Origin of the sequence: Arthrobacter globiformis (assembly GCF_030815865.1) — a bacterium.
Taxonomy (GTDB): Bacteria; Actinomycetota; Actinomycetes; order Actinomycetales; family Micrococcaceae; genus Arthrobacter; species Arthrobacter globiformis_B.
Map to the genome: position 1 here is coordinate 1992811 of NZ_JAUSXI010000001.1, position 461373 is coordinate 2454183.

The 461373-nt window shown below is 64.6% G+C and carries 406 protein-coding genes, 8 tRNA genes, 3 rRNA genes, 10 pseudogenes and 1 riboswitch (2 of these 428 cut by a window edge); of the genes and pseudogenes, 258 read left to right on the top strand and 169 right to left on the bottom strand.

The features are described 5' to 3' along the window. Both hflX and QFZ33_RS09110 read left to right on the top strand, forming a co-directional pair. Positions 1-195, top strand: the 3' end of a protein-coding gene (gene hflX / locus QFZ33_RS09105; RefSeq protein ID WP_307026759.1) for a GTPase HflX. The gene continues 1383 nt to the left of window position 1, outside the view; the window shows 195 of its 1578 coding nt (coding positions 1384-1578); the start codon falls outside the window, past its left edge; the stop codon is at positions 193-195. After that, complete coding sequence (locus QFZ33_RS09110; RefSeq protein WP_307026761.1) at positions 188-2248, top strand: ATP-dependent DNA helicase; 2061 nt, start codon at positions 188-190, stop codon at positions 2246-2248. Before hflX ends, QFZ33_RS09110 begins: the two co-directional genes overlap by 8 nt. Positions 2249-2292: 44 nt before the next feature. Here QFZ33_RS09110 and lexA read toward each other — a convergent pair whose 3' ends face one another. Beyond that, positions 2293-3039 carry a transcriptional repressor LexA gene (gene lexA, locus QFZ33_RS09115; protein WP_307026763.1) on the bottom strand — a complete coding sequence of 249 codons (747 nt, stop codon included), beginning with the start codon at positions 3037-3039 and terminating at the stop codon, positions 2293-2295. 309 nt (positions 3040-3348) lie between these two features. On the opposite strand from lexA, the gene QFZ33_RS09120 reads away from it, so the two are divergent. The 8 genes from QFZ33_RS09120 to QFZ33_RS09155 all read left to right on the top strand — a co-directional run bounded on the left by QFZ33_RS09120 (position 3349) and on the right by QFZ33_RS09155 (position 9597). Continuing rightward, positions 3349-3717, top strand: coding sequence for a LysM peptidoglycan-binding domain-containing protein (locus tag QFZ33_RS09120; RefSeq protein WP_307026765.1), 369 nt, complete (start codon positions 3349-3351; stop codon positions 3715-3717). Positions 3718-3795: 78 nt separating this feature from the next. Beyond that, complete coding sequence (locus QFZ33_RS09125) at positions 3796-4914, top strand: histidinol-phosphate transaminase (RefSeq protein ID WP_307026767.1); 1119 nt, start codon at positions 3796-3798, stop codon at positions 4912-4914. Between the two features lie 59 nt (positions 4915-4973). Next, complete coding sequence (hisB, locus tag QFZ33_RS09130) at positions 4974-5600, top strand: imidazoleglycerol-phosphate dehydratase HisB (RefSeq protein WP_111904717.1); 627 nt, start codon at positions 4974-4976, stop codon at positions 5598-5600. Beyond that, entirely contained in the window at positions 5597-6334 is a 738-nt protein-coding gene (hisH, locus tag QFZ33_RS09135; protein WP_307026769.1) for an imidazole glycerol phosphate synthase subunit HisH, read from the top strand. The genes hisB and hisH overlap by 4 nt, the downstream gene beginning before the upstream one ends. Further along, a complete protein-coding gene (locus QFZ33_RS09140; RefSeq protein WP_214851070.1) occupies positions 6335-6493 on the top strand; it encodes a hypothetical protein in 159 nt (52 codons plus the stop codon). A gap of 75 nt (positions 6494-6568) precedes the next feature. Beyond that, positions 6569-7315, top strand: coding sequence for a bifunctional 1-(5-phosphoribosyl)-5-((5-phosphoribosylamino)methylideneamino)imidazole-4-carboxamide isomerase/phosphoribosylanthranilate isomerase PriA (priA, locus tag QFZ33_RS09145; RefSeq protein ID WP_307026771.1), 747 nt, complete (start codon positions 6569-6571; stop codon positions 7313-7315). Between the two features lie 9 nt (positions 7316-7324). After that, the gene (locus QFZ33_RS09150) at positions 7325-8236 is read left to right on the top strand and encodes an SseB family protein (RefSeq protein ID WP_373427249.1); all 912 of its coding nucleotides are present in this window, start codon (positions 7325-7327) and stop codon (positions 8234-8236) included. A 59-nt stretch (positions 8237-8295) separates the two neighbouring features. Continuing rightward, a complete protein-coding gene (locus QFZ33_RS09155) occupies positions 8296-9597 on the top strand; it encodes an MFS transporter (RefSeq protein WP_307026773.1) in 1302 nt (433 codons plus the stop codon). Positions 9598-9719: 122 nt separating this feature from the next. Here QFZ33_RS09155 and QFZ33_RS09160 read toward each other — a convergent pair whose 3' ends face one another. Next, complete coding sequence (locus tag QFZ33_RS09160) at positions 9720-10106, bottom strand: DUF1844 domain-containing protein (RefSeq protein WP_307026775.1); 387 nt, start codon at positions 10104-10106, stop codon at positions 9720-9722. Between the two features lie 383 nt (positions 10107-10489). On the opposite strand from QFZ33_RS09160, the gene infC reads away from it, so the two are divergent. The 4 genes from infC (at position 10490) to QFZ33_RS09180 (ending at position 13473) form a co-directional block, all read left to right on the top strand. Next, on the top strand, positions 10490-11638 hold the full coding sequence (gene infC, locus QFZ33_RS09165) for a translation initiation factor IF-3 (protein ID WP_307026777.1): 1149 nt from the start codon (positions 10490-10492) through the stop codon (positions 11636-11638). A 118-nt stretch (positions 11639-11756) separates the two neighbouring features. Further along, positions 11757-11951 (top strand): 50S ribosomal protein L35, encoded by a 195-nt coding sequence (gene rpmI, locus QFZ33_RS09170; RefSeq protein WP_009358635.1) that lies wholly within the window; start codon positions 11757-11759, stop codon positions 11949-11951. A gap of 116 nt (positions 11952-12067) precedes the next feature. Continuing rightward, a complete protein-coding gene (gene rplT / locus QFZ33_RS09175; protein WP_307026778.1) occupies positions 12068-12523 on the top strand; it encodes a 50S ribosomal protein L20 in 456 nt (151 codons plus the stop codon). A 53-nt stretch (positions 12524-12576) separates the two neighbouring features. After that, positions 12577-13473 (top strand): TrmH family RNA methyltransferase, encoded by an 897-nt coding sequence (locus QFZ33_RS09180; protein WP_307026780.1) that lies wholly within the window; start codon positions 12577-12579, stop codon positions 13471-13473. A gap of 202 nt (positions 13474-13675) precedes the next feature. Here the strand turns inward: QFZ33_RS09180 and QFZ33_RS09185 are convergent, their stop codons facing one another. Continuing rightward, the gene (locus QFZ33_RS09185; RefSeq protein WP_003798714.1) at positions 13676-13951 is read right to left on the bottom strand and encodes a GlsB/YeaQ/YmgE family stress response membrane protein; all 276 of its coding nucleotides are present in this window, start codon (positions 13949-13951) and stop codon (positions 13676-13678) included. Positions 13952-14182: 231 nt separating this feature from the next. On the opposite strand from QFZ33_RS09185, the gene QFZ33_RS09190 reads away from it, so the two are divergent. Continuing rightward, on the top strand, positions 14183-15136 hold the full coding sequence (locus QFZ33_RS09190) for a cation diffusion facilitator family transporter (RefSeq protein WP_307026782.1): 954 nt from the start codon (positions 14183-14185) through the stop codon (positions 15134-15136). A gap of 61 nt (positions 15137-15197) precedes the next feature. Here QFZ33_RS09190 and QFZ33_RS09195 read toward each other — a convergent pair whose 3' ends face one another. Then, positions 15198-16403: an MFS transporter gene (locus QFZ33_RS09195; protein ID WP_307026784.1), complete on the bottom strand. Its 1206-nt coding sequence runs from the start codon at positions 16401-16403 to the stop codon at positions 15198-15200. Between the two features lie 147 nt (positions 16404-16550). Between QFZ33_RS09195 and QFZ33_RS09200 the strand changes: the two genes are divergently transcribed. Beyond that, a complete protein-coding gene (locus QFZ33_RS09200) occupies positions 16551-17009 on the top strand; it encodes a (deoxy)nucleoside triphosphate pyrophosphohydrolase (protein ID WP_307026786.1) in 459 nt (152 codons plus the stop codon). A gap of 128 nt (positions 17010-17137) precedes the next feature. Here QFZ33_RS09200 and QFZ33_RS09205 read toward each other — a convergent pair whose 3' ends face one another. Beyond that, positions 17138-18262, bottom strand: a complete 1125-nt coding sequence (locus QFZ33_RS09205) for an Rv2578c family radical SAM protein (protein ID WP_307026788.1) — start codon at positions 18260-18262, stop codon at positions 17138-17140. Positions 18263-18596: 334 nt separating this feature from the next. Between QFZ33_RS09205 and QFZ33_RS23870 the strand changes: the two genes are divergently transcribed. Next, a complete protein-coding gene (locus QFZ33_RS23870; protein ID WP_373427250.1) occupies positions 18597-18788 on the top strand; it encodes a pyroglutamyl-peptidase I family protein in 192 nt (63 codons plus the stop codon). Here the strand turns inward: QFZ33_RS23870 and QFZ33_RS09210 are convergent. Next, a complete protein-coding gene (locus QFZ33_RS09210; RefSeq protein WP_307026790.1) occupies positions 18785-19462 on the bottom strand; it encodes an SIMPL domain-containing protein in 678 nt (225 codons plus the stop codon). The genes QFZ33_RS23870 and QFZ33_RS09210 overlap by 4 nt on opposite strands. Then, on the bottom strand, positions 19455-19919 hold the full coding sequence (locus QFZ33_RS09215) for a hypothetical protein (RefSeq protein WP_307026792.1): 465 nt from the start codon (positions 19917-19919) through the stop codon (positions 19455-19457). The genes QFZ33_RS09210 and QFZ33_RS09215 overlap by 8 nt, the downstream gene beginning before the upstream one ends. Before the next feature lie 347 nt (positions 19920-20266). Between QFZ33_RS09215 and pheS the strand changes: the two genes are divergently transcribed. Together pheS and pheT are read left to right on the top strand one after the other, a co-directional pair. Beyond that, on the top strand, positions 20267-21328 hold the full coding sequence (gene pheS / locus QFZ33_RS09220) for a phenylalanine--tRNA ligase subunit alpha (RefSeq protein WP_307026795.1): 1062 nt from the start codon (positions 20267-20269) through the stop codon (positions 21326-21328). Between the two features lie 2 nt (positions 21329-21330). Next, positions 21331-23874: a phenylalanine--tRNA ligase subunit beta gene (gene pheT, locus QFZ33_RS09225; protein WP_307026797.1), complete on the top strand. Its 2544-nt coding sequence runs from the start codon at positions 21331-21333 to the stop codon at positions 23872-23874. 72 nt (positions 23875-23946) lie between these two features. Here pheT and QFZ33_RS09230 read toward each other — a convergent pair whose 3' ends face one another. From QFZ33_RS09230 to QFZ33_RS09245, 4 genes and pseudogenes are all read right to left on the bottom strand, one after another. Next, positions 23947-25296, bottom strand: a complete 1350-nt coding sequence (locus QFZ33_RS09230; RefSeq protein ID WP_307026798.1) for a M1 family metallopeptidase — start codon at positions 25294-25296, stop codon at positions 23947-23949. Positions 25297-25319: 23 nt separating this feature from the next. Further along, positions 25320-29280, bottom strand: a pseudogene (locus QFZ33_RS09235) (Pls/PosA family non-ribosomal peptide synthetase). Positions 29281-29421: 141 nt separating this feature from the next. Next, positions 29422-30387, bottom strand: coding sequence for a quinone oxidoreductase family protein (locus tag QFZ33_RS09240; protein WP_307026800.1), 966 nt, complete (start codon positions 30385-30387; stop codon positions 29422-29424). A gap of 91 nt (positions 30388-30478) precedes the next feature. Then, entirely contained in the window at positions 30479-31567 is a 1089-nt protein-coding gene (locus tag QFZ33_RS09245; protein WP_307026802.1) for a fatty acid desaturase family protein, read from the bottom strand. 185 nt (positions 31568-31752) lie between these two features. Between QFZ33_RS09245 and argC the strand changes: the two genes are divergently transcribed. The 9 genes from argC (at position 31753) to QFZ33_RS09290 (ending at position 41487) form a co-directional block, all read left to right on the top strand. After that, positions 31753-32784 carry an N-acetyl-gamma-glutamyl-phosphate reductase gene (gene argC / locus QFZ33_RS09250; protein WP_214851128.1) on the top strand — a complete coding sequence of 344 codons (1032 nt, stop codon included), beginning with the start codon at positions 31753-31755 and terminating at the stop codon, positions 32782-32784. Further along, positions 32781-33947: a bifunctional glutamate N-acetyltransferase/amino-acid acetyltransferase ArgJ gene (gene argJ, locus QFZ33_RS09255; protein ID WP_307026804.1), complete on the top strand. Its 1167-nt coding sequence runs from the start codon at positions 32781-32783 to the stop codon at positions 33945-33947. The genes argC and argJ overlap by 4 nt, the downstream gene beginning before the upstream one ends. Positions 33948-33977: 30 nt before the next feature. Further along, on the top strand, positions 33978-34934 hold the full coding sequence (gene argB, locus QFZ33_RS09260) for an acetylglutamate kinase (RefSeq protein WP_307026806.1): 957 nt from the start codon (positions 33978-33980) through the stop codon (positions 34932-34934). An 89-nt stretch (positions 34935-35023) separates the two neighbouring features. Next, a complete protein-coding gene (locus QFZ33_RS09265; RefSeq protein WP_307031742.1) occupies positions 35024-36304 on the top strand; it encodes an acetylornithine transaminase in 1281 nt (426 codons plus the stop codon). After that, the gene (argF, locus tag QFZ33_RS09270) at positions 36301-37296 is read left to right on the top strand and encodes an ornithine carbamoyltransferase (RefSeq protein WP_307026808.1); all 996 of its coding nucleotides are present in this window, start codon (positions 36301-36303) and stop codon (positions 37294-37296) included. Before QFZ33_RS09265 ends, argF begins: the two co-directional genes overlap by 4 nt. Continuing rightward, on the top strand, positions 37297-37827 hold the full coding sequence (locus QFZ33_RS09275) for an arginine repressor (protein WP_214851149.1): 531 nt from the start codon (positions 37297-37299) through the stop codon (positions 37825-37827). It begins immediately after the preceding gene. A gap of 58 nt (positions 37828-37885) precedes the next feature. Beyond that, positions 37886-39091 (top strand): argininosuccinate synthase, encoded by a 1206-nt coding sequence (locus QFZ33_RS09280; protein WP_307026810.1) that lies wholly within the window; start codon positions 37886-37888, stop codon positions 39089-39091. Between the two features lie 35 nt (positions 39092-39126). Beyond that, positions 39127-40590 (top strand): argininosuccinate lyase, encoded by a 1464-nt coding sequence (gene argH, locus QFZ33_RS09285; RefSeq protein ID WP_307031744.1) that lies wholly within the window; start codon positions 39127-39129, stop codon positions 40588-40590. Positions 40591-40710: 120 nt separating this feature from the next. Continuing rightward, positions 40711-41487: a maleylpyruvate isomerase family mycothiol-dependent enzyme gene (locus tag QFZ33_RS09290; RefSeq protein WP_307026812.1), complete on the top strand. Its 777-nt coding sequence runs from the start codon at positions 40711-40713 to the stop codon at positions 41485-41487. Between the two features lie 16 nt (positions 41488-41503). On the opposite strand, the gene QFZ33_RS09295 is transcribed toward QFZ33_RS09290, so the two are convergent. Together QFZ33_RS09295 and QFZ33_RS09300 are read right to left on the bottom strand one after the other, a co-directional pair. Next, positions 41504-42028 carry a methylated-DNA--[protein]-cysteine S-methyltransferase gene (locus tag QFZ33_RS09295; RefSeq protein WP_307026814.1) on the bottom strand — a complete coding sequence of 175 codons (525 nt, stop codon included), beginning with the start codon at positions 42026-42028 and terminating at the stop codon, positions 41504-41506. A 35-nt stretch (positions 42029-42063) separates the two neighbouring features. Continuing rightward, a complete protein-coding gene (locus QFZ33_RS09300) occupies positions 42064-43677 on the bottom strand; it encodes a DNA-3-methyladenine glycosylase 2 family protein (protein ID WP_307026816.1) in 1614 nt (537 codons plus the stop codon). A 113-nt stretch (positions 43678-43790) separates the two neighbouring features. Between QFZ33_RS09300 and QFZ33_RS09305 the strand changes: the two genes are divergently transcribed. The 7 genes from QFZ33_RS09305 to rrf all read left to right on the top strand — a co-directional run bounded on the left by QFZ33_RS09305 (position 43791) and on the right by rrf (position 54790). Beyond that, the gene (locus QFZ33_RS09305; protein ID WP_307026818.1) at positions 43791-44429 is read left to right on the top strand and encodes a DNA-3-methyladenine glycosylase; all 639 of its coding nucleotides are present in this window, start codon (positions 43791-43793) and stop codon (positions 44427-44429) included. 9 nt (positions 44430-44438) lie between these two features. Continuing rightward, positions 44439-44996 carry an adenine phosphoribosyltransferase gene (locus QFZ33_RS09310; RefSeq protein WP_307026820.1) on the top strand — a complete coding sequence of 186 codons (558 nt, stop codon included), beginning with the start codon at positions 44439-44441 and terminating at the stop codon, positions 44994-44996. A 125-nt stretch (positions 44997-45121) separates the two neighbouring features. Beyond that, entirely contained in the window at positions 45122-47350 is a 2229-nt protein-coding gene (locus QFZ33_RS09315; protein ID WP_307026822.1) for a HelD family protein, read from the top strand. Positions 47351-47442: 92 nt separating this feature from the next. Then, positions 47443-48756, top strand: coding sequence for a tyrosine--tRNA ligase (gene tyrS / locus QFZ33_RS09320; protein WP_307026824.1), 1314 nt, complete (start codon positions 47443-47445; stop codon positions 48754-48756). A 499-nt stretch (positions 48757-49255) separates the two neighbouring features. Continuing rightward, positions 49256-50780, top strand: a 16S ribosomal RNA gene (locus QFZ33_RS09325). 534 nt (positions 50781-51314) lie between these two features. Further along, positions 51315-54441: ribosomal RNA gene (locus QFZ33_RS09330) — 23S ribosomal RNA — on the top strand. Positions 54442-54673: 232 nt separating this feature from the next. Next, positions 54674-54790, top strand: a 5S ribosomal RNA gene (gene rrf, locus QFZ33_RS09335). The 16S, 23S and 5S rRNA genes sit together here, the layout of an rRNA operon. A 75-nt stretch (positions 54791-54865) precedes the next feature. Here rrf and QFZ33_RS09340 read toward each other — a convergent pair. The 3 genes from QFZ33_RS09340 to QFZ33_RS09350 form a co-directional block, all read right to left on the bottom strand. Beyond that, the gene (locus QFZ33_RS09340; protein ID WP_307026825.1) at positions 54866-56890 is read right to left on the bottom strand and encodes a multicopper oxidase family protein; all 2025 of its coding nucleotides are present in this window, start codon (positions 56888-56890) and stop codon (positions 54866-54868) included. Positions 56891-57038: 148 nt separating this feature from the next. Further along, positions 57039-58949: a cytochrome c oxidase assembly protein gene (locus QFZ33_RS09345; RefSeq protein WP_307026828.1), complete on the bottom strand. Its 1911-nt coding sequence runs from the start codon at positions 58947-58949 to the stop codon at positions 57039-57041. A gap of 306 nt (positions 58950-59255) precedes the next feature. Then, positions 59256-60353, bottom strand: coding sequence for a hypothetical protein (locus tag QFZ33_RS09350; RefSeq protein ID WP_307026830.1), 1098 nt, complete (start codon positions 60351-60353; stop codon positions 59256-59258). Between QFZ33_RS09350 and QFZ33_RS09355 the strand changes: the two genes are divergently transcribed. From QFZ33_RS09355 to QFZ33_RS09410, 12 genes and pseudogenes are all read left to right on the top strand, one after another. Then, positions 60306-61187: a hypothetical protein gene (locus QFZ33_RS09355; protein WP_307026831.1), complete on the top strand. Its 882-nt coding sequence runs from the start codon at positions 60306-60308 to the stop codon at positions 61185-61187. The two genes, QFZ33_RS09350 and QFZ33_RS09355, sit on opposite strands and share 48 nt — an antisense overlap. A gap of 6 nt (positions 61188-61193) precedes the next feature. Continuing rightward, positions 61194-62186 (top strand): HAD-IIA family hydrolase, encoded by a 993-nt coding sequence (locus QFZ33_RS09360; protein WP_307026833.1) that lies wholly within the window; start codon positions 61194-61196, stop codon positions 62184-62186. A 9-nt stretch (positions 62187-62195) separates the two neighbouring features. After that, entirely contained in the window at positions 62196-62483 is a 288-nt protein-coding gene (locus tag QFZ33_RS09365) for a hypothetical protein (protein ID WP_307026834.1), read from the top strand. A 2-nt stretch (positions 62484-62485) separates the two neighbouring features. Beyond that, complete coding sequence (locus QFZ33_RS09370) at positions 62486-63298, top strand: TlyA family RNA methyltransferase (RefSeq protein ID WP_307026836.1); 813 nt, start codon at positions 62486-62488, stop codon at positions 63296-63298. A 13-nt stretch (positions 63299-63311) separates the two neighbouring features. Next, positions 63312-64337, top strand: coding sequence for an NAD kinase (locus QFZ33_RS09375; protein ID WP_307026838.1), 1026 nt, complete (start codon positions 63312-63314; stop codon positions 64335-64337). Positions 64338-64340: 3 nt separating this feature from the next. After that, positions 64341-66080, top strand: coding sequence for a DNA repair protein RecN (gene recN / locus QFZ33_RS09380; RefSeq protein ID WP_307026840.1), 1740 nt, complete (start codon positions 64341-64343; stop codon positions 66078-66080). 108 nt (positions 66081-66188) lie between these two features. Next, a complete protein-coding gene (locus QFZ33_RS09385; protein WP_307026842.1) occupies positions 66189-67946 on the top strand; it encodes a CTP synthase in 1758 nt (585 codons plus the stop codon). Between the two features lie 32 nt (positions 67947-67978). Beyond that, entirely contained in the window at positions 67979-68641 is a 663-nt protein-coding gene (locus QFZ33_RS09390; protein WP_307026844.1) for an NUDIX domain-containing protein, read from the top strand. Next, positions 68641-69669 (top strand): site-specific tyrosine recombinase XerD, encoded by a 1029-nt coding sequence (gene xerD / locus QFZ33_RS09395; RefSeq protein WP_373427251.1) that lies wholly within the window; start codon positions 68641-68643, stop codon positions 69667-69669. The genes QFZ33_RS09390 and xerD overlap by 1 nt, the downstream gene beginning before the upstream one ends. Before the next feature lie 56 nt (positions 69670-69725). Beyond that, positions 69726-70061 (top strand): annotated as a pseudogene (locus tag QFZ33_RS09400) (8-oxo-dGTP diphosphatase); the annotation flags it as partial. Between the two features lie 230 nt (positions 70062-70291). Further along, positions 70292-70816, top strand: coding sequence for an RNA polymerase sigma factor (locus QFZ33_RS09405; protein WP_307026846.1), 525 nt, complete (start codon positions 70292-70294; stop codon positions 70814-70816). A 1-nt stretch (position 70817) separates the two neighbouring features. Continuing rightward, a complete protein-coding gene (locus QFZ33_RS09410; protein WP_307026848.1) occupies positions 70818-71780 on the top strand; it encodes a hypothetical protein in 963 nt (320 codons plus the stop codon). Between the two features lie 76 nt (positions 71781-71856). On the opposite strand, the gene QFZ33_RS09415 is transcribed toward QFZ33_RS09410, so the two are convergent. From QFZ33_RS09415 to QFZ33_RS09430, 4 genes are all read right to left on the bottom strand, one after another. Then, the gene (locus QFZ33_RS09415; protein ID WP_307026850.1) at positions 71857-73008 is read right to left on the bottom strand and encodes a bifunctional 2-methylcitrate synthase/citrate synthase; all 1152 of its coding nucleotides are present in this window, start codon (positions 73006-73008) and stop codon (positions 71857-71859) included. Positions 73009-73078: 70 nt separating this feature from the next. Beyond that, positions 73079-73984, bottom strand: a complete 906-nt coding sequence (prpB, locus tag QFZ33_RS09420) for a methylisocitrate lyase (protein ID WP_307026852.1) — start codon at positions 73982-73984, stop codon at positions 73079-73081. Continuing rightward, positions 73985-75505: an MmgE/PrpD family protein gene (locus QFZ33_RS09425; protein ID WP_307026854.1), complete on the bottom strand. Its 1521-nt coding sequence runs from the start codon at positions 75503-75505 to the stop codon at positions 73985-73987. After that, a complete protein-coding gene (locus QFZ33_RS09430; protein ID WP_307026856.1) occupies positions 75498-76154 on the bottom strand; it encodes a GntR family transcriptional regulator in 657 nt (218 codons plus the stop codon). The genes QFZ33_RS09425 and QFZ33_RS09430 overlap by 8 nt, the downstream gene beginning before the upstream one ends. A gap of 285 nt (positions 76155-76439) precedes the next feature. Here QFZ33_RS09430 and QFZ33_RS09435 point away from each other — a divergent pair. Beyond that, positions 76440-78133, top strand: a pseudogene (locus QFZ33_RS09435) (DUF222 domain-containing protein). A gap of 92 nt (positions 78134-78225) precedes the next feature. Here QFZ33_RS09435 and QFZ33_RS09440 read toward each other — a convergent pair. Both QFZ33_RS09440 and QFZ33_RS09445 read right to left on the bottom strand, forming a co-directional pair. Next, entirely contained in the window at positions 78226-78939 is a 714-nt protein-coding gene (locus tag QFZ33_RS09440; RefSeq protein WP_307026858.1) for a response regulator, read from the bottom strand. Then, entirely contained in the window at positions 78936-80657 is a 1722-nt protein-coding gene (locus QFZ33_RS09445) for a sensor histidine kinase (RefSeq protein ID WP_307026859.1), read from the bottom strand. Before QFZ33_RS09445 ends, QFZ33_RS09440 begins: the two co-directional genes overlap by 4 nt. Positions 80658-80797: 140 nt before the next feature. Here QFZ33_RS09445 and QFZ33_RS09450 point away from each other — a divergent pair, with 140 nt between their 5' ends. The 10 genes from QFZ33_RS09450 (at position 80798) to QFZ33_RS09495 (ending at position 90406) form a co-directional block, all read left to right on the top strand. Then, entirely contained in the window at positions 80798-82138 is a 1341-nt protein-coding gene (locus tag QFZ33_RS09450) for a cation:dicarboxylate symporter family transporter (protein WP_307026861.1), read from the top strand. Between the two features lie 240 nt (positions 82139-82378). Beyond that, complete coding sequence (locus QFZ33_RS09455; protein WP_214854023.1) at positions 82379-83278, top strand: ParA family protein; 900 nt, start codon at positions 82379-82381, stop codon at positions 83276-83278. A gap of 5 nt (positions 83279-83283) precedes the next feature. Next, entirely contained in the window at positions 83284-84123 is an 840-nt protein-coding gene (locus QFZ33_RS09460; protein WP_307026864.1) for a segregation and condensation protein A, read from the top strand. Continuing rightward, positions 84120-84749, top strand: a complete 630-nt coding sequence (scpB, locus tag QFZ33_RS09465; RefSeq protein WP_214854027.1) for an SMC-Scp complex subunit ScpB — start codon at positions 84120-84122, stop codon at positions 84747-84749. The genes QFZ33_RS09460 and scpB overlap by 4 nt, the downstream gene beginning before the upstream one ends. A 106-nt stretch (positions 84750-84855) precedes the next feature. Then, complete coding sequence (locus tag QFZ33_RS09470; protein WP_214854029.1) at positions 84856-86064, top strand: pseudouridine synthase; 1209 nt, start codon at positions 84856-84858, stop codon at positions 86062-86064. Positions 86065-86067: 3 nt separating this feature from the next. Continuing rightward, complete coding sequence (locus QFZ33_RS09475) at positions 86068-87177, top strand: prephenate dehydrogenase (RefSeq protein ID WP_307026867.1); 1110 nt, start codon at positions 86068-86070, stop codon at positions 87175-87177. Then, positions 87177-87890 carry a (d)CMP kinase gene (gene cmk / locus QFZ33_RS09480; protein ID WP_214854033.1) on the top strand — a complete coding sequence of 238 codons (714 nt, stop codon included), beginning with the start codon at positions 87177-87179 and terminating at the stop codon, positions 87888-87890. The genes QFZ33_RS09475 and cmk overlap by 1 nt, the downstream gene beginning before the upstream one ends. Positions 87891-87948: 58 nt before the next feature. Further along, entirely contained in the window at positions 87949-88632 is a 684-nt protein-coding gene (locus tag QFZ33_RS09485; protein ID WP_307031747.1) for a lysophospholipid acyltransferase family protein, read from the top strand. 10 nt (positions 88633-88642) lie between these two features. Next, positions 88643-90193, top strand: a complete 1551-nt coding sequence (gene der, locus QFZ33_RS09490; protein ID WP_307026870.1) for a ribosome biogenesis GTPase Der — start codon at positions 88643-88645, stop codon at positions 90191-90193. Between the two features lie 139 nt (positions 90194-90332). Beyond that, positions 90333-90406: transfer RNA gene (locus QFZ33_RS09495), tRNA-Pro, on the top strand. 82 nt (positions 90407-90488) lie between these two features. On the opposite strand, the gene QFZ33_RS09500 is transcribed toward QFZ33_RS09495, so the two are convergent. Next, complete coding sequence (locus QFZ33_RS09500) at positions 90489-91361, bottom strand: Fpg/Nei family DNA glycosylase (protein WP_307026872.1); 873 nt, start codon at positions 91359-91361, stop codon at positions 90489-90491. Positions 91362-91514: 153 nt separating this feature from the next. Between QFZ33_RS09500 and gcvH the strand changes: the two genes are divergently transcribed. From gcvH to QFZ33_RS09525, 5 genes are all read left to right on the top strand, one after another. Beyond that, the gene (gene gcvH, locus QFZ33_RS09505; protein WP_214854040.1) at positions 91515-91901 is read left to right on the top strand and encodes a glycine cleavage system protein GcvH; all 387 of its coding nucleotides are present in this window, start codon (positions 91515-91517) and stop codon (positions 91899-91901) included. A gap of 145 nt (positions 91902-92046) precedes the next feature. Next, the gene (locus QFZ33_RS09510; protein ID WP_214854043.1) at positions 92047-92523 is read left to right on the top strand and encodes an FHA domain-containing protein; all 477 of its coding nucleotides are present in this window, start codon (positions 92047-92049) and stop codon (positions 92521-92523) included. Between the two features lie 22 nt (positions 92524-92545). Further along, positions 92546-93262, top strand: a complete 717-nt coding sequence (gene ftsR / locus QFZ33_RS09515; protein WP_214854046.1) for a transcriptional regulator FtsR — start codon at positions 92546-92548, stop codon at positions 93260-93262. After that, the gene (locus tag QFZ33_RS09520; RefSeq protein ID WP_076798054.1) at positions 93262-93765 is read left to right on the top strand and encodes a bifunctional nuclease family protein; all 504 of its coding nucleotides are present in this window, start codon (positions 93262-93264) and stop codon (positions 93763-93765) included. Before ftsR ends, QFZ33_RS09520 begins: the two co-directional genes overlap by 1 nt. A gap of 251 nt (positions 93766-94016) precedes the next feature. Then, the gene (locus QFZ33_RS09525) at positions 94017-94613 is read left to right on the top strand and encodes a MerR family transcriptional regulator (protein WP_307026877.1); all 597 of its coding nucleotides are present in this window, start codon (positions 94017-94019) and stop codon (positions 94611-94613) included. Between the two features lie 95 nt (positions 94614-94708). Here QFZ33_RS09525 and QFZ33_RS09530 read toward each other — a convergent pair whose 3' ends face one another. Beyond that, on the bottom strand, positions 94709-95530 hold the full coding sequence (locus QFZ33_RS09530) for a ParA family protein (RefSeq protein WP_307026878.1): 822 nt from the start codon (positions 95528-95530) through the stop codon (positions 94709-94711). A 372-nt stretch (positions 95531-95902) separates the two neighbouring features. Here QFZ33_RS09530 and QFZ33_RS09535 point away from each other — a divergent pair. Together QFZ33_RS09535 and QFZ33_RS09540 are read left to right on the top strand one after the other, a co-directional pair. Beyond that, positions 95903-99299 (top strand): annotated as a pseudogene (locus QFZ33_RS09535) (pyruvate carboxylase). A 195-nt stretch (positions 99300-99494) separates the two neighbouring features. Further along, complete coding sequence (locus QFZ33_RS09540) at positions 99495-100886, top strand: nucleotide-binding protein (protein ID WP_307026880.1); 1392 nt, start codon at positions 99495-99497, stop codon at positions 100884-100886. Positions 100887-100982: 96 nt separating this feature from the next. On the opposite strand, the gene QFZ33_RS09545 is transcribed toward QFZ33_RS09540, so the two are convergent. Beyond that, positions 100983-102803, bottom strand: a complete 1821-nt coding sequence (locus QFZ33_RS09545; RefSeq protein ID WP_307026882.1) for an AMP-dependent synthetase/ligase — start codon at positions 102801-102803, stop codon at positions 100983-100985. A 194-nt stretch (positions 102804-102997) separates the two neighbouring features. On the opposite strand from QFZ33_RS09545, the gene QFZ33_RS09550 reads away from it, so the two are divergent. Next, positions 102998-104143, top strand: coding sequence for an ROK family glucokinase (locus QFZ33_RS09550; RefSeq protein WP_307026884.1), 1146 nt, complete (start codon positions 102998-103000; stop codon positions 104141-104143). A gap of 8 nt (positions 104144-104151) precedes the next feature. Here QFZ33_RS09550 and QFZ33_RS09555 read toward each other — a convergent pair whose 3' ends face one another. The 3 genes from QFZ33_RS09555 to QFZ33_RS09565 are packed head-to-tail and all read right to left on the bottom strand — an operon-like array spanning position 104152 to position 106434. Further along, a complete protein-coding gene (locus QFZ33_RS09555; RefSeq protein ID WP_307026886.1) occupies positions 104152-104844 on the bottom strand; it encodes a hypothetical protein in 693 nt (230 codons plus the stop codon). Then, a complete protein-coding gene (locus tag QFZ33_RS09560) occupies positions 104837-105649 on the bottom strand; it encodes an alpha/beta hydrolase (RefSeq protein WP_307026888.1) in 813 nt (270 codons plus the stop codon). Before QFZ33_RS09560 ends, QFZ33_RS09555 begins: the two co-directional genes overlap by 8 nt. Then, complete coding sequence (locus QFZ33_RS09565; RefSeq protein WP_307026890.1) at positions 105646-106434, bottom strand: alpha/beta hydrolase; 789 nt, start codon at positions 106432-106434, stop codon at positions 105646-105648. The genes QFZ33_RS09560 and QFZ33_RS09565 overlap by 4 nt, the downstream gene beginning before the upstream one ends. Before the next feature lie 111 nt (positions 106435-106545). Here QFZ33_RS09565 and QFZ33_RS09570 point away from each other — a divergent pair, with 111 nt between their 5' ends. Together QFZ33_RS09570 and QFZ33_RS09575 are read left to right on the top strand one after the other, a co-directional pair. Then, positions 106546-107274, top strand: coding sequence for a lysophospholipid acyltransferase family protein (locus QFZ33_RS09570; protein ID WP_307026892.1), 729 nt, complete (start codon positions 106546-106548; stop codon positions 107272-107274). Between the two features lie 108 nt (positions 107275-107382). Next, positions 107383-108774, top strand: a complete 1392-nt coding sequence (locus QFZ33_RS09575) for a class II 3-deoxy-7-phosphoheptulonate synthase (protein WP_307026894.1) — start codon at positions 107383-107385, stop codon at positions 108772-108774. A 90-nt stretch (positions 108775-108864) separates the two neighbouring features. Here the strand turns inward: QFZ33_RS09575 and QFZ33_RS09580 are convergent, their stop codons facing one another. Together QFZ33_RS09580 and QFZ33_RS09585 are read right to left on the bottom strand one after the other, a co-directional pair. After that, entirely contained in the window at positions 108865-111084 is a 2220-nt protein-coding gene (locus QFZ33_RS09580; protein WP_307026896.1) for a Stk1 family PASTA domain-containing Ser/Thr kinase, read from the bottom strand. A 113-nt stretch (positions 111085-111197) separates the two neighbouring features. After that, positions 111198-112517, bottom strand: coding sequence for a lytic transglycosylase domain-containing protein (locus QFZ33_RS09585; RefSeq protein ID WP_307026897.1), 1320 nt, complete (start codon positions 112515-112517; stop codon positions 111198-111200). A 250-nt stretch (positions 112518-112767) separates the two neighbouring features. Between QFZ33_RS09585 and QFZ33_RS09590 the strand changes: the two genes are divergently transcribed. Then, the gene (locus QFZ33_RS09590; protein WP_190603436.1) at positions 112768-113121 is read left to right on the top strand and encodes an Rv2175c family DNA-binding protein; all 354 of its coding nucleotides are present in this window, start codon (positions 112768-112770) and stop codon (positions 113119-113121) included. 53 nt (positions 113122-113174) lie between these two features. Here QFZ33_RS09590 and QFZ33_RS09595 read toward each other — a convergent pair whose 3' ends face one another. Further along, the gene (locus QFZ33_RS09595) at positions 113175-114269 is read right to left on the bottom strand and encodes a polyprenyl synthetase family protein (protein ID WP_373427252.1); all 1095 of its coding nucleotides are present in this window, start codon (positions 114267-114269) and stop codon (positions 113175-113177) included. Beyond that, a complete protein-coding gene (locus tag QFZ33_RS09600) occupies positions 114266-114820 on the bottom strand; it encodes a hypothetical protein (RefSeq protein ID WP_307026902.1) in 555 nt (184 codons plus the stop codon). The genes QFZ33_RS09595 and QFZ33_RS09600 overlap by 4 nt, the downstream gene beginning before the upstream one ends. A gap of 141 nt (positions 114821-114961) precedes the next feature. Between QFZ33_RS09600 and dinB the strand changes: the two genes are divergently transcribed. The 23 genes from dinB (at position 114962) to dnaE (ending at position 142379) form a co-directional block, all read left to right on the top strand. Further along, positions 114962-116122 (top strand): DNA polymerase IV, encoded by a 1161-nt coding sequence (gene dinB / locus QFZ33_RS09605; protein ID WP_373427342.1) that lies wholly within the window; start codon positions 114962-114964, stop codon positions 116120-116122. A gap of 315 nt (positions 116123-116437) precedes the next feature. Further along, complete coding sequence (locus QFZ33_RS09610; RefSeq protein WP_102973963.1) at positions 116438-116809, top strand: DUF3040 domain-containing protein; 372 nt, start codon at positions 116438-116440, stop codon at positions 116807-116809. Between the two features lie 397 nt (positions 116810-117206). After that, on the top strand, positions 117207-117635 hold the full coding sequence (mraZ, locus tag QFZ33_RS09615; protein WP_102973964.1) for a division/cell wall cluster transcriptional repressor MraZ: 429 nt from the start codon (positions 117207-117209) through the stop codon (positions 117633-117635). A 159-nt stretch (positions 117636-117794) separates the two neighbouring features. Further along, positions 117795-118793 carry a 16S rRNA (cytosine(1402)-N(4))-methyltransferase RsmH gene (gene rsmH / locus QFZ33_RS09620; protein ID WP_307026906.1) on the top strand — a complete coding sequence of 333 codons (999 nt, stop codon included), beginning with the start codon at positions 117795-117797 and terminating at the stop codon, positions 118791-118793. Further along, entirely contained in the window at positions 118790-119455 is a 666-nt protein-coding gene (locus QFZ33_RS09625) for a hypothetical protein (RefSeq protein ID WP_307026908.1), read from the top strand. The genes rsmH and QFZ33_RS09625 overlap by 4 nt, the downstream gene beginning before the upstream one ends. Positions 119456-119499: 44 nt before the next feature. Continuing rightward, the gene (locus QFZ33_RS09630) at positions 119500-121308 is read left to right on the top strand and encodes a peptidoglycan D,D-transpeptidase FtsI family protein (protein ID WP_307026911.1); all 1809 of its coding nucleotides are present in this window, start codon (positions 119500-119502) and stop codon (positions 121306-121308) included. A 115-nt stretch (positions 121309-121423) separates the two neighbouring features. Then, entirely contained in the window at positions 121424-123112 is a 1689-nt protein-coding gene (locus QFZ33_RS09635) for a UDP-N-acetylmuramoyl-L-alanyl-D-glutamate--2,6-diaminopimelate ligase (protein WP_307026914.1), read from the top strand. A 6-nt stretch (positions 123113-123118) separates the two neighbouring features. Continuing rightward, on the top strand, positions 123119-124591 hold the full coding sequence (locus QFZ33_RS09640; RefSeq protein ID WP_307026916.1) for a UDP-N-acetylmuramoyl-tripeptide--D-alanyl-D-alanine ligase: 1473 nt from the start codon (positions 123119-123121) through the stop codon (positions 124589-124591). Next, positions 124588-125697, top strand: a complete 1110-nt coding sequence (mraY, locus tag QFZ33_RS09645; RefSeq protein WP_307026918.1) for a phospho-N-acetylmuramoyl-pentapeptide-transferase — start codon at positions 124588-124590, stop codon at positions 125695-125697. The genes QFZ33_RS09640 and mraY overlap by 4 nt, the downstream gene beginning before the upstream one ends. Positions 125698-125807: 110 nt before the next feature. After that, on the top strand, positions 125808-127343 hold the full coding sequence (gene murD / locus QFZ33_RS09650) for a UDP-N-acetylmuramoyl-L-alanine--D-glutamate ligase (RefSeq protein WP_307031749.1): 1536 nt from the start codon (positions 125808-125810) through the stop codon (positions 127341-127343). A gap of 2 nt (positions 127344-127345) precedes the next feature. Then, positions 127346-128716, top strand: a complete 1371-nt coding sequence (gene ftsW / locus QFZ33_RS09655; RefSeq protein ID WP_307026920.1) for a putative lipid II flippase FtsW — start codon at positions 127346-127348, stop codon at positions 128714-128716. A gap of 11 nt (positions 128717-128727) precedes the next feature. Further along, complete coding sequence (gene murG / locus QFZ33_RS09660; RefSeq protein ID WP_307026922.1) at positions 128728-129828, top strand: undecaprenyldiphospho-muramoylpentapeptide beta-N-acetylglucosaminyltransferase; 1101 nt, start codon at positions 128728-128730, stop codon at positions 129826-129828. Beyond that, positions 129825-131201, top strand: a complete 1377-nt coding sequence (gene murC / locus QFZ33_RS09665) for a UDP-N-acetylmuramate--L-alanine ligase (RefSeq protein ID WP_307026924.1) — start codon at positions 129825-129827, stop codon at positions 131199-131201. Before murG ends, murC begins: the two co-directional genes overlap by 4 nt. Then, positions 131194-132324 carry a cell division protein FtsQ/DivIB gene (locus tag QFZ33_RS09670; RefSeq protein WP_307026926.1) on the top strand — a complete coding sequence of 377 codons (1131 nt, stop codon included), beginning with the start codon at positions 131194-131196 and terminating at the stop codon, positions 132322-132324. The genes murC and QFZ33_RS09670 overlap by 8 nt, the downstream gene beginning before the upstream one ends. 189 nt (positions 132325-132513) lie before the next feature. Further along, positions 132514-133746: a cell division protein FtsZ gene (gene ftsZ, locus QFZ33_RS09675; RefSeq protein WP_307026928.1), complete on the top strand. Its 1233-nt coding sequence runs from the start codon at positions 132514-132516 to the stop codon at positions 133744-133746. 68 nt (positions 133747-133814) lie between these two features. Continuing rightward, on the top strand, positions 133815-134543 hold the full coding sequence (locus QFZ33_RS09680; protein WP_307026930.1) for a polyphenol oxidase family protein: 729 nt from the start codon (positions 133815-133817) through the stop codon (positions 134541-134543). After that, positions 134536-135273 (top strand): YggS family pyridoxal phosphate-dependent enzyme, encoded by a 738-nt coding sequence (locus QFZ33_RS09685; protein ID WP_307026932.1) that lies wholly within the window; start codon positions 134536-134538, stop codon positions 135271-135273. The genes QFZ33_RS09680 and QFZ33_RS09685 overlap by 8 nt, the downstream gene beginning before the upstream one ends. Before the next feature lie 89 nt (positions 135274-135362). Further along, entirely contained in the window at positions 135363-135893 is a 531-nt protein-coding gene (locus tag QFZ33_RS09690; RefSeq protein WP_214854118.1) for a cell division protein SepF, read from the top strand. Positions 135894-136041: 148 nt separating this feature from the next. Then, entirely contained in the window at positions 136042-136329 is a 288-nt protein-coding gene (locus tag QFZ33_RS09695; RefSeq protein WP_102973980.1) for a YggT family protein, read from the top strand. Between the two features lie 171 nt (positions 136330-136500). Beyond that, on the top strand, positions 136501-137196 hold the full coding sequence (locus QFZ33_RS09700) for a DivIVA domain-containing protein (RefSeq protein ID WP_307026936.1): 696 nt from the start codon (positions 136501-136503) through the stop codon (positions 137194-137196). 81 nt (positions 137197-137277) lie between these two features. Then, on the top strand, positions 137278-137850 hold the full coding sequence (gene lspA, locus QFZ33_RS09705) for a signal peptidase II (protein WP_307026939.1): 573 nt from the start codon (positions 137278-137280) through the stop codon (positions 137848-137850). Then, positions 137843-138769, top strand: a complete 927-nt coding sequence (locus tag QFZ33_RS09710; RefSeq protein ID WP_102973983.1) for an RluA family pseudouridine synthase — start codon at positions 137843-137845, stop codon at positions 138767-138769. The genes lspA and QFZ33_RS09710 overlap by 8 nt, the downstream gene beginning before the upstream one ends. A gap of 52 nt (positions 138770-138821) precedes the next feature. Further along, positions 138822-142379, top strand: coding sequence for a DNA polymerase III subunit alpha (gene dnaE, locus QFZ33_RS09715; RefSeq protein WP_214854126.1), 3558 nt, complete (start codon positions 138822-138824; stop codon positions 142377-142379). A gap of 37 nt (positions 142380-142416) precedes the next feature. On the opposite strand, the gene QFZ33_RS09720 is transcribed toward dnaE, so the two are convergent. Beyond that, entirely contained in the window at positions 142417-142875 is a 459-nt protein-coding gene (locus QFZ33_RS09720) for a flavin reductase family protein (protein WP_214854164.1), read from the bottom strand. A gap of 180 nt (positions 142876-143055) precedes the next feature. Here QFZ33_RS09720 and QFZ33_RS09725 point away from each other — a divergent pair, with 180 nt between their 5' ends. The 3 genes and pseudogenes from QFZ33_RS09725 (at position 143056) to nrdR (ending at position 145758) form a co-directional block, all read left to right on the top strand. Next, positions 143056-143628, top strand: coding sequence for a hypothetical protein (locus QFZ33_RS09725; RefSeq protein ID WP_307026942.1), 573 nt, complete (start codon positions 143056-143058; stop codon positions 143626-143628). A gap of 54 nt (positions 143629-143682) precedes the next feature. Beyond that, positions 143683-145060, top strand: a pseudogene (hisD, locus tag QFZ33_RS09730) (histidinol dehydrogenase). A gap of 140 nt (positions 145061-145200) precedes the next feature. Continuing rightward, positions 145201-145758 (top strand): transcriptional regulator NrdR, encoded by a 558-nt coding sequence (nrdR, locus tag QFZ33_RS09735; RefSeq protein ID WP_307026944.1) that lies wholly within the window; start codon positions 145201-145203, stop codon positions 145756-145758. 183 nt (positions 145759-145941) lie between these two features. Here the strand turns inward: nrdR and ppgK are convergent, their stop codons facing one another. Further along, positions 145942-146745 (bottom strand): polyphosphate--glucose phosphotransferase, encoded by an 804-nt coding sequence (ppgK, locus tag QFZ33_RS09740; protein ID WP_307026945.1) that lies wholly within the window; start codon positions 146743-146745, stop codon positions 145942-145944. 80 nt (positions 146746-146825) lie between these two features. Beyond that, the gene (map, locus tag QFZ33_RS09745; protein ID WP_307026947.1) at positions 146826-147704 is read right to left on the bottom strand and encodes a type I methionyl aminopeptidase; all 879 of its coding nucleotides are present in this window, start codon (positions 147702-147704) and stop codon (positions 146826-146828) included. A 125-nt stretch (positions 147705-147829) separates the two neighbouring features. Between map and QFZ33_RS09750 the strand changes: the two genes are divergently transcribed. Beyond that, positions 147830-147994 (top strand): SPOR domain-containing protein, encoded by a 165-nt coding sequence (locus QFZ33_RS09750; protein WP_003801719.1) that lies wholly within the window; start codon positions 147830-147832, stop codon positions 147992-147994. A 20-nt stretch (positions 147995-148014) separates the two neighbouring features. Here the strand turns inward: QFZ33_RS09750 and panB are convergent, their stop codons facing one another. Then, a complete protein-coding gene (panB, locus tag QFZ33_RS09755) occupies positions 148015-148920 on the bottom strand; it encodes a 3-methyl-2-oxobutanoate hydroxymethyltransferase (protein ID WP_307026949.1) in 906 nt (301 codons plus the stop codon). 242 nt (positions 148921-149162) lie between these two features. Between panB and glnA (QFZ33_RS09760) the strand changes: the two genes are divergently transcribed. The 5 genes from glnA (QFZ33_RS09760) to QFZ33_RS09780 all read left to right on the top strand — a co-directional run bounded on the left by glnA (QFZ33_RS09760) (position 149163) and on the right by QFZ33_RS09780 (position 155232). Next, positions 149163-150503: a type I glutamate--ammonia ligase gene (gene glnA / locus QFZ33_RS09760; protein WP_003801714.1), complete on the top strand. Its 1341-nt coding sequence runs from the start codon at positions 149163-149165 to the stop codon at positions 150501-150503. Between the two features lie 9 nt (positions 150504-150512). Beyond that, entirely contained in the window at positions 150513-153524 is a 3012-nt protein-coding gene (locus QFZ33_RS09765; protein ID WP_307026953.1) for a bifunctional [glutamine synthetase] adenylyltransferase/[glutamine synthetase]-adenylyl-L-tyrosine phosphorylase, read from the top strand. 21 nt (positions 153525-153545) lie between these two features. Then, positions 153546-153971: a VOC family protein gene (locus QFZ33_RS09770; RefSeq protein WP_307026955.1), complete on the top strand. Its 426-nt coding sequence runs from the start codon at positions 153546-153548 to the stop codon at positions 153969-153971. 6 nt (positions 153972-153977) lie between these two features. Continuing rightward, positions 153978-154493, top strand: coding sequence for a GNAT family N-acetyltransferase (locus QFZ33_RS09775; protein ID WP_307026957.1), 516 nt, complete (start codon positions 153978-153980; stop codon positions 154491-154493). Between the two features lie 337 nt (positions 154494-154830). Then, positions 154831-155232, top strand: coding sequence for a hypothetical protein (locus QFZ33_RS09780; RefSeq protein ID WP_307026959.1), 402 nt, complete (start codon positions 154831-154833; stop codon positions 155230-155232). 115 nt (positions 155233-155347) lie between these two features. Here the strand turns inward: QFZ33_RS09780 and glnA (QFZ33_RS09785) are convergent, their stop codons facing one another. Then, complete coding sequence (gene glnA / locus QFZ33_RS09785; protein ID WP_307026961.1) at positions 155348-156772, bottom strand: type I glutamate--ammonia ligase; 1425 nt, start codon at positions 156770-156772, stop codon at positions 155348-155350. Between the two features lie 271 nt (positions 156773-157043). Here glnA (QFZ33_RS09785) and QFZ33_RS09790 point away from each other — a divergent pair, with 271 nt between their 5' ends. Then, positions 157044-157481, top strand: a complete 438-nt coding sequence (locus QFZ33_RS09790) for an RDD family protein (protein ID WP_307026963.1) — start codon at positions 157044-157046, stop codon at positions 157479-157481. A gap of 9 nt (positions 157482-157490) precedes the next feature. Here the strand turns inward: QFZ33_RS09790 and QFZ33_RS09795 are convergent. The 4 genes and pseudogenes from QFZ33_RS09795 to lipB all read right to left on the bottom strand — a co-directional run. Continuing rightward, positions 157491-157799: pseudogene (locus QFZ33_RS09795) on the bottom strand (DUF3817 domain-containing protein); the annotation flags it as partial. Positions 157800-157932: 133 nt separating this feature from the next. Next, positions 157933-158685, bottom strand: coding sequence for a DUF4191 domain-containing protein (locus QFZ33_RS09800; RefSeq protein ID WP_307026965.1), 753 nt, complete (start codon positions 158683-158685; stop codon positions 157933-157935). A gap of 88 nt (positions 158686-158773) precedes the next feature. Beyond that, a complete protein-coding gene (gene lipA, locus QFZ33_RS09805) occupies positions 158774-159781 on the bottom strand; it encodes a lipoyl synthase (protein ID WP_307026967.1) in 1008 nt (335 codons plus the stop codon). After that, the gene (lipB, locus tag QFZ33_RS09810) at positions 159778-160446 is read right to left on the bottom strand and encodes a lipoyl(octanoyl) transferase LipB (protein ID WP_307026969.1); all 669 of its coding nucleotides are present in this window, start codon (positions 160444-160446) and stop codon (positions 159778-159780) included. The genes lipA and lipB overlap by 4 nt, the downstream gene beginning before the upstream one ends. Positions 160447-160609: 163 nt before the next feature. On the opposite strand from lipB, the gene QFZ33_RS09815 reads away from it, so the two are divergent. After that, entirely contained in the window at positions 160610-162415 is a 1806-nt protein-coding gene (locus QFZ33_RS09815) for a serine/threonine protein kinase (protein ID WP_307026971.1), read from the top strand. A gap of 21 nt (positions 162416-162436) precedes the next feature. On the opposite strand, the gene QFZ33_RS09820 is transcribed toward QFZ33_RS09815, so the two are convergent. Next, entirely contained in the window at positions 162437-163330 is an 894-nt protein-coding gene (locus tag QFZ33_RS09820; RefSeq protein ID WP_307031752.1) for a TIGR01777 family oxidoreductase, read from the bottom strand. 73 nt (positions 163331-163403) lie between these two features. Between QFZ33_RS09820 and QFZ33_RS09825 the strand changes: the two genes are divergently transcribed. Further along, positions 163404-167024, top strand: a complete 3621-nt coding sequence (locus QFZ33_RS09825; RefSeq protein WP_307026973.1) for a S41 family peptidase — start codon at positions 163404-163406, stop codon at positions 167022-167024. A gap of 99 nt (positions 167025-167123) precedes the next feature. Here the strand turns inward: QFZ33_RS09825 and QFZ33_RS09830 are convergent, their stop codons facing one another. The 5 genes from QFZ33_RS09830 to QFZ33_RS09850 form a co-directional block, all read right to left on the bottom strand. After that, complete coding sequence (locus tag QFZ33_RS09830) at positions 167124-167555, bottom strand: OsmC family protein (protein ID WP_214852606.1); 432 nt, start codon at positions 167553-167555, stop codon at positions 167124-167126. Between the two features lie 193 nt (positions 167556-167748). Then, positions 167749-168099: a hypothetical protein gene (locus QFZ33_RS09835; RefSeq protein WP_214852603.1), complete on the bottom strand. Its 351-nt coding sequence runs from the start codon at positions 168097-168099 to the stop codon at positions 167749-167751. Between the two features lie 148 nt (positions 168100-168247). Further along, positions 168248-169996, bottom strand: coding sequence for a 2-oxoglutarate dehydrogenase, E2 component, dihydrolipoamide succinyltransferase (gene sucB, locus QFZ33_RS09840; protein ID WP_307026977.1), 1749 nt, complete (start codon positions 169994-169996; stop codon positions 168248-168250). 117 nt (positions 169997-170113) lie between these two features. After that, positions 170114-171496 carry a dihydrolipoyl dehydrogenase gene (lpdA, locus tag QFZ33_RS09845; protein ID WP_307026979.1) on the bottom strand — a complete coding sequence of 461 codons (1383 nt, stop codon included), beginning with the start codon at positions 171494-171496 and terminating at the stop codon, positions 170114-170116. 241 nt (positions 171497-171737) lie between these two features. Continuing rightward, complete coding sequence (locus QFZ33_RS09850; protein ID WP_307026981.1) at positions 171738-173255, bottom strand: leucyl aminopeptidase; 1518 nt, start codon at positions 173253-173255, stop codon at positions 171738-171740. Positions 173256-173461: 206 nt separating this feature from the next. On the opposite strand from QFZ33_RS09850, the gene QFZ33_RS09855 reads away from it, so the two are divergent. The 4 genes from QFZ33_RS09855 (at position 173462) to QFZ33_RS09870 (ending at position 178968) form a co-directional block, all read left to right on the top strand. Next, entirely contained in the window at positions 173462-174400 is a 939-nt protein-coding gene (locus tag QFZ33_RS09855) for a proteasome assembly chaperone family protein (protein ID WP_190603358.1), read from the top strand. Between the two features lie 93 nt (positions 174401-174493). Beyond that, complete coding sequence (locus QFZ33_RS09860; RefSeq protein WP_307026983.1) at positions 174494-175834, top strand: MFS transporter; 1341 nt, start codon at positions 174494-174496, stop codon at positions 175832-175834. Between the two features lie 142 nt (positions 175835-175976). Then, positions 175977-177401, top strand: a complete 1425-nt coding sequence (locus tag QFZ33_RS09865) for a DUF4192 family protein (protein ID WP_307026985.1) — start codon at positions 175977-175979, stop codon at positions 177399-177401. A 301-nt stretch (positions 177402-177702) separates the two neighbouring features. Beyond that, a complete protein-coding gene (locus QFZ33_RS09870) occupies positions 177703-178968 on the top strand; it encodes an RNA polymerase sigma factor (RefSeq protein ID WP_307026987.1) in 1266 nt (421 codons plus the stop codon). 267 nt (positions 178969-179235) lie between these two features. Here the strand turns inward: QFZ33_RS09870 and QFZ33_RS23875 are convergent, their stop codons facing one another. The 3 genes from QFZ33_RS23875 to QFZ33_RS09880 all read right to left on the bottom strand — a co-directional run bounded on the left by QFZ33_RS23875 (position 179236) and on the right by QFZ33_RS09880 (position 181103). Then, positions 179236-179640 carry an HNH endonuclease gene (locus tag QFZ33_RS23875; protein ID WP_373427253.1) on the bottom strand — a complete coding sequence of 135 codons (405 nt, stop codon included), beginning with the start codon at positions 179638-179640 and terminating at the stop codon, positions 179236-179238. 449 nt (positions 179641-180089) lie between these two features. After that, positions 180090-180770 (bottom strand): hypothetical protein, encoded by a 681-nt coding sequence (locus QFZ33_RS23880; RefSeq protein ID WP_373427254.1) that lies wholly within the window; start codon positions 180768-180770, stop codon positions 180090-180092. A 111-nt stretch (positions 180771-180881) separates the two neighbouring features. Continuing rightward, a complete protein-coding gene (locus QFZ33_RS09880) occupies positions 180882-181103 on the bottom strand; it encodes a DUF7455 domain-containing protein (RefSeq protein ID WP_214852595.1) in 222 nt (73 codons plus the stop codon). A gap of 225 nt (positions 181104-181328) precedes the next feature. On the opposite strand from QFZ33_RS09880, the gene QFZ33_RS09885 reads away from it, so the two are divergent. Then, positions 181329-183434, top strand: a complete 2106-nt coding sequence (locus QFZ33_RS09885; RefSeq protein ID WP_307026990.1) for a DNA gyrase/topoisomerase IV subunit B — start codon at positions 181329-181331, stop codon at positions 183432-183434. A gap of 49 nt (positions 183435-183483) precedes the next feature. On the opposite strand, the gene QFZ33_RS09890 is transcribed toward QFZ33_RS09885, so the two are convergent. After that, positions 183484-184470: a M56 family metallopeptidase gene (locus tag QFZ33_RS09890; RefSeq protein ID WP_307026992.1), complete on the bottom strand. Its 987-nt coding sequence runs from the start codon at positions 184468-184470 to the stop codon at positions 183484-183486. A gap of 6 nt (positions 184471-184476) precedes the next feature. Then, the gene (locus QFZ33_RS09895; RefSeq protein ID WP_307026993.1) at positions 184477-184863 is read right to left on the bottom strand and encodes a BlaI/MecI/CopY family transcriptional regulator; all 387 of its coding nucleotides are present in this window, start codon (positions 184861-184863) and stop codon (positions 184477-184479) included. A gap of 273 nt (positions 184864-185136) precedes the next feature. Here QFZ33_RS09895 and QFZ33_RS09900 point away from each other — a divergent pair, with 273 nt between their 5' ends. The 3 genes from QFZ33_RS09900 to cydD are packed head-to-tail and all read left to right on the top strand — an operon-like array spanning position 185137 to position 191367. Further along, a complete protein-coding gene (locus QFZ33_RS09900) occupies positions 185137-186738 on the top strand; it encodes a cytochrome ubiquinol oxidase subunit I (protein ID WP_307026995.1) in 1602 nt (533 codons plus the stop codon). Positions 186739-186756: 18 nt separating this feature from the next. Next, complete coding sequence (gene cydB / locus QFZ33_RS09905) at positions 186757-187806, top strand: cytochrome d ubiquinol oxidase subunit II (protein ID WP_307026997.1); 1050 nt, start codon at positions 186757-186759, stop codon at positions 187804-187806. A gap of 6 nt (positions 187807-187812) precedes the next feature. Then, positions 187813-191367: a thiol reductant ABC exporter subunit CydD gene (gene cydD, locus QFZ33_RS09910; RefSeq protein WP_307027000.1), complete on the top strand. Its 3555-nt coding sequence runs from the start codon at positions 187813-187815 to the stop codon at positions 191365-191367. Here cydD and QFZ33_RS09915 read toward each other — a convergent pair. After that, positions 191364-191594, bottom strand: coding sequence for a zinc-ribbon domain-containing protein (locus QFZ33_RS09915; RefSeq protein WP_307027003.1), 231 nt, complete (start codon positions 191592-191594; stop codon positions 191364-191366). The genes cydD and QFZ33_RS09915 overlap by 4 nt on opposite strands. A gap of 144 nt (positions 191595-191738) precedes the next feature. On the opposite strand from QFZ33_RS09915, the gene QFZ33_RS09920 reads away from it, so the two are divergent. Then, complete coding sequence (locus QFZ33_RS09920; RefSeq protein WP_307027005.1) at positions 191739-192806, top strand: GNAT family N-acetyltransferase; 1068 nt, start codon at positions 191739-191741, stop codon at positions 192804-192806. 15 nt (positions 192807-192821) lie between these two features. Here QFZ33_RS09920 and QFZ33_RS09925 read toward each other — a convergent pair whose 3' ends face one another. Both QFZ33_RS09925 and QFZ33_RS09930 read right to left on the bottom strand, forming a co-directional pair. Continuing rightward, positions 192822-193340, bottom strand: a complete 519-nt coding sequence (locus QFZ33_RS09925) for a DinB family protein (RefSeq protein WP_307027006.1) — start codon at positions 193338-193340, stop codon at positions 192822-192824. 9 nt (positions 193341-193349) lie between these two features. Next, positions 193350-195866 (bottom strand): DNA gyrase/topoisomerase IV subunit A, encoded by a 2517-nt coding sequence (locus QFZ33_RS09930; RefSeq protein ID WP_307027008.1) that lies wholly within the window; start codon positions 195864-195866, stop codon positions 193350-193352. Between the two features lie 55 nt (positions 195867-195921). Here QFZ33_RS09930 and QFZ33_RS09935 point away from each other — a divergent pair, with 55 nt between their 5' ends. Genes QFZ33_RS09935 through QFZ33_RS09950 form a run of 4 tightly spaced genes read left to right on the top strand, consistent with a single transcriptional unit; the run spans position 195922 to position 201430 of the window. Then, positions 195922-198612, top strand: coding sequence for a bifunctional acetate--CoA ligase family protein/GNAT family N-acetyltransferase (locus QFZ33_RS09935; protein ID WP_307027011.1), 2691 nt, complete (start codon positions 195922-195924; stop codon positions 198610-198612). 44 nt (positions 198613-198656) lie between these two features. Further along, on the top strand, positions 198657-199397 hold the full coding sequence (locus tag QFZ33_RS09940; protein WP_307027012.1) for a DUF5998 family protein: 741 nt from the start codon (positions 198657-198659) through the stop codon (positions 199395-199397). A 1-nt stretch (position 199398) separates the two neighbouring features. Further along, positions 199399-200652 carry an alkaline phosphatase family protein gene (locus QFZ33_RS09945; protein WP_307027014.1) on the top strand — a complete coding sequence of 418 codons (1254 nt, stop codon included), beginning with the start codon at positions 199399-199401 and terminating at the stop codon, positions 200650-200652. Further along, positions 200645-201430, top strand: a complete 786-nt coding sequence (locus QFZ33_RS09950) for a thymidine kinase (RefSeq protein ID WP_307027016.1) — start codon at positions 200645-200647, stop codon at positions 201428-201430. The genes QFZ33_RS09945 and QFZ33_RS09950 overlap by 8 nt, the downstream gene beginning before the upstream one ends. A 3-nt stretch (positions 201431-201433) precedes the next feature. Here QFZ33_RS09950 and sepH read toward each other — a convergent pair whose 3' ends face one another. Next, positions 201434-202909 (bottom strand): septation protein SepH, encoded by a 1476-nt coding sequence (sepH, locus tag QFZ33_RS09955; protein WP_307027018.1) that lies wholly within the window; start codon positions 202907-202909, stop codon positions 201434-201436. A gap of 259 nt (positions 202910-203168) precedes the next feature. Here sepH and QFZ33_RS09960 point away from each other — a divergent pair, with 259 nt between their 5' ends. Then, entirely contained in the window at positions 203169-203468 is a 300-nt protein-coding gene (locus QFZ33_RS09960) for a DUF4193 domain-containing protein (protein ID WP_307027020.1), read from the top strand. A 26-nt stretch (positions 203469-203494) separates the two neighbouring features. Here QFZ33_RS09960 and QFZ33_RS09965 read toward each other — a convergent pair whose 3' ends face one another. Beyond that, entirely contained in the window at positions 203495-203983 is a 489-nt protein-coding gene (locus QFZ33_RS09965; protein WP_307027022.1) for a DUF3093 domain-containing protein, read from the bottom strand. Between the two features lie 77 nt (positions 203984-204060). On the opposite strand from QFZ33_RS09965, the gene dut reads away from it, so the two are divergent. From dut to QFZ33_RS09985, 4 genes are all read left to right on the top strand, one after another. Beyond that, positions 204061-204606, top strand: a complete 546-nt coding sequence (gene dut / locus QFZ33_RS09970) for a dUTP diphosphatase (protein ID WP_214852567.1) — start codon at positions 204061-204063, stop codon at positions 204604-204606. Between the two features lie 73 nt (positions 204607-204679). Further along, a complete protein-coding gene (locus QFZ33_RS09975; protein ID WP_307027025.1) occupies positions 204680-205393 on the top strand; it encodes a DUF3710 domain-containing protein in 714 nt (237 codons plus the stop codon). Further along, complete coding sequence (locus QFZ33_RS09980; RefSeq protein WP_307027027.1) at positions 205386-205715, top strand: hypothetical protein; 330 nt, start codon at positions 205386-205388, stop codon at positions 205713-205715. The genes QFZ33_RS09975 and QFZ33_RS09980 overlap by 8 nt, the downstream gene beginning before the upstream one ends. Further along, complete coding sequence (locus QFZ33_RS09985) at positions 205712-206467, top strand: DUF3159 domain-containing protein (RefSeq protein ID WP_307027029.1); 756 nt, start codon at positions 205712-205714, stop codon at positions 206465-206467. The genes QFZ33_RS09980 and QFZ33_RS09985 overlap by 4 nt, the downstream gene beginning before the upstream one ends. Here QFZ33_RS09985 and QFZ33_RS09990 read toward each other — a convergent pair. Continuing rightward, positions 206437-207288, bottom strand: coding sequence for a potassium channel family protein (locus tag QFZ33_RS09990; protein ID WP_307027031.1), 852 nt, complete (start codon positions 207286-207288; stop codon positions 206437-206439). The genes QFZ33_RS09985 and QFZ33_RS09990 overlap by 31 nt on opposite strands. Next, positions 207289-207960 carry a potassium channel family protein gene (locus tag QFZ33_RS09995; RefSeq protein ID WP_307027032.1) on the bottom strand — a complete coding sequence of 224 codons (672 nt, stop codon included), beginning with the start codon at positions 207958-207960 and terminating at the stop codon, positions 207289-207291. A gap of 94 nt (positions 207961-208054) precedes the next feature. Between QFZ33_RS09995 and QFZ33_RS10000 the strand changes: the two genes are divergently transcribed. The 12 genes from QFZ33_RS10000 to QFZ33_RS10055 all read left to right on the top strand — a co-directional run bounded on the left by QFZ33_RS10000 (position 208055) and on the right by QFZ33_RS10055 (position 223336). Then, complete coding sequence (locus tag QFZ33_RS10000) at positions 208055-210031, top strand: APC family permease (RefSeq protein WP_307031754.1); 1977 nt, start codon at positions 208055-208057, stop codon at positions 210029-210031. Further along, on the top strand, positions 210028-211437 hold the full coding sequence (locus tag QFZ33_RS10005) for a class I SAM-dependent RNA methyltransferase (RefSeq protein WP_307027034.1): 1410 nt from the start codon (positions 210028-210030) through the stop codon (positions 211435-211437). Before QFZ33_RS10000 ends, QFZ33_RS10005 begins: the two co-directional genes overlap by 4 nt. 154 nt (positions 211438-211591) lie before the next feature. Then, positions 211592-214417: an aconitate hydratase gene (locus QFZ33_RS10010; protein WP_307027036.1), complete on the top strand. Its 2826-nt coding sequence runs from the start codon at positions 211592-211594 to the stop codon at positions 214415-214417. A 155-nt stretch (positions 214418-214572) separates the two neighbouring features. After that, positions 214573-216546, top strand: a complete 1974-nt coding sequence (dxs, locus tag QFZ33_RS10015) for a 1-deoxy-D-xylulose-5-phosphate synthase (protein ID WP_307027038.1) — start codon at positions 214573-214575, stop codon at positions 216544-216546. After that, a complete protein-coding gene (locus QFZ33_RS10020) occupies positions 216543-217088 on the top strand; it encodes a DUF402 domain-containing protein (RefSeq protein ID WP_307027040.1) in 546 nt (181 codons plus the stop codon). Before dxs ends, QFZ33_RS10020 begins: the two co-directional genes overlap by 4 nt. Next, positions 217085-217645 (top strand): hypothetical protein, encoded by a 561-nt coding sequence (locus QFZ33_RS10025; protein ID WP_307027042.1) that lies wholly within the window; start codon positions 217085-217087, stop codon positions 217643-217645. The genes QFZ33_RS10020 and QFZ33_RS10025 overlap by 4 nt, the downstream gene beginning before the upstream one ends. Before the next feature lie 47 nt (positions 217646-217692). Then, positions 217693-217911, top strand: a complete 219-nt coding sequence (locus tag QFZ33_RS10030) for a hypothetical protein (protein WP_307027044.1) — start codon at positions 217693-217695, stop codon at positions 217909-217911. A 72-nt stretch (positions 217912-217983) separates the two neighbouring features. After that, positions 217984-218961 carry an aldo/keto reductase gene (locus tag QFZ33_RS10035; protein ID WP_307027046.1) on the top strand — a complete coding sequence of 326 codons (978 nt, stop codon included), beginning with the start codon at positions 217984-217986 and terminating at the stop codon, positions 218959-218961. Next, positions 218961-219992 (top strand): nucleoside hydrolase, encoded by a 1032-nt coding sequence (locus QFZ33_RS10040; protein ID WP_307027048.1) that lies wholly within the window; start codon positions 218961-218963, stop codon positions 219990-219992. The genes QFZ33_RS10035 and QFZ33_RS10040 overlap by 1 nt, the downstream gene beginning before the upstream one ends. A gap of 120 nt (positions 219993-220112) precedes the next feature. Continuing rightward, positions 220113-220934 carry an ECF transporter S component gene (locus QFZ33_RS10045; protein ID WP_307027050.1) on the top strand — a complete coding sequence of 274 codons (822 nt, stop codon included), beginning with the start codon at positions 220113-220115 and terminating at the stop codon, positions 220932-220934. Positions 220935-220955: 21 nt separating this feature from the next. Next, positions 220956-221729 (top strand): energy-coupling factor transporter transmembrane component T family protein, encoded by a 774-nt coding sequence (locus tag QFZ33_RS10050; protein ID WP_307027052.1) that lies wholly within the window; start codon positions 220956-220958, stop codon positions 221727-221729. Beyond that, on the top strand, positions 221726-223336 hold the full coding sequence (locus QFZ33_RS10055) for an ATP-binding cassette domain-containing protein (RefSeq protein ID WP_307027053.1): 1611 nt from the start codon (positions 221726-221728) through the stop codon (positions 223334-223336). Before QFZ33_RS10050 ends, QFZ33_RS10055 begins: the two co-directional genes overlap by 4 nt. Positions 223337-223425: 89 nt before the next feature. Here the strand turns inward: QFZ33_RS10055 and QFZ33_RS10060 are convergent, their stop codons facing one another. The 11 genes from QFZ33_RS10060 to QFZ33_RS10110 form a co-directional block, all read right to left on the bottom strand. Further along, entirely contained in the window at positions 223426-225579 is a 2154-nt protein-coding gene (locus tag QFZ33_RS10060) for a 3-hydroxyacyl-CoA dehydrogenase NAD-binding domain-containing protein (RefSeq protein ID WP_307027055.1), read from the bottom strand. A 354-nt stretch (positions 225580-225933) separates the two neighbouring features. After that, positions 225934-227265: an HRDC domain-containing protein gene (locus tag QFZ33_RS10065; protein ID WP_307027056.1), complete on the bottom strand. Its 1332-nt coding sequence runs from the start codon at positions 227263-227265 to the stop codon at positions 225934-225936. A 142-nt stretch (positions 227266-227407) separates the two neighbouring features. Further along, positions 227408-228787 carry an iron uptake transporter deferrochelatase/peroxidase subunit gene (efeB, locus tag QFZ33_RS10070; RefSeq protein ID WP_307027058.1) on the bottom strand — a complete coding sequence of 460 codons (1380 nt, stop codon included), beginning with the start codon at positions 228785-228787 and terminating at the stop codon, positions 227408-227410. Further along, positions 228784-229980: an iron uptake system protein EfeO gene (gene efeO, locus QFZ33_RS10075; RefSeq protein WP_307027059.1), complete on the bottom strand. Its 1197-nt coding sequence runs from the start codon at positions 229978-229980 to the stop codon at positions 228784-228786. The genes efeB and efeO overlap by 4 nt, the downstream gene beginning before the upstream one ends. A gap of 90 nt (positions 229981-230070) precedes the next feature. Further along, positions 230071-230922 (bottom strand): iron uptake transporter permease EfeU, encoded by an 852-nt coding sequence (efeU, locus tag QFZ33_RS10080; protein ID WP_307027060.1) that lies wholly within the window; start codon positions 230920-230922, stop codon positions 230071-230073. A 202-nt stretch (positions 230923-231124) separates the two neighbouring features. Continuing rightward, positions 231125-231787, bottom strand: coding sequence for a DUF3000 domain-containing protein (locus tag QFZ33_RS10085; RefSeq protein ID WP_307031756.1), 663 nt, complete (start codon positions 231785-231787; stop codon positions 231125-231127). A gap of 68 nt (positions 231788-231855) precedes the next feature. Then, a complete protein-coding gene (locus tag QFZ33_RS10090) occupies positions 231856-232968 on the bottom strand; it encodes a threonine aldolase family protein (RefSeq protein ID WP_307031758.1) in 1113 nt (370 codons plus the stop codon). Positions 232969-233007: 39 nt separating this feature from the next. Then, positions 233008-233781: an SDR family oxidoreductase gene (locus tag QFZ33_RS10095; protein ID WP_307027062.1), complete on the bottom strand. Its 774-nt coding sequence runs from the start codon at positions 233779-233781 to the stop codon at positions 233008-233010. 10 nt (positions 233782-233791) lie between these two features. Then, on the bottom strand, positions 233792-235213 hold the full coding sequence (locus tag QFZ33_RS10100; protein WP_307027063.1) for a DUF6421 family protein: 1422 nt from the start codon (positions 235211-235213) through the stop codon (positions 233792-233794). 145 nt (positions 235214-235358) lie between these two features. Continuing rightward, positions 235359-235823, bottom strand: coding sequence for a peptide-methionine (R)-S-oxide reductase MsrB (gene msrB / locus QFZ33_RS10105; RefSeq protein ID WP_307027066.1), 465 nt, complete (start codon positions 235821-235823; stop codon positions 235359-235361). A gap of 14 nt (positions 235824-235837) precedes the next feature. After that, complete coding sequence (locus tag QFZ33_RS10110) at positions 235838-236329, bottom strand: hypothetical protein (RefSeq protein ID WP_214846930.1); 492 nt, start codon at positions 236327-236329, stop codon at positions 235838-235840. A 117-nt stretch (positions 236330-236446) separates the two neighbouring features. Between QFZ33_RS10110 and QFZ33_RS10115 the strand changes: the two genes are divergently transcribed. Then, entirely contained in the window at positions 236447-237718 is a 1272-nt protein-coding gene (locus QFZ33_RS10115; RefSeq protein WP_307027069.1) for an alpha/beta hydrolase family protein, read from the top strand. Here the strand turns inward: QFZ33_RS10115 and ybaK are convergent. Genes ybaK through QFZ33_RS10130 form a run of 3 tightly spaced genes read right to left on the bottom strand, consistent with a single transcriptional unit; the run spans position 237706 to position 239655 of the window. Next, on the bottom strand, positions 237706-238209 hold the full coding sequence (ybaK, locus tag QFZ33_RS10120) for a Cys-tRNA(Pro) deacylase (protein ID WP_307027071.1): 504 nt from the start codon (positions 238207-238209) through the stop codon (positions 237706-237708). The two genes, QFZ33_RS10115 and ybaK, sit on opposite strands and share 13 nt — an antisense overlap. A gap of 14 nt (positions 238210-238223) precedes the next feature. Then, the gene (locus QFZ33_RS10125) at positions 238224-238682 is read right to left on the bottom strand and encodes a SufE family protein (protein WP_307027074.1); all 459 of its coding nucleotides are present in this window, start codon (positions 238680-238682) and stop codon (positions 238224-238226) included. Between the two features lie 49 nt (positions 238683-238731). Then, a complete protein-coding gene (locus QFZ33_RS10130; RefSeq protein ID WP_307027076.1) occupies positions 238732-239655 on the bottom strand; it encodes a sulfurtransferase in 924 nt (307 codons plus the stop codon). A 218-nt stretch (positions 239656-239873) separates the two neighbouring features. Here QFZ33_RS10130 and zapE point away from each other — a divergent pair, with 218 nt between their 5' ends. Then, positions 239874-240914 carry a cell division protein ZapE gene (gene zapE, locus QFZ33_RS10135; RefSeq protein ID WP_307027078.1) on the top strand — a complete coding sequence of 347 codons (1041 nt, stop codon included), beginning with the start codon at positions 239874-239876 and terminating at the stop codon, positions 240912-240914. A gap of 117 nt (positions 240915-241031) precedes the next feature. On the opposite strand, the gene QFZ33_RS10140 is transcribed toward zapE, so the two are convergent. The 6 genes from QFZ33_RS10140 to QFZ33_RS10165 form a co-directional block, all read right to left on the bottom strand. Then, positions 241032-241268: an antitoxin gene (locus QFZ33_RS10140; protein ID WP_307027080.1), complete on the bottom strand. Its 237-nt coding sequence runs from the start codon at positions 241266-241268 to the stop codon at positions 241032-241034. A gap of 148 nt (positions 241269-241416) precedes the next feature. Next, positions 241417-241488: transfer RNA gene (locus QFZ33_RS10145), tRNA-Val, on the bottom strand. A gap of 54 nt (positions 241489-241542) precedes the next feature. Then, positions 241543-241615, bottom strand: a tRNA-Gly gene (locus QFZ33_RS10150). A 59-nt stretch (positions 241616-241674) separates the two neighbouring features. Then, a tRNA-Val gene (locus QFZ33_RS10155) sits at positions 241675-241746 on the bottom strand. 38 nt (positions 241747-241784) lie between these two features. Then, positions 241785-241855: transfer RNA gene (locus QFZ33_RS10160), tRNA-Cys, on the bottom strand. Positions 241856-241902: 47 nt separating this feature from the next. After that, positions 241903-241975, bottom strand: a tRNA-Gly gene (locus tag QFZ33_RS10165). Between the two features lie 308 nt (positions 241976-242283). Here QFZ33_RS10165 and QFZ33_RS10170 point away from each other — a divergent pair. The 15 genes from QFZ33_RS10170 to hisF all read left to right on the top strand — a co-directional run bounded on the left by QFZ33_RS10170 (position 242284) and on the right by hisF (position 254269). Beyond that, positions 242284-242355, top strand: a tRNA-Val gene (locus tag QFZ33_RS10170). A 117-nt stretch (positions 242356-242472) separates the two neighbouring features. Then, on the top strand, positions 242473-243318 hold the full coding sequence (locus QFZ33_RS10175) for a cytochrome (RefSeq protein ID WP_307027083.1): 846 nt from the start codon (positions 242473-242475) through the stop codon (positions 243316-243318). Between the two features lie 57 nt (positions 243319-243375). Continuing rightward, a complete protein-coding gene (def, locus tag QFZ33_RS10180; RefSeq protein ID WP_214846890.1) occupies positions 243376-243978 on the top strand; it encodes a peptide deformylase in 603 nt (200 codons plus the stop codon). Beyond that, positions 243975-244895 carry a methionyl-tRNA formyltransferase gene (gene fmt / locus QFZ33_RS10185; protein WP_214846887.1) on the top strand — a complete coding sequence of 307 codons (921 nt, stop codon included), beginning with the start codon at positions 243975-243977 and terminating at the stop codon, positions 244893-244895. Before def ends, fmt begins: the two co-directional genes overlap by 4 nt. Continuing rightward, positions 244892-246541 carry an RsmB/NOP family class I SAM-dependent RNA methyltransferase gene (locus tag QFZ33_RS10190; RefSeq protein WP_307027087.1) on the top strand — a complete coding sequence of 550 codons (1650 nt, stop codon included), beginning with the start codon at positions 244892-244894 and terminating at the stop codon, positions 246539-246541. Before fmt ends, QFZ33_RS10190 begins: the two co-directional genes overlap by 4 nt. Positions 246542-246614: 73 nt before the next feature. Then, entirely contained in the window at positions 246615-247271 is a 657-nt protein-coding gene (gene rpe, locus QFZ33_RS10195) for a ribulose-phosphate 3-epimerase (RefSeq protein ID WP_307027088.1), read from the top strand. Positions 247272-247391: 120 nt separating this feature from the next. Then, positions 247392-247539: riboswitch (FMN riboswitch) on the top strand. A gap of 95 nt (positions 247540-247634) precedes the next feature. Continuing rightward, positions 247635-248345 carry a nicotinamide riboside transporter PnuC gene (gene pnuC, locus QFZ33_RS10200; RefSeq protein WP_307027089.1) on the top strand — a complete coding sequence of 237 codons (711 nt, stop codon included), beginning with the start codon at positions 247635-247637 and terminating at the stop codon, positions 248343-248345. A gap of 50 nt (positions 248346-248395) precedes the next feature. Further along, a complete protein-coding gene (gene ribD, locus QFZ33_RS10205; RefSeq protein WP_307031760.1) occupies positions 248396-249508 on the top strand; it encodes a bifunctional diaminohydroxyphosphoribosylaminopyrimidine deaminase/5-amino-6-(5-phosphoribosylamino)uracil reductase RibD in 1113 nt (370 codons plus the stop codon). Then, positions 249508-250185 carry a riboflavin synthase gene (locus QFZ33_RS10210; protein ID WP_307027091.1) on the top strand — a complete coding sequence of 226 codons (678 nt, stop codon included), beginning with the start codon at positions 249508-249510 and terminating at the stop codon, positions 250183-250185. The genes ribD and QFZ33_RS10210 overlap by 1 nt, the downstream gene beginning before the upstream one ends. Beyond that, the gene (ribB, locus tag QFZ33_RS10215) at positions 250182-250910 is read left to right on the top strand and encodes a 3,4-dihydroxy-2-butanone-4-phosphate synthase (protein WP_307027093.1); all 729 of its coding nucleotides are present in this window, start codon (positions 250182-250184) and stop codon (positions 250908-250910) included. Before QFZ33_RS10210 ends, ribB begins: the two co-directional genes overlap by 4 nt. Then, complete coding sequence (ribA, locus tag QFZ33_RS10220) at positions 250907-251608, top strand: GTP cyclohydrolase II (protein WP_307027095.1); 702 nt, start codon at positions 250907-250909, stop codon at positions 251606-251608. Before ribB ends, ribA begins: the two co-directional genes overlap by 4 nt. Before the next feature lie 18 nt (positions 251609-251626). Next, positions 251627-252109, top strand: a complete 483-nt coding sequence (gene ribH / locus QFZ33_RS10225) for a 6,7-dimethyl-8-ribityllumazine synthase (protein ID WP_003801528.1) — start codon at positions 251627-251629, stop codon at positions 252107-252109. A gap of 152 nt (positions 252110-252261) precedes the next feature. Then, entirely contained in the window at positions 252262-252525 is a 264-nt protein-coding gene (locus QFZ33_RS10230) for a phosphoribosyl-ATP diphosphatase (protein WP_307027097.1), read from the top strand. Between the two features lie 58 nt (positions 252526-252583). Continuing rightward, complete coding sequence (hisG, locus tag QFZ33_RS10235; protein WP_214846867.1) at positions 252584-253444, top strand: ATP phosphoribosyltransferase; 861 nt, start codon at positions 252584-252586, stop codon at positions 253442-253444. A gap of 48 nt (positions 253445-253492) precedes the next feature. Further along, positions 253493-254269: an imidazole glycerol phosphate synthase subunit HisF gene (gene hisF / locus QFZ33_RS10240; RefSeq protein WP_307027100.1), complete on the top strand. Its 777-nt coding sequence runs from the start codon at positions 253493-253495 to the stop codon at positions 254267-254269. A 239-nt stretch (positions 254270-254508) separates the two neighbouring features. On the opposite strand, the gene QFZ33_RS10245 is transcribed toward hisF, so the two are convergent. Next, entirely contained in the window at positions 254509-255153 is a 645-nt protein-coding gene (locus tag QFZ33_RS10245; protein ID WP_307031762.1) for a TIGR03085 family metal-binding protein, read from the bottom strand. A 138-nt stretch (positions 255154-255291) separates the two neighbouring features. Here QFZ33_RS10245 and hisI point away from each other — a divergent pair, with 138 nt between their 5' ends. From hisI to pyk, 11 genes are all read left to right on the top strand, one after another. Then, positions 255292-255735 carry a phosphoribosyl-AMP cyclohydrolase gene (gene hisI / locus QFZ33_RS10250; protein ID WP_307027101.1) on the top strand — a complete coding sequence of 148 codons (444 nt, stop codon included), beginning with the start codon at positions 255292-255294 and terminating at the stop codon, positions 255733-255735. 94 nt (positions 255736-255829) lie between these two features. Further along, a complete protein-coding gene (locus QFZ33_RS10255; protein ID WP_307027102.1) occupies positions 255830-257425 on the top strand; it encodes an anthranilate synthase component I in 1596 nt (531 codons plus the stop codon). Beyond that, positions 257425-258060 (top strand): Trp biosynthesis-associated membrane protein, encoded by a 636-nt coding sequence (locus QFZ33_RS10260; protein WP_307027104.1) that lies wholly within the window; start codon positions 257425-257427, stop codon positions 258058-258060. The genes QFZ33_RS10255 and QFZ33_RS10260 overlap by 1 nt, the downstream gene beginning before the upstream one ends. A 96-nt stretch (positions 258061-258156) precedes the next feature. Then, positions 258157-258441, top strand: a complete 285-nt coding sequence (locus QFZ33_RS10265) for an HGxxPAAW family protein (protein ID WP_214846856.1) — start codon at positions 258157-258159, stop codon at positions 258439-258441. A gap of 2 nt (positions 258442-258443) precedes the next feature. Beyond that, on the top strand, positions 258444-259262 hold the full coding sequence (trpC, locus tag QFZ33_RS10270) for an indole-3-glycerol phosphate synthase TrpC (RefSeq protein WP_307027106.1): 819 nt from the start codon (positions 258444-258446) through the stop codon (positions 259260-259262). A 94-nt stretch (positions 259263-259356) separates the two neighbouring features. Continuing rightward, complete coding sequence (gene trpB, locus QFZ33_RS10275) at positions 259357-260682, top strand: tryptophan synthase subunit beta (RefSeq protein WP_307027107.1); 1326 nt, start codon at positions 259357-259359, stop codon at positions 260680-260682. Further along, a complete protein-coding gene (gene trpA, locus QFZ33_RS10280) occupies positions 260679-261497 on the top strand; it encodes a tryptophan synthase subunit alpha (protein WP_307027108.1) in 819 nt (272 codons plus the stop codon). Before trpB ends, trpA begins: the two co-directional genes overlap by 4 nt. Before the next feature lie 8 nt (positions 261498-261505). Then, positions 261506-262753: a prolipoprotein diacylglyceryl transferase gene (gene lgt / locus QFZ33_RS10285; RefSeq protein ID WP_307027109.1), complete on the top strand. Its 1248-nt coding sequence runs from the start codon at positions 261506-261508 to the stop codon at positions 262751-262753. A gap of 266 nt (positions 262754-263019) precedes the next feature. Then, complete coding sequence (gltB, locus tag QFZ33_RS10290; RefSeq protein ID WP_307027112.1) at positions 263020-267636, top strand: glutamate synthase large subunit; 4617 nt, start codon at positions 263020-263022, stop codon at positions 267634-267636. Beyond that, positions 267629-269086: a glutamate synthase subunit beta gene (locus QFZ33_RS10295; RefSeq protein WP_307027114.1), complete on the top strand. Its 1458-nt coding sequence runs from the start codon at positions 267629-267631 to the stop codon at positions 269084-269086. Before gltB ends, QFZ33_RS10295 begins: the two co-directional genes overlap by 8 nt. A gap of 69 nt (positions 269087-269155) precedes the next feature. Next, positions 269156-270670, top strand: a complete 1515-nt coding sequence (gene pyk, locus QFZ33_RS10300) for a pyruvate kinase (RefSeq protein WP_307027116.1) — start codon at positions 269156-269158, stop codon at positions 270668-270670. A 140-nt stretch (positions 270671-270810) separates the two neighbouring features. Here pyk and QFZ33_RS10305 read toward each other — a convergent pair whose 3' ends face one another. After that, complete coding sequence (locus tag QFZ33_RS10305) at positions 270811-271416, bottom strand: ANTAR domain-containing response regulator (protein ID WP_102973101.1); 606 nt, start codon at positions 271414-271416, stop codon at positions 270811-270813. Between the two features lie 206 nt (positions 271417-271622). Between QFZ33_RS10305 and QFZ33_RS10310 the strand changes: the two genes are divergently transcribed. Together QFZ33_RS10310 and QFZ33_RS10315 are read left to right on the top strand one after the other, a co-directional pair. Then, positions 271623-271704 (top strand) — tRNA-Leu (locus QFZ33_RS10310). Positions 271705-271790: 86 nt separating this feature from the next. After that, positions 271791-272921 carry a tyrosine-type recombinase/integrase gene (locus tag QFZ33_RS10315; RefSeq protein ID WP_307027119.1) on the top strand — a complete coding sequence of 377 codons (1131 nt, stop codon included), beginning with the start codon at positions 271791-271793 and terminating at the stop codon, positions 272919-272921. A gap of 357 nt (positions 272922-273278) precedes the next feature. Here the strand turns inward: QFZ33_RS10315 and QFZ33_RS10320 are convergent, their stop codons facing one another. Beyond that, positions 273279-273494: a helix-turn-helix domain-containing protein gene (locus tag QFZ33_RS10320; protein ID WP_307027120.1), complete on the bottom strand. Its 216-nt coding sequence runs from the start codon at positions 273492-273494 to the stop codon at positions 273279-273281. 44 nt (positions 273495-273538) lie between these two features. Then, positions 273539-273814 carry a winged helix-turn-helix domain-containing protein gene (locus tag QFZ33_RS23885; protein WP_373427255.1) on the bottom strand — a complete coding sequence of 92 codons (276 nt, stop codon included), beginning with the start codon at positions 273812-273814 and terminating at the stop codon, positions 273539-273541. A gap of 165 nt (positions 273815-273979) precedes the next feature. On the opposite strand from QFZ33_RS23885, the gene QFZ33_RS10325 reads away from it, so the two are divergent. The 12 genes from QFZ33_RS10325 to QFZ33_RS10380 all read left to right on the top strand — a co-directional run bounded on the left by QFZ33_RS10325 (position 273980) and on the right by QFZ33_RS10380 (position 282337). Next, the gene (locus QFZ33_RS10325) at positions 273980-274321 is read left to right on the top strand and encodes a hypothetical protein (RefSeq protein ID WP_307027122.1); all 342 of its coding nucleotides are present in this window, start codon (positions 273980-273982) and stop codon (positions 274319-274321) included. 43 nt (positions 274322-274364) lie between these two features. Beyond that, positions 274365-274868, top strand: a complete 504-nt coding sequence (locus QFZ33_RS10330; protein ID WP_307027124.1) for a hypothetical protein — start codon at positions 274365-274367, stop codon at positions 274866-274868. Positions 274869-275866: 998 nt separating this feature from the next. Then, positions 275867-276244, top strand: coding sequence for a hypothetical protein (locus tag QFZ33_RS10335; protein ID WP_307027126.1), 378 nt, complete (start codon positions 275867-275869; stop codon positions 276242-276244). Positions 276245-276292: 48 nt separating this feature from the next. Further along, entirely contained in the window at positions 276293-277018 is a 726-nt protein-coding gene (locus QFZ33_RS10340) for a hypothetical protein (protein ID WP_307027129.1), read from the top strand. A 281-nt stretch (positions 277019-277299) separates the two neighbouring features. Beyond that, complete coding sequence (locus QFZ33_RS10345) at positions 277300-278112, top strand: C40 family peptidase (protein ID WP_307027131.1); 813 nt, start codon at positions 277300-277302, stop codon at positions 278110-278112. 176 nt (positions 278113-278288) lie between these two features. After that, on the top strand, positions 278289-279050 hold the full coding sequence (locus tag QFZ33_RS10350; RefSeq protein WP_307027133.1) for a hypothetical protein: 762 nt from the start codon (positions 278289-278291) through the stop codon (positions 279048-279050). A gap of 83 nt (positions 279051-279133) precedes the next feature. Further along, positions 279134-279505, top strand: coding sequence for a hypothetical protein (locus QFZ33_RS10355; protein ID WP_307027135.1), 372 nt, complete (start codon positions 279134-279136; stop codon positions 279503-279505). Between the two features lie 144 nt (positions 279506-279649). Beyond that, positions 279650-280192, top strand: a complete 543-nt coding sequence (locus QFZ33_RS10360) for a hypothetical protein (RefSeq protein ID WP_307027137.1) — start codon at positions 279650-279652, stop codon at positions 280190-280192. Beyond that, positions 280179-280355 carry a hypothetical protein gene (locus QFZ33_RS10365; protein WP_307027139.1) on the top strand — a complete coding sequence of 59 codons (177 nt, stop codon included), beginning with the start codon at positions 280179-280181 and terminating at the stop codon, positions 280353-280355. Before QFZ33_RS10360 ends, QFZ33_RS10365 begins: the two co-directional genes overlap by 14 nt. 62 nt (positions 280356-280417) lie before the next feature. After that, a complete protein-coding gene (locus QFZ33_RS10370) occupies positions 280418-280879 on the top strand; it encodes a hypothetical protein (protein ID WP_307027141.1) in 462 nt (153 codons plus the stop codon). 60 nt (positions 280880-280939) lie between these two features. Further along, positions 280940-281872: a TIR domain-containing protein gene (locus QFZ33_RS10375; RefSeq protein ID WP_307027142.1), complete on the top strand. Its 933-nt coding sequence runs from the start codon at positions 280940-280942 to the stop codon at positions 281870-281872. An 87-nt stretch (positions 281873-281959) separates the two neighbouring features. Then, entirely contained in the window at positions 281960-282337 is a 378-nt protein-coding gene (locus QFZ33_RS10380; RefSeq protein WP_307027145.1) for a hypothetical protein, read from the top strand. Positions 282338-282375: 38 nt separating this feature from the next. Here the strand turns inward: QFZ33_RS10380 and QFZ33_RS10385 are convergent, their stop codons facing one another. Beyond that, positions 282376-282660: a hypothetical protein gene (locus QFZ33_RS10385; protein WP_307027148.1), complete on the bottom strand. Its 285-nt coding sequence runs from the start codon at positions 282658-282660 to the stop codon at positions 282376-282378. 54 nt (positions 282661-282714) lie between these two features. On the opposite strand from QFZ33_RS10385, the gene QFZ33_RS10390 reads away from it, so the two are divergent. After that, entirely contained in the window at positions 282715-283506 is a 792-nt protein-coding gene (locus tag QFZ33_RS10390) for a hypothetical protein (RefSeq protein ID WP_307027150.1), read from the top strand. Positions 283507-283518: 12 nt separating this feature from the next. Here the strand turns inward: QFZ33_RS10390 and QFZ33_RS10395 are convergent, their stop codons facing one another. The 4 genes from QFZ33_RS10395 to QFZ33_RS10410 form a co-directional block, all read right to left on the bottom strand. Further along, positions 283519-284154 (bottom strand): biosynthetic peptidoglycan transglycosylase, encoded by a 636-nt coding sequence (locus QFZ33_RS10395; protein WP_307027153.1) that lies wholly within the window; start codon positions 284152-284154, stop codon positions 283519-283521. Positions 284155-285074: 920 nt separating this feature from the next. Beyond that, positions 285075-286031: a hypothetical protein gene (locus QFZ33_RS10400; protein ID WP_307027155.1), complete on the bottom strand. Its 957-nt coding sequence runs from the start codon at positions 286029-286031 to the stop codon at positions 285075-285077. 110 nt (positions 286032-286141) lie between these two features. Further along, complete coding sequence (locus tag QFZ33_RS10405) at positions 286142-287332, bottom strand: hypothetical protein (RefSeq protein WP_307027157.1); 1191 nt, start codon at positions 287330-287332, stop codon at positions 286142-286144. 289 nt (positions 287333-287621) lie between these two features. Further along, positions 287622-288293 (bottom strand): zinc ribbon domain-containing protein, encoded by a 672-nt coding sequence (locus tag QFZ33_RS10410; protein WP_307031764.1) that lies wholly within the window; start codon positions 288291-288293, stop codon positions 287622-287624. Positions 288294-288438: 145 nt separating this feature from the next. On the opposite strand from QFZ33_RS10410, the gene QFZ33_RS10415 reads away from it, so the two are divergent. The 8 genes from QFZ33_RS10415 (at position 288439) to QFZ33_RS10450 (ending at position 297226) form a co-directional block, all read left to right on the top strand. Beyond that, positions 288439-288726 carry a hypothetical protein gene (locus tag QFZ33_RS10415; protein ID WP_307027158.1) on the top strand — a complete coding sequence of 96 codons (288 nt, stop codon included), beginning with the start codon at positions 288439-288441 and terminating at the stop codon, positions 288724-288726. 63 nt (positions 288727-288789) lie between these two features. Continuing rightward, positions 288790-290139 carry a type IV secretion system protein gene (locus QFZ33_RS10420; protein WP_307027160.1) on the top strand — a complete coding sequence of 450 codons (1350 nt, stop codon included), beginning with the start codon at positions 288790-288792 and terminating at the stop codon, positions 290137-290139. 22 nt (positions 290140-290161) lie between these two features. After that, the gene (locus tag QFZ33_RS10425) at positions 290162-291637 is read left to right on the top strand and encodes an SCO6880 family protein (RefSeq protein ID WP_307027162.1); all 1476 of its coding nucleotides are present in this window, start codon (positions 290162-290164) and stop codon (positions 291635-291637) included. Positions 291638-291879: 242 nt separating this feature from the next. Further along, a complete protein-coding gene (locus QFZ33_RS10430) occupies positions 291880-293094 on the top strand; it encodes an ATP-binding protein (RefSeq protein ID WP_307027164.1) in 1215 nt (404 codons plus the stop codon). Positions 293095-293103: 9 nt separating this feature from the next. Further along, positions 293104-294915 carry a type IV secretory system conjugative DNA transfer family protein gene (locus tag QFZ33_RS10435; protein WP_307027166.1) on the top strand — a complete coding sequence of 604 codons (1812 nt, stop codon included), beginning with the start codon at positions 293104-293106 and terminating at the stop codon, positions 294913-294915. Continuing rightward, positions 294902-295411: a hypothetical protein gene (locus tag QFZ33_RS10440; protein ID WP_307027168.1), complete on the top strand. Its 510-nt coding sequence runs from the start codon at positions 294902-294904 to the stop codon at positions 295409-295411. Before QFZ33_RS10435 ends, QFZ33_RS10440 begins: the two co-directional genes overlap by 14 nt. 87 nt (positions 295412-295498) lie before the next feature. Continuing rightward, positions 295499-296656 (top strand): ArdC-like ssDNA-binding domain-containing protein, encoded by a 1158-nt coding sequence (locus QFZ33_RS10445; RefSeq protein ID WP_307027170.1) that lies wholly within the window; start codon positions 295499-295501, stop codon positions 296654-296656. A gap of 60 nt (positions 296657-296716) precedes the next feature. After that, on the top strand, positions 296717-297226 hold the full coding sequence (locus QFZ33_RS10450) for a single-stranded DNA-binding protein (protein ID WP_307027173.1): 510 nt from the start codon (positions 296717-296719) through the stop codon (positions 297224-297226). Positions 297227-298283: 1057 nt separating this feature from the next. Here QFZ33_RS10450 and QFZ33_RS10455 read toward each other — a convergent pair. Beyond that, a complete protein-coding gene (locus QFZ33_RS10455) occupies positions 298284-298700 on the bottom strand; it encodes a hypothetical protein (protein WP_307027175.1) in 417 nt (138 codons plus the stop codon). Between the two features lie 645 nt (positions 298701-299345). Next, complete coding sequence (locus QFZ33_RS10460) at positions 299346-299678, bottom strand: hypothetical protein (RefSeq protein WP_307027177.1); 333 nt, start codon at positions 299676-299678, stop codon at positions 299346-299348. Positions 299679-300076: 398 nt separating this feature from the next. Here QFZ33_RS10460 and QFZ33_RS10465 point away from each other — a divergent pair, with 398 nt between their 5' ends. Both QFZ33_RS10465 and QFZ33_RS10470 read left to right on the top strand, forming a co-directional pair. Then, positions 300077-300496 carry a hypothetical protein gene (locus tag QFZ33_RS10465; protein ID WP_307027178.1) on the top strand — a complete coding sequence of 140 codons (420 nt, stop codon included), beginning with the start codon at positions 300077-300079 and terminating at the stop codon, positions 300494-300496. A 15-nt stretch (positions 300497-300511) separates the two neighbouring features. Beyond that, on the top strand, positions 300512-300925 hold the full coding sequence (locus QFZ33_RS10470; protein WP_307027180.1) for a hypothetical protein: 414 nt from the start codon (positions 300512-300514) through the stop codon (positions 300923-300925). Positions 300926-301268: 343 nt separating this feature from the next. Here the strand turns inward: QFZ33_RS10470 and QFZ33_RS10475 are convergent, their stop codons facing one another. Together QFZ33_RS10475 and mobF are read right to left on the bottom strand one after the other, a co-directional pair. Continuing rightward, a complete protein-coding gene (locus QFZ33_RS10475) occupies positions 301269-301796 on the bottom strand; it encodes a hypothetical protein (protein ID WP_307027182.1) in 528 nt (175 codons plus the stop codon). A 20-nt stretch (positions 301797-301816) separates the two neighbouring features. Further along, positions 301817-305386: a MobF family relaxase gene (gene mobF, locus QFZ33_RS10480; RefSeq protein ID WP_307027186.1), complete on the bottom strand. Its 3570-nt coding sequence runs from the start codon at positions 305384-305386 to the stop codon at positions 301817-301819. Positions 305387-306746: 1360 nt separating this feature from the next. Between mobF and QFZ33_RS10485 the strand changes: the two are divergent. Together QFZ33_RS10485 and QFZ33_RS10490 are read left to right on the top strand one after the other, a co-directional pair. Beyond that, positions 306747-307592: pseudogene (locus tag QFZ33_RS10485) on the top strand (recombinase family protein); the annotation flags it as partial. A 58-nt stretch (positions 307593-307650) separates the two neighbouring features. Next, the gene (locus QFZ33_RS10490; RefSeq protein ID WP_307027188.1) at positions 307651-308379 is read left to right on the top strand and encodes a hypothetical protein; all 729 of its coding nucleotides are present in this window, start codon (positions 307651-307653) and stop codon (positions 308377-308379) included. 45 nt (positions 308380-308424) lie between these two features. Here the strand turns inward: QFZ33_RS10490 and QFZ33_RS10495 are convergent, their stop codons facing one another. Then, complete coding sequence (locus QFZ33_RS10495) at positions 308425-308922, bottom strand: DUF2199 domain-containing protein (protein WP_307027191.1); 498 nt, start codon at positions 308920-308922, stop codon at positions 308425-308427. A gap of 246 nt (positions 308923-309168) precedes the next feature. On the opposite strand from QFZ33_RS10495, the gene QFZ33_RS10500 reads away from it, so the two are divergent. After that, a complete protein-coding gene (locus tag QFZ33_RS10500) occupies positions 309169-309468 on the top strand; it encodes a DUF4193 domain-containing protein (protein ID WP_307027193.1) in 300 nt (99 codons plus the stop codon). A gap of 272 nt (positions 309469-309740) precedes the next feature. On the opposite strand, the gene QFZ33_RS10505 is transcribed toward QFZ33_RS10500, so the two are convergent. The 3 genes from QFZ33_RS10505 to QFZ33_RS10515 form a co-directional block, all read right to left on the bottom strand. Then, positions 309741-309992: a hypothetical protein gene (locus QFZ33_RS10505; RefSeq protein WP_307027195.1), complete on the bottom strand. Its 252-nt coding sequence runs from the start codon at positions 309990-309992 to the stop codon at positions 309741-309743. A gap of 700 nt (positions 309993-310692) precedes the next feature. After that, positions 310693-311112 carry a hypothetical protein gene (locus tag QFZ33_RS10510; protein ID WP_307027196.1) on the bottom strand — a complete coding sequence of 140 codons (420 nt, stop codon included), beginning with the start codon at positions 311110-311112 and terminating at the stop codon, positions 310693-310695. Between the two features lie 276 nt (positions 311113-311388). Continuing rightward, complete coding sequence (locus QFZ33_RS10515) at positions 311389-312006, bottom strand: hypothetical protein (RefSeq protein ID WP_307027198.1); 618 nt, start codon at positions 312004-312006, stop codon at positions 311389-311391. Positions 312007-312148: 142 nt separating this feature from the next. On the opposite strand from QFZ33_RS10515, the gene QFZ33_RS10520 reads away from it, so the two are divergent. Then, positions 312149-312580, top strand: a complete 432-nt coding sequence (locus QFZ33_RS10520) for a LexA family protein (RefSeq protein WP_307027200.1) — start codon at positions 312149-312151, stop codon at positions 312578-312580. A 10-nt stretch (positions 312581-312590) separates the two neighbouring features. Then, a pseudogene (locus tag QFZ33_RS10525) lies at positions 312591-313888 on the top strand (Y-family DNA polymerase). 38 nt (positions 313889-313926) lie between these two features. Here QFZ33_RS10525 and QFZ33_RS10530 read toward each other — a convergent pair. From QFZ33_RS10530 to QFZ33_RS10540, 3 genes are read right to left on the bottom strand one after another with little or no spacing between them, the layout of a single operon-like run. Beyond that, on the bottom strand, positions 313927-314325 hold the full coding sequence (locus QFZ33_RS10530) for a hypothetical protein (protein ID WP_307027201.1): 399 nt from the start codon (positions 314323-314325) through the stop codon (positions 313927-313929). Positions 314326-314336: 11 nt separating this feature from the next. Further along, positions 314337-314507: a hypothetical protein gene (locus QFZ33_RS10535; RefSeq protein WP_307027204.1), complete on the bottom strand. Its 171-nt coding sequence runs from the start codon at positions 314505-314507 to the stop codon at positions 314337-314339. Beyond that, on the bottom strand, positions 314504-314689 hold the full coding sequence (locus QFZ33_RS10540) for a hypothetical protein (RefSeq protein ID WP_307027207.1): 186 nt from the start codon (positions 314687-314689) through the stop codon (positions 314504-314506). The genes QFZ33_RS10535 and QFZ33_RS10540 overlap by 4 nt, the downstream gene beginning before the upstream one ends. Positions 314690-314741: 52 nt before the next feature. On the opposite strand from QFZ33_RS10540, the gene QFZ33_RS10545 reads away from it, so the two are divergent. The 6 genes from QFZ33_RS10545 (at position 314742) to QFZ33_RS10570 (ending at position 317913) form a co-directional block, all read left to right on the top strand. Continuing rightward, positions 314742-315203 carry a hypothetical protein gene (locus tag QFZ33_RS10545; protein ID WP_307027210.1) on the top strand — a complete coding sequence of 154 codons (462 nt, stop codon included), beginning with the start codon at positions 314742-314744 and terminating at the stop codon, positions 315201-315203. 295 nt (positions 315204-315498) lie between these two features. Then, the gene (locus QFZ33_RS10550; RefSeq protein ID WP_307027212.1) at positions 315499-316065 is read left to right on the top strand and encodes a hypothetical protein; all 567 of its coding nucleotides are present in this window, start codon (positions 315499-315501) and stop codon (positions 316063-316065) included. Continuing rightward, positions 316062-316493 (top strand): DUF3592 domain-containing protein, encoded by a 432-nt coding sequence (locus QFZ33_RS10555; protein WP_307027214.1) that lies wholly within the window; start codon positions 316062-316064, stop codon positions 316491-316493. The genes QFZ33_RS10550 and QFZ33_RS10555 overlap by 4 nt, the downstream gene beginning before the upstream one ends. Positions 316494-316526: 33 nt before the next feature. Continuing rightward, a complete protein-coding gene (locus tag QFZ33_RS10560; RefSeq protein WP_307027216.1) occupies positions 316527-316982 on the top strand; it encodes a hypothetical protein in 456 nt (151 codons plus the stop codon). A gap of 78 nt (positions 316983-317060) precedes the next feature. Beyond that, on the top strand, positions 317061-317531 hold the full coding sequence (locus QFZ33_RS10565; RefSeq protein WP_307027218.1) for a hypothetical protein: 471 nt from the start codon (positions 317061-317063) through the stop codon (positions 317529-317531). 10 nt (positions 317532-317541) lie between these two features. Continuing rightward, positions 317542-317913, top strand: a complete 372-nt coding sequence (locus QFZ33_RS10570; RefSeq protein ID WP_307027220.1) for a hypothetical protein — start codon at positions 317542-317544, stop codon at positions 317911-317913. 441 nt (positions 317914-318354) lie between these two features. On the opposite strand, the gene QFZ33_RS10575 is transcribed toward QFZ33_RS10570, so the two are convergent. The 8 genes from QFZ33_RS10575 to QFZ33_RS10610 form a co-directional block, all read right to left on the bottom strand. Further along, entirely contained in the window at positions 318355-319380 is a 1026-nt protein-coding gene (locus QFZ33_RS10575; protein WP_307027221.1) for a DUF4192 domain-containing protein, read from the bottom strand. 249 nt (positions 319381-319629) lie between these two features. Continuing rightward, the gene (locus tag QFZ33_RS10580) at positions 319630-320634 is read right to left on the bottom strand and encodes a hypothetical protein (protein WP_307027223.1); all 1005 of its coding nucleotides are present in this window, start codon (positions 320632-320634) and stop codon (positions 319630-319632) included. Beyond that, a complete protein-coding gene (locus QFZ33_RS10585) occupies positions 320634-321116 on the bottom strand; it encodes a hypothetical protein (RefSeq protein WP_307027225.1) in 483 nt (160 codons plus the stop codon). Before QFZ33_RS10585 ends, QFZ33_RS10580 begins: the two co-directional genes overlap by 1 nt. Next, a complete protein-coding gene (locus QFZ33_RS10590; protein WP_307027227.1) occupies positions 321103-321912 on the bottom strand; it encodes an oxygenase MpaB family protein in 810 nt (269 codons plus the stop codon). The genes QFZ33_RS10585 and QFZ33_RS10590 overlap by 14 nt, the downstream gene beginning before the upstream one ends. Before the next feature lie 211 nt (positions 321913-322123). After that, positions 322124-322636, bottom strand: coding sequence for an SRPBCC family protein (locus QFZ33_RS10595; protein ID WP_307027229.1), 513 nt, complete (start codon positions 322634-322636; stop codon positions 322124-322126). Between the two features lie 502 nt (positions 322637-323138). Beyond that, entirely contained in the window at positions 323139-323501 is a 363-nt protein-coding gene (locus QFZ33_RS10600) for a DUF202 domain-containing protein (protein WP_307027230.1), read from the bottom strand. Next, entirely contained in the window at positions 323498-323869 is a 372-nt protein-coding gene (locus QFZ33_RS10605; protein WP_307027233.1) for a YidH family protein, read from the bottom strand. Before QFZ33_RS10605 ends, QFZ33_RS10600 begins: the two co-directional genes overlap by 4 nt. Continuing rightward, positions 323866-324900, bottom strand: a complete 1035-nt coding sequence (locus QFZ33_RS10610; RefSeq protein ID WP_307027235.1) for a formylglycine-generating enzyme family protein — start codon at positions 324898-324900, stop codon at positions 323866-323868. Before QFZ33_RS10610 ends, QFZ33_RS10605 begins: the two co-directional genes overlap by 4 nt. 153 nt (positions 324901-325053) lie before the next feature. On the opposite strand from QFZ33_RS10610, the gene QFZ33_RS10615 reads away from it, so the two are divergent. From QFZ33_RS10615 to QFZ33_RS10635, 5 genes are all read left to right on the top strand, one after another. Beyond that, positions 325054-325668 carry a PadR family transcriptional regulator gene (locus QFZ33_RS10615; protein ID WP_307027237.1) on the top strand — a complete coding sequence of 205 codons (615 nt, stop codon included), beginning with the start codon at positions 325054-325056 and terminating at the stop codon, positions 325666-325668. A gap of 39 nt (positions 325669-325707) precedes the next feature. Continuing rightward, the gene (locus tag QFZ33_RS10620; protein WP_307027240.1) at positions 325708-327471 is read left to right on the top strand and encodes a sulfatase; all 1764 of its coding nucleotides are present in this window, start codon (positions 325708-325710) and stop codon (positions 327469-327471) included. A 45-nt stretch (positions 327472-327516) separates the two neighbouring features. Continuing rightward, positions 327517-328866, top strand: coding sequence for an MFS transporter (locus QFZ33_RS10625; RefSeq protein ID WP_307027242.1), 1350 nt, complete (start codon positions 327517-327519; stop codon positions 328864-328866). Positions 328867-328992: 126 nt separating this feature from the next. After that, complete coding sequence (locus tag QFZ33_RS10630; protein ID WP_307027244.1) at positions 328993-331491, top strand: beta-glucosidase; 2499 nt, start codon at positions 328993-328995, stop codon at positions 331489-331491. Positions 331492-331711: 220 nt separating this feature from the next. Next, a complete protein-coding gene (locus QFZ33_RS10635; RefSeq protein WP_307027246.1) occupies positions 331712-331993 on the top strand; it encodes a hypothetical protein in 282 nt (93 codons plus the stop codon). Positions 331994-332247: 254 nt separating this feature from the next. Here the strand turns inward: QFZ33_RS10635 and QFZ33_RS10640 are convergent, their stop codons facing one another. The 5 genes from QFZ33_RS10640 to QFZ33_RS10660 all read right to left on the bottom strand — a co-directional run bounded on the left by QFZ33_RS10640 (position 332248) and on the right by QFZ33_RS10660 (position 339714). Then, the gene (locus tag QFZ33_RS10640; RefSeq protein WP_307027248.1) at positions 332248-333519 is read right to left on the bottom strand and encodes a M20 metallopeptidase family protein; all 1272 of its coding nucleotides are present in this window, start codon (positions 333517-333519) and stop codon (positions 332248-332250) included. A gap of 154 nt (positions 333520-333673) precedes the next feature. Further along, the gene (locus QFZ33_RS10645; RefSeq protein ID WP_307027250.1) at positions 333674-335170 is read right to left on the bottom strand and encodes an aldehyde dehydrogenase family protein; all 1497 of its coding nucleotides are present in this window, start codon (positions 335168-335170) and stop codon (positions 333674-333676) included. Between the two features lie 207 nt (positions 335171-335377). Beyond that, the gene (locus QFZ33_RS10650; RefSeq protein WP_307027251.1) at positions 335378-336493 is read right to left on the bottom strand and encodes a Zn-dependent alcohol dehydrogenase; all 1116 of its coding nucleotides are present in this window, start codon (positions 336491-336493) and stop codon (positions 335378-335380) included. Positions 336494-336649: 156 nt separating this feature from the next. Beyond that, positions 336650-338014 carry an aminotransferase family protein gene (locus QFZ33_RS10655; RefSeq protein WP_307027253.1) on the bottom strand — a complete coding sequence of 455 codons (1365 nt, stop codon included), beginning with the start codon at positions 338012-338014 and terminating at the stop codon, positions 336650-336652. A 203-nt stretch (positions 338015-338217) separates the two neighbouring features. Beyond that, positions 338218-339714, bottom strand: a complete 1497-nt coding sequence (locus tag QFZ33_RS10660; protein ID WP_307027255.1) for an APC family permease — start codon at positions 339712-339714, stop codon at positions 338218-338220. A gap of 184 nt (positions 339715-339898) precedes the next feature. On the opposite strand from QFZ33_RS10660, the gene QFZ33_RS10665 reads away from it, so the two are divergent. From QFZ33_RS10665 to QFZ33_RS10705, 10 genes are all read left to right on the top strand, one after another. Beyond that, complete coding sequence (locus QFZ33_RS10665; protein ID WP_307027257.1) at positions 339899-341494, top strand: aldehyde dehydrogenase family protein; 1596 nt, start codon at positions 339899-339901, stop codon at positions 341492-341494. After that, the gene (locus QFZ33_RS10670) at positions 341491-343197 is read left to right on the top strand and encodes a diflavin oxidoreductase (protein WP_307027259.1); all 1707 of its coding nucleotides are present in this window, start codon (positions 341491-341493) and stop codon (positions 343195-343197) included. Before QFZ33_RS10665 ends, QFZ33_RS10670 begins: the two co-directional genes overlap by 4 nt. Positions 343198-343410: 213 nt before the next feature. Further along, positions 343411-344856 (top strand): glutamine synthetase family protein, encoded by a 1446-nt coding sequence (locus QFZ33_RS10675; RefSeq protein ID WP_307027261.1) that lies wholly within the window; start codon positions 343411-343413, stop codon positions 344854-344856. A gap of 58 nt (positions 344857-344914) precedes the next feature. Next, positions 344915-345688 carry an SDR family NAD(P)-dependent oxidoreductase gene (locus QFZ33_RS10680; protein ID WP_159636066.1) on the top strand — a complete coding sequence of 258 codons (774 nt, stop codon included), beginning with the start codon at positions 344915-344917 and terminating at the stop codon, positions 345686-345688. Position 345689: 1 nt separating this feature from the next. Then, positions 345690-346430 (top strand): gamma-glutamyl-gamma-aminobutyrate hydrolase family protein, encoded by a 741-nt coding sequence (locus QFZ33_RS10685; RefSeq protein WP_307027263.1) that lies wholly within the window; start codon positions 345690-345692, stop codon positions 346428-346430. Further along, positions 346427-347620: a cytochrome P450 gene (locus QFZ33_RS10690; RefSeq protein WP_307027265.1), complete on the top strand. Its 1194-nt coding sequence runs from the start codon at positions 346427-346429 to the stop codon at positions 347618-347620. The genes QFZ33_RS10685 and QFZ33_RS10690 overlap by 4 nt, the downstream gene beginning before the upstream one ends. Before the next feature lie 111 nt (positions 347621-347731). Beyond that, positions 347732-347863, top strand: a complete 132-nt coding sequence (locus tag QFZ33_RS23890) for a hypothetical protein (protein WP_373427343.1) — start codon at positions 347732-347734, stop codon at positions 347861-347863. After that, positions 347860-349020: an NAD(P)/FAD-dependent oxidoreductase gene (locus QFZ33_RS10695; protein WP_307027267.1), complete on the top strand. Its 1161-nt coding sequence runs from the start codon at positions 347860-347862 to the stop codon at positions 349018-349020. Before QFZ33_RS23890 ends, QFZ33_RS10695 begins: the two co-directional genes overlap by 4 nt. Positions 349021-349024: 4 nt before the next feature. Next, a complete protein-coding gene (locus QFZ33_RS10700; RefSeq protein ID WP_307027268.1) occupies positions 349025-350797 on the top strand; it encodes a helix-turn-helix domain-containing protein in 1773 nt (590 codons plus the stop codon). A gap of 206 nt (positions 350798-351003) precedes the next feature. After that, positions 351004-351768, top strand: a complete 765-nt coding sequence (locus QFZ33_RS10705) for a type 1 glutamine amidotransferase (protein ID WP_307027271.1) — start codon at positions 351004-351006, stop codon at positions 351766-351768. Between the two features lie 101 nt (positions 351769-351869). On the opposite strand, the gene QFZ33_RS10710 is transcribed toward QFZ33_RS10705, so the two are convergent. From QFZ33_RS10710 to ald, 3 genes are all read right to left on the bottom strand, one after another. Continuing rightward, the gene (locus QFZ33_RS10710) at positions 351870-352364 is read right to left on the bottom strand and encodes an HtaA domain-containing protein (RefSeq protein WP_307027273.1); all 495 of its coding nucleotides are present in this window, start codon (positions 352362-352364) and stop codon (positions 351870-351872) included. 487 nt (positions 352365-352851) lie between these two features. Further along, a complete protein-coding gene (locus QFZ33_RS10715) occupies positions 352852-353097 on the bottom strand; it encodes a hypothetical protein (protein WP_307027275.1) in 246 nt (81 codons plus the stop codon). A 68-nt stretch (positions 353098-353165) separates the two neighbouring features. Beyond that, positions 353166-354281, bottom strand: coding sequence for an alanine dehydrogenase (gene ald / locus QFZ33_RS10720; RefSeq protein ID WP_307027276.1), 1116 nt, complete (start codon positions 354279-354281; stop codon positions 353166-353168). A 136-nt stretch (positions 354282-354417) separates the two neighbouring features. Here ald and QFZ33_RS10725 point away from each other — a divergent pair, with 136 nt between their 5' ends. The 4 genes from QFZ33_RS10725 (at position 354418) to QFZ33_RS10740 (ending at position 357457) form a co-directional block, all read left to right on the top strand. Beyond that, positions 354418-354900, top strand: coding sequence for an Lrp/AsnC family transcriptional regulator (locus QFZ33_RS10725; protein WP_307027278.1), 483 nt, complete (start codon positions 354418-354420; stop codon positions 354898-354900). A 393-nt stretch (positions 354901-355293) separates the two neighbouring features. Further along, positions 355294-355713, top strand: coding sequence for a PAS domain-containing protein (locus tag QFZ33_RS10730; RefSeq protein WP_307027280.1), 420 nt, complete (start codon positions 355294-355296; stop codon positions 355711-355713). Between the two features lie 44 nt (positions 355714-355757). Beyond that, entirely contained in the window at positions 355758-356537 is a 780-nt protein-coding gene (locus tag QFZ33_RS10735) for an MBL fold metallo-hydrolase (RefSeq protein ID WP_307027282.1), read from the top strand. A gap of 173 nt (positions 356538-356710) precedes the next feature. Beyond that, complete coding sequence (locus QFZ33_RS10740; RefSeq protein ID WP_307027284.1) at positions 356711-357457, top strand: winged helix-turn-helix transcriptional regulator; 747 nt, start codon at positions 356711-356713, stop codon at positions 357455-357457. A gap of 139 nt (positions 357458-357596) precedes the next feature. On the opposite strand, the gene QFZ33_RS10745 is transcribed toward QFZ33_RS10740, so the two are convergent. Beyond that, positions 357597-359744 carry an amylo-alpha-1,6-glucosidase gene (locus tag QFZ33_RS10745; RefSeq protein ID WP_307027286.1) on the bottom strand — a complete coding sequence of 716 codons (2148 nt, stop codon included), beginning with the start codon at positions 359742-359744 and terminating at the stop codon, positions 357597-357599. Between the two features lie 468 nt (positions 359745-360212). Here QFZ33_RS10745 and QFZ33_RS10750 point away from each other — a divergent pair, with 468 nt between their 5' ends. Further along, entirely contained in the window at positions 360213-361358 is a 1146-nt protein-coding gene (locus QFZ33_RS10750; protein WP_307031767.1) for an MFS transporter, read from the top strand. Positions 361359-361820: 462 nt separating this feature from the next. On the opposite strand, the gene QFZ33_RS10755 is transcribed toward QFZ33_RS10750, so the two are convergent. The 4 genes from QFZ33_RS10755 to QFZ33_RS23895 all read right to left on the bottom strand — a co-directional run bounded on the left by QFZ33_RS10755 (position 361821) and on the right by QFZ33_RS23895 (position 363040). Continuing rightward, a complete protein-coding gene (locus tag QFZ33_RS10755; protein WP_307027288.1) occupies positions 361821-362162 on the bottom strand; it encodes a metal-sensitive transcriptional regulator in 342 nt (113 codons plus the stop codon). 135 nt (positions 362163-362297) lie between these two features. After that, a complete protein-coding gene (locus QFZ33_RS10760; RefSeq protein ID WP_307027290.1) occupies positions 362298-362477 on the bottom strand; it encodes a hypothetical protein in 180 nt (59 codons plus the stop codon). 30 nt (positions 362478-362507) lie between these two features. Beyond that, positions 362508-362903, bottom strand: a complete 396-nt coding sequence (locus QFZ33_RS10765; RefSeq protein WP_373427344.1) for a DUF4396 domain-containing protein — start codon at positions 362901-362903, stop codon at positions 362508-362510. Then, positions 362795-363040: a DUF4396 domain-containing protein gene (locus tag QFZ33_RS23895; RefSeq protein ID WP_373427256.1), complete on the bottom strand. Its 246-nt coding sequence runs from the start codon at positions 363038-363040 to the stop codon at positions 362795-362797. Before QFZ33_RS23895 ends, QFZ33_RS10765 begins: the two co-directional genes overlap by 109 nt. Before the next feature lie 251 nt (positions 363041-363291). Between QFZ33_RS23895 and QFZ33_RS10770 the strand changes: the two genes are divergently transcribed. The 4 genes from QFZ33_RS10770 to QFZ33_RS23900 all read left to right on the top strand — a co-directional run bounded on the left by QFZ33_RS10770 (position 363292) and on the right by QFZ33_RS23900 (position 367151). After that, entirely contained in the window at positions 363292-363504 is a 213-nt protein-coding gene (locus QFZ33_RS10770) for a heavy-metal-associated domain-containing protein (protein ID WP_307027292.1), read from the top strand. A gap of 131 nt (positions 363505-363635) precedes the next feature. After that, positions 363636-364475 (top strand): heavy-metal-associated domain-containing protein, encoded by an 840-nt coding sequence (locus tag QFZ33_RS10775; RefSeq protein WP_307027294.1) that lies wholly within the window; start codon positions 363636-363638, stop codon positions 364473-364475. Positions 364476-364543: 68 nt separating this feature from the next. Then, a complete protein-coding gene (locus QFZ33_RS10780) occupies positions 364544-366859 on the top strand; it encodes a heavy metal translocating P-type ATPase (protein ID WP_307027296.1) in 2316 nt (771 codons plus the stop codon). A gap of 139 nt (positions 366860-366998) precedes the next feature. After that, positions 366999-367151: a YHS domain-containing protein gene (locus QFZ33_RS23900; RefSeq protein WP_373427345.1), complete on the top strand. Its 153-nt coding sequence runs from the start codon at positions 366999-367001 to the stop codon at positions 367149-367151. A gap of 300 nt (positions 367152-367451) precedes the next feature. Here QFZ33_RS23900 and QFZ33_RS23905 read toward each other — a convergent pair whose 3' ends face one another. Next, entirely contained in the window at positions 367452-368009 is a 558-nt protein-coding gene (locus QFZ33_RS23905) for a CGNR zinc finger domain-containing protein (RefSeq protein ID WP_373427257.1), read from the bottom strand. Between the two features lie 86 nt (positions 368010-368095). Between QFZ33_RS23905 and QFZ33_RS10795 the strand changes: the two genes are divergently transcribed. From QFZ33_RS10795 to QFZ33_RS10815, 5 genes are all read left to right on the top strand, one after another. Beyond that, positions 368096-368968 carry an alpha/beta fold hydrolase gene (locus QFZ33_RS10795; RefSeq protein ID WP_307027300.1) on the top strand — a complete coding sequence of 291 codons (873 nt, stop codon included), beginning with the start codon at positions 368096-368098 and terminating at the stop codon, positions 368966-368968. Positions 368969-368980: 12 nt separating this feature from the next. After that, positions 368981-369400 (top strand): DUF6069 family protein, encoded by a 420-nt coding sequence (locus QFZ33_RS10800; protein WP_307027302.1) that lies wholly within the window; start codon positions 368981-368983, stop codon positions 369398-369400. Between the two features lie 30 nt (positions 369401-369430). After that, positions 369431-370855 carry a mercury(II) reductase gene (gene merA / locus QFZ33_RS10805; RefSeq protein WP_307027304.1) on the top strand — a complete coding sequence of 475 codons (1425 nt, stop codon included), beginning with the start codon at positions 369431-369433 and terminating at the stop codon, positions 370853-370855. A gap of 157 nt (positions 370856-371012) precedes the next feature. Further along, the gene (locus QFZ33_RS10810; protein ID WP_307027306.1) at positions 371013-372458 is read left to right on the top strand and encodes an MFS transporter; all 1446 of its coding nucleotides are present in this window, start codon (positions 371013-371015) and stop codon (positions 372456-372458) included. A 271-nt stretch (positions 372459-372729) separates the two neighbouring features. Beyond that, entirely contained in the window at positions 372730-373059 is a 330-nt protein-coding gene (locus tag QFZ33_RS10815) for a carboxymuconolactone decarboxylase family protein (RefSeq protein ID WP_307027308.1), read from the top strand. A 145-nt stretch (positions 373060-373204) separates the two neighbouring features. Here QFZ33_RS10815 and QFZ33_RS10820 read toward each other — a convergent pair whose 3' ends face one another. Then, positions 373205-373792 (bottom strand): CGNR zinc finger domain-containing protein, encoded by a 588-nt coding sequence (locus QFZ33_RS10820; RefSeq protein WP_307027310.1) that lies wholly within the window; start codon positions 373790-373792, stop codon positions 373205-373207. Positions 373793-373881: 89 nt separating this feature from the next. Between QFZ33_RS10820 and QFZ33_RS10825 the strand changes: the two genes are divergently transcribed. Beyond that, a complete protein-coding gene (locus QFZ33_RS10825) occupies positions 373882-374970 on the top strand; it encodes an LLM class flavin-dependent oxidoreductase (protein ID WP_307027312.1) in 1089 nt (362 codons plus the stop codon). Positions 374971-375033: 63 nt separating this feature from the next. Beyond that, the gene (locus QFZ33_RS10830; protein ID WP_307027314.1) at positions 375034-375687 is read left to right on the top strand and encodes a cysteine hydrolase family protein; all 654 of its coding nucleotides are present in this window, start codon (positions 375034-375036) and stop codon (positions 375685-375687) included. Positions 375688-375700: 13 nt separating this feature from the next. Here the strand turns inward: QFZ33_RS10830 and QFZ33_RS10835 are convergent, their stop codons facing one another. The 4 genes from QFZ33_RS10835 to QFZ33_RS10850 all read right to left on the bottom strand — a co-directional run bounded on the left by QFZ33_RS10835 (position 375701) and on the right by QFZ33_RS10850 (position 379069). Continuing rightward, on the bottom strand, positions 375701-375991 hold the full coding sequence (locus QFZ33_RS10835) for a hypothetical protein (protein WP_307027316.1): 291 nt from the start codon (positions 375989-375991) through the stop codon (positions 375701-375703). A gap of 89 nt (positions 375992-376080) precedes the next feature. Continuing rightward, a complete protein-coding gene (locus tag QFZ33_RS10840; RefSeq protein ID WP_307027318.1) occupies positions 376081-376722 on the bottom strand; it encodes an RraA family protein in 642 nt (213 codons plus the stop codon). A 30-nt stretch (positions 376723-376752) separates the two neighbouring features. Beyond that, complete coding sequence (locus QFZ33_RS10845) at positions 376753-377742, bottom strand: hydroxyacid dehydrogenase (RefSeq protein WP_307027321.1); 990 nt, start codon at positions 377740-377742, stop codon at positions 376753-376755. 10 nt (positions 377743-377752) lie between these two features. Further along, the gene (locus QFZ33_RS10850) at positions 377753-379069 is read right to left on the bottom strand and encodes an MFS transporter (protein ID WP_307027323.1); all 1317 of its coding nucleotides are present in this window, start codon (positions 379067-379069) and stop codon (positions 377753-377755) included. A 156-nt stretch (positions 379070-379225) separates the two neighbouring features. Between QFZ33_RS10850 and QFZ33_RS10855 the strand changes: the two genes are divergently transcribed. Continuing rightward, a complete protein-coding gene (locus tag QFZ33_RS10855; protein ID WP_307027324.1) occupies positions 379226-380821 on the top strand; it encodes an IclR family transcriptional regulator in 1596 nt (531 codons plus the stop codon). A 570-nt stretch (positions 380822-381391) separates the two neighbouring features. Here the strand turns inward: QFZ33_RS10855 and QFZ33_RS10860 are convergent. The 9 genes from QFZ33_RS10860 to QFZ33_RS10900 all read right to left on the bottom strand — a co-directional run bounded on the left by QFZ33_RS10860 (position 381392) and on the right by QFZ33_RS10900 (position 391217). Next, entirely contained in the window at positions 381392-381796 is a 405-nt protein-coding gene (locus QFZ33_RS10860) for an MFS transporter (RefSeq protein ID WP_307027326.1), read from the bottom strand. 92 nt (positions 381797-381888) lie between these two features. Continuing rightward, positions 381889-382236 carry a DUF202 domain-containing protein gene (locus QFZ33_RS10865; RefSeq protein WP_307027328.1) on the bottom strand — a complete coding sequence of 116 codons (348 nt, stop codon included), beginning with the start codon at positions 382234-382236 and terminating at the stop codon, positions 381889-381891. 3 nt (positions 382237-382239) lie between these two features. Then, entirely contained in the window at positions 382240-382641 is a 402-nt protein-coding gene (locus QFZ33_RS10870) for a YidH family protein (RefSeq protein ID WP_307027331.1), read from the bottom strand. 587 nt (positions 382642-383228) lie between these two features. Then, positions 383229-383678, bottom strand: coding sequence for a pyridoxamine 5'-phosphate oxidase family protein (locus QFZ33_RS10875; protein ID WP_307027333.1), 450 nt, complete (start codon positions 383676-383678; stop codon positions 383229-383231). A 91-nt stretch (positions 383679-383769) separates the two neighbouring features. Continuing rightward, complete coding sequence (locus tag QFZ33_RS10880) at positions 383770-384411, bottom strand: TetR/AcrR family transcriptional regulator (protein WP_307027336.1); 642 nt, start codon at positions 384409-384411, stop codon at positions 383770-383772. 3 nt (positions 384412-384414) lie between these two features. Beyond that, entirely contained in the window at positions 384415-386856 is a 2442-nt protein-coding gene (locus QFZ33_RS10885) for a glycoside hydrolase family 3 C-terminal domain-containing protein (RefSeq protein ID WP_307027338.1), read from the bottom strand. 49 nt (positions 386857-386905) lie between these two features. Further along, positions 386906-388198 (bottom strand): MFS transporter, encoded by a 1293-nt coding sequence (locus QFZ33_RS10890; RefSeq protein ID WP_307027339.1) that lies wholly within the window; start codon positions 388196-388198, stop codon positions 386906-386908. Positions 388199-389004: 806 nt separating this feature from the next. After that, on the bottom strand, positions 389005-389751 hold the full coding sequence (locus QFZ33_RS10895) for an IclR family transcriptional regulator (protein WP_307027341.1): 747 nt from the start codon (positions 389749-389751) through the stop codon (positions 389005-389007). Next, positions 389748-391217 (bottom strand): APC family permease, encoded by a 1470-nt coding sequence (locus QFZ33_RS10900; protein WP_307027343.1) that lies wholly within the window; start codon positions 391215-391217, stop codon positions 389748-389750. Before QFZ33_RS10900 ends, QFZ33_RS10895 begins: the two co-directional genes overlap by 4 nt. Before the next feature lie 435 nt (positions 391218-391652). On the opposite strand from QFZ33_RS10900, the gene exaC reads away from it, so the two are divergent. From exaC to QFZ33_RS10925, 5 genes are all read left to right on the top strand, one after another. Beyond that, positions 391653-393176 carry an acetaldehyde dehydrogenase ExaC gene (gene exaC / locus QFZ33_RS10905; protein WP_307027345.1) on the top strand — a complete coding sequence of 508 codons (1524 nt, stop codon included), beginning with the start codon at positions 391653-391655 and terminating at the stop codon, positions 393174-393176. A 133-nt stretch (positions 393177-393309) separates the two neighbouring features. Next, positions 393310-393738: a DUF779 domain-containing protein gene (locus QFZ33_RS10910; protein ID WP_307027347.1), complete on the top strand. Its 429-nt coding sequence runs from the start codon at positions 393310-393312 to the stop codon at positions 393736-393738. Between the two features lie 188 nt (positions 393739-393926). Continuing rightward, positions 393927-394709 carry an enoyl-CoA hydratase/isomerase family protein gene (locus tag QFZ33_RS10915; RefSeq protein ID WP_307027349.1) on the top strand — a complete coding sequence of 261 codons (783 nt, stop codon included), beginning with the start codon at positions 393927-393929 and terminating at the stop codon, positions 394707-394709. Then, positions 394706-396163 carry an APC family permease gene (locus QFZ33_RS10920; protein ID WP_307027351.1) on the top strand — a complete coding sequence of 486 codons (1458 nt, stop codon included), beginning with the start codon at positions 394706-394708 and terminating at the stop codon, positions 396161-396163. Before QFZ33_RS10915 ends, QFZ33_RS10920 begins: the two co-directional genes overlap by 4 nt. Positions 396164-396222: 59 nt before the next feature. Continuing rightward, positions 396223-398217, top strand: coding sequence for a primary-amine oxidase (locus tag QFZ33_RS10925; RefSeq protein WP_307027354.1), 1995 nt, complete (start codon positions 396223-396225; stop codon positions 398215-398217). On the opposite strand, the gene QFZ33_RS10930 is transcribed toward QFZ33_RS10925, so the two are convergent. Next, complete coding sequence (locus QFZ33_RS10930; protein WP_307027355.1) at positions 398214-398807, bottom strand: hypothetical protein; 594 nt, start codon at positions 398805-398807, stop codon at positions 398214-398216. The genes QFZ33_RS10925 and QFZ33_RS10930 overlap by 4 nt on opposite strands. A gap of 296 nt (positions 398808-399103) precedes the next feature. On the opposite strand from QFZ33_RS10930, the gene QFZ33_RS10935 reads away from it, so the two are divergent. The 3 genes from QFZ33_RS10935 to QFZ33_RS10945 all read left to right on the top strand — a co-directional run bounded on the left by QFZ33_RS10935 (position 399104) and on the right by QFZ33_RS10945 (position 404155). After that, entirely contained in the window at positions 399104-400708 is a 1605-nt protein-coding gene (locus tag QFZ33_RS10935) for an AMP-binding protein (protein ID WP_307027357.1), read from the top strand. Between the two features lie 129 nt (positions 400709-400837). Then, positions 400838-402904: a 3-hydroxyacyl-CoA dehydrogenase NAD-binding domain-containing protein gene (locus tag QFZ33_RS10940; protein WP_307027359.1), complete on the top strand. Its 2067-nt coding sequence runs from the start codon at positions 400838-400840 to the stop codon at positions 402902-402904. Between the two features lie 63 nt (positions 402905-402967). Then, the gene (locus tag QFZ33_RS10945) at positions 402968-404155 is read left to right on the top strand and encodes an acetyl-CoA C-acetyltransferase (protein ID WP_307027360.1); all 1188 of its coding nucleotides are present in this window, start codon (positions 402968-402970) and stop codon (positions 404153-404155) included. A 367-nt stretch (positions 404156-404522) separates the two neighbouring features. Here QFZ33_RS10945 and QFZ33_RS10950 read toward each other — a convergent pair. Beyond that, positions 404523-405087, bottom strand: a pseudogene (locus QFZ33_RS10950) (recombinase family protein). A gap of 113 nt (positions 405088-405200) precedes the next feature. Between QFZ33_RS10950 and QFZ33_RS10955 the strand changes: the two are divergent. Beyond that, the gene (locus tag QFZ33_RS10955; RefSeq protein WP_307027362.1) at positions 405201-405560 is read left to right on the top strand and encodes a hypothetical protein; all 360 of its coding nucleotides are present in this window, start codon (positions 405201-405203) and stop codon (positions 405558-405560) included. Between the two features lie 353 nt (positions 405561-405913). On the opposite strand, the gene QFZ33_RS10960 is transcribed toward QFZ33_RS10955, so the two are convergent. The 5 genes and pseudogenes from QFZ33_RS10960 to QFZ33_RS10980 all read right to left on the bottom strand — a co-directional run. Continuing rightward, complete coding sequence (locus tag QFZ33_RS10960; RefSeq protein ID WP_307027364.1) at positions 405914-407143, bottom strand: metal-dependent hydrolase family protein; 1230 nt, start codon at positions 407141-407143, stop codon at positions 405914-405916. 3 nt (positions 407144-407146) lie between these two features. Continuing rightward, positions 407147-407599, bottom strand: coding sequence for a GAF domain-containing protein (locus QFZ33_RS10965; RefSeq protein WP_307027366.1), 453 nt, complete (start codon positions 407597-407599; stop codon positions 407147-407149). Beyond that, a complete protein-coding gene (locus QFZ33_RS10970) occupies positions 407596-408978 on the bottom strand; it encodes an MFS transporter (RefSeq protein WP_307027368.1) in 1383 nt (460 codons plus the stop codon). Before QFZ33_RS10970 ends, QFZ33_RS10965 begins: the two co-directional genes overlap by 4 nt. 416 nt (positions 408979-409394) lie before the next feature. Further along, positions 409395-409970 carry a DUF3090 domain-containing protein gene (locus QFZ33_RS10975; RefSeq protein WP_307027370.1) on the bottom strand — a complete coding sequence of 192 codons (576 nt, stop codon included), beginning with the start codon at positions 409968-409970 and terminating at the stop codon, positions 409395-409397. A gap of 24 nt (positions 409971-409994) precedes the next feature. Continuing rightward, positions 409995-410348, bottom strand: a pseudogene (locus QFZ33_RS10980) (histidine phosphatase family protein); the annotation flags it as partial. A gap of 1781 nt (positions 410349-412129) precedes the next feature. Between QFZ33_RS10980 and QFZ33_RS10985 the strand changes: the two are divergent. The 3 genes from QFZ33_RS10985 (at position 412130) to QFZ33_RS10995 (ending at position 416509) form a co-directional block, all read left to right on the top strand. After that, a complete protein-coding gene (locus QFZ33_RS10985) occupies positions 412130-412681 on the top strand; it encodes a MarR family winged helix-turn-helix transcriptional regulator (RefSeq protein ID WP_307027372.1) in 552 nt (183 codons plus the stop codon). A gap of 316 nt (positions 412682-412997) precedes the next feature. After that, entirely contained in the window at positions 412998-414917 is a 1920-nt protein-coding gene (locus QFZ33_RS10990; protein ID WP_307027374.1) for an FAD-binding monooxygenase, read from the top strand. 203 nt (positions 414918-415120) lie between these two features. Next, positions 415121-416509 carry an MFS transporter gene (locus QFZ33_RS10995; protein WP_307027376.1) on the top strand — a complete coding sequence of 463 codons (1389 nt, stop codon included), beginning with the start codon at positions 415121-415123 and terminating at the stop codon, positions 416507-416509. A gap of 306 nt (positions 416510-416815) precedes the next feature. Here the strand turns inward: QFZ33_RS10995 and QFZ33_RS11000 are convergent, their stop codons facing one another. From QFZ33_RS11000 to QFZ33_RS11060, 13 genes are all read right to left on the bottom strand, one after another. Beyond that, positions 416816-417013, bottom strand: coding sequence for a hypothetical protein (locus tag QFZ33_RS11000; protein ID WP_307027378.1), 198 nt, complete (start codon positions 417011-417013; stop codon positions 416816-416818). A 95-nt stretch (positions 417014-417108) separates the two neighbouring features. After that, positions 417109-418611 (bottom strand): NAD-dependent succinate-semialdehyde dehydrogenase, encoded by a 1503-nt coding sequence (locus QFZ33_RS11005; RefSeq protein ID WP_307027380.1) that lies wholly within the window; start codon positions 418609-418611, stop codon positions 417109-417111. Between the two features lie 27 nt (positions 418612-418638). Further along, positions 418639-419442: an HpcH/HpaI aldolase family protein gene (locus tag QFZ33_RS11010; RefSeq protein ID WP_307027382.1), complete on the bottom strand. Its 804-nt coding sequence runs from the start codon at positions 419440-419442 to the stop codon at positions 418639-418641. Then, a complete protein-coding gene (gene hpaH, locus QFZ33_RS11015; RefSeq protein WP_307027385.1) occupies positions 419427-420212 on the bottom strand; it encodes a 2-oxo-hept-4-ene-1,7-dioate hydratase in 786 nt (261 codons plus the stop codon). The genes QFZ33_RS11010 and hpaH (QFZ33_RS11015) overlap by 16 nt, the downstream gene beginning before the upstream one ends. 90 nt (positions 420213-420302) lie before the next feature. Continuing rightward, the gene (hpaD, locus tag QFZ33_RS11020; RefSeq protein WP_307027387.1) at positions 420303-421385 is read right to left on the bottom strand and encodes a 3,4-dihydroxyphenylacetate 2,3-dioxygenase; all 1083 of its coding nucleotides are present in this window, start codon (positions 421383-421385) and stop codon (positions 420303-420305) included. A gap of 33 nt (positions 421386-421418) precedes the next feature. Beyond that, positions 421419-422960 (bottom strand): 5-carboxymethyl-2-hydroxymuconate semialdehyde dehydrogenase, encoded by a 1542-nt coding sequence (gene hpaE, locus QFZ33_RS11025; RefSeq protein ID WP_307027389.1) that lies wholly within the window; start codon positions 422958-422960, stop codon positions 421419-421421. Between the two features lie 28 nt (positions 422961-422988). Beyond that, on the bottom strand, positions 422989-423666 hold the full coding sequence (locus QFZ33_RS11030) for a GntR family transcriptional regulator (RefSeq protein ID WP_307027391.1): 678 nt from the start codon (positions 423664-423666) through the stop codon (positions 422989-422991). Continuing rightward, positions 423659-425134 (bottom strand): fumarylacetoacetate hydrolase family protein, encoded by a 1476-nt coding sequence (locus QFZ33_RS11035; RefSeq protein ID WP_307027392.1) that lies wholly within the window; start codon positions 425132-425134, stop codon positions 423659-423661. Before QFZ33_RS11035 ends, QFZ33_RS11030 begins: the two co-directional genes overlap by 8 nt. Before the next feature lie 110 nt (positions 425135-425244). Next, positions 425245-426297, bottom strand: a complete 1053-nt coding sequence (locus QFZ33_RS11040) for an oxidoreductase (protein ID WP_307027394.1) — start codon at positions 426295-426297, stop codon at positions 425245-425247. A gap of 94 nt (positions 426298-426391) precedes the next feature. Next, complete coding sequence (locus tag QFZ33_RS11045) at positions 426392-426847, bottom strand: nuclear transport factor 2 family protein (RefSeq protein WP_307027395.1); 456 nt, start codon at positions 426845-426847, stop codon at positions 426392-426394. Positions 426848-427082: 235 nt separating this feature from the next. Next, the gene (locus QFZ33_RS11050; RefSeq protein ID WP_307027396.1) at positions 427083-427802 is read right to left on the bottom strand and encodes a GntR family transcriptional regulator; all 720 of its coding nucleotides are present in this window, start codon (positions 427800-427802) and stop codon (positions 427083-427085) included. 38 nt (positions 427803-427840) lie between these two features. Next, positions 427841-428281 (bottom strand): nuclear transport factor 2 family protein, encoded by a 441-nt coding sequence (locus QFZ33_RS11055; RefSeq protein WP_307027398.1) that lies wholly within the window; start codon positions 428279-428281, stop codon positions 427841-427843. 44 nt (positions 428282-428325) lie between these two features. After that, positions 428326-429432, bottom strand: coding sequence for an NADH:flavin oxidoreductase/NADH oxidase (locus QFZ33_RS11060; protein WP_307027399.1), 1107 nt, complete (start codon positions 429430-429432; stop codon positions 428326-428328). A gap of 273 nt (positions 429433-429705) precedes the next feature. Here QFZ33_RS11060 and QFZ33_RS11065 point away from each other — a divergent pair, with 273 nt between their 5' ends. The 9 genes from QFZ33_RS11065 (at position 429706) to QFZ33_RS11105 (ending at position 437959) form a co-directional block, all read left to right on the top strand. Next, a complete protein-coding gene (locus QFZ33_RS11065) occupies positions 429706-431271 on the top strand; it encodes a sugar ABC transporter ATP-binding protein (protein ID WP_307027400.1) in 1566 nt (521 codons plus the stop codon). Continuing rightward, positions 431268-432341, top strand: coding sequence for an ABC transporter permease (locus QFZ33_RS11070; RefSeq protein ID WP_307027402.1), 1074 nt, complete (start codon positions 431268-431270; stop codon positions 432339-432341). Before QFZ33_RS11065 ends, QFZ33_RS11070 begins: the two co-directional genes overlap by 4 nt. Positions 432342-432390: 49 nt before the next feature. Further along, entirely contained in the window at positions 432391-433506 is a 1116-nt protein-coding gene (locus QFZ33_RS11075; protein ID WP_307027404.1) for a sugar ABC transporter substrate-binding protein, read from the top strand. A 103-nt stretch (positions 433507-433609) separates the two neighbouring features. Further along, positions 433610-434365, top strand: a complete 756-nt coding sequence (locus tag QFZ33_RS11080; RefSeq protein WP_307027406.1) for an SDR family NAD(P)-dependent oxidoreductase — start codon at positions 433610-433612, stop codon at positions 434363-434365. Positions 434366-434400: 35 nt separating this feature from the next. Continuing rightward, positions 434401-434931, top strand: a complete 531-nt coding sequence (locus tag QFZ33_RS11085) for a nuclear transport factor 2 family protein (RefSeq protein ID WP_307027408.1) — start codon at positions 434401-434403, stop codon at positions 434929-434931. A gap of 33 nt (positions 434932-434964) precedes the next feature. Beyond that, positions 434965-435714 (top strand): SDR family NAD(P)-dependent oxidoreductase, encoded by a 750-nt coding sequence (locus tag QFZ33_RS11090; protein ID WP_307027409.1) that lies wholly within the window; start codon positions 434965-434967, stop codon positions 435712-435714. Between the two features lie 43 nt (positions 435715-435757). Further along, entirely contained in the window at positions 435758-436213 is a 456-nt protein-coding gene (locus tag QFZ33_RS11095) for a VOC family protein (protein ID WP_307027411.1), read from the top strand. 15 nt (positions 436214-436228) lie between these two features. Beyond that, positions 436229-436879: an NAD(P)-dependent oxidoreductase gene (locus QFZ33_RS11100; RefSeq protein WP_307027413.1), complete on the top strand. Its 651-nt coding sequence runs from the start codon at positions 436229-436231 to the stop codon at positions 436877-436879. Between the two features lie 123 nt (positions 436880-437002). Next, positions 437003-437959 (top strand): helix-turn-helix domain-containing protein, encoded by a 957-nt coding sequence (locus tag QFZ33_RS11105; protein ID WP_307027415.1) that lies wholly within the window; start codon positions 437003-437005, stop codon positions 437957-437959. Positions 437960-438023: 64 nt separating this feature from the next. Here the strand turns inward: QFZ33_RS11105 and QFZ33_RS11110 are convergent, their stop codons facing one another. The 5 genes from QFZ33_RS11110 to QFZ33_RS11130 all read right to left on the bottom strand — a co-directional run bounded on the left by QFZ33_RS11110 (position 438024) and on the right by QFZ33_RS11130 (position 444002). Then, the gene (locus QFZ33_RS11110) at positions 438024-438359 is read right to left on the bottom strand and encodes an EthD domain-containing protein (protein ID WP_307027417.1); all 336 of its coding nucleotides are present in this window, start codon (positions 438357-438359) and stop codon (positions 438024-438026) included. Positions 438360-438368: 9 nt separating this feature from the next. Then, positions 438369-439265: an arginase family protein gene (locus QFZ33_RS11115; protein ID WP_307027419.1), complete on the bottom strand. Its 897-nt coding sequence runs from the start codon at positions 439263-439265 to the stop codon at positions 438369-438371. Then, positions 439262-440728, bottom strand: coding sequence for a purine-cytosine permease family protein (locus QFZ33_RS11120; protein ID WP_307027420.1), 1467 nt, complete (start codon positions 440726-440728; stop codon positions 439262-439264). Before QFZ33_RS11120 ends, QFZ33_RS11115 begins: the two co-directional genes overlap by 4 nt. A gap of 192 nt (positions 440729-440920) precedes the next feature. Beyond that, positions 440921-442723, bottom strand: a complete 1803-nt coding sequence (locus QFZ33_RS11125; RefSeq protein WP_307027421.1) for a glycoside hydrolase family 3 protein — start codon at positions 442721-442723, stop codon at positions 440921-440923. Positions 442724-442751: 28 nt separating this feature from the next. After that, positions 442752-444002: an MFS transporter gene (locus QFZ33_RS11130; RefSeq protein ID WP_307027423.1), complete on the bottom strand. Its 1251-nt coding sequence runs from the start codon at positions 444000-444002 to the stop codon at positions 442752-442754. 233 nt (positions 444003-444235) lie between these two features. On the opposite strand from QFZ33_RS11130, the gene QFZ33_RS11135 reads away from it, so the two are divergent. Next, complete coding sequence (locus QFZ33_RS11135; RefSeq protein ID WP_307027425.1) at positions 444236-444784, top strand: TetR/AcrR family transcriptional regulator; 549 nt, start codon at positions 444236-444238, stop codon at positions 444782-444784. Between the two features lie 458 nt (positions 444785-445242). Here the strand turns inward: QFZ33_RS11135 and QFZ33_RS11140 are convergent, their stop codons facing one another. From QFZ33_RS11140 to QFZ33_RS11180, 9 genes are all read right to left on the bottom strand, one after another. After that, positions 445243-446406, bottom strand: coding sequence for an MFS transporter (locus QFZ33_RS11140; protein WP_307027427.1), 1164 nt, complete (start codon positions 446404-446406; stop codon positions 445243-445245). A 177-nt stretch (positions 446407-446583) separates the two neighbouring features. Beyond that, the gene (locus QFZ33_RS11145; RefSeq protein ID WP_307027429.1) at positions 446584-448086 is read right to left on the bottom strand and encodes an NAD-dependent succinate-semialdehyde dehydrogenase; all 1503 of its coding nucleotides are present in this window, start codon (positions 448084-448086) and stop codon (positions 446584-446586) included. 27 nt (positions 448087-448113) lie between these two features. Then, positions 448114-448929 carry an HpcH/HpaI aldolase family protein gene (locus tag QFZ33_RS11150; RefSeq protein WP_307027431.1) on the bottom strand — a complete coding sequence of 272 codons (816 nt, stop codon included), beginning with the start codon at positions 448927-448929 and terminating at the stop codon, positions 448114-448116. Further along, the gene (gene hpaH, locus QFZ33_RS11155) at positions 448914-449732 is read right to left on the bottom strand and encodes a 2-oxo-hept-4-ene-1,7-dioate hydratase (RefSeq protein ID WP_373427258.1); all 819 of its coding nucleotides are present in this window, start codon (positions 449730-449732) and stop codon (positions 448914-448916) included. The genes QFZ33_RS11150 and hpaH (QFZ33_RS11155) overlap by 16 nt, the downstream gene beginning before the upstream one ends. Further along, a complete protein-coding gene (locus tag QFZ33_RS11160) occupies positions 449729-451273 on the bottom strand; it encodes a fumarylacetoacetate hydrolase family protein (RefSeq protein WP_373427259.1) in 1545 nt (514 codons plus the stop codon). Before QFZ33_RS11160 ends, hpaH (QFZ33_RS11155) begins: the two co-directional genes overlap by 4 nt. Beyond that, positions 451270-452004, bottom strand: coding sequence for a fumarylacetoacetate hydrolase family protein (locus tag QFZ33_RS11165; protein WP_307027434.1), 735 nt, complete (start codon positions 452002-452004; stop codon positions 451270-451272). Before QFZ33_RS11165 ends, QFZ33_RS11160 begins: the two co-directional genes overlap by 4 nt. Positions 452005-452184: 180 nt before the next feature. Continuing rightward, positions 452185-453183 (bottom strand): 3,4-dihydroxyphenylacetate 2,3-dioxygenase, encoded by a 999-nt coding sequence (gene hpaD / locus QFZ33_RS11170; RefSeq protein ID WP_307027436.1) that lies wholly within the window; start codon positions 453181-453183, stop codon positions 452185-452187. A gap of 99 nt (positions 453184-453282) precedes the next feature. After that, positions 453283-454155, bottom strand: coding sequence for a TIM barrel protein (locus QFZ33_RS11175; RefSeq protein WP_307027437.1), 873 nt, complete (start codon positions 454153-454155; stop codon positions 453283-453285). 89 nt (positions 454156-454244) lie between these two features. Further along, on the bottom strand, positions 454245-455012 hold the full coding sequence (locus tag QFZ33_RS11180) for an SDR family NAD(P)-dependent oxidoreductase (RefSeq protein ID WP_307027439.1): 768 nt from the start codon (positions 455010-455012) through the stop codon (positions 454245-454247). Positions 455013-455370: 358 nt separating this feature from the next. Between QFZ33_RS11180 and QFZ33_RS11185 the strand changes: the two genes are divergently transcribed. From QFZ33_RS11185 to nthB, 6 genes are all read left to right on the top strand, one after another. Beyond that, positions 455371-456294, top strand: coding sequence for a LysR family transcriptional regulator (locus tag QFZ33_RS11185; protein ID WP_307027441.1), 924 nt, complete (start codon positions 455371-455373; stop codon positions 456292-456294). 184 nt (positions 456295-456478) lie between these two features. Further along, positions 456479-457489, top strand: a complete 1011-nt coding sequence (locus tag QFZ33_RS11190; RefSeq protein WP_307027442.1) for a substrate-binding domain-containing protein — start codon at positions 456479-456481, stop codon at positions 457487-457489. A gap of 25 nt (positions 457490-457514) precedes the next feature. Further along, positions 457515-459077: a sugar ABC transporter ATP-binding protein gene (locus QFZ33_RS11195; protein WP_307027444.1), complete on the top strand. Its 1563-nt coding sequence runs from the start codon at positions 457515-457517 to the stop codon at positions 459075-459077. Further along, positions 459074-460087, top strand: a complete 1014-nt coding sequence (locus QFZ33_RS11200; protein WP_307027446.1) for an ABC transporter permease — start codon at positions 459074-459076, stop codon at positions 460085-460087. The genes QFZ33_RS11195 and QFZ33_RS11200 overlap by 4 nt, the downstream gene beginning before the upstream one ends. 2 nt (positions 460088-460089) lie before the next feature. After that, a complete protein-coding gene (locus QFZ33_RS11205) occupies positions 460090-461088 on the top strand; it encodes an ABC transporter permease (RefSeq protein ID WP_307027448.1) in 999 nt (332 codons plus the stop codon). A gap of 160 nt (positions 461089-461248) precedes the next feature. Beyond that, positions 461249-461373, top strand: partial view of a nitrile hydratase subunit beta gene (nthB, locus tag QFZ33_RS11210; protein WP_307027450.1) — the 5' portion only. 580 nt of this gene lie beyond the right edge of the window; only the first 125 of its 705 coding nucleotides appear in the window; the start codon lies at positions 461249-461251; its stop codon lies off the right edge, out of view.

Genomic DNA, 461373 nt, shown 5'->3' on the forward strand with positions numbered 1-461373 from the left:
AGCGAGGCCATCCCGCGGCCGAATGTCAAGATGGAGCTCCTCGTGCCATACCACCGCGGCGATCTGATCAGTAAACTGCACGACTCCGACGCGGAGATCCTTAGCCTGGATCACGAAGAGGGCGGCACCCGCGCCGTTGTCATGGTCCGGGAAGGCCTCGCGGCTGAACTGGAATCCTTCATCAGCAATGACTGACGGGGCGGCAGACGCCGCAGCCAGCGCCACGGCCGGCGAGCAGCATGTACTGGAGCTGCTCGACCGTGCCGTGGCGGGCATGGGCGGCCAAAGCCGCAGCGGCCAGCACGAGATGGCCCGACAGGTGGCACGCGCCATCGAAACCGGCGACCACCTGCTGGTGCAGGCCGGCACGGGAACCGGCAAGTCGTTGGCCTACCTTGTCCCGCTCATCGCCCACTCGCTTGAGAGCAACAAACCGACCCTCGTCTCCACCGCCACCCTCGCGCTGCAGACCCAGATCGTGGGCCGGGACCTTCCGCGGCTACTGGAAAGCCTCAAACCTGCACTCGACCGGCCTGTGAAGATTGCGCTGGTGAAGGGCCGTGCCAACTACGTCTGCAGGCACAAGCTCGAGGGCGGCTTTCCCAGCGAGGAGCCTTCCGAAGGCCAGCTTTTCTCACTGGGCGAGGACACCAGCGTCCCGCACTTCGCCGCGGCCATGGGCGGCCCCTCCTCCCAGCTGGGCAAGGAGGTGGTCAGGCTCCGGGAATGGGCGGAGCAGACCACCACGGGCGACCGTGACGAGCTCCTTCCCGGCGTCACGGACCGGGCCTGGCGGCAGGTGTCCGTCACGTCCATGGAATGCCTCGGCGCGCAGAAATGCCCCCTCGCCGAAGAATGCTTCAGCGAACTTGCCCGCCATAACGCCACGGAAGCCGACGTCGTGGTGACCAACCACGCCATGCTGGCCGTCAGCGCCTTCGAGGGCCTGGCCGTGCTGCCGGAGTACGACGTCGTGGTGGTGGACGAGGCCCACGAACTCCAGGACCGGGTGACCGGCGCGGTTTCGGGGCAGCTGTCGGTGGCCATGGTCCATGCCGCAGCGTCCGGCGCCCGCAAGCACACCGGGATCACTGTTGACGCGCTCAACACAGCGGCCGCCAACCTCGAGGTGGCTCTTGCCGGCGTTCCCAGCGGCTTGCTGCCCAACGGCCTGAACGACGAGCAGCTGGATTGTGTGGACCAGCTTCGTGAGGCCTGCCGGGCGGCGCTGTCGGATTCCAAGGGGGACAGCAATACCACGGCCGACGGCGGGCGGCAGCTCGCACGCTCCCGCCTGCTGGTGATTTTGGAGCTTTGCGAGCGGCTCATCGCCGCCCGGGAAAACCGCGAGGTGGTCTGGTTCTCCCGGAACAGCACGTTTGATCCCCAGCAGGGATACTCGGCGCCGGACGAGACTGCCCCGGCTCTGATCAACATCGCCCCGCTGAGCGTGGCAGGCAGGCTCCGGGAAGGCCTGTTCGCCGGCCATACCGTGGTGCTCACATCGGCCACACTGGCCATCGGCTCTGCCTTCGAACCCGCCGCAGGCGGGCTGGGCCTGGTCGGGGACGGCGCGCCGAGCTGGACCGGCGTCGACGTGGGTTCGCCCTTCGACTACCCCCGGCAGGGCATCCTGTACGTGGCAGGGCACCTGCCGAAACCGGGCCGCGGCACTTCGCCTGAGGCGCTGGACGAACTCGAGTCCCTCATCCGCGCCTCCGGCGGGGGAGCGCTCTGCCTGTTCTCCTCACGGCGGGCCGCCGAGGAAGCGGCAGATGCCCTGCGCACGCGGCTGGATGTCAGCATTCTTTGCCAGGGCGAGTCCACCATGACGGCACTTGTGAAGCAGTTTGCCGACGAGCCTGATACCTGCCTGTTCGGCACGATGTCACTGTGGCAGGGCGTCGACGTGCCGGGCGGGTCGTGCCGGCTGGTGGTCATCGACAGGATCCCCTTCCCGCGGCCGGACGACCCCCTGATGACCGCGCGGTCCCGGGCCGTTGCCCAGGCCGGCGGCAACGGTTTCATGTCCGTATCCGCCACACACGCGGCCATCAGGCTGGCCCAGGGGGCAGGACGGCTCATCCGGTCCACGAACGACAAGGGTGTGGTGGCGGTGCTGGATTCCCGGCTGTCCACGGAACGCTATGGCGGGTTCCTGCGGGCCGCCCTGCCGCCGTTCTGGCCGACGACCGACAGGAAGACCGCCGTCGCAGCACTCGAACGGCTCGCCGGCGCACAGGCCTAAAGAAGCCCCGGGCTATAACAGCCCGGGGCCGAAGATTGCAGCGGCTATAGCGAGCGAAGTACGGAAACCACCTTGCCCATGACAACGGCGTGGTCGCCGAGGATGGGTTCGTACCGGGTGTTCTGCGGAAGCAGCCACGTGTGGCCGTCCCGCTGCCGGAAGGTCTTGACCGTCGCTTCGTCGTCGAGCAGCGCCGCGACGATGTCGCCGTTGACCGCATCGCTTTGCCGCCGGACCACAACCCAGTCCCCGTCGCAGATGGCGGCGTCCACCATGGAGTCGCCCGCGACCTTGAGCATGAACAGTTCGCCGTGCCCCACCAGCTGGCGGGGCAGGGGCATCAGGTCCTCCACCATTTGGTCCGCCAGGATGGGGCCGCCGGCGGCGATCCGGCCGACCAGCGGCACCATCGCGGTGTCCATCGCGCTGGGCAGTTCGGATACGGAAGCGCCTGCGGTGCTAAGGGCGGGGCCCTTGTCCGCGCCGCCGGATTTTGCCGTCCCCGCATCCAAAGTGAGCGGCATCAGGACCTCCATGGCGCGCGGCCGCTTGGGGTCGCGCCGCAGGTAGCCAAGCTTTTCCAACTGCGAGAGCTGATGGGTCACGCTGGAGAGACTGGCCAGGCCGACGGTGTCGCCGATTTCCCGCATCGACGGCGGGTAGCCGTTGTCATTGACCGAGCGCTGGATGGTCTCCAGGATCTTTTTCTGGCGGACGGTTAGTCCTTTGGGGGTCCGCTGAGACCGCGGGCTGCGCTGGGGAGCCTTGCCGTCAGAGGCCTGTGCTGCCATGTTCGCCAACGCCTTTCCGTTCCTCCCGGCCGCGGTAGCTGCAGGGGCCGGGAACTTCCGGCCTGAAAAATGTCAGACCCTGCTGATCAACTGCAGATGTGGTTGTTCTGTGATTTCAAACGTAGGCCAGCCACAGTGCTTTATCAAACATTTGTTCTAGCGAGTCTCGACTTAATTCGTTGATAAGTGCTAAAACTAGGAAAAGCAAAGTTCGAACATGTGTTCTAGTCAGGGTCGCTTGTCAGCCCGGTGTTCGAACCGTTCGTTCGAACTCGAGGCGCTACAACTTGGTCCAGGAGGGCTCACGCCATGTCAGCTTCAACAGCAGCATCAACTTCAACGCCACTGTCCCGGCCCGGCAAGCCGCCGCGCCTACGCCTCACCCGCCGGGGCCGGATTGTCCTGATCGGCCTGCCGCTTGTCCTGCTTGCCGCCATGATCCTGACTCTTGCCGGGTTCCTGAACTCCCCGGCCAAGGCTGCAGACAATGCCAGTGGCCTGACCGTTACGCCCACCGTTTCGGTCACGGTGCAGCCCGGTGAATCACTGTGGGCCATCGCAGGACAAGTCGACCCCGACCGCGATCCCCGGGACGTGATTGCGGATATCGTCCAGCTCAACGACCTTCAGGCCGGGAGGGTAATGCCCGGCCAGCAGCTGTTTGTGCCGAATAAGTAGGGGCGACGGAGCACGGTTCCCGGGCGCCGGAACCGTCACAGTTTCCGGCCAGCCCTCCAGGTTACTTAAACTGTCTAGGTGACTGACCAGCTTGAGCGACTGAACCGACTGCCCCTTCGGACCAACCTGAGGGGGCTTTCCCCCTACGGCGCCCCGCAGCTTGATGTTCCGATCCTGCTCAACGTCAACGAGAACACGCATGGCGTGCCTGCCGACGTGCGGGCGGCCATCACCGCGGCCGTAACCGAGGCCGCCGCCGGACTCAACCGGTACCCCGACCGCGAATTCACCGAACTGCGGGAAGCCTTGGCCGAGTACCTTGGCCACGGGCTCAGCGCGGACAACCTCTGGGCGGCCAACGGCTCCAACGAGGTCCTCCAGCAGATTCTCCAGGCCTTTGGCGGCCCGGGCCGGTCGCTCCTGAGCTTCCCGCCGACCTACTCCATGTACCCGCTCCTCGCCAGCGGCACGGACACCGCCTACATCGCCGGCAGGCGTGCCGACGACTATGGCCTCAGCGCCGGGTCTGCCGCGAGCCAGGTGCGCGAACTCCAACCCAACATCGTCTTCCTGTGCTCGCCCAACAACCCCACCGGCACGGGCCTTGGCCTGGATGTGGTGGAAGCAGTCTACGAGGCCGGGGAAGCCAGCCAGGCGGTGGTGGTCGTGGACGAGGCCTACCACGAGTTCGCGCACGACGGCACGCCCAGCGCCCTCACCCTGCTGCCCGGCCGGGAGCGGCTCATCGTCTCCCGGACCATGAGCAAGGCGTTCGCTCTTGCCGGCGCCCGCCTGGGCTACATGGCCGCGGCCCCGGAGGTGACAGACGCCCTCCGGCTGGTGCGCCTGCCCTACCACCTGTCGGCCGTCACGCAGGCAACCGCCCTCGCGGCGCTGCAGCACCGCGAGGCGCTGATGGCCGATGTCCAGGACATCAAGCGGCAGCGCGACCGGATTGTCGCGGAACTGACGCGGATGGGGCTGCGGCCCGCGGCGTCCGACTCCAACTACGTCTTCTTCGGCGGGCTGGAGAACCCCCATGAGGTCTGGCAGGGGCTGCTGGATGCAGGGGTGCTCGTCCGCGACGTCGGCATCGCCGGCCACCTGAGGGTCACGGCCGGTACTGAGACGGAAACCACAGCCTTCCTGGAAGCGCTGGAAACCATCCTGGCCCGGCAGGCCGCACTTCCGGCCTAAACTTGGATATGGACCAGGTCAGGTCCGCCCCCATCCTTCGTCAAAGGACATCTATCACCATGAGCGACACCGGAATCAAGGCTGCCGAGGCACGGACTGCACGCATGGAGCGCGCCACCAGCGAATCTTCCGTGCTGGTGGAGATTAACCTCGACGGCACCGGAGTGTCGGACATCAGCACGTCAGTCCCGTTCTACGACCACATGCTGACGGCGCTGTGCAAGCACTCGCTTATCGACATGACCGTCAAGGCCACGGGCGACACCCACATTGACGTCCACCACACAGTCGAGGATGTTGCCATCACGTTCGGCGAGGTCCTGCGCACCGCTCTGGGCAACAAGGCGGGCATCCGCCGCTTTGGCGAGGCCACCGTGCCCCTGGACGAGGCCCTCGCGCACGCCGTCGTTGACGTCTCCGGCCGGCCCTACCTGGTGCACGGCGGCGAGCCCGCCGGGCAGGAGTACCACCTGATCGGTGGCCACTTCACGGGATCGCTGACGCGGCACGTCTTCGAGGCCATTACGCTGCACGCCGGCATCTGCCTGCACATGAACCTCATCGCCGGCCGCGACCCGCACCACATTGTGGAAGCCCAGTTCAAGGCCTTCGCCAGGGCCCTCCGCGCAGCCGTCGAGCCGGACCCCCGCGTCGAAGGCATTCCGTCCACCAAGGGAGCACTGTGACCGGCAAAGTACTGCGCGAGGGCGCAATCCTCGACCCGTCGGCCACGCTGAAGCCGGCATCCCCGGAGGGCAAGCCCACCGTCACCGTCCTGGACTACGGCTCCGGCAACGTCCGTTCTGCCGTGCGCGCGCTGGAACGCGCCGGTGCCGAGGTCATCCTGAGCTCCAAACCCGAGGACGTGCTGAACGCCGACGGGCTGGTTGTGCCCGGCGTCGGCGCCTTCGAAACGGTCATGCGCGAGCTTAAGGCCGTGGATGGAATCAGGATGATCGGACGCCGCGTTGCCGGTGGCCGTCCGGTCCTCGGTATCTGCGTCGGCCTGCAGGTGCTCTTCGAGGCCGGCGTCGAACACGGAACCGAAGCCGAAGGCATGGGGGAGTGGCCCGGCAAGGTGGAACTCCTCCCGGCCGAAGTGGTGCCGCACATGGGGTGGAACACCGTCAAGGTCCCGGAAGGCTCCAGGCTTTTCGACGGCGTCGAGGGTGAACGCTTCTACTTTGTGCACTCCTACGGCGTCCAGAACTGGGACTTCGACGTGATCCAGCCCCGGATGGCGCCGCCCCTGGTCACGTGGTCCGAGCATGGTGGCCCCTTCATCGCCGCCGTGGAGAACGGCCCCCTCTGCGCCACCCAGTTCCACCCGGAAAAATCCGGTGACGCGGGCGCGCGGCTCCTGAAGAACTGGGTCGACGGGCTCCGTGGGCCAAATTCCCGGCTGGCAGCGGACGCCTAGATGTGGTCAATCCTCCTGATGGGACTGGCCGGCCTCCTGGTGGGCGGCGGCCTGTCCTTCAGGCAGCAGCGCAAGCCGCTCTGGATCCAGATCGGTTTCTACGTGCTGGCCGCCATGTCGCTGCTGGCCGCCTACCTGCTGACCCTTCCCGGCAACTAACCAACTAACCCGCCGTGTGCGCCGCAGAAGTCGCCGCGCACGGGAACCAGCGCCTACAAGAACTGAGGATCCCTGATGACCAGCCAAAACGAGCTGCCGGTACTTGAACTGCTTCCCGCCGTCGACGTCGTGAACGGCCAGGCCGTCCGCCTGGTCCAGGGCGAGGCCGGCAGCGAAACAAGCTACGGAACGCCTCTGGAGGCGGCGATCAACTGGCAGCAGCAGGGCGCGGAATGGGTCCATCTGGTGGATCTGGACGCTGCCTTCGGACGCGGCTCAAACGCGGACCTGCTGCGGGAAGTGGTGGGCCGGCTGGACATCAAGGTCGAGCTCTCCGGCGGCCTTCGGGACGACGAATCGCTGGAGAAGGCACTGGACCTGGGCGTCGCCCGGGTGAACCTCGGTACCGCCGCCCTGGAGAACCCGGAATGGACCGCGCGGGCCATCGACCGCTTCGGTGACCGGATCGCCGTCGGCCTGGACGTCCGGGGAACCACCCTCGCCGGCCGCGGCTGGACCAAGGAAGGCGGGGACCTGTGGGACGTGCTGGGCCGCCTCGAAGAGGCCGGCTGCGCACGCTACGTTGTCACCGACGTGACCAAGGACGGGACGCTGCAGGGGCCGAACGTCGAACTGCTGCGGCAGATGGTGGAGAAGACCGGCAAGCCCGTGGTGGCCTCCGGCGGCATTTCCAGCCTGGACGACCTGAAGGTCCTGCGCTCCCTGGTGCCGCTCGGCGTCGAAGGCGCCATCGTGGGCAAGGCCCTGTACGCCGGCGCCTTCACCCTGCCCGAGGCCCTCGACGTCGCCGGACGGCGCTAGGACGCCGCCGTGACCGAGCACCAGCGCAACTCCGCGGACGGCGGCGGACCGGCAGCGGACCTGCCCCCGGCACGCCGGCTGCCCGGTCACATCGAGGCCGCCCTCGCCGGGGCGGGAGGCGCCGCCGACTCGGCGGGACAGCCCTGGGCCGGGCGGAGCCTGGCCGGCGACGATGCCAAAATCCACAACTTCGAGGACGACGACGGCGCGGCCGACGCCGGCTACCTCACCGCAGTGTCCGCTCTTGTTGCGGGCGACGGCGACGAGGCCGCGGTGGTTGCCTCGCTGGCCAGTGCCCGTGTGTTTGTCCCCGTTGTGGCACAGCTGGCGGAGGAAGCCGAGGGCGCGCACGGCGTGCACGCCGACAAGCAGGCGGACATGGCGCTGGTGACGCTCAAGGCTCCCGACGGCCGCCTCGCCATGCCGGTGTTCACTTCGGCGGAGGCGCTGGCGGCATGGCACCCGGAGGCGCGGCCGGTGGCCGTGTACGCCGCTCGGGCCGCCCTGTCCGCTGTCGCCGAAGGCGCCGAGCTGCTGGTGGTGGACCCCGGTTCGGAAGTGACCTTCGTGGTCCGGCGCCCCGGAGTCTGGGCCCTCGCGCAGCAGCGGCAGTGGGTGCCGGCCTACCTGGACCCCGAGCTGGCCGCGGTGCTGCGTGCCGGAACGGAAAGCAAACCCGCAGTCCGCGGACTCGAGGTCCTTCCCGGCGGGGGAGTGGCCACCGCCACCGCTTCGGGGAGCCGCGTGGACGGCGGCGGCGCCGGACCGGAACTGCGGGTGGTGCTCTACCTGGAGGACGGACTCGATGCGGCCGCGGTCCAGGCCCTCGTTGCCGGCCTCCAGAGCGAGTGGAGCCGGAATGTATTGTTTGGTGAGCGCGTTGATTCGATCGAAGTCAAGCTAAGGCGCGCCGCGCAGTAGCCGCCGGCCCGGTGGGGTCCGTTCGGGCGCTGTCCGGCGGCGGAACTGAGGACCCACCTGTGAATTTCAGCCTGTACCGGGAGCTGCTGGCCGTCCGGCCCATCCGCCGGCTCCTGGCGGTCGGCATGATTGCCCGCATTCCCCATTCGGCGGCGGGCGTCCTGCTGACCCTGCACATCGTCCTGGCCCTCGGCGAGGGCTATGCGGCCGCGGGTACGGCAGCGGCCGTGATGACCATCGGCATCGCGGTCGGCGCACCCTGGCGTGGCCGCCGGGTGGATACGGCGGGCCTGCGGACGGCGCTGATACCTTCGGTGATTTCGGAAACCGTCATCTGGTCCATCGTGCCGCACGTCTCCTACCAGTGGCTGCTGCCGCTCGTGTTCGTCGGCGGCCTGCTGACGCTTCCCATCTTCAGCGTGGTGCGGCAGTCTTTGGGAGTCCTGGCAGACGGCGACCAGCGCAGGACCGCCTTCGCGCTGGACGCAGTCAGCACCGAGATGGTGTTTATGATCGGCCCGGCCGCGGGTGCCGTGGTGGCCACGAGCGGCAATTCCGTGCTGGGGCTGACCGCCGTCGGCGTCTCGACATCGCTGGCCGGACTCTTCCTCATGTGGTTCAACCCGCCCACCCGCAGTGCTGTCCGCAGCGAATCCTGTGAGGCGGACGAACAGGTTGCCGCAGCGGTAGCCGTTGTGGCCGCCGCCCCCGCCGCACACCTGCAGGAGGCTGCCGCGGAACTCGGTCCGGCGGCTGCGGACAGCAGGCGGCGGGCAGTCCTGAGGCGCAGGGTGGCCCACAGCTTCGGCTGGTTCACCGCTGCGGTAGCCGCGGTGTTCGCCGTTGCCGCCGGCGCCGGCATGGTGCTCAGCGGCACTGATGTGGGAATCGTGGCTGCGCTGCAGACAGGCGGCCGCCAGCGCGAGATCGGCGTGGTGTTCCTCTTCTGGTGCGCCGCGTCGGTGGTCGGCGGCCTGGTCTACGGGGCCATGCACCGGCCCGTTTCACCGATCCTCCTGCTGCTGGGAATGGCTGCCCTGACAGTTCCCATGGGGTTTGCCACCGACACGCTGACCCTCAGCCTGCTGTCGCTGCTGCCGGGGCTCCTCTGCGCGCCGGTGCTTTCGGCGGCATCCGAGAAGGTGGCCGAACTGGTTGACGAGGCCAGGCGGGGCGAGGCCATGGGCTGGTACGGGTCCGCGCTGACCGCCGGCGTGGCACTGGGGGCTCCGCTGGCCGGACTCTTCATCGACAGCTTGGGGGCGGCGGGAGGCTTTGTGTCCGTCGGGGCGGCAGGGGTGCTGCTCTGCGTCGTGGGGCTTGTCCTGCAGCAGCGGCGCCGCCGCGCCGCCACACCCTGACGGTCTCCGGTCTCGTTGGGAAGAGGTGGGTGGGGAGCGCTTCCGGAGCTTGTGCCCCCAGACGACAAAACGGCGGCGGGCCGGCCCCGAGGAGCCGGCCCGCCGCCGTCGTAATTCAATCTTTAGTTCACTGCACCGGTGAACTTCTCACCGGGTCCCTTGCCCGGAGGATCCGGGATGATGGACTCCTCGCGGAAGGCGAGCTGCAGGGACCGCAGGCCATCGCGCAACGGGCCTGCATGCTGGGAGCCGATCTCCGGGGCGGCTGCCGTCACGAGGCCGGCGAGGGCGGTGATGAGCTTGCGGGCCTCGTCCAGGTCCTTCAGCTCTGCGGCGTTCTCCTCAGCGGCCAGGCCGAGCTTTACGGCGGAGGCACTCATGAGGTGCACAGCGGCCGTGGTGATGACCTCGATCGCGGGAACTTCGGAGATGTCGCGGATTTGCTGCGTGACGTCATCCCCGGCGCTGGGCGCCTGGTAGACGTGTGAATTGCTGTCTGGAGTGCTCATACTGGTAAGCTTGTCACAGACCGACTGGATGTCGTTATTTTGCCGTGTATGAGACCCCCTACCGCCGGTGTGCGGTGAGCGGGTATCTTTCTGTAGAATTGATATTCAGTTTGCAAGCGGAGTTCTCTCCCACCCGCGTCAGCCGTTTTCCCTGGAAGCTTCAGGGAAGCAAGGTTGCCGGGTAACGGTCGGGCGGTTCACCGGGCAGGAGCCTGGAGAATCGCGTGCAGTCCCTCGCGGGAGGTGCACATCCGATCTTCGAGGCCTTCGATTGCTCCGGCAATTGGGGGCCTTCTCTATTTTGCCGGTGGGACACCCATCACGAACACAGGAGCTTTAACATTAGCGAGCCAAGAATCAATGAGCGTATCCGCGTCCCTGAGGTGCGGCTGGTCGGTCCTGCCGGCGAACAGGTAGGAATCGTCCGTATTGAGGATGCCCTGCGTCTGGCTGCCGAGTCCGACCTCGATCTCGTTGAAGTTGCACCGCAGGCCAAGCCTCCGGTGTGCAAGCTGATGGACTTCGGCAAGTACAAGTACGAAGCCGCAGTCAAGGCCCGTGAGGCCCGGAAGAACCAGACCAACACCGTTCTGAAGGAAATCCGGTTCCGCCTGAAGATTGACACCCATGACTACGAGACCAAGCGCGGCCACGCCCTCCGCTTCCTCGGAGCCGGGGACAAGGTCAAAGCCATGATCCAGTTCCGTGGCCGTGAGCAGCAGCGTCCCGAAATGGGCCTGCGCCTGCTTCAGCGTTTCGCGGAAGATGTCGGTGAGGTCGGTGTGGTGGAGTCCAGCCCCCGCATTGACGGCCGCAACATGGTCATGGTCATCGGTCCGCTGAAGAACAAGGCGGAGGCCAAGGCCGAAGCGCGCCGTGCAACCCAGCGCGCTGAAGCCAAGGCCGAGAACGAAGCCAAGGCCGCAGGCCGCGTGGACACCTCCGGTGACGATCAGGCACCCCTGACACAGTCGCTTGCCGACCTTCTGCCGGAAGGCTTCCAGGTTTCCACGGAGGCCGCTGCGCAGGACGCCCCGGCAGCCGCTCCGGAAACCGCCGTCGAAGCGCCCTCGGTTCCGGTCGAAGCAGCTCCGGCTGCCGAGGCCCCCGCCGCGGAAGCACCCAAGGCTGCCGAAGCACCCAAGGCTGCCGAAGCACCCAAGGCTGCCGAAGCACCCAAGGCTGCCGAAGCACCCAAGGTTGCGGAAGCACCGAAGGCTGCGGAAGCACCGAAGGCTGCGGAGGCACCTGAGGTTGCCAAGGAGGCCGAGCCGAAGCGCCAGGCACCCAGGGCCGCAGCACCCAAGGCAGCCCCCGCTGCTCCCAGGGCGGCAGCCCCCGCAGCACCGAAGGCGGCAGCGCCTGCTGAGCCGAAGGCTCCCGTAGCTGAGTCGCCTGCTCCGGCAGCGCCGAAGCCTGCGGCTGCCCCGGCCCCGCCCAAGCCGGTGGCCAGGCCGGCAGCGCCGAAGCCTGTTGCACGACCCGCAGCGCCCCGGCCCACGCCCAAGCCGGCGGGCAAGAAGACCACCTAGTTCGAAACTGCGGAAGGCATCGCCTTCAGGCAGTCAGCAACCAGCATGCCGCCCGCAGGGGCGGCTGCACGATAGAACTGCGGACATTGTCCGCAGATACGTAAGGAGATCGGTTCCCATGCCGAAGATGAAGACCCACAGCGGTGCTAAGAAGCGCTTCAAGCTGACCGGCAGCGGCAAGCTGCGCCGCCAGCAGGCCAACCGCCGCCACTACCTCGAGCACAAGTCCTCCAGGCTGACCCGCCGCCTCGCGGGCGACAAGATCGTCTTCAAGGGCGACGCCAAGGTCATCCGGAAGATGCTCGGCATCTAATTTCCAAGCATTCTGACTGACTGCCACCTGGCAGCAGTCAACTACAAATAAGCCTTCTCAGGCCAGCCGATACCGGCAGTTGTCGCTTGGGATCAGATTTTTGAAGGAGTACGCACGTGGCACGTGTGAAGCGGGCGGTAAACGCCCACAAGAAGCGCCGGGTTATCCTCGAACGCGCCAAAGGTTACCGTGGACAGCGCTCACGCCTGTACCGCAAGGCCAAAGAGCAGCTGCTGCACTCGTTTGTGTACAGCTACGGCGACCGCAAGAAGAAGAAGGGCGACTTCCGCCGCCTGTGGATCCAGCGCATCAACGCTGCATCCCGCGCCAACGGCCTGACCTACAACCGCCTGATCCAGGGCCTGAAGGCCGCTGAGGTCGAGGTTGACCGCCGCATGCTGGCCGAGCTCGCCGTTTCCGACGCCAACGCGTTCGCTGCGCTGGTCCAGGTTGCGAAGGACGCCCTGCCTGCAGATACCTCCGCTCCGGCCGCCAAGGCTGAGGCTGCACCGAAGGCCAAGGCTACCCGCGCACGCGCTGCGAAGAAGCCGGTTGCTGCAGCTGCTGAGTAAGCAGGCAACTCCCCGTTCAAGGACCGGTGGCAACAGCCACTAAGGTTTCTTATATGAACGAAACCGGGCGCCCGCAAGACTTTCCACTCTCCAATCCCCGAGCAGATCGGGTCAGGGACGTGGCAAAGCTTGCAGGGCGCCCGGCCCGTTTAAAGCGCCGGCAGTTCCTTGCCGAAGGCCCGCAGGCAGTACGTGAGGCCCTGGTGCTTCATGGCAAGCGGATCGCTGCGGGCCAGCCGGGCATAGTCCGCGAGGTGTATGCCAGCGAGGCCTGCCTGGACCGGTACCCCGAGTTTGAGGAACTGGCCGCGGGAACCAGTGCCCGGCTCGCCACGGACGACGTCCTGGCCGCCATGGCGGACACCGTTACCCCGCAGGGGATCGTTGCGGTGTGTGATTTCGTGGATGTCGCCCTGGCGGGCGTGCTCGACGCCGGGCCGCGGCTGATTGCCGTGCTCTGCCAGGTCCGCGATCCCGGCAATGCCGGGACGGTGCTTCGGGCCGCGGACGCCGCCGGTGCCGACGCCGTGATCCTGACCGGTTCCAGCGTGGACATCTACAATCCCAAGGCGGTCCGCTCGACCGCCGGTTCCCTCTTCCACCTCCCGGTGGTCCTCGGCGCCGACGTCAATGAGCTGGTGGCGCTGTGCAAAAGCCGGGGGATCGGCGTGCTCGCGGCGGACGGCTACGGGCAGCTGAACCTTGACCGCCTGCAGGATGAGAACGCCGCTCGCCGGCTTGGCGCTTCGGCCGCGGGCTCGGACTACGCCCTGGAGAGCCCCACGGCCTGGCTTTTCGGCAACGAAGCCCAGGGGCTCTCCGAGGACGAGCTTGCGCTTGCCGACCATCGGGTGGCGGTGCCCGTCTACGGCGCCGCCGAGAGCCTAAACCTTGGCACCGCCGCCACGGTCTGCCTCTATGCCAGTGCGAGGTCCCAGCAGCCCGCCTAGCGTGCTGGAGTTTTTGTGCAGATATCGGCCGCAAAAGGCACTTTCAGTCGAGATATCTGTACAAAAACTCCACCTCTGGACAGCGTCGGCAGTCATACACGAAGGAGCGGAGGCCCGCCGTGGTGGTGGGCCCCCGCTCCTGTCTGTTTTGTCTGTTATGTGCCTGGGCCTGTTGCGGCCCAGTGCCTGTGATCGGGGCTTGTTATGGTGCTCGGGTGCTATGGCTGCGGCCGGTGATTGCGCCGTAGATACCTGCGACTACGAGGCCGCCGATGATGGCGAGGATCCAGGTGCCAAGGTCGAAGAACGCCAGGTCACCCTTGCCGAAGAGAAGGCTGCCGATCCAGCCGCCAACGATGGCGCCAACGACGCCCAGAACCAAGCTGGTGACCCAGCCGCCGCCGACCCTGCCGGGCATGACGGCTTTAACAATTGCGCCTACGATCAGGCCGAGAATAATCCAAGCAAGAAATCCCATTGTCTGCTCCTTCATATTCGTCGGGAGCGATTCTTATCAGTCCCGATATGGTTTCAAGCTAACACAGCGCGTGATTATTTGTCAGCAGGCTTAGTTTTGGCTCTTTTCGTGGCATCCGTTGCCGTGTCCGGTGTCTGTCCGGGGCCGGACGGGTACGGTATTTACTAGACGGCGGTTCCATGCCGCCCTGTCCCATCCGTTGAAATATCCACGTGAAGAGGTGAGCCTCCCTTGGCTGCAAATGGCGGTACCAAGGCGATTGTGGCGGCGCTGGCCGCCAACCTGACCATCGCTGTCCTGAAGTTCGTCGCGTTCCTGCTGACGCGGTCCTCGTCGATGCTGGCTGAGGCCATCCACTCAGTCGCGGACTCCGGCAACCAGATCTTGCTGCTGGTCGGCGGGAAACGCGCACAACGGGCAGCCAGCCCGGAACACCCCTTTGGCTACGGACGCGAGCGTTACATTTATGCGTTCATCGTTTCCATCGTGCTCTTCAGCGTCGGCGGCCTGTTCGCCCTGTATGAGGGATGGGAAAAAATCCAGCACCCGCACGCAATTGAAGGTGACTTCTGGTGGGTACCCCTGGCCGTGCTGGTGGGAGCCATCATCGCCGAGTCGTTCTCGTTCCGGACGGCCATCATCGAGGCCAACCACATCCGCGGCAGCCAGGGCTGGGTCAGCTTTGTGCGGACCGCCAAGCAGCCCGAACTTCCGGTGATCCTGCTCGAGGACTTCGGTGCGCTGCTGGGCCTGGTCTTCGCCCTGTTCGGCGTGGGGCTGACCCTGCTGACCGGCGACGGCATCTGGGACGGAATCGGGACCGCGATGATCGGTCTGCTGCTGGTGGCGATTGCCGTGATCCTGGCGATGGAAACCAAATCCCTGCTGTTGGGGGAGTCGGCAACCAAGGACGACGTCGGCCGTATCCGGGGCGCCATCGAGGCGGACGGAACCGCAATCATCCACCTTAAGACCCTGCACCTGGGCCCGGAGGAACTGCTCGTGGCCGCCAAGATCAGTGTGGAGGCGGGTGATTCGGGGCTGGATATTGCCAAGGCCATTGACGACGCCGAAGCTCGGATCCGCTCGGCAGTTCCCATCGCGCGGGTCATCTACCTGGAGCCCGACATCCGCCGCGCCCAGGTAGCCAGCGGGCCAGCCCTTGCAGGCGACTCGGGCGCCTAGCTGCTTACCGCTTGGGCCGCCGGCCCTGTGCATTTTTCCGCCGCTGGTTCCGTGACTGCTGTTACGGGGCCAGCGGCTTTTTGCGTTCCAGCAGGCCGCTCAGGAGCGCAACCATCAGGCCGAGAATGGCCAAAACAGCACCCACCAGGGCAGGCGCAACGTACCCCCAGCCCCAGGCGATCACCACGCCGCCCAGGAAGGCGCCCAGAGCGTTGGCGACGTTCAGTGCGGCGTGGTTGAGCGAGGACGCCAGGGACGGCGCGTCGGGAGACGCGTCCAGCAGCCGCGTCTGCAGGGCCGGGACGAGCATGGACCCGGCGCCGCCTACCACGAACACCATGACGAAGGCCGACCACGGCCAGTGCACGGCCACGGCGTACACCACCAGTGCGACGGCGATTCCCGGCAGAACGCGGTAGATGGTGCCCATGACGGACTTGTCCGCGATTCGGCCGCCGACGATGTTGCCGGCCACCATGCCCAGACCGTACAAGGCCACCACGAGCGGCAGCAGGGCGGCGGGAATTCCGGCCACGGAGGTCATGGTGTGGGAGATGTAGGTGTAAGTGGCGAAGAACCCGCCGAAACCCACGATGCCGATGAGGATCGCCAGCCAGACCTGCCCCCGCCTGAGCGCGCCCAGCTCCCGGCGGATGCTGGCGTCTGCATGCGCCTTTTGGAACGGAACGAATTTCCAGATGAGCGCCAGGGTCACGAGTCCCAGCACTCCCACCAGGACAAAGAGCAGCCGCCAGCCGAAGGTCTGGCCGAGCCACGTGGCGAAGGGAACGCCGACCACGTTGGCAACGGTGAGGCCCGCCATGACCATGGAGATGGCCCAGCCACGCTTCGTGGGCGCCACCAGGGAAGCGGCGATCACAGCGGCCACACCAAAGAATGCGCCGTGCGGAAGTCCGGCGGCGAACCGGGAGACCAGCATGCTCGCGTAATCGGGAGCAATGAACGAGGACAGGTTGGCAACGCTGAAAAACAGCATGAGGCCCAGTGCGAGGAACTTCCGCGGCAGTTTCGCCCCGATGGCGGCAAGCACGGGAGCTCCGACGACGACCCCCAGGGCGTAGGCCGAGATGAGGTGGCCGGCCTCGGGAGTACTGATCCGGAGTCCGATTTCGATTTCCTTGAGCAGTCCCATCATGGCGAACTCGGTGACGCCGATGCCGAAGCCGCCCATGGCCAGGGCCAGGATGGCGGGTCCGATGTGCGTGGCGGCCTTTGGCGTGCGGGGAGCCTGGACAGTGGAAGTCATGTGCCTGCTTTTCGAAGGTGAGTTGTGGAGTAGGCCTCGTTGCCACTGATACGTCTGATTTTAACAAGCTTCGCGGCGGAATGGATATTCCGCCCGCGGAGGGCTGGCGTGCATCCGCAGAGACCTGTGCCCTCATAGACTGGGGCGGTGACTGAACTGATTAACGTCGTCGGCGGGGCCGTGGTGGACTCGCTGTCCGCCCCCGCCCGGCTCCTCGTGGCGCGCCGGACGGCGCCTCCGCAGTTTGCCGGCATGTGGGAATTCCCCGGCGGCAAGGTGGAGCCGGGGGAGGCCCCCGAAAGCGCGCTGCACCGGGAACTCCGCGAGGAACTTGGCATCGGCGTCGTCCTTGGGGCCGAGTTGGAATCACCGGAGCCGGCTGGCTGGCCCCTGAATGACCGGGCCGCGATGCGGGTGTGGTTCGCCGAAGTGGCCGACGGCGACCCGCGGCCGCTCGAAGATCACGATGAACTCCGCTGGGTCAGCATCCGCGAAGGTGACGAAGCTCTCAGTCTGCCCTGGATTCCGGCTGACCTCCCGATTGTCCAGGCGCTGCTCGCCAGCGTCGCTGCAGCGAGCCGCGCGGACTCCCTCCCCGGAAATTAACACCACCGGACCCGCGGAGGGCAGGACGGTCACCGTCCTGCCCTCCGCATTTTTGGTGGCGTTTCTTGGTGGCCAAGCAGAGGCTTCCGGGAGTGGCCTGGATTTCCAGTGGCATCATGGCCTAGGACTCAGAACAGCGTGGGCTGGAACGTCCGGGCTTCGCTGAGGTGGCCCTGCTGCCCGGACCCATGCTGCGCAGTCGGGTGGTGCGGCAGGCTTCCCTCAGGGTAGGTGGCTTCCTCACCGCGGGGATCGTCGGCGGGGGAATCCTCGACGTCCCGGTGGCTGAACCCGTGCGAGCCCGTGAAACCGTGCCGGGCCTTGAAGAAACGGATCCTGCCGGCAAGCCAGGTGCGGTATTCCTTGGAGGCGTATGAGCCTGTGCCGTACAGCCTGCGGTAGCGGCCAGCCAGTTCCGGATGCCGGGCGGCGATCCATTGCATGAACCACTCCCGGGTGCCGGGCTTCAGATACAGTGCACCGGCCGTGACGCCGGTGGCACCGGCGGCCGCCAGTGAGGCGAACAGGGAGTCCAGTGCCTCGTCGCTGTCCGAGAGCCACGGGAGGATGGGCATGGCCATCACTCCGCAGGGCAGCCCGGCTTCCCGGAGCCGGGATACGAGTCTGAGCCGGGCCCGGGGTCCTGGTGTGCCGGGTTCGATGGCTTCGGAGAGCTGCTCGTCCGTCATGGCGAGGGAGATCCCGATGCCCACGGGAACCTGTGCCGCGGCATGCTTCAGGAGCGGAATGTCACGCGCCAGCAAAGTCCCCTTAGTCAGGATGGACAGCGGAGTCCCGGAATCGGCGAGCGCGCCTATGATGCCGGGCATCAGCCGGTACCGGCCCTCCGCCCGCTGGTAGGGGTCGGTGTTGGTGCCCAGTGCCACGTGCTGCCGGTTCCAGTTCGGCTTGGCCAGCTCCTTTTGCAGCACTTCGGCCGCGTTGATCTTGACCACCACCTGGCTGTCGAAATCAAGCCCGGCGTCGAAGTCCAAGTAGGTGTGGCTCTTGCGGGCGAAGCAGTAGACGCACGCGTGGCTGCAGCCCCGGTAAGGGTTCACGGTCCACTCGAACGGCATCCGCGAGCCGGCGGGCACCTTGTTGAGCACCGATTTGGCGGTGACCTCATGAAAGGTGACGCCGGCGAACTCGGGCGTGGACACAGACCGCACCAGGCCGGCCAGGGGCAGCAGCGGTGCAGTCCCGGGCATTTCTTCCTGTGCGGGTTTGAGTGCCTGTGCGTCCCATCTCATGCCCTCCATTCGAAGGTATGTTCGAACTTAAGTCAAGGTCCGCCGTCGGTGTTTCCCGCGGACGGGCGACAACGCTGGGTCCATGATTCTGCTCACCGGCTTTGAACCTTTCGGCGGCCAGTCGGTAAATCCGTCGTGGGGGCCGCCGTGTCCGTAGGGGATCTGCTCCGGGCCGAAGGCCTCGCGTGGAGGCGGTGGAACTGCCGTGCGTGTTCGGCGCAGCCGGGAGTGTGCTGCGGAATGCCCTCGATGAACTGGAGCCGGAACTGGCGGTGTGTATCGGGCAAGCCGGAGGCCGCGGGCACGTGAGCCCCTCTTGCCCTGGAAAAGGCAGGTGTTCCCCGCCGAGATCTCACGGACGGCGGGAACGTACGTCTGCAACCACACTTTCTATACGCTCATGCATGAGCTCGCGCCCCCGGCCGGGCGTCCGGGGTGGGTTCGTCCGTGTGCCGTTCGCCCCCGACCAGGTAGAGCAGGGGAGAGCTGTCCCGTCAGTGCGCCCGCCGCGGGCAGTCTTCACTAGGGCGCCGGCGGTGTCCCTGTCCCGGAGCGGAGCTCCCACTCAACCGTGACGCTGGTGCTGACGCCGGATTCACCGGCTTCCACCGTCATCGAGCCGGCGGCGAAGGCCCGCTGCATCCCGCCCACCGGAACGGGCGCCGACGGTACCGGGTGCTGCCGCACGGAGCCCACCCCACCCAGCTCAGCGCCCGCAAGTGCGGCGAGCTGTGATGCTGCTGCCCGCGCGTCGGCCCAGGCGGCCTCGCGGGCCAGTGCCATCACGGCTGCGGCATCTGCAAATCCGAGCTGAACGCCATCCAGGCGTACGTCGTTGCCGCCTGCCTCCACGGCCGCCGCGATGATTCCGGAGCCCGCGGCAAGATCCCGGAGCCGGACGCTGAGCATGCTGGACGCCACGTACCCCGTGACCTGCTGGCCCCGGCCCTCCTGCCAGACGACGTCAGCACGGATGTTAAGCCCAGACGTCCTGATGTCCCGGCTTTCCACGCCGCGACTGCGCAGTGCGCCCGCCACGGCAGTGGAGGCCTCGCCGGCGGCGGCATAGGCATCACCTGCATAGTCGCGCCGGCATTCCACGCCAATAGAGAGCATCAGCAGGTCCGGGGCGGCTTCGGCGGTTCCGGTTCCGGTGACTGTGACAGTCCGGGCTTCCGCTCGGCCCGCGGGTTCACTCATGTCCGTGCCTCCGGCCATGCCGGTGCCTCCGGTCCATATAGCCGCCGGCTTCCAGGCCGGCGTGCCGCTCGAAGGGATTTCCCGACGCCGGATCGCCGTACCGCACGGCCGACCAGGCCGCGGCCGCGAAATAGAACAGCAGGAAGGGCAGCCCAGCGCACCAGGCGTACTGGGTGCTGTGCCGCTCCTCGTGGCCCAGGAGCACGCGGCTCGTTAAAGCGGCGTCCGGATCCGTGCGGAAGATGACCACGTTGCCCACCGTGAAGGCGCCAGCCACCGGCAGCCGCCAGCGGTAACCGGTGGCGACAATCAGGCCGCGGGGACCCCGGAACGTCCGGGTGCGGGCCAGCCCGGCAAGTACCAGCCCCAGCGGCGTGGAGGCGTTCAGCACGTTTGCGAGCTGCCTCAGGCGCTGTCCTCGTGTCAGCGGGCCCGGGGTCATAGGGCCTTGAGTCATGAGGCCATGCTAGCCGGGGGCGGCGGTGCGTGCCAGGCGAAGAGCACCGGCCGGGCCCCTGCCGGTGACAGCCCCCGGGCAGCCGGCAGCCGGGCCGCTGCCGGTGACAGCCCCCGGGCAGCCGGCAGCCGGGCCGCTGTCAATTAGCCCGGCGCTGTCAATTAGACTGGGAACAGTGCCCGCCGGCCATCCGCCGGCGAGCCTGCCCTTGTCTTGGGATGGCGTCTTTGGATGACGTCCTTGGACGACTTCATGCAATGACGTGCCAGCGACGGACGCGCTGCCTGGGAAACCGGCGCGGCTGCACCGGCCGCTGGCATCACCCGACTCGTAGCTAAGAACAGTAGATGACTGAAACTTTGCCGGGCGCCGCCGTCCCGAACCCTCTGGATGAAACCGCCATCAACGCCGCCGTGGACCAGGCCGTCGCCGCCATTGCCGGCGCGTCCACCCTCGATGTACTCAAGGCAGTCCGCCTGGCCCACACCGGCGAGAAGTCGCCGCTCAGCCTGGCCAACCGTGGAATCGGGAGCCTGCCCAAGGACCAGAAGGCCGCCGCCGGCAAGCTGATGGGTTCGTCGCGCGGACGTGTTAATAAGGCGCTCGCGGACCGTACCGCCGAGCTCGAAGCGGAGAACGACGCCCGCATCCTCGTTGAGGAGACCGTGGATGTCACGGCAGCCCCGCGCCGCCGCCGGGCCGGAGCCCGCCATCCGCTGTCCACGCTGCAGGACCGCGTCGCGGACATTTTCGTGGGCATGGGCTGGGAAATCGCCGAAGGCCCCGAGGTGGAATCCGAGTGGTTCAACTTTGACGCGTTGAACTTCAAGCCGGATCACCCGGCCCGCGAAATGCAGGACACGTTCTTCGTGGAGCCGCCGGAAGCGCACCTGCTGATGCGCACGCACACCTCGCCGGTGCAGGTCCGGTCCATGCTGGAGCGGGAGCTGCCCATCTACGTGCTGTGCCCGGGCAAGGTGTTCCGCACCGATGAGCTAGATGCCACCCACACCCCGGTGTTCCACCAGTTCGAGGGCCTGGCCATCGACAAGAAGCTCAGCATGGCTGACCTCCGCGGAACCCTGGAGCACTTCGCCCGCCAGATGTTCGGCGACGAAGCACAGATCCGGCTACGCCCCAACTACTTCCCATTCACGGAGCCGTCCGCCGAGCTGGACATCTTTCACCCCGGCGCCAAGGGTGGGCCCCGCTGGATCGAATGGGGCGGCTGCGGCATGGTCAACCCTAATGTCCTGCGGGCTGCCGGCATCGATCCGGACGTCTATTCAGGCTTTGCCTTCGGCATGGGCATCGAGCGGACGCTCATGTTCCGCAACGAGGTCGCCGACATGCGAGACATGATTGAGGGCGATGTACGTTTCAGCGAGCACTTCGGGATGGAGATCTAACAGTGCGTATCCCACTTTCCTGGCTGCGTGAATTCGCGCAGGTACCGGCCGGAGCAACGGCCGAAGACGTCATGGCCGAACTGGTCAAGGTCGGATTCGAAGAAGAAGCGGTCCACCGCCCCACGGACGCCCTGCGCGGACCCGTCGTGGTGGGCCAGGTCCTGAGCCTGGTCAAGGAACCGCAGTCGAACGGCAAGACCATCAACTGGTGCCAGGTCCGCGTCGTCCCTGAGGGGCAGGAGCAGGCCCTCACCGGCAAGGGCATTGATCCGTCCGGCGTGCAGGGCATCGTCTGCGGTGCGCACAACTTCGTTGAGGGCGACAAGGTGGTGGTCACCCTGCCGGGCGCCGTCCTTCCCGGCGACTTCCACATCTCGGCACGGAAGACCTACGGCCACATGTCCGCGGGCATGATCGCCTCGGTCCGCGAACTGGGCATTGGCGAGGATCATGACGGCATCCTGGTGCTCTCCCGGATCGGCCTCGACCCCGAGATCGGGACCGACGCCATGGAGCTGCTGGGCCTCTACGACCAGGCCGCCGAAATCAACGTGACGCCGGACCGCGGCTACGCCTTCTCGATCCGCGGCGTGGCGCGCGAATACGCCCACGCCACCGGCACGGTATTCACCGATCCCGCGTCGAAGGTCAACGCGCCGGCTGTCCTCTCCGGCGGCTACGGCGTCAAGATCAACGACGACGCGCCCATCTACGGCAAGCCCGGCTGCGACCGCTTCGTGGCGCGTACCGTCCGCGGGGTGGACGCCACCAGGCCCACGCCGCCGTGGATGGCTTCCAGACTTAGGTTGGCCGGGATCCGGTCCATCTCCCTGCCGGTGGACATCTCGAACTACGTGATGCTCGAGCTCGGCCAGCCGCTGCACTTCTACGACCAGGACAAGCTGTCCGGCGACATCGTGGTGCGCCGGGCTGTCGCAGGGGAGAAGCTGACCACCCTCGACGGCAAGGAGCGCTCGCTCGATCCCGAGGACCTGCTGATCACCGACGCCTCCGGCCCCATCGGCGTCGCCGGCGTCATGGGCGGTGCGTCCACCGAGGTCTCCGACGCCACCACGGCTGTCCTGATCGAGGCTGCCCACTTCGAGGAAGTTTCCATTGCCCGCTCGCGCCGGCGCCACAAGCTCCCGTCCGAAGCCTCCAAGCGCTTTGAACGCGGCGTGGACTGGCAGGTCGCTAACATCGCGGCCCAGCGCGCCGTCGACTTTCTCGTGGAGCTGGCCGGCGGGACCGCTGATGAGGCAGGCACCGACGTCGGAACCGCGCCGGATCCAGTGACCATCGCGCTGCCGGGGGAATTCCCGGCCGCCCGGATTGGCATCGACTTCACCGAAGAGCAGATCGTCACGTCCCTGGAGGACCTCGGTGCCGTTCTCGAAAAGTCCGACGCCGGCTGGACCGTCACAGCGCCGAGCTGGCGGAACGACCTGGAAACCAAGGAGGACCTCTCCGAGGAGGTAGCCCGCCTGGTGGGCTACGACCAGATCCCGGCGACCCTGCCGGTGGCGCCTCCCGGCCGTGGCCTGACCCGCGTGCAGCAGCAACGCCGCCGCCTGCTCCAGGCCTTGGCGGACGCCGGTCTCACCGAGGTCCTGGCCTACCCCTTCGTCTCGAAGGCCGCCAATGAGACGTTTGGTGTGGCCGAGGAGGGTGCACCCCGGACCGCGGTCAAACTTGCCAACCCGATCAGCGAGGAGCAGGGCTACCTGCGCACATCGGTGCTGCCGGGCCTTCTGGAGGTCGCCAAGCGCAACCACTCCCGCGGCTTCCGCGACCTCGCCGTCTTCGAAGCCGGCATGGTGTTCCTGCCCGGTGACACGCTGGGTACGCCGTCCATCCCTCCGTTGGGCGTCAAGCCAACCGATGAGGTGCTGGACGCGCTCTACGACGGCGTTCCGGACCAGCCGCTGCACGTCGCCGCCGTCCTGACCGGCCATGATTCGCCCGCCGCCGCCGGCCACGCCCCGCGGCCATGGGACTGGGCAGACGCCCTGGACATCGCCCGCCTGGCCGGTGACGTCCTTGGTGTGGAGCTTGTGGTCACCCAGGGCCGGCACCAGGCCTTCCATCCGGGTCGAGCCGCGCAGCTGTCGCTGCGCTCCGGCGAGGTGGTGGGATACGCCGGCGAGCTGCACCCCAAGCTCCTGGCCGCGCACGACGTTCCGGCGCGGTCCGTCGCGCTGGAACTGAACGCGGATGCCCTGTTTGAGGCAGCGGCCGACGTCGTGGTGGCCCGCCACATCTCCACCTTCCCGGTGGCCACGCAGGACGTGGCACTCGTGGTGCCGCAGGACGTCCCCGCCGACGACGTGCTGGCAGCGCTGCGTGAAGGCGCCGGCGAGCTGCTTGAGGACGTCGCACTGTTCGACGTGTACGCGGGCAAGGGGATCGAGGACGGCAAGAAGTCCCTCGCCTTCGGGCTGCGGTTCCGCGCCACCGACCGGACACTGACGGCCGACGAGGCGTCGGAGGCGCGGGAGCGCGCCGTCGCCGCCGCAGCCGAGCGGTTTGGTGCCGTCCAGCGCTAGATAAGCAAAAAGAAAGACCACGCCATATGGCGTGGTCTTTCTTTTTCTCTGAAGGGCTTTATGGCGTCCGGTCTAGGGCAGCGGCGGCAGGGCCTCTTCGTACAGCCAGGGATGCAGCAGTGATTCCGAGTCCAGCCCCGTGACACGGTCGGCCGTGAGGATGAACTCGGGCGTCGACACGGAACTGTGGGCATGTGTTCGGGTCCATTCCCGCAGCAGCGCGAAGAACGCGAGGTCGCCGCAGCGGCGGCGCAGGGCGTGCAGGGCCAGTGCTCCGCGCTTGTAGACCCTGTCGTCGAACATGAGCTCGGGCCCGGGATCACCCACCAGAAGGTCCTGAGCGCCGGCGTTGAGCCGCCGCCAGGCCGCCAGCGCCCGCTCGTGGGCAGGCATCACGCCGGCTTCCTCGGACCAGATCCACTCCGCGTAGCAGGCGAAACCCTCGTGCAGCCAGATGTCGCTCCACGTGCCGAGCGTCAGCGAGTTGCCGAACCACTGGTGGGCCAGTTCATGGGCAATCAGGCGCTGTGAATCCCACCCGGTATCCAGATGGTTGGCGCCGAGGATGGACAGCGACTGGGCCTCGAGCGGAATTTCCAGCTCATCGGCGGTGACCACCACCGTATATTCGGGGAAGGGATAGGGACCGAAGCGGCTCACAAAGGTGCTCATCATGGCTTCCTGCCGGGCCAGCGCGGTCTGCGCCCGGTCCACCAGCTGCGCCGGCGCCGCAACGAACTGGGGCACGCCGGCCGAATCCGGCAGGCTGACCAGCCCGTACCGGCCGATCTGGATGGTGGCCAGATACGTCGCCATCGGTTCACGCTGCTCGTAGACCCACGTCTGGCGGCTCGATCTCACCGCCTGCCCCACCAGGAGTCCGTTGCACACGGCGCGGTAGCCGGCATCGGTGGTGACGGTGATGCGGTAGCTGGCCTTGTTCCGCGGATGGTCGTTGCAGGGGAACCACGACGGCGCCCCGTTGGGCTGGCCGGCTACCAGAACGCCGTCGGTGAGCTCCTCCCAGCCCACCTCGCCCCACAGCCCCCGCCGCGGCTGCGGGTTGCCGTCATAGCGGATCTCGAGGCTGAATTCGGTGCCCGCCTCAAGGGGCTGTTCGCAGTGCACGACGAGCTGTTCTGCCCGCTGAGTGAACTTCCGCACGCGGACCCCGTTCAACTGGACCTTCAGGGCGCGGAGGCCTGTCATGTCGAGTACGACGGCGGATGTGCGGCGGGCTGCCACAGCAGCCAGGACTGCGCGGCCGGTCAGCCGGTTGCTGGCGAGCTTGCAGTCCAGCTCCAGTTCATAGTGCAGGACGCGGTAGGCATCCGTACCGTGGCCCGGGACGTAGGGGTCGCCGGTTGCCGTAGCGCCGGCAGAGAGGACGGCGGCCGGGCCGAGCGATTCTCCGGAGCTCATTCTGCGTGTGACTTCCTTAGCTGTTATTTGAGTCGGGGTGCGGGAACGGCGGGCCCGGTCCACGGGCTGACCGGATTGCCCATCCAGTAAGTCCCGGCCGGAACGGTCTCGCCCCGCATCACCAGGGACGCCGGACCAACGGTTCCGCCCTTGCCAATCCTCGCGTGCGGCAGAATCACGCCGTGCGGGCCCATCGTCGCCCCGTCTTCGAGACTAACAGTGTCGATGCTCATGACGCGGTCGTGGAAGAGGTGGGTCTGGACGACGCAGCCGCGGTTGACCGTGGAGCCTGCACCGAGCGTCACGAGGTCCGCCTCAGGAAGCCAATAACTTTCACACCACGTGCCACGGCCGATCCTGGCGCCGAGGGCACGAAGCCACCAGACGAGGGCCGGGGGTACCGCTGGCGGACCGGGCAAACCAGGGGGCACTCACCATCTCGATGAAGGTGTCCACAACCTCGTTGCGCCAGATGAAGGAGCTCCACAACGGATGTTCACCGGTCTTGATCCTGCCCACGAGCAGCCACTTGGCCGCCGCGGAGCAGCCTGCCGCCACCCCGCCCGCGGACAGGAGGACCACGCCTCCGAGTGCCGCTGCCGCGCCGTAACCGAGGGCGGTGGCGAGCCAGTCGAAGACAAGCAGCACGCCAAGGGCCAGACCCACCGTCAGGGCCACCGGCACGAACCGGCACAGTTCCCAGAGGGTCCTGGCCACCTTGAGCCGGGCCGGCGGCTGGAAGGTGCGCGTGCTATCGGACGCCACCGCGGTGCGCCGCAGCCTGACCGGAGGGCTGCCCAGCCAGGACGTGCCTGACTTGGCCTTGCCCGGCGTCGCCGAGAGGACTGCGACCAGGGAGTTCTTGGGTACGCTGCGTCCGGCCGCGGTCATGCCGGAGTTGCCAAGGAAGGAGCGCTTTCCGATTTTCGCGGGCGCAATCCGCATCCATCCTCCGCCGAGCTCATAGGAAGCCACCATGGTGTCGTCGGCGAGGAAGGCACCCTCTCCCACGGTGGTCATGCGCGGCAGCAGCAGGACGGTGGAGGCCTCAACATTCTTTCCGACCTTCGCCCCCAGCAGCCTCAGCCAGACGGGCGTGAACAGGCTGGCGTAAATCGGGAACAGCAGGTCCCGTGCCATGTCCAGCACCCGCTCCGTGGCCCACACCTGCCAGCCGACGCGGCTGCGGACCCGGTAGTAGCCCTCCTTCAGGCCGAGGCCCAGCAGCCTGGTGGTGACCAGGATGAGCAGCATATTGGTGAGGAACCAGGTCAAAGCGGCGAGTGGAAGCGACGCCAGCACCTGCGGCACGGCACTGAGCAGTGAGTCGCTGCCCCGAATGAACAGGAAGACAACCAAAGCTGCGGCCACGGCTGAAGCGTAGGGAATCAGGGCGAGGACGGCGGACGCGGCGGCGAAGGCCGTGAACCAGAGGCGCCCCAGGAGGGAACTGACCGGCTGCGCCGCGGGCCAGTCCTGCCGCGCCTTGCCACGCCGTTGAGCCGGGGAACCCGCCACCACCTGGCCGGACTTGACCTTGCCCAGCACTGCGGAACCCGGTTCCACCTGGCCGCCGGCGCCGATGCTGGACCCGGGCATCAAGGTGCTGCGGGCTCCCACCGTAGCCTCCGCCCCGACGTGTATATGGCCGATGCGGACGATGTCGCCGTCGATCCACCACCCGGAAAGGTCCACCTCAGGCTCGATGTTGCAGCCGCGGCCCAGAGTAAGCAAGCCTGTCACCGGGGGTAGGGAATGCAGATGGACGTCGCTCCCGATCTTGGCGCCGAGGGCCCTTGCGTAGTACGGCACCCAAGGCGCACTGGCAAGGCTCACGGCGCCGGCCAAGTCCTGGATCTGTTCGGCAAGCCAGAGGCGCAGGTGCACTTTGCCGGCCCGCGGGTAGGTCCCGGGCTGCACGTTGCGAAGCAGGAGGCGGGCGGCGGCAACAGAGAGGGCCATCCGTCCCGCCGGGCTGACGAAGAGCAGCCAGGAGGCGGCCACCCACCACCATGACACGGTGGGCGCGGCCGTGAACCCTGCAACCGCGAACAGGACGTTGTTGGCGGCCATCAGATAGGTCAGCCAGCGCATGCCCGCCAGAATGTGCAGCGGGATGCCCATCAGGGTCTGGAAGACCTGTGACTTCAGGGCCGTGGGGCGGACCGGCCGTTCCGGGGCAGGGCCGGCGGAGATGCCGTCGGGCAGTGACTGGCGGGCCGTCTCGATCAGCGCGCCGATGCGCGGGGTGGCGTAGATGTCGGCCACGGTGACGGTGGGGTAGCGGACCCGGAGCGCGGAGACGAGCTGCGCCGCAGCCAGGGAACCTCCGCCGTGGGCGAAGAAGTCCGCGTCGAGGCCGGCCACGCCGCTGCCGAGGACGGCCTGCCACTGGTCAACGACCCACTGGGCATCCTCGGGCAGGTTCAGCGGCGCGGCGTCCGCAGCCGCGGCGCCGGCACCCGGCAGGGGCCACGGCAGCGCATGCCGGTCCACTTTCCCGCTGGTCTTGGTGGGCAACGTGTCGACGACGGTCAGCATGGGGATGAGCGGGGCCGGCAGTGTGGCGGAGAGCAGTTCACGGAACGCGGCCAGGTCCGGCGCAGTGCCCGGTGCGGCGGGAGCCAGGTAACCCACGAGGACCTGGTTGCCGGCGGCCGTTGTGCGGACGGCAGCGGCGGCCCCCGCAACACCGGGGAGGGACTGCAGGGCTGCGTCGATCTCACCGAGTTCGATCCGGCGGCCGCCAAGCTTGACCTGTTCGTCGGCGCGTCCCATGAAGATCAGGCCGGCGCGCTCGAAGCGGACCAGGTCGCCCGAGCGGTAGGCGCGGTTCCAGCCCAGCGAGGGCATCGGGGCATATTTCTCCGCGTCCTTCTGCGGATCGAGGTAGCGGGCCAGCCCCACGCCGCCGATGATGAGCTCGCCCACCTCGCCCTCGGCCACCGGGACGCCGTCGGAACCCACCACCGCCAGGTCCCAGCCGTCCAGGGGGAGCCCGATCCTGACCGGGCCGGTACCGCCCAGCGGAGCCGCGCAGGCCACGACTGTTGCCTCGGTGGGTCCGTAGGTGTTCCACACCTCACGGCCGTCCACAGCCAGGCGCTCGGCCAGCTCCGGCGGGCAGGCCTCGCCGCCGAAGATCAGCAGCCGGACGTTCTCCAGGGCTTCGGCCGGCCACAGCGCCGCAAGAGTGGGAACGGTGGAAACTACCGTGATGCCGTGATTGATCAGCCACGGTCCCAGGTCCATGCCGGTGCGGACCAGGGCCCGCGGGGCAGGCACAAGGCAGGCGCCATGGCGCCAGGCCAGCCACATCTCTTCACAGGAGGCATCGAACGCCACCGAAAGACCCGCGAGCACACGGTCCTGCGGCCCCACCGGATCGTCCTGCAGGAAAATACGGGCTTCTGCGTCCACGAACGCGGCCGAAGAGCGGTGCTGCACCGCAACGCCCTTGGGCGTCCCGGTGGAGCCGGACGTGAAGATGATCCAGGCGTCGTCGTCGGGGGCGGCCGGGCGCGGAGCCGGGAAGGGGCGCGGACGCTTGCGGTCCGTGACGATCTCGCCGTTGGCCCGCAGGATGCCGGCCACCCGGGCCTCACCGAATACCAGCTTGGCCCGTTCGTCCGGATCATCCGCGTCCACGGGGACATAGGCGGCGCCGATCAGCAGGACGGCGAGAATCGCGATGTAGAGCTCGTTGGTGCCCGAAGGAATCCGCACCCCGATTTTGTCTCCCGCTCCCAGGCCGGCCTGGTGCAGACGCAGGCCCTCGGACTTTACCTCGACCAGGAGCTGGGCGTAGCTCAGGGAGCGACGGCCGTCGTCGAGCGCGGAAGCGTCGGGATACCGGGCGGCCGTCTCAGCCAGTATGTCCACCAGCGTCCGCTCCGGCGGGGCGGCGGCAGCGCCCTGCAGTTGAGCCGCGTGCACCTCTGCCGCCGCCGGTCCGCCGGCGGCAGCGGGAGCGGCCGTGTCCAAGGTTTTGGGGAGGGGCTCAATCACGGCTGGATTCTCCCCCGCCAAGGTGAACGGAAGGTGACATCGTTTCCCCTCCGTTCATCCGGGGCTGCTTTGTTACATGGCTGCCGCGTTATGGGCCTGCAGGGTTAAAGACAACCGCTACGGCACCAGCAGAACCTTGCCGGTAGTGCGCCGGGCTTCCAGGTCCTCGTGCGCCCGGCCGGCCTCAGCCAGCGGATAGGTGGCACCGATGCGGACATTGAGGCTGCCGTCGGCCGCTGCGCCGAAGATTTCCGTGGAGCGCCACAGCCGTTCCTGCGGGTTGCCGAGGAAGTGCGCGAGCGACGGGCGCGTCAGGGTCAGTGAGCCACCGGCGTTAAGCCGCTGTGGGTCCACGGGCGGGACGGGGCCGGACGCCGCACCGAAGAGCACGAGTGAACCACGGGTGCGCAGGCTGGCCATGGAGTCGTCGAACGTGTCTTTCCCAACGCCGTCGTACACCACGTTCACGCCGGCACCGTGGGTCAGGTCCCGGACGGCGTCGGCGAAGCCGGCATAGCGCAGCACCTCGTCCGCGCCGGCACCGCGGGCCAGGGATTCCTTCTCGTCAGTGGAGACGGTGGTGATGACGCGGGCGCCGCGGGCTTTCAGCAGCTGGATGAGCAGCAGGCCCACCCCGCCGGCGCCTGCGTGGACCAGCACGTTGTGTCCGGGCTCAACGCGGAACGAGGAGTTGATCAGGTAATGCGCCGTCATGCCCTGGAGGGGGAGCGCGGCGGCGGTGTGGTCGTCCACTCCGTCCGGCACGGGCAGGGCCTTCACGGCGTCCAGCACGGTGTACCCGGCGTAGCAAGCGGTTCCCTCAGCCGTGGCTACCCGGCTTCCCACGGGGTAGTCCTCGACGCCCTCGCCGATTTCCTCGACGACGCCGGCCGCTTCCGCGCCCGGGGTGAAGGGGTAGTTCACCTTGTACGTGCCGCTGCGCTGGTAGGTTTCGACGAAGTTGACGCCTGTTGCCGCTACCTTCACCAGCAGTTGCCCGGGACCGGGGACAGGGCGATCGATCTCCGTGAAGTCCAGAACCTCCGGTCCACCCGGCTGCCGGGCGACAATGGCGTGCGTCATGGAATCTCTCCTTTTCCGGGCCGGGACCTCCGGCACCCTTCCTCACCTCATCCTAGGGACCGGGGCGGTGCAGGCGAAGTCGGGCAGCCGGTCAGTAGCGCCGGGAGACCGTAGCCATGGGGCATTCGAAGTGGCGTCCCGCAGCGAGCCCCACCTCATTGAGGTACCGGACAATGATCCCGAATGACGCGGTCAGCGTGGTCTCGGTAAAGGGAATTCCCTGTGTTTTGCAGTGCTGGCGCACAATCGCTGTTGCCTTATGCAGGTGGGGCCGGGCCATGTCGGGGAAGAGGTGATGCTCCACCTGGCGGTTCAGGCCGCCGAGCAGGATGTCCATGTACCGGCCGCCGGAAATGTTGCGTGATGTAAGCACTTGGCGGCTGAGGAAGTCAACGCGGCTGTCCGCAGGAAGGACCGGCATGCCCTTGTGGTTGGGTGCAAAAGACGCACCCATGTAGAAACCGAAAACGGCGAGCTGCACGCCAATGAAGGCGGCAGCCATGCCCAGCGGCAGGAAGGTGAAGGCCAGGGCGGGCAGGCTGCCGAGGCGGACAAGCAGGATGGGAAGCTCTACCCAGCGGTGCGTGACCTTGGCCCGGCGGAGGACGAACTTCACCGAATCGATCTGAAGTCCCAGGCCCACCAGGAACAGCAGCGGGAAGAAGAACCAGCCCTGCTTGCGGGTCAGGAAAGCGAACCTGCCCTGCCGGTCGGCCACCGCTTCAGTGTGGAAGGCGATGGGACCCGGGGCGATGTCTGGGTCCTTGGAGATCACGTTCGGGTGGTTGTGGTGCGCACCGTGCTTCTGCTCCCACCAGGAGTAGCTCATGCCGGCCACGGAGGTGGCCAGGATGCGGGCGGTCCAGTCGTTGGCCCGGCGGGAGGCGAAAATCTGCCGGTGACCGGCCTCATGGGCCAGGAAGCTCAGCTGGGTGCAGAGGATGCCCACCGCGGCAGCGATCAGGAGTTGGAACCAGCTGTCGCCGATCAGCGCGAAGCCAAACCAGGCCGCGGTCATCAGGAGAACCAGGCTGGAAAACAGGGTGATGTAGAAACCCACGCGGCGCTCGAGCAGCCCGGCTGCCTTGACGCTCTTAAGGAGTTCAGAATAGCTCGCCACAACGGCGTTTGGTTGCCGGACACGCGTCTGCGGGCGCTCCGAAGTGGTGGTGGGGGTCATGGACGCGGCGCCTCGTAACTGTTGCGGGCAACGCTGCAGCCGACATTCGGACCGCACGGTCAAGCTCACCCTCCTGCCAGCATACGCTGACGCTCCAAACCATCGGGGCAGTGGGCTTACGGGCAGAATCCATCGCATGCATAAATATCGGGACCTATGCATAGTCTTGCTGTATAGTCGTCTTCATGACTATTTCTGTTGCCGTTTCAGGGGCCAGCGGCTATGCCGGCGGCGAAGTCCTCCGCCTCCTGGCCGGCCATCCGGACGTCACCATCGGAGCCATCACGGCACACAGCAACGCCGGTTCCAGACTAGGCGAACTGCAGCCGCATCTCCATGGCCTGGCCAGCAGGATTCTCGAGGACACCAGCGTGGAGAACCTGTCCGGGCACGACGTCGTGTTCCTGGCCCTCCCGCACGGGGCGTCCGCCGAAATCGCGGCCAAGCTCCCCGAGGGAACGGTGGTGATCGACGCCGGCGCGGACCACCGCCTGGAGTCCGCCACCGCGTGGGAAAAGTTTTACGGCTCGGACCACGCCGGAACGTGGCCGTACGGCCTGCCTGAGCTGCCGGGCCAGCGCGAGAAACTCAAGGGTGCCAACCGGATCGCCGTTCCGGGCTGCTACCCGACGTCGGCCCTGCTCGCTCTCACGCCCGGTTTCGCCGGCGGACTGCTCGAGGGGAACGACGTCGTCATCGTCGCCGCCTCCGGCACTTCCGGCGCAGGCAAGGCAGCCAAGGTGAACCTCATCGGCGCCGAGGTCATGGGCTCCATGAGCCCCTATGGCGTGGGCGGCGGCCACCGGCACACGCCGGAGATCGAGCAGGGCCTGTCCAACGCCTCCGGCGAGCCGGTGACGGTTTCCTTCACGCCCACCCTGGCGCCCATGAGCCGGGGCATCCTCACCACCGCCACCGCACGGGTCAAGCCCGGCGTCGGGGCCGAGGAACTGCGCCGTGCCTGGGCGGAGGCGTACGACGACGAGCCGTTCGTCCACCTGCTGCCCGAAGGCCAGTGGCCCACCACCAAGTCCGTGCAGGGCTCCAACCACGCTGCCATGCAGCTGGCTTTCGACCCGCACGTCGGCCGCGTCATTGTCACGTGCGCCATCGACAACCTGACCAAAGGCACCGCCGGTGGAGCAGTGCAGTCCATGAACATTGCCCTTGGCCTGCCGGAGACCGCCGGCCTCAACCTGCAGGGAGTTGCCCCGTGACCGTTACCGCACCCAAGGGATTCCGCGCCGCCGGCGTCACGGCCGGCCTCAAGGCCTCAGGAAACCCGGACCTCGCCCTCGTGGTCAACGACGGACCGTCCAAGGCCGCAGCCGCCGTCTTCACCTCCAACCGGGTGGCCGCGGCCCCCGTCCACTGGTCGCGCCAGGTGGTCTCGGACGGCCGCGTCGACGCTGTGATCCTCAACTCCGGCGGTGCCAACGCCTGCACCGGCCCGCAGGGCTTCCAGAACACGCACACGACGGCGGAGAAGACGGCCGAGGCGCTCGGCCTGTCCGCCACCGACGTCTTCGTCTGTTCCACCGGCCTGATAGGCGAGCAGCTGCCCATGGACAAGATCGTCCCGGGCATCGACGCCGCGGCAGCCGCCCTGAGCACGGACGGCGGTGCCCAGGCCGCCACGGCCATCATGACCACCGATTCGGTGCCCAAGCAGGCGGTCTTCACCGGCGCCGACGCCGGGGGAAACGAATTCACCATCGGCGGCATCGCCAAGGGCGCCGGAATGCTGGCGCCCGGGCTTGCCACCATGCTGGTGGTGCTCACCACGGATGCGGACGTCCAGCCGGAAATGCTCGATCTCGTCCTCCGCGACGCCACGCGGGTCACCTTCGACCGTGCCGACTCCGACGGCTGCATGTCCACCAACGACACCGTGGTGCTGCTGGCCTCCGGCGCGTCCAAGGCCGTTCCGTCCGCCGAGACCTTCGGCCAGGGCCTCACCCAGGTCTGCGCCGAGCTGGCCCGCAAGCTGATCGGCGACGCCGAGGGCGCCAGCCATGACATCGCGATCCGGACGTTCAACGCCGCCACCGAGCGCGATGCCGAAACCGTCAGCCGCGCCGTGGCCCGCTCCAACCTCTTCAAGGCAGCCATCTTCGGCAAGGACCCCAACTGGGGCCGCGTGCTCTCCGCCGTGGGCACCACCGACGCCGCGTTCGAACCGGACCAGCTCAACGTGTCCATGAACGGGATCCAGATCTGCCAGAACGGCGGCATCGGCCAGGACCGCAAGCTCGTGGACCTGGAGCCGCGCGAGGTGCTCGTGGAGATTGACCTGCAGGCCGGCGATGCAGAAGCCACCATCTGGACCAACGACCTCACGCACGACTACGTCCACGAGAACAGCGCCTACTCAAGCTAGATCCGCCGGCAACCCTGGAGAACCAGCCGCATGAACACCCAGACCCGCGAGTCAACGTCCATGAGTGATGCCCAAGACAAGGCAGGCACCCTCATCGAAGCCCTGCCGTGGATCCAGCGCTTTGCCGGAACCACCATGGTGATCAAGTACGGCGGCAACGCCATGGTCAACGACGAGCTGCGCCGCGCCTTCGCCGAGGACGTCGTGTTCCTCCACCACGTGGGCATCCACCCCGTGGTGGTGCATGGCGGCGGCCCGCAGATCAACTCGATGCTGGGCCGGCTCGGCATCGAGTCGGAGTTCAAGGGCGGCCTGCGCGTGACCACGCCCGAGGCCATGGACGTGGTGCGCATGGTCCTCACCGGCCAGGTGGGCCGGGAACTGGTGGGCCTGATCAACTCGCACGGGCCCTACGCCGTCGGCATGTCCGGTGAAGACGGAGGCCTGCTGCGAGCCGTCCGCACCGGAACCGTCGTTGACGGCGAGCAGGTGGACCTCGGGCTCGTGGGCGAGGTGGTGGGAGTTGACCCCGCCGGCATCGTGGACATTCTCGACGCCGGCCGGATCCCCGTGATCTCCACCGTGGCCCCGGAGATCACCGATGCCGGCGAAGGCGTGACGGGCACCGCCCGGTTCCAGCCCACCGGCCAGGTCCTGAACGTCAACGCGGACACCGCAGCGGCGGCCGTTGCCTCCGCGCTGGGCGCCTCCAAGCTTGTCATCCTGACCGACGTCGAAGGCCTCTACGCCAACTGGCCGGACAAATCCTCGCTCATTTCATCCCTGACGGCCTCCGAGCTGCGGGACATGCTGCCCAGCCTCGAATCAGGCATGATTCCCAAGATGGCCGCCTGCCTTAAAGCGATCGACGAGGGCGTGGAGCGGGCGCACATTGTGGACGGCCGGCTGCCCCACTCAATGCTTCTTGAAACATTTACGACGGCGGGCATCGGCACCCAGGTGGTCCCGGACGAGGAGACGAACTGATGAACGACGAGGATAAGACCTCCGTGACTGGGCCCACAGCAGCCGGGGGCCCCGTCCGAGCTTGCGAGGACGGGGGGCTGCTGGGGACCATGGAGAAGCTCGACAAGCTCGATCAACGGAGCCCGGTAACGGAGCTGGTTGAAGCCAGCGGCCACGCAGGCTCCGAGTGGCTGGCGCGCTACTCCTCATCGCTGATGGGTGTGTTCGGCACGCCCCAGCGGGTGCTGGTCCGCGGCGCGGGCTGCCTTGTCTGGGACGCCGACGGCAAGGAATACCTGGACCTCCTGGGCGGCATCGCCGTCAACGCGTTGGGCCACGCCCACCCGTTCGTGACCTCGGTGATCTCCAGCCAGCTGGCCACCCTGGGGCACGTGTCCAACTTCTTCACCAGCCCCACCCAGATCGCGCTGGCCGAAAAGCTGCTGGAACTCAGTTCAGCGCCGGCCGGCTCCAAGGTGTTCTTCACCAACTCCGGCACGGAGGCCAACGAGGCCGCCTTCAAGCTGGCCCGCCGGAACTCGGGTTCCTCCTCCGGGGAGGCCGGCGGCAAGCGCCGCACCCGCATCATCGCGCTCGAAGGCGCATTCCACGGCCGGACCATGGGCGCACTGGCGCTCACCGCCAAAGAGGCGTACCGCGCGCCCTTCGAGCCCATGCCCGGCGGCGTTGTGCACATCCCGTTCGGGGACATCGAGGCGCTGCGCAACGCCGTCGATGACACCGTGGCTGCCGTCTTCCTGGAGCCGATCCAGGGCGAGGCAGGCGTCCGGCCCCTTCCGGCCGGCTACCTGAAGGCCGCCCGCGAGGTCACCACAGAGGCCGGTGCCCTGTTGATCCTGGACGAGGTGCAGACCGGCATCGCCCGTACGGGCAAATGGTTGGCCAGCGAGGACGCCGGGATCGTGCCGGACGCAATCACCCTGGCCAAAGGCCTCGGCGGCGGTTTCCCGATCGGTGCGCTCGTCACGTTCGGCGAGCAGACGTCGTCGCTGCTGTCCGCAGGGCAGCACGGCACCACGTTCGGCGGCAACCCGGTGGCCACCGCGGCGGCCCTTGCCACCCTGCACGCCATCGAAAGCCAGCACGTGCTGGACAACGTCCGCGCTGTCGGTGAGCATGTCCGGCAGTCGCTGGCCGCCGTCGACGGTGTCACCGAGGTGCGTGGCGAGGGCCTGCTGATCGGCTTCGACCTGGACGCCGACGTCGCCCCTGCCGCGGTGACCGCAGCCCTGGACGCCGGCTTCATCATCAACAGCCCCGGCCCCCGCACCATCCGCCTGGCCCCGCCGCTCATCCTGACCACCGAGCAGGCAGACCGTTTCCTGGCCGCCCTTCCGGCCATCCTGCAAACCGCAAAGGACGCACAGTGACTTCCACCGGCACCATCCGCCACTTCCTCAAGGACACGGACCTGAGCCCTGCCGAGCAGGCGGAAGTCCTGGAACTCGCGGGACGCATGAAAGCAGCGCCGTACAGCGTCCAGCCGTTCGCCGCCGAAGGCAGCGGCCGCAAGACCGTGGCTGTCATCTTCGACAAGACCTCCACCCGGACCCGGGTCTCCTTTGCCACCGGCGTGGCAGACATGGGCGGCAACGCCCTGATCATCAACCCGGGCGAGGCGCAGATCGGCCACAAGGAATCCGTGGAGGACACCGCCAAGGTCCTCGAGCGCATGGTTTCCACCATCGTGTGGCGGACCGGCGCGCACTCAGGCCTCGTTGCCATGGCCGAAAACTCGAAAGTTCCCGTCATCAACGCGCTGTGCGACGACTACCACCCCTGCCAGCTGCTGGCTGACCTCCTGACCGTCAAGGAGCACAAGGGCGAACTCAAGGGCCTCACCATGGCCTACCTCGGTGACGCCGCCAACAACATGGCCAACTCCTACCTCCTGGCCGGCGTCACGGCAGGCATGCACGTCCGCATCGCCGGTCCCGAGGGCTACCTGCCTGCGGCCGGCATCGTGGCCGCTGCCGAGGAACGTGCCGTCGAAACCGGCGGATCCGTCCTCATCACGACGGACGCGGCGGAGGCACTCAAGGGAGCCGACGTCGTGGCCACCGACACCTGGGTTTCCATGGGCCAGGAAGCGGAAAAGGAAGCACGGATGAAGCTGTTCCGTGAATACTCCGTGGACGAGGCTGCGCTGGCGCAGGCCGCCCCTGACGCCGTCGTGCTGCACTGCCTTCCCGCCTACCGCGGCTACGAAATTTCGGCCGGCGTGATTGATGGCCCGCAGTCGATCGTGTGGGACGAGGCCGAGAACCGCCTGCACGCGCAGAAGGGGCTCATGGCCTGGCTCATGCACCAGTCCGGGCTGGCCGTCGTCGACGGACTGCGGCCCCTGGCAGGGCAGGCGTAGTTGTCCGTCCCCGCTCCCGCGCCCGGCGCGAGCCCGGCCACCAAGACGGCCCGCCAGGCGCGGATCACCGCGATCCTGACCGGCGAATCGGTGCGTTCGCAGGCGGAGCTCGCGGCGCTGCTCGCGGACGACGGCGTACAGGTCACCCAGGCCACGCTGTCGCGTGACCTCGTGGAGCTTGGCGCTGTCCGGGTCCGCGGCAAGGAAGGCGTGTTGGTGTACGCCGTCCCCGGTGAAGGCGGGGAGCGGGCGGCCAAGAGCGGGGTCAGCCAGGAAATCCTCGATGCCAGGCTGGCACGGCTGTGCGGCGAACTGCTGGTCACGGCGGAGGCCTCGGCCAATATCGCGGTGCTCCGGACGCCGCCGGGAGCGGCAAACTTCCTCGCCCTCGCCATCGACCATTCAGTGATGCCCTCGATCCTGGGCACCATCGCCGGGGACGACACCGTGCTGCTTGTGGCCCGGGACCCGCTGGGCGGGCCGGAACTGGCTGCCCGGTTCCTGCAGCTCGCCGAGGAAGCCGGCCAGTAAGCCGGCCGCTTCCTTCCAAACAAACAAAAACAGAAACAACAACTAAGGAGCATATTCCGTGACTGAGCGTATTGTTCTGGCCTACTCAGGTGGCCTGGATACTTCCGTAGCCATCGGCTGGATCGGTGAAGCCACCGGCGCCGAGGTCATCGCCGTGGCCGTCGACGTCGGACAGGGCGGCGAATCGCTGGAGACGATCCGCCAGCGCGCCCTCGGCTGCGGCGCCGTCGAGGCCTACGTGGCGGACGCGTCTGACGAGTTCGCCAACGAATACTGCGTGCCCACGCTGAAGGCCAACGCCCTCTACCAGGGCCACTACCCGCTGGTCTCCGCCATCTCGCGTCCGGTGATCGTCAAGCACCTGGTCAAGGCCGCCCGCGAATTCGGCGCCACCACCGTGGCCCACGGCTGCACCGGCAAGGGCAACGACCAGGTCCGCTTCGAGGTGGGCATCCAGACCCTCGGCCCGGACCTGAAGTGCATCGCGCCCGTCCGCGACCTCGCGCTGACCCGCGACAAGGCCATCGCCTTCGCCGAGGAGAAGGGACTGCCGATCGAGACCACCAAGAAGAACCCGTACTCGATCGACCAGAACGTCTGGGGCCGCGCCGTCGAAACCGGCTACCTCGAGGACATCTGGAACGCGCCCACCAAGGACATCTACGACTACACCGCCACGCCGGAATTCCCGCCGGCACCGGACGAGGTCACCATCTCCTTCGAAGCCGGCGTTCCGGTAGCCATCGACGGCATCAAGGTCACCCCGCTGCAGGCCATCAAGGAACTGAACCGCCGCGCCGGCGCCCAGGGTGTGGGCCGCATCGACGTCGTCGAGGACCGCCTCGTGGGCATCAAGTCCCGCGAAATCTATGAGGCACCGGGCGCCATGGCGCTGATCACCGCGCACAAGCACCTCGAGGACATCACCGTCGAGCGCGAGCAGGCCCGCTTCAAGGCCACCGTCGGCCAGCGCTGGGCCGAACTGGTCTACGACGGCCAGTGGTTCTCCCCGCTGAAGCGCTCCCTGGACGCCTTCATCGATGACACCCAGAAGTACGTCTCCGGCGACATCCGCATGGTGCTGCACGGCGGCCAGGCGATCGTCAACGGACGCCGCTCCGAGACCTCGCTGTACGACTTCGACCTCGCCACCTACGACACCGGCGACACCTTCGACCAGTCCATGGCGCGCGGCTTCATTGAGCTGTGGGGCATGTCCGCCAAGGTTGCCTCCGGCCGCGACATCCGCGTCGCAGGAAAGTAGCCCCTGTGGCTGAGCAGGAAACCACCAAGTCCGAAATGGGCCCACGAGCGCAGGGGTCCCCGGCCGAGCGAAGCGAGGTTGGGGTGCGCTCGGGGACAAACACAGGCGCGCTCTGGGGCGGCCGGTTCGCCGGCGGCCCCGCCGATGCCCTCGCGGCGCTGAGCAAGTCGACGCACTTCGACTGGCGCCTGGCGCGCTATGACATCGCCGGTTCCAAGGCGCACGCCCGCGTGCTCCACAAGGCCGGGCTGCTGGATGCCGCCGAACTCGAAGGCATGCTCGCAGCCCTGGACCAGCTGGATGCGGACGTCGCCTCGGGCGCCTATGTGCCGGCGGAATCCGATGAGGACGTGCACGGTTCGTTGGAGCGCGGCCTGATCGAGCGTGCCGGGACCCAGTTGGGCGGCAAGCTCCGGGCGGGGCGTTCGCGCAACGACCAGGTGGCCACGCTGGGCCGCATGTTCCTGCGTGACCACGCCCGGATCATCGCCCGCGGCGTGCTCGCCACCATCGACGCGCTGGTGGAGCAGGCCAAGGCCCACCCCGGCGTGGCGATGCCGGGGCGCACGCACCTGCAGCACGCGCAGCCCGTCCTGCTCAGCCACCACCTGCTGGCCCACGCCTGGGCGCTGCTGCGCGACGTGCAGCGGCTGCAGGACTGGGACAAGCGAGCCGGCGTTTCGCCGTACGGTTCCGGTGCCCTCGCGGGCTCGTCGCTGGGCCTTGACCCCGAGGCCGTGGCCGCGGACCTGGGCTTCTTCTCCGCCGTCCACAACTCGATCGACGGCACCGCGTCCCGCGATGTCTTTGCCGAGTTTGCCTGGGTGGCCGCGATGATCGGCGTCGACCTGTCCCGGATCTCGGAGGAAGTCATCTTCTGGGCCACCAAGGAGTTCTCTTTCGTCACGCTGGACGATTCCTACTCCACGGGGTCGTCCATCATGCCGCAGAAGAAGAACCCGGATGTGGCCGAACTGGCCCGCGGCAAGGCCGGCCGGCTGATCGGCAACCTCACCGGCCTGCTGGCCACTCTGAAGGGCCTGCCGCTCGCATACAACCGCGATCTGCAAGAGGACAAGGAACCGGTGTTCGACGCCGCCGACACGCTGGAGCTGCTGCTGCCGGCTGTCTCCGGCATGATCGCCACGCTCAAGTTCAATGCGGACCGGATGAAATCGCTGGCTCCGCAGGGCTTCGCGCTGGCCACTGACATCGCCGAGTGGCTGGTCCGCCAGGGCGTGCCCTTCCGCGAGGCGCACGAACTGTCCGGCGCTGCCGTGAAGCAGGCCGAGAGCCGTGGCGTGGAACTGTGGGACCTGACGGACGAGGAGTATGCCGCCATTTCGGAGCACCTCACCCCGGAGGTCCGCAGCGTCCTCAGCACGGAAGGATCGCTCAACAGCCGCAACTCGCAGGGCGGCACGGCACCGGCCGCCGTCGAACGCCAGCTTGCCGCGCTGGAAGGCGAGCTCGCCGGCGTCCGCGAGTACGCGGGATAGGGCACTGCACGCCCGTCTCTGCGCGAGATGGCACTTTGCGGCAATGTTTTTCGAAAACACTGCCGTCAAGTGCCATCTCGCTGGCGTTAACCGGTATTAACCCTCGGTTAGGATGGCGCCATGACCGCGATCACACCTGACACACTGCTCGCCGAACTCCACAAAGCGGCCGACGCCGTTTCCTCCCTGGCAGCGAAACTCACCGAGGCTGACGTCCCGGCTCCCTCGGCCCTTCCGGGCTGGACCCGCGGGCACGTCCTCGCGCACATCGCCGGCATCTCCAACGCGATGGCGCGGCAGCTCGAATACGCTGCGCGCGGCGAAACGGTGGAACTGTACGACGGCGGCTATGACGGCCGCACGAAGGCCATCGAAATGAGCGCCGGGCATGCACTGGACCAGCACCGCGCTGACCTGGACTCAGCGCTGGAGCGGGTGTTGCGCGCCTTCGACTCGCTGGATGCGGATGCCGGTGGGGATGCCGGCAACGCTGCTGCGGGTGGTGCGGCGGGCTGGCGCGCACCCATTTCCTACCGCGGGGGAGTGGTGCTGGACGGCGGCTTCGCGCTCTGGCGCGAGCTCGTGATCCACGCCTCCGACCTCAACACCGGCCGCGGCGCGGAAACGTGGAGCAGGCCGTTCTGCGAGCACCTGTTCGCCTTCTTGGCCGCACGCGTGCCGGAGGAGCAGAAGCTGGTGCTGCAGCCGCTTGGCATGCCTCCGGTGATGATTGGCACCGGCGGCCGCTCCACGGTGATTAGTGGCATGGTTACCGATATCGCCGCCTGGCTCGCCGGACGGGAGCCGTCGCTGGGCAGCCTGCGCGCTTCAGCAGCGGCCGACGGCGTGGACCTGCCGGAGCTGCTGCCGTGGCCTTCCGGGGTTCGGGCGAATTAGCTGTAGGTGCAGTGGCTCAGGGTGCCATAGTTAAACCGGCGGCGAGCCCCTGCTTTTCGCGGGCCAGCAGGCTTTCCTTGATCCGCAGCCCCCAGCGGAAGCCGCCCATCGTGCCGTCCGTGCGGACCACCCGGTGGCACGGTACGAACAGCGCGGCGGCGTTGAAGGCGCAGGCGCTGGCGGCGGCCCGGACTGCCTTGGCGTTGCCGGACAGCTCAGCGTATTCGGTGTAGGTAACCGGCGCCCCCGGGCTGACGGTGCGGAGCACGTCCCACGCGTGGGCGCGGAACGGGCCCGATATCTGCAGGACGGGCACGTTCATGGCAGGAGCCGGATCGCCCGCGTAGAAGGCCTCCACGGCCGCGGAAATCGGCCCGAGATGCTCCACTGCCTCGTAGGCGTCCGGTAGCAGCTGCGGATGGATCTGGCCCGTCAGGTCCTGTGGCTCGGCCGTCCAGCCCGAGGCGAGCACCACGCCGTCGCGGGCGATGATGGTGAACGGCCCGTCCGGCGTCGTCATGGTGAGCAGTTGGGCTTTCATTGCACTGTCACTTTCATTGCACTGTCGCATTCATTTCACACTGTCGCTTTCGTTGTCTGTGCCCTGCGGGCGGCGGGAGTTCGGGACACAGCAGTTTTGGGGGCAGCTGCAGCCGCGCGCCAGAGGTGCATGGTGGCGTACGAGCGCCAGGGGCTGACTTCGCGGAAGTCCGCCGACGGCGCGGCGCCCGGTCCCGGAGTGCGGGTCATTGGGCTGGAGCCGGTTATTGGGCTGGCGCCGGTTATCGCCCGGATGCCGTTGCGTACCGCGGCGTCGTTGGCGAGGTAGATGTCCGGCGCGCCGATGACCCGCATGGCCACGTATCCCACGGTCCACGGCCCGACGCCCGGCTGCGGCAGCAGCTTGGCGGAAAGGCTGGGGAGGTCGTCACCGTAGCCAATGTCCAGCTTGTTTTCGGCCAGCGCCGTGGCAACGGCCAGCAGCGACTCTATCCTGCGCTGCGGGCCGCGCAGCAGTTCCGCACCGGCTTCGGCGATCTGCGCCGGCGACGGGAACAGCCGGGAAAGCCCGTCGCCCGCGGCCGCGCTGGGACTGCCGGCCGCGGCCAGCTGCGTGAGGGCCGTGCGCGCGGCGGCCACCGTGATCTGCTGCCCCACCATCGCCCGGATGAGCAGTTCCTGCGGATCGAGGGCGCCCGGCAGGCGGATCCCCGGCGCCGCCGCCACGGACGCCGAAAGCCGGGGATCGGCTCCGAGCGCGCCGTCAATGGCGACGGGATCGGCGTCGAGGTCAAAAAGCCGACGTACCCTGCTCAGCAGGGCCGGCAGATCCCGGAGGTCCACCGCGCCGATGGTGAGCACCAGCGGCCGCCCGTGCGGCCCGCCGTCGTACTTTACAGTTCCGCCCTCTCCGGTGCCGTTCTCCGCATCGGAGTATTCGACGCCCTTGTATTCCACGCTGAACCGGGCGTCCCCGTGCGGAAGCCGCAGTGTCCGGGCATAGGACGTTGCGGTTCCGATCTCGATCCCCGGGATGGCACGGACGGCGAGGAAGCTGAACACACCGGGGTCGAACGGTTCGCGGTAGGGGAGCGCCAGCGTGAGTGAGGTGCTCGCAGCGGCTGACGGATGGTGCCGGGCGGTGCTGCGCAGCGCGGTCGGCGTCATGTCGAACACCTCGGCCACGGTCTCGTTGAACTGGCGGACGCTGCTGAAGCCCGCGGCAAAGGCGACGTCCGCAAGCTTCATCGTGGTGGAGACCAGCAGCGTGCGTGCGGTCTGGGCCCTGCTGGCCCGGGCCAGGGACAGGGGACCGGCGCCGAGCTCATGGCTGAGAATCCGGTTCAGCTGCCGGGACGAGTAGCCCAAGCGCGAGGCGAGCCCCTCAACGCCGTCGCGGTTGATCACGCCGTCGTTGATCAGCCGCATGGCCCGGCCGGCAATATCGGAACGGAGGTTCCAGGCCGGTGTCCCCGGCACGGCCTCAGGCAGGCAGCGCTTGCAGGCGCGGTAGCCGGCGTCGTGGGCGGCGGCGGAGGTCTCATAAAAGGTGACGTTCTCCGCCTTGGGCGTTCTCGCCGGGCACGACGGCCGGCAGTAAATGCCCGTGGTCCGCACCGCCGTATAGAACTGCCCGTCGAAACGGGTGTCCCGCGCGTCGATGGCGCGGTAGCGCTGCCAGAAGTCCATGACTCCATCCTGCCAGTCCCCAGGGGGGCCTGCTAGCGGAAATCGGACATGGCCGTGGAACGGCTTCCCAGGGCAGCGAGCCCGGACAACAGGCGCTTCGGTAAAGTCGGGGCATGACCACCAGCGGCCCTGTGCGGCAGTTCCTGTCCGGCGATGCCCGCGAAATCGCCCCGCTGCTCCTTGGTGCCGTCCTGACGCACGACGGCGACGAAGGTTCCGTCGCCGTACGGATCACAGAACTCGAGGCCTACATGGGACCCGTCGATTCACTGCACCCTGATCCCGGCTCCCACACCTACCGCGGACCCACCCGCAGGAACGCCCCCATGTTCGGCCCGGCCGGCCACCTCTACGTCTACTTCACGTATGGCATGCACTACTGCGCCAACATCGTCTGCGGCCCGGCGGGCCACGCCTCCGCCGTCCTCTTGCGCGCGGGTGAAATCGTCGAAGGCCGGGAACTGGCCCTCGCGCGCCGGCCGACGTCGAAAGCCGCCAAAGATCTGGCCAGCGGACCCGCGCGACTGGCCACAGCACTCGGGCTGACCACTGAGGACAGCGGGCGGGACGCCCTGAGTTCACCATTTGGCCTGGTGCTGCCGCCCGCACCCGCCGCCCACGTCAGCACGGGGCCGCGGGTCGGCGTCGCCGGTCACGGCGGCACGCACGATTATCCATGGCGCTTCTGGCTCACCGGGGACCCCACCGTGTCCCGCTACAAGGCGGCGAAGGCCCGCACCCCGCGGGCGTAGGCTGGACGGGTGAACCACAGCGAACAAGCCCCTGCCCCCAGGCCCGGCCCCGTGGACGAACTCATTTCGGGACTCTGCGCCACCGTTCCGGACTACCCCAAACCCGGAATCACCTTTAAGGACCTGACGCCCGTCTTCGCCGACGGTCCCGCGTTCCGGGCAGTCGTCGACGCGCTCGTGGAACCGTTCAAGGGGCAGTTCGATGCCGTGGCCGGCGTCGAGGCACGGGGCTTCCTGCTCGCCGCCGCCGCGGCCTACGCCACCGGCACCGGCGCGGTGACAGTGCGTAAGGCCGGGAAGCTGCCGCGCGAGGTGTACTCCGAGGACTACGCCCTGGAATACGGCAACGCCACTCTGGAACTTCACACCACGGACCTGGCCCGCGGCAGCCGGGTGCTGATCCTCGACGACGTCCTCGCCACGGGCGGCACCCTCGGGGCAGCCGCCCGCCTGTTCGAACGCTGCGGGGTCCACGTCTCGGGCGTGGGCGTGGTGATGGAACTCGGCGAGCTGCGCGGCCGCTCCGCCCTGGCCGGGCACCGCGTGCGGTCACTGCTGCGGCTCTGACCAGCGGCCTTGTCGGTGAGCGACAGAGCCGCGCCGTCAGATAACCTGCCAAAAGCTGCTCAACAGCCGCCACTGCGCTGAAAAGGTTATAGAATGGACGGTCTGTCTTTTGCGATAGGGGAACGATGCTCGACGCCGATTTGGCCCACGAACGGGACTATGTAGCCGGTCTGTACACCCGGCTTGATGAACTGCGCGCGGAAAAGCGCGCCCAGCTGGCCCAGGTGCGCCGTGCCGGAGCAATCGGCACCATGCAGAACGTCTCCGAACGCGACGCCTTTGCGGCCCTGTACGAGGACCGCCTCGCCCAGCTCGACGCCGTCGACGACCGCCTCGTGTTCGGCCGGCTGGACCTGGACTCAGGCGAGGCGCAGTACATCGGCCGCATCGGTCTTACCACCGAGGACCTCGTCCGGCTCATGGTCGACTGGCGCGCGCCGGAGGCCGGCCACTTTTACCAGGCCACAGCATTTGACCGCCAGGGAGTGCGCCGGCGCCGGCATCTGATCCTGCAGGGCCGTGAGGTCAAGGCCATCGAGGACGACGTCCTGGATGCCGATATGCTCTCGGACGCCGACTCGCTGCAGGGCGAGGGCGCGCTGCTGGCCGCCCTGAACTCCAAGCGCACGGGCCGCATGTCGGACATCGTGGGCACCATCCAGTCCGAGCAGGACCGGATCATCCGGTCCTCCATCTCCGGCGCCCTTGTGGTCCAGGGCGGGCCGGGCACCGGAAAAACCGCCGTGGCCCTGCACCGCGCAGCGTACTTGCTGTACACCCACCGTGACCGGCTCAAGTCCGCCGGCGTGCTGCTGGTGGGCCCGTCGTCGTCGTTCATGAAATACATCGAACGTGTCCTGCCCTCGCTGGGCGAAACCGGCGTGGTCATGGCCAGCCTCGGCAGGCTGATGCCCGGCATCAACGCGGTGCCGGAGCAGGAGGCGGACATTGCCGCCATCAAGGGCCGGCTAGAGATGGCCGAGGTCATCGCCAATGCCGTGGCCAACCGGCAGCGCATTCCAGCCGAAAACCGGATCCTGGAAGTGGACGGACGCAAGCTGACCCTCACGCCCCGGCAGGTCAGGCGCGCCCGTGAACGCGCACGCTCCACCGGGAAACCGCACAACGAAGCCCGCGTTACTTTCGTCAAGATCCTGCTCCGCGAGCTGACCGAGCAGATGACCGAGCTCGTCGAGGCCGGCAACATCGGCAACAACGCCGACCGCTCCTACCTCGCCGAGGACGTCCGGACAGCACGCGATGTGCGCGTCGCGCTGAACCTGTGCTGGATGCCGATGACGCCCGAGAAGCTCGTGGGCGAACTCCTCAGCAAGCCCGCGCTCCTTGAAGCCTGCACTCCCGGGCTGACCGCCAGGGAACGCGAGCTCCTGCTGCGGGCTCCGGATGCCCCCTGGACCGAGGCCGACGTCCCCCTGCTCGACGAAGCAGCTGAACTGCTCGGTGAACTGGATCCCGCTGCAGGTCGCGGCCTCGCCCAGCAGGAGCAGGACCGGGCCCGCGCCCTGGCCAACGCCCGGCAGACCCTGGTCAACATGGAGTCCGCCGGCGTCGATGTCCTGATGTCCGCCGAGGAACTCGTGGAACAGAACGAGGAACGCGAGGGCCGCCTGACTGCCGCTGAGCGCGCCACCAGCGACCGCACCTGGGCCTTCGGCCACATCGTCGTAGACGAGGCGCAGGAACTGTCGCCCATGCAGTGGCGGCTCCTGGTCCGGCGCTGCCCGCTCAAGTCCTTCACGATCGTGGGGGATATCGCGCAGACCAGTTCCGTGGCCGGCGCGAAGTCCTGGCAGGGAGCCCTCGCACCGATGTTCGGCGACCGCTGGCAGCTGGAGGAGCTCACGGTGAACTACCGGACGCCCTCGCAAATCGCCGAAGCGGCGGCACGCATGGCCAACGCCGCCGGCCTGGTGGTCTCCGCCCCGAAGGCCGTCCGGGAAGGCCGCTGGTCGCCGATCATCGACCGCGTGGAGAAGTCGGGCCTCGTGGACCGGCTGGTGGAGGTCCTTCCCGAGGAGCTCCAAGCGCTCGACGGCGGCCTGCTAGCCGTGATTGCCGATGGCGACCTGCTGCGGGAGGCCACCGCCGCGCTGCGCGCGAAGTATGGCTCCCGGCTCGGTACGGGTGCCGGCAGTTACGAACAGGACGTGGTGGTCATCAGCCCGCGGGAAGCCAAGGGACTTGAGTTCGACGGCGTCGTGGTCCTTGAACCGAGCGCCATGCTGAACCACGAGCACGGCAGGGTCGGCGATCTGTACGTTGCCATGACCCGCCCCACCCAGCGGCTTCGGCTGATCGCGGCCGCGGACGTTCCGGCGGGCATCGAGCGTTAATTTTTCCTGGGCAGGCCGGCCGTTCGCGGCCCGGCCTGCCTCCAGCCCTTCACGAGGGTCCCAGGGCCGCTGATCCTGCTAACTTAGAAGGCGTGTCACAACTAAACGACCTCGAATCCCAGCAGAACGACCCCAGCTTCGCCAACATCTGGCAGGAGCTCAGATGGCGCGGCCTTGTCCACGTATCCACCGACGAGGTGGAACTGGAGAAGCTCCTCGCCGGGGAACCGGTCACTTATTACTGCGGATTCGATCCCACGGCGCCGAGCCTTCACCTGGGAAACCTGGTCCAGCTCCTTCTCATGAGGCGGCTTCAGCTGGCCGGCCACAAGCCGCTGGGGCTCGTGGGAGGCTCCACCGGGCTGATCGGCGATCCGCGTCCGACGGCGGAACGTACCCTGAACACCAAGGACACCGTTTCCGAGTGGGTCGGCTACCTGCAGGCCCAGGTCCGCCGTTTCCTCAGCTTCGAGGGCGCCAACGCCGCACGGATGGTCAACAACCTCGACTGGACCGCGCCGCTGAGCGCAATCGACTTCCTCCGCGAGGTCGGCAAGCACTTCCGCGTGGGAACGATGCTGCGCAAGGACGCCGTGGCTTCACGCCTCAACTCCGAAGAAGGCATCAGCTACACCGAGTTCAGCTACCAGATCCTGCAGGGCATGGATTACCTCCAGCTCCACCGTGACTACGGCTGCATGCTGCAGACCGGCGGATCCGACCAGTGGGGCAACCTCACCAGCGGTACCGAACTGATCCGCAAGGTTGAGGGCAAGACGGTTCATGCTCTGGGCACTCCGCTCATCACCAACGCCGACGGCACCAAGTTCGGCAAGAGCGAGGGTAACGCCATCTGGCTGGACTCTGCCATGGTCAGCCCGTACACCTTTTACCAGTTCTGGCTGAACACCGCCGATGCGGATGTTGTGGACCGGCTGAAGGTGTTTACTTTCCTGACCCGGGCCGAGATTGAGGAAGTGGCGGTGTCTGTCGCCGAGCGCCCGTTCGCCCGTGAAGGCCAGCGGAAGCTCGCCTTCGAAGTGACGGCGCTGGTCCACGGAGCCGAAGCCACAGAAAAGGTCATTGCTGCCTCCGCCGCCGTGTTCGGAAACGGCGATCTGTCGCTGCTCGACGAGCAGACGCTGGCCGCAGCGACGGCCGAACTGCCGTCAGCTTCCGTGGACGGAGCGGGCCTGGGCATCATCGATCTGCTGGTTGCCTCGGGGCTGTCGGACAGCAAGTCCGCGGCGCGCCGGGTCGTGGGCGAGGGCGGCGCCTACGTCAACAACGCGAAGGTCACGGACCCGGACGCGGTGATCTCCCCGTCCCAGCTCCTGCACGGCAAGTACCTGCTGCTCCGCCGCGGCAAGAAGAACCTGGCCACGGTACAGGTGACCGGCGCCTAGCACCGGAAGCGACCAATTGCACGCTCCTCCGCAGTCGATTTGCTCGGCCGCGGGGGAGCGTGTAATGTCTTCTGAGTCGCCGCCGCTGAGCGGTGACAACCCCCTTCACTGAGAAGCAATTCTTCAACTTCAAGGCATGATTGAAGAAAAGCTTCCATTAGTGCTGGGCGAATTCGTTCCATGGAGTAAATATCGGGTGAATAACCCGGATTTGCAAAGTGAAAATGAATGAAATAAGCTAGAAACATCGCAGCGAAGAAATGCGAAACATGAATTCCTTAGAACTAATTCGGAATTGTTTCGAGAAGTATTCGAATGTGTCTGTTGTTTGAGAACTCAATAGTGTGCCAAGTTTGTTGATACCGATTTTTTATTAAATTGGTTGAATTTGCCGGGCCTGCCACCTCCGTGGTGTGGTCTGGTGTTTTTAGCTGGTTTCAAATTTTGTGCAGCCTGGTTCCGCGTTATTTCCGTGGTGCCTGGTTGTGTCTGTTTTACTTCAACGGAGAGTTTGATCCTGGCTCAGGATGAACGCTGGCGGCGTGCTTAACACATGCAAGTCGAACGATGATCCGGTGCTTGCACCGGGGATTAGTGGCGAACGGGTGAGTAACACGTGAGTAACCTGCCCTTGACTCTGGGATAAGCCTGGGAAACTGGGTCTAATACCGGATATGACTCCTCATCGCATGGTGGGGGGTGGAAAGCTTTTGCGGTTTTGGATGGACTCGCGGCCTATCAGCTTGTTGGTGAGGTAATGGCTCACCAAGGCGACGACGGGTAGCCGGCCTGAGAGGGTGACCGGCCACACTGGGACTGAGACACGGCCCAGACTCCTACGGGAGGCAGCAGTGGGGAATATTGCACAATGGGCGAAAGCCTGATGCAGCGACGCCGCGTGAGGGATGACGGCCTTCGGGTTGTAAACCTCTTTCAGTAGGGAAGAAGCGAAAGTGACGGTACCTGCAGAAGAAGCGCCGGCTAACTACGTGCCAGCAGCCGCGGTAATACGTAGGGCGCAAGCGTTATCCGGAATTATTGGGCGTAAAGAGCTCGTAGGCGGTTTGTCGCGTCTGCCGTGAAAGTCCGGGGCTCAACTCCGGATCTGCGGTGGGTACGGGCAGACTAGAGTGATGTAGGGGAGACTGGAATTCCTGGTGTAGCGGTGAAATGCGCAGATATCAGGAGGAACACCGATGGCGAAGGCAGGTCTCTGGGCATTAACTGACGCTGAGGAGCGAAAGCATGGGGAGCGAACAGGATTAGATACCCTGGTAGTCCATGCCGTAAACGTTGGGCACTAGGTGTGGGGGACATTCCACGTTTTCCGCGCCGTAGCTAACGCATTAAGTGCCCCGCCTGGGGAGTACGGCCGCAAGGCTAAAACTCAAAGGAATTGACGGGGGCCCGCACAAGCGGCGGAGCATGCGGATTAATTCGATGCAACGCGAAGAACCTTACCAAGGCTTGACATGGACCGGATCGCCGCAGAAATGTGGTTTCTCCTTTGGGGCCGGTTCACAGGTGGTGCATGGTTGTCGTCAGCTCGTGTCGTGAGATGTTGGGTTAAGTCCCGCAACGAGCGCAACCCTCGTTCCATGTTGCCAGCACGTAGTGGTGGGGACTCATGGGAGACTGCCGGGGTCAACTCGGAGGAAGGTGGGGACGACGTCAAATCATCATGCCCCTTATGTCTTGGGCTTCACGCATGCTACAATGGCCGGTACAAAGGGTTGCGATACTGTGAGGTGGAGCTAATCCCAAAAAGCCGGTCTCAGTTCGGATTGGGGTCTGCAACTCGACCCCATGAAGTCGGAGTCGCTAGTAATCGCAGATCAGCAACGCTGCGGTGAATACGTTCCCGGGCCTTGTACACACCGCCCGTCAAGTCACGAAAGTTGGTAACACCCGAAGCCGGTGGCCTAACCCCTTGTGGGAGGGAGCCGTCGAAGGTGGGACTGGCGATTGGGACTAAGTCGTAACAAGGTAGCCGTACCGGAAGGTGCGGCTGGATCACCTCCTTTCTAAGGAGCACCTACAGGCCCATGCTTTTTCCGTGTATGCGGGGTGTGTGGTTTGTCAGGAGTAAAGGCCCGCTGCGCAGGCGATCGTTCTGCGGCGGGTGCTCATGGGTGGAATATCAACGAATAGCGGCCGCGTGGTTTTGTCCTGTGTCTAGTACGGACGGGTTCCCTTTCGGGGGTGGCTGTCCTGGAACGGTGCGGGGCGGGGTGATGCGGTTTAGTGTTTGGCACACTGTTGGGTCCTGAGGCAACAGGGCCGGGGGCGGGGGTTTTTTCCCTTGTGTCCGGGTTTTGTTTGTTTCTGGTTTCCTGGCTGCACCGATCGCATGGTTTGCCCTTTTTTTGGGGGTGTGTGTGGGGTGTGTGGTACGGGGTTGTTGTTTGAGAACTACATAGTGGACGCGAGCATCTTTTATAAGAAGCAATTTCCAAGAATATGAACCTGGATCTGTCCGGGCTGGTCTCGCCTTTCGGGGTGTGGCGGGCCTGGGTGGTTTTCATGGTTCTCTCGAAAATTACTCCTTGATCTTTTGTGGTCAAGTTTTTAAGAGCACACGGTGGATGCCTTGGCATTAGGAGCCGAAGAAGGACGTAGGAATCTGCGATAAGCCTGGGGGAGTCGATAACCGGACTGTGATCCCAGGGTGTCCGAATGGGGAAACCCCGCCAGACGCGCGAGTGATCTGGTGACCCGCATCTGAACACATAGGGTGCGTGGAGGGAACGCGGGGAAGTGAAACATCTCAGTACCCGCAGGAAGAGAAAACAACAGTGATTCCGTTAGTAGTGGCGAGCGAACGCGGATCAGGCTAAACCGACCCATGTGTGATAGCCGGCGGGCGTTGCATGGGCGGGGTTGTGGGACTTGTTGTCCTGGTTCTGCCGGACCGGGGAGGTGTGAGTGCTGGTATAGGTGAACGGTCTTGAAAGGCCGGCCGTAGAGGGTGTGAGCCCCGTAACCGTAATGCTGTGCACCGCCTTTGATGAGTATCCCAAGTAGCACGGGGCCCGAGAAATCCCGTGTGAATCTGTCAGGACCACCTGATAAGCCTAAATACTCCCTAATGACCGATAGCGGACCAGTACCGTGAGGGAAAGGTGAAAAGTACCCCGGGAGGGGAGTGAAACAGTACCTGAAACCGTGTGCTTACAATCCGTCGGAGCCAGTCTGATTCTGGTGACGGCGTGCCTTTTGAAGAATGAGCCTGCGAGTTAGTGTTACGTCGCGAGGTTAACCCGTGTGGGGAAGCCGTAGCGAAAGCGAGTCTGAACAGGGCGTTGCAGTGGCGTGATCTAGACCCGAAGCGAAGTGATCTACCCATGGCCAGGTTGAAGCGACGGTAAGACGTCGTGGAGGACCGAACCCACTTCAGTTGAAAATGGAGGGGATGAGCTGTGGGTAGGGGTGAAAGGCCAATCAAACTTCGTGATAGCTGGTTCTCCCCGAAATGCATTTAGGTGCAGCGTTGCGTGTTTCTTACCGGAGGTAGAGCTACTGGATGGCTAATGGGCCCTACAAGGTTACTGACGTCAGCCAAACTCCGAATGCCGGTAAGTGAGAGCGCAGCAGTGAGACTGTGGGGGATAAGCTTCATAGTCGAGAGGGAAACAGCCCAGACCACCAACTAAGGCCCCTAAGCGTGTGCTAAGTGGGAAAGGATGTGGAGTTGCGAAGACAACCAGGAGGTTGGCTTAGAAGCAGCCATCCTTAAAAGAGTGCGTAATAGCTCACTGGTCAAGTGATTCCGCGCCGACAATGTAGCGGGGCTCAAGTACACCGCCGAAGTTGTGGCATTCACATATTTTCCAAGCCTTCGTGGTTCAGGAGTGTGGATGGGTAGGGGAGCGTCGTGTGGGCGGTGAAGTCGCGGTGTAAACCAGCGGTGGAGCCTACACGAGTGAGAATGCAGGCATGAGTAGCGAAAGACGGGTGAGAAACCCGTCCGCCGGATGATCAAGGGTTCCAGGGTCAAGCTAATCTGCCCTGGGTAAGTCGGGACCTAAGGCGAGGCCGACAGGCGTAGTCGATGGACAACGGGTTGATATTCCCGTACCGGCGAAAAACCGCCCATGTTGAACAGGGGATACTAACCGCCCGAGACCTGCCCGACCGTCCTTTGGATGGAAGGGTTTTGGTGGAGCGCGGGACCTGATCCTGGGAGGCAAGCGTATTAACAGGTGTGACGCAGGAAGGTAGCCGAGCCGGGCGATGGTTGTCCCGGTCCAAGGATGTAGGGCGAACGGTAGGCAAATCCGCTGTTCATGTGCCTGAGATCTGACGGGACTCCCGTAAAGGGGGGATTCGGTGATCCTATGCTGCCTAGAAAAGCATCGGCGCGAGGTTTTAGCCGCCCGTACCCCAAACCGACACAGGTGATCAGGTAGAGAATACTAAGGCGATCGAGAGAATTATGGTTAAGGAACTCGGCAAAATGCCCCCGTAACTTCGGGAGAAGGGGGGCCCCAACCTTGAACACCACTTGCTGGTGGGAGGGGATCGGGGCCGCAGAGACCAGGGGGAAGCGACTGTTTACTAAAAACACAGGTCCGTGCGAAGTCGCAAGACGATGTATACGGACTGACTCCTGCCCGGTGCTGGAAGGTTAAGAGGACCGGTTAGCCGCAAGGCGAAGCTGAGAATTTAAGCCCCAGTAAACGGCGGTGGTAACTATAACCATCCTAAGGTAGCGAAATTCCTTGTCGGGTAAGTTCCGACCTGCACGAATGGAGTAACGACTTCCCCGCTGTCTCAACCATAAACTCGGCGAAATTGCAGTACGAGTAAAGATGCTCGTTACGCGCAGCAGGACGGAAAGACCCCGAGACCTTTACTATAGTTTGGTATTGGTGTTCGGAGTGGCTTGTGTAGGATAGGTGGGAGACGTTGAAGCCCGGACGCCAGTTCGGGTGGAGTCATCGTTGAAATACCACTCTGGTCACTTTGGACATCTAACTTCGGCCCGTAATCCGGGTCAGGGACAGTGCCTGATGGGTAGTTTAACTGGGGCGGTTGCCTCCTAAAAAGTAACGGAGGCGCCCAAAGGTTCCCTCAGCCTGGTTGGCAATCAGGTGTCGAGTGTAAGTGCACAAGGGAGCTTGACTGTGAGAGAGACATCTCGAGCAGGGACGAAAGTCGGGACTAGTGATCCGGCGGTACATTGTGGAATGGCCGTCGCTCAACGGATAAAAGGTACCTCGGGGATAACAGGCTGATCTTGCCCAAGAGTCCATATCGACGGCATGGTTTGGCACCTCGATGTCGGCTCGTCGCATCCTGGGGCTGGAGTAGGTCCCAAGGGTTGGGCTGTTCGCCCATTAAAGCGGTACGCGAGCTGGGTTTAGAACGTCGTGAGACAGTTCGGTCCCTATCCGCTGCGCGCGCAGGAAATTTGAGAAGGGCTGTCCTTAGTACGAGAGGACCGGGACGGACGAACCTCTGGTGTGTCAGTTGTACTGCCAAGTGCACCGCTGATTAGCTACGTTCGGATGGGATAACCGCTGAAAGCATCTAAGCGGGAAGCTCGCTTCGAGATGAGATTTCCATACACCTTGTGTGTGAGAGGCCCCCAGCCAGACCACTGGGTTGATAGGCCGGATGTGGAAGCGAGGACTAACGACTCGTGAAGCTGACCGGTACTAATAGGCCGATAACTTACACCACACACTCTTCTTCGTGAACGGATTCAAAAGACGTTCACACCATGGGGAGAGTAAAAAGAAACAAGACTGCTTGCGTCCACTATGTGGTTCCCAACCAACAAACCCGCCACCGGGTTTCACGGTCCAGGAAACCAACAACTCAATAACAACACCACAGCTGCAACAACCTGCAGCAACGTGTGTAACCACAAGTTTTCCCACCCCGGCACACACCGGGGAACGGGACACAGGGTTACGGCGGTCATAGCGTGGGGGAAACGCCCGGTCCCATTCCGAACCCGGAAGCTAAGACCCACAGCGCCGATGGTACTGCACCCGGGAGGGTGTGGGAGAGTAGGTCACCGCCGGACAACCATTAGAAAAACGGTCGAGAGCCCCAACCAGTCATGGTTGGGGCTCTCCCGCATTTAACCCGCCTCTTGTATTCAGCTGGTCCTTACGCTCGTAGTCGCTGTCCCGCCGAGGCTCGATTGGGCCTTGACGACTGTGACCTGCTTGGTTGGTCCGGGCTTGACCGTGAGCGTCCAGGCCCCGAGAGAGTTGGCCTTCACCGTACCCAATCGTGTGGAGGCGCGGCCCGGCGTCACGTCGTACAGCACGACGGTAGCCGAGGTTGCCGCCGTCGAGCCGGTGAACTTGGAAGTTCCGGCGAAAGTCATGTCTTTCTTGAGCCGGTGGCGGGCGGAGGTAATGGTCACGACGTCCTTCTGCCCCACAGGTGCCGCAACAGGGGCAGGTGCCGGCTGCGGTGCTACCGGCGCTGGGGCCGGCTGCGGTGCTAGCGGCGCAGCCACCTCCGTTGGCTGGGTGGTGGTCTGCGGTGCCTGAACCTCTGCCGTGCCTTGTGCCGGTGCCGGTTGCCCGATCGGATGTGGCAGCACTGCTTCGACTGGATGGTTGGGATCGGGGTCGTTCGTGTCGATGCCAACGCTGAACTGGGCCATCATGTCATGGTCCTCGTGAGGCAGGTTGTGGCAGTGGATCATGTAGCGTCCCCGGTGATGTTCGAATTTCATGAGCAGCCGGACCGTCTCGCCTTCGCCGACGTAGACCACGTCCTTGGGCCCGCGTTCATGGGCCAGGGGTGCCTGTCCGTTGCGGCTCAGGACCTGGAAGTCCACCAAGTGAATATGGACAGGATGGAACCAGCCACCCGAACTGTTCTCTATTTCCCAGATTTCCACATCGTTGAGGTCCGGATCAGCGAGGACCTTCCGGTAGCCGCTCTCGACCACTTCGTCCCAGGTCATGCCCCCGATCGTCCAGACGTCGTTGTCCCGCTTCACGCGCATGCGCCGGGTCTTCACCGAATCAGAGGCCTTGAGGCTCATGGTCGTGCTGGGGGCGAGGAGCGTTGGCAGCACCCTGGCGCCGGGTCCGGATGTGTCGACAGGTTCGTTCGTCACATCGAAGGCCATGATCCTGTTGGTGAAGTCATAGTCCACATTGTTTTTGTTGGACAGGTTGCGCAGTTCAACCCGCTTGCCGACGGGATACTTCGAAAAGTCGATGAGAACCTCGTAGCGCTCAGCGCCGCCGTGCCGCCAGGACGTCACCTGCTGGGCGGCGGGCATCAGGCCTCCATCCGTCGCGACCACGGTCATTGCGTCTCCCGTGCTCAGGGAAAAGCGGTAGGAACGCGCAATGGACGCGTTGAGAACCCGGAAGCGGTAGATCCGTCGCTGGACCTTCATCACGGGCCATGGCGCACCGTTGACAAGAATGACGTCGCCCCACAGGCCTGAGTGGGTGTTGTCGTTGTAGCCGAGGGAGCCGTTGGCAGCGAACATGGCGTCAGAAACGGTCAGCGGTACATCGAACTTGCCCTGCGGAAGAATGTTGCCTTCCACTTCGTCGTGCAGATGGTACTGGGCGGCCAAGCCGGAGTAGACGCTCTGGCCCGTATTGTGAACCGCGTGGTCGTGATACCACAGGGTCCGTGCCGGCTGGAAGTTAGGGTATTCGTAATCCTTGCAGTGGTCCCGGCCTGTGAGGTCGTTGGCGTAGCCGTCGAACTGCGGCAGCGACGCTGACCCGTGAAGGTGGGTGGAGGTGTCGAGCCGATACCCCCACTGCGGATGGAACAGGGGCAGCACGTTGTCCATTTCCAGGGTGATGCGTTCGCCCTGGTTCACCTTGATGGTCGGCCCTGGAAATGTTCCGTTATAGCCGAGGATAGGAGTGCTGAGGCCTGGCACGATGTTGGCCCATGCTGCCTTCTGCTGGATCTGGTACAGGTGCCTCTTCTGGCCGTCCGGGTCCACAACGGTGCTTTTGGGCTTGAGCACCTCCGGAATGGGAAGTTCCCTCTGGTAGGGCTTCGGCATGTTGCGGGATGCCAGCTGGCTTGCCGACTTGGCGTTGACTGACGTCAACGGGACGGCTAGGCCAAAGGCGCCGATGATTCCCACTCCACCTATTTGCAGTGCCTGACGGCGTGTAACTGACACGACTACCTCCGACGTCGTTAGAAAGTCCAATTGATTTAGTTGAAGGATGTAATACCTACCCTGCGGAAACCTTGAGGCGGGCAGGGCTGGCAGTGGCCTGCTTTGGGTGGAAGCCACCCAAGCATCACCCCATGTGGGGAGGGGCCGATCAGGTATCTGAGGACATCACAAGGTCGTGGGTGCGCTCAGTAGCGGAACGGTTCCGAGCGCGCACATCGCGGCGTCGGAGAGCCCTGAACAGCTCAGTCGCGGCCGCTACGAGAAGTGCGCCGGCAGCGATGATCCACATGGCTATGCCCGCCGGCTCCACGAACGCCAGAACTGGCTGGTCCCAAGGCTGGCCTACGGCGACCAGCCATTCCTGCCGCCGCGAATCGGGAAGCTGGTCTGCCTGTTGGGCAAGGGCCCAGCCATGCACCGCGTAGAGCGCGGCCACGGCACCTATGGTCACCAGTCTGGAAGCCAGCGACGACCCAGGACCGTCAGCGGCGCGGGCCAGGGAAGCAGTGAAGAGGCAGCCGGAGAGCAATGCCAACAGGGCCATGCCCTGATACCCGAACTGGGTGCGTGACGAGTAGTCCAGCAACGGCGTGTAGTACAGGGCCGCCATCACGGCCCCCAGACCGGCGGCTGCGAAGTAGGGCGCAGACGTGGCACTCAGAACCGGACGCAGCGTCACGGTGAGAGCTTCTGCACCGCCGACCGTTCCGTCCTGCCTGGGCGCAACGGCGAGCCTGGCCAGTGTCAGCGGGGCGGCGGGAACCAGCAGGAGCGGAACGACGGCGATAAGAAGCATCTGGGTCACGACGTGCGCGCTGATCAGATACTCCTGGTAAGCGCGGAGTCCTCCGTTGGTGACCAGGAACAGCAGCGCGACTCCAGTGAACCAAAGGCCGGCTCGGTAGGCAGGCCAGTGCCCGCCACGGTTCCTGACGCGCCGCACTCCGGCCGCATACAGGAACACCGCGACCGCGCAGAGGAAGATCCAAAGGGCGTCGGGCTTCCAGCTGCTGAACACATCCACAGAACCCGGAAGGCGTAGGGATACCTGGGCTGGTGCGGCCTGCGAGACCGTTGGCGGCGGGGTGCGTGCCAGGGCCGCTGCGAGTCCCGATGCGGCTGCCATGACGGCGAGTTCGGCCACGGCCAGAGCTGCGAAAGTGGTCCGTGCCTTGCCTGGGATCGATTCCAGCTTCGTGAGGATCCACTTCCGGTGCAGCGCCCCGAACACGCCCAGAAGTCCCAGAATGGCCGTCTTGGCCAAGAGAATCAGGCCGTACTGTGAAGCCAACCCCTGAACTGATCCGATGCCTGTCAGCCCAGCCGCTACACCCGAGAGTGCCAGGGCAAGGAAGGACAGCAGCGCCAACGTGGAGTAACGCCGGACCGCGGCCAGCAGCTCCGTTTCCAGCGTTCGACGCAGCAGGACGAGGGTTGCCAGGCCGCCGATCCAGATGGCTGCAGCGGCCATGTGCATTACCACCGAAACCGTGCTGTCGGCGTGGCTCGCGCCGCCCGCGGCATGGGAGTTCAGAGCCAGTGGTATCAGCCCCGTGGAAGCCAGCACAGCCGTGACGGCAACAGCCCGCTGTCTCTGGATGCCAAAACACAGGAGCGCCACGGTTGCCGTGATCAGCACTGTTAGAGCGCTTCTCCGGCCAGCATCGACGTCCGTCAGGAAACTGACAAAGATCGCCCCGGAGCCTTCCGAAAACAGCGGCAGGTTAGCCAACGAGTGGAAGGTGAGGACGCTGATCACGGATGCGGCTGCCGTCCAGAGCACTGCAGAAACACCGGCAATGCCCAGTGCCTTCGAGAACGCTCTCCCCTTCGGGGGCAGGGCAAAGAGTGCCAAAATGAGTGGCCCGACAGTACCGGCGGCCGCGACATTGAAAATAAGTTTGGCAACAGGAAGCCCCCAGATGACGGCTGCGCCGGTCCGGTCCAGGAGGGCTGCTTCTTGGCCGGCCCCGGTCGAGTAGGCAATGAACAGTGCCAGTAGCCCGCAACCCAGGATCATGGCAGCAGCGGCCACCGGCTTCGTCCGTGAATTCTTCATGGTTCCCCCTCGGCGGATGCTGTCGGGGCCAGTCTTCCCACGCCTCCTTGGATTTTCCCTGTGGGATGACGCGCTCTGCTGGACCGTGAACACGAATGGCCGCCGCGGCCCGCAACAAATCGAGTGGCCCACGATCCTGTGAGGATGCACACGCCTGCCCTTGGAAGGCCCTCGCCGTTAGTGGCTGGCACCGGCTCTCACCTAGAATTGCTACAGATATGCGGACACCGGATGCTTCACCACGGGTCGCGCAGGACAACCAAACACGGATAAGAGCGGCTGCACATCGCGCCAGTGGTCGGCTCACTACAGGAGGATTCCACCATGGCTGAGCACAAAGGCGGCGGTTACCGCGGCGGAAATGACCGGGGGGACTCGGGAAGCAACCGGGGACGGCAGGGGGGCCCGTTTAGGGGGACCAATAACTCGGGCGGGGATCCGCGGGGCTTCCGCGCCCGTGAAGGCCGCGGTTCTAGCGGTGACCCTGACCGTAAGCCGTTTGGTGATCGTCCGGGCCGTGAGGGCGAGGGTGACCGCCGCGGTTTTGGTGGCGGTGAGCGTAAGCCGTTCTCTGATCGTCCGGGCCGTGAGGGCGAGGGTGACCGCCGCGGTTTTGGTGGCGGTGAGCGTAAGCCGTTTGGTGATCGTCCGCGTCGTGAGGGCGAGGGTGACCGCCGCGGTTTTGGTGGCGGTGAGCGTAAGCCGTTTGGTGATCGTCCGCGTCGTGAGGGCGAGGGTGACCGCCGCAGCTTTGGTGGCGGTGAGCGTAAGCCGTTTGGTGATCGTCCGCGTCGTGAGGGCGAGGGTGACCGCCGCAGCTTTGGTGGCGGTGAGCGTAAGCCGTTTGGTGATCGTCCGCGTCGTGAGGGCGAGGGTGACCGCCGCGGTTTTGGTGGCGGTGAGCGTAAGCCGTTTGGTGATCGTCCGCGCCGTGAGGGCGAGGGTGACCGCCGCGGTTTTGGTGGCGGTGAGCGTAAGCCGTTTGGTGACCGTGACCGTAAGCCGTTCGGTGACCGTCCGCGCCGTGAGGGCGAGGGCGACCGCCGCAGCTTTGGCGGGGGAGACAACCGCCGCCCGTTCGGCGACCGCCAGGACCGCCCACCCCGCGAGGACCGTGCACCCCGAAGCTTTGACCGCGGCGACTCCGGCCCCCGCCAGTTCGGCCGCGACAGGGCTGAGGACCGCCCCGCACGCGTTCCCAACGCCGGCGACCTTCGCAGCGCCAACCGCCCGGACCGTGAGCGTTCGCCCGAAATCGATGAGGACGTCACGGGCAAGGAACTTGACCGCGCGACGCAGCACCAGATCAAGACCCTGGAAGCCAACAGCGCGGAATGGGTGGCCCGCCACCTCGTGATGGCCGGACGGCTCATCGACGACGAGCCCGAACTGGCGTTCCAGCATGCCCTCGCCGCCAGCCGCCGGGGCGGACGCCTTGCCGCCGTCCGCGAGGCAGTGGGCCTGACAGCTTACGCCGCCGGACACTACGGTGAGGCCCTGCGCGAGTTCCGCACCTACCGGCGGATCAGCGGTTCCAACGTCCACCTGCCCGTCATGGCGGACTGCGAACGTGGCCTGGGCCGGCCCGACCGCGCCCTGGACGTCGTCCGTTCCGAGGAGGCCCAGGACCTCGATGCGCCCGGCAAGGTGGAGTTGGCGATTGTCGCCTCCGGGGCCCGCGGCGACCTTGGCCAGCTGGACGCCGCCGTGGCGGAGCTGGAGATCCCGCAACTGGACCTCAACCGCGCCTTTTCCTACAGCCCGCGCCTGTTCCGCGCCTATGCGGATGCCCTGACGGCCGTTGGCCGCGAAACCGAGGCCGGAAAGTGGCAGCGGCAGGCCGTCGTGGCTGAGGAAGCCCTGGGGTTGGGCATGGCCGAGGAACCCGACATCATCGACCTCGGCTGGGACGAGGAAGAGGAAGCCCGGGAAGAAGCCGAACGCCGGAAGCGGATTGCGCAGGCCGCAGGCACGTCGGCGCAGGACGGAACCGATTCTTCCGGCAGCCAGGCTGCCCCGGGCGTCAGCGCCGAGGGGGAAGCTGCCGCACAGCGGCCCTCAGGTGACCTTGCAGACGAAAACCTGGACGATGCGGAAACGGATTACTTCGAATCCGACGACGCCGAGTCCGACGAGGATTCCGCCGAGCCCGACGAGGACGCTGAAACCGGGGACGCAGAAGCTGAGCACACCGAACAGCAGGATGCTGACCGGCGCCAAGACGGCACGGAGGACTAGCCCCGCATGAGTGATGCCCAACTGATCTCGCGGTTCGACGCGCTGTTGTCCGACCTGGACGGCGTGGTCTACGCCGGCGCCCACGCCATCCCCGGAGCGGTGGAGTCACTGCAGCGGCTGGCCGGGATCGGAGTCGGCCTGGGATACGTCACCAACAACGCCTCCCGCACGCCTGCGCAGGTGGCCGCCCACCTGCGCGATCTTGGCGCCCCCGCTGAGGACCAGCAGGTGGTGAGCTCCTCCCAGGCCGGGGCCGACCTGCTGGCGTCGCTGCTGTCCCCGGGCGCTGCCGTGCTCATTACCGGAAGCCCGGCACTGGCCCACGAGGTTGAGCTCGTTGGCCTGAAGCCGGTCCACGGCGCCCAGGACAACCCCGTGGCCGTGGTGCAGGGCTTCAACCCTGCCATCGGCTGGAAGGACCTCGCCGAGGCAGCATTCGTCCTGGCCGACGCGGACGTGCTGTGGGTTGCCACGAACACGGACATGTCCATCCCGCAGGCCCGCGGGATGGCTCCCGGCAACGGAACCCTTGTGGGCGCCGTGGCCGCGGCAACCGGCCGGCGGCCGCTCGTCGCCGGCAAGCCGGAGGCTCCGCTGTTTCACGCCGCGGCCAAGCGGCTGTCGTCGGACCGGCCGCTGGTGGTCGGCGACCGGCTGGACACCGACATCCTGGGCGGCAACCGGGCGGGCTTCGCCACGGTGGCCGTGCTGACCGGCGTCGACACACTGGAAACCATCCTGGCGGCCCGGACCGAAGAGCGGCCCCGCTACATCATCCGGGACCTTGCCGGCCTCTACGAGGCGTATCCGGAAATCGATAACGACGGCGGGACGTTCCGTTGCGGGAACGCCACCGCAACCGTGGCCGGAGACGCCATCCGCATCACAGGGCACAAGGACAACCTCGATTCGTGGCGCGCTGCGTGTGCCGCGTGGTGGGCGGCCCTGCCCGACGCCGACAGCCCCACAGCTCCCGAACTCCAGTGGCTGGATCAATAGACTGGTGCCATGCCCGAGTTGAACAACGACCCGTCGGACGGTGGAGTAACGGATACAGCGGTGCCAGAGACCGCCTGGCCGGAGCTGACCCTGCCCGGCAGCCGCGCTGACGCCGGTATCGCCGACCCAGCGGTGCTGGCCATCCTGGACCGGGTCCGCCAGGTCCCCGGACTCCCGGTTTCGGAGCACCCCGCCGCCTATGCAGACATGCACGACGCCCTGCTGGAAGCCCTGAACGAAGAGCCGCAGCATGAAGAGCCGCGTGTACAGGTGCAGCCTGGTCCGGGTGCCGCCTGACCATGCCCAGACTCGACCAACTGCTCGTCAGCAGGGGACTGGCGCGGTCCCGCACGCACGCCGCCCGGCTCATCGCCGAGGGCAAAGTGTCCTCCGCGGGCGACATCCTCGCCAAAGCGTCGCTGCAGGTGGGCGACGACCGTGACCTGAGCGTCGCGGAAGACGCGGCAGACGCGTACGTCAGCAGGGCCGGCCACAAACTGGCCGGGGCGCTCGATGCTTTCCCCGAAGTCGCCGTCGGCGGTAAACGCTGCCTTGACGCCGGAGCCTCCACGGGCGGCTTCACTGATGTCCTGCTGCGGCGGGGCGCCGCGCACGTGGTGGCCGTCGACGTCGGGCACGGCCAGCTGGTGCCGCAGCTCCGCAGCGATCCGCGCGTGAGCGTGCATGAAGGTTTGAACGTCCGCTACATGGACCCCGGCCAGATCGGTGGCCGGGCCGAGGTCACAGTTGCCGACCTGTCCTTCATCTCCCTGACGCTGGTGCTGGCGCCGCTGGCAGCCTGCACGGCCCCGGGCGGCCACCTGGTTCTCATGGTCAAGCCGCAGTTCGAGATCGGCAAGGAGCGGCTCGCCCGCACGGGCGTGGTCACCTCGGAGCGCGAACGGCGGCTCGCTGTCGGTAAAGTGGCGGGGGCGGCGCTCGACGCCGGCCTGGAACTGCGGGGACTGGCCACCAGCCCGTTGCGTGGCCAGGACGGAAATGTCGAATACTTCCTGTGGATAACGCAAAGAATGTCCGAAGACTTGCCTAAGATCGAAGAGCGGGACGCAGCCGTTGCTGCGTTGCTGGGAAAGATCTGGCCGAACCACTAGAGAGCGGAACGCGATGAGCAGGCGTGTACTGGTACTTGCCCATACCGGCCGCGAGGAATCCCTGAAAGCGGCCTGGGAGGCATGTGCCCAGCTCCACGCCTTCGGCATCATCCCCGTCATGCAGAAGTCCGAACTGGGCGACATGGAGGGCTTCTTTGGGCAGCTGGAGGAGCCGGTCGAAATCCTCCACGACCATATCCAGCTTCCGGACGTCGAACTGGTCATGGTGCTGGGCGGGGACGGGACCATCCTGCGGGCGGCTGAGCTGGTCCGCGAAGTGGATGTGCCGCTGCTGGGCGTGAACCTTGGCCATGTCGGCTTTCTCGCCGAAAGTGAGCGTGCGGATCTCGCCCAGACGGTCGAATGGATCGCCAGCCGTGAATACACGGTGGAGGAGCGCATGACCATCGACGTCCAGGTCTGGGTCCGCGGCCAGAAGATCTGGCATACCTGGGCCCTGAACGAGGCCGCCATCGAAAAAGGCGACCGCGAGCGCATGCTGGAACTGGTCACCGAGGTGGACGAACGCCCGCTGACCTCCTTCGGCTGCGACGGCTTGGTGCTGGCCACCCCCACCGGATCCACGGCCTACGCGTTCTCTGCCGGCGGCCCCGTCGTGTGGCCGGAAGTGGAGGCCCTCCTGATTGTGCCGATCAGCGCGCATGCCCTCTTCGCCAAGCCGTTGGTGGTTTCGCCCCGTTCCAGGCTGGCTGTGGAAGTCCTCAACAGGACGGACGCCGTGGGCGTGTTGTGGTGTGACGGCAGACGTTCCGTGGACCTGCCTCCAGGCGCCCGCGTGGAGGTCACCAGGTCCGCCACGCCTGTCCGCCTGGCCCGCACGCACCAGACCCCGTTCTCGGCGCGGCTGGTCCGCAAGTTCCAGCTTCCCATCCATGGCTGGCGCGGCCCCGTACCTCAATCCGAGGAAATCCATACCGGTCCAGTGCCGATTGTGCGCACGCCCCGGACCGTGGCGCCGCCTTCGGGCCTTCGGGCGCACGAACCCGGTTCAGAATCCGATCCTCCGACTGAAAAGTGAACCATGCTTGAAGAACTGAGAATCCGCGATCTCGGCGTCATCACCGACGCCACGCTGCCGCTGGGCCCCGGGCTCAGCGTGGTCACCGGCGAGACCGGTGCCGGCAAGACCATGGTGGTCACCGCCGTCGGGCTGCTGTTGGGAGCCCGGTCTGACGCCGGCGCCGTGCGCAGCGGTGCCAAGAGCGCCTCTGCCGAAGCGGTGGTGCAGTTGCAGTCCGGGCATTTCGCCCTGGAACGCGCCAGGGACGCCGGTGCTGAGGTTGAGGAGTTCGACGGCGGCGCGGAACTGCTGCTGTCGCGGCGGCTGGGTGCCGACGGACGCAGCAGGGCCTTCCTCGGCGGGCGGGCCGCTCCGGTAGGGGTGCTGGCCGAAATCGGCGAGTCCCTCGTGGTGGTGCACGGGCAGACAGACCAGATCCGGCTCAAGGGTGCCGTGGCACAGCGCGAAGCCCTCGACAAGTTCGCAGGGGGTGGGCTGGCGTCGGCGCTCAGCGGATTCCAGGACCTTTACACGTCCTGGAAATCCAGCCAGGCAGAGCTGGACTCACTGCGCAGCGCGGAGCGCGAGCGGCTCCGCGAGGCTGAGTCCCTGGAGGCCGCGCTGGCGGAGATCGACGCCGTGGACCCGCAGGCGGGGGAGGACGAGGCCCTGAAGGCCGAGGCCGTGAAGCTGGCCAATGTCGAGGAACTCCGCATCGCCGCCAGCACCGCGCACCAGGCCCTCATTGCCGAGGACTTTGGCGAGGCCGGCGACGCCACGTCGCTTGTCGATGCGGCCAAGCGGACCCTGGAACACGTGGCCGAACACGACGAGGAGCTCGGATCGGCAGCGGCCCGCCTCGCCGAGGTGGGATTCCTGCTCAACGACATCGCCACCGAGCTGGCCAGCTACCAGGCCGGGCTGGACTCGGAGGGACCGGAGCGCCTGGCCGAAATCGAGGAACGCCGGGCGTCCCTGGCCAAGCTGGTCCGGAAGTACGCGCCGAGCATCGACGAGGTCCTTGAATGGGCGGAGAACGCCCGGGCGCGCTTTGACGAACTGCAGGGCGACTCCACACGGATCGAAAATCTGGAAGCCGAGGTGGCCAGGGCCGCGGCCGAGCTGAAGAAACAGGCCGCGGGTATCAGCAAGGTCCGCACCAAAGCCGCCAAGGACCTTTCCGCCCGGGTCAGCGCCGAGCTGAAGGCACTCGCCATGGCCGATGCCACCCTGGTGATCACCATCGAGGCCGCCGCCCAGTTGGGACCCCACGGCGGGGATGAGATCTCCTTCCTGTTGCAGCCGCACTCCGGCGCCCCCGCCCGGCCGCTGGGCAAGGGCGCGTCCGGCGGTGAGCTCTCCAGGGTCATGCTGGCCATCGAGGTGGTGCTGGCGGCCGTGGACCCCGTGCCGACGTTCGTGTTCGACGAGGTGGACGCCGGTGTGGGCGGGCGTGCCGCCGTCGAGATCGGCCGGCGGCTGGCCATGCTGGCGCGCCATGTTCAGGTGCTGGTGGTGACGCACCTGCCGCAGGTTGCGGCGTTCGCCGACCAGCACATCCGTGTGACCAAGACCTCGGTGCGCGGCTCCGACGGCTCCACCGACAAGGGCTTCACCTCCAGCGACGTCCAGCTCCTGGACGAGGCCGAACGCGTCAGGGAACTGGCCCGGATGCTGGCAGGCCAGGAGGACTCCGAAACCGCCCAGGCGCACGCCCAGGAGCTTCTGGACGACGCCAAGCTCCTGCCCCAGCAGGCCTGAGCCCGGTGAAGGCCCTGCAGTCCCGGGCCAACCCCTTGCCGGGAGCGCGCGGACAGGGAAAACTGAAGCCTTTGGGGACGCATACCCGATCCGTGGAAGGCTCAATTGATGATAGGCTCGAATTCCGTGGTGCAGCGATCAAATTCCCGTATAAATTCCCGGTTCCCGGGCTCGTCCAAGACGACCAAACACATCTTCGTCACCGGCGGTGTGGCGTCCTCGCTAGGCAAGGGACTGACGGCCTCAAGCCTCGGCCACCTACTGCGGGCACGCGGCTTGTCTGTAACTATGCAGAAGCTCGATCCCTATCTGAATGTGGATCCGGGCACGATGAACCCCTTCCAGCACGGCGAGGTTTTCGTCACAGACGACGGTGCTGAAACCGACCTCGACATCGGACACTACGAGCGCTTCCTCGACGAAAACCTCGAGGGCTCGGCCAACGTGACCACCGGCCAGGTCTACTCCACCGTCATCGCCAAAGAACGCCGCGGCGAGTACCTCGGGGACACCGTCCAGGTCATCCCGCACATCACCGATGAGATCAAGCGCCGGATGCGGCTTCCCGCCGAGGGCAAGAACGCTCCGGACGTCATCATCACGGAGATCGGCGGCACGGTCGGCGACATCGAGTCGCAGCCCTTCCTCGAGTCCGCGCGCCAGGTCCGCCAGGACATCGGCCGGACCAACGTCTTCTTCCTCCACGTTTCCCTGGTCCCGTACATCGGTCCTTCGCAGGAACTGAAGACCAAGCCCACGCAGCACTCCGTGGCCGCACTCCGGTCCATCGGCATCCAGCCGGAAGCCATCGTGATCCGCTCTGACCGCGAAGTTCCCGATGCCATGCGCGAGAAGATCGGCCGCATGTGCGACGTCGACATCGACGCCGTGGTCAACGCCGCCGACGCTCCCAGCATCTACGACATCCCCAAGACCCTGCACACCCAGGGCTTGGATTCGTACATTGTCCGGGCGCTGGACCTGCCGTTCAAGGACGTGGACTGGACCAGCTGGGACAAGCTCCTCGAAGCTGTCCACAACCCCAAGCATGAGGTCGAGGTTGCCCTGGTGGGCAAGTACATCGACCTCCCGGACGCTTACCTCTCCGTCACGGAGGCCCTGCGCGCCGGCGGATTCGCCAACAATGCCAAGGTCAAAATCCGCTGGGTGCCGTCCGACGAATGCGAAAGCCACGAAGGTGCGGTTCGCTCCCTTGAGGGTGTGGACGCCATCTGTGTTCCCGGCGGCTTCGGCATCCGCGGCCTGGAAGGCAAGCTGGGCGCTCTGAAGTTTGCACGCGAGTCCCGTCTGCCCGTGCTGGGCCTTTGCCTCGGCCTGCAGTGCATGGTCATCGAGTACGCGCGCAACGTCGTCGGCCTGGAGGGTGCCTCCTCCAGCGAATTCGAGCCGGACTCCAAGTACCCGGTCATCGCCACGATGGAAGAGCAGCTGGAATTCGTCGAGGGCCGCGGCGACCTCGGCGGCACCATGCGCCTTGGCCTCTACGAGGCCAAGCTGGCCGAGGGCTCGGTCATCGCCGAGACCTACGGCACCACCACCGTCAGTGAACGCCACCGCCACCGCTACGAGGTGAACAACAAGTACCGCGAGCAGATTGCTGCCGAGGGCCTGGTGTTCTCCGGCACGTCGCCGGACGGCAAGCTGGTGGAATACGTGGAACTGCCCCGCGAGGTTCACCCCTACTACGTGGCCACCCAGGCGCACCCGGAACTGAGCTCGCGGCCCACCAGGCCGCACCCGCTCTTTGCCGGCCTGGTGAAGGCGGCCCTGGACCACCAGAGCGGCAGCGCCGGGAGCGGTTTCGAACCCGCCGCGGCCGGCTCCGGCGAAGCCGCCGCAGAGTAATTTCACAACACCCATAGAGTAAGGACGGCGCGATGCCCGGCAATTCTGAAGACACCCCTGCTGTTCGGCAGGTTTCGGATGCGCCGAGCCCGCGCCGTCTGCTCTCCCGTGAGCGGGTCTACAACGGCCGGATCTGGGACGTTGTCAGCGACAGCTTCAAGCTCACCGCCGAGGGTGATCCCTTGGTCCGGGACTACATCGAGCACCCCGGGGCCGTCGCTGTGCTCCCCATGAACGACGACGGCGAGGTGCTGCTGATCAAGCAGTACCGCCACCCGGTGGGCATGGACCTGTGGGAGATTCCCGCTGGCCTGCTCGACGTCGAGGGGGAGGACTTCGTGGTGGGCGCCGCACGGGAGCTCGCCGAGGAAGCCGACCTGATCGCCAGTGACTGGAATGTCCTGGTGGACTTTTACAATTCGCCCGGATCCTCCAGCGAGGCGATCCGCATCTACCTGGCCCGCGGCCTCACCGAGGTCCCGCATCACGAACTCCACGTCCGCACGGATGAGGAAGCGGAAATCGAGCTGCACTGGATCCCGCTGGAGGATGCCGTTGCCGCAGTGCTGGAGGGACGCCTGCACAACCCGTCCGCCGTCGTCGGAATCCTCGCGGCCGCCGCCGCGAAAGCCGACAGCTTCAGCGGACTACGGCCGGGCGACGCCCCCTGGCCAGCCCACCCCAGCCAGCGCTGATGTCCGCGGACACGGCGGCACCGGAGAATTCTTCCGCCATGGCGGCAGCAAAGCTGATAGACGGCGCGGACGCGGCACCGCCGGGACGGCCCCGCACGGCCATTGACCGCGGCGTGACCGACTACCTCCAGCACATGGGCGTCGAACGAGGCCTGGCCGCGAACACGCTGTCTGCGTACCGCCGTGACCTCGCCCGGTACTCGACCTACCTCGCCGCGCAGGGCCTCAACAACCCGGCTGACATCACCCGCCACCACGTCACGGGCTTCGCCCAAGCGCTCTCCGACGGAGCCGACGGCGGCACTCCCCTAGGGGTGCGTTCCGCAGCGCGGACCGTGGTGGCCGTCCGCGGACTCCATCGCTTTTGGGCGCTGGAAGGGATGACGACGGCGGACCCCGCCAGCGACGTCCACCCGCCGATGCCCGGCAAACGGCTGCCCAAGGCCATCACCGTGGAGGAAGTCACCAGGATCCTGGAAGCCGCCGGTACTGACACCGCAACCGGCCTCCGGGACCGGGCGCTGCTCGAATTCCTCTACTCCACCGGAGCCCGGATCAGCGAAGCCGTGGGCCTGGACGTCGACGACCTCTCGGTGCAGGCCGCCGAATCCGGCCCGGCCATCGTGCGGCTGTTTGGCAAGGGCTCCAAGGAACGCCTCGTCCCGCTCGGCTCATTCGCGGCCCGCGCCCTGGACGCCTACCTGGTCCGGGGCCGCCCACTGCTCGTGGGGAAAGGCAAGGGCACCCCTGCGCTGTTCCTCAACGCAAGGGGCGGGCGCATCAGCCGGCAAAGCGCCTGGACCATCCTGAAAGCCGCGGCGGACAAGGCCCATATCACCAAGGATGTGTCCCCGCACACGCTGCGGCACTCCTTCGCCACCCACCTGCTCGAAGGCGGAGCGGATGTCCGCGTGGTCCAGGAGCTGCTCGGCCATGCCTCGGTGACCACCACACAGGTGTATACCCTGGTGACCGCCGACACGCTGCGGGAAGTCTACGCCGCAGCACACCCCCGGGCACTGGGGTAGGCCCAGCTGGGGAAGCCCAGTGCTGGGGTAGCGCCAGCAACGCTAGGCTGGTCTGCATGACTTCCGTGCCCGTCACCCTCTGCTTCCTGCTACGGGAACGCGCGGAGGTTGGGCTCGAGGTGCTCCTTGGCCTGAAGAGGACCGGTTTCGGAACCGGCAAAATTGTTGGACTCGGCGGCCACGTGGAGGCCGGCGAGACCGATGCACAGGCGGCGTGCCGGGAGGTGCTGGAGGAAGCCGGCGTCGTGGTCCTCGAGGAGGACCTGTTCGACGCGGGAACAGTGGAGTTCATTTTTCCCGCCCGCCCTGACTGGAACATGTCCTCCAGCCTGTTCACCACCCGCCGGTGGGCCGGTGAGCCCGTCGAGAGCTCCGAGATCATTCCGGAGTGGTTCCTGGTTTCCGCCCTTCCGCTGGAGCGCATGTGGCAGGATGCGGAGCACTGGCTGCCCCTGGCGCTGGCCGGGAGCGTCGTCGATGCCGTCATCACCCTGAACGGGGACAATGAGACCGTGGCGTCCCGCCGAATATTCTTTCCGGGCCGTGTAACCGCCCGTTCCCTGGCGGAAACTATACGGTTAGCCTGCCAGGTCAGGACACTACTTCTTACTTTGGGGGAGATGTGGATTCGGAACGCGAACTGGCGTTCATCGCCGTTCACAGGGACAGCTATCCGCGGGTTTACAGGTACGTGCGGCGGCGGGTGGAATCGCCGGAGCTCGCTGAAGAGCTCGCCGCCGACGTGTTCCGTGTCGTATGGCAGAAATGGCACGACCAGCCGCACTCGGACATCGCCTGGCTGCTGACCGTGGCGCGGAACCTCATCGGAAACGCCTACCGGAGCCGCGACCGCCTCGTGGCGCTGCAGGCAAAGCTCCGGGCGTCCGCCGAGCTCCGCTCCGGCGCGGAGTCCGAGGACCTGGCGGTCCACGACGCCATGGCCGCGCTGCGCGACAGCGAGCGCGACATCCTGCAATTGGCCTACTGGGACGAATTGAGCGTGACGGAGATTGCCGGCGTTCTTCAGTGCAGCAAGGCCGCTGCCAAGGTCCGCCTGCACCGCGCCAGGGCCGCCTTCCGCAAGCAAATGCCGGCGACCCCAGGGCCGGGCAGACACAACTCGCTCACACAGAAGATGGGTGCATGAGATGGATCCGATCAAAAACCTGATTTCCGGGTCTGACCCGCTCCGCAACGATCCTGCCGCCGTGCCCGATGCCGACGAGGCCCTGCGGGGGGTCACCACCGGGGCCCCGATGTTCACGGACAGCCTGCCGCCGAATGTCTTGCAATTCGAGGACCGGAAACGGCGGCGGGCGCGCGTGGCCGGTGGGCTGACCCTGGCCGCCGCGGCGGTGACCGCCGGCGTTCTGGTGGCGACGAACCTCGGACCGCTGGTATCGGCTCCCGCTCCGGCGGGCACCGTGTTGCCGTCCGCTTCCGAAACGGCGGGGCCGGCCACACAAACGCCGACGGCTACGCCCTCCGCAACACCGTCGGCGACAGCAACGCCGACGCCGCCCCCCACTGCCGCCGCAGCTTCATGGACCACCTTCACGGACGCCACCGGCCAAGCCACCTTTGAACATCCGCTGGGGTGGACCGTGTCCCAATCGCCGCAGACAATCGCGGGGGGTTCCTACAACATCGTCGAGGTGAAGAATGCCGCCGGCAAGACCGTGGCCACTTTGCGGTTGGTCTACGACGTCACGGGTGGCCCGGTGTGCCCGGACCCGAAACCCTACCAGACCCTCGACACGGTGGTCGTTGACATTCCGCAGAAGGCGGCCAAGCTCAAGGAACACCCCCAAGGCCCGTCCGCCTTCGTCTTCCGCGTGATCCAGGGTGACAAGGTCTACGGATCCGTCGCCCTGGCTGACGGAGATTTGGCGCCGCAGACCACGACATGTGGCCTGTACAACGGCATTCTCGGCCCGGACAACGTTCCCATCGCACACTTTGGCGACACGGTCTGGCTCACGTCGGACGGAAGGGAGGCTCCGCTGACATTTGATTCCGTTGCCGCTGCGAAGGCCTATATGGGTACGCAGGAGTACAAGGACGTCAAGCGCATGCTGGTCTCCCTGGCGCTGAAGCCCGCTGCCTCCTGAGACCCGCGATAAAGGAGCCGGGCCGGCCACCCCGAAAGGTGACCGGCCCGGCGTCGTACGCGTTACAGGTGAGGGGCTACGGCACATGCCGTTCGTCCGGACCGTTGTAGGCGCTCAGCGGGCGGATGAGCGAGTTCGCGTTCAGCTGCTCCATGAAGTGGGCGGTCCAGCCCGTGATCCGGCTGGCCACGAACAGCGGCGTGAACATGTTCGTGTCGAAGCCCATGAGGTGGTACGTGGGGCCGGCCGGGTAGTCGAGGTTCGGTTTAATGCCTTTGGCCTCGTCCATGGCCGATTCGAGCCCGTTATACAGGCCCAGCAGCTCGGGCCGGCCGTAGTGGGCAATCATCTTATCGAGTGCGGCCTTCATGGTGGGCACGCGGGAGTCGCCGTGCTTGTAGACCCGGTGGCCGAAGCCCATGACCTTCTTTTTCTCGGCCAGGGCGTTTTCCATCCATGCCTTGGCGCGGTCGGCGGCTTCCTCGAGGGACTCCTCGGGCCGGATGCCGATCTCGTCGAAGGTGTGCATCACGGCCTCGTTGGCTCCGCCGTGCAGCGGCCCCTTGAGAGCACCAATGGCGCCGGTCACCGCCGAATGGAGGTCGGACAGCGTGGACATGATGACGCGCCCGGCGAAGGTGGAGGCGTTGAAGGAGTGCTCTGCGTAAAGAATCATGGAGACGTTGAAGGCCTCCACCACCTCGGCGACGGCCTCCTCGCCGAAGGTCATCCACAGGAAATTGGCCGAGTACCCCAGGTCATCCCTCGGCTCCACCGGATCAACGGGGCGCCCGGCCGCGTGGCGGCGCCGCTGGTCGTACGCCACCACGGCCGGCATCGCGGCAAACAGGTCCAGGGCCTTGGCCATGTTGGCCTCCCGGGAGGAATCCTCCGCGAGACTGTGGCGGGCGCCCATCACCGATGCCGCGGTGCGGCAGACATCCATGGGGTGCGCCGTCGTCGGCAGGGCATCAATCACCTGCTTGACCACGGGATCCAGCGGCCGGCCAGCGCGCTCGCGGGCCGTGAAGTCAGCCAGCTGGCCGGAAGACGGCAGCTCGCCGTTCCACAGGAGGTAAGCGACCTCTTCGAAGCTGCACCTGGCGGCGAGCTCCTGCACGGGGTAGCCGCGGTACAGCAATGAGTTCGTGTCGGGATTGACCTTCGATACCGCGGTGTAGTCCACCACGACGCCATCAAGGCCCTTCTTGATCTCTTCTTCAGCCATGCTGAACTCCTTTGTTCCTTGCGTCCGATTACCGGCCGGAAGGGCCGGTGGTCCTGCGGGAATCTGGGCGTCAGTCGTTTCCGGGGATCCGGAAGTTGAAGACACCGGTATCAAAGCGGTTGTAGGCCTCGTAATCCACCAGGTCGTACAGCCGCGCGCGCGTCAGCATGCTCCCTACCTGCGCTTCCTGCGTTCCGTCAGCCTTAATTGAGTCCAGCGTACGCTCAGCGGCCCCCATGGCACTACGGAGCAGGGTCACTGGATAAATCACCATGTTCACGCCCACAGCCTGCAGCTGGTCCACGGTGAAAAGGTCGCTCTTGCCGAACTCGGTCATGTTGGCCAAGATCGGCACGTCCACGGCGTCGCGTATAGCCTGGAACTCCGCCAAGTCCGCCATGGCTTCCGGGAAGATCGCGTCGGCGCCGGCCTCGACGAGGGCCCTGGCCCGGTCTTTCGCTGCTTCCAGACCTTCTACCGCACGGATGTCGGTGCGTGCCATGATCAGGAAGTTCGGGTCCCGCCGCGCATCCGCCGCGGCGCGGATCCGCTTGGTGGCGGTGTCCAGGTCCACGACGTTCTTGCCGTCGAGGTGGCCGCAGCGCTTGGGGTTGAACTGGTCCTCGATGTGGCAGCCCGCGAGCCCGGCGTTTTCCAGTTCCTGCACGCTGCGGGCCACGTTCATGGGCTCGCCGAACCCGGTGTCCGCATCCACGATGCAGGGCAGGTCGGTCATCCGGGCGATCTGTCCTGCCCGGGTGGCCACCTCGGTGAGCGTGGTCAGCCCGATGTCCGGCAGGCCCAAGTCGTTCGCTAGGACGGCGCCGGAAATGTACACCCCGGCGAAGCCCTTCTCCTCGATCAGCCGGGCCGAGAGCGGGTTGAACGCTCCGGGGAACTGCTGGATGGTTCCGGAAGCCAGCAGTTCACGGAAGCGAAGCCGCTTCTGCTCGGGGGTGGCTTTTGAGTACAGCATCTAGAACAGTCCCTTGGGCGCTGCGTTGAGGTCGATGATGCCAGGCGCCGCTGCGATGTTGAGCTGGTCCAGCTCGCCTGCCGCCAGTTCCGGGAGGCGTTCGACGGCGGCAAGGAACCTTTCGATTTCGTCCTCCGTCACCAGCCCGGCAGCCAGCGTGCGGAACTTGTTCACGTACTGCTCGCGGGTGAACGGGCGGGCGCCGAGGGGGTGGGCGTCGGCCACGGCGATCTGGTCCCGGATGACGGCGCCGTCGGTGAGCGTGATTTCCACGGAACCGCCGAAGGCCTTTTCGCTGATGTCCAGGGAGTGGTAGCGGCGGGTCCACTCCGGATCCTCCACCGTGGACACCTTCTGCCACAGCTCCACGGTGTCGGGTCGGGCGGCGCGTTCTGGGGAGTAGGAGTCCACGTGATGCCAGGCCCCGTCCTGCAGCGCGACGGTGAAGATATACGGGATGGAGTGGTCCAGGGTTTCCCGGCTGGCAGCGGGGCTGTACTTCTGGGGGTCGTTGGCGCCGGAGCCGATCACGTAGTGGGTGTGGTGGCTCGTCTTGATCAGGACGGACTTCACGTTGGCAGGATCGGTCGCCTCCGGGTGTTCCTTGTTCAGCTTGCGGGCGAGGTCGATCCAGGCCTGGGCTTGGTATTCGGCCGAGTGTTCCTTGGTGTAGGTGTCCAGGATGGCGCGCTTGGCTTCCCCGGGTGTCGGCAGCGGAACCTCGTAGGAGGCGTCCGGGCCGTCCAGCAGCCAGGCGATGACGCCGTCCTCTCCTTCGTAGATCGGCACCGGGGAGGTTTGTCCGCGCATGGATCTGTCCACCGCCTCGACGGCCATCTTGCCGGCGAACGCGGGGGCGTGCGCCTTCCACGTGGAGATCTCGCCCTTGCGGGACTGCCGCGTCGCGGTGGTCGTATGCAGGGCCTGGCCCACGGACTGGAAGATCGTTTCCACATCCAAACCGAGGAGAGTGCCGATGCCGGCCGCCGCGGCGGGGCCAAGGTGGGCCACGTGGTCGATCTTGTGCTTGTGCAGGCAGATCGCCTTCACCAGGTTCACCTGGATCTCATAGCCCGTGGCGATGCCCCGGATCAGGTCCTTCCCGCTGGAACCCACATGCTGCGCCACGGCGAGGATCGGCGGGATGTTGTCGCCCGGGTGGGAGTAATCGGCGGCGAGGAACGTGTCGTGGTAATCCAGTTCACGGACCGCCACGCCGTTGGCCCACGCCGCCCACTCCGGGGAGACACGTTCGCCGATGCCGAAGACCTTGGCCCCTTTGCCGCCGCTGGACGGGCCGTGCGTGAGGGCCTGGGCCCGGGCCGCAACGATGGGGGCGCGGTTCAGCGAGGCGACCGCAACGGAGGCGTTGTCGATGATCCGGTTGATGACCATGTCCGTAACGTCGTCGGTGACCTCTACTGTGTCGGCGGCGACCATGGCGATCTTGTGCGCCAGCTGGTCCTCGCGGGCGAAGTTTTCCTCGCTCTTGTACACGCGGACGTGGTGTTCCTTAACCATGGGGCTCCTTCTGGACGGATGTGTGGACGGCTTTGACGTGGGAAAGACTGCGGTGCAGGTGGACGGTGGTGGCGGCCTCGGCAAGCCTTGGGTTGCCGGCCGCTATCGCTTCGGCGATGGCGGCATGTTCAGCTGCCGCGGCTGTGAGCCGGGCGTGGTCGTCGGCTGCCAGCCTGCGGACCCGGACCAGGTGGACGCGCAGGCTCCGCATGGCCTGCGCCAGGTAGGAGTTGGAGATGGCCGCGTCGATGGCGGCGTCCAGGCGGCCGACGAGCTCGTAATAGTCGTGCCGGCCGGGGTCCGGGGAGTTGAGCAGGGCGGGTGCGTCCAGCAGTTCTTCCCGCAGTCCGCGGAAAATGGCGGCATCGCCGCGCTGCGCCGCCAGCGCGGCAGCCTTGCCCTCGAGGGTTTCGCGGAGCTCGAACAGCTCGTCAATGTCGTCCAGTGAGATATCGGTGACGACGACGCCGCGGCCGCCCGCCGTCGTCAGCCCTTCCGCCGTTAGGCGGCTCAGGGCCTCGCGAAGTGGCGTCCGGGAGATTCCCAGCCGGGCGGACTGCTCGACCTCGGCGAGTACCGTGCCGGGGAGGAGACGCCATTCGATGATGTCATCGCGCAGTGCCGCATAGGCCCTGTCACTGGCACGCATTCCGCCTCCTTCCGTCGTTCCGATTTACCATGAGTGTATACACTGGCAGAGTTTTTGACTAGTGATGTCCGCGACCCGTCCCCGAAATCTAGTCACATGTATACATAGGTGAACATGTTGGCTGAACTAGGGCCGTCCTCGCCGAGGGGCCTCCTGCCTCGCCGTTCTCTGGAGTCACGGTCCGGCATCGCGTGATCCCCAGTGCTTGGGACGGCAGGCGGGTGTTGAATGAGAGGGTGTCCCATGGCCGGCGTTTTTGTCACACCCCGCTGTCATGCTGTGGGTATGGAAAACAGTGCGGCAGCTGTGGGGGCGTTGGAGGCTATTGGTGCCTCTGCCGCGGCGCTGGCTGCCGAGCTCCGCAGGACTGATGATCCGGGCCTGGCGGGCGTGGATCCGCTGCCGGATCAGCCGGATCCTCTGCAGGAGCGGGCGAATGCCTTCCTTACCGGCCTGACCGAGGCGGCCAGGATGGAAGCCAAGCTTGCGGCCGTGAAGGTGCACCTCGGGCCGGATTCGCTGCTGCGGAGGCGGCGATGGCGCCGCCTGACGCGTCTGTGCAGGATCAAGCCGCCCTAGAGATGTCCGTGACAGCGGAGGTGGCAGGCGCGCTGACCGTGAGCGAGGGGTCGGCGGCACGGTCTCTGGAGGAATCCGCCAGGCTGAGCAGGGATTTGCCGTTGACGCTGGCCGCGCTGGGGTCAGGGACATTGTCTTGGCAGCACGGGCGCATTATGTGCGATGAAACCGATGGGCTGAACCCGAAGCGGCCTCGGCGTTTGAGGCGCATTTCCTGGACCCGGATGCGCCAGGGGCTGCGCGGGGTTGCCCGGCCGGGGAGCTGACGCCGGCACGTTTCCGGGCCAAGGCACGCTATTGGCGGGAACGGCACCACCCGGTCAGCATCGAAACCCGGCACCGTAACAGTGCGAAGGACCGGCGGCTGTAGTACGTTCCGGACCGGGACGGCATGGCCTGGCTGTCGGCGTACCTGCCGGCGGACCAGGCTGCCGGGATCTGGGACCGCACCACCGCCGCCGCCCGCGCCATGCCGGGCCCGACCGAATCCCGAACCCTGACCCAGCTGCGGGTCGATGCCGCCGCCGCGCGGCTGCTCAGGGCGGGTTCCGGGGTTGAGGGCGGGGCTGAAGGCCCGGCCGCAGTTTCCCCTCCCGCAGTTTCCCTTCCGGCAGGCTCCGTCCCGGCCGATGAGCTGCCAGCCGGTGGTGTCCGGTCCGGTGAGGTGCCAGCCGGTGGTGTGCCGTCCCCGGCGGCGCAGGTCCTGGTCACGGTTCCGGTGTTTTCGCTGCTTGGCCTGACCGAGGAGCCGGCGACGCTGGATGGTTTTGGGCCGATTCCGCCGTCCGTGGCCCGTCGGCTCGTCGCCGACGGCGGGACGTCGTTCCTGCGGGTGTTGACCGACCCGCGGGACGGGGGCGCCGCTGGAGATCGGCCGCACCAGCTACCGGCTGACGAAACCGATGCGCCAATGGCTGCGGCTCCGCGACGCCAAGTGCACGTTCCCCAGCTGCAACAACCACTCCCTGGACAACGACGCGGACCACATCTTTGCCTGGTCCGACGGCGGCGGCACCGGCGTCGCCAATCTTGGCCAGCCCTGCCCGAAACACCACCGCCTGAAACACACCACGCCATGGAGAACGGTCGGTGCCACCCGGGACGCCCCACCGGGCTGGGTCTCACCTTCGGGCCGGTCCTACCCGGCCGAATACCAGGACTGGGAACCACCCACCTGGCCAAAACCACCACACGTCGCGGACTGGCCGGAACCGCCGGACTGGCAGGAACGGCCACCCGGCCAGAACTGGCCCCAACCAGCACCCGGCCAGGATTGGCCGGACCCGCAGGATTGCCCGGAGCCGCAAGACTGGCTGGAGCCGCCGGACAGACCCGACGACCTGGATCCACCGCTGCCTTTGGATCCCTGGCCTTACTGGTCCTCACCCGCGGCCGCCTGAGGACGGATCTCGGTTCCGGTGCCTTTCCTTTACTCGGGTGCGTAAGCGTCGGACTGCCGAAGGGCTGCAAAACCCACCCTGCCCGTCAGTGATCAGGCGCGGGACCAGCGGTACTCGTTCTCAGGGCGGCCCGGAGCCCCGTACCGTGCCGTGCGCGAGACGGTTCCGGCGTCGGCAAGGTACTCGAGGTAGCGCCGCGCGGTGACCCTCGACATCCCCAAGGCCGTCATGACTTCGCTGGCCGAGACGGCCCCGGGCTGTTCCTTCATGAAGTCGCGGACGGCGTCGAGCGTTGAAGGGGCTAGGCCCTTCGGCAGCGGAAGCTCGGACGGCGCCCGCAGGCTGGCGAAGGCCTGGTCCACGTCGCTCTGCGATGCGGCTGCCTTCGCCCGTCCCGCCGCCGGTCCTGCCAACTGCTCACGGAACTGCCGGTAACTCTCCAGCTTGTCCGCGAACGTTGCGTAGGTGAACGGCTTGATGAGGTACTGCACGACGCCGATGGAGACGGCGCTGCGGACAATCGCCAGTTCCCGAACGGCTGTGATTGCGATGATGTCGGCGAAGTGCCCGGCGGAGCGCATCCGCCGGGCGATGTCGAGGCCATGCAGGTCCGGCAGGTTCATGTCCAGCAGCACCAGCTCCACCGGGCTGCCAGCGGCGGAAAACTCTGTGAGCATCCGGAGCGCGGACTGCCCGTCCGGGGCCGTTCCCGCCAGCGTGAAGCCGTCCACCCTGCCCACGTAGGCGGCGTGTGCTGCAGCCGCTACGGGCTCGTCCTCGACGACGAGGACTCGGATGTCTGTCACGCGTGCTCCTCCGGGGGGCTCGATGCGGCCGTGCTTGCCGGGAATGTGTTTGACGGGACTGTGCTCGGTGGAATGGTGTCTGGAAGCAATGTGTCCGAAGCGATCTTGGCCGGGAGCGCGATGTGGAAGCGTGCCCCGCCGGTGCTCGAGTTGCTGATGCTCATGGTACCGGCCAGGCGCTGGACGGCCTGTTTTACCAGTGCAAGGCCAAGTCCCCGCCCGAAGGGCCCGGCAGTCTTGGTGCTGAAACCGAAGCGGAACACGTCGTCCACAGCTGTTGGGTCAATGCCTTTGCCCGAATCCTGCACTGTGAAGTCCAGGCCGCCGCCCGCCGTGTCCACCAGCAGCTCCACCCGCCTTGGTGCGGGGGCGTCGGCGGCAGCGTCGATGGCATTGTCCAGCAGATTGCCAATGACCGTGACCAGGTCCTGTACGGCCAACTCTCCGCTGAGGGCCGGCCCGGACGCCTCGACCACCAGCTCGACGCCCCGCTCGTGGGCCTCGGCCGCCTTGCCCATGACCAGTGCGCTAAGCACCGGTTCCTGGACTGAACCGACCACGTCGTCCGTCAGTTGCTGGCTCAGCTCCAGGTCCTTTGTTGCAAAGTCGAGGGCCTCATCAGTCCGGCCCAGCTCCAGCAGGGAGACCATGGTGTGCAGGCGGTTTGCGTGCTCGTGGGTCTGCGCACGGAGGGCATGGGATAGCGTCCGCATGCTCTCAAGCTCGGTCCCCAGGGACTCGATCTCGGTCCGGTCGCGGATGGTGGCAACGGTGCCGAACACGGGACCCCGCTGCCGCCCGGCAGAGGACCCTGGCCCCACTGCCGGGCGCTGGTTAACCACCAAGACACCGTCTCGGGTGAGGTGGATTTCGTCGTGGGCCGTGCGCCCCGACTCAAAGAGTTCCTTCAGGCTGGGGGCAAGGGGCAGGTCGGCGAGCAGCGGCGTGTCCGCGTGGTCGTCCTCCGCTTCCCGCGGTTCCAGTCCCAGCAGTTCGGCCGCCTGGTCGTTGTAGATGACCACCCTTCCGGCCGGGTCAATCAGTACAACGCCTTCCCTGACCGAGTGGAGCACTGATTCGTAGTAGGCAAAGAGCTGGGCCAGCTGCTCGGGACCCCACCCCCTCGTCACCCGCCGCAGGTAGCGGCCAAGAAACCACGACGCGAGCGATCCGCCCGCAAGCAGGAAGCCGGATACGGCCAGCAGTGCCGGCAGCCTGCCGGAGACCGCCACGTCCACCGTATTAACGGTCACACCGGCCGCCACGAGCGCACGAACCGTACCCCGGGCATCCTTGACCGGGGCGATCGTCCGCACGGACGGCCCGAGCGTGCCTGCAGTGATCTCCGTGAACACACGGCCCTTGAGGGCCTCCTCGATTGAACCGATGTAGGGGCGGCCAAGCTCCTCGTCCAGCGGGTGCGTCCACCTCGTCCGGTCCGGCGCCATGATGGTGATGAAATCGGCTCCGGAGTCGGCCATGACCCTCAGCGCGTATGGCTGCAGCTGCGCCGAGGGGTTCCCGGCGCCGGCGGCCTGCAGAACCAGGGGGTTATCGGCGATGGACGTTGCCAGGACCCCCATACGGCGGCCGGCCTCTTCGTAGGCATGGTCCCTGGCGTCCACAAAGACTGCCGTCCCGACGATGGCCGTGAGAGCCAGCATGAACAGCAGGTTCGCCACGAACAGCCGCCTCGCGATGCTCCAGCGGTGGATCATCAACACCTCCCATGACCAATATGAACGCAACGGTGAGCCAAGTCACTCCGTGGCGAATGATGGAAATCACAAAGGACCGACGCGAAGAGCCCAGAGGCTGTGCCGTAGCGTCTTCCAGATTATCCATAAGGAGACACATCATGGCTTCTCAACGAGGAGAGTCGGCTGCACCGGCCAAAGCCGGGCGCAAAGGGCTGGACAAATCCCACTACCTTTACATGGCCGTCATCGCGGCCGTTATTCTGGGCGCTCTGGTAGGGCTGCTGTTCCCGGAGGTCGGCAAGTCACTGAAACCGCTGGGTGACGGTTTCATCAAGCTGATCAAGATGATGATCGCCCCCATCATTTTCTGCACGATCGTGCTGGGTATCGGTTCAATCGCCAAGGCTGCCACCGTTGGTAAAGTCGGCGGACTGGCCCTGGGCTACTTCGTCATTATGTCCACGTTCGCACTGGCCATCGGCCTGGTGGTGGGTAACCTCATCCACCCCGGCGAAGGGCTTAATCTGACGCCATACGACCCCAACAAGAAGGCGGCTACTGACAGCACCGTCGACTTCCTGCTTGGCATCATTCCCGGCGACATTCCGGTGCTCCCCACCCTCCTCGCTGCCATCCTGGTCGGCTTCGCCCTGCAGAAGATGGGCCCCCAGGGCGCTCCCATCCTCAAAGCGATCGGACATGGCCAGGCTCTGGTCTTCCGCATCCTGATCATGATCATGTGGCTTGCCCCGGTTGGCGCCTTCGGTGCGATCGCCGCCGTCGTCGGTGCCACGGGCTTCCAGGCAATCGTGAGCATGTTCACCCTCATGATCGCCTTCTACATCACCTGTGCACTGTTCATCGTCGTGATCCTGGGCGGACTGCTGCAGGTCGTGGCAGGCGTCAACATCTTTAGGCTCATGAAGTACCTGGCCCGGGAATACCTGCTGATCTTCTCCACCTCATCTTCCGAAGCCGCACTGCCCCGCCTCATCGCCAAGCTGGAACACCTGGGTGTCTCCAAGCCGGTTGTCGGCGTCACGGTTCCCACCGGCTACTCCTTCAACCTCGACGGAACAGCCATCTACCTGACCATGGCGTCGCTGTTCGTGGCCAACGCCATGGGCACCCCGCTGGACCTGGGCGCCCAGATTTCCCTGCTGATCTTCATGATCATCGCCTCCAAGGGCGCCGCCGGTGTCACCGGTGCCGGCCTGGCCACCCTTGCGGCCGGCCTCCAGGCCCACGCACCCCAGCTGCTTGGCGGCGTGGGCATGATCGTAGGCATCGACCGCTTTATGTCAGAGGCCCGCGCCCTGACCAACTTCACCGGCAACGCGGTAGCCACCGTCCTGATCGGCACCTGGGTCAAGGAGATCGACGGCGGCCAGGTGGAGCGTGTCCTGTCCGGCGAAGAGCCCTTCGACGAGCAGACCATGGTCGCCCACCACCACGGCCTGGCCGAAATCCCCGAGAAAGCCGTACCTGCCAAGGCCTAAAGGCCCGGCGCCAGTACAGCCAAAGTGAAACCGCCCGCACAGGCCCCGCCTGTGCGGGCGGTTTTATTGCTGCCGGCGCAGTAACCTTCGACCTCAGGTACAAGGTAAAGGCTCAAACGCCACCAAAAGTCAAGGTCCACGGAATGCCGTGTCGGGCGCTGTAGCCTTGGGGTGGAAGAAGCAGGGGCGCTGGCAGACAGCGGCAGAAAAATCACCGTCATCGAAAGTGTGGATTGATACGTGAGCAGCGAACAGGGTTCAGCAACTCTGGAAGGCACGGAACTCGACCTGGAAGACGCCGTCATGGGTCCCACAGGCCGCCCCCACCGCGAATTTCCGGAGCCCGCGCCGCTGTCCTCCCATGGACCGGCCCGCGTCATAGCCATGGTTAACCAGAAGGGCGGGGTGGGGAAGACCACCTCTACCATTAACCTCGCCGCAGCGCTCGCCGAATACGGCCGCCGCGTGCTCCTGGTGGATTTCGACCCGCAGGGCGCCCTCTCCGCCGGGCTCGGGATCAACCCCCACGAACTGGACCTGACCGTTTACAACGTCCTGATGGACCGCAAGGTGGACATCCGGGACGCCATCCACCAGACCGGGGTGGAAAACGTGGACCTGCTGCCGGCCAACATCGACCTCTCCGCAGCGGAAGTCCAGCTGGTCAACGAGGTCGCCCGCGAACAGGTCCTCGACCGGGCCCTGAAGAAGGTCGAGGACGATTACGACGTCGTGCTCATCGACTGCCAGCCTTCCCTCGGCCTGCTCACCGTCAACGCCCTGACCGCGGCCCACGGCGTGATCATTCCGCTGATCTGCGAATTCTTCGCCCTGCGCGCGGTGGCCCTGCTGGTCGAAACCATCGACAAGGTCCAGGACCGGCTCAACCCGCGGCTGCAGGTGGACGGCGTGCTGGCCACGATGTACGACGCCCGCACGCTGCACAGCCGGGAAGTCATCAGCCGCCTGGTGGAAGCCTTCGGGGACAAGGTCTTCGAAACTGTCATCAAGCGTTCCATCAAGTTCGCCGACGCCACTGTGGCCGCCGAACCCATCACGAGCTACGCCGGAAACCATGTGGGCGCCGACGCCTACCGCCGCCTCGCCAAGGAACTGATTTCGCGCGGCGGCGCGCCCTAGCCCGGATGACCGCAGAGCCTGCAACGCCCCCCGCCGAGGCCAGGCGGTCCGGCTTCGAAGTACGCCTGGCCAACTTCAGCGGCCCCTTCGACCTCCTGCTGGGGCTGATCTCCAAGCACCAGCTGGACATCACCGAGGTGGCTCTTGCCACGGTGACCGACGAGTTCATCCGGTACATCCGGAACCTCCAGGAGCTGGGGGAGGAGTGGGCCCTTGATGAGGCCAGTGAGTTCCTCGTCATCGCGGCCACACTGCTGGACCTGAAGGCAGCGCGCCTGCTGCCCGCTGGTGAAGTGGAGGACGACGACGACATCGCCCTTCTCGAGGCGCGTGACCTGCTCTTTGCCCGGTTGCTGCAGTACAAGGCGTTCAAGAAGGTTGCCGCGCTGATGGACGCCACGTTGGAACTGGAGTCCCGGCGCTATCCGCGGCAGGTGGCCCTCGAGGAACACTTCGCAGCGATGCTGCCGGAGCTCGTCTGGAAGCACAGCCCCGCACAGTTCGCGGCACTGGCCGAGGCAGCGCTCAAGCCAAAGGCCCCGGCACCGACGGAGGTCGGAGTGGCCCACCTGCACGGCAGCACGGTGACCGTCCGCGAACAGGCTGAGCTGATCGGCCTGCGGCTGCAGGACGGCCGACCCCTGACATTCCGCGCACTGATAGCCGACGCCGAATCCACGCTGGTTGTGGTGGCACGCTTCCTGGCTCTGCTGGAGCTGTTCAGGGACCAGGTGGTGGCCTTCGACCAGGTGGCGCCGCTGGGAGACCTGACTGTGCGCTGGACCGCGGCGGGCACCGGATGGAGCGGGGAGCACCTGAGCGAGGAATACGAGGAGCAGCAATGACGGATCCAGTTGCGGGCCGGGAACGCGCCGCGCTTGAGGCGGTGCTGATGGTGCTGGACGAGCCCACCTCTGCCACCGACCTTGCCGCAGGACTGAACCTGACGGTGGCTGCCGTCGAGGCGCTGCTGCTGGATCTGCAGCGCGACTATGACGGCTATACTGTTAAAGCCCCGGATATGGAAACTGGCAGTAATGGACCTGAGCATGAAGTCCCTTCCAGCCCCCGGGGTTTTGAATTGCGGAATGTCGCCGGCGGCTGGCGCATCTACTCCCGGGCTGAATTCGCCGACGTCGTCGGTACTTTCGTCCTGGAGGGGCAGACAGCCAGGCTGACCCAGGCGGCGCTCGAGACACTTGCCGTCATCGCCTACCGGCAACCGGTATCCAGGGCAAGGGTGTCTGCAATTCGTGGAGTCAACGTTGACTCTGTTGTGCGGACGCTGACCCAGCGCGGCTTGATCGAGGATGGCGGAACAGATCCGGAATCGGGCGCTGTCCTGTACCGCACGACGTCGTATTTCCTTGAACGCATGGGAATCGGCTCGGTGGCTGAGTTGCCTCAGCTTTCACCGCACCTTCCGGGGCTTGAAGGAATTGAAGAGTTCTACGACGCCGGAAGAATGTAGGCGGCACGCCTGCGACGCAGTTTTTACCAGGGCAGATTTAATCTGCACGGCTGGCTAGTGTTGTCTTTGGATAACCTTTGCCGGTCAAAATCACAGAGGACGGGTCATGACACAGGCGGGACGCCAGGGTTCACCACGTAACAGTTCAGGACGTAAAGGTCCGGAACGTAATTCAGCGGGCAGCGCAGGTCGCGGTGCCCCCAGCCCGCGGGGCGGCGGATTCGGCGCCGGCCAGCGGGACTTCTCCAAGGGCGGCGACCGCCCGTACAAGGCACCCAAGCCGCGGGAAGAGCGTTTTGTCGATCCCGACGAATCGCCCGCCGCTCAGACGGGCCGGCCTGCCGCAGGCGACTGGAAGTCCGGCGCCAAGCCGGCAGCCCGGAAGCCCGGAGCACGCAAGCCCGGGGCCGGAAAGACGCCCGGCACTCCTGGCGCGCTCAAGCCCAAGCCGCGTTCCGCTGCGGCCAAGACCTTCGGTACGCGCGCGTTCGGCGGCGAACGGTTCGGCCAGAGCCTCGGCGCCGTCCGCAAGCCTTCGCGCAAGCGCGGCCCCAGTGGCCCCGTGCCGCAGTCCGAACTGCACGACGCCGACGGCGTCCGCCTGCAGAAGGTCATGGCCCAGGCCGGAGTGGCTTCGCGGCGCGTCTGCGAAGAGATGATTGCCGAAGGCCGCGTGGAGGTCGACGGCCAGGTAGTCACCGAACTCGGTGTGCGCGTCGATCCCAAGACATCCGTTATTCACGTGGACGGCCTCCGCATCCAGCTGGATGAGTCGCTCGTGTACATGGTCTTCAACAAGCCCAAGGGCGTCGTGTCCACCATGGAGGACCCGGACGGGCGTCCCTGCATCAGCGATTTCGTCCGCAACACCCATGGCGAGCGACTCTTCCACGTCGGCCGCCTGGACGTCGCCACCGAGGGCCTGCTGCTGCTGACCAACGACGGCGAGCTGGCCAACCGCCTGACGCACCCGTCCTACGAGGTTCCCAAGACGTACCTGGTCCAGGTCCGCGGGCCCTTCCCGCAGGGCATCGGCGCACAGCTCAAGGACGGCATCGAACTCGAGGACGGCTTCGCGTCGGTCGACTCCTTCCGCCTGGTCGACTCGACCCCGGGCCATGTCCTGATCGAAGTGGTGCTGCACTCCGGCAAGAACCGCATTGTCCGGCGCCTGTTCGACGCCGTCGGTTTCCCGGTATTGCGCCTGGTGCGCGTCAAGGTCGGCCCCATCGGCCTGGGCGACCAGCGCCAGGGAAGCATCCGCAACCTCGGCAAGCAGGAAGTCGGCCACCTGCTGGCATCCGTGGGGCTGTAAGGGATGTCGGCATTCCGTACGCACGGCCGGGGACACCTGAACGGCCCGGTCGTCGTTATTGGCACGGGCCTGCTCGGCACCAGCATCGGCCTCGGCCTGCGCGGCCGCGGCGTTGCGGTGTACCTGTCCGATCCGTCGCCGACCAACCAGGCAGTCGCCGTCGACATCGGTGCCGGCCTCCCGTTGGCTGCCATGCGTGACGAACGTCCTGAACTCGTTGTCGTCGCGTCGCCGCCGGACGTGACCGCGGACGTTGTGGAACGCGCGCTGGCAGACTTCCCGGACGCCACCGTCGTCGACATCGCCAGCGTCAAGGCAGCGATCCTGCATGACCTGCGGAGCCGCGGCGCGGACCTCAGCCGCTACGTGGGCACCCATCCCATGGCAGGACGCGAAAAGTCCGGGCCCGTCGCCGCCCGGGGCGAGCTTTTCACCTCCATGCCGTGGGTCATGTGCCCGACCGAGGAATCCTCGGCCGGGGCGGTCCAGGCTGCGCGGGCGCTGGCCACCGACCTGGGTGGCCTCGTTTCGCAGTTCACGGCCGAGGAACATGACGGGGCCGTGGCCCTGGTCTCCCACCTGCCGCAGGTGATGTCCTCGCTGCTGGCCAGCCGGCTGCAGGACACTCCGATGCATGCCCTTTCCCTCGCCGGGAACGGGCTCCGCGACACCACCCGCATCGCAGCCAGCGACCCCACGCTGTGGGTCCAGATCCTGGGGGCGAATGCCCGAAAGGTGGTGGACATCCTTTACGGTGTGCGCGAAGACCTCAACCGGCTGATCGGGACACTGGAAGACCCCGCGGCCGCCGGGGCCCGTCTTGACCTGGCCCAGCTGATGAGCGAAGGCAATGCCGGGCAGGCCAGGATTCCGGGTAAACATGGCGGACCTCCGCAGGCCTATTCCTGGCTCACAGTGCTTGTCGATGACCGGCCCGGCCAGATCGCCAGGCTCCTGACCGAGATCGGTGAGATCGGCGTCAACCTCGAAGACCTGCGGCTAGACCACTCCTCCGGACAGAACGTGGGCATGGTGGAGATCTCGGTGCTGCCGAGCGCGCATGACCTGCTTGTAGAAGCACTTAGCGACCGTGGATGGCGGGTACTTCAGTAATGACACAGGAACTGATCGACACTTTGCCTGCCCTCCGGCTGGGCCGTCCGCTGGTTGTGGCCATCGACGGGCCATCAGGCTCGGGGAAGTCCAGCGTCAGCAAGGAAGTGGCACGCCGCCTTAATCTCGCCTACCTGGACACCGGCGCCATGTACCGGGCCCTCACCTGGTACTGCCTCGACCGCGGGACGGACCTTGCCGACGCCGCCGCCGTCGAACTGGCAGCCGAAGAACTGCCGTTGGACATCAGCACCAGCCCGCTCACCGAGTTTGTGCGGGTCGACGGCGCCGACGTCACCGACGCCATCAGGGAACCGGGCATCTCCTCGGCCGTCAGCGCCGTCGCCACCACGCTCGGTGCCCGGACCGAACTCATCCGCCGCCAGCGCGCCCTGATCGAAAAGCACAACCGCCGCATGGTGGTGGAGGGCCGGGACATCACCACCGTCGTGGTGCCCGGTGCACAGGTGCGCATGCTCCTGACCGCCAGCGAGGAAGCCCGGCTCCGGCGCCGCGGGATCCAGCTCGGCGGAACGCAAAGCGCCGAGCAACTGGCCGCCCAGGTGACCCAGCGGGACGCGAAGGATTCCACCGTGGTGAACTTCACCCAGGCGGCGGACGGCGTGGTGACGCTGGATTCGTCCGAACTGGATTTCGAGGAAACCGTGGTTGCCGCGCTGCGCATCGTCACGAAGGTCATCAACCATGAGTGATTCCGCCAGGAAGCCCCGGACCGGGCTGGCGGGGACTGCCGTTCCCGGCGCCTGGACCATGGCGTGGAGCCGGCCAGTCGGCCGGTTCCTGAACAACGCCGTCTACCGCACATCCGTTACCGGGCACGCCAATGTACCGGCCGCGGGACCGGTGATTTTCGCAGGCAACCACATCAGTTTCCTCGACGGACCCGTCATGTTCGGCGCCTCGCCCCGGCCCATGCACATCCTCGTTAAGAAGGAGATGTTCAAGGGCTTCCTCGGCCGCGTGCTGAGGGCCTCGGGCCAGCTTCCGGTTGACCGGGCGGGGGATCGCTCGGTTTTGCAGCTCAGCAAGGACGTGCTCGACGCCGGGCGCTGCATCGGCATTCTGCCCGAGGGGACCCGGGGGAGCGGCACGGCAACCGGCATCAGCAACGGGGTGGCTTGGCTCGCCCTGAATTCGGACGCCGTCGTGGTGCCGGTGGCCATCCTGGGCACACGGCAGGGCGGCGAACATCTGGACAGCATCCCGAAACCCGGCCGCCGGCTGCACGTCAGCTTTGGCCAACCCCTCACGCTCGGCCGGAATCCCGATGAAACCGGCCGTGCTTCAATGGACAGGGCGGCTACGGAAATCCGGGACACCCTGGCCGCGCACGTCCGGAACACCGTCCGGCACAGCGGGATGTCATTGCCCCCCGCGGATCATCCGCACCAACGTTCCACCGCAGTAGCCGGACCGCCGGCAGACCACCACTAAGGAAAGCGCAATGAGCGATACGACTCAAACTTCCGGCCACTCCGGCGCCGGCGAAGACGAATACACGCCCACCGGCACCGACCAGGTGGCTGAACATCTGGCGGCCATGGACGACGACGAGGCGGAGCTTCGCGCCGCCTCCCTCCGCGCCGGACTGGACGATTACGAACTTGACGAGGAAGACGCAGCACTCCTCAGCGGGCTGCACGACGAGGATGAGCTTGAGGGTCCGCTCAAGCTGGACCCCGTGCTCGCCATCATCGGCCGCCCGAACGTTGGCAAGTCCACCCTCGTCAACCGCATCCTGGGCCGCCGCGAAGCGGTCGTGGAGGACACCCCGGGCGTGACGCGCGACCGCGTGATGTACTCGGCGAACTGGAACGGGCGGAACTTCACGCTGGTTGACACCGGCGGCTGGGAACACGATGCCCGCGGCATCCATGCCCGGGTGGCGGAGCAGGCCGAAATGGCAGTGGAGCTGGCTGACGCAGTGCTGTTCGTCGTCGACTCGGCAGTGGGCGCAACCGCCACCGACGAGGCCGTCGTGAAGATGCTCCGGCGGAGCAAGAAGCCTGTCATCCTCGTGGCCAACAAGGTGGACGACTTTGTGCAGGAAGCCGACTCCGCAGTCCTGTGGGGCCTGGGCTTCGGCGAGCCGTACCCCGTCTCCGCGCTGCACGGCCGCGGCGTCGCCGACCTGCTGGACCACGTCATGGACACCCTGCCGGAGTTCTCCACCGTTGAGGGCATCGAACGCTCCGGCGGCCCGCGCCGGATCGCCCTGATCGGACGCCCCAACGTCGGCAAGTCCTCCCTCCTGAACAAGCTGGCCGGCTCCGAGCGCGTGGTGGTGGACAACACCGCCGGCACCACCCGCGACCCGGTCGACGAATTCATCGAGCTCGGCGGCCAAACCTGGCGTTTCGTGGATACCGCCGGCATCCGCCGGCGCCAGCACATGGCGCAGGGCGCCGATTTCTATGCCTCCCTCCGGACCCAGAGTGCGCTGGAAAAGGCGGAGGTCGCCGTCGTTCTTCTGGCTGTTGATGAGGTGCTCAGCGAGCAGGACGTCCGCATCCTGCAGTTGGCCATTGAGTCGGGGCGTGCCCTGGTGCTCGCTTTCAACAAGTGGGACCTTCTGGACGACGAACGGCGCCGGTACCTGGAACGCGAAATCGAGCAGGACCTGGCGCACGTGGAGTGGGCGCCGCGCGTCAACATCTCCGCCAAGACGGGCTGGCACAAGGACCGCCTGGTGCCGGCGCTGGAGCTGGCGCTGGAAAACTGGGACAGGCGCATTCCGACCGGACGGCTCAACGCCTTCCTGGGCGAGCTGGTGGCGGCGCACCCGCACCCGGTCCGCGGCGGCAAGCAGCCCCGCATCCTGTTCGGCACGCAGGCCTCCAGCCGGCCGCCGAAGTTCGTCCTGTTCACCACGGGATTCCTGGACCCGGGCTACCGCCGGTTCATCACCCGCCGCCTGCGGGAAACCTTTGGCTTCGAGGGTACGCCTATCGAAGTCAGTATGCGTGTGCGTGAAAAGCGCGGCAAGAAGCGTTAATTACGACACACCGGGCGGCGAATACCGGAAAGTGTCACTGGCAGCCGCCGGAATCGTGTAAGCTCTTCTAGGTGGTTCGGCCGGACTGCTTGGGTGAAATTCTTCGGAAGATTCATCTGGCGGAGAACGGCGGAACTGACGGGCTGTAGCGCAGCTTGGTAGCGCACTTGACTGGGGGTCAAGGGGTCGCAGGTTCAAATCCTGTCAGCCCGACCGCATGAAAACCCCGCCAACCCAACAGGGTTGGCGGGGTTTTTTGTTGCCCGGAATGCTGCGCTCTTTCGAACAGCACGTGCTACTTGAGGAAGCGGGACGTTCTGCGGTCGGCCAGGATCTTGCCGTTGGTCTGGCAGGTTGGGCAATACTGCAGTGCAGTATCTGCGAAGGACACCTCCCGGACCGTGTCCCCGCATACCGGGCAGGGCTGGCCGGCGCGGCCATGCACATTCATGCCGCTCCGTTTCGCATCCTTGAGGTCCGCGGGCGCCTTCCCCTGGGCCTGGGCCACTGCGGCCCCCAGAACGGTATGGATGGCGTCGAACAGGACTTCGACCTTCGCCGGCTCCAGAGAATTGGCCATGGCGAACGGGGAAACTCTCGCTGCATGCAGGATTTCGTCGCTGTACGCATTTCCGATGCCGGCAATGACACTCTGGCTCCGCAGCACGCCCTTGATCTGGTGCGCGTGCCCGGCGAGGATCTCGGCGAACATCTCCCGGCTGAAGGCCGGGGCCAGCGGATCCGGCCCGAGGTCTGCGATGCCGGGAACGTCGCCGGGCTTTGACACCACGTAGATAGCCAGGCCCTTCTTGGTGCCGGCCTCGGTGAGGTCGATGCCCAACTTCCCGCCGTCGCCGCCGGCAAGGTGCACCCGGGCCGCGATGGGACCCTTGCCGGGTCGGAGCGGATCGGGCGAGGGATTTTCGGTGTAACGGACCCAGCCCGCCCTGGCGAGATGGAAGACAAAATACAGGCCGTCCGCGTCAATGCTGACGAACTTCCCGAACCGCTCCACTCGGGTGATAATTCGGCCCGCCAGCGCTGTGTAGGGCGGGTCGGCCGTCTTGAGGACCGCCACGGACAGAATCTGCAGCTTCTCCAGCACCGCGCCGCGCAGCCGTGTGTCGAGGAACGAGCTCAGTGCGGCCACCTCGGGTAGTTCCGGCATGGCACCACTTTGCCACACGGGATGCCGGATTGGGCGGTTCCCGCGGGCATAATGGCTCATCCGGCGGCCAGGGAGTTGTGCATATACTTTCAACCGGTGGCTGTTCCCTACGCCTCCGTTGACATTGGTGATTGACCCGATGAAAGGCCCCTGATGAGCAACATTCCCTCTGATCTGTCCTACACCGCCGAACACGAATGGGTGTCCGCACCGAATGCCGATGGTGTGGTCCGTGTGGGGATCACCGACTTCGCCCAGGACGCCCTCGGGGATGTCGTCTACGCCCAGATGCCCGAAGTTGGCACCACTGTCAAAGCAAACGACGTCGTCGGCGAGGTTGAGTCCACCAAGAGCGTCAGCGACATTTACGCGCCTGTCTCCGGCGAGATCGTGGCCCGCAACGAGGCACTCGACGGCGATTCCGCGCTCATCAACTCCGATCCGTACGGGGATGGCTGGCTCATTGAAGTCAAGCTGGCCGAACCTGATGCAGTGGATTCCCTGCTCAGTGCATCGGAGTACGAACAACAGGTAGGCTAAAGCTAACCGGTCCCGCTGCCGGCCACCGGAGTCCAGCCATGGAGTCCTGCGGCCGGACGGCGGGCGGCATATCGGAGTTGCCAGGCAGTTCCGGACGGTACGCGTTGATTGCAGGGGGACATCTGCAACGAATGAGGAGGAATCCATGGTTGGCGGCGAACAGAACCACACCAGCGGCGATTACGGCACAGGTGCGGGCAGGGCTTCGGAAACCACCTCGATCAACCTCACCCCGGTTCATGACGAGCCGACGATCGTACCCAAGCTCTCCCCGGAGGAACGCTCTGCAGTCGAGGCACTGCCCTCCGGCTCCGCCCTGCTCGTGGCCCACAGCGGGCCGAACTCGGGTGCCCGTTTCCTGCTTGACTCCGATGTCACCACGGCCGGGCGGCACCCGGACGCTGACATTTTCCTCGACGACGTGACGGTCTCCCGCCGCCACGTCGAGTTCCGGCGCACATCGCGGAGCTTCGAGGTGGTGGACACCGGAAGCCTGAACGGCACCTATGTCAACCATGACCGCGTGGACAGCGTGGAACTGAGGTCCGGAAACGAAGTCCAGATTGGCAAGTTCCGTCTCACCTTCTACCTGAGCCCTGCCCGCGCAGCAGGACGCGTCTGATTCGGAGCGGCTGCCTGTGGCAATGGCACAACCGGAGCGCCGGGGACCACTGGTCCTGAACATCGGGGAAGTGCTCGCTCAATTGAGCGACGACTTTCCAAGCATGACGGCGTCGAAAATCAGGTTCCTTGAGGAAAAAGGGCTCATCAACCCCCGGCGTACACCCGCGGGCTACCGGCAGTACTCGGACAGCGACGTCGAACGGCTGCGCTTCGTCCTGTCGCTTCAGCGCGACCAGTATCTGCCGCTCAAGGTTATCAAGGACTACCTTGACGCCATCGACCGGGGCGAGCGGCCCGAGAACCTCCCGCCCGGGGTTACCGTGTCCCCGCGGATCGTCTCGGACGAGCTCGCCGCGGAACTGCAGAACAAGTCGCGCAGGCTCAGCGAGGAGCAGCTGCGCGCGGAGTCGGGGGCCAGCGTGCCGCTTCTGCAGTCCCTCCTCAGCTTCGGCCTCATCGGGCACACCGACGGCAAATTCGACGAGCACGCCCTCCAAGTGGCCCGCGCCTGCGTCCAGCTGGAGAGCCACGGCCTGGAGCCCCGGCACCTCCGGCCCTTCCAGGCTGCCGCGGAGCGCGAATTCGGACTTGTGGAACGCGCCGTGGCCACCCTGACCTCGCGCAGGGACGCTGCGTCACAGGCCCGCGCTGCGGAAGCCGCCAGGGAAATCAGCGACCTCTGCCTTACCCTGCACCGGGCCCTTGTCCAGGACCGTATCTCGCGGATGGAAATCTGATGATCGAAGTCGAGATTGTGGGCGTCCGCATCGAACTGCCTTCAAACCAGCCCCTGGTCCTGCTCCGCGAGATGCACGGAGAACGGCACGTTCCCATCTGGATCGGGACGCCCGAGGCAAGCGCCATCGCCCTGGCACAGCAGGGCGTGGTGCCGCCACGGCCCATGACGCACGACCTGCTTGTGGACGTCGTGGAGACGCTTGGCCACTCCGTGGTCAGCGTGAACATCGTGGCCGTGGAGGACAACATCTTCTACGGCCAGCTCCAGTTCGACAACGGGGCCACTGTGAGCTCCAGGGCATCCGACGCCCTGGCCATCGCGCTGCGCGCCAAATGCCGGATCTGGTGCGCTGACTCCGTCATGGACGAGGCCGGCGTGCGCATCACCGAGCATGACGAGGGCGAGGACACGGAGCCCGGCCCCACCGTGGAGGAAGAGCGCGAGCTGCGCAGGTTCCGGGAGTTCCTTGACGACGTCGAGCCCGAGGATTTCGACGGCTAAGGTCACGTTAAGGTTAAAGTTAAGGCTGAAACTTTCGACACGCCCCACTAATCATGCGAACGTCTTTGACCTTGGGCCACGGCGGGCCTAACGTCGAAGGTACCAAGTTCCCATTGCATACGACAGCGGCGCAAGTCACACTGGAAAGTGCTACTCCAGCCGAATTACAAGCGTGAATTTCATCCGGACTTCATGCGCGTAGCAGCTGTTGCGGCACTTCCCCAGGGGAGCTCATGACAAGGAGGATCCACGTGAGTCCGAAAGGCGAAGCAGGAGAGCTGAAGCAACCCTCGACGGCCGGCGTTGCCGTGCCCGCAAGCGGTGCTCAGGGCCTTCTCTTCACTGAGGACCTCCCGGTTCTGGATGAGGACGCCGGCTACCGCGGGCCCACGGCCTGCAAAGCCGCCGGCATCACGTATCGGCAGCTCGACTATTGGGCGCGCACCGGCCTGGTGGAGCCTGCAGTCCGCGGCGCAGCGGGCTCCGGCTCCCAGCGGCTCTACGGTTTCCGCGACATCCTGGTCCTGAAGGTGGTCAAGCGCCTGCTGGACACCGGCGTCTCGCTGCAGCAGATCCGCAGCGCGGTGGAGCACCTCCGTGAACGCGGTGTCGAGGACCTGGCCCAGATCACCCTCATGAGCGACGGCGCCAGCGTCTACGAATGCACCTCCGCGGACGAGGTCATCGATCTCGTGCAGGGCGGCCAGGGCGTGTTCGGCATCGCCGTGGGCCGTGTGTGGCGCGAAGTCGAGGGGAGCCTCGCCTCGCTGCCCAGCGAGCACGCCGGCGAACAGACGTTCGCAGACGACGAGCTCAGCAAGCGCCGCGCGGCCCGCAAGATCGGCTAGCGGCGCCAGCCACGAGATTACGCAGAAGGCCGCCTCCCGTCGGGGAGGCGGCCTTTTCTGCATTCGGCAGGGCCCCGGTGATCCGGGGCTGGGCTTTACCGCGCGCTTCGGCTGCGGCTGGTCTTGTTGGTGGCCAGAAGATTTCCCAGCAGCGTGTCGTAGAGCCCGGCCGCGGCCTTGGCGGAGTCGCCGGGCCAGTGGTGGACGGAATGGGCCGCGCCCTGAATCTGCTGCCAATTGGCCTGCTCCGGGATGTGCGGAGCCAGCAGGAGGTCGCCGAACATTGTCTGCATCTCGGCAAGGCGGAAAGCGTGCTCGGAGGACCCGGAGCGAACGCGGTTGGCCACGATGCCGGCAGGGGACAGGTTCGGCGCGAATTCCTGCCGGAACAGCTGGATGGCCCGCATGGTGCGTTCAGTGCCGGCCACGGAGAAGAGCCCGGGCTCGGCCACCAGGGCAACCTTGTTGCTTGCCGACCACGCCATGCGCGTCAGCCCGTTCAGGGACGGCGGGCAGTCCACCAGGACGAGCTCGTACGAGTCCGCGCCGGCCAGCACCGCGGACAGCCTGCGCAAATCGCGCTTGCCAAGGTCCGGACGGTCGTAAATTCCGGCGTACGCGGATCCGACGGCGACGTCGAGGACCGCTGGGCCGGAGCCGTTGACGGCCGCCCGGCTGATCCAGCCGCTGGGCACGACGTTCTCCGCAAGTTTGGCCTTGCGTGGATTCTTCAGCATCCTGCCGATGTCCAGCTTGTCGCTGGGCTGCACGCCGAGGGCTGTGCTTGCGTCGGCATGGGGATCGAGGTCCACTACGAGGGTTGGGATGCCTGCGGCCAGTGCCGCAGACGCCAGTCCGGTTGTAACGGATGTCTTGCCGACACCGCCCTTGAGGCTGCTGATGCTGACTACTTGCACTTGAGAGACCAATACCTAACGCCGGTTGCCGTGTTGGGGTACGTTCCGTTCCGGTGCTGCCGGAACCGGGGCAGGCTTCCGCCGCCCCATTCATCATATGTTGACCTCGGCCCGAATCCCTTCTTATGCGGATCCGGGCATGCCTCCCCGGCCGGCCCGGCCCGGCCGGGCCGGGCCGGCGTCGTCCTTCGGCGGCAGTGCGCCGAAAGCGAATGGTGGTGGTTTAGCGGCAGTAAATATGGACCGGCAGTGAATATGGCCCGGAGATGACGGATAATTCTGTGATGGTAGACACAATGATTTGTGTTTCGTCCGGCCCGTCTTACACACTGTGACCACTCACCGATACACCCGCAATGATGCAGGAGAAGTATGTTTTCCAAGATTCTGGTGGCCAACCGCGGAGAAATCGCAATCCGTGCTTTCCGCGCCGGCTACGAACTGGGCGCCAAGACAGTCGCCGTGTTCCCCAACGAGGACCGCAACTCGATCCACCGCCAGAAGGCCGATGAGGCGTATCTGATCGGCGAAGAGGGCCACCCCGTCCGCGCCTACCTGGACGTCGACGAAGTGGTGCGGGTTGCCAAGGAGTCCGGTGCGGACGCCATCTACCCGGGCTACGGCTTCCTCTCCGAGAACCCCGACCTTGCGCGTGCCGCGAAAGGCCGCCGGCATCACCTTTGTGGGCCCGCCCGCGGAGGTCCTGGAACTCGCCGGCAACAAGGTGGCCGCCCTGGAGGCCGCCCGCAAGGCTGGCGTCCCCGTGCTGAAGTCGAGCGCCCCGTCGAAGGACCTTGACGAACTGATCGCTGCTGCGGATGAGATCGGCTTCCCCATTTTCGCCAAGGCAGTAGCCGGCGGCGGCGGACGCGGCATGCGCCGCGTCGACACCCGCGAAGCCCTGCCTGAGGCGCTGCAGTCCGCCATGCGCGAGGCCGACGCCGCCTTCGGTGACCCCACCATGTTCCTTGAGCAGGCAGTGCTCCGCCCGCGCCACATCGAGGTCCAGATCCTGGCCGACGCCGAGGGCAACGTCATGCACCTCTTCGAGCGTGACTGTTCCATCCAGCGCCGCCACCAGAAGGTCATCGAGATCGCCCCGGCCCCCAACCTGGACGAAGGCATCCGCCAGGCCCTGTACCGGGACGCCGTGAAGTTCGCCAAGGCCCTGAACTACGTCAACGCCGGTACCGTGGAGTTCCTGGTGGACACTGTGGGCGAACGCGCCGGCCAGCACGTCTTCATCGAAATGAACCCCCGCATCCAGGTGGAGCACACCGTCACGGAGGAGGTCACCGACGTCGACCTCGTCCAGGCGCAGATGCGCATCGCCGCCGGTGAGACCCTGGCCGATCTGGGTCTGTCCCAGGAGACCGTCTTCCTCAAGGGTGCCGCGCTGCAGAGCCGCATCACCACCGAGGACCCGGCCAACGGCTTCCGGCCCGACGTCGGAAAGATCACCGGTTACCGCTCCGCCGGCGGTGCCGGCGTAAGGCTCGACGGCGGCACCGTCTACTCGGGCGCCGAAATCAGCCCGCACTTCGACTCCATGCTGGTGAAGCTCACCTGCCGCGGCCGGGACTACCCCGCCGCGGTGGCCAGGGCGCGCCGAGCTTTGGCGGAGTTCCGAATCCGTGGTGTCTCCACCAACATCTCGTTCCTTCAGGCCGTCCTTGACGATCCGGACTTCATCGCCGGCAACGTGGCCACGTCATTCATCGACGAGCGCCCCCAGCTGCTGAAGTCGCGCGTCTCCGCGGACCGCGGCACCAAGCTGCTGACGTGGCTCGCCGAGGTGACCGTGAACAAGCCCAACGGTGAGCTGCCGGTCCGCACCGACCCGGCGGACAAGCTCCCCGCAGTCACCGGCGCTGAGGCCCGCCCCGGTTCCCGCCAGCGGCTCCTGGAACTCGGCCCGGAGGGCTTCGCCAAGGCGCTGCGTGAACAGAAGGCCGTCGCCGTCACCGACACCACCTTCCGCGACGCCCACCAGTCCCTGCTGGCCACCCGCGTCCGCACGAGGGACCTGGTGGCTGCCGCACCCGCGGTCTCCAACCTCCTGCCGGAACTGCTGTCCGTTGAAGCCTGGGGCGGCGCCACCTACGACGTCGCGCTGCGGTTCCTCGGCGAGGATCCCTGGGACCGGCTGGCCGCGCTGCGCAAGACCCTGCCGAACATCTGCCTGCAGATGCTGCTCCGCGGCCGGAACACTGTGGGCTACACCCCGTACCCCGAGGAAGTGACCGAGGCTTTCGTCAACGAGGCGGCCGCCACGGGCATCGACATCTTCCGCATCTTCGACGCGCTGAACGACGTCAGCCAGATGGCGCCGGCCATCCGCGCGGTGCGGGCCACAGGCACCGCCGTCGCCGAGGTGGCACTGTGCTACACGGGCGACATGCTGGACCCGGAAGAGAAGCTCTACACGCTGGATTACTACCTGGGCCTCGCGGACAAGATCGTCGACGCCGGTGCCCATATCCTGGCCATCAAGGACATGGCAGGCCTGCTGCGTCCGGCGGCGGCCGCGAAGCTTGTCGCGGCACTGCGGGAACGGTTCGACCTCCCGGTCCACCTGCACACCCACGACACCGCCGGTGGCCAGCTGGCCACCCTGATTGCGGCAGTCGACGCAGGCGTCGACGCCGTCGATGTGGCCTCGGCGTCCCTGGCTGGCACCACGAGCCAGCCGTCGGCGTCGGCCCTGGTTGCGGCCCTGGCCCACACGGAACGTGACACGGGGCTCAGCCTGGCCGCGGTCTGTTCCCTCGAGCCGTACTGGGAGGCCGTGCGCAGGGTTTACGCACCCTTCGAATCGGGCCTGCCGGGTCCGACAGGCCGCGTGTACCAGCACGAAATCCCGGGCGGGCAGCTGTCCAACCTCCGCCAGCAGGCCATGGCGCTGGGCCTGGGCGAACGCTTTGAGGCGATCGAGGACATGTACACGGCCGCGGACCGGATCCTGGGCCACCTGGTCAAGGTGACCCCGTCGTCGAAGGTGGTGGGCGACCTCGCCCTGCACCTCGTCGGGCTGAACGCAGACCCGGCCGACTTCAACGAGAACCCGCAGAACTATGACATCCCCGACTCCGTCATCGGGTTCCTGTCCGGTGAGCTGGGCGATCCTCCGGGAGGCTGGCCGGAGCCGTTCCGCACCAAGGCCCTCCAGGGCCGCAGCGTCAAGGTGCGCGACGCCGAGCTGAGCGCCGAGGACAGCGCGGCTCTCCGCGGCGACTCGAAGACCCGACAGCAGACCCTGAACCGGCTCCTTTTCGCGGGGCCGACGAAGGACTACCTCAAGAGCGTCGAGACCTACGGCAACGTGTCGGTCCTGGACACCCGCGACTACCTGTACGGCCTGCAGCGCGGCGAAGAGCACGTGATGCAGCTCGAAAAGGGTGTGCGCCTCATCGCGTCCCTGGAAGCTGTGTCGGAGCCGGACGAGAAGGGTATGCGCACGGTCATGTGCACGCTCAACGGTCAGTCCCGCCCGGTCTCGGTGCGCGACAAGTCCGTGGTCAGCAATGTGAAGACGGCGGAGAAGGCTGACGCGTCCGTGCCGGGTCATGTCGCCGCTCCCTTCGCAGGCGCCGTGACGGTCACCGTCAAGGCAGGCGACACCGTCAACGCCGGTGACACGGTTGCCACCATCGAGGCGATGAAGATGGAGGCATCCATCACGACGCCGGTGGGCGGCAAGGTGACGCGGCTGGCCATTTCCGCTGTGGAACAGGTTCAGGGCGGTGACCTGCTGATCGTCGTCGAATAGGTGACTGTTGAGCAGATGACCGGCGGCTAGACGACCGCTGAATAACCTGCAGGGCGGCCTGCGGCCGCCCTGCAGGTAGGGTGGAAGACAGAAAAAAGGTTGTGGGGACGGCGCTGAGCCGCCCCCACAGCCATTTCCGAACCACATTGGTTGCCGGAACCCCGCCGGCAGCCAGTACGAAACAGAGCGGAAGCCATGACGCAGACCAATACGCCCAAGCCCGGGCCGCGCCCCGACCGGAGGCCTTCAATCTCCCAAGGCAGCGTCGTCGACGTTGCGGGGGAGGCCGGGGCCGGTCCCGGCGGCGTGTCTCCGGCGGACGGCGCGGACGCAGCGGTGACCAGTGACGTGGCTCCGGCAAGGGACATCAGCGTGGTGACCGTTTCCGACGGCCAGGACCGCACCTCCGCCGGATCGCTCTCCGCAGTCGGCGGCGTGGTGCAACAGGAGACGGTGACATCGGCCATGCCCGTTGTGACCGCCGGCCCCGGTGTTACCGCCAGCGACATCGACGAACTTGCCGCAACCGGCGCAGCCGCCGCGGGCACAGAGCCGGCTGATGCATCGGGCGCAGCCACTGCCGCCGAACCGGCGACCGAGCCGGGTGATATCAGTGAAAAAGCGAAGGACCTTCCGGGGCGCCGTGAGCGGCCAGAGGGGCCGGAGCCCGCTGCCGCGCTCACCGCCGACCGTCTCCTGACCAGAACCGCAGCCGCCCCGGTGTCAGGCTGGCGCCGCTGGCTGTACCAGGCAACCCTGGGCTACGTGAACCTGGGCGACTCGGACCAGGTCCGAATCCAGCGGGCCATGGAGCACCGCATCGCCATGCGGCTGGGGGAGCGGACCCGGTACGTGCCCGTGCTCTCGCGCAAGGGCGGAGTGGGCAAGACCACCGTCACCACGCTGCTCGGCATGGTGCTGGCGGAGCTGCGTGAGGACCGGGTCATCGCGATGGATGCGAATCCGGACCGGGGCACCCTATCGGACCGGTCGCCGGGCAGGGCTGATTTCACGGCCCGCCAGCTGGTGAAGGACAGGTTCACGGTCGACTCATTCGCCCAGTTGTCCAACTACACGGCCAGGGAGGGTTCGCGCCTGGATGTGCTGGCCTCGGACACAGATCCCATGGTGGCGCACGCCTTCGACGACTCCGACTACCGTGCAGTCACCGACATCCTGGGCCGGTACTACTCGATCGTGCTCACCGACTCAGGCACCGGCATGGTGCACTCGGTCATGAAGGGCACGCTGGAGAAGGCCGATGCCGTGGTGCTCGTCTCGGGCGGCAGCGTCGATGAGGCCCGGCTGGCGTCCGAAACGCTGTCCTGGCTTGAGGCCCACGGCCGGCAGGATCTCGTCGCCAAGGCAACAGTGGTCATCAACATGGCTGCCGGCAACCGCACCCTGGTCAACATCGACGAAATTGAGCAGCATTTCCTGTCCCGGGTGAAGAATGTGGTGCGGATTCCGCATGACCCACACCTGGCGGAAGGCTCGCGGATCCGCCTGGGCCAGCTGAAGCCGGCAACCCGTGCCGCAGCCGTGGAGCTGGCCGCGCTGGTGGTAGATGAGCTGCAGCAGGCCTGACCCGCCGCCGTCGGGAGTTTTTGTACACTTATTGGCTTCTGGAGGCCCCGGCAGTGCCGACAAGTGGACAAAAACTCCCTAACGAGTACTCCAGCCCTAGGCGCGGGTGGGCTTCGGCGACTTGTACATGTCGTCGATCACGGCTTCGAAGTCCTTCATGACCTGCGCGCGCTTGACCTTCATGGACGGGGTCAGGTGGCCGGAGGCTTCGGTGAAGTCGCTCGGCACGATCCGGAAGGACTTGATGGCCTCCGCCTGCGACACCGACTGGTTGGCCTGGTTGATGAGCTCCTGCACGGCGGCCTTGATCTCGGCGTGGCCGGCGGCGTCGCTCAGCTTCGTGTTCCCCGGCAGACCGTGGCGTTGCAGCCAGCCCGGGAGGGCTTCCTCATCGAGAGTCACGAGGGCGCTGATGAACGGGCGGTTGTCACCAACGACGAGTACCTGTGACACCAGGGCATCCGCCCGGATCTGGTCCTCGAGCAGTGCGGGAACCACATTCTTGCCGCTGGCGGTGACAATGATTTCCTTCTTCCGCCCGGTGATCAGCAGGTAGCCGTCCTCGTCGAGCTGGCCGATATCCCCGGTGCGGAACCAGCCATCAGCGAACGACTCGTCCGTGAGGTCGGGGCGCTGGTAGTACCCCCGCATGACGCAGGTGCCCTTGACGAGGATCTCGCCGTCGTCGGCAATCTGAACGCTGTTGCCTGGAATCGGGGCGCCCACTGTGCCGATTTTGATGCGCTCTGGCGTGTTGACGCTGACGGGTGCCGTGGTTTCGGTGAGGCCGTAGCCTTCCAGGATCTGCAGGCCGATACCTTGGAAAAAGTGGCCCAGCCGTTCGCCCAGCGGGCCGCCGCCGGACACGGCATGGGCCACCTCGCCGCCCATGGCGGCGCGGAGCTTGCCGTAGACGAGCTTGTCGAAGATCGCGTGCCTGATCTTCAGGCCCAGGCCGACGCCGCCGCCCTGCCGTGCACGGGAGTAGGCGATCGCGGTCTCGGCGGCCCTGCGGAAGATCGCGCCCTTGCCGCCATCCTCGGCCTTGGTGAGGGCCGAGTTGTATACCTTTTCGAAGACGCGGGGAACGGCAAGGATGAACGTCGGCTTGTAGCTCTGCAGGTCGGGCAGCAGGTGCTTGATGTCGGGGGTGTGCGCCACGGTGACGCCGGCGGCGACGGCCAGGACCGATATGAAGCGCGCGAAGACATGCGCCAGCGGCAGGAACATGATGGTGCGGGACTGCTCATTGACCACGCCGCTCAGCGAGGTGGCAAGGGCATTCTCGGACAGCTCCACGAAGTTTCCGTGGGTCAGTTCGCAGCCTTTAGGCCGGCCGGTGGTGCCCGACGTGTAGATGATGGTGGCGAGGTCGCGGAGCCCGGCGGAGCGCCGCCGGGCGTCGAGTTCGTCGTCGCTGATGGCGGTGCCCGCCGCGCGCACGCTTTCGAGGCCGTCCCCCTCCAGCTGCCACACGTGGGTCAGTGCGGTGAGGCCTTCGGTGGCAGCGGCCTGCCGAATGATGTTTTCGTGGTGGTCCGATTCGCCGAATGCAGCGACGGCACCGGAGTCGCCCAGGTTCCAGGCGACCTGGGAAGGCGACGACGTTTCGTAGATGGGAACGGAAACGCCACCTGCGAACCAGATGGCGAAGTCGATGAGTGCCCACTCGTATCGGGTACGCGACATGATGCCCACGCGGTCGCCCGCACTGACGCCGCTGGCGATGAGCCCCTTGGCGAGGGCGGACACGTCGGCCACAAAGTCCTTGGCCCGGATGTCCTGCCACTGGCCGGCAGAGTCGAGGCGCGAAAACAGGGCAGGGTTGGATGCCTTCGCTGCCTGGCGCAGTACAAGGTCCGTGATATTGCTGTCCAGAGGGACGTTCGCCAAGGGCGGAACGCTGAATTCGCGCACGTTAGCTCCTTTGATATCCGTTGGCCGCAGCGGGTAGTCCTAACCTTAGTACGTCACGTGGCGGTGGCCGGCAGATCGTGGTTACCCATCGGTAACTTTACGGCTAAGGGGTGCGAGCCGCCAGTGTGCAGGACGTGTCGTTCGGGTGTCCTACCTGCGAAGACGCTCTGCGGCGACACCTAGAATGGGGGACTATGCAGCCCTCCCCGCCCAACGAGCAGCCAACACCGCCCCTTGACTCCATCCGGAGCGGCCAGCCCGGGGGATGGGCGTCCCGGCGCGCGAAGTCGCGCCACTCAGTGTCACGGCGCCCGGCGTCGGGATACGGGGGCCAGTTGGCCGGCCACCGCCTGTTCCGGCAGCAACTGCGGCTGGGCCGCCGGGGGCTTGCCATCGGCATCGACATCGGCGGCACGAAGGTTGCCGCCGGCGTCGTGGACGCCGAAGGCCGCATCCTGCGCGAGGCGCGCCGGTCCACGCCGGGAACCGATCCGCGTGCGGTGGAGCGCGTCATCGTGGAACTGGTTGAGGAACTGAGCGCCGGTGCCCGGATCCGGTCGGTGGGCATTGGCGCCGCTGGCTGGATGGATCTCGACGGCGGCACGGTGCTGTTCAGCCCGCACCTCGCCTGGCGGAACGAACCGCTGCGTGAGAACCTGCAGCACCTGCTGCGGCGCCCCGTCATGCTGGTTAACGATGCCGACGCTGCGGCCTGGGCCGAGTGGCGCTTCGGTGCCGGGCAGGGGCAGGACCGGCTGGTCTGCATCACCCTTGGCACCGGCATCGGCGGAGCCATGGTGATGGACGGGCGCGTCGAGCGCGGCAGGTTTGGTGTGGCGGGGGAGTTCGGCCACCAGATCATCATGCCCGGCGGCCACCGGTGCGAGTGCGGAAACCGCGGCTGCTGGGAACAGTACGCCTCAGGCAACGCCCTCGGCCGGGAGGCTCGGGAACTGGCGATGGCGAATTCGCCGGTGGCGCAGGAACTTCTCAAGGCCGTGGACGGAAGCGCCGAGCGCATCACCGGAGCGACGGTGACGGAACTGGCCATTGCGGGCGACGCCGCCTCCCGGGAGCTCCTGGAGGACGTCGGGAACTGGCTCGGTCTGGGGCTGGCGAACCTTGCCGCCGCCCTCGATCCCGGGAAGTTCGTGATTGGCGGCGGTCTGTGTGCGGCCGGCGAACTGCTGGTGGCTCCGGCGCGCAAGGCCTTCGCCCGCAACCTCACCGGCCGGGGATTCCGTCCGGCCGCAGAAATCGACCTGGCTGCCCTTGGGCCGTATGCTGGCCTGATCGGGGCTGCCGACCTGTCCCGGGCCAGTAGCCGTACGCACCGCTGACGGAAGCGTCAGACCCGGGCGCCGTCGTCGTTCTCGTCCTTTTCCTGCGGCAGCTTCATGATCAGATACACCACGGCCCCGATGAAGGCGGCCACCATGCCGAGGATTGCCAGCAGCGGCGCGGAGCGCCAAAACATCGCCGACAAGACCAGGGCAACCGGAGCACCGACGGCGCCCAGCCACGCGAGCATCGTCAGCGGGTCCGTCGCCGAAAGCTTGGGCGGATCCTCCGGCACGAACTCACCGTCGTCGTCCTCGACGCTATAGTCGCGCGGGTCCCCGGCGCCGGGGGGAACGTCAGGCTGCCCGGACCGGGCGGCCTTCTCCTGCCCGGTTGCTTTCTCCCGGTCGGCGGCCTGCTGCCGCTCGGCGGCTGACAGTTCCCTGGGCGCCCGTGGCGCCAGGCCCAGCGGATCGAAGTCGGTGAAGCGTTTTGCCGCGCTTTCCGGGCCGGAAGCAGGGTCCGGCTGTTCTGCCCGTGCAGCGCCGGCGTCGTCGGCCGGGTCGTCGCTGGTAGCCGTGCTGTGCCGGGGACCGCCGTGATGGCGCGGAGACTTGGTGGCGGGGGATTCCCCGTCGCCGGGGACGGCGTCCGCATCCGGAGCCGGGCTGTCGCCCTGGAGCCTGGCCACCAGGTCGAGCCAGACGGCGTCATCCTGGTTGGCACTCGGATCGGATGAATTCGAATCGGGCCTATTCATCGGTCGCGCCCTTCTGGCTGGCTGTCGCGGAGTCGGCGGATCCCTGGTGGCCGCCCGCCACCACGGAGCGGATGAAGTCCACCGAGGCGCTGAAGATCTGATCGGCATCGTGGTCCAGCGTGGCCACGTGATAACTGTTGTCGAGCAGTGTGAGCTGCAGCGGGGCGTGGATAAGCCCGCGCCGCAGCGCTGTGATGCTGGTATCGGAAACAACGTGGTCCACCGTGGAGCGGAACACGCGCACCGGCGCTGTTATGCGCGGCAGCAGCCGGACCGTGTCTTTGAACATTTTATTCAGTTCGTGGGCAGCTGCCACAGGGGTGCGGGGATATGCGCCCTCGTCGACGCCCTGCTTCCGGATGTCGTTGGCTATTGCCGGCGTGCTCTTGAGGACCAGCTTGAGGATCCCGGCCAGCGGGGCACGGCGGTCATCAATGACAAGGCCGGGGTTGACCACGATGGCTCCGGCGACGGGCCTGGTCGCGGCGAGGCGCAGTGCCAGGGCGCCGCCCATGGACAGGCCCGCTGCGAAGACAAGGTCGCACTCGGACTCGAGCTCCAGGTACGCGGCGTCCATCGCGTCATGCCACTGCGGCCAGCGGTTGCGGGACAGCTCCTGCCAGGTGGTGCCGTGGCCCGGCAGCAGCGGCATCCTCACGGCAAAGCCGGCATCGGCAAACGATTGGGCCCACGAACGCAGGCTGTGCGGGCTGCCGGTGAACCCGTGGGACAGTGCGATGCCGATGGACGGCCCCTCGCCGGAGAAGGCGCTGCTGAACGGGCTGTGATCGGGAACTGTGGTCATGACTTCTCCGACGGTATGTGGCTTCGGGAATGCAGCTGAAAAAACCGCGCCGAGGACTCGAAAATTTCCTGGGCGTCCGTGTCCAGCGTAGCCACATGACCGCTGTTCCTGAGCAGCACCACGTCGAGGCCCGCGGAGCCGAGGCGCCTCCGGATCAGGCTTAGCGAAGTCGGGGGTACCACTGCGTCACTGACCGACTTGAAGACCAGCACCGGGGCAGTGATCCGCGGCAGGCCGCGGACGGCGGCAGCGAACAGCCTCTTCAGCTGGTGAACCGCCGCCAGCGGCGTGAGGGAGTAGTCGCCGTCGTCCGTGGGGGCCGCCGTCGGATTTTCCTCCGCCATAGGCACCGTGGTTCTTTGGATGTACTTCAGCAGGCCAATGACCCGGACGCGCCGGTCGTAAAAGCTCAGGCCCGGATTGACGACGGCGACACCCGCCACGTTGTGGCTGGACGCGGTGAGCAGGGCGATGGCGCCGCCCATGGAGAGGCCTGCCACGTAGCATTCGTCGGTCCTGGCCGCCAGTTCCAGATACGACCGTTCGAAGGCGCCGTGCCACTCCCGCCATCCTGTCCCGGCCAGTTCCTGCCAGCTCGTGCCATGCCCTGGGAGCAGCGGAACCGTGACGGCGAAGCCGCGCCCGGCCAGGAATTCGGCCCACGGCAGGATGCTGAGGGGACTGCCGGTGAAGCCGTGGGAAATCGCGATTCCGATCCGCGCATTGACACCGTGTCCCGCGTAGCTGAAAGCGGCGGGCCTTGTGCGGTCGCTGCTTTCTGTCATGGATCCATCGTGTCACTGTTCCAGACAATTCTCACTAGAGTAGGGTTGCATTGCAGTGCCGCTGGGCCGTTTGGAACGCCCGGGCGGTAGCCTTCCGGAGAGGTAAGACACGTGTTCTATTGGGTCATGAAGCGGATCTTCCTGGGGCCGGTGGTCCGCACTCTTTTCCGGCCGTGGGTCAAAGGGCTGGACAACATCCCGTCCGAGGGGGCCGCCATTATCGCCTCCAACCACCTTTCATTTTCGGACTCTATCTTCATGCCGCTGATGGTGCCGCGGCCCGTCATTTTCCTGGCCAAAGCCGAGTACTTCACGGGCACGGGGCTCAAGGGCCGGTTGACCGCCCTGTTCTTCCGGCTGACCAACCAGCTCCCCATGGACCGTTCCGGGGGCGCGGCGTCGGCGGCCTCACTCGATGCGGGCATGGATGTGCTCACCCACGGCGGACTGCTGGGCATCTACCCCGAGGGGACGCGCAGCCCCGACTCGCGGCTGTACCGCGGGAAAGTGGGGGTGGCTCGGCTGGCCCTGCAGGCCGGTGTCCCCGTCATCCCGGTGGCGATGATCGGAACGGACAAGGTTCAGCCCATCGGCAAGCGGCTGCCGACCATCCGGCGGATCGGCATGATCTTCGGCAAGCCCCTGGACTTCAGCAGGTATGAGGGCATGGCCGATGACCGGCTGATCCAGCGGTCCGTCACGGACGAGGTCATGTACGAGCTCATGCGGCTCTCCGGACAGGAATACGTGGACGAGTACGCCTCGGTGGTCAAGCTCAGGCTGGCGGGGAAGGCCGGCCCGGAGCCGGGGGAGGCCGGTTCCTCCCGGTCGGCGTCGTAGATGTCCGTGACGCCGTGTATCTGTGACGCCGTGTATCTGTGACGCGGGGGCCGGGCGCATGACAGTCCGGGTGTCCCGAAGCAGGTTCGGCCCTCTACTCTTAGTAGTGTGACTGAGCTATCTGCAAAACCTGCCTCTTCCCTGACCAGCACTTCACAGAGCGGTGCGGCCAACTATCCGGGACTCGACAACTGGCGGGACCTTCCCATCTCCCAGCAGCCGAGCTGGGAGGACTCCGGGGTCTTCAACGCATCCGTCAAGGAATTGTCCGCGCTCCCGCCGCTCGTTTTCGCGGGCGAGGTGGACATCCTGCGCGAGCGTCTCGCCGCCGCAGCCCAGGGCAAGGCCTTCCTGCTTCAGGGCGGTGACTGCGCCGAGACCTTTGAGGGTGCCACGGCGGACAAGATCAGCGCACGGGTGAAGACGATCCTGCAGATGGCAGTGGTCCTGACCTACGGCGCGGCGATGCCCGTCATCAAGATGGGGCGCATGGCCGGGCAGTTCGCCAAGCCGCGCTCCTCCAACGACGAGACCCGCGACGGCGTAACGCTGCCGGCATACCGGGGCGACATCGTGAACGGCTACGACTTCACCCCCGAGTCGCGGGCCCACGACGCCAGCCGCATGCTCCGCGCGTACCACACCTCCGCTTCCACACTGAACCTCATCCGGGCATTCACCCAGGGCGGGTTCGCAGACCTCCGTCTGGTGCACACCTGGAACAAGGGCTTTACCGAGAACCCTGCCCACGCCCGCTACGAGTCCCTCGCTCGCGACATCGATCGCGCCATCAAGTTCATGGCATCCTGCGGCGCTGACTTTGAAGCCCTGAAGCGGGTTGAGTTCTTTGCCAGCCATGAGGCCCTCCTGCTCGACTACGAGCGTGCGCTGACCCGCATCGACTCCCGCACCGGACTGCCCTACGGCACCTCCGGGCACTTCCTGTGGATCGGCGAGCGTACCCGCGAGCTGGACCACGCCCACGTGGATTACCTGTCCCGGGTCCGCAACCCGATCGGCGTCAAGCTGGGCCCGTCCACGTCCGGCGACGACGCCCTGCGCCTCATCGACAAGCTGGATCCCGAGCGCGAACCCGGCAGGCTCACGTTCATCACCCGCATGGGTGCCGGCAACATCCGCGAGAAGCTCCCGTCCCTCGTCGAAAGGGTCACCGCCTCCGGCGCCCAGGTCCTGTGGGTCACGGACCCGATGCACGGCAACACCGTCACCTCACCCAACGGCTACAAGACCCGGAATTTCGACGACGTCATCGACGAGGTGCGCGGGTTCTTCGAAGTGCACCATGCGCTGGGGACGGTTCCGGGCGGCCTGCACGTCGAGATGACCGGGGATGACGTGGCCGAATGCCTCGGCGGCGCCGACCCCATCGACCAGGAAGCTTTCCTCGACCGCTACGAGTCGGTCTGCGATCCCCGCCTGAACCACATGCAGTCGCTGGAGATGGCGTTCCTCGTGGCGGGTGCGCTCACCCGCCGCTAAGCGGCGCTGGGCGGATCCAGCAGCACAAGCAAAGACCGGCGCCGGGAGCAGTTCAGACTCCCCGGCGCCGGCTTTTATTCATCGTCCCGGCTACACCACGGTGAGGGTAATGACGGAGCCTTCGGGTACCTCCGTGTCCACCGGATCCTGGTCCCGGACCGTGCCGAAGAAGCCGCCGAGGACTTCGTTGACGCGGACTTCAAAACCGCGCTTTTCCAAGGCTTCGCGGGCCTCGCGGACCTGCTTGCCGATGTAGTTGGGCACCTTCACGAGCTTGGGCCCCTCGGAAATCGTCAGGGTGACCGTTTGGCCTCTTGTCAGGTTTCCCGAAGCGGGTTCCTGGCTGACCACGGCCCCCTTCGGGACGTTCTTGTCATGCACCGTTTCGTCGGCCACCACAGCTTTGAGTCCGGCAGCTTCAATGGAGCGGAAAGCCTCGTCCTGGTCCTGTCCGCGCACGTCCGGCACCGGAATGGGCTGCGGGCCCTTCGAAACTGTGAGGCTGACCGGCGTGCCATGCCGCACGGGCGTTCCCGCCGCCGGGGCCTGGCCCAGGACCGTTCCTGCCGGGACCTCCTCGTCGAATTTCCCGGTGACCTTGCCTAGCGCCATCTCGGCGCCGTTGAGTGCTTCCTTGGACGCATCGAGCGTCTTGCCGGTCAGCTGCGGCACGGGAAACAGCTGCGGACCCTTGGACACGAACAGCGAGACCTGCTGAAATTTACGGATTTCCGTTCCGGCGCCAGGTTCGGAACCCACCACGAGTCCGGCCTTGACGTCGTCATCGAAGACGTCCTGGGTGCTGGACTGGAAGCCTGCGTCCCGCAGCAGTTGCTGGGCCTCCGCCACTGTCCTGTTTGCCACGGCCGGCACGGTACCGGGGGAGCCTGGTCCCATGCCGAAGAACCATCCCGCACCGGTGGCAAGGAGGGCTAGGAGCACCAGGACCACGATCCAAAGAGCGCCCCTGCGCCGGGCATTTCCCTCCCGGAGCGTCCGGACGGGAGTGGCCGCGGCGCGCGACCGTTCCTTTTGTTCGTGCCAGTCCAGCTTCCGCTGTTCCCGCTTGCCCAAGGGGAGCGGGCCCGCCTCCGCCTCGTCGTCGTCGTCGAATCCGTAGGACGGGAGGACCGGACCGGATCTTGAAGAGGCGGGGGTTGAAGAGACAGGGGTGGAAAACACGGTGGTGGGGTTGCTGGTCCGTGAAATGACTTCTGTGGGGCGGCCCCGGGGGACTTCATCGCCGCTAATGGGTGCCAGCAGCTCGGTATGGTTTCCGTTGCTTCCCTGGTTTTCCTGGTTGCCTTGTGCTCGCGGGTCTCCCCGGCCGGGCGGGCTTCCCGGCATTCGGGACGGCATCCGGGCGGGTGCGGGCGGAGCGCTCATGCCGGGCGGGCCGGCGTCGGGGACTATGCCCGCCGCCGCGGCCGCCTGGATGGCTGCGGGGGGTTGCAGATCAAGTTCGGAGTCGGTGAGGTTGGTCCGGATATGGCGGAGTTCCGCCAGCAGGGCGTTGCCGTCCACCGGCCGCTGCTCGGGGTCGCTGGCGGTACACCACTGCACGAGTTCATCCACCTCTTGCACGAGCCCGGGAACCAGGCCGGAGGGGGCGCCCACAGTGGAGTTCACGTGCTGGTAGGCCACCTGGATGGGGACGTCACCCTCGAACGGCTGGCGTCCTGTGAGCATCTCGAACAGCATGATGCCCGTGGCGTAGATGTCGCTTCGTGCGTCGGCCGGTTTGCCAAGGACCAGTTCAGGTGAGAGGTATGCGATAGTGCCGATCAAGGCACCTGTGCTGGTTGTCGTTGTCACGGCGCGTGCGAGGCCGAAGTCGCCGATCTTGATCCGGCCGTCGTCGGCGATCAGGACGTTCTCCGGCTTGACGTCGCGGTGGATCATGCCTGCGGCGTGGGCAGCCCCCAGGCCTTCCACCACCGGATCGATGAGTGCCAGGGCCAGCCGGGGGGACAGGGCGCCCTTGCTGTTGATGACGTCGCGGAGGGTGTGCCCCTTGATGTACTCCATCACGAGGTAGGCGGTGTCTCCGTCGTGCCCCTGGTCGAGGACGCCCACCACGTGCGGGTGTGAGAGCTTTGCGGCTGCCCGTGCTTCGCGGGCCAGACGGTCGAGGAAATTGCCGTCGTTGACCAGGTGGGGATGGAGGACTTTCAAGGCAACATCACGGTCCAGCCTCTGGTCCGTGGCCACATAAACCGTGGACATCCCGCCCCGCGCCAACCGGGACTTCACCTGGTAGCGGTTGTCCACCAGCGAGCCAACGAAACTGCCTAAAGCGTTTTCCTGCACTCTTCGATACTAAGTGCTGCATGGAAACGGGTCCGAATCAACATGCGATCCGGACCCGTATCGTTATGCTCCCGGCGGCCGGGGTACCCCGGCCCTGAGGCCAATCGAGGGCGTCAGCTGAAGGTCTTGCGGTGTGCCTTGATTGCTGCCACGTAGTGCTTGGTGTCGGAGTACATACCGTGCTTGTTGACCGAGTACTGGCCCTGGTAGTAGCCGGCGATGGCGTAATCCAGGTTCTTGCTGGTCCGCATCAGCTGGCGGATGATCGCAACTCCGGCGGTGGCGTTGTCGTACGGGTCAAGCAGGTTCAGCTTCCGGCCCACGAGGTCAGATGCCCATTCGCCGGATGAGGGGATGACCTGCATGGTGCCGATGGCATTGGCCGGTGACACAGCACGTTGGTTGAACCCGGATTCCTGATACGCGAAAGCCTGTGCCAGTGCCGGATCCACGCCCATCCGCCTGGCGGTGTCAGCCACGATGGACTGCATCTGGGCCAGGGACGGAACCGGCGAGGCGTTCAGCAGGGCCTTGTTCTTGTTGGCCGAGCTGACAACGGCTGCCGGGTAGGTGTAGCCGAGGAAGGAGCTGGGTACGAGCGGCGTGACGCTGGATGCCGGCTGGACGGCGCTGGCCTTCCCGGGAATGGCGAGCTTCTGGCCGGGGTAGATGACGCTGGTGAGCTTCAGCCGGTTCGCCGACAGGATGGCCGCGAGCTTGACGCCGTGCCTGGCTGCAATACCGGACAGTGTGTCCCCGGACTTGATGACATAGGAACCTGAGGGGGTGCCAGCCGGTGCTGCCGCCTTGGTTGGGGCCGCCGCAACAGCGGTGCCGGCACCGAGCCGGATCTTCTGGCCGGGGTAGATGATCGATGACACCTTGAGCCCGTTCCAGCTGAGCACTTGGGAGAGCCTGACGCCATGCCGCCCGGCGATGCCGCCCAGAGTGTCGCCGGACTTGACCGTGTACGTCCGGGCAGGGGTGCTCGCGGGTGCCGCAGCAGTCCTCGCTGCAGGAGCCGCGGCAGCCTTTAGTTTGATCCGCTGCCCCGGGTAGATCACGGAGTTCGACTTCAGGTTGTTGAGCTTTAGCACGGCAGTGGTGCTCAGCCCGTACCGGCCGGCGATGCCGCTGACCGTGTCCCCGCGGGCCACCGTGTGGGCCGTTGGGGTGACGCGGGTGGGTTGCAGGCCCGACGGGAGCGCAGCCGGCACGGAGGCTGCGGGGATGATGCCCGCTTTGACTGCGGCCGCCTGCGCCTCGATGGCGGCGGCGAGTGTTGCGGGCACTGTCTTGGGCCGGGCGTCGGCCGCTGCGGGCTGGGCGACCGCAAGGGAGGAAAGCATGACGGCAGGGAGCGTGGCCGTCGCGGCCGCGATCAGCGGCAGGCCCGGCCGGGGTGACTGCTTGGTGGAGCGGGTCGTCGTCATGGGGAAGATCCTCTTCTCAGCGGCGAATGCTGTCGGTCGCGCCAGTTGCTCGTGAAACCAATGTTACTGATGTTAATCGTGTTGCGAATGTTATCTATGTGAATCTCTCACGATTTTTCGGTTAGCACAAGAATCGGCTTTCAGCCGGAAAATCTGCCGGGCTGGGAGTGTCGCGCGCGAAAACGGGGCGGGCGCACACGTGCGCTGTTTCGACTAGGCTTGCGGGCGCCCGTCATGGCAACCTTGACCCGTGAGTACTGTAGAAACCCTTGTAGGCGACTGGTTGCCCCTGCCCGACGTTGCCCAGTTGCTGGATGTGTCCATTACCAAAGTCCACGGGCTCCTTGACGAGCGCGCGCTGGCCGCCCTGCGGATCGGGGAACGCCGGATCCGTTCGGTGCCCGCGGCCTTCCTCCAGGACGGCCACGTCGTGGACAGCCTTAAGGGCACGATTCTTGTGCTGGCAGACGCGGGATTCTCGGACGAAGAGCTTATCGGCTGGCTCTTCACCCCTGACGAGTCACTGCGGGGGCGGCCCATCGATGCCCTTCGCGAGGGTCGCAAGACGGAAATCCGGCGCCGGGCGCAGTCCCTGGCCTGGTAATAAACCCAGCCTGATAATTGACCCAGTGTGATCAAACGGGCCGGGCCAGCCGATTAGGCGGCCCGGCTCACAGTCGCCTCGGCCAGCCGCCGCAGCGCGGTCTTGGGGAGGTCTTCCAGCGGCAGAAGCTCGAGGGCTGCGTACGCCGCCGCGCCGAACTCCTCGATGAGCACCTCCGTGGCCTGCAGCGCTCCGCAGTCCGCAATAATCCGGCGGATCTCGGCCACGTCGTCCTCGCCCAGCTCGGGGCTGCCGAGCCTTGAGTCGATGAACTCGGACTCCTCGGGGGTGGCCAGATCCAGTGCGAAGGCCACGAGCACGGTCCGCTTGCCCTCCCGGAGGTCGTCGCCCGCAGGCTTTCCGGTGGTCACCGGGTCCCCGAACACGCCGAGGACGTCGTCGCGAAGCTGGAAGGCCTCGCCCAGGGGGAGCGCGAACGCGGAGTAGCCCCGGAGCAGTTCGTCAGAGGCCCCGCCGAGCGCCCCGCCCAGGGCGAGCGGATGTTCCGTCGAGTACTTGGCCGACTTGAAACGGATGATTGACTGGGCGCGGCTGACGGCGCCGGCTCGGTCCCGGACCGGCCCGGCCACCTCTTCGAGGATGTCCAGATACTGGCCGGCCATGACCTCCGAACGCATCAGGTTGAAGATCAGCCTTGCCCTGCTTCCTGAGGCCGCCGTTGCGCCGATATCGGTGAAGGCTTCCTCGCTGAAGGACAAGCACAGATCGCCGGCCAGGATGGCTGCGGCGTGGCCGAAGCGTTCGCTGTCGAGGGCCCAGCCCTGGGACTCGTGGAGCTGGCTGAACCGGCGGTGCACGCTGGGCCCGCCCCGGCGGGTGTCCGACCGGTCGATGATGTCGTCGTGGATCAAGGCGGCGGCCTGGAACAGCTCAAGGGCCGCGCCTGCCGTGATGATGTCCTCCGCGGAGGCAGGGCCGCCCGCTCCGCGCCATCCCCAGTAGCACATGAGGGCGCGCAACCGTTTTCCGCCGGTGACCAGGTTGGAGATGGATCCCATGATGGGATCGATGTCCGGGGAGATTGCCGTCATGATCGACTGCCGGGTGGTCAGGAAGTCTGTCAGCTTTCCCGCTACGGCGGCCACGAAGTCCGCCTGCTCAACGCGAAGCTGCTCGGCCACCATCACTTGACGGACTCGGGAGTCACGTTGGCGCCGATGGTGAAGGTTGAAACCCCGCCCGTTGCAGGGACGGCGATATTTACGGTCTCGCTGCCCGCCCGGACGAAGTCCTTGGACGCCACGCTTCCCACGGCGTTGCCGGGAACAGCCGTAAAGCCCCGTCCCTCCAGGGCTTTGGTGTAATAGGCGACGACGGCGGCCGGCTTGGCGGAGATGGAGCCAACCAGCGCGACGGTGGCCGGGGAGGTTGACTTGTCGAAGCTGCTGGCCACCACCTTGGCCCCGGGCATCACGGGAAGAAGCTTCGACGGGAAGCCGGCGACGAGCGCTCCCACGGTGGCCGACGTGCCGGGGGAAGCAGACGGGCTGGCGGGAGCCGTCGGGGACGCCGTGGCGGCTGTGTTCGTTGCTGCGGCAGCGGGGGAGGCCGATGCCGTCGCGGCGGGCGTAGCGGAACCGGGCGCCTGTGCCGTGCACGCTGACGCCGCCGCCACTACGGCCGCTCCAGCGGCGAGCAGCCCAAGGCGGGCAGGCATGAGCGTTCCAATGACCTTCACAGGTGCGGTCCTCCTGGGTGTTGATGCCGGATTCAGCCTCCAGTTTAGTCAGGTGCAGGGCATAGGATTGCAGATGTGGGGCCGGACGACGACAGAGAGCAGGCGGAAGCGCGGCTGGCGGACTTTCGGCGAGCGAGCATCATGCACGTCGATATGGACGCGTTTTTTGTCTCGGTAGAACTGCGCGCCCGCCCTGATCTGCGTGGCCGGCCGGTCATCGTGGGTTTTCCGGCGGAGCGTTCCGTTGTGCTGTCTGCTTCGTACGAGGCACGCAGGTTCGGCGTGAAGTCGGCGATGCCCATGGCCGTGGCCCAGAGGCTGTGTCCGCAGGCCATCATCATCGAGCCCCGGCACAAGCTGTACTACGAAGTGTCCGGCCAGCTGATGGGCATATTCGAGTCCATCACGGAGCTCGTTGAGCCGCTCAGTGTCGACGAGGCATTCCTTGACGTCGGAGGGGCCATCCGCAGGCTTGGTCCGCCGAGTGAAATAGGGCAATTGATCCGGAGGAGGGTCGCCAGTGAACTAGGCATCACGGCGTCAGTGGGGATCGCCGCCAGCAAGTTTGTGGCCAAGATCGCTTCCACCCGGTGCAAGCCGGATGGGCTGCTGCTCATCCGGCCGGAGCAGACCGTCCCCTATCTTCACAGCCTTCCGGTCAATGCCCTGTGGGGTGTTGGAGGCAAGACGGCGGAAGTGTTGGCCCGCCTGGGAATCCGTACCGTGGCGGATGTCGCCGCGACGCCGGTCTCCTCGCTCAAGAAGGTGCTGGGCGCCACCGGCGAACACGTCCACCGGCTCTCCTGGGGTATCGACAGCCGGACGGTCACTCCGGTGCGGGTAGAGAAGAGCATCGGAGCGGAGGAAACGTTCGCCTCGGACACGGCGGACGATGCCCTGCTGCACCGGGAGCTGCTGCGACTGTCCCACCGCACTGCCGAGCGGCTGCGCTCTTCCGGGCTGGTGGCCCGGACTGTGGCGCTCAAGCTGCGGTACGCAGATTTCTCCACGGTGACCCGAAGCCGCACGGTCCACGCGCCACTGGACAGCGCCCAGCTCATCTATGCCGTGGCCATCCAGCTGCTGGAGTCACTGGGCAGCCGGCCCCTGACGGTCCGGCTGGTTGGTGTGCGTGCGGAGCAGCTGGAAGCGGCCGCGCAGACCTCCCTTCAGCTGAGCCTGGACAGGCGCGATGACAACTGGAGGGCCGCTGAACAGGCACTGGACAAGGTGGCGGAGAAGTTCGGCAGCAAGTCGGTGCTTCCTGCCCGGCTGCTTGAGCCGGGAAGCGGCAACCCCTGACGTGATTCCGGCGACACCCGCGGGGCGGGAAACCGTGTTCATGGCCGGAGATCAGTGTCAGGTCAAGGCCCGGACAGTGTTGCCGCCCGTGAACAGCGTCTTTCAGAACAGCGCCCAACAAACTATCCTTATAGATACAAAGATTTCGAACGTCTGGACATGTGTGGATCACCTGACCCGCCGCGTCAGTATGCTTGAATCCCTGGATCCGCCGAGGTTGGCGGGCCGGGAACCTGGATGGCATGCCGGTCGTTGACGGGGCAGGAACAACCGGTTCCGGCCTGTCTGGACGTTGGCCTACTTAAGGAGGTCGTGATGCCGCTCTCGGAGCACGAACAGAAGCTGCTCGAGCAACTCGAGAGGCAACTGCATGAGGACGATCCCAAGTTTGCCAATTCCATGGGCTCGGATCCCGGCCGTAGCTGGTCCACCCGGCACATTGTGATTGGCGTACTGGCCACGCTGGCCGGGGTGCTGCTCCTCCTGGTGGGTGTCTCCCTCCAGAACATATTTGTAGGGGTCCTCGGGTTCGTCGTCATGGGTGCCGGAGTTTACTTTGCCACGATGCGCAGTGTTGCGGCCGGCAAAGCGAAGGCCGGCGGGCATGGCCGGAAGTCGAAGAGCAAGAGCTCTTTTATGAACAGCCTTGAGGAACGATGGGATGAAAGGCGCCGCGGGGAGTCCTGAGCCCGCGCTCCACTTCCCACCACCTCCACTTCGCACCACCCTCCACTCGCACCACCCTCCACTCGCACCACCGGGTCCATCCCCGGTTGGGCGCCAATAGTCCAGGAATGACCCGCTGCGGCGGGTCATTCTGCTTTAACCCGCGAACTGGTGCCCGGAGCCCATGTTCCAGGGCTGATGCCGCCGGGGTCCGCCGCCGCGGGACCGACGCAATGTCCCTCCACTTTCCACCCCCGGCCAAAATTCCCGCCATTCCGCGGAAATATGTTTGTCCCAAGAGTGGAGAATTCCCCGCGTCGCGTTGACTGTGGGGAGAAGTGGAGTAAAGTGGAGCGCGTAAGAGGGTAGTGGCAGCGCGGGGGTTGTTCAGCTTCTGACGGCAGACGGGCGGTGGGACGTGTTCCTTGGGACACACTCGCCGCGTCTTGACGAAAAGGGCAGGATCATTCTTCCCGCCAAGTTCCGTGAGGAGCTTGCCGGCGGACTTGTTCTCACGCGAGGCCAGGAGCGCTGCATCTACGTCTTCAGCGAGCAGGAATTCGCGAGGGTACACGAGCAGATCCGGGAGGCTCCGATCTCCAACAAGTCGGCTCGTGACTACATCCGGGTTTTTCTCTCTGGAGCCTCGGACGAGGTACCTGACAAGCAGGGGCGCGTGACCATACCTCCCGCGCTCCGGGAGTACGCAGGGCTCGGCAGGGAGCTGGCCGTTATTGGGGCCGGCACCCGCGCGGAGATCTGGGATGCCCAGGCCTGGAATGAGTACCTGGCGGAGAAGGAAACCTCCTTCTCCGAAACTGACAACCCCATCGCCGGCATCCTCTAGGCCGGCCCGAACCCGTATCCGTTTCTTGGACGAGATCTCCAGCCGCCCATCCCTGCCGACTACCTGGCTCACTTCCCCGGAGCCAGGCAGCCAAAGGGATAGGCGCGGATGGGGATCTGGCCCAAGAACCCCCCGAGGCGCTCAAGGAAGGACGAAGGCATGACAGAACCCGACCAGCCGAAGCCTACGTCCGAACGCCATGTACCGGTCCTGAAGGACCGGTGCATCAATCTTTTGGCGCCCGGATTCGAGGCGGCACGCCTGCGCGGTGAGACTCCGGTGGCCATTGATGCCACGCTCGGCATGGGCGGGCACTCCGAAGCCATGCTCCAGCGCTTTCCTGACCTGCACCTCGTGGGCATCGACCGTGACGAAGAAGCCCTGGCGCTGGCCGGGGAGCGGCTCAAGCCCTTCGCGGCCCGCACGGACCTGGTCCACGCTGTTTACGACGAAATCGCCGAGGTGCTTGAGGACCTCGGCATTCCCGAGGTCCACGGCATCCTGATGGACCTCGGGGTCTCGTCCCTGCAGCTCGACGAGCGTGAACGCGGTTTCGCCTATTCCTTTGACGCGCCCCTGGACATGCGGATGGACACCAGCCGCGGCCAGACGGCGGCTGACGTAGTTAACAACTACAGCGAAGAGGATCTGGTCAGGATCATCCGCAAGTGGGGTGAGGAAAAGTTCGCGGGGCGCATCGCCAACAGGATCGTTGCCGCCCGGGCAGCGAAGCCGTTCACCACCACGGGGGAACTCGTCGAGCAGATCAGGGCAGTGGTTCCGGCTGCCGCAGCGAAGTCCGGCGGACATCCGGCCAAGCGCACCTTCCAGGCGCTGCGCATCGAGGTCAACGAGGAACTCGAAGTCCTCGAGCGTGCCGTTCCGGCGGCGGTGGATGCCATCGCGCTTGGCGGCCGGATCGTCGTGATGTCCTACCACTCCCTGGAAGACAAGATCGTCAAGGGCTTTTTCCAGGCCCGCTCCAAATCCTCAGCGCCGCTCGGCTTCCCGGTGGAGCTTGAAGAACACAAGGCCGAACTCAAAACCCTGACCAAAGGCACCGAGGTGCCCACCGCCGTCGAGATCGCAGAGAATTCGCGCGCAGCATCAGCCCGGCTGCGCGCAGTGGAACGCATCAGAGCCAGGAGAGCAAAATGAGCACCGCAGCTGCCAGGAACCTCGCCCTTCCGTCCGGCCCGAGCGTCCATGACATAGAGGCCGGGCTTCCGGCTTCGGCCCGGAAGGCGCGCACCCCGCTGTCCCTGGTCCGGTCCGCACCGAGAAAGCGCCGCGCGCCCTTCGTTGTTCTCTGCTTCGGCATGCTGGCGTCCGCGCTGATCGCGGTACTGGTGCTCAACATCTCTGTTTCCACAGCGCAGTACCAGTTGGTCAAGCTTCGTGCCGAGCAGACGGCGCTCACCAAGCAGAATCAAGATCTGACACAGCAGGTGCAAAACTTTGAGGCTCCCCAGAATCTGGCTGCCAAGGCCGCAGAATTGGGAATGGTTGCTTCCACCGGCAAGGGACAGATTGATCTTTCCACGCTGACCGTGAGCGGGGATGCCAAGCCGGCGGTCAAGGGAGACTCGGCAGGAGCGGTGATCGCTGCCCCTGCCGTCCCGGGTCAGCTGAATGTGGTCCCGCCCGCCAGCTCGGGCGAGCCGCTGGACAGCAGGGCGCCCGCTGCCGGTGAAACAGCAGCTGCCCAGCCGGAGGCGCCGGCTGCTGCGAAGCCGGCCGAGCCGGCGGCTGCGGCCAAGCCCGCGGCCCTGAACGGGGGCACCATTCCGGCGCCGGAGCAAAGGACGCCGGGGCAGTAGGGCACGAACAGGCGGCTGGTAGCCCGCATGGCAAGCAGTAGGGGATGAGCGTGGCGCAAGGCAAGAGCAAGGCAAGCAAGAAGAAGGCTGCTAACGCTACGAAGAGGCTCCGCCTCGGACTCAGCATCATGCTTGCACTGCTGGTGGTTGTCGGCGGAAAGCTCTTCCTGGTGCAGGGACTGGATGTCGGCGGCATGGCTGAAGCTGCCCTGGACAACCGGCTGCGCCCCACCGTGCTGCCGGCCGAGCGCGGCAGCATCCTGGACGCCAGCGGAACAGTGCTGGCGAACAGCGTGATCCGCTACAACATCACTGTTGACCAGTCTGTAAACACCAAGACCGAATCCTTCAAGCGCCTTGAAAAGGTAAACGGCAAGGACGAACTCGTCACCGTGTCCCGAGACCAGGGGATCGCCGAGCTTGCTGCCGTCCTTGGCATGGACGCCGAGGACGTCCGGAAATCCGTCACCGGAACCAGGACCTACTACATCGTGGCCAAGGACCTCCGGCCCGACGTCGAAAACCGGGTCTCGGAACTGCAGATCCCGGGTATTTTCTCCGAGGGAACCAGCAAACGCGTCTACCCGAACGGCTCGGTGGCCGGCGGCATTGTGGGCTTCCTTGAGAACGGAACCACCGGCCAGGCCGGCCTCGAACAGACCCAGGACGAAATCCTGCGCGGCACAGCGGGCAAGCGCGTGTTCGAAATCGGCGCCGACGGCCTCCGTATTCCTGTGGGCATCGACGAACTGACGCCCGCGCAGGACGGCAAGGACGTCAAACTCACGCTGAACTCCGACCTTCAGTACTTCGCCCAGCAGGCCATCCAAACCCAGGCGGACAAGCTCAGCGCCGAGTGGGGGGTCATCATCGTCTCGGACGTGAAGACCGGCAACATCATCGCGATGGCCGACACCAATACGCCCGACCCCAACGACCCCGGCAAGGTGGCAGCCAAGGACCGTGGCGTCCGCTCCGTTACCGCCGCTTACGAGCCCGGGTCAGTGGAGAAGATGATCACCGCCGCCGCGGTCATCGAAGAAGGCAAGGCCAAACCACTGGACACGTTCGTTATCCCGCCGTCCCTGGTGGTGGACGGCCAGCAATTCGACGATTCCTTTTCCCACGGGACCGAGAAGCGGACCCTGGCGGGCATCCTGGGCTGGTCCATGAACACGGGCACCGTGATGGCAGGCCAGCGCCTCAGCAAAGATCAGCGGCACGACTGGCTGCAGAAATTCGGAATCGGTGAGGCACCGGAGATCGGCCTGCCGGCCGAGGCGAAGGGCATCCTGACCCCGGCCGACCAGTGGGACGGCCGCCAGCAGTACACGGTGTTGTTCGGGCAGGGTGTCTCGCAGTCGACACTCCAGACGGTCCGCGCCTACCAGTCGATCGCCAATGACGGTGTGATGCTGCAGCCGCGGCTCATCGACAGCTACATCGGCCCGGACGGAGCCGAGGAAAAGGTGGCGGCCAAGCCGTCCCGAAGGGTGGTCTCGGAGCAGACGGCGCAGCAGGTGAGGGACATCCTCGAAAGTGCCGTCACCGAGGGCCAGATCAAGGAGGCCGCGATCGACGGCTACCGGGTCGGGGCCAAGACCGGTACCTCGCAATCGCCCTGCGACGACGGGACCGCAGGCTTCTGCGGGTACACCGCCTCGATGGTGGGGATGGCGCCGATGGACGATCCGCGGTTTATTGTGGAGGTGGTCCTGCAGCGTCCCAAGGGGTCTATTTACGGGATCACCAACGGGCCTGTGTTCCGCTCGGTCATGAGCCAGGCACTGCGGACGTACAACGTTCCGCCGTCCAAGGGCACGCCCGTCAGGCTGCCCCAGTTCGCTAAGTGACCAGTACGCCAAACAACGCAGTACGCCAAGTAACGCCCGCCAAGAAAGACCGCGGTACACCTGAACAAACAGTTCTGTCGTGTCCGTTGGTCCGCTAGCACCAACGGAGATTCAGTTGTCACAGCACCATGACCCCGGCACTGCCGACGCCCCGGAGGGGCAGGCATCCAAGAGCGGCTTCCGGCCCACCGCCGTCGCCGCCGTCGAACTGGGTGTCATCGGCCAGTCAGTGGGAGTTCCGGTGCCGCGAGCCTCTGAGTCCGTTCATATCACCGGCATCTCGCTCGACTCCCGGTCTGTGGAACGCGGAGACCTGTACGTTGCCCTGCCGGGGGCGGCGCGGCACGGTGCAGCTTTTGCCGCGACGGCGATCGAGTCAGGCGCGGCTGCGGTACTGACGGACGACGCCGGCGCGCGCCTTCTTGCCGTCGGCTCGGACCTCGCTGTGCCTGTACTTGTGGTGCCGGAGCCCCGCAGTGTGGTGGGCCGCCTGTCCAGGCTTATCTACCGGAGCCAGGACGCCGACCTCCGGGGCCCCTCGTTGTTCGGGGTGACCGGCACCAACGGAAAAACCACCACCACGTACTTCATCAACGCCCTGCTGCAGGCGATGGGCAAGAAGACCGGACTCATCGGCACCATCGAGATCCTGGCCGGCGGGGACCCGATTCCCAGCCTCCTGACCACCCCGGAATCCACCGATGTCCACGCCCTGCTTGCCCTCATGCGGGAACGCGGCCTCGACGCCGCATCCATGGAGGTCTCCTCGCACGCGGTGTCCTTCCGCCGCGTGGACGGCGTGGTCTTCGACGTGGTCGGATTCACCAACCTCACCCAGGACCACCTGGACCTGCACGGCACCATGGAGGAGTACTACCGGACCAAAGCCGAGCTGTTCACCGCCGAACGCGCCCGTGCCGCCGTCGTGACGGTCGACGACGCGTGGGGACGCCGGCTTGCCGCAGAGACTGAGCTTCCGGTCACCACGCTCGCGACCCTCCAGCCCGGCAGCGGGCTGGAAGCGGACCCGGCGGCCGCATCAACAGCCGCCGGCCGGACCGTGCCTGATTGGACCGTCACCGCCCCGAAGCCCCGCGGCCTCGGTACGGAATTCACCCTCCGCGGCCGGAACGGCACGGAACTCCGCGTGCACACCGGGCTGCCGGGGGCGTTCAATGTTTCCAACGCGGCGCTGGCCCTGACCATGGTGCTCGCCGGCGGGGCAGACCCCGCCGAAGTACAGGCAGCCCTCGATGCCCAGGATCCGTTCACCGTGGCAGTGCCCGGCCGCATGCAGCTGGTCTCCACCCGGCCGGCCGCCGTCGTCGACTTCGCGCACAACACTGATGCACTGGCACGCGCATTGGAGGCCGTCCGGTCCCCTGAGCCCGCGTCCAAGGTGATCGTGGTCTTCGGTGCCACGGGCCAGCGCGACCAGGGCAAACGCCCTTCCATGGGCGCAACCGCAGCCCGGCTCGCCGACGTCGTGATCGTCAGCGATGACGACCCCCACGATGAGGACGCCGCGGCGATCCGCGCCGAGGTGCTGGTGGGTGCGACGGACGCCAAGGAAGCCGAGCAGCTCGACTGCAAAATCGTGGAAGTTTTCCCCCGCGATGCTGCCATCCGTGAGGCCGTCAACCTGGCGGCTCCGGAGGACACCATCCTGATTGCGGGGCGTGGGCACGAAGTGTGGCAGGAGGTCAAGGGAGAGAACCTTGCCCTCGACGACAGGGTGGAACTACGGAACGCCTTGACGGCACGAGGATTCACCGTTCTCCAAGACGACGGGATAGAGTCCTAGACCGACATGATTGAACTTACTGCGGCGGAAATCGCCGAAATCACCAACGGCCGGCTGCTCGCCGACCCCGCCGTCACCCCCGGATCCGTGGTGACCGACTCGCGGGAGGCCGTTGCCGGCTCCCTCTACGTCGCCAAACCGGGCGAAAGCGCAGACGGACACAGCTTCGTGGGTGCGGCCTTTGACCGCGGCGCGGTTCTGGCCCTCACCGAACGCGAAATCAAGGACGACGCCGGCCGGAACTATCCGTCCGTCGTCGTCGATGATGCGGTGCTCGCCATGGGCGCCCTCGCGGCAGAGGCGGTCCGGCGGATCAGGCAGCACCGCGAGTCGGCGGGCGAACAGCTGACCGTCATCGGCATCACCGGTTCGGCAGGCAAGACCACCACCAAGGACCTGCTCGCGGGAATCCTGTCGGCCGAGGCGCCTACCGTTGCACCCCGGGGTTCCTACAACGGCGAGGTCGGCGTGCCCCTCACCGTGTTCCAGGCGGGCTTTGACACCCGGTTCCTGGTCATCGAGATGGGGGCCACCGGCATCGGACACATCCGCTACCTGGCCGACATGGTGCGGCCAGAGATTGGCGTAGTGCTTGGCGTGGGAACAGCCCACGCCGGGGAGTTCGGCGGCGTGGAAAACATTGCGGCCGCCAAAGGCGAACTCGCCGAGGCCGTACCCGCCGCAGGCACCGCCGTGCTGAACCTTGACGATCCCCGTGTTGCCGCCATGGCCGCCCGGACCCGCGGGATTGTTCTGGGCTTCTCCTCCCGGGATGCTGATCCGGACGCTCCTGCTGTCCGGGCCGCCAACTTGGACACCAACGCCTCGGGTAACCCGGTGTTCGACCTCGAAGTGCCGGGGGAGCCCACGGTCCGGGTCACCAGCAAACTCATCGGCGAACACCACGTGGCGAACCTCCTCGCCGCCGCAGCGGCCGCGCACGCGGCCGGCGTACCGGCTGACAGGATCAGCGCATCGCTCAGCTCCCAGTCCGCGGCAAGCCGCTGGCGCATGGAGCGGACCGAACGGCCCGACGGCGTCACGGTGATCAATGACGCGTACAACGCCAACCCCGAATCCATGCGTGCGGCCCTGCGCACGCTGGCCGACCTCGGCCGCGGCCGCCGCACCTGGGCCGTACTCGGGGCCATGCTGGAACTGGGCGACGATTCCATCCGCGAGCACACCGCCGTCGGCACGCAGGTGGTGCGGCTGAACATCTCCCGCCTCCTGGTGGTGGGCCGGGAAGCGCGTTCGCTGTACGTTTCCGCCGTACAGGAAGGGTCCTGGGGCGATGAATGCATCTTCGCCGAGACAGTTGACGAGGCCTACGAACTGCTCCAGGAGCAGCTCGAACCCGGCGACCTGGTGCTCTTCAAGTCCTCCAACAGCGTGGGACTGCGCCATTTGGGCGATCGGATAGCATTACCCCCACACGCCACCCCCACAAATGCCAATGAAGGGAGCGAGCTGCTGTGATTGCACTTCTGATCGGCGCTGGCCTGGCCCTGCTGCTGGCTCTGGTGGGTACGCCGCTGTTCATCCGCCTGCTGGTCCGTAAGAGCTATGGCCAGTTCATCCGCGATGACGGACCCACCTCGCACCACACCAAACGCGGCACGCCCACCATGGGTGGCACGGTGGTGGTGGGCGCAGTCCTGCTGAGCTACGGCCTCACGCACCTCATCATGTGGCTCATGAACCCCCGGTCGGCCGGGCCGTCGGCCTCGGCGCTGCTCCTGCTGTTCCTGATGGTGGGTATGGGCCTGGTGGGCTTCGTGGACGACTTCATCAAGATTTCGCGGCAGCGCAGCCTGGGCCTGAACGCCAAGGCGAAGCTCATCCTCCAGGCGGCGGTGGGCATCATCTTCGCCGTCATGGCCCTGTACTTCCCGGATACGGATGGCCTTACCCCGGCGTCCACCAAGATCTCGCTGGTCCGTGACATCCCGTGGCTGGACCTGGCGTTCGGCGGCACCGTCCTTGGCGCGATCCTCTTTGTGCTGTGGTCAAACCTGATCGTCACCGCCGCCACCAACGGCGTCAACCTCACCGACGGCCTGGACGGACTGGCCGCTGGCGCCGCGGTCATGGTCTTTGGCGCCTACACGCTGATGGGCATCTGGCAGAGCAACCAGGCCTGCGGCTCGCCGCGTCAGGCGGGTGGCGGCTGTTATTCCGTCCGGGATCCGCTGGACCTTGCGCTTCTTGCGGCCATCATGAGCGCCGCGCTGGTGGGCTTCCTGTGGTGGAACACCTCACCGGCCAAAATCTTCATGGGCGACACCGGCTCCCTCGCGATCGGCGGCGCCATCGCAGGGTTCGCCATCCTCTCCCGCACCGAACTGCTCCTGGCCTTCATCGGTGGCCTGTTCGTCCTCATCACGCTCTCCGTCATCATCCAGGTGGGCTACTTCAAGGTGACCAAGGGCAAGCGCTTCTTCAAGATGGCGCCGCTGCAGCACCACTTCGAACTCAAGGGCTGGGCGGAAGTCACCGTGGTTGTCCGGTTCTGGATCCTCGCCGGCTTGTTCGTCGCCGCGGGCCTTGGCATCTTCTATGCAGAATGGGTGGTCCTGCTGTGAACGGCTCCGAATCCCAGAACGAAGCAATCCAGAACGAAGCAACGGGCACCGCAGCCGCCGGTCCCGCCTCAACCCGTCCCGCCTCAACCCGTCCCGCAAGGCTCAGCGGCCTGGTCAGCTGGGACTCCGACTGGGCCGGACTTCGCGTCGTGGTCACCGGGATCGGTGTCTCGGGCTTCGCGGCCGCGGACACCCTGATTGAACTCGGAGCCCGCGTGGTGGTGGTCGACGGCGCCACCACCGAAACTGCGCAGGCCAAGGCGGACACGCTGCGGATAGTGGGCGCGGCCGACGTTCTCCTGGGGGAGGAGGCCATCCACTCCCTGCCTAAGATCGACGGCCTGAAGCCGGACCTCGTGGTCACCTCGCCCGGCTGGCGCCCGGACCAGGCCCTGCTCGCGGCTGCCGCCCGCGCCCACATCCCGGTCTGGGGCGACGTCGAACTCGCCTGGCGCCTGCGCGTCCGCGAGGGCCGGAAGACAGCCGACTGGCTCACCATCACCGGCACGAACGGCAAGACGACGACGGTCGGCCTGACCGAGTCCATGCTGCGGGCCGCGGGCCTGAAAGCGATAGCAGTGGGCAACGTCGGCACGCCTATCCTCGATGCCCTGCGTGACCCGGTGGAGTACGACGTCTTCGCGGTGGAGCTCTCCAGCTTCCAGTTGCACTGGTCCGATTCCGTCTCGGCGGTTGCCAGCGTGTGCCTCAATGTCGCCGAGGACCACGTGGACTGGCACGGCTCCTACGAGTCCTACCTCGCCGACAAGGCCAAGATCTACGAAAACACGCAGAAGGCCTGCATTTACAACGACGAGCAGATCGAAACCGAACGCATGGTGGAGGACGCTGACGTGGTGGAGGGCTGCCGCGCCGTGGCATTCACCACCCTCACGCCGGCCATCAGCATGCTCGGCGTCGTGGAGGGACTGCTCGTGGACCGGGCCTTCATCGCCGAGCGTAAGGACAGCGCTGTCGAACTGGCGTCCATGTCCGACCTCGGCCCGGTGGCCCCCCGCCACATGGTGGCCAATGCCCTGGCCGCCGCCGGCCTGGTGCGGGCCTACGGAGTCAGCGCCGAGCACGTGCGCGAGGGACTGCAGGCATACATCCCCGGAAGCCACCGCATCCAGCCGGTCGCCAAGCAGAACGGCGTTCTCTGGATCAACGACTCCAAAGCCACCAACCCGCACGCCGCCTCCGCGTCCCTGGCCGCCTTCGACCCCGTGGTGTGGATTGCCGGCGGCCTCTCCAAGGGCGTCAGCTACGACGACCTGGTCCGCGACCATGCACGCCGCCTGAAGGCCGTGGTGCTCATTGGCAAGGACACGGCGTCACTGGAAGAGTCCCTGCAGCGACACGCACCGGATGTCCCCGTCATCCGGCAGGCGGCAGGCCACACTGAAATTGTGCAGTCAGCCGGAACCGGACATGACGCCGCACCGGATTCAGCCGAAACCGGCGAGGCAGTGATGGCACGGGCCGTCGCATCGGCGGCACAGATCGCCGCCTCGGGTGACACTGTGCTGATGGCCCCGGCTGCTGCATCCATGGATCAGTTCTCTTCCTACGCTCACCGTGGCGACGCCTTCATTGCAGCGGTCCGCGAGCTCGTGGAAGGGGAGGCCCGGACCGGCAAGGAGTAAGAATGGTCAGCACACCCACACGTCCTGCGGCCGCCCGGCAGCGGCCGGGGGAGACCTCCCGTGGGGCTGCCCCTCTGACCCTTAAATCCGGGGCCGCCAAGTCCCGGAACGCCGGACCGGGTGCTGCATCGACGACTCCCGCCATGGGCCGGCTGCGCCGGTGGTACAGGCGCTTCTGGTCCGCACTCGAGGGAAACGGCAAGTCGCGCAACGGCTCCACCTACTACCTCATCCTCGGCACCACGCTGGCCCTGACCGCCATCGGCATCATGATGGTGCTCTCGGCCTCCAGCGTGGAGGCCATTGCCGCGGGTGAGTCGCCGTACACGGCGGCACTCAAACAGGGCCTGTTTGCCGGTATCGGCATTTTCTGCATGTTCATGCTGTCCCGGATCAACGTCGTATGGCTGAAGCGGCTCGCGTGGCTGGGCATCATCATTGCCTATGCCCTGCTGGGGCTCGTGCTGGTAATCGGCACCAGCGTCAACGGCAACAAGAACTGGATCGACATCGGCGGGTTCTTCACCCTTCAGCCTTCCGAGGCAGCCAAGCTTGCCCTGGCCCTGTGGATGGCCACCGTGCTGGCCAAGAAGGCGTCCCTGCTGCACCAGTGGGGACACGCCGTGGTCCCCGTGGTGCCCATCGCCGGCGGGATCATCGGACTCGTCCTGATCGGAAACGACCTCGGCACCGGCATGATCATCATGCTCATCACGGCCGCCGCCCTGTTCTTCGCCGGCGTGCGCCTCTACCTGTTCGGGTTCGCGGCCGTGGGCCTGGGTGCGGTCATAGCGGTCATGGCCATGACCAGCTCCAACCGGGTCTGCCGCATCACCTCGTGGTGGACCGGCCAGAGCTGCGGCGACGGCATCGACGCCAACTATCAGTCCACCAACGGCCTTTACGGGCTGGCATCGGGCGGCTGGTTCGGCGTCGGGCTCGGGCAGAGCCGGCAGAAATACAGCTGGATCCCTGAAGCCCACAACGACTTCATCTTCGCCATCATCGGTGAGGAACTCGGGCTGGTGGGGACCGTCGTCGTACTGGTCCTGTTCGCCATCCTGGGCGCCGCCATCTACCGCGTGGTGGTGGCACAGGAAGACCTGTTCCACCGGGTCCTCGCCGGAACCATCATGGTGTGGCTGCTGGGCCAGGGAACGGTCAACATGGCCGTGGTCACCGGCCTGATGCCGGTGATCGGCGTCCCGCTGCCGTTCATCTCCTACGGCGGCTCGGCGCTGCTGATGTCGCTCTGCGCGATCGGCGTAGTGTTGTCACTGGCCCGCGAACAGATGGCGCCCAACATCCGACCCCGTAAACTGCTCGGCCCGTGGCGGTTGCCCGGGCGCAAGAAATCCCGTACGAAAGCGTAAACCAGCACCTGATGAAAACCGAGTCATTGTCCGTGGTCCTCGCCGGCGGCGGAACAGCAGGCCATATCAACCCGCTGCTGGCCATCGCCGCCGCCATCCGCGATGCCCGCCCCGACGCCCGGCTGCTCGCGGTCGGAACGGCCGCCGGCATGGAGACCAGGCTGGTCCCGGCCGCCGGGCTCGAACTGGCCACCATCGACCGTGTCCCGTTCCCGCGGAAGCCCTCTGCGGACCTGCTCCGCCTTCCGGGACGCCTCGCCGGCGCCGTGCGGCAGGCCGGTCGGATCCTTGACGACGCTGCGGCAGACGTCCTCGTGGGCGTGGGCGGCTACGTCTGCACGCCCATGTACCTCGCTGCCTGGCGGCGGAAGATCCCCATCGTCATCCACGAAGCCAATACCCGGCCGGGTTTGGCGAACCGGGTCGGGGCACGGCTGAGCCGGCACGTGGCCGTGGCGTTCGCCGGCACCCCGCTGCCCAACGCCCGCCACGTGGGCATGCCCATGCGCCGCGAAGTCTCGGCCATGGTCAGGGAGACGGCGCGGAACGGCGCCCTGCGCACCCTGGACCTGCAGCCCGGAAAGCCGGTGCTCATCGTGACCGGAGGCTCGTCCGGGGCGCAAAGCATCAACCGTACTGTGGCGGCCTCGCTCGAAGCACTGTCCCGGTCCGGCGTCCAGACCATCCACATCACCGGCCGCGGCAAGTCCGTGGCGGACGCAGACGGCAACGCGCTGAGCGCCGACGGCTACCGCCAGCTTGAGTATGTCGACGGCATGGAAACCGTCTATGCCGCGGCCGACCTGCTGCTCGCCCGTTCCGGCGCTGCCACCGTAAGTGAGGTTGCTGCCGTCGGCGTTCCCGCGGTCTTCGTGCCGCTGCCGATCGGCAACGGTGAGCAGGCGCTGAACGCCCGCGGACTGGTGGAAGCGGGCGGCGCCCTCCTTGTGGCGGACCGGGACTTCACCCCCGAATGGGTCCGCACCAGCCTCATCCCACTGCTGACCGACCGTTCCCGCCTCGACGCGATGGCGGCGAACGCGGAGAACCTTGGCATCCGAAATGCCGACCAGCTCATGGCCGACCTCGTACTGGAAGCGGTATCCAAATGACCACCAACGCAGCACCCAGCCAGGAAGCACTGGGCCGCGTGCACTTCATCGGGATCGGGGGCGTGGGCATGTCCGCCGTCGCCAGGATCATGGTGGCGCGCGGGATTCCCGTCAGCGGTTCGGACGCGAAGGACCTGCCGGTCATGCAGGAGCTCGCCGCGGGCGGCGCCCGGATCTGCGTGGGCTACGAAGCCGGCAACCTCGGCGACGCCCAGACCATCGTGGCAGGATCGGCGATCCGCGCCGACAACCCCGAACTCGAGGCCGCGCGGGCTGCCGGCCTGACGGTGCTGCACCGTTCCGAAGCGCTGGCCGCCACCATGGGCGATGACCTCGTGGTGACGGTGGCTGGAACCCACGGGAAGTCCACCACTACGTCCATGATCACCGTGCTGCTGCAGGGCGCAGGCCTGGACCCTTCGTTCGCGATCGGCGCCAATGTTCCGGCGCTCGGCGTTAACGCGGCGAACGGCAGCTCCCACGTGTTCGTTGCCGAGGCGGATGAATCCGACGGTTCGTTCCTGAACTACCGTCCGCAGATCGCCGTCGTCACCAACGTGGAACCGGACCACCTAGACCACTACGGCACCGCCGAAGCCGTGTACGAATCCTTTGACCGCTTCACGGCACTGCTGCCAGCGGACGGCGTGCTGGTGGCCTGCGCGGACGACGCCGGCGCACACGCACTGGCGCTGCGCACCCGCGAGCGGGGCAATGCCCGAGTTGTCCTCTACGGCACCTCTGAGGCCGCCGACCTCCGGCTCGACGACGGCGGCCCGGGCAGGGTGGCCATTACGACGGCGGGCGGCCGGTTCCCGCTGGCACTGCAGGTCCCCGGACGGCACAATGCGCTGAACGCTGCCGCCGCCATGGCGGTGGCGCTCGAACTGGGTGTGGACGCGCAGGCAGCTGCTTCCGCCCTGGCCGGCTTCTCCGGCGCGTCGCGGCGGTTCGAATACAAGGGGGAGGGCAGGGGCGTGCGGGTCTACGATGACTACGCCCACCACCCCACTGAGGTGCGGGCAGCCCTGGCGGCGGCGAGGTCCGTGGCGGGCGACCACAAGGTCCATGTCCTCTTCCAGCCGCACCTCTTCTCCAGGACCCGGGAGTTTGCCGCAGAGTTCGCCGACGCGCTTAAGGCTGCGGACACTGCCCTGGTGCTCGACATCTACCCGGCCCGCGAGGATCCCATCCCGGGCGTCACCAGCGCGCTCATCACCGAGCATCTCGGTGCAGGCGGCGGTCTGGTCGGTGGCGATGAGGCGGTTGCCGCCCTGGCCGCCGCCGCGCAGCCGGGGGACATCATCCTCACTGCAGGCGCCGGGGACGTCACCGCTTACGGGCCGATCATTGTGGAGTCCCTCGGTGGCTAGCACCAGGCGTCCCACCTACCGTCCGGCCAAGCCCGCCGCCCGGGACACACCCGCCGCCACGGACTCGGCCGGCCGGGACACTGCCGCTGATCCCGACGGCGACAAGCCGGCCGTGATCACCGCCACCAAGGGTGTACCCGAGGGCGCGGCGCAGGAGAAGGTGCAGGCCAGCACGCCGAAGGGCAACACTCCGGCCAAGGGCAACACTCCGCCGAAGGGCAAGGCGGCGCCGAAGGGCAAGACACAGGACAAGCCGGTCAGAACGCCCTGGCCTCGGCTGAAAAGCCTGGGACCTGCCAAGCCGGGACCCAATAACAGAAAAACGGAAGCCAAGAAACAGGGCGCCACAGCGACCGATGCTGCAGGGGCGGACAAAACAGGGCCGGACACCGCCGGGCAGGACAATGTGCTGGCCTTTCCCGAACCCCGGGGCCGGCGCATCAGGCGCAATGTCATCGTTGCGGTGTGTGTGACGGCTGCCCTCGTGGCGGGGCTCATCGTAGCTGCCGTCTACTCCCCGGTGCTGGCGGTCCAAAGCGTGAGCGTCACCGGCACGAAGCTCGTCAAGCCCGCCCAGGTGCAGGCGGCACTCAAGCCGCTTCTTGGCATGCCATTGCCTCAGGTCAGGGATTCCGAGGTCAACTCGCTGCTGAAGCCGCTCGTCCAGATCAAGTCGGTCACGACCCAGGCCCACCCGCCGTCCGTCCTCGTGGTCCAGGTTCAGGAACGCGTCCCCGTCGCCCTCGTGAAGCGCGGCAAGGACTACATGCTCGTGGACGTCGACGGTGTGCGGCTCAGCACCACCGCAGACCCCGCCTCCGTGAAGCTGCCGGTGATTGACGGCGGCGCAGGCACCATCGGCAAGGACCTGTTCCAGGCCACGGCCGAGGTCCTCGGTGCGCTCCCGGCCAACGTGCTTGCCAAGCTCTCCAACGCTTCCGCCAAGTCCGTCGATGCGGTGGAACTGAAGCTGCTGGACGGCCAGACCGTCATCTGGGGCAACGCGGGGGAGAAGGAGCTCAAGGCCCGGGTGCTGGAGGCCCTGCTCAAGGTGCCCGCAGATCCCGCGAATCCGGTCAACACTTACGACGTGAGCGTGCCACGGCATCCGGTGACGCGCTGAGCCGCTGTATTTCGAGGGGATTAGGACGACACGCGGTGGCGGTTATTGAATGTAGCCAGCATAGGAAATAGCGTCACAGAGGTGAGTTACTTGACATAACTATAACCTTCAACTCGAAGGTTAAGGTTCAGGGCTTCAAGCTCGACTCCATCAGTTTTCGCAATAGGACACTAACAAGGGACACGTAACGTGGCAGCTCCGCAGAATTACTTGGCCGTCATCAAGGTCGTCGGCATCGGCGGCGGTGGCGTGAACGCAGTCAACCGCATGATCGAGGTGGGTCTCCGCGGCGTCGAATTCATAGCAATTAACACCGATGCCCAGGCCCTCCTGATGAGCGATGCCGACGTCAAGCTCGACGTCGGCCGGGAACTGACGCGCGGGCTGGGTGCCGGGGCTAACCCGGAGGTCGGCAAGCAGGCTGCCGAGGACCACGCTGACGAGATCGAGGAAGTCCTTCGCGGTGCCGACATGGTCTTCGTGACCGCTGGTGAAGGCGGCGGCACCGGAACCGGCGGCGCGCCTGTCGTTGCCCGCATTGCGCGCTCCCTTGGCGCCCTGACCATCGGTGTGGTCACCCGTCCGTTCACCTTCGAAGGCCGGCGCCGCGCAGGCTCCGCCGAGGCGGGCATCGACGCCCTGCGCGACGAGGTGGATACCCTGATCGTGATCCCCAATGACCGCCTGCTCTCCATCAGCGACCGCAACGTCTCCGTCCTGGACGCCTTCCGCTCCGCTGACCAGGTCCTGCTGTCCGGTGTCCAGGGCATCACGGACCTCATCACCACGCCCGGCCTGATCAACCTTGACTTCGCCGACGTGAAATCCGTCATGCAGGGCGCAGGCTCTGCCCTGATGGGTATCGGCTCCGCGCGTGGCGAGGACCGCGCGGTCAAGGCAGCAGAGCTCGCAATCGCCTCCCCGCTGCTCGAAGCGTCCATCGACGGCGCCCACGGTGTCCTGCTGTCGATCCAGGGGGGCTCCGATCTCGGCCTGTTCGAGATCAACGAGGCTGCGCGCCTGGTGCAGGAAGTTGCCCACCCCGAGGCCAACATCATCTTCGGTGCGGTCATCGACGACGCCTTGGGCGATGAAGCCCGCGTCACCGTCATCGCGGCCGGCTTCGACGACGTCAAGGCCACTTCGCCGTCCATGGACCAGTCGCTGCCGCAGACTGCACCGCAGCGCCCCGCCGTTCCGGCGGCCGCCCCGCAGAGCCAGCCCTCCGCAGGCAGCCAGCAGGTCCACGTCCAGCCCGTGCACGCCGGTGTAGGCGCTGCAGGTCTCAGCAGCTGGGGGCAGCAGCGCCCGTCCGCTGTCCCTGCTGACTCGGGTTTCGACGTCGACCTGCCGTCGGTGGTTGAGCCTGACCTGACCGGCAGCCGGTCTGACGACCTGGACGTCCCCGATTTCCTGAAGTAGGAGGATGCCGGGCGGACATCCGCCCGGCGCTGTCCCTGCTTCCTAACCCTGATTGCCGGAGTTCCGAATTGTTTTTGTGGCGTGCTGAAGTGCAGCCTGGCGTGTCCGTGGCGTTCACCGACACGAACGCCGGGAACCTTGCCCTGCACGTGGGCGATGACGCGGCCGCGGTGCTTGGCCGCAGGGCGAGGTTGGAGCACATCGCCGGCATCGCCCCGCGCAGGTTCCAGTACATGAACCAGGTCCACGGCAACGAAGTGTCCCTTGTCGTTGAACCTGACGCAGGCGTTGAATCTGGAACAGCCGGTGAACCCAGTCCGCCGGCACCGACTGCGGACGCGCTGGTGTCCCTCGGTGGCCCGCTTGCGGTGATGGTGGCGGACTGCATTCCGCTGGTCCTGGTGGGTGCGGGGTCTTCCGGGCCCGTACTATCCGCCGTTCATGCCGGGCGCCCGGGCCTCTTCTCGGGAGTCATTCCGGCGGCGGTGGAACAGATGCGTGCCTTCGGCGCCACCGACATCCGGGCCTGGCTCGGCCCGTCCGTCTGCGGGAATTGCTACGAGGTGCCCGCTGAACTCCGTGACGAGGTTGCCGCCGTCCTGGCGTCCGCATGGTCAACCACGTCTTGGGGGACGCCGGCGCTCGACCTGCCCGGTGGTGCCGCCAGCCAGCTCGACGCCCTCGGCGTTCCCGTCGAGTACCGGGGGCCCTGCACGCTTGAAAACGAGTCCTTGTTTTCCTACCGCCGCGACTCCCGGTCCGGCAGATTCGCCGGACTGGTGTGGACCCATGACTGACAGCCTGGCGCCCGGGGATGCCCGGGCAGCGCAGCTGGAGGAGCGCCTTGACGCTGTCCGGCAGCGCATCAACCGTGCCGCCGCGGCGGCAAACCGCGGGAACAACGCGCCGAGCCTCATAGTGATCAGCAAGTTTCACCCGGCCGAGGACGTCCGCCGGCTGGCAGCGCTTGGCGTCAGGGATTTCGGCGAGAACCGGGACCAGGAGGCGTCGGCAAAAGCCGAGGAACTCGAGGCCCTGGACCTTACCTGGCACTTCGTGGGCCAGCTCCAGAGCAAGAAGTCCAAGACGGTGGTCCGCTACGCCTCTGCCGTGCACTCGGTGGACCGTTCCCAGCTCGTGACGGCTCTGGAGCGGGCCATGGCAGCCCAGCAGGAACTGACCGGCCGTGACGACCTGGACTGTTTCATCCAAGTGAGCCTGGACGACGAAGCCGGCGCTCACCGCGGCGGGGCCACCCCCGCCGAGGTGCCGCAGCTGGCCGAACAGCTCGAAGCCGCGGGCGGTCTTCGCCTGGCGGGTGTCATGGCGGTGGCGCCGCTCGGGGCGGATCCGGAGCGGGCCTTTGAAAAACTGCTGGGCATTTCAACCGGCCTGCAGCGGGATTACCCCGGCGCCACAGGGATTTCCGCCGGCATGAGCCAGGACCTGGAAGCAGCTGTCCGGTTCGGTGCGACACACCTCCGAATTGGCTCAGATATTCTCGGTTCGCGCCCGGCCGTGCGGTAGCGTCTGTCGTATTGGAAGTGAATGGCGGGGATTCCAATGCTGTCTTGACCTTTGGGCGGCCCGCTTCCGGACACGATTAGGAGTCGACCATGGCTGGCGCTATGCGCAAGACAATGATCTATCTTGGGCTCGCCGACGGCGATGAACACTACGAGTCTGAGCTTTCCACCCAGCAAAAGGACGAGGACAACTCAATGGAGCATGACCGTGAAGAGCGCCGCGCGCCGGCGCCGCTCCGAGAGGTCACCCGTGAAGTGCCACCAGCTGCCGAAGAGGAATACCGCGCACCCGTGACACCCATTAAGCGTGCGGCATCGGGCCGCGAAGAGACCACCGGACTGCGGCAGATCACCACGATCCACCCGCGCTCTTACAACGACGCCAAGCTCATCGGCGAAAGCTTCCGTGACGGTATCCCCGTCATCATGAACGTGACGGACATGGGGGAGTCGGACGCGAAGCGGCTTGTCGACTTTTCCGCCGGCCTGGTCTTCGGTCTGCGCGGAAGCATCGAGCGCGTGACCAACAAGGTCTTCCTGCTGTCGCCGTCGTACGTTGAAGTCATCGGAGATGACAAGAAAGCCAGCGAGGCCACGGCCAGCTTCTTCAATCAAAGCTAAAAAACGGTGCTCCGGATGCCAGGCAGGGACGCACCTGCCTGGCATCCGTGCTGAAATAGGGGAGCAGCACAATCTGGCAGGAATCCCCTGGCCGGAATCCCAGGGCACCGTAGTGCCCGCGATGAACATGGAGACAATGGGTTAGCTCATGGGAATACTATTCGGGCTCGTCTATATCGTTCTGCTGTTCATTTTCGTCGCTTTGATTGTCCGCCTCGTCTTTGACTGGGTTCAGATGTTCGCGCGGGAATGGCGTCCCCGCGGGGTAGCATTGGTGGCGGCTCATGCGGTTTACTCGGTGACCGATCCGCCGCTGAAGGTTCTTCGGCGCCTTATCCCGCCTCTGCGGCTGGGCGGCGTCTCACTGGACCTAGGGTTTCTGGTGCTGTTCATCGGCCTGAGCATTGCCATGGCGATCACCAAGTCATTTGCATAACTTCATATCAGCTTGCCGCGCCGGAGCCCATCCGCAAGGATGCCTGCCCTAGCGCAGAAAGCCTTTTCTTTGACGCCACGGTGTTGAATTAGAGGAACCAGACCATATTTAGGTACCGTAGTTTTGACGGCCGGAAGGCCTCCTGACGAACTAGACCAACGAGGTGACCAGATGGCTTTGACGCCAGAAGACGTTGTCAACAAGCGCTTTCAGCCGACCAAGTTCCGCGAAGGCTATGACCAGGACGAAGTTGACGACTTCCTGGACGAGATCGTCGTCGAACTGCGGCGCCTGAACCAGGAGAACGAAGAACTTCGCAAGAAGCTCGCCGAAGGCGGCTCCGGATCGCCGGCTGCCACCTCCGCCGTCCCCCCTGTTGTTGAGAAGGTCCCCGCGCCGTCCAAGTCCGATAAGGACGAAGCGCGCGCGAAGGCCGAAGCTGAGGCCAAAGCCGCCGAAGCTGCCAAGAAGAAGGCAGCCGAGCAGGCAGCCCCCGTTGCAGCCCCGGCACCCGCCGTCACCAGCAGCAACGTATCCGAGTCCGCTGCCGGCCTGCTGGCCATGGCGCAGCAGATGCACGACCGCCACGTGTCCGAGGGCCAGCAGCAGCGCGACAAGATCATCGCTGAAGCACAGATCGAAGCCAGCAGCCTGGTCAACGACGCGCAGGAGAAGTCCCGCAAGATCCTTGGCGCCCTGGAGCAGCAGCGTTCCGTGCTCGAGCGCAAGGTGGAGCAGCTGCGCGGTTTCGAACGCGACTACCGCTCACGCCTGAAGGCCTACATCGAGGGCCAGCTGCGCGACCTGGACGCCCGTGGTTCCGTTGCCGCCCCTGAGGTTGGCGAAAGCAGCAGCGCCGCCGTTTAGCACGTATTCTGAAGGCCGGTGGCTGGGGATTCCTCGGCCACCGGCTTTTGCCATTAACGACGGTTCCCGAATGAAAGCACCATGACTGACGACCTTGCCGCTGACGCAGCGCATCCAGCTTCATCATCACCGCGGCCTCGGCGCGGGGTCCTGCTGTCCCTGTTCGCCGGACTGGCAGTGTTCGCCTACGTCTTCGACCAGCTCACCAAGCTGTGGGTGACCAGCACCATGGTGGAGGGCGAACGGATTCCGGTGCTGCCCCCGCTGCTGCACTGGTACTACATCCGGAACTCCGGCGCGGCCTTCTCCATCGGCGAGAACGTGACCTGGGTGTTCACGATCATCATGGTGGTGGTCGCCGCCGCCATCCTGTTCCAGCTGCGCAAGATCGGATCAGCGTGGTGGGCACTGGCGCTGGGGTTGCTGTTCGGCGGCGCCCTGGGAAATTTGACGGACCGGCTGTTCCGGGATCCGTCATTCGGAATGGGTCATGTGGTGGACTTCATCCAGCTGCCCAACTTTGCGATCTTCAATATCGCCGACTCGGCCGTGGTGTCATCTGTGGTCATCATCTGCCTGCTGACCCTGCGGGGGATCGCCCTTGACGGTTCGCACCACAGCGTGGAAAAGCGAGACGGGACCGGCAATGTCTGAGCGGGTGGTGGTGCCCGAGGAGCTGGACGGGACGCGCGTGGACGCCGGCCTGGCCAAGCTGATGGGGATGTCCCGTTCGTCCGCCGCGACGCTGATAGCCGAAGGCAACGTGGTCAGCGGCGGCAAACCGGTGGGAAAGTCCGCCAAGCTCGCGTCCGGCACCGTGCTGCACGTGACGGTCCCCGAGCGCAGGGACCCCCTTGAAGTCGTGGAGGAAGTTGTGGAAGGCCTGAAGATCCTGCTGGATGACGACGACTTTGTGGTGGTCGACAAGCCGGTGGGGGTCGCGGCGCACCCGTCCCCGGGCTGGGTAGGACCCACCGTCGTCGGCGGACTGGCCGGGGCCGGCTACCGTATTTCCACGTCCGGCTCCGCCGAGCGTGCCGGCATCGTCCACCGCCTCGACGTCGGGACCTCGGGGGTTATGGTGGTGGCCAAGACAGAACCCGCCTACACCGCCCTCAAGCGGGCGTTCAAGGAACGCACCGTGGACAAGGTCTACCACGCCGTGGTCCAGGGCCTGCCGGATCCCCTGCAGGGCACCATCGACGCCCCGATCGGTCGCCATCCCGGCCACGACTGGCGCTTCGCGGTCATCGAGGACGGCCGACCATCGGTGACGCACTACGAGGTCCTTGAGGCGTTCGGCAAGGCCACCCTGGTGGAGGTGCACCTGGAGACCGGCAGGACGCACCAGATCAGGGTCCATTTCGCCGCGCTCCGCCATCCGTGTGCCGGAGACCTCACCTACGGGGCCGACCCGCGGCTCGCCGCTACCCTCGGACTCACCCGGCAGTGGCTGCACGCCCGTGAATTGGGCTTTGACCACCCGCGCACCGGGGAACGCGTCACCGTGACCAGCGAGTACCCCGAGGACCTTGCCTACGCCCTGGAAGTCCTGGGCACTGGCAAGGCCTGAGCCTGCGGCACGCCGGCACTAATTGTCAGAGGGTCGGCACTAGAATGGTCCGGTGACTTCCAGCAATGACTCGTTCGTACATCTCCACACCCACACCGAGTATTCGATGCTGGACGGCGCCGCCAGGCTCGGTGAGCTGTTCGACGAAACCGAGCGGCTCGGAATGCCTGCCCTGGCCACTACCGACCATGGCTACCTCTTCGGTGCCTTCGACTTCTGGCGGAAGGCCACCGACAAGGGCATCAAGCCCATCATCGGCGTCGAAGCGTATGTGACTCCCGGGACTGCGCGCGGCGACAAGGGCCGCGTCCGCTGGGGCGATGAGAGCCAGCGCAAGGACGACGTCTCCGGCGGTGGCTCCTACACCCACATGACCCTGTTGAGCTATAACAACGTGGGCATGCGGAACCTCTTCCGTGCCTCCTCGATCGCGTCCCTGGATTCGGTGTTCGGCAAGTGGCCCCGGCTGGACCGCGAGCTGCTGAACACATACTCCGAGGGGCTCATTGCCACCACCGGCTGCCCGTCCGGCGAGGTCCAGACCCGGCTGCGGCTCGGCCAGTACCGCGAGGCCCTGGAAGCCGCTGCGGAGTTCCGTGACATCTTCGGCGCGGAGAACTACTTTTGCGAACTCATGGATCACGGCCTGGACATTGAACGCCGCGTCACCGGCGATCTCCTGCGGCTGGCCAAGGACCTGAACCTCCCGCTCGTTGCCACCAACGACCTGCACTACACGCATGAACACGACGCAAAAGCCCACGAGGCCCTGCTGGCCATCCAGTCCGGCTCGACGCTGCTCGAACCCACCTACGACAACGGCGGCTCCCGTTTCGCGTTCTCCGGCAGCGGCTACTACCTGAAGTCGCCGCAGGAAATGCGCGAGCTGTTCCGCGACCACCCCGAGGCGTGTGACAACACTCTCCTGATCGCCGAGCGGTGCGAAGTTTCCTTCAACACCGGCGCCAACTACATGCCCCGGTTCCCCTGCCCCGAGGGCGAGGACGAAACCTCCTGGCTGGTCAAGGAGGTCGACAAGGGACTCCAATACCGCTACCCCCAGGGCATCCCGGACAAGGTCCGCAAGCAGGCCGACTACGAGCTGGAAGTCATCACCTCGATGGGCTTCCCGGGCTACTTCCTCGTGGTGGCCGACTTCATCAACTGGGCCAAGAACAACGGCATCCGCGTAGGTCCCGGACGTGGCTCGGGGGCAGGCTCCATGGTGGCCTACGCCATGCGCATCACCGACCTTGATCCGCTGCACCACGGCCTGATCTTCGAGCGGTTCCTGAACCCGGACCGCGTCTCCATGCCTGACTTCGACGTCGACTTCGATGACCGGCGCCGTTCCGAGGTCATCGACTACGTCACGCGGAAATACGGCGACGAGCGCGTCGCCATGATCGTCACCTACGGCACCATCAAAACCAAGCAGGCGCTCAAGGACTCCTCGCGGGTGCTGGGCTACCCGTTCAGCATGGGCGAGACGCTGACCAAGGCGCTGCCGCCGGCCGTGATGGCCAAGGACATTCCGCTGGCGGATATTCAGAACAAGGAAGCCAAGCGCTACAGCGAAGCCGGTGATTTCCGTCAGCTGATCAGCACCGACCCCGAGGCTGCCAAGGTTTTCGAGACGGCACTGGGCATCGAGGGCCTGAAGCGGCAATGGGGCGTGCATGCCGCCGGCGTCATCATGTCCTCGGACCCCATCATCGACGTCATTCCGATCATGCGCCGTTTCCAGGACGGCCAGGTCATCACGCAGTTCGACTATCCGACGTCCGAAGGCCTCGGCCTGATCAAGATGGACTTCCTTGGGCTGCGAAACCTGACGATCATTTCGGACGCCCTGGAAAACATCAAGATGAACCGTGGCGTCGACCTGGACCTTGAAACGCTGGAGTTGGATGACGCGGCGTCCTATGAGCTGCTGGCCCGCGGCGACACGCTGGGCGTGTTCCAGCTCGACGGCGGCCCCATGCGGTCCCTGCTCAAACTCATGAAGCCTGACAACTTCGAAGACATCTCCGCCGTCCTGGCGCTGTACCGGCCGGGACCCATGGGCGCCAACGCGCACACCGACTACGCCCTGCGCAAGAACAAGATCCAGGACGTCATCCCGATCCACCCGGAGCTCGAGGAGCCGCTGAAGGAGATCCTGGGCGGCACGTTCGGCCTGATCGTGTACCAGGAGCAGGTCATGGCAGTGGCGCAGAAGCTGGCCGGCTACTCCCTGGGCCAGGCAGACATTTTGCGCCGTGCCATGGGCAAGAAGAAGAAGTCCGAGCTGGACAAGCAGTTCGCCGGCTTCTCGCAGGGCATGCAGGACAACGGCTACTCCATGGAGGCCGTCAAGACCCTGTGGGACATCCTGCTGCCCTTCTCCGACTACGCCTTCAACAAGGCGCACTCTGCGGCGTACGGCGTGATTTCGTACTGGACGGCGTATCTGAAGGCGCATTACGCGCCGGAGTACATGGCCGCCCTCCTGACCTCGGTCGGTGACGACAAGGACAAATCGGCGATCTACCTCAACGAATGCCGGCGCATGGGCATCACCGTGCTGCCGCCGGACGTTAACGAGTCGGCGCTGAACTTCACCCCGGTCGGCAACGACATCCGCTTCGGCATGGGCGCCATCCGCAACGTCGGCGTCAACGCAGTCGAGGCCATGGTGGCGGCCCGCGCGAGCGAGGGCGCGTACACCTCGTTCAAGGACTACCTCATGAAGGTGCCGGCCGTGGTGTGCAACAAGCGCACCATCGAATCCCTGATCAAGGCCGGAGCCTTCGACTCGCTGGGCCACCACCGCCGCGCCTTGGCCATGATCCACGAAGAAGCCATCGACTCCGTCATCACCCTCAAGCGCAACGAGGCGATCGGCCAGTTCGACCTTTTCGCCGGTTTCGATGAGGCCGAGTCCGAAGCGTCGCTCAGCATCGAGATTCCCGACCTGCCGGAGTGGGAGAAGAAGGACAAGCTCGCGTTTGAGCGCGACATGCTGGGCCTGTATGTCTCAGACCATCCCCTGCAGGGCCTGGAAGGGGTATTGAGCCAGCACGCCGACCAGTCCATCACCTCGATCATCGCGGAGGACGGTCCGCACGACGGCGCCATCATCACCATCGCGGGCATGATCACCTCGCTGAGCCGCCGGATTGCGAAGGCCAGCGGCAACGCCTATGCCCGGGCGGAGATCGAGGACCTCGGCGGCTCCATGGAGGTCATGTTCTTCGGCCAGGTCTACGGTCCGATTGCCTCGGTTCTCGCCGAGGACCTGATCGTGGTGGTCAAGGGCAGGCTGCAGCGGCGCGACGACGGTGCCGTGACCCTGAACTGCATGGAGCTCTCCGTCCCGGACCTCAGCCAGGGCACCAACGGCCCGCTGGTGATCACCATGCCCACGCACAAGGCCACCGAGGCCGTGGTCACTGAGCTGGGGGACGTGCTGCGCAACCACCGGGGCAACTCCGAGGTCCGGGTGAACCTGCAGGGCGACAGCCGCATCGAGGTCATGGCGCTTCCCGTGCATCTGCGGGTGAACCCCAACCCGTCGCTGTTCGGGGACCTGAAGGTGCTGCTGGGCCCGGCCTGCCTGGATGCCTAGTCCCTGTTCGGACGCATAGCCGGACTCCGGCGCCAGGTCAGATTTCGTAGTCCAGCGGAACCGGCTGCCCGTAGGTTCCGGAGTGGTACAGCAGCGGCGTGCCGTCCTCGCCAACCTGCCCTTCCACAACTTCGACCACCACGACGGCGTTGTTCTCGAATGACAGGCGCATCTGGATCTTGCCGATCAGCCAGCCGGCAACGTCCTTGAGCACCGGAACATCATGGGGTCCGTGGGCCCAGTGGTCGCCGGCGAAGCGTTCCTTGGTGCGCGCGAACCGGTCGGCCAGCTCCTGGTTCTCCAGCCCGAGCATGTGCACGCCGATGTACGTGGTGTTGGCAACCGCCGGCCACGAGCTGGAACTGCGCGCCATGTTGAAGGTGAAGCGCGGCGGTTTGGCGGAAAGGGAGGCAACGGAGGTTGCCGTGAAACCGTAGGGAACCCCGTCATAGTTCACGGTGATGATGGCCACGCCCGCTGCGTGCCGGCGGAACATCTCTTTGAACGTGCCCTCGAAGGCGACATCATCTGAGGTCACTGAAATCGATCTCCCTACTGCGTCCGTGCCGATTGAGTCTCTAGTACAAGACTATTGGGCTTCCGGGCGGATGGGAGATTCCTTTGCCGGGCAGACACATGGCGCGGAGTGCCGGCCAACATTTGTTAACGTTTCTTCATGACCCAGCCTGCACCCGTCCCTCCGGTCCGCTCCTCCGACGAAGCCCAGGGCGCCCGGCGGCGACCCGGCAGGGGCTACGCGTGGGCGGCCGGAATCCTTGGTGCCGGCATCCCCGCCGGGCTCCTCTGGTGGCTCCTGGCCCCGGGCGGCCAAAACCTCATGTCGGGAGACTCGGCGTTGTCGTCCGGAACCAACAGCCAGGGCTGGCTGCCCCGGGACCTTGTGCTGGCGGGATTGTTTGTGTTTGCGGGTTGCCTGGTGGCTGTGCTCTTGGCCGGCCGCCGGGACGGCGGAACGCGGCGGATGCTGCTGCTGTCTGTCGCGGCAAGCGCAGCGGCAGCTGTCCTGGCATGGCAGACCGGCGTGCTGGCGGGCCGCTGGCTGGGGGGTCCGCAGGACACGTCGGCGAACGCCAGCGTGGCCTTCTCGCTGCGGTCATTGACCGTCCTTGTCCTATGGCCGGCGGCCGTCGCCGCCGGCTTCTTCGTCCTGCGCATCATGGGCCTTCTGCGTGCCTCAGTGGACCAGGACCCGGACGACGACGGTGGGGACGGCCGCACGCGGCAGTAGGGAGCGGCAGTAACACTCGTCGGGGCGCGGGGCATCGGCGCGTAAAATAAACGGGTGACCACATCTCCGGACAGCTCCGCACGCCCCAATGCCCCCGTCGTCGATTTCCGCACCGTTGACCTGCGCGGCCGCAGTCTCAGCCTGGCCGAACTTCGCGAGGCGGTGCCGCGGGCACGGCAGCAGACGGTCGCAGACGCCGAGCAGAAGGTCACCGGCATCATCACGGCCGTCCGCCAGCGCGGCTTCGCCGCCCTTGCGGACTTCGCCCGGACGTTCGACGGCGTGGAGCAGTCCCATCCGCGCGTACCGGCCGAAGCGCTCCAGTCAGCGCTGGACGGCCTGGACCCTGCAGTTCGTTCGGCGCTTGAAGAGTCCATCAGCCGTGCGCGGCGGTTTGCGGACGGGCAGCGCCCGGCCGACGTCGACATCTCCCTGGGTGACGGCGCAGTCGTGAGCCAGAAGTGGGTGCCTGTGGCACGCGTGGGCCTCTATGTCCCGGGCGGCCTGGCGGTCTACCCGTCCTCGGTAATCATGAATGTGGTTCCGGCGCTGGCTGCCGGGGTTGAAATCGATCGCGCTCGCCTCGCCGCCGCAGAAAGACTTTGGCGGCCTCCCGCACCCCACCATCCTGGCCGCTGCGGCGCTGCTGGGAATAGACGAGGTCTATGCAATCGGCGGTGCCCAGGCGATCGCCGCCTTCGCCTACGGTGTGCCCGGCGAATCAGGAACTCAGGCGTTGGAGCCCGTCGACGTCGTGACCGGGCCCGGGAACATCTTCGTGGCTACGGCCAAGCGCCTCGTCAAGGGCGTGGTGGGGATCGACTCCGAGGCGGGCACCACGGAAATTGCCATCCTGGCGGACTCCACGGCTCGCCCGGCCTTCGTTGCCGCCGACCTGATCAGTCAGGCCGAGCACGATCCGAAGGCCGCCTCCGTCCTGATTACGAATTCCCTCGAGCTCGCCGCGGGGGTCCGTGAGGAGCTGGAACTGCAGGCTGCGTCCACCAAGCACAGCCAGCGTGTCCGTGAGGCGCTGTCCGGCCCGCAGTCCGGCGTGGTGCTTGTTGACGACCTCGACCAGGGGATCGCAGCGTGCGACGCCTACGCGGCCGAACACCTGGAGATCATGACCGCGGACGCCCCCGCTGTGGCGGCGCGGATCCGGAACGCGGGCGCTATTTTCGTCGGCGACTACAGCCCCGTAAGCCTCGGCGACTACTGCGCCGGCTCCAACCACGTGCTTCCCACGAGCGGTACTGCGGCCTTTTCGTCCGGGCTGAACGTGACCACGTTCCTGCGCGCCATCCAGGTGATCAACTACTCGGAGGCGGCTCTGGGGCAGGTCAGTGGTCACATCGTCAGCCTGTCCGGAGCGGAGGACCTCCCCGCGCACGGCGACGCGGTCACGGTCCGTTTCCAGGCAGGCAGCTGACCACTACATATAGTGACGGCCTACTACATGTAGTAATTACAGGCTTGTTATTCAGCTATATCTGGCCGTAGACTGGTGCCGGAAGAAGCTTCGGTAAAGGGCTTCTCGGTGAAGGGTAGGAAAGGAAGGGTAGGAAAAACGTGTACTGTCCGTTTTGCCGCAACCCTGATTCACGCGTGGTGGACAGCCGGATGGCCGACGACGGTTCAGCCATCCGCCGCCGCCGGCAGTGCCCCGAGTGCGGGCGCCGCTTCACCACGGTGGAAACCACCAGCCTGTCCGTGATCAAACGCTCCGGCGTGGGCGAGCCCTTCAGCCGCAGCAAGGTCATCAACGGTGTCCGCAAGGCCTGCCAGGGCCGGCCCGTCAGTGAGGACGACCTCGCGATGCTGGCCCAGGAAGTCGAGGAGAACATCCGTGCCTCCGGGGCGGCGGAAATCGACGCCCACGAGGTTGGGCTGATCATCCTCGGGCCGCTGCAGAAGCTGGACAAGGTGGCCTACCTCCGTTTCGCCAGCGTTTATCAGGCCTTTGAATCACTTGAGGATTTCGAAGCCGCCATTGCGCTGCTCCGGCACGAGTCCGACGTAGAGGCCAACGAGGCGGCAACCGGCAGGGCTGAAGGCAAGGGCTCCGAAGGCAAGAGCCCCGAAGACAAGGGCTCCGAGGCCAAAAACACCGCGAAGAGCACGCTCTAAAGTCTCCGGTGGCGGCAGCGGAGGGGAAGCCGCCGCCGCCACCGGCTCCAGTCAAAAACGCCTGCTGTACACAACACCTGCTTTTCACAAACACCAATGGCGGCAGACCTGATGTCTGCCGCCATTGGTGTTATTCCAAGCAGCGCATTTCCGCGGGCCGCGCTGACCGCTGCCCGGCCGGGCCTACTTCGCCAGTTCGTGCTTGACGGCGATCTCCAGGGCAGCGCCCACGATGCCGGCCTCGTTCTTTAGCTCGGCGGGAACGATCGGAGTGCGCAGCTTCATGCGGGGCAGGTACTCGTCGGCCCGCTTGGAGATGCCGCCGCCGACGATGAAGAGCTCGGGGGAGAACAGGAACTCGACGTGGGAGAAGTAACGCTGCAGCAGCACGCTGTACTCCTCCCAGCTGAGGCCGTCTCTTTCACGGGCCACCGCGGACGCCTTGCTTTCAGCGTCGAAGCCGTCGATCTCGAGGTGGCCGAGTTCGGCGTTGGGCACCAGGTGGCCGTTGAAGATGAACGCGGACCCGATGCCGGTGCCGAGGGTGATGACCAATACGGTGCCGCCGATTCCGGCGCCCGCACCGTACCGGGCTTCGGCCAGGCCGGCCGCGTCGGCGTCGTTGATGACCTCCACGGGGCGGCCCAGCCGGGCCGTGAGCAGTGCATCAATGTCCGTGTTAAGCCAGCTCTTGTCCACGTTGGCGGCAGAGTGGACCACGCCGTGCTGGATGATGCCGGGGAACGTCACGCCGATGGGGCTGTCGGCCTCGGGTGCGTCGGGGCGTGCCGAGAGCTCCTCGACGACCTTGGCCACCACCTCGACGACCGCTTCCGGCGTTGCCGGCTGCGGCGTCGCCAGGCGGAAGCGATCGCCGATCAGTTTGCCCTTCTTCAGGTCGACGATGCCGCCCTTGATTCCGGTTCCGCCGATGTCTATGCCGATCAGCGGGGCGTTCTTGCGGGTCTTTTCGTCCTTCTTGGCCAATGGGATTCCGTTCGTGGCAGGGTAGGGGCTCGGGCTGGGCAAGGGTGACTTGCCGGGATGACGCGGGCGGCTGCCTGGCGTCAGGGAAGGGTGAGGATTTCGGCACCGGATTCGGTGACGAGGAGTGTGTGTTCAAACTGCGCGGTGCGCTTGTGGTCCTTGGTGACCACGGTCCAGTCGTCGGCCCACATGTCCCACTCGATGGTGCCGAGGGTCAGCATTGGCTCGATAGTGAACACCATGCCGGGCTCGATCACGGTGTTGTAGGCGGGCGCGGCATCGTAGTGCGGAATGATCAGCCCGGTGTGGAAGGCTTCGCCAACACCGTGTCCGGTGAAGTCGCGGACCACGCCATAACCGAAGCGCCTGGCGTAGGACTCGATGGCCCGGCCAATCACGTTGATCTCGCGTCCCGGGGCAACGGCCTTAATGGCGCGGTTGAGGGACTCCTTGGTGCGCTCAACCAGCAGCCGCGACTCCTCGTCCACCTCTCCCACGAGGAACGTGTGGTTCGTGTCACCGTGGACCCCGCCGATGAAAGCGGTGATGTCGATGTTGATGATGTCGCCGTCCTGCGCCACCGTGCTGTCCGGGATGCCGTGGCAGATGACCTCATTCAGCGACGAGCACAGGGACTTGGGGAAGCCGCGGTACCCGAGCGTGGACGGGTAGGCGTTGTGGTCCAGCAGGAACTCGTGGCCGATGCGGTCCAGCTCGTCGGTAGTGATGCCGGGCCGGATGTGCTTGCCCACCTCCACGATGGCCTGGGCGGCGATCCTGCTGGCCACCCGGATCTTCTCGATGGTTTCCGGTGACTTGACCTCTGATCCGGTAAATTTGGCCGGACCTGGCTTGCCGACATACTCCGGCCGCGCGATCGACGCGGGAACGGCCCGCTGCGGGCTGATGGTTCCCGGGGTAAGCGTGCCGGTGGGTGCGGTCGAGGCTAAGGAAGGCATAGATTGATCATATAAGGCAGCACAGAACGCCATGTAAATTAATGCGCCCGACGGCTTCCGTTGCGGGTTACGTTACGTGGGCCACGGCGGCAGTGTGCTGTTAACCCGGAAAGCGAGGAACACCGATGCCCGAGTACTGGTACAACGTCAAGACCCACATGGTGGAGGAAGACGCGATGTCGGACTGGACCCAGCTGATCGGTCCCTACAAGACCCGGGAAGAGGCGGAACACGCCCTCGAGAAGGTCAAGGCGCGCAACGAAACCTGGGAAAAGGGCGACGACGACTGATTCAGCCGGCGCCAAGCCCCCTAGAACGAATGTTCCGGTCCGGGGAACTGTCCCGACCGGACATCCTCGCCATAGGCCTTGGCCGCGTCGCTCAGGGCGGTCCGGAGGTCCGCGTACTGCTTGACGAACTTGGCCATCCTGCCGCCGCGGAGCCCGGCCATGTCTTGCCAGACCAGAACCTGCCCCGTGGTGACATTGCCTGCGCCGATGCCGATGGTGGGCACTGAAATGGCAGCGTCCACAGCCTTTGCCGTCTCCGCGGGAACCATTTCCATGAGCACACTGAAAGCACCGGCGTCGGTCAGCGCCGCAGCGTCCTCAACAAGCCGCGCGGCGTCGTCGCCCCGGCCCTGCACACGGTAGCCGCCCAGGGAATGCTCACTCTGGGGCGTGAAGCCGATGTGCGCCATGACCGGAATGCCAGCCTGGACCATGGCCCTGACGGTTTCGGTGTAGAACTTGCCGCCCTCGATCTTCACCGCGTGCGCCAGGCCCTCCTTAAGGAACCGCACGCCGGTGGCCACAGCCTGCTGCGGCGAGACCTCGTAGCTGCCAAAGGGGAGATCCGCCACCACCAGGGCGCGCTTTGCTGAGCGCGCGACCGCGCGGCACAGCGGCAGCAGTTCATCGACGGTGACGGGAAGGCTGGTTTCGTTGCCAAAGACATTGTTGGACGCGGAGTCGCCCACCAGCAGGACCTCGATGCCGGCCTGGTCGAAGATCTCTGCCGTGTACTGGTCATACGCCGTGAGCATGGCGAAGTGTTCGCCGCTGGTCTTGGCCTGCTGCAGGTGGTGCGTGCGGATCCTGGAGAGCGGCTTCCGTGCGGATTCCGACGGCGGCGCCGCGGCTGCCGCGGGGCCGTTCCCGTAAGGTGCAGGTACTTCAGCGGACGTGCTTGGATCGGGACTGGTGCTTGAGGCCATGGCTAGAGCGTAGTCCGGGACCCGCCGTGCTAGCCACCAGCTGGCGGGGGACCTCTGGTGATTCGCGTCATAACCGGTTGCCTGGGCGGGCCGCCCGGTCCCGGGTTGAGTGTTAACGCTGTGTTACGCGCTCCAGCCCCGCCAGCATCACGCGTAAATGCTTAGTAAAGTGTTTCGTGAGCTGCCGCTGCTCCGTCGTGGACGGACCGGGGGCATGAACGTAGACCGGAGAAGAGGCCTTCATGGACCGCCAGCAAGAGTTTGTCCTGCGCACGATCGAAGAGCGCGACGTACGCTTTGTGCGCCTGTGGTTCACCGACGTCGTGGGCTCGCTCAAGTCAGTGGCCCTGGCTCCTGCCGAGGTCGAAGGCGCCTTCGAAGAGGGTCTGGGCTTTGACGGCTCGGCCATCGAGGGCCTTGCCCGCGTTTTCGAGTCGGACATGCTGGCCCAGCCGGACCCGTCCACCTTCCAGATCCTGCCGTGGCGCGGCGAGACCGAGCAGACGTCCCGCATGTTCTGCGACATCCTTACACCCGACGGCGAGCCCTCGGCAGCGGATCCGCGCAACGTCCTCAAGCGCACCCTGGCCAAGGCAGCCGACATGGGGTTCACGTGCTACACGCACCCCGAGATCGAGTTCTACCTGCTCAAGTCGCAGGAACCCGGCCCCGACGGTTCGCCCATTCCGGTCGACGAGGGCGGCTACTTTGACCACGTCCCGGGCGGCGTGGCCCAGGACTTCCGCCGCACCGCAGTGACCATGCTGGAATCGGTGGGCATCTCCGTGGAGTTCAGCCACCACGAGGCCGGCCCGGGCCAGAACGAAATCGACCTGCGCTACGCGGACGCCCTGCAGACGGCGGACAACATCATGACGTTCCGGACTGTCATCAAGGAGGTGGCGCTGCAGCAGGGCACGTACGCCACCTTCATGCCCAAGCCCTTCACGGCCCACCCGGGTTCGGGCATGCACACGCACTTCTCGCTCTTCGAAGGTGACACCAACGCCTTCTTTGAGGCAGGGGCGGAATTCCAGCTCTCCAAGACGGCGCGCCAGTTCATTGCCGGCATCCTCAAGCACGCCCCTGAATTCACCGCGGTCACCAACCAGTTCGTCAACTCCTACAAGCGCCTCTGGGGCGGGGGAGAGGCGCCCAGCTACCTGAGCTGGGGGCACAACAACCGCTCCGCCCTGGTCCGCGTCCCGCTGTACAAGCCGGGCAAGGGACAGTCGGCCCGGATCGAATACCGCGGCATCGACTCGGCTGCCAACCCCTACCTTGCCTACGCCGTGCTCCTGGGCGCCGGGCTGAAGGGCATCGAGGAAGGCTACGAACTGCCCGCCGCGGCGGAGGACGACATCTGGTCGCTGAGCTCCGCGGAGCGCCGGGCGATGGGCCACGACCCCCTTCCCGCCAGCCTGCACGACGCCATCCGTGCCATGGAGGACTCGGAACTGATGCCTCAGATCCTGGGCGAGCAGGTCTTCGAGCACTTCCTGCGCAACAAGCGGGCCGAGTGGCAGGACTACCGCCTGCAGGTGACCCCCTATGAGCTGCAGCGCAACCTCGCCATCCTTTAGGCGGCTGCGGTGAGCTTGGCCCGCCGGCTCATTACCGCCGGCTTCAGCGACCTCGAGAAGGGCGAACGGTTCCTTGCCGCCCCCGAACTGGAGGGCATTGACCAGGACATCCTGTTTGCCGGCCTGCAGCTGGCGGCGAACCCGGATGCCGCGCTGCAGTCCCTGGTCCGGCTGATCGAGAAGCACCCGGACCTGCGGAAGCTGGCAGCGGCGGACACCGAGGTGAGCGAACCGCTCTACCGGGTCCTGGGTGCCAGCGAGGCACTGGGTGAATTCCTCATCCGGCACCCGGAGCACCTCGACGCCTTCAACGTGACCGCGAGCCCGGAACCCCTCCCGGCCGATCCCGCTGAGCTGCGTGCCCAGCTACTCAGGTCGGTGCGCGCGGACCCCACCGCGGCCCGGCCAGTGGCGGGCATTTCCGGCCCCGAAGCGTACGAGGCGCTCCGCACCGCTTACCGGCGGGGCGTGGTGGACCTCGCCGTCAAGGACCTCTGCGCTGCGGACCCGCTGGACTTCATGCCCGCCGTCGGCGCGGAACTCGCGGACCTGGCCGGGGCGGCCATCGAGGCCGCCCTTGCGGTCTCCCGCACCGAAGCAGCCGGGAAGTTCGACGCCGGGGAGGTCGCGGACGTCGCACTGTCAGTGATCGGGATGGGCAAGTGCGGAGCCCGGGAACTGAATTACATCTCCGACGTCGATGTCATCTACGTGGTGGAGTCAGGCGAGTTGGACGACGCCCGGGCCACCACCATCGGCACGGCGCTGGCGTCCGGCATCTCGCGCGCCATTTCCTCCCCGGCCCGCGAACCCGGGCTGTGGGAAGTTGACGCCAACCTCCGTCCGGAGGGAAAGTCCGGCCCGCTGGTCCGGACACTGGCTTCACACCAGACCTACTACGCCCGCTGGGCGGAGAGCTGGGAGTTCCAGGCGCTCCTCAAAGCGCGGACCATCGCGGGCGACGCAGAGCTGGGCGCCCGTTACGAGGAGGCCGTATCGCCACTCGTGTGGACCTCGGCGAACCGCGACGGATTCGTTGAGTCGGTGCAGGCCATGCGCCGCCGGGTGACTGAACACATCCCGCCTGCCGAGGAACAGCGGCAGATCAAGCTCGGGCGGGGCGGGCTGCGCGACGTCGAATTCACCGTCCAGCTCCTACAGCTCGTACACGGCAAGTCGGACGAATCCCTCCGGCGCCGCGACACGACGTCGGCCATCGCCGCGCTGTCGACCGGGGGCTACATCGGCCGGGCAGACGCAGCCGCCTTCGACCACGCCTACCGGTACCTGCGCCTGCTCGAACACCGCATCCAGCTGTTCCAGCTGCGCCGCACGCACCTCATGCCGGTCAAAGAGGAGCCCCTCCGCACGCTGGCCAAGGCGGTGCTGGGGCCCTTCTCCACGGACCGGCCGCACCCTGACGCCCTGCTGGCCGCGTGGCAGCGGACAAAACGCTCGGTCCGCGAACTCCACGACCGGATCTTCTACCGCCCGCTCCTGAACACGGCCGCCAAGCTGAGCAGCGAGGATGCGCGCCTGACGCCGGAAGCGGCGCAGGGCAGGCTCGCGGCGCTCGGTTACCGGGACCCGCAGGGTGCACTCCGCCACATCGAGGCACTGACGGCCGGGGTCAGCCGGCGGGCCTCACTGCAGCGGCAGCTGTTGCCCATCCTCCTGGGCTGGCTGGCCGAGGGCGTGGACCCCGACGCCGGGCTGCTCGCCTTCCGCAGGATCAGCGAGTCCCTCGGCACCACGCACTGGTACCTCGGCATGCTCCGCGATTCGGCCGCGGCGGCCGAGCGGCTGTGCCACATGCTGTCCAACTCCCGCCTCATCGCCGACCTCCTCGAAGTGTCGCCGGAATCGGTGTCCTGGCTGGGGTCGGACAAGGAACTGGCGCCCCTCAGCTTTGAGGCGCAGTGGCAGGAGATCACCTCCAAGATGTCCCGGCACGCGGACCCGGAAAGCGCCATGCGCCTCATCCGGCTCATCCGCCGGCGTGAAATCCTGAGGATCGCCATCGCGGACAGCGCCGGCCTGCTCGGCCAGGACCAGGTGGGGGAGGCGCTGGCGGAGACGGACCGGGCTGCCATCCTCGGCGCCCTGCGGGTGGCGGAAAACATTGTGTCTGCCGCCGGTCCGCTGAAGACATCGGTCCTGGTGGTGGCCATGGGCCGGCAGGGCGGGCTGGAAATCGGCTACGGGTCCGACGCTGACGTCCTGTACGTCCACCGGGCGCTGCCCGGAGCCTCGGACGATGAAGCCCAGCGGCAGGCCGCGAAGATCGTGGGCCATCTTTCCAGCCTTCTGACGCAGCCCCTCAAACCGGCGATCATGGCCGAGCGGGTCCTCGCCGTCGACGCCGATCTTCGTCCCGAGGGCAAGAACGGGGCCATGGTGCGGTCCCTGGAGTCCTACGGCGAGTACTACCGCCGCTGGTCGCTCATCTGGGAGGCGCAGGCACTGCTCCGTGCCCGGCCGATCGCAGGTGACGACGGGCTCGCGGCGGACTTCGTGAAGCTGGTCGATCCCATCCGCTACCCGGCCGCCATCTCCGACGCGGACGTCCGGGAAATACGCCGCATCAAGGCGCGGGTGGAATCAGAACGGTTGCCCCGCGGTGCCGATCCTGCCAGGCACCTCAAGCTGGGACGCGGCGGCCTTAGCGACGTGGAATGGCTCGTGCAGCTGCTGCAGCTCCAGCACGCCGGAAACCATCCCGAACTGCGCACCACGTCCACACTGAAAGCTCTGCAGGCGGCGGCCTCGCTGGGGCTGCTGGAGGAGGAGGACGCACGCCTGCTGGCCGAGGCCTGGCGGCTGGCCAGCCGGATCCGTTCGGCGAACGTGATCTGGACGGGCCGCGCCTCGGACCTGCTGCCCTCGTCCCGGCGCGACCTGGAGGCCGTGGCCAGGTGGTGCAGCTACGAGGAAGGGATGGCCGCGGCGTTCGAGGAGGACTACCTGCGGGTGAGCAGGCGGGCCCGTGCAGTGTTCGAGAAAGTCTTCTACGGCCACTGAACCGGTGCTAGGTTTGGGCGCATGGCTACCCAAATCTTCATGAACCTGCCCGTCAGGGACCTCGACAGATCCGTGCAGTTCTTCACTGCGCTGGGCTTTAAGTTCAATCAGGACTACACGGACGAGAACGCCACCTGCATGGTGATCAACGACGACGCCTTCGTCATGCTCCTCGTCGAGAAGTTCTTTAAGACGTTCACCGCCAAAGAGATCGTGGACGCAACCTCGGCCACCGAGGCCATCATGGCCTTCTCGGTGGACAGCCGGGAAGAAGTGGACCAGATGGTGGGCACGGCCTTGGCTGCCGGTGGATCCGAATCGCAGCCGGTGCAGGATTACGGTTTCATGTACAGCCACAGCTTCCAGGATCCGGACGGACACCTGTGGGAGGTCATGTGGATGGATCCGGCGGGTCCGCCCGCCGACGGGGCGGCTCCCGCTTCCTGACGGATCATGAGGCCGGACGTATGGCTCATTCCGTTGCGGGATCTGGATGCCGATGCCCGGGCCATCCAACTGGGTGCGGTGGCGGAACTGGAACTCGCCCCGGGCCAGCAGGAGTTTGTGGGCGACCCCCTGCGCATGATGCTGGCAGGGCTCGAGGATGGCTCCCGCAGGCCCTATGTCATCGAAGCGGGCGGCAGGGCTGCAGGGGTGCTGACGCTGCAGTCGGGGGCAGCCGGGCTGGCCGGCTGGCCCGACGACGACTCCGCCTGGCTGCTTCGCGGGTTCCTGATCGACTGGCGGCGGCAGGGCCAAGGCCTGGGACAGGCGGCAGCCTGTGCGGCAGTGGCGGCGGCCGCCAGACTGACGGCCAGGCTGGGAGGCGGCCAGGCCGGCGTCGTGCTTTCAGTCAACGAGCGCAACCCCGCCGGGCAGGGAGCATACCTGAAGGCGGGTTTTGCAGACAAAGGCATCTATCTGGGCGGCGAGGCCGGTCCGCAGCGGACTATGTACGCCGCCTTCTGAGCGCCGATCCCGGCCGAAAACACCGCCAGACCGTTGCGCCGGCACGGGTGCGTGCCTACGCTGTGTCTTGGCAGTGCACTTCAAACCTTGTTGGGGGGAAGGCTTGAAAGGGTCTTCGTCTCGGAGGCACTCGCCGGAACAGGCTGGCTCCCGGTCTCAGCACGCCTGGAGCCAGCTTTCGGCACGGCAACTGCGCCAGGATGGGGACCATGCGCGGGCGCGGGCGAAGGGCAGCCGTGCCAGGAGGCTCAGGCGGGCCGAGCTGCTGCTCATCGGAGCGGGGGTCGCTGCCACGCTCATCGCGGCGGCGTACCAGTACGCCGGGATTAGGAGCACGTTGGAAAGCAGCACAGCTTCCTCGCTCTATGCCCAGCAGCAGGAGATCGACAGGATCTTCGTGGACAATGTGGACCTGCAGCCGTATTTCTGGCGCCGCCAGGAACTGCCGGACGCCTCGGCGGCCGCGGATCCTGCGGCGAAGCTGGCAGCAGAGCAGCTGGCGGCCCGGGCCGAAGCGACGGCCCACCGGATCCTGGATCACTTCGCCCACCTGAAGTACCAGATGGGAACGCAGGCTTTCACCTCTGAACGGGCGGACTGGGAGGCCTACATGCGGCGGAGTTTCGCGGACTCACTCATTCTGTGCCGCGCGCTGCGGGGAGACCAGGAAGCCTTTGGCGGCACGGGTGCAGACTCGCTGTGGGGACGGTACGCGGAGGAACCCTGCACGGGTACTTAATGGAAATGGTCATGTGACCTGGAAACGGGCAGTGCCGGAAACGGCCATGGGCGGCCACCGGTCAGTAACCGGTGGCCGCCCATGGCGGTGTCAGGAGTGTCTCCCGGGGGTCAGACTAGACGCCGTAGTAGAGCTCGAACTCGTAGGGGTTCGGGCGCAGGGACAGCGGGCGGATCTCGTACTCGTACTTGTACTCGATCCAGGTGTCGATCAGGTCCTGGGTGAACACGCCGCCGGCCTGCAGGAACTCGTTGTCCTCAGCCAGTGCCTGCAGTGCTTCCTCGAGGGTGCCCGGAGCCTTGGGGATGTCCTTGGCTTCCTCGGCGGGGAGCTCGTAGAGGTCCTTGTCGATCGGAGCCGGGGGCTCGATGCGGTTGCGGATGCCGTCGATGCCGGCCATCAGCTGGGCAGCGAAGGCCAGGTACGGGTTGGAGGAGGGGTCCGGAGCGCGGAACTCGATGCGCTTGGCCTTCGGGTTGGAGCCCGTGATCGGGATACGGATACCGGCGGAGCGGTTGCCCTGCGAGTAGACCATGTTGACCGGGGCTTCGAAGCCCTTGACAAGGCGGCGGTAGGAGTTGACCGTCGGGTTGGTAAACGCGAGGACGGCGTCGGCGTGCTTCAGCAAGCCGCCGATGTACCAGCGGGCGGTGTCGGACAGACCGGCGTAGCCCTTCTCGTCGTAGAACAGCGGGTCGCCGTTGCTCCACAGCGACTGGTGGCAGTGCATGCCCGAGCCGTTGTCACCGAAGACCGGCTTCGGCATGAAGGTGACGGACTTGCCCCAGGCGTCGGCGGTGTTCTTGATGACGTACTTGAACTTCTGCAGGTCATCGGCCGCGTGAGTCAGCGTGGTGAACTTGTAGTTGATCTCGGCCTGGCCGGCGGAGCCAACTTCGTGGTGGCTGCGCTCGACCTCAAGGCCGGCCTCGTCCAGGGCAACACACATGGCGTCGCGCAGGTCTGCCTGCTTGTCGGTCGGGGAAACCGGGAAGTAACCGCCCTTGACGGGGGTCTTGTAACCGAGGTTTCCGCCCTCTTCTTCACGACCGGTGTTCCAGTGAGCTTCTTCGGAGTCGATCTTGTAGAAGCTGCCCTCGGGGGAGGACTGGTACTGGACGTTGTCGAACACGAAGAACTCGGCTTCGGGAGCGAAGAAGGCGGTGTCGGCGATGCCGGTGGAGGCGAGGTAGGCTTCAGCCTTCTCTGCCACCCCGCGGGGGTCGCGGTGGTACGGGTCGCCCGTGCGGGGGTTCACGATGGAGAAGTTCAGCGCAAGGGTCTTCTCCATGCGGAACGTGTCCAGGAACGCGGTGGTGACGTCCGGAATGAGCTGCATGTCAGACTCGGCGATGCCCTGGAAGCCGCGGATGGAGGAACCATCGAAAAGCTGGCCGTTGACGAAGAAGTCGGCGTCCACGCTCTTCGCGGGCACGTTGAAGTGCTGCTGAACGCCGGGGAGGTCGGTGAAGCGGATATCGATAAACCGAATGTCTTCATCTTTGATGAACTTGAGGACTTCGTCCGCAGTCTTGAACATCTATGCTCCTTACGCATATGTAATAACTGGCTATAAAGCCAAGTGGTCCAGCGCAATCCAATGGGCGGAAACACAAAAGTGCCCCGCTCCAGGCTCGCTAGCAACTGTTACCACCCTAGGGAGTCGGGATTTCCCGTCCGTGTCCGCTTTGTTTCCGGCAGGTTACAGAACCTACTGATATGTAAACGCTATACGGTGTCCACACTGTGGTCCAAGCCTATCCAAAATGTGAACGTCGGAGAGGCTGCCCGCGGCTCGGTAAACTTGGTAGGTGGTAGATCGCAAAGACATCGGGTCGTGGCTCAGCGGGCCGGACACTTCCGGCATTTCCAAGTACCCGGGGGAGCGCCTGGGCTTTCCCGAGGCCGGCCCCGGATCCATGGCCCGCGCCGGCCGTCGGATCCTGGCGATCACCATCGACTGGACCATTGCGCTGCTGATCAGCAACGTGTTCCTTGCCGGCAATTCCATGGCCACGCTCGCCGTCTTTGCCGCCGGGCAGATCCTGCTGATCGGGACCCTGGGCTACAGCATCGGCCACCGGGCGATGGGCATCCACGTGGTGAAGCCGGACGGCTCAGCGGCCGGCCCGCTGGCCGCCCTGGTCCGCACTGTCCTGCTCTGCCTGGTGATCCCGGCGGTCATCTTCGACCCCGACCAGCGCGGACTCCATGACAAGGCCATGAATACTGTCCTCGTCCGCAGGTAGCCGCCCGGTCGAGAGGTATTCCCGGCGGAGCGCCCACCGCTCAAACAGGACAGTGGCGAAGGGGAACACCGCCGAGAGACCCGCCAACAGCGCCACCTTGAATGGCCAGCGCTGCTGGCGCCACAGGACAAGGGCCGCCAGTCCGTAGCCGATGAACAGCGCGCCGTGCACCGGACCGGCAATCTCTACGCCGAGTTCGGTGGTCCCGGCGATCCATTTGAAATACATCCCGGCGAGGAGCGCGGCCCAGCTAAAGGCTTCGGCCACCGCCAGCAGGCGGAAGGCGCGGATGACGGCGGACGCGGACGGGAATTTCACAGGAGGCTCCGGCTTCTGTAGGTGCTGGGTCTGGCGCGCTTCAACATGCGGTTTAACCGGGACATGCCCGCTCAAACGAAAAACGCCCCGGGGCCGGCGCAGATGCGGCGGCCACCGGGGCTGATCAGGCGGATTAGCGTCCGCGCTGGGGGCGGGCCTTGTAGGGGTCCACGCCCTTGGGGATCGGAAGGCGGGTGCCCAGCGATGCGATGCGCTTGGACACAGCGCTGACCTCGGTCTTGGTGAGCTCGTTGCCCAGCTTGTTCATCTTCTTCGCCACCTGGCTGATGGGGACCTGGCCCTCGCCGCGCCCTGTCTCGATGACGTGGATGGTGACGTTGGGAAGGATGCGGGCCAGCTTCTTCCGTTCGCCTTCGATCAGCGGGCGCACGCGGTGCGTGGGCCCTTCAGCAACGAGGACGACGCCGGGACGTCCTACGGCGCGGAAAACGGCGTCCTGGGTCCGCGGGTTCACAGCCACGGGCTGCTCCTCGGTGATCCAGCCGCGCTTCAGCGTGCTGAGGGCAGCCCCGGATGCTCCCGGCTGGTTTTCGATCTGGGCGAAGGCAGCCCCCTCGGCGCGGCGGGAAAGGATGAACGTAGCCGCAAGTAAGCCCAGCGGGATGCCGATGATCAGGCCGGTAATCCAGTTATTCAGCAACAGGCCAACAACGAGGCTGACAGCGACGACGCCCAGGAACGCCAGCAGCATAAGCCACGGAACCATGGGGTCGTGGCGGCGGGTCATGTTGAAGACCTCGCGGATTTGCTTGAGCCGGCTGGGCTTCTTTTCCTTCACGGCCTTGGGCTTGCGACCAAAGAGACCGCGCTTGGAGGCATCAGCGGCCGCAGGAGTGTTGTTGCTGGAGTCAGGGGATTTCGCCATAGTGCCTTAATTCTACGTGATCGACGACAAAGGGCCGGACGCCGAAAAGTTCCGGTGTCCGGCCCCTGACCGTGGGAATTGCCTGTTGCTACTGGTGCGCCGCGAGCAGGGAGCTGGCTTCCTGGCGGGTGGATCCGGAGGACTCGATGTGGGCGAGTTCGGCGGGGATTTCCCAGCCCTTTTTGCGCATGGCGGTGGCCCAGAGCCGGCCGGCGCGGTACGAGGAGCGGACCAGGGGGCCGGACATGACGCCGAGGAACCCGATCTCCTCGGCTTCGTGCTGGAGGTCGACGAATTCCTGCGGCTTGACCCAGCGGTCCACGGGGAGGTGGCGTTCGGAGGGGCGCAGGTATTGGGTGATGGTGATCAGGTCGCAGCCGGCCTGGTGGAGGTCGCGGAGGGCCTCGGAGATTTCCTCGCGGGTTTCGCCCATGCCCAGGATCAGGTTGGACTTGGTGACCATGCCCAGGTTCCGGCCCTGGGTGATGACGTCCAGGGAGCGGTCGTAGCGGAACGCTGGCCGGATGCGCTTGAAGATCCGGGGCACGGTTTCGACGTTGTGCGCGAACACTTCGGGTTTGGAGTCGCAGATCGCGGCGATGTGCTCGGGTTTGCCGGAGAAGTCCGGGATGAGGAGTTCGACGCCGGTGCCGGGGTTCAGTTCGTGGATCTTGCGGACCGTTTCGGCGTAGAGCCAGACGCCTTCGTCCTCGAGGTCGTCGCGGGCGACGCCGGTGACGGTGGCGTAGCGCAGGGCCATGGCCTGGACGGAGCGGGCCACCTTGGTGGGTTCGAACATGTCCACGGGGGAGGGTTTGCCGGTGTCGATCTGGCAGAAGTCGCATCGGCGGGTGCATTCGGAGCCGCCGATCAGGAAGGTGGCTTCCTTGTCTTCCCAGCATTCGAAGATGTTGGGGCAGCCGGCCTCTTCACAGACGGTGTGCAGGCCTTCCTTCTTGACCAGGTTCTTGAGCTGGACGAATTCCGGGCCCATCTGGACCTTGGCCTTGATCCAGTCCGGTTTGCGTTCCACCGGGGTGGCCGCGTTGCGCTGCTCGATCCGCAGCATTTTCCGGCCTTCTGGTGCCAGTGTCACAGGAGAGCTCCTTCGGGGGTTGCAACTAGGGCGTCTTCATTGTTGCGCAGTTCCTCGGTGATCCGCGAAACGAGATCGGCAGGAGATACGTCGCGGCCCGTCTCCTGGGCGATGGTGGTGACACCGGCATCGGTGATTCCGCAAGCGATGATTTGACCGTACGGTGCGAGGTCGTTGTTGCAGTTGATGGCGAAGCCGTGCATGGTCACGCCCTGGCTGACCCGGATGCCGATGGCGGCGATCTTGCGGGCGGGGCCCTTGGCATCCTCCTCGATCCAGACACCCGCGCGCCCCTTGATCCGGACCGCCGTGATGCCATAGTCCGCGAGCACGGCGATGATCACGGCCTCCAGACGCTCCACGTAGTCGCGGATACCGGCCTTGTTCTTCAGTTTGATAATCGGGTATCCGATGAGCTGGCCAGGCCCGTGCCAGGTGAGCTTGCCGCCGCGGTCCACGGGGACCACAGGGGTGCCGTCGAAGGGCCGCTCGTGATCCTCGGTCAGCTTTCCGGCCGTGTAGACGGCGGCATGTTCCAGGAGGAGTACCGTGCTGGGGGCCTTGCCGGCCAGGATATTTTCATGGATTTCGCGCTGGAGGTCCCAGGCGCGGCTGTAATCGACGAAATCCGGGGCAAGACCGAGCTTTGTGAACTCAAGAGTCATGCGTTCCAGCTTAGACCTCAGCCGGCGTCCTGCCTGATAGTGTGCCCAACCTCTCATCCCGTTCCCGGTCACATTCCGCGCTACTCCTGTGGACGGCGAAGCGCGCGTGCCTGCCTGTGGATAACTTCTGCAGGAATTGCCGGTTTCCGGTACTCCTTAAGCCATGGACCAGCACAGCTTGGACATTCACAGCGCGAACATGCACGGTTCCGTGGAGGAGGCGCCTGCTGTCGCGGGTTACTCCGTATGCCGCCGGCTTGGCCGTGGCGGCAGCGCCGACGTGTGGCTGGTTTCGCAGGACACCACCGGCGTGAAGCTTGCCCTGAAGTGCTTCGGCCGGCCGTCCGGCACTGTTGAATCAGGCACTGTTGAATCAGGCACTGTTGAATCAGGCACTGCGGACTCGCAGCCTGCCGTGACGCGGGAGGAGGATGTCCGCCGGGAACTCCTGGTCATGTCCGTGCTTGACCACGAACACCTGGTCAAGGCCTATGGCGTGGTCAGGGCCGGTGGGCCTGAAGAGGGCAGCTTCGGCCTGCTGATGGACTACGCGGCCGGCGGCTCGCTCCAGCAGTTGGTCACGGCGAGGGGCACCCTGAGTGTGGGCGAGACGGTCACGGTCCTGACGCCGATCGCGCAGGTCTTGGGCTATCTGCACAACAACGGCTTCACGCACTCGGACGTCGCACCCGGAAACGTACTCTTTACCGCCCATGGAAAGCCCCTGCTGGCAGACCTTGGCGTGGCCCGGATGGTGGGGGACGCTTCCGGCATTCCGGATCTGCACACCGATGGCTTTGCTGATCCGGCCCCGGTGGACGCGGTCCGGGCCGGACTGCAGCCGGAACGCGACGTCTATGCGGCCGCCGCCTTGGGCTGGTACTGCCTGACCGGACAGCCCCCTCCGCCATCCGCGGCGAGACCGCCCCTCTCCCTGCTTGTTCCGGACGTGCCGGCGGAGCTGGCGGCAGCGCTGGAGGCGGGGCTCAGCGATGACCGGCGGCAACGTCCGGCTGCCGCCGAGCTTGCCATGGCTGTGTACCGCAGCGCGGCCGCAGCACCTGTGGACCTGTCCCGCTCGGTGCATGACACCGTCCTGCCCGAGTTGCTGACGCGCAGGCCTGTCCCGCCGTCCGGCGGACGGCTGAGGAAGCGCCTGATCGCCTGGCGAAGGCGGCTGACGACCACGGGATGGGTCAGGGCTCTGGGCCGGCTGTCACCGCGTGGAGCGCCGGCGGCCGCGGCTCAGACCCTGTCACTCCGGCACGCGGCCGTCAGGAGTACCGCGCTCGGGCACGCGGAAGTCACGCACGCCGGCAGGCGCACGGTGGACCGGCAAGACGCGGTCAGGCACGCGGCGGCCAGGCACAGGACAGACACGTACGGCAGCCGCCGTCTGGCTGTCGCTGGCGGCGTGCTCACGGCGGCGGTGCTTGCCGGCGCCGTGCTTCTGGGGCTGCCCGGAACGGCGCAGGAAGCAGGCCTCCCGGCGGACAGTCCCGGATCCCCGCAAGGTGCCGGCCAGCCGGGTGATGTCCTCCCTGGAGATGGCCTGCCGGGTGATGTCCGGCGGCGGCTCGCGGCGAAGGATCCTGTGGAGGCGGTCCTGGGACTGGCGCAGCTGCGTTCGCTGGCGCTGCGGGAGGGCAGGCTGCACTTGCTCGATGACGTCAACGCCCCGAACACCCCGGCTCAGGCCGCAGACAGACGGATCCGCGCCGGGCTGGAGGAATCCGGGACAGTGCTGGCCGGGTTCACCACGAGCCTGTCCGGTGCGCGCCGCCTGCCCGAAAGCACACCTGCGAGGGCAGTGGTGGCGGTAACGTCATCGACCTCGGCCTATGAGGAGCGATCGGCCGGAGGCGCCGTCGTGGCCACAGGAGCGCGGCAGCAGGATATTAGGCTGCGGCTGGTACTGGTCCAGGTGGAGGGACGGTGGCGCATCGCGGACATCCTGCGGGCGGACTGAGGCATCAACTGAACCGAACGGCTACTTTTCGCCGGCCACCCACCCGGCCGCTAGCGCCACCGACGGATGGTCCCACGTGAACCCGCTGTCCCTGAGCAGTGTCGGCTCGATCCGCTGGCTGGCGAGCAGGAGTTCGTCGGCCAGCTTGCCCATGACGAGGCGCAGCGCCGGGGCCGGCGCCCGCAGCAGCGCAGGGCGGTGAAGCGCCTTTGCCAGCCCGGCCACGAGGGTGTTCACGTCCGTGGCCTCCGGTGCCGCAACATTTACGGGGCCCGAATTCCCGGACGTGAGGAGGAACCCGAACGCGGAGGTGAGGTCGGGGAGGGTGATCCATGGCCAGTACTGCCGGCCGTTGCCCAGCGGACCGCCAATGCCTGCCCGCAGCAGGGGCAGCAGGCGGCCCATCGCTCCGCCTGACCTGCTCAGCACCACTGCGGTCCGCGGGGTCACAATCCGGACTCCGGACGGGGCCTCGTAGGCTGCCGTTTCCCACTCGACGCAGATGCGTGCCATGATGCCCTGCCCGGCGGGCGAGTTCTCCGTCAGCGTGGAGTGCCCCGCGTCGCCGTAGTAGCCCGTGCCGGACTGGCTGATGAAGGTACGGGGTGGCGAGTCGAGCCGACGCATCGCCGAGGTAAGCGTCCGGGTGGGATCAAGGCGCGACCGGAACAGCTCATCGATCCGATGCGGCGTCCATGGCCTCGCGCCAATGTTCGCGCCGGAAAGATTGATGACGGCGTCGGCTCCCTCCAGGGAAGCCGGGTCCAGGGTTCCGGTGGCGGGATCCCACGGGATTTCCGACGGGGACGACGGCGGCCGCCTTACCAGCCGGACGACGTCGTGCCCGTCGGAGGTTAGGCGGGAGGAGAGTGCAGTTCCGATGAGCCCTGAGGCGCCGGCCATGACGATGCGCATGATCCATCTCACCATGCCCGGCACGGCAGGGCACCTCCCCGATGGCTCATGTCACGTTGACTATGATCGAACGATGACCTCTTCGAGTTACCTCCGGTTCCCTCATGTTCACGGCGATCTGGTCACGTTTGTGGCCGAGGACGACGTCTGGATTGCCCCCCTCAGCGGCGGCCGTGCCTGGCGTGTTTCCTCGCTCCAGCTGCCGGCCCGCAACCCGCGCTTTACGCCGGACGGAACGAAGCTGGTCTGGACGGTCGTGCAGGGGACGGCTCCCGAAGTGGTCATCGCTGATGTCGACGGCGGGGGGTACCGCCAGCTGACTTTCTTCGGGCACAGCACCACTCGGGTTAAGGGCTTTACCCCCGCCGGGGACATCGTGGTCACGAGTGCGTTCCGCCAGGCCGAAAGCCGCCACACGCACGCTTACCGGCTGTCCACGGAAGGCGGCTGGGCCGAGGAGCTCCCGCTGGGACCGGTCGAGTCCGTGGCATTCGGCCCGGAACTTGGGGACGAAAAGCCCGTGGTGGTGGGCAGTGTGCTGTCCCGCGAACCGGCCTGGTGGAAGCGCTACCGTGGCGGCACCGCAGGCAAGCTTTGGATCGACAGCGACGGAAACGGCGAGTTTGAGCGGCTCCTGCCGGAGCTGGACGGCAATCTGGCTGACCCCATGTGGGTAGACGGGCGTATCGCCTTCCTCTCGGACCACGAAGGCTACGGCAACCTGTACTCGGTCCTGCCCGGCGGCGGGGACCTGCGGCGCCACACTGACCACGAGGACTTCTACGTCCGCCACGCCTCCACGGACGGCAAGCGTGTCATCTTCGAATCGGCTGGTGAGCTCTGGCTCCTGCATGACCTTGGGTCGGCAGCGATCCGGCTGGAGATAACGCTTGGATCGGCATCCCAGGGCCGCCGTCCCTCACTCCTCAAGGTTTCCAAGCACCTCGGCGACGTCCGGCCGGACACCGCGGGGGAAGCCAGTGCTGTGGAGGCCCACGGAACAATACACTGGCTCCGGCACAAGGACGGACCCTCCCGCGTGGTCGAGGCAACGGCCGGTGTGCGCGCCCGCCTGCCCCGTCCACTTCCGGACGGCCGCATCGCGTACGTGGCTGACCACGACGGCGACGAGGCCCTGTTCATCAGGGAAATCGCTCCGCAGGTCCCGGCACACGACGCCGCAGTCCATGCAGCCGGAAAGGCCGCAGCAGCGGCCAAGACCGGCGCTGCCCCGGACACCGCAGCCGCCGGTGATCAGCTGGAGGCCCCCTCTCCGGCAGTTCCCCTGCCCAGCCCCGTTTCCGCCGCCGGCGTCGCGGGGCCCCGCGCCACCCACCCGGTGGCCGACGACGCAGCGGCCGACCTCGCCCCGGGGAAGGCAGCGACCGGGACTGCGGCCGGCCAGGCAACCGGCACCGTTGCGGCCGATTCAAACCCGCTCACGGTCCGGTTCCCCAAGCCTTCACGCGCCAGCGCCATCGAAGCCAGCCCCGACGGCCGCTGGATCGCCATCGGAACCGCCTTTGGCGATCTGTACATCGCTGAGACCCAGGACGGCGCACTGACGGTGGTAACCAGCATCGGCGAGGGCAGCATCGAGGACCTCGCCTGGTCGCCGGACTCCGCCTGGCTGGCCTGGTCTGAACCGGTGACGTCCTTCGGGTCACGCAGCCGCCTGCGCCTGGTACGCGCCGCTGCGCGGAAGACCGACGCCCCGAAGACCAACGCCCAGGAAACCAACCCGCCGGAGGCCAAAACCGGTGAGGCCGCGATCGTGGAGGTGACGGACGGTCGCTTCCGGGACGAATCGCCGTCGTTCTCCCCGGACGGCAAGTTCCTGGCCTTCCTCTCCAACCGCAGTTTTGATCCGGTCTACGACGGCCATTCCTTTGACTTGTCTTTCCCCAGCCCGATCAAGCCCTATCTGGTGGCCCTCGCGGCGGACACCGCTTCGCCGTTCGGTCCCAACGTGGCCCTGGCAGACGGTGCCGACGAGCCGGGCGGCGCCGCAGCGCAGTCCGATGCAGGCAAGTCGGATGCGGAAGCAGGCAAAACGGCGCCGGCCGCTGTCAGGGTGGACGGCGAAGGCCTCGCCCACCGGGTCATCAGCGTCCCGGTTCCGCAGGGCAACTATTCGGCCCTGACTGCCGCAGACGGAGCGCTGCTGTGGCTCGACAGTGCGCTTGCGGGAGTTACCGGGGAGGGCAGGGCAAGCCTGGAGGACAAGAACGCGGCCCCGAGCCTTGTCCGCTTCGACCTGGCCAAGCGCAAGGGCACCACCCTAGTGGAGGCCCTGAACAGTTACCGCCTGTCCGGCGACGGCCGGAAGGTGGTCCTGGTCCATGACAAGCAGATCCGGGTGGTGCCCTCCGATGCGAAGGCCGACGAGGACTCCGGCCAGCTGGTCAAGGTGGACCTCACGCGCATCCGCGTCCTGATGGATCCGCTGAGCGTCTGGGGCCAGGCGTTCGACGAGGCGTGGCGGCTGCAGCGCGACTTCTTCTGGACCGAGGACATGGCGGGCCAGGACTGGGACTCCATCCACGCCCGCTACCGTCCGCTCGTGGAGCGGCTCGGATCGCATGACGACCTGGTGGACCTGCTGTGGGAGCTGCACGGCGAGCTCGGCACGTCCCACGCCTACGTACGCCCGGCGGCAGCCACCGAAAACGGCAGCAACGGCCAGGGCCGGCTGGGTGCCGACCTCGCGTTCAACGGCGAAGGCTGGGAAATCGAGCGCATCCTGGCCGGCGAATCGTCGGACCCGCTGGCCACCTCACCCTTGACCCGGCCGGGCGCCGACGCCAAGGCCGGGGACGTCCTGCTGGCAATCGACGGCGTGCGCCTCACAGAGTCGCTGACCCCGGCCATGCAGCTGGTGGGCGCGGCGGGGCGGGCGGTGGAACTGACCATCCGCAACGGCGCCGGCCACGGCCCGGCATCCGGAGCCCAGCGCCGGATCGCGGTCGTCCCCATCAAGGATGAGGAACGGCTTCGGTATCAGGACTGGGTGAATGCCAACCGCCGTACGGTACGCGAAGCGTCGGACGGCAACTTCGGCTACCTGCACATTCCGGACATGCTGGCCAACGGCTGGGCGCAGCTCCACCGCGACCTGGACACCGAGACGGCGCTTGACGGCCTGATCGTGGACGTTCGCCGCAACCGCGGCGGGCACACCTCCCAGCTCGTGGCCGAACTGATCGGGCGGAAGGTGACGGGCTGGAGCATGCCCCGCGGCGAAAAGCCCCGGACTTATCCGCACCACGCGCCGCGCGGTCCGGTCATCATCCTGGCAGATGAATTTGCCGGTTCCGACGGCGACATCATCACGCAGGTCTCGAAGCTGCGTGGCATTGGCCCGGTGATTGGCACCCGCACCTGGGGTGGCGTCGTCGGCATCGACAACCGCTTCACGCTGGCCGACGGAACAGGCGTGACCCAGCCCCGCTACGCCACGTGGTTCGGCGGCGGAGTGGGCTGGAGCGTCGAAAACCACGGCGTGGCTCCGGACATTGAGGTGACGTTCCCGCCGCACGCGTATGCTGCCCGCCGGGACCCGCAGCTGGAGTCCGGCATCACGGCGCTGAAGGAGATGGTGCAGGAGCTGCCCACGGACCGGCCGCCGGCCCGCGAGGGCTACCGCCGGCTGCGGCCGGAACCGCTGCCGGCCCGGCGCCAAACGCAGGCGTAAAGCGAAGGCCCTGGGGGTTCTGGTGTTCCAGAACCCCCAGGGCCTTTGCTGTCCGGCGCCGCCACCAAGCGGCGAAGCCGGGAAATTAGGCCGGGAAGATTAGGAAGTTGCGAGCGTGGCGTCGAGGGTGATGTCGATGCTGGCGAGGGCGCCGGATACAGGGCAGCCGACCTTGGCTTCCGCTGCAATCTTCTGGAATTCATCTTCCGAGATGCCTGGGACCTTGGCATTCAGGGTCAGGTGGCTGCCCGTGATGCCAGTGCCGGGCACGAAGGTGACATCCGCCTTGGTGTGAACCTCTTCCGGCGTGTGGCCGGCCTGGGCGAGTGCGTGGCTGAAGGCCATGGAGAAACAGGCCGAGTGAGCGGCGGCGATCAGCTCTTCCGGGCTGGTCTTGCCTTCCGAGGCCTCGGTGCGGGCCTTCCAGGTGACCTCGTAGGTGCCCAGTCCGGAGCTGTCGAGCGTCGTGTTGCCTGCGCCCGTCATCAGGTCGCCGTTCCATACTGTGTGTGCGGTGCGTGTTGCTGCCATGTCCACTCCTTAACTTGGATTCAGTCCAGGTCCAGGCTGCCGCCCGGCCCTTCCTGCTCAATCCTATGGATTAGGTGCCCCCCGTGCACGGGTTGTCCGCTGTCAGAGGATTATGACCGGAAGCGCCAACGACGACGGCGACGCCCCCCGCAGGAGGGGGCGTCGCCGTCGTCGTTGGCATGGCAGGGGGCGGTTACCGCCAGAGCGTCGCGATAGCGACGTTCAGCAGAGCCAGCCCGCCCACGCTGTGGGCCAGGCCGGCGGAGATCGGCTCGCCCTTCTTGTACTTGCGGCGGCCGATGAAGGCCAGCACGCCGACGACCAGGGCGACGCCGATCTTGATGCCCAGCTTCGCGTAGTTGGCGTCCATGTCGAGCGCGGGGATCAGGCCCATCATCACGATGCCGGTGAGGAGCTGAAGTGCCGCGCCGTCGAACTGCCGGGGATGGACAGTCGGCTTCTTCATGTTGCCGATCCAGATGCCGACGATCATGGCGGCGCCGACGATGTGCAGGAAGACCATGACGTTATAGACGATGTTCATGGCACCAGTCTAGCCAGATACTTCTACGCGCCGTAGTAAGGAGAGGCGGCGGTTCGCGGCGCAGATTTACCAAACAAAAGACGACGGCGGTGCGGCCGTCCGGTGGCATACCACCGGCGCCCGCACCGCCGTCGTCGTTGGCTGTTAGTTACAGTCCCAGGTCCGCTTCGAACGCGCCCTCTTCGAGGCGGGCCTTCAGCGTCTGCAGGAAGCGACCGGCGTCCGCACCGTCCACCAGGCGGTGGTCGTAAGTGAGGGACAGGTACATCATGGAGCGGATGGCGATCGAGTCGTCACCGTTCTCGTCCTGGACCACCACGGGGCGCTTGACGATCGCACCGGTGCCCAGGATGCCGACCTGCGGCTGGTTGATGATCGGGGTGTCGAACAGTGCGCCGACGGAGCCGATGTTGGTGATGCTGAACGTACCGCCGGACAGTTCGTCCGGGCCGATCTTGCCGTTGCGGGTGCGGTCAGCGACGTCGGCGATCTTGCCGGCGAGGCCCGCGAGGTTCAGGCTTCCGGCGTCGGAGATGACCGGAACCAGGAGGCCCTTGTCCGTGTCCACGGCGATCGCCAGGTGCTCGGCGTTGTGGTACGTGATTTCCTGCTTGTCCTCGTCGTACGCAGCGTTGAGCGTGGCGTGCTGCTTGAGTGCCTCGGCCACGGCCTTGGCGATGAAGGGCAGGAAGGTGAGCTTGACGCCGTTCTGGGCCTGGAACGAGTTCTTGGCCTTCAGGCGCAGCTTGGCCACCTTGGTCATGTCCACTTCGTGCACCTGGGTCAGCTGGGTGGAAACATCCAGCGACTCACGCATGCGGCGGGCGATGACCTGGCGGATACGCGGCGCCTTCTTCACGGTGCCGCGCAGCGATGATGCTGCTGCCGACGGAGCAGCGGAAGCTGCGGCCGGGGCTGCCTGCGCTGCGGCTGCCGGAGCGGCCTTGGACTCAGCAGCGGCCAGGACGTCCTGCTTGCGGATGCGGCCGCCGACGCCCGTGCCGGAGACGGCGGCGATGTCCACGCCGTGCTGGTTGGCGAGCTTGCGGACCAGGGGAGTGACGTAGCCGGACTCGCCGCCTGCGGCCGGAGCGGCCTGCGGTGCGGGTGCAGCCTGCGGAGCCGGAGCGGCCTGCGGTGCGGGTGCAGCCTGCGGAGCCGGAGCGGCCTGCGGTGCGGGTGCTGCCTGGGGAGCAGGCGCGGCGGCGGGCTTCTCAGCTGCGGGGGCGGCGGGAGCCTCGGCGGGCTTCTCGGGAGCTGCAGCAGGAGCAGCGGCGCCGGAGCCGATGACGGCGAGGACAGAGCCAACCTCGGCGGTCTCGTCCTCATTGACGCGGATTTCCTGCAGCGTGCCGGCCACGGGAGACGGGATCTCGGTGTCCACCTTGTCGGTGGAGACCTCGAGCAGCGGCTCATCAACTTCAACGGTGTCGCCAACGGCCTTGAGCCAGCGGGTGACGGTGCCTTCGGTGACGCTCTCGCCAAGTGCCGGCAGGGTGACTTCGTGGCCTTCGCCGGAGGAGGCGGGTGCTGCCTCAGCGGCAGGTGCTTCCTGGGCCGGTGCTGCGGCAGGTGCCTCTTCGGCGGGGGCTGCAGCCGGTGCTTCCTCGGCCGGGGCTGCTGCGGCGGGCGCCTCTTCGGCGGCTGCGCCGCCGCCCGAGCCGTCACCGATGCGCACCAGCGGGGCGCCAACTTCAGCGGTCTCATCTTCGGCGACGAGGATTTCCTCGATGACGCCGGCGATCGGAGAGGGGATTTCAGTGTCTACTTTGTCGGTGGAAACCTCGAGCAGCGGTTCGTCCACCTCTACCCGGTCACCTACCTGCTTGAGCCAGCGGGTGACAGTTCCTTCGGTGACGCTCTCACCGAGGGCGGGCAAGTTAACGGATTCAGACATGTCGTCCCCGTTCTCCTTTATTGATCTAAAGTGCGGATGATTGCTGCATTGGTCGGGCCTGGTGCACGCTGCTGTTCGAGCCGGGTGCACCAGGCCCTGGTTGTCTTGCGGAACGAATTAGCCGTGAAGGGCTTTGCCGGCGAGGGCAAGGTTGGCCTCGCCCAGGGCCTCGTTCTGGGTCGGGTGGGCGTGCAGCAGCTGGGCCACATCCTCCGGGTAGGCTTCCCAGTTCACGATCAGCTGTGCTTCGCCGATCTGCTCGCCCATACGTGAGCCGAGCATGTGGACGCCCACCACGGGGCCGTCCTTCTGGCGGACCAGCTTCACGAGGCCGCCGGTGCCGAGGATGGAGCTCTTGCCGTTTCCGGCCAGGTTGTACTCCTGGATTTCCACCTGCTCGTCGCCGAACTTCTCTTTCGCGGCCTTTTCGGTGTAGCCGACGGTGGCGATCTCGGGTTCGGAGTAGGTGACCTTGGGGATGTTGACATCCTCGACGATGACAGGCTTCAGGCCGGCAATTTCCTCGGCCACGAAGATGCCCTGCTGGTAGCCGCGGTGGGCGAGCTGGACGCCGGGGACAATGTCGCCGACGGCGTACACGTTGCCCACGCCGGTGTGCAGGCGTTCGTTGGTGATGACGAAGCCGCGGTCGATGGTGATGCCGGCCTCTTCGTAGCCCAGGTTGGCTGTGACGGGACCGCGGCCGACAGCCACGAGGAGCAGTTCGGCTTCGAAGGTCTTGCCGTCAACAAGGGTGACCTTGACGCCGTCGTTGTTCTGTTCGACGCCCTGGAAGAAGACACCGGTGGAGAACTTGATGCCGCGCTTCTTGAATGCACGCTCAAAGTTCTTGACGATCGCTGCGTCCTCGTTCGGGACCAGCGATGGCAGGCCCTCAACGATGGTGACGTCGACGCCGAACGACTTCCAGACCGAAGCGAACTCGACGCCGATCACGCCGCCGCCCAGGATGATGACGCTCTTGGGGATGTTTTCCATCTTCAGGGCTTCGTCGGAGGTGATAACGCGTCCGCCGATTTCTAGGCCCGGCAGCGACCGGGAGTAGGAGCCCGTGGCGAGAACGATATTCTTGCCCTTGTAGGCCGTGCCGTTCACGACGACGGTGTCGGTGCCCTGCAGCTTGCCTTCACCTTCGATGACGGTGATGCCCTTGGACTTGATCAGGCCCTGCAGGCCCTTGAACTTGCCGGCGATGATGCCGTCTTTGTAGGCGTTGACAGCGGTGATGTCGATGCTGTCCAGGGTGACGTTCACGCCGTACTTGGCGGAGTCGCGGGCGTGGTCTGCCAGTTCGGCCGAGTGCAGCAGCGCCTTGGTGGGGATGCAGCCGTTGTGGAGGCAGGTACCGCCGAGCTTGCCCTTCTCCACGAGGCCAACGGTGAAGCCAAGCTGAACGGCCCGGAGAGCCGTGGCGTACCCGCCGCTGCCACCACCGAGTACCAGGATGTCGAATTCTTGCGCAGTTGCCTGATCGGCCACTTAGACGCTCCCTCGCGTGAACGATGACACGAGAGTACGCATCATCTGGTCTTGGAAATTGCTCTGCCGTGATTATGCCAGCAGGCCATTTCCCTTTCATTTGTGACTACCGTGGTTCACCTTAGCGAACCACTTATCCATGCTCCACCTTGCCGGTGCTTTTGTGGAGCGCTTGTGTCCAGTGTCACGCGGCTGTGTGGCGAGCGGATCACGTTTCCACACAGCCGCGCGGCATACGGGCTCAGGCCAGGAGATCCTCGACGTAGGCCACCAGCGTGCGCACGGTGCAGCCGGTGCCCTGCTTCGGCGTATAGCCGTAAGGCGCCCCGTTGTTGAAGGACGGGCCGGCGATGTCGATGTGCGCCCACGGGATGGTCTGGCCGCCCTTGTCCTTGCCTACGAACTCGCGCAGGAACACGGCCGCCGTCATCATGCCGCCGTGGCGCTCACCGATGTTGGCGATGTCCGCCACCTGGGAGTCGAGGCTGGGCCGCAGCTCGTCCGGAAGGGGCATGGGCCATACGAGCTCGCCGGCCCGGTCCGCAGCTGCCTTCAGCGGGCCGGTCACGCTGTCCGCGCCCATGATGCCCGCCGTCCTGTTCCCGAGCGCGATCAGCTGCGCGCCGGTCAGGGTGGCAACGTCGATGATGGCGTCCGGGTACTCCTGGCTTGCCGCGACGATGCCGTCGGCCATGACCAGCCGGCCTTCGGCGTCGGTGTTAAGGACTTCGACCGTCTTGCCACCGAACATGGTCAGCACGTCCGCGGGACGCGACGCGGCCCCGGAGGGCATGTTCTCGGCGATGCACAGCCATGCGGTTGCCTTGACGGGCAGTCCCAGGCCCGCGATGGCCAGCACCGTATTAAGCACGACGGCGGCTCCCGCCATGTCGCTCTTCATGTCGCCCATGCCGAGGGCCGGTTTAATGGAGATGCCGCCGGTGTCGAAGGTGATGCCCTTGCCGACGAGCGCGATTTTCCGGGTGGCCTTGGCGGGGGAGTACTCCACCTTGACGAGCCGGGGCTGCCGGGCGGAGCCCTTGCCGACGCCCATGATGCCGCCGAAGCCCTCCTTCTCCAGGCGCTTTTCGTCCCACACGGTGACCTTGACGGGCAGTCCCTTGGAAAGGTCCTTGGCGGCGTCGGCGAATGACTCGGGGTAGAGGTGGCTCGGCGGCTGGTTTACGAGTGAGCGGGTGGCGTTGACGGCCTTGCCCAGCAGGCGCGCACGGTCAAGCGCCGCGTTCAGGTCCTTGTCGCCGGCCAGTACAGTGAAAATCGCGACATCGGCCACGGGTTCCTTGAGACCGTCCTTGGACGAACGGAATTCGGTGAAGGAGTACGCGCCCAGCGCGGCACCCTCGGCGATGGCGGCAACATCGGCGACATTCGCCGTCGGGAAGGCCAGCGTGACGGAGGGCAGTCCGGCAAGCTGGCGGACTGCGGAGCCGGCGGCGCGGCGCAGCGCCTCGCCCGAGACCTTTCCTCCGGCCTCGACCTTGCCGACGCCTGCCAGGACCAGGATTCCGGAGCCCGTTTCCGGAAGGCCGGGAAGGCGGACCGCCTGGTCCGGAGCGCCGGTGATGCCGAGGACCTTCAAGGAGTCGGTCAGTGCCTCGACGGACTTCGCAGTCAACGGGTTTTCCAGCAGGAACGGGCCGTCCGTGCCCTGTCCGACGCCGACGACCACTGCGTCGCTTGCCGCCTTCTTCAGGTCCCTTGCAATGGCACTAAGGTTGACTTCAGTATTCTTGACCACGAGGATCGGTCCTCAATTCTCTGTGATTGTTCGGGCAGGGAGCGCAGGCAAAAGAGCCAATTCCGATCGTAGTCTCTCGTTCCGCAACTACGGGGAAGCCCCCGGGAGCCGGGCCGGTTGAGAGCCGCGCCACGGCGCCCTGAGGAATGACGCCGCACTGCCGGGCGTTATGCAAGTTAACTCCCTGACCACGAAAGGAACTCGCCGTGTTTGAAAGGATTTCCGGCTCGCTGCTGGACCCCGACGCGCTTTATGCCAAGAACATTGGGCTGTTCCATAACCCTGAGCTCCGCGGGCTGAACCTGGTGATGGGCTTCACCGGTTTCGCCGATGCCGGCCACGTGGTCCGGCAGATCACGGATGAGCTGCTGGACACACTCGACTCCGAACGTGTGGCTGTGTTCGACGCCGACCAGCTGATGGATTACCGGTCCCGGCGCCCGCATGTGACCTTTGTCGAGGACCATCTGCAGGACTACCAGCCGCCCACCCTGGCCCTGTACAGGCTGGTTGACGGGCTGGGCAAGCCCTTCCTGTTCCTCGCCGGTTTCGAGCCGGATCTGCAGTGGGAACGTTTCGCCCGTGCCGTGGTGCAGATCGTCGAGGCACTGGATGTGAACCTGGTGACCTGGATCCACTCGATTCCTATGCCCGTGCCCCACACCCGCCCGGTCGGGGTGACTGTGCACGGCAACCGGCCGGAGCTCATTGAAGGCATCTCCTCCTGGAAGCCGACCGTGGAAGTGCCCGCCGCCGTCGGGCACGTCCTGGAACTCCGCCTGACCGACGCCGGCCGCAATGTTGCCGGGTACGTGATTCACGTGCCGCACTACCTGGCCGAGGCGGAGTACCCCACCGCTGCTGTGGCTGGGCTGGAGTACCTGGGGGCAGCCACGTCGCTGATGCTGCCGACCGACCGGCTGCGCGAGTCCGGCCGCGAAGTGGGCCGGCAGATTGCCGAGCAGATCGAGGCCTCGGAGGAAGTCCAGCAGGTGGTGGCCCGGCTCGAGGCCCGCTACGACGAAAAGGCCGAGGGCACGGTGCGCCGGTCCCTGCTTGCCAACGAGAACGATGAACTGCCCGACGGCGACGCCCTGGGCGCCGCTGTGGAGGCCTACCTCGCCCGAGAGAACCCCGCCCCGTAAGCCCCGTCACTGGGAGGCATAAGACTCGTCACTGCTGGGCCAAAATCGGGCCAATTAAATAGTATTTTTGCCGGCGCTGGGGATAATAAAAGAGTGACTGCACCCCGCGCCTGGCTCATCTGGTCCATTGGCATCTTCTCGTACCTCGTGGCTGTGACGCAGCGTACGTCGTTTGGTGTGGTCGGACTGGAGGCCACCGAGAGGTTCAATGCCAGCGCCTCGGCCATCTCCTTTTTCACGGTGCTGCAGCTGCTGGTGTACGCCGGACTTCAGATCCCGGTGGGCGTGCTGGTGGACAGGTTCGGTTCCCGGGCCATGATTGCCGGGGGCGCCCTGCTGATGGGCCTCGGCCAGCTACAGCTGGCGTTTGCGGACAGCGTCCCGGGAGGTGTGCTGGGCCGCGTGCTCGTGGGTGCCGGCGACGCCATGACCTTCATCTCCGTCATTCGGCTGATCCCGCTGTGGTTCGCGCCCGCCCGGGTTCCGCTTCTGACCCAGCTGACCGGCATGTCCGGACAGCTCGGCCAGCTGCTGAGCGTGGTGCCGTTCGCCTTCATCCTGCACACCGCGGGCTGGACCCCGGCGTTCCTTGCGCTGGCGGGATTCTCCGGTGTCGCCGTCGTGCTGGTGGCCCTGATGCTGCAGGACGTGCCGGCCGGCACGCCCAATCGGGAGGCAGCCAAGGGGCTGCGCGCCACGGGCGTTTCCCTGTCGCGTGCGTGGAAGCAGCCGGGGACGCGGTTGGGGATGTGGAGCCACTTCACCATCCAGTTCAGCGGCACGGTGTTCGCGATGACCTGGGGCTACCCGTTCCTGATTTCGGCGCAGGGGCTCGACGCGGGCACCGTCGCCTCGCTCATGTCCCTCTACGTGGCCGGCGCCATCGGGGCGGGGCCGCTGATCGGACGTTTTGTTGCGCGGCACCCCCTCCGTCGCTCCACCATGGTCCTCCTCCTCGTCGCTGCTACCGCGGCAGCCTGGGCAGCTGTGCTCCTGTATCCCGGCCGGTCACCGCTGTGGCTGCTGGCCGTCCTCATCGTGGTGCTGGCCATCGGCGGCCCGGGCTCCATGATCGGCTTCGACTTCGCCCGCACCTTCAACCCGGCCCACCGGATCGGGACCGCCACGGGCATTGTCAACGTGGGCGGCTTCTTCGCAGCGCTGATGGCCATCTACCTGATCGGCGCCGTCCTGGACATCCTCAACTCCACGGGCTTTTCCCGCGGGGAGCTCTATGGCCTGGAACCGTTCCGCATCGCGCTCTGCGTTCATTTCCTGATCCTCGGCGTCGGCTCCATCGCCATGCTGGTGGTCCGCCGCAAGGTCCGCCGGCAGATGGCTGCCCAGGGTGTGGTGGTGCCCCCGCTGTTGCAGGCAATGGCCCAGCAGCGTAGGGCACGGATTGCCCGCCGCAGGACTCCTTCCCGTGACTAGGCGCTGTTCCCGCTGACAGCGCCACTGGACTGCTCGTGGGGCACTGCTCCTCAGCAGGCGCCGGTTGTCCACATAGCGGGGGTGTCCACATAGCGCTGGTCTGGTATCGCGGACGCGGTGACCGGCGGCGGAAGCTGTTCTCATGACAGCACCGGAGCATCTCACTATCAGCGGTCCCGAAGACATTCTTGGCTACATCCCGCACAGTCTGGGCTACTGGCCGACGCAGAGCCTCGTGGCCATGACCATGCAGGGCATGCGCCTCGGAGCGACGCTGCGCGTCGACCTTCCGGAGGGCGGCGGACGCCGCGGCAGGGAGGCATTCGCCAGGACTGTGGCGGAGTACCTTCTGGCGGACAAGGAAGCTGACGGCACACTGCTGGTCTTCTTTACCGACGGCGGTTTTAGCGACGACGGCTTTGACGACGGCGGCAGAAAAGGTGCGGCGGCGTGGTCCTTTCGGCCCTTACTTGCCGATCTGGAATGTGCGCTGGGCCTGGCCGGCATGCCGGTGCGGGATGGCTGGCGCGTCGGCGACGAGTACTGGCGCAACGTTTACTGCACTGACAGCAGCTGCTGCCCGCCGCCAGGCCGGCCCATTGCCGAGATCCGGGACAGCCGGCTCAATGCCGAAATGGTGTATTTGGGCAGTAGCGTCGGCGCGTCTCCCGGTGCTGCGCTACCCGGCAATGCCAATACGCCGGCAGCGGAGGATGCGGCTGTCACGGCTGCAGAACGCGGGTGGACTCTGGCCCTGGCCGGAAAGGCGAACCAGCTGGCCCAGTTCGACGCGGTCCTCGACGCCTGGGCAGCTGTTTTGGAAGCCGCTCCGCCTGCATATCCCGAGGGATCCGTCCCGGGGAGAGCCGGTGTACTTGCGGCCCGTCCACTCTCAGGCGTTCCAGGCGGCGGGCTTGAACCGGAACTCGCCGGCTTCCTGCGCGCGTCCCTCCGTGTTCCGGCCTGGCGCGACGCCGTCCTGGTCATGGCGGCCGCGGGACGCGCCGCAGCGGCCGCAGGGGCGGAAGCCTTTGGCATTTTCTCGGCGGGGGAGGGATTGCCCGCGTCCTGCCCGCCGCTGCCGGAACCGCAGCTGTCTCCGAGCGGGCTTGCTGGTCCGGCAACCGACGCCCGGGAGACGTCCGCGGTACCCGGAACAGAACAGGCCGGTGATCGTTCTGAACAGGGCACTGCCACCGGTTGTCCTGAGCAGGCGCCGGTCTCCAGCTCCGGCCGGGATGCCTTGCCCGGCTATGGCGAAGTCCTGTTGGGCCTGAGTCCACCGGTGCCGGACTGGGACACGCTGAAACGCCTGGAGGGCCTGATGGTGGAGCTGTCGTGCGGCGGGGGCGAGGCGCAGGCCGCGGCACTAACGGCGACCGGCTGGATCGAATGGTGCCGGGGGAGGGGTTCCTTCGCGCATGCATCACTGAGTCGGGCTCTGGAAGCGAGTCCGGGATACCGGCTGGCCGAGCTGTTGTCCGAGGTGGTCAGGCGTGGGACGATCTGCGGCTGGGCAGGGCGCCGCGAGGCCGCGTGGCAGAAATTCGGATCGGACGTTGCCTAGATCAGGCCCGGCGAAGCCGGCGCGCCCCGTAACCGGGGTGTATCGCGCCCCGTAACCGGGGTGTATTACGGCCCGGTCGGCCTCTGGCAAGCAAAATCATGAGACAATGGAGGCCGAGACCCGGTTGGGTCCGTGAATCAATGCTTGCAGTGGATCCCAAACGGGAACATTGCGGCCGCCCCGGCAGTTCTACTTAGTGGCTCTGTCGGTCGGTTGCATCTGATGTCGATCACGGACTTGACAGGGTCATAGTGGTGTTGCCCGAAGGTGACTCCACAGACCGCCGCTAGAAAGGTTTTCTGTGACCCCGTCTTCCGCGAAGAAGGAACCCGCCGCCCTGGCCGTTGAAACTGCCGAGGAGAAGCCGGCGGCATCCAGCGCCAAGCGTCCCGCCACCCGTGCCGCTGGGAAGCCCGAGCCCAAGAAGCGCGGACCGAAGCCCGGAGCCAAGGCTGCGGCCGAAGCTGCCGGAAGCCGCTCAACCGACGACGCCGAAGCCGAGGAGGACCTCGACGAAGCGCAGCCCGACACCGCTGATCTGGTCGATGAACCCGACGAGGCCGGCAAGGAAGCCGCAGCGCCTACCGGTTCGGGATTCGTTTACTCTGACGCCGATGACGACGACGCGCCTGTCCAGCAGGTCATGTCTGCCGGCGCCACCGCCGACCCCGTCAAGGACTACCTGAAGCAGATCGGCAAGGTAGCCCTCCTCAACGCCGAGCAGGAGGTTGACCTCGCGCTCCGTATCGAGGCCGGCCTGTTCGCCGAAGAGAAGATCGCCGCCGACGATGGCTCCATGGATCCGAAGTTCAAGCGCGAGCTTGAGTTCATCATCCATGACGGCAAGCGCGCCAAGAACCACCTCCTCGAGGCCAACCTCCGCCTCGTGGTGTCGCTGGCCAAGCGCTACACCGGTCGCGGCATGCTGTTCCTGGACCTCATCCAGGAAGGCAACCTCGGCCTCATCCGTGCCGTCGAGAAGTTCGACTACACCAAGGGCTTCAAGTTCTCCACCTACGCCACTTGGTGGATCCGCCAGGCCATCACCCGTGCCATGGCGGACCAGGCTCGCACCATTCGCATCCCGGTGCACATGGTGGAAGTCATCAACAAGCTGGCCCGTGTCCAGCGCCAGATGCTGCAGGACCTGGGCCGCGAACCCACGCCCGAGGAGCTGGCGCTCGAGCTCGACATGACCCCCGAGAAGGTCGTCGAGGTGCAGAAGTACGGCCGCGAGCCCATTTCGCTGCACACCCCGCTCGGCGAGGACGGCGACTCCGAGTTCGGTGACCTCATCGAGGACTCCGAAGCCGTGGTGCCTGCCGATGCAGTGAGCTTTACCCTGCTGCAGGAACAGCTTCACTCCGTGCTGGACACCCTGTCTGAGCGCGAAGCCGGTGTTGTTGCCATGCGGTTCGGCCTCACGGATGGCCAGCCGAAGACTTTAGACGAAATCGGCAAGGTATACGGGGTTACCCGTGAGCGCATCCGTCAGATCGAATCCAAGACCATGTCCAAGCTCCGCCACCCGTCCCGGTCGCAGGTGCTGCGGGACTACCTGGACTAGGAAACGCTGGGCTAGTACACGCGAACGATGGCCAGGCATTCCGCCGGAAAACCGGTGGAATGCCTGGCCTTTGTCGTGCCCGGGCACCCTAGTGTTGGCATGCGAACGCATAGAAGCTGTGCGTCCCAGGGTCGCAAGCCATGACCTGAGTCGCCTCTCGGCAACACTCGTTAAAGTAACCAGCCCGTTCGGGTACCAGTCAGCAGGCACCCGACTCGGGCGACAGGGCCCGGCCGTTCCGGGCTATCTGGTCGAGGACCTCTGGATCTATTGACTGGTTCCACCCGGACAGGTTCCCGATAGCCCGTTTCCAGGCAGCGGCGGTGCGGTGGAGTGGTAGCTGTGGCCGGTTGGCGTAGTGATCTCCACGGTGTGCCTCGGACCCGTTCTGGGTTGGGCTTTCCAGCCGGGGAGTTCTTTGGTGTGGTTGCACGCTTCGCACAGTCCGGCGCCGTTGGCCAGGCTGGTGGTTCCGCCGTCGTACCAGGGGATGATGTGGTCGTGGTGGCGGATTGGGGCGTCGCAGTAGGGCGTGCGGCAGGTGTCGTCCCGGGCTTGGATGAAGCGACGCAGCGGTGCCGGGAAGAGACGCCTTCGCGAGTCCATGGCTACCAGATCAACGGTCCCGGGGGCGGTATAGAGGCGCCGGATCCAGGTCTTCAGCTCCTTCATATCGGCGGTGGAGTCGCCCGCAGCCGAATCTGCACCGCGGGAAGGACGCGACCCTGCTCTCCATGTCCTTGTTCGATGAGGTCCCGTGTGCCCAGGCGCCGGGGACGATGCCGTAGCCGGGTATCCGGGCGGGTTCGGTGTCGCCGGAGGGACTCGGCGTGCCGGGTCAGTACCGCGTACACGGCGACGCCCTGGTGGACGGGCAGCAGCGCTGTCAGGTACGTCATGCAGTCGGGTGCCGGTCCGCCCCGATGTGGCGTGGCTCGCGCGCTGGGCCACGGAACGAGGGTTCCGCCGGATGACCGCCGCCCGGACCGCGGCGATAACAGCCCGGGTCCCGGCACCGGTGAAGGCCCCGGCGTCTGCCGCGAGTTCCTCATCAACCGCGCACCGGCCGGCCGGACTCAGGCAGGCGGTCTCTTTGGCTACGTGCATGGCGCGCTCTTCATTCAGCTGCCCGTGTCCAGGGCGGCCAGGGCATGGGGCATCTGCACCAGGGCTTTTGCTGTGCCGAGGAGCCGGCGCCCACGGTTTGGGGACTCGCGCCGGGCCAGCGCGATTTGTTCGGCTGCCCCCAGGTCCCGGTCTTTCCCGCGGTCTTTGCCCAGGTTCTCGGCGGTCAGTGGCGCCTGGTCGGCGTGATCCTGGCGGTGACGGGCTTCGAAGGCCACCGAAAGCCGTGCCTGTTGCCCGGCGGCCCAGCACTTGATGTCCTCGTACGCGTGAATCTGGTCGATCAGCCCGGCATTGTCGGCGGTGAGGTCAGCAGCCGGGAGAAACGAACCCGAGGTGGTTGTAGGGGTAGCGGCCGCAACGTGCCAGGAAGTAGCGGCGCTGGAGGGAACGCCGTCATCGAATGGGCTGTCGCTAAAAACGCTGTCGTCAAAGAGGTCCTCGTCGAGAGGACGGTCGGCAAACAGGGCCTCAGGAAACGGGTCCTCCGGAAAGGATGCCGGAAACGCGGCGTCGGGATCATCGTCATACCGCAACCCGTTGTACGGGTCGGCGTGGAGAACCGCGGCGCCAGGGAAGGCAGCAGCGAGCAGAGTGCCGGCGCCCGCGTCGGCCGCCAGAGCCTGCTCCGATTCGCCGATTCCATCCACAGATACAGCGATGAGGGGCTCTGACATTTAAGCGATGCGTGCACACCGGCGCCGGGGGAGCATCCACGGGCAGTGGAACTGGCGATAAAGAAAAAGCCAGGGCCCCCGCGCGGGGGCCCTGGCTTTAAGCTTTGTTGTCTAGTCGACCGGAACCGGTGCCTTTTCGTGCAGCCGGTCCGTCTCATCGTGCCAGTCGGAGCTGAGCGGCCTAAGGGTCGCTTCGACGGCGCGTGAATGGTGGGCGCAGAAGAGCAGCTCACCTCCGGAGGACTCGAGTGCAACCCGGACGTATGCCTGCGCTCCGCAACGGTCACACCGGTCAGCTGCGGTTAGTGTGCGGTCGGCAACTGCTGTTGTCATGTCGGCCTCCTTAGTAGATCTGTACATCTATATAACCAGCATTCGCTGCCAAAACATGGCAAGGATGGGTCACTTTCGCTGTCCGCGTATCACGTGTGCGTAACGAACCCCCGCAGTTCGCTGACGTGTCAGGAGTGGCAGTCAGGCGTTTGGCGGCAGCGGGACTAGGCTAGAGGGAGCCTTTTAATGCCGATCCGGCCCGTTCCTCAAAGGAGTTCACTACCTGTGGCACCGAGTTCTGATTACACCGCCCGCCACCTTTCGGTGCTGGAGGGGCTGGAGGCCGTGCGCAAACGCCCCGGCATGTACATCGGATCCACGGACTCCCGCGGCCTCATGCACTGCCTCTGGGAAATCATCGACAACTCCGTCGACGAGGCGCTGGCTGGCTTCGGCCACGACATCAGGATCATCCTGCACGCGGATAACTCCGTAGAGATCCACGACGACGGCCGCGGCATCCCCGTTGACATCGAACCAAAGACCGGCCTCAGCGGCGTCGAGGTGGTCTTTACCAAACTGCACGCGGGCGGCAAGTTCGGCGGCGGCTCCTACACCGCCTCCGGCGGCCTGCACGGCGTCGGCGCCTCCGTCGTCAACGCGCTCTCGGCACGTCTCGACGCAGAGGTGGACCGGGGCGGCAAGACTTACAGGATGTCGTTCCGTCGCGGTGAACCCGGCCGCTTTAACGACAACGGCCGGCCTAACCCTACCGCCACCTTCGCTCCGTTCGTCGAGGACTCTGTCCTCGACATCGTCGGCAAGGCGAAGCGCGGCGTCACCGGAACGCGTATCCGCTACTGGGCGGACACGCAAATCTTCACTGCGGACGCCCGGTTCTCCTACGAGGAACTCACCGCGCGGGCCCGGCAAACCTCCTTCCTGGTGCCCGGCCTGAAGATCACCGTCCGGGATGAGCGCAAGCTCCCCGGCACGCCCGGTGAACTGGGCGCGCACGAGGAAGTTTTCCACCATGACGGCGGCATCTCTGAGTTCGTGGAATTCCTCGCCGCAGACTCCGGGGTCACGGACGTTTGGCGCCTGCACGGCGCCGGCAAGTTCAAGGAAACCGTCCCTGTGCTGGACGAGAAGGGCCACAGCAAGATCGCGGAAGTCGAACGCGACTGCGAAGTGGACGTCGCACTGCGCTGGGGGATCGGCTACGACACCTCTGTCCGCAGCTTCGTAAACATCATCTCCACGCCGAAAGGCGGCACCCACCAGGCCGGCTTCGAGCAGGCCCTCGTGAAGACCTTCCGGAAGGCCGTGGAAGCCAACGCGCGGAAACTGAAGGCCGGCAACGACAAGATCGAGAAAGACGACATCTTCGCCGGGCTCACAGCCGTCCTGACCGTGCGCCTCGCCGAGCCGCAGTTCGAGGGCCAGACGAAGGAAATCCTCGGCACCTCGGCGGTCAAGGCCATCGTGGCCCGGGTGGTGGAGAAGGAGATCGCGGCCAAGCTCAACTCCTCCAACCGCAACGACAAGGCGCAGTCGGCGCTTCTGCTGGAAAAGATCGTCAATGAGATGAAGTCGCGCATCTCCGCCCGTGTCCACAAGGAGACTCAGCGCCGGAAGACCGCGCTCGAGTCGTCCTCCATGCCCACCAAGCTCGCGGACTGCCGCACGGACAACGTCGCCCGCTCCGAACTGTTCATCGTGGAGGGCGACTCGGCCCTCGGCACCGCGAAGCTGGCGCGCTCCTCCGACTTCCAGGCACTCCTGCCGATCCGGGGCAAGATCCTCAACGTCCAGAAGGCCTCCGTGGGTGACATGCTCTCCAACGCCGAGTGCGCGGCCCTCATCCAGGTGGTCGGGGCCGGCTCCGGACGCAGCTTCGCGATCGAGGCAGCGCGCTACGGAAAGGTCATCCTGATGACCGACGCCGACGTCGACGGCGCACACATCCGCACGCTGCTGCTCACGCTGTTCTTCCGCTACATGCGGCCCATGGTGGAGGAGGGCCGCGTGTTCGCTGCCGTCCCGCCGCTGCACCGGGTGGAAGTCGTCAACCCCGGCCAAAAGGCCAACGAGATGATCTACACCTATTCCGAGGCTGAACTGCACGCCCTGCTGGCGAAGCTCGCCGCCGAGGGCAGGAAGTACAAGGAACCCATCCAGCGCTACAAGGGCCTTGGCGAGATGGACGCGGAACAGTTGGCGGAGACCACCATGGACCCCCGGCACCGCATGCTCCGCAAGGTGAACATCGAGAACGCGCAGCAGGCGGAAGCCACCTTCGACCTGCTGATGGGATCGGACGTCGCGCCGCGCAAGGACTTCATCATCGCCGGCGCGTCCAGCCTGGACCGCGAACGCATCGACGCCTAAGCGCCGGCGCCGAATCCATCGACGCCCTGGGCTGGCCCGGCAGGCAGGCTCAGCCCAGCAGGCCGGGAACGATCAGCAGGGCGGTGGGCATCGCCAGCAGCAGCGCGCACCCGGCAAGAACGGCTGCGCGGAGGCCTCCGGCGAGCGGCGGCCGGGGTGAGAGAAGGCGGCTGACGCGCGACGCCGTCGTGCTCGCCAGCCCGGCACCTCCGGCACCGTCCGGCAACTGCAGGCTTGCCCCGGCCAGGCCGGCCGGTTCCACGACGGCGGCCCCCGCGGGCGCGGCTGAACCGCTGGCAACGATGGCTATGGCCTTGATCAGCGTCACCTTGCTCTCCGTCTTGAGGGCAACGTCGTCCGCTAGCATTTCGATCAGGGAGTTCACGGCTTCCTGGGCAAGGCGTGTTGTGGGCAGCCACGGCAGTGCCTGGCGCCAGGCGGCGAACGCCCACAGCAGCAGGTGGTGACGCTGGGTCAGGTGCGCGTTTTCGTGGATCAGGACGGCTCGTAGCTCCGCCGGTTCAAGGGCCGCCATGAGCCCGTCAGAGAGCACCGTGACGGAGCGGGCGCCGCCCGGCAGGCAGTACGCCACCGGGGAGTCGTGGTTGATGACCACCGTGCCGGGCCCGTCGTCGGACGGCGATGCCAGGAGGGCCAGCAACTCGCGGTGGCGCCTGCGCTGGCGCTCAATCTTGTAATAGGTCAGCAGCAGCGTGAAGACGAGGTGCGCTGTCAGCAGCGCCGCTGCGGATAGCGCGAAGAGGTGCCAGAAACCCAGCGCGGTTGTGGGCGCTGCAAACAGCACCATGCCTGCCAGCGCGCGCAGGCCCGCAAGGAGGTTGTCGCCGACGGGTTCGAGGCCATAAACCAGCATGGCGCCGATCATGGACAGCCCGCCGGCGAGGCCGATGGCCTGCCACAGCACCATGGCCGTAAAAGGGTCGCGCGCCGGCCAGTGGGCACGCGAAAGAAGGATAGGTACCGGCCAGGCCAATACTATCGCCAGGACCGCCAGAAAATATGAGGTCCAGAACATCAGGTGTTAGCTGTGGCCAAGCAGTTTGCGCAACGTCTCCGCTTCACTTTCCGTCACTGATCCGATGAACCGGGCCAGCACGGCCTCGCGGTCCGGAGCGGATCCCAGCACTTCGTGCATGAGTTCGGCGGTGTGGTCTTCGCGGCTGGATACAGCCTGGTAGCGGTGCGGCCGGGTGCCGCGTTCGCGTTCCACGAGGCCCTTCTTTTCGAGCCGCGAGAGGACCGTCAGCACGGTGGTGACCGCCAGATCCTTGCCCTCATGCCCTGCTGCTCCGCCATGCGCTGCCGTGGTCTGCGCAAGCAGATCCCGCAGCGTGTTGGCCGTGGCTGCTTCGTGGCCCGCCCAGAGCAGGTCCATGACTGCGCGTTCGAGTTCCCCAAGACTTGCCATCTGTACATCCTTTTGACAACGCACTGCCAGGGGCCGATTGCCCGGCCCGTGCCGTGATTCCAATACTGCAACTTCAAATCTATCGCGTTTGGCGGTTTGTTTCTACATGAGGTAGAACGTTCGGCGCGTCGCAGGTGATTGCGTTCCTCCGGTGGTGCATGCCACCGTGTTTACAGTGTTCGCCCCGTGTTCTACACTCTGTAGAAGTTGAAGTTCTACGTTGCGTAGAAAACAGCGCTGGAGAGCTAGACCCAACCGTAAGTAGGGACCGCCTTGGACGCCTTGGAAATCGCACGCTGGCAATTCGGAATCACCACCGTCTACCACTTCATGATGGTGCCGCTGACAATCGGCCTGGGCCTGGTCGTCGCAGTGATGCAGACCGTCTGGTACCGCACCGGGAATCCGGCCTACCTGCGGATGACCAAGTTCTGGGGAAAGCTCTTCCTCATCAACTTCATCATGGGCGTGGCCACGGGCATCGTTCAGGAGTTCCAGTTCGGCATGGCCTGGAGCGAATACAGCCGGTTCGTGGGTGACGTCTTCGGCGCCCCGCTGGCCCTCGAGGCACTCCTCGCCTTCTTCGTCGAGTCGACCTTCCTGGGCCTGTGGATCTTCGGCTGGAAGCAGCTGAAGAAGGGCATCCACCTCGCCTGCCTCTGGATCGCCGTGGTGGGCTCCTTTTTCTCCGCCTACTTCATCATCGTGGCCAACAGCTGGATGCAGCACCCCGTCGGCGTCACGATGATTGACGGCCGCCCGGTCATGACCGACGCCTGGGCCGTGTTCACCAACAACACTGCCCTCGTGGCCGTGCCCCACACCCTCTTCGGCGCGCTTGCCGTGGCCGGGGGATTCCTGCTGGGCATCGCCTGGTACCACCTCTGGCGCCGGCGCCGCGACGGCATCGACGCCGTCGGGGCGGACGGTAAGGTCATCGCCGGTGAGGCCGCGATCCCGGGCCGCGACCGCACCGACTACACGGTGTGGATCAAGTCGCTGCGGATCGGCGCCGTCGTCGCCATGATCTCCTTTGCCGGAACCGCGCTCACGGGAGACCTGCAAGGCAAGCTGATGTTCGAACAGCAGCCCATGAAGATGGCCGCCGCCGAAGCCGCGTGCCACGACGGTACGGGATTCTCCGTCCTGAGTGTCGGCAACGTCGGCTCCCGCAACTGCGACGACATCGTGGCGCTGATCGAGGTCCCGGGCATCCTGTCCTACCTCGCCAAGGGCGACTTCACTACGGAGGTCAAGGGCGTCAACAGCCTGATCGAGCAGTACAAGGCGGACTACGGCACACACGTGCCGGACAACCCCATCTACGGTGACCGCGCCGGCCAGGAAGTCGAGTACGTGCCGGTCATGGAGGTCACCTACTGGGGCTTCCGGGCCATGATCGGCTTCGGCGGCCTGGCTGCCCTCGCCGCCCTGGTGGCACTCTGGCTGACCCGCAAGGGGACCGTCCCCGAGTCGCGCTGGCTAATGCGGCTGGCCGTGTTCGGCATTCTGGCTCCCTTCGGTGCCAACGCCGCGGGCTGGATCTTCACGGAAATGGGCCGCCAGCCCTTCGTCGTGGCCCCCAACCCCGACCTCAACGGCATCGACCAGGTCTTCATGTTCACGGCCGCGGCTGTTTCGCCAGGGGTTTCCGCTGGCGAAATCCTGACGTCCCTCATTGTCCTCACCCTGATCTACGCGGTGCTCCTCGTGGTGGAGGTGAAACTCCTCGTGAAGTACGTACGGGGTGGCGTCGCCTCGGCAATGCCCGAACTGGTCCACGCGCCGGTTGACGAGAACGAGGACGCCACGCCCCGCGACGGCGGACCGGACAAGCCCGGAACCTCCGACGACGTCCTGGCGTTCGCCTACTAAGACCCGAGGATACAAAGCATGGAACTGCTGCCAACCATCTGGTTCATTGCCATCGCCGTCCTGTGGACCGGCTACCTCTTCCTGGAGGGATTCGACCTTGGGGTCGGGATGCTGATGAAGATCTTTGCCCGCAACAACACCGAACGCCGCGTGCTCCTCAACACCATCGGGCCGGTCTGGGACGGAAACGAAGTCTGGCTTCTCACCGCCGGCGGCGCCACCTTCGCGGCCTTCCCATTCTGGTACGCCTCCCTGTTCTCCGCCCTGTACCTGCCCTTGCTGCTGGTCCTCGTCGCGCTGATCTTCCGCGCGGTGGCGTTCGAATACCGCGGCAAGGTGGACACCGACCGCTGGCGCAACACCTGGGACTGGGCGATCGCCGTCGGATCCTTCCTGGCCGCCTTCGGCGTGGGTGCCGCCCTGGGGCTGACCACCACCGGACTGCCGCTGGACGCCAACGGCGACCGCGACGGCGGGCCGTTCGCCTGGTTCAGCTGGTACGCGGTGCTGGGGGGCCTGGCAGTGGCTGGCTTTGCCCTGCTGCACGCCTTGGCGTTCCTGGCACTGAAGACCGATGGCGACGTCCGGCACCGCGCGCGGCGGTGGTTTGTGCGGCTGCTTCCCGTCCTGCTCCTCCCGATGGCGGGCTGGGCCATCGGCGTGCAGGTCCTCAGCGGTGAAGCCTGGACGATGGTTGTCCTCGCCGCGGCCGTGGTTGCCGCGGCCGTGGCCTGGGCCCAGGCCCGGAAGGGAAACGAGGGCCGGGCCTTCCTGGCAATCGGCGTGTTCCTGCTGGGCGGCTCCGCCTCCATCTTCGGGGCTGTGTTCCCGGTGGTCCTGCCGTCCACCATCGACCCCGCCTTCAACCTCACCATCGCCAACGCCTCGTCCTCGGACTACACGCTCGGTCTGATGAGCATCGCGGCGTGCATGGGGCTGCCGCTGGTGATCGCCTACCAGGCGTGGACGTACTGGGTGTTCCGCCGCCGCGTCAGCGCCGCCCACATTCCGGAGGCGCACAGCTTCCTGCCCGCGGTCGCCGCTAAAGCACTCATCAGGAAAGACTGACCCGCATTGAAACCCCAGTTCCCGTCCGGACCCTCCACCCGCCGCGCCCTCTACGGACTGGGCCTGCTGGCTGCCCTAAAGGCCCTGTCCCTGGTGCTCATGGGGCAGGCCGTCGCCGATGTGCTGGCCGGCCTCATGACGCAGGACGCCGCGTGGGCTGGCCAGCTGGGCTGGGGCGCCGCCGGCGTGGTGCTGCGGTCCGTGACGGTCTGGGCGCAGGGCGTCGCCGCGAGGCGCGCCGCCCTGGGCGTCAAGGAGGAGCTGCGCGCGCAACTGCTCGAGACGGCAGTGCGCAACCGAGTCCGGTCTGCAGGCCCTTCCGACGGCGGCCTGGCGGTGCTTGCGACCCGAGGCCTGGACGCGCTGGACAGCTATTACACGCAGTACCTCCCCGCGCTGGTGAACTGTGCGGCCATACCGCTGCTGCTCGGCGCCCGGATCCTTTTCGCCGACTGGGTCAGCGCGGTGGTGATCGTGCTGACGGTGCCCCTGGTTCCCGTGTTCATGGTGCTGATCGGCCGCTACACGGAGGACAAGGTGCGGGATGCCCAGGCCGCCCTGTCCAGGCTGTCCGGGCACATGCTCGAACTCGCCAAGGGACTGCCGGTGCTGGTGGGACTCGGCCGCGCCGCCGCCCAGCGCCGCGCCCTGGAGGACATCTCCGAGGATTACCGGTCGCGGACCATGGGGACCCTGCGGACGGCGTTCCTCTCCGCCCTCGCCCTGGAACTGATCGCCACGATCTCCGTTGCCGTGGTGGCGGTGTTCATCGGCGTCCGGCTCGTCCACGGCGACATGGCGCTGGAGGCCGGGCTGCTTGCCCTCATCCTTGCCCCCGACTGCTATCTTCCGCTCCGTGAGCTGGGGACCGCACACCACGCGAGCGACGACGGCCGGGCCGCCCTTGCTGAAACTACGGCGGTGCTGGAAGCACCGGAGCCCCGGCGCCTCGTGCCCGGTCCGGCCTCGGCCGGACCGGGCGGTGTGCAGGCCGCCGATGTGGCGGGCCCGCGCAGCCTGAGGGTCCGGGACCTCACGGTCAGCTATCCGGGAAGGCAGGGTCCCGCCGTCGGCCCCCTCAGCTTTTCGGCGCCGGCCGGACTGGTCACCGCGCTGGACGGCGCCAGCGGGGCGGGCAAGAGCACGGTGCTGGGCGTTCTCGCGGGCACGGTCGGAACCGGGGGCGGCACGGCGGTCTCAGGAACTGTTGAAGGATTCACGGCCGGGGATGTGGCCTGGGTGCCGCAGCATCCCGTGATGGTGGCGGACACCGTGCGCGCCGAAGTCCTGCTGTACCTGACGGCCGGGACTGTTACAGCCGGCACCGAAGTAACCAGTGCAGCAGCCGCCGCTGATGAAGCACATGCCGGGGGAGTGCTGCGCTGCCTGGCGGCCGTAGGCGCGGACCATCTGGCGGACAAGCATCCAGCCGAACTGAGCCCGGGCGAGCTGCGCCGCGTGGCCCTTGCCCGCGGGCTGGCCCGCATCGAGGCGGGAGCCACGGTATTGCTCCTGGACGAGCCCACAGCGCACCTCGACCGCGAATCGGCCAACCGTGTCCACCACGCGATCCGTTCGCTGCACGGCTGCGCCACCGTCATCCTGGTGGCCCACGACCGCCAGACGAGGGAACTCGCCGACCATATCGTGCCGGTGTCCGGCCGAGGAGCGGCGGCACCTTCTGCGCCCGCTGCTGAAATCACGACCACAGCCCATGCATCGGCCAGCGTCGCCGTTCCCAGTGCGTCGGCCGACGGCGGGGGAGTCTCCCGGGTGGAGGCCGGAACCAGGACGGCCGGCGTCCCAGTCGCCGAGGCACCACCCGGCTCCGGTGACGTGGCCGGCATGCTTGCCCGGCTGCTCGCACCCGTCCGCGGACGGTTCGCTGCCTCCGGAATCGTCGGGGCCCTGGCCGCCCTTTTCGCCGTCGCGCTTTCCGGGCTGTCCGGATGGCTCATCCTGCGCGCCAGTGAGCAGCCGCCCATCATGTACCTCCTGACGGCTATCGTCGGCGTCCGGTTCTTCGGCATCGGCCGCGCCGTTCTGCGTTACTGCGAGCGGCTCCTCCTGCACGAAGCCGTGTTTGCCTCACTGACGAAGCTCCGCGGCCGCCTGTGGGCGTCCCTCAGCCAGCGGGCGCTGTCCCTGCGCCGGCTGCTGCAGGGCGGCAATGTGCTGGGCGCCGTCATCGAGGACGTCGACACCGTCCGGGACCTGCTCCCGCGGGTGGTGCTGCCGCCGGCTACCGCAGTGGCGGTGGCCGCCGCTGCTGCCGGTACGGTGGGCTGGCTGCTTCCTGCGGCCCTGCCCGCAGCGCTCGCCGCCGCCCTGGTAAGCCTGGTGGCCGCTCCGGCCGCGGCGCTGCTCGCCGACCGGATGTCGGCACAAGCCGAACAGCGGCTGCGCTCCGGGGTCCTCCGGCGGGTCGCCGCGGCACTCGACGCCAGGGCAGAACTGCACGCGAACGGCGCGAAGCGGCCGGTTCTGGACGCCATCCGTGCGCTGGACCGGGACGCCACCGGCGCGGCACGGCGTTCGGCCTGGGCTGAAGGCCTGGGCCAGGCCCTTACCGTGGCCGCGTGCGGCGCGGGTGCCCTCTACAGCGCCGTACTGGCGGCTCCCCAAGTGCTGGCCGGTTCCCTTCCGGCGACCACCGTCGGCGTCGTCGTCCTGCTGCAGCTGGCGCTCGCCGAACCCTTTGGGGCCATGACGACGGCGGTACGGCAGTTTCCGGCATTGCATGCGGTCCTGCGCCGCATCGGTGAGTCGGGCGTCCTGCAGTCCCGAGAACCCAGCGCTGACGGCGTGTACAGCGCTGATCGCCAGGACGGCGTTGATGGCGGGGACACCGGGCGGCCTTCCCGGCCGGATTCCGGGGAGTTCGGGCAGCCGGGCGTTGAACTGGATGGATTGTCGGCCGCGTGGCCCGGGGGCGGGGCTGTCTTCAGTGGTCTGTCCGCCGTGGCTGAGCCCGGCCGCTGGCTGGCGGTGACCGGCCCGTCCGGCGCCGGCAAGTCCACGCTGCTGGCAGTGGTGCTGGGCTTTCTCCCTGCCCGGGCAGGCCGCATCGCGGTGACGGGCACCGCGGCGTGGTGCCCGCAGGAGGCGCACCTCTTCGACTCCACGGTCCGCGGGAACCTGCTGCTCGGCAGCCCCCGGCAGCAGTCCGGTGGGGAGCCTGCGGCGGAGGCCGAGCGTTCGATGCGCGAAGCACTGACGGCGGTTGGGCTGGCACCCCTGCTGGCGCGGCTGGAAGACGGCCTCGACACCCGCATCGGCCCGGGCGGAGCGTTTCTCAGCGGTGGCGAACGGCAGCGGCTGGCAGTGGCACGCACCCTCATGACACAGGCCGACGTGATCCTCCTGGACGAGCCAACGGCGCACCTCGACGCAGAATCCGGCCGGGCGCTGATTGCGGACCTGCGTGCCGGACTTGCGTCGCGCACCGTGGTGCTGGTGACCCATAATCCGGCCGACATCAGCCCCGCCGATGCGCTTCTGGACCTCCGCCCCGAACACCGGCTCTCCGCCTCCGCGGTGATGGCGTCCGGCCGGGGTTAGCCCACCAGTGCCTGCTTCTGGCGGCCGTTGACCACCGACGTGGCTCCGCAGTTCGAGCAGGTGATCCGGTAGGAGCGGGAGGTCGTGAAAACCGGGATGAAGAACAGCGTGAACTTTGTGGCGCGCTCCTCCAGGTGGTGGTGGGCGAACACGCCGCAGTACCGGCAGGATGCCGCCCGGCCGGGGAGCAGCTTCTGGACTGTCTTGAACCCGAAGAGTAGAAGCATGCTGTGCCTTTCAGGGAAACGCTGGGGTAGTTTTCCCAGCCCGATGATGGCACCAGCCTAAGGCTTCCCACGCCGCCGCGTCAGGCGTGGCAGGCAGCGTCAGGAATGATGGCGCGGCATCTTCCCTGCGGCTAGCCTGTTCCCATGACGCATACGGATGCCTCTGACCGGACCGCGGACGGCTCAGCTGAGCTGCCCGCCGTCGACTTTCCGGAACTGCACTGGCGCAGCGCCATACCCGCGGACCTGGACGCATGGGCTGCGCTGATCGCCAGGACCGCGGCCGTCGAGCAGCCGGTGTGGTTTGAAAGGCGGGCGGACCTGGAACAGATTATGGAGTCCAAAAACAACCCGGTGGGGCCGAACACAGTACTTGGCTTGGACTCCAGCGGCGTCCCGCGGGCGTACGCCCGCCTCACCAAGAACAAGGACGGGGCCAAGGCGCACGGATTCTGTGCCGTCGACCCGCAGTGGCAGCGCCGCGGTGTGGGCTCAGCCCTTCTGGCCTGGCTCGAGGCCCGGACAAGGCAGCGGTTCGCGGAAGATCACAGTGCAGGGCCAGACGGTGCAGGGCCAGACAGTGCGGCGCCGGACGGCGGAGGGCCGGTGCCACGGCTGCGGCTTTTCATCGAGCAGAAACAGCAGCACCAATGCGTCCTCCTGGAGGAGTCGGGGTATGAGGTGGTCCGCTACTACAACGAGATGCACCGCCCGCTGTCCGCGCCGCTGCCTGATGCACCACTGGACCACGGGCTGGAACTGGTGCCCATGGAACCCGGGCTGAGCGAAGCCCTGCGTTTGGCGCACAACCAGGTCTTTGCCGACCACTGGGGCAGCGAACCACGGGACGAGGAGTCATGGGGCTTCGTGGTCAACGACCCCCTGGCCCGGCCTGACCTCAGCGCCGTCGTGCTGGAGAGCCGCACGGGTGAGATCGCCGGCTACCAGCTGGCCAGCTATGACCCCGACAACACGGTGGCGCGCGGGTTCAGCGAGGGCTATACGGACCTGCTCGGTGTCCGCCGGGAGTTCCGAGGGCGCGGGATCGCCCAGGCGCTTCTGGCTGACGCGATGCGGCGCTTTGCCGCCGCGGGCCTGGACAAGGCGTCGCTGGACGTGGACTCCGAGAATCCAAGCGGGGCCATGGCGCTGTACCGCAAGATGGGCTACGTCCCGGTCAATACCAGCCTCGCGTGGGACAAGGTCCTTTAGCCGGACTGATTTGGGTCAGCCGTCCACGTCCGCAAGGTGATGGACGACGTCGTGCAGGAAATACTGCGCGAGCGTCAGGACGGTGAACTCCGAGCCGTTGCTGCGCAGGCCGGTCCGGCTCCACTGCGACTCCTGCACCCTGGCGAAGGATGCCGCAACCTGCTGGCCCTCCGTGGTGAGCTCGGCGCTCACCACGGCCGGGTCTGCATTCACGTAGTCGCCCTCTACCGCTGTCCGGTCCTGGTCCCAGTTCTCAAACTGGGCATTGTCCTCGGTGAGCATCAGGTTGATGCGGCGGTCGAAGAGGCTGAACACATCCCTGACGTGGCAGGCGTACTCCAGCGCGGACCAGGTGCTCTCGTCCGGCCGCTCGCTGGCGTCCGGCCGCCGGAGCACGGCCCGCCAGCGCGGCAGCATGTTTTCGACGCTGCCGGGAACTGTTGACGGCGTGACGGTGGACGCGTCGAAGCCGCACTGGCTGCAGGGGCGGGACAGGACCCAGGTCCAGTCTTTTTCATCCGGGACGATAGGCATGGCAGTAGTCTAGGCGGATTCAGGCCAGGCCATGCTCGGACCGATCACATCCACGGCCTGCGAGAGCGGGATGCCCGAACCGTCGCGCCGGCCGTGCTCCTGGGGCAGCGAGCGGGCTACCCCTGCCGACGACGACGCCTTCGCCGGGCCGTGGCCGGCCCACGCCAGCAGCAGCGTGTCCTCACCCTTCAGGAACCGGTGCGCCCGGACCCCGGCGGTGGCGCGGCCCTTGGCCGGGTATTCGTCAAAGGCCGTCACTTTGGCAGCCCCTGGGGCGGTGCCCGGCAGGGCACCTTCCGTGCCGGAAATGGTGACGACGACGGCGGCCTCGTCGCCCGGGGCGACCGCACCGAAGAACACCACCTGGTCGCCCGCGGCAAGCTTGATGCCCGCCATGCCCCCGGCTGTCCTGCCCTGCGGGCGGACGACGGCGGCGCTGAACCGCAGCAGCTGTGCCTGCCGTGTCAGGAACACAAGGTCGGCGTCGTCGGACTCTGCCGGCGCCACTCCCACCACGGTGTCCTTGTCCTTCAGCGTGATCACTTCCCAGTCCTCGCGGTTCAAAGGGTAATCCGGCTGCACCCGCTTCACGACGCCCTGCGCCGTGCCGACCGCCAGCACAACATCAAGGGGGGCGAACGCCACGAGGGTCTCACCCTTCAGCAGGGTAATGAAGTCCTTGGCCGGAACACCGCCGGCGAGGTTCGGCAGGCCGGACACCGGCGGGAGGACGGGCATGTCCATCACCTGGATCCGCAGCATGCGCCCCTGCGAGGTGACCGCAGCGATCTCGCCCCGGGCAGAGGTCTTGACCACCGAGCGGAACACATCGTGCCTGGCGCGCGGTCCGGTCTCAGCCAGGCTGTCCTGGTTTGCGGTCCGGGCAATCTGCCCGGAGGCCGTGAGGATCACCCAGCACGGGTCGTCCGCGATCTCAAGGGCCAGGGGAGCGGGCTTGCCCTTCGCCCCTGGCTTTCCCTCGACGGCGGCGGCGCTGGCCACAGTCGGGGTCACGGCCTCGGATTCCAGGAGCACCGTCCGCCGCGGGGTGCCGTACTTCTCCGCGATCTCCTCGAGTTCGCCGGACACCAGGTCCCGCAGCAGCTGATCGGATTCGAGGATGGCCTCCAGCTCGGCGATCTCCCTGCGAAGCTGCTCCTGTTCCTTCTCCAGCTCGATCCTGCTGTACTTGGTCAGCTGGCGGAGGCGGAGCTCAAGGATGTAGTTCGCCTGGATTTCGGAGAGGTCGTAGATGGACATCAGCCGCTCCCGCGCCGCGGAGGCCTCGTCCGAGGACCGGATGATTTGGATAACCTCGTCAATGTCCACGATGGCGATGAGGAGGCCCTCCACCAGGTGGAGGCGGTCCTTCTTCTTGCCAAGCCGGAACACCGTACGGCGCCGCACCACCGAGATGCGGTGGTCCACGTAGACAGTGAGCAGCTGGAGCAGTCCCAGCGTTTGCGGCTGCCCGTCCACCAGGGTGACGTTGTTGATGCCGAAGGAATCCTCCATCGGCGAGTAGCGGTACAGCTGCTGGAGCACGGCGTTGGGGTTGAAACCGTTCTTGAGCTCGATGACCAGCCGCAGGCCGTGCTTGCGGTCGGTCAGGTCCACGACGTCGCTGATGCCCGCCAGCTTCTTGCCGTTGACCGCGTCCTTGATCTTCTCGATCACCTTTTCCGGGCCCACCATGTACGGCAGTTCGGTGACCACGAGGCCGGTCCGGCGGGCCGAGAGCTGCTCCACCTCCACCTTGGCGCGGGTCTTAAAGGAGCCGCGGCCCGTGGCGTAGGCGTCCCGGATTCCGTCCAGGCCCACGATGCGGCCACCGGTGGGCAGGTCGGGGCCGGGGACGAAGCGCATGATGTCTTCCAGCGTGGCGTCCGGGTTGGCGATGAGGTGCCGGGCGGCGGAGATGACCTCGACGAGGTTGTGCGGTGCCATGTTCGTGGCCATGCCGACGGCGATGCCGGTGGTGCCGTTCACCAGCAGGTTGGGGAACGCTGCTGGGAGGACTTCCGGCTGGGTGAGCTGGTTGTCGTAGTTGGGGACGAAGTCCACAACGTCCTCGTCGAGGTGGTCCGTCATGGTGAGTGCTGCCGCCGCCAGGCGGGCTTCGGTGTACCGCGGTGCAGCGGGGCCGTCGTCGAGCGAGCCGAAGTTTCCATGGCCGTCGATCAGGGGAAGCCGGAGCGAGAAGTCCTGGGCCATGCGAACCATGGCGTCGTAGATGGCGGTGTCGCCGTGCGGGTGGAGCTTGCCCATGACCTCACCCACCACGCGGGCGCTCTTAACGTGGCCGCGGTCCGGACGGAGGCCCATGTCGCTCATCATGTAGAGGATGCGCCGCTGGACGGGTTTCAGGCCGTCCCGGGCGTCGGGCAGGGCCCGGGAGTAGATGACCGAGTACGCGTACTCCAGGAAGGAGCCTTCCATCTCGGAAGTCACGTCGATATCGACGATGTTTTCGGTGTAGTCCTGGACTGTTTCCCCTGCGGGGGTGCGTGTTTGGCGGCGTGCCATGGGGCTGGTAGATCCTTTTGGGGTGCACTTCGGGAGGTTTAGCTAGGCTAAGCCTATGGTGGATCAGCCCGGGGACGGCGAATATCCGGAATATTGGGAGGCTGATGTCGTTCTGAGGGACGGCGGCACAGCGCATTTGCGGCCCATCCATCCCACCGACGCGGACGCCGTGCAGACCTTCCACACGCGGCAGTCGCAGGACTCCATCTACATGCGGTTCTTCGCCTTCAAGGAGCGGCTCTCCAGCCGCGAGCTCAAGCGTTTCACGGAGGTGGATTACCGGGACCGGGTGGCTTTCGTGATCACCATCGGCGGGGACATCATCGGCATTGGCCGGTACGACCGGCTGGATGACCCCGCGGAGGCCGAGGTGGCCTTTAACATCGCCGACGCGCACCAGGGCCGGGGCATCGGCTCGATTTTGCTGGAGCACCTCGCGGCGGCGGCCCGTGAAAACGGGATCCGCCGGTTCAGCGCCGAGGTACTGCCCGAGAACCGCAAGATGCTCATGGTCTTCTCGGACGCCGGATACGATGTCAAACGACATTTCGACGACGGCGTGGTGAGCCTGGAGTTCAATATCGACCCCACGGACAAATCACGCGCCGTGATGGAAGCACGGGAGCACCGTGCGGAGGCGAGGAGCGTCCAGGACCTGCTGGCGCCGTCGTCGGTGGCGGTGATCGGTGCGAGCCGCCGGTGGGGAACCGTGGGGTACCAGCTCCTGGAACACATCATCGAAGGCGGCTTTACCGGCCCCGTCTACGCCATCAACCCCGAGGCCTTTGAACTGGCCGGCATGCTGTCCTTCGGCAAGCTCTCCGACGTACCCGGGCGGGTGCAGCTGGCGATCGTCGCGGTGCCCTACGAGGAAGTCCCCAAGGTGGTGGATGAGTGCGCCGCCGCCGGCGTGAAGGGGGTCCTGGTGGCCTCCGCCGGGTTCACCGAGGACGGGGAGCGGGGCCTCGCCCGGCAGCGGGAGCTGGTGCGGCAGGCGCGGGCCAACGGGATGCGGGTCATCGGGCCGGCCTCGCTCGGCATCGTGAACACCAACTCCGCGGTGTCGCTGAACGCCTCCATGGCGCCCAGCCTGGCCCGCGGCGGCGGCCTGGGGCTGTTCAGCCAGTCCGCGGCGATCGGGGTGGCCCTGTACGCGGCGTCCAGCCGGCGCCGCGCCGGCATCTCCACGTTCCTCTCGGCCGGAAACCGGGCCGATGTGTCCGGCAACGACATGATGCAGTTCTGGGAGGACGACGCCGACACCACCGCCGTGGGCCTGTATCTGGAGTCGATCGGCAACCCGCGCAAATTCTCCCGCATCGCCCGGCGGCTCGCGCGGACCAAGCCGGTGATCGTGGCCAAGTCCGCCTCCATGGGGCTGCAGCTGCCGCCCGGCCATGCCGTGCGCACCACCCAGGCTCCGGCCGATGCGCTGGACTCGATGATGCGCCAGTCCGGCGTGATCCGGGTGGAGACCGTCGAACAGCTCATGGACGTGGCGCAGATCGTGTCCGCCCAGCCGCTCCCCAAGGGAGCCGGCGTCGCGGTGTTCAGCAACTCCGGGGCGCTGGGGAAAGTAGTGGCGGACAGCGCCGAGTCCCACGGCCTGGGCGTGGAGGAGCTCGTGACGGAGCTGGATCTCGACGCCGGCATGTCGCGGGCGCTGCCGGCTCTGCGTGAGCGGCTCCGCGACGTGCTGGCCAAAGAGGCAGTCCACGCCGCCGTGGTTGCCTTCCTTCCGGCCCGCGGGCTGACCGTTGAGAACATTGCCGCAGCGCTCGCAGAATCCTCCGCGGAGGCCGGAAAGCCGGTGGTGGCGGCCTTCACCGGCATCCTCGATCCGTCGGTGTACGTGGAAGGCATGGTGGGGGAGGGCTCCGGCACGGCACCGGTGCCGTGCTACTCGAATCCGGGGGCGGCCGTGGCCGCCCTGTCCGCCGTCGTGCGCTACGCCGAATGGGCAGGGCGGGACCAGGGCCTCTTTGTGGAACCTGACGGATGCGATCCTGACGCCGCGCACGCCGACCTCGAAAACCTGCTGGCCGATGTCCGCGGCGAGCAACTCAAGAAACTCAGTCCCGACGACGCTGCCCGCCTGCTGGCGCATTACGGGATCAGGGTGATGCCCTCGGAAGGCTTTGAAACGGACGATGAAGCCGTGGAGGCGGCCGGCAGGCTGGGCTGGCCGGTGGCACTGAAGACCACCGATCCGACGCTGCGCCACCGGCTGGACCTCGGCGGGGTGCGGCTGGATATCCAGGATGCGGACTCCCTCCGGGTGAATATCCTTCAGATGCGCCGGGCGCTTGAGCCCTACGGTTCGGCGTCGCTGGAGGTCCAGACGATGGTTCCGGTGGGCCAGGCCTGCACCCTGCGCGCCATCGAGGATCCCCTGTTGGGGCCCGTGGTGTCCTTCGGGCTGGCCGGGGACGCCGTGAACCTGCTGGACGACTGGGCGCACCGGGCGCCGCCGCTGTCTGATGGGGACCTGCGTGACCTGGTCCGAAGCCCGCGCGCGTCCCGGAAGCTGTTCGGCTACCAGGGCCTGCCCGCCGTGGACGTTTCCGCCTTGGAGGACGTGGCCGCGAGGCTGGCACGGCTCAAGGACGCGCATCCGGAAATCGCCCTCGTCGAGTTCAACCCGGTCCTGTCCACGCCACAGGGGGCGTTCATCCTTGCCGCCGACGTGCGGATCGGCAACGCCGCGCAGCGCACCGACAGCGCCCGCCGGGCAATGCGCAGCTAGCTACCGGGTTAGCATGTGCCACACCGATCTGTGAAAATGGGGAAATGAGCTCCCAGCCTCCCACTTCGAAGCCTCAAGCGCCCGACCACAGCCCGCAGGCTTTCCACCACAGCTCACACAACCACAGCGTGCAGGGCCAGAGCCTCGATGGCGCCCTGCAGCAGGCCGGCTTTTACCCGCTGCTGGTGGCCGACGTGGTGGATGACGCCCTGGATGGCCGGGACTGCCTTGCACACCTGGTCCACCTCGAGACGCATTTTGACCGCGCCGAGGTCCGCCGGCACATCACCGTCCTGGTCCTCACCGAGGACATGCTGGTGATCACCCACGTGGACGACCAGCAGCTCGACGAGGCGGGCGAGCAGATCGTGGCACAGATTTCCACGGAGTCCGTCCCGGTGGCGCAGATCCGTTCGGTGGTCCTGAGCTACATGTACGCCCAGCCGCAGAACTACAAGCCTTCCGACCCCGTCCGCGAGGTCACTCTATCCATCGCCTGGTCCGGCGGCCAGCGTCTGGACATGGGGCCGGCGAGCTGCGGGGACCCGCAGTGCGAGGCCGACCACGGCTACAGCGGCACCATCGCCCAGGAGGACATCGTCCTGCGTATCAGCGCCGAGGCGGACGGCCTGCAGGCGGTCCAGGATGCCAAGCTCTTTGCCCGTGCCCTGCGCGCGGTGAACACCGGATCCGCCAGCCCGGTGCGGCATGCGCCGTCGGGCACCCACCCGCGTCCCCGCATGGGCGTTTTTGTCAACCGGCTTAGCCGCGGGCACAAGCGCTGAGATGCGGGAGAAGGAAAACCATTCCTCAGACTCTGCAACACGAACCACGGAATCCGGGCCTGCCGTAAGCGGCCTGCCGGCCGCACCGGCCTACGGCCGCCGCTCCGTGGCCGAGGTGCTGGGCAGTGCGGCAGCCAGCCTCGGGATACCGGGCTTCGAGAACGCGCTGGGCCTCCCGCAGGCCAGGCGCGTGTGCGTGGTTTTGGCCGACGGGCTGGGACGTAGCCTGCTCAAGCAGAAGACCGCGCACACCCCCTTCCTCCGCGGCGTCCTGCAGCAGGGCCAGGGCACTGTGCCCGTCTGGCTGGATTCCGCGTTTCCTTCGACCACCGCTGCCTCCCTCGCCAGCCTGGGCACGGGACTCGCTCCCGGCCAGCACGGCCTGGTGGGATATGACGTTTTGGATCCCGCGCAGGACAAAGTGGTCAACATGCTGGGCAACTGGGATGCCGGCGTGGACCCGCAGCAGTGGCAACCCTTCCCCACGGTCTTCGAACGTGCCTCCGAACATGTTGCCGTCACTACCGTCAGCCTTCCGCAGTTCGGCGGATCGCCCATGACCCAGGCGGCGTTGCGCGGCGGCACGTTCGTCTCGGGCATCACCTCCCATTCCCGAACTGAGGCGGCGGCCGAGGCGATGGCGGACGCGGAGTCCGCGCTCATGTACTTTTACGTGAACGACCTGGACAAGGCCGGCCACCGGTATGGCGCGCAGTCGCCGCAGTGGGAGCACCAGCTTGAAGAGCTGGATGCCACCGTCAAGCGGCTGGATGCGACCCTCCCGGCCGGAACCACAGTGCTGGTCACGGCCGACCACGGCATGCTGGACGTCGCGGAGTCTCAGCGCCTCGACTACGCCGCCGATCCCGCCCTCGTGGACGGCGTTCGGCACACCGCCGGGGAACCGCGCATGGTGCACCTGTACCTGGAGGACGACGCCGGCGATGCCGCACGGGAGCGTCTCCTGGCGGCCTGGCGTGCCCGCTTCGGTGACAGGATCTGGGCCTTCACCAGGGAGGAAGCCGTGGCTGCAGGGCTCTTCGGAACGGTCCGGCCCGAGGTCACGGGACGGCTGGGCGATGTGATGGTGGCAGCCCGGGACGCACTGGCGTTCTACGACACGCGCCGGGTGCGTCCGACGGCCATGGAAGTGGTGGGCCAGCATGGTTCCCTGACCAAGGCCGAGCGCGAAGTCCCGCTGCTCAGTTTCCAGGCTTCCGGCAAGACAGCAGGCCGCCGGGGATCCCGTGGCTGAACTCGTCTTTTTCTCCGGAACCATGGACTCCGGCAAGTCCACCCTTGCGCTGCAGATGGACTACAACCACAGCGCCCGCGGCCGGGGCGGGGTGCGGTTCAGCCGCAACGACCGCGCCGGCGACTCCAGGATCTCCAGCCGCCTGGGGCTGCAGACCGAGGCCGTGGAAGTCGTCGATTCCACGGACTTCTGGGACGAAGTGGTGCTCCGCCGCACCCAGGGGATCCGCGTCGACTACCTCATCTGCGATGAGGCACAGTTCTATTCAGCCGCCCAGGTGGAGCAGCTGGCACGCGTGGTGGACGAGATCGAGGTGGACGTCTTTGCCTTCGGCATCACCGCGGACTTCCGGACCCGCCTCTTCCCGGGTTCGCAGCGCCTGATTGAACTCGCGGACCGGGTGCAGGTCCTGCAGGTTGAAGCGTTGTGCTGGTGCGGCCGGCGTGCCACCCATAACGCCAGGACGGTCGACGGCGTGATGGTCACCGAAGGTGCCCAGGTGGTGGTTGGCGACGTGGACATGGCCGTTGATCCTCCGGCCGGCGATCACGGCAGTGATGCAGGCTATGTGCCCGTGGTGGGCTACGAAACGCTGTGCCGGAGGCACTTCATGCGCCGCGTCACCGCTCATGGCGCCAGCATCATTGCCCAGCAGGACCAGCTGCTCCCGTTCGAGGTGGACGCCTGCCTGTGGCACGGTTCCAGCGGAAGGGCCGGCGCAGGCGGAAGGGCCAGTGCCAGTGGAACTGCCGGTGCCAGTGGCCGGTCCGGCAGCTAATACTTAGTCGCCGCGGGTGCCGAAGACGATTTCGTCCCAGCTGGGAACACTTGAGCGTTTCGGTCGGGACGGCTGGCGTTCCGGTTCGTCCCGCTCCTGATCGGCGCGGGGCGCTCCCTGGCCAGGCTGCGGCCGTGCCCCATCCATGCGCCGCCGGGCATTGCCGCGGCCCAGGAGTTCGTCCAGCCCCGGGTTGGCGGGCGCCGGACGGGCGGTAACCGGGCGGGTGGCCTGCGCCGCCGCTGAGTTGGGCTCCTCAGGCTTGGCCGGACTGTGCTTTTCGGCCGCCGGGTTACCGGGGACTATGGTGATTTCGCGCGTGTGGATGCTGACGCCGTCGTGAAGCTTCAGCGACTCGTCGTCGGTTTCCTCGTGCCGGGGCACCAGGTTGAGGCGAGAGACCATCGAGGGCCGCCCGTCACGGCGTCGTGCCAGCGTGAACTCCGCCGCCGGAGCCTTGGCGCCGTCGTCGTCGTTCTCCTCCGGTTCCGACTCGGGATCCTGTTCTGCACCGTCCTGCTGCACAAAATCGTCTGGATCCGCCGAATTATCTGACTGCCAGGAACCGTCGGCCGGCGATTCGGCCTCTGTGCCTGCGGGTGCTTCCTCTGCCCGGGGGTGGGCAGCCGGGACACCGTTTGCCAGCAGCAGCGCCAGGGCGTCGTCGCTGTCCTCATCCACGCCAAGCCGCTGGCCGCGCCGCGAACGCAGCATGTCCAGCAGGCCGTCCGGGTCTTTCTGCTGCTCGGTGCCGGTTACAGCGCCGGCCCCAATGCCGGTGCGGGCCGCTGCCTCCGCGTCGGTTTCGAAGTCGAAGGGCCTGTCGGACACCGCGGACAGCCGGCGGGCCGGCACAGGTCCGTCCAAAGGCTCCAGTTCGCTGAGCTGCTGGGCCCAGCGGTTCGCGTTCTGCAGGGATTTGCGGGTGGGGTTGAAGGTCCACATCGCGGGGGGTTCTTCGCCGATGCTCGCGTGGCCCCCGGGGGCGGCGTCAAACTTGGCCACCACGGTCCAGGTGCCGTCCGGCCGGCGCCATGAATCCCACTCAAGTGTGGAGGACTGGATGCCGTGGGCGGTGAGCCGGTGGGCCACCATGTCGCCGAGGGTGGCTGGGTTGTCGCCGAAGACCGAACGGTAGACATCGTGCCCGGGGGCGGGGGAGGCGACCTCCACCTTCTGGGCCTGCTGGGCGATGTACGCGCGTTCGGCCAGGACTGGCCCTTCGTACCGCTCGACCTTTTCCAGCGGCATGCCGCAGGCGGCGGCAACCTCGGCTGCCGTGGAGCCGCTGCGAATTTTCGCCTGGATGTCGCGGGGGGACAAGGTCACGGGGACAACCGGGGACGGGCGTGCAGAGGGCCGGCTGGCAGCCAGTCTGAGCGCCTCATTGATCGGCAGCCGGAACATTGCGCCGGCGGTGCCGCTTAACAGGAGATGCTCCCCGTCGTCGTGCACGCCTACAAGCCGTAGATCCTGCATACAATCCTCCACCCTGGCATTACTATCATTCGAAACTCTGCCACCCCGCACTGTCTTTTCCCGTTAGGGCAGAGGGCGCGCCGCGAAATTCCGGGAGTTTTGGCCGGCCGGTGAAGGCTCGGGGGCGGCGCTGGTTCCGGCCCGGGGCTTTTCCACCCGGCGCGGCGAAAAATGTGCGCATACCGGGCACAAACCGGCTTCGTCCGGTGTTGTGCCGGATGAGTCATTCTAGCGATTCGACGGAGTGTGACAGCAGGCCATGGCGACTGATTACGATGCGCCGCGGAAGTCCGAAGAGGACCTCAGCGAGGACTCGATTGAGGAGCTGAAGGCCCGCCGTGTCGAAAAACCGACGGCGGTGGTGGAGGAGGACGAGTCCGACCTCGCCGAAGGCTACGAGCTTCCCGGAGCCGACCTGTCCGGCGAGGAGCTGATGGTCCGCGTAATGCCCGCCCAGGCCGACGAATTCACTTGTGCCTCGTGCTTCCTGGTCCGGCACCGCTCCCAGATCGCCCTCGAAAAGAACGGGCTGCTGTACTGTCGCGACTGTGAAGGCTAGGCGCGACAGCGGGGGCTGCCCCCTGCTTACTTCCCGTTGATGGCGGCCACGAGTTCCTCCGGGCGGCGGGAGGACGTCAGCCAGTACGGCGTGGGGTCCGACGGGTCGGTGATCTCGATCCTGACCACCGGGTCAATCCACCCCCGGATGCACATGTAGGCGAGGCCGTTCAGGCGCGTGCCGCGCTCCGCCGTCGCCTCTTTGCCGCGGTGCGCCGCAGCCCCGCCGATCAGGCTGCGTTCGATGCTGGCCCGGCCCACCTGAACGGTGCGCGTGGTCACCGACACTGACGGCGTGGACAGGATCAGCAGTACGGCTTCGATGGCGAACAGAACAGCGGCTGCCGTGAAGCCGGCCGCCATACTGATGGGGGCGAAGACCAGGATGCCCGCTGATGCGATACCCAGGGCGACAACCCAAATCCAGGCGCCGGGCCACAGCTTCTCGGAGAAAAGGACGGTTTCGTCCGGTGAGGACGGGTTGCGGGAAGGGACGGCGGCGCTTGATTCGGGCATGCCCCCAGCTTAGTAGGCCAGTATGAGGACCTTCTGCAGTAGGAGGAGTCAGAGCGCGGGCGATAGAGTGTGGGACTGTGACTGACGAATCAACTGCCATGACATCCTTGGCGCAGCAAGCCCCCACGGCCGCCGCTGCGCAGCCGCCCAGGGCGGAATTCGGAGCCCCCACGGTGCAGGTGCAGCTGAAAATGCTCGACGACGGCCTGGAAGCGCCGTCGTACGCCCATCCCGGTGACGCCGGGGCGGATCTGCGGGCCCGCGAGGACGTTGTGCTCGAGCCGGGCGAGCGGCGCCTCGTCCCCACCGGTGTATCCATCGCCCTGCCTGATGGCTTTGTAGCCCTCATCCACCCCCGCTCGGGCCTCGCCACCAAGCACGGGCTTACCGTCGTTAATGCACCTGGGACTGTCGACGCCGGGTACCGCGGAGAGATCGCGGTGACGCTGCTCAACACTGACCGGGACCAAGCCATAGAACTGCGGCGCGGCGATAGAATTGCACAGATGGTGATCCAGCGCGTGGAGCACGCGCAGTTCGTCGCCGTGGGGGAGCTGAACGACTCTGTCCGCGGTGCCGGCGGGTTCGGCTCCACGGGCGGGTTTGCCGTTCCGGGCACGTAGCGGCACAACACCGGCTGAGCTGCACACCCGCGATTCGGGGCGCGCGACACGATCACAACTAAGGAGACAACGCATGGTTTTTGGGCGGGGCAAGAAAGCCAAGAAGCAGGAATCGGCAGAACGGGAGGACTTCCAGGAGGATGTCGCCCCGGAACCGGCCGAGAACGCCGCGGACAACCGCAGGGCCAACGGCCCCTTCGACGTCTCCGAGGTCAGCAGCCGCGACGGCTATGTGGACCTCGGCGCCCTGCTCATTGCCCCGCGCGACGGACTCCAGCTCCGGCTTGAAGTTGAGGAAGCAACCCAGCGCGTCGTCGCCGTGACCATGGACCTTGAGGGGTCGAGCCTGCAGCTGCAGGCATTTGCCGCGCCCCGCTCCGAAGGGCTCTGGGACGAGATCCGGGAGCAGCTCGGGCAGTCTGTCGGTGGCCAGGGCGGCCAGGTTGAGGAGATCCCGGGAGAGTACGGCGTCGAACTCGTGGCCAAGCTGCCGGCGGGCGCCCCGGACGGCAGCCAAGGTTACCGCGCCGCCCGCTTCGTCGGCGTCGACGGCCCCCGCTGGTTCCTTCGCGGCGTTTTCGGTGGCGAGGCCGCGCTGGACCGTGAAGCGGCCGCCGGACTCGAGGACCTGTTCCGGAAAATCGTCGTCATCAGGGGCGAGAACCCCATGCCGCCCCGCGACCTGTTGCAGCTCCGCCTGCCCAAGGACGCCGCGGGACCCGTGGCCCCCAGCGAGCCGGACCTCGAGCAGCCCGAGCGCGGGCCGGAGATCACCCAGATTGGTTGACGCAGGCCGCCCGCAGGACCAGGCGGTACCCATCCGCGGGCTGCCGGAGCGCGGGCGCGTCCTGTGCCACGGATTTATCGAGTCGGTAACCTACGCGCCCCCGTCGCAAGTGGCAGCCTTCACGGCCGTCGTCTCGGACCACGACACCCCGGTCACGGAACGACGCGGGCGGCTGCGGGTCATCTGGCTGGGCCGCCGCCGCATTCCAGGGATCGATGCGGGGACGGAACTTAGACTCGAAGGCATGCTGACCGTAAAAGAAGGCATGCCCACCATGTTCAACCCCCGCTACGAGATACTGTCCCGCCAGGAGAACCAATGACTTTGCCTGAGAACCCCGATTCCGGGGCGGGCCGCGAGGAACCCAAGCCCGCCCCCGAGACCCCGGGTTTTGCGGGGCTGGCCGAGGACTACGCGTCCAAGGCAGGGCTGCACCGTACCCACGACGGCCGCATCGACGTGCTCAAGAGCGCCGGCGGGTACCAGGGAATCGCCGAGAGCATCCTGCCCGGCCTGGTCTTCCTGGTCGCCTTCACCGCCACCAGTGCCCTGACGCCGTCGCTCATTGCTGCCCTGGGCACCGCCGCCGTCTTCACCGTGGTCCGGCTCGTGCAGCGCCGTCCGCTGACCCAGGCACTGGCCGGCGTCGTCGGTGTGGGCATCTCCGCATGGCTCGCCAACACCACCGGCAAGGCCGAAGACTTTTATCTTCCGGGATTCCTGACCAACGCGGCCTACATCGTGGCGATGGTCATCTCCATCGCCGTCCGCTGGCCGATCGCGGGCCTGCTGTTCGGGTTCATCCGGAACGAGGGCCTGGACTGGCGTAAGGACCCGGCCCGGGTGCGCGCCTACCGGCTGGGCACATGGATCATTGTCGGCGTGCTGCTGCTGCGCCTGCTGGTGCAGGTTCCCCTATACCTGATGGGTCCGGACGGGCTGGCGGCACTGGCCACCACCAGGCTCATCATGGGAGCGCCGCTGTACATCCTTGGTGTGTGGCTCGCCTGGCTCATCACCCGGCCCGCGGCAACGCCTGACGGTCAGCCGTCGAAGCCGTCGTCGTCCAGCTGATCTGCAGTTGCCGGCGCCACTGCTGCGGTCGCGCCGGCCTGCGGTGAAGCGCCGGTGGTCTGTCCCTCGCCGGACGCTTGTCCTTCGCCTGAACTGAATCCCTCGCCTGAACCGTGCCCCTCATTGGACGCGTCCCCTTCGGTGGGGCCGTGTCCTTCGCTGGAGCCGGGTGACAGGAGCTCGCGCAGCTGGTTTTCGGCCGCGATGGTGGTGACGAAAAACAGCTCGTCGCCGCCGTCAATGACATCGTCCCGGCTGGGTGTGATCGGTGCCTGGTCCCGCAGGATGGCCACCAGCGTGGAGTCCTCCGGCCAGTCGATGTCGCCCACCGTCAGCCCGATGGCGTGGGAGTCATGCGGCACCGTGAACTCGACGATGGACGAAACACCTGTCTGCAGGGTCAGCAGCCGGACCAGGTCGCCGATCTCCACGGCTTCCTCCACCAGCGCCGTCATGAGCTGGGGCGTGTTCACGGCAACGTCCACGCCCCAGGAGTCATTGAACATCCAGTCGTTCTTCGGGTTGTTCACGCGTCCCACGGTGCGTCCGATGCCGAACTCGGTCTTGGCCAGCAGCGAGACGACGAGGTTCACCTTGTCATCGCCTGTGGCAGAAACCACCACGTCCGCGTCCTCGAGCTTCGCGTCCTGCAGGGTGCTCAGCTCGCAGGCGTCGCCCACCAGCCAATGCGCCCCGCGCAGGCCGCTGCGCCCAATCACCTCAGGCTTCAGGTCGATCAGCAGGATCTCGTGCTTGTGGGCAAGCAGCTCACGGGCAATCGAGGAGCCGACGCTTCCGGCCCCGACGATGACGACTTTCACTTAGGACTCCTTGGCGGGTGCTTTGGCGAGGATGTGGGCGACTTCGGCCGTGCGGTCCGCCCGCAGCATGGCGTGCACGGTATCGCCGTCCTGGTAGGAGGTACCCGCGGCGGGCAGTATCCCTTCGCCGAACCTGGTCAGGTAGGCGACCCGGACTTCGGCCACCTTTTCAATGGAGGAGACCGGATGGCCTACCCATTCCGGGTGGAGGTCGAGTTCGGCCAGCACGAGGCGGCCGGACGGGTCGCGGAAGTCGCCGGCGAGGTGCTGTTCCGGAAGGATGCGGCGCAGGACCTGGTCGGCGCTCCAGCGCACCGCGGCCACCGTGGGGATGCCCAGCCGCTGGTAAATTTCGGCGCGGCCGGGATCGTAGATGCGGGCCACGACGTGCGGCACGTGGAAGGTCTCGCGTGCCACCCTGGTCGCCAGGATATTGGAGTTGTCGCCGCTGGAGACTGCCGCGAAGGCATAGGCGTCTGCAACGCCCGCCTGCGTCAGGGTGTCGCGGTCAAAGCCGACGCCGGTGACTTTCCGGCCGGTGAAGCCCGAGCGGAGGCGGCGGAAGGCGCGGTCGTCCTGGTCGATGATGGCCACCGAATGGCCGGCGTCCTCGAGCGTGTGCGCCAAGGTGGCCCCGACGCGTCCACAACCCATGATCACGAAGTGCGCCACGCGTTCTCTCCTCAACTCTCGCCGACTGCTCCGTAAGACTCTACCGCCGGAAACCTGCCATGACATCGCGTGCGAATCAGACTAACTTTGTGTGGTGCTGACAATTCTGAATGCCGTGAAGCGCGTGCTGGTGGGGAGGCCCTTCCGGAACGACAGGATGGCCCACACGCTCCTGCCGAAGAGGATCGCGCTGCCCATCTTCGCCTCGGATGCACTGTCCTCCGTTGCCTACGCCCCCGATGAGATTCTCCTCACGCTGGCTTTGGCCGGCGTGAGCGCCGTGGCATTCTCCCCGCTCGTGGGCCTCGCTGTCATGGTGGTCCTGCTGACCGTTGTGGCGTCCTACCGCCAGAACGTCCACGCGTACCCCTCAGGCGGAGGCGACTATGAAATCGCCAACGAGAACCTGGGCAAGTACGCCGGACTGACCGTGGCGTCGGCGCTGCTCGTGGACTACGTGCTCACCGTTGCCGTGTCCATGTCATCCGCGGCCGCCTACCTCACCACCGCAATCCCGTCGCTCCATGGCCAGCAGGCAATGATCGCCACTATCGGCGTGGTGCTCCTGGCGCTCGTCAACCTGCGCGGCATCAAGGAAGCAGGCAGCGTTTTCGCGGTGCCGACGTACATCTTCATGGCCTCCATCCTGGGCATGACCGCCGTCGGCATCTTCCAGGCCGTGACCGGCCAGCTGGGCCAGGCGCCGTCGGCCGCGTTCACGATTGTCCCCTCACCCGATTTCGACGAGGGCCTTGTTGGACTCGCGGGCGCATTCCTGCTGCTGCGGGCATTCTCATCGGGTGCCGCCGCCCTGACAGGTGTGGAAGCCATCAGCAACGGCGTACCCAACTTCCAGAAGCCCAAGAGCAAGAACGCGGCCAGCACGCTGCTGCTGCTCGGGATCATCGCCTCAGCCATGCTGGCAGGCATTATCTACCTGGCCAACGCCACCAAAGTGCACATCGTGCTGGATCCGGCGACGGAGTTCCTGCTCAACGGGGAGCCGTTGCCTGAGGGCTACATCCAGAACCCGGCCATCAGCCAGATCGCGCAGACCATCTTCGGTGCCGGCTCCATTCCTTTCTACATCGTGGTCGCGGCCACGGGCGTCATCCTCGTCTTTGCCTCCAACACGGCCTTCAACGGTTTCCCCGTCCTGGGCTCCATCCTCGCCCAGGACGGGTACCTGCCCCGGCAGCTGCGCACCCGCGGCGACAGGCTTGCCTTCAGCAACGGTGTGCTTGCCCTGGCGGCCGGCGCCCTGGTGCTGATCCTGTCGTTCAACGCGGATGTCACCAAGCTCATCCAGCTGTACATCGTCGGCGTTTTCATTTCATTTACGGCAAGCCAGCTGGGCATGGTCCGGCACTGGGGCCGCGAGCTGAAGCTGGCCAGGGACAAGGCCGTCCGGCGCCGGATGGTCAAGTCGCGAACCATCAACATGATCGGCTTCGGCATGACCGCGCTGGTGCTGGTGATCGTGCTCATCACCAAGTTCGAACAGGGTGCCTGGATTGCCCTGCTTGCCATGTTCGTGTTGTTTCTCATCATGTGGAGCATCCGCGCGCACTACGACAACGTGGCCAAGGAGCTGGCGGTCGACGAGGATTCGTCGCCGCGCGCCCTGCCCACCCGCGTGCACGCCGTACTGCTGGTGTCCCATGTCCGCAAGCCCGTGCTCCGGGCGCTGGCCTATGCGCGCGCTTCCCGGCCGTCGCGGCTGGACGCCATCACGGTGGACATTAACGCCGAGGAAACAGCGCACACCCTTGCCGACTGGGAGAAACTGGAGATCCCGGTTCCGCTGACCATCCTCGCCAGCCCCTACCGCGAGACGGTCACGCCGATCATGGACTACATCAAGAACATGCGCCGGGACTCGCCCCGGGACCTGATCGTGGTCTATATCCCCGAGTACGTGGTGGGCAAATGGTGGGAGCAGCTGGTGCACAACCAGACAGCCCTCCGCATCAAGACCCGGCTCCACTTCGAGCCCGGCGTCATGGTTGCCAGCGTCCCCTGGCAGCTCAAATCATCCGAAGAAGCCAAGAGACTGCAGGACATTCAATGAGCCCGGACACCCAGACCACCTCCACCGGACTCGAACTCGTGGTCGACGTCGGCCCCGTCGCCCACGGCGGACACTGCGTTGCCCGCCATGAGGGCCGCGTCGTCTTCGTCCGCCACGGCATCCCGGGGGAGCGGGTGCGGGTCCGGCTCACCGACGCCGAAGAGAAGGCCAAGTTCTGGCGCGCAGACGTCGTGGAAGTCCTCGATGCTTCGCCGGACCGGGTGCCGCACTTCTGGCGGAGCGCCGATTCCGCCGGCTCCTGGGCGCACGGGCGACCGCCGGTCGGCGGCGCCGAACTCGGCCACGTGTCGCTGCAGCGCCAGCGGAGCCTCAAATCGGAGGTGCTGGCCGAACAGCTCCGGCGGCTGGCCGCCGTCGAACTCTCCCCGGACGTGGAAGCGGTCGGACAAGCCGCAAAAGCCGGCGGCGCCCGATTAGCGGATGGTGCCGGACAAACGGACGGTGCCGGAAAAGCGGACGACGGCGGGGCCGGCCTTGCGTGGCGCACGCGCGCCAGCTTTGGCGTCACCAAGAGCGGCCGGCTCGGCATGCATGCCCACCGCTCCGACCAGGTGATTCCCGTACAGGAAATGCCGCTGGCGGTGGAGGGCATCAACGCCCTGCGACTGTGGGATGTGGACCTTCAGGGCATCGAACGGGTGGAGGTGGCCGCGCCCGCCAATGGCTCGCGGCCGCTCGTGCTGCTCGCCCCCGCCCCCGGGACCCGCGCCAAACGGCTGAACTCCATCCTGGCTCAGCTTCCCGCGGACGTGTCCGTGGCCAGCTACGATCCGCTCAAAAATGAGACCCTGCAGCTCCGCGGCCGGACCTGGGTGCAGGAATCCGCGGCCGGCCATGACTACCGGGTCACTGGTGCGGGGTTCTGGCAGATCCATCGCGACGCGCCGGAAACCCTGGTGGGTGCCGTCACCGGAGTCCTGCACGAGGGCGGGTTCCTGGAACCCGGCGCCGCGGTGGCGGACCTCTACGCCGGTGCAGGCCTGTTCACGGCCCCGCTGGCCGACGCGGTGGGGGAGACCGGGTCCGTCCTGTCGGTGGAGGGGGCCCCGGGCACCAGCCGGGACGCCCGGAAAAACCTGCACGGTTCACCGCAGGTGGAGATCGTGCAGGGCAAGGTGGAGCGGGTGCTCCACCAGCGGCCCCGCCAGTTCGACGCCCTCATTCTTGACCCGCCGCGCGCCGGTGCGGGCAAGGCCGTGGTCAGCCAGCTGATTGCCTCAAGCCCCCGCGCCATTGCCTATGTGTCCTGCGACCCGTCGTCGTTCGCACGAGACATTGGTTACTTCCAGGAGGGCGGCTGGCAGCTGGCCGGGTTGCGGGCCTTCGACCTGTACCCGCACACGCACCACCTGGAGACAGTCGCGCTGCTGACTCCCCGCGGCTGATGTGGCTAGGATGGGCGTAGTAGTCCCACGTCGCGCGCCGTATTCTCGGCTGACCCCATGCTCTTGTGTATGACCTTGCACTAGTAAGGATGACCTAACTAGCAAGCGGTCTACCGCGCGACAAAGATGAAACTGTTGCGAGAGGAGTCCTGCGATGAGCACTGTGGACAGCTTCGGTTCAAAAGGCAAACTTAATGTAGCCGGAACCGAATACGAAATTTTCCGGTTGAACTCCGTTGAAGGTTCAGAAAACCTTCCGTTCAGCCTCAAGGTATTGCTTGAAAACCTGTTGAGGACCGAGGACGGCGCGAACATCACCGCCGATCACGTCCGCGCCCTGGCAGGATGGGACCCTAATGCCCAGCCCGACACCGAAATCCAGTTCACGCCTGCCCGCGTGATCATGCAGGACTTCACTGGTGTTCCCTGCGTGGTGGACCTTGCCACCATGCGTGAGGCAGTGAAGGAGCTTGGCGGCGATCCAAAGAGGGTGAACCCGCTTGCTCCGGCCGAGATGGTCATTGACCACTCCGTTCAGATCGATGTCTTCGGTAACTCCGGCGCACTGGAGCGCAACATGGAGATCGAATACCAGCGCAATGGTGAGCGCTACCAGTTCCTGCGCTGGGGCCAGACCGCGTTCGACGACTTCAAGGTTGTCCCGCCGGGAACCGGAATCGTGCACCAGGTCAACATTGAGTACCTGGCCCGCACCGTGATGACCCGCGAAGTGGACGGCGCGGTTCGTGCCTACCCGGACACCTGCGTCGGCACCGACTCCCACACCACCATGGTCAATGGCCTGGGCGTGCTGGGCTGGGGCGTCGGCGGCATTGAGGCCGAGGCGGCAATGCTGGGCCAGCCCGTTTCCATGCTGATCCCGCGCGTCGTGGGCTTCAAGCTGACCGGTTCCATCCCTGCCGGCGCCACCGCCACCGACGTCGTCCTCACCATCACCGAGCAGCTGCGCAAGCACGGTGTTGTGGGCAAGTTTGTGGAGTTCTATGGCGAAGGCGTGGCGGCAGTGCCGCTGGCCAACCGCGCCACGATCGGCAACATGAGCCCGGAGTTCGGCTCCACGGCCGCCATGTTCCCGATCGACGACGTCACCATCGACTACCTGCGCCTCACCGGCCGCTCCGAGGAAAACGTCGCCCTGGTTGAGTCCTACGCGAAGGAACAGGGCCTCTGGCACGATCCTTCCCGTGAGATCAAGTTCTCCGAGTACCTCGAATTGGACCTCTCCACCGTGGTTCCGTCAATCGCCGGCCCGAAGCGTCCCCAGGACCGTATCGAACTGACCGAGGCCAAGGACGAGTTCCGCCACGACCTGAAGAACTACGTCACCCACGACGCCGATGCCGGCTCCCTGGACGAGTCGCTGGAGGAAAGCTTCCCGGCTTCCGACCCGCCCTCGTTCACCACCGGTGCCACCCACGTGACCGACAGTGACCGCACTCCGCCGAAGTACTCCGCCGCTCACGGCGCCGAAGGCCGCACCTCCAGCCCCGTCGCCGTGAAGATGGAAGACGGCCGCGAGTTCGACCTGGACCACGGAGCGGTGACCATCGCGTCGATCACCTCGTGCACCAACACGTCCAACCCCTCGGTCATGCTTGCCGCCGCCGTGCTGGCACGCAACGCCGTGAACAAGGGCCTCACCGCCAAGCCGTGGGTCAAGACCTCTGTCGCCCCGGGCTCCAAGGTGGTCACGGACTACTACGAGAAGTCGGGCCTCACTCCGTACCTGGAGAAGCTGGGCTTCTACATCGTGGGCTACGGCTGCGCCACCTGCATCGGTAACTCCGGCCCGCTGGAAGCCGAGATCTCCGAGGCCATCCAGGCCAACGACCTCGCCGTCAGCGCTGTGCTCTCGGGGAACCGCAACTTCGAAGGCCGCATCAACCCGGACGTCAAGATGAACTACCTGGCCTCCCCGCCGCTGGTCATCGCCTACGCCCTGGCAGGTTCCATGGACTTCGACTTCGAAGCCGACGCCCTGGGCAAGGACGAAGCAGGCAACGACGTCTTCCTCAAGGACATCTGGCCCAACCCGGTCGAGGTCCAGGAAGTCATCGACTCCTCCATCGACAAGGAGATGTTCGCCAAGGGTTATGAGGGCGTCTTCGAGGGCGACGACCGCTGGAAGGCGCTCGACACCCCGGCCGGCGACACCTTCGCCTGGGATCAGAAGTCCACGTACGTCCGGAAGCCCCCGTACTTCGAGGGCATGAAGGCCCAGCCGGAGCCCGTCCAGGACATCTCCGGTGCCCGCGTGCTGCTCAAGCTCGGCGACTCCGTCACCACGGACCACATCTCCCCGGCTGGTTCGTTCAAGTCCGACACCCCGGCCGGGCAGTACCTGCTGGCCAACGGTGTGGAGCGCAAGGACTTCAACTCCTACGGCTCGCGCCGTGGCAACCACGAGGTCATGATCCGCGGCACGTTCGCGAACATCCGCATCAAGAACCAGCTCCTGGACGGAGTGGAGGGCGGCTTCACCCGCGACTTCACCCAGGCTGACGGCCCGCAGGCCTACGTCTACGACGCCGCGCAGAACTACCAGGCAGCCGGCACCCCGCTGGTGGTCCTGGCCGGCAAGGAGTACGGCTCCGGTTCGTCCCGTGACTGGGCAGCCAAGGGCACGGCACTGCTGGGCGTCAAGGCCGTCGTCGCCGAGAGCTACGAGCGGATCCACCGCTCCAACCTCATCGGCATGGGCGTCCTGCCGCTGCAGTTCCCGGCCGGCGAGTCCGCTGCCACGCTGGGCCTTACGGGCACGGAAACCTTCGCTGTGGAGGGCGTTACCGCCCTGAACGAAGGCACCACGCCCAAGACCCTCAAGGTCACCGCCACCGCCGAGGACGGCTCCACCAAGTCCTTCGACGCAGTGCTCCGCATCGACACCCCGGGTGAAGCGGACTACTACCGCAACGGCGGCATCCTGCAGTACGTTCTGCGCCAGATCTCCGCTAACTAGCGGGATTTAGCCGGGCCAGCCCCGGTAAGCAGTGGGTGAGGCCCCGGCCGGTCAGCAGACCGGCCGGGGCCTCTGCCTTGCCGCTGGCGCTGCCCAAGTGCCAGCGCGGAGGCGTTAGAGTTAATAGGCATGTCTACCAGCCGAAGGAGGGGCCGTTGGGAATCTTGGAGACCATCCGGAATCCGCAGGACCTGAGCAAGTTGTCCGCGGCGCAGCTGAATCAGCTGGCCGCCGAGGTCAGGGAATTCCTGATCGGCAACGTCTCCCAGACGGGAGGGCACCTGGGCCCCAACCTCGGCGTCGTCGAACTGACCATGGCGGTGCACCGGATCTTCGATTCGCCCCGCGACAGCATTGTCTTTGACACCGGCCACCAGTCATACGTGCACAAGCTCCTCACCGGGCGGCATGACTTCAGCACCCTCCGCCAGCAGGGCGGCATGTCCGGCTACCCCGACCGCGCCGAGTCGGAGCATGACATCGTCGAGAGCTCCCACGCCTCATCCTCGCTGTCCTGGGCCGACGGCATTTCCCGCGCCCGCCAGCTGACCGGTGACGGCGACCGGTACGTCGTCGCCGTCGTCGGTGACGGCGCGCTCACCGGCGGCATGGCCTGGGAAGCCATCAACAACATCGCGGCGGACAAGAAGCGCCGCGTCGTGATTGTCGTCAACGACAACGGCCGCTCCTACGCCCCCACCGTCGGCGGCTTTGCCGACTACCTGGCGTCCCTGCGCCCCACCATTGACTCCCTCCGCACTGCCCCCGCCTACGAGGGTGCCCTGGACTGGTGGAAGAAAAAGCTCCAGAACGGCGGCCCCGCCGGCCAGTTCACCTACAAGAGCCTGCACGCCATGAAAAAGGGCATCAAGGACTGGTGGGCGCCGCAGGGCATGTTCGAGGACCTCGGCATGAAGTACATCGGCCCGGTGGACGGCCACAACCTGCAGGCCATGGAACACGCCCTGTCCACCGCCAAACACTACGCCGGTCCGGTCATCGTGCACGCCATGACCGAAAAGGGCCACGGCTACGCGCCGGCCCGGGCGCACGAAGCGGATCAGTTCCACGCCGTCGGGATCATCGATCCCGAAACGGGTGAGCCAGCAGAAGTCGGCGGCGCGAAGTCCTGGACGTCGGTGTTCGCGGATGAAATCGCGGACATCGCCGACGAGCGCAAGGACATTGTCGGCATCACGGGCGCCATGCTCATCCCGGTGGGGCTGCACAAGTTCGCGGCGCGCTACCCGGAGCGCGTGTTCGACGTCGGCATTGCCGAACAGCACGCGCTCACCTCCGCGGCGGGCATGGCTTTCGGCGGGCTGCACCCGGTGGTGGCCGTCTACGCCACCTTCCTCAACCGTGCCTTTGACCAGCTCCTGATGGACGTCGCCCTGCACAAGGCGGGCGTGACGGTTGTCCTGGACCGCGCCGGCGTCACCGGCCCCGACGGCGCAAGCCACCACGGAATGTGGGACATGGCCATGGTCCAGATCGTTCCCGGGCTGCACCTGGCTGCGCCGCGCGACGCCTCACGGCTGCGCGAGGAGCTCCGCGAAGCCGTCGCCATCGAGGACGCCCCCACTGTCATCCGCTATTCCAAGGGAACGGTCGGCGCCGAGGTCGAGGCCATCGAACGGCTGGCCGACGGCGTGGACGTGCTGTCCCGGCGCCCGGCCGGCTCCACCGAGAACGATGTCCTGATTGTTAGCGTGGGCGCCATGTCCGAGCTGGCCCTGAACGTCGCCAACCGGCTGGGCGCGCAGGGCATCAGCTCCACCGTCGTGGACCCTCGCTGGGTCCTCCCGGTGCGGAAGTCGATCATCGCCCTGGCCGCCAGGCACCGTTTGGTCATCTGCATCGAGGACGGCGTCCGGGCCGGGGGAGTCGGCTCCCGGATCCGCCAGGAGATGCGCGCCGCCGGTGTGGACACTGCCCTGAACGAGGTTGGCCTGCCCGTCGAATTCCTGGACCACGGCACCCGGAGCCAGGTGCTGGAGCGGGTGGGCCTGACCGCCCAGCAGATCACCCACGACGTCGTTGCGCAGGTCCTCGGGACCAAGGTCCCGTTCGCCCGTCCGCTGCCCGGCCAGGAACACCCCACCACCGGAAGCCTGCCCAAACTGTGAGGGAGCCCTATTCCCTGCAGCCAGGCGAACTGGTGGTGTCCCGGAACCGCAAATGGGACGGCTCGGCGCACTGGGTGGTGCCCGGCAGGTACCTCGGCGAGGACAAGCATGGCTGGTGGATCTTCCAGCCGGCCAACGAGTTCTGTTCCCGGCCGGGCGCCGCTTTCTACACCGCCTCCGATGCCGTGCTGCTGGTTCCGCGGACCGGCGAGTTCGTCGTGACCTTCTATGACGACACCTATCCGGGCGACTTCCGCGTCTACGTCGACCTGGCCACCGGCCACGAGTGGCGCAGGATCCAGCAGGGCGTCACTGAATTCCACGTCATCGACATGGACCTCGACGTTATCCGCTCGGTGCAGCGCGGCGTGTTCGTCGACGACGAGGACGAGTTCGCCGAGCACCGGCTCCGCATGGAGTACCCTGAGACGCTGGTGCACGCCATGCAGGCCGAGTGCGACGCCCTGTTCCTTGCCGTCAAGGGTCAGGACGCGCCGTTTGACGGCACAGACACCAGCTGGTTTATGAGAGGACGGGCATGAGCGGAATTATCCGGGTCTACAAGCGCGACGACGAAGGAACCCTGCTGTTCCGGGAAGCCTGGTACGACGAGGACTACAGCCAGTTCGTCATGAACCATGGCGCCGTGGGGCACCAGAGCAAGACCCAGGAAACCGACGTGCCGGACGCCAAGGCAGCTGAGCGCCTGATGGACGCCTTCGAGGCCGCCTGCACCGAGGACGGCTACGCCGAGATTCCGGACGAGGAGCAGTACTGGGTGGTGGCCCAGTACGCGCTCAAGACCAGGGAGGGCACCAGCCGCGACCGCTACCTGGAGGAAAAGGCGAAGGACGCACTCTCGGGCCACCTGGCCTGGCGCGGCCTGGGCATTGTGGACCGCTCGGAATTCAGCGACGCCAAGCTCAACATCTTCTGCCTTTGCCCGGACGTGAACAAGGCCGTGAACGCGATCAAGGTCTGCATCCGTGGCGAGGACCTGGACTTCACCAAGCTGAGCATTGGAGCCGCCCCGTTCGGCGACCCCTCGGCCCTGAAGCTCAAGCATTCACCCAAGCAGGTGGCCAGCTTCACCCTCTAAAGCAGTTCAAGCACCTAACGCAGTCAGCACCAGGAAGGCAGAACGTCATGACGAAGAAGTCAGCCCGTACGGGCCGCACGCCGCTTCCGCGGGGCCTCGCCTCGCCCGACCGCAGAATCCTCGCCCACTCCGGCGTGGAGTCCCTTGAGCAGCTGGCGCAGTTCGGCCGGCGCCAACTGGCGGCGCTGCCGGGCATCTGCCCGCGGACCCTGGCCCAGCTCCAGGATGCGCTGGAGGAGCACGGCCTGGAGTTCGCCTCCGCCTGAGGGGTCCCTCGAGGAGACGGCCGCAAAGGCGGGACGCGAGAGCTGCCGCCGGGGCCGTTATAGGGTGATTCCATGACTGAATACCGCCGTCTTGGAAAATCCGGACTGACCGTCTCTGTCGTGGGCCTTGGCTGCAACAACCTCGGCCGGGCCAACACGGTGACCGAATCGCAGGAGGGGACGGACGCCGTCGTGCACGCCGCCCTCGAAGCCGGGGTGACCCTTTTCGACGTCGCCGACACTTACGGCCGCGGACCGGGACTCAGCGAAACGATGCTCGGCAGGGCGCTGGGGGCCAGGCGGGACGACGTCGTGGTGGCTACGAAGTTCGGCATGGACATGCGCGGAGCCAACGGCGAGGACTTCGGCGCCCGCGGTTCACGCCGCTATGTCATCCGCGCCGCGGAGGCCTCCCTGCGCCGGCTCGGAACCGACTACATCGACCTGTACCAGTTCCACACGCCCGACCCCCTGACGCCGATCGAGGAGACCCTCGACGCACTGAACGACCTCGTCACCAGTGGCAAGGTGCGCTACATCGGCCACTCGAACCGCGCCGGCTGGCAGATCGCCGAGGCCGAATACGTGGCGCGCGCCCGCGGCGGGGCCCGGTTTGTCTCCGCACAGAACCACTACAACCTCCTGGACCGCCGCGCAGAGCAGGAAGTCACCCCGGCGGCCGAGGCCTACGGGCTGGGCGTGCTGCCTTACTTCCCGCTGGCCAACGGCCTCCTGACCGGCAAGTACGCGCAGGACCAGGCTCCGGAAGGTTCACGCCTCAGCCACACACGGACCAACTTGGTGCACGACGCCGACTGGCAGCAGCTGAAGGCGTTCAGCGCCTTCGCCGCCGCCCGTGACCTGACTGAAGTGCAGGTGGCCTTCTCCTGGCTTGCGGCGCAGCCGTCGGTCAGCAGTGTGATAGCTGGCGCCACGCGTCCCGACCAGGTCCGGCAGAATGCCGGGGCGGTGGCCTGGGTGCCGGACCGGGCCGAACTTGACGAACTGGATGCCATCTTCCCGCAGACCCCCAAGGTGGCCCTGTTCTAATGCCGTCCATCCTCATGGATGTCGACACCGGGATCGATGACGCCCTCGCACTGGTTTACCTGCTGTCCCGGCCGGAGGTCCGGATCGAGGCCATCACCTGCACGGCGGGCAATGTGGGCGCCCGCCAGGTGGCACTGAACAACCTCGCACTGCTGGAACTCTGCGGCCGGGCCGGCGTTGAAGTTGCAGTGGGCGCGGAAGTGCCCCTGGAGATTCCGCTGGTCACCACGGAGGAAACGCACGGCCCGCAGGGAATCGGCTATGCCGAGCTCCCGCCGCCGAAGCGCGGGATTTCATCCCGGCATGCCGTTGACGTGTGGGTGGAAACGGCCCGGGCACGCCCGGGTGAGGTCACCGGGCTCATCACCGGGCCGCTGACAAACTTCGCGCTGGCGCTGCGGGCGGAACCGGATCTTCCCAAGCTGCTCAAGGGGCTGGTCATCATGGGCGGTTGCTTTAACTACCAGGGCAACACGACGCCGACGGCGGAGTGGAACGTTTCCGTGGACCCGCACGCGGCCGCGGAGGTCTTCGCCGCCTACGGGGGCCTTCCGGAGGACAGCCTTCCGGTGGTGTGCGCCCTCGAGACCACCGAACGCATTGAGCTGCGGCCCGAGCACCTGCGGCGGCTCGCCGAGGCTGCCGGAGCCGAACCGGAACTCGTGTTGCCCGAACAGCCGGAAGGCCAGCGCAGCCGCTCGGGCAACCCGCTCGTGGCGTGCCTCTCGGATGCCATCCGCTTCTACATGGAGTTCCACCGGCTCTACGACCAGGGCTACATCGCGCACATGCATGACGCGTTCGCCGCAGCTGCGGCCATCGGACGCACCCCGTTCGGCACGCGGCCGGCCACAGTGCACGTGGAAACGGAATCGTCCCGTCTGGTCGGGACCACCGTTGCCGACTTCCGGGGCATCTGGAAGGAGCCGTTCAATGCCAGGATTGTCACCTCAAACGATCCCGAGCAGTGCTTCGACGAACTGATCTCCTCGGTGGGCAAGCTGGCCGCGGCAGCGGGGCAGCGTAGCTAGCCGTGCCTGCGGGTCGGTAGGATGGTAGCCGCGCCAAGGTGACATAGGCGCCTGCTTCCGCGTACGCGGAAGATCACGCCACGGGTGCGGGACCCGCCGTTTTCAGCCTAAGGATCCACCATGTCACAGCAGTCGCTTACGCTTCCCCCCACGGACCGGAAAGCCGCCCGCCGCCGGAGGCTCCTCGAACTGCTCGGCGCCGCTGCCATCGCCGCCACCTTCATCTTCCTGGTCCTCACCCAGCCTGCCGACATTGCGGGCGGGCTCGGCAGCGTTTCCTCGCTCGTCGCGCTGGGCGGATTCCTCCTTGGCGCCCTGCTGCTGATCGTGGGCGTGCTCCCCACCCTGCCCACGTCCACCGTGGTGCTCATTCCGGTGGCCCTTGTCCTGAACATCGTGCTGGGACAGCTCATGGGCACCAGCGGCCTGCCGTTCTACCTCGATTCCATCGGCACCGTGCTCATCGCCGTCCTGGCAGGACCTGCGGCCGGCGCCGCCACCGGTGCCCTGAGCAGCATCGTGTGGTCGTTCTTCAACCCCACGGTCCTGCCCTTCGCGGCCGGCGCCGCCCTGATCGGCTTCCTGGCCGGTGTGGCCGCACGCTACGGGCTGTTCCGCCGGTTCTACCTGGCCCCGGTTGCCGGCTTCGTTACCGGCATCATCGCCGGGGTCGTGTCCGCGCCGATCGCCGCGTTCGTCTTTGGCGGCACCTCAGGGGCGGGCACCGGTGCGATCGTCAGCGCCTTCCGTGCCATGGGCGACACCCTGCTGGCCGCCATCACCAAGCAGGCCCTGATCTCCGATCCCATGGACAAGGCCATCGTCTTCGCCATCGCCGCCATGCTGGTCTACGCCCTGCCGCGGCGCACCACGTTCCAGTTCCCGTTCGTCCGCCGCTTCCGCGTCCTGGCCGGCAAGGAGCCGGCCGCGCGGAATTCCTGACCACTGGGGATTCCTGACCAGGTGGCCGCACGCCTCAACCCGCTGACCGCGCTGACGGCTGCCGCCGCCGTGCTGGTCATTACGACGGCGGCCTCCAGTTGGGCGGCATCCCTCACCGTGGCAGTCGGCGCAGTGCTGCTATCCGCCGCCGCGGGCATCGTGCGGCGGGTTCTCCTGGCCGCGGCAGCCATCGTTGTGCCCTTCTGGCTTTCGCTGCTGGTGATCCACGGCCTTTTCTTCCCGGAGGGGCGCACGGTGCTGGCCGCCTGGGGCCCCGCCCGGGTCACCGTCGAGGGTCTGACCTTCGCCCTGGAAATGGGGCTCCGCACGGCAGCCTTCGTCCTGGTGCTGATGGTGTTTTCCTTCAGCGTCAGGATCCCCGAGCTGGTTGCCGCCCTGGCTGCCCGCCGTGTCCCGCCGCAGGTGGGATATGTGCTGGCCTCCACGCTGCTTCTTGCCCCGCTGGTCGCCGCGCGGCTGGACAAGGTCCGCCGGGCGCAGGAGTCGCGCGGACTTGTGGTGGGACGGGGGATTGGCAGCCGGGTCGTGGCCATCCGGCTGCAGATGGTCCCGCTGGTGCTGGGCCTGGTTCACGACGCCGGCATGCGGGCACAGTCCCTCGACGCGAGGGGGTTCAGGAGCCCCGGTCCCCGGACCAGCTACACGGAGGTCCGCGATTCAGCCGCCCAGGCGACGTTCCGCGTTTTGGCTATCGTGCTTGCCCTGGCGGCCGGGGGCTGGCGCATCGCTGATGCACTTTTGGCAGGAACCCTGTCCGGGAGTGGCGGCGGATGATCGCGGACAGGACTGCCGCAACCACGTTGCTGGCCTCCATCGCCTCGTTTTCATACCACGGCGATCACAGCCCCGCGCTGCAAGGGGTGAAGGTGGCCGCCGCGCCCGGCACGCTGACGGCGGTGCTGGGCGGATCCGGCAGCGGAAAATCCACGCTGGGACGCCTCCTTGGTGCCTGGCTAATCGGCGGCAGGGACGGAACGCTGGCCGGAAGCCTGCAGCTGGAGGTGGCCGGGCATCGGGCAGGCAGCGGCCCGCTGCGCTTTACCGGAGTACCGGACGATCCGCGGATCGATCCGGGGGCGTGGGCACGGCACGTCGGCTATGTGCCGCAGGACGCGGCGTCCATGCTGTCGGCGGTCCGTGGAACCGTGAAGGAGGAGCTCGCCTTCAGCCTGGAGAACCGCGGAGTTCCCCGCAACGAGATGGTGCTGACCGTCACCGATATTGCCCGCCGGACCGGACTCGACGGGTTGTTGGAGCGGGATCCTGGAACGCTGTCCGGCGGCGAGCTCCGCCGCTTGGCTGTGGGCTGCGCTGTGGTGGACGGTCCTGGTGTCCTGGTCCTTGACGAGCCGCTCGAGTCCCTGGACCGGGCCGGTATCCGGACCGTTGTGGATCTGGTCCATGCCGAGCTGGCCCGTGGCACCGCGGTGGTGGTGCTGAGTCAGCACGCCGACGCGCTGACCCGCGCGGCGGAGCGCTGGCTGGTACTGACGGGCGGGCAGGAGACGGCCGCGGGACCGCCCGCCCGGATCCTGCAGGGAGGCGCACTGGCTGAATCCGGCGTCGTCATCACGTCCCCTGAAGTCGTCATCTCGTCCGCTGACCGGGAGCCTGAGCCGGATCCGACGCCGGCGCCGCCTGCGGTGCTGACGCTTCCCGTGGCGGAGGCTGCTGCCGGAGCCACTGCCGCTCGAACTAGAGCGGCTTTGGAGTTAGCAGGTGTGGCCTTCGGGTTCGGGGGAGGGCGGCAGCCCCGCGGCTTGCCCTGGGAGGAGGGCAGCCTGCTCTTAGAGGATGTTGACCTGCAGGTGATGCCCGGGGAAATCGTGGCCGTGACCGGGCCCAACGGTGCTGGCAAGTCCACGCTGCTCCGGCTCCTCAACGGCCTTTACCGGCCGCTTCGCGGTGACGTCCGCGTGGCGGACGAGTCCATTGCCGGTGTTCCCACAGGGCTGGTGGCCCGCCGCCTGGGGCTCCTCTTCCAGCACCCGCTTGATCAGCTGTTCGAGCGGACGGTGCTGCGGGAAGTTTTGTTCGGGCTGGACCGGCTCTTTGATTCGGACGCGCCGGAACGGGCCAGGGCAGCCTTGGCCGCCGTCGGCCTTGGGGACAGCGAAAACGCCCACCCCCATGAGCTGCCGGCGTCAGGCCAGCGGTTACTGGCCCTCGCCACAGTCCTGGCGCGCGAACCGTCCGTGCTCGCGCTGGACGAACCCACGGTGGCCCTTGACGCCCATGGCCTGGAGCGGCTCACGGTCGCCGTGTCAGCGGCAGCCGGCCGCGGCGCCGCCGTCGTGATGGTCACGCACGACCTCAGGTTCGCCAAGACGCATGCCCACCGGCTGCTCAGGCTGGACGGCGGCCGGCTCCGGCCGCACTGACCGTGCATTCGGCCGCGCTTGCCGGTGCCGAGCGCGAATGGACCCTTGAGGCCCCTCCAGCAGGGCCTCAAGTGTCCGTTCGCGCTGTGTCAGGAACGGGATGCCACTCCCGGCGGAAGAAACCGCCTGCCGTTGACGCGCTCCGAGGCTCCCACCCTGTCGAGGTAGGGGGTGATTCCGCCCAGGAACATCGGCCAGCCGGCGCCCAGGATCATGCACAGGTCGATGTCCTGGGGCCCGGCCACCACGCCCTCTTCGAGCATCAGTCCAATTTCTTCGGCAAGGGCGTCCTGGGTCCGGCGCAGCACTTCCTCTGCGGTTGACGGAGTGCTGCCAAAGGACATCAGGGCAGAGGTGGCGGCCGGAATCTCCTGCCCGCCGTCCGCTGCCGTGGACCACAGGGATCCGATCTTGTTGTCGACGAGTTTCTGCAGGTTCTGCGAGACCGGGAAGCGGCCGCCGAAGGCCGCGTGCAGGGATTCCTGTACGTGCTGGGCCACCGGCAGTCCCACCATGGCGAGGAGGGTGAACGGCGTCATGGGGAGACCCATGGGGCGCAGCGCGGCGTCCGCAACGTCGGCTGGCGTGCCCTCGTCGAAGGCGGCTGTGACTTCGCCCATAAGCCGCAGCAGGATGCGGTTGACCACGAATGCCGGGGCGTCCTTGACGAGGACGGCGGTCTTTTTCAGGCCCCTGGCGAGTTCGAAGGCGGTGGCGAGCACGGCGTCGTCGGTCTTCGGCGCCCGGACAACTTCGAGCAGGGGCATGACGGCCACGGGATTGAAGAAGTGGAAGCCCACGAGCCGCTCGGGATACCGCAGGTCCGCGGCCATGGCGGTCACGGACAGCGAGGAGGTGTTCGTGGCCAGGATGCACTCCGGTGACACGATGGCCTCGAGTTCGGCAAACACCTGCTTCTTGACGTTCAATTCCTCGAACACCGCCTCAATGACGAAGTCGGCGTCCGCAAACGTTTCCTTGGATACAGACCCCGTCACGAGCAACTTGGCCTTGGTGGCAGCGTCGGTGGCCAGCCGTCCCTTCGCCACCAGCTTGTCCACTTCGTTGTGGACATAGCCAACGCCCTTGTCCACCCGCTCCTGGTCGATGTCGGTTAGAACCACGGGGATCCCAAGCTGGCGCGCGAACAGCAGGGCGAGTTGGCTGGCCATAAGGCCGGCGCCCACCACACCGATCTTCGTGACGGGCCGGGCGAGCTCGCGGCCGGGGGCGCCTGCGGGCCGCTTGGCCCGTTTCTGCACGAGGTCCAAGAAAGCGTAGACGGTCGCACGGAACTCGTCGGACTGCATGAGGCCGGCCAGCGTTTCGCATTCGAGCGCGGCGGACTCCGCCTGGGTCATGGTCCGGTTCGCCGCCATAATGTTCAGCACCTCGGCCGGAGCCGGGGAGGCGTTGGATGTTTTGGATTCGACGAAGGCGCGGCCGGCGGCCACGGCGTCCGCCCAGCGGGCGGCAACAGCGGGGTCGGCGGGATCGACGGCGGCGGGCCGTTCCGGTGCTGTGCCGGCGACGACGCGCGCAGCCCAGGCGACCGAGTGCGCCAGGAAATCCTCCGGCTCGAACAGCGCATCCGCGATGCCGAGCTTGCAGGCTTCGGGGCCGGACAGCGTGCGGTTGTTGTTCAGCGCGTTCTCGATCATCACCTTCACCGCATTCTCCGGCCCGATGAGCCGTGGCAGCAGGTACACACCGCCCCATCCGGGCACGAGCCCCAGGAAGGCCTCCGGAAGGGCCAGCGCTCCAGCGTGGGTGGACACCGTGCGGTAGGTGGACTGCAGGGCGATCTCCAGGCCGCCGCCAAGGGCCATGCCGTTGATGAAGGCGAAGCTGGGAACGCCCAGGTTGGCCAGCGTGGCGTAGACCTCATGCCCCAGCTGGGCCATCCAGAGGCCGTGCTCCCGCTGCTGCAGCTTCGTGACCGCGGACAGATCTGCCCCGGCAACGAAGAAGTTCGGCTTGCCCGTCACGCCCACGGCCGCGATTTCGCCCGCGGCCGCCCGCTCGCGAAGCCCTTCGAGGACGCCGCCCAATTCAACCAGGGTGTTGGGGCCAAGCGTGGTGGGCCTGGAGTGGTCCAGGCCGTTGTCCAGCGTGATCAGGGCGAGGACGCCCGGGCTGGCCTTGCCGTCGGTGGCGGGAAGTTCAATATCCTGCACGGAGGAATGAGTGACCGCCTCATCCGGAAAGAGATCGGCAAGCTTGCGGAAATCTACGGCGCTCATTCTGGCTCCTCATTGAGACGGGCATGCCTGGGCCGGACAGTCGGGACCGGGCATCAGTAAATCCAACGTTACTCGTGAGTAACATTGGCTGCAACCGGCGCCCGGTACTTGGTTAGGACCGGTACCTGGTTTGCGCCGGTATTTGGCTCGGTACATGCTGGCCGGATCAAAAATTCTTTTGATCCACTCGAGAACGAAAACTAGGTAGCAGCTCAGGGCATTCCCAGCGCTGAGAACGCCCTGAACTGCTACCTAGTTGGGCACTTAGGTGGAGCGAAAAGCCCAAACCGCGGGCAGCACCGCCGTCGTCGCACGCGGCGCGCCACCGTCCCTGCTCTAATGCGGCTCAGGCTCCTAAGCGGAGGCTTCCTTTGGCTCCCTGGCTTCCTTGGGCGGAAGCGGCTGGGGGTTGAGGAATGCCGCGGTGATCAGCGGCGCCACCACTCCCACCTGCCACGGCCGGGCACCCAGCCCGCGCAGTTCGTCGGCGACGGCGGCCTCGGTGATGTCCTCCGGCGGCCGCCACGCGACGCGGCGAAGGTAGTCCGGGGTCAGCAGGTTTTCTAGCGGGATCTTGAGTTCGTCCGCCTTCTCCTGCAGCAGTGGCCTGGCGGTCTGCAGCCTCTCGGCCGCGGGAAGGTCGCGGTCGGCCCAGACCCGGGGCGGCGGCGGGGCGTTGGTGGGCAGGTGGAGCGGGGGAAGGTCTTCGAGGGCCCGGGCCGCAGCGATGCACCGCAGCCAGCGGGGGGCCTCCCGCTGGGCGGCCCTGCCGTGGAATCCCTTGGTGCCGAGCAGTTGCGGTACCGTCGTCGGCATCGCCTTGGCTGCGGCGACGAGGGCAGAATCGGGGATGAGCCGTCCCGGGGCGACATCGCGCTTTTGGGCCAAAGCGTCGCGTTCCAGCCACAGCTCCCGCACCGCGGCCAGTTGGCGGCGGTCCCTGATCTGGTGGAGTCCGGATGTCTTGCGCCAGGGGTCAACCCTGGGTGCTGCGAGCCCGGCGGACAGGATCGCGGCAAACTCCTGCTCGGCGTACTCGAGTTTTCCGTCCGCTTCGAGCAGTTCGATGAGTTCCTCGCGCAGTTCCGTCAGGACTTCGACGTCGAGCGCGGCGTACCGGAGCCAGGGTTCCGGCAGGGGCCGGGTGGACCAGTCGGCTGCCGAGTGTTCCTTGGCGAGTCCGAAACCGAGCAGCTGCTCGATCACGGCAGCGAGGCCGACGCGGGGAAGGCCTGCCAGCCGTGCTGCAAGTTCAGTGTCGAAAAGCTTGTCCGGCCACATACCCAGCTCGGACAGGCAGGGCAGGTCCTGGCTGGCGGCGTGCAGGATCCATTCGACGCCCCGCAGGGCGTCGTTAATAATTCGCAGGTCCCCGAACGGCTCGGGGTCGATCAGCCATGTTCCGGAACCTTCCCGGCGGATCTGGACGAGGAACGCGCGCTGTCCGTAGCGGAAGCCCGAGGCGCGTTCTGCATCCACACCGGCTGGGCCCGTGCCCGTGGCGATCGCGGCGGCGCAGCGTTCCAGCCCCGCCTGGGTTTCGATGACCAGAGGGACGCCGTCGCGGGGGGAATCGAGATCGATGACAACGGGGACCAGGCTGTCAAAGCCTTCCACCGTTATATGGGGTGTGGTTTCAGCAGCCGGAGCGCCGGCTGTGGTGTTATCCGAATTTTGAGCGGTCATGATGTCCCTAGTTTACCGGCAGCAGGGCCAAGGGCCGTTCCGGGCCGGCACGCGCCGCCGTCGGAAGCGACGGCGGCGCGTTGTTGATGCCCCAGCGCTCACGTTCCGGAGCCCACGTGAAGAGTGCCCAGGTGAAGAAGTCTCAGGCGAAGAGGCCTTCCCCGATGAAGCCGCCCTGCTTGACGCCCGGCGGCACGGCGAAGAGACCGGAACCCGTGTGCTTGAGGTATTCCAGGGCCAGGACGTCCTCCTTGGCCATGCTCATCTGCATGGGCACGTAGTGTGTCCGCGGGTCCTTGACGAAGGCAATGAAGAACAGCCCGGCATCGAGGTGGCCCAGCCCGTCAGAACCGTCGGTGTAGTTGTATCCGCGGCGGAGCATCCGCACACCGTCGTTCTGGTCTGCGTGGGCCAGCCGGACGTGGGAGTCCATGGCGATGAGGGGCTCGCCGTCGTTGCCCTTGATGGCGAAGTCGGGGGCGGTGAACTCCTTGCCGCCCGACAGGGGTGCCCCTTCTCCCTTGGTCCGGCCGATCAGGCCCTCCTGTTCGCGGAGCGAGGTGCGGTCCCAGATTTCGATGTGCATCCGGATGCGCCGCGTCACCAGGTAGCTGCCGCCGTCCATCCAGGCTTCGCCTGTACGGGATCCGGCGCCGGCCCACACATGCTCGTCGAGCAGGGCGGTGTCCTCGGCCTTGAGGTTGTTGGTCCCGTCCTTGAAACCGAAGAGGTTGCGGGGCGTCTGCTGCGCCCGCGACGTCGACGAGGTGCGGCCGAATCCCAGCTGGGACCAGCGGACACGGGCCTTGCCGAAGGCGATCCGGGCAAGGTTGCGGATGGCGTGCACGGCCACCTGGGGGTCGTCGGCGCATGCCTGCACCACGATGTCGCCGCCCGTGCGGGCGGGCTCCAAGGCGTCGCCGGGGAAGTGCGGCAGATCGATCAGGGCATCGGGCCGCTTTCCGTCGAGGCCGAAGCGGGTCTTGCCGTCCTTCTCGAACAGGGAAGCGCCGAAGCCAAACGTGAGGGTGAGCCGGCCGGCGTCGAGGTCCAGGGCTTCCCCGGTGTCCTCCGGCGGCGCGTCATACGGGCCATCGACGGCGCCGGTGGCTCCGGTGGTCCGGCCGGCGGTCATGGCGTCCGCGGCAGCGGTCCAGTCCTTGAGGAGTTCGATGAGGGCCGCACGGTCGTCGGTGGTGACGTCGAAGGCCGCCATGTGCAGGCGGTCCTGCGCAGCCGTGGTGATCCCCGCCTGCCGGTCGCCGAAGAAGGGAATGACGGAATCGTTGGCGGCCGGGGGCGATGCAGCGGCCGCCAGGGTGTCGTGGCCGAGCAGGCCGGCGGCGACTCCGGCCACCGCTCCCGCGCCGCCCACGCCGGCCAGTCCCAGAAGTCCGCGGCGGGACAGACGGCGGTTGACGCCGTCGGACGTCTCCGGCGGCTCTCCGGAGCCGTTGGGTTGCTGGTCTCTGTTGGAGCTGGTGGGCGGCTGCTGGCCGCCGCCGAAGGGGCAGCCGCTCACAGCACAACTGCCGCGGTGAGCTTGGACAGCGGCTCGCCGAGGGCGTCCACCAGGGCGCTGAGCCGCTGGACCTCGTCCTTGCCCAGCTCGTTGTAGTAGGCAAAGCCGTCGCCCTTGGCGTGCTTCTTCAGCTCAGCCTGGAGGGCGCTGAACTTGGCGTCGAGGTCCTGGGCCAGGGCGGAGTCCTTCTGCTGCAGGGCAGGCTTGAGGTTTTCGAACGCGATCCGGGCGCCGTCCACGTTGGCCTGGAAGTCCCAGAGATCAGTGTGCGACCAGATCTCTTCCTCGCCGGTGACCTTGCCGCGGGCCACCTCATCCAGCAGTTCCTTGGCGCCGTTGCCGAGCTTGTCCGCGCTGAGCTCCACGGTTCGGGTGCGGGTACTGAGTTCCGCCGTGTCGGCCACCAGCTGCTTGGCGAGTGCGCCACGCTCGGCCGCGGTCAGTGCCTTGTATCCGGCCGGCGGGAACAGGTCCTTTTCGGCACGGTGCCAGCCGGTCCACTTCTGCCCCGGTTCGAGGTCCGCCTCACGGGCATCGAGCTTGGGATCGAGATCCCCGAAGGATTCGGCCACGGGTTCGATCCGTTCCCAGTGCATGCGGGTGGCAGCGTAGAGGCTCTTGGCCTTGGCTGCGTCGCCTGCAGCGTATGCGGCGGCGAATTCCTTGGTTCCGGCCACCAGCTGCTCGGTCTGGTCCTTGACGTAGGCCGTGTACTGGCTGACTCCGGTGTCCACGAGCTTCTGGAGGTCGGCGTCCACGGTGGCCTGCTTGCCGGAGTCCTTGACGTTGAAGTCCGCGCGGATGCCGTCACCCTTCATCCCTGGCTTGCAGGCGGTGATGTATTTGCCGGCCGGTGCGGTGAGCACCAGGTTGCGGGTGATCCCGGGGCCGATGTTCTCCACTTCGGCCACGATCCGCAGGCCGTCTTCGGCGAGCACGTAGAACTCGGTGACCTCGGCGCCGTCGTTCTTCACGGCGAAGGTGAGGTTCCCGCTGGGGGCACTGGCTGCGGAGACCTTGCACTCGGAATCGGTACTGGTGACCTGGATGGGCCCGTCTGTGGTGCCCGATGCGCTGGCGCTGGCGTTGTCGGTGCAGGATGCGAGGGCCAGCGGGAGGACTGCGGTGGCTGCCACGACGGCGAGGCGGGCACCGGCAGTCCGGCGGGTTTTGGGCGAGGTGAAGCCGGACATGTGAATTCCTTGGGGGTGTTGGGGATGCAGCGGGTTGTTGCGGTTCAGGGTGTTGAGGTGCGGAGTTTGGTTGGAAGCAGGCGCTGCCGGTCAGGAGGCGACGGCGGCAGTTGCGGCGGGGGCCCCCGCCCGCCGCAGCGGCGGGCGGAAGCTGGCACGGAGGTAGAAGAACATGACGGGGATGGCGTACAGGATCCAGGCGGCTGCTTCCAGCCAGGTCGTGGCGGGGGAGAAGTTCAGGGTCCCCTTCAGCAGGGCGCCGTACCAGGACGACGGCGGGACGGCGGCTGAGACGTCGAAGGCGAGGCTGTGCAGCCCCTGGAGGATGCCGGCCTCCTGCAGGTCGTGGACGCCGTAGGCGAGGACGCCGCCGGCGATGACCACCAGGGCGACGCCGGTCCAGGTGAAGAAGCGGGACATGTTGACCTTCAGGACGCCGCGGTGCAGGAGGTAACCGAGCCCGGCAGCCACGGCGAGGCCCAGGAGGGCGCCGAACAGAGGGGTTCCGGATTCTCCGCTGGCCTGGGCTGCGGCCCACAGGAACAGTGCCGTCTCCAGCCCTTCCCGCCCGACCGCCAAAGCCGCCACAAGCACCAGGCCCCAGGCGGCGCCGTCGGCCACGCCATCGACCCGGGAGCGGAGTTCGCTGCCGAGCGTGCGGGCGGTGCGCGCCATCCAGAAGACCATCCAGGTGACCAGTCCGACGGCGATGATGGACAGGCCGCCGCCAATCGCTTCCTGGGCTTCGAAGGTCAGGCCGCGCGGGCCGAAAGTCAGCAGGGCGCCGAAGCCGACGGACACGGCGACAGCGATTCCAACGCCTGCCCACAGCCGGGGGAGCAGCGCGCGCCGGCCACTCTTGGTGAGGTAGGCCATCAGCAGGACGACGATGAGCGTCGCTTCGAGGCCCTCCCGGAGGCCGATGAGGAAGTTGGCTGTCATGTAAAGCACCTTCTGCCGGAGGAGCCCGTCTTAGGCTCACCTAAGCACGGGACTTTACACGGCGAAGGCCATTAGGCAAAAGAATCGTGCCGTAATTGCAGTGGAAATTACTCCACCGGTTTGGGCAGCACAATTGGGCAGCACTTTTTGGCGGTGCCGTTTGGGCAACGCCCGTTGGGCAACGCTGGTTGGTGGGGGCAGTTTAGTTGCGGCGCCTGCGGGGGAGCGCGGAGACGCCTTCGGGCAGCGGCGGGAGGCCGGCGAAGGTGCACACCATGTCAGACCACGCCTCGAGGTGCGCCTGGACGTCGGCGCCGGCCGGGGTCCACGAGGCACGAAGTTCAATGTCGATCGAGGCGGGCCGGTCCGCCAGCGTTCCGAAGCTTTCGGACAGCACACGCGTGGCGGTGCCGCCAGCCGCGCGGTAGGGGGCATGGTGGGTTTCGAGGGCTTCCACGAGCCATGTCCACGCCACGGAGCCCAGCATTTCATCGTTGCCCATCTCGGCGTCGAGCTGGGCCCGGATATAGGTGACGATCCGGAATTCGCCATCCCACACCGCGGAGCCGTCGGGGTCGTGCAGCAGGATGAAGCGCCCGGTGGCGAGCTCCTCGCCGTCGTCGTCGGCATCGCCCCCGGCGGCGGCGGACCGGGCCAGCGCCATGGCCGCCGGCCCGTGAACCGGTGAGCGGTCCTTAACGCTGCTGGGAACGATGACCTCGGCGCCGAGGGCCACGGCGAATGGCGCCAGCCGGGCGGGCGCCGGGATCTCGTCGAGGCGCAGTTCACTGCGGCAGCGTGCTTTGCGGAGCGTTCCCAGCGCATACAGAAAATTCGCGGGAACCTGGGCAAGTGCGTTCACAATCGCAGGGTACGCAATGGAAACCGCCAATCCCGGCAGGCTCGCCGCCTGCTCACGCAATCCCGCGCATGTTAGTGCCCTGCCGCCGGCGAGGTCCGGTGCCGGGCGAGTTCGTCCCTGATGGCTGCCACGAAGGCATCGACGTCCTCCTCGCTGGTGTCGAAGGAACACATCCAGCGGACCTCGCGGGTGGCTTCATTCCAGTCATAGAAGCGGAAGGACTCCCGGAGCCTGTCCGCCACGCCTGCCGGCAAAACCGCAAAGACCCCGTTGGACTCCGTTTGCTGCGTGGGTTCCACGCCGTCAATGTTGTCCACCGCGGCGCGCAGCCTCGCAGCCATGGCGTTCGCGTGGCCGGCTGAACGGAGCCACAGGTCACCTTCGAGCAGGGCGATGAACTGCGCGGACATGAACCGCATCTTGGAGGCCAGCTGCATATTCATCTTGCGCAGGAACAGCAGCCCGTGGGCGGCGTCGGGATTCAGCGCCACCACCACCTCGCCGAACAACAGCCCGTTCTTTGTTCCGCCGAACGACAGGATGTCCACGCCGGCGTCGCGCGTGAAGGCCCGCAGCGGAGCGCCAAGGTGCGCCGCGGCGTTGGCCAGCCGCGCGCCGTCCATGTGCAGCTTCATGCCTTTGGCGTGGACGTGCTCGGCGATCGCCCGGACTTCATCCGCCGTGTAGCAGGTGCCCAGTTCAGTGGTCTGGGTGATGGAGACGGCCAGGGGCTGGGCGCGGTGCTCATCGCCCCAGCCCCACGCTTCGCGGTCGATGAGCTCCGGCGTCAGCTTCCCGTCCGGGGTGTGCACCTGCAGCAGCTTTATGCCGCCCACACGCTCCGGGGCACCGTTCTCATCCATGTTGATGTGTGCCGTGGACGCGCAAACCACCGCGCCCCAGCGCGGGAGGAGGGACTGCAGGGACAGCACGTTGGCGCCCGTGCCGTTGAAGACCGGGAAGCATTCGATACCCGGCCCGAAATGCTCCTCCATCAGCTCCTGCAGGCGGGCCGTGTAGGCGTCTTCGCCATAGGAGACCTGGTGGCCCTCGTTGGCGGCAGCCAGCGCGGCCAGCACCTCGGGGTGCACCCCTGAGTAGTTGTCCGAGGCAAAGCCGCGGACCGACGCGTCGTGCAGCCTGGCCATGGTGCCGCTGCCGGCAGTTTCAACAGTTGTTGTCATCTCTTTGGTCACGCTTTCAGTCTAGGTAGTTGCGGCACGCTACGTACTTGCAGCGCCGGCGGGCACCGGGGCCAGCAGCAGCCGCTGCCCGTTCAGCTCCGCGGCGGGCTGGCTAAAGAGTCCGACGGCGGCCGCGGCCAGCTGCTCGACGTCCGTGTAGCCGGGAAACTTCCGTTCGGGCTGACTGCTGCGCATGCTCGCGTCCACCAGCGCTTTCACCACGAAAACGACGGCGGCACTGTGCTGGCCGCCACGGGTCGGGTCTTCGGGCCCTTGGGCGTCCTGGCGGAAGCCCTCGGCCACCGCCATGGTCCACGCCTCAGCGGCGGCCTTGGCCGCCACATAGCTGGCGACGCCGGCGGCGGGACTGCCCACCGCCGTCGAGGACACCATGGCAAAACGCCCGCAGGGCGAGGCGGCGAGGTCGTCGTAGAAGACCCGGGTGACGTTCCGGAGCGTCGTGACGGCGCTGCGTTCCAGGAAATCCCAGGCCTCATCGGTCTGGCTGGTGATGCCCTGCGCGCCGCGCCAGCCACCCACGAGATGGATGACGCCGTCGATCTTTCCGGCGGTGCGGGCGAGCTCTTGCTGCAGCTCCCGCACTGCGGCGAGGTCGGCGAGGTCGCACACGAGCGGCGTGGGGCCGCCCGCGGTTTCCGCGGCCTCCTCTATGCGTGCCTTGTCCGAACCCACCGTGAAGACGGCAAAGCCGGCCTGCAGCAGTGCACGGGCGGCCGCGATCCCCGAAGGTGAGCTGCCGCCCGTGACCAGCACGCGCAGCGGCCTGCCGTCGCCCATGCTGGTGACGCTCATGCTGCGCCGGTCATGCGGCGGCCGCGGTCGGGCCGGTTTCCTGCAGCGCAGGGTCCGGCGTCTGCGCAGGGTCCGAGGAGCCGGTAATGCCTGCGGTGGATTCGATGACGGGGCGCATCTTCTTTTCCAGGGCCTCGTAGAACATGGACAGCGGGAACTCGTCGTCCAGGACCTGATCCGTGAGGCCCCGGGGCGGCCCGTCGAGGGGGAGGGCGCCTGGTCCCTTCGCCCACACTGATGCCGGGTTCGGCGTGACGGTGCCCGAGATCAGCTCATAGGCCGCCAGCCAGTGGGCGGTCTTGGGCCGGTCGATGGAGCGCCAGTAGAGTTCTTCGATCCGGGCACCCAGCTCCATGACGACGCCGGCGACATGTTCCCAGTCGATGGTCAGGCGGCTGTCGGTCCAGTGAAGGACGCGGTGCTGGTGCAGCCACGCGAAGAGCAGCTGACCGCCGAGCCCGTCATAGTTGCGCACCCGGCTGCCGGTGATGGCGAACCGGAAGATGCGGTCGAAAATGACGGCGTACTGCAGGAGTTTGGCATGCCGGCGGGCTTCCGGGTCCGCTGCTTCGTCCTTCTCGATCGTCACGGATTCCCGGAAGGCCGTCAGGTCGCAGCGCAGCTCCTCAAGGGAGTACAGGAAGAACGGCATCCGCTGCTTGATCATGAAGGGATCAAACGGCAGGTCCCCGCGCATGTGCGTGCGGTCATGGATCAGATCCCACATGACGAAGGTCTTTTCGGTGAGTTCCTGGTCCTCGAGGAGTTCCGCGGCTCCCGCCGGCAGCTCCAGCGAAGTGATGTCGGCCGCGGCCCGGAGGACGCGGCGGAAGCGTGCCGCTTCCCGGTCCGCGAAAATGGCGCCCCAGGTGAACCGGGGCGTCGCGCGCACCCCCACCGTCTCGGGGAACAGCACCGCGGAGTTGGTGTCGTACCCGGGGGTGAAGTCAATGAACCGGATGGGCACGAACATGCGGTTCGAGTAGTCGCCCTGTTCCAGGCCTGCAATGAAGTCCGGCCACACGACGTCGATGAGGACGGCCTCCACGAGCCTGCTGCTGCTTCCGTTCTGGGTGTACATGGGGAAGACCACCAGGTGCTGCAGGCCGTTCTCGCGGTCCGCCTGCGGCTGGAACGCCAGCAGGGAGTCCAGGAAATCCGGCACGCCGAACCCGCCCTCGGCCCAGCGCCCAAAGTCGCGGCACACCAGGTCCAGGTACAGGGCGTCGTGGGGAAACGCCGGTGCCAGCGCCTCGATGGCGCTGACAAGGGCTTCGACGTGGCCGTGCGCTGCCGTGTGGGCAGCCTGGTCGGGGATGGAGCCGTCTGGCACCTGCAGGTCCCGCAGGGCAATGGCCGCGCCCTTGAGGCGCTGCCATTCAGGGTGTTCCGCGGAGATTCGGGCTGGTGCTGTGTGTACGGTTACGGTCATCGCTGGCCTCGCCTTTCTGGTTACCTGAGCTTCTACGGCGAGCGTAGCAAGCAGACAGGATTCCTAATCGATCAAAGGCGTGAGCATAAGAAACTGAAGGGCTCGGGGCGGTCCGAAGAACCACTAGGCGCAGCGCCGGGCAATCTCAGGCCCGGGTGTCGTCGGCGGCCGGAACCAGCTTCAGTGAGATGGAGTTGATGCAGTAACGCTGGTCCGTTGGAGTCCCGTACCCCTCGCCCTCGAAGACGTGCCCGAGGTGCGAGTCGCAGTTGGCGCACCGCACCTCGATGCGTTCCATGCCGAGGGTCCGGTCGTGGATGTACCGCACCCGCTCTTCGGCCAGGGGCGCCCAGAATGACGGCCAGCCGCAGTGCGAATCGAACTTCTCCTTGCTGGTGAAGAGCTCGGTCCCGCACGCGCGGCAGTTGTAGGCGCCGGCGGTGTGGGTGTCCCAGTATTCGCCGGTGTAAGGGCGTTCCGTGCCGGCCTGGCGCAGCACGTGATATTCCTCCGGCGTCAGTTCGCGGCGCCAGTCGTCGTCGGACCGGCCGGCGGCAGGTGATGCTTCGCCGGCGGTGTTGGTCAGGTCGGATTTCTCAGGAGTGCTCATAACCGGACCAACGCTCAGGAGTCCCCGATAAATCCCGAGCCCGCATATAGATGCAGCACTGGGAGGCCCAGCTTGTCCTGCGCCCGGTTGGCCCAGTCGGTATGGAAGGTGTCTGAAACGGCATGCGGCCTGGTGATGACGACGGCCTGGGCGGCGCCAAGCTCCTTGACCTTGGCCACGAGGCCGTTGACGGCCCCGCCGGCCACCACCTCGCCTGCAACGCCGCCGCCGATGCCTTCCAGGGCGCTCACCGAGGTGGCCAGCGTGGCGTCTGCCGCTGCCCGTTCCTCCGTGGGGTCCGGGGAATGGGCCGTCAGCTCGCGGAAAGCCTTGGCAATGTCCAGCATCGAAAGGTTCTCGAGGAAGTCCACCAGCAGATGCCGTTCCGTGTTGGCCGGTACCAGCACAACCAGGGGCGCGTCACCTCCGTCCACCAGGCGTTCGATGTTTACGCGGTCGTCCGCACCCAGCGGCTCTTCAGTCAGAATGACGATTGGATCGCTCATGGCATCAGCCTAGTCCCGCCCGCCAGTAGCCGCATGTATTTGGCCCGCATGCATTTGGTCCCCTTGCATTCGGCCGTAAATGTGCCGGAAAGGGCCGGATCCGTCAAGATGGGTGGCATGGATTCCGCGCAGGCTGCTTTGACACCCCCGTCCACTACCCAGGGCAATGGGATGTCCCTGAAGGCGAAGTGGACCCTCGGGGGAATCATTGCCGGCGGCACGGCGGCTGCCCTGCTAGGTGCCGGATCGTCAGCCCTCGCGCTCTACTTTGCCCGCCGCGTCCTCACCCCAGCCCGCGTGCGGGCGGCGGACCAGGAAGTCCTGGCGGTCATCCGGGAGGGCAGGGATCTGCAGGTCATCCTCGCGGCCACGCCGGAGACAACACATGACGGAACGTACAGCATCTTCTTCGACGCCGGTGCCGGGCATGCCCGGATTGGCAGGATCCTGTCCTACTCCCCGGCCGAGCGCACCGTGCTGCGCGAGGTGGAGGCCGTCTACAGCGGCAACCTGGAAACCGCAGGGCGCGCCTGGTGGGGAGGCGCCACGTACCAGCATCCCTCGGACGTGGGCCTGGCGGCCGAAGACGTCGGCATTGAAGTTGAGGGCGGAACTGCCCCTGGCTGGCTTATCCCTGGTAATGCCGGCGCCGAAACCTGGGCCATCATGGTCCACGGGCGCGGGGCAACCCGGCAGGAGTGCCTCCGTGGAGCGCGGGTGGCCCACGAACTCGGACTGCCCAACCTCCTGGTTTCCTATCGGAACGACGGCCTGGCGCCGGCAGCATTCGACGGCAGGTACGGGCTGGGTTCCACGGAGTGGCGGGACATCGACGCCGCCATCGCCTTTGCCCTTGCCCGCGGTGCCCGGGACGTCGTGCTTTTCGGCTGGTCCATGGGAGGGGCCATCTGCCTGCAGACGGCGGACCTCTCGGAGCACCGGCATGTCATCCGGGCCATGGTCCTGGATGCGCCGGTCATCGACTGGGTCAACGTGCTGGCCCACCACGCGGAACTTAACCGGATCCCGTCGGCCGTTGGCCGTTACGGCCAACTGATGATGGGGCACAAGGTGGGCCGCAGGCTCACCGGGCTCGCTGCGCCCGTGGACCTGAAATCTATGGATTGGGTGTCGCGGGCCGTTGAACTCAGGACGCCGACGCTCATCATCCACAGCGTGGACGACGAATACGTTCCCTACCAGCCTTCGGCCCTGCTCGCCGAAAAGAACCCGGAAATGGTCACGTTCGAGCCGTTCGAGGGAGCGCGCCATGCCAAGGAGTGGAATGCGGATCCGGTCCGATGGGAAGCGCTGGTCCGGGCGTGGCTGCAGCAGCAGTTGGCGCCGCGCCGCAATCCCGGCCAGCCGGAACCGGTTCAGCCTGCCTGAGAGCCTGTTCCGATCGCGGCCGTGACGGCCTTGGCGAGCCGCACGAGGTCGCGGGGATCCAGTTCGATGTCCAGGCCGCGCCGGCCGCCGGACACCAGGATCGTGTCCAGGGTGAGGGCGGTTTCGTCGATGACCGTGGGGGAGGGCTGCCGCTGTCCCAGGGGCGAAATGCCGCCCAGGACGTAGCCGGTGCGCCGTTCAGCCGCGGCGGGGTCCGCCATGGCGGCCTTCTTGCTGCCCAGCGCCGCAGCTATCGCTTTGAGGTCCAGGCTTCCGCTGACAGGAACGACGCCGACCGCCAGTTTGCCGTCGACCTCCACCATGAGCGTCTTGAAGACCCTTGCCGGATCGATCCCCAGGACCTCGGCTGCCTCCATGCCGTAACTGGCCGCGGCCGGATCGTGGCTGTACGGGTGCAGGTTAAAGGAAACGCCTGCCGCAGCCAGTACGGCTGTGGCAGGCGTTCCCTGCGACGTGTTCTTGCGCGCCATCCGGGGTCCGGTTCCTAGGCGTGGAGCCGGGCCGCGGCGGCCACCTTGCGCTTAATGCGCCCGAGCATCGCGGTCATGCCGCGCATACGCAGCGGCGTAATGGCGCGGGTCAGGCCGAGCAGTTCCGGCATGTCGTCGGGAACAGCCAGGATCTCCTCGGCGGTAAGGCCGTCCAGTCCTTCGTGGAGCACTCCGGCGAAACCACGGGTGGTGGGTGCCTCCGGCGGGGCCTTGAAGAACAGCCGGAAGGCCGGGGACGCGCCGTCGTTCTTTTCCGTCTCAATGGTGAGGAAAAGAGGTGACTGGCATTCCACCACCTGCTCCAGCAGCTCCGGGTGGTCATTCAGGCGCTCCGGCAGGTCCGGAAGGCCACGGGAAAACTCCAGCAGCAGCTGCAGCCGCTCGGGCTCGCTCACTGCCTGGAAGTCGTCGACAATCTCCGCCAGGGCGGTGGGAAGTGCTTGAGTACTCATCACTTCAAGCTTACGCAGGTTGTCCCCGTCCGCCGCTTTTTTACGACACTTACCTTGTGGCAACTGCCGGTACCGAGCCGCGTTCCGCGCCCTTGGCGATCGGCACGCGCACTGCGTTGCCCCATTCCGTCCAGGAGCCGTCGTAGTTGCGGACCGTTTCGAAGCCCAGGAGGAACTTCAGCGCGAACCAGGTGTGGCTGGAACGTTCGCCAATGCGGCAGTAGGCCACGACGTCGTCGCCCTCGGCCAGACCGGCTTCGCCCAGGTACAACGCCTCAAGCTCGGCGCGGCTGCGGTAGGTGCCGTCCTCTGCTGCTGCCCGCGCCCACGGGATTGAGGCCGCGGTGGGAATGTGGCCTCCGCGCAGCGCACCTTCCTCGGGGTAGGCGGGCATGTGGGTACGCTGGCCGGTGTACTCCTCGGGGGAGCGGACGTCGATCAGCGGCTTGCCCAGGTGGGCCAGGACGTCTTCCTTGAAGGCGCGGATGGGGGTGTCGTTGCGCTCCACCACGGGGTAGTCCGCCACGGCCGGCGAGGGAATGTCGGTGGTCAGCGCACGGCCTTCGGCGATCCACTTGTCGCGGCCGCCGTCGAGCAGCCGGACGTCCTCGTGGCCGAACAGGCTGAAGACCCAGAGGGCGTAGGCGGCCCACCAGTTGGACTTGTCGCCGTAGATGACCACCGTTGTGTCGCGTGAAATGCCCTTCGCGGCGGCCAGGGCGGCAAACTCCTTGCCCTGAACGTAGTCGCGGGTCACTTCGTCGTTCAGGTCGGTGTGCCAGTCGATCTTGACCGCGCCGGGAATGTGGCCGGTTTCGTAGAGCAGGACGTCTTCATCGGACTCCACCACGACGAGTTTGCCGTCGTTAAGGGCGCCGTCGTCGATGGCCGCAGCCAGCCACTCGGTGGAAACAAGCCGCTCAGGGTGCGCGTAGGCGGCGAACTTCTCGTTCTGTTCAACGGGGTAGGACATGCGTATGGCCTTTCACTGAAACGGTCAGGTCAGACCGCCGGGGGACGGCGGGTCACTGCTCCAACACTAGCGACGGGCCGGTACGAATGCTCCTGTGTGTTAACAGGACGAAATGTGTGCTTGCTCACGGCGTCGCTGGTAGTAAGGCGTTGCCCGCGGGGCGGGCGGCCAATGCCGGTATTCTTGCTGGGGACAAATCACCAGCAGAATGGACCACCTTGGTACAGATCGAAAAGCTCGCCACCCGGACGCCGGCGGTGTCGGTGGATGAGCTCCTCAAAGGTTTTTACCCATCGCCCAGGTTCGGGCAGGTGTCCTTCGCAAGCTACCGGCCCGACCCGAAGCAGCCAAGCCAGGCGGCGGCGGTGCACGCACTGCAGGCTTTCGCCGGCGGAATCGGCGCGGGAGACGGCGGGGGATTGTTCAAAAAGCTCTTTGGCAAGAAGGACGCCACCACCCGCGCCGGCATTTACCTCGACGGCGGATTCGGCGTGGGGAAAACCCACCTGCTGGCATCGCTCTGGCACGCTGCCCCTGGCCCCAAGGCCTTTGGCACCTTTGTGGAATACACCAACCTTGTGGGTGCCCTGTCCTTCCGGAAGACCGTCGACGCACTGAGCTCCTACAAGCTTGTCTGCATTGACGAGTTTGAACTTGACGATCCGGGCGACACGGTCCTGATGTCCCGCCTCATGCGGGAACTGGCCGACGCCGGCGTGAAGCTCGCGGCCACGTCCAACACCCTGCCCGGCTCGCTGGGCGACGGCCGCTTTGCCGCCGTGGATTTCCAGCGTGAGATCCAGGTCCTGGCGGACCAGTTTGACGTCATCAGGGTTGACGGCGAGGACTTCCGCCACCGCGGCCTCCCAGCTGCGCCGGCACCGCTGCGAAACAGCGAACTCCACACCCACATGAAGGCGGAGTTCGACGGCAAGACGGTTGCCGAGGATGACTTCGGCACCCTCATCTCGCACCTCGCGGGTGTCCATCCGAGCCGCTACCGCAAGCTGCTTGACGGTGTGGACGGCGTTGTCTGGCGGGACGTGGAAACCATCACCGAGCAGGCGGTGGCGCTGAGGTTTGTGGTGCTGGCCGACCGCCTTTACGACAAGGACGTTCCGATCCTTGCCAGCGGCGTGCCGTTCGACAAGCTGTTCACCGAGGAAATGATGAACGGTGGCTACATGAAGAAGTACTTCAGGGCGGTCTCCCGGCTTACAGCGCTGGCCCGCGAAGGCCAGAACCACGAGCCCTCGTAGACACGGGCTTCTGTAAACAGGCAAGTCTTCTTTCGGGAACGCGAAAGGTGCCGGCACCGCCTCTCGGCGGGACCGGCACCTATTTGACGTTTAGGGGCGAAGCCCGGAAAGTCCTGGCTACGGAGCCTTCTCAGCCGGCGGCACGTTGTCCGCCGGTCCCTGGGTTGGCCTCTCATTGGCTTTGTCAACGAGAGTGGAAGCGCCAGTCTGGACCTTATCCACCTTGCTGGTGTATTTGCCGCCCGTCTTGGAGTCGACAAAATCACCTGCTTTGGTGATGCCGTCCTTGATGGCCTGCTCGTTGCCGCGGATCAGACCCTGAGCTTTGCCCTTCAGATCGTCAAGTAAACCCACGAGCACCTCCCTTCAATTGCGGAGCCAGTTCGCTCCTCCGCATTTGATCCTAGCCCCGAAGGCCGTGCCTGCCAAGGAGTTCTTGACAAAATTTGTCAAGCAGTATGAGGACAAGAAAAAAGCAGCTCCGGAGAGCTGCTCTGTTTCGTGGGCGATACTGGGATCGAACCAGTGACCTCTTCCGTGTCAGGGAAGCGCGCTACCGCTGCGCCAATCGCCCGGAGCCGGTGAAGCCGGCGGTATTCCTGGGTTCGGATCCTAAGTATCAAAAGAGAGCGGACGACGAGATTCGAACTCGCGACATCCACCTTGGCAAGGTGGTGCTCTACCAGCTGAGCTACGTCCGCATTTTGAAGTTCAGCCGTGTGGCCGAGCGTTCAACTACAAGCAAGTTTCCTTGCTCTCGTGGGCGATACTGGGATCGAACCAGTGACCTCTTCCGTGTCAGGGAAGCGCGCTACCGCTGCGCCAATCGCCCATTGCATCCGGCAAAACCGGAAACCATGGTTTTCACCGAGGTGGGTACGGGATTCGAACCCGTGTATACGGCTTTGCAGGCCGCTGCCTCGCCTCTCGGCCAACCCACCGTGTAAGCGTCGATTCCGGAGAATCAGTGCCGTGACAGTGTCCTGCGAGCGGACGACGAGATTCGAACTCGCGACATCCACCTTGGCAAGGTGGTGCTCTACCAGCTGAGCTACGTCCGCATTTCGGAGCCGCGATTACTTGCCGTATTCGGCAGTTCGTCGCGTTCCAACGAGTAAGAACTCTATAGGAGGTTCCGGGAAACTCCAAATCGAGGACTGGCGGCATGGCCGGGGAAGCCCTACTTCCTTGAATTCTAGGGAAATTCTTGAATTACAGGGGTGTAGTTTCGGAAGCCTGGACTGGCTGGCTCCGTCACGGTCCGTGGCCTCGGGCGCTCCTTGGGCACCTTGCCCCACTAACCTTTTCCATGGGTCAGGACGCCGATTTCCGTTAACCCGCGATCGTCCGCTAGCATTCAAATGCATCGGGGCGATTGGCGCAGTGGTAGCGCGCTTCGTTCACACCGAAGAGGTCACTGGTTCGAACCCAGTATCGCCCACCGATGGAAAGTCCGTTCAGCCCAGGAGATAGAACTGGGAGGGGCGGGCTTTTCTGTTTCTGCGTCAACGTTTCGGTATTCGCATCACTTGTCTGACCCCCGTGAAAGAGTCTCACCATGACCGCTCCACTCCTCGCCCACGCCACGGAATATGGCCGCATGTACGCCCGCTCCACCACGGAGCAGTTCACGGTTCCCTCCATTACCACCGTCATCGGGCAGCAGCCCCACGGACTGGACGGCTGGTTTGGCTACATGGGTGCCAGCAGCCTCGCCAAGGATCCCTCGCTGCCGGAGATCCTGGGCAGCCCCGCAAGGGTGCGGCAGGCGGTTAACCGTGCGGCCAAGGCGGCCGAAACCTATCGGGACGAGGCCGCGCAGCGCGGGGACCGGGTGCACTACTACTGCGAGCAGGTGGCGCTGCGCGCCCTCGGCAGGCCGCACCAGATGAAGGAAGCCCGTGAAGCGCTGGCCTCCAACGGCGAGGAGGGCTTTGCCGCCCGCTTCGATGAGTGGTGGGAGTTGTTCCGGGTGGAGCCGATCGCGCCGGAGATCACCGTGTGGAACAAGACGGTTGGATATGCAGGAACTCTGGACCTCGTCGCGAGGATCAACGGACGGACCTGCCTCATCGACTACAAAACCAAGGGCACAACGCGTGACGGGCAGGTCAAGCCCTTGGACGACAAAGTGGTCATGCAGCTTGTTGCCGGCATGAAGGCGGAGGAAAGCCTGGTGGATCCCGTGGCAGGGGAGTGGGAACCGTGGCAGCACGGCGATACCCCGGTCCTGCTCGCCGTCGCCATCGGTGAAACCGAGGTGCGCCCCGTCCGCGCAAATCCGGAAGTCCTGAAGCACCACTGGTGGAAGTTCTGTGCTCTGCGGCGGGTGTGGGAAATGTCCGCGGACACTGTCAGCGCCGGACCCGCACTGCTGCCGCTGGCACCGCCGGTGTTCTCCTGAGAGCAACTAAACTGGACTCGATCCGTTTACCCGTTCACCGTGAGGAAATGACTGCACATGGCAATTCTGAATATCCGTATCATCGGCGATCCCGTGCTTCGCACGGTTGCCGACCCTGTCACGGATTTCGGGCCGGAGCTGGCCAGGCTCGTTGCCGACATGACCGAAACGATGGAGGACGTGGAGGGTGCAGGCCTTGCCGCGCCACAGATCGGAGTCAGCCTCAGGGTCTTCACCTACCGGATCGGCGGCGTTGAAGGCCACGTCATCAACCCGGTGCTGGAAAACAGCGAGGATTATCAGGCGGACGAGGTAGAGGGGTGCCTCTCCATCCCCGGCCTGGGCTTCCCGGTCCGCCGCTACCGCAGCACCCGCGTGACCGGCGTCGACATCAACGGCAACCCCGTCTCGGTGGAGGCGGAGGGCATGCTTGCCCGCTGCTTCCAGCACGAAACCGACCACCTGGACGGCATCCTCTTCACTGACCGGCTCGAAGGTGAGGACCGCAAGGCCGCCCTGCGTTCCATCCGCAACGCCAACTACGACTCCATCACCGAACAGACCACTGCCAAGCGCGCCAAGACCGTCGGCTCCAGTTTCGGCGGCGGCAGCTTCGGCGCGGCAACGTCCGGAACCGGCAGCTTCGGCGCTGCCGGATGAGGGTCCTCTTCGCCGGAACACCGTCCGTCGCGGTCCCCTCGCTGGATGCGCTGGTGGCCGCCGGCTTCGAGATCGTCGCGGTGCTGACCCGGCCGGACGCGCCGGTGGGACGCAAGCGTGTACTCACGCCGTCGCCCGTTGCTGCCCGGGCCGCCGAGCTCGGCATCGACGTCATCCACGCGTCCCGGGTGGACGCTGCCGTCACCGAACGGATCGCCGAAGCCCGTCCCGACGTAGCGGCGATCGTCGCCTACGGCGGGCTTGTGCCCCGGGCGGCCCTGGACATTCCGCAGCACGGCTGGATCAACCTGCACTTCTCACTGCTGCCGGCCTGGCGCGGTGCGGCTCCCGTGCAGCGGGCCGTCATCGCGGGCGATGACATCACGGGCGCCGTGACTTTCCAGCTCGAGGAGGGGCTCGACACGGGCCCTGTCATTGGCACGCTGACCGAAGCGGTCGGCCCGGAGGACACCTCCGGGGCGTTGCTTGAACGGCTGTCCCACAGTGGCGCCGTCCTGCTCGCCCAGACCCTGTCCGCTGTCGGGTCCGGTGCGGCGTCGCCCCGTCCCCAGCAGGGCGAAGTAACGCTCGCGCCCAAGCTCACTCTCGATGACGGCCGCATTGAGTGGTCGGAGCCGGCCCTGTCCGTGGGCCGCCGCGCGCGCGGCGTGACGCCCGAACCGGGAGCCTGGACCACCCTTGATGGCCAGCGGCTGAAGCTTGAGCCGGTACGGCTGCGTCCCGACGTCACGGATGTTCAGCCGGGACAACTGTCTTTGGCCGGCAAGAGCGTGTTGGTGGGCACGGGTTCGCATGCTGTCGAACTCACCAAGGTGCAGCCTGCTGGCAAGAAAATGATGGCCGCAGCCGACTGGGCGCGCGGCCAGGCCTCCCTCGAAAGCGTGGTATTTCAATGAGTGACTCCGGCAGAAGCGGATCCGGGCAGGGACGTTCCAGCCGCGGCGGCCAGCGCGGTTCGGGCGCCGGTGGTTCAGGTACAGGCGGCTCAGGGTCTGGCGGCTCTGACCAGCGCCGGGGCGGCGGAGGAGCCAGTCGGCGCGATGCGCAGGGCAGGGAGCGAAACCGAGGCCCGCAGCGCAGCTTCACCGAGAGCGCCCCGTCGCAGCGCACCCGCAGGGCGGACCCCGCCAGGCTGGTGGCCTTTGAAGTGCTGCGTGCGGTCGCGGCCGAGGACGCCTATGCCAACCTCGTGCTGCCGGGGCGCATCCGGCAGCACGGCCTGGACCGCCGCGACGCCGGATTCGCCACGGAACTGAGCTACGGTGCGCTCCGTAACCAGGGCACGTACGACGCCATCCTCGGCCGCTGCGTGGACAGGGCCCTGGACAAGCTGGATCCGGCTGTCCTGGATGCCTTGCGCATCGGGGTCCACCAGCTGGTGGCAATGCGCGTACCCGCCCACGCGGCCCTGGACCAGACCGTCGGCCTGGCCCGTGCGGTCATCGGCGCCGGTCCCTCCGCCCTGATCAATGCCGTGCTCCGGAAGGTAGCGGCCCGCAGCCTGGACGAGTGGCTGGACGAGCTGGTTGCCGGCGAGCAGGACGAGACCAAGGTTGCCTCCGTCCGGTACGCCCACCCCGAGTGGATTGTCCGCGCCCTGCGGCAGTCGCTGGTGGCCCACGGCCGCCCGGTCGGCGAGATCAATGACCTCCTGGAAGCCGACAACGCGGCCCCCGTGGTCAACCTGGTGGCGCTTCCCGGGCTGGGAAGCCTGGACGAGGCCCTGGAAAACGGTGCCGTCCCCGGCGAACTGGTGGAAGGATCCGCCCTTTCCAGCGGCGGTGACCTCGGCCGGCTGGAATCCGTCCGGTCAGGCACCACACGCGTGCAGGACGTCGGCTCCCAGCTGGTGGCCAGGGCCCTGGCGGCTGCCAGCCTCGAGACAGGGGCTGGCGAAGGTGCAGCGCACGGCGGAAACGCGGTAGAAGGGGAAAGTGCCGCAGGGGAGGCCTGGCTCGATCTTTGCGCCGGACCGGGCGGCAAGGCAGCCCTGCTGGGCGCGCTGGCGAACGAACGCGGAGCTACGCTTGTGGCCAACGAGCCCGCCCCGCACCGGGCCAAACTGGTCAGACAGGCGCTGTCCGCTGTTCCGCCGGACGTCTGGACGGTCAGGACCGGCGACGGCCGCGAGGTCGGGTCGGAACAGCCTGCCGCCTTTGACCGTGTGCTGGTGGACGTGCCCTGCAGCGGACTTGGAGCCTTGCGCCGCCGGCCCGAATCCCGCTGGCGCCGCACGCCGAAGGACCTGGCCGATCTGGGGCCGCTGCAGCGCGAACTGCTGAACTCAGCGCTGGCGGCCGTACGGCCCGGCGGCGTGGTGGCCTACGTGACCTGCTCGCCGCACCCGGCCGAAACCACCGCGGTGGTCAGCGACGCCCTGCGGAAACGCGAGGACCTGGAACTCTTGGACGCCGGCAGCGTGCTGGATGCCGTCAGCCTGCGCGGCGGCCTGGGCGCGGGGCATGAGAAGACCGCCCAGCTGTGGCCGCACGTCCACAGCACGGACGCGATGTTCCTCGCTCTCATCCGCCGCAAGCGCTGAGTTCCGCCGCAGGCGCTGACTTCCCACCGACTGATCCCAAACCCCGGACCACCGTCCCGCGAAAGGACCCAGCATGACGCAGTGCTGCATCAACCCCAGCATCCTCTCCGCCGACTTCGTGAACCTCGAAGCCGAGCTGCAGAAAATCAGCAACGCTGATTCCGTGCATGTGGATGTAATGGACAACCACTTTGTCCCCAACCTCACCCTGGGACTCCCCGTGGTCCAGCGGATCCAGGCGGTCAGCCCGGTTCCGCTGGACGCGCACCTCATGATTTCGGACGCCGACCGCTGGGCGCCCGGTTACGCGGACGCCGGCGTTGCTTCCGTGACGTTCCACGCCGAAGCGTCCATCGCGCCGGTGAAGTTGGCCCGCGAGTTGCGCGCGCGGGGTTCGAAGGCCGGGATGGCGCTGCGTCCCGCCACTGCGCTGGAGCCCTACCTGGACATGCTTTCGGAGCTGGACATGCTGCTGATCATGACCGTGGAGCCCGGCTTTGGCGGCCAGGCGTTCCTCGACCTCACGCTGCCCAAGATCCGCCGTGCCCGCGCCGCCATCGAGGGATCCGGCGTGAACGTTGCCATCCAGGTTGACGGCGGAATTACCGAGGAAACCATTGTCCGGGCCGCGGAAGCCGGAGCGAACGTCTTCGTCGCCGGGTCCGCAGTGTATGGCGCCGCGGATCCATCCGGCGCCATCGACCGGCTGCGCAAGGCGGGCAGCCTCTAGCATTTGGTCCCCAAGGGCCCGTCATGGAGGCGGCAACCGGCCTCCATGACGGCCATCGTGACGGTTTGCAGCGGGAATAGCCTGGGCACCCGCCAAGTTGTGTCAGAATAGCAACACACAATACGTGCTCCGGGGTCGGTGTAAGTCCGAACCGGCGGTGACAGTCCGCGACCCGCGAGCCGGTGTTTCCTTACGGAAGCCCGGCAGACGGTTGAACCGGTGAAATTCCGGTACCGACAGTTAAAGTCTGGATGAGAGAAGCACGTACAGCTGTACTTGTGGCGTTCCACAACGCCGCTGCGTTTCGCTGTCGTATACCCCCGGAGCATTCTCGGCTCTTGAGGGAAGGAACGACACGCACGCATGGACATCCTGCGTTGGCTCTTCGAGGCACAGATCCCCGTGGGCGGATCAGTGCTCATTCTCCGCGAAGTGCTGGGAAACATCTTTGGCCTGGCCAGTGCCCTCGGCGGCATGCGGCGCAAGGTCTGGGCCTGGCCGGTGGGCATCGCCGGCAACCTTCTTCTGCTGACGGTCTTTCTGGGCAACGTCTTCGGCTCCGCCACGCCGGCCACGCTCTGGGGTCAGGCCGGGCGGCAGGCCATGTTCATCATCGTGGCCGTCTACGGCTGGCAGCGCTGGCAGCAGAGCCGCCGGGCGGCAGGATCCTCGACGGCGATTGCGCCCGCCTGGGCAAGTGCCAGGACCCGGGTGGCGCTGGGGCTCGCGCTGGTGGCCGGCACTGCTGCCCTCACCCCGCTCTTCGACTCCCTGGGCTCCTACCCGCCGGTGTGGGCTGACGCCTGGACCTTTATGGGCTCGCTCCTGGCCACCTACGGCATGGCCCGCGGCTGGACCGAGTTCTGGCTGATCTGGGTTGCCGTGGACGTGGTGGGCGTTCCGCTGCTCTTCAGCGCCGGATACTTCGCCAGTGCCTTCATGTACCTTTTCTACGGCTTCTTTACCCTGGCCGGCTTCATCGTCTGGTGGCGGGCGTCCCGGGCCCAGGCCAAGACGGACCCCTCGGCCGTCAAGATTGAGACCGCCTTCCCGGACCCGGCGGTGTCCAAGTGACTGCTGCCCATAAGCCGGTACCGGCCTTCACCGCCGCTGAAACAGCCGCCATGGACACAGCCCTGGAAGCCGCCCTGCAGGGCCCCCGGGGCGCCAATCCGCTGGTGGGCGCCGTCGTCGTCGGACCTGACGGAAGCCAGCTGGCCACGGGATACCACCGTGGTGCCGGCACCGCGCACGCCGAAGCCGACGCGATAGCGACGGCGATCAGCACCGGCGTCGACCTTCACGGGTCCACCATGGTGGTCACCCTGGAGCCGTGCAACCACGTGGGCCGTACGGGGCCGTGTGCCCAGGCCATTATCGACGCCGGGATAGCGAACGTCGTGTACGCCATCGACGACCCTCATGACCCCGCCGCCGGCGGGGCCGCCACCCTGCGGGCGGCGGGAGTCGGCGTGCGCAGCGGACTGGCCGCCGAGCGTGCGCTGGAGTTGAACCGGCGCTGGTTCCAGGCCGTGGACGCAAAGCGCCCCTTCGTTACCCTGCACATCGCCCAAACCATGGACAGCCGGATCGCGGCCGAGGACGGCACCAGCCAGTGGATTTCCAGCCCGGAGTCGCTGGCGGACAACCACGCCATCCGGAGCAGGATCGACGCGATCCTGGTTGGAACGCAGACCGTGCTGGTGGACAACCCCCGCCTGACCGCCCGCGACGCCAACGGCGACGCCACCGGAAAGCAGCCGCTGCGCGCCGTCATGGGACTTCGCGACGTGCCGGAAGACGCCGCCGTGCGCGGCGACGACGGCAAGGTCCTGCACCTTCCGACGCGGGACCCGCGCGAGGCGCTGGCCATGCTGTTCGCCGCGGGCATCAGGCACGTCATGGTGGAGGGCGGATCGAGGATCCTCAGCGCCTTCCTGGCCGAAGGGCTCGTGGATGAACTCATCGTCTACCTGGCCCCTACGCTGCTGGGCTCCGGTACGCCGGCACTTAACGGCCTCGGCATTGGAACGCTGGCGGAGGCGCAGCGCTGGGAATGGGATGCCGCGTCCGGCGGCGCGGTCCAGTTCCTGGGCAGGGACCTTCGCCTGCACCTGCGTCCGGAGGCAGCCGCAGCGGCACAGTCAGTATCAACACAGTCAACATCAACACACTCAACGTCAACCGATTCACTACCTGTCCGCGCAGCAGCGGACACAGCCATGGGAGGCTACTGATGTTCACCGGAATTATCGCCGAACAGGGAGAGGTCCTGTCCGTGGACCGGAACGGGGACTCGAGCGCAACGCTGCGCCTGCACGCCCCCGGAACCGCTGACGGGCTGCCGCTGGGCGGCTCCATCGCAGTCAACGGCGTCTGCCTCACCGCCACGGCCATCGACGGGAAGGACTTCAGCGTCGACGTCATGGGCGAGACCCTCATCCGCAGCACCATCGGCGAGCTTGCGGCGGGCGACCCCGTCAACCTGGAACGCTGCGTCCCGGCCGGTGGGCGCCTTGACGGCCACGTGGTCCAGGGGCACGTGGACGGCGTCGGCGAACTGCTCGAACGCGAGCCGCAGGGAAACTGGGAACGGCTCCGGTTCGGAGTGCCCCAGCGGCTTGCCCGCTACATCGCGGAAAAGGGGTCCATCGCCATCGACGGCGTCTCCCTCACCGTCACCGAGGTCAGCCCGGCAGCAGAGACGGCGCCGTGGTTCGAGGTGGGGCTCATCCCCACCACCCTGGCCGACACCGGCCTTGGCGCCAAGCCTGCCGGCAGCAGGGTGAACCTTGAGGTGGACGTGCTGGCCAAGTACACCGAGCGGCTGCTTGCTTTCCGCACGGAAGGCACGGAAGGCACGGAGTACGGCATGGAAGGCACTGCAGTTACGGAAGGCGAGGTCCAGCGATGAACGGCACGGCAAAGCTCGACGCGACGGTTACCGGCGCCGTGGCTTCCGGCGCCCTGGCCCTGGACCCGATCGAGGACGCCGTCCGCGCCCTGGCGGCCGGCCAGCCGGTCCTCGTGGTGGACAACGAGGACCGGGAAAACGAAGGCGACATCATCTTCGCCGCCCAGCACGCCACCCCGGCGCTCATGGGCTGGACCATCCGGTACAGCTCCGGCGTCATCTGCGTGCCGCTGGACGGTGCCCGGGCCGACGCGCTGGAACTGCCGCCCATGGTGGAGGTCAACCAGGATTCGAAGGGCACGGCCTACACCGTGTCCTGCGACGCCGCCACCGGCGTAAGCACGGGCATCTCGGCCACCGACCGGGCACTCACCGCCCGCGTCATCGCCGATCCGCAGAGCGGGCCCGCCACCCTGACCCGTCCCGGGCATATTTTCCCGCTGCGGGCCGTTAATGGGGGAGTGCGTGAACGCCCCGGCCACACCGAAGCGGCCGTCGACCTCTGCCGGCTCGCCGGACTGGAGCCGGTGGGCGTGATCGCCGAGGTGGTGTACGACGACGGTGAGATGATGCGGCTGGACGGCCTCCGGGTTTTCGCTGCCGAGCACGGCTGCCCCTTGATCTCGATCGAGGACCTGGTTGCCTATCTGGGAGCCGGCCACCGTGTAGCTTCACAGGAGAGCAGTTTGGAAGTCGGTCCGGCCGGAGAAGGGGAAACACGATGACGGCATCTCAAGCAGCGGAACCGAGCAGCAACGGCCGGTCCCCGCATCCGGTGAGCAAAGGACCCGTGGTGCAGCTGCCTACGGCGTTCGGTAGTTTCGTGTCGCAGGCCTGGACCGACCTGGTGACCGGCGCCGAACACCTCGCCGTCAGTTCCCCGAATCCGCCCAAGGACGGGAAGGCGCCCCTCGTGCGCCTGCATTCGGAATGCCTCACGGGCGATGTTTTTGGCTCCTACCGCTGCGACTGCGGCGAGCAGCTCGCCTACGCCCTGGAACTGATCGCCGAGAACGGCGGCACGCTGCTGTACCTGCGCGGCCAGGAAGGCCGAGGCATCGGGCTGGCCAACAAGATCAAGGCCTACGCCCTGCAGGAGGCCGGGTTCGACACCGTTGAGGCCAACGAACAGCTGGGACTGCCCGTGGATGCCCGCTGCTACAAGGCTGCGGCGCAGATCCTGGCCGAGATGGGCCTGCACGAGATCCGGCTGCTGAGCAACAACCCGGACAAGCAGAACCGCCTGGCCACGGCCGGCGTCAAGGTCGTCGAGATGGTGCCCACCGAGGTGCCGTCCCGCGAACAGAACCTCCGGTACCTGCAGACCAAAAAGGACCGCATGGACCACCTGCTGACCCTCGATACCGAGACCGCGGGCCTGCCCCGCACCGGCACTGACATTTTTGACCTCGAACAAGACTGAACGGATCACGAAGACCTTATGAGCGGACACGGCGCACCCCAGATTGACCTCACCACCCTGGACCCGGCTGAAACCTCGCAGTTGAAGCTGGCGATCGTGGCGGCAAGCTGGCACACGCAGATCATGGACGGCCTCCTGGACGGCGCCCTGCGGGCTGCCAAGGACGCCGGCATCAACGAGCCGACGGTGCTGCGCGTACCGGGCAGCTTTGAGCTTCCGGTCGCTGCCGCGCGGCTGGCACCGCACTTTGACGCCGTCGTCGCCCTCGGCGTCGTCATCCGCGGCGGTACGCCGCACTTTGACTACGTCTGCCAGGCCGCGACGTCGGGACTCACCGACGTGAGCGTCAGCACCGGCGTGCCGGTCGGGTTCGGGGTGCTCACCTGCGACACCGAAGAACAGGGGCTGGACCGGGCAGGACTGCCCGGATCCTCCGAGGACAAGGGGCACGAGGCCGTCACGGCCGCACTGTCCACGGCACTGTTGCTCAAGAACTACTAAGTGCCCAAGCAGTACTAAAGAATATTTTCCCAGTTTCGGGGCGCTGCGGGGATGCGGGCGCAAGCACACGGCGTGTGTAATCGCTCACATCCCCGCCGTCATGGAACTGCCCGACAGGCGGGCCCCGGCCCCGAGCAAGTAGGCTGGAGTGCGTGAAGAATTTCGAGACGCTGTTCGCAGAACTGAGCGAGAAGGCAGCGACCCGCCCCGAGGGCTCCCGCACCGTCGCTGAACTGGAGTCGGGAATCCACGGCATCGGCAAGAAAGTCGTGGAGGAAGCGGCCGAAGTCTGGATGGCCGCCGAGTACGAATCCGACGAAGCCGCCGCCGAGGAGATCTCGCAGCTCCTGTACCACCTGCAGGTCCTGATGCTCGCCAAAGGACTCGGCCTGGAAGACGTCTACAAGCATCTCTAGCCGCCTCTGCGTGGCCCCGCTTGCCTGACACAAACTTCCAGACCAGAAAGACCTCATAATGCTGCGTGTAGCCGTACCCAACAAGGGATCCCTGTCCGAAGCCGCGTCCGCGATGCTGTCCGAGGCGGGCTACCGCCAGCGCCGCGATACGCGCGAGCTGGTCATGGTGGACCCCGACAACGACATCGAGTTCTTCTTCCTCCGCCCCCGGGACATCGCCGTCTACGTCGGGCAGGGAACGCTCGACGTCGGGATCACCGGCCGCGACCTCCTGCTGGACGCGCAGGTGGAGGCTGAGGAACTGCTTCCGCTCGGCTTCGCCGCCTCGACGTTCCGCTTCGCCGGGCCGATCGGTGACTTTCGCACGGTAGATGAACTCGAAGGCAAGCGCCTTGCCACTAGCTACGACGGGCTCCTGCGCGATTACCTGGCGGAGCGCGGCATCAAGGCGAAGGTGGTCCGGCTGGACGGCGCGGTGGAATCCTCCGTGCGTCTCGGCGTCGCGGATGCCATCGCCGACGTCGTGGAAACGGGCAACACCCTCAAGGCCGCCGGCATGGAAATCTTCGGGGATCCGATCCTGAAATCCGAGGCCGTCCTCATCCGCCGCACCGGCGACGGCGGGGCCGCCAACGGCACGGCCAAGGAGATCGAGGTCCTGATCCGCCGCCTGCAGGGTGTGCTGGTGGCGCGGCAGTACGTGCTCATGGACTACGACATCCGCAAGGAGCTCGTGGAGCAGGCCGCCGGCCTCACACCCGGCCTGGAATCACCCACCGTCTCGCCGCTGCGCGATTCCGAGTGGGTGGCCGTCCGCTCCATGGTGCCCAAAAAGGAAACCAACCGGATCATGGACGAGCTATACGACCTCGGCGCCCGCGCCATCCTGGTCAGCAGCATCCACGCCTGCCGGATCTGACCCGGTTTCCCCCAGACAGCACACCGCAGCAGTACAACAGGAGAAGTCATGGCTGTAGCCGTCCGCGTTATCCCCTGCCTGGACGTTGATGCCGGCCGCGTGGTCAAGGGCATCAATTTCGAAGGCCTTCGCGACGCCGGGGACCCCGTGGAACTGGCGCACCGCTACGACAACGCCGGTGCTGACGAACTTACCTTCCTGGACGTGACAGCGTCCTCCGGCAACCGGGAGACGACGTTCGACGTCGTCCGCCGCACCGCCGAGGAAGTGTTCATCCCGCTCACCGTCGGCGGCGGCGTCCGCGGCGTCGCCGAGGTGGACAAGCTGCTGCGCTTCGGCGCCGACAAGGCTTCCATCAACACCGCCGCCGTGGCCCGCCCCGACGTCATCGACGAAATAACCCGGCACTTTGGTTCCCAGGTGCTGGTGCTGTCCGTGGATGCCCGGCGCGTCCGCCCCGGATCCCAGCCCACGCCGTCGGGCTTTGAAGTGACCACCCACGGTGGCCGGCAGGGCACCGGAATCGACGCCATTGCCTGGGCCAAGGAAGCGGCGGACCGCGGGGTTGGTGAGATCCTGCTGAACTCGATCGACGCCGACGGCACCAAGGACGGCTTCGACCTCGAGCTCATCCGGCTGGTCCGGTCCGCAGTCAAGGTTCCGATCATCGCCTCCGGCGGCGCCGGGGAACCCGCGCACTTCCCGCCCGCTGTCCAGGCCGGAGCGGATGCCGTCCTGGCCGCCTCCATCTTCCACTGGGGCCCGGACGACATGATGTCCCAGGTCAAGACCGCAATTCGCGACGCCGGCTTCGAGGTCCGCTAATCGCCGCTGGTTGAGCTTGTCGGAAACCGCGGCTGGTTGAGCTTGTCGGAAACCGCGGCTGGTTGAGCTTGTCGGAAACCGCGGCTGGTTGAGCTTGTCGGAAACCGCCGCTGGTTGAGCTTGTCGGAAACCGCCGCTGGTTGAGCTTGTCGGAAACCGCCGCTGGTTGAGCTTGTCGAAAACCGCCGCTGGTTGAGCTTGTCGAAACCAGATTTCGGCAAGCTCAATCTGCGGTGACGTTAAAGCCCGACTTCGGCTGACTGGAGGAGCGCGACGGCGTCCGGCTGGCCCTCGAAGGTGACCAGCGCATGGCGGGTGCGGCCGTGGGCGTGCATCAGCAGCTCACCCGGTTCCCCCACGATAGCCACGGACACTGGTGCGCGCTTGGCGACGTGCCTGGGGCCCGAGGGGCTGACCAGGACGATGCCGAGGTCCACGCCGCGGTAGAGGATGGCTGCCCGCTTGACGAGCTCATCCCACAGGGCGTCCGAGTATTCCGCGTCGAGGGCGCGGGGGGCCCAGCGGTCAACGGCGCGCCGGATGTCCTCCGTGTGGACGAAGTATTCGATCAGGTTGGAGCTCTCATCCAGCGCCTTGATCTTCATGGGCGAGAGCGCGGGCGGTCCGGCGCGGAAGGAGTTCACGAGCTTGGCATACTCGTCGGCGGTCCGGAGCTTTCCGGCCAGGCGGGCGGTTGCCTTGTCTGAGGCCTTGGACAGGCGCTTGATGATCAGTCCGAGCCCGACGGCGGCTTTCCGCTCCCGCAGGTACAGGTGAGCTGCGAGGTCCCTGGTTTGCCAGCCCTTGCAGAGCGTGGGGGAGTCAGGACCGGCCGCCAGCAGGGTCTCGGCCAGAACTTCTCGGGACGGATCGACGAAATGCATCACTTGGAAAACTAGCACGTCCCCGTGAGAGTTGCGCAGTCTGTTGATATAGGTGAATTTGTGCCCTTGTTCACAGGGCGGCAGTGTGACAGGCATCCCTCGTGCCAGCGTCCCGGCGGGGGCACTAGACTTGACGTGATGTCTGAGCAGCCCGCCCCCAGCCCCGCCCCCGCCCCAACGGCCGGTGCCCCTTCGTCCGACGCCCGCGAAAGCCTCCTGCCCGGAAGCCCCCTTCCGGCCGGGATTGCCTCGGCGCTGAAGCGCGACGGCGCCGGACTTGTGGCTGCCATCGTGCAGCAGTTCGACACCAATGAGGTCCTCATGCTGGGCTGGATGGACGACGAGGCCCTGAACCGGACGATGACCACCGGCCGCGTGACATTCTACTCGCGCTCCCGGCAGGAGTATTGGCGCAAGGGTGACACTTCCGGCCACGTGCAGTGGGTCAAGTCGGTGGCCCTGGACTGCGACGGCGATGCCCTCCTCGTGCGGGTGGACCAGGTGGGCGCAGCATGCCACACCGGTACACGCACCTGCTTTGACGGCCGGGCCGTCGACGTTGTGGCAGGTCCGGCCAGCTAGCGGCCTACGCTATTCCCCCCGACAGGCCTCTTCCACCCAACAGGCGCCTCCACCCACTAGGCACTATCCAAGAACAGACGGAGAACCAATAGCGATGCAGGACCTCGGAATCATCAGCCCTGGCCTCGAAGAATTCCGGGAACTCGCCGCCCACAGCCGCGTCATCCCTGTCCGGCTGAAGGTGCTGGCGGATGCCGAAACGCCGATCGGGCTGTACCGGAAACTGGCGCAGGGCCAGCCGGGCACGTTCCTCATGGAGTCGGCGGCTGTCGGCGGTGCCTGGTCCCGCTACTCCTTCATTGGTTCCCGGTCCCGGGCCACGCTCACCACCAAGGACGGACAGGCGCACTGGCTGGGGGAGCCGCCGGCCGGGGTGCCCGTGGACGGAAACCCTGTTGATGCCATCCGCGACACCATCGAGGCGCTGCGCACTGACCGGTTCGACGGGCTCCCGCCGTTCACCTCCGGGCTGGTGGGCTTCCTGGGCTGGGAGACGGTCCGCCACTGGGAAAAGCTGACCAGTCCGCCCGAGGACGACCTGCAGCTTCCGGAGCTGGCCCTGAACCTCGTCACCGACATGGCCGTCCACGACAACATGGACGGCACTGTGCTGCTGATCGCCAACGCCATCAACTTCGACAACAGCTCCGAGCGCGTCGACGAGGCCTGGCATGACGCCGTCGCCCGGGTGAAGGAACTGCTGGCACGCATCAGCACCCCGGTGCTCCAGCCGGTGTCCGTGCTGGAGCCTGCGGCCCTCGATTTTGCCGCCAGCGTCCAGGAACGCTGGCACGAGCCCGAGTACCTCGCCGCCCTCGACCGCGGCAAGGAAGCGATCGTGGACGGCGAAGTCTTCCAGGTGGTCATCTCCCGCCGCTTCGAGATGGAATGCGGGGCGTCGCCGCTGGACGTCTACCGGGTGCTGCGCAACACCAACCCCAGCCCGTACATGTACATCTTCAGCCTCGAGGACGCCGCCGGCCGCCAGTATTCGATCGTCGGCTCGTCGCCGGAGGCGCTGGTGACCGTCACCGGCGAGGACGTCATCACCCACCCGATTGCCGGGTCCCGGCCGCGCGGCAAGACCGTGGACGCGGACAAGGCGATGGCTGAGGAGCTCCTCGCGGACCAGAAGGAACGGGCGGAGCACCTCATGCTGGTGGACCTGTCCCGGAACGACCTGTCGAAGGTGTGCGTAGCCGGTTCCGTGGACGTCACCCAGTTCATGGAGGTGGAGCGTTTTAGCCACATCATGCACCTGGTCTCCACCGTCGTCGGTCGCCTGGCTCCGACGGCGAAGGCCTATGACGTCCTGAAGGCCACCTTTCCGGCCGGAACGCTTTCCGGCGCCCCGAAGCCCCGCGCCCTGCGGCTCCTGGATGAACTCGAGCCCCACCGGCGCGGCATCTACGGGGGAGTGGTGGGTTATCTGGACTTCGCCGGCGACATGGACATGGCCATCGCTATCCGCTCCGCTTTGCTGCGCGAAGGACGTGCCTACGTCCAGGCGGGCGGCGGCATCGTGGCGGACTCGAGCAACCCGGCCGAGGCGCAGGAAACCGTCAACAAGGCGGCGGCCCCGCTGCGGGCTGTCCACACGGCCGGCTCGCTGCACAACATCACGCCGGACTCAGTCAGCAGTCCCCGCTCAGCCAGCAGCCCCGGTTCAGTCACTGAGGCAAACTCCTGATGGCGGTTCCCGCAGGATCCGCCGTGCCGGGCAAAACGCGTAGCACGGTCCCGGGCTGGGCCCGCAAGTCCACGGTGGTGCTGCTGATCGCGGCCCTGGCGCTGGCAGTCTTCGGCACCACGACGCAGACCTGGCTGACGGTCCACCTCGACCCCCAGCAGCTGGGCCAGGCCGCCGGAAACGAAGGCGGCCTCCAGGTCCAGGGCAGCAAAGCCGCCACCACGGTCACCGCCCTGGCCCTCGTGGCGCTGGCTGGCGGCCTCGCGGCCTCCATCGCCGGGAAGATCGCTCGCTGGGTCATCACGGCCATCATCGTGTTGGCGGCTGCCGGCATCATCGCCGCGGCAGCCACCGTCCTCGCTGATCCGCTGTCCGCCGCCCAAGGATCCATCGCCGCCGCAACTGGGGTTTCAGGAGGCACCGCGGACGTGAGCGTCAGCGCCTTCCCGGTGCTGGCCGTTGTCGCAGGTTCCCTGCTCGCCGTCTGCGGCCTGCTGGTGGTTCCGGCTGGACGGTACTGGAAGTCCCGCACCAAGTACGATGCCGCCGCGGCGGGTCCCGCAGCCGACCAGAGCGGCCCGGTGGACGAGATCGACAGCTGGGACAGGCTCTCCCGGGGTGACGACCCCACCTGAGCCGGCGGGTCACGCAGCCGTGCGCCCGGCCGCGATGCCGAAGGCGGCGGCAAAAAATGGCAGAATGTAAGCAGTATTGATCCTGAGGAGATTCACATGAGCAAAGCCACTGTTTCCGGTACAAAGCCCGCCGCCCCCAAGGAGCACCACGGCATCGACCACAGCATTGACCTGGGCCACGGCAACAGCCCGGCCGCCTGGACCTGCGTGATCGTCATGCTCATCGGCGCCCTAGTCGCCTCCATTGCCTTCGTCATAGCCAACAGCCCGATCTTCTGGGCCGGCATCGCCGTCATGTTCGTCGGCCTGCTGGCCGGCTTCATCATGCGCAAGGCCGGCTACGGCGTGGGCGGCAGCAAGATCAAGAACACCGGCCACTAACCGTGACGGTTCTCGACGACATCAACGCCGGTGTCAGGGAGGACATGGAGGACCGGAAGCGCCTCGTGTCCCTCGCGGAACTGAAGGGCCGCGCCCTGGCAGCGGCTCCTGCCCGAGACGCCTGGGCCGCCCTCGGCGGGACGTCCGCGGACCGCGGCGAGCTCAAGGTCATCGCCGAGATCAAGCGCCGCAGCCCGTCCAAGGGCGATCTCGCCAGCATCGCGGACCCCGCGTCGCTGGCCGTGCAGTACGCCGACGGCGGAGCCGCGGTGATCAGCGTGCTCACCGAGCAGCGCCGTTTCAACGGTTCGCTGGCTGACCTGGATGCCGTCCGCGCCCGGGTGGACGTCCCGCTGCTGCGCAAGGACTTCACGCTGGACGAGTACCAGATCTGGGAAGCCCGCGCCCACGGCGCGGACCTCATCCTCCTGATCGTGGCGGCCCTGTCCGACCAGCAGCTGCGTGAATTCAGCGCCCTGAGCCGTGAGCTTGGCATGAACGTGCTGGTGGAAACGCACACGCCGGAGGAAGTCGAGCGCGCCGTGGCCGCCGACGCCCGGATCATCGGCGTCAATGTGCGGAACCTCAAGACGCTCGACGTCGACCGCTCCCTTTTCGCCTCACTCGCCGGCAGCATTCCGGCCAGCGCCGTAGTGGTGGCGGAGTCGGGCGTTCGGAACGCCGACGACGTCGCGCACTACGCGGCGCACGGCGCCAACGCCATCCTCGTGGGGGAGGCGCTCGTCAGCGACGCCACCCCGCGTGAACGCATCGCGGAGTTCACAGCGGCCGGGGCCGCGGCCATCGCCGCCCGGGCCTGAGCTCCCACACAACCTTGGCACCATCCGTCCGCACGCCGTGCGGCCGGATGGCGCCTGACATCAACCAGAAAAAGTGAACAGGATGGTGAGACTGATGGCCGACGCGCCAACAGCAGGCTCTGACGAGGGCACGGTGGATGCATTCCTGCAGGGAGGCACCTCGCTGCGCCACGCCCCAGGACCCTACTTCGGCGCCTACGGCGGCCGGTGGATGCCTGAGTCACTGATCGCCGCCCTGGACGAGCTCGAGGACACGTTCGAGAAGGCCAAGGCCGATCCCGAGTTCATCGCGCAGATCGCGGACCTGAACAAGAACTACTCAGGCCGGCCCTCCCTCCTGACCGAGGCCAAGCGCTTTGCCGAGCATGCCGGCGGAGTCCGGATCTTCCTCAAGCGCGAGGACCTGAACCACACCGGCTCGCACAAGATCAACAACGTGCTGGGCCAGGCGCTCCTTGCCAAGCGGATGGGCAAGACCCGCGTCATCGCCGAGACCGGCGCCGGCCAGCACGGCGTAGCCAGCGCCACTGCTGCCGCCCTGCTGGGCCTGGAATGCGTCGTTTACATGGGCGCCGAAGACTGCCGCCGCCAGGCGCTGAATGTGGCCCGGATGGAACTCCTGGGCGCCAAGGTCATCCCCGTCACCAACGGTTCGCAGACCCTCAAGGACGCCATCAACGAAGCCCTCAGGGACTGGGTAGCCAACGTCGGCAACACCCACTACCTGCTGGGCACGGCAGCGGGCGCCCACCCGTTCCCGGCCCTGGTCCGCTACTTCCACGAAGTCATCGGCGAAGAGGCACGCGCCCAGATCCTTGAGCAGGCTGGCCGGCTGCCGGACGCCGTCTGCGCCTGCATCGGCGGTGGCTCCAACGCGATCGGCATCTTCCACGGTTTCCTCGATGACCCCTCCGTGAAGATCTACGGTTTTGAAGCAGGCGGTGACGGCGTCGAGACCGGCCGCCACGCGGCCACCATCACGCTCGGCCGGCCCGGTGTGCTGCACGGCGCACGGTCCTACCTCATGCAGGACGACGACGGCCAGACCATCGAGTCGCACTCCATTTCGGCCGGCCTGGACTACCCCGGCGTCGGACCGGAGCACTCCTACCTCGCCGACATCGGACGCGTCAGCTACGAGCCGATCACGGACAGCGAAGCCATGGAAGCCTTCAAGCTCCTGTGCCGCACCGAGGGCATCATTCCGGCCATCGAGTCCTCGCACGCCCTCGCTGGCGCCATTAAGGTGGGCCAGCGGCTGGCAGCAGAGGGCGGCGCCGCCGGGGCGTCGGACAAGATCGTGGTGGTGAACCTGTCCGGCAGGGGCGACAAGGACGTGGCCACGGCCGCGGAGTGGTTCGACCTCCTGGACAAGAACTCGGCCGAAGCAGCCATCGGCAAGGAAGGGGAGCAGCTGTGACCACGGCGCAGACCACCAGCAAGTCGGCCACCAGCAAGTCGGCCATCGCCATCGACAAGGCCCGCGCGGAGGGCCGCGTGGCCCTGATCGGCTACCTGCCCGCCGGGTACCCCAGCGTCGAGGAGACCATCGCCGCCGGCATCGCCCTGGCGCGCAACGGCGCCGACCTGATCGAAATCGGCATTCCGTACTCCGACCCGGTCATGGACGGCCCGGTCATCCAGGCGGCCACCACCGAGGCCCTGGCGAAGGGGTTCTCCGTCCGCCAGGTCTTTGACGTCGTGGCTGGCATCACCAGCCAGACGGACGCCGCGGTCCTGGTCATGACGTACTGGAACCCCGTGGTCCGCATGGGTGTGGACGAGTTTTCGCGCCGCCTGGCCGAGGCCGGGGGAGCGGGGCTGATCACCCCGGACCTGATCCCGGACGAGGCAGCCGAGTGGATGGACGCGTCGGAGAAGTACGGCCTGGACCGTGTCTTCCTGGTGGCGCCCTCCTCCACCCCCGAGCGCATGCGCCGGACCGTGGACGCGAGCCGGGGCTTCGTCTACGCCGTCTCCATCATGGGCGTCACGGGCGCCCGCTCGTCGGTGAGCTCGGCGGCCGAGGACGTCGTGGCCGCGGCCAAGGCGGCCGGCGCGGAACGCGTGTGCGTGGGCCTCGGCGTCTCCACCGCCGAGCAGGTCGCGGAGATCGCGGCCTACGCGGACGGTGTGATCGTCGGCTCGGCGCTCGTTGCCGCCGTCCGCGACGGCGGCGTGGACGCCGTCGCGCAGCTCACCAAAGACCTCAGTACCGGACTGACCAGGAAGTAACCGCCACCATGCAGACGCTCCTCACCGCAGCCGCACTGGTTCCAGCCGGCATGGTGCCCGCAAGCATCCCGAGCCCGGCCTGGTCCGGGTTCGATATTCCGCTGCCGTGGGGATCGCTCCGCATCCATGCCTACGCCCTGTGCATCCTGGCGGGCATTGTCGTCGGCCTGTGGCTGACGTCCGTCCGCTGGGCCAAGCGCGGAGCGCCTGAAGGCAGCGTCTGGGACATCGCCATCTGGGCCATTCCCTTCGGCATCATCGGCGGCCGGCTTTACCATGTGTTCTCGTCCCCGGACGCGTACTTCGGTCCGGGCTTCGACGGCACTGGGGACCTGTCCTTGATCCCGCAGATCCAGCGCGGCGGCCTCGGAATCTGGGGCGCCGTGGTGCTGGGTGCCTTCGGCGCCTGGATCGGCTGCCGCCGTGCAGGCGTCAAGCTCACGGCATTCCTGGATGCAGCCGCTCCCGGGCTTCTGCTGGCGCAGGCCCTCGGCCGGTGGGGAAACTACTTCAACCAGGAGCTGTTCGGCGGCCCCACCACGCTGCCGTGGGGGCTTCAGGTGGACGCGGACAACGCGAACTTCCCGGCCGGCTACCCGGCGGATACCCTCTTCCACCCCACGTTCCTCTATGAATCGCTGTGGAACATCGCGGGTGTGCTGATCCTCCTGGCCCTCGACCGCCGGTTCCACTTCCGCCGCGGCCGGCTCTTCTGGCTGTATGCCATGTACTACACGCTGGGACGGGTCTGGATCGAGGCCATGCGGATCGACGACGCCGAGCAGATAAGCCTGTTCGGCATCACCACCCGGCTGAACGTCTGGACCAGTATCTTCGTGTTCCTCGCCGCATTGGCCGCGTTCATCTGGCTGGGCCGGCGCAAGGACGGCAACGCGGACAGTGTTTACCTGCCGGGCCGGGAGCCGGCCCCTGCGGTTGCCGCAAAAGCCGACGGCGGGACGCCGGCCAGTGCTGAAGCCGCCGGATCGTCGGTGGTCGGGGACGGGTCAAAGGAACCCGGTTCCGCTCCAAATGTGACCGGCAATCCGGTCCGTGATACGGACCCTGTTGTCTCAGATAGTGAATCGCGTGATAATCTCCCTGATAACCAAAACGGTTCCGGGCTAGCTTCTGCGCAAACGGAAGCAGTCCCGGCATCCACCGGCGGAACCCCAACCGGCGCGGAGTCGCGGAACATCGGAAAGTCCGGTGGCACAGGGACCGGGACCGCACCGGAGGCCGACAGCTCACGCTAGAAGGCGCCGGTACCAGGGCAGCAGAGAGTTACCGCTCGGAGCGCCCGACACCCACAGCGTCGTGGCAGAGGCCAACTCCGGTCAGCATAGAGCTGCTGACCGGTCAAGCCCGGGGCGGAAGCCTGCGTAACTGTTAGTTCAGCAGGTATGCCTGCCCTACAATTTCCAATAAGCATTAACACTTTGTTGCGCCCATCACAGTGGCGCTCTGAGTGGGGCCAACGTTGTCCCTTCCATACGCACGATCAGGAGGAAGGACGTCTCCCATGACCCAAACTCTTTCAAGCCCCAGCTGGTCCGAATCGAACCAGCCGGACGCCGCCATGTCGCCGTTCAAGCGGTTCGCGGCGCTCCCCGAGGCAGCCGGGCTCTACAACCCGGAGCAGGAGAAGGACGCCTGCGGTCTTGCGATTATCGCCACCCTGCGCGGCGAGCCCGGCTACGACATCGTCGACGCCGCCCTTACCGCCCTGCGCAACCTCGAGCACCGCGGTGCCGTCGGCGCAGATGAGGGAACGGGTGATGGCGCCGGCCTCCTGATGCAGGTGCCGGACGAGTTCTTCCGTGCCGTCACCGAATTCGAACTGCCGGCCCCCGGCCAGTACGTGGTGGGCACCGCCTTCCTGCCTGCCGAGCAGCGCGAGGCCGGCGCCGCCAAGGCCGGCATCGAGGGCCTGGCCGCCGACGAGGGACTGACCGTCCTTGGCTGGCGCGAAGTTCCCGTCGTCGCCGATCTTGTCGGTGCCATGGCGCGCGCCTGCATGCCGTACTTCTCCCAGCCGTTCTTCGCCTCGGCAACCGGTGAGCAGCTTGACCGCAACGACCTGGACGGCCGCGCCTGGCGCATCCGCAAGCGCGCCCAGAACAAGTTCGGCGTCTACTTCCCGTCGCTGTCCTCGCGGACCATCGTCTACAAGGGCATGCTGACCACGGCCCAGCTGGAGCCGTTCTACCCGGACCTTTCGGACAAGCGCTTCAAGACCAAGCTGGCGATCGTCCACTCGCGCTTCTCCACCAACACCTTCCCGTCCTGGCCGCTGGCCCAGCCGTTCCGCACCATCGCCCACAATGGCGAAATCAACACCGTCAAGGGCAACCGGAACTGGATGCGCGCCCGCCAGTCCCAGCTCGCGAACCCGCTGCTGGGCGACTCGCCGGAAGAGCTGTTCCCGATCTGCACCCCGGGCGCGTCCGACTCCGCATCCTTCGATGAAGTGGCCGAACTGCTGTGGCTGTCCGGCCGCCCCATCACCCACGCGATCATGATGATGATCCCCGAGGCCTGGGAAAACCACGCCACGATGGATCCGGCACGCAAGGCGTTCTACGAGTACCACTCCCTCCTGATGGAACCCTGGGACGGCCCCGCCGCCGTGTCGTTCACCGACGGCGCCCTCGTGGGCGCAACCCTGGACCGCAACGGCCTGCGCCCCGGCCGCTACTGGATCACCGAGGACGGCCTGGTCGTCTTCGCCTCCGAGGTGGGCGTCATCGACGTCGAACCCTCCAAGGTGGTCAAGAAGGGCCGCGTCTCGCCCGGCAAGATGTTCCTGGTGGACACCGAGGCCGGCCGGATCATCGGCGATGACGAGGTCAAGGCCGAGGTCGCCGCGGCGAACCCCTGGGCCGAGTGGGTCAAGGACAACCTGATTGACCTCAACGAGCTGCCGGAACGCGAGCACGTGGTGCACACCGCCGCGTCCGTGAACATCCGCCAGCGGACCTTCGGCTACACCACCGAAGAGCTTAAGATCCTGCTGGGCCCGATGGCCCGCACCGGCGCCGAACCGCTGGGCGCCATGGGCTCCGACACCCCGGTGGCTGTGCTGTCAAAGCGCCCCCGCCTGCTCTTCGACTACTTCGTGCAGTCCTTCGCGCAGGTGACCAACCCGCCGCTGGACGCCATCCGTGAAGAGCTGGTCACCTCCCTGACCTGCGCCATCGGCCCCAACGGCAACCTCCTGGACACCAAGCAGGTGCGCCAGCCGCAGGTCTCCCTGCCGTTCCCGGTGATCAACAACGACCAGCTCGCGAAGATCGCCAACATCGAGAACGCCGACGGCGACAAGGTGGCCATGAAGGTCCGCGGCCTCTACCGCCCCGAGGGCGGCGAGAACGCGCTGCGTGCCCGGCTCACCGAAATCTGCGAGCAGGTGTCCGGCGCCATCAACCGCGGCGTGCAGTATGTCGTCCTGTCGGACCGCGACTCCAACGCGCAGTGGGCCCCGATCCCGTCGCTGCTGCTGGTCAGCGCCGTGCACCACCACCTGCTGCGCAGCGCCAACCGCACCAAGACCGCCCTCGTTGTCGAAGCCGGCGACGTCCGCGAGACGCACCACGTGGCCGTGCTCATCGGCTACGGTGCCTCCGCCGTCAACCCGTACCTCGCCATGGAATCCGTGGAGCAGCTGATTACCGCCGGCGACGTCGTGGGCGTGACCCCGCAGGACGGCGTCTACAACCTGATCAAGGGCCTCGGCAAGGGCGTCCTGAAGATCATGTCCAAGATGGGCATCTCCACTGTTGCGTCCTACACAGGCGCCCAGACGTTCGAAGCGCTTGGCCTGGGCCAGGAACTGGTGGACGAATTCTTCGCCGGCACGCATTCCCAGTTGGGCGGCGTGGGCCTGGACGTCATCGCGGCAGAAGTTTCCGCGCGGCACCAGATGGCCTACCCCGAGGGCGGCATTGAGCAGCCGCACCGTCCCCTGCTGGGCGGCGGCGAGTACCAGTGGCGCCGCGACGGCGAGCCGCACCTCTTCAACCCGGAGACCGTCTTCCGGCTGCAGCACGCTACGCGTGAGCGCCGCTACGACATCTTCAAGGCCTATACCAAGGGCGTGGATGATCAGTCCGAGAACCTGATGACCCTGCGCGGTCTGCTGAAGTTCAAGGACGGCGCGCGTCCCGCCGTGCCGCTCGAGGAAGTCGAGCCGGTCTCCAGCATCGTCAAGCGCTTCTCCACGGGTGCCATGAGCTACGGCTCGATCTCCAAGGAAGCCCACGAGACCCTCGCGATCGCCATGAACCGGCTGGGCGGCAAGTCCAACACCGGTGAAGGCGGCGAGGACGTGGATCGCCTGCTCGATCCCGAGCGCCGTTCCGCCGTCAAGCAGATTGCCTCGGGCCGCTTCGGCGTCACGAGCCTCTACCTGACCAACGCGGACGACATCCAGATCAAGATGGCCCAGGGTGCGAAGCCCGGCGAAGGCGGCCAGCTGATGGCCCAGAAGGTCTACCCCTGGGTTGCCCGGACGCGCCACTCGACGCCCGGCGTCGGACTCATTTCCCCGCCCCCGCACCACGACATCTACTCGATCGAGGACCTCGCGCAGCTCATCTACGATGCGAAGCGCGCGAACCCCTCGGCCCGGGTGCACGTCAAGCTCGTCTCCGAGGTGGGAATCGGCACAGTTGCCGCCGGCGTCACCAAGGCCAAGGCCGACGTCGTGCTTGTTTCCGGGCACGACGGCGGTACCGGCGCCTCGCCGCTGAACTCGCTCAAGCACGCCGGTGTTCCGTGGGAACTGGGTCTCGCAGAGACTCAGCAGACCCTCATGCTCAACGGCCTGCGCGACCGCGTTGTGGTGCAGGTGGACGGCCAGCTCAAAACCGGTCGCGACGTCGTCATTGCTGCCCTGCTGGGCGGCGAGGAATTCGGCTTCGCCACGGCACCGCTGGTGGTTGAGGGCTGCATCATGATGCGCGTCTGCCACCTTGACACCTGCCCGGTGGGCGTTGCCACCCAGAACCCCGAGCTGCGCGCCCGCTTCACCGGCAAGCCGGAGTTCGTGGTCAACTTCTTCGAGTTCCTGGCCGAGGAAGTCCGCGAAATCCTCGCGGAGCTGGGTTTCCGGAGCATCGAGGAAGCGATCGGCCACGCCGAAATGCTGGACGCCCAGGACGCCATCAGCCACTGGAAGGCCGAGGGCCTGGACCTGGATCCGATCCTTCACGGCCTCGAGTTCGACGACGACGCCCCGCTGCGGAACCTGACCGGCCAGAACCACGAGCTGGACAAGCACTTCGACCAGCGGCTCATCACCATGGCCGCCGAGGCGCTGACCGACCGTGCCCCGGTGAAGATCACGGTGGACGTCATCAACACCGATCGGTCGGTGGGCACCATGCTGGGCCACGTTGTGACCAAGACGTTCGGAACGGACGTGCTGGCCACGGACACGATTGACATCACGCTGAACGGCACCGCCGGGCAGTCGCTGGGCGCTTTCCTGCCTGCCGGCATTACGCTGCGCATGTACGGCGACTCCAACGACTACGTCGGCAAGGGACTCTCCGGCGGCCGGATCATCGTCCGCCCGGACCGCACCAACGTGTTCCAGGCCGAACGCAACGTCGTTGCGGGCAACGTGATCGGCTACGGCGCCACGAGCGGCGAGCTGTTCCTGCGCGGCCAGGTGGGCGAACGCTTCCTGGTCCGCAACTCGGGTGCCACCGCGGTTGTTGAAGGCATCGGCGACCACGGCTGCGAGTACATGACCGGCGGCCAGACGCTGATCATCGGCCGCACAGGCCGCAACTTTGGCGCCGGCATGTCCGGCGGGACGGCCTACGTGCTGGACCTGCGGACTGAACGCGTCAACAAGCAGGCCCTCGAGTCCGGCGAACTCCAGCTCCTCGAGCTGGACGCCGAGGACCGCGACATCGTCCACGGCCTGCTGGTCAAGCATCTGGAGGAAACCGAATCCCAGCTGGCCGCGCGTCTGCTCGACAACTTCGACGACACCGCTGCCCGCATTACCAAGGTGCTGCCGCGTGACTACGCCGCAGTGCTGCAAACCCGTCTTGACGCTATCGAAGAGGGCCTTGACCCCGACGGCGAAGAAGTTTGGTCTAGAATCCTGGAGGTGACCGGTGGCTGATCCACGCGGATTTCTGAAAGTACGTCAGCGTGAAACCCAGCCGCGCCGTCCCGTTCCCGTCCGCATCATGGACTGGAAGGAAGTTTACGAGGCCCAGGAGAAGGGTGTCCTGAAGAGCCAGGCTGGCCGCTGCATGGACTGCGGCGTGCCGTTCTGCCACCAGGGCTGCCCCCTGGGAAACCTGATTCCCGAGTGGAACGACCTCATGTGGCGGGACAAGGGCGAGGAAGCGATTGAGCGGCTGCACGCCACCAACAACTTCCCGGAGTTCACCGGCCGGCTCTGCCCCGCCCCGTGCGAGGCGTCCTGTGTGCTGGGCATCAACCAGCCCGCGGTGACCATCAAGCAGGTGGAGGTGTCCATCATCGATGAGGCCTTCGACAACGGCTGGGTCAACCCGCTGCCGCCGCACCGCCTCACCGGCAAGACGGTCGCCGTCGTCGGTTCCGGCCCTGCCGGCCTGGCGGCTGCACAGCAGCTGACCCGCGTTGGCCACACCGTGGCCGTCTACGAACGGGACGACAAGATCGGCGGCCTGCTGCGCTACGGCATCCCCGACTTCAAGATGGAAAAAGAGCAGGTGGACCGCCGGCTCGAGCAGATGAAGGCCGAAGGCACCCGCTTCCGCACCGGCGTCGCCGTCGGTACGGACGTCACCTGGGAGCAGCTTCGCCGCCGCTACGACGCCGTGGTCATCGCCACGGGTGCCACCGTGCCGCGTGACCTGCCCATCCCGGGCCGCGACCTCGCTGGCGTGCACTTCGCCATGGATTACCTTGTCCCCTCCAACCGCGTGGTGGCAGGGGAGTCCCCGGAGAATCACATCGACGCCCGCGGCAAGCACGTCGTCATCCTTGGTGGCGGCGACACCGGTGCGGACTGCATCGGGACGGCCCACCGTCACCAGGCAGCCTCCGTGACCACCCTGGCCATCGGCAAGCAGCCCCCGATGGAGCGCGCCGGCCACCAGCCGTGGCCGACGTTCCCCACCCTCTTCGAGGTCGCCAGTGCCCACGAGGAAGGCGGTGAGCGCACGTATCTCGCCTCCACCGTTGAGTTTGTGGGCGAGGACGGCAAGCTGACTGGCGTCAAGGTCGCAGAGACCGAATTCGTGGACGGCAAGCGCCTGCCCAAGGCCGGCACTGAGCGGATCATCCCCGCCGACCTGGTCTTCCTGTCGCTGGGCTTCACCGGACCTGAACCGGCCGGGATCACCGAGCAGGTCCACGCCGAGTTCGACGGCCGCGGCAACGTGGCCCGCGACGGCTACTACATGACCAACACCGAGGGTGTCTTCGTGGCAGGCGATGCCGGCCGCGGCCAGTCCCTGATCGTGTGGGCCATCGCCGAAGGCCGTGCCGCCGCGGCGGCGGTGGACAAGTACCTGATGGGAAGCACCATCCTTCCTGCGCCTGTGGCTCCGACGGACCGCGCCATAGCCGTCCTGTAGCGCCGACCTGGGGATGGAATTCATCTCCGCGACAACTTAACCAATGCAAGTGACAAATAGGGTAGGTATATGAGACGCGCAAAGATTGTGGCCACCTTCGGACCGGCCATTGCCAGCTATGAAAACACCCTCGCGGTGCTGGAAGCCGGCGTTGACGTAGCCCGCATGAACATGAGCCACGGCGACTACTCCGTGCATGACAACACCTATGAGAATGTCCGTAAGGCCGCGTCCGATCTGGGCAAGGCTGTGGCCATCATGGCCGACCTGCAGGGCCCCAAGATCCGCCTGGGCCGCTTCGTTGACGGTCCCCACGAGCTGGCAGTGGGGGACATCTTCACGATCACCACTGAGGATGTGCCGGGCACCAAGGAGATCTGCTCCACCACGCTCAAGAGCCTCACCGAGGACGTCAACCCGGGCGACGCCCTGCTCATTGACGACGGCAAGGTTGCGCTGCGCGCCATCGAGGTGGACGACGTCAAGGTTGTGGCCAAGGTGACCGTGGGCGGCTTTGTGTCCAACAACAAGGGCATCAACCTCCCCGGTGTTGCCGTCAACGTCCCCGCACTGAGCGAAAAGGACGAGGACGATCTCCGCTGGGCCATGCGCCGCGGCGTGGACCTCATAGCCCTGTCCTTCGTCCGTGACGCCTCCGACATCAAGCGCGTCCACGAGATCATGGACGAAGAAGGCCGCCGCGTACCGGTGATCGCCAAGATCGAAAAGCCGCAGGCCGTGGAGCAGCTCCATGAGATCATCGACGCATTCGACGCGATCATGGTGGCCCGTGGCGACCTGGGCGTGGAGCTTCCGCTGGAGGAAGTGCCGATCGTGCAGAAGCGTGCCATCGAACTGGCACGCCGCTGGGCCAAGCCGGTCATCGTGGCCACCCAGGTGCTGGAGTCCATGATCGACAACCCGCGCCCGACCCGTGCTGAGGCCTCCGACTGCGCCAACGCCGTGCTCGACGGCGCCGACGCGGTGATGCTCTCCGGCGAGACCAGCGTGGGCAAGTTCCCGATCGAGACGGTCAAGACCATGGCCCGGATCATCGAGTCCACCGAGGAGCACGGCCTGGAGCGCGTCCCCCCGCTGGGCACCAAGCCGAAGACCCGTGGTGGCGCCATCACCCGTGCCGCCGTCGAAATCGCCGACCAGCTGGACGCCAAGTACATCTGTACGTTCACCCAGTCCGGTGACTCGGCACGCCGTCTGTCCCGCCTCCGCCCGATCAAGCCGGTCTTCGCGTTCACTCCGGTGGAGCACGTGTGGAACCAGCTGGCGCTGACCTGGGGCATCCAGCCGCAGCTGGTTGCCATGGTGGGCCACACGGATGAGATGACCGCACAAGTGGACCGCAGCCTGCTGGACATGGGACTGGTGGAAGACGGCGACCTCGTGGTCATCGCTGCCGGTTCCCCTCCCGGAAAAGCCGGTTCCACCAACTCGCTGAAGGTCCATAAGGTGGGCGACCTCGCCGACACCCCGCGCCTCGGCGAAGCCGCCGAGAAGAAGGAAAAGCTCGGCCCGTGGCCTGAAAAGAAGAAGAAGAACAAGGCTGCAGCCGCTCCGGCTGAGTAGCTAGGTCCTGAAAGGGAGGATCCCCGCCACCAGTTCATTGGTGGCAGGGGTCCTCCTTTTTTGTTTTGTGTTTTTGGCACGGAAAAACGGAAGGACCCCGGCAGGTTGCCGGGGTCCTTCCGCTTTGTGTAGCTTGTTGGCTAGTTGACCTGGTTGATGATGGTTTCGGCCACTTCACGCATGCTGAGGCGGCGGTCCATCGAGGTCTTCTGGATCCAGCGGAAAGCCTCCGGCTCCGTCAGGCCCATCTTGGTGGTCAACAGGCTCTTGGCGCGTTCTACGAGCTTGCGGGTGGCGAACTGCTCCTGAAGGTCGGTGACCTCGCTTTCGAGGGCCTTGATCTCCTCGTGCCGGGACAGGGCGATCTCCAGTGCGGGGATCAGGTCGGCCGGGGTGAACGGCTTCACGACGTAGGCCATGGCGCCGGCGTCGCGGGCGCGCTCCACGAGTTCCTTCTGGCTGAAGGCGGTGAGGAGGACCACGGGGGCGATGCGCGCCTTGACGATCTTCTCGGCTGCGGAGATGCCGTCCATGACGGGCATCTTGACGTCCATGAGGACCAGGTCCGGCTTGAGCTCCTCGGCCAGCTGCACGGCCTTCTCGCCGTTGTCAGCCTCGCCGATGACGTCGTAGCCTTCGCCGCGCAGGATTTCGATGATGTCCAAGCGGATGAGGGTTTCGTCTTCGGCCACAATTACGCGGCGCGCCGGCTGGGACGTTTTGTTTGACTCCGTCGGTTCTGACACGGGATCTCCTTGAAAAGGTACGGCGGGACTATGACTATCTTAGTTGGGCCCCGCGCTTGTACTTGGATCGGCATGGCTTGTTGCGACGGCGGTGGCGCGATGCTGGGTTTTAGCCTATCTGCATGTAGAGTAATTCCGCGCACTGGTAGTGGCTGCGTTGATCACACTTCGCTGTGAGCCTACGATTGTTACTCCGTGTACTCCGCGCCCGAGTGGCGGAATTGGCAGACGCGCCGCACTCAAAATGCGGTATCGAAAGGTGTGTGGGTTCGAGTCCCACCTCGGGCACAGTGTTCTCGCAGGTCAGCGGCTTTCTTGCCGCTGGCTGTGGACAAATCTACGAAAAGTGTGGACAGCGGCGTAGCATTTCGCCCATGGCCAGCATTAAAAGGCGCACCAAAAAGGACGGCTCCACCTCGTTCATGGTCTGCTGGCGTGACCCTGCAAAGCGCAAAGAGCACGGCATCACTTTCGCTACTGAAGCAGAAGCGACCACCCTGAAGCGTCTCCTCGATGCCAATAACCAGTCGTTCGAAATCGCGCAGCACGCGATGGTTCAGAACCAGACCAAGGCACCGACGGTGGCCGCAGTCATCCAGGAGCACATCGATCTGCTGGTGCGCCCGTCTGTGGGCACCGTGCATACCTACCAGACGATGTTGAAGCTGCATATCGCTGATGTCATAGGTCACATTCCGGTCGACAAGCTTGATTACCGCCACATGACCTACTGGATCAAGTCGATGCAGGCGAAGGGCCGGTCGCCCAAAACCATCAAGAATAACCATGGTCTGATCTTCGCGGCCATGGAAACGGCCGTGATGCTCCGCTACCGGAAAGATAATCCATGCCGGGGTGTTCAGCTTCCGTCCGGTGAGAAACCGGAGGACGAAGCCATGTTCCTGACGCATGCTGAGTTCGGGCTCATCCTCGAGGGCATGGGGGAGCGATACAAGGCTTTCACTGAGTTCCTGGTCATGACTGGAACCCGCTTCGGCGAAGCAACTGCGGTAACCGTGGCCGACGTCGACCTCATGTCCAAGCCGGCGACAATCCGGATCAACAAGGCGTGGAAGCGTGGAAAAGATTCGGAGTACTACATCGGCGCGACAAAGACGGGGGCCGGGAAGAGAACAGTCTCACTCAACCCGCACTTGGTGGACGTTCTTGTTCCCCTGGTAGCCGGCTGTCCTGGCAAAGAGCTCCTGTTTACCACGCCCAAGGGTGAACGGATCATTCACAAGCTCTACTGGCATCACTACTGGGTTCCTGCTGTGAAGGCGGCACGGGCTAGGGGGCTCACCAAGGAACCCCGCATCCACGATCTGCGCCATACGCATGCGTCCTGGCTGATTCAGGACGGCGTTTCGTTGTTTACAGTGTCCCGGCGGCTCGGGCATGCATCCACTCGAACAACGGAGCAGGTGTACGGGCACCTGATGCCGCAGGCGCTCCAGGACGCCGCCGATGCAGTGGAACGGTCCGCAGCCATCTGGCGCAGCTAATTGGACTCTGGCAGCTAGGAGGATTTCTGCCGTGCCTGCGCCCGGGTTCCAATTACCCGGACGGACGTTGGCGATTGGGCGGTCCTCCGGACTTCGCGCAGCAGAGCGATCTCTTTCAAGTGCACTGACGTAAACACGATCTTTCCCTTGCCCCAAACAGAGTGGGGGAAGTCGCCCTTTGCAGCCCCGTCGCGGAGCCAGGCCTCTGAACACTTTAGAACCGAAGCAGCCTCGGCTGGTTCGAAGAATTCGAGTTTCATGCCGTCTTCGATCCCCTTGTCATCGTGGAGCGGCGCCCTTTGTGGGTCCTGCTCTAACTCATGGACGAGGTGCCCGCCGGCGGCATGATCGGGAGCGTCATTCCTCGGCGTGCAGGGCGAGCCAGGCGGCAAAGTCGCTGCGGCTGATTCGAAGATGGCGGCCAATCCGGTACGCCCGCGGTCCTGCGTGTTTGGCACGCCACTGGTAGAAGGTCTGCTCAGGGATCTGTAGCAGCGCACAGATCTCTTTCGGTGTCAGCCATGTTTCGTCTGCGGTGTCGATGCTTCGGCTGCGTTTTGGAAGTGAGGTCATCTGGGTCTCCGTCGTGCTTGCCAGCACGATGGCCAGCTCGGTTCTTAGTTCATGGGTGAAGAGCCGACGGTCGGCATGATCTGGGCGCTGAGGCTTTCCGCGAGGGCCTCGACCTGTCGCTGGACCTGCTCGGCCGAGGCGTCGAATTGATTGGACGAGCGTTGTACGAGGCCGGCACGGCCCAAGAGAGTGAGCTGTCGGCGAATCGTGGACGGCGAAGCTCGGAGACCCGTTCCGATTTGGCCACAGGTCGACGGGCCGTTCCTCAGAAGGAAGCGGATAATTTGGCTTCGCGTTCGGTTCATCAGGATGTTCGACATGGAGAGACCACAACCCCAAGAAGTATGCGGGACCTGCTGCTGTAGACGGGTCTACAGCAGCAGGTTACTCTCGCCCAGATCATGTTGGAAGAGGCTCGCCGGGGAAATGATGCAACGGAGCCGCCAGCTGATGGGCCGATGATGCCGGACGAGCAAGGAGATGTCATGGATGACCATCCGCAGATCAAGGCCTTCCTGGATGCGGCCGAGATGCTTCGTGGCGAACGCTATTGGGGCTGCGACTCAAAGGAAGAACAAACAGAGCTCTTGCGTGCGCTCAAAGACGTGCTGACGGAGGTCTGCTTCCATCTGGATGCCCATGGGGTGCTGCCGCAGGTTGTCCTGGGGATGTGGCAGGCTCTGGCTGCTCCAGAAATTAGGGGCTTACCGATGCGGCCATCGTCTGGTCTCGTGTTGATCTCTTACCTCGACGGCCGGATCGAGCAATTGATTGCCGAGTCAAACGACTCAGGGAATACTGGGGCGGAGGGGAGTTCCAGGCCTTGACTAAGCCGACTGACCCCCGTCCGTTGAACGAGGAGTGTGGGCAATGCGGGGTGCCGAGTCTGGGCGCGGCGATACATTGTCTCCTCAAGCCCAGCTGGCGCGCAGGCTAAACCTTTTGCTGGACGCGGCGGTCGCCGAGCGGGGGAAACCGGTGACGTTCAGGGAAGTTCAAGCCGAGCTTGCGGCCAGGGGGATCAAGCTCTCCCGAGCGCGATGGTTCTATATGAAAGAGGGGACCGGCCGTCTGGTTAGCGACCCGGTCTTGCTCTCCGGGCTTTGCAGCATTTTCAAGGTCAATCCCTCGTATCTGACCGACGATGATACTGAACTGCCCGAGCGCATCGACTCGCAGCTTGAATTTGTTAAATCGCTCCGGGCGGCCCGCGTAAAGTCCTTCGCCGCTCGAACCCTGGGAGACGTATCACCCGAGACTTTGAGGGCCATCTCTGAGTACTTGAATAGAGACATTGGGCGCCATCCCGAAGGTGAGCAGGCGGCCGCTAGTCCTCCAGAAGATACTCAAGATGGGCAGCCAACAGTTCCCTGATTCGTGCGGGATTTGTTGAATACCGTGGTGAGCGGCCATGACGCCGGCCTGGTTCCACATCAACGACGACGGCACCGGACTCCTCTAGTGCAAGCAGGTGCTTTGCAACACTTGGTTCACCGGCGCTGACCGCTGCGACGATATCCCCTCTGGATGCCGGGCCATGCGCTGAAAGGAAGCGCAGGATCTCATTCCGCGCCCTGTTGCCAAACGTGGCAACGGCAGCCTCAACATCGGCAGACCATGCTTCGTCGTGCGGCTGGGTAATCCTGGGCATAAGACCATTCTTATCGAACGCCGCACAAAAAGTAAGACTCTGACTCTTGACGATACTTTAGATATCTTTGACAATAGTTTCCATAGTCTTTTTGTAGTTGTGGTTGGTCTCAGTTCCGCGCCTCCACATTCGAGGCGCCGCTTTGGTACTGGCGCCGGACTCATTGGATTGTCTACTCGAAGCGGTGAAGGCCATGCGAGTCGAAACAAGGGCAGGTCAAGCCCAGAACGATCAAGCAACCAGGATTTACGTTGATGTCTCCCTGCGCAGGGGTCCGGAGGAGACTGCGCTCGCAGTACCAGTCGATCAGATCATGGTCGCCGTCGACAGTGTGCGTGGATACGTCATTTCACACCTCGCCCGTATTGGCCGGGCGTCCGACGCGGACGACGTCATGCAAGACATTCGTGTCGCCGTGTGGGATGGAGTAACAAGGGGCCGTTATCACCAGCTTCCCGGCGTTCCCTTTGCGGCTTGGGTGCAAGGCGTCTGTTGCAATGTGTGTGCCGCGTACGTCCGCCGGGAACTGAGCCATCAAACGCTTCCACTTCTCACGGAACCTGACCGCGGCGACGGGTCAGCGTCGGTTGATACTGCGGCGTTCTTGGGTATGGACAGGTTGGGCGACCGAGATGCAGAGAAAGTTGTTGATCAGGACTGGGCTCGGACGATCATCGAGCTGACGCGTTCGAGCGTTCCTTCGGGAGTCTGGGAACTTGCCGTGGGCAGTCTCACTGGGCCGCGCAGGTACGGCCTACCGTCGAACCAGGACCGCCGCCGGTGGCGTGCCGTGACAGTGGTCCGTCAGACGGCGAGGACTGTTGAGAAGGCCTTGGAAGTTGATCCGACGGCCGTCTGCAACATCGACGATCTGTGCGAGCGGGCTGCGGCTTGCCTGCCCACCGAGGTGCTCCGCCGAACCGCTGCCGCTGTCGTCCGTCCGGGAGTTCGTGGGCCAGAACGAACCAGGGCATTGGCAGCCTTGGCGGCAGAGCTTGGCGTGACCGAGCGCTATGTGGCCGTACAGATCGGTTTCGCCCGACGGCTGTACCAAGCCTCGTGGCGGATCATCCGTGCCGGCATGCAGCGCGCTCGCTGATCATGTCAGTGGCCAGGCATCTTGCGATGAGCAGATGAGGAGGCTGATATGTGGTTCTCGCGAAGTAACTCGCTGCCTGTTTCTCGCAGCACGCGTCGATGGTGGTTCATCGTCATCGTCTTGATGGCCGTAGCCACGGTTGTTTTTATTCTCACCCGTCCTGTGCAGGTGCCCGTGGCGGAACCGGTTCCGCCGCTGCCTATGGAGCCCACACCGGAGGCGTCGACGAAGCCGGCGGGCAGATCGACAGCCGCAGCGCCGACGTCGGCTCCCACCCTCGGCGGCAGCGATGTGCCGGCTTCACCTCGGACAACTGACTATCGCAAGCTAGCCTCCGCCGCAGCCAAAACGATCTATACCTGGGACACCCGGACGTCATCCTATTCAGAGGTCTACTCGCGGGTTCGTGGCTGGTGGAACGTGCTGCCGGACGGATCCAATCCTCTGACGGTGCTGGTCCATGAGTTCGAAGCCACGGGGATAAACGCCGGCACTTACGCGTCCCTTGCGGGGCAGCGGGCCCGCAGAACCGCTGCGGTTCAGTTCTTGCGTTGCGACTTTGAGCTGGCGAAGGTGCGTGAGCGGCCAGCGCCCTGGGCTGGATTGCACGTGTGTACTGTCTCCCTTCGGGTGATGGACCAAACGGGCTCCTCTCGCAACATTTACACAGCGCCCGTGAGCGTCATGATGAACTGTCCACCGGCCGACACAGCCCCTCGAGATCATTGCGTTGTGGTCGGGTTCTACGCCGCTGCCAACAGGATCGTCTACTGATGCCGGCCCCTGCCGTTCTCATGGCGGTGGCCAAGCGCCGCTTGATTCTGCGGGCTCTGGTGGCAGCCGCCGCAGCCATAGTCCTGGTCGCTGCTGTGGCCTTTTCCGCCGGCGTGGCGGCGCTTGGCATCATGCCGCAGTCCAACCCGCCTGTGTGTCCGTCCACCGGCCAGGAGGCTAGCCCTCTGAGCGTGGACTCTGGCAGTCAGGGGCCATCTATACTGTCTGCCCGGCAAGCTGTCGTTGCAGGGCTGTACATCTCAGTCGGAAAGCAAATGGGTGTGCCTCGCGACTGGCAGATCATCGCGATCATGATGTCGTTGCAGGAATCCAGCCTTAGAGTTCTGGCGAACTCCAACGTGCCTGCGTCGCTCCGCTTCCCGCATGATGGTATCGGCAGCGACCATGATTCTCTCGGCACTGCCCAACAACGTCCCGCAGCCGGCTGGGGGACCGTCGAGCAGCTGATGGATCCCGCGTACAACGTGCGGGCCTTCTACGGCGGTCCAAACGGACCTAACCACGGAAGCCCCCGCGGATTGCTGGACATCCCGGGCTGGCAGTTCATGAGTAAAGGTCAAGCTGCACAGGCCGTCCAAGTCTCAGCGTTCCCTGAACTGTACGCCCGGTGGGAGCCGGAAGCCGACGCAATAGTCGATGCGCTCGCTGGCGGTGTGGTTGCAAGTAGTTGTTTAGAGTCGGCGAGCGACTCACAGTCAACAATCCAGAACCTGAACCTAAGCCAGGTTCGAAAGGACCTCCTGCGGTTCGCCAAGGAAGGTCTCGGTGGCCATTACATTTGGGGCGGGACAGCGTTCAAAGCATGGGATTGCTCCGGATATGTGCAGTGGATCTATCGTCAAGCAGGAATCAACCTGCCACGCGTCGAGCAGTGGAGGGTGGGCGTTCGGACCCGCAACCCGCAGCCGGGGGACCTGGTCGTTCAGAATGCTCAGGGGCCGAACAATTGGGGACACGTAGGCATTTACGCCGGCGACGGCAAGATGTACAGCGCGCTTAATCCCGCGGTCGGCACGCTGCTGCATCCGATAGCGTGGAACTCCGACACGGCGTACTTCGATCTGCTGATGTGATCGCGCTTCGGAGGTCCCGAAGCAAACGAAAACCGCAGCCACCGTAGTCAGCGCTGGGCCGTCATAGGGTGGAGTGTTCTGTTCCTTGACGAGGCGTCAAATCTAGGACACACCACGCGTTTCAGCAAACCCAGGCCCGTGATTGGTTGTCAGTGGCCACTGGCAGACTTGCTTCCATGACTGATGAGCAATTCGCTGAGCTGCTACGAGCAATACAAGACAACCAGCCAAGCTTTACCGACTGGATGGGAGCCGTTGCTGGCGCTCTGACATTTCTTATCGCTGCTGCCGCACTCTGGATTGCTTGGGGCCAACTGAAGGAGGCTTCTTCAGCACGTGAACAAACGAAGAAGCTCGAGCGGGAGAAATCGCAGCCATACGTCGTGGCCTTCCTGGAGGAGAGCGCCATAGGCTCACACATCATCGATCTCGTCGTCCGGAATTATGGCCAGACCGCGGGTCGCAACATCCGTCTCTCGTTCGCACCCACGCTCAACCGCACAGACGGTAACGGGGGCCAGGAAGATGTCATCCTTCCCGAGGTGATCTCCTTTTTGGCTCCGAGCCAAGAATGGCGGACGCTGTTCGATGTTGCCACCGAGCGAGCACACCGGGAAGACCTGCCGTTGGTCTACAAAGGGGTGGTCACCTACGAGGGGCTTGACGCTGATCCCCAGAAGAGCGACGTCGTCATTGACCTTCGTCCTTTCAAGGCCCGGATCTTCCCAGAGATTCTTGGCGTGCATCACGCGGCGGTGGCACTCCAAGACATCAGCAAGAACCAGAAAAAATGGAGTGAGTCTCCACAAGGAATCAAAGTCTATTCACGAGACGGCGATGCGAAAGACGCGAAGGTTGTCGAACAAGCTCGCCGCTGGAAGGCGCGGCGCGAGGCAGAACGAGCTGCTGAAGCCCAAAATGACCCCAAGGAAGGTTAGAAATCGAATGGCGTCTCGGCGCAACATGCCGAAGGGCTCCGACACGGCCAAGGGTTGTCCGTGGCATTGGATAGCGTTTGTACATGCGTGCCATTGATCTTGAAGCCAGAGTTATCTCCGCTGTAGATCGAATCCGTACCGGTCAACAAGTGGAGCACGACCTCATTGAATGTAAGCGCAGTTGGCCGCAGGAGAGTAAGGCTCGTCAATTAGCCGGGAGCCTGAACAGAGCAGGCGGCGGTGATCCCGTGGTTTACATCATCGGCATTGATGAAAAGACAGGCGATGTTCACGATGTTTCCGGGACCGATGTCGTTGACTGGTGGGGCCAGATCACTCCAAAGTTCGACCAAATTCCGCCTGAGATGGTCCGGCACATATCAGTACCAGTGGGGGACAAAGGCGAGCACGTCGTGGCAGTGGCCTTCGCTCAGACCGGGCGCCTTACGTCGTGAAGACGGGCAGCGCCAATCCAAGCCTTGAAGTCCCTATGCGCGAAGGCACCGGCACCAGAACTGCCCGGCGCGATGAGCTGCTTCGTCTTTTGATTCCAACCGTTTACCGTACCGCGGGCCGTCGTTTTAGAGGCTGTACTGACTATGGAAGACCACGTTCCGACTCCGGCCCGGCTGAACGACATTGTCCAACCAGATACTGTGCTGGGCCCTCCGGGGGAGGTCTACTCCTTCGGTTCAGTGAGAATCTACGTCGAGCACAACGGCAAAGATCTTGTGAGCTTTCCAGCACATGGCATGCGTGGACGCGTCATTGCTGGGGAACGTACCTTCCCCCTGAAAGTGCGACAAAGCAGAGAAGTGACTTCTGCCAAAGATGCAAGGGATCCTTCGCCCGTGGCAGTTCACTACGACGGTGTCACCGTGAAAGGTCCTGGTGCCGTCACCGTCGACGTGGAAGTCGCTGACGTAGATCTTGACAGTGCTGTCTGGTTTGAGACGTCGCAAAGTGTGCGATATGAGATTGAGTTGGACGTTCTCCACGCCGTGAACCCTCTGAGGGTAGATGTAACCCTCAACCGCAGGGAGGACGACTGGGACTCATACGACAGTGAAAACGAGTACCAAAGGGCTATCGGACAGTGGGACTTCAATCATCCGGTTGGGTGGATGAATGGCCGATCCTGACGAGCCGCTAAATGGTGGTGCCAGCTATATGGAGTCATGGGACGACGAGCCGGCCTGTACGTTCGACCCTGACAATGGCTTTGCCATTAATCAGCGCAGCCTGGATACTCTGCGATGGTATGCCTATCTGCGCGATCTAGATGAGGACGACAAGAGGGAGTAAGCCAGCCCGCGAACGGTCAGGATATATCCTTTCCATTAGATTCGGAGACCAAGGAGAACTACGTGGGGATCATTCGCAAGACGCTCAGTATCGGCCTTACTGGCGGACTTATTGGCTTCCGGTCGAGGTCGGAAAAGGTCGCCCGAGATGTCAAAGTGACGGCCAAGAATTCCCAGTACCAGACAGCGTTGCTCAGGCGCCAGAACGCGCTCACAGAGCAGCAAACCGAACTTATCGCCAAGAACCACGAGGAAGGCTACAAGATAGCAGGGCGGGTCACCCCCACCCCTGCCTCAACAGAGCCGACCGAACCGGTAGACATAGCGCTGTTTACTAGGGCATCCGACATCGTGGTTCGCGACCAAGTTGTCTCGCGTCGGGTACTGCGCCAAGAGCTTGGTGTGAGTTATGCAACGGTAGAGCACTTCCTGACGCTCCTCGAACAGCAGGGTTACGTCAGTGACCAGGATCCCAACGGCGAGCGTGACGTGCTGTGGCCCAGACGGGGCGAGACCTCTTCCTAGGGGACTACCCGCACGTTGGTAGTCTTGGCTGAGCAGTTTTGTTGACGATGGGGAAGTATCTTGAAGGTTTTCATTAGCTGGTCAGGTAAGAAAAGCCATGCCGTGGCAAGCGTCTTGCATGAGTGGCTGCCGACGGTCATCAATTCGGTAGAGCCGTGGGTGAGCAGCGAAGGTTTGAGGGCAGGCCTCAAATGGAATCAACAGCTTGAAAAAGAACTCAACGACACGAGCTTCGGCATCATTGTGGCAACCCCGAAAAATCAGCACGCCCAGTGGCTTAATTTTGAAGCTGGGGCTCTATCTAAGAAGGTCGGCGGAGCCGAGTCACGGGTTGCCCCGCTTCTGATTGACTTCAAAAAAGTGACCGATTTGGTCGGCCCGTTGGCGAGCTACCAGGCAACGGAGCCGACCAAGTCGGGCTTCCATGATTTGGTCGCGTCCATCAATGAAGCTCTTGGCGATGACGCCCGAAGCATAGAGCTGCTTGATAGAGCCTTCGAAGTATGTTGGCCAGCCCTCGAAGCCATGCTGAAAGACGTGAACGAGAAGTACAAAGAGGACGCGGAGCAGCCGGCCGAGTCCGCTGCCCCACCAGCTGCTACTCGTCCGACGGAAGACATGCTCTCTGAGATTTTGGAAACCATCCGTGATATGAACCGGTCAGATACGCGGCTGAAGAACATTCTCGATGAGAAAACCAGCAGTCGAAAGACCCGCAGCGGCTGGTCCGATGGCACGAGGAAGACAAATACGGTGACAGCTGCCATCACTAAATTCCTCAGGGAAGATGGGCATGAACCGGCGCAGGTTTTTTCGACTTTGGATGGCACCACACATATCTTCCTCTCAGAAAGCTTGCCTGCAGTAGAAGAGAAGCGCATTTATGACTTCCTTTCCGCTACCGGTCTCATCAGTGGAGGACTAAAGTTTAATTACCCAGACGGCGAATCTGTTGAGTTAAGCTTTTCAAAAGACCCGAATCGCGCGCCTTGAGAGGAATACCACTTTGCTGTTCAGGAAACGACGGTAGCAACAACGCCAGAGGCTCCAGTTAAAGCGGAAGAACCAAAGACGGTTAGTGTGCCGGTCATTGTGGCAGAACAGCCACAGCCGACCTCTCCGCCAGCCACAGGCAGCGTAGAGCAGATCGTTAGGGAAGCGGCTCGTAAATACGGTATCGATGAGACATACTTCGTGAAAAACGCGATGTGCGAAAGCACTATGACACCTAGCAAGGTCAACTACCAGTACTGGGAAGATAGCCAGGGAACGGCCCTAGGAGTTGTAGGCGAGCGGTTTTACCCGTCAGGCATGATCCAGCACGTCACAAAGTATTGGCCTGCCAGAGCGGCTAAGTACGGCTATGCAGGAGCACGCGTCTTTGATGCAGAGGCCAATGCCAACGTGACGGCGGGGATGTTCCGAGACGGCGCAAGGAACTTATGGGAGTGCAAATAACGAACAATAACGACGGCTATGCGAGGGCTGTCGTTCTTTCATAAATTGCTACTGCCCTTCCAGTCTTCCGGCGTCACTCGCTTGATGTTTGAAGCCTGTGCCCAACCCAAGTGGTAGCCGCCAGATGGATCAAGCCATTCAATTAGTCCGTAGGTGTGGGTCCAAGCAACCGCCTTTCCGTAGATGCCGCTCACGTAGACCAGGGGACGACCGTACTTGGGGAAGTCTCGTACTGGTGCTGGATCATCGATCGGGCGGGCCTTGTCGGCGTCCATCCGCGCCATCATCCGCTCGATGTCTTGCGGAGCTCCACCCTTGATCATGGCATCTATCTTAGAACATACGTTCGAATGATCCGAGCTTGCTAGTATCTAGCCATGTCGATGCTGCCGGGGGATGCGCCTAGAAAAACGCCGAAGAACTTGAGTGCTGGGACCAAGCGGCTCGTCAAGAAGACGATAGTGCGGCGTCACACCAAGTCCCGTGAGGACAAGTCAGGGGTCCGATACGTCACGACGGGCTACGGGAAGAAGAACCCGAAGACTACTGTGAGGGAACCAATCCCACGCCCTAACCTGATCCGCCGAATCTCCAACGCGCTCTACGGAAGTAAGCAACCCGAGGCCCAGCCGATTACCGTACGTATCTACCTAGACACTGACGACGCAGTTGCCACTATCAAGGTCATCAAGGCGGTCGCCGATGTCCTGCAAGGCGCAGGCTACGGCAAGACGAAGATTGAAAACGTCGAGAAGGGCTCTATTCGTATACGTATCAGGGCATGGCTTGATGGCGATGACGGGCATAAGGCGCAGCAAGTAGCTAAGCAGAAGCTCGGTGAAGCGGCCACCTATGCAGAGCAGTGGGCCAAGGACGCCACAGTGAACAAGCAGCGGGCGGAAGTCAGTGCGATCAACGCGCAGACAGCGCAGACCTTGATGGAATCCGTAAAGGACGTAGACAACATTGCGCTTCAGATGGATGAATGGCTCATTGTCAAATACGTCGATGCCACCGGCAATACCCACGGTTCAGTACGGAAGCTGACGGTCGTGGAGTTGCAGTTGATTGAGCGCAACCCAGGACTGCTGAATGAACCTGCCAAAGTGCTAAAGAACCTTGCGATGCTGACTTACGGCGAAGAGCATGGTATCGCTATCGAGGGATAGGCCAAGACTGGTCTAACGGTTGAGTAGGCTTCTCACACTCTGGGGCATTGTTGAGCCAGCATCTTGATTGCCTCGCTTGGCTTGGTTATCCGACGCCCTATCCGTGATGCCGACTGACGCTACCGCTACTTTCCAGCCACCCATGCCTTTTGCCTGTCGTGGTACCCACACGTTGCTTGCACCATGGAGGTCATCCCAGGTCTTGGGATATACAGCCTTGTCAACATAGGCGCCGCCTTCTGACGCGCGCTGTATGAGGTCTGGGAAGAGAACGACACCCATGAGCTGTGCTGCGTGGTATTTCGTCATGAGCCACGGCGGAGTATTGAAGTAGTACCAGCTGGCGGTGCAGTTGCCGTAGAGCTTCGGTCCAAACTGGGCGTAGTTCAGATACAACTCCAAAATGCGCTTATCGGTCAGGACAAGACTTAGCTGACTCGCCAAGCCGGCCTCCAGGGCTTTACGGAGCACTGACTGTTCCGGCCATAGGTAGATGTTCTTCGCGAGTTGCTGGGGGATAGTTGAACCGCTGGGATCAGGTTTGCCCTCCACATACGCCTTGGCTCGCGCCTTAAAGTCCTCCACATCGAAGGCGCCTGGGCGGGTGCCTAACTGCTGGTCCTCATGTGCGATTGTCGCAGCGATCATATAGTGGCTCACATGGTCGATGGAGACGTACTGGTAACGACTGGCTCCCCGGCCTGCAGCATGTGTGCCGTCCGCGGGGGAGTGCCCAGATGAATGAGATTGCGGCCAGAAACGTGATGACAACCACGGAGAGAACGAGCTTGAACAGGGCTCCAATAAGGGCTTTCATTGTTTGGGACTTTCCCGAAAAGAATACTCCACGCCGTTGTGGAGGTATTCGAATTATATCGAATTCGGTAAAAGCCCGCTTTTAGTCCGTCCTGTGGATAACTAAACCGAGCACCCAAAAATAGTATTGCTTATTTTGCCCCTATGCCTCATGGTAATGCCCAGAATTAGACAGGAGCGCACTCCGATGAAGATAAGGAAGCAAAACCAGCTAAAGCAATTCTAATTAGCGCCGTCATTATGGGTATGGGCGCAGGAGCAACCGCATACATGGTCAGACCACTCAAACCAGCACAGGACAAAGGCAACGCATCAATACAATAGCCGACGAAGACTGCGACAAGATCAACCAGGAGGCCGTACCAGGTAATGTATCTGCACCAGAAGCGCCGGTAGTTGCTGCGAAACCAGCCGAGACGACAACAAGTCCAGTTACAGAGCCAGAAGCGCCTGTAGAGCCCCAGGCGAAGCCACAGACCTATAAATGGGCCGCAGAAATGACCGCAGCCGGCATCGCTGCAGCTGACCATGGCTACGTCACTGACATGGTGCTTGAAGACTCTGGCTGGCGCTTGGTGATGCGTGATAAGACGGTGTGGCATCTAGCCAGGCAGACTCAGGGCACGCTGACCGAGCAATTAATCCAGGTCAACAAGTACGTTGAGTCCGCTACGCCGGTTCCTGGGCGGCGGCGCACAACCAATATGCGAGCACGGGAAACTTCTAGTGCAGGCACCGCGCCACGGCGCGCATTACCGGATCACCGGATCGCCCGTCTCAGTCAGGATTGTTGGACCTGTAAGGCCATCGAGAACGTCCAGCGCATTGGATTTGATCGTCCCGATTTCCAGGGCTGAGATGATAACGCCCGTGGCCTCATTATTCTTTGTCCACCCCTTCTTATTCAGGATCAGGGCGGTGACGAGTCCTATCACTCCAAGAGCGCCGTTCAGCCAGGGATTGACGGCCAATCCAAAGATCAAAATCAAGATGCTTATTGCAGCGATGGGAATGGCTACGCTAAGGCGGTAATCCGCTTCTGACTTGTGGCGGTCGTAGGAGTCGTAGAGATCCTTATTCTCCTTTTGCAGTTTGGTGGCCATTGTGGGAATTTCCTTCTCCATCAGCGAGAGGAGGGCAGGGGCGATGTGATTGAGACCGTCTTTGCGCTTTTGAGCGTCAATCTTGTCATCGTCCCCGCGAGCATCCTCCACGTACTTCTGCTCCACGTCGCCCTGCGGGTGGGGGATCTTGTACTCCAGATAAAGGGACTCCCAGGGCACCTCTCGCTTTTCAACCCGAGCCGAGGCCTCGGTAATGAGCCGGTGCATGCGGCTGCCGGCGTCGCTGGCCAGGAGCCGCTGATGGTCACTCATCTCAGCGATACGGACACGCTTCCACTTCTTCTTGCTGTCTGATTCGACGTCAGGAATTCTCGTGTATCCGTACCGGGGCACCAACGCCGTGAGGTACTTGAAGTCCACCGCCAGCAGGAGGCCGATCATGTACGCGAGAAAGCTGAGCACGACCACTACGACGGCGCCCGAGAGGTATTCAGTCAACGCATTGACCATGCCCAGGAGACCATCCTTGCGCGCTTTGCTCGGAAGCGGCTTCCCGAGCAGGATCCAGGTACTCAACAGCCACAGATATCCAGTGACTAGGGGAGTTCGAAAATCACGGAATCCTGGCAGGATCTGGGCAAGCATGGAGGTCTCACTTTTATGGGCTAGGAAGGACGGTTGATCTTAACACTGCGGGAAACGCCAGCTGGAAGTCTGCCGGCTTGTCTGGAGGTACTAAAGCGAAAGCAGCAAAATCAGGTTGTTTGCGTTGTCTTGTCGTCATAGACATCGGCCGGAACAGCGTCAAGGCGTGTGGTCATCTGCGATTCGATGGTCCCGATCTCCAGAGCGGTCACGACGACGTTGACCGAACTGAATCGCTTCTGAAAGCCCTTGACGACAAGTGCGACCACTGCGATTAGTCCTACATAGCCAGCCCAGGGCCACAGTACTAGCGTCCGATCTGCACCCAGCATTATGAACTGAACCGACAGAACTGCTAGCGGGGGAGCGATACTGAGACGGAACTCGGACTCCGACTTATCCCGGTCGTAGCTACCGAAGAGCAGGGCGTTCTTATCTTGCAGTTTGATAGCGAGGGAGGGAATCGACTTGATGTTTTCCTCAACCATCGGCTCCTTCAGCTGCCTGAGAGCATACTGACGCCAACTCTCGTTCATCGCTCGCTTGTCTTCATGATGGTCAAGACGGAAGTCGTCGTACGCCTGTTCCGTCTTAAGCATCGGTTCTAGTCTGAACTCGCGCTGTATCTTGAACCCGTCGGCAGCCCGTAGACGCGCTCTGTGAAGCGCTGCTTCGACGTGGCCCTCAACGATGGCGCGATCAGTCATGGATACGTAGGGAAGCCTGAGCCTGGAACCCAGCCGGACAGTGGAACCTGGCTTGATGTCGACCATCAGCAGCATCCCGATGACATACGCGAGAAAACTCAAGACGGCTATATAAACCGTTGGAGTGAAGAACTCTCCAATGGAGTTGATGGCGCCCATGACGCCATCCTTCGCATCTTTGTCAGGCAGCGGCATCTCGACGAGGATCCAGAGGACTACGATCCACAGGTAACCCGTCACCAGGGGTGTCCTGAAGTCTCTGAAGCCTGGCAAGATTTGAGCGAGCAATGGGGTCTCCCTACTAAACGAAACGGCCTTCCGTAGCCTAGCTGCATGCGGCGCAGCCACTAGAATGGACACCTGTCCCGCCCCTCTGCGGCAAGCACCGTTGCGGTGCAGCTTGATCACTTCAACGGAAGACGGCGCTCCAATATGACTTCGTCGCTTAGCGATACTGACCTGGGCCTGCTCGAACGAACTCTCAACGAGGTGTACGGGCACGAGGAAAAGAGCCGCGGGGCTGTTCCCACTCGCCAAGAAGTCGTCGACTTCATGCTTAACCTCATTGGGTACACGACGGACAAGCCCGTCCATACGCAGCGACTCCTAGAGCCTTCGTTTGGTGATGGCCGCTTCTTTCTGTCCGCTGTTGAGCGTCTAATCATTGAGTGGCGCGACCAGGGAAGCAGTGACTACCGCGAACTGCTCGGCTGCATTAGAGCCGTGGAGCTAGATGTGTACTGTTACTCGTCGTGATACTTGGTGGCTAACTGACTGGTTCGCTTCTGGTGAATCGGGAATGGAACCGGAATCATCTTTTAGCAGGTGATAAAGCATTCGCCCTATCTTGTACTTCGGAAAACCCTGGCCCTTTATGCGTGGGTCAATGTAGATCTTTGTCGACGAGCGTGTCTATGAGTTGGCGACGCCAAGGCAGATCTGCCTTATCCCAGGCTTCTTTGACGCTCTGACCTGCGGGAATATTCGCGAGCGTTGTCTTACTCGACTCTTTGTCTAGCTCTCGTCCTAGAGCGTCCAGGCGAGCTTGAGCCGTGGTCTTTGCTGTCCTGTACTCCGCGAACGACATCTCGCCAGTTGAGTAGAGGTTCAAGATTTCCTGCAGGCGCTGAGCCTGGACGTCCCGCTCGCGCATCAGCTGCTTCAATGCTGGCGTGGCCGACATACCGCCTTCCAGCAGCTCACCTAGTTCGGGGGTATCAAGCCGGTAAATGATGCAGTCGATAACCAGATCTTCTACTGGTGCTTGCCGGCGCTTCACCGTGCCACAGCCAACCTCGCCCCGGAGGTCATCGATCTTCCGACAATTGAAGGCGGGCTGATAGTTACCCTGCCTGTCTTGCGCACTGATGATGTTCATACGTTGGCCGCAGACGCCGCAGAAGACGAAGCCCTTGAGTAGATGCTTACGTGTATAGGTGCGAGCCCCGTAGAGTGCTTGTCCTCGCTTGATGGCTAGCTGCAGATCTTCCCAGATCTCCGTAGAAATGAGCGCCGGCCACTGTGCCGGATATTGGCTGTCGTTGTGGACTCGAATGCTGAGGTTGCGGGGTCTGACGGCAACATTTCGAACGAGGTCTAGGTCTGCAGGACCCTACTAGTCATGTAGTCCAGTACCACCGCCTCCATGAACTCGTGAGCCAATCTGCTCATTCCCATGAAAACGACAAACGGAGTGCCCGATGTTTCTCGCAGCGGTAGATCCTGGCATCACCCCAAACGCGGATTTCCCCTTTCTTGATTCGCTCAAACAGATCGGCGGTGGCATCCTGGTCGGCGCCTTCATCGTGATCGCCATCGTGGCGATCATCGGAGCCGCGATGCTCCTGGCAGGCAAGCTGAGCCAATCCTCACGTTTGGCATCTGGCGGCGGCATGATTCTGCTTTGGACCGGCCCGGTGGCTGCCATTCTGGGCGGTATCAACGGTTACATCCTCTGGTCCCAGACGGCGTTTCCGCTCGGGTTCTAGGTCGAATCAATCGTGCCGGTTCAGTGTGATCTGAACGGATGGTGGCCGCCCGGTTGCGGTCTCGTGTCGCAGGCTAACGACGGCGTCCAGAGTTCCATCACGTCGTTCTTTGCCAGCATTCTGGAGAACGTCGCTTCCTGGATCTGGTCCTTCATCACGGGTGCTTTCGGCGTCTCGAAGGTTGATGATTCCCAGTGGGACTCCGTTCTGGGGCTGACGAACTGGTGGGTAGTCGTCATGATGACCCCACTCGCCATTGCGATGATCCTGCAGCTGTTGTCGGGCCTGATCAGCCAGCAGCCGCGCCGGCTGGTGCGGGCGTTGGTTGGCGGTGCGACCGCAATTCCCATGGTGGCCGGCGCTGTCTACCTGGTTCGCCAGCTCACCAAGGTCGGTGATGACGCCGCCACAGCGCTCTTGGACACCCTGGACACGGATCCCTATGTCCTGTTCATGCGGCTCTTCGGCTTCGAGAAAGCACCCAAAGACTCCGGGAGAGACTGGAATGTCGTCTCGTTGGCCCCCGGGTCGAGTAGCGGCGCTGGGGGCGCCGTCGTCGTTACGGCCATGGCGGTAATCGTTGTCTGGATTCTCGCATTCATACTGATGTGCTCGATGATCTTTCGGTCCTTCGCGCTCATCCTGCTCGCCGCCGGCGCCCCTGTTGCTCTCATGCTCATGCCCTGGGAAAAGACGCAATCGTGGGCACGTCGGTGGGGCGAGATCGTCGTCGCCTTGCTGATAGCCAAACCGCTCGCCGCAACCGTACTGGCCGTGGCCATCAAGCTCTTCGCCGAGTCGAAGTCATTCGCTGGCCTTAGCGCCGGCGTCGTAGGCATGGCCCTGGCCTGCGGCGCACCGCTGATGGCTTTGCGCCTCGTGAGCTTCGCCGGCGGTGAGTTGGCTGCCGCCGCGCAAACGGCTGGCGGTGGCCACGTTCTTTCGCGGAGTTCCGGTTTCGCCGCGCGGCAGGTCAGTCGACAGACAGGCGGCCGCTTTACCCTCGCGGCATTGGCCAGCCGCTCGACCATGAGTCGCCCGATCCAGTCGACCAAGGCACAGTTCCCTACGCGCGCACTGCCGCCAAGAGTGCCGCTGCCGGGCCAAATAGCGGGAGCTGCGCCGGCCCGAACTTCCGGTGGGAACGCCGCGGCCTTAATGCCCGACGGCGGCACACAGGGTCAGGGTTCAACGTTTCCGCGAGCGCGAAGTGACGTTGCGGATTCCCCCCAGTCGAGTCCGAACGCGCTGAGTGGCTCGCTGGCTACTCAAACAGGCGAGTGCAGCGAGCGCCGGCCGGCTTCACCGGCGTCGGCTGCAAGCACGGCCGCCCCAAGCGCCACGGCGCCGCCGTCTCCCATCCGTCCCCAAACCACCCCAAAGCCTCCGATTGACAGAGATTCCCATGACTGAAAACTCAAGGACCCTAGATGCCGTGAAATTTCCCAGGTACGAGCGCCGCGGGCTGTTCATGGGCCTGAAGTGGTACCAACTGCTATTGCTGGCGGCCGGCGTTCTGGTGGCCAGCGTTGCCTCGGCAGTCCGCGGGCCCGCAGGCATATTCACCTCGGGGCCGTTGTGGCTGGCCCTGATACTTCTCGGACTGCTGCAGTACTCAAGGATTCCTTACCCGGTGTGGGTCAGCCATGCTGTGCTGTTCTTTTACAGGTTGGCGGTGAAGCAGACTCGCTTCCTGCTGCGTCCGGAGCGGCCTATCCTAGCCGGGCGACTGGCGCTTCCGGGCGGATTGGGGAATCTGGAACTGCGCCGTACTTCCCGGGGTGAGTCGTTCATCATGGACTCCCGCGGCGGGGAGGCGATAGCCGTGCTGCGCTGTAGCACGAAATCGTTCGCGCTCATGGACGGCGACGATAAGGCCTGGGCGGTACAGGCGTGGTCGAGGGTGCAGGCTGGATTGGCCCAGCGGAGCAGCGTGGCCAGGATTGCTGTCCAGGACTACACCGTCCCGTATCCCTCCACCTCCCTGCGGGATTTCTACGAGCACGCCGCCGGGCGGCAGTCCGGCAATACCGAGGAACTCACCTGGGGTGAACGCTCGTACGAGGATCTGATCGCGGCGGCCGGTTCGGCGATGAGCCACGAATTGTTGCTCGCCGTCGTTCTGGACACTTCCAAGGCCCGACGTCGGATCAGGGAGGCAGGAGGAGGGCTCATCGGCCTCGAACGGGTACTGCGTCTGGAGGTTGAAGCGATTACCACGGCCTTGGGGACACACAGCGTCAGCGTCGAAGAGTGGCTGCCCGAGGGCAGCATCCTTGACGTCGTTCGTGCTGCCTTCGATCCCGCAGCCGTGGCCAAGGCGGATAAGCAACCGGGCGCCGGCACAACAGGCACGGAGCGCGACGACGAATCAGACTCGCCGACTTCCTCCATCCTCGCAGCGCCTATGGCGGTAGAGGAGCATTGGACCCACGTACGGACGGACACCGGCTTCCATCAAACGTTCTGGGTAGCCGAATGGCCCAGGCAGAAGGTCTTTCCGGGCTTCCTCCACCCCCTGATCTATGTCGGTGAATTCCGCCATACAGTGACAGAGGTGGTCCGCGCTGTGCCGACAACCGAAGCGCTCCGCGACATCCGGTCTGCCCAGGAAGCCCATGAGACCCGTCGACGGATCAACACGCGCTTCGACAGGCCTCTCACCCGCGAGCAGAAGGCTGAGGAAGAAGAAGTCGCACAGCGGGAGGAAGAAATCGTCGCAGGCCACGGCGATGTGCGGCCCGCTGCCTACGTGACCATCACCGGAACAACAATCGAGGATCTGGCCCGGCACAGACAGGAACTGGAGTCGGCTGCCGCGGGAGCCTTCGTCGAACTTCGCTTGCTGGCGGGGCAACAATGGGCGGCATTTGTGGCGGGTGCACTCCCGTTCGGACGGGGGCTCCGATGAAGCGCTCAATGCACGCTGTTCAGTACGTGCCATCAGGCACCAACCGGAGAGGGCAGAAAGAACGACGACGGCCCGAGACTTCCGCGGAAAGCAGCCCGTCCGTTTCCCTGCTGGAAAAACTCGGTGCGAAGCTTGGCGCCAGGATGGACGGCCGGGACCGCGGCGGCGACTGGGGGAGCCGAGAACCGAACTCCCTGCGTGGTCCTCACCGTCTGCGGCCGGCACCGCACCGGGCATCCACCATGACTTTTGCAGCCGCCTACCCATTCATCACCGAATCTGGGCTGGGCCACGAAGGAACCTACATTGGCACGGATGTCTTCGGCTCTGGGGCGTTCTCCTATGACCCATGGATTCTCTACGACAAAGGCGTCATCAGCGGCCCATCGATCGTTGTTATCGGCACTGTTGGAACCGGGAAATCCATGTGTGGCAAATCCCTGGTGGCCAGGTCGATAACGCTCGGGCGGAAGGCCGCCGTCGCCTCCGATCCCAAGGGGGAGTGGGTTGCCGTCGCCAACGCAGTTGGCGGCAAAGTTATTTCGGTGGGCCCCGGCCGCCCGGCCCGCGTCAACCCACTCGACGCCGGGCCGCGGTCCAGCGCCCTCAGCGAGGCGCAGTGGCAGGCAGTGGTGCGTCAACGCCGTCGTTATCTACTGGTGGCGCTGGTATCCCTGATGCGGCAAGGGACGCCCCTGCGCCCCGTGGAGCATACCGCCTTGGACATGGCCCTGACCGAGACGGTCGCAGAGAACTCGAATCCCACGTTGCCGATGGTGCTCGATCACCTGCTGAACCCCTCAAAGGAAACGATCGGACTGGTTGGCAAGGACGGCGGACTGGCCGTCAGCCACTCCCTGCGGCGGACAGTCTCTGGCGACCTGGAAGGAATGTTCGATGCTCCTTCCACCGTCGCCTTCGATGCCGACGCGCCCATGATGGTCATGGACACCTCGGCGCTCATCGGTGCCTCCGAACAAGCGCTGGCGCTCGCAGCCGCATGCGGGGCTACCTGGCTTGAGGCGGCCGTCACCAATCCCGACGGCGGAAAACGGCTCGTGGTTTACGACGAGGGCTGGCGCATGCTCGCCGACCCCTACATGCTCGCCAAAATGAGTGAACAGTGGCGGCTGGCCCGTACTTACGGGATCGCGAATCTGCTCATCATGCACAAAGTGGCTGACCTCAATGAAATCGGCGACAGCACCAGCGGCCACCGGCAAAAGGCCCTCGGCCTTCTCACCGAAGCCGATACCAGGATCATCTACCGTCAGAAGCACGACGCCATGCGCCTGACCAAGGAAGCACTCGGTCTGTCCGAGGCCGAGTGCGATCACGTGGAAAACCTCCCCAAGGGCGTTGGACTCTGGAAGGTTGGAAACCGGTCCTTCATCGTGGCAAACCGCGTAACGACCGATGAGTTAGAAGTATTCGGCACCGACGCCCGGATGTTGTGAGGCAAACCCATGACTTCCCGTCGAGGTACCGACAACCCCTTGCTCACCGCTGCCCTCGTTGCCGCGGCCGCTTACATTTGCCTCTGCTTTCTCGTTCAGGCCGCCGCAAATCTCGCCGTGACTTGGCGCTGCGGCAGAAGTACGCCGTCCCCGTTCAATCCGGCAGCCGCCGTCGGACTTTTCATTGGCCGGATCGACTGGATCATCCATGCTCCGCAGAGGTGCGACGTTGGGACAGGCAGCGTCTGGTGGATCGTTGGCCCGATGCTTCTAGTACTCGCGGCGCTCGCCGTCGGGTCCGTCTTGCTTTGGCGCAGATGGAAGCAATCCGGCGCGTGGCTGCGGCAGGACATCCTGAATCGTGAGGGCATCGCCCGACGGGCGGAGATCCAGCAGGATTTCGGTCGGAGGGCCGTCCTGAGACGAGGGAAAGTTACAAGGCCGGGACTGGCCAAGCCGCAGATCCAGGACGTGGCCTGGACGTTGGGCCGATCCCGCGGCGTGACCATCCATGTCTCCACGGAAGAGTCGATGGTCATCCAGGGTGCTCCGCGCTCCGGCAAGGGCCTCTACGTGATCATCAATGCCATCCTCGATGCCCCAGGCGCCGTGGTGACAACGTCCACGCGGGCCGACAACCTGGCTGTCACCATGAAGGCGCGTGCCAGCGGAGGGCGGCCGGTAACTGTGTTCGATCCGCAGGGCATGTCCGGCTTGCCGTCAACCCTCCGCTGGTCACCTGTGCGGGGGTGCGAGAACCCGGACATAGCCACCCGCCGCGCGCTGGTCATCACTGCGGACACGGAGATGAAGGGCGAGAATGCGGCGTGGCAAAAGCGCTCGCTGATTATCCTGCAGTGCCTTCTGCACGCTGCAGCTTTGTCTGGTGAGGGAGTCCGAGCTTTTCGCCGATGGTCGTCCAGCCCGGTCTTGGCACGGGAGGCGCTGGAAATCCTCAGCCGGAAAGACGCAGCCTTGGGCTGGCAGGCGGACCTGATGGGCATCCTCGAGGATGACCCGAGGAACACTTCCAACTCGTGGATTGGTGTTTCGGCTGCCGTCGCTCCGCTGTCCTCTCCGAAAGTTCTCTCCGCCTTGGATCCCCAGGACGAATCCGAGGAATTCGATCCCAAGCGGTTCATTCGAGACTGTGGCACGCTCTACCTGATTGGCACCCGGGCAGGCGCTGCCGCGGCTGGTCCTTACCTGTCGGCCCTGATTGACGACATCGACAACGCCGCACGTGAGATGGCGTTTGTTGCTCCGGGCGGCAGGTTGGACCCCCCCTTGTCCCTGATCTTGGACGAGATCGCCAACTTGGCCCCATGGCCGGGGCTGCCCACTGTTCTCTCCGATGGCGGCGGCATCGGCATCTCGACCCTTGTCGTCCTGCAGTCGCTCTCGCAGGCACGGACCGGTTGGTCTGTCGACGAAGCAGCCACGATCTGGGACTCAGCCATTATCAAGGTGATTTTCGGCGGCGGCTCGGACGAACGTGATTTGCGTTCCTTAGCCGGGCTGCTTGGGGAGCGCAGCATCACGCTCAACACCCGGTCCTGGTCCGCGCAAGGGCGTCAGACCGGTGAACAGATACGAGAAAGCCCGGTCCTGCCGCTCCATGAGATCCGTCGTCTGCCAGCCGGCACCGCCCTGATGCTAGGGCGGCGCAGCCGCCCAATCCTCCTGGACCTGCGCGAATGGCACAAGCGAAAAGACGGCGCCGAACTGGGACGGTCCAAACGGGAGGTCGAACAGGCCCTGGCGGACGGCCATGTTTTGCGACAGCAAGCAACAGGTGAGGTGAGCGATGACCAGCCGTGACGACGTCGAACGCTTTGAGATCCCCTCATCTGGAGCAGAAGACGATGAACTGACAGCGGAGCTCTTCCGCTCCGCGTTCCGTCCGCCGAGCCGGACATCCGGCGTAGCGCATCGCTGGCGGGAGCTGACCGCTGAGCAGGCCCCAAACGTGTGGACCGCTTTGGCGGTCTGGGTCCGGTGGCTCGTTGGCACCTATCAGCTGACAACGTCCGTGGTTCCGGATTGCTGGTGGCGTCACTCCGAGATCGTTGCCGAGCTCTACGCGCTACAACGGGCGGAGCTGGCCTCTTACGGAGGCGACGATCCTGGATTCGGACCCTTGGCCTTCCACGAAAGGCTGCCCCACGCCGTCGAACGTCTGCGGACGCATACAAGGACAGCCGGCTGTGTCGGGTTGCAGGCACACAAGGACCCAACGCCGAGAGCCTTGCCCACGGACGCACCAGAGTTCATTGAGTGGCAGACCGCTCCCCATCAGTCCGGACTCGAGTTCTAAAGTCAGGCCGTTGCCGCGGCTGAGGACATGAACAGATATCCGCTGGATCGCCCCGGCGGAACCCAAGAAGCACGGAAGGCGGCTGTCGTGGCCCCCAAATCTGACGACGCGTGGAACGACTTGGCGGCAGATGCGCCCTCGAACACCAATGAATCCAGTGCGCGCATGACACCGGAAGAGCGCATCTCCGTGTTGACCGACGGTCTCCACAAGATCCTTGATAAGGCAGTGGATTCTCCCTCGCACTGGCAAGTACTGCTTGACGCGTCATCAACGCTATGGCGGTACTCGGGCGGCAATGTCGCCTTGCTCATGTTGCAGATGGCCCAACGCGGCACTGAGGCACCGACCCTGGTCGCTGGATACAAGGAATGGGCCCGCCACGGTCGTACTGTGTCTCGGGGTGAACACGCACTCTGGGTTATCGCTCCGCGCACGGCCCGAGTCCAGCAAGTGGCGCTTCCTGACGGGACCCGGCAACGCATCCCCGCGGGCGGGCAGCTGCCACACGGCGCCGTCGACGATGGCAAGAAGACTGTTATCACCGGCTGGCGCGGTCAGGCGGTATTCGACGTCTCCCAGACACAGGGAACTCCACTGCTTGTGCCACGCGGCGGTGCCGACTCGGTAGCCAACGCTCCCGAGCTGTGGAGCTCGCTTGAAGCTGTAGCGAACAGCCATGGCTTCAAGGTTGATGTCACGGCGGCGCAGTACGGGCTGACCAGCGGCTTTACAGATTTCGCCGAACACCGGGTCCAGGTTGGCGCGTGGCTCAGCCCTGAAGAGCGAACAGCGGTGCTCGCACACGAGCTCGGACATGTGCTTCTTCACGGACCTGATGACGAGCTGGGGAGGCTCTATGGCAGCAGCGCCGACCACCGCGGACTGGCTGAGGTAGAGGCTGAATCCGTGGCCTACACGGTGCTCAAGGCCCACGGGATAGACCGCGGCCCCCAATCTGCGTCCTATCTGGCCGGTTGGGCTGACGCCGTCCTCGATGCGGAGCACGATGCGATGGCCCAAGAAGGATCTCGCAGGCTGCCAGCGTCACGTGTGGACATCGCGAAGTCGGTACTGGGGCGAGTCACCGCTGCCAGCAAAGGAATTCTCGAAATCACGATTCCTCCGGGATTTGGCGGCAAGATCACCGCTGTCGACGCGGATCCTCGGCTGAGTCCGACGGCGACATACGTCGGGTTGGGAGGACCCACGACGTCGGACGGGCCGGTGATGGCAGGCCCTTGAGTTCGACGGCATCTATCTGTCCGGCGGGAAAGTCCCACCGGCTCGTGGAAGGACAAGGAAATGAGTACCAGGATCCCGATTAACATTGCCGGCAACCTCGTTGCCGACCCTGAATTGAGCGTAGGCGAAAGCGGCGTGGCGCACGCCAAGCTGCGCGTCGCCGTCAACCAGCGAATCCAGGGCGCGGACGGCACTTGGCAGGACGGTGAACCCGTCTTCCACAATGTGTCGGCGTTCCGAGCGCTGGCAGAGAACGCAGCGACCTCGCTGAAGAAAGGTGACCCGGTCACTGTGGCAGGTGAGCTGGAATTCCGCTCCTACGAGAAAGACGGGGAACGCCGCGAGGCCCGCCGTATTGTGGCAGACACCATTGGACCGGATTTGCGCTTCGGCGCTGCGGCCTACCAGCGGTCATCGCATGCTGCCGTTGCGGCTCCGGCTCCTCAGGTTCAAGTCGGTCGCGAGCCGGCCCCGGCGGAGCCTGAGGTGCCGGCGTATAACGTCTCGCTTAAGGGCCCGGTGTTCTTGCCCCCTAGAGGCCAAGCGCCGGGGAATCAGATCAGCTTTTAGGGGCTGCTGGTGGATTGGGTTGCGGGGGTCGTGGCCTGACTAGACGGATGAATCGGAAGGCAAGCTTGGCTGTCTTCCGATTCATCATTTAAGGGAGCCGTTGCAAGTAGTCCGTTCTAAGTGATCTCGGTCCTCTTTTCCACTTTGTTTGACCGCATCATCGCCGACGGAGCGCCGGAGATGCTTTCCCCGGCTCCCGCCGCGACCCCAAATGATTTCTTCCACACTCGGTCCACCGATGGCCTCCAGACTCAGGCCGTCCGTGCGCCGACGATAGAGCGCTAGGCTCGAATGGCAACTTACAGCTGCGGGGACCGCCCATAACCCTGACGGGATCGCCTTCCGGCGAGCCGGGCAAGCGGCCCTGGGGACTGCAGCGTTCCCGGGCTTCGATCCGTCCGTCAACGGTTTGACAAGGTCGTGAGCGTTTCGGCGCCATGACACGAGGGCCTTCCCACGCTAGTTTTGGCAGGAACCAGCTTGATTCTTAGAACAGGCGGCCCGAGCAGTCTTACGGATATAGGCCAAGACGTCCGGGATAGGGCCGAACGTGGGCTACTAATGGTGCCCACCGGGCAAGAGGAAATCGCAATCATGATGCCCGTGGTTCAGTGTTAGTACTCCTAGAGCGGGAGGAAAAACAATGAGCGTTGAGGATATGAAGGTTAAGTTCGTTGGCAAGCGCGTGAAGTTCACTGGCATGTTCGGGAAGACTGACGGGTCTGTTGCGAAGGTTTGGCGCATCACGAATCACGGCATTTGGGTTACGCTACCGGACGGTAGCCGTCAGCAATGGCACCCTGAGAGCATCACCGTTGTACTACCCGTGAATGACAGCACTAACCGCTAGATTCAGCATCAAAGGCCTCTGCTGGGGAGTTTCGCACAATACAGTTCAAGAACAAGTTTCAATGGGGGAAATCGTGGGTCTCACAACAACTACAACCGCGTCAGTAAAAAACCTCCGCCCTTCGGAGTCCACTACCTGAACGCGGAGGAAGCCCCGCCGGCAGGATTAGCCGGCGGGGTTTCCTATTGACACCCAACGGCTAAGACATTAGCCGTGGCAGACGGGGTCGAAAGTAAATACATTCGTGGCCGTATTGACGGTGGCGTGAAGGTCCTGGTTGGGCGCAGATCCCTTACTGATCGCCCTGGTGTGCGCTGTGAACTCGACATGATCGGTGAAGAAGCGCTGCACTTGCGTCCAATTCATCACGTACTCATTGCCCTCGCTGCCAACTCCCTTGGCGTGCAGCGTGATGCGGTTTAAGAACGAGCCGTCGGCTTGCTCCTTGCTAACAACGTGCACAAAGCCCTGCCCTTCGATGGCTTCTCCGTTGCAGGTGTTGAAATCAAAGGCAAATGTGAAGTTGCGTTCAGTTTGAGCGGGGGCAGCCGTAGCTGCGCCGGCAGGGCCGATCAAGCCTAGAACGAGAAAAATGGGCGCGAGAATACGAACTATTAAACGCATGATGATGACCTCTCTGTCATCTCGGAAACATCCCTAAAAGGGATTCGTAAGTAATGGATGCGCGTGCACTGCACGCACTTATGGAAAGCACCGACTGCCATCAACGCTTGAAGGCGGGGGCAGGAACTACAACCTATCCGATGCACCAGCATCAAGGGAATAGAAATACGAAGAAATTAATCCGGCAGGAATCCACACAGACGCTTCCACCATTGGAGTGAGCGGAATTCTGGCGGCACTTCGCAATCCGCAGCCAGGCTGCGTGGAAGTAGTCCTCGTTCCGCGGACCGGCGCAAGATGTGCCATGAGGCGACGCGGGGCTCTGCATAAAGCAACCTCCGCACATGGGGGACATGCGGAGGTTGCCGACCAAACACGCTACCCAGCTCTCAATTAGTCACTCAACTTGATAAGGGTGCTGGCGAGTTACACGCCGTTAACTTGCGTCCAATATGCTCCCTTTACCGTCGCTTCGGTGGCCCGATTGGGGGAGTGATGCGGCGGTGGGTGGTCCGCTCTGACTCATGGGGGACGGAGCGGGCTACCGCTACTCGGGCAAGAATCCTGGTAGGCGCTTCCGCCAGCGGACAGAACGCAGCTCGGGCGGGCACTGATGGTATTCGATGATGTCCCACTCTGAGGCAGTCAGTCGCCGCACGTTCGCAGTGGGCACCCAAGCACCGTGAAAGCTCCACTGTCATCCAGCCACCGCACATGGATGTGCTGCCCCGTCCAGCGTGAAGCCTCGGCGTGCACCGCCACGGTTCCGCCGCCGGCAAGGGCTAACGACACTTCTACCCTGGGCCAGTGCCCGTACTCCCACGACTGGTATTCGCCGTGGTCCTCGTCGGGGACGGCTTGCACGTAGTCATACTGGACGCCGGCAAGGGTGAACGTGGGCATGGCCCCAATATATCGCCGCCCTATGCCCAGCCGGGTCAGCAGCCTATCCAGTGCGCCAACGTCTACTTTCATCATGCCCTGGACCCTAGAGTCGGGGTAAGACAAAGCGCCCCCTACCTCGTGAGGCGTCTCGCAGCCTTTCCTGGCCGACGATCGGTGAAAAAGAGGAGCGGCATGGTCGGGCGACCATGCCCACAGCGAAGGTTCTTTCAACAGTTCCAATTTATCCCCCAACAGGACACGAAAAACGACCCCCCAAACTGGGGGGTGCAGCCCCAAGGATTCCCCAAGAATTGAGGACTAACTGTTTATCCCGCGGATGAACTTATTGCATCCGGCGACCTGTGAACTATGACGGGCATCTAACTTCCCCGTCAGCGCCTGCGCATCCGCGGGCACACACTTTTATCTATAGCCCGCTTTCGGACAATTCCTAGACACGGGCTCCTTCCTAGATGACAGAGAGGTCATCCATGCGTCCCATCATTCGCTTGTTAGCACCCTTAGCTCTCCTCCTGGCGATGCTTCTTCCCGCCGGCGGCGCGACCGCTGCCCCTGCACAAACCGAACGCACCGAAACTTTCGTCTTTCAGTTCAACACCTGCAACGGTGAATTCGTCGCCGGGGACGGGATCTTCCACACCGTTTTCAAACCGCAGAAGGACGGGGGATTTATCGCACACTTCAACATTAATGCCACGGGCGCCGGCAACCAGGGCAATGAGTACGTCATGAACTGGGTCGGCAAGAGCCGGTTCGTGCCGTCGCCCAGTGACTTCTCGTTCCAAGAGCGCTTCTTGGCCATCAGTAAGGGGTCTGCACCCAATCAGGTGATCATAAGCCGCTTCGACGGCGATGGAATCCCCACCTTCGAAGTCGAGTGCCGCGGCTAGGGGGTTGGGATCATTATGCGCACAGTCATCCGCTTCCTAACTCCCTTAGCTCTCCTCCTGGCGTTCCTGGCCCCCGCCGGCACAGCCACCGCTGCCCCCGCCGACTCCGAACGCTTCGTAGCTTTCGTCGGTTCTTTAAACACCTGCAATGGCGAAATCGTCCAAGCAGAGGGGACGATGCACATCGTGATCAAGGTGCAGAAGGACGGGACGTTTCTCTTCCGCTTCAACCTTCATGCCCAAGGTGTAGGTGACCAGGGCAATGAGTACGTCATCAATTGGAACAGAACGGACCGCTCTAACCAGAATAGCTTCTCGTTCACTGATCGAATCCTGGTCATCAGCAAGGGATCCGCGCCCAATTTTGCCTTCATATTCCATTCGGATTCGGATGGAAATTTTACGTTCGATGAGGACTGCAGGGGCTAGGGTGAGGACTTTCACCACGCCTGAATTGTGAGGCACAAGATGACCCCTGCTGGTCGCAAGACTGGCAGGGGCTATCTTGCGTTCTACCACTCCCTGCTTGTCCGCAACGGGCCATTAGAGGGCTTGGGCTTCTGCTCCCGTGGCCCGTCGCCGCGGGACGAGTTACAAGCCCTATGCATCCCACGTAGCCCCGCAACACCCGGGGCCATACGCCCGCCAGTGTTCACAGACTCGATGTGATCCGCCGTGAAACTCCGTGCGTCCTTCCAGAAGTCCGGGTAAAGCTTCCGGTTTTCGTACTCCCACAGGAACGGGCCACCACAGCCGGCACAAGCCAATCCCTCTACCGAGCTAGCCGCCGCGGGGCCCAGGCAAGGCAATGGGAGGCTTGGATGTAGTAGTTGGTGGGCCACGGTACGCCGGGCATGACTTGAGCAGGATCCGGTGCAATAAGTAGCACAGTGCCGGGCCAGATTGGTTCAGGCAGCGCCTCGAGCCAGGCTGCCTGAATATGGTCAAAGCGCTGCCACTTGATGGTGATCCACGAGCCCGTGGGTTCAAGGCCATCAACGCTCACGACGGTCACCTCCGCCGTCGTGCCGTTCATGCCCTTCGCCTCATCGAAGTACTCCCACTGCTCCCTGGCGTCCGCCATCCAAGAATAGAGCCGGCGTCCCCGGGCTAGCCACACTGCGCCAACACAGACTGTGGCGAACAGGAATGCAATTCCCAAGGCCATTGATACCCATACCGGCGCCCAGTTTGCTTGAGCAGCTATTAGAAGACAAACGACGCAGATCATTGTGGTTACACTGACCAGGACCAGCGCGGGGGTCGCAAGCTTCGGCTTCAGGACTGGGTTCTCATTCATGGGTTACCTTCGCGCCCAGTCTAGAGTTGCCATCCGACATTGATAAGGCGGTCCTCCAAATTGACGGGTGCATCGGCCCATGCCGGGTCCTGACGCTGAGTGGTTGGTGGGTGACCGACTTGACCGATGGCGCGGCTTAGGCATGCACGCTGCTCCTGTTGCTCCCACTCAAAGCTCGCCGGAACAGGTCCCAGCGCGAGCAACGAATCGCCGAATCCCCACCGGTCCCGGTGAATGGCGACCCTGCACACGACTTCATGCGCGGCCGCGGGGTCCACGTCGGGCCCCAGGCACTGTAGAAGGTTCCGCTTCCATTCGGTGTCGCACATCATCGCCTCTCTGATGACGTGATCCGTCCGCCTTTGAATCCGTGACTGCACCTGTTGGATCAGGTTGGTCAGGTCGCGCCGGGGGGAGTAGAGCGGCCTCAATGGATCATTTTCAATAATCGGCATCCCGGACACGAATGACCGGAGCCGGGAGTGCATGACAGCAGCCACGTCTTTGGCGGATCCAATGGTGCTGAGGGCACTTGCCACGATGCGCTCGGTGCTTGAACGACTGACGTGAACAGAGCGGCGCCAGACAGTAACGGTAGCGCCCCAAGCACGTGAGTCCTGCAGTTGAGCCGCCAGCCCGGGGGAGTGCCGCTCGAGGAATGCCACCAAGTCCTCGGCGGCTGCGATTTGTGCCAGATAGTCGTACTCAGAACTGAGGCGCTCCAAGCTGTCTGCTTTCTTCTTCTCTGAGTCGCGGACTTCGTGCGCCGTCCGTTCTGCTCCTTCGGCAGCTAGGACCTCGGCTAGGATCTGCTGCCAGGAGGGCTGCAGAGCCGGATCCAGGGGTTCGTCATCTACGGGGTCGTTCTCGCTCACATAGGCGTGATTCCCAGCGCGTCCGCGGGTCATGCTCACATAGAGCAGTTCCCGTGTGAGACGACCCTGCGTGACTACGGTGTGGCCGGTATCCACGGTGAGCCCCTGCGACCGGTGGGCAGTTGTCGCGTACCCCAGCTCGAGTGAGTTCTCGACGTAGTCGCGTTTCAAGGAGACAGCTGCGCCGGTGTCCCGGCGAACGGCGGTGAGTGAGCCGTCGCGCTTGTCTGTACGGACGACGTCGAGCATGGTTCCGTTCCGGATGAAGTCTCCGCCGCTGTCCAATATCGCCCGGTCATTCCGGCGTGCGATGACGGTGTCACCGCGGCCAGCTCGTGATCCGTCGCGGACCGGAACCGCTTGTTCCGCGTCTACCTGACCCCGGATCACCCGGTCGGCCTGGGCTCGCTGGTTGAGCATGGACACCGTGTCATTCTCGGCTGCGATGAGGATGGAGGCCTTGCCCGCTTTGGTGTCTGCCTGCCAGCTGGAATAAGCCTGATCGACCATGTCCATGTACGTGCCATGTTTTAGTCGCCCATGAGAGTGGTACTCGGCGACGGCGGAGTAGTCACCCGAACGGAGCATCAGTGATGCGTCTTGCTCCCAGGCCTGCTCGAACCGCCAGATCGTGCTAAGCCTTGCCGTCTTGCCTTGCCGGTCCAGCCAGCCGAGGACGCCGCCTGCGTCAATGGCATCCAATTGCCCCGGGTCACCCACCAGCAGCACCTTCGCCCCGGCGTCCCGCGCCTGGTGTACGAGCGCTGCCAGTTGAATTGTGGACACCATGGAGGCTTCGTCGACGACGACCAGCTGATTTTCATGGAAGCGCCACCTGTCCTGCTCAGCAGTAAGCCACGAGGCCTGCTGTACCAGCCGGATAGCCTGAGAGCCATGGCGCCCCGCATTCTTGGCGAGGCGTTGCTCCACATCGAAATACTTTGCAGCCCTATAGCCGGCTCCTTGGCCGACGGACTCATAAAGCCACTTGGCGACGTTCTCGGTGGTCATCGCGAGCTCGCGTCCTAGTACCTCCGCACTGGCAGCGGCCGGGGCCAGCCCAACCACTGTGCCAGGCCCGAAGGCCCCTTCCCAGGCTGCCCTGACCGCAGCGAGGGTTGTGGTCTTGCCAGTTCCGGCAGGACCCACGATCGCGTCGAGTCGGTTGCCGCTGAGCAGAACGTTGGCCGCAGCTGCACGCTGATCAGCGTGCAGTTCAAGCTGTCCGCGGTGCTTGTAGCTGGAGAGTGAATCCATGGTGACCGTCGCGCTTACGGCCGGGCCGCCGTCGTCGTTCCTCGCTTCCATGACGGCATCCTCATTCGAGAGAGTTCCCACATCCGTGTAGAGGCGGGTGCCGTGGAAGTCGAAGACGCACTGATTGTTGAAGCGGAGATCGGCTTGCGCCTCGACTGGCGCCGTGTAGCGGCGCTCGTTGAGCGGAACCGACTGGCTTTCCGCTGCGGTGGCCACGGCGTCGATCATGATGCTGCGGTCCTCGGCTGTCTGGCAGCGGATCTCGGCGCAGACACGTTCGGCTTCTGCGAGGAGGTTCCACCGGTTCCAGGTGGAGCGTTTCGTGGCCACGCGCTCCCGTGCCAGTGACCCGACGGCGTCGATCCAGGACGGGGCGAAGCCAGAGGCTCGGAACGGGGTCCTGTGAGAGCGCCGTACGGTTGCAGCGAGCACCTGCTCTGGCTCGAAGCCCTTGGCTATTGCACGACTTCGCCACTGAGCTGAGAGCTGGTGCAACGGTGTGACTGATTCGGACTTGGCCGTGCGAGTTGAAAGGGTGGCCTGCTGCCGAAGCTTGATGATGGTTGTCGCGGACGGGGGAGCGCCATGCCCAGCGGTCCATCCAGCCACGAGCCGGTCTGTTTCGAGATCGATGAGGCGGGAACGGTTGGAGAATTCGCGGATCAGCACATCGTCCACGCCCGTGAGTTGCTGGCTGGAGTTGCGCGTTTGCGCGGCTGGCGTGCGGAATTCTGCATCGGTACCGAGGTGCCGGTGAAGGGCGTCGAAGAGGAGACCGTTGTAGTGCTCGCTGGCCGCCACTGCTGCTTTGTACAGCGTCCGTGAGTCCAGCGTGACCCACGCACCGTCCGTGATGCGCTGGACACGGTTGGCCATGACGAGGTGGGTGTGCAGTTGCGGATCCCCGGCCCGAGATTCCCAGTGGTCGAAGGCCGCGGCCAATGCTCCGCGAGTGCCAATGTGGGCGACGCCGTTACGTCCGGCTCTCGTGTGGATAACCGATGCTTCGAGCCATTGCAGGGTGGCAGTGACGGCGCTGTGGTGGCACTGGAGGATTTCGTTTTGAAGCGCGCGCGGACTCAGGGCCCACAGAACGGACACCGATTTGGGGACGCTGAAGGTCATGTCGAATCCGACGACGGCATGACGTGTTTCGGCTTGTCCATGGTTGTTCTGGACGACCGTCGGTTGGCCGTATGGACGGCCCAAGGGAGTTCCGTGATCGGGGTGGGTGGCATGATCGAAGAGGGCCTTGGCATCCGTTTCACTGACGATGGCTCCTGCTGAACGGTTGATGCCCTGTAGGCCGGAGCCGATCCATCTGCCTTGGGGCGTCCCGGACTTCATGTAGTACGAGGTGGTGTCGGCGGGGGTGATCAGTTGATCGTCCATCATGGTGGTCTTGAACAGGTACTTCAGCCCGGACTGCGCCGAAAGGCGGGCGATGGACATGGTCATGGCTGCTGTCCCCGGCGTGAGTTGCTCCATCCCCTGCGGCGGAATAGCTCCTTCGTGCTGGGATCAAGCTCGACGCCGGCGACTCGACTGAGTGCCAGTAACCTGCCGGCCAAGTGGACCAAGTCCTGGGCATCGCACGTCTGTGTTATCTGGAGCCGTGCGAGGTCGACGCGAAGCTTCTTTACGGTCGATTGCCGCTCGGCGTTCTCGGCTTTGAGGTCGTCGATGTTTACAGCATGAAGTCGGAGTTGGGCGCGGAGTGAATCCAACAGTCGACTGTCGCGGGCTCGGACCGCTGCCAGTGCGGCGTCCGTTCCGGCCTGGCGCGCTCGCGGTCCCTTCGCCGCTATCACGCACTCGCTTCTGGGCTCACCAGATGGAGTCGCTGCTGACCCCGCGACGCGTTGCCGCCGGCGACGGTCTCGCTGCCTGTTGGCACAGCGAGTGGAACAGAAGCGCTGCGAACTGCGCATCGCCTCGAACGGCGCCTTACATTCGGCGCAAGCTTTCCGGCTCACGTTGGTTCATCAGTGTTCATCCGCCTTGCAACATGACTCGGCCGTGAGGCGCGCTCACGGTCAGGGCCTTGGATGCCAGAGGTGTGATTGGCTAGCAAGCAGAGCCCGACTAGTAGCCCAGGCAGAATTCGACCGAGTTCGGGTCTCTGAGGACCGCTGCGATGAAGACATCGGCTTCGGTAGATCGGCCACGGAACGGCGTGCAGACGCCGTGCTGGCAGCAGCGCAGAACTGGCCGCAGGCGCCGACCGCCTTAGGTAGCGGTTGCCGCGCCTTCCGCCTGGCTTGCCGCTGATGCCCGCGGCCTGCTTCCCGGCATGGTCACCGGCGATACAGGAGTGCTCAGTGAGGAACTGGAAGCGGTCATGAAGACTGTGGGCCTACCGCGCTAACGACCGTAGCGCTAGCCGGTATTCCAATCAGGCACGTGAGGGCTTTGCCAGGCTTATGAGCGATCTTGAAGAAGACGCCTTCGGTGCCGGTGCCCTGGTTTGTGGGAGTCCAGCCGCGGGTCGCGGCCGGACAGGGGAGTGGGTTGACCTTATCGAACTGTGTGAGGAACGTGGCATCCGCATCTGGGTGACGACGCACGGACGGCTCTATGACCCGGCCAACGCCCGTGATCGCCGAACTCTGCTGGAAGATGCCGTTGACTCCGAATATGAGAGAGTGCGAAAACAAGTAAACGCCTGCAACGCGACATGCGCTCCAATGCCGAGAAGGGCCGGCCGCACGGTAAGAAGATCTACGGCTACCGGAGAATTAAGGATGCTGAAACGGGGCGCCTTGATCCGGGTCGAGCCCCATGAGGAAGAGGCTCCGGTTGTGCAGAGGCAGCACGGCGCATCCTTGCCGGTGAGACCTCCTACGCCATCGCCAAGAGTTTTAACGAACGCGGCATCCCGCCACGCCGTGGGACCATGAAACCCCACCGGGAAGGCCTCGGCTGGACGCCCCCGGCCATCAAACAGATGCTGACCATGCCGGCCTATGCAGCCAAACGTCAGCACCAAGGGGAGATCATCGGTGACGCTATCTGGCCGCCCCTCATTGAGCTGGACACCTGGCAGAAACTTCAGATCGTGATGAGCCCTCCGGAGCGCAGGCGGACGAACGACTGGCCCGCCAGACACCTGCTCACCGGTATCGCTACATGCGGCGTATGCGCGGCTCCGATGCGAATCGGCAAGCAGAACGCTGGACGGCGCAAGGACAAGGTCACCGGGGAACCATTGCCAAGGCCGGTTGCCGAGCATGGCAACGAGTTGCCGTACCCGTTCTACAACACGTACATCTGCACCGGAGTGCCCGGGAAGACGGGTTTCCACGTCGCAATGCGTGATTCGCACTTGGACGCCGTCGTTACCGAACTATTGTTGGCCCGACTCGAGCGGCCCGACTTCCTTGCCATGCTCGGAGAACGTGGCAAGGGCACTGACGACGAGCGCCAGGCACTTTTGGCCGAGATTGGGAAGTACCAGGAGTACCTGGAAAAGGTGCGCGATGAGGCAGCCCAGAATCTCAGGTTTGATTTGCTGATTGATCAGGAGGCCAGAATCGAGCCGAAAATCAAAACGGCACAGAAACGGCTCGAGAAGCTCTCCGAGATAGATCCGTTCGTCCTGCGACTGATGGCTACAGGATCTGTCCGCGAGACATGGGAGGGACTGGGCCTTCTTTCTTTTTAGGCCCAACTACCGGCGAGAAGCCTGCATCCATTGCCGACATTTCCAGAAAGGAAGAATCATGAAAGACCAGCTCTCACAGTCCTGCGTTCAGTGGGCCCACCAGCGTTTCCTCAGGAGCGCTAACCTCAACGGGGGTGCATCCACGGTCGCGACAACTTGGATCTGGTCCTTCGGCAAGGTGGCCGGTGAAGTCCAGAACTACCTGGAGTCGGGTCATCTGGTAGCCGATGCCCTTCCGGCTTCCCTGGTTCACGAGATTCTGGAGTTGGCGCAGGATTCGTACGCCAGGTTTCCGGACGGAGATGCCCGCAGCGTCCTCATTGATATATGGCGCGGGCTTGCTCACGTGTACGATGCAGCGGGCAGTTCAGAGAACCAGGAGATGGACCGCCTGGAGATGCTGACCGACTGGATCGTAGCCATCGAAGAATTGCAGTACAGCGGTTACCCGGGACTGCGCAGGATGGCGGCGGCTTATCGGGCCGAACGCCGCCGCCTGGACCTCACAAAGCTCCGGCACGACCGCAATGATTTCAATTACGTGGGCGCCCTTCTGGATCTGTTGAAGCTGTACGAACCACGACCCAGGCACACCCGAAGCGCCACGGCGGCGAAATCACGTGGAGTGGACGATAGGAAGCCAGCCGTCCGCCGCTCAGGACAAAGTACTGCCACCCGCGACCAACGGCATGTCGGACTAGCGAAACGCTCGATGGAGGCGCTGGCGGACGAGCTCTACGGCAATTGGAGGGACCACTGGAGAAATACCTTGCCTGAGCTGGCCTGAGTCTCGGGAGCGAAGTTCGGCTCGGATGGTACTAAACGGGGGATTTCATGGCAGCGAGGCGAGAATGTCATGCGGCCATTCTTTGGTGAGCACGTCGTTCAGGTCCTCGTCGGGGCTGCTCACGCAATAGGGTGTGTGGTCCGGATCCAGCACCGCCAGGTTCACCGGGACAGCGAAGAGCCCCCAGGGCTCAATCCTGTTGGCCAGGTAGCCGGTGAGCTTCAGGTCGCTGTACTCGGGCGCATTCCAGACCCGACAGGCGTGCTGTAAGTCATCAGGGTGGATGGCGATCCAGACGCCGTAGCGGAATTCGTGGCCGCCTTCGAGCCTGACAGGAAGCAATGCCCGGACAAACGGGCTGATGTTGGGGATCTGCATGAGCGTGGCCTTGTTGGGGTCCGGGTCGCTCAGCCAGCTGTCTTCGACACGGTGCTGCTCGGGGCTGTGCAGGACCGGATCCGGGAGGCGGAAACGGACATCCCTGTCATGGGCCGCTGTCGCCCGCCCACACATTTCGCACGTGTGCTTCTTCGCAAAGATCATCCGTCCCCCAACTCTTCGATCGTCGGACGATTCTACGCGGCGCAGGGGCGTCGGAGCTTTCATCGGCAACGGTCCGGCACATCCTCATTCCAAAGGCATCTGATGGCGGTCGAGGAACGGCTCGGGCTCCTCGACCGAAGCGGCAGCCGCATTGAGATAACAGCGCCGCGCTTTTAGGGGAATTCTTCCGATGTCCTGTATGTTGCAGGACCGGTAACCCCCTCAACAGAAAAGAGATGCACCTCCGTGTCAACCGATTACGATGAACTGCGCACCGACGTCAAGGAGTCCCAGGAAAGCTCGCTGGAGGCCCTGAAGACTGCGAAAGCCCCGGACGCCAAGTCCGTGGTTCAGGAGCTCGACGAGGCTGACACCCTCGACGGCCTGACCCCTGGTGGCGAGTTCATTGCCGAAGAGCTCGTCGTTCAGGTCATCCCGCAGGCTGACGATGAGATCACGTGCTGGTCCTGCTTCCTGGTCCGCCACCGTTCGCAGAAGGCGCGCGAGAAGGACGGCCATGCCTACTGCGTCGAATGTGAGGGCTGAACCCCACTACTGGCCGGCTGTCCCCGAGCGGATCTGGGACAGCATCCGGAACCGGCCGGCGGCGGACCGTCGCGCTGGTGTCCCCCATGCCAGCCGATGCCCAGCTCCGTCGTCGGTCCCACGACTCCCGCCGCTGTCTGTCCTTCTACCGCAGAACTGAGGCGCTCTGCGTTGGGACGGGTTGTCAGGCGCTGTGATATCTGCGATGGGCGGCCGGGGGGCCCTACGGGGCAGGCCGGTTAACGACATCGGTGAGCTTCCGGGGGTGGCATTCATATGGCTGCTTCCGGGATGCCGAATCGCCTTCCAATGAGTATACGAATGGCAGCGAGTAAAGGCTGATCTTCCAGCTCAGCGCCCTCGTCCCCGTAATACACGCCCGTTTCGTCGCCCACTGCTTCGACGTCAAAAAGGTTGAGGACCTCGGCCACGCGAAACTGATACTCGGTAGTGGTCATTTGTCGGGACACGCGAACTGGAATTGTACTGAGCGCGCGCGCGACCTCAGCATCGGATTCATTCACTTGGGGGTGTCACCAGCAATGCCAACGCAGCAACAATGCCGATCGCGCCGAGTTTTCGAGTATTCAATGCTTCCCCCTGAGCGTCCGGACGGGGTTTCGGTGTAACCGCCGCCAACTGCTGGTGCACTCTTGCATGACGATCCGCCATTGCGCAAGGGTCCCTTCGGATCTAATACGAGAGTATGAGGCAACATCAGCCATTGGCTGGGGTGAGGGTGACGCTGTAGCCGAGGCTCTGGAGCTGGCGGATGTCGCGGTTGGTGGACTCTGTGGGTTCGCGAGCGGCTCGGGCTCTTCGTCGAGGTCCTGGTCCATGACTCAACGCCATCAGGAGACCAAACGCCCGGGGTCCCGTAGTCGCCGCATTAGGGAAGAGCCTGCAACAGTAATTAGCGCGCAAACAACGCCGGCGAGGGCACCGATCCAAGACCCAATGAAGATGCCCACTCCTCGGAGGTCCAGCCCCCTGCCCTCTGACAGGCCGGGGACGTACGGCGGCGGGAACAGCTGGGCGACCAGTCTGCCGGCAAACATCGCATAGATAAAGCAGCCCAGTATGCCGAGGATCAGGTATCGAGGCATCCATGGTTTGCACAACTTGTTGTGGGCGATGATTCCTATAGTCACCAGGAGAACGCCTGGGGCGTTCGACAGCACCCAGAACGCGACAGCTCAAAGTCGCTGTAGTCCACTTCAGTCCCTAATCACGCTCCATCTGAACAGTGACCTCGTAGGAGTCTGAGCCTTCTGAAGACTCTTCGATGCAGAGTGACTCTCTGCTTGCTCCGTCAGACTCGGTACTGACGCAGCCCACATACCGTCCCAAAACGGGGCCGTCTGAGTCGGACTTCATGCCGAATCGGTTTGCTGTCTCTTCCAGGCTGATCTTGTGATCCACGGACCACCGGGCGGACAAACGCAGGCATGATGTATCGATGGAGAGACATCCCGGATCGACCTTGGGGTCGTGGCGGAAGACCTCAACCCAATCATCCTCCGGCACGTTGTCAGCCCGGGCCATCATTTCGCTGGCCTTCTCCGCCTGGGAGCCTCCACCACCATTGATCTCCTGGGCGAGGGCGGAGCATCCCATGAACCCAAGAATGCAGAGCAGGGTCACTGCCAGTGCGATTCCACCGAGTATCCAGCCAAGCTTGCTCTTCTTCTGCGGCGGAGGCCCCTGCCACCCCGGCTGTGGTGGTCCATAGTAGGGCTGTTGCGGATACTGACCCTGGCGCCTGTGGGGCGGTTGAGGTGCATACGGCGGCTGGTGCTGTTGGTACGGGTCCATTCCGTAGCCTCTCTGGTTGAATTACTTGCGTCTCCTGCTGGCTGCAACCCGCCCGGGCTACCGGCACTCGGCGGCGGGTATGTAGTGGCAACGAGGCGAAGGCGGTCAGGCCGGGCTGACATGCACGATGACGACCTGGGTATTTTTGGAGCCGTCGTAGCGGAGGTCGTACTGGACCTGGAGGCCTGTTGAGGTGCCCGGCGCCAGCGCAAAGTCGCTCTTGTCCTCCGGCCGGCTGGAGATGGAGTCGATCCAGCGCTCGGCGGTATCACTGGGGATGCCGTAGCGGTCCACACCGTCACGGATCAGGGCGGTGTAGTCCTCCAGAGACCCGGCCGTGAGGAAGTACGTGACCTCACTGAACTCGGATCTGTTGTTCATGCCGTTGAGCCGCAGCCGGTCGGTTTTCGCGCTGACCGTTCCGCGGGGCCCCTGAATCTCAAGGGACATTACGCCCTCACGCATCAGGACGTCCGGCGCCTGACTTGTACCGTTCTCCAGGCCGACGCTCTCCTTTGTGAGCCGTCCCGAGGTCATATCCAGTCGCGCCGCCTTGGAGGCCTTGATCTGGGCAATGCCAGCCTTATCCAAGCGCGCGTAGCCGTCGGCGGCCGCTGTTGCTGTGGTGGTAGCGTCAGCGCCTCCGTAGGGGACGACGCAGCCGGTGAGCAGCAGCGGGACAAGCAGAATCGACGCGGCAAAGCCCTTCAATGTATCCCCCAATGAGCGTGTGGCCGTCAGGCAAGTAAATCATTTGCAGGGGACGACCAAGGAACCCGGCAGTATGATTAATCGAAGACATATTCACATGTGCATAAGCCTGTGGAGAACATAGGTTCGATAATTCCCAAGGAGGTAGTGGGCAATGGGTGCTGTCGTTGTCGCCGCTCTCGACGTCACTGCGTCTGATCTGCTGGGGCCCCTGTACTGTTCTGTTGCTGTGCCGGCTGGTTTCCCGTCGCCGGCACAGGACTATTTCACGGGCCGTATCGACCTGAACCAACACCTCATCAAAGACATCACGAGCACCTTCCTGGTCCGGGTGTCCGGGCACTCCATGAACGGTGCGGGCATCTCCGACGGTGACGAGTGGGTTGTGGACAGGTCGATCACTCCTGTCGACGGCAACGTCGTGGTCGCCATCGTCGACGGAGAACTGACCATAAAGAGGCTTCGGCTTGAACACGGCCGAGTGAGGCTCGCCGCCGAGAATCCCGACTACCCCGACGTGGTTGTCCCGGAGCTTGCCGAGCTGACGATTTGGGGCGTTGTCACCCGTTGTCTTCATCGCCTCTAACGGGGCCATCATGCGTGACCTGCCGGACGGCCGGGTGGAGCGGACAGCCCTCATCGACGTCAACTCGTTCTACGTTTCGTGTGAGCGCGCCTTTGACCCAAAGTTGGAGGGAAAGCCTGTGGTGGTTCTCTCCAACAACGACGGCTGCGTCGTCGCCAGGTCCAACGAGGCCAAGGCCCTGGGCATCGAGAACGGGGATCCCTGGTTCAAACTCGCAGCTGATGCCCTACGCACGGGTCTCATTCACCGCAGCTCAAATTATGAGCTCTATGGCGATCTCAGCAGCCGCGTCATGGAGCTGATTGGCCGCTACAGCTATCTCGTCGAGGTGTATTCGATCGACGAGGCTTTTGCCATGCTGCGGGGAGAACCGCACGACCTGGAGCGCGTGGGCCGGGAGATCAAAGCTACCGTCGCCAGGCACGTAGGCCTGCCTGTCTGTGTCGGGATTGCCCCGACGAAGACTCTGGCCAAGTTCGTCAACAGAGTCGCCAAGCAGAATCCGGCTCTTGGAGGGGTATGCAGTTACGACACGCTCCCCGCCTCCCACCGCGACCACATCATGTCCCGGGTCCCGGTGACAGGGATATGGGGAATCGCCGGGCGGCTCGGCAAGCGGCTCAACGCCCTGGGCATCTTCACGATCGCTGACCTGAAAGCTGCCGATCCGATAGCCATGCGGAAGAAGTTCTCGGTGCTGATGCAGCGCACGATCATGGAGCTCAACGAGATCCCGTGCATCCCGCTGGAGACCGAGATCGCCAGTAAGAAGCAGCTCATTTTTTCACGGTCGTTCTCCAAGCCGGTGATGACAGCGGCCAGGATGCACGAGGTGATGGCGCTTTATGCCCAGCAGGCAGCCATCCGACTCGCCAAGGATCATCAGCAAGCCAAGCTGATGACATGCTTCGCCGGCACCTCTCATTTCAACGAAAGAGCCTCCTCGTTTCCATCCGCAACAGTGAAGCTGGCTGCCCCGACCGCGGATCCGGTGATCCTGACCAAGGCGGCAGTACCCGCGTTGGAGCACCGGATCGTGGACGGGTTCCGTATGCGAGGGCAGGGGTCATGCTCACAGACCTGTCACCGGCCGGAGCCGCGCCACAATTGCCCGCCGTCGCCACGGCACACGAGGAAAAACACATCGGGGCGCTGCTCGGCGACATCATGGAACGGTTCGGAACAGGCTCCATTGGCCTGGGCCGCGCGGGGATGGTCGAGGCGCCCGACTGGGGTATGAAACGGCTGGCGCTTTCTCCGCGGTACACCACCGAGTGGGATGAGCTGCTTATCGTCAAAGCGGCCTGAGAACCATCAACGAAAAGTCCAACAGGTTGTTGGACGTGCTATTCCACTGGCCGCGACAGATTTCGGGCATTGCGGAGCTTCTCGGCCTTGCGCTCCGTGAAGTAGCCCGCCCAGCCGGCAAGCAAGGGGTACATGACGAGCAGGAACATCCACCAGGTCTCGCCCAAGATATGCCACTGACCTGTTATGGCGATCTGGATCAGGCCGTAGATCATTCCGCCGAAGCAGATCGTCATGAGGATGGCCAGGAACAGCAGGCCAGCGGAGCTGTTGTACGGCTTGATCAGGCCTCCGCCGTCATCTTTTCGCACTCCGTATTCGGCGTGGGTGTAACCCACCATTTCGCCGTTTTCCGCCCGGCGGTATATCAGCTGTTCCTCCGGCCGGTACGGCACATAGCCCGGGTCCTGGGGAACGGCTTCGCTTCGCTTACCCACTTGATCCTGGCTTAGCGCGAGAACGCCTGAAAGAAGCGGACTTGCAGCTGTGCCCACCTGTCCTGGGTACGCATGACGGCCCCCGGCCAGAGTATGTCCGCAATCTTCAGCGGCATGAAGCCGGGCTTGTTTCGCAGCTCCTGCATGACCTCGGAGATGAGCTTCTTCTGCCGCGTGCTCATGAGCTGGAACGCAGGGTCAGAACGGCCCGGGCAGCGAACGCGACGCCGGCGAGAAAAAGAATGACGGCCGAGACGACGGAGTACCAGCGGGGCATGGTGAGCCGTCCCAGGTCCGGGACAGCAGGAACCGTTGCTGGTGCCTTGCGCTTCTCGCGCCGGCTGAAATTTCGGTTGCGTGCCATCGGCGAAGCACCTCCTTTGGTGAATGGATGAGACAGCCGTCTGAAGCGTCAGGTGCGTCTGGATGGATGGAGCCGCGGAACGTGCCACGGCAAAACGAACAAGGCAGCAGCCAGGACCGTCGTTTCCGGGGACGTGCTGTGGGACAAACTCAAAATAGCCAGCAAGGCCCGCAAGCGGGCTCTGGAAACACAGGTGCGCAGGACCTCTCACCCAGGAGTACACAGCCTGAGCCGGTGCCAGAAGAAGTGGATCGGAAACCATCTGCCAGCCTGGTCCTGGGACGCGTCAACCGGCGCGCTGCAAGCACCCGCCAAGGCCACCGTGCGGCAGCTCGGCCAGCTGGTGGAAGTGACCCGCCTTCCCTACGTTCAGCGTGCTGTGTTGAAGGTGCAGGGGCTGAGCATCGAGCAGATCGAGTACGTCGCAGAACGTGCGTCGAGGACTGCCCTGTTCATCCTCGTCGACCCGGTGATGAAGACTCAGCAGACCATCCGGGTGCCCAGCATCCGGTGAAGGATCCAGTGGCGGATTCTCGTGATTCGGCCCTGGCTTCAGACCCGCCAGCCAGCGCGGCTTCCCGAGGAATCATTTCCGGAATGGTTTTCGTAAGTACCGAAGCAATGATTTGAACGGTCCTTGGTCCGCATCGGCGTTGCTGCAAAGAGGCCTCAAATCCCGCACCAGCCAAGGCGTCCGCCGGTGTCCCGCGACGGCACTACCGGTATAGGGCAGGCAGCTGGTCTGAACCCAACCGCGATGGCCTCATTTATGCCCAGACTGACTGCCGATCCAAGGAACTGAACCCGCCATGACACCCGATAAAGTTGGTGCCATGGGGGAGAAGAAGAATATCGACGAGCATTACCAGCGGGTCATCAACCACCCGTACTACTACGGGTACGCAAAGACAGGTAAGACCATCTACGCGTACACGAAGGAAGAGTGGGGCATCGGTGCCAGCTCGGGCGGCGGCGACCACAACCTGATCCGTTCCTTCTACTTCAGCATTTTGCTCACGATACTGATTGCCCTGCCGGCGTCACTGTTCGCCCTGGCCTTTGGGGTCATTCTGCTCTTCAATCTGTCGATCATGGGTCTGGTCATGGTGTTCTTCGGGCTCCTCTTCGGCCTCGCAGTCCTCCAGGGATACTTCAACGTCACGGAAGAATGGCGTGGGCGCAAGGCCCGGAAGCGCATCGGGCTGCCGAAGCCCTGGTGGGAGGCTGACGATGACCGCGCCTTCGAATGGTTCCTGAAGCATCCGGATCCCCGCATCCAGATGACCCTGGACTACTTCCCGTATTCCGTGAAGCTCCGTAAGGAAGATGAGTCCGCAGCCAACGTCACCACCAATCCGGTAGAGAACGCCCCGTGAAAATTGCCTTGTATGTCATCTGGGCGCTGTTCGTTATGGGAGCCGCGTTTTCCTGCACCAAGGCAGTCCGGACCACAAAGCGCCAGGAGCAGCTGATTGCCACCTGGTCCAAAACCCAGGCCGCCGTGACCGGCAGCAGACAAGGCTGGAGTAACGGCGCGGGCAACGCAACCCGGAGCATCCGCTACTGGCCGCGCTACCAATTCCATGACAGCCGCGGCCTGCTCTACATCGGGGAGTCGGATGTCTCCTACCACGGCAAACCAGTTCCTGGGTCACCTCTTGAGGTGGCCTACAACCCGGAGGACCCGAACCAGTCCCTCCAGGTCGCTGCCCGGTCAAATAAGGTCCTCGGCTGCCTGCTCCCGGCCTTTGCGCTTCTGTCCCTAGCCGCTTTCTGGTTCATCGGGATTTTCCCGGTGCGCTGAGACAAAATGCCACCCGTAAGAGAAAGATCCAAAGTGAAGAGAATCCTCGCCGCAGCAGCCATCGCAGCAGGCGCGGGCCTGACGGCATGCGCCTCACCTCCCAAAGAACCCATCGGGCCCAGCTCCATACCCACGGAGACAGCCGCCACCACACAGGCATCGCCTTCAGGATCGCCAACGGCAACCACGACTGGCAGCGTGAAGGAAGCCTGTGAGACGTTCAACGCGCTCTACGCCGAGTACAAGGCCCTTCCGGGCACCGATCCGAACACCTACGAGGACATCTACCTGAAGGCGCAGGACGCAAAAGACACGGTTTCAGGGGACCTGATCGGCCTTTTTGCGTCCCTGGGCGCCCTCTCCATGGACCACTCGGCGGCGGCCGAAAACGGTGGCGAGCCTGAGCAGGCATCCAAGGACGCCGTCCGGGACGCCGTCTTCGCTAATGCCGGCGCCTGCACGGCCGAGGGCGTCACGCTCCGGCTCTAAAACAGCCCGGCAACCTGGAAACAGGATGAAGAAACCGGGCCCCGACCCTGATCCGCTTTATAGACAGGAAGACTGAATATGGTCTACGACCGTGAGCGTATGCGGCGCGAGGATGCCGTGTACGCCGAACACAAAAAGGCTGTGGCCGCCGGTGAGAAGCGGGTGCTCCGCAAGACCAACACTGGCGAGCTGCACAGCTACCCGGCCGACGAGATCGGGTTCACGCCCGGGAGCGGACAGGCTCAGGTAAGTACCTGGTGGGGCATGGGGATCATCACGGTCTTTTCGGGGCTCGTCCTGATCGTCGGCCTGTGGCTTTTCCAGCGTCCCCTATGGGAGGGCGGGCTGCCGGAGTGGGGAGCCCTGTGGCTAATAGGCTTTGCCGGATTCATGACGCTCTATACGTTCAACCTCGCCCTTGACGAGTACCGGGCCACCCAGCTCCGCAAGCGGCGCGGCTCCCCGAAACCAGGGACCAGCGGCCGGGTCGACATCAACCTCCTGGAGCTTGGCCAGGACCGCCCGGATCAGACCGGCACATCCCGATAGGATTCGATGAATGTTCAACCAAGGCAAGCAGTTCCGCCGGCCTGATGGCACTCCATATGACCCGAGCCCCGTCAACGTGCGCCAGTACGAGGAGCAGTACGGGCCCGGAGGTGTCCCCGAGGGATATTCGCTGGGCGCCATCACACCGCTCCAGGACCCGCGCACAATCAGGGTGGCGGCGTGCTTTCTCGCCCTCGTCGGCGGTGGCAGCCTCGCCTTGGGTTTCTACTGCCTCACCCTTCCTGACGAAGTAGGAACGGGCATCTGGAGCATCATCCTCGGCCTCGCCACCTTCGTCATGGTCTGGTGGGCTTTTCTTATGGCGGGCCGCCGCCAGCGCTGGCGGCAGGCACAGCAGACCAAAGCGGAGCAGAAGCACTGATGGAGTATCTAATTGCCCTCGGATGCTTGGTGGTCCTCATGGTCGCACTGCGCATTCTGAACGCCTTCTGGCAGCGCAGACACCGACGCACCCGGCCACCGCGGCACCAGGGCGAGCCTCAATCTCAGCGCGGACGCGTCTACAAGAACCCGCCGCCCACCAATCACAACGCAGATCCCTATAGCGGCTGGCACTGATTATTCAGCCATGGGAGAACTCAGAGTCGGGTTTGTGTTGCTCCGCCATGCCGGCCCCGGGGCCGTGGGAGACGTAGAGTCTGCAATCCGAACCCTGGAGGGATCAACAGTGGTCGGTTCCCAGCAACATCCAAGACGCCGGTCACCAATTCGGCACCCTGGCGGAACGTAAGCGCTGTTGCGCACGATGGCCGAAACGCCACCAGCTTGACGGGCGGTCGTCATTGCAGCCGAAGAAACCACGTCAGGCTTCCAGCCCTGGATCTCGGTACGCCGTTCCCTTGTTGATGTTCCAGCCGGCGACCATTCCCGAGCCGATCATGATGTCGCTGACCCTGGCCAAGTGGTAGGCGGGGTCGGCCTCGAGGGCGAGTTGCAGGAACTGGTGCGCTTTGCTGCCCCGGCCTTCCCACCAGTTGATGAATGCCACTGCTGTGAGGATCGGCGCGGAGTGCTTTGTGCTGCTGTGCGTGTAGGCATGGAGCAGCAGCTGCTGCGCCCATTCGACTCGAGACCACTCCGGCTTGTCGTCGGTTTGAGCGAGGAGGATGCGGTCCATGCGTTCCTCGATGCCCGGGATGTCGGCCATCAGTCTGTCGCGGATGACGGGGAATTGAAGATCCGCAATGAAGTTGACGATGTCATCCCGGTCCGGGTAGCTGGTGGACTTTAGCATGTCCGTCCAGCGCGCCCTGGCCTGCTCTAGCGCATCCCCGACTTTCAGATTCCCGAGTGCCTTCACACGGTCCTCGACAGCGTCCGCGGTTTCGGTTTCCTTGGTCGAAGCTGGCAGCGTGATGCGGTTGGTAGGTTCGATGGTGCTGCCGCGGTAGACGAATTCAGCGTTGATTTGACTGGACTGCGTTGCGGCCAGCGGGAGGGACGGGCCGTTGGCACCTCCGTCGTACTGACAAACTGTCTCGTCTCCGACCAGGAGCCCATCGCGGATGGACATACCACGCTCAGCGAGGGCGCCTGTCAACGCGGCGATGGTTGCCGCGTGCGGCCTGACCTCGCTGACCTGCTCCGCCTGAGAGGTGTACACGGCAAAGAGCACGCTTGAGGCGTTGGTGTCGTGGGCCAGGTACCCGGCGACCGTCTGTGCATAGCTGATTTCGGTGCCCCGTTTGGGCAGGTCAACGCGGAGCGTAGCCCCTATCCGGTTGTCGGACATGGTGATGCAGACGAGGCTTTCCTGGGGCCAGAACCCCAGCGTGTGGCCGACAAAGCTGAGAACGTCGGCGGGGGTGTGGATGGTGAGCTCTTCCATGGTCCTTCTCCTTCATCGGCCGGCGGACAGCGGACGCGCCCGTCAGATTTCGGCGCCGTTCTGATAGGGATCCATCCATGAGTGTGAGAGGCCGGGGTGCAATTTTGACGCGAAACGCCGTGGTTGCGCGGAGGTCCCGCCCAGCGATGATGGGTATCAGAATGACAAACAGCAAAGATGCTTTTGCCCATTCATCGATGGTTTTGGATGCTGCGGCATGACTTATCAACGTCGTAGGCCCCGCGGGGCTTATTGCGAAAGTTGTGCTCCGGAGCGCCTCTCGAGTGCGTGTTCGGCGCGTTCGACGACGGACCGATCGTGGGCGCCGAGGCGCCTGGAAGCTGCGGGGCTGGCCATCTCGCAATCACGTATTTCGACGAGACGCCGGTGAAGCTGTGTTTCTGCATGGCGGCAGAAGAAGATGAGACGGCCAACGGGTCGGTGCTCGAGGATCAGGTCATGCTGGCCGGAGCCTACGCGGTTCCATATTGGCCCGATCTCCAAGAGCAACAGCCTGACACGAAGTCCGAAGGGGCCATGTTCGAGATGGCCTGCCAAGCGGGGGAGAAGGAGCCCGAGGCTGACGAGGAGAACAGCGGCAGTTTCGCCGATCCAATACAAGCTGGTGAGGACGGCCGCAGTCGGGCTTGCCGTGCCCTCAACGCTCACCACGGCGCCATAGAGCAACCGGTCGAGTAGGACCAGAGCAAACAGCATGCAGCCCGCAGCGATGAGGGTGAAAGCTGAGCGGAACGCGGGTGCGTGCATGTGTGGAATGTTGTTGCGACACACGCGGGCTATATCTAGGCAGATCCACGTGATGAATGCCGAGCCCGTCCAGAGGAACAATGCCATTCCGGGTTGGTCACCGTAGGTCAGCGGTAGGTTCGGATCGGTAACATCGACGTGGCTGGCGACAAATCCTGCCGTTACCGCCGTGCAAGCGGCGCCCGCGGCCCACCAGCCCAAGGTGAGTTGCCGCCGTCGTACTTCTGTGTCTGGGACCGCGGCCAGCAAAATGGCAGTTCGGAACTGCCAAAACCCCAGGAGCAGAGACAAGAGAGTAGCCAGCCCGACGCGGTTGTGACCGCCCAGCAGGGGATCGATGCCGTAATAGACGGCGGGAACGTACAGGGTGCAGGCGATCGCGGCCAGGATGGTCGCTCGGAACACGCTGCCACGGTCAGGGTCGAGGGCTGCTGGCAGTCTGAGGACAGTCAGCACCCAGAGGGCGGCCGCAGGGACGACTTCCATCAGCCGAACACTCGGCGGAAGGCCAGAGGCTCGGGCGTGGTGCCGACTTCATTGTTGATGATGCGCGTTGCCAGCTGGTCGGCGAGGGCCTCTGCAGTGAGTTCGGCGTCGTCGGTGTAGCTGCTGCGGCCGAGCGCGCGGAGTACATTTACGCCGAGGTCTGGCAGGAACGCGACGACCAGCTCTTCATCCGATATCTCGAGATCGTGACGGAGGATCATGTGGCTGAACTCGTGCAGGATGATTTGTTGCCGGTGCCAGATGGATTTCACCGGCGCGTGGAGGACTATGTCGTGGTCATCGCAGATGAGCCAGACGCCGCACAATTCTGACCCGGACAAGCCGGGGAGTTCATCGACGGTGATGGGCCTGTCTCGTTGTGTCTCCAGTTTGTCCTGGATGAAATGAAGCGTAGTGTCACCCGGCAAGCCGAAGCTGTGCTCCGCCCTGCGTGCTATTTTCCGGGCTTCACGATAGTTCATTGCTTCGGCGAATGGGGGAGGGCGGAACATTGGTCGGACCGATCTGACCCAGGGAGTACCCGTTCGGGTACAACGAGGAGCCGGCCTTGCCGGGCGTGAAATGAGGCTTTTGTTCAAGCGGTCGACGGCGGCGGATGGCATTGCGTATCGCAAGCCCGCCTTTGAGCGTGGTACGGGAGAGCCCTGTGGCGCGAGGGAGGCCGAGCGCTGAGACCAGACGGCTGTCGTCGAGCATTGCGCTGATGATCTGCCCGGCGAGCGGGCGCAGAGGACGCGGCAGCCGGCCTTGGAAAACCTGGACGGTGGCGTCCATCAGCTGCTGCCCTTCAAGGGATGGTGCGACGTGCGTCTCTTCGTAGCTGTCGAAGAATTGCTCGCCTTCGGCATAAGTGCCGGGCATGGAGTCGATGTTCATCCTAAATCCCAGCTCAGTGAAGAAGCGAGAGGCGGCGGCGAGTTCTGCTGTTGTCGGTTGGCGCCAGGCATTCTGCTGCGTCCATCGAATCGGCACCACCAGCAGGGTAAGGAGGACGTAGAGGAAATCGTCCTTGTTGCCGGGGACGTTGCGGTGCACGTGGTTGAGGAGGGCGATCATTTCGCGGCCGCGGTCGCTGTCCAAGCCATTGGCGATGAGCTCGTAGATGACGATCGCGGTGTCGTACGAGCGCTTCATGGGCCGCTGTTGGATCTCACCGTTGGTGTGAAGAGTGGCAGCGATGCTAGGGATGGCGAAGTTTCGGTAGTACGAGAGGAAGAAGCCCAGCTCCATGTCTGCTGCCAGGTCGAAGAGAGCCATGTTGCGGATGGTGGCTGCCCAGTTATCTGGGTTGGCGGTTTCCTGGCGACGGAGGCTGGCGGCGAGGCTCGCATGGATGCTCAATGTCCCCCCAATCCCACTGCCTGCAAGTTTGCGCTCGAAGGTGGGGGTGCGGCGGCTCCCCAGCTCGGCTGACCTTGTTCCATGGTAGGACTGTTGTATTCCCGTGGCTAGTCGAATGTAGACAGGTCTACTTGGCGCTGGCGGGTGTCTGTTTCGCCAGCGCTTTGATCAAGCCTTTTTCGCCCTGGCGCATCATCAGGGCATGTGCCGCAGTGAACGCAGGGGCTGCGATTGGTGTCAGAAGGTTCATCCAGCGCTGCGTCGGACGAACCCGCCATTCGATGTCCATACGCGTTGCTTGGCCTTGGTTCTCGGCGGTGAGCAGTACTCGCCCAGTGCCGTTGAGGTTGCCGCCGGCATCGAAGTCGATTTTCCGAGGTGCTGCGACCTCTGTTGGGTGGATGCTGATGGTGAGGGTGTAGCCCAGGGACGCCTTGAAGTTGAGGCAGGCCGTGGTGGCCTTAAGAATGTCCTCTTGCGAGTTGCTCTTGGCCTCAGTCCGGCTCAGTGGGGCGGCGAAGGTGCAGTGCGGCCACCATTGCGGCCAGCTCATGTCAATATCGGCGATGACTGCCCACACATATTCGGGAGTGGCTGGCAGGTGCCAGGTGGAATTGAGGTCGAAGAGGCGCGAGGTCATGTCGCTATTTTCGCATCACGACCGGTGCGCTATTCGCGTCGCATTTGGCTGCAAGCCGGATCCGCGCTGCCGCACGTTCTCCACTACGAAGAGTCAGATTGAGTTCTCAGACTTCAGCCGTGGCCTGTCAGGAAAGGCCAATGGGCCCCTATCGTGACGTCCTCCGACTCTCGCCCTGACGTCAGGTTGAGGTGTAACCCTAAAGCCGAGGTCCTGGTCCGCCAGAGCGCTAGCACAATACGAATTGGTGGAATTCGGACATGCATGCTCTATAGCCGAATAGCCGAACAGCCGCACTTCCCGACGAGAGACACATTTGTTGCAGCGCTTATGGGCTGAATCAGCGCCAGTGGCGAAGTGTATTTAGAAGATGCCTAGCGCATATACGATTGCAGGCTGCGTTACCGGCGGTCCTCCCGCAAGAGGAACCGTCCTCGGGAGCTATGACAAGCGCGTAACCGCGACCCCGCCCCGAAGGCGGGCCGGTTGGACCTCAACGAGCTCAGGGTGGCGCGCCCAGGAAGACGGAGGCGGCTGTTGCGGCGGCCAGAACGATGACGGCTCCCGCTGCCATGCGCATGAGGAACGCCGTCGGTGCAGTGGGGGGGTGATGCAGTGTGCGGGATCGGAGGAGGAAGCAGGCGCCGAGGACGAGGCTGGCGAGTGCTGCGGCCGCGACGGTTAGTCCGAGTGCTGTGCTGGTGGATTCCCTGGCCTGCGAGAGGGACAGGATCCAGGAACGGAAGATAAAAATATCGGCCACAAACAAACTCAGAAGAGTTCTCCGCCAAGCAAGGAAGGTGCGCTCAGGCTGCAGGCCAGGGTCGCGTGAATCTGCGTTGACGCCTCGTGCTGGTGAACTCACGGCGCGAGGATGATCAGGACCCCGAAGGCCAGGGCAACGGCGGTAACAACGGCTGTCATGGCGATCAGAAGCCAGGCGTGGGGCAGTTCCCGTTTTGCCCGCATGGCTTGTTCCTGCATGGCCCATCTCCGGTATGCCTCCACGGCAAGCAGCGCTCCGACAACGGCCAGGAGCAGGCAAAGCGCGATGCGGACAGGGGGTGGTGCGATTTCAGGGGTGAGTTGGTCGACGGCGATTGTGCCGGCGATGATGGCAAGCGCGGTCCTGATCCAGGCAAGGAAGGTCCGCTCGTTTGCGAGCGAGAACCGGTAATCGGGCATCTCCCCCTCGCGCCGCCAGGAAGGCTCTTTGGTGAGCAGCTTCTTCATTGGGCTTGAGTCTCGTTCTCTGTGTACACGGCTACGGTTCTGAAGCCGCAGTTGCCGCTGGATGAATCAGGGGTGTTGGCGGTGCGGGCGGCCACCCGGTAGCGGTTGCAGTAGGAGTCATGGCAGAGGTAGGAGCCTCCCCGCATGACGCGTCCCGCGCCCTTAGCTGGACCTTGCGGGTTGTCCCTTGGGGAAGTGCGGTAGTAGTGAGGAAGGAACCAATCGCTGCACCATTCCCAGACGTTGCCAGCGACTTCGTAGAGTCCGTAGCCATTGGACGGGAAGCTTTTGACCGGTGCTGTGCCGAGGTAGCCGTCGTCGGCGGTATTCCTGGTGGGGAACGTTCCTTGCCATATGTTGGTGCGGAATTCGCCGTCGGGAGTGAGGTCATCGCCCCAGGCAAAGCGTTTCCCGGTGAGCCCGCCGCGGGCGGCGTATTCCCATTCGGCCTCGGTAGGTAAGCGCCTGCCCGCCCATTCGCAGTAATTGAGGGCATCGGTGTGGGATACGTGCACTACGGGGTGGTGGGGGACGTCAGCCCAATAGGAATCAGGTCCGCCGGGGTGGGCCCAGTCAGCGCCCCGCACGTTCAGCCACCAGGGCGCCCCCGATGCTGCACCGACAATGTCACTCCTAGGGGCTCGTACGAGCAGATGGAAAACCGCTGATGTACCGAATTGTTCGGCCTCCGTGCGGTAGCCCGTACTTTGAGTGAACCGGGCAAACATTTGGTTTGTTACGGCCGTCGCATCAATTCGGAACGCGTCTAGGTGGACATTGTGCACAGGTGATTCGCCGTCGGAGGGGTAGCCCTCGCCGAACGCGTCACCCATGGCAAACACTCCGCCGGAAATCAACACATCCTCATGCGGAGCCTGAAAGCTGCCACCCTCGCCGGACCGGACGCCGTCAAGCTGCAGCGGGCGGGCAACTGCTTGTGCCGCCGGTAGCTGTCCGCGGCTTTCCTCGTTGCGCGCGGGCGCACGGGAGGCGGAGCAACAGTGGGATGATGCCTGATTTTGTGGTGCCATGATGATTTCTCACTCAAGCGTCGGTGGTAGGCGTTGGAAAAATTGTAGCAATGCATTCCACTTGTGTCATTGACGAAGCATTCTACTTGTGTCATTGTTTTTTCTATCAGCCGTGACCTCAGTCACGGACACATGCCGCCAATGGAGTCAGACATGAAGCTTGAATACATCCTGCTGGGAGTCCTGCTGGAGCACCCGAGCACTGGCTACGAACTCAAGAAGTTCCTCGACACCCACGGCAGGTTCCTGCGCTCCAACACTCAGATGAGCCAGGTCTACCGCTCCCTCGGCTCCATGGAGAAGCAAGGCTGGGTCACTCACAGCGTGGACCCCCGCCCGGGTGCCCAGGACGCGAAAACCTACCGGGTCACTGACGAGGGAGCCACCGTGTTCCTGGACTGGCTCACCGGCCCATACCACCCGCCCACCCGGTTCCAGGACCCGGAGCTGACCGTCCGGCTCAGCTTTAGCGGCTTCATGAGCGCTGAGCAGCTGCTGCGGATCCTCGACGTTGAAATTGAGACACGCCAGGCTGAAATCGCCCGCTTCCGGAACCGGGACCGCCGCGAAGCGTGGGCGCCCACCATTGCCTTCGACACCGAGCTTGCCGAGGCAGTGGGGGATCGGCTGCACCTTATGGGAGCCAGCGCCGTCGACGCCCACGTTGCCGCCCTGACCGAACTGCGCAAGGACCTCCTGGACGGTCGCCTGTCCTCGCGCTCACTCACCTCACTGCCGGCGGAGCTGTCCACCAGCGATTCCCGTTGAAGCTGCCCTTCGGCCGAAAAACAACCTGAAAGGAACACGATGAGGGCCATCATCCTCATGTTCGACAGCCTGAACAGGCACATGCTCTCGCCCTACGCCGACACGATCGTGGACGCCCCCAACTTTGCCCGGCTCGCGGCCAAGTCTGTCACCTTCGAAAACTTCTACGCCGGCTCCATGCCGTGCATGCCCGCACGGCGGGAGATGCACACCGGCCGTTACAACTTCCTGCACCGCAGCTGGGGCCCGCTGGAACCGTTCGATGATTCCATGCCGCAGATGCTCGGCCAGGCCGGCGTCCACACTCACCTCGTGTCCGACCATCCGCACTACTGGGAGGACGGGGGAGCCACCTACCATCCCCGGTACACCACTTGGGAGTTCTTCCGCGGCCAGGAGGGCGACCCCTGGAAGGGCGTTGTGAACCCCGCCGGGGCCGGCCAGGACTGGCGGGCCGGAATGAAGCGTCAGGACCTGATCAACCGCAGCTACATGCCCACTGAGGCCGAGCATTCACAGACCCGCACCGTGGACGCGGGCATGCACTTCATCGACATCAATCACGCTGCGGACCGGTGGATGCTGCAGATCGAACTCTTCGACCCGCACGAGCCCTTCTTCACCCACGAAACCTACAAGGCCATGTACCCCCACAGCTATGACGGTCCCGAGTTCGACTGGCCCGGATATGAAAAAGTCACCGAACCCCAGGACCAGGTCGAGCACGCCCGTTACGAGTACGCCGCACTGGTCTCGATGTGCGATAAGTCGCTGGGCCGGGTCCTGGACGCCATGGACAAGTACGACATGTGGAAAGACACGCTGCTGCTGGTTAACACTGACCACGGCTTCCTGCTCGGCGAACATGGCTGGTGGGCCAAATCGGTCCAGCCCTGGTTCAACGAACTCGTACACCTGCCGATGTTCCTTTGGGATCCCCGCACCGGCGGCCAGGACGACCGCCGCGGCGCCTTGGCCCAGACCATTGACATCGCTCCAACTATGCTGCGGTACTTCGGCGTCGAACCGACACCGGATATGCAGGGCCAGGACCTCGCCGCCGTCCTGAAGGACGACTCCCAGGTGCGCGAAGCAGCACTGTTCGGGATCCACGGCGGCCACGTCAACGTCACTGACGGCCGCTACGTCTATATGCGCGCGGCCGCGGATCCTGCCAACGCACCGCTCGAGGACTACACCCTCATGCCAACCCATATGCGGTCAAGGTTCGGCGTCGCCGAACTCGAGCAGTGGGAACCAGCCCCACCGTTCCCGTTCACCAAGGGCCTGCGCACCATGAGGGTGGAGACGACATCCTTCATGAATCCCTGGGCCCACGGAACGCTCCTGTTCGACCTTGAAACCGACCCGGGACAGGAGCATCCAATCACGGATGATGAACTCGAGCTGCGCATGCTGCGCCTGCTCGCGGACCTGATGCACGCCAGTGATTCCCCCCGCAGCCAGTTCACCCGGCTCGGAATTCCTTTCGACAGCGCCCCCGGCCTGGAACATCTCCTGGTGCGCCGGCAGGCAGAGAGGGCAGCAGCAGCCCTTGAGCCGCTGCCGCCGCTCGAGGGTTTCCCTGCTAACGGGTCGGCCCTGAACAGCCCGATCCTGGAACTCCTGCAGGACCCGCAGTGCCGCGACACCCTCGGAAGTCACCTGCCGCATCTCGTCACCACCGAGCTGGTCAACATCCCCGCCCAGCTCAGCCTCTACCAGCTGGCGAAGGTCACTCCCATCCCGGTCGCCCTGCTGACACAACTGGCCGAAGAACTGGTCCCCGTTCCCACCGCCTAAGCTCTACCACTCACCCCACCCTGCCAACGTAGACAGGACATTCCCATGGCAACCCAAACCACCCCACCCAGCGACACCGTCGAAGGTGCCGTCAAGGCACACAAAGTTCCCCACCGCTGGAGCAACCTCGCCGTCCTCACCGGTGTCACCGTCGTCGACAACACCGAGGCAGGCCTCAGCGCCACGCTCTTCCCGACCATCGCCGCGGCCCTGAAACTGCAAAGCAGCCACCTTGGGCTCCTGGCCGCGCTCGGAAAGCTTGTAGCTGTCCCCGCCGGACCCGCATGGGCCTGGCTCGCCGGAAAAATCGGCCGGCGCAACGCTCTCATAGCCACCACCCTCACCGGCGGTGCCTTCGGGATCGCAGCCGGATTCTCACAGGACTTCGTCCAGCTGCTGATCTTCAACACCCTGATGTCCGCGGCCATCATCGGCGGCAGCCCCATCGCAAACGCCATCATCGCCGACTCCTTTGATGACAGCCTGCGCGGCAGGGCAGCCGGCTACTTCTACGGCTTCATGAGCCTCATCAGCTCCTTCATCGCCCCCCTCATCGCCCTGTTCACAGGCTTCACCGACGGCTGGCGGTACGGCATGTGGACCATCGGCGGTATCTGCATCCTGGCCGGGCTGCTCGTTGCCCTCCTGCTCAAGGACCCCGGCGTCGGCGCCTCTGAAAAGCAGCTGGCCGACCTCAAAGGCCGCGAGCAGCTCGCCCCGAAGGTCACCGCCCGCTCCGTCCTCTCACTCTTCCGCATCCCGAGCTTCTCCGTGATGATGCTCTCCCGACTGCTCTCCGGGCACCTGCTGATCACGATCTTCGGAATCCAGTTCCTCGTCGTCGAGCGGGGCTTCACTAACGCTGTCGCCGCCATCGTTCTCGTGCCCTTCGGCCTGGGCTACTTTGCGGGCACCGTCGGCGGAGGCTGGCTTGTCGCCGTCCTGGACCGCGTCCTGCCCGACCGCGGCCGCATCGCCTACCTCCAAGGCGCCCAGATCCTCTTCGCCGCAGTCGCGTTCTTCGCCACCCAATACGACTATGACAACATCGGCATCTACGGCGCCTTCTGGGCCCTCCTCGGCTTCGCCCAGGGCGCCAACCCGCCAGCGAACCGTCCCATCGTCGCCGGCGTCGTACTGCCCGAACTCCGTGGCCAGGCCTTCGCCATCTTCCTGACAGTGTTCGAGACCATTGGCTGGGCCGTATTCTCCCTCGGAGCTGGCGCACTTGCCTCAACGCTCGGCATCCAGACAGTCTTCCTCTGGACCCTTGTCATCCTCATGCTCGTCAATGCCGCCGTCCTCACCATCCTCTACTTCTGCTACCCCCGGGACGTCGCCCGGGTCAGCGCAACCTTGGAACAACGCCGCCAGGAAGCCCTGGATCAGGACTAACAACCGCCGTTGGGGAGGACATCGAACCTCCCCAACGGCGTTCCCCCAATAATCCAACAACATCCGGGGACCAAGCCGACCCGGACCACTGACGGCCACTTGACCAAGACGGAACAGAAAGCGACCATGGACACCTTCACAGCAGATCAGCTGTCCGCAGAAATAACCCACTCAGACTCAGCCGCTGACCAGCGCCTCAAAGCACTCCTTGCCAAGCTCACCCTCGAAGAGAAGGTCCAGCTCCTCACCGGCCGCGACTTCTGGACCACCTGGCCGATGGAGAAGATCGGGCTGCGCCGCATGCTGGTCTCCGACGGCCCCACCGGCGTCCGCGGCGAAGTCTGGGACGAACGCCAGCCGTCCATGAACTTCCCGTCCGCAACGGCCATCAGCTCAACCTGGGACCCGGCGATGGCCGACCGGCTCGGCGCGGCCTCGGCAGTCGAAGCCCGCCGCAAAGGCGTAGACGTCGTCCTCGGTCCCACCATCAACCTGCACCGCTCACCGCTCGGAGGCCGCCACTTCGAAGCCTTCAGCGAAGATCCCGTCCTCACCGCCGAACTCGCAGCCGCCTACGTGTCAGGCGTGCAGCGCAATGGCGTGGGCGCCACCCCAAAGCACTACGTGGCCAACGACTCCGAAACAGACCGCTTCACCGTGGACGTGAAAGTGGGGGACCGGCCACTCCGCGAGCTGTACCTGCTGGCCTTCGAGAAGGCCATCGTTGAATCCCGCGCCTGGCTGGTGATGAGCGCCTACAACTCGATCAACGGCGCCACTGCCACAGAAAATGAGCTGCTCGAAACGCCGCTGAACAGCGAATGGGGTTTCGACGGCGTCGTCATCAGCGACTGGACGGCCGTGCGCAGCATCAACAGCGCCAGGCATTCGCAGGACCTGGTCATGCCCGGGCCTGATGGGCCGTGGGGCGAAGCCTTGGTGGCCGCCGTCAAGGCTGGCGACGTGGAGGAAGCTGCCATCGACCGCAAGGTCCTGCGCATCCTGCAACTGGCTGCCCGCGTCGGTGCCCTTGAAGGTTTCGATCCCGTACAGGCCGAGCCGGCCGGCTTGGAGGATCCGATCGCCTTCGCGCGGGAGGCATCCGCCGCCGGGACCGTGATGGTAAAGAACGACGGAGTGCTGCCGCTGGATCCGACATCCGTGGGCAGCATCGCCGTGATCGGCCACAACGCCCGGTACGCCCGCACCCAGGGCGGCGGCTCCGCCACAGTGGTTCCCGAAAAGATCGTCACCCCGCTCGAGGGCATCCGAAACGCCTTCGGTGCCGGCAACGTGAGCTACAGCGTCGGAGCGGTGGTGCAGGAAGGCATCGCCGAGCTGCCGCTGCAACAGCTGACGAACCCGGTCACAGGGGCTCCCGGGCTGCGCGTACGATTCCTAGATGCTGACGGCGGGGAGCTGTTCGCCGAGGACCGCCGCGCCACTGCCTTGGTCTGGTTCGGCGGCGACGCCCCAATCCTGGCATCGTCGCTGGTTGAGTTCTCGACGGTCTACACACCCGAGGAAAACGGAACCATCCGCCTGGGCTTCTCCACCGTCGGGCAGGGCCGGATCTTCGTGGATGGGGAACTGCTGCGCGAAGCCACATTGGAAGCCATCGGAACGGACCTGGGAGCGGCCTTCCTGGCCCCGCCCTCCGCATCCGTGGAAGTAGAGGCCACAGCCGGGGTTCCGCTGGACGTCCGGGTTGAACTCAACACCGCAGACCGCACCGGGGCCCTCGCCAACGCCCTGAGCATCACCATCGGCGTCGAAGCTGACGATTCAGACCCGGATGCGCTGATCGCTGCGGCCGTCGAAGCAGCCAAGGCAGCAGACGCCGCCGTAGTCGTCGTCGGCACCAACTCCCGGGTGGAGTCCGAAGGCTACGACCGTACCTCTCTGGAACTGCCCGGCCTGCAGGACCGCCTGGTGCAGGCCATCGCCGCCGCCAACCCGCGCACCATCGTCGTCGTGAACTCCGGCGCACCGGTCCTGCTGCCGTGGCGCAACGACGTTGCCGCCACCCTTCTTGGCTACTTCGGCGGACAGGAATTCGGCAACGCCCTCGCGGACATCCTCACCGGACAAAACGAACCCGGCGGCCGGCTGCCCACCACATGGCCTGCCGCCCAGGAGGACGTTCCCGTTCTGAACGTCACCCCGGCCGCCAACGGGACACTGGTCTACGAGGAGGGGATCCACATCGGCTACCGGGCCTGGCTCAAGGCCCATGTCCAGCCAGCGTACGAGTTCGGCTTCGGACTGGGCTACACCGACTGGACCACCGAGTCCATGAATGCACCCAGCACCGCTGAACCCGGCGCCGTCGTTCCCGTCACCGTCACTCTGAGCAACACCGGCCCCCGGGCAGGGAAACAGGTGGTCCAGGTCTACGCGGAACGTACGGACTCTGCCGTGGACCGACCCGTCCGATGGCTCGTGGCCTCCGCCCCTGTCCGGGCAGAAGCCGGCAAAAGGGCCACTGCAGTCTTGACGCTCCCCACACGGCTGCTGGCGTACTGGGACAACGGCTGGCAATACGAACCCGGCGAGTTCCGGCTGAAAGCCGGCTTCTCGGTCACGGACCTTCCACTAGAAGCCACCATCTCTCTCATCCCCTGACCCACTCGGCCGTACCAGGCCCCGCCGACCTGCGAAAGCGGGGGCCTGGTGCGCCAGGAAGGCAGCTGCCGAACGCTGGCTCCCTTAGCACAGGCCCTGATGTCCGTTGGAACAGAGAAACAAGGACCCACCGAGAGCACCCGGAGCCATCACTGGTGGCATCGCGGGGGCAGCCCACCGGAATCTCACGTAGTAGATGAAAATGAAACGAGCGTCTCTCATGAATCCAGCCATGCGGAGGGAACGAACTGCGCTGCCCTTCGAACAAGGAGAGAGCATTCAGGCCCTGAATGAGGATCGGCCCCTATCAGGCATGCTGGAAGTCAATGTGAAAACCGCTGCCGATGTAGACCAGGACCTTGAGGACGCAATTGCTCGCATCACCGAAGCCGCCAAGCGCCATGAAACAGGAGTCATGGTGACGCGGATCGGCCCAGGGAGCTACATAGTTCGAGCACACCCTGCTGTTCCCTACGGACTTATCCGCCAGCAGCACGAATGAGTTCCGCTGCATTTATCCAGATCCGCTGTCCAGCTACCGCATCAGCCTCCAACCCATGAACATGTCAGATTGAGTTCAATGACCTCTATTCGACAGGCCAGGGCACTTGGACCGACGGATGTCAGAGTGGGGTGTACGGCAACCTGATAGTGGTTGAAGTGCCATCTATTCGGGGCTTCGAGACCGGTACTGCTAGGTCCACTGCTTCAGTGAGGCGTGGGCCGCTCCGGAAGCCCTCCGAACTGCGCCCGTAGCTATTCCAGGACCTCCAACCCCTGGAGCTTTCCAAGCGCCAAGCCCGCCATAAATTGTGCCTGATCGACGAGGATACTGTCGTCAAACACTGCCCTGGGCGAGTGCATGGGAGCCCACTCCATGGGGTCGATATCTGGAGACCCAGCTCCGAGGTGCCCGTACGCTCCGGGGACCTCCACGAGGACACGGGAGAAATCGTCAGAGCCGGTCCGGGGGGACGGGCTGGGCACAAACCGGTGCTCTCCGAAGAACGTCCGTGCGGTCCTGCCCCAGAGTTCGGCGTCACTGTCGTGATTGACGGTGGCCGGCATAACCGGAGTGAACGTTGCCTCGGCTGTCAGTTGGTGAGCGGTCGCCAGTTGCCGGATAAGATCCGGCAACTCCCGTGCGAGCCGTGCTTCGACATCGGGGCTGAAAGACCTGACGCTGGCCCTGAATTCCGCCGAATCAGGTATGACATTAGAGGCAGAACCGCCATGGAATTGGCCCACGGACAGAACCACGGGATCAAAAACGTTGAATCGCCGGGTGATGTACGTCTGTAGCGCGCCAAGCATTTCAGCAGCTACCTGTATGGGATCCAGAGCCTGGAATGGGCGCGAACCGTGCCCACCACGCCCGATAACCTTGACGGACAGATCTCCGAAGGCTGCCATGTAGGAGCCGGCCCGGGTCGTGAACACGCCAGACGGGATGTCCGAAACGACATGCAGGGCGTAGGCAGCATCCGGTCGCCTGCCAGCTGCGTTAAGAACGCCTTCCTCCAGCATGATGCGGGCGCCGTCATGTCCTTCCTCCCCCGGTTGGAACATGAAGATGACGTCGCCGGTCAGGCTGTCACGTACGGACGAGAGCAACCGGGCGGCACCAATCAGGCCCGCTGTATGCAGGTCATGGCCACAGGCATGCATCGCTCCATTGGTCGACGCAAAGGGTATTCCCGTCTTTTCTGCCACAGGAAGGGCGTCCATGTCACCTCTGAGCAGTACAGTGGGACGGCTCGCGACGGGGGCCTGGGTGGCCCCGCCGTGTAGTACCGCAACCACGGACGAGGCTGCTTTTCCCAGGCTTATTTCGAGGTCGAGTCCCTTGAGTGCCTCAAGGACCCGGGCCTGGGTGCGGGGCAGATACAGACCGACTTCAGGATCGGCGTGCATCTCCCTACGGAAATCGACCAAGTCGCTTCCAAAGGCCGGGATCGCCGCTGTGGCACCCTCAAGGAAACTCAGCGGTGAAAACCGCACCGTATCTGTCGTTGAAGTATCGGTCATTGAAGGACTTTCTCGTCTCATGTTGCCAGGTCCTGGCCTGCTGCTTTCCCGAGAGGACGCGGAGCACTCGTCTTTGCCACGCGTCACGTTCCCGGACTGTTTGTCGCAGGCTCCGCAGGGCCTGGCCTACGCTTGTTGGGGTTGCATATGGCGCCTAGAGCGGGAAATCCGTCCTGTCCACGCCAACCACGCGGTCGCCGGTGAAGAAGCGTACGCCGTACTGGGGACCGTGGCCTCCAATACCGCTGGTACCCCAGAAACTCTGGCGCGAATTGCCGGCCAGGTCGCTCATGAACGTGCCGTTGATGCGGACCTCACCGGCACGAATACGGGATGCCACGTCGATGGCCCGTGTTTCGTCACCACCGAATACGTAGGCATCAAGACCGGTTGCCGGTCCGTTTGCCTGGCTAAGCGCCTCTTCAACGGAATGCACGGGATGCACCGTGACCAGTGGCCCGAAGAGTTCTTCCGTGGCGGCTCCGGCGGGACATCCGACGATCATCCCCGGTGCCAGGAACCAGCCGTCAAGATCCGGTAGGTCGCCGCCAGTGACCAGCGTTCCCCCCAGTTCGAGGAGTCGATTCACTGCGGCTTTCAAGCCATCACGCTGCCGCTCAAAGGCCAGGGGACCCAATTCCGTTGTCTCATCCAAGGCATTTCCGACCCGGAGCTTACTGAGTTCGGACTTCATAGCTTCAACGAATCGGTCGTGAATCGACTGGTCAATCAGTACCTTGCCGGGCGCCTCACACCACTGGCCGTTGAGGCGGGTCATGCCCTGCACAATGGACTGTGCCGCCGAGCTGACATCGGCATCATCCAGAACGATCACGGGATTGTTGGATCCGAGCTCCATCTGCATGACAGCCAGATTGGACGCCGCAGCCTGCGCGACCGTACGGCCTGCCGAATCGCCCCCGGTAAACGAAAGAGCCTCGATCCGGGGGTCCGAAGTCAGCAGTGATCCTGTCTCCGAATTCCCATGAACCAGCTGAAACGCGGCGCTCGGGTAATCGAGTTCGGTCATGGCAGCGACGATCGCCTCGGCGAAGAGTTGGCAACCTCCGGGGGCGTTCTCGGAGGGTTTGAGGATGACCGGGCAACCGGCCGCCATTGCTGCCGCGACCTTGCCGACCACGGTGAAGGTTGGAGCATTCCAGGGGCCAACGATGAGGGCCGGGCCGAGGGGCTTGCGCAGGATGACCACAGACCGGTCACCGCCGTCGAGGGTCTCCGACTCGCCAAGCTGCTCCGCTTCAGCGATGGTCCCCCGGACTCTGTCACCGAGCGCACCGGCAATCAGGCGGGTGGTCCGGATCGGGACTCCGGTGTTGATGCTGTCCTGCAGCGCGATTTCTTCGCTCTGAGCATCGAGAGATGCGGCCACCTTCGCCAGGAGCTCAAGACGGTCCCGGAGGTTGATGTCTTCAAGTTTTCCGGACCCGTGCAGTGTCGCCGCTGCGGCGAGTGCGCGCTCGACATCAGCCTTTCCGGTCTTCCGCATCGGCTGCCGGGGTTCGCCCGTATTTGGGTTGGTAAGGTAGCGGCCGCTTTCGTCGAGCTGCAGCCAGGTGCCATCGACAAAGGAGCGTTGCTCGACAAGGTCGGGGGCAATATCGGTCAGTTGTGCTAGTCCTTCAGCAGTCATTTAAGGTGGCTCCTCTGGTTTCGTTTGTTGTCTTTGTCGTACATGAGCGGCTACGGCAGGGGCTGAGCCCTGACGTTTGACCGTTCATGTCCGGGAGGATTTGCAGCGTCACATCGCGCAGCTTTCGTTCCGGCCCTGGCTGTGACGCAAAATCAGATCAGGTCGCCGTAACAGGCCGGGGCCGAACGGTCTGGAAAGTTGTCCGGATCACGATTGTCTGTCGGTCATGTTCAGCACAACGCGGATCGTCGTCGCTTCCGCCATCGCTTCGAATCCCTCGTTGATACGTTCGAAGGGCAGTTCCTTGGTGACCATTGCATCGAGATCCAGTCGGTTGTTTAGGTAGTGGTCCGTGAACATGTCGACGTCGCTGAGGAACCTGTTCGCGCCCATGTAGGCGCCTTGCAGGTGGCGGTCGCCGTACACGAGTGCATCTGCGGGGATACGCAGCTCGGACCCTGTGGGCATGAGACCGAGGATGGTGGCGGTTCCGTTCGGGCTCAGGAGCGAAAAGGCGAGTTCCGCTGTCTGGCTGCGGCCCACCGCCTCGATTGCATGGCTGACACCCTGGGGAAGAAGTGATCGGACCTGGATGAGTGTTTCTGTCGGGTCGGGTGATGAGACAACAGTGTCCGTGGCGCCGAAGTTGCGGGCGAGCTCCAGCTTCGCTGGTACGGCGTCGATGGCGATGATTCGTCGTGCGCCTGCCAATCTGGCACCTTGAATGGCCGCTATTCCGACACCACCGCAACCGATTACGGCGACAGTATCCTCTGGCCCTACCTTTGCGCCGTGAATAACCGCGCCGACTCCTGTGCTGATGCAGCAACCAAGAAGACACGCCACCTGGGGAGGCAGATCCGAGCCGACCACTGCAACGGATGCCTCTTTCACCAGGAAGGCCTCTGCAAATGCGCCGATACCGCCGAGCGACTCAACGCTTGATCCATCAGGTGAGAGCAGCCTGGGCCGATGCCGCTCACGCATCGAGTCGACCCGTTCGCACTGGGTCGGGCGCCCGCTTATGCAGTTGCGGCATGCCCCACAGGAGGGGGTGACCGTTGCCACGACCCGGTCACCAGTCTTAATTCTTGTGACCGCAGAACCGACTCGCTCGACAATGCCTGCGACTTCATGCCCGAGGACAGCCGGCAGGGAGATATCCAGCGACCCCTTCAGATAGTGCAGATCGCTATGGCAAAGGCCCACTCGCTCAGTCCGGATGAGAACCTCATTGTCCTCCGGATCATCAAGCAGCAGTTCGCGGATCTGAAGAGGGGCTCCGGGCTTTTCCAGCACGGCGGCAAGAATCGGTGTAGTCACTTGGCTTCCTTGATGGTTGAGGTGCTGGCAGATAGGTCGCTTCGACCATCTTCAGCCCTGGTCGAGTTTCAAAAGTGTGTGGAGGGAACAGCCTTTAGGACCACTATGTGCAACCTGACCAGCTCCGGCTCCACTGTGGAACGGCCGGGATGAGAGTCAGCTTCCGGTTCCAACTCGGGAACCATGCCGGTCGCCACCCACGGCTGCCCAACGCTTAACGTGGCGTTCCATGGTGCGGAGGGCTTTCTCCAGCTTCGCCAGCAGTACCCGTGTCTCCTCTTCGGTGATCACCAAGGGCGGGGACAGGATCACGGCGTTGTTCAGCGGGGCGATACCGGCCGGGTAGACAATGAGCCCTTGGGCCAGGCATTCCTGCACGAATGCGTTGGCCGCTCCCAGCGCAGAATCGGGTGCCTGCTTGCTTTCCTGGTCCATAACGAATTCGAAGCCCCAGAGCAGGCCCCGCCCACGGACATCGGCCATGCAGCGGTACCTCGTTGCCAGGGAGAGCAGACCCTCTTCGAGCTGCTTCCCCCGTTGCCGGACGTTCGCGAGGATATCCTCGCGTTCCATAAAGTCCAGGACCGCCAGGCAGGTTGCTGCCCCCAGGGGGTTCCCCGAGAAGGTGTGGCCGAACGGCGCGACGCCGCTGCCCTCTCTGAGCGCCTCAACGATGTGGCTCCGCAGCAAGATGGCAGCAACAGGGGAGTAACCGGCACTCATTCCTTTGCCGATAAGAAGGAGGTCCGGCACGACGTCCTCGTAGGAACTCGCGAACCAGTCGCCCGTGCGCCCCATTCCAGTAATGACCTCATCGATGATCATCAGCACGTCCAGCCGATCACAGATTTCCCGAAGCCTGCCTAAGTAGCCCGCTGGAGGTGTGAGGACTCCGCCGGCGGCTCCTACGATTGGTTCGACGATGACTGCCGCGACTGTGCCAGGGTCCTCGTTCTGAATGGCATCTTCGAAGGCCTTCGCAGCCCGCCCAGCGTACGCTTCCTCGCTCTCGCCTGGCAGGGCGAAGCGGTAGGCGTAGGCCGGCGGGGCGAAGGAGAACGCATGGAGCAAGGATCCGTAGTCGGGGCGGCGTGCTGCATGCCCGGACATCGACAGGGCCCCCATTGTCATGCCGTGATAGCTGATGCTCCTGCCAAGGATTTTGACTTTGCCTGGGAGCCCTCTTTCCCGCCAGTAGCTCACTGCCGTGCGGATGGCGTATTCGGATGCTTCGGACCCGCTATTGACGAAAAACGCCATATCGAGGTCCCCGGGAGCAATGTTGGTGAGCCGGCGGGCAAGTTCTTCAGCGGGCAGGTTGGTGAACTGGGTTCTATACGTAAAAGCCACGCGGCGGCACTGTTCTTTCACCGCCTCAGCAATCTCCTCCACGCCGTGGCCAATGCTGGCGGTCATGGCGCCGCTTGAACCATCCAGGTACTGGCGCCCTTCCGTGTCATACAGGAAGACGCCTTCGCCGTAGGCAACTGTCGGGTAATTCTTGTCGATGATTTGCTTCAACAATGCGCTGTCGGAAATGGGAAGCTCCTAAATATCGGCAGCTGCTCTCGCAGCTCACTAACTGCAGTGACGGGTGGGGAAATCTCTCAAAGATCCTTTTGTCCATGGGCGCGAGTGGCCGGCCGCGCTTTTGCGCGACCGGACACCGTTACCGTCGCCTCCACGAGGGCTTGCGCGAGGGCAGCTATATAGACAGATTTTTCTTAGCTCGCTGCAGATCTTTCCTCGCTGCTGGAACCTGCCGGGATCAGTGCGGCATACGTCGCCGGCCGCTTGGATCGCATAACCAGCGCGGTAGTCACGCCTCCCAGGAAGAGTGCAGCCATGAGCGCCAACAGTATTCCCGCCGCCAAGTCGCCGCCGACGAGAAGCCCGAAGTTCTGTAGGACCAGAAAGACAATCCCCCCGAGTCCGAGAAGGGCAAGCGCGGGGGCCAGCAACGTTCCCCAGACCTTCTTGTTGTGTGCATTCCTCCGGAAGAACACGATCACCGCGAGTGACGTGAGAGCCATCAGAACAACGATTCCCAATGTGGCCGAGCCTGAGAACCAGGTGTAGGCCTGCGTTACCGGGTCGAGCCCAATGATCGCCTCGACACCAAGCAGTGCTATCGCAACTACGGAGACGATCAAGGCCGCCCTGGACGGAGCGTGGTGACGTGGGTGGATTGCACCAAGTCCAGACGGAAGAACACCTTGCGTACCAAGGGTAAAGAGGTACCGGGTCAGTACGTTCTGGAAGGTGAGGATACAGGCGAAAAGGCTGGTGATGAGGAAAACCTGGAGCAGGGTGGCAAGGAGCGGGGACACGTACTGTCCAGCGAGCCCTACCACAATGCTGGTGGGATCATTCGTTGCGATTTCGACGATCTGGCTGCTTCCGACTCCCGCCTGCAGTGCCCAGGCAGTGAAAGTGTAGAAGATGCCTACGCCGATAACGGCGATATAGGTTGCCCGGGGGATAGTGCGGTCGGGGTCGCGTGCTTCGTTCCGGAAGACGGCGGTGGCCTCAAAGCCGATGAATGAGAAGAAGGCAAACATGACGCCCAGAGGCGGGACACCTTCACCCAAACGCGCGGGGGACAGCGAGTCACCACTCAAACCTTCCGCGCCGCCGTGGACAACCACCCCGATGTTTACTGCCAGCAGAACGACTGTTTCGATGACCAGGACCACGCCCAGCACCTTGGCGGAGAGCTCGACGTCCCGGTATGCAAGAGCACCGCAGGTTGCCATCAGCACCAGACTGCACAGCCACCAGGGAAGATCCGGACCGCCCAGATCGTGAATCGTGGTCTGGGCCGCTGATCCCAGGTATGAACACAACGCAAGAAACAGCAGCAAGTATGTTCCGAGCGCAAAAGTGGCAGCCCCCATGCCAACACCCCGGCCCAGCCCCGTTTGGATGTAGGAATAGAACGCTCCAGCATTCTTTACAAAGGGCGTCATCCTCGTAAAGCCCACGGCAAACAGAAACAGAATAGCGGTCGCGATAAGGAAGAACAGCGGACCGCCCGTACTTCCCGATGCAGAAACGACAACAGGCCAACCAGCCACGACAGCTGTCATGGGCGCAGCTCCCGCCACGACCATGAACACGATCGACCGGACTCCCAAGCCCCTGCTGAGCAAGCGGTCCGGGCTCAAGATTCCGTTGGGTCCCGCATCCACCGGCTCAAATTTAACATCTTTAGTTGCCATTCGTCCCTCCTGGACGTAGAAGCTGAGTGTCATCGCGATGCCTTCGACAAGGCGGAATTGAGCGGCATCGCGGAACCCACAATCGGGCCGGCCCCCTTGCCGAACGTCACTGTGAGTTGGATTACAGCGTAGGAGTTGCCCCAGGGTTTGCGGTGTTGAGCCTGCACATACATCCGTCCTGCGCATGGTCTTGATGCACAGCTATCAGCTGGCAAAAGAATGGACGCGGTCCTATGAAACGAGGAGTTTCTGGAATGTGCACCGCGCACATACAGCTAGTTATCGTGGTGCTCCCAGCACTCGCTGGCCGCAGTTTCCTCAGGCATTGTCGGAACTAACGGAGCTTCCCAGACTCCATACGGGACTAGGAAATTTTCGACAAACCCCACTTCTCCTGAAGGAGCACCCGATTATGAGCAGTGTTATTTCGGTCTACAACCCCGCTACAGAAGAACAGATAGGCGAGGTGCCCGCCTACGACCTGCCGGACGTGAATGCAGCGGTCGAACGCGCAGGGGCCGCCCAGCGCGCCTGGGTCCGCAAGCCACTGGCTGAACGCCGTGATGCCCTCTGGGCTATTGCCGATGCTGTCATCGCTCACAGCGACGAACTGGCCTTGCTCGAATCCACCGACGTTGGTAAGCCATTGGCGGCGGCCCGACAGGAAGTTCTTGGTGTCGCCGAGTGCTTCAAGTACTACGCCGGAACGGTGGACAAGATCCTCGGAGACACCATTCCGGTCGACGGCGGCGTCAGCATGACTTTCCGGGAGCCGCTGGGTGTTGTGGCCGTAATTGCCCCGTGGAACTTCCCTCTGCCTATCGCATCCTGGAGTATCGCGCCGGCTCTGGCCAGCGGTAATTCGGTGATTGTGAAACCGGCAGCCCTTACCCCCCTGTCAACTGTTCGATTTGGTGAAATCGTGAAGGAACTGGGCGTCGTCGGAGACGCGCTTCAGGTTCTCACTGGTTCGGGCGCCCGGATCGGCAATGCCCTCGCTGAACACCCGGATGTTAACAAGGTAAGTTTTACCGGTTCCACCGAGGTCGGCCGGTCCATCGTCCAGACGGCTTCAACAACGATGAAAAGAGTCTCTCTTGAGCTCGGCGGGAAGTCCGCCAGTATCGTCTACAACGACGTTGACCTCGCCAAGTGTCTGCAGGCAGCCCCGATGTCGGTCTTCGACAACACAGGCCAGGACTGCTGTGCACGCAGCCGCTTTCTCGTGCAGCGGGGAATCTTCGACGAGTTCGTTGAGGGATTCATCGAGACTACGCGTGCACTGAAAATCGGTAACCCGCTGGACGACAAGACCAACCTGGGCCCTCTGGTATCGGCAGCCCACCGCGACACCGTTTCCAGCTTCCTCGAAAACGGTCTCAACGTCGTCACCGCCGGTGAAGTACCGGATGGCCCCGGCTTCTGGATGGCACCCAGAATCGTCATCGCCCCGGACCCCAAGAGCCGGGTGGCAACCGATGAAATTTTCGGCCCCATCGCCTCGGTTATTCCCTTCGACACGGAAGAGGAAGCCATCGCGCTGGCCAACAGCTCCATCTACGGCCTGAGCGGCTCCATCTGGACCAACGACGTCGGCCAGGCCCTGCGGACGGCGCGGGCACTTGAGTCCGGGACTCTCTCGGTCAACTCAAACTCATCCATTCGAATCCAGACACCTTATGGCGGCTTCAAACAATCAGGCATCGGCCGCGGCCTAGGCCAAGCTGCCATCGAGGCATACACCGAACTCAAGACCGTTTTTGTGAGGACAGAACCGTGACAACTGACACAGGGGAGCTGGTTCGGACCAACCAAGGCACCTCATCCGAAGTATCCAGTGAGACAGACACCGCCGTGCAGACCCTCAGCGTCCTCTACGGCAGCCAGACCGGGAACGCTGAGTTCCTTGCGTCCAAAATCGCGGACAAGGCAAACGGCCAGGGTTACTCAGCCGAGCTTATGAGCCTGGACATGCTGACCCCGCAAGATGCGGCACGCAAGGACCGCCTGTTGATCGTTACCGCCACACACGACAACGGCCACATGCCCGACAACGCGCAACCGTTTTGGGACCAGCTTCAAAGCGCCGGCGCAGACCTCTTCAAGGACGTTCCCTTCGCAGTCCTTGCCATTGGCGACTCCATGTACGAAGACTTCTGCAAAGCCGGCAGCGACCTTGACGAGCGCCTTGGGGAACTCGGCGGCAAGCGAATCCTCGACCGCCTCGACTGCGATGTCGACTATGACCTGACGTCAGGTAAGTGGATCAAGGGCATGCTCGAGACCTTCAAGACAGTTGTTCCCAAAAAGCGGGACAACAACCCTGAAGACGCCACTGTTCCAGGAGCAAACCCCGCAGAGCAGCCCAAAAGCACCCGCCGGGAACCTGACACTGCCACCGTCGTCGAGGCCCGCCTCCTAAGCGCTCCAGAGTCCGAAAAAGAGGTCTGGCACTATGAGCTTGAGGTCAGCGGCGACAGCCGCAACTACCGGCCAGGTGACTCACTTGCCGTAATCCCCACCAACTCCATCGAACTCGTGGAAGACCTCCTCGGATTCCTTGGCCTCGCGGGCAGCGAGGTGTTCGGTGAGGACGGCAAGACTGCACGCGAGACGCTTCAAGACGACTATGAGCTTCGGCTGCCCCACCTGGGCATCGTGGCCTGGCTCGTCGAAGATCTCGCACCGGATCATCCCGTGCGGAACCTGGTCGAGTCCGGTGACCGGAACGCGCTGGAGAACTGGCTGTGGGGACGGGACATGCTGGACGTGCTGCAGGAAACCCGGATAACAGGTGTCGACCCCGGCGAGTTCCTCTCAATGCTGAGGCCTCTGCAGCACCGGTCGTACTCCATCGCCTCCAGTCCCCTCGCTGACGGGGACCGCGTCCACTTGACGGTCTCCACTGTGCAATACGAGACCGCCGGCCGCCGGCACTCGGGTGCATGCAGCGGATTCCTCCAGTCCGCCGCGCGCAGCAAAAAAGCTATGAAAGTGTTCCCGCTGCCGGCGCACGAGTTCCACCTACCCAAGGACAGCTCAGCTGATGTGATCATGATCGGTCCAGGGGTCGGAGTTGCCCCGTTCCGTGGCTTCCTCCGCGACCGTGAAGTCTCACAAGCCCGGGGACGAAACTGGCTGTTCTTCGGGGACCGCCATGAAAACCCTTCCTGGCTCTATCAGGAGGAAATGGAAGAACTGCAAAGCAACGGCGTGCTGAACCGCCTCAGCCTGGCTTTCTCCCGGGATCAACAGGGCAAGGTCTACGTCCAGGACCGGATCCGCGAAGAAGGAGAAGACATCTTTGCCTGGCTATCGGATGGAGCTTCCGTCTATGTGTGCGGCGGCAAACAGATAGCACCTGACATCGACGAAGCTCTGTTAGCGGTGCTCAGCAGCCACGGCGCAATGACCCCCGAAAAGGCGCACGACTACCTGCAGTCCCTGAAGAGCGAGGGCCGTTACGTCAAGGACGTCTACTAGGCCCCGTCTGACCTGCGCACTACCAAGGGCTTTCGTGTTCTGGATACTCGGCAGGACTCGAAAAAAGTCTTGGCCTGCGTACGGCTCTGGATGTGACCTGACTTACCGCATGCATGTAGCCGGCAATCATGATGTGCACCTTGCACATACGCCAATAGGAACCCGCTCTTAGTGTTTTTAGTAACCAATATCAATGAGGATAAGAGGTACACAGTGAATCCCATCACACAGGTCCCGGAGGACCTCCACGAACTCGAGGCAATCGACATGCAGGATCAATCCTCAACCGAGTCAGGGCACGACGAACTGCAAAAGTTCGTCTCCGACAACGACATCAAAACGTTCAAAGTGGGCGTGGTGGACCTGGACGGCGTTTGGCGCGGCAAGCGCATCCCCGCCCGGTACTTCCTGGAAAGCGTCGCTGAGCGCGGAACGAATATCTGCAACATCATCTTCGGCTGGGACATTCAGGACGAAATCATTTCTGATCTCAGCTACACGGGGTGGGACACGGGTTACCCTGACGTGACGCTCCTCCCCGATCTCAGTACCCTGAAGGTCGTTCCCGGGGAACCCGGCGTGGCTTCCGTCATCTGCGACGCCTACGAGATGTCGGGCGAGCCTGCGGCAATCTGTCCCCGGAGCATTCTCAAGCGGGTCGTGCAGAAAGCCGAAGACCTTGGATACTCGCCAGTCTGCGCCTACGAGTTCGAGTTCTACCTGCTCAAAGGCACCCCGACGGACCTTGCCGCCAAGGACTGGCGCGACCTTACCCCCATCACGGCGGGCAGTCACACCTACAGCCTCGTCAGGGACACAGGCACCGAGTTCCTCATCGGTGAGATCCGACGCCGCCTGTCTGAGCAGGGCATTTTCATCGAGGCCAGCAACAGTGAAAACGGTCCAGGCCAGTTCGAGATGAACATCCACTATTCGGATGCTCTCGCAGCCGCGGACAACGCCCTCCGGCTAAAAGCCACCGTCAAGGAGGTTGCAGCTGAGGCCGGCTACACGGCGTCATTCATGGCCAAGATCAACCCGGAGTGGGCCGGCTCCTCCGGGCACATGCACCAGAGCCTTTGGGATCCGGAATCCGGCAAGTCCGCCTTCGCCAATGCCGAGGAGCCCGGCGAGCTGAGCGCCATCGGGTACAACTACCTGGCGGGCGTCGTCGAGACGGCACCGGAGCTCACGGCCCTCTACCTGCCCACCATCAACTCTTACAAGCGGACCGAAGGCGGGCAGTGGGCCGGATCCAGCGCCACCTGGGGCCTGGACAACCGCACGGTCGCCATCAGGTCCATCCCGTCAAAGAGCAGCGCCGCACGCATCGAAAACCGGGTACCGGGCGCTGACGCCAATCCCTACCTGGTCATCGCCGCTAACATCGCTGCCGGCCTTCATGGCGTGGAGCAGGAACTGACCGCCCCGAAGCGGGTGGTAGGCAACGCTTACGCCCTGGAGGAAGGACACCAGGTAAAGCAGCTGCCCGGAACACTCGACCAGGCAATCGAACAGTTCGAGAAAAGCGAGGTCGCCAAGGCGTACTTCGGCGAAACGTTCGTGACCCACTACGTCCAGACGAGGCGCTGGGAGCTCCGCAAGCTTCAGACCAGTGTCACCGACTTCGAGATCGCACGGTACCTGGAACGCATCTAGTGCTAGTGCAGCGCTAAGAGCTCCATTTCCATTTTTCATACTCAGAAAGAAGCACCCTATGACTACTCACCCTGGAAAGATCGCTGCAGTCACCGGAGCCGCGTCCGGAAACGGCCTTGCCATCGCAGAAAAGCTGCTCAAGGAGGGCGCCACCGTCGTAGCCCTCGACCGTGACGAGGCCGCGCTCGAGCGTCTGATCGGCCAGCACCCGGAAATGGTGCCTGTTGTTATGGACGTCGCCGACGAAGCCTCGGTCCGCAGCGGCATGGCCGAGATCGACGCAAAATTCGGCCGGCTCGACACCCTCGTCAACAACGCAGGCATCGTCAAGGGCAGCAACTTCGACGACGTGAGCGTAGCGGAATGGGACCAGGTGTTCGCCGTGAACTCCACCGGACCGTTCCTGGTCAGCCAGGCCGCACGGCCGTTGCTGGAGAAGGGCGCCGCGGCCCGGGGCGACGATTCAACCAGCGCCATCGTCAACATCACCTCTGTCGAGGCCCACATCGTCATCGCCAGCAGCGGACACCCCCAGGTCCATTACAACGCTTCCAAGGGTGCTCTCCTTATGTTCACGAAGGCTTTGGCCATCGAAACCGCAGCTTCCAAGATCCGCGTCAACGCTGTCGCCCCCGGCTTCATCGAGACCCCGTTCACCAAGTCCGTGCTGGAAAACCAGGAGGCCGTGAAGTTCCTCCTCGACCGCACGCCGCTCGGACGAATCGGACGGCCCTCCGACGTTGCCAATGCAGTCGCGTTCCTGGCCAGCGACGAGGCCAGCTGGGTGACCGGTACCACCATCCACGTCGACGGCGGTTGGCTGGTTTACTGACATGCGGTTGCCCCTTATTGCCATCTCCGCTGCCCGGCAGACCGTCGATACCGCCTTTGGCCCGATGCCTTCAACGGTCCAGAACATGGCCTACGCCAACGGCGTGCTTGCCGCAGGCGGCCGTCCCGCCATTCTTCCGTCCACGGCAACGATCCCGGATGCGGCGCTTGAAGGATTTGACGGGCTGATCCTCACCGGCGGCGGTGACATCAGCCCCCGGCTGTACGGCGAGGACCCGGTCGACACGGTCTATGACGTGTGCGACATCAGGGACGACTTCGAAATCGAGCTTTACAACGAGGCCATGCTCCGCGGCCTGCCCATCCTGGCCACTTGCCGGGGGATGCAGCTTGTCAACGTCATCCGCGGCGGAAACCTCGTCCAGGAAGTGAGCCCGGACAGGGGGCACTGGCAGGACCATCCCTCTCATGAACCATGGCACAAGGTACAGCTGGAGCCCGGTTCCGAACTTGCCCGGATCGCCAAAGACCTGACCATTCCCGTGAACAGCTACCACCACCAGGGTCTGGGAAAGCTCGGAACAGGCCTTCGTGTCGTGGGACGGGAAGGCGACGTTATCGAAGCAATTGAAGCCGACGATGCCAGCCTCATCGGAGTCCAATGGCATCCCGAGCACATGGTCGACTATCACGAAGCCCAGAAGGCCCTCTTCGTTGATCTCGTGGACAAGGCCGCAGCGTACGCACAGTCACAGAAACCACTTCAGGAGCAATTCTCATGAGCACAGAAACTGAGCGGGGACTCAGCCACAACAAGTCAGACTTTGACTTCCACGGACGGTCGCTCGACAACATTTTCGACGAATACCAGGACATACTGGCCAACGGCCCTGTTGGGCACAGCAACAAGTATGGAGGCTTTTGGTACATCACCAAGAGCGAGGATATCTTCAACGCCGAGCAGGACCCCGACACGTTCGCTGTCGGACCCTCAATGCTCCTCCCGGCGTTCGGCACTGACGTCCCCCTCATTCCCATCGACATCGATCCCCCGACCCACGCTGACTTCCGCAAAATTCTGCTGCCGATGTTCACACCCATGAACATCTCAAAGCTGACACCCGGAATGCGTGAGACCGCTAAGCAGCTGTGCCAGGAAGTCCTCACAGCCGGCGACGTCGTTGATGTCTCGGCAAAGCTTGCCCGCCCGATGCCGACGATTATCTTCAGCGGCCTGGCCGGATATCCGGAACAGGACTGGCCAATCTTCGACCGGTGGATCGACGAAATCATCTATGAGCGGACCGCGCATCCGGAAACCGCATACGCGGCCGGACGCGAACTCAACGACTACTTCGACCGCCTTCTCGACGAACGGGAAAAGGCCGGACCGGAAGCAGACGCCAACAATGACCTGATCACCCAGCTCCTGAAAGCGGAAGTGAAAGGCCGGAAGCTCACGCGTGAAGAGCTGCTGTCGTACTGCTACCTGCTCTTCCTGGCCGGGCTGGATACGACCGCCTGGGCGATCCGTTCCGCCCTTTGGTACCTGGCCGGCAACCCCCAGGCCCAGCAGCAGTTGCGTGAAGACCCGGACCTGATCCCCACCGCTGCAGAAGAATTCCTGCGTACGCTTTCCCCGGTCCAGGCCATGGCCCGCACCGCGAAGAAGGACACAGTTGTCCGGGGCCAGGAGATCAAGGCCGGTGAACGCGTCGTGCTCGTCTTCGGAGCGGGCAATCGTGACCCGGAGGTCTACGAAGAACCCAATGAAATCAAGATTGACCGTGAAGACAACCGCCACCTGGCTTTTGGCGGAGGGATCCACCGGTGCCTTGGTTCGAACCTTGGCCGCGCCGAAATGGTTATCGCCATGGAGGAATTCCTGAACGCTGTCCCTCACTTCGAACGGGCGAATGATGACGAACCGTGGCACGGCGTCGGCCCGCTTACCCTCAAGATTGGAGCTTGATCACCATGGGAGAACTTTGGGTCGACGGAGGGCGTTGCCAAGGCCACGCCCGGTGCTGGGCGCTGGCACCCCGAAACCTTTGAGATCGACGAGGAAGGCTACGCGCACGTCATTCCTGGCCGCGAAAACAGCGGCGATGAACCTAACGTCCGCAAGGCCATCCGGAACTGCCCCGAACGGGCAATCCTGGAACGGGAAACGAGCGAGGCCAGCGTGAAAGCATCAGAGGTTTCGGCGTCGTGACACATCTGCCAGACCGGGTTGCGGTCATTGGCGCTTCGGTTGCATCGGCGATGCTGATTGAACGCAGTCGCGAGCTGGGCTTTGCAGGCGAATTTATCGTCATTGATTCAGACCCGAACGCGCCCTACGACCGGCCCCCGCTGTCCAAGCAATTCCTTCTTGGCACTGGTCCCGTCGAACCGGCCGAGTGGTGGCCGGAAGCTACGCCGATCCTGAACGCAAAGGCGATCGGGCTCCTGACAGACAAGCGGACCGTCCTGACGGACAAGCTCGGAGAAGTAGCAGCTGACGCGGTCGTCATCTCCACAGGAGCCGGCTCAATCCGGCTGCCGAACGAGCCAGCGGGCGTCCTCAGCCTAAGAACCGCCCAGGACGCCCTTGCCCTGCGCAACGCCGTACATGCAGGAGCCTCCAGCGCGATCATCATCGGCGCCGGAACCATCGGTGCGGAACTGGCATCTACACTCGCCCAACGTGGGCTTGCCGTCACGGTAGTAGATCTGGCTCCGCAACCAATGCAGCGCTTCTTTTCAGGACATCTGGGGGAGGAAGCGAAGGCATGGATGCACCAGGCCGGTGTTGTAACTCACTTTGGGGTTGCTGTGGAATCCATTCAGAAAACGGATGCGCAGTGGACGGTCCGGGTCAGCGGCCTGGACCTGCACGCCGACCTGGTTATTAGCGCTGTCGGCGCGCGGCCCAATACCGAATGGCTGACCTACAGCGAGCTCGACATTTCCAACGGAGTCCGTTGCACTGCGGACGGGAAAGCCCTGCTGACCCCCGGTGAAATCGCCGACGGCATCTTCGCTATCGGAGACGTTTCGGCCCGGCAGGCCGAGGACGGGACCTTTCGACGGTTCGAGAGTTGGACCCAGGCCCAACGGCATGGCGCAGCCCTGGCTGAATACTTTGCCGGCTTCGACTCCAGCGAACTGGAACAGGCTCCATACGGGTGGACGGAGCAGTTCGGCCGAAAGGTACAGGTACACGGAATGCTTCCGCCGGCAGGCGAACTTGTACAGGTATACGCTGCAGAGGAACGCAACGCCGCCTTGTACCGGATTGGATCTACGGAGGAGGACGTGGCCTGGATCGGCGTCAACGCGCCAAGGCAGTTCAGCCGGGCCTCCATGGGCATGAGCCTTCTAAGCTGAAACGATGGAATCCCCTGCTGAGCCCGCGGCCTCGCAACCGAATGAGGTCCTGCCCACTGACTATCGCCACAAACTCCAAATAGCAGAGCTTCGCGCAGATACCCTGTCCGAGCTCACGCAGCTAATGGCGGAAGGACCGGATCCACTCGCGCTTGCTCAAAGAGCAGTGGACCTGGTAGCCAGGGCAACAAACTCAGCAGGGGTTTTCGTCTACCTGTGGGATGAACAGGAACAAGTCCTTGTCATGCGCGCAGGAACCGCTGGAGTGCAAAGCCAGCAAGTGGGAAGAGTCACCCTTCGCCTCGGCGAAGGTGTAACTGGCTGGGTAGGGCTCACCAGACAGTCAGTTGTCCTTAACAAGAACATTCAGCAGGACCCGCGGTTCGTCAGCATCAGCGAACTGCAGGAAGAAGATTTCAATTCGATGCTGGTTGTCCCGATCGTGGCACCGGCCGGGGCCCTCCTTGGCGTGTTCAGCCTCTGGTCATATGAGGAGGAAACCTTCACCTGGGAGTCAAAGCTGATTGCTGACGAGGTGGGAGTGCTGCTAGCCAGCGGCCTGCTGCAGGCTGAGACCGTTGATGACTTGCGGCGCCAGTCCGCAGCAGCGCACTTCCTTGTCGATTTCCCGATCAACGCCGCCACTTCCGTCCTGCAGTGCGCCCAAGTGGCGGCCCAGGCGATTCTTAAGCACATGAGCTCCGACGGCTGCGTCATCGAATATTTCGGGCGTGGTCCAGCCACCTCGCCGCCCACGGCCATCGCAATGGACAAGGGCGAGCGAAGCGGAATCGTGATTCGAACCACTCACTCACGAACGGCAACGTCCGAATTCATTGAATCCAACTTCGCCGGACACGAGCGGGTATCTGTCTCCTTTGGCCTGACGAGCACCCGGGGCATCGTCACGTGCTATCGTCCACGCCGCTATTCCACCAGAGAACTCGATCGGCTGAGCGCCATTTGCTCTCAGCTGGCCGCCCTGTTTGAAGCAGTAGAACTGGAGTCCGTCGGTTCATCCCATGCTTCACGCTTGCTCCGAAGCGTCGGCACGAGCACATTCGCCCGCATTCTTGAGGAGTCAGGCTGGTCCAAGGGCCGCACTCTGCCGGTCTTGGTGCGAGTGAAACGGCTGAAATTCGACTCTGATGCGGTGTCCAGGCGCATCGCCCCCTATCTTCAGGATCTGGCCGGCCCCCGATCCCTGGTCTTCACGGAAGGCCCCCTCAGCCTGCTCTTTATCGATACCCCCTCCGGCGCCGGAGAAGAGATTAAGGCGAAGCTGGAGACAACTCTTTCTGACCTCGACGAACACCGTGGAGTCTCAGCTTTCGCCGGCGTGGGTCCACTGGCGCGCGACGTCGCCTCTCTGCAGCCAGCGCTTTCGGACGCCGAAACCGCACTGGCCTGGACAGAACTGGTCGGCAGGACGTCAGGGAGAAGGGTCACCTCGTTCAGTGATATAGAACATCTGCAGGAACTGCCGCTCGTGGGGGAGGGGATGTCTGCAGAAATTAAGGGCGTGCTCGCTGAACTGAGGTCCCTTGTGCACTACGACACGGAAAATGGAACGCAGCTGGCCGAAACAGTTGCAATGCTTCTATCCAACAAAGGATCCATTGCCGACACGGTCTCGAAGCTGCACATTCACCGCAACACGCTCCGGCAGCGCCTCCAGCGTGTGGAGCAGCTCATCGGGCATTCCTTTGAGGAAGCAGGAGACTGGCTGCCTACAGGCATTGCTGCCCGCCTGGCGATACGCGAAAGCGGCCAGTAGTAAGCGTTCTTGCAGCACATAGAGCTAAATCCAGGTGTGCAGCATGCCCTGCGGCCAAGAGCAGAACTGCTCCATAGTAGTGAGCGGTCAGTGTCCGCTGGAACGCAAACGCCTAGCACCTTGAGCTGCTCCAGCGGGAGCCCGCTGCAGGCCCACAGGGTTACGTCAAGCCCGCCTCTACATCAATTCAACAAGGAAATTCGAAAATGAAGCCGCACACAGAGTCATCCGGAGGAACCGGCAGCGTACAGGTCCTGGTCATACAGCCGGATCCGCACTGCCCCCTTGACCGTTTCGCTTCGTGGTTAGCCGACGAGGGAATAACCGCAAGAGTTGTCCAGCCCTTTAATCACGACACCATCCCGCAAATTGTGGAAGAGGACGCTTTGGTGGTTCTGGGCGGGGACATGAGCTCCCTGGATGACCACGTCTACAGCTGGCTTGCAGACATTCGAAACCTCATTGTCGACGCTTCCGGCAACAGGAAGCCGACATTAGGCATCTGCCTCGGAGCTCAGCTGATGGCACAGGCATTCGGTGGAACCGTCACCCGGGGAGACCAGGGCCTTGAGGCAGGGGTAGTTCGGGTCGATTGGCAAGCCGACGCAGCCGAGGATCAGCTCGTGGGCGGGTTACCGCGTCCCTTCCTCGCCGGGTCCATGCACGGCGACGTGATCGCCCAACTTCCGCCCTCAGCGGTCTGGCTCGGCATGACCGATCAGTATCCACACCAAGTCTTTCGCGTGGGTGACATGTCGTGGGGCGTTCAATTTCACCCGGAACTTTCGCCAGTTAGCTACCGTCAGTGGTTGACCCTGGTGGACGATAACGACCCAGTTGCCCTCCAGCGGGCAGGCCAAGGGATGAGCGAACTCGAGCAACAGGACGAGACGGTGGCGGCCCACACAGAAGCACTGGCACGACGATTCTCTGGGCTCGTGCGCACCACTGCTGGAGTAGCTGCAGGTTAAATCCGTGGGCCCGCAGACAAAGCTGCGGGCCCAGCAAGACTAACTACAGCAATTTAGCTGTGGCAGACCATGGCAGACCACAGCGAGTTCGGTGTGCCCGATCAGCGGATTGGGGTGAGCGCGGGAGCTCTCATTGTCAGCGGCGCCAACGTCTCGCCAACTATATAGCTGTCAGCAAAGATTGCTGTCCCTGAGTCGGAGAGCGTTACCTCAACGTCCGCCCACATGGTGATGCCGTCCTCGGTCAATGGAGCCGGCAAGCTGAGCTCGGCGAGCCGCACGGTCTCGTCTCCTTGCTCGATAAGAAGGTATGCAGCGTCCGCGCCAACCTCGATTCTCGGCTGACGTATCGAGACACTCATAAGCCCGTGATGGGCGAGAAACCGCGCTTCGCCGCCGAAATGAAGCACGAGGCTTCGTTCGTCAGGCCTGTCAACCTGCCTGAGAGGAAAATAGAACTGCTCTGTACTTGTCACGGCAGCTCCATCGCCCAACAGGATGCGGCCGTCGCGCATCGACTGCACGTACTGGATAAAGCTGTCTTTCACCGCCCACGCCATCCCGGTGTCTGCTCTTTCTACAGGTAGTTCGGGCATTGGAATTCCTTCGCTAGCCAAGTTTGGTGACTCTATCTTCATGCCAACTAAGAGGATCATCCTGTGCCTTGAGCACAGCATCCGTCTCGCATATGTGCCGTATGACCAGAGAAGAAAAACGATGCCGATTACAGTCGCAGGCTAAAGTGCCGAGCCAGCCCGGGGCGGAACGCTGGACCGTCATAAGAATCGCAGCAGCAAGGACGCCGCAACTGACCGTCTCCCTCACGTGCTAGTGGAGAGGTTGATGGCCGACGCTGGTTTCGGGCGCAAGGCGTTCATAGACCATTCCAGCAGGAAGCTGGCTGCAACGCTCGGACGTATAGGACCACGGTCCGTACCAGGTAACGAGAACGCCACAGGATTCAGCCTTGGCCAACTCTGTCCACAGACGCACGATGTCTCTGTCGGACTGTTGCTCCCGCTGGTGGTGCTCCACATGGTGTGCGCGGTCAGACTCATGACGGTCTACGTCTGCCACTTGCCGTTATCCTTGATCGTGATTATCAAGGCTGGCCCTGTGGGTTTCCCATTTATAGTCGATCCACACTTGGAAGCCGTCGCTGCGTTCAAAAAGGCGGCGGGATTCCGCTCCGTTGCCATCCAGCCATAGGATCTGGTCGTCTGCCGTTACCGCATCGACGATCCCGCGGCGGATTTCCTCGCCCTGGAGCTTGACGATGACTAGCTGGCCAACGAGCGGCTGCCATTTTTGTTGCAGATGTAGTGCCATCTCGACGCCGTGCTTTCTTCTTGGCGGGGACCAAGTGCCTGCCCTCCGGAGGGCAGGCACGCCGTCCATCAAACGGTAACGAGTTCTTGCCAGTCAGCGAGATCATGTCCATGTGCGTCGCTGACAGACCTATGGGTGACCTTTCCTGCCGCGACGTTTAGTCCGGCAGCTAATGCGGGGTGTCGTTCGAATGCACCTTTAACTCCATGGTTGGCCAATGCCACGGCGTACCGCAGGGTGACGTTGGTCAGGGCGTAGGTGGAGGTGTTGGGTACGGCGCCGGGCATGTTTGCGACGCAGTAGAAGATGGTGTTGTGCACGTTGTACGTCGGTTCCTGGTGCGTGGTGGGACGGGTGTCCTCGAAGCAACCGCCCTGATCCACGGCAATGTCCACCAGAACGGAGCCGGGCTTCATGCGGGCCACGAGACCGTTGGTAACGAGCTTGGGCGCTTTGGCGCCGGGGATGAGGACGGAGCCGATGACCAAGTCGGCGTCCACCACGGACTTTTCAATTTCGTAGCTGTTTGAGGCGATGGTCTTGAGCCGGCCCTGATACTGGGCGTCCAGTTCGCGCAGCCGGTTGATGTTGATGTCCAGGATGGTGACGTCGGCGCCGAGGCCCAGGGCCATGGCGGCAGCATTAGTGCCCGCAACTCCGGCGCCGAGGACTACCACCTTGGCGGGCCGGACACCGGGAACACCGCCCAGCAGTACACCTTTGCCCCCGGCCGGAGCCATCAGCGAGGAGGCTCCAACCTGCACGGAGAGCCGGCCGGCAACCTCGGACATGGGGGCCAGCAGCGGGAGCGCGCGGCCTTCCTGCACCGTCTCATAGGCGATGGCTGTGACTCCGGATGCCACGAGTGCCTGAGTTAGCTCGGGTTCGGCTGCAAGGTGGAGATAGGTGAAAAGGAGCAGCCCCTCACGGAAGTGACAGTATTCGGAAGCGATGGGTTCCTTGACCTTCATCACCATGTCCGCTCGTGCCCACGCCTCTTCAGCACTATCCACAATTTCAGCACCGGACAGGGCGTACTCCTGGTCGCTGATGCCTGAGCCCACACCAGCGCCTGCTTCCACGAGCACTTCGTGGCCATTGGTTTTGAGCTCATGCACGCCAGCGGCGGTGATGGCAACGCGGAACTCGTTGTTCTTTACTTCCTTGGGAACGGAGATGATCATAGCGAAGTCTTTCTGTATGGATTGAGGCTTATGGCCATCAGGATGGCAGAAACTGCAGGCACGCGCAGGGAATCCGCAGAAGATGCATAGAATGGAATAAAAGTGACTAGATTCTCCAATTTGAAGGGTGTGTGTGGTGCCCCACTCGCAGAAACTGCAGCGCACAGCTTCTGAAGACATCGACCAGAAACTTCTGAATCTGCTGGCGGAGAACTCCCGGCAGACCAACCAAGCCTTGTCGGAAAGACTCGGGCTGGCACCATCCACGTGCCTCGCCCGAATCAAGGCGCTCAAGGAATCGGGAGTTATAAAACGCTTTACGATCGAAGTGGATCCTGAGGCCATGGGTATGCCCCTACAAGCCCTGGTCAGCGTTCGGCTTCGCCCAGGCGCGCGGCATTTGATGAACGCATTTGGCAAGGAACTCCGGGACTTGCCCGAGATCAAGCAGTTCTTCGTCCTAGGTGGTGCCGACGACTTCCTGATCCACATCACCGCGAGGAACACCGAGCATATCCGCCAGTTTGTCCTGGAACATTTGTCCTCGAACCCTGCTGTAGCTGGCACCCAAACCAACCTGGTGTTTGAGCACGGGCGGGGAACAACGTCAGGGCTGTAAGCGCTCTATCAGGGCCTACATATCAGCAGTGGGGCAGATGCGGAGCTGCGCAGGCGGGTATTAAGAGCCCAGACCACTCCACAGGGGAGTGATTGGCAGCCTGCGAAGAACCCGCTTGTAACTCCTATAACGGTCCAATCATCCCTTCGCCCTGACAAGCTCAAGCGAAGCGAGGCGACGAGGGGTTCTTAGCAATCTTGCTGTTGACAGCTGAAGCTAACGCTCGGACCCAATGTGCATCGTCGTCCGTGCAGCTGAAACCTGCCATGTCCTCGAAATTTGCGACGTGGCTTTCTGGTCCATCTCTTGCACTGGTGGATGACACAATGCGGTGCTGCAATGGGGCCTACGAGACGCACAGGCGCGTCGAACAACAGGAAAGGAATCCAGAGAGTGTCAACTTCAGGTGCATCCACCGTGGACTATCAAAAGATTTTCGAGAGTCTCCCGAGCCAATACATCATCGTTACACCAGACAGGACGATTGTCGCTGCCACCGACTCATTTCTCGCATCAACCGGGAAGAGCCGCAGTGCAATCGTTGGCATGGACATCCTTGATGCCTTCCCAGACAATCCCGACAATCCCGAGGCTAAAGGCACGGAAATCTTGCGCACGTCCATCGAGCGCGTGGTGGAAACAGGACAAATCGACATACTCCCGCCCGTTCGCTACGACATTGAGAACGCGGACGGTGTTTTTGAACCTCGATGGTTCCAGCCCCTGAACGCCCCGGCTTTCGATGACGACGGAAAGCTGGTTTATGTGCTGCATGGCGCGGAAGACATCACGGCTCAAATGAGCAAGAGCTGACTCCTTCCCCAACCGACCCCCACTCCAAGCGACAAGGACGACAAATGGACAATGTCACAGTGACCCTCATTGGAGGACCCACGCTGCTTATCGAGATCGCCGGATATCGGATGATCACTGACCCTACCTTTGATCCACCTCAGGTCTATCACCACCCGATCGCCGGCCCGGTCATCAAGAACCTCGGCCCGTGCGCCACCCCTGAGGAACTTGGACAGGTCGATCTCGCTCTTGCCTCCCACGAGCACATAGACAATCTGGACGTGGCCGGCCGAGGTTTCTTAACCATGGTTCCACTCGCCCTCACGACCACCGAGGCAGCAGAGAGCTTTGGTGCCAACGTCGTGGGTATGGGCGACTACGACGTGCAAACTGTCCAGCTCCCCGACGGGAGGCAGATGAAGATCACGGCAGTTCCAGCCCACCATGGCCCTGAAGGAGTATGGGAGGCCCTTGGGCCTGTCATTGGTTTTGTGTTGGAAGCGGAGGACATGCCGACGATGTATATCAGCGGTGACAATTCCGAAGTCGACATCGTGCGTGAAGTTGCAGACCGTTTTCCGAGGATTGACATCGCCGTACTCTTTGTGGGCGGCGCCAAATTCGATGTGATTGCGGATGGGGCCTACATCACCCTCAGTAATGAAAGAGCCCTTGAGGCAGCCAAGATCTTGGGTGCGAAGAAGATTGTGCCCGTTCATGAAGACTCTTGGGCACATTTCAGTCAGAACGCAGAGCAGATCAGCCGGGTCTTTGCCGATGCCAGCCAAACCGACCTGCTCGTTGCACTGAAGCCGGGGGAGTCTGCGGACATCCGGCTCTAGGCAGCGAATAGATATGACGGGGGTTGGGCGGCGGCGTCCAACCCCCGTCATATCTTTAAAACCCCTTCCTGTAAATGACCGAGGCCGCACCATTGGCAGTACCTATGGGCATAGCGCACACACCGCCCCTGCAAGAGTCGGCAAGAATGGCGGCACCATAGTCCAGTGAATATTTGGAGTTTCAGGACGAGATGACAACCGTTGCAGAGCAGTTGCCCCGAGAACACAACGACCAGGTAAGGGCTGGCGGGCACTTAAGCGCCGACTATTGGTCAGTATCACAGGGACTGCGGCTGCTGGGAGATCGCTGGTCGTTGTTGATCGTGCGTGAGCTGCTGGCAGGCGAAATGGGTTTCAATGATTTGTCGCGCGCACTGCCAGATCTATCTCGAACACTGCTATCGCAACGACTTAAGCACTTGGTCAAGGCGAAACTGGTATTGCGTGATGATGAGACAGGGCCGCGCGGTTCAAGACGTTACAGGCTGACAACGGCTGGTTTGGCGCTGCGGCAGACTTTGGAGTCACTGGGGGTTTGGGCGAGTCGATGGCATGCTCCCTTTGAGAATGACCTCCAAGCAGGGCTGGGCACGTTGCTTCAGCACATGAGCCGCAGCCTTGTCACGGAGTCCTTGCCACGGACCTCGATCGTCATTGCATTCGAGTTTGAGAACCCTGCGGGAGGTCCCTGTGAAGGCTGGATCTGTGCGGAGAACGGTAAGACGATCTCCAGCATCAGCCGCGCGGAACGCGTTCCGGATCTTAAAATCCATGTCACGCCACGCGTGCTCTACGACCTCTGGTGGGGGATCCGCAGATGCGAGGATGCACGGCAACTGGGTCACATTGGATTCGTGGGCCCAAATGATTGGGCCGCTGCATTTTCGAGGTGGTTCGGCCCCCGGGGAGTTTCCCCATAGGAACGTACTTTCAGGGCCCAACAAGCCCAGGTTGATCCCAGGTGTACGTGGAGCAGCGGTGGCAACACTGTGCTGCCGTGTTTCATAATCAATCCGACGATTTGCAGAATGAGGGAGCGGCGCGCTTCCGGCCGGTTTGTTATTGCATCCTGGCCTGGTCCACCAGTTCCGTGATCCATGGCCGGTGCCCCCGGTGGAACACTATTCCCGGGGGCAGTCCTTGGACGGATGGGGTGGAAGCGGTTATGTCGATGGTGATCCGGCCACCGCCCAGGGGAGCGTTAGTGATGTGCAGGTCGCCGTAGGACTCCGGGAGGACAGGGTCAATCCAGAGCCCCCCTCTGGACACGTGGGTGTCATACCGCATGAGGCTCGTTATCAGCAGGATAGGGGCGGTCGCTGCCCAGGCCTGGGGCGAGCAGGCCGTAGGATAGGGCACAGGTGCGGCCAGGTGGTCCCTACTGAACCCGCAGAACAGCTCCGGGAGCCGGCCGTCAGAATATTCGGCAGCCTCCAGCAGAGCGGTAGAAATCCGCTGGGCCTCGGCGACGAATCCGTAACGCAGGAGCCCTGCGGCAACGATCGCGTTGTCGTGTGGCCATACTGAGCCGTTGTGGTAACTCGCGGGGTTGTAGGCGCCCATGTCGCTGGCCAGAGTTCGAACGCCCCAACCGCTGAACATCTCGGGGGACATCAGCCGTTGAGCTACCTGGGGGGCCTTATCATCATCGACAAGACCATACACAAGGCAGTGACCCATGTTGGAAGCACAAGCATCAACCTGCCGCTTCTTCCCGTCGAGGGCGATTGCATAGTAACCGCGCTCGGGTATCCAGAACTTTTCGTTGAACCGCTTTTTCAGCTGCGCGGCCCGGTCGGCGAGCTCATCCCCTAAAGCTTTATCTCCGGTGTCATACGCCATCCAGGCACGCGCGGTGTAAGCGGCGTAGACGTAGCCTTGAACCTCACACAGTGCGATCGGAGGTTCGGCCAGCCGGCCGTCGGCGAAGTTGATTCCGTCCCAGGAATCCTTCCAGCCTTGGTTGATCAGCCCCTGAGGATTGAGTCGCTCGTACTCGACGAAGCCGTCGCCGTCCTTGTCGCCGTAGTCCCGGATCCAGTCCAACGCGCGGTCGGCGTGAGGCAGCAGGGCTGCGATGGTTTCTTTGGCAAAGCCCCAGCGGCTAACCGCCCCGATCACATCCACAAACAAGGGGGTTGCGTCGACGCTGCCATAGTAGGTGGATTTCCCGCCCAGGGACAAGCCACTGGAGACGTCGAGTCGGACCTCGTGGAGGATCTTGCCCGGCTCCTCTTCGCTCATGGGATCGACGACTGTACCTTGCCGTTCCGCCAAGGTTTGCAGCGTTCCCAAGGCCAGGGAAGGGTCAACCGCCAGCGCCATGTGGGAGGCCCACAATGAGTCGCGTCCGAACAGCGTCATGAACCATGGCGCACCGGCAGCCACTACCACCCGGTCCGGATGATTCGGGTCCTCAATGCGAAGAGCACCCAAATCATCGTAGCTGCGGCGCAGGGTACGTTCGATGGATCGATTTCCCATCTGCAGCGCCGGAATTCTGGAAACCCATTCCCGCCTTCGCCGATCCCGCGGAGACAAACCGTCCCCGTCAGAATGGACGAAGGCTTCTGCAGGACCGGAGGCATCGGTGGTGGGCACAACAGTCAGAACTGTGTTCCAGTTGCCATGGGGCGGGACGCTGACCCTGTATGTGACGGTCTCAGATGTCATTTCCGCGCCATTGGCCCGAATCATCACGCCCTTCCGAACATGCTCCCAGGCAGCACTGATGATCAGTGCGTCTCCGTCCACGCGGCGGGTTTCGTCCCAATGCCGCTGAATGCTCGCCTCCTTCACTTCGAAGAGGTCCGCAAAATCCGCCTCCGCCCTCATGGTGATTTCGCATTCGACTGGGTCGGGAGAGTAGTTGCGAACGATAACTTGCTCCTGGATGCCCGCTCCCACTTCGCGCAGCCGCTCCACGATTAGCGGGCTGTCGGCATACCCCTCCGAACGGGAAATCCTCCCCACAAACAGAGCCCGATAAGGCTCCTTCGTCTCCGCCGCCAGCGGCTCAAGCTTTTGGTCATTAACGGTGAGACTCCAGCCTGAGAGGATGCGGGCGTCGTGGACGAAAAGACCATGCGGATGTTCGGCCAGGATGTCGCCATTCGGTAAGGAAATACAGAAGGACGATCCCTCGACCAGAGTAACCGCCCCCGCCCCCAACGGGCCGGCTGCGGTGTCAGCATTCCAACCGGCCATCCTGGCCCCTCAAGAGACTAACAACAGCGCGCCGTTGCCTTTCCAAGGTCATCCGGCTGCCGTTACCGCCATTTCTTCACACAAGACGCTACGCTTCCTTGTCTGCACAATCCAGAGCTCTGACGTTTGGTGCTGCTACCCAAGAACCGGCTACGGGCTTCCATCAGGCTTTCCATGTGCACCTGACACTCGAGGGCAAGCCCGGGAGTACCCGGATCGTCACTTCATGATGCCGTTGGCCACAGAAATAGCCGCCGAGACAGGGGTCTTACCGGACTCCACGCCAACGCCTACATCGCTACGTTCGGCGCTCTGCCGCTCTTGTGCAGACGGGCGGACCGGCGGGAGTTCTCGCATCCACTTCTACTCCCGTGCTTTAACGCCTGTGAGGATTGGGGTGGCTGGTCTGGGATTGGCTGGCAGAGTAGGTGCAGGTCGTTCCACCCCGCGGTCGTGACTCGTTAAACGCTGGTTGGGTTCTACTACAGTCCATTCTTTGAGCTTGCGCTCTCTACCCACGCCGGCCACATGTTGATGTGCATCCATTTCCTCCTGACGGGATACCTCTTTGCCTGGGTGCTCATCGGGATCGATCCCGGACCGGGCCGGTCACCGTACCCCTTCAGATTGATCATGTTGCTCGCCACCATGGCATTTCATGCCTTCTTCGGACTTTCCCTAATGCACGGCACCGAAATCCTGGCACCCCAATGGTGGGCAAGCCTTCAACTCACCACCGATCAGGAAGCCCTCCTGGCAGACCAGCAACGAGGCGGCGCCATTGCGTGGGGCGTAGGGGAGATACCCACTGTCTCGGGGATCCTCGGTGTCTGTCTGCCCGCGGCACTCCTGGTCGGTGCCTATGTCGTGCAGATGGTGGCACCGCTCGGCGAGCTGGCAATGTTCATGTTCCCTGGGGCTATCGCTGCCGTGCTCCTGGTTGCGTTTCTGTTCATCCTGAAGGACAAGCGCCTCATGCCTGGAGACAAGCCGGCATGGTCATTCAGGGAGCTTGCCTCAAGCTTTTACATCAACCCGCGCAAGGCACCCGATTTCACGTGGGCGTGGATCAGCCGCTTCCTCTTTGTTCTTGGTCAATCGTTCCTGCTCACCTACCAGGCGTTCTATCTGCTCAACAGAATTAAGGTCTCCGAAGCCGATCTTCCGAATGAGATCTTCATCGCCACCCTGGTGTCATCAGTGCTTTGGATTGTCTCCAGCGTCGTAGGAGGACGTCTCTCGGATGCCAGCGGTCGCCGCAAGATCTTCACACTTGTCTCCGCAGCCGTGTACGGGATCGGGTTGCTCGTCGTTGCCATGTCAACGGAGATGACCCTGTTCCTTGTCGCAATGGCAATTACCGGCATCGGCATCGGCATCTACTTCGCAGTTGACCTCGCTTTGGTGGCAGATGTCCTGCCCGACCCGAAGAACGCCGCGAAAGACCTCGGTGTCTTCAACATCGCCAGCGCCCTGCCGCAATCCATTGCTCCCGCTATCGCTCCAACGATTCTGTTGGTGGGCGGAGGCAACTACTCAAGCCTCTTCATGATTGCAGGCGTCTGCACCATTCTTGGCGCCTTCGCCATCCTTAAAGTCAAGAAGGTCAGGTAACCATTCCCCTGTCAGGGTGACCCCCACTTGGTCACCCTGACAGAGCCCGTCGGGATCCCATTGGAATGCCGCATCAGTCCGGACCCCGTCAAGCACCGGCCACATGGGAGTTACTAGTCCACAGTGCACGTTACAACCCGCCGATGGAAGTCTCGGCCTACACTGGGCTGCACGCCAGTTTGCGCCACTTTGAGCAACACCCCGTCGCAAGCCTGGTGGATTTCAACCAGCACGACGCCGTGATCCGGGACGCGTTTTTGTTTGAGCAGTGCACGAAGTGCCTCTAGATAAGGTCGGCATTCACACGCTGTCTAATCAGCTTCCCGTAAGCGCCAGATTGGGAAATCCTCCGGCGACAGTCATTGGGACAGTTCAGCCGGACAAGCTTGGTCAAGAAATTCGTGGATGGGAGCGTTTCGTGTTGCCTCCGAGTGCTCCTCGCAGGTAGTCGAGGCCGCCGGGTTAGGAACGGACGAAGCGGGCAATGGCGTCGGAAACTTCCTTAAACTTGGCTTCCGCTGCTTCTCCATCAAGTTGGGCGGCGTCGAGGACGCAGTGCTTCATGTGGTCATCAAGTAGTCCCATGGCGACGCCGCGCAGTGCGGCGTTGAGGGCCGAGATCTGGGTGAGGATGTCGATGCAGTACTGCTCCTCCTCGATCATCCTATGGATGCCGCGGGCTTGTCCTTCGATCCGTTTTACTCGTGCCAGGTACCGGTCTTTGTCGGTGATGTAGCCGTGGGCTGACTCGTGCCCGGCTTCGGTGTCCGGGGTGTGCGGCAGCTTTGCGGCGGAGATGCTCATGATTCGTCCTTGTGGTGTGAGTCGTTTACGCATGCGGCGAGGGCGTGCGGCAGGATGATGAATTTTTCAAAACTTGGGCTGTGAGGTCAGCGGCGCAGCGCAGCAGGCAGGCTGCCGTCCAGCGGATCACCCCGCTCATGGGAGCGCACTGATCCTGAGGCTTGCCGTCTCATATTCAGTATCGAGTATCTGGTGGCTGCTGGAGGAATGCGACGGCACTTCAGCGCCGTTGTTCTCAAGCTGAGCCGCGGTCGAAACTACGAGTCCGCCCAGCAGGAATCCGATCAAGCCGGCGGCCAGGACGTTGGTGTTCATAGGATGCTCCGGTAGGTCCTAGTAGGGGGCTCAGTAGTGGTCGCCTTGATCATCGCCGGAGCCCGGCCCGCCGCTACTGGCGCCCGAGGGGCCATGGTGCCTGCGCCCGCCGTGGCCCTGGTGACCTTCGTGGTATTGGTGGGTCAGTGCGTGTCCCTTGCCTTTGTCGATCAGGTAGCGGTTCACCGGGAAGGCTGCGCCGAAGGCCGCGCTGAGGGCAACGATCATGCCGATCCAGAAGATCGGGTTGACCAGCCCGGCGTCCATTGCTCCAGGGATGATGGCCATGACGGCGTTGTCCACGATCTCCATCACGGCTATGGATAGGGTGTCGGCCGCGAAGACGACGCTGAGGGCTGCAGTGAAGCCGAGCCCGGCTTGAATAAGCGGCAGTGTAGACAGGGCGTAGCCGAAAAAGAAGGCCAGTCCGACGGCCAGGAGAATGGTGATGCCGGTGAGAGGCCGAATGCGGTGCCGATCATGAGGCCCGGGATCTCACCAATAGCACAGCCCGTCAGGCAGTGCAGGGTGGCATTGGCAGCTATGCGGTCGCGCGAGTTCACGCTTATCCTTCCTTAGGGATACCCCCCAAGGGTATACGTCCCCCTCCTGGTTATACAAGCCTTTTGGGCACTCAACCATTCCCCCCATGCCTGCGCCTTGAAATAGGCCAAGGGTCCGGCGCCGCGGACGGGACCTTGGTGCCCGATCCGAAGATCTTCCCGAGCACGCCTTTGACTCATATACCCGCTGGGGGTATAAATGTCTAATTGTTAGTACCCCCAGGGGGTATCGGAGTAGAAGGGGTCCGACCATGAACACCAGTGAATTCGAAGTGACCGGCATGACCTGTGGACATTGCGAACTGTCCGTACGGGAAGAGGTTCAGGAGATTCCCAGCGTGGAGTCGGTGGAGGTCAGCCACCGGACGGGCAGGCTGACCGTAACCAACAACCGGCCGTTGGAGCAGGCCGCCATCGTTGCGGCGATCGAGGAAGCCGGCTACCGGGCGGTGCCGGCGGCATGAACGCTGCCGGACGCCTGGGGGCATACGCAGCGGGGTTGGCAGTGGTGTTCACCGGGGCCTTTGCCGCAGCAGGAGCCGCCGTGCCGAAAGAGACGGTAGCGGCATGGACACAATCAGCGGAAGGACACGGCATGGATCACCACGGAACCGGCGGTCACAAAGCAGCATCGGCCAGTACAGATGGGCCAACAACCCCGGGCGTATCGGTGGAGCAGGGCGGCTACGTGCTGCAGGAGGTTTCAGCACCCGGTGTGGTCGGGCAAGCCGGGCAGCTGTCGTTTACGGTCCGCGGCCTTGACGGCGTGCCGGTGACCGACTTTGAGGCCGAGCATGAGAAAGCCCTGCACCTGATCGTGGTGCGCTCTGACGGCACACAGTATCGCCACGTACATCCGGTGATGGATCCGGCCGGCCGCTGGTCCCTGCCGTGGCAATGGAAGGCCGCCGGCACCTACCGGATCTTTGCCGACATCAAACCGGGCGGTTCTGCCACGGGCATGACCCTGACCCGGACGGTGGATGTGGCGGGGACCTTTGATCCGGAAGCCCTTGCCCCTGTCACCACCGACGAGATCGATGGTTTCCAGGTTTCCCTGAACGGTGACCTCTCAGCCGGCTCGTCCTCGGCGCTGACGGTCAGCGTCACGCGCGACGGCAAGCCGGTGACCAGCCTGGAACCCTACCTGGGCGCCTATGGCCACCTTGTGGCGCTGCGTGAAGGGGACCTGGCTTACCTGCACGTGCACCCCGAAGGGGCCGAACCGGTCAGGGGAGAAGTCTCCGGACCGGACGTGCAGTTCGCCACCACAGCCCCCACCCCTGGACGGTACTACCTCTACTTTGATTTCCAGGTTGACGGACAGGTCCACAGCGCCCGGTTCGTCCTTGACACCACCGGGTCTGCCCAAACCATCCCCGACAGCAGCACAGGCGCCGACAGCAACACCGACGAGGGGCACAGCGGTCACTGACCCTGACCACCCCATCGATCTACCCCACGGGCCCCGAGCGGGCCAGCATCCGCAGAAAGAAGCATCTAATGTCTGAATCCCCGGCCCCGTACCAGGTGCTGGACACCGGTATCGAACTCGAGATCGGCGGCATGACCTGCGCTTCGTGCGCCAACCGGATCGAAAAGAAGCTCAACAAGCTTGAGGGCGTCACCGCCACGGTGAACTACGCAACGGAGAAGGCCCGGGTCAACGCTCCTGCCGGATACGATCCGCAGGCCCTGGTCGCCGAAGTCGAGAAGGCCGGTTACACGGCTACCGTGCCCGCCACGAAGCAGGAGACCGAGAGCGCAGCGGCCACCGACCGCCCCGATACCGAGCTGCTGGCCCTCAAACACCGTTTGATCGGCAGTGCGATTCTGGCGATTCCGGTCATTGCGATGGCAATGATCCCTGCCCTGCAGTTCACGTACTGGCAGTGGCTGTCCCTGGCGATGGCCGCTCCGGTGATCCTCTGGGCGGGCTGGCCGTTCCACAAGGCGGCACTCACGAACCTGCGCCACGGCACCGCCACCATGGACACCCTGGTCTCCATGGGCACGGCTGCAGCGTTCCTGTGGTCGATCTATGCCCTGTTCCTGGGCACCGCCGGAACCCCGGGCATGACCCATCCCTTTGAGCTGACGGTGACGCCGACCAACGGAGCGGGCAACATCTACCTGGAGGTCGGCGCCGGGCTGATCATGTTCATCCTGGCCGGACGCTACTTCGAGAAGCGCTCCAAGCGCCAGGCCGGCGCCGCACTGCGCGCCCTGCTGGAGCTGGGTTCCAAGGACGTGGCCGTGCTGCGCGCCGGGGTTGAAACCCGTATCCCCACCGATCAGCTCGCCGTGGGCGACGAGTTCGTGGTCCGCCCCGGGGAAAAGATCGCCACCGACGGCATCATCGTCAGCGGCCGCAGCGCGGTGGACGCGTCAATGCTCACCGGTGAGTCCGTGCCAGTGGAAGTCTTAGAGGGCGACGCGGTGACGGGAGCGACCGTAAACTCCGGCGGCAGGCTTGTAGTACGCGCCAACCGCGTCGGATCCGACACCCAGCTGGCACAGATGGCCCGGCTCGTGGAAAACGCCCAGTCCGGCAAGGCTGAAGTGCAGCGGCTGGCCGATCAGGTCTCCGGAGTCTTCGTGCCCATCGTCATCGCCATCGCCGTGGCCACCCTGGCCGCATGGCTCGGCGCCGGATTCCCGGCCACCGCGGCGTTCACCGCCGCCGTGGCCGTGCTCATCATCGCCTGCCCCTGCGCCCTCGGCCTGGCCACCCCGACCGCGCTGCTGGTCGGCACAGGCCGCGGCGCCCAGCTGGGCATCCTGATCAAGGGCCCGGAAGTGCTCGAATCCACCCGCAAGGGCGACACCATCGTGCTGGACAAGACCGGCACCGTCACCACCGGCAAAATGACGCTGCAGGGCGTGCACACCGCACCCGGCACCGACACTGATGAACTGCTCCGCGTCGCCGGGGCACTGGAGGACGCCTCCGAGCACCCCATCGCCCAGGCTATCGCCCGCGGCGCCACCGAGCGGGTCGGCGCCCTGCCGGCCCCGGAGTCGTTCGCCAACCACGAGGGACGGGGCGTGCAGGGAGTGGTCGAAGGACATCTCGTCATCGTCGGACGCGAAACCATGCTGACGGACTGGGCCCTGGAAATGCCGGCGGACCTGGCCAGCGCCAAGACGCAGGCAGAGACCGCCGGACAAACCGCCGTAGTCGTCGCCTGGGACGGAGAGGTCCGCGGTGTGCTCACAGTTGCCGATGCAATCAAGGACACCAGCGCCGAGGCCATCACCCACTTCCGAGCCCTCGGCCTGACCCCCATCCTGCTGACCGGCGACAACCGGGCCGTGGCTGAACAGGTCGCAGCCGAGGTCGGCATCGGACAGGTCATCGCCGAAGTCCTGCCCCAGGACAAGGTCGACATCATCAAGCGGCTCCAAAAGGAAGGCAAGGTCGTTGCCATGGTCGGCGACGGCGTCAACGACGCCGCGGCCCTGGCCCAGGCAGACTTGGGCCTGGCCATGGGCACCGGCACCGACGCCGCCATCGAAGCCGCAGACCTGACCCTGGTCCGCGGGGACCTGCGCGCGGCAGCCGACGCTATCCGCCTGGCCCGCAAGACCCTGGGCACGATCAAGACCAACCTGTTCTGGGCCTTCGCCTATAACGTGGCCGCGATCCCGCTGGCAGCATTCGGCCTGCTCAACCCGATGCTCGCCGGTGCCGCGATGGCCTTCTCCAGCGTCTTCGTCGTCAGCAACAGCCTCCGCCTGCGCTCTTTCAAGAGCCAGTCGGCCAACCCGTCACCGGCCCCTGCCCGCCCGCGCGTGCAGCGACCGGTGGACGCCTAACCCATCACGCCCAACCCGAAAGGAAACCACTCATGGGACAGAACACCGGAAGCTGCTGCGGCGGCAAAACCACCACCACCCGGGCCCAGGACCTGAGCCTGACCACCCGCCCCGAACAGGCCGAAGAGACCACGGCCTACTGTCAGGTCATGGCCGGCACTCCCGTGGTCAAGGCCGAAGCCGAAGCCAAGGGTCTCTTCGCGACCATAAGGGCCAGCGGTACTGGTTCTGCTGCCCCGGTTGTGGCCCGGCGTTCGACGCCGACCCCGACAAGTACGCCCAAGCCTGCTGATCTGAGGGCATGCACCAGGTGAGAGCAACCGGGCACGATGACCTGATCCCTGCCCTCTGCCTCACTTTCAGCTCTGCGGTGCTGAGCAGGCCGCCGTGCCGACTCAGCACCGCAGAGCTTCAGTGGCCCAAGGAAACCGTCACGGCCTCATCGCTCCGCGTCCCCACGCCTCGACCCGGCGGGCTGTCTGCGTGATTGGTGGCTTCGATGGCGCCATCAGCTGTCTGCTTTTCTTCTGCCAGTAAACCTTTGGACATGCTGCTACAGGACACCGGAGGCGCCTGCCGCGCGACGGTCGGCCTATCCGGCCTTGTGCCGCTGATAGTGGCGGGCGACCCGCATCCGATTTCCGCAGCGACTGGGAGAACACCAGCGGCGACGTGGGTTGGAGGGGAGAAAGAGCAAGACGCAGTCTTCGGCCTCGCACTGCCGGATCCGGAGAAGCGCGGGGTCCGTGAGGAGTTCAACGAGGCTTTCAGCGAGCCATGCAGCCAGTCGCTCGGCCGTTGAGCCAAGACGCCGCCGGCTGGAACTGATCCCTTCCGCGTTGGCCACCAACTCGAGGACACAAGGAGCCCCCCGCGCCACCCGATTGACTGCCTCGACGTCCTCCTGCCTGAGCGGGATGCTCTGGCGGGCACAGTCGATAGCTCGGGCCGCGCACTCACGGACGCATTGAACGGCAGCCAGCTCCGCCAAGCCGACGCTTCCCGGGAGAACCTCCGGACAACGATCGCCCTGTAGGACCAACCAGGCGCACAGATCCTCCGGCGTGGCAAGGAAGTCACCCTGCGCGAAACGGGTATTGACCAGGTCCAGAGCCAGCGGCTCCCCAACCAAAGGGGCAAGGTCACTCATAGGTCTAATGCTACAGCACCCAGTTTTAGGGGTTAGACTCAAATCCCGTTCGACTAATGCATAAAAGACGAAACAAGGAGTTAGTCTTGATCCAAGCTTTACCCCATATCGACCACCGCCATGTCGAGGTCGACGGCGTTCGGGTGTTTTTCCGCGAATCACGCCCAGAGCGAGCGGACGCACCGGTCCTGCTGCTCCTGCATGGTTTCCCCTCGGGATCCCACCAGTTTCTCCGTCTCATTGACGCGCTCGGCTCGCGCTACCGGGTGATCGCGCCCGACCTGCCGGGATTCGGCCATACCGAGGTCCCCGAGGAGTTCGTTTACACGTTCGACAGCCTCGCGGACGTCATCGAAAACTTCGCCCGGCAGCTGGGGCTGTCCCGGTTTGCGATGTATGTCTTCGACTTCGGCGCCCCGGTCGGGTTCCGTATCGCCGAAAGGCATCCCGAGTGGATCGCCGGGCTGGTGGTGCAGAATGGCAACGCCTACGAGGAAGGGCTGTCAGAAGCCGCCGGCGGAATCCTCACCATGGATGCCGACGATCCTGCCGCCATCCGGACACTGCGGGACCTTCTTACCCTTGCCGCAACGCGCAGCCAGTATGAAACAGGGGTTACCGACCCCGGTTTGGTCGCCCCGGAGGGATGGACGCTCGACCAGCACTTCCTGGAGCTCCCGGGCCGGAAGGACGCCCAACTCTCGTTGCTCTTCGATTACCACAACAACATCGCAAGCTACGGCCGGTGGCAGCACTGGCTCCGCCGGCACACTCCGCCCACCCTCATTGTCTGGGGCCGGAACGATCCCTTCTTCATTGAAAAGGGCGCCCGGGCATATCTGCGGGACCTGCCCGGCGCCGAGCTCCACCTCTTCGAGACCGGCCATTTCGCCCTCGAGACGCACGTGCAGGAGATGGCGCCGCTCATCGCGAAATTCCTCGACCAGTCCTGGAGCTGAACCATGACACTGATGGGTGACACAACCCCTGCCCCTTTATCCACCCGGCCGAAGCCGCTGTCCATCGCGCTTTGGCTCTGCATCACCATCTTGGGCAGCGTCGGCGCGAATGCCATGATCGCATCATTGGCACGCGCCGCCGGCACGCCCAGCGACTTCCAGCCGCACAATCCCGTGTCCTACACCGTCCTGACCGCAGCCGGGGTACTGGTGGGAGCGCTGGCTTGGGCCGTCACGCGTTCCGCCTCGAAAAACCCCAGGAAGATGCTCAGTTGGCTCGTGCCGGCCGTCGTCGCGGCCTCCTGCATCCCCGATCTGTTCCTGCTGGACCAGGGCGGAACAGCCGGCGCCCTGGCCGCAGCGCTCATGCACGTGGCACCAGCAACGATCGCCGTCCCCATCTACCGGCGGCTGCTGCCGCTTCCGTCCTGACCGCATCGGGACCAGACCACAGGAGAATCCATGAACACCCAATCCACAAACGAGACCTTCGACCTGGCCATCATCGGCGCCGGATCCGCGGCCAAAGCCGCAGCGATGGAAGCCCGCCGCCAAGGCAAATCCGTTGTCATGATCGAGCGCGGCCACCCCGGCGGCACCTGCCTAAACGTGGGCTGCGTGCCCTCAAAGCACCTCCTGGCAGCGGCTGCCGCCCGGGCAGGCGCCCACAGCAGCCGCTTCCCCGGAATCACATCCTCTGCAGGCCCCGTCGATCTGGCATCGCTGATCGCCGACAAAGACGCATTCATCTCAGAACTGCGAGAGCGCGACCACGTCCAAGGCACAGCACAGGCGGGCATCACCCTCCGGCGAGGCACGGCATCGTTCTCCGGCGCCGACGATACCGGCGTCTCCCTGAACCTGAGCGGTGACGATGGACAGACCGGGAAGATCACCGCCCACCACGTCCTCATAGCCACTGGCGCCCAACCGTTCGTGCCGCCCATTCCAGGAATCGGTACCGTGGACTACCTGACGTCCTCGACTTCAATGTCCACACCAGAGCTGCCCGCAACGATCATTGTCGTCGGAGCCAACGCCATCGGCCTGGAGCAGGCACAACTGTTCTCCAGACTGGGCACCAAGGTCACCGTCATCGAAGTGGCGGACAGAATCGCACCCTTCGAGGATCCCGCTATCTCCGCCGCGCTCCGCGAGGCCCTCGCGGCAGAGGACATCGAAATCCTGACAGCGGCCAACCTGACACAGGTCCAGCCGGACGATGCCGGCATCCTCGCCACAGTCGAGACCACAGGCACCACCATCCGCATTACGGCCGAGCGGCTCCTGATAGCGACCGGGCGACGTCCGGTCACCGACGAGCTTGAGCTGGAAACTGTCGGGGTCGCCGTCGGGACGCGCGGCGAGGTCATCGTGGACGAGCACCTGCGCACCTCCCACCCGCGCATCTGGGCCGCCGGCGACGTTACCGGACACCCGCAATTCGTATACGTGGCAGCAACCCAGGGGACCACCGCGGTGTCCAACGCCTTCGGAGAAGCGCCCCGCGCCGTGGACTACACAGTGCTGCCCCGCGTGACGTTCACTTCCCCCGCCGTGGCATCGGTGGGATTGACCCCCGCCCTGGCCGCCGCCGCCGCCGGACAACCGTTCGAGACACGCGAGCTCCCTCTCGCGTTCGTGCCCCGGGCACTCATCAACCGGAAGACCTCCGGGGTTCTCAAGCTGGTTTCCGACCAAGCTACCGGCCGTCTCCTCGGCGCCCACATGGTCGGGGAGGAGGCCGGAGAAGTCATCACCTCGGCGACGTATGCGCTGGCAGCAGGCCTCACCGTCCAGCAGCTTGCGACGACTTGGGCGCCCTTCCTCACAATGGCCGAAGCCCTCAGGATCGCCGCACAAATGCCACCTGCCAGGCAGAACTGACGCGAATGAGACCGCCACTCGGCGCTCGAACTTCAAAGGCGGGCTTGAACTCAGGTACCCCCTAGGGGTATCGTTGCAGCGATATACCCCCTAGGGGTATCGCGCTGCAAACTTTGGAAGTGCGGCTGTGATCCCGCCAGTAAGAAGAGGAATTGTTGTGACTGAAAAGGCAGGACAGCGACGCGGTTTGATGCCGCTGCTGGTGATAGCGACCGCGCAGCTGATGCTGGTGCTGGACGATTCGATCGTTAATATTGCTTTGCCGAGCATCCAGCAGGAACTTGGGATCGATGCCGTGCATCTGCCCTGGATAGTGAACGCCTACATCCTCGCGTTCGGTGCCCTGCTGCTTCTGGGCGGGCGGATCGGCGACCTCTACGGGCGACGGCGTGCCCTGCAAACGGGCCTCGTTATCTTCGTGCTCGCGTCACTGGTCGGCGGTCTCGGCCTGAACAGTGGAGCGCTCATTGGCGCCCGGGCCCTCCAGGGGCTGGGAGCGGCGCTGGTCGCACCGAATGCCCTGGCCTTGATCGCCACAACCTTTGCCGAGCGCAAGACGCGGGACGCCGCCCTGGCACTGTACGGCGCGATGTCCGGTATCGGAATCGTGATCGGCCTGCTCCTCGGTGGCGTGTTGACCGGCACCCTGGGTTGGCGGTGGGTGTTCTTCATCAACATCCCCATCGGCATCCTGGTGCTGCTCGGTAGCCGCACGCTTGTTGAAGCGCAGCGTCACCCGGGCAGCCTTGATATCAGGGGCGCAGTGCTGGGAACCAGCGGCATGGTCGCCCTGGTGTATGCCATCACCCGCTTTGGGGAGGATGGCTTCACCGACCCGATCGGGCTTGGGCTGATCGGCGCCGCACTGGTGCTGCTCGCAGCATTCATCGCCACGCAAGCCCGCAGCCGCACACCGCTGGTCCCTCTGAGCTTGTTCCGGGACCGCGGCCGCGCCGGCGCCTACGCGTCCATGCTGTTGCTGGCCGTCGGACCGATGGGCACCTTCTATGTGATCACCCTTTACCTCCAGCAGGTGCAGCACTATAGCCCCTTGCAGACCGGCGCGGGCTGGCTGCCTTTCGCTGCCGGGATAGTCGTCGGAGCCGGCGGCGCTCCCAAACTGCTGAACAAGGTGGCTCCGCGCGTTATCGCATCAGGGGGCGCTCTGCTCAGTGCGGCGGCAGCCTTCTGGTTCTCCTTCATCCAGGTAGACACGAACTACTGGCTGCGCCTTGCCCCGGCCATGTTCGTCCTGGCTCTCGGTTTCGGCCTCGGCGTCATTGCCCTGACCCAGGCCGCGGTCTACAACACGGCATCCCACGAGGCCGGCATTGCCTCCGCACTGCTCAACTCCGCCCAGCAGATCGGCGTGGCCCTGGGATTGGCGGTTCTGGCCGGCATCGCCGCAACCGTCACCGGGACGTCCGAACCAAGCGCAACAGCGGGCGCTCAACTGGTCGCCGGGTATGGTAGTGCTCTCGCCGTCGCCGCCGGCCTGCTCGCAGCTGCCGGAATATTGGCGGCCACCACCTTGCCCTCCAAACCAACGGCACAAGCCGATGGCAAGTCCGCCGTGGCTGCGGTGGACCAGCCGAGCCACTAGCACCCGAGACGAAACGCCGGCATGCCAGCCCCCGACCAGGGCGGCGGGCATATCGGTCGCTGGAGCCCAAGCCGATCGCGGCGGCCGCAGTCTTCCCCCGTCCCAACTCGGTGTGTCGAAACCTATGTCTACTAACAAAATCGTCGACGGCTACACCACCGCCGGAGCAGCGGAGCCATCGTGGCCGCCGCATTCATCGTCGCCCTCATGGTTGCCGCCCGCCCACAACATCAGCAACAGCAGTACCCGCCACCCAATGAAAGGCTAACTAATGCATGATCACCAGGCAGATGCCCGGTACATGAAGGATCTGAAGGAAAGCGCGCCGGAGATGGTCTCCGCGTTCTTCGCGTTCGACAAGGCGGTTTTCGGCAAGAAGGCCGGCGGCCTTGACCCCCTTGTCCGGGAACTCATCGCAGTCGGTGTCGCAATCACCACACAATGCCCCTTCTGCATCGAGGATCACACCAAGCGTGCCGTCACCGCAGGAGCCTCCAAAGCAGACATTGCGGAGGCCGTCATGGTTGCTACCGCACTGCGTGCCGGCGGCGGAGTCACCCACGGGTGGAAAGCGATGAGAAGCATCGCCGAAGGGGACTGAGTAACGCGAAGGCAGGCGCCACACGGGATACCACGCTTAGCCTCGCCTAGCCTCGGTAGCTAATCAAGGCCAGAACCCGAGCCATCGACCGGTTCGGGTTCTGGCCATAATCCCGGACGGGAGGGCGGCTTTGGCGCCCGCTTTTTCACGCGCTGTGTATCGCGCGTTTGCGTGCGTAGGCGCGTGCGGCGCGGACTCGGTCGCCGCAGCGGGTTGAGCACCATTGCCGTCGCGCGTGGGTGCGGAGGAAGAATCGTTCGCACGCGTCTGCTTCGCAGGAGGCGAGCAGCGATGCTTGGTCGCCGCTTAGCAGGGAGGCGGCATCATCGGCGATGACGGCCATGACGTGCTCGACGACCTGTGTCACGGGATGCTTGGCGCACCGGGTGAACCCGGCCGCCGGATCGAACCGTAAAAGCAGCGCGCCGGGGGCGCAGGTCAGCGCACGATTAACAGCATGCACGGCCGCTGCGGTGGGGACGTCGCCAGCGGTGTGCGCGGTGAAGAGATCGCGCAGGTCTGCGCGCAGGTCTGCGAGCCTGCCCCGGCAGTGCTCGTGCAGCACAGTGTCCGGTGCGATGAGATCGTGTGCTCTCAGCCAAGCCGCGGCGTCGTCAGGACCGTCCAATTCGTCGTAGCGTTTGCCTCCGGGCAGTTCGCTTGCGCTGTTGACCAGCGCGAGACAGGGATGCTCTTCGGCGCCTGGTACGGCTGCTAGCAGTGTCTCCGACATGGTTCTCATGGTATCAGTTTCATTTAACCGTGAGGCAACTGCTACGCTCCAATCACGCCAAAGTGCATGTTTTTCCATGAGGAGTTTGTATGAAGTTCGGTCGACCATCTGGCACGGCCCCGTTCACACTGTCCGTGCTTTCCGCTGGCGGCACCGGTGTCGGGATGACCGCTGAGGAGGGGCTCGCTGGCACGATCTCGCTGGCGCGGACGGCGGACCGGCGTGGTTATCACCGGTTCTGGATGTCTGAGCATCATGCGATGGGGGCGACCTCGGTGTCTTCACCGCCGTTGATGGTCGCCCGCCTCATCGCGGAGACAACGCGCATCCGCCTTGGCGCCGGAGGGGTGATGCTGCCTAACCACTCCCCGTTGCTGATCGCCGAGCAGTTCGGAATGCTGGAGGCTCTCGCCCCGGGCCGGATCGATCTCGGGCTGGGACGCGCCCCCGGCACTGATAGGGCGACTGCTGCGGCTCTGCGTCGGGGCGCGGATGCCAACGACGGATTCCCACAGCAGGTGCTCGAATTGCTTCGTTTCCTGGGCGACGAGTTCCCTCCTGGACACCCCTACCGGCATGTCCACGCGGTTCCCGGCCCCTGGCAGGCAAAGGAGAACCGGGTGCCTGCGCCCTCGACCTTCCCGGAGGTGTGGGTGCTGGGCTCCTCTCCGTACTCAGCACAACTGGCCGGGCACCTCGGCCGACCGTATGCGTTCGCCTTGCAGTTCGGCGACGCTGATATCGATACGGCCATGCGTCTTTACCGTGAGAGCTTCCAGCCCTCCGACGTGCTCGCTAAGCCGCACACCCTCGTCAGCGTGCCCGCGGCGATCAGCGATGACCCGGCTGAGGCAAAACGGCAGGCGGCAACATCGGCGATGGCGATGCTGCGCATGTTCAAGAGCGAGGGCTACCTGCTCCTGCCTCCGGACGAGGTTGAGGCCTACCAAGCAACGATGCAGGAGCGGCAGATCCTCGACGCCTACACCAGCCGCAGTTTTCATGGCACCGCCGCTACTGTCGCTGACCGTCTCGAAGCCCTGCACGAGCGCACCGGGGTCGATGAGGTGATGCTCGTCGTCGGCGGCCATTCAACAACCCTGGACCAGCGCGGGATCACCCTGATTGCCGATCACTACGCACTGCCGCACCTTGAGGCACCGCTTTCGGCCGCGTAGCAGTAGCCTCCCATAGCAACATTCCAGACGTTCACAACCAAACCCCATTTAAAGGAGAACACCATGACCGCACCGCGCAGAGCCCTGATCGTCATCGACGCCCAACAGGAATACTTCGACGGACTGCTCCCGATTCAATACCCAGCCCGCGATGAATCCATCGCCAACATCCAGACCGCGATCAAGGCCGCAGAGCAGACCGGAACGCCGGTCGTGCTCGTCCAGCACGAACTCCCGGCAAAAGCCCCGGTCTTCGCATCCGGATCGGCGACCTGGCAGAACCACCCCGAAGTAGCCGCCCACGAGAACGTAGCAGCCAAGCGCATCAGCAAGCAGTTCTCCAGCATCTTCGCTGACACCGACCTTGAAGGCTGGTTGCGTGAACAGGGCATCGACACGATCACGCTCGTTGGCTACATGACAAACAACTGCGTGATTGCCTCCGCCGCGGCCGCCGAGCCTCTTGGATTCATCGTCGAAGTCCTCAGAGACGCGACCGGAGCAATCGACCTCGCCAACGACGCCGGCATCGCGCCCGCACGCCACGTCCACGAGACCCTTATGGCGCTGCTGCACTCCAACTGGGCCGCCGTCACCGACACCGCGACCTGGACCACAGCACTGCATACGAGCGCGCCGCTGACCAAGAGCGACCTCATCACCTCCGCCGCGCAAGGCCGCAGCACCCGGCAGGAAACCCAGGTAAGCCCCCGGTGATGCCGGCCGGGGCTTATGTGCAGCTCGTGGAGTTCTTGCCGAAGATCCGCCTGGTTGTCATCCGGTAGCTGAGCTCGCCGGAGAGTGATTGGGGCGTGACCCAGACCTGGTGGCCTTGGCACGCTTCGAACATTTGGCGCGGGTTGTTGCGTTCGGCCGCAAGCCAGAGTACGGAGGAGTCGGGCGTGACGTCTTCGACGAACCCGGTTCTGATCACCTGGCCGTTTTGGCGGATTTCAACCAAAGCGTTGATCAACAGGCTCCAGTCACCGTGTTTACGCGGCGTTGCTCGGTTCAGTGTCATGGGCTTTCAGGTTCTGGTCTAAAAGAAAGGCAGCGGCCCATGTGGGGCCGCTGCCGCTCTTGCCGGGGGGGAGGGAGTCGTGGTGGCCGCTAGGAGGCGACGGCTTCTTTGATCCGGTCGCGGATCTGGCGTTCGAGGTTTTCCTGGGCGGGGAGGGCCGCAAGAGTTTCGTTAAGTTCTGATTGCGGGATGACGACTATGCCGTCCTGATCGCCGATGACGACATCACCTGGGTTGCAGACGACGTTGCCGCAGGCGACCGGTTTGCCGACATACCCGGGTCCGTTTTTAGAGGGCCCGGCGGGAACTACGGCGCGGGCGAAGACGGCAAGGCCCATCTCGTTCATCTCTTCGATGTCACGAACGGCTCCGTCGACGATCACACCGGTGACGCCCTTATGGAGGCAGATTTCGGCGAGGATGCCGCCGAAGACGGACCGGTTGGTGACGGCGTTCCCGGAGATGACCAGGACGTCCCCGGGTTTGGCTTCGTCGAGTCCGCGGTGGATGGCGAGGTTGTCGCCTTCCCAAATCTGGATGGGGAGGGCGGTCCCGGCCAGCCGGGCACCGGGGGTCAGGCACCGGATGTCCGCTGACATCATGTCCAGGCGTTTGCGTACGTCACCGATCAGCGCCGGGGGGTAGGCCGCGAGGGACTGTACGAGCTCCTGTTCGGGGCGGGGCCATTCGGGGTAGACGGTGATGTTTTCGGCGGAGGCGTTGATGTACACGAGTGGTTCCTTGGAGTTTGGTGTGCCGGGTCAGGCAGGGACTTTGCGGAGGTCGTTGGCGTTGACCGAGAACGCCGGGGTTGCACCTGCCAGGACGGCGCGTACTTCTGACCAGGAACGGGTGCCTGCTTCCTGGAATGCTTCCTGGGTCTGGCCGGCGATGTGGGGGGTGACGAGCAGGTTGGGCACTTCGTGCAGGGGCACCCTGTTGTGGGACAGCGGGTCCTTCATGTCGATGCTCTCGGCTTCGAGCACGTCAAGGGCCGCGCCGGCGAGGGTGCCGCTGGTAAGGGCCGTGACCAGTGCGTCCTCATCGATCAGACCACCGCGGGAGGTGTTGATGACAATGGCGCCGGGTTTCATCAGGCCCAGTTCGCGGGTGGAGATCATGTGGCGGGTGCCGGGCAGCAGCGGGGCGTGCAGGGTGATGATGTCCGCCCCGTCATACAGGGTGTCCAGTTCAACCAGGTCGGCGCCCGCGGCTGCGACGTCTGCGGCCTGAGCTATGGGGTCTGCGGCGAGCACCCGCATCCCGAAGCCCGTGGCAATGGCGGCGACACGCTTGCCGATGGCTCCGAAGCCCACGATCCCGAGCGTGCGGCCGGAGAGTTCGAAACCGACCAGGTCTCCGCGGCCCTCGGCCCAGGTGCCGGCCAGGACACGGTTAGCGGCCGGGACGATTCGGCGCGTCAGGGAGAGCAGAAGAGAGAAGACGTGCTCGGCGACGGCGTTGCTGTTCGAGCCCGGGGTGCTGGTGACCCAGACACCATTCTCTGATGCTGCCGGGATGTCGACGTTGTCGGTGCCGACCCCGTGACGGGCAATGATCTTCAGCCGGGGAGAGGCTTCGATCATTTCGCGGGTGAAGGTTTCCGCCCGCAGGATGACTCCGTCAATGTTCTCGCTGATGTCGAGGTAGTTGACCTTGTCGGGGCCGTAGCCGACGTGCACGATGGCGTTCTTGCGGATGTCTGCCAGGACGTCCTCGTGGATGACGTCCGAGATGTAGATTTCGGTCACGGTGCGGGGCCTAACGGTAGAGATGGGAAGAGGGATCGGAGTTGGCCCGCACGGTGAGGCCGACAACCAGCAGTCCGAAGGCGCCCGCGCCGACGAGGATAAAGGCGGGCACGAAGGTGTTGCCGGTCAGGTCAATAAGCCAGGTGGCGAGGTAGGGCCCGGCGCCGCCGCCGATGACTGCTCCAACGCTGTGGCCGAACGCGACGCCGGTGTGGCGGACGCGGGTGGGGTAGAACTCCAGCATTGCGCCGTAGGTTCCGGCCTGGCAGAGGGCGTAGGGGATGATGCCCAGGCCCAGGCCGAGCAGTGCCAGGACGAAGGAGTGCTGGTTCATCATGGCGAAGGACGGGATGGTGACGGCGACGTAGGCGACGTAGGACCAGAGCAGGACCTTCTTGCTGCCGATGCGGCTGCCGAGCTGGCCGGCCATGGGAATCAGGAGGGCCGCGAAGAGGACTGCCAAGAGGACGATGGTGGAGGCCTCGCCCTTGGTGAAGCCGAGGACTTCGCTGAAGTAGACGGCGACGAACACGGTGCCGATGTAGGTTCCGAGGTTTTGCACGAGGGAGATGGAGGTGACCTTGGCCAGTGCCTTGGGGTACTTGGTGAGGACTTCCTTGAAGGGAGCTTTGGAGGTTCCTTCAGTGGTTTTGTTGATGGCCTGGAATTCCGGGCTGTCTTCGACCTTCAGGCGCATGACCAGGCACAGGATGCCCAGAGGGAGGGCGAGGAGGAACGGGATCCGCCAGCCCCACGCTGCCAGGTCAGCGGCGGGCATCATTGCCGCGGCGAGGGCGGCCAAGCCGGCGGCCAGGCCCTTGCCGAGCTGGGCGATGCTGGGAATGAGGGAGACGAAGAGGGAGCGGCGGTTCGGGGCGGCCCATTCGTGGATGTAGGCGGCGGCGCCGCCGATTTCCCCGCCGGTGGAGAAGCCCTGGAGCATGCGCAGCAGCACCAGCAGGATCGGGGCGAGCACGCCGATCTGTGCGTAGCCCGGCAGGAGGCCGGTCAGGGTAGCGGCGACACCCATGCAGGTGATGCTCGCGATCAGGCTGGTCCGGCGGCCCATGCGGTCACCGAGGCGGCCGAAAAACACTGCGCCGAGCGGACGGACGACAAATGCCGAGCCGAACACCAAGAGCGTGTTCAGCAGGCCGATGACCGGATCGTCGCCGGGGAAGAAGACGATTGCCAGGGTCGCGGCCACGTAGCCGTAGACGCTGAAGTCGTAGTACTCGATGAATGTACCGAAAGCGGCGACGCCGGTAGCCTTCTTGGCCTTCGTGCGCCTCTCTGCATCGGGGGCGGCAATGGTTGGGGTAGTCATCAAAGACCTCTCTGTCTTAGGGTTAGAAAAGTGGGACAGTGTCTCACTTGGGGGATTGATTAAAGAATGCATGTGTTCCACGCCACTGTCAAGCGGTAGTGCGAAGCGCAGCGGAATCGATGAGGAGGCCGGCGGATCCCGTGGGATACTGCAAATATGGAGCAACTGGACCAGTCGGCACAGCGGGACGGCTCGAAAGAGGTCGTTGCCGTCATCGAGGCTGTCATCGGCCGCGCCGGCTACGGATGGGGCGTCCGGGAGCTGGCCGAGGAACTGAACGCCAGCCGAAGCACAGTAAACCGAATACTCAGCAGGCTCGTCGAGGAACGCCTGGTGACCAGGGACGTCAGTGGCGCCTACATCGTCGGACCTCGGCTGAAGGTCCTGTCCGCAGCGCTTCAGGAAGGCCATCCTCTCTTTGCCGAGGGGGAAAGAATTCTGACGCGCCTAAGCCGCGCGTCCGGTGCGACAGCGCTGATGGCCGTCGAAAGCGGCAACCCGGAGCAGTGCTTCGTCCTCGCATCCGTGGAACCTGACGCGCCCGTCCGGTACACGCTTCCACCTGGTACGAACCTGCCAACCCATGCCGGTGCCCTTGGAATGGCTATCCTCACCCGCCGTGGGACAGCTGGGCTGCCGGAAGAACTGAAGAAGTACACCGAAGCGTCCATTGACAGCAGGACCCGTATAGAGAATGCCCTGCAGAGCTATGCCACGACGGGCGCTGTCGTCAGCATCGGCCAGCACATTCCCGACGCCGCCGGCATCGGTGTGCCGTTCACCGTCAACGACCGGCTGTTCGGGTCCCTGTCGCTGTCCCGGCCGCGGAACGAATTCAAGGAATCAGACATCGAAGCCGGCGCCGAGCTGCTCAGCGAAGCTGCCCGGGAACTCGAATCCCTCCTCACCGACCGCCCCAGCAACCGGAGGCCGGGGGAGGTTCTGCCTGAAGCCGAATCATCCGCACTCATACAACGGATCGCCGCCATCATCACGGCGTTCTGCTCGGAACCGCTGGCCGAACTGACGCTGCAGGACCTTTCGAGTTTGTGGGGAACCCGGTCCGTGGCTACCCGCCGACTTGCTGAATCCGCCCGGGATGTGGGGCTGATGACCAGGCTGGACAACAAAACCTGGACGTCAGGCCCGACGCTGCTGCGCTGGTCATCCTCGCTCGGCTCCGGCCACGATCTTCCTCAATTAGTGGATGAGGATCTGCGCGGACTCAGCGCACAAACGGGCGAAACCACCACCCTGGCCCTCTACAACCGGGATACGAGCGAGGCCCACATCGGGCGGACAATCGCCGGGGCCCGGAATGTCCGCTACGTCCTGGAAGAAGGCGAAGAAATTCCATTGACCGCCGGAGCTGCGGGCAAAGCCATCCTCGCCCACCTGCCCGGACACGTAAGCGCCAGGATAGGCAAAGAAGCGGGAGTTTCAGAACAAGAGCTTGAGCTTATCCGCTCCCAGGGCTGGGCTGCCACTGACAGTGAACGAGTCCCTGACGCCCACGGCATCGCCGCGCCATTCTTCGTCAACGGCATCATTCGAGGGTCTGTCACCGTCACGGTCCCCAACCACCGTGTAGCCGGAACCCCACCAACAGAGCTCACCAGCGCCGTAGTCTCCACGGCCCACCGGCTCTCACGCCTGCTCACCGTCAAAAGCGCAAGGCTGCCCGCCGCGCATGAAGGCAAACCCGGAGAGCTGGAATCTGAACGCGACGCCGTCTTCGCTGGCGCGCAATAAGCCATGCCTGGTTCACGGCGCGAAAGAGTCCGCTACAGCTGAAGTCAGTGCGGCTTTAGCGGCTATCCACGGTGGAGCGGAGAATCAGTTCCTACGGCTTCCGCAGTCCGCCAAGGAGTTTTTGTCAGGTTGGGGTGTACTCCATCCGTACGTGGCCGCTCTTGGCGCCGAAACCTTTCAGCCGGGCTCATCAGAAGGGTAGACGCGCGCGTCTACCCTTCCGACGGAGGGGAGTCACTGAGGTCCGTTTTCCTGCATCCCGTGTGCGATGATCCCCGCTGGCAGGTGGCGTCCGCTCAAGCCACCCTCAGTGGTCCTTATCTCAGACAAGGCACCTTACCTCTCATCCGAATCCTGGGGCAGGGGTGGTCCGGGAGTGTCGCAGTGGAGGGACCGTCATGTGCGACTCAAGTGGTGCCCAGGAATGTGGGCATTGATAAGACACTTATACGTCGCCGGGCGATTCCAGCCGTAGCCATATGATGTGAAAGCAGGAAACCCAGAAGGGGCGTGTGGAAGCCCTGATCAAAGTCGTCCAGACGAAGCATCCGACACAGCCGACGCCCGTTTTTAGTGCGCGTACCCGGCGGCCGTTTCGGTGAGCGTTTTGCCCTTGGTCTCGGGGGCGAGCCACTGGGACAGTCCGGCGCCGGCGAGAGCTATACCGGCGGCGATCAGCATAGTGGGACGGGCTCCGAGGTTTTCCATGGACATGGGAAGCAGGAAGGTGCCGATACCAGCCCCGACGCGGCTTACAGCGGCGGCGAAGCCTGTTCTGATCCCCCTAATCTCGGTTAGGAAGACCTCGCCGGGGTAGACGTTCGTCAACGTGTTATACACGGCGTTGAAGAACGAAAAGACCAGGAACAGGGTCAGCACGACGGGAGCCGGCGCGCCTGCCCACAGTCCGATGATCCCGAGGACCATTGCGCACCGGCAGTCGTAGGTGCCGTCGCGGCCGGTGCTAGCGGCCATCTGCTCAAAAGCGCTAACCGGGATTTTTGCTGCGTCCGAACGGGGCACTCAGGCTACTCGGTCACAGCGGGTCGCTCGATGGTTTCAGGGGTTCAGGGGTTTAAGGGCAGGAAGAGGACGGTGTAGATCCCGAGGAGGGACAGGATGACCACGCTTGCGGCCACGGCAGTCGTGGAAGCGATGTCCGGGGGCATGTGTTCGTGGTTAATGCCGTGGATGGCGCGGTGAAAGCGGCGTTTACGGGTGAAGTTGATGGCGGTTGCAGTGAGGATGGCGGCCGCGACAAGGGTTCCCACGAACCAGCCATGGTGGGGCAGCCAGCGCAGAAAGACTGCCGCGGCGACGACCATCGAGAGGGTGGTGCGCCCCCACGCGAGGTCGGTGCGCTCCGGCTGCAGCCCGCCGTCCCCGTGTCTGGGACGGTGCCGTGGTGCCGGCATGGCTTAATTCGGCCTGGCAAGGACGAAGATGACCATGATAACCGCGACGAGAGCGGCGCCGACAGCCAGGAGCGGCGCGATCCAGGGCAGGGGCAGTGGTGTTTTGGAGCGCATGGCGCGCTCGACGTTAACCCAGCGGAAGAACGAGCCGCCGCCGATAAGAAGGGCCAGTGCGAGCAGCAGCACGGAGATGCTCTTGCGCAGTTCCGGGCCGAAGAAATCGGCCATGAACGCCTCGATAGCGACGGCGCCGGCGAGCATTGCGAGTGAAGTGCGGATCCAGGCCAGGAACGTGCGCTCGTTGGCCAGCGTGAACCGGGGATCCGGTTCACTGCCGCCGCGCAGGATCCGGGCAGAAAGACTGCCCCGCCCGCCGCTTCCCGGGGTCTTAGTGTCGTTAGTCATAGCCGGTTAGCCTTCCTTAGTCCAAATCCCGGGCGCTTACTTAAAGCGCCACAATGCTCAGTCCACAGCCACGGTGCAGAAACCGCAGCTTCCGGAGGAGGATCCTGCAGTATTGGAGGTCATGCCGCCACGGTAACGGTTGCGCTAGGAGTCGTGGCAAAGGCAGGAACCGCCACGCATCACACGGCCCGCCGCTTCCCTTGGACGGTGATATTGATAGGTGGCGTGAGGCTTCACGCTCGGCATCGGTGCCCGGTGAGTGGCGACGTCGTAGGGTCTGTTGAGTGGCTACTGGTGTTGTTGACGGATGAGCCCGAAGGGTACCTCTGGGTGCGCGCGGACTATGTAATGCCCTGGGCCGGTTCTGGTAATCATGATGCCCGTCTGATGACGAGCGGCCGCCTCCCGGACTGCCGCGACTGCGTCATCGAGTGTTCCGTCCACCTCTGAATGCCTATGCACCGTGACTTCAACCATGCCCGGTGATGTGTCCCGTGTCGTGGCTACGCGAACAGAAATGTTGGTCGCGCCAGCACCTGCACTTAGCGGCCTGCCCACACCAAAGGGAAGGGCCGGTACCGAGTTCGTCACGCGACGGTCTGGTCTTCAGGGTGCGGGGTGGCTCGGAAGATGTCGCTGTTGTCGATTTCCGCGGACCAGTCTTCGATCCAGACTCTGACGGCGGTCCTTTTATCGCGTTTCGCGTACGGGCCGCCAAAGTAGTGGGTGGTCATGGCATCGATGATGACAAGGTTCTCGTCGTCGAGGAATTCCACCGCGGTCCCCTGGATCGTGACGGCCTTGGTCCAGTCGTCACGGCCGAGGATGGTGATCGAGGTGCGCGGGTCGGCGCGGAGGTGCCCGAGGCGGCCACCGCGGGAGTTGCCGGCGGCAATGCTCAGGAGGATGTGTTCGGCGTCCTGGGCGAGGTAGACGATCTGGACTGTCACCGGGCGCCCGTCGGGGGCGACGGTGGCCATTACGGCAGGGTTGGGCTGGGACACGAATTCGAGGACTTCCGGGGTCAGAGCAGGCATGAGAATGCGCCTTTCGGGAGGAGGATACGTGAGATCGGGCCTGGGCGGCTGCTGAGGCGTTTGGGGGAAGACCCTGGGGCCCCGGCCGGGGTCAGCGCTGGGGAGTTCCCCAGGTGGATCGGAGCCCGTGGAGGTACACGCGGAGCTCGGCGACCATGGACATGGTGTGGGGTTCGGCGACCCATTGTTGCTGGAGGCCGTCAAGCACGGCGATGGTGTTCCGGACGATCGCTTCGACGGGCGCGTCGGGGAGAATTTCGCCCGTCTTTTGCCCGTGCTCGACCGCTTGGGTGAGCCAGGACCGGATGCTGCGGTAGTGGTTCAGCATCCACTCGTGGGCGGGATGGGCAGGTTCGGTGGCCTCGGCGGAGATGCGCACGAAGAGCCCGATCCATTCCGGGCGGGTGGAGTTCCTGGCCACGAGCGCGACGAGGGAGTCGAGGGCCGCCCAGCCCATGGGCGCGTCCCCTTCGCCGAAAAGGAACTCGCTGTCTTCCTTCTCGCGCTGTTCCAGCACGGCGGATAGAAGCGCGGACTTGTTCGGGAAGTGGTGCAGCAGGCCGGACTGGGACAGGCCGGTGCGGAGTGCGACCTCGGCAATTGAGGTCTTGTTGTACCCGCTTGCGGAGAACAGCTCAATCGCTGCCATGACGGCTTTGGCCCGGGCGGCATCGCCGGCCTTCCCGGCGCGGGTACGCTCGCGCTCGATACGATATCCAGGGGGAAATGACATTCGCTAGGCCTCCTGCCTGACGTCGAGTTGGTGCTTGATCCGGATGTCGCCCAAGCCGCGGGCGATGGCGAGGGTGCCGCCGTTTAGCGGGAGCCATGCCTGGCCTGCTGGGTCCCAGACGCGCTGGGTGCGGGGGTCGCACTTGATGCGAACATTACCGTTCTCGCCGGGGCCGAGGGAAACCTGGGCCCATCCGATCAGCCGTGCCGGCTCGTCCGGGCCTTCCGGGATGAGGTAAGCCTGCACGGTCTCCTTCCCCTGGCGGGATCCGGTGTTACTCAGCGCGACGGTGACTTCGGTGACGGCAGGGCCGTCCTCGCCGGTGATTGCGGCCGTGGTGTAGCCCCAGGTCGTGTAGCCGAGGCCGTGTCCGAACCAGAACATCGGCTCGGTTCCGGCGGCGTGCCATCCCCGGTAGCCGACGCGGGTCCCCTCGGCATAGACAAGCTGGCCCTCGGTTGGCGTTGTGGACCAGGCGGGTCCGTCGCCGTCGCGGGCGGGAAAGGTGGTGACCAGGCGGCCTGCCGGTTCGATATCCCCGGTGAGGGCGGCCGCGACGGCGTCACCGGCCTCTTGGCCGGGGAGCCCGGCGAAGAGGACGGCGTCGACGTCGTCGAGCCAGGGCATCAGGACCGGCGTTGCGGCGTTGACCACGACGACGGTGCGCGGGGCGACGGCGGCCACGGCGGCCACGAGGGCGTCCTGCTCTCCGGGCAGGGCGAGGGTCTTTTTGTCCTGGCCCTCTGTTTCCTGCTCCTGGGTGTTGCCTACGATGACGATCGCGGTGTCTGCATGGGCGGCGGCTTCCACGGCCTCCCTTATCGCCGCGGCGGCCGCCCTGGGAGCGGCGGTGAGGACGAGCCCGATGATACGCATCTCAAAGTGCGGGCCCGTGGTGGCGGTGATCCGTGTCCCTGGTTCGAGGGCGACGACGGAGGCGTGGCTCTTGGGGCGATGAAGACCACCGCCGGGGCCCTGATGGGGGGTGACGGTGAACGACTCGTGGTGGCCTGAAGCGCTCAGGCTCCAGTCTCCCGGGCCGATGACTCCGACGCGCATCCTCGTAGGGGCGGGGAGCGCGACGTCGGCGGAGAGCTCGATCCGGGCGGCGCCGGCAAGCCACCCGTCTTCGGCGACCTCGAGTTCGGCCAGATCAAAGTGGCGGGATTCGATGACGTGACCGCGCTCGTCCAACGCGCGGACCCGCATACCTGGTGTGCCTGTCTCCGGGTCGCGGACGAGGGAGGGCGGTGCCGCCATGAGCCTAGTGCGTGTCTCGACGCCGTCGACGACCGTTACGCTGTCACTTCCGAGGGCGGCTGTGAGGCCGTCGCCGATGCTGACCACGTGCGGGGGGCGGACACGGGCGGAACCGCCGCCCTGGGCGACGGTGTCGGTGGCGTGCCGGCCGATTATAGCGACCGTTCCAGTCTCAGGGGCGAGGGGGAGGACGCCACTGTCGTTTTTGAGCACCGTCATGCCCTCGGCTGAGATCCGGCGCAGCTGCTCGCGGCGCAACTCGCCATCCGGGCGGGGGACCGCGGTGGGCCAGCTGCGGGACCCGGCGAAGGCGCCGACGCGTGCGGCGAGCCGCAGGAGGCGGCGGACGTGGTCATCGATGGTCTCCTCGCTCACGGCGCCGGCGCGGACGGCTTTCTCGAGCGAGGTGCTCCAGACCGTCTCTGGGCCGGGCATGACCAGGTCAAGGCCGGCGTTGGCGCTCTCGGCGGCCCGCTTGGTAGCGAACCAGTCGGATATGACCAGCCCGTCGAAGCCCCACTCGCCCTTGAGGATCAGGTTGATGAGCCCGTCGTGCTCGGTGGCGCTGGTGCCGTTGACGCTGTTGTAGGAGGCCATGACGGTCCACGGGTGGGCATCGTGATCTACGATCTCGAACGGCAGCAAGTACAGCTCACGCAGGGCCCGCTCGTCCACAATGCAGTCGACCGTCGTTCGCTGGGTCTCGGATTCGTTGGCAAGGAAGTGCTTGGGAGATGCGCCGATGCCCCTGCGCTGGAGAGATTTCACGTACGCGGCTGCAAGAATGCCCGTGAGGTAGGGGTCCTCACTGAAGCACTCGAAGAGCCTTCCGCCGAGCGGGGTGCGGTGAAGGTTGATGGTCGGGCCCAGGACAACATGGCTCTTCTGGTCCATCGCCTCCTCCGCAAGGATCCCCCCGACTTCGGCGAGGACTTCGGGGTCCCAGGTTTGAGCCAGGAGGGTCGCGTTCGGGAGCAGGCAGCTCTCACGGCCGCCCACGACCTCCTCGCCGCGGACCCCGGTGGGCCCGTCGGACATCACGATTTCCTCGAGGCCGATGGCAGCATCAGCGTGGAGGCTGAACATCCTCGCCCCCGAGAGGAGGCGGATCTTCGCCGCGAGGTCGAGGGAGCGGATGGCGTTCTCGACGGCGTCCTCCGTGAGGGTCTGAGTCGTGGCGTTCACGCTGACCTCCTTGGTCTTCGTTGTGGATTGCCTGGTCGTAGACACCTGTTCAGCGCACCTTCTTCACGGGGAGGATCGCAAGGGCTCCGAGCAGGGCGATGCCGGCGGCCACAGCGAGCATGAGGTCATAGCCGCCCCCGCCGGCAGCCAGCAGGGCGGCCGACAGGCCCGGGGCCAGGGCCTGGGGCGCCGCAACGGCGATGTTGAACACGCCGAGGTCCTTGGCTGTGTCGTCCGGGTTGGGCAGGACGTCCACGACAAGGGCGAGGTCAACGGCGACGTAGATGCCGAAACCCATGCCGATAACGGCCTCGGCCCAGTAGAACCCTGAGGTAGAGCTTGCTGTGCTGAGCATCCACGTGCCGATGCCGAAGACTACGGCCGAAGCCCAGATGAAGACCTTCCGTCGGGCCAGCCGGTCGGACAGCCAGCCCGCGACCTGACCGGCGGCCATGAGCGTCAGAGTGTAGATGAGCACACCGGTCGCCAGCGTGCTGGCCGCCTCGGCCCTGGGCAGGTGTAGGTCCTGCTGCAGATAAAGGAGCCGGAAGGTGACGAACATGAACATCGCGAGTACCACAAGAAAGCGGGAGACCCAGGCGAAGGCGAAGTCAGGGTGCCGGCGTGGGTTGACCCAGAACGTCTTCAACGCCGTGCGCAGCCCACCCTCCGACTTGGGCCGGCGGGCCATGGGCTTGTCCGGCAGCACGAACGCGAAGATGAGCACCAGCGCTAGCGAAACCGTTCCGGGGACCAGGAAGAGCAGGAGCATGTTCGCCCCGAGGAACGCGGCGGAGTAGGCCGCCCCGAGGCTGGCGGCCTGCTGGGCGATGCCGATCATGCCGCTGACCTTGCCGCGCTGCCAAGTGGGAATCTGGTCCGCCAGGGTTGCGGTGTGAGCCGCGACGGCGGCATTGCCGAGGGCTTGGGCAAGGAACCAGCCGAGGCCCAAGACGACTGCGTTAGGCGCGGCTGCGATGAGCGTGAGGCTGGCCAGCAGGCCCACCGCCCCGAAGACCAGCCACGGCCGGCGGCGGCCGAAACGCCCGACAGTCCGGTCGCTGAGACGGCCGAAGACCGGGTCGAACAGCAGAGCGGCAAACGCGCCCATCGAGACGACAGCCCCGAGCGTCCCGGCCACTTCCGGCTGGGGAACAAGGGTCTGAACCTTGAGCGTCATGCCCGCCACGATCGGGGTGAAGAGGGCCAGCATCAGACCGAGCCGGGCGGCCACCATGGTGGCAATGACACGGACGGGGGCCTTCTCGACGGGGATAGGTGCGGGCGAGCTGGACAGCGACGTCGTCGCTCCGTGTCCGGCGCCGGGATCAGACACAACCATGGGTCTCATCACTTTCTTCGTGCGGTGGGGGAGTCGAACTTCAAGAGTTCAACGTGACGAGAACCACTCTAGCACCTGCAGACCGAGTACTCGGTCTGTTTATCTAACCGTTATCTGGAGTTCTTTGACAGCCGAATTCGCCGAAGCCGGGCGAAGTTGGCTTTCGTGGGGACAGAAGCTGGATCTTCGCCCCGTCGCTGGCCCAATTCCAGGTAGCCAGGGTCGAAACTGGAAAGACTGCGTACGGCTTGAGGTAAACAAGATCACTTTCCCTAGGCCCCTCAGCGTGCACTTTTAGGATTCGTCGAGAAGAACTTCGATGACAAGGGCTTCAGCCTTTGGGAGATGCGCGGCGGGGCGCAGTACTTCACCCGCTCCCCGGTGATGATGTGGGGCCGCCTTCCAACCGCGGGCTTACCGGCGACGGCTCTTACTGCGGTATCGAACGTAGGGCGGCGGCGACGCCCTGGAACCGGGTGAAAATCCCTTCCCGCGTGCTCTTTCTGGTTCGTGGAGCAGTAGGCGCGTACAGCTCAAAAGGTGGGGCAAAGCTGCTTATGGACAAACTCGTGCGGGCTTTCCAATGAGCCCGGCCTGCTTAGCGAAGAGTAGGCAACGGACGAAAGGCGGACGGCGGGCAACAATCCCCAAGCATTCTCACACCTGCCCCCTGGTGACGGTCCCCAACGCTATGCAGGGGGTCGACCATTCGGCCTGACTGTCGCCTCGCTGCCGCATAAGGGCAGGTTTCGGAGGAGCCAGGATCGAGAGAGGGAGCAGCTCAAATGCCAGCATTCCTGAGGTCGTCAGAATAGGAGAGGAGCCAGCCGCGCGGCTGCCTGCTGCGCCGATGTTAGGTGTGCCCTGATCGCGTCCAGTCGTTCCGATGTACCGCCAAGGCATAATGCGCCTCCTGGTGGTGAACCTGGTGTGGCTATGGGAACTGCAAGACAGCAACGGCCTTCCTCCAGTTCATCGAGCTGTATTGCGTAGTCCCTCTTGTTGATTTGCTCGAGATCGCTTTGCAGAGATTTGACGTCCGTGATCGTTTTGGGTGTCAATTTTTTGAGTAAATTCTCAGGAAGAGCAGCCGTGGGATTTTCCCGTGTAGAGAGAAACAGTTTGCCTGCCGCGGACGCGTGGAGATATCGCATCATTTCAGCTTCAGAGCGCGGCGGATGATCAGGATCAGAATCGGCAATTTTTATGGATGACATTTGAAACGTAACAAGGTGCACGGCAAATCGGGTCTGGCCGCGAAACTCTTCTAGGAGATTGCGCGCTGCGGTTGGAATTGATGGCAGAGCACCTGCTGATATGAACCCGGTGACTGCATGACCTAAAGTGAAGCCGCGCAAGTCCGGCGTACGTACCAGGAATTCGTCGCCAACGAGCGCATTGAGCAGCCGATAAGCGGTTGTTGGTGGCATCGATAACGTATCTGTAATATCTTTCGCGGTTGTACCCGGACCCAGGCGAGCGATTGTTTCCAGAATCCGAAATGAGTTTACTGTTGCACTTAATTTCAGGTTCTCCGGTTTGCCGAGATTCACGGTATCCGCCCGGAGTCAGCCGAGGAGTGAATGTCGGATTCTCTTGGTTCATCGTATATTCCCACCCCATCCAGGCGAGCGGGGGAGCGCCATCGGAGCAGTTGGGCATGGAGGACGCTGAGGGTGAGAATGAAGCCATAGACGCCGGCCTGGATGTTGCCTTCCTGAGCAGAGACCGAGACGGCATTCCAGACCACGAACGCTACGGCGCCAACCGTTAACCCTCCCAGAGCCCAGGAAAACCAGGTTCCTTCCCCGATCCGCCTGAGGAAAAAGGGCAAGGACGCGCTTGCCAGAACATAGGCACCGAGATAGCCGTAAGCGCCCAAGGTGAAGAGGTTGGTGAGCCCCTTTTCGGGTGATACGCCGAACACGACCATGGTGATGGGAACGGCGGTAATAACGGGCATGGCCGTCAAAATCGCTGCCCACGGCGTTCTGAAGGTTGGATGAGTGCGCCCGATTATTGCTGGTGCAATGCCCTCCCTTCCCATGCAGAAAAGAGTTCTGGCCAAGGCGTTGACTGAGGCAACGGTACAGGCAAAAAAGGAGCCGGCTATTCCGGCATCCAGCATGACCGCCATTAGGGCCGAAGTCTTGAAGTAGAACATGTCGGATAGCGGCGTCGGGCTTGAGGCAATAAAACCCGGGGCATCCTTCAGTGCGATGTCCTGCCCCGTTACCGCAAGAAGGTAGAGCGCCCCGGTGACTATCGGAGTCCAACGGATCGTGCGCGGGATGTTGATAAAGGGCCGCTGCGCCTCTCCCCCCAGGGTCGTTGAGCTTTCGAAACCGACAAAAGCGCTGACCGCCACAACCACCCCGAGGGAGAGTGAATCGAAATTTCCGTTCACTGAAATAAGTGAACCAAGGTCCACATGAGGTCGGGCCAGTACGAAATACGCCGTAAGTAAAGACGCCAGCAGCAGGATCGAAACGCACTCCACCAGGAGGGTCACCTTTGCAGATATATGGATGCCGCGGACCATGAAGAAACCCGCCAGGGCAGCGGCAGCAAGAATGATCAGGGTTACGACCAGTGTTCTATCGCCGGCGGAACCCCACAAACTCTCGAAGATATTGGCCCCGTATGTCCCGACGGCCAGCAGGCTCGCCATCGCGATCAGACCATAACCGAAGATCACCGACCACCCTGCAGTGATAGCCGCGCTGGAGCCGAGCCCCTTAGCTGTATAGCTGTACAGGCCACTGACCGCGGCCATCCTCTGCGCCATCGGACGCAGACAGGACGAGACCAGCAGCATCACTGCCATAGCGATCAGGAAGGACAGGACGAGGTTGGTGCCCGTGGTGCCGAACACCAGAGCAGGAACAACGGACATACCGCCGGCTGGAGCAACCGCGGCCACGGCCTGCGCGAAGACGGGTATAAACGGCAGGTTCCGGCGACTGAGCCCGGCGACGGGCGATTGGGGGGATATCACGCGGTTGCGACGAACGGACACGGCTTCTGACTCTCAATGCAAAGGGCTGTCCATCCCGTCACTGCGGCGGTAAGGCATAGGCCCAGGATTCATTGACCATAACACTTTGCTGTGTTGGTGCCACAGGAAGGCGCCAAATTTCCGGCATGTTTCGGCAATGTTTCGGGCATGTTAACTGCCTTGGGAGAATTTGCAGGAAATTTCCCATTTGAATTTTCGAAAAACATCTCGTTTTAGGACTTGCACGCGGGTATCTTGGTTTGTGGCCGACATCGGGAGACGCAAGTCACATCCCCAGCGATGAGGCTGCCGAACCACCCGAATATGCGTTTATTCCGGAAGACCTCTCGGGAAGTATTTAGTCCTGTTCCTCATAACAACGGAATACATTTGTCTGCCGAATAACCGCGCAAGTTCCTCGAGGATGAGGAATTCAAGAAACACAGGAGAACAACGATGACTGTTTACGCACAGCCCGGTACCGAGGGCTCGAAGGTCGCCTTCAAGGACCGCTATGAGAACTGGATCGGCGGCGAGTGGGTGGCCCCGGTGAAGGGCCAGTACTTCGAAAACATCACCCCCGTCACCGGCAAGGCCTTCTGCGAGGTAGCCAGGAGCACGGCCGAGGACATCGATCTGGCCCTGGATGCAGCGCATAAAGCCGCGCCTGCCTGGGGTAAAGCATCGGCGGCCGAGCGCGCTGCGGTACTGAACAAGGTGGCCGACCGGATTGAGCAGAACCTGGAGCTGCTGGCCGTGGCCGAGACCTGGGACAACGGCAAGCCGGTGCGCGAGTCGCTCGCGGCGGACATCCCGCTGGTAGCAGACCACTTCCGCTACTTCGCCTCAGCCATTCGTGCACAGGAAGGCCGGCTCTCCCAGCTCGACGACGACACCACCGCCTACCACTACCATGAGCCCCTCGGGGTAGTGGGACTAATCGTCCCGTGGAACTTCCCGATACTGATGGCCGTCTGGAAACTCGCCCCGGCTCTCGCCGCCGGCAACGCCGTCGTCCTCAAGCCGGCCGAGCAGACCCCGGCATCGATCCTGGTGCTGATGGAGCTGCTGGCCGACATCCTGCCCACGGGCGTGGTCAACGTCGTCAACGGCTTCGGGGTGGAGGCCGGCAAGCCGCTGGCGTCCAGCCCGCGGATCCGCAAGATCGCGTTCACGGGCGAGACCACCACGGGCCGTCTGATCAGCCAGTACGCCAGTCAGAACCTGATCCCGGTCACCCTCGAACTCGGCGGCAAGAGCCCCAACCTTTTCTTCAACGACGTCGCCGACTCCAACGACGCCTTCTATGACAAGGCCCAGGAGGGCTTCACCCTCTTCGCCTTAAACCAGGGCGAGGTGTGCACCGCCCCGTCCCGCGCGCTGGTACAGGAAGACATCTACGACTCCTTTATGGCCGACGCCGTAGCCCGGGTAGAAAAGATCATTCAGGGCAACCCGCTGGACACCGAAACCCAGCTCGGAGCCCAGGCCTCCAATGACCAGCTCGAAAAAATCCTCTCCTACATCGACATCGGAAAGCAGGAGGGCGCCAAGGTCCTCACCGGCGGCGCCCGCGCCCAGCTCCCCGGCGACCTGGCCGGCGGCTACTACATGCAGCCCACGGTCTTTGAAGGCCACAACAAGATGCGGATCTTCCAGGAGGAAATCTTCGGACCTGTGGTGTCGGTGACAAAGTTCAGCGACTACAACGACGCCGTGGAGATCGCCAACGACACCCTGTACGGCCTCGGCGCCGGTGTCTGGTCCCGCAACGGCAACGTGGCATACCGGGCCGGCCGCGAGATCCAGGCCGGGCGGGTCTGGGTCAACAACTACCACGCCTACCCGGCCGGCGCCGCGTTCGGCGGTTACAAGTCCTCCGGCATCGGCCGTGAAAACCACGCCATGATGCTGGACCACTACCAGCAGACCAAGAACCTGCTGGTCAGCTACAACGAAAACAAGCTCGGCTTCTTCTAAGCCCACCCGGGTGGTGGGGCAGGGCTGGCTGTTATTTGCCCGTCCTGTCGCACCAACCTCTACGCCCTTTCGTAACGTCGATCGCCCCAACGTTGCGGGGACGTGCCTGACGGCCCTACTTGAGGAGTTCCTCGTGACAAAAACTCGCCTTGACTCTGCGGTGACACTTCCTGGAGAGGATTTCTCCAGGGTTGCGCTGACATCGGATGCAGTGGAGTTACTGAGAAAACTTTGGGCGAGGCATGGAGCGTTGATGTTCCACCAGTCCGGTGGCTGCTGCGATGGATCGGCCCCCATGTGCTATCCCGCAGGTGAATTTCAGACTGGAGCGGCCGACGTCCTGCTGGGACGATTCGACATTGCCTCCAAAGCCGAGAGCGAAGGCGCTGACACTGAGCACCAGCCAGTGGATTTTTGGATGTCCAGAGAGCAGTTTGGTTACTGGAGCCATACCCACCTGACGGTGGACGTGGTGCAGGGCAGAGGGAGCGGGTTTTCACTGGAGTCACCCGACGGAGTGCGCTTCCTCATCCGCTCAACCCTCATGAACTGGTCCGCCTAGACAGCGCTGACAGAAAGCCGGCTGGACAGACAGCTGCGCTCTGCAACCCACGGACCATCAATTCCAGAAATTTAGCAAGGTGAATGACATGACCCTCACCAGTGAAGCCAGACCTTCATCGAATGCTGCCGAATATTCCGATTCGTCAGCGTCTAAACGTCGTGAACCGTCCAAGGAAGCAAAGCCCGATGACATTTGAAAACCTCCAGTTCCGGTGCGCCGGCGGAGTTGCCTGGATCATGCTGGACCGACCCGCTGCTGCCAACTCACTGAGCATCGCCCTCGCCGAGGAGTTCTGCGCGGCAGTAGACCTCGCAAACAACAACCGTGACGTTCATGTGGTCGTACTCCAGGGTGCCGGTAAGTTCTTCTGCGCCGGTGGCGACGTGGCGGCCATGGCCGAGGCTGAGGACCCGGCCGAATTCCTTCGCATTCTGGCCGGAAAGATGAGCGAAGGGCTGCTCGCCTTGACCCGGTCCCGGCTCGTGACGATTGCAGCCGTGCATGGGGCAGCCGCGGGGGCAGGGCTCGCCCTGGTCCTGAACTCTGACCTGGTCCTGGCCTCCTCGAACGCGTCCTTCCAAAGTGCCTATGCCAAGGTGGGACTGACGCCTGACTGCGGCGTCTCGTACCTGCTGCCCCAAGTAGTAGGTCCGCGCCGGGCGGCCGAGATCTGCCTGTCGGGCCGCGTGGTTACGGCACCCGAGGCACTCCAGTGGGGGCTGGTCAATGAGGTGGTGGACGAATCCGCACTTCAGCTCCGGGCCGAAGACCTGGCCCTCCGGCTCGCGGGGTCTGCCGCTCAGACGCTGGGGCCGACCAAACGCCTGCTCACCCGGGCCGCTGTCGCCGCTTACGGAAAACATCTGGACGATGAAGTGGCGACCATTTCAACCATTGTCTCCCACGAAAACACCAGGAACCGCATCATTTCCTTTGCGGGCCGCAGCAAAGCCGGAGGACGTTCATGAATATCTCATCCAGCCCTATAGCAAGTGCGACGGAAGCCGGGCCGCAGGGAAAACTCGCCGGGTCTCTGGGCACCGGCTCCATCGTTTTTATGGTTGTTGCGGCCGCTGCGCCTTTGACGGTTATTGGCGGCGTTACCCCGTTGGGTTTCCTGTTGGGTAATGGAGCCGGGTTCCCCAGCCTGTATCTGGTCTCCGCGGTGATCCTGGTTCTGTTCTCCGTCGGCCTTTCGGCTATGACGCGTCAGGTCCCCCGCCCAGGCGCGTTCTATACCTACGTTGATTACGGGCTGGGCAGGGCGCCGGGCATGGCCGCGGCATATCTTGCCTTACTGACCTACACGTCGATTCAGGCTGCGGTGTATGGCTATATCGGTGAGCTGTTGCGGTTGACGCTTACAGGGATGGGCGTCCCTGATATGCCGTGGTGGCTCTACAGCCTGGGCATGGTTGGACTCGTTGCAGTTCTTGGCTACCGCCACATAGACCTCAGCGCCAAAGTGCTGGGTGTGTTGCTGGTCGCCGAAATCACGATCGTGTTGGTCCTCGTTGGTGCCGTCGCCCTTACCGGCGGGCCAGAGGGTCTGTCACTCACACCGTTTGAGCCCTCCAGAGCCCTGTCCGGCGCGCCGGGTATCGGGCTGATGCTGGCCATGGCCGCGTTCATCGGTTTCGAATCGACGGTGGTCTTCCGCGACGAAGCCAAAAACCCGAACCGCACCATCCCGAAAGCCACCTATATCGCCGTAATCGGCATCGGGTCGCTTTACGCATTGGTGGCCTGGGGTCTGGTCATGGCGTGGGGGCCTGGAGGGGTTGTGAACGCTGCCGCCGCGGACCCTGCGGGAATGCTGATCACCACCACTCTGAACTATCTGGGACCACTAGGAGCGGGCATAATCAATGTTCTGATGCTGACCAGCCTGTTCGCTGCGGCACTGTCCTTCCACAATGTCCTTACCCGCTACAAGCACGCCATGGCCGGCAACGGCGTATTGCACCGGTCGCTGGCCACGGTCCACAACCGGCACCGCGCACCCTCCGCCTCCTCCCTGGCACAGTCAGGTGTTGCAGCAACCGTAGTGCTCCTGTTTGCGGTATCAGGGCTGGATCCCATCCTGCAGGTCTTCACCTGGATGGCCGGCGTTTCAACGCTGGCGATCTCGGTGCTGATGGCCTTCACATCAGCAGCTGTCATCGTGTACTTCCGCAGAAACTCCTCGGACCGCCGAATGTGGCACACCCTGGTTGCCCCCCTCTTAGGCCTGGTGGGGTTGGGAATCACCGCCACATTGGTTGCCCTGAATTTCCCGCTGCTCGTCGGAGAGCTCGACGCGACAGGAACGCCTGTGTTCGGACCCACAAGCATCACCCTGGTGTCCCTGACCGTCGTTGCTCTGATCGCTGGGCTCGTCCAGTCAGGCCTCAAGCGTAGGCAGAAGGACGCACTCGCCTGACCGTCTACATCGACGCAATTTCCTCCCTCAGTATCACTACACCAGAAAGAAGGACTTCCATGACCCTCCCCGTTGTTGAAAGCTCCGCTCACCACCCCGGTCATCTTGCCCAGTCTCCGATATCACCGCTGTCGGATCTGACAGCGGACGAGTTCGCCAAGATTCGGGAGATCATTTCGGCCGAACCTGCCTTCACACTCACCACCCGTTTTGCCTATGTCGGACTGGAGGAACCCCACAAGCGGGAAGTCCTTGCCTACAATGACGGTGCCGGACCCCGACCGGAGCGCCGGGCCCGGGTGATGCTGCTGGACATGGCCACGGGTGCTTCCACGGACAACATCGTCTCCCTGGACCAGGCCCGTGTGTTGACCTCCGCGGCCATCGACCCGGCCGAGGGCCAAACCCCAATCCTGCTGGAGGAGTTCGATGCCATAGACGGGATCTGCGCCGACGACCCGCGCTGGGTGCAGTCCCTCGCTGCACGGGGGACGGAGCCTGAGAAGGTCGTTTGCATTCCGTTGTCCGCCGGCTCCTACGGCTTCGAGGAGGAAGCAGGGCGCCGCATCGTGCGAGTGCTGGCCTTCCGCCAGGACTATCCCGAAGACCATCCCTGGGCACACCCGCTGGAAGGGCTGTGTGCTTATGTTGACACGATCGCCCGCAAAATCACCCGCCTCATCGATACCGGGGCTGTGCCGGTTCCGCCCGAGTCCGGCAACTTTGATGACCCCGCCGTGCAGGGCGAACCGCTGAGCACGCTCAAGCCGATAGAAATCACCCAGCCAGAAGGCCCCAGCTTCACTGTTGAAGGGCGGTCGGTCACCTGGGCTAACTGGAAATTCGACATCGGCTTCGATGCCCGCGAAGGCCTGATCCTGCGCAATCTGTCCTTCACTGACCAGGGTGAGGAACGGCCGGTCATGTATCGGGGCTCGATCGCGGAAATGGTGGTGCCGTACGGGGACCCTTCCCCCATCCGGTTCTGGCAAAACTACTTTGACCTCGGCGAGTATCTCTTCGGCCGCTTCACCAACTCGCTGGAACTGGGCTGCGACTGCGTAGGCGAAATCAAGTACTTCGACGCCGTCCTGGCAGACGAACTAGGAACGCCGTTCACCATCAAAAACGGCGTCTGCATGCACGAGGAGGACTTCGGAACCCTCTGGAAGCATACCGATATGTTCACCAACTCCAGCGAGGTCCGGCGCTCCCGCCGCCTGGTCATCAGCAGCTTCACCACCGTAGGCAACTACGACTACGGGTTCTACTGGTACCTCTACCTCGACGGAACCATCGAGCTCGAAGCCAAACTCACCGGCATCCTCTTCACCTCCGGCTACACGGAGGCCGGTGCCCCCTACACTTCGGAGGTTGCCCCGGGACTGGGAGCCCCCTATCACCAGCATCTCTTCAGCGCCCGCCTGGACATGATGGTCGACGGCGTCACCAACGCCGTCGACGAAGTCGACGCCGTGCGGTTGCCCTTCAGCGACACCAACGACCGGGGGGAGGCCTTCACGAAGTCGGTCACGCGCCTGGCCACCGAACAAACAGCGGCCCGTGAAGCCAAGGGATCAGTAGGCCGCGCCTGGCATATCGTGAACACTGAGAAGACAAACCGGCTGGGTCAGCCCACCGGCTACGTCCTGTACCCCGGAGACCAGCCCACCCTGATGGCAGACCCGGCATCCTCGCTCGCAGCCCGTGCCGCATTCGCCACCAAACATCTGTGGGTTACCCAGTACGACCCGGCCGAGCGTTACGCTGCCGGAGACTTCGTCCACCAGAGCACCGGCGGCGGCGGTCTGCCGGCCTTCACCGCTGAGGACAAGTCTGTGGACGGCGAAGACATCGTGCTGTGGCACACCTTCGGGCCCACCCACTTCCCGCGCCCGGAGGACTGGCCGGTCATGCCTACCGACTATGCCAAATTCACCCTCAAACCCTATGGCTTTTTTGGTAAGAACCCGGCATTGAACGTCCCGCCGAACCAGGCCGCAGGGCACTGCACCAGCCCCTCCGCCGGTGACGCCCACGGGTGCCATAGCTAACCATGGTTGAAGCCCTGCACCTGGGGACCGTCGGTTTGGCCGCGGTCGGCGCATCTTGCGCCGTCGCGGCCAAAGGCCGGGGGAAAGTCCTCGATGTCGCCAATTCGTTCGTCATGCTCATAGCGATGATTGAGGCAGTCGCGGGATTCAACCTCCTTCCGGCCGTCGGATGGTCTCTTGCCATGCTTACTGTGGCGATGGCCTCGGGTGTGCAACACCGTCTCATGCGAAACGTCAGTGCCAGCCCTGAATGCGGTGATGAGATGACCGTCCACCGAAACATCGGCAACATATTGATGGCCGCGCTGCTTATCTGCATGGGTGCCGTCCACAATCACATACCGGAAACGGGACACAGCATGCACGGCTCCACAAACCCGCTGGGAATCCTTCTTGGAGCGGGGGCGGCCGCTTTTGCCGGCATCAGCGTTTGGAAAGCGTGCAGTCTCCAAGCCAGGCGCCTGCCTGATCGGGTCGAGACGGCGGCCATGGGACTTTCCGTCCTTATCATGGCCCTCATAGCTTTCTAGCACCCGCAGTTGCAGTTCCAGCAACGGACAAGACCTTTTTCCTGCACCTTTCTCAGTCACAATCTGTACTCCTAAACAAGGGGAGTTATCACTAATGGACACACCTTTGGAGATTCGTCCACGCTCATCGCTGTCCGCCCGGATAAGCCCTAAGGCTGGGCAAGACACGATGAAGGCGCCACCGACTTGTACAGCGAGGCGAATTGGTAAACATCGGGCTCCGATAACAACCAGCACCCCTGCATCGGCCCGGACTAATGTCCAGACCCAGACAGGGACAGAGCTATCCGGCGCAAGGGCATGGAGCACGTGGTCTTCATGCCGGCCAACATTTACTACCCGTAGGAGAGTTTGAAATGCCCGCACCCATCTACGCCGCCGAGGCTGTTCTTGGCCGCTACTCCGCTTCGGACGCCTGTGCCGCGGAGCTGCTCTGCGACGCACATGACCCCGATGCCATTGCCTTTTCCGTCATTGAAGCCGACCTGTCCAGTGAGGATGTCACCTACGGCCAGCTCCGCGAACGTTCGGAACGGGGAGCTGCCGTCTTGGCGGAGCTGGGCGTTGGGCCGGGTGACGCGGTGGCAACTCTAATGGGCAAATCCGTCGACCTCGTCGTCATGCTCCTGGCGATCTGGCGGCGTGGGGCAGTCCATGTTCCGCTGTTCACGGCCTTTGCGTGGCCGGCGATTGAGCTGCGGCTCATCGCATCGGACGCCAAGGTCATCATTACTGACGCAGACCAGCGCGAAAAAATCAAAAACACACCAGCCACGATTCTGGTCGTGGGAGAGCAGGCAGCGCCGCCGGACCTTGCCCTGGCTCCGCTGCTGGACGCCCAGCAAGCCGGTATCCCGGCCGAAGCCGTGGGAGGCGAGGGCACCATGGTGATGCTCTTTACGTCCGGGACCACGGGCACGCCCAAAGGCGTGCCCGTCCCGGTCCGGGCGGTGGCGGGCTTCCGCCAATACATCGAACTCGGCCTGGATGTACGCGAAGACGACGTGTTCTGGAACGCCTCGGACCCGGGCTGGGCCTACGGCCTGTATTTCGGGATCCTCGGCCCCCTCGCCGCGGGCCGGCGCACCCTGCTGCTGCACGCACCGTTCTCCCCCGAGCTGAGCTTTGCTGTGCTCGAACGGTTCAAGGTCACCAACTTCACTGCCGCCCCCACCGTTTACCGGACAATGCGTTCCAAATCCGGGACAATGCCAAAGAACCTGAAGCTGCGCAGGGCATCCTCATGTGGTGAGCCGCTGACACCTGAGGTGATTTCCTGGGCCGAAGAGACCCTCGGCGTGGCCGTCAGGGACCATTACGGGCAAACCGAGCACGGCATGATAATCGTCAACGCCTGGCACGATGACATTCGCAAGGACCTGCGCCCGGGCTCGATGGGGCATCCACTGCCGGGCTGGACCTGCGCTGTACTCAAAGACGGATCGGACGAATTAGCCGCTGTCGATGAGATGGGCCGGGTTGCCGTAAGCGTCCCCGAAAGCCCAATGCTGTGGTTCACGGGATACCAGGACGCCCCAGAAAAAACAGCCGAGCACTTCAGCCAGGACGGGCGCTGGTACCTCACCGGCGACGCCGGAAAAACCGACGCCGACGGCTACTACTACTTCTCATCCCGGGATGACGACCTCATCATCATGGCCGGATACCGCATTGGGCCGTTCGACGTTGAAAGCGTCCTGTCCACCCACCCGGCAGTCCTCGAAAGCGCTGTCATCGGAGCCCCGGACGAACTTCGGGGAGAAGTCCTCGAAGCCTATATCGTCCTCAAAGAAGGCGTCACAGGCAATGAACACCTCGTCTCCGAACTTCAGAACCTCGTCAAAACCCAGTACGCGAAGCACGCCTTTCCACGGCGGATCCATTTCGTTGAGGAGATGCCTAAAACACCGTCAGGGAAAATCCAGCGACACATCCTCCGGAAACAGCGCGCCGCCCAATAGGAAACAGCCGACAAATCGATGTCCCCCGACGCACCCACACATGAGCACCACCACACGCAATGGAAGGATCACAGCAGCATGGGAGACAACACTCATCGGACAGGAAGCCGGGATCAGGACCCTACGTCCGTGGAGTCTCTGACGGATGTCCGAACTGAATATATTGATCACGCCGGTTACCGCTTCGCCATCCTGACGCTGGCAACCGCTCACCACCGTCCAGTAACCATGGGCCCGGCATCCTTGGCCAACTTCGAGGCAGCGTTACGGGCCTTGGACCTGGCCGGAGTGGACGCCGTGGCCGTGACCGGCACCGGCCCTGTTTTCTGCGCCGGCGCGGACCTGAAGAAAATAACGGAGGCAGCCACGTCCGACCAAGCCGAGGACGTCGCACGCCGGGGGCTTGAGGCTTTCGCCATGCTGGAGGCGCTTCCCGTGCCCACCTTCGCTTTCATCAACGGGACCGCGCTGGGCGGTGGACTGGAACTGGCCCTGCATGCGGGCCACCGCACCGCTGCGGACTCAGTCCGGGCCCTGGGCTTTCCCGAGGTGCGGCTGGGCCTGATCCCGGGCTGGGGCGGCATTCCGCGCACCGTAGCTTTGGTTGGCCCCGCCCTGACGGCACGCCTTGTGATTACGGATTCGCTCGCGGGGAAGAACCTCTCCGCACGGGCCGCCGCTGACCTTGGCCTGGTTGATGCTGTGCTTCCAGAGGACGGGTTCCTGGCCGCCTCACTGGATTTCGCGGCCGGCATCCTCGCTGGCGGGGCCACGGCCGTGGTTCCGTCCCCGCTGCGGTCCCATACCGCCGGCGATTCGAAGTCCGAAGCCCTTTCCGCTGAGGTGCTTGCGGCGCTGGAGGACATCCGGACCCAGCTTGATACGCGGCTACACGGTGCGGCGCCGGCACCCTACCGCGCACTGAAACTCATCGCAGACGCTGCCACGGACCCCTCCGGGCAGGTTGCCGACCCGACGACGGAAATCCGGTCCTTCGGTGAGCTGTTGCTCTCCGACGAAGCCCGAGCCAGCATCTATGCCTTCCACGTGACGCAGTCACTGGCGAAGAACCCCGCGGGCCGTCCCACCGCCGAACCTCTGCCGGTGCGCGCCGTCGGCGTCGTCGGGGCAGGGCTGATGGCCAGCCAGCTCGCCCTCGTCTTCGCGCGGCAGCTGCGTGTACCGGTGCGGATCACGGACCTGTCGCAGGACCGCGTTGATGCGGCCTTGAGCTGGGTTGCCGGCCAGCTGGACAAGCTCGTGGACCGCGGGTGGCTGGATGCTGCCGACGCCGCCGCCATCCGCGCACTGGTGACAGGCGGCACTGACAAGGCCGCCTTCGCCGACTGCGACGTGGTCATCGAGGCGGTCTTCGAGGAGCTGGATGTTAAGCGCGCAGTCTTCGCCGAACTGGAACCGCTGCTGCGCCCGGACGCCCTGTTGCTGACCAACACTTCCTCGCTGTCGATCGAGGCCATGGGTGCGGTCCTGACCCGGCCCGAGCGGCTGATCGGCTTCCACTTCTTCAACCCCGTGGCCGTGCTGCCGCTGGTGGAAATCATTTCCACCCCGCAAACGGACCAAGCAACCCTCGCGACGGCGTTTGAGCTGGCCCGGCGTTTACGCAAGACGCCCGTGCTCGCCAGGGACACGGCAGGTTTCGTGGTCAACCGTGTACTGACCCGGCTGATGAGCGAGGTCCTCTCCTTGCTTGATGACGGTGCCGATCCGGACACCGTGGACCATGCCCTCGACCCGTTGGGCCTGCCCATGACGCCACTGCAGCTGCTGCAGTTCATCGGCCCGGCCGTTCAATTGCACATCTGCGACACCATGCACCAGGCCTATCCGCAGCGCTTCGCCTTGAGTACCAGCCTGAAGAGGCTCGTGGCCGCGGGACTGCCCGGTTACCTTGACCACGACGGCCGCATCTCACCTGACGCGGCCTCCCTGCTCCCGGCCCCCATGGCTGCAGGAGCCGGAACCGTCCGTGCCCGGCTCCTCGCCGCGCTGGCCGACGAAGTCACCACCGTGCTCGAGGAAAAGGTGGTGGCCGGGCCGGAGCAGATCGACCTGTGCATGATCCTCGGCGCCAACTACCCGTTCCATACGGGGGGCCTGACCCCGCTGTTGGACAGGGAAACCGGCACCGCGTTCCATCCGGAATTGCGCGTACCCCTTGCCTCCGCCCGCTAGCGAGCGACCATGGCGGTCCACAGCTACCGGGACATTTCGCCCGTTACCCGTTCAAGGAGAAAAATGAATCGCAGTGAAGATGTAGTAATTGTGGGTGCCGCCCGCACGCCGCAGGGCAAGCTGATGGGCCAACTGGCTCCGGTGTCCGCCGTCGAGCTCGGTGGTGCGGCTATCGCGGGAGCCCTGAATCATGGCAAGATCCGGCCTGATTCCGTCGAAGCGGTCATCATGGGACAGGTGCTTCAGGCGGGGGCCGGACAGAATCCTGCCCGGCAGGCCGCCGTCCTCGGGGGCATCCCGTTGGGCGCCCACGCAGCGACTGTGAACAAGGTGTGTCTGTCCGGGCTGAGCGCCATCATCGAGGCGAGCCGGCTGCTTCGGCTGGGAGAGGCCGCGGTGGTGGTCGCGGGTGGACAGGAATCCATGAGCAACGCCCCGCATCTGCTGGCGGGTTCCCGCGGCGGGCACCTCTACGGCGACGCTGTGCTGATGGATTCCGCCGCCCACGACGGTCTAACTGATGCCTTCGACCATGAGGCGATGGGCCTTGCCACAGACCGTGCCAACGAGGCCCTTGGCATCCATCGTACCGATCAGGACACAGCCGCCGCCGACTCCCACCGGCGTGCGGCAGCGGCCCAGGCCGCGGGGCTCTTCGACGCGGAGATCGTACCGGTCAAAGTGCCGCAGCGCCGCGGGGACGTCGAACTCGCAAGAACCGACGAGGGTGTGCGTCCCGATAGCACGGCGGAGTCCCTCGTCAGGCTCGGGCCGGCGTTCTCCCCGACCGGCACGGTCACCGCCGGCAACGCTTCGCCGCTGACCGACGGCGCTGCCGCCGTTGTCCTGACCACCCGCGGCTACGCGGAGACCCACAGCCTCAGAATCCTTGCGACTGTGGGTGCTCCGGGACAGACCGCAGGACCGGACACCTCGCTGCCAGACAAACCAGCCCGCGCCATCACCAAAGCACTCGACAAGGCGGGGTGGACGGTAGAGGACCTGGACTTCGTGGAGATCAACGAGGCCTTCGCCACAGTTGCCCTGCACTCGGCGGCCCAGCTGGGTCTCACCATGGACAAAGTCAACATCAACGGCGGAGCCATCGCCCTCGGCCATCCCATCGGCGCCTCCGGTGCCCGGGTCCTCGTCACTGCCGTACACGAACTCCTGCGTCGCGGAACCGGCAAAGCAGTCGTCGCCCTGTGCGGCGGGGGCGGTCAGGGGGAAGCGCTGCTGCTATCCCGTTGAGAACTCGTCCAACGATCCCCCGAGGGCGCTCACCCTAAAGGAGTTTCAGCGTTTATCGCCGGCGGTACCCCTTCGATATGTTTGCCGCCCCAACCTGTAGCTACAACAGGTAATTCGGTGTCACCGGCGCTTTGGGTAATCGGGGTAGCCATAACGGGCCGCTCCCGGTTCATCAAGGGTAATTACATGGGCACTTTCAAAGCTGTCGTCGAGCCCTTCAACGAACTCACACGTTCCCGCCTTCGTGCATTGACCACGCGCGCCAGTAGCCCTGCTCACGAGTGCTTTTGGAACGCCGATACTGGAGGTTCCATCAAGCTGGCTTGGCTGTTGTTTGCGCTAGCGGCTGGCTCGACAGGGGAGGGTGTCAGGCCAGTTTGGCCTGGCGCAGGTACTGATACACCGTTTCCTGGCTGATGCCGGAGTCTCTGGCGAGGACGGATTTGGGGATGCCATTGGCGGCCCGCTGGACCGGCTCGGCCGCCCGTTCCGGCGTGAGGGTCTTTTTCCGCCCTTTGTAGACGCCGCGCTGCTGGGCCAGGGCGATGCCTTCCCTCTACCGCTCCCTAATCAGGGAGCGTTCGATTCGGCGAAGGCCCCCATGACGGAGAGCATCAGGTTGGCCATGGGGGAGTCCTCCCCGGTGAAGACCAGACTCTCTTTGACGAACTCTACGCGCACGCCCTTATGGGTCAGGGTCTAGACCAGTGAACGCAGGTCATCCAGGTTGGGGGCGAGCCTGTGCATGCTGTGCACGACGACTGTGTCCCCGCTACGGGCGAACGGCAGCAGCTCAGTAAGCTCCGGTCTGGACGTGTCCCTGCCCGAGGCTTTGTCCGTGAAGACCCTGTCCAGACCAGGCCTTCGAGTTGGCGTTTCTCGTTCTGGTCCAGCGTGCTCACGCGCACGTACCCGATCCGCTGTCCAGCCACCAGAGCCTCCAAACCTCAACCTGTCAGATTGAGTTCTATGACCTTTATCGCCTGAAGCGATCGTCACACCCTTGGTACTGGACAAGGACTGACCGGCACCAGGCATGTTCCGCATGAAATTCGACTGCCGCGCTGGTCACGGCCTGGGGGAGTGGGGGCATCCACCCGGCCTTAGATGCCTGGCGTGGCGAATGTGGCTGTATCCATGGCTGGGTCTCCTCACACTCGCAGGGCTCGCGGGCATCGTCGTGGTGATGCTGTTTACCGATGATGCAAGCCGCTCCCAGGTGTGGATGAGTCTGATTTCCGTGTCAGTGCTTATCGTCTTCTGGCCACTCGAACGACGATGTCTCAAGCTCCGGGACGCGAACATGCCCGGCGGTCTCGCCGATCATTCTCTCGCAGAGATACACGACATCTCCAGGATGAACCAGAACACGGCATTCACCAGTGAAACTGATCCCCCAACATAGCCCTCGTTGGAAAGCAGCCGGGGGGTGATAGCGTGCTTTCGGGCTACTATTTTTCAGACGAAGCTGTCGCTTGGATTAAAACGATCGGGAGTGGTGAGTCCCTGCAAGTCCCTCCACGGTTGTCGCTCAGGTAAAGGCGTAGCAACGGCCAGCCTTGGCGTAACCGACGATCGGCGGGGCTAAACCCAACTAGCGTCAGGGCGGGTTACTTCAGCTGACGGTCAACGCCGGGAGCGATCTCCTCCTGACGGTGAACTTGGCCGCGCCGCGTCACCAACCTCTTGGGTCAATACAGCCAGTCGGCCAGAAAGTCGGTCCTATAATGCGTTTCTCATAAAGCTAAGCTGACCGCTTCACCGCGCAGCCGTGTCTGCACTTTTGACGACTGCGCCGTCCTGGATGACGTAGTCCAGTTTCGATTGTGAAAGTACTGTGATGTCTTTGAGAGGATCGTCTGTGGTGATGATGAAGTCACCCCGGGCGCCGACCGCAATGGTGCCCAGTTCCCCTTCCCGTTGGATCAGTGATGCAGCGGTCGTCGTAGCGCTGCGGATGACGTCAATTGCAGGCATGACTTTGGCTCGGATGGCGAATTCCTCGGCCTGGTGAACCTGCATCCCGCCAAGCAAATCGCTCCCGTAGGTCAGGTTGATGCCTGCTTCGTGGGCTTTGCCCAGCGCCTCGTATCCGCCGTCAAGAACGGCCGCCACTTTCTCCCAGTTCTCCTGCGAAAGCCCGAACTTGCGGCCTTCTCTTTCCAATGCCCAATAGGTCACCAGGTTCATGGTGAGAAATGCGTTGTACTCCTTGAACAGTTCCAAGGACTCGTCATCGAGGAGGTTGCCGTGTTCAATACCGCGAACGCCTGCGCGCAGCGCGCGGTTGATTGACCGGCCGGTGTAGGCGTGTGCCGTGACGTAGCGGTTGGCTGCCGTCGCTTCCTCCACCGCGGCTTCAATTTCAGAAAGGGAGTACTGGGTGGAATCGATCCGGTCGGTGGGTGATGCGACTCCGCCTCCGGCCATGATTTTGATGTGGTGGGCGCCCTTGCGCAGCTCGTCCCTGGCGGCTTGCCGTACGGCATCGACGCCGTCAGCAAGGCGGCCGATGTGCGGGTGGCAGTAGCCTGCGTCGTAGGCCTGCCGTCCGCGGGGTCGCGGGTCTGCGTGTCCACCGGTTTGCGACAAGGCCTTCCCCGCGAAAAACACTTTGGGGCCGCGCAGGAGCCCTTCGGCCTGCGCATCGTGGATTCCGAAGTCAGCGCCGGCGGCGTCGCGGACGGTCGTGAATCCACGGTCGAGCATCTCACCCATGAGTTTGGCCGTGTGGAACGCAAGGTAGTTCGGCGACCATTCACCGAGCTGGCCAAGATCCGCGGTGGCAGCTGTCACATGCACATGGCAATCGATCAAGCCGGGCAGCACGAACTTGTTGACGGCATCAATAGCAGTCTCGCCTTCTGCACTTAGGTCTGATCCGATATCGGTGATGGAGCCTCGGGACACCCTGATGTCCGCCTTGTCATAGCGGCCTTCCGCGACGTTCAGGTAAGAAGCGTTCTTCAAAAGCAGGTCGTTGCCCATGGATTATTCTCCTGCTGCTTCCACTATGGCCGCGGTGAACCGGCGTGCGATGTCCACAACCTTGTCAACGTCCAGGCTTGTGTAGGCTCCCTCGGCATCCAGGACGTTCAACGCGGCAACGGTGGTGCCGGCCTGGAGGACAGGCGCGTTGATGATCGATCCGCAGCCCAGGCTGGATATCAGTTCAGCGTCCTTGAAAACACGTTCAACATCGGCAGCGGTCGGCCCGAAAAATGGTTGCTGCTTCACAAGGCATGCTTCCAGCCAGTCGGCCGCCACATCCCGTCCAACGTCCTTCCGTCCGCCCACAGGGTATTCGAGGGGGTGAGAGGAATAGATCCTTTCCATCTGCCGGCCCTGGTCGCGGAAGGCCAGAATGGTGAACAAGATGAATCCGACTTCCGCTTTCATGGCCTGCTCAACGTCATGCAGGTTCCCCGCTGCTCCGCCGGTCACCGGCGGACTCCTTCCCTGCCCTGGATTTCGCTGATCGTAATGTCTTCAAGGGACCTGCCTTTGGTCCGTACCGCGAAGAGCAACGTGCAGATGACCCCGACGGCAAGCACTCCTGTTGTCATGCCGAACACTCCCACGAATCCCCATTGCGTAGCGAAAATCCCGATGAGCAGCGGCGCAGTGATCGATCCGATCCGGCCGAAGGAAGAACTCAGACCCACACCCGTTGCGCGCAGCCATGTGGGGAAGACCTCAGGTGTGTAGGCGTAGACGCCGGCGTACGTTCCGTTCAGGAAGAAGGACAGCGCGATGCCCGCGGCAGTGATCCATGCCGGATCGGTCATGGAGCTAAGCCAGAATGCACTGATTGCTGAGCCGACAAGGTAAGTGGCAATCGTGTACTTGCGGTCGAACTTTTCGTTGACCCAGGCGGCACTGAAGTACCCAGGAATCTGGGCGATGTAGATGTAGAGCGAGAAGGTGAAGCTGGTGGTGACCGTCAGGCCTTTGCTGATCAGCAGCGTCGGGATCCAGGAGAAGAAGCCGTAATAGGAAAAGGTGATGACAAACCAGATCAGCCAGGTCACGGACGTGATCCGCCACATCTGCCGGCTCCACAGGAATTTGAGCGCTTTCCCGAGAGAGAATTTTTCCGGCTCCGGCTCTTCCGCATGGTTCGGATCTACCGGAGGCAGGGACTTTCCCGTGGACGCCAGCACTTTATCTTCGAAGGCGATGACTACTCTTTCGGCCTCGGCGTGCTTGCCCTCGTTCATCAGGAAGCGCGGAGATTCGGGGAGCGCCCGCCGCCACCAGAGCAACAAAACGACCGGGAGGAAGGTGATGACCTGAGCCCAGCGCCACCCTTCAGGAAATGCGGGGACAACGAAGCGTCCGATCAGGGCAGCGCCGACAAAGCCGAACGAAAAGAAGCCGGCCAATGCACCCAGGAACCAGCCGCGCCGATGACTTGGTACGAACTCCGAGAGGAACGGGGCGATGATCGCGCTTTCGGCCCCGGCCCCCAGCCCGGCCAGTATCCGCATGATGAGGAAGACCTCGAAGTTCCAGGAGACTGCGGCCACCAACGATGCGATCGCGTAGAGCGCCAAGGCGTACATCATGACCGCTTTCCGGCCGAACCTGTCGCCGAGGTATCCGGCCAGGAAGGCGCCGAAAAGAAAACCAAACGGTGCCGCCGAGGCGACAAGACCGAGCTGGGCAGACGACAGGGAAAAGGCCTCCCTGACGTCCGGTAGGAGGAATGCGACAACGGCGTTGTCCATGCCGTCAAACGTGTAGCCGAGCCCCCCAATAAGCAATAAGGCGTAATGCGGCCTGCTCAGAGGCAGGCGGTCTAGCCTCGCGGAAAGAGACACCCTGATCTCCTCAGAGGGCCAAAGTGAGGCATGGCCCAGCCCTGGAATGAAGACTGCCGCCATTTTAGGCCCGGGGGTGCACGCAATCAATAGTTCGCGTGACTCATGGGAAAGCTCCGTGTGTCGGAATACGTTGCCTCATCGGAGAAGGTCCGGGAAGAGGCTCCCCTCGGACATCCTTGAGGGATGCGACTGGCGATGAGCCAGCGCAAGGCAGTCACGGTGATCAAGGCCAGGCGACAAACGCCGATAGTGGACCTTCCGTCAACCTGGGTGAGCCAGGGTGCTGTGGGGAAAATCCCGCAGCGGACTTTCGCCTGCGATCGGCTAAATGGACGACCACCACGTCACCGATAGGCTCAGGAGTGTAGCGCTTTATGCCGTCGTGATGCGGCGGGTGAGCGTCAGCTCGGCGGTCACAAGGTCCGGGGCTGGCCTCCGGCCTCGGGAAGGGTGCAGATGTGCCCGTCGGCGTCTATGGGGTAGCCGCAGAGCGAGCAGATCGGACGCCCGGCGCCCACGACCTCACGGGTGCGCTTGGCGAATGCGCGGGCAGTGCCGACCGGCATCCGCACCAGCAGCATTTCGGTCTCGTTAGGGCCGTTCTCATCAAGGGATTCATCGTCGTCATCAGCATCGACATCGCTGATGGGGTAGGCCTCTATTACGACCTGCGCCGTCGTTGGGTCCCAACCTAAGCTCATGGCGCCGGTCCGAAACTGTTCCTGAACGGCCTCGAGCTGGTCATTATCGACAAGTTCAATGGGGGTACTCGTGGGAACGCTGAAGGGGTTGTTTTCGATGGTGATGAGCTGGTCGAGAATTTCGTCGATCTTCTCGGCGAGCAGAGCCGACTGCTGCTTCTCCAGGGCAATGCTCACGATCTGTCGCCCTGCGCGCACCTGCAGGTAGAACGTGCGCGCCCCCGGAAGGCCAATGGTGCCAACGACGACCCGATCGGGCCAGGCAAACTCGTGAACACGTGTAGGCATGTCAGTATTTTAGGCACGTGAGGTTCATGGTGCCTTTTGCCCTGCACCGCCTCCCACGAGTGCATCGCCAGGGGGACGCCGTTCGACAGCCACGACAGGTCGCCCCCTTCGGTGTTGGCCGCATAGACGCTCGTCGACTTACGCCGCAGGCACGATCGGTACGGAGCGGGGGCCCACGGTTAATGCGCTGGAACAGGTCAAGGTGCATGCCGAACGAGTCGGCGAGGATTGACTTGATGATCTCACCGTGACTCACCGCCACTCACACGGCCCCTAGCCCGTACTCGGCTTCGAAGGCTGTATCGGGGCATCGAATCGCTGCCACCGACCGAGCCTGCATCGCTGCGATGGATTTACCGTCGGAAAGATGACGGCGGACAGGTCGCGGACCGGCTCGGGCAGACGGATCGAATCCTGATCTGCCTTCAGCCACCGGGTCTCCTGCAACTGCTGTCATGCTTCCACCGTCGCGCGGAGAGCATGCCGTATCAACGCCCAAATCACAGACTTAATCACAAGCCGAAACGCCAATAGTTGTGATTCCGTCGTGCTGGGACGTCTTGGGCCTTATTGCCGTCCGGTGCTCGATAGGGCGAGGTGCGGGTCATGCCCTCTTCGGTTGTCTCGACAATGAGATGTTCGAAGGAGGTCGCAATCGCTATGACGCTCACTGAACCCCAGCCCTTGGCCTGCACCGCACATCAATGCCCGCCCAAGCTCGTGCGGCGGGTTCCGGCTCAACCCGGAAATTGGTGCCATGGGGGATGGCAGTGCACGGTGAGGCAGGACTCGTTCTGGCGAAGGGCGGCTGCACCTCGCTTGGCCAAAGCAGAGAAATGCTCACAAAAAGGGGGTGTGGACAGTGTCCACACCTTGGGCTTCGGATTCGGTTGTACCGGTATCGGACAGGGCCGGATTGTGGATGTTTCTGGGGGAGTGGCGGATTTTCAGAGGGAGCGGCTGGTTCGAGTCCCACCTCGGGCACGTGTTTTCCCTGTTCAGGGGCTTATGAGCCTCTGAGTGTGGACAAACTGTTCACTTGTGGGCCCCTTCGGGGGCCTTTTTCTATTGGTGGCCGGTGCTGTGGCCGGCTGGCTCCTTCCTTCTCTGGTCGGCGGTCTTGGTGCTTGTTACCTGTTCATGGACGTGACTGGCTGGGGCAACATGACCTGAGAAAATTTCTGGTGGGATTTCTTTTCTTGGTTGTTGGGTGTTCACCAGGCTTCTCCTTATCGGTTCGTGGTTGCTGTTCTGCCTGTTCATGGTGGGTCTGGGGGAGTGCGACATGGCTTGCGGCCAGCTGTTCGAGAATCGCTTCTGCCGGGCTCCCGACGCTGCTCTGACACCGGTTTCGCGCCCGGCTTGGAGCCGGCATCGCCGTATATGTGGCCCATCAAGGTCGCACCACCTTTCATCCTGCACCCTGTGTTTTTGGGGACGTTACCTGTTCATGGCTACGTTCGGCGTCTACTGCATGACGCTGTACTCTCGTTGCCCGCCGTCTTTGAGCCGCTGCTGGCGGGCTGGTCTTTCATGTTCGTTCATGGCCAACCTCCTGGATGACTACATGACGGAAGGTGAGGCGCCGAAGCGCCCTTGGCCGTAAGAAGGCATGCTGCTGCCCCTGTCGCGCTGTCGTTAGGGAACGCGCCATAGGTGTCAGGCTGTCATCTAGAAATTTCTTGGGTCAGTGTCAGAAATGGATAAAGGGAGCCTTGTTCGGACGCTTCTAGGGCCTCTTCCTGACGTCAGGTTGGGGTCTAGTTCAACCGGACAACCGAGGTGCCATGCATTGGTCCGCAGCAATCGCACGGCCCCCGGTGGTGAATGGGGCTCCAGACGCCGTTGGTGGTAGCTCGGACTGTGAGAGGCGCTAGCTAGATATCTAGATATATTTTCGCTTACGCTCGCTTCCTCTTGGCGAAGATTGGAAGCCAGTGCAGTTACGCAGAGGATCCCGGGAAGGTTCCTGCATGCGGCTAGCAGCGTAGGAGCCGCGATCGGTCTTGCAGTTTTGCTAGACTTCTAATAATATTGAGGACAGGATCTTGAGGCCAGAGTGCGAATGCCGGCAGGAGAGAACGAGGCGCGGGGGCCGGAATGCGACCCTCGGGGCCGCATTCAGCAGGAACCACAACTAAAGGAGCTTCGACCAGACGATGACCGAGTTGCCACCCCACGGCGAAGTAAAACTCAGTGGCGCCGACTTCGAAAAGCTCGCTAACCTCTCCACGAGAGAGATGTTTCCTGAGTACGACGCGGCCGCGATGGCCCTGTGCTTCAACCTGATACGTCTGGCCAACAGAATCACGACCGACCTCGAAGTCCGTGTCCATCGCCCGGAAGGCCTCAGTTTTTCAGCGTTCAGGCTTCTATTCGCAATCCGAGCTGTTGGGGCAGGACATCCGAACGAACTGGCAAGGCTGTCGAGCGTTTCAACCGCTTCCATGTCGAGCTTGCTTAACACCCTTGAGAAGTATGGGCTGGTGAGCCGAGAGGCGGACACCGCAGATAAGCGCAAAACGCTTGTTCGGCTCACTCCACTCGGCGAGGCACGCGTAACAGAGCTCACGCGCAAGAACAGTCTGCGCGAAAGCGATTGGGCAGACGGGCTCACAAGCACCGAGGCAAGCATCCTGAGTGAACTGTTGCGGAAGCTTCTACAACACCACCCTCCTCGTTCCCAGGACAGGCGCCTCGAATCCGAATAGGCCCTGATTTGCCCACATACCACCCAGAACGTTCGGCTGGTTCACTGCAACTGGACGAGTACCATCATCGACCAGAGGCAATGAACCGGGGCATCACCAGGAGATCCGTTCCGGGGATCGTCGGGCTCCACCCGCCTCGCTACATCTTCCAGTTCAGCTTGCCGTCACGGTGAAGGAACGCAACAAGTAGCAGTAACAGGGGACAGGTCCCATGGAGAGCACCGCCCAGGCAGGTGCGGACAGTCAAATGTCAGATACCACGCGTCCAGTTCTGAGGAGCTTCGACGCTAACCGCTTACAACGAAGTGAGGAATCCGTGCAGTTTCACCATCACGGTTACGTATCCGGGGACCCCCGGGTCCAGCCGGCAGCAGGAGTAGGCACTAACAGGCCGGCTGAGCTTCCGGATGAGGTCGATGTCTTGATTGTCGGCACAGGGCCTGCCGGCATGCTCGCGGCCGCGCAATTGTCCCAGTTCCCAAATGTCACTACCCGGATTGTGGAGCGCCGGCCCGGAAGGCTCGCCATTGGCCGGGCAGACGGGATCCAGACCCGCACAGTCGAGACCTTTCAGGCCTTCGGGTTTGCCGAGAGGATCATCGCCGAGGCCTACCGGATCACCGAGACGGCGTTCTGGAAGCCGGACCCAGCGGACCCCTCCCGCATCATCCGCACTGCCCGCACCCCGGATGACCCCGCCAGAATCAGCGAGTTCCCCCACCTCGTCGTTAACCAAGCCCGCGTGCTGGATTACTTCGCCGAGTTCATGGCAACCTCGCCCACACGCATGTCCCCCGACTATGGCTTCGAGTTCCGTTCCCTCAACGTCGCGGACGAGGGGGAGTACCCCGTCACCGTGACCCTTCTCCACACCTCCGGCCCCCACGAGGGCCGGGAGCGAACCGTCCGGGCCAAATACGTTGTCGGTGCGGACGGCGCACGCAGCAAGGTACGGGAGTCAATCGGTTGCACCCTCGCCGGAGACCAGGCCAACCACGCCTGGGGCGTCATGGATGTCCTGGCCGTCACCGACTTCCCGGATATCCGCCTCAAATGCGCAATCCAGTCCGGTGTAGGCGGCAGCATCCTTCTGATCCCGCGCGAAGGAGGCCACCTCTTCCGTATGTACGTTGATTTGGGCGAGGTGGATACTAACAGCAAGGGCGCAGTGCGCAGCACCTCTGTCGAGGAGATCATCGACAAGGCCAACGCCATCCTCCACCCCTACACCCTCGACGTCCGCAACATAGCCTGGCACAGCGTCTATGAAGTGGGCCACCGCCTCACAGACCGCTTCGACGACGTCCTGCCGGAGGACCGCGGCACCCGCACACCGCGCGTGTTCATCACCGGCGACGCCTGCCACACCCACAGCGCCAAGGCCGGCCAGGGCATGAACGTCTCAATGCAGGACGGCTTCAACCTGGCCTGGAAGCTCGGCCACGTCCTGGAAGGCCGCAGCCCCGAAAGCCTGCTGTCCACCTACTCAGCCGAACGCCAGGTGGTCGCGCAGAACCTCATCGACTTCGACAAAAAGTGGTCCACGCTCATGGCGAAGAAACCGGAGGACTTCGAAAACCCCTCGGACCTTGAGGACTTCTACGTCCGCACCGCCGAATTCCCCGCCGGCTTCATGACCCAATACGCCCCGTCCATGCTGGTCGGTACCGCAGACCACCAGGACCTTGCCACCGGTTTCCCGGTGGGCAAGCGTTTCAAGTCCGCTCCGGTGATGCGCGTAGCTGACGCCAACCCCGCACACCTGGGCCACCATGCCACCGCGGACGGTAGGTGGCGGATCTACGTCTTCGCCACTTCCGCGCAGCCAGGCACCGGCTCCGCCACCGATCTGCTGGCCGAATGGTTCGCCAACGCGCCGGAATCGCCGCTCGCCGCGACCCCCGCAGAGGCAGACCCGGACGCCTGGTTCGACGTGAAGGTGATCTACCAGCAGGACCACACAAGCGTGGACATCGCTGCCGTTCCGACAGTCTTCAAGCCGCAGGTGGGCCCATTCAAACTGACCGACTACGAGAAGGTCTATGCCACAGACCCGAACGCGGACATCTTCGAGCTGCGCGGCCTGGACCGCGGCGGCGTCGTCGTCGTCGTGCGCCCGGACCAGTACGTGGCAAACGTCCTGCCGCTCACGGCAACAGCCGACATCGCCGCGTTCTTTGCACCCCTCCTGCAGCCACGGCGGACGGAGGAGCTCTCATCCTCCGCCCCTGCCTGACATGGCCACCGCGCACACAGCCACCACACCACCCTCAGTCCCGGACGAACACCTGGGACTGCAAGAACGCCGGACCCCGAGCGGCACTACCGCGAGCACTCCGGTGATTCCGGCCACCGCCCGACAAAGCCGTTAAGGCTCCACCGGCAAAGCTGCACCAGTTAGATCCCCGGGGCTACCCCGCTCACACCACCTGGAGAACCATGAGCACGTCCGCAACTCACAGCGCGACCGCAAACCAACGCCGCGTCGCCTTCGCCACCGTCATCGGCACTACCGTCGAATGGTACGACTTCTTCATTTACGCCACCGCGGCAGGCCTGGTATTCGCACAGTTGTTCTTCGAACCCGCCGGCGCCTCCATCGGGCTGCTATTGTCCTTCGCCTCCGTCGGCATCAGCTTCCTCTTCCGGCCCCTCGGTGCCTTCCTGGCCGGCCACTACGGCGACAAAATAGGGCGCCGGGCCATGCTCGTGCTAACACTCATCCTCATGGGCGCCGCAACCACTTTGATCGGCGTCCTGCCGACCTACGCGACCGCCGGTGTTGCCGCCCCGGTCATGCTCCTTCTGCTGAGGATCCTGCAAGGCATCTCCGCGGGCGGTGAATGGGGAGGTGCCGTCCTGATGGCAGTTGAGCACGCCCCCCGCGACCGCCGAGGCAGGGCCGGGGCATTCCCCCAACTGGGCGTTCCACTAGGGCTGCTGCTGGCCACCGGCGTTACAGCGCTCATGACCGGCCTAGTCTCCCCGGGAGCCGCCTTCCTCGAATGGGGATGGCGCGTACCCTTCCTGCTGAGCATCGTGCTCATTGTGGTCGGCTACTTCGTACGCCGCGCGGTGGACGAATCCCCCGTTTTCCAGGAAATCGCCGCAGCCAAAAAGCAGCCTAGGATACCGATCGTGGAGCTGTTCCGCCGCCACGGACTGCTCGTGATCATTGCCGCCCTGATCTTCGCAGGTAACAACGCTGCAGGGTACATGGCCACCGGAGGATTCATCCCCAGCTACGCCTCCAGTCCCGCCGTCGGTCACGCACGCACTGACGTCCTCGTCGCAATCACTTACGGTGCCGCCATCTGGCTCGCCTTCACCTACCTTGCCGGATACCTCTCGGACAAGATTGGCCGCAAGAAGACGTATTTCATAGGGTTCGGAGCCCAACTGCTGGCGTGCTTTCCGCTCTTCTGGATGATCAACACCGGTTCCCTGCCGATGCTCTACTTGGCGCTGACCATCTTTAGCTTCGGCCTGGGACTCGCTTACGGGCCGCAGGCTGCCCTGTACTCGGAAATGTTCCCAGCCTCGGTGCGCTTCTCCGGCGTCTCCATCTCCTACGCCCTGGGTGCGATCCTCGGCGGGGCCTTTGCCCCGACCATCGCCACAGCCCTGGTGCAGGCCACAGGTGGAACCGAGGCCGTTTCCCTGTATCTCGTGGGTATGACCCTAGTCTCCTTTCTGGCCGTCTCTCTCGTGCGTGACCGCTCCGGCATGGACCTTTCCATCCGGAATCAGGCCCAACAGGAAGTTGGAGCGCTCGTCTTTGACCGGCGCACCCCCGACACCTCAAATGAGCCCGTCCGCACCAACTGATCAAGCCCCCGCTTAGCGCCGGGGCTAACAGAACCTCAGAGACGGAACGTGTCTACAATCAGTCGGGAAACCGTCCCTCCAAAACCATCAACCTGTCACATTCAGTTCTAGGGCCTTTGTTGGAGCAGGTCAGGATACTTGGCCCATTGGATGTCAGGTTGGGGTGCACCGCACCTGACGTCACGCCCACGCTGCACGCCGTCTCAGAAATGTCTGGAGCCGCGCGGCAGTCTCTGGCTGTGCGGCAGCGCTAAGTTGCTTGCGCCCTAGGTGTCATCATCTAACCAGCAGAAAATGCCCTCGTTATCACGCAGGTGCAATGACAGTGCCTTCGCGATAATCGAAGGCACGACGTGTGCTTCCTGCGATTATCCAGACGACAGTGTTGTCTTCTGTTAGTTCATCAATAGTCGTTGGGTAGTGAAGAGACGGGTTCTCAGTGACTAAAACGGGCTGGCCTGCCTCAAGTGCTGACCAGTTTTGGGCTATTTGGCGCTCGATCATATCTAGGGTCCTTCCATTTCGGCAGCTTTGGTGGCCACTGTTGCGCGTGGCTGTCAGGAAGATGGCTGGGATATCGCCGCCGCTGACAAACTGTGTCAGTTGGCGTAGGGGTCGTTGATTCCGATGTATTGGGTGGTGGTGTATTCGGTGATGCCTTCGGTGCCGCCTTCGCGGCCGAGTCCGGATTGTTTGACGCCGCCGAAGGGTGCTGCGGCGTTGGAGATGACGCCGGCGTTGAAGCCGACCATCCCGAAGTCGATTTGTTCGGCCACGCGTAGGAGCCGGTTGAAATCCTTGCTGTAGAGGTAGGAGGCGAGGCCGTACTCGGAGGCGTTGGCGAGCCGGATGGCGTCTTCTTCGGTGGTGAAGGTGGTGACGGGGGCGACGGGTCCGAAGATTTCCTGGCCCAGGATCGCCGCGTCGTTCGGGACGTCGGCGAGGACGGTGGGCTGGTAGAAGTAGCCGGGTCCGTCCACGGGTGCGCCGCCGGTGAGGGCGGTGGCTCCGGCGTCGACGGCGGCACTGACGAGGGCGTGGACGTCGTCGCGGGCGCCGGCGTCAATGAGGGGACCGACTTGGGTGGCGGGTTCGGTGCCGCGGCCGGTGTTCAGGGCGGCCATCGCCGCGGCGAATCTGGCGGTGAACTCGGCGGCGACGGATTCCTGGACGAGGAAGCGGTTGGCGGCGGTGCAGGCTTCGCCCATGTTTCGCATTTTGGCGGCCATGGCCCCTTCGACGGCGTTGTCCAGGTCGGCGTCCTCGAACACGATGAACGGGGCGTTCCCGCCGAGTTCCATGGAGGTGCGCAGGACGTTGCCGGCGGCGTCGGCCATCAGGCGTTTGCCGACGGGGGTGGAGCCGGTGAAGGAGACCTTGCGCAGGCGGGAGTCTTTGAGCAGGGGCCCGGAGATGCCGGAGGCGCTGGATGAGGGGACGACGTTGAGGACGCCGGCGGGCAGGCCGGCCTCGAGCATGGTCTGCGCGAAGTACTGGGCGGTGAGCGGGGTGAGTTTGGCGGGTTTGAGGACCATGGTGCAGCCGGCGGCGATGGCGGGGGCGACTTTGCGGGTGGCCATGGCGAGCGGGAAGTTCCAGGGGGTGATGAGCAGGCACGGGCCCACGGGTTTGTGCTGGACGAGGATCTTGTTTTTGCCTTCGGGGGTGGTGAGGTAGCGGCCGTAGTCGCGGACGGTTTCTTCGGAGAACCAGCGCAGGAACTCGGCGCCGTAGGTGACTTCGCCGCGGGCTTCGGCCAGGGGCTTGCCCATTTCCAGGGTCATCAGCAGCGCGAAGTCCTCGGCGCGTCCGGTGACCAGGTCAAAGGCACGGCGGAGGATTTCGGCCCGGTCCCTGGGTGCGGTGCGGGCCCAGGAGGCCTGGACCGCGTCGGCGGCGTCGAGTGCGGCGATAGCGTCCTCGCTGGTGGCGGAGGCGAGGGTGGCGAGTACCTGCCCGGTGGCGGGGTCGTGGACGTCGAACGTGCCGCCGTCGGACGCGTCCTGCCACTGCCCGTTGATGAGCAGGCCGGTGGGGACGGACGCGAGGAGCGCGGCTTCACGCGCCGGTGAAACGGTGGGGGAAATTTCAGAAAGGGTCATGGAAAAAGTCCTTAAGCTTGTTGGCTGTCAGTAGCTGGCGGGGGTTTCGCCGCCGGAGGGCCGGATGTACTGGGCGGCGAGTGCTTCGGAGCCGCGGGCGAGCAGGGCGACGTCGGCGCCCACCAGGATGAAGTCGGCGCCGTTGTTGAGGTAGTGGCGGGCGGTGGCGGGAGCGAAGGCGTTGACGCCGGCGGGTTTGCCCGCTGCCTTTGCGGCCGCGATGCAGTGTTCGACGGCGGCGCGCACCTCGGGGTGTTCCTGCTCGCCGAGCAGTCCCATGGAGGCGGCGAGGTCGGAGGGCCCCACGAAGATGGCGTCCACGCCGTCGACCTTCAGGATGTCCGCCACCGCCTCAACCGCCGCGGTGGATTCGATCTGGACCGTGACGCTGATGGTGTCCGTGGCCCGGGCCAGGTAATCGGGGACGCGGTTCCAGCGTGCGGCGCGGGCCAGCGCGGAGCCGACGCCGCGGACCCCGTGCGGCGGGTAGCGGGTGGCAGCCACCGCGGCCTCGGCCTCGGCCACGGAGTTGACCATAGGGACCAGCAGGTTCTGCACGCCAAGGTCAAGGTACTGCTTGATCAGCACGGTGTCGTTCACCGGCGGCCTCACCAAAACCTGCACGGGGTAGCCGTGGATGGCCTGGAGCTGGGCGAGGATGGATTCGAGGCCGTTGGGGCTGTGTTCGGCGTCCACCAGGAGCCAGTCCAGGCCGGACCCGGCGCAGAGCTCGGCGATGAGCGGGCTGCCGGAGCAGACCCACATCCCCGCCAGCGGCCGCTCCGCCGCAGCGAGTGCGGACCGGAAGGTGTCGTCTACTCGAAGCGGCATGTGACGCTCCCGAGGGGTCCGTAGTCGGCGTGGACGGTGTCGCCCTTGTAGACCCAGAGCGGGCGGGTGAAGGATCCTGCCAGGATGATGTCGCCGGCTTTCATGGCGTCCCCGTGCGCGGCGATCTTGTTGGCCAGCCAGTGCACGCCGTTGGCCGGGTGGTCCAGGACGCCGGCGGCGACGCCGGTTTCCTCGACGGTCTGGTTCTTATACAGGATCGCGGAGACCCAGCGGAGGTCGACGGCGTCCGGCTTCACCGGGCGGCCGCCCACCACCATGGCGCCCATGGCGGCGTTGTCGGAGATGGTGTCCACGATGGTCCGGCCCTCCATCTCGATCCGGGAGTCCAGGATTTCGAGGGCCGGGACCACGTAGTCGGTGGCGTTCAGGACGTCGAAGATGGTGCAGCCGGGGCCCTTGAGCCCGTCCTTCAGGACGAACGCCAGTTCCACCTCCACACGGGGATGGGTGTATTTGTCCCACTCCACGGAGCAGCCGGTTTCGAGCACCATGTCATCAAAAATCGCACCGTAGTCCGGTTCGGTGATGCCGGTGGCAGCCTGCATGGTCCTGGACGTGAGGCCGATCTTGCGCCCCACCAGGGTCCGGCCGGCGTCCTCGTTGCGGCGCCGCCACAGCTGCTGCACCGCGTAGGAGTCCTCCACCGTCATCTCCGGATAACGAGCAGTCAGGCGGGGCACCGGGGTGCGGGTCCGGCCAGCCTCCACCAGCTCATCCGCAATGGCCTCAATCGTCTTCGCGTCCAACATTCATAAGCTCCTCACGGGCGGACAGGTCAGTCTGTGGTGAGGGCGGCCGGTCCCGCAGCTGCGGTACAGGGCCGGCCACCCGGTCTGGGGCTAGACCTGGGCTCCCAGCTTGAAGCCCTCCACTGCCGCGGAGGTCTCGTCCTTGCGGGTGTAGGAGAAGCCGTCGGCGCCCACGGTGACGGCCATTTCGGAGGCATCGGTGCGCTCGATGACCGGCTGCGGGTTGCCGTCCAGGTCCAGGACCAGGGAGGCCTCGGTGTACCAGGACGGGACCACGGGGTTGCCCCACCAGTCGCGGCGCTGATTGTCGTGGACGTCCCAGGTGACCGTGGGGTTGTCCGGGTCGCCGGTGTAGTAGTCCTGGGTGTAGATCTCGATGCGGTGGCCGTCCGGGTCAAAGATGTAGAGGTAGAACGCGTTGGACACGCCGTGCCGGCCGGGGCCGCGTTCAATCCGGTCGCTGATGCGCAGGGCGCCCATCTTGTCGCAGATCTGGATGATGTTGTGCTTCTCGTGCGTGGCGAAGGCGACGTGGTGCATGCGCGGGCCGTTGCCGCCGGTGAGGGCGGTGTCATGGACGGTCTGCTTGCGGTGCATCCACGCGGCGTAGGTGACGCCGTCGGAGTCCTTAATGTCCTCGGAGACGCGGAAGCCGAGGTCCTCCAGGTACTTCCGGCCCTTGGGGACGTCCGGGGTGACCTGGTTGAAGTGGTCCAGTCGGACCAGTTCACCGGCGGAGTAGAGGTCGTAGCGCTGGGTGAGGCGCTCCACGTGCTCGGTCTCGTAGAAGAACTCGTACGGGAAGCCCAGCGGGTCCTCGACGCGGACGGAATCGCCGATGCCCTTGGTGAAGCCTTCCTTGCGGCGCTCGGTGCGGCAGCCCAGTTCCTTGTAGTAGGCCTCCGCGGCGTCCACCTCGGCGGGGGACTTCACCCGGTAGGCGAAGGCGGCGACGGCGGCGATGGGTCCCTGGCGGAGCACCAGGTTGTGGTGGATGAACTCCTCCAGGGAACGGAGGTAGATGGTGTTCTCGTCCTCTTCAGTAACGTGCAGGCCGAGGACGCCGACGTAGAACTCGCGCGACTTGGCGAGGTCAGTAACCACGATCTCCATGTAGGCGCAGCGGACGATATCCGGTGCCGGAACGGTCGGGGTGGGAACGAAGTCGGTCATGATGTTCTCTCTTCTTCGAAAGTTTGGGAGGGGTTAGCTGTCGCTGGTTGCTGCAGCGTCTTCGACGTTGCCGAACTTGGGTGAGTGGGCCTCGTTGAGGGTGATCTGTACCGACTGCTGGGTGGTGTAGAAGTCGACTGAGCGGTAGCCGCCCTCGCGTCCCAGGCCCGAGGCCTTCACGCCGCCGAACGGGGTGCGCAGGTCCCGGACGTTGTTCGAGTTCAGCCACACCATGCCGGCCTCGATGGCGTGGGCGAAGTTGTGGGAGCGCTTCAGGTTTGTCGTCCAGACGTAGGCGGCGAGGCCGTACTTGGTATTGTTTGCGAGCTCGAGCGCCTCTTCGTCGGTGTCGAAGGGGGTGATGGCCACGACGGGTCCGAAGATTTCTTCCTGGAAGATCCGGGCGTCGGGGGAGACGTCGGCGAACACGGTCGGGGCAACGTAGTTGCCGGTGGGGAAGCCGTCGGCGCGGCCGCCGCCCGCCAGGAGCCGGCCCTCGGTCTTACCGATTTCGATGTAGCTCATGACCTTGTCGAAGTGGTTGGGGTGCACGAGCGATCCGACCTCGGTTGTGGGGTCGCTTGGGAGGCCTACCTTGATGTTCTTCGCGCGCTCGGCGAAGCGGGCCACGAAGTCGTCGTAGATGTCGCGCTGCACGAGCACGCGGGACCCTGCGGTGCAACGCTCGCCGTTCAGGCTGAAGACACCGAAGACCGTGGCGTCGAGGGCGGCCTCGATGTCGGCGTCGGCGAAGACGATCGCAGGGCTCTTGCCGCCGAGCTCGAGTGAGAGGCTCTTGAACTGGGGGGCTGCTGCGGTTGAGATGGTGGCACCGGTGGAGCTGTCACCGGTGAAGGAGACTATAGGCACGTCGGGGTGCTTCACGAGGTAGTCGCCTGCGACTCCGCCGGATCCGAAGATCAGGTTGAAGACTCCGTCGGGCAGGCCTGCCTCGCGGAAGATTTCGGGCCACAGCACAGCGGAGAGCGGGGTGTAGCTGGCCGGCTTCATGACGACGGTGTTGCCGGTGGCGATGGCCGGGGCTAGCTTCCAGGACTCCTGCATAAAGGGGACGTTCCACGGCGTGATGAGGGCGGCGACGCCGATTGGCTTGCGGTTCACGTAGTTGATCTGGCGGCCGGGCACCTTGAATGCGTTGTCCTCCTGCCCAACGATGAGGTCGGCGAAGAAGCGGAAGTTTTCCGCTGCGCGGCGGGCCTGGCCTTTGGCCTGGGTGATCGGCAGGCCGGAGTCGTAGCTCTCGAGGAGGGCCAGTTCGTCGTCGCGCGATTCGACGATGTCGGCGATCTTGTGCAGCACGCGTGAGCGTTCGCGGGGAAGCATCTTCGACCACGGGCCTTCCTTGAAAGCGCGCTTGGCGGCTGCGACCGCGCGGTCGACGTCTTCCGGCTGGGCTGACGCGACAGTGGCGTAGTTCTCGTTGGAGACCGGCTCCTGCACGTCGAAGGTCTTGCCGCCGACGGAGTCAACAAACTTACCGTCGATGAAGTGCTGGAGATGCGTGGGCAGATTTTCCGGAATGTGGTGCTGGGTGGTTTCAACTGAGGTCGTCATCGTTGAGGTCCTAACTGTTGTCGGGGTGCTAGTTGGTTTGGGCGAGGTAGGCGTCCAGGGTGGCGCTGCGGTGGAGTCGTGCTGCTTTTTCGATGGTGTCGGCGTCGGCGCCGGTTTCAATGAGCTTCAGCAGGGCCTCGTGTTCGTCCACGGACTCGTGGGCCCGGCCGGGAACAAAGCGGAACGTTGAGGACCGCAGTGATGCCAGCCGGTTCCAGCCGCGGTGGACCAGGTCCAGGATGTGCGGGTTGGGGCAGTGCTCGAACAGGACGCTGTGGAAGTCCTGGTTGAGCCGGGTGAAACGGACGGGGTCGAAGTGCTTCAGGCACTCCCGCATCTCGGCATTCACGGTGCGGGCCCGGGCAATTGCCACTGCATCGATCAGCGGCGCGGACAATGCCGTGGCCGCACCCTCCACGATGCTCAGGGTCTGCATCGTGTAGAGGTACTCGGTGGGGTCAATGCCGGCCACGGTGGCGCCGACGTTGCGTTCGAACTTAACCAGGCCTTCGGCCTCGAGTCGGCGGATCGCTTCCCGGACCGGGACCACGCTGAAGCCGAGGTCTCTGGCGATGGTCCCCAGGACCAGCCGGTAGCCGGGGGTGTAGGTGCCTTCCACAATCCGCGCCTTGACGGCCTGGTAGGCCTGCTCCGACTTGCTGCCGAGGGAGGTGGCAGCAGCTCGGTCAGTCACTGTTTCAGTCATTGGCTGCTTCCCATTCCTCATACCTGGCACGCCAAGCAGCGTTGAGCGGGTAGAGCCCGTCCACGCTGTGGCCCTGCTCGACCATTTCGGCGATGAAGACCTCTTCGCGTTCCTGGGCGATGGAGTCGTTGGCGACTTCCTCGGCGATGGCCGGCGGGATCACCAGGATGCCGTCCGAGTCCGCCACGATGATGTCGCCGGGCTGCACGGTGGTGCCGCCGCAGGCGATGGTGATGTCGGTGTCCCAGGGGATGTGGCGGCGGCCCAGCACGGCGGGGTGCGGGTTGGAGTAGTAGGTGGGCAGCTCCATGGCGGCCACGGCGGAGAAGTCCCGGACGCCGCCGTCGGTAATGATGGCCGCGGCGCGGCGGACCTGGGCGCGCAGGGCGAGGATGTCGCCGATGGTCCCGGTGCCCTTCTCCCCGCGGGCCTCCATGACCAGGATTTCGCCCTCGTTCACTGAGTCGATGGCGCGTTTCTGGGCGTTGAAACCGCCGCCGTGTGTCTTGAAGAGGTCCTCGCGGTTGGGCACATAGCGCAGGGTCCGGGCCAGGCCCACCACCTTGCGGTCCGGGCGGGTGGCGGTGAGTCCGTCGATGCTGACGTTGTTCAGGCCCCGCTTGCGCAGCTGGGAGGACAGCGTGGCGGTGCAGACGCTCTCCAGCTTGGCCTTCAGCTCCGGGCTCAGGACCCTGCCGGAAACCGGAAGACCCGCGGCCTCCCGCGAGCCGTACGCCTCTTCGCGCTGCAGGTCATCGGCCTTGGGCTGGGCACCAAACTCAGCGAACGCCGTCGTGCCTTCCTTGACTGTGGTGGTGAGGCGGCCGGTGCTCAGCCCGCCGTCGCCACCTGCTGAATCCACGGCACTTACCTCCACCTCCAGCACGTCGCCGGGCACGGCGACGGAGGCGCCGGCGGGCGTGCCGGTGAGGATGATGTCCCCCTCCTCGAGGGTGAGCAGCTGGGACAGGTCCGCCACGAGCCGGGCGAACGGGAAGAGCAGGTCTTCGGTGGTGTCGTCCTGCACCAGTTCCCCGTTGTGCCAAGTGCGGATGCGCAGTTTGGCGGGGTCGACGGCCTCTGCCGGAATCAGTGCCGGGCCCACCGGGGTGAAGCCGTCGCCGCCCTTGGACCGGAGGTTCGAGCCCTTGTCCGCGTAGCGGAGGTCGTACACGCCGAGGTCGTTGCTGGCCGTGACCGAGGCGACGCGGCCCCAGGCGTCTTCGACCTCGACGCGGCGGGCCGCCTTGCCGATGATGATGGCGATCTCGCCCTCAAAGCCGAGGAGTTCGCAACCGGCCGGGCGTTCGACGGCGGCGCCGGTCAGGGACAGCGACGACGACGGCTTCAGGAAGTAGGAGGGCTGCGCCGGGGTCCGGCCGCGCTGGGCGGCACGGCTGGGGTAGTTGATGTGCACCGCGATCACCTTGCGTGCTGCTGCCAGGGTGTCGTCGTTGACCTGCTCCAAAGCGTTCTCCTCATCAGGTACGAAATCGTATACGAAACATAGTGGCCGGTGGTGGTTTTGTTGTCAAGCGCCGCGACCGCACCCGGTATACGGGTTAAATCGGTCGGCGCTTAGAAACCGCGCTGGTAGGGTCCGGTAGCCCGCGCGTAGGTCGGGATTGGCAGGGGTGGTTCCGAACCCATGTCGGACGCCGCGTGAATAGGCCAGAACGGATCGCGCAGTAGTGCCCGGCCGATGAAGACCAGATCGATGCCTCCGTCCCGCAGCAGATACTCTGCGAGGTCGGCCGAGTGGATGGATCCGACCGATCCCAGCGGCAGCGCGGAGTGGCGGCGGATATCCTGCACGAACTTTGCCTGATATCCCGGATAGATTTCCCCGGTGTACGTCTTGGTAATGTTGCCGGTCGTCACCTCAAGGAAGTCCGCGCCGGCTGCCTCGAGCCATTTGGCAACTTGGCCGGCATCGTCGGCAGTGACGCCGCCGTCGACCAGGTCAGTCCCGGAGAAGCGGACCAGCAAAGGTTTGCCGGGCGGCAGTGCCGCACGGACACTGCGTACGACCTCGAGGAGGAACCTGGCCCGATTCTCCAAGCTGCCCCCGTACTCGTCCGTCCGTTCGTTGGACATTGGTGCCAGGAACTCATGGATGAGATAGCCATGGGCTGCGTGGATCTGGATGCAGTCCACCCCCGCCTGGTCAGCGCGGGCAGCCGCGGCCCCGTAGGACTGAACCAGTTGGCATACTTCCGCCGTCGTCAGTTCTGCTGGCGTTGGCGAGTCTTCTGAGTGCGGGATTCTGGAGGGTGCCACGCAGCCGCCAGGGAGATTGGCCTTGCGGCCTGCGTGCGCCAGCTGGACACCGATCTTTGCGTCACAGGCGTGGACGGCTTCAACGATGCGGCGGATGCCGGTTATGTGTTCATCGGACCAGAGTCCGATGTCGGTTTCACTGATGCGTCCCAGCGGGTGGACGGCAATGACCTCGGTCATGATCAACCCCACCCCGCCAAGTGCACGGGCACCGTAGTGGAGGACCTGGCGTTCGGTGACAGAACCGTCGTCCTGGGCCTGGTACATGAGCATTGGGGACATGACAATACGGTTCTTCAGGTCCATGCCTCTAAGCCGGTAAGGGGAAAAGAGCAAGCTGTTCGCCGTCACGGGGTCACCAATCCATCGCTAATGGACCACGCGTGCTTGGTCGCGAAGGTGGCCCCGTCAGGTTCCTTGAGTACATCGCATTCTCTCCGGGTCTCTAGAAGGGGCTATCAAGCAGGGCGGTCAGGTCCGCCATCCGCCATTGCCCGTCGGCTTCCTTGACCATGGAGGCGTGGTACCAGCCGGCGGTCAGGGTTTTGGTCACTGCGTTTTCCGTCGACGTGATGAGCACGTAGCTGTAGAGGTCGGCGGATGAAGAGCTCTGGTTCTCGAAGCGGAATGTGTGAACAGTGTGGCGGCGCTGGTCCGTCTGCTGTTCGCGGATCGCCTTGAGCATGTCGGTGATCGCCTGGTTGCCTGTGGTTGGGCCCCAGGAGGCATCCGAATTCGCGACTTTGCCGCTGGTGGTCCCGTCCTTGGTGAAGGTGTCCGCCAGCATGTCGAAGTTTCCTTCGTCGTAGCCCCACGCGTAGCGGGCAAGGGTGTCCTGCATTGCCGATCGATCGGCGGCCAGGACAGTACTTTCTCTGGCAGAAGTGTCTTCAGCGGTCATGATCGTTGCTCCTTTGCATCAATGCCGGGCCCACTGGGCACGGTTCTTGGGGACGACAGATGAAGTCCCGGCGGCGGGTGCTGTGCCGCAGTGACAGCACCTGTTGATTTGCGACCCGGTGCGCCCGATTGTCGCCATTGGGCTGCGGCACCTGCGGGCAGACCAGCCGCAGGGGAGGGGCCAGGGCGCGCCAGGTGGATTTTTCTCCGGAGTGCCTGCACGGCGCAGCAGCGGATTACGGTGTGCGCGCCTCGATTTCCAGCAGCTCCTCCGTTTCCGTCTGCGGAAGGTGATAGGCCACGGCCTCCGTGTGAACGGCCTCGAGTATCCGCCTCTTGTGGGCTTGGGCCAGGAGTTGGATCTCGGGGGAGTGGGGATTTGTTTTGAGCAGTTCCAGGAGTTGGTCGTGGTCTTCCACGAATTCTGCCGCATGCCGCATGATGATGCCGAGGGTTGGCTTCCTTATGAGAGCCATCCGGCTGCGTTCGCTTTCCAGCAGCTCCATCAGATGTGCATTGGGGCAAGGAGAGCACAGGAGATCATGGAATTGGGCGTTGAGGTCCATAAAGCCCTCGGCATCGAAGAGTTCGCGTCTTCGACGCATCTCTTGGTTGAGGTCTTCGGCCTTCCTGATTGCATCGGGGGTCACATATGGGGCCGCTCCCGCAGTTGCGGCCCCTTCAAGAACAGCGATTACCGCCTGGGTGCTCTCGTATGCAGCAGGATCGAGTTCGGCAACCCGCGCACCGGCATTGTGTTTGTAGGCGACGTAGCCTTCGGCTTCCAGGCGCCGGAGAGCCTCCCTTACCGGGAGTTGGCTCATATCTGCTTCGCGGGAGATGTTCTCGAGCACGAGTCGGTGTCCGGGAGAGTAGGTGCCGTCGAGAATGCGTCGCTTGACGTATTCATAGGCCTGACTGGTTTTCGTGCCCAACGGGCGGGCATTCTTCTTCATCGACTCACTACTTCCCGTTGCCCTGAATTCCTAGGCAGTTAAAACGCTGAGTCCAACTGGAGTTCCTTGCGGGCAATTCGCCAGCCCTCAGGTGTTCGGACGACAGTGTCAGCATATGTGCCCACTGTTTTGATCGCGAGTCCGTCGGTGTCGGTGGCCGAGACGAGAACATAGGAAAGGACGGATGCGATATCGTCACCGAGCGGTTCGATCTGGATGTTGGAGATGTGGTGGCGCCGGACGTCGTTTTGGGATTCTTTGAACGCCTGGATCTGGCCCACGATCGCTTCTGGCCCTTCGTGGGGGCCGTACGTGGGGCCGTCCGTGATGCGCATGATGTAGGTCGCATCCGAAGTGAAGCAGTCGCGGAGTGAAGCAAAGTCTCTGCGGTCGTGGTGAACTCCGTAGCCGGTGGCGAGTTCTTGGATTTCTAGCCGGTCAAGGGCAGTCAGTGTGCCGGTAACGGTCTTGTGTGTCATGTCGGTCGTCCGTTCTGTGAAGAAGTCAGGGTGGGAGCTGGGGTTCAGCGGTCGGCGGTCTCGCGCACCTTCCACTGCACGGCCTTGTACTGGCGTGGCCAGTAGTCGACGTGGACGTTTAGCTCCCGGGCCGCCCTCAGGGCGAAATGTGGATCACGGAGCAGTTCCCTGCCGAGCATGACCGCATCTGCACGTCCGCTGGCGACTACTTCCTCGGCATACTTCGCTGTCGTGATGAGGCCAACGGCGGAGGTGGGCACCTCAGAGGCTGATTTGATGTGATCCGCGAGGGGAACCTGGTATCCCTCGCCCACTGGGATTTCAACGCCGTCAATCAGGCCGCCGGTGGAGATGTCGAAGACGTCCGCTCCCCGGTCGCGTGCCATGGCGGCGACCTCGGCGGTCTGTTCTTGGTCCCATCCGCCCTCTGCCCAGTCCGTTGCGGAGAACCGGACGAAGAGGCCATGGCTTTCGCCAATGGCTTCCCGTACTGCTGAGACAATGCGCAGCAGCAGCCGGGCCCGGTTTTCAAGGGATCCGCCGTATTCATCGGTGCGGGTGTTACTGAGCGGTGATAGGAACTCGTGGATGAGGTACCCATGGGCTGCATGGATTTCGATTATGTCGAATCCTGCCTGCACACTCCTCAGCGCCGCTGCCGCGAAGTCACGGACGACCTCGTCGATGCCTGCATGGTCCAGCTCCTGGGGCACATCAAAGCCCGGGAACGCCAGGGCTGAGGGAGCCACAGTCTTCCATCCGCCTTCTGCGACAGGCTTTGTGGTGCCGCAGCGTTCGTCGAAGAGCCGATAGTCGGAGGCTTTCCGGCCGGCGTGGGCCAGCTGGATTGCTGCGGTTGCGCCCTGTTCGTGTATGAAGCGCACGATGCGTGCCCATGCGTCACGCTGCTGGTCGTTCCACATGCCCGTATCTTCGCTCGAGATGCGGCCTGCGGGGTTCACCCCGGTCGCCTCGGCCATGATGAGACCGGCACCACCAGCAGCGAACTGACCGAGATGCATCAGGTGCCAATCATTGGGGATGCCGTCCTGGTTCTCACAGGAGTACTGGCACATGGGAGAAACCCAGATCCGGTTGCGGATCGTCGTCGATCGCACGGTCAGGGGCTGGAAAAGAGGGGAAGTCGTCATATCTAAACCTTCCAGGAAACTTGCTGTGGGCCGACGTCCGGGCGGGGCATATGAGCCTTGTTGCTTTTGAACCCGTTCGAGAAAACCTTCTGTCGGACTCTTGTGGATCTGATCATAAACTAGATATGATCAAAACCACAATCCCGAAAACGCAGCTTTCGACCTCCTCCTAGGGCCCACTGAAGGGCAGAGGGAAGGGCTCGACGAAGAAAGCTTCCGGGCCCGAATGAAGGGCCCGACCAACTATTTCTCCTCCTCTTGGAAGGCATACCCATGGTCACTTCGGACATTGACGTCCGTACAGGTTCAGATGCTTTACGGATCGAGAACTTGTCCAAGACCTTTTCCGGTCAGCGGGCCCTCAATGAAGTCTCTTTCACCGTGCAGCGTGGAAAAATCACTGCCTTGCTGGGCATGAACGGCTCAGGCAAGTCCACCCTGATCAAGGTCCTCGCCGGCGTCTACCAGCCCGACCCGGGCGCGGCACTCACCATCGGTGGGGCCGCGATGTCGCTGCCAATGACGCCGCGGACTGCCCACGAAGCTGGTCTGCGGTTCCTCCACCAGGACGTCGGCCTGGTCGACAGCCTGACGGTCGCGGACAACTTCGCCTTCGTTGACCGATTCCGGGCCCCCGGCAAACTCGGGCCGATCAACAAGCGCCGCCAGCACGAACATGTCGCCGCGACACTCGAAAAGTTCGCCATCTCCGTGCACCCGGGGACGCTGGTCGGCTCACTGAACCCCACCCTGCGGACTATGGTCGGCCTCGCCAGGGCCTTCCAGGACGAAGAAGAATCCGGTGTGCGGGCATTCGCGAAAAACATCGTCGTCCTGGACGAGCCCACGGCTTCCCTCCCCGTCGAGGAGGTCGACACGATCCTGACGTCGCTGGAGGAACTGAAGGCTAACGGCGGAACGGTGATCTACGTCAGTCACCGCACTGAAGAGGTCAAGCGCATCGCCGACCAACTCGTGATCCTCCGCGACGGCAAGCTCGTCGCCGACGAGCCCCTGGCGCAAATGGGTGTGGACGATATCGTTGCCCGGGTCGTGGGAAAACGACTGGAGAAAAGGAAAATTCCCCGCCAAAGTGAACGCGAAGGCGATGTCGTGCTCTCTGCCCAGGGGATTACCGGTCGGCGGCTGCGGGGGGTGGATCTGGAGGTCCGCTCCGGTGAGATCCTGGGCGTCGCCGGGCTCGTGGGCTGCGGACGCAGCGAACTGGTCCGGATTCTGGCCGGTGCTCAGAATCCATCCGCAGGGCACATGGAATTGGCAGGGAAGAGCTATTCGCCGGGTTCACCGGCGACCGCTATCGCAGCCGGGGTGTCATGCGTGCCTCAAGAACGCCGCCGCGAAGGAGCAGTGCTGCCAATGACCGTCCGGGAGAACATCACCCTTGGTCGGTTGAAGAACTTCACCCGGAACGGCGCCTTGGACGGCCGCAAGGAGCGCGACGGGGCACTGCGGCTGATCGAGCAGTTCTCGGTCAAGCCAGCGGACCCCTCCCGGCTTATCGGGCTCCTCTCAGGAGGAAACCAGCAGAAAGTAGTCGTCGCCCGTGCCGCAGGGTTCGGCGGAACCGCACTGCTTCTGGATGAACCCACACAGGGCGTGGATGCCCTGGCCAAACAGGAGATCGCCAACATCGTCCGGGGCCTCGCCGCAGATGGATTGGCCGTAATTCTGGCATCGACAGACTTCGAGGAGTTCGTCGGCCTGTGCGACCGGGTCCTCATACTTGACCGCGGCCACCTCGTCGCTGAGGCCACCGGCGAGGACATCAGCGAGGAGCACCTCGCACTTCTCTGCGCCCAACATGGGGCGGCGGCATGAATCCCCCGACGGCTCCCACCAAAAACCCCGAGATTTCCCAGAAGGACGCCATGAGCACCACCGCAAGCAGCACCCAGGAACGCCCCTCCACAAAGACAGCCAAGTCGGGACGGAACCGGCCGGACATCGGCACCGTCGCCACCTCCTACGGGGTCATCATATTTCTTGTCCTGATGATCTTTGTGTTCTCGGCCCTGCTGCCGGACACTTTCCCCACGTCCGACAACGTCAAGGCCATCCTGACGGACCAATCGATTCCGGTCATTCTCGCCCTCGCCGCGATCCTTCCCTTGGCAGCCGGTGAATTCGATCTCTCTCTCGGCGCAGTCCTGGGCTTCAGCGCAATCACCGCGATCGCCCTGTCGAACGCCGGAGCACCCCTGCCCGTGGTTATCCTCGCTTGCCTGGCGGTTGGCGCCGGCGTCGGCATCGTCAACGCGGTGCTGGTCGTCAAGGTCGGCGTGAACGCCTTCATCGCAACCCTTGCTTCGGCCACAATCCTTTCCGGCCTGAACCTGCTCGTTACCGGCAGTTCCCTGCTCGTGCTCGGCTCAGAGGAGTTCGGGGCGCTTACCATCACCAGGGTCTTCGACCTCCAGGTCGTCCTCGGCTATGCAATCGTGCTCAGTCTCCTGTTGTTCTACGTGGTGGAGAAGACCCCATACGGCCGCTACCTTCGCGCCACGGGCATGGGTCGCGACGCGGCACGGCTTAGCGGTGTACGGGTGGACCGGTACTTGGCCTCGTCGTTCATCGCTGCCGGGGTCCTCGCGGCATTGGCAGGTGCGCTGCTGGCCTCCCGGGGCGGCACCGCCGCCCCGAACCTGGGGCCGGAATTCCTCCTCCCGGCCTACGCTGCCGCCTTCCTGGGCGCGACAACGATCAAGCCCGGCTACTTCAATGTCTGGGGAACCGTGATCGGCGTCGTCCTTCTGGCCGTCGGCAGCAACGGCCTCACCCTCCTCGGCGCCCAAACCTGGGTGACGAACATCTTCAACGGCGCCGCCCTCATGGTCGCAGTCTCGGCGTCAGTCCTCGTCGGCAAACGCCGCCGCAAAGCCTCCAGCTAACCATCCAACCGATTTATTCGCCATTCACCCCCACTTGAAAGTGATCATCATGACCAGAATCAATCCTCGTGCCGCGGCCTGGGCTGCGCTCCTCGCCGGCGCATTGGCGCTGACCAGCTGCGCCAGCTCACAGGGAACGGCAAGCAACGGCGGTGGAAACAAAGATGTATCCGCCGCCCAGAAAGTCCTCGATGAAGCCCAGGCCAAGGTCACCAGCTTTGACTTCCCCAAGGAACCGGTCGCGGCACCAAAGGATAAGCTCGTCGTGGGCATCCCCTGCGCCTATGCGGCCGAGGGCTGCAAGCGCGAAGTCGACACCATTGCCGAAGCCGCCAAGGCTCTCGGCTGGCGCTATCAGATGATCGACCCTGCCGGTGACCCCGAGAAGATGCGTTCAGCCGTCCGCACGGCCATTCAGCTCAAGGCCGACGGCATTTTCCTCGGCTCCATTCCCTCAAGCGTCGTCAAGGATGACATCACCAAGGCACGTGCCGGAGGAGTGAAGGTCGTCAACATGTCAGAACCGGCAGATGATGGCTTTGCCGACGCCAATACCCTCTATGACCACATCAAGGCAGGACGCTGGAACGCCGCATACGTCACCGTCACAACTCAGGGCGCGGGCAAGGTCATCTCCGTGAACGACCCCGAGTTCCCCTCTGTTGTCGAATGGCATCAAGGCTTTGCTGACGGGCTCAAGGAGCTTTGCCCGGGGTGCCAGGTCGTGAAGGACATCAACTTCCAGATCGCGAACCTGCAGACCCAGGTTCCCAGCGAGTTCCAGGCCACGCTCCAGGCGAACCCCAGCGTCAACGCGGTGTGGACAGCGTATGACCCCGTCGCACTGTCCCTCAGCCCCGTGATCAAGCGCTCACCTCAGAACGGCAAAATCACCGTCGTCTCCCAAAACGGCGACGCCGGCGCGCTCCAGGCCATCAAAGCGGGTGACCAGCCGTTCAAGGCAACCATTGGGGTCAGCGTCGAATGGCAGTCTTACGCCGCAGTAGACCAGATGGTCCGTCTGTTCGCCGGCAACCTCCCTGCGAACCTCAAGACGGTCAACGTTCCGGAGAAACTCATCGACGCGAAAAACGTCAGCTCCATTCCGTGGGACGGCGACCTCGATTGGAAGAGCACCTACCTCAAACTCTGGAAGACCAGCTAACCCCACACATGTCAGGGCGGGGGTGAAAATCCCCCGCCTGCACACCCATCAAAGAGAACAAGCCGCCGAAAGACGGCGGCTAGCAAATTCAAAGGAGAACACCATGGGACGTCTCAGCGGAAAAGTCGCACTCATCACCGGCGCAGCAGGCGGGCAGGGCGCCGTCGAGGCTGAACTCTTCGCCCGAGAAGGCGCGAAGGTCGTCGTCGCCGACATCAACCAGCAGGGGGTCAACGCCGTTGTCGACCGCATCCGTCAGACCGGAGGGGAGGCGCTCGGCATCGAACTCAACGTCACCGACGACGCTGCCTGGACCGCGGCGATGGACCAGATCCGCGCCCATTTCAACGGCCTCGACATCCTCATCAACAACGCAGGCATCCTCTCACTCGACGGCATCACCAAGATCGACCGTGCCGAGTGGGACCGGGTCATCAACGTCAACCAGACCAGCGTGCTGCTGGGCATGAAGTACGGAAGCGCTCTCATGCGCGAAGACGGCAAGGGCGGCTCCATCGTCAACCTCTCCTCCACCTACGCACACGTCGGCAGCGGCGCCGCCGTCGCCTACCAGGCCGCCAAGGCCGCCGTCTTCATCATGACCAGGACGGCTGCCGTCGAATTCGCTCCGGACGGCATCCGGGTCAACTCCGTAGCGCCGGGCATCATTGAAACTCCCATGACCAGGGAAGTACTAGCCGCGGCCGGTGACGCCCACCCGGACATCACCCGCACCCCGCTCCTCCGGGCCGGCCAGCCGCACGAAGTCGCGAACGCCGTTCTCTTCCTTGCCTCCGACGAAGCGTCCTACATTACGGGTACGGAACTTATGGTCGACGGCGGACGCACCATCTCCTGACCCTCCCTGCCCACCATGTGCACTAACAATCCAGAATGAACAATCTGAAAGGCATTACCGTGACCGCAGCTACCACCCCTGAAACCTGCACCCCGGCATGGGCCCACGCGACCGGAACCATCGACCTGCAGCCCGTACCGCCCGTTCCCTCCGACCTCACCTCGCTGGCCAACCGTCTCATGGTCCTGGAAACTGCCTCCCGCTACGCGATTGCGTATGACGAGCGGCGACTGGATGTCCTGGAAAGCCTGTTCACTGAATCGGTGACGTTCTCCTACCGCATCGGTGAAGGGCCTCTCTCAAGCGAAAACGGCCGTGCGGGTGTTATTAAATGGCTCGGGGAAGTCATGGAGTCCCAGTCCGACCAGCGCCGGCATGTTCTTGGCAGCATGACCGTTGAGCGGCTCGCCGACGATGAAGCGGTGGTTATCGCCTACCTGGCAATCTACGGGGTCGAAAAGGAGGCTCAGCTGATCACTACCGGGCTCTATCGGTTCAGCATGATCAAGGAAGACAGCCGTTGGAAGATCGACGAGGCCATCGACGCCCTCGACCGGCCCTTCTAAGTTGAAACTTTCTGTGAACGAAGGGACAAACGCTTGACTAAGGAACTGGACGGCAAAGTCGCCGTCATAACCGGGGCAGGGCAAGGCATTGGCCGGGGTATCGCCGACGTGCTCGCCGCCGAAGGAGCCCGCGTCGTCGTAACGGATCTCGAGCTGTCGCGGGCTCAGGAGACTGCCGAAGCCATAAGGCAGCGCGGCCACCAGGCGCTGGCGCTGAAGCAGGATGTGCTCGACATTTCCTCCACGGGAGAGGTCTTCGCCGAAGCTGAGCAGGAGTTCGGGACTGTGGACATCCTGGTCAATAACGCCGGTACGGCCCAGCAGATGCCGTTCCTAGCGGTGACCGAGAAAAGCTGGGACCTCGTCAACGACATCAACGCAAAGGCGGTGTTCTTCGCCTGCCAGACTGCCGGCAACTACTTCCAGGAAAAAGCCGGCGGAAAGATCGTAAACATAGCGTCCATGGCGGGGAAAAATGCCATCGACGAGTACTCGGCCTACAACGCATCAAAGTTCTCGGTGATCGGGATAACCCAGTCGGCGGCCCTTGAACTCGCCAAGCACAACGTCAACGTCAACGCGGTCTGCCCTGGCATAGTTCGCACGCCGATGTGGGACACCCTGGACCCTCATCAGTGGGAGCGGCAGATAGCCCGCGTCCCACTCGGCCGGGGGCAATACCCTGAGGATATTGGAAACGCCGTGGCCTTCCTCGCCTCGCCCCGGGCCAAAAATATCACCGGCGCGTCCCTGGCAGTAACCGGCGGGCTACAGATGTGGTGATTTACACCGCGTTCTGCCCTGCCAGGAAAAAGGAACCTCAAACATGAATAAGTACCGACCCCATCACACTGCGATTTCTGTCCGCGACCTTGACGCCTCCCTCGCCTTCTACACCGCATTGGGCTTTGTCGAGGTCAACAGGTCAAATTTCGACGGGGCAACGCTCGCCCATCTCCAACTTGACGAATACGCGCTCGAACTTTTCGCCTACGAGAAAAATAAGAACCTGCCACCGCTGAAACCCGGATTCGGGAATGACCTTGACGTCATCGGGCTTAAGCATCTTGCTTTAGCCACCGACGATATCAAGGCAACACTTGCCCAGCTGAGACGCCAGGGCCTTGCCGATGAGAAAGTCGAAATTGGGGCGTTGCCCGACGGCAAGGCGCAATGGGTCTTCATCCAGGATCCTGACGGTCTTTGGGTCGAATTTCTCCAGGAAGATAGATTCTCCATCTATTCACAACCATGGCCAGCAACAGCCGAAGCCATCCACTGAACGCGAAGGAACAAAATGGCAAGAATTGCTGTTTTTGGAGCCGCCGGAAGAATCGGTTCCCGAATTTTGTCAGAAGCCCTCAACCGCGGTCACGATGTCACCGCCGTGGTCCGGGATCCAAACACGGTTACGGGCACTGAGCCCGGCGTGCGGGTCGTCGCCGGAGACGTCCTCGATCCGGATTCAGTTAAGGCCATAGCGTCCGAACATGACGTCGTGGTCAGCGCGGTCGGCGGGGCCGGAGGCCAGGAGAACCAGACCACTATCGCCCCTGCCGCCCACTCACTGGTTGCCGGGCTTCGTTCCGCCGGGGAGGACGCCCCGCGTCTGGTGACAGTCGGAGGTGCCGGCTCCCTGCGGACCCCGGGCGGGGATCACGTCTGGGACCGCCCGGGCATTCCAGAGGACGTACTGCAGACCATGCGTGCCCATGGTGATGCCCTGGAGTTCTACCGCACAGTGGATGACTTGGATTGGACCAACATTAGCCCGGCAACCAAGATCCAGCCGGGACAGCGAACAGGCTCCTACCGGACGGCGAACGATGACCTGATCACCGACGAATCCGGCAACAGCACAATCTCATTCGAGGATTATGCAGTGGCAGTCATGGATGAAATCGAATCGCCTAAGCACCGTCGTCGGCGTTTCACAGTCGCCTATTAGCCAGGACATTCCTGGGACTTGGGCGAACAAGAGGTTAGGCCGCTGCGAGGCATTGCTTCGCAGCGGCCACTCGACGTTCTCCTGCAGATCGCAGCACCCCGTCAGGGACCAAGGAAGACGAAGATGATCGACTACACCGCAAATTCGGCTGATGCATGGGAAGCGCTATGCGTTGAGCAGTTCCAACTTTGCAGCCTCGACTGGGCGGCACCAACCTTCGACGCCGGCCTCCGTGCATCGGCAAGTTCGGCCCAACTGTCACTGCGGCTGCTTACCTCCGGACCCTTCGGGGTCTCCCGATCCGCGCGGGATATCCGCCGGCATGACTCGGATGACCTCATGGTCGTACTGCACGACGCGGGAGCCGGGGGACATTTGGAACACAAGGGGCGGCGCTCCGAACTGCGTCCTGGGGACGCGGTAATCATCGACACAACCCGCCCCTATGCATTCGACTTTCCACAGCCCATCCAGCAAGTGGTCTTGAAAGTCCCCCACGAGCTGGCTGGCAGGCTCGCTCCAGACGCCGGTCGTGTCTTTCATGCCTCTGACGGCCCGTTGGGCAGAGTGCTAAGGACAATTCTTCGGGAATTCGCCGAGCTCGACGAACCGATTCCTTTCGGTTCGAACCAGACCAATCAGAGCCTTGAGGCCACATCGCTGGCAGTGGCCGCCGTAGATCTTCTCTCCGCCATTTACGCCTCAGACTCAACCCGCAACAGTGAACTGCTGGGGCACGCGGCGCTGCTGAAGTCCGGGCAGGATTTTGTGCGGACGCGATTCCGGGATCCGGCGTTGACACCCTCGCTCATCGCTGACTATCTGCGGGTTTCACCGCGCCTGCTCGCCCAGGTTTTTTCGCAGGCCGGCACTACCCCGGCGTCCTACATCAGGGATGTTCGTCTGGAGGAAGCGGCGCGTCTTCTTCGTTCCACCTACCATCGCGACGTGCCCATCTTCGATGTCGGTCTGCGGGTCGGCTTTGCCGATGCCACGACGTTTACGAGAGCCTTCAAGCGGGTCCACGGCGTTGTCCCGTCAGAGTTTCGCGCCGCCGCTCCTGCCGTTACGGCGGTTTGACACAACTCCAGCAACGAGATCGCCGCCGCCTTTGCGATACCGGGCAAAGGCGGCGGCGAAGGAGCTAGCGGCGGTAGGTCCCCAGCTCCGCCAAGGGGATCGTCAGGACCGATGGCCAATCGATGAAACGGCCAGTGTCCTCATCGAGGGACACGCCCTCCGGGCTCTTGTACGCTGCGTCGGCGGCATCTTCGCTTTCGAAGGTGTACTCCGAGAACGCGGCGTAATCAATCGCCTCGCCACCGCGGTAGCCCTCCTTGAGGATTTTCGTCTGGCGGTACGACACCAGCCCCGGCAGCTTTTCTGCCAGCGGACGGTGGATATCGGTGTAGTGCTCGTAGAACTGCTCCAGCGTGATCCCGGGCTTGGGCCTGGTGAGGAATGCAAGGGTAAAAACCATCTGGCTCTCCTAGGAGGGGAATTCGATCTTGCCCAGCAGGTCCTGAAGGGCGAGGACCTGGCGGGGAAGATACTCGGCCACCGTGAGCGCGACGACGTCTGCCGCGCCATGAAGGGCAGCGATCGTCTTGGCAACGGAATCACGCGACAGGCCCTGGGGCTCCATCCCGAGTCCGAGGACGACATCACTGCTGTCGACGACGTCCACGTCCAGGTGAATGGCGACCTTCGAGCAACCGGTGGCCTTGAGCCAGTCGAGCAGGCTCTCAGTACCCTGATTGAGAACTGTGGGGGAGAACGTCGTCAGCCCCCATGCCTGCACATTAGGCAGCTCGTCCTCGGCCCAGGCGTGCAGGCCGGCGAGGGCTACCCGTGACGGGTCGATCGTCGCAGGAAGTGCCTGGAGCACATCGGGGTCACCGTGCCCGATCAAATGAGAAATCGCCATAGCGTGGTAGCCGTTGTAGTTGCTCTCGGGCAGGGTGCAGTCGGGGTGGGCGTCCAGCCAAACGACGGCGAGGTCGTCCCCGTACTTTGCCCCGAGGTGGCTAAACGGCGCGACGCTGACTGAACATTCCCCGCCCAGCGTGGTGACCTTGTCCGGGTCGGCCTCCCGGAGGATTTTCAGGGCCGCTTGGAGCTGATCGATAACAGCCTCCCGGGCGTAGACGCCGCGTTCAGCGCCAAGGGTGGAGGAGTACTCGCCGACAGGCACTACTTCCGTTCGCTGGTCGGCTGACCCGGGGACGAGCAGGTCCAGGATCCTGGTGCCGAGTGAGTAGCCAGTCTGGGCCAGGGGGAGCGGCAGCTCAGGCGCGAGGGCTCCGACGACGTCCGGCGCGGCTCCCTGCCACTGCGGCCAGAGCAAGCGCAAACTGCTCGATTTTGCGGTCAGATCGGTGTTCATACAGGTATATTTCCTTCCATTGAATCGGTTGATGCGGAAGCCGACCGCTGCGGCTCACCGAGCGTGTTGAGCGGAGCGGCACGGACGGCGTCGAACTCTCCGGAGAAGTCACGACGACGGGTGAGCAGCAGGTAGGTGCACGAAGATATTCCCAGGCCCACGGCGAACGCAATGTCCGCCCCGCCCAGTGCAGTCGCGACAGGTCCGGCGTAGATAGCGGTGCTGAAGAACGGGACCATGGCGATGAATCCAAGGGCGTAGCTGATCATGCCAGGGACACCCCAGCGGCCGTAGATCCCGCCATCGGGCTTGAGGATGTCCGTGATGGAGTAGCGCCCGCGCCGGACAATGTAGTAATCCGTGAGATTCACCGCCGTCCACGGGATCAGAAAGTACCCGAGGATGCTCAGGAAGGCGGTGAAGGCCCCGAGGAAGTCAGCGGGGAGCAGGAGGGTGCCCGCGATGACAATGACACCGCCAATGGCGATGGTAACGGACCGCACCTTCCCCGTGGACTTCATGGTCCGGAAGGCCTCCAGCGCGCTCAGAAAAGAGACGCTGCCGCTGTAGAACGAGAGCGAGCAGGTGATGAGGCAGGCGACGACCGCCACGGCCATCGTTACGCTCCCGATGCCATAGCCGAAGCTGTCACCCATGTCGTGAATGGCAGTGATGACGTCTGAATCGGGCATGGCGATGGCCAGCGCGGCACCCAGCGACTCGAGCCACAGGGCCGAAACGAGCGTGCCTCCGAAGACCGCTGCGGACACTGCCCGGCCCTTCGTCCTCGATGGCAGATATCGGGTGTAGTCAGAGACGATCGGGGCGATGGCGATCTGGTATGTCGCAGCGGCGCCGAACTGAGCGAGGAACGCCACCGGTTCAAAGGCGCTGTTATTGATCATCGTGCCGATCGGCAGCACCACGACGGCGGCGAGCGTGACGAGCACGAGGTTGGCCAGCGTGATGTAAGAGGCGAACTTTTCGACACGCAGCAGGAGGTTGTAGCCGACGATCGCGAGGACGACCGCAACCGCTCCAATAAGCACGTCATAAAGACCGATCTGGTCAACTGTTATCGCGGCAAGGGAAGACGAGGCCGTCTGGATGAAAAAGATAGCGAAGCCGAATTGAACGATGGTTGCAGCGGCCAGAGGAAGCACGGCTCCGCGGGAGCCGAACTGGACCCGGGACTGAATCATCTGAGGCAGGCCCATGTGGGGTCCCTGGGCTCCGTGGAATGCTTGGAACAGGGTGCCGAAGACGCTGCCCAGGACGACGGCGAGCAGGGTCCAGGAAAGACCAAGCCCCATTGCCGGCCCGACGGCCCCTGTGAAGAGGGTGATAAGGGTGGCATTGACCATGAACCAGAACTGAACCTGGGTCCGGACCGTGCCGTGACGCTCCGATTCCGGGACGTGGTCAAACGACCGTGTTTCGACAATGCTGTCGCGTTGCTGCATGGATTCTCCAGAGTGCTCAAAGCAGTATGCATGGATGGGGTAATGAAAAGCTACGGCTCCTGGGCTCCACTCCCTCGGCGATATCTGCAGCCGTTTACCGGCATTCCGTGCAGGGGCAGGCCCCTCTGTCCCAACACATTGGGACAGAGGGGTGCACACGGCAGATTGCGGAAAGGTTCGAAGCAGTCCGGGTTAGGCCGTTTCGCCCCAGGCTTCGGAGAGACCATGTCCGAACCGGAGCAAAGGAGCGTCTGTATCGAAGGGAACATCCGTGCGGCTCGCTTCCACGGCTGCGGCAGATGCTGGCAAGTCGAAAGGCAGCTTTCCCCGCGGTGAGCGGCGTCCGAAAAGTACATCCAGCACAGCCTTGTCCGAGGCGCCATAGTTAGCCACCACTGCGGCGGCTTCACCCAGGATCTCCGGAATCACGGCTGGGCGGTCAAGGTAGATGTCGACCACTGTGGGGACCCGGCGGCAGACGTCCAATATTCCTTGGAGTTCCTCGGCGCTGAATTCGAGGCGGCCGGCGTGGAAGAACTGCTCGAACGCGCCGTCTCGCTTCTCGAAGGGCGCCTTGACTCGCAGGAAGGCCACGTCCGCCTGCTCGAGGTTATCGGTGACGTCCGCGTAGTCCACGGCGACGGATTCGTCGATGCCGGGTGAGTAGAGCCGGGGCCGGCCGGCAAACGGCAGGAAAGGGGCATCGGTGCCGTTGGTGAGTACGGTGATGGACTTGCATTGGGCGCTGTATCCGGCCTCGAGAAAGTCGGAACGGGCCACGATGGTTTCCGCTTGGCTGGGATCCACGAACAAGTTGTCGAACAGGCCGAGAACGAATTTCTCCCGGAGGAGGCGCCGGGCCGATTCGTCGATGCGGGCCACGGTGATGCGTCCGGTTTCCACGAGCTCAACGATGAGCTCGGGGCAATGCTCGCCGCCGAACTGATCGACGCCGGCAAGCAGAGCCTTCTCGAGCCGCTCAAGTGGTGTGAGGTGCTCGATACCCCACGCCCTGGCTGCCTGTTTCTCGCCCCAAACCATGCTGTCATGGATCAAATTCCAGTCTGCACAGACGATGCCGTCGAAGCCGTACTTTTCGCGGAGGAGCCCGGTGATGATGCCCTTGTTGAAGGCGAATCCCACCTCCTCGTACTGGGTCCCGACCGGCATGCCGTAATACGGCATGATCTGTGAGGTCCCCGCATCGAATGCCGCCTCGAATGGTCGCAGATGGTATTCGAAGTTCCGCCCTGGATACACCTGCTCCCGCCCATACGGGAAGTGCGCGTCCTCGCCGTCTTTTTGGGGTCCACCGCCAGGGAAGTGTTTGGTCATCGTTGCGACGCTATCGGGCCCCAGCTGATCGGTCTGGAATCCCTGTATGTAAGCAGTGAGCATCCGGGAGGTCAGTTCTGCGTCTTCACCGAAGGTTCCGTTGATCCGCGCCCAGCGCGGTTCGGTGGCGAGATCGACCTGCGGATGGAGGGCGACCCGAATTCCCGTGGCGAGGTACTCCTGACGGGCGACGTCGGCGAACTGGCGCACGATCTCCTCGTCGCCGATGGCTGCCAGGCCCAGCGTTTCCGGCCATTCGGAAAAGGGGCCTGCGGTGAAGCTTGCACCTGGATTGTCGGTAAACGCATGTCGCGGGTCGGTTGAAAGAGTCACGGGGATGCCCAGCCTGGTCTCGCGCGCCGCCGCCTGCAGCCGGTTGTGCCAGAGCGCCATCGTCTTCGGATCTGTGCTTCCGAGGACGTTGAAGTGGTTGATCTGCTTCTTGAGGATGAGCTCGGCTGTCGGCGGCAGGGCGTATTCGGTGCTCGCTCCGGCGAGGTCTCCGCCGTCTCCAATTTCTAGCATTTGGTGGAACATGAGCCCGGCCTTTTCCTCCAGGGTCATGCGTGTGAGGAGATCTTCCACGCGTTTCTCGACCGGCAGGCCGGAATCTTGGTAGGCGGGGTCGTCAACTGACGGCATTTCTGGGGTGTAGGTCATGAAAGGTCTTCCGTATTTTGAGGTGGCGTCAGCGGGAACCGCGGACGAATTTGACGGCCAGGGCTCCCAAGAGGGCAAAAACCGCTGCGCAAAGGTAGAGGGCCGTGAAGTCTTCAGCCCCGAGCACGGCAAAGAGGGCAGCGGCGAATGCGGGGGCAACAGACTGGGGCAGGGCGTTGGCGATGTTGAAGACTCCGAGATCCTTGCCGGACTCTGCGCTGTTTGGAAGAACGTCCGTGACGAGGGCAAGGTCTACTGACATGTGGACTCCGATGCCGAGGCCTACGACTGCGACGCCAACGTGGAACATGCCAAGGTCCTGCGAGAAGGCGATGAAGGGGAAACCGATGGCGGCGATAACGGTTGCGAGGGCAACGAAGATCTTCCTTCGTCCGGATTTGTCCGAGAGGTAGCCGCCTCCAGCGGAGCCGACGAGGATGCCGGCCACGAGGACAACGGAGGCAGTGGCAACGGCAGGGGCGACGGTTTCGTTGGTGAAGCCGAACCGGTTGATCAGCAGGAACGACTGGTAGGTCAGCAGGGTCATCCATGCAAGAACAATCAGGAACCGGCTGACCCAGGCCCAAGCGAAGTCCGGGTTCTTGATGGGGTTGACCCAGAAAGTCGTGAGGAAGTCACGTACGCCGAAGCGTTGCGGCTTGTGGGTTGCGGGGGTTTCCTTGAGCAATGGTGCGAAGACCGCGACGAGGAACAGCCCGATAGCGGCTGGTGCCAGGAACATCAGAATCGTGCTGCCCGAGAACCAGGCAGCGACGTAGGCCGCCCCGGCCAAAGCGGCGTAGTTGCATACCCCGGTGACGCCGGCGACACGGCCCCGCTGCTGCTGGGGGACGTAGTCGGCAAGCACGGCGGTGAGGGATGCAATGGCGGCGTTGTAGGCCAGCTGGGCGATGCACCAGCCAACGAGGATCACCGGAATCTCTGAGGCCAGTCCAATGACTGCAACTGCTGCAGTTCCGGCGATCATTCCGCCGACAAAGTATGTTCGGCGCTTACCGAACCTGGAGCGGGAACGGTCAGAGAGCCTTCCGAAAAAGGGGTTTCCGAAAAGCGCGAAAAGCCCGGCGATGGCAGTAATTGATCCGTACACGGAGACGGCATCGTCGGGACGGATTTCACGGACCCTGATCGAAACTGTCACCAGCGCCGGCGCGTAGACCGCGAGCCACAGCCCGAGGTTAGCCACCGCCAGCATCGCGATGAATCCGGCACTTCGGGCTTTGATCGGGGACGTTGCCGAGAGGGTTTCTGAGGCCACGGGGCTCTCCTTCAAGTGTGACCGCGCTCATACGCGGAAGCTATGAACAAAACCTTATACCGAATCCATACCAAATGGTAGGTGTTCAGCGATTGGTAGCGCATTTTTTACAATCCGCCCGTTACGCCTCGCTTGCACAGGCCGTGCGTATGCTGATGGGGTGACCAGTGAAATTGAGGAAAAACCGGGGTCGCGGGCCGTATGCACCAGGGCTTGCAGCGCGATCGAAGATATTGCAAGGGGCGGCCCAGCTTTTCGGTCAGCGGGGCTACAGGGGAGCCTCGCTCGACGAGATCGCCAAGGCGTCAGACATCAGCAAGCAGGGTCTGCTCCACCACTTCCCCAACAAGAAGAGCCTGCTCGTGGCTGTGTTGAAATACCGTGACGACGTCGACCTTGAGGCATGGCCCGAGGAGGAGGCCCTCGTAGGGACGGCCATTCTCGACGTGTGGGACCGGGTTGTCGAACGGAACATCGAGATCATGGGTTTGGTCCGGCTTTCGCACGTCCTGTGCGCAGAATCCTCGGAGGCGGAGCACCCTGCCCGCGAATTCTTTCTCGAGCACTTCAGGCTCGGCCATGCGATGCTGCTGAATGCATTCAATGCCGGCGTACAGGCAGGAAAGCTGCGTCCTGAGCTGAACTACGACGTAATCTCCAGGCAGGTTATTGCCATGCTCGAAGGGCTTGAAAACCAATGGCTCGTCGACCCTGACAACGTGGACATCGTGGCCCTCTTCCACGCGTACACTCAGCAACTGCGCCAAGATATCCTCGCCTGAGTTTTGCTCGTCGCGGTACGGCTTGAAGTCGTCCTGCAGGTGGCGGCCGAAGTTGGTCTATGCGGACCCGTCCGGCGCCGTATTTGTTGCGGAGGTCGAAGTGATGACGCTCAGGCCGAAGGCCCGCGAGGCTGCCTCGCTGTTCGTCGAAGTGACTTTGCTCCCTGCTTTCCCACGTCGCCGGGTCCCCGTCGTCGTACCGGCCTCGCGCAACACGCCACTGCCTGAGGTGGTCAGCATTCGGGCGATCAATTGGGCTGGTATTAAAGCTGCGATCGAACACCTCCTGGTCCTTGGACACCCGACGCGATTTGGCCCAGGTGTGGACGGTTATTGGGGCGGGCACGCACTCGGGGCCTCCTAGCCCAGGAAGCTGCTTGACGATTGTTTGATAGAGGAGGAACCACCGTCCCGAGTTCAAGGGAGCGCGATACACATGGTGCAAGCGTTCCTTCGAGCTATCGTATGGTTCTTCGTGCGAGCCATGTCAGGATGAGCACGGCGGTCGAGGCGGTACCAACTGCTGCGGCGACGGACACAATTGCCGCGGTAAGTCCGAGAGGAGTCACCAGCATGCCGATGAGGATTACGGCGATCCCAGAGATGCTGTAACCCCAGGCGTTGAGCCTGCCCAGAACAGCCCGCTGTTCGACAGCTGATGCGTGATCTCGCACTATTGTGAGGGCGGTGACTTGTCCCAGTCCCTGAGATGCACCACTAGACGCAGCCGCAGCAAAGAGTGCTGGAACATCAACACTGAGAACGCCGTACGCCAACAGCGCCAAGGACAGAAGTCCCATCAACGAACCGCTCACGGCCAGCCCCAGAGTACCGAGGATCTTTGCCAGCAGTTGGGCTGAAGCTGCACCTCCAAAAATAATTGCTATCAGCGCGCCGGCGACCATCGAATCGACATCGCCCAACTGCTGCTTCAGATACGTCGAACCCAGACCCATGAATATGGCACACGTGATTCCCGTGGACATCAATACCAGGGTTGCGGTGCGGATCGCCGGCTGGCACGTTTGCTGCGGCCTATGGTCCTTTGACTCGGTCATACCAGCCATGGAAGCGGCGCAATCGAGTCTCGCCAGTGGGCGTGACCGTATGACGACAAAACTCGCCATTAACAGGGCGACAGCCTCGGCAGCAAAGACGGCACGGTAATGGGCGGGAAATATTGTTCCAGCGCTGCCGCCCAAGACCGGCCCTAGGGCGAGCCCCGCCGAGAAGGAAAAGCCAGCGACCATTGGTCCGTCCAGATGTCCTTCGGCCTTACGTAGTCGCGCGATCGCCACCGCTCCACACGAGAGCAGCACTGCGATAGATATACCGGTAATGAACCTCGCGATGGCCAGGATGACCGGGCTCGAGGCCAGGGCGAAGAGCAGGGCGGCGAGTGCGCCGACCGCGGTGGCGCTCGCTAGCGCCCTTCTCCACCCGATCCTGTCGACGTAGCGACTTAATCCCAACAGCCCGACGACGACTCCGCCTTGGTAGGCGGAGAACAGCAATGTGGTTGTCCTCGCGTCAAAGCCCATCTCGAGCTCCCACATTGCGAACAGCGGGGATGGCATATTTGACAGAAGGAACACACAGACAGCAACAACGGCAATGTTCATAAGTGGTTTTTCATCTACTGTCTGGTGGCACGGGGTTACACACAGCTTTGGCACCTTGTACGGGCCAATGCACACCAATCGAACGGTACCTAGAAGACCTGCGTGTGAGGTTTAGCCGCTCACGTGGCGATCCCGTCGTCGCCGGCTGCTACACGATCTGCGGGCTTTACCACACTGCTAATCGGCGTGGGGGTCGTTGATGCCGATGTATTGGGTGGTGGTGTATTCGGTGATGCCTTCGGTGCCGCCTTCGCGGCCCAGCCCGGACTGCTTGACGCCGCCGAAGGGTGCTGCGGCGTTGGAGATGACGCCGGCGTTGAAGCCGACCATCCCGAAGTCGATTTGTTCGGCCACGCGTAGGAGCCGGTTGAAATCCTTGCTGTAGAGGTAGGAGGCGAGACCGTATTCGCTGGCGTTGGCCAGGCGGATGGCGTCTTCTTCGGTGGTGAAGGTGGTGACGGGGGCGACCGGGCCGAAGATTTCCTGGCGGAGGATTTCGGCGTCGTTGGGGACGTTGCCCAGGACTGTGGGCTGGTAGAAGTAGCCGGGCCCGTCCACGGGTGCGCCGCCGGTGATGGCGGTGGCTCCGGCGTCGACGGCGGCACTGACGAGGGCGTGGACGTCGTCGCGGGCGCCGGCGTCGATCAGGGGTCCGACCTGGGTGGCGGGTTCGGTGCCGCGGCCGGTGGCCAGGGTACCCATCGCAGCGGCGAACTTGGCAGTGAACTCGGCGGCGACGGATTCCTGGACGAGGAAGCGGTTGGCGGCGGTGCAGGCTTCGCCCATGTTTCGCATTTTGGCGGCCATGGCCCCTTCGACGGCGTTGTCCAGGTCGGCGTCCTCGAACACGATGAACGGGGCGTTCCCGCCGAGTTCCATGGAGGTGCGCAGGACGTTGCCGGCGGCGTCGGCCATCAGGTGTTTGCCGACGGGGGTGGAGCCGGTGAAGGAGACCTTCCGCAACCGGGAGTCCTTGAGCAGGGGTCCGGAGATCCCGGAGGCGCTGGCGGAGGCGACGACGTTGAGGACGCCGGCGGGCAGGCCGGCGTCGAGCATGGTCTGCGCGAAGTACTGCGCGGTGAGCGGGGTGAGTTTGGCGGGTTTCAGGACCATGGTGCAGCCGGCGGCGATGGCGGGGGAGACTTTCCGGGTGGCCATGGCGAGGGGGAAGTTCCAGGGGGTGATGAGCAGGCAGGGCCCGACGGGTTTGTGCTGGACGAGGATCTTGTTTTTGCCCTCGGGGGTGGTGAGGTAGCGGCCGTAGTCGCGGACGGCTTCCTCGGAGAACCAGCGCAGGAACTCGGCACCGTAGGTGACTTCGCCGCGGGCTTCGGCCAGGGGTTTGCCCATTTCCAGGGTCATGAGCAGCGCGAAGTCCTCGGCACGCTCGGTGACCAGGTCGAAGGCGCGCCGCAGGATCTCGGCCCGGACCCGGGGCGCCGTCCGCGCCCAGGAAGCCTGGACGGAGTCCGCTGCGTCGAGCGCGGCGATAGCGTCCTGACTGGTGGCCGAGGCGAGGGTGGCGAGTACCTCCCCGGTGGCTGGGTCGTGGACGTCGAACGTGCCGCCGTCGGACGCGTCCCGCCACTGCCCGTTGATGAGCAGGCCGGTGGGGACGGACGCGAGGAGCGCCGCTTCACGCGCCGGTGAAACGGTGGGGGAAATCTCAGAAAGGGTCATGGAAAAAGTCCTTACGCTTGTTGGCTGTCAGTAGCTGGCGGGGGTGTCGCCGTCGGATGGGTGGATGTATTCGGCGGCGAGTGCTTCGGAGCCGCGGGCGAGGAGGGCGACGTCGGCGCCCACCAGGATGAAGTCGGCCCCGTTGTCGAGGTAGTGGCGGGCGGTGTCCGGGGCGAAGGCGTTCACGCCGGCGGGTTTGCCGGCCGTTTTTGCGGCGGCGAGGCAGTGTTCGACGGCGGCGCGCACCTCGGGGTGTTCCTGCTGGCCGAGCAGCCCCATCGAGGCGGCGAGATCGGAGGGCCCCACGAAGATGGCGTCCACGCCGTCGACCTTCAGGATGTCCGCCACCGACTCGACGGCAGCGGTCGATTCGATCTGGACGGTGACGCTGACCGTCTCCGCCGCCCGGGCGAGGTAGTCCGGAACACGGTTCCAGCGGGCGGCGCGGGCCAGCGCGGAGCCGACGCCGCGGACCCCGTGCGGCGGGTAGCGGGTGGCAGCCACCGCGGCCTCCGCCTCGGCCACGGAGTTGACCATAGGGACCAGCAGGTTCTGCACGCCAAGGTCAAGGTACTGCTTGATCAGCACGGTGTCGTTCACCGGCGGCCTCACCAAAACCTGCACGGGGTAGCCGTGGATGGCCTGGAGCTGGGCGAGGATGGATTCGAGCCCGTTGGGGCTGTGTTCGGCGTCCACCAGGAGCCAGTCCAGGCCGGACCCGGCGCAGAGCTCGGCGATCAGCGGGCTGCCGGAGCAGACCCACATCCCTGCCAGCGGCCTGCCTGCTTTACCGTGTTGATTGCGCAGCGCGGACCGGAAGGTGTCGTCTACTCGAAGCGGCATGTGACAGTCCCCAGGGGTCCGTAGTCGGCGTGGACGGTGTCGCCCTTGTACACCCAGAGCGGGCGGGTGAAGGAGCCCGCCAGGATGATGTCGCCGGCTTTCATGGCGTCCCCGTGCGCGGCGATCTTGTTGGCCAGCCAGTGCACGCCGTTGGCCGGGTGGTCCAGGACGCCGGCGGCCACGCCGGTTTCCTCCACGGTCTGGTTCTTATACAGGATCGCGGAGACCCAGCGGAGGTCGACGGCGTCCGGCTTCACCGGGCGGCCGCCCACCACCATGGCGCCCATGGCGGCGTTGTCGGAGATGGTGTCCACGATGGTCCGGCCCTCCATCTCGATCCGGGAGTCCAGGATTTCGAGGGCCGGGACCACGTAGTCGGTGGCGTTCAGGACGTCGAAGATGGTGCAGCCGGGGCCCTTGAGCCCGTCCTTCAGGACGAACGCCAGTTCCACCTCCACACGGGGATGGGTGTATTTGTCCCACTCCACGGAGCAGCCGGTTTCCAGCACCATGTCATCAAAAATGGCACCGTAGTCCGGTTCGGTGATGCCGGTGGCAGCCTGCATGGTCCTGGACGTGAGGCCGATCTTGCGCCCCACCAGGGTCCGGCCGGCGTCCTCGTTGCGGCGCCGCCACAGCTGCTGCACCGCGTAGGAGTCCTCCACCGTCATCTCCGGGTAGCGGGCAGTCAGGCGGGGCACAGGGGTGCGGGTCCGGCCGGCCTCCACCAGCTCATCCGCAATCACCTCGATCGTCTTGTCATCCAACGCTCCGGTGCTGGATGCGCTTGCAGGATTAGTCAACGCGGACCCCCTTCCGTATGTACAGTTGACCATTCCTCGTACTTGGCGCGCCACTGCGCGTTGAGCGGGTAGAGGCCGTCCACGCTGTGGCCCTGCTCCACCATTTCGAAGATGAAGGCTTCTTCCTTTTCCTGCTGGATGCAGTCGTCCACGAGTTCTTCGGCGATGGCAGGCGGGATGACCAGGATGCCGTCGGCGTCAGCCACGATGATGTCCCCGGGCTGCACGGTGGTGCCGCCGCAGGCGATGGTGATGTCCGTGTCCCACGGGATGTGGCGGCGGCCCAGCACGGCGGGGTGCGGGTTGGAGTAGTAGGTGGGCATGTCCAGGCCGGCCACGGCGGAGAAGTCGCGGACCCCGCCGTCGGTGATGATGGCGGCGGCGCCGCGGACCTGGGCGCGCAGGGCGAGGATGTCGCCGATGGTCCCGGTGCCCTTCTCCCCGCGGGCCTCCATCACCAGGACTTCGCCCTCGTTGACGGAGTCGATGGCGCGTTTCTGGGCATTGAAGCCCCCGCCGTGCGTCTTGAAGAGGTCCTCACGGTTGGGCACGTAGCGCAGGGTGCGGGCCAGGCCAACCACCTTGCGGTCCGGCCGGGTGGCGGTGAGTCCGTCGATGCTGACGTTGTTCAGGCCGCGCTTGCGCAGCTGGGAGGACAGCGTTGCGGTGCAGACGCTTTCCAGCTTGGCTTTCAGCTCCGGGCTCAGTGCGGATTCCGGTGCCTCTGAAGACCCTGCCTCCGAGGACACAGCCGGGAGCCCTGCCGCTTCCCGCGAACCGTACGCCTCTTCGCGCTGCAGGTCATCGGCCTTGGGCCGGGCACCAAAGTCAGCGAACGCCGTCGTTCCTTCCTTAACTGTGGTGGTGAGCCGGCCGGTGCTCAGTTGGCCGTCAGCGCTGCTGACCTCCACCTCCAGCACGTCGCCGGGGACGGCGACGGAGGCGCCGGCCGGTGTGCCGGTGAGGATGATGTCCCCCTCCTCGAGGGTGAGGAGCTGGGACAGGTCCGCCACGAGCCGGGCGAACGGGAAGAGCAGGTCCTCGGTGGTGTCGTCCTGGACCAGTTCGCCGTTGTGCCAGGTGCGGATGCGCAGTTTTGCGGGGTCGACGGCGTCTGCCGGAATCAGTGCCGGTCCCACAGGGGTGAAGCCGTCCCCGCCCTTGGACCGGAGGTTGGAGCCCTTGTCCGCGTAGCGCAGGTCGTAGACGCCGAGGTCGTTGCTGGCCGTCACTGCCGCGACGTGGCTCCAGGCGTCCTCGACGTCGACGCGGCGGGCCGCCTTGCCGATGATGATGGCGATCTCGCCCTCGTAGCCGAGGAGTTCGCAACCGGCCGGGCGTTCGACGGCGGTGCCGGTGAGGGACAACGAGGATGACGGCTTCAGGAAGTAGGAGGGCTGGGCCGGCGTCCGGCCGCGCTGGGCTGCCCGGCTGGGGTAGTTGATGTGGACCGCGATCACCTTGCGTGCTGCTGCCAGGGTGTCGTCGTTGACCTGCTCCAAAGCGTTCTCCCTATCAGGTACGAAATCGTTCATTGTCATCTCGACTCGGCAGCTGAACCATATGCTGCGGCGAGTGTTTCCTGGTTGATGCGTGGCTGCGCCCCGGTCCCTGCAAGGTCTCCGGGGAGAGCGACGATTTTGTTGCCCAACCGATTGGAGGAAGCGCCGCTGCTGTGGCTGACCTCAACTTCTACGAAATCGCCGGGTTCCACCACCGTGGAGCCTCGTGGGGTACCAGTCAGAATGATGTCTCCACGATTCAGGGTCATCACGCGGGACAGATCGGCTATGAGGTAGGGGAAGCTGAACACGAGGTCCTCTGACATTGCGGCGTCCTGTACGAGCTTTCCGTTGATCCAGCCCCGTAGGCGAAAGCCTTCCGGTTCCAGATCGTCTGCTTTCATTAGCTGCGCACCTATCGGCGTGAATGTGTCGAAGCTCTTTGAGTGAACGTTCGAACCGGGGTCGGCATAGCGGAGGTCATATACGCCATAGTCGTTGGCAGCGGTGACCCAGCCGACATAGTTCCACGCGTCGCCGATAGCTGCATTGCGGCAATCGTCCCCAATGATCAGGGCGACTTCGGCTTCCATGGCAAGCAACTGGCAGCCTGGCGGCCTCAGCACATCCTGCCCCGTATGGGTTAGTGTCGAGGGCGCTTTGAGGAAATAGGATGGCGTCTTCGGAGCCTTTCCTCGTTCCGTGTTCCTGCTGTGATAGTTCAGATGGACGGCGATGATTTTCGAGGGCCGCAGGTCGGTGGCCTCCATGGGCTGCTCCTTTGAAGGTGGAAGGTCGTGCCGCGAGGAAGTTGTGGCGCACACGGGTGGAACAGAAGCAGGACAGCGCCTTGCGGGCTGGACTTTTAGGTCCAGCCCGCTTTCCAGACCTAAACGCCCTCGGCTGTTGTTTCACTCGTGCAGATATGCGGCCTTGCGACCCCTAGATCATTAGTGGACGCTGAGGTAGCTTTCGAGGGTGATGGGCGAAGCCTCCAGGAGCGGCTTCTGAACCGGCTGCCCGGGGAACTCGGAGGCTTCAAACCACCAGCGTTCGGAGGCGGGCATGCCCCACTGCTGCGCCCTGCGCGGATCTGAGGTGTCCCAGCGGATGGGGTCAGTTTCGAGATCAATGAACTGGTAATGAGTGTTGAACAGCTCCACGCGGTGACCATCGGGGTCTCGGAGATACAGGAAAAGTGCGTTGCTCAGTCCGTGCCGGCCGGGGCCGCGGTCGATCTCATCCCCGAACCCGAGGCTGCCGGCCACATCGGCCGCGTGGATCAGGCAAGACGCGTCGGGGACGGTGTAAGCGAAGTGGTGCAGACGGGGGCCAGTGCCGTTGGTAAACACGATGTCGTGGGTGTTTCCCTTAACCTCGAGCCAGCTGCCCCAGAGCTCTTCTGTCCCGTCGGTGGCCGTATATTCGGCAAGGCGGAATCCCAAGTCGGAGTAGAAGTCAGTTGCGGTTTGGACGTCGTGGGTCACCAGCTGGTAGTGATCAATCCGCTGGGGCTGGCCGCTCCTGAAAGTGTGAAACTCCTGCATGCGCCGGTCTACGACGTCCATGGATGAGCACAATTCCATGAGGTTGCCAACCGGGTCCGTGAAGTGCAGGGTGCGGCCCTGGAACGGGACGTCCGGCTCGGTGGTGACAATGCCCCGTGAATTCAGGTACTCGGCGGCCTTGTCGATGTCGGATGCGTCCTGAACGCGAAGGCCGATGCGCTCGGCCTGGGCGTCGCCGGTCGTACGCTTGATGACCAGGCTGTGATGGGCCGCCTCTTCGAGTCCTCGGAAGTACAGGGTGTTCTCGTCCCGTTCTGTGAGGACCAGACCGATGACGTCGGTGTAGAAGTGGGCGCTGGCATCCAGGTCCCGTGCGGTAAGCACGACGTGGCTGGCGCGGGTGATAGTGAATGCTGGATTACGATTCCAAACGGGAAGCATGTCTACTCCTTACAATTCGTGGGGCCTGCTGCTGCTAAGCCGCGTTTTTTCGGCGAACCGTTTCGACGGCCGCCTGTTGATGAGGTTTGCGAGAGCGTCTTAGAGTCCGAGACCAGCCAGGTACTCCCGGCTGATGCGGGCGCTCTCGAATGGGGTGGGCTGCTGTGTCACGTCTGTTTCCACTGTCAGCCAGCCGCTGTAGCCCTCGTCGTCGAGAATCCGGAATATGCCCGGGAAATCGATGTCTCCGTCCCCGACTTCTGTCCAGATCGCGGCCTTTTCGAACTCGGCGTAGGCCCAGCCTTCTGCCCGCCCGCGTTCGCGGACTTCCAAGTCAATGTCTTTCAGATGCACGGATGTGATGCGGCGGGCGTGGCGGCGGACGAAGTTGTTCACGTCAATGCCGGCCCATGCCAGATGCCCGGTGTCAGGACCGACGAAAAGGAGTTCGGGGTCCACTGCCTCAAGAAGCCGTTCGACTTCTTCCTCCGTTTCCACAAATGTTCCTACGTGTGTGTGGAAGCAGGGCCGGACACCTTCCTCCACAAAGACCTCGCATACCTCGGTGATGGTCTGCGTCATTCGGCGGAACTGTTCGTCGGTGAGCATGTCCAGTTGTCCCGCGTTGGCGGCCGCCTGCCGACGGGTCCTTCCCGCGCGGGTCACTGTTTCGAAACCACCGACCGCGATGAAAATATCGGTCAGATCAAGTTCGCGGGAGACCTTGGCGTTGATCCGTGCCGCGTGCAGCTGGTCATCCCGCTGAGCGGGGTCCCAGTATTCGCCATTTATATAGCCGGGCGCGGGAGCCAGGCCGTGGCTTGTCCATAAGCGGTGAATTTCAGCGGCATCCCGGCTTTCCACACCGCTGATGGGTGAGCCGTAGTAACCGGCGGATGCAATATCCGCTAACCCGTCTCCGAGTCCACGCTTGCGCCACGTGATACCGCTGCAGCCGATGCTTACATTCATCTTTGAACTTCTCCTGAGCCTAATTGGCAGTTGCCCCGGACTTCCCGGCGCGGCTGATGCTTATGGGGCAGAGCTTTGAGCGGCGAACGTTAAGCGCCGGGGACGGATGCTCCATCGAAGCGGCCATCAATGATGAGTCCGCCGTCTACAGGAAGCAGAACGCCGGTGATGAAGCTTGCTGCGGGGGAGACGAGGAATTCGATAACACCAGCAATGTCATCGGGCTGGGCGAGGCGGCGCAGAGGCGTACGTGAAAGGACCAGGTCCTCGTTGATCGTCCCGCTGCGGAAACCCGACCGCACCATTTCCGTGTCGACATAGCCGGGGGCTACTGCGTTGACCCGGATGCCTTGCGGGCCCCACTCAGCTGCCAGCGTGCGAGTCAATCCCACCATGCCGGTTTTGACCGTTCCGTATGCCACACGGCCCGGAAGGCCGAAGGTAGATGCCACTGAGGCAAAAGTGACAATGCTGCCCTTTGACTGCGCCAGATACCCGTGACAGGCCTGCGCGAGCAGGAGCGTACCGGTCAGGTGGATGTCGAGGTGCTTTTGCCAGACGCCCAGATCAAAGCTCTCTGCAGGACCACGCGCGATGTTGCCCGCGGCGGAGATGACCGCATCAATTCTGCCGAAGTGGGCACCCACCTGGTCGATTGCCTCCTGGACGGCAGAGGGATCGGAGACATCACAGCCAAGGCCGAGGTTGTCCGGTCCGAGCTGATCGGCCTGAGCCTGAGCACCCTCAGCATTCAGATCCAGCAGCGCAACCTGCCAACCGTTTTTGGTCAGTCTCTCTGCTGTTGCCGCCCCGATGCCCCTGGCTCCGCCGGAGATCACGGCTACGGGGGCGGTCACGCCGTCGCTCCAATCTTGACGGAGGTTGCAGACGGCAGGACGGGGCTGCATGAGAGCCCAGCAGGGGCGTTATCGGTGACTGACATGGTAGTGACGACCACTTCTTTCGAGTGAGGGGAGACTGGTCTGAAGTAGATCTTCAGCTGCAGTGAGCCTCCGCATCCAACAGTTCGTGCAATCACTTTGTCACCGATCCGGCCGCGAAAAAAATACTATTTTGCTTCCTCTCCTATAGCTATTGCATATACCGGACCGGGCGGCGGAATGTCTGCACTGTGGATAACCGACTCCGCGGCGGGAGCAGTTGGGGACGAACTATCCCGGTCCACTAACTGCAATTCGACTACGCTCTGAAGTCATGGACCTTCGCCAATTGCGTTACTTTCAAGCCGTCGTCGAAGCCGGTTCGTTTGTGGCGGCCGCAGCCGAGTTGCACATGTCGCAACCGCCCCTCAGCCTGACCATAAGCAAGCTTGAATCGGAGCTGGGCGTTCAGCTCCTGATCAGGACAGCCCGGGGGGTGAGTCCGACCAGCGCCGGAATGTATCTGCTGAATGCTGGCTCTCGCATCCTCGGCGATGTGGATGAGGTCGTCAATCACCTGACCAATTACGGTGCCGGGCGGGAGGGAGCCATCACGGTTGCCAGCGTCCCGGCCCTCATGTGGTACCGGATTCCGCAGCTCCTCAAAGAGCACAGCGTAGAGAACCCCGACGTCGACGTTCGGCTCATCGATCCACCGCCCTGGACAGCTATCGAAATGATCCACAACCGCAAGGCTGATGTCGCCTTTATTATGGTTGCCGATGCAGAACAGTTCGCTGAGCGGCAGGACCGCTTCCACATTATTCGCTGGGAAGATGTCCCTCTGGTTGCCGCTTTTCCGCCGGACCGCATAGACCTTCCGGACCCCGTGGGCGTTGGTGTTTTCGAGGCGATGACAATGATCCTGCCGCAGCGGACACCAGCTGTTCCCAGCCTGCCCGACATCGTGGATGAAACCCTGAGGCGCTTCGGTGTAATTACTGGCCGCACACGAATCGCTGACACCATCCAGACAAGCATCCCGCTGATTACGTCCGGGCAGGCCAGTTCCATCCTTCCGGACGCGCAGCGGCGGAGCCTTCGAAAGTTTGATCTCGTTGTCCGCGAGATCCGCGAACCCATTCCGCCTCTGCAGGCGATAGCTGTCGTTTCGGCGCGGGCAGAGGCGAGCCCCGCATTGAGCCGGCTGCTGGAACGGGTTCGCTCGTCGGCTTCCGCGCAGCGTCCTTCGACATAACAGTCCCGACGGCAAAGCACGTGTCTCCTGGCCAATGACCGCAGCTGATGTAGACCTATACATTCCGTATATGCAACCTAGAGTAAAATAGTACTTTCCCTTGGGGCCGAGACTTGAGATGGTTACCTCAGTCACATCAAAACCGATCGCTTAGGCGACCAAACCCCACCCCCAAGGAAGAAACATGAAGCCTCAACTCGGTGTCGCAGCAGCAGTTGCTGCATGTCTTTTCGCTGTGGCTGGCTGTGCCAGCGGTGCCAATACGACCGGTTCCGGCACCTCAGGAGCCAATGGCGGCTCCAGCGCTAGCTTCGTCAAGAAAGATCCGCTGATTCTGGGGTACTCCGTTTACGACCAGACCGACCCGTACTTCATCGCCTATGCGAAGGGTGTCCAGGCCCGGGCTGCAGAGCGTGGCGCAAAGGTCGTAATCTCCGATTCCAAGGACTCGGCGCAGATCCAGGTCACCGGTAGTTCGCAGCTTATTTCCCGCAATATCTCTGCGTTGCTGATCACTCCGGTTCAGCCGGACTCGCTGCCGGCTACCATCTCTGCTGCTCATGCTGCCAAGATCCCCGTTCTTGTTGGCGACATTGGAGCCAAGGGTGACTATGACTACTTCGTCCAGTCGAACAATGAGGCCGGGGGCGCCCAAGGGGCTGAGTACCTTTGCAAGAAGTTCGATGACGGCCAGCCACACGAGGTAGCGTTCATTCGCGATGACCCAGGGCACGCAGCGGGCGAAGCCCGCGGCAAGGGCTTCAAGGATGGTCTTGCCAAGTGTTCGAACCTGAAGCTCGTCAGCGAAATTCCGGGCCAGACCATTGAAGCGGCATTTAAGGCAGGCCAGGACATTTTTGCGGCCAACCCGAACGTCGAGGCCATTTTCGGTTTCAACAGCAACGCTGTACAGGGCGCGGTCCGTGCCGCGGAAACCTCCAACAAAAAGCCGGTCATTGTCGGCTTCAACGGTGACCCGATCGAGCTTGAAATGATCGAGCAGGGCAAGCAAGAGGCCACGGTGGCCCAGGATCCGTTCGGTCAGGGTCAGGCTCTGGTCGATGCTGCCCTGGACCTTCTCGATGGCAAGGAGCCGAAGTTCACTGACGCAGCTTCCAACACTTTGGAGCAGCCGACCACTCTCGTCACCAAGGAGAATCTGGCTGATTTCAAGGCCAAGCTCAACAAACAGTAGACCCTTCAAGCGGTAAGGCATTGCAATGAACCCCGGACCCGTAGTGTTCGAAGCGGTGAACGTCAGCCGCACTTATCCTGGCGTACGAGCCCTCAAAGGCGTGGACCTCACGCTCCGTGCCGGTGAAGTCACCGCTCTGATGGGCGAGAATGGCGCCGGTAAGAGCACGCTGATTCGTCTCATCGGCGGGCTTGAACGGCCTTCATCCGGTGAGCTGCGAATGAAGGGCAGCCCGGTTGAATTCAACTCCGCCGCAGATTCCCAGGCTGCCGGTGTCACCGTCGTGGCTCAGGAGTTTCGCCTCGTGCCCCAGCTCACCGTGGCCGAGAACATCTTCCTGGGCAGCGAGCTGACCCGGAATGGACTGATCCGGGTAGGGGAGAGCAAACGGCAGGCCAAGCGTTTGCTCGACCAGCTCGGTCTGGACCTGGACCCTTCCAGAACCGTTGAGACTCTCTCCGTCGGCAACCAGCAGATGGTCGAGATTGCCCGGTCGCTGTCCAAGGACGCCGAAGTCATCATCATGGACGAACCATCTGCCGCGTTGAATCGGGGAGAAGTCCGGCGCCTGCTCGACCTCATCAAACGCCTGAAGAGCCAAGGAAAGGCCATCCTTTACGTCTCCCACCGCCTGGACGAAATCTTCGACATTTCCGACAACATCGTAGTTTTCCGGGACGGTCAGCGCGTGGGAGACCTCAAGACCGCCGATACAACTGAGGCGGAGTTGGTCGAACTCATGCTGGGACGCGAGCTTCAGAAGTTCGAGCAGAGCCCGCACGGCACAGATGCAGCGGAGCAGCCCGTTCGGCTCAGCGTGCAGGGTGTTACCTGCCCCAAGGTGGTGGAACCTGTCAGCTTCAGCGTCCGCCGCGGCGAGATCCTCGGTGTCGCGGGTCTGGTCGGCTCGGGGCGGTCCGAAATCATGCAGGCCATGTTCGGAGTGATCTCTGCCAAGGGCGAAATTCAGGTCGACGACAAGGCCGTAAACCTCAGCTCACCGACCGGCGCCCTGCAGGCAGGCATCTTCATGCTGGGCGAGAACCGGAAGGCCGAAGGAATCCTGCCGCACCTGACCGTGCTGGAGAATCTCCTGATCTCCGCGAAAGAAAACCGCAAGAACCCTGTAGCCCGTGCTATTCCCAGCTCCCGACGGGAGCTGGACATCTACAACCGGCTCAAGGACGAACTGCGCATCAAGGTCGACAGGCCCCGCCAGTACATCGGCAATCTAAGCGGCGGCAATCAGCAGAAGGTGCTGTTCGGTCGGGCGATCCTCTCCGGCTGCAACGTACTGCTGCTCAACGAACCCACACGGGGCGTCGACGTAGGTGCGAAGGTCGAGATCTATCAACTGATCCAGCGCCTGGCCGAATCGGGTGTATCCGTCGTCGTGAGCTCCTCCGACACACCCGAACTTGTCACTCTCGTCCGTCGGTGCATGGTCTTCCGGAACGGGCACGTCGTTGCCACACTGACCGGTGATGACGTCACCGAAGATCGGATCCTCGCCGAATCCGTGGGTCCTGCCGGTCCCAGTTCAACCGCCACAGCCGACGGCAACCTCGTCGTAAAGGACGCCTCATGACTACCGCACAAATTGACACCAGCTTTGATGCTGCAGCAGCCCGGTCGCGTTTGCGGCGACAGACGCTGGCAACGGCTCTGAGCCGTTATGGCGTGCTCATCCCGTTCGTCATCGTAGCGATCATCTGCGTGGCGGCCGTCCCCAACTTCTTCGCTGGAAACAACCTGGCAAACATGCTGGTCAACGCGTCGATTGCCGCGATCATCGGCTATGGGATGACCGTCGTCATCGCCCTTCGTGGCCTTGATCTCTCCGTCGGATCCATTCAAGGACTCTCGGCCTGCCTGCTGACACTCTTCCTGACAAGCGGAGGACTCTTCGCGGGCATCGGCGCGGGCCTGCTCACCGGGCTGCTCGTCGGTCTCATCAACGGAATCCTGGTGGCATACCTGAAGGTTCCGTCGTTCCTGGCCACCCTCGGTACCCTCGGTGCCATTCGCGGCGTTGCCCTCTTGGTGACTGATGGCCAGACGCTCGGCGGTAACGATGCATTCTTGAGCACGTTGGCGAACGGCAGGTTCTTTGGTGTTCCGATTCCGTTCATTCTTGCGATTGTCTTGCTTGCTGGACTGTACGTGCTCATGCAGTACACCCCGTTCGGACGACACGTCTGCGCTGTAGGCGGCAGCCCTGAGGCGGCAGCCGAAAGCGGAATCAATGTCCGCAGAGTTACCCTGGTTGCCTTCGTTATCGCCGGTCTTACTGCGGGGCTGGGCGGCGTTCTCCTGGCAGGCCAGCTCGGCAATGTCACCGGTAACCTCGGTGTCGGGCTGGAACTGCAGATCATTGCCATTGCGGTCCTTGGCGGAACCAGCCTGGCCGGCGGCAGTGCCAACCTGCCCGGAACGTTCATCGCAGGTCTGCTCCTGGCAATGATTGCCTCGGCGCTAAACCAGCTCAACGTCCCGTCGTTCTACCAAAATCTGGCCATCGGCGTACTGCTCATCTTCGCCCTCTCGCTCGACAGCATCCGGCGCCACATCCACCGACGCATCCTTTTGGAGGGGTGAACATGAACGCTGCAGTAGACACCCAAACCGTTCCAACCCGTACCCGAGGGCGAGTCCCGGCGCTGGGCGACTTCCTCCGCCGCTACTACCTGCAGGTCGCTGTGGTCGCGATGTTCGTGATCCTCTCGGTTGTCGTTCCTAACTTTGCATCCCAGGCGAACCTCAGCAACATCGCGCAGCAGGCTTCCTTTGCCGGAATCGTCGCCTGCGGGATGACGCTTCTGATCGCCGGCGGCTTGTTCGACCTCTCCGTCGCTGGTATCACGGCAGTGAGCGCCATCGTCACGGCACTCGTCCTCCCGAGCAGCACCATCGGGATGGCGGCCCTTGCCGGAATCATCACCGGCGGGGTGCTTGGTGTGGTCAACGGCGTCGTTGTCACCAAGATCCGCATTCCACCGTTCATCGCGACCTTCGGCATGTTCAATATCTACACGGCCATCGCGTTCATCCTGACGGGCGGCTCGATCCTGGCAATCACATCGATCAACTTCCAGTCATTCGCGACGGCCGCTCTTGGACCCGTGCCGGCAATCTTCATCGTCTTCGTCATCGTGTGCGTGGCATCCTATGCACTCCTCTACCGCACGAAATTCGGCCGGCAGTTGCGGGCGGTGGGCAGCAACGAGCAGGCTGCCGGAATGGCGGGTATCAGGGTTGACCGGGTGAAGATCACTGCCTTTGCCATTACGGGTATTTTCACCGGCATCTCTGCCGTGGCCTTGGCTGCCCTGCTGTCTTCCGCGGCCGGAAACATGGCCTTCGGTGTGGAACTGAGCGCCATCACCATAGCCGTCGTGGGCGGTACGGCCCTGCGCGGCGGTGAGGGCAGGCTGCTGGGGACCTTCACGGGCGCCATCTTCATCACCGCTGTTAACAGCGCGCTGAATCTCCTGGGCGTCAGCTCGTACTGGCAGAGCGTCAGTGTTGGCCTGATCCTGGTGCTGACACTCATCATCGGTGCTCTGACAGACCGCCGCGGCGCTATCCGAGGCGCCTGAGCACCCATAAATCAAGCATCAGCGCCTGCTGCTATATCCGTCTGAAAAGCGGAAATGTCCGAAAAACCGCCGCGAATCCCTCGCAGAAGGTTGTAGGCAGCACAGGGCGTTGGCGTTACGATGCCCACAGATTCAACAAGAATCGAAGAAAGGACACCCGTTGATCGGCATACACGATATGGGCGGGATGCACGGGTTCGGCAAGATTGACACCGTGGACAACGAGGTCTTCCATGAGCCCTGGGAAGGTCTGACGTTCGCCCTTGAGAAGCTTTGCGCCCACTA

Bases quoted from the DNA above. Each gene is read 5' to 3' on its own strand.
- QFZ33_RS09110 (WP_307026761.1), top strand. From the start codon at position 188: ATGACTGACGGGGCGGCAGACGCCGCAGCCAGCGCCACGGCCGGCGAG.
- lexA (WP_307026763.1), bottom strand. From the start codon at position 3,039: ATGGCAGCACAGGCCTCTGACGGCAAGGCTCCCCAGCGCAGCCCGCGG.
- QFZ33_RS09120 (WP_307026765.1), top strand. From the start codon at position 3,349: ATGTCAGCTTCAACAGCAGCATCAACTTCAACGCCACTGTCCCGGCCC.
- hisB (WP_111904717.1), top strand. From the start codon at position 4,974: ATGAGCGACACCGGAATCAAGGCTGCCGAGGCACGGACTGCACGCATG.
- QFZ33_RS09140 (WP_214851070.1), top strand. From the start codon at position 6,335: ATGTGGTCAATCCTCCTGATGGGACTGGCCGGCCTCCTGGTGGGCGGC.
- priA (WP_307026771.1), top strand. From the start codon at position 6,569: ATGACCAGCCAAAACGAGCTGCCGGTACTTGAACTGCTTCCCGCCGTC.
- QFZ33_RS09160 (WP_307026775.1), bottom strand. From the start codon at position 10,106: ATGAGCACTCCAGACAGCAATTCACACGTCTACCAGGCGCCCAGCGCC.
- rpmI (WP_009358635.1), top strand. From the start codon at position 11,757: ATGCCGAAGATGAAGACCCACAGCGGTGCTAAGAAGCGCTTCAAGCTG.
- QFZ33_RS09180 (WP_307026780.1), top strand. From the start codon at position 12,577: ATGAACGAAACCGGGCGCCCGCAAGACTTTCCACTCTCCAATCCCCGA.
- QFZ33_RS09185 (WP_003798714.1), bottom strand. From the start codon at position 13,951: ATGGGATTTCTTGCTTGGATTATTCTCGGCCTGATCGTAGGCGCAATT.
- QFZ33_RS09195 (WP_307026784.1), bottom strand. From the start codon at position 16,403: ATGACTTCCACTGTCCAGGCTCCCCGCACGCCAAAGGCCGCCACGCAC.
- QFZ33_RS09205 (WP_307026788.1), bottom strand. From the start codon at position 18,262: ATGAGATGGGACGCACAGGCACTCAAACCCGCACAGGAAGAAATGCCC.
- QFZ33_RS09210 (WP_307026790.1), bottom strand. From the start codon at position 19,462: ATGAGTGAACCCGCGGGCCGAGCGGAAGCCCGGACTGTCACAGTCACC.
- QFZ33_RS09215 (WP_307026792.1), bottom strand. From the start codon at position 19,919: ATGACTCAAGGCCCTATGACCCCGGGCCCGCTGACACGAGGACAGCGC.
- pheS (WP_307026795.1), top strand. From the start codon at position 20,267: ATGACTGAAACTTTGCCGGGCGCCGCCGTCCCGAACCCTCTGGATGAA.
- QFZ33_RS09230 (WP_307026798.1), bottom strand. From the start codon at position 25,296: ATGAGCTCCGGAGAATCGCTCGGCCCGGCCGCCGTCCTCTCTGCCGGC.
- QFZ33_RS09240 (WP_307026800.1), bottom strand. From the start codon at position 30,387: ATGACGCACGCCATTGTCGCCCGGCAGCCGGGTGGACCGGAGGTTCTG.
- QFZ33_RS09245 (WP_307026802.1), bottom strand. From the start codon at position 31,567: ATGACCCCCACCACCACTTCGGAGCGCCCGCAGACGCGTGTCCGGCAA.
- argC (WP_214851128.1), top strand. From the start codon at position 31,753: ATGACTATTTCTGTTGCCGTTTCAGGGGCCAGCGGCTATGCCGGCGGC.
- argB (WP_307026806.1), top strand. From the start codon at position 33,978: ATGAACACCCAGACCCGCGAGTCAACGTCCATGAGTGATGCCCAAGAC.
- QFZ33_RS09265 (WP_307031742.1), top strand. From the start codon at position 35,024: ATGGAGAAGCTCGACAAGCTCGATCAACGGAGCCCGGTAACGGAGCTG.
- argH (WP_307031744.1), top strand. From the start codon at position 39,127: ATGGGCCCACGAGCGCAGGGGTCCCCGGCCGAGCGAAGCGAGGTTGGG.
- QFZ33_RS09290 (WP_307026812.1), top strand. From the start codon at position 40,711: ATGACCGCGATCACACCTGACACACTGCTCGCCGAACTCCACAAAGCG.
- QFZ33_RS09295 (WP_307026814.1), bottom strand. From the start codon at position 42,028: ATGAAAGCCCAACTGCTCACCATGACGACGCCGGACGGGCCGTTCACC.
- QFZ33_RS09300 (WP_307026816.1), bottom strand. From the start codon at position 43,677: ATGGACTTCTGGCAGCGCTACCGCGCCATCGACGCGCGGGACACCCGT.
- QFZ33_RS09305 (WP_307026818.1), top strand. From the start codon at position 43,791: ATGACCACCAGCGGCCCTGTGCGGCAGTTCCTGTCCGGCGATGCCCGC.
- QFZ33_RS09315 (WP_307026822.1), top strand. From the start codon at position 45,122: ATGCTCGACGCCGATTTGGCCCACGAACGGGACTATGTAGCCGGTCTG.
- QFZ33_RS09345 (WP_307026828.1), bottom strand. From the start codon at position 58,949: ATGAAGAATTCACGGACGAAGCCGGTGGCCGCTGCTGCCATGATCCTG.
- QFZ33_RS09355 (WP_307026831.1), top strand. From the start codon at position 60,306: ATGGCCGGACGGCTCATCGACGACGAGCCCGAACTGGCGTTCCAGCAT.
- QFZ33_RS09350 (WP_307026830.1), bottom strand. From the start codon at position 60,353: ATGCTGGAACGCCAGTTCGGGCTCGTCGTCGATGAGCCGTCCGGCCAT.
- QFZ33_RS09360 (WP_307026833.1), top strand. From the start codon at position 61,194: ATGAGTGATGCCCAACTGATCTCGCGGTTCGACGCGCTGTTGTCCGAC.
- QFZ33_RS09365 (WP_307026834.1), top strand. From the start codon at position 62,196: ATGCCCGAGTTGAACAACGACCCGTCGGACGGTGGAGTAACGGATACA.
- QFZ33_RS09370 (WP_307026836.1), top strand. From the start codon at position 62,486: ATGCCCAGACTCGACCAACTGCTCGTCAGCAGGGGACTGGCGCGGTCC.
- QFZ33_RS09375 (WP_307026838.1), top strand. From the start codon at position 63,312: ATGAGCAGGCGTGTACTGGTACTTGCCCATACCGGCCGCGAGGAATCC.
- recN (WP_307026840.1), top strand. From the start codon at position 64,341: ATGCTTGAAGAACTGAGAATCCGCGATCTCGGCGTCATCACCGACGCC.
- QFZ33_RS09385 (WP_307026842.1), top strand. From the start codon at position 66,189: ATGATAGGCTCGAATTCCGTGGTGCAGCGATCAAATTCCCGTATAAAT.
- QFZ33_RS09390 (WP_307026844.1), top strand. From the start codon at position 67,979: ATGCCCGGCAATTCTGAAGACACCCCTGCTGTTCGGCAGGTTTCGGAT.
- xerD (WP_373427251.1), top strand. From the start codon at position 68,641: ATGTCCGCGGACACGGCGGCACCGGAGAATTCTTCCGCCATGGCGGCA.
- QFZ33_RS09410 (WP_307026848.1), top strand. From the start codon at position 70,818: ATGGATCCGATCAAAAACCTGATTTCCGGGTCTGACCCGCTCCGCAAC.
- QFZ33_RS09415 (WP_307026850.1), bottom strand. From the start codon at position 73,008: ATGGCTGAAGAAGAGATCAAGAAGGGCCTTGATGGCGTCGTGGTGGAC.
- prpB (WP_307026852.1), bottom strand. From the start codon at position 73,984: ATGCTGTACTCAAAAGCCACCCCCGAGCAGAAGCGGCTTCGCTTCCGT.
- QFZ33_RS09425 (WP_307026854.1), bottom strand. From the start codon at position 75,505: ATGGTTAAGGAACACCACGTCCGCGTGTACAAGAGCGAGGAAAACTTC.
- QFZ33_RS09430 (WP_307026856.1), bottom strand. From the start codon at position 76,154: ATGCGTGCCAGTGACAGGGCCTATGCGGCACTGCGCGATGACATCATC.
- QFZ33_RS09445 (WP_307026859.1), bottom strand. From the start codon at position 80,657: ATGATCCACCGCTGGAGCATCGCGAGGCGGCTGTTCGTGGCGAACCTG.
- QFZ33_RS09450 (WP_307026861.1), top strand. From the start codon at position 80,798: ATGGCTTCTCAACGAGGAGAGTCGGCTGCACCGGCCAAAGCCGGGCGC.
- QFZ33_RS09460 (WP_307026864.1), top strand. From the start codon at position 83,284: ATGACCGCAGAGCCTGCAACGCCCCCCGCCGAGGCCAGGCGGTCCGGC.
- scpB (WP_214854027.1), top strand. From the start codon at position 84,120: ATGACGGATCCAGTTGCGGGCCGGGAACGCGCCGCGCTTGAGGCGGTG.
- QFZ33_RS09470 (WP_214854029.1), top strand. From the start codon at position 84,856: ATGACACAGGCGGGACGCCAGGGTTCACCACGTAACAGTTCAGGACGT.
- QFZ33_RS09475 (WP_307026867.1), top strand. From the start codon at position 86,068: ATGTCGGCATTCCGTACGCACGGCCGGGGACACCTGAACGGCCCGGTC.
- cmk (WP_214854033.1), top strand. From the start codon at position 87,177: ATGACACAGGAACTGATCGACACTTTGCCTGCCCTCCGGCTGGGCCGT.
- QFZ33_RS09485 (WP_307031747.1), top strand. From the start codon at position 87,949: ATGGCGTGGAGCCGGCCAGTCGGCCGGTTCCTGAACAACGCCGTCTAC.
- der (WP_307026870.1), top strand. From the start codon at position 88,643: ATGAGCGATACGACTCAAACTTCCGGCCACTCCGGCGCCGGCGAAGAC.
- QFZ33_RS09500 (WP_307026872.1), bottom strand. From the start codon at position 91,361: ATGCCGGAACTACCCGAGGTGGCCGCACTGAGCTCGTTCCTCGACACA.
- gcvH (WP_214854040.1), top strand. From the start codon at position 91,515: ATGAGCAACATTCCCTCTGATCTGTCCTACACCGCCGAACACGAATGG.
- QFZ33_RS09510 (WP_214854043.1), top strand. From the start codon at position 92,047: ATGGTTGGCGGCGAACAGAACCACACCAGCGGCGATTACGGCACAGGT.
- ftsR (WP_214854046.1), top strand. From the start codon at position 92,546: ATGGCACAACCGGAGCGCCGGGGACCACTGGTCCTGAACATCGGGGAA.
- QFZ33_RS09520 (WP_076798054.1), top strand. From the start codon at position 93,262: ATGATCGAAGTCGAGATTGTGGGCGTCCGCATCGAACTGCCTTCAAAC.
- QFZ33_RS09540 (WP_307026880.1), top strand. From the start codon at position 99,495: ATGACGCAGACCAATACGCCCAAGCCCGGGCCGCGCCCCGACCGGAGG.
- QFZ33_RS09550 (WP_307026884.1), top strand. From the start codon at position 102,998: ATGCAGCCCTCCCCGCCCAACGAGCAGCCAACACCGCCCCTTGACTCC.
- QFZ33_RS09555 (WP_307026886.1), bottom strand. From the start codon at position 104,844: ATGAATAGGCCCGATTCGAATTCATCCGATCCGAGTGCCAACCAGGAT.
- QFZ33_RS09560 (WP_307026888.1), bottom strand. From the start codon at position 105,649: ATGACCACAGTTCCCGATCACAGCCCGTTCAGCAGCGCCTTCTCCGGC.
- QFZ33_RS09565 (WP_307026890.1), bottom strand. From the start codon at position 106,434: ATGACAGAAAGCAGCGACCGCACAAGGCCCGCCGCTTTCAGCTACGCG.
- QFZ33_RS09585 (WP_307026897.1), bottom strand. From the start codon at position 112,517: ATGACGACGACCCGCTCCACCAAGCAGTCACCCCGGCCGGGCCTGCCG.
- dinB (WP_373427342.1), top strand. From the start codon at position 114,962: ATGCACGTCGATATGGACGCGTTTTTTGTCTCGGTAGAACTGCGCGCC.
- QFZ33_RS09610 (WP_102973963.1), top strand. From the start codon at position 116,438: ATGCCGCTCTCGGAGCACGAACAGAAGCTGCTCGAGCAACTCGAGAGG.
- rsmH (WP_307026906.1), top strand. From the start codon at position 117,795: ATGACAGAACCCGACCAGCCGAAGCCTACGTCCGAACGCCATGTACCG.
- QFZ33_RS09625 (WP_307026908.1), top strand. From the start codon at position 118,790: ATGAGCACCGCAGCTGCCAGGAACCTCGCCCTTCCGTCCGGCCCGAGC.
- QFZ33_RS09630 (WP_307026911.1), top strand. From the start codon at position 119,500: ATGAGCGTGGCGCAAGGCAAGAGCAAGGCAAGCAAGAAGAAGGCTGCT.
- QFZ33_RS09640 (WP_307026916.1), top strand. From the start codon at position 123,119: ATGATTGAACTTACTGCGGCGGAAATCGCCGAAATCACCAACGGCCGG.
- ftsW (WP_307026920.1), top strand. From the start codon at position 127,346: ATGGTCAGCACACCCACACGTCCTGCGGCCGCCCGGCAGCGGCCGGGG.
- murG (WP_307026922.1), top strand. From the start codon at position 128,728: ATGAAAACCGAGTCATTGTCCGTGGTCCTCGCCGGCGGCGGAACAGCA.
- murC (WP_307026924.1), top strand. From the start codon at position 129,825: ATGACCACCAACGCAGCACCCAGCCAGGAAGCACTGGGCCGCGTGCAC.
- QFZ33_RS09685 (WP_307026932.1), top strand. From the start codon at position 134,536: ATGACTGACAGCCTGGCGCCCGGGGATGCCCGGGCAGCGCAGCTGGAG.
- QFZ33_RS09690 (WP_214854118.1), top strand. From the start codon at position 135,363: ATGGCTGGCGCTATGCGCAAGACAATGATCTATCTTGGGCTCGCCGAC.
- QFZ33_RS09695 (WP_102973980.1), top strand. From the start codon at position 136,042: ATGGGAATACTATTCGGGCTCGTCTATATCGTTCTGCTGTTCATTTTC.
- QFZ33_RS09700 (WP_307026936.1), top strand. From the start codon at position 136,501: ATGGCTTTGACGCCAGAAGACGTTGTCAACAAGCGCTTTCAGCCGACC.
- lspA (WP_307026939.1), top strand. From the start codon at position 137,278: ATGACTGACGACCTTGCCGCTGACGCAGCGCATCCAGCTTCATCATCA.
- QFZ33_RS09710 (WP_102973983.1), top strand. From the start codon at position 137,843: ATGTCTGAGCGGGTGGTGGTGCCCGAGGAGCTGGACGGGACGCGCGTG.
- QFZ33_RS09720 (WP_214854164.1), bottom strand. From the start codon at position 142,875: ATGTTCCGCCGGCACGCAGCGGGCGTGGCCATCATCACCGTGAACTAT.
- QFZ33_RS09725 (WP_307026942.1), top strand. From the start codon at position 143,056: ATGACCCAGCCTGCACCCGTCCCTCCGGTCCGCTCCTCCGACGAAGCC.
- map (WP_307026947.1), bottom strand. From the start codon at position 147,704: ATGCCTTCCTTAGCCTCGACCGCACCCACCGGCACGCTTACCCCGGGA.
- QFZ33_RS09750 (WP_003801719.1), top strand. From the start codon at position 147,830: ATGCCCGAGTACTGGTACAACGTCAAGACCCACATGGTGGAGGAAGAC.
- panB (WP_307026949.1), bottom strand. From the start codon at position 148,920: ATGGCCTCAAGCACCAGTCCCGATCCAAGCACGTCCGCTGAAGTACCT.
- glnA (WP_003801714.1), top strand. From the start codon at position 149,163: ATGGACCGCCAGCAAGAGTTTGTCCTGCGCACGATCGAAGAGCGCGAC.
- QFZ33_RS09770 (WP_307026955.1), top strand. From the start codon at position 153,546: ATGGCTACCCAAATCTTCATGAACCTGCCCGTCAGGGACCTCGACAGA.
- QFZ33_RS09775 (WP_307026957.1), top strand. From the start codon at position 153,978: ATGAGGCCGGACGTATGGCTCATTCCGTTGCGGGATCTGGATGCCGAT.
- glnA (WP_307026961.1), bottom strand. From the start codon at position 156,772: ATGTTCAAGACTGCGGACGAAGTCCTCAAGTTCATCAAAGATGAAGAC.
- QFZ33_RS09800 (WP_307026965.1), bottom strand. From the start codon at position 158,685: ATGGCGAAATCCCCTGACTCCAGCAACAACACTCCTGCGGCCGCTGAT.
- lipB (WP_307026969.1), bottom strand. From the start codon at position 160,446: ATGACTCTTGAGTTCACAAAGCTCGGTCTTGCCCCGGATTTCGTCGAT.
- QFZ33_RS09815 (WP_307026971.1), top strand. From the start codon at position 160,610: ATGGACCAGCACAGCTTGGACATTCACAGCGCGAACATGCACGGTTCC.
- QFZ33_RS09820 (WP_307031752.1), bottom strand. From the start codon at position 163,330: ATGCGCATCGTCATGGCCGGCGCCTCAGGGCTCATCGGAACTGCACTC.
- QFZ33_RS09825 (WP_307026973.1), top strand. From the start codon at position 163,404: ATGACCTCTTCGAGTTACCTCCGGTTCCCTCATGTTCACGGCGATCTG.
- QFZ33_RS09830 (WP_214852606.1), bottom strand. From the start codon at position 167,555: ATGGCAGCAACACGCACCGCACACACAGTATGGAACGGCGACCTGATG.
- QFZ33_RS09835 (WP_214852603.1), bottom strand. From the start codon at position 168,099: ATGAACATCGTCTATAACGTCATGGTCTTCCTGCACATCGTCGGCGCC.
- sucB (WP_307026977.1), bottom strand. From the start codon at position 169,996: ATGTCTGAATCCGTTAACTTGCCCGCCCTCGGTGAGAGCGTCACCGAA.
- QFZ33_RS09865 (WP_307026985.1), top strand. From the start codon at position 175,977: ATGACAGCACCGGAGCATCTCACTATCAGCGGTCCCGAAGACATTCTT.
- QFZ33_RS23875 (WP_373427253.1), bottom strand. From the start codon at position 179,640: ATGAAGGAGCTGAAGACCTGGATCCGGCGCCTCTATACCGCCCCCGGG.
- QFZ33_RS23880 (WP_373427254.1), bottom strand. From the start codon at position 180,770: ATGTCAGAGCCCCTCATCGCTGTATCTGTGGATGGAATCGGCGAATCG.
- QFZ33_RS09880 (WP_214852595.1), bottom strand. From the start codon at position 181,103: ATGACAACAGCAGTTGCCGACCGCACACTAACCGCAGCTGACCGGTGT.
- QFZ33_RS09890 (WP_307026992.1), bottom strand. From the start codon at position 184,470: ATGTTCTGGACCTCATATTTTCTGGCGGTCCTGGCGATAGTATTGGCC.
- QFZ33_RS09895 (WP_307026993.1), bottom strand. From the start codon at position 184,863: ATGGCAAGTCTTGGGGAACTCGAACGCGCAGTCATGGACCTGCTCTGG.
- cydB (WP_307026997.1), top strand. From the start codon at position 186,757: ATGGAACTGCTGCCAACCATCTGGTTCATTGCCATCGCCGTCCTGTGG.
- QFZ33_RS09915 (WP_307027003.1), bottom strand. From the start codon at position 191,594: ATGCTTCTACTCTTCGGGTTCAAGACAGTCCAGAAGCTGCTCCCCGGC.
- QFZ33_RS09920 (WP_307027005.1), top strand. From the start codon at position 191,739: ATGACGCATACGGATGCCTCTGACCGGACCGCGGACGGCTCAGCTGAG.
- QFZ33_RS09925 (WP_307027006.1), bottom strand. From the start codon at position 193,340: ATGCCTATCGTCCCGGATGAAAAAGACTGGACCTGGGTCCTGTCCCGC.
- QFZ33_RS09930 (WP_307027008.1), bottom strand. From the start codon at position 195,866: ATGGCACGCCGCCAAACACGCACCCCCGCAGGGGAAACAGTCCAGGAC.
- QFZ33_RS09935 (WP_307027011.1), top strand. From the start codon at position 195,922: ATGGTGGATCAGCCCGGGGACGGCGAATATCCGGAATATTGGGAGGCT.
- QFZ33_RS09940 (WP_307027012.1), top strand. From the start codon at position 198,657: ATGAGCTCCCAGCCTCCCACTTCGAAGCCTCAAGCGCCCGACCACAGC.
- QFZ33_RS09945 (WP_307027014.1), top strand. From the start codon at position 199,399: ATGCGGGAGAAGGAAAACCATTCCTCAGACTCTGCAACACGAACCACG.
- sepH (WP_307027018.1), bottom strand. From the start codon at position 202,909: ATGCAGGATCTACGGCTTGTAGGCGTGCACGACGACGGGGAGCATCTC.
- QFZ33_RS09960 (WP_307027020.1), top strand. From the start codon at position 203,169: ATGGCGACTGATTACGATGCGCCGCGGAAGTCCGAAGAGGACCTCAGC.
- QFZ33_RS09965 (WP_307027022.1), bottom strand. From the start codon at position 203,983: ATGCCCGAATCAAGCGCCGCCGTCCCTTCCCGCAACCCGTCCTCACCG.
- QFZ33_RS09975 (WP_307027025.1), top strand. From the start codon at position 204,680: ATGGTTTTTGGGCGGGGCAAGAAAGCCAAGAAGCAGGAATCGGCAGAA.
- QFZ33_RS09985 (WP_307027029.1), top strand. From the start codon at position 205,712: ATGACTTTGCCTGAGAACCCCGATTCCGGGGCGGGCCGCGAGGAACCC.
- QFZ33_RS10005 (WP_307027034.1), top strand. From the start codon at position 210,028: ATGAGCCCGGACACCCAGACCACCTCCACCGGACTCGAACTCGTGGTC.
- QFZ33_RS10010 (WP_307027036.1), top strand. From the start codon at position 211,592: ATGAGCACTGTGGACAGCTTCGGTTCAAAAGGCAAACTTAATGTAGCC.
- QFZ33_RS10025 (WP_307027042.1), top strand. From the start codon at position 217,085: ATGAGCGGAATTATCCGGGTCTACAAGCGCGACGACGAAGGAACCCTG.
- QFZ33_RS10030 (WP_307027044.1), top strand. From the start codon at position 217,693: ATGACGAAGAAGTCAGCCCGTACGGGCCGCACGCCGCTTCCGCGGGGC.
- QFZ33_RS10035 (WP_307027046.1), top strand. From the start codon at position 217,984: ATGACTGAATACCGCCGTCTTGGAAAATCCGGACTGACCGTCTCTGTC.
- QFZ33_RS10040 (WP_307027048.1), top strand. From the start codon at position 218,961: ATGCCGTCCATCCTCATGGATGTCGACACCGGGATCGATGACGCCCTC.
- QFZ33_RS10045 (WP_307027050.1), top strand. From the start codon at position 220,113: ATGTCACAGCAGTCGCTTACGCTTCCCCCCACGGACCGGAAAGCCGCC.
- QFZ33_RS10055 (WP_307027053.1), top strand. From the start codon at position 221,726: ATGATCGCGGACAGGACTGCCGCAACCACGTTGCTGGCCTCCATCGCC.
- QFZ33_RS10060 (WP_307027055.1), bottom strand. From the start codon at position 225,579: ATGAGCGCCGTAGATTTCCGCAAGCTTGCCGATCTCTTTCCGGATGAG.
- QFZ33_RS10065 (WP_307027056.1), bottom strand. From the start codon at position 227,265: ATGACCGCTCAAAATTCGGATAACACCACAGCCGGCGCTCCGGCTGCT.
- efeO (WP_307027059.1), bottom strand. From the start codon at position 229,980: ATGTCCGGCTTCACCTCGCCCAAAACCCGCCGGACTGCCGGTGCCCGC.
- efeU (WP_307027060.1), bottom strand. From the start codon at position 230,922: ATGACAGCCAACTTCCTCATCGGCCTCCGGGAGGGCCTCGAAGCGACG.
- QFZ33_RS10090 (WP_307031758.1), bottom strand. From the start codon at position 232,968: ATGACAACAACTGTTGAAACTGCCGGCAGCGGCACCATGGCCAGGCTG.
- QFZ33_RS10095 (WP_307027062.1), bottom strand. From the start codon at position 233,781: ATGAGCGTCACCAGCATGGGCGACGGCAGGCCGCTGCGCGTGCTGGTC.
- QFZ33_RS10100 (WP_307027063.1), bottom strand. From the start codon at position 235,213: ATGACCGTAACCGTACACACAGCACCAGCCCGAATCTCCGCGGAACAC.
- msrB (WP_307027066.1), bottom strand. From the start codon at position 235,823: ATGAGCACTCCTGAGAAATCCGACCTGACCAACACCGCCGGCGAAGCA.
- QFZ33_RS10110 (WP_214846930.1), bottom strand. From the start codon at position 236,329: ATGAGCGATCCAATCGTCATTCTGACTGAAGAGCCGCTGGGTGCGGAC.
- QFZ33_RS10115 (WP_307027069.1), top strand. From the start codon at position 236,447: ATGGATTCCGCGCAGGCTGCTTTGACACCCCCGTCCACTACCCAGGGC.
- ybaK (WP_307027071.1), bottom strand. From the start codon at position 238,209: ATGGCGCGCAAGAACACGTCGCAGGGAACGCCTGCCACAGCCGTACTG.
- QFZ33_RS10125 (WP_307027074.1), bottom strand. From the start codon at position 238,682: ATGAGTACTCAAGCACTTCCCACCGCCCTGGCGGAGATTGTCGACGAC.
- QFZ33_RS10130 (WP_307027076.1), bottom strand. From the start codon at position 239,655: ATGTCCTACCCCGTTGAACAGAACGAGAAGTTCGCCGCCTACGCGCAC.
- QFZ33_RS10175 (WP_307027083.1), top strand. From the start codon at position 242,473: ATGACCGCTCCACTCCTCGCCCACGCCACGGAATATGGCCGCATGTAC.
- def (WP_214846890.1), top strand. From the start codon at position 243,376: ATGGCAATTCTGAATATCCGTATCATCGGCGATCCCGTGCTTCGCACG.
- fmt (WP_214846887.1), top strand. From the start codon at position 243,975: ATGAGGGTCCTCTTCGCCGGAACACCGTCCGTCGCGGTCCCCTCGCTG.
- QFZ33_RS10190 (WP_307027087.1), top strand. From the start codon at position 244,892: ATGAGTGACTCCGGCAGAAGCGGATCCGGGCAGGGACGTTCCAGCCGC.
- rpe (WP_307027088.1), top strand. From the start codon at position 246,615: ATGACGCAGTGCTGCATCAACCCCAGCATCCTCTCCGCCGACTTCGTG.
- pnuC (WP_307027089.1), top strand. From the start codon at position 247,635: ATGGACATCCTGCGTTGGCTCTTCGAGGCACAGATCCCCGTGGGCGGA.
- ribD (WP_307031760.1), top strand. From the start codon at position 248,396: ATGGACACAGCCCTGGAAGCCGCCCTGCAGGGCCCCCGGGGCGCCAAT.
- QFZ33_RS10210 (WP_307027091.1), top strand. From the start codon at position 249,508: ATGTTCACCGGAATTATCGCCGAACAGGGAGAGGTCCTGTCCGTGGAC.
- ribB (WP_307027093.1), top strand. From the start codon at position 250,182: ATGAACGGCACGGCAAAGCTCGACGCGACGGTTACCGGCGCCGTGGCT.
- ribA (WP_307027095.1), top strand. From the start codon at position 250,907: ATGACGGCATCTCAAGCAGCGGAACCGAGCAGCAACGGCCGGTCCCCG.
- ribH (WP_003801528.1), top strand. From the start codon at position 251,627: ATGAGCGGACACGGCGCACCCCAGATTGACCTCACCACCCTGGACCCG.
- hisG (WP_214846867.1), top strand. From the start codon at position 252,584: ATGCTGCGTGTAGCCGTACCCAACAAGGGATCCCTGTCCGAAGCCGCG.
- hisF (WP_307027100.1), top strand. From the start codon at position 253,493: ATGGCTGTAGCCGTCCGCGTTATCCCCTGCCTGGACGTTGATGCCGGC.
- QFZ33_RS10245 (WP_307031762.1), bottom strand. From the start codon at position 255,153: ATGCATTTCGTCGATCCGTCCCGAGAAGTTCTGGCCGAGACCCTGCTG.
- hisI (WP_307027101.1), top strand. From the start codon at position 255,292: ATGTCTGAGCAGCCCGCCCCCAGCCCCGCCCCCGCCCCAACGGCCGGT.
- QFZ33_RS10255 (WP_307027102.1), top strand. From the start codon at position 255,830: ATGCAGGACCTCGGAATCATCAGCCCTGGCCTCGAAGAATTCCGGGAA.
- QFZ33_RS10260 (WP_307027104.1), top strand. From the start codon at position 257,425: ATGGCGGTTCCCGCAGGATCCGCCGTGCCGGGCAAAACGCGTAGCACG.
- QFZ33_RS10265 (WP_214846856.1), top strand. From the start codon at position 258,157: ATGAGCAAAGCCACTGTTTCCGGTACAAAGCCCGCCGCCCCCAAGGAG.
- trpB (WP_307027107.1), top strand. From the start codon at position 259,357: ATGGCCGACGCGCCAACAGCAGGCTCTGACGAGGGCACGGTGGATGCA.
- lgt (WP_307027109.1), top strand. From the start codon at position 261,506: ATGCAGACGCTCCTCACCGCAGCCGCACTGGTTCCAGCCGGCATGGTG.
- gltB (WP_307027112.1), top strand. From the start codon at position 263,020: ATGACCCAAACTCTTTCAAGCCCCAGCTGGTCCGAATCGAACCAGCCG.
- pyk (WP_307027116.1), top strand. From the start codon at position 269,156: ATGAGACGCGCAAAGATTGTGGCCACCTTCGGACCGGCCATTGCCAGC.
- QFZ33_RS10315 (WP_307027119.1), top strand. From the start codon at position 271,791: ATGGCCAGCATTAAAAGGCGCACCAAAAAGGACGGCTCCACCTCGTTC.
- QFZ33_RS10320 (WP_307027120.1), bottom strand. From the start codon at position 273,494: ATGACCTCACTTCCAAAACGCAGCCGAAGCATCGACACCGCAGACGAA.
- QFZ33_RS23885 (WP_373427255.1), bottom strand. From the start codon at position 273,814: ATGTCGAACATCCTGATGAACCGAACGCGAAGCCAAATTATCCGCTTC.
- QFZ33_RS10325 (WP_307027122.1), top strand. From the start codon at position 273,980: ATGGATGACCATCCGCAGATCAAGGCCTTCCTGGATGCGGCCGAGATG.
- QFZ33_RS10330 (WP_307027124.1), top strand. From the start codon at position 274,365: ATGCGGGGTGCCGAGTCTGGGCGCGGCGATACATTGTCTCCTCAAGCC.
- QFZ33_RS10340 (WP_307027129.1), top strand. From the start codon at position 276,293: ATGTGGTTCTCGCGAAGTAACTCGCTGCCTGTTTCTCGCAGCACGCGT.
- QFZ33_RS10350 (WP_307027133.1), top strand. From the start codon at position 278,289: ATGACTGATGAGCAATTCGCTGAGCTGCTACGAGCAATACAAGACAAC.
- QFZ33_RS10355 (WP_307027135.1), top strand. From the start codon at position 279,134: ATGCGTGCCATTGATCTTGAAGCCAGAGTTATCTCCGCTGTAGATCGA.
- QFZ33_RS10360 (WP_307027137.1), top strand. From the start codon at position 279,650: ATGGAAGACCACGTTCCGACTCCGGCCCGGCTGAACGACATTGTCCAA.
- QFZ33_RS10365 (WP_307027139.1), top strand. From the start codon at position 280,179: ATGGCCGATCCTGACGAGCCGCTAAATGGTGGTGCCAGCTATATGGAG.
- QFZ33_RS10385 (WP_307027148.1), bottom strand. From the start codon at position 282,660: ATGATCAAGGGTGGAGCTCCGCAAGACATCGAGCGGATGATGGCGCGG.
- QFZ33_RS10390 (WP_307027150.1), top strand. From the start codon at position 282,715: ATGTCGATGCTGCCGGGGGATGCGCCTAGAAAAACGCCGAAGAACTTG.
- QFZ33_RS10395 (WP_307027153.1), bottom strand. From the start codon at position 284,154: ATGATCGCTGCGACAATCGCACATGAGGACCAGCAGTTAGGCACCCGC.
- QFZ33_RS10400 (WP_307027155.1), bottom strand. From the start codon at position 286,031: ATGCTTGCCCAGATCCTGCCAGGATTCCGTGATTTTCGAACTCCCCTA.
- QFZ33_RS10405 (WP_307027157.1), bottom strand. From the start codon at position 287,332: ATGGACGGGCTTGTCCGTCGTGTACCCAATGAGGTTAAGCATGAAGTC.
- QFZ33_RS10415 (WP_307027158.1), top strand. From the start codon at position 288,439: ATGTTTCTCGCAGCGGTAGATCCTGGCATCACCCCAAACGCGGATTTC.
- QFZ33_RS10430 (WP_307027164.1), top strand. From the start codon at position 291,880: ATGACTTTTGCAGCCGCCTACCCATTCATCACCGAATCTGGGCTGGGC.
- QFZ33_RS10435 (WP_307027166.1), top strand. From the start codon at position 293,104: ATGACTTCCCGTCGAGGTACCGACAACCCCTTGCTCACCGCTGCCCTC.
- QFZ33_RS10440 (WP_307027168.1), top strand. From the start codon at position 294,902: ATGACCAGCCGTGACGACGTCGAACGCTTTGAGATCCCCTCATCTGGA.
- QFZ33_RS10450 (WP_307027173.1), top strand. From the start codon at position 296,717: ATGAGTACCAGGATCCCGATTAACATTGCCGGCAACCTCGTTGCCGAC.
- QFZ33_RS10455 (WP_307027175.1), bottom strand. From the start codon at position 298,700: ATGCGTTTAATAGTTCGTATTCTCGCGCCCATTTTTCTCGTTCTAGGC.
- QFZ33_RS10460 (WP_307027177.1), bottom strand. From the start codon at position 299,678: ATGATGAAAGTAGACGTTGGCGCACTGGATAGGCTGCTGACCCGGCTG.
- QFZ33_RS10465 (WP_307027178.1), top strand. From the start codon at position 300,077: ATGCGTCCCATCATTCGCTTGTTAGCACCCTTAGCTCTCCTCCTGGCG.
- QFZ33_RS10470 (WP_307027180.1), top strand. From the start codon at position 300,512: ATGCGCACAGTCATCCGCTTCCTAACTCCCTTAGCTCTCCTCCTGGCG.
- QFZ33_RS10475 (WP_307027182.1), bottom strand. From the start codon at position 301,796: ATGAATGAGAACCCAGTCCTGAAGCCGAAGCTTGCGACCCCCGCGCTG.
- mobF (WP_307027186.1), bottom strand. From the start codon at position 305,386: ATGACCATGTCCATCGCCCGCCTTTCGGCGCAGTCCGGGCTGAAGTAC.
- QFZ33_RS10490 (WP_307027188.1), top strand. From the start codon at position 307,651: ATGAAAGACCAGCTCTCACAGTCCTGCGTTCAGTGGGCCCACCAGCGT.
- QFZ33_RS10495 (WP_307027191.1), bottom strand. From the start codon at position 308,922: ATGATCTTTGCGAAGAAGCACACGTGCGAAATGTGTGGGCGGGCGACA.
- QFZ33_RS10520 (WP_307027200.1), top strand. From the start codon at position 312,149: ATGGGTGCTGTCGTTGTCGCCGCTCTCGACGTCACTGCGTCTGATCTG.
- QFZ33_RS10535 (WP_307027204.1), bottom strand. From the start codon at position 314,507: ATGAGCACGCGGCAGAAGAAGCTCATCTCCGAGGTCATGCAGGAGCTG.
- QFZ33_RS10540 (WP_307027207.1), bottom strand. From the start codon at position 314,689: ATGGCACGCAACCGAAATTTCAGCCGGCGCGAGAAGCGCAAGGCACCA.
- QFZ33_RS10550 (WP_307027212.1), top strand. From the start codon at position 315,499: ATGACACCCGATAAAGTTGGTGCCATGGGGGAGAAGAAGAATATCGAC.
- QFZ33_RS10565 (WP_307027218.1), top strand. From the start codon at position 317,061: ATGGTCTACGACCGTGAGCGTATGCGGCGCGAGGATGCCGTGTACGCC.
- QFZ33_RS10570 (WP_307027220.1), top strand. From the start codon at position 317,542: ATGTTCAACCAAGGCAAGCAGTTCCGCCGGCCTGATGGCACTCCATAT.
- QFZ33_RS10575 (WP_307027221.1), bottom strand. From the start codon at position 319,380: ATGGAAGAGCTCACCATCCACACCCCCGCCGACGTTCTCAGCTTTGTC.
- QFZ33_RS10580 (WP_307027223.1), bottom strand. From the start codon at position 320,634: ATGGAAGTCGTCCCTGCGGCCGCCCTCTGGGTGCTGACTGTCCTCAGA.
- QFZ33_RS10585 (WP_307027225.1), bottom strand. From the start codon at position 321,116: ATGAACTATCGTGAAGCCCGGAAAATAGCACGCAGGGCGGAGCACAGC.
- QFZ33_RS10590 (WP_307027227.1), bottom strand. From the start codon at position 321,912: ATGGCTCTCTTCGACCTGGCAGCAGACATGGAGCTGGGCTTCTTCCTC.
- QFZ33_RS10595 (WP_307027229.1), bottom strand. From the start codon at position 322,636: ATGACCTCGCGCCTCTTCGACCTCAATTCCACCTGGCACCTGCCAGCC.
- QFZ33_RS10605 (WP_307027233.1), bottom strand. From the start codon at position 323,869: ATGAAGAAGCTGCTCACCAAAGAGCCTTCCTGGCGGCGCGAGGGGGAG.
- QFZ33_RS10610 (WP_307027235.1), bottom strand. From the start codon at position 324,900: ATGGCACCACAAAATCAGGCATCATCCCACTGTTGCTCCGCCTCCCGT.
- QFZ33_RS10615 (WP_307027237.1), top strand. From the start codon at position 325,054: ATGAAGCTTGAATACATCCTGCTGGGAGTCCTGCTGGAGCACCCGAGC.
- QFZ33_RS10620 (WP_307027240.1), top strand. From the start codon at position 325,708: ATGAGGGCCATCATCCTCATGTTCGACAGCCTGAACAGGCACATGCTC.
- QFZ33_RS10625 (WP_307027242.1), top strand. From the start codon at position 327,517: ATGGCAACCCAAACCACCCCACCCAGCGACACCGTCGAAGGTGCCGTC.
- QFZ33_RS10630 (WP_307027244.1), top strand. From the start codon at position 328,993: ATGGACACCTTCACAGCAGATCAGCTGTCCGCAGAAATAACCCACTCA.
- QFZ33_RS10635 (WP_307027246.1), top strand. From the start codon at position 331,712: ATGAATCCAGCCATGCGGAGGGAACGAACTGCGCTGCCCTTCGAACAA.
- QFZ33_RS10640 (WP_307027248.1), bottom strand. From the start codon at position 333,519: ATGACCGATACTTCAACGACAGATACGGTGCGGTTTTCACCGCTGAGT.
- QFZ33_RS10645 (WP_307027250.1), bottom strand. From the start codon at position 335,170: ATGACTGCTGAAGGACTAGCACAACTGACCGATATTGCCCCCGACCTT.
- QFZ33_RS10660 (WP_307027255.1), bottom strand. From the start codon at position 339,714: ATGGCAACTAAAGATGTTAAATTTGAGCCGGTGGATGCGGGACCCAAC.
- QFZ33_RS10665 (WP_307027257.1), top strand. From the start codon at position 339,899: ATGGTCTTGATGCACAGCTATCAGCTGGCAAAAGAATGGACGCGGTCC.
- QFZ33_RS10680 (WP_159636066.1), top strand. From the start codon at position 344,915: ATGACTACTCACCCTGGAAAGATCGCTGCAGTCACCGGAGCCGCGTCC.
- QFZ33_RS10685 (WP_307027263.1), top strand. From the start codon at position 345,690: ATGCGGTTGCCCCTTATTGCCATCTCCGCTGCCCGGCAGACCGTCGAT.
- QFZ33_RS10690 (WP_307027265.1), top strand. From the start codon at position 346,427: ATGAGCACAGAAACTGAGCGGGGACTCAGCCACAACAAGTCAGACTTT.
- QFZ33_RS10700 (WP_307027268.1), top strand. From the start codon at position 349,025: ATGGAATCCCCTGCTGAGCCCGCGGCCTCGCAACCGAATGAGGTCCTG.
- QFZ33_RS10705 (WP_307027271.1), top strand. From the start codon at position 351,004: ATGAAGCCGCACACAGAGTCATCCGGAGGAACCGGCAGCGTACAGGTC.
- QFZ33_RS10710 (WP_307027273.1), bottom strand. From the start codon at position 352,364: ATGCCCGAACTACCTGTAGAAAGAGCAGACACCGGGATGGCGTGGGCG.
- QFZ33_RS10715 (WP_307027275.1), bottom strand. From the start codon at position 353,097: ATGGCACTACATCTGCAACAAAAATGGCAGCCGCTCGTTGGCCAGCTA.
- ald (WP_307027276.1), bottom strand. From the start codon at position 354,281: ATGATCATCTCCGTTCCCAAGGAAGTAAAGAACAACGAGTTCCGCGTT.
- QFZ33_RS10735 (WP_307027282.1), top strand. From the start codon at position 355,758: ATGGACAATGTCACAGTGACCCTCATTGGAGGACCCACGCTGCTTATC.
- QFZ33_RS10745 (WP_307027286.1), bottom strand. From the start codon at position 359,744: ATGGCCGGTTGGAATGCTGACACCGCAGCCGGCCCGTTGGGGGCGGGG.
- QFZ33_RS10755 (WP_307027288.1), bottom strand. From the start codon at position 362,162: ATGAGCATCTCCGCCGCAAAGCTGCCGCACACCCCGGACACCGAAGCC.
- QFZ33_RS10760 (WP_307027290.1), bottom strand. From the start codon at position 362,477: ATGAACACCAACGTCCTGGCCGCCGGCTTGATCGGATTCCTGCTGGGC.
- QFZ33_RS10770 (WP_307027292.1), top strand. From the start codon at position 363,292: ATGAACACCAGTGAATTCGAAGTGACCGGCATGACCTGTGGACATTGC.
- QFZ33_RS10775 (WP_307027294.1), top strand. From the start codon at position 363,636: ATGGATCACCACGGAACCGGCGGTCACAAAGCAGCATCGGCCAGTACA.
- QFZ33_RS10780 (WP_307027296.1), top strand. From the start codon at position 364,544: ATGTCTGAATCCCCGGCCCCGTACCAGGTGCTGGACACCGGTATCGAA.
- QFZ33_RS23905 (WP_373427257.1), bottom strand. From the start codon at position 368,009: ATGAGTGACCTTGCCCCTTTGGTTGGGGAGCCGCTGGCTCTGGACCTG.
- QFZ33_RS10800 (WP_307027302.1), top strand. From the start codon at position 368,981: ATGGGTGACACAACCCCTGCCCCTTTATCCACCCGGCCGAAGCCGCTG.
- merA (WP_307027304.1), top strand. From the start codon at position 369,431: ATGAACACCCAATCCACAAACGAGACCTTCGACCTGGCCATCATCGGC.
- QFZ33_RS10815 (WP_307027308.1), top strand. From the start codon at position 372,730: ATGCATGATCACCAGGCAGATGCCCGGTACATGAAGGATCTGAAGGAA.
- QFZ33_RS10820 (WP_307027310.1), bottom strand. From the start codon at position 373,792: ATGTCGGAGACACTGCTAGCAGCCGTACCAGGCGCCGAAGAGCATCCC.
- QFZ33_RS10825 (WP_307027312.1), top strand. From the start codon at position 373,882: ATGAAGTTCGGTCGACCATCTGGCACGGCCCCGTTCACACTGTCCGTG.
- QFZ33_RS10830 (WP_307027314.1), top strand. From the start codon at position 375,034: ATGACCGCACCGCGCAGAGCCCTGATCGTCATCGACGCCCAACAGGAA.
- QFZ33_RS10835 (WP_307027316.1), bottom strand. From the start codon at position 375,991: ATGACACTGAACCGAGCAACGCCGCGTAAACACGGTGACTGGAGCCTG.
- QFZ33_RS10850 (WP_307027323.1), bottom strand. From the start codon at position 379,069: ATGACTACCCCAACCATTGCCGCCCCCGATGCAGAGAGGCGCACGAAG.
- QFZ33_RS10855 (WP_307027324.1), top strand. From the start codon at position 379,226: ATGGAGCAACTGGACCAGTCGGCACAGCGGGACGGCTCGAAAGAGGTC.
- QFZ33_RS10860 (WP_307027326.1), bottom strand. From the start codon at position 381,796: ATGGCCGCTAGCACCGGCCGCGACGGCACCTACGACTGCCGGTGCGCA.
- QFZ33_RS10865 (WP_307027328.1), bottom strand. From the start codon at position 382,236: ATGCCGGCACCACGGCACCGTCCCAGACACGGGGACGGCGGGCTGCAG.
- QFZ33_RS10870 (WP_307027331.1), bottom strand. From the start codon at position 382,641: ATGACTAACGACACTAAGACCCCGGGAAGCGGCGGGCGGGGCAGTCTT.
- QFZ33_RS10875 (WP_307027333.1), bottom strand. From the start codon at position 383,678: ATGCCTGCTCTGACCCCGGAAGTCCTCGAATTCGTGTCCCAGCCCAAC.
- QFZ33_RS10880 (WP_307027336.1), bottom strand. From the start codon at position 384,411: ATGTCATTTCCCCCTGGATATCGTATCGAGCGCGAGCGTACCCGCGCC.
- QFZ33_RS10890 (WP_307027339.1), bottom strand. From the start codon at position 388,198: ATGGTTGTGTCTGATCCCGGCGCCGGACACGGAGCGACGACGTCGCTG.
- exaC (WP_307027345.1), top strand. From the start codon at position 391,653: ATGACTGTTTACGCACAGCCCGGTACCGAGGGCTCGAAGGTCGCCTTC.
- QFZ33_RS10915 (WP_307027349.1), top strand. From the start codon at position 393,927: ATGACATTTGAAAACCTCCAGTTCCGGTGCGCCGGCGGAGTTGCCTGG.
- QFZ33_RS10920 (WP_307027351.1), top strand. From the start codon at position 394,706: ATGAATATCTCATCCAGCCCTATAGCAAGTGCGACGGAAGCCGGGCCG.
- QFZ33_RS10925 (WP_307027354.1), top strand. From the start codon at position 396,223: ATGACCCTCCCCGTTGTTGAAAGCTCCGCTCACCACCCCGGTCATCTT.
- QFZ33_RS10935 (WP_307027357.1), top strand. From the start codon at position 399,104: ATGCCCGCACCCATCTACGCCGCCGAGGCTGTTCTTGGCCGCTACTCC.
- QFZ33_RS10945 (WP_307027360.1), top strand. From the start codon at position 402,968: ATGAATCGCAGTGAAGATGTAGTAATTGTGGGTGCCGCCCGCACGCCG.
- QFZ33_RS10955 (WP_307027362.1), top strand. From the start codon at position 405,201: ATGAAATTCGACTGCCGCGCTGGTCACGGCCTGGGGGAGTGGGGGCAT.
- QFZ33_RS10960 (WP_307027364.1), bottom strand. From the start codon at position 407,143: ATGGGCAACGACCTGCTTTTGAAGAACGCTTCTTACCTGAACGTCGCG.
- QFZ33_RS10975 (WP_307027370.1), bottom strand. From the start codon at position 409,970: ATGCCTACACGTGTTCACGAGTTTGCCTGGCCCGATCGGGTCGTCGTT.
- QFZ33_RS10985 (WP_307027372.1), top strand. From the start codon at position 412,130: ATGACCGAGTTGCCACCCCACGGCGAAGTAAAACTCAGTGGCGCCGAC.
- QFZ33_RS10995 (WP_307027376.1), top strand. From the start codon at position 415,121: ATGAGCACGTCCGCAACTCACAGCGCGACCGCAAACCAACGCCGCGTC.
- QFZ33_RS11000 (WP_307027378.1), bottom strand. From the start codon at position 417,013: ATGATCGAGCGCCAAATAGCCCAAAACTGGTCAGCACTTGAGGCAGGC.
- QFZ33_RS11005 (WP_307027380.1), bottom strand. From the start codon at position 418,611: ATGACCCTTTCTGAAATTTCCCCCACCGTTTCACCGGCGCGTGAAGCC.
- QFZ33_RS11010 (WP_307027382.1), bottom strand. From the start codon at position 419,442: ATGCCGCTTCGAGTAGACGACACCTTCCGGTCCGCACTCGCTGCGGCG.
- hpaH (WP_307027385.1), bottom strand. From the start codon at position 420,212: ATGTTGGACGCGAAGACGATTGAGGCCATTGCGGATGAGCTGGTGGAG.
- hpaD (WP_307027387.1), bottom strand. From the start codon at position 421,385: ATGACCGACTTCGTTCCCACCCCGACCGTTCCGGCACCGGATATCGTC.
- hpaE (WP_307027389.1), bottom strand. From the start codon at position 422,960: ATGACGACCTCAGTTGAAACCACCCAGCACCACATTCCGGAAAATCTG.
- QFZ33_RS11030 (WP_307027391.1), bottom strand. From the start codon at position 423,666: ATGACTGAAACAGTGACTGACCGAGCTGCTGCCACCTCCCTCGGCAGC.
- QFZ33_RS11045 (WP_307027395.1), bottom strand. From the start codon at position 426,847: ATGACCGCTGAAGACACTTCTGCCAGAGAAAGTACTGTCCTGGCCGCC.
- QFZ33_RS11050 (WP_307027396.1), bottom strand. From the start codon at position 427,802: ATGAAGAAGAATGCCCGCCCGTTGGGCACGAAAACCAGTCAGGCCTAT.
- QFZ33_RS11055 (WP_307027398.1), bottom strand. From the start codon at position 428,281: ATGACACACAAGACCGTTACCGGCACACTGACTGCCCTTGACCGGCTA.
- QFZ33_RS11060 (WP_307027399.1), bottom strand. From the start codon at position 429,432: ATGACGACTTCCCCTCTTTTCCAGCCCCTGACCGTGCGATCGACGACG.
- QFZ33_RS11065 (WP_307027400.1), top strand. From the start codon at position 429,706: ATGGTCACTTCGGACATTGACGTCCGTACAGGTTCAGATGCTTTACGG.
- QFZ33_RS11070 (WP_307027402.1), top strand. From the start codon at position 431,268: ATGAATCCCCCGACGGCTCCCACCAAAAACCCCGAGATTTCCCAGAAG.
- QFZ33_RS11075 (WP_307027404.1), top strand. From the start codon at position 432,391: ATGACCAGAATCAATCCTCGTGCCGCGGCCTGGGCTGCGCTCCTCGCC.
- QFZ33_RS11080 (WP_307027406.1), top strand. From the start codon at position 433,610: ATGGGACGTCTCAGCGGAAAAGTCGCACTCATCACCGGCGCAGCAGGC.
- QFZ33_RS11085 (WP_307027408.1), top strand. From the start codon at position 434,401: ATGAACAATCTGAAAGGCATTACCGTGACCGCAGCTACCACCCCTGAA.
- QFZ33_RS11095 (WP_307027411.1), top strand. From the start codon at position 435,758: ATGAATAAGTACCGACCCCATCACACTGCGATTTCTGTCCGCGACCTT.
- QFZ33_RS11100 (WP_307027413.1), top strand. From the start codon at position 436,229: ATGGCAAGAATTGCTGTTTTTGGAGCCGCCGGAAGAATCGGTTCCCGA.
- QFZ33_RS11105 (WP_307027415.1), top strand. From the start codon at position 437,003: ATGATCGACTACACCGCAAATTCGGCTGATGCATGGGAAGCGCTATGC.
- QFZ33_RS11110 (WP_307027417.1), bottom strand. From the start codon at position 438,359: ATGGTTTTTACCCTTGCATTCCTCACCAGGCCCAAGCCCGGGATCACG.
- QFZ33_RS11115 (WP_307027419.1), bottom strand. From the start codon at position 439,265: ATGAACACCGATCTGACCGCAAAATCGAGCAGTTTGCGCTTGCTCTGG.
- QFZ33_RS11120 (WP_307027420.1), bottom strand. From the start codon at position 440,728: ATGCAGCAACGCGACAGCATTGTCGAAACACGGTCGTTTGACCACGTC.
- QFZ33_RS11125 (WP_307027421.1), bottom strand. From the start codon at position 442,723: ATGACCTACACCCCAGAAATGCCGTCAGTTGACGACCCCGCCTACCAA.
- QFZ33_RS11140 (WP_307027427.1), bottom strand. From the start codon at position 446,406: ATGAACATTGCCGTTGTTGCTGTCTGTGTGTTCCTTCTGTCAAATATG.
- QFZ33_RS11145 (WP_307027429.1), bottom strand. From the start codon at position 448,086: ATGACCCTTTCTGAGATTTCCCCCACCGTTTCACCGGCGCGTGAAGCG.
- QFZ33_RS11150 (WP_307027431.1), bottom strand. From the start codon at position 448,929: ATGCCGCTTCGAGTAGACGACACCTTCCGGTCCGCGCTGCGCAATCAA.
- QFZ33_RS11160 (WP_373427259.1), bottom strand. From the start codon at position 451,273: ATGACAATGAACGATTTCGTACCTGATAGGGAGAACGCTTTGGAGCAG.
- QFZ33_RS11165 (WP_307027434.1), bottom strand. From the start codon at position 452,004: ATGGAGGCCACCGACCTGCGGCCCTCGAAAATCATCGCCGTCCATCTG.
- hpaD (WP_307027436.1), bottom strand. From the start codon at position 453,183: ATGCTTCCCGTTTGGAATCGTAATCCAGCATTCACTATCACCCGCGCC.
- QFZ33_RS11175 (WP_307027437.1), bottom strand. From the start codon at position 454,155: ATGAATGTAAGCATCGGCTGCAGCGGTATCACGTGGCGCAAGCGTGGA.
- QFZ33_RS11185 (WP_307027441.1), top strand. From the start codon at position 455,371: ATGGACCTTCGCCAATTGCGTTACTTTCAAGCCGTCGTCGAAGCCGGT.
- QFZ33_RS11190 (WP_307027442.1), top strand. From the start codon at position 456,479: ATGAAGCCTCAACTCGGTGTCGCAGCAGCAGTTGCTGCATGTCTTTTC.
- QFZ33_RS11195 (WP_307027444.1), top strand. From the start codon at position 457,515: ATGAACCCCGGACCCGTAGTGTTCGAAGCGGTGAACGTCAGCCGCACT.
- QFZ33_RS11200 (WP_307027446.1), top strand. From the start codon at position 459,074: ATGACTACCGCACAAATTGACACCAGCTTTGATGCTGCAGCAGCCCGG.
- QFZ33_RS11205 (WP_307027448.1), top strand. From the start codon at position 460,090: ATGAACGCTGCAGTAGACACCCAAACCGTTCCAACCCGTACCCGAGGG.